Origin of the sequence: Providencia sp. M-27, from assembly GCF_011077905.1 — a bacterium.
GTDB classification, from domain to species: domain Bacteria; phylum Pseudomonadota; class Gammaproteobacteria; order Enterobacterales; family Enterobacteriaceae; genus Providencia; species Providencia huaxiensis.
Genome location: NZ_JAALBT010000002.1, coordinates 1 through 461,373 on the forward strand (window position 1 = coordinate 1; position 461,373 = coordinate 461,373).

Sequence of the window (461,373 nt, forward strand, 5' to 3'; positions counted from 1 at the left end):
TAATGCGTGGCAAGCCAACGTTAAGCTGTTGAGTCGTTTTAAGTGTAATTCGGGGCAGAATTGGTAAAGAGAGTCGTGTAAAATATCGAGTTCGCACATTTTGTTGTCTGATTATTGATTTTTGGCGAAACCATTTGATCATATGACAAGATGTGTATCTACCTTAACTTAATGATTTTGATAAAAATCATTAGGGGATTCATCAGTACAAAGCTTTACACTAATCAGCGTAAAGCTTTGTTTAGGTATGATGGCTATCTTATTCGTAGCTTAATACATAGTTAGCGATAGAGTTGATGCTACCTGAACTTGCTGCACCAGTTGCTTCTGCTTGAGCAGATAAAATAATTGTGGTGTCAGACGCTTTCAGTGTTTGCTCTAAGGTATCACCTGGTTTAATGGCTTTACCTGCATTGTCTAAGAATGAAACTGCAACGTTATTTGCGCTACCTGTGCTTGACCATAAAGTTGCGTTAGTTGCATCAGGTTGGCCATTAAAAGTAATTTTTACTTTAGAATATGGTGTACCTGAAGCACTTGGGTCTAATTGGCAATCTTGTAATTTTAATTCAAATGTATTTAGTGGGCCTTTTTTACCTGCAGAACTTAAATTAGCAGCGGCAATACTACCTAATTGAACTTCTTTATTTACATCGGTCGGAGAAATTGTACATGCACCGCTATTTACTGTGCCTTTAAAAGTAATTTTACCTGAACCTGCATCCGCAGCCATTGCAGAAATAGAAGTTGTAGTTAACGCTAAGCATAATGCAATTAAAGTCTTATTCATTTTTGTTTACCTTATATTAAATAATTTAATTAAAAAAATTTATCTGTTGTGAAGAACGAAACAAATAATATCCATAAAATGAGTAATCAGATACCGCTAAAGTATGTATTTGCGCGGTAGAATGTAACGAAATATATTAATCTAACGTATTGAAATTAAAGGAAAGTATAAATTGAGATATTTATTGGTATTATTACCGGGGCCGCTTTAGGGTATTAAATGTAGTTTATTAATCCAATAAATTAGCAATGGAAAGGATTAAGCTCCAACATAGCCAATAAAAACAAATAAACGCGTCACCAGAGTATTTTGGTGATAAAATATTTTTTAAATAATCAAAAATCGAGTTTTTGAGATATTTATTTACATCCGTTTATGGGTTTGAAACGATTTTATCACGTTAAATCATTCATTAGCATGAAAGGAAGTGATCTAATTACTTGTTTTTTAATGTTATTTTAAATTTTCTTAAATGAAGGCGATATTCTATTATTTTTCACTTATTTTTATCCGATAAAGTAGACAAACTAAAATTAGTTATAAAACAATTGGTTAGTGTTTATTGTGTCTTAGAAAGATATTATGGTCTTAATTTGATAGAAAACGGGGCTTGAATGACTGATTTACCCAATAGAGCAGACTTTAGCTAATTTAGAGACAGATTTTAATACAAAGCTGAGTCATGTTAGCCTCAACATAAATTCAGATGTGAATGACTTTGTCAAAAAGTAGCCGCCGTCAAATCGGTTACAATGGGGTTTAGCCAGTAAAAAGTGGAAAACCAGTATTGATAATCCGATTTATAGGCAAATAAAGAATACTGGAATAATTGATATCATGAAGTTTGTGAACAATGAAACGGGGTTTTTGTCTGTTTTTAATTCAGTCTCATCCAGAAAAAACAGTTTAGAAGCCGATAATAATGATCTTCTTGCTTATATCTTTGGTAACAGCGCAAACTATGGTGTTCACCGAATAGCATCTGCATCAGACCGAAGTCTTAGCATATTACGTGATGTCAATGATATGTTTATTCGACCATAAACGAAAAATCGCCATTTGGAAGTGTGGATGGGCAAAAGCACACTTGCTGAATCAATACATTCAAAGCGTGTTCTTCAGACAAATACTTCAGACAAATACTTCAGAAAGGGAAAAGGCGTTTTCGCAATGACTCCTGTATCTAATCATGTCGCATTGGTAACGACAATCATTTCATCTAATGAGTATGAAGGTCATCGTATCTTTAATTTATTTATGTACTTTAGTATAAAGCACAATTATTTTAATTTTAAATATAGTATGAAACGAAAAATGGGCTAATTTATGGAGGTGCTATTTTTGCGGCATGCATAACATGATGACTTAAATATATATCATGTGCAGTGTTATTTGCTTTTTAAGGTACATGTTTTCTACCGTTATCCTACCTTAACTTCAGCGTGCCGAACGCTGGCCCATTCAACATGAATTGGCGTATAAATCTTAGTTGATTTCACATCACTGTGTACCCTCAATTGAGGATCTACGCCTAGCTTCTCAGGTGAATGCATAGCGAATGTCCTTATTTCTTGCTTTTTAAAATACACGGCATAGATAACTAGGATACTGTTTGTGCAAGATGATGAACTGCTGAGCTAATCAAGCGACTTCTTTATTGAGAACCGACAAACAACGTAAGGGTTAGCAGTATTATCTCTACTTTCCTCGATGATCAGTTTTAGCTCTCCGCCTATTGGAATAGCAGAGCGCGTAGTCTCTTTGTTTTTAATTTTTTGTCTATAGATATCTATAGATATATATACCCCAAAAACCCTATTTATTGGCACATTTATTTTAATTCATTATATTTAGTTACATACTATGGATGAAATTAATAATTTACTAATACTATTTTACTCACTAATTGAGTACCATTCGTGAAAATAACACATGCCCATTTAAAGTAGTAGAAAGGGGTGTATAAAACGCAGTCAATAGCTACGGGTTTACTGAATTTGAGGCGTGAGATGGATATCTAGTACGTACATTAGCATAGTCCAATGTTGAACATGTTGATTACATAGATATAAATGTGACTTTTAAAATTTTAGTATTAGCCCTGAGGAATAATTAAATGAAATCTCTTATGAGCAAAAAAATAGAAAATAAACTAAAACTAGGTGTGTTTGGCTCGTTACTGATGGCTTTTAGCACATTTTCTTATTCCGGTGTTAGCTGTACTCCTTTGGGGGCGTGGTACCCATTACCATTATTATCCATTGATATGAATACAATCCCAGGTACTGTTCCTGAAGGAACAAGATTAGGCTCAGGGTTTTCAGCGTTATCATGGCGATGTAATTTTTCTGGAACTGTAGCAGATAGAACTATCTGGTTTCATAGTCAAACACCCGGCTCAGTTAAAGCTCACCTTCTCTCTAGCGGAGTTAAAGTTTTTCAGTCATCTTATGTGGGGAAAGTTGAAATTACAGCACCGACTACTCCAGCATTAAATGTGGGATATTGGAAGGTAGGTACCGAAAACATATCATTGTGGCATAATTTTACTATAGAACGTGGAAAGGGGCCGTTAAAATCATTTGACACAGGTGATTTCATTCTTGGTTATCACACGGATGGAGTGGGGAATCGTATTGCTGATTATTACACTATCCGCCTTGTTGGCACATTAATTAATTATTGTCCAACACCGATTGTTACGATGAGTGACAAAGTAGTTGATTTTAAAGAGCTGACAACGGATCAATTTGAAAATAATAAAACAATAAAAGAAAATTTTAATTTAACGTTAACTCCAGTTTCAACTTGTGATGCTGCTTTAGAAGTTAGTGTTAAATTTCAAAGCAATAAAGGCGTAGTGAATAATAAATATATCGTTTTTGATAACGGTTTGCAGATGGCGATTACCGATAGAAGTTTGGGGCAAGAAATTAGTTTTGGTCAGGAGTATTATAAAGGTGTTATTACTAAGCAAAAGCCCGGTAATTATCAGTATTCAGCTGAGTTATCTAAAAAAAATAATGAGAATATTAAGCAGGGGCCATTTAGCAATACCGTAAATGTTTTATTTACATATAAGTAATAGAAATATAATTCTCAAATGTTGTTGATAAAAATAAAAAACCTAACCTGATTATCAAGTTTTAATCATCATGCTAAATGAAAAACCATCAGGCAAGACCTGATGGTTTAAACTAAATATTGGCACTTAAGCTATTTCTTAATACGCATGATGACAGTTTCACCGACTGTCACGGAGCCTGTCAGTTTGTTGAGCTCTTTGATTTCGTCCATATTAGAAATGACAACTGGCGTTAAAACAGATTTTGCTTTCTCTTCTAACAGTGCTAAATCAAACTCAATGATTAAATCACCTTTTTTCACCGTTTGGCCTTCTTCAGCGATGCGTTTAAAGCCTTCACCTTTAAGCTCAACGGTATCAATACCGAAGTGAACAAATAGTTCTATACCATCATCTGACTCAATAGAAAACGCATGGTTAGTTTCAAAAATCTTACCAATTGTGCCGTCTACAGGGGCAACGATTTTGTTACCTGCGGGTTTAATCGCAATACCATCACCCACAATTTTTTCTGCGAACACAACGTCTGGAACATCTTCAATATTGACAATTTCACCGGATAAAGGTGCGATAATTTCAATACTGCCACTGCTACTTTTGTCTTCCGAAACGAGTGATTTCAGTTTATCAAACAGACCCATGGACCTTCTCCTAATCGTTTTATATGGGACCGAACTAATGTGCTGTTCCTAGCATAACGTTTTTTCTTGGATAAAGGTATCTACAAGTTTCATCAATTCATCCGCTGTTGGTTGAGCAAGTGCTTGTTCAGCCAACGCTTGAGTATCAGCAAAGCTCGCATTGCGAATTAACTTTTTGATACGTGGAATTGAAATTGCGCTCATACTAAATTCATCCAGCCCCATGCCAAGTAGCAATAAGGTTGCACGCTCATCTCCTGCTAACTCCCCACACATCCCAGTCCATTTACCTTCAGCGTGTGATGCATCGATCACTTGCTTAATTAAGTTTAGGACAGCAGGTGACATCGGGTTGTAAAGATGAGAAATCAGTTCATTACCACGGTCGACCGCTAAAGTGTATTGAGTGAGATCGTTCGTCCCAATACTAAAGAAATCAACTTCTTTTGCCAAGTGGCGAGCAATCACAGCAGCGGCTGGTGTTTCAACCATCACACCGACTTCAATTGACTCGTCAAAAGCCTTACCTTCCTCACGTAACTGAGCTTTTAGCATTTCTAGCTCTGCTTTTAGTTCACGAACTTCTTCAACGGAAATGACCATTGGGAACATAATACGCAGTTTACCAAATTTAGAGGCTCTTAAAATAGCTCTTAACTGTGAGTGTAAGATTTCTTTGCGATCAAGACAAATACGAATTGCACGCCAGCCGAGGAATGGGTTCTCTTCTTTCGGTAAATTCATATATGGCAGGTCTTTATCACCGCCTATATCCATTGTGCGGACAATAACGGCTTGGCTGCCCATTGCTTCTGCAACTGCTTTATAAGCTTGAAATTGCTCTTCTTCAGTAGGAAGAGAGTCTCTATCCATAAATAAAAATTCAGTGCGGTAAAGGCCAACGCCTTCTGCGCCATTGCGTTCAGCACCAGCGACATCTCGTACGGTACCAATGTTGGCACAAACTTCAACTTGATGACCATCAAGGGTGATAGCAGGCAAATCTTTTAATTTTGCGAGCTCTTCTTTTTCTTGTAGGTATTCATCACGGAAGGCTTTGAGTTTGTCGATTTCTGCTTCAGATGGGTTCAGGTGGATAGTGTTGTTAACACCATCTAATACAATGAAATCGCCATTTTTAATTTTGCGGGTGGCATCACTAGTTCCGACAATGGCTGGTAACTCAAGGGAACGTGCCATAATCGAGGTATGTGATGTACGGCCACCTAAATCAGTAATAAACCCTAATACTTTATCTAAATTCAGCTGTGCGGTTTCTGAAGGGGTTAAATCAGCCGCCACTAAAATAACTTCTTCGCTGATTGCACTTAAATCAACGATAGGAATATTTAAGATGTTTTTTAATAAACGCTTACCGATATCACGTACGTCAGCGGCACGCTCTTTAAGGTATTCATCATCAAGAGATTCAAGGGCTTGAGCTTGATCTTCAATAACAGAATACGCAGCTGCATCAGCTGTTTTTTTGTCGCCTTTGATTAAAGTGACAATTTCTTGCTCCAGCTCTTCATCTTCCAGCAGCATTATATGACCTTCAAAAATCTCAGCTTTTTCAGCTCCAAGATTTTTTTCGGCTTTTTCTTTAATCAAATTGAGTTGTTCGGCTGACTTGTTTCGTCCCTCAATAAAGCGAGCGATTTCTTTATCAACCTGATCGTCAGCGATTTTTTTTGTGCTAACAACGATAGGATCTTCTTTGAGGATTAAAGCTTGACCAAAAGCAAAACCCGGGGATACTAAAATTCCTGAAATCATAATATTACCTTACTGCTGCTAGTGCTGGGAGTTCTGATGTTGCAGAGACGACAATGAATATAGCCGATTATACAAATGTCCCCGAATGACATCACTCAGGGACATTGAATGAAATCAGTAAATGCTATTTTCGTGCGAAATTATTCTAATTCGCCCATCAGTTTAACTAAATGCTCAACGGCTTCTTTTTCGTCTTCGCCTTCAGCAGAAATTGTTACTACTGTGCCTTGTGTTAGGCCTAAGGTTTGTAATTTAAACAAACTTTTTGCGCTAGCGGATTTGCCGCCAGAGATTAAAGAAATATCAGAAGAGAATGCTTTTGCTTCTTTTACAAATTGAGCTGCAGGACGAGTATGTAGACCATTTGGTGCCGTAATAGTAACTTCTTGCTGAAACATAGTATTTCCTCAATAACTTTCGTTTTTTTAATTACCCAGCCAATTGTAGATGAAATAGACTAGGTTTGCGTATAAGTTAGATTATTAACTTGAAAAAAGGTTTCCTACTTTGTGCGGTATCAACCCTTTTTCTATTTTTCTTGCGATCTCACCACTTTTTTCTCATTGGCAAATTATTTTACTCGCCCTAGAGGTTGGCTAAAAAGTGATTAATTTCGAGGTGCAAAATAATTACTATGTTTAATACTAAACCCCGAATTATAAATCATCTCCATCCGTGCTAAACTTTGATCCATGCCACAAAAAAAGCACCATTTAGGTGCTTTTTTAACGATATTGTAACGAAGTTATGTTACTCAGCGGAGATGTCAGCAAATAGGGCTGTAGACAAATAACGCTCACCTGAAGACGGTAAAATAACGACGATATTTTTACCTTTATAGGCAGGGTCTGCGGCAATTTGAGTGGCAGCAGCAATAGCCGCGCCTGATGAAATACCCGCCAGAATGCCTTCTTTTTCCATTAGTTCACGAGCAGTTTTGATGGCTTCGTCATCGCTGATTTGAATGACTTTATCGAGTAATTTTAAATCTAAGTTACCCGGAATAAACCCAGCTCCGATCCCTTGGATCTTATGTGGTCCTGGTTTAATTTCTTCACCTGCTAAGGCTTGTGTGATAACGGGTGAGGTTTCTGGCTCAACAGCTACGATAGTCACATCTTTGCCTTTGGTGTTTTTCAGGTACTTTGCAATCCCTGTAATTGTCCCACCTGTACCGACACCAGCAACCACAACGTCGACATTGCCGTCAGTATCTTCCCAAATTTCAGGCCCTGTGGTTTTTTCATGAATTTCAGGGTTTGCTGGATTATTAAACTGTTGAAGTAATAGGTATTTCTTAGGGTTGCTATTCACTATTTCTTCAGCTTTAGCTATCGCACCTTTCATACCTTTTGCCCCCTCGGTTAAAACGAGGTTGGCGCCCAGTGCTTTGAGCAGTTTACGACGTTCAATACTCATCGTTTCAGGCATGGTTAAGGTCAACTTATAACCTCTTGCCGCAGCGACATAGGCTAAAGCGATCCCTGTATTACCACTGGTTGGCTCAACTAATTCTTTGTCTTTGTTTAGGATACCTTTTTTCTCTGCGTCCCAAATCATGTTCGCACCAATACGGCACTTAACACTGAAGCTTGGGTTGCGAGATTCCACTTTTGCTAAAATATTGCCATTACCAAAATGCTTTAATCGGACAAGTGGGGTGTGGCCAATGGTCAACGAGTTATCATCATAAATTTTGCTCATGGGATATCCTTAAAAATCGGTTAGCCAGTAATGTAATCGGTATTAATTAAAAATAATGAGATGGATTCAACATACGTTAAGAACAGATTAATGCAAATATGATTTGAGAATAAGCTTATAACGAAATGTTATTTTAGAACTAATAATTCTAAAGAATGATTATAGTGTAACAAAAATAAGTCAATAAAAGAGCGCAGGCGGTAAACCTGCGCACTGATTAATAGACAATGATTAATAGATTAGTAGCGTGCGTAACGCTCACGATACCGGTCAACCCACATCAATGTTGCACCACAAACTGCAACAGGCATGATCACTAAGTTGACAAAAGGGACCATCATTAACAGGCTGATAACGCCACCAAATTGAACGTTTCTCATCCGTTCTTTGGCAAGTGCTTGCTTCATTTCGCCGAAGCCAACACGGTGGTTATCAAACGGGTAATCGCAATATTGGATTGACATCATCCAAGCACCAAATAAAAACCACAGTACGGGGGCGACGGTTTGGCCAATACCGGGTATGAAAAATAAGATCAGTAACCCAATAGCGCGAGGTAAGTAGTAACCGATTCGGACAAACTCGCGTTTTATCATGCGAGGAACATCTTTTAATAACTCCGCGACGCCAGTATCTGGCGACGGTTTACCTGTTAGCTCCACTTCGAGTTTTTCTGATAGCCAGCCGTTAAAAGGTGCCGCGATAATATTGGCTATCGTACTAAAAAAATAAGTAAACACGAGCAGTATTGAGATAACAGCGATTGGCCAAATAACATAATCGAGCCATTGTAGCCAGTCAGGAATGTAACCCATTACTTGGTCAATCCAGCCACCAAGCTTGGTATATAACCACCAAAATGCGCCGCCTAAGAATAAAATATTGGCTAATAGGGGCAAAATAACAAAACGTTTGATACCGGGACGAGTGATTAATCTCCAGCCTTGTGTAAAATAATAAAAACCAGAATGGTCTTTTTGTGTCGAAAATGTCGATTGGGTCATACTTCTTGTTCTCTCCTTTTCGGTTGACCATGTATCATATAGATATGAAATTAGGCTGACTAGCCATTATTCGCTTAAAAAAGCAGCAAATGAAAGCGGAATATTCTCTTTCTTGTAAGAAAATCGTTCTGGGGGTTGCACTTAGAGCAATTGAGAAATAATCTTAAGGTAGTTTCCGCCGTGTTGGCATTATCATTCATCAACTAGAGATAGCAGCGATGCAGGATTTGCGTCTGATATTAGTGGTCGTAGGTGCGATAGCGATTGTCGCTTTATTACTGCATGGTTTATGGACCAGCCGTAAAGAGCGCTCAAAGTTATTTCGCGACAGACCCGTAAAACGTAGAAAGAACGATATGCAAGAGAACTCATCAGAATATGATGATTCTGCATTATTTACTGAAAATCAACCTACTCAGCAGGCGCCTGTTCATCCGACTGCAACTGAGCCTGTATATCCGGTAAAAAATGAGTCTCCAGTTGAACCTAATATACAGCCACAGGTGTCGGTTGAACCTGACATTATTATGAATAGGGAGCCAGAGGCTAAACCGCCAGTTCATAATGAACCTACGCCGCATCAACGTACTGAACCTGTTCATGTACCTGAGCAACTCACCATTAACATGAGTGAGGAAATGGCAATAGAGCCTGAAATTCGTACTCAGTCGGTTACGGGTATTGCCGCTGAACCACATATTGATTCAACTAAATTAAGAGAAGAGCCTCAGCCGAGCACCTATGAACAAGAGACGCAGCATATTGAGAAGAAAGCTGAGCCGCAGGAAGCTCCTGCTACAACAAGTAGCAAGGAGACAGTTCTGGTACTTCACGTAGCCGCTCATCAAGGACAAGAACTGCAAGGTGAGTTATTACTGCAAAGTATTTTACAAGCTGGTTTCCAATTCGGGGAAATGAAAATATTCCACCGTCATGTAAATCCGTCGGGTACGGGACCAGTGCTGTTTAGCCTGGCTAACATGGTGAAACCGGGCTCATTTGACCCTGAGACAATGGCTGACTTTAGTACGCCAGGGGTTTCCATGTTTATGATGGTACCGTCTTATGGTGATGCAGGGCAAAATTTCAAACTGATGTTACAAGCCGCTCAACGTATCGCATCAGATGCGGGAGGCGTCGTTCTTGATGACGAACGCAAAATGCTGACACCTCAAAAAATAGAGGTGTATCATGCTCGAATTAGAAACACATTAAGTTAAATAAACATTAAACAAAGCCCCCATTAATTGGGGGTTTTTTATCTGTATGAGTGGATCATGACAACCAAACAAGAAATAGACGAATTAAAAAAACAGTTACGTCATCATGAATATCAATACCATGTATTAGATGCGCCTGAAATTCCAGACGTTGAATATGACAAGCTAATGCAACGTCTAAAAGAGATTGAGGCGCTGCATCCTGAACTTGTTACGAGTGATTCACCAACTCAACGTGTTGGTGCCGCACCATTAGCGGCGTTTGATACCGTACGCCATGAAATACCTATGTTATCGTTAGATAATGTTTTTGACGAAGAGAGTTACCTTGCGTTTGATAAGCGGGTAAGAGATCGTTTGAAAAACCATCAAGAGCTGACTTTCTGTTGTGAGCTTAAACTTGATGGACTCGCGGTAAGTTTGTTGTATGAAAACGGTGAGTTAGTACAAGCTGCGACTCGTGGTGATGGGACAGTCGGTGAAAATATTACCGCGAATGTTCGAACCATACGCGCTATCCCATTGCGTTTAACCGGCAGTAATATTCCAGATCGTGTTGAGATCCGCGGCGAAGTTTTCATGCCCCAAAAAGGGTTTGAAGCGCTGAATGAGCAAGCACGTAAAACAGATGGCAAAGTCTTTGCGAACCCACGTAATGCGGCTGCGGGTTCTCTGCGTCAATTAGACCCACGTATTACCGCCAAAAGGCCACTCACTTTTTATTGTTATGGTGTTGGGTTAGTGGAAGGTGGCACGTTACCAGATACACATTATGACCGTTTGATGCAATTCAAAGCATGGGGGTTACCAGTTAGTGATTATGTTCAATTACGAGTTGGTCATCAGGCCGTATTAGATTTTTACCATGAAATTGAGCAAGTTCGCCCTGATCTTGGCTTTGATATCGATGGGGTAGTCATTAAAGTTAACTCAATTGCGATTCAAGAAGAGTTAGGTTTTGTTTCTCGAGCACCTCGTTGGGCGACTGCGTTTAAATTTCCAGCTCAAGAGCAAGTTACACTATTAAAAGATGTGGAATTTCAAGTTGGGCGTACCGGTGCTATCACGCCAGTGGCGCGTTTAGAGCCCGTGCAAGTCGCGGGTGTGGTAGTCAGCAATGCGACGCTGCACAATGCAGATGAAATTGAACGTCTTGGTGTGCATATCGGTGATACGGTCATTATTCGTCGAGCAGGGGATGTTATTCCACAAATCGTCAGTGTTGTCGTTGATAAGCGCCCCGCGAATAGCCGTGAAATTGTTTTTCCAACTCATTGCCCTGTATGCGGCTCTGATATCGAACGAGTCGAAGGTGAAGCGGTAGCGCGCTGTACAGGTGGGCTGATTTGTGGGGCACAACGCAAAGAAGCGCTGAAGCATTTTGTCTCACGCCGAGCAATGGATGTCGATGGCATGGGCGATAAAATTATCGACCAGTTAGTTGAAAAAGAGTATGTCAAAACTCCAGCAGATTTGTACCAATTAAGTGCAGGCATTTTAACTGGCCTCGATAGAATGGGGCCGAAGTCGGCACAGAATCTGGTTGATGCACTCAATAAGTCTAAACAAACGACGTTGGCTCGCTTTATTTACGCTCTTGGAATTCGAGAGGTTGGTGAAGCCACAGCGGCAAATTTAGCGGCGCATTACACCACACTTGAAGCCGTGATGGCAGCAGATGAAGAGTCACTAAAAACGGTTCAAGATATTGGTCATGTGGTTGCGAAACATGTGGTTAATTTCTTTCATGAAGCCCATAACCAAGCAGTGATTGATGATTTAATCAATAAGGCGAACATTCATTGGCCAGAAGTAAAAGTTGTAAATAGTGCAGAAATCGACAGCCCATTTGCAGGTAAAACGGTGGTGCTAACAGGGTCAATGAGCGTATTGACGCGTGATGAAGCCAAAGACAAGTTAGTGGCTTTGGGCGCAAAAGTCTCAGGAAGCGTCTCGAAGAAAACAGATTTGGTCATTGCAGGGGAGGCCGCAGGTTCTAAATTAGCGAAAGCAAATGAACTTGGCATACGCGTTATCGATGAAAATGAATTGATTCGTTTGCTGAATATCCAATAGTGAACTATATTCAATTTGGCTTAGTTGCCTACAATCTCTGTAGGCAACAATTTTATACGCAGGTTGTTGTAAGTCTTAACTTAAATTCTCAGTAAAATTTCTGTGCAAAAAAAGCGAATGGTAGGAATTGTTATCGTTGAAACGTGATCGCCTTCTTCTTTTTGCAAAATACACCTAGTAAGCTTTCATATTAATGTGACGTCCGTCTCATTTAAATGTTACCTATTACATAGAATATGCACCATAGACTGATTCTTAAATTTGTTGGAGTCGCATATGACCTCGATCCTGCATTTCGTTTTATCTTTAGTTGTAATCGCAGCTCTTGCCATTTTAGCTAGTAGTAACCGTAGAGGGATCCGTCCTCGCTATGTTGTTCAACTGCTCGTTATTCAAATTGCATTAGCGTATTTGTTCTTGAAATCGAATATTGGCGAATCTTTTGTTCTTGGTGTGGCAGGGGTATTTACCCACTTGCTAGGCTATGCAGCAGAAGGAACCAAATTTATTTTTGGTGGTATGATTGAAGGGAACTTAGCGTTCTTCTTCTTACAAGTGTTATGCCCAATCATCTTTATTTCTGCGTTGATCGGGATCTTACAGCACATCAAAATTCTTCCTATCGTGATCCGTATTATCGGTACCGTATTATCGAAAGTGAACGGTATGGGTAAGTTGGAATCTTTTAACGCAGTCAGTTCATTGTTATTGGGTCAGTCAGAAAACTTTATCGCGTATAAAGACCAATTGAACCGGATGTCAGACCGCAGAATGTACACCATGGCAGCAACAGCTATGTCAACGGTATCTATGTCTATCGTTGGGGCATATATGACCATGTTAGAGCCACGTTTCGTGGTCGCTGCATTGGTTCTGAATATGTTTGGTACTTTCGTCGTACTGTCACTGATTAACCCTTACCCACCGGAAGGTGAAGAAGATATTCAAATGAGCAACCTGCACGAAGGGCAAAGCTTCTTTGAAATGTTAGGTGAATATATTCTTGCAGGGTTTAAAGTAGCGATTATCGTTTCAGCGATGTTGATTGGTTTTATTGCTCTTATTGCGATGATTAACGGTATTTTCTCAGCTGTATTCGGTATCGACTTCCAAACTATGTTAGGTTACGTGTTCTATCCGTTTGCATGGATGCTCGGTATTCCTGCTGATGAAGCCTTACAGGTTGGCGGAATTATGGCAGTGAAAATGGTCACGAATGAATTCGTTGCGATGGATGGTTTACAAGCGATTGCTGGTGGGTTATCTGAGCGTTCTGTTGGTATCTTATCGGTATTCTTAGTGTCTTTCGCTAACTTCTCATCCATTGGTATTATTGCGGGTGCAATTAAAGGCTTAGATGAGAAACAAGGTAATACTGTGGCTCGCTTCGGTTTAAAATTACTGTACGGTTCAACCTTAGTTAGCTTCTTATCTGCAGCGGTCGTTGGGTTAGTTTTGTAATCCATTAAAACATGCTAGATTACGAAACGGCGTTCAAATGAGCGCCGTTTTTTTATGCTTTGATACGAAAGAGAAATCACAATGGAAAAACAAGACCTCATTGATATGGCCAATACGTATATGCCATTTGGTAAATATAAAGGGTGCGTATTAATTGATTTACCTGAAGAATATTTATTATGGTTCTATAAGAAAGGAGAGTTCCCTGCTGGACGTTTAGGGCAATTAATGGAGATGACCCTAGGACTAAAAATAGAAGGCTTAGAAGGGCTGGTAAAACCTTTAAAACGGGGTTAATCGTGGCCTAGTGCGTGAGTAATTTTCTGACTTAAAGTAATAAATAGTTTCTGTTCTTGGGGGGTTAATGCTGCTTTGACCTTAGCTGCATTTTCAGCACGCCCTGTAGCTGCACGCTGCAAAAAATGATGCCCTTTGTCGGTTAAACGGGTGATCAGCTCCCGTCTATCTTCTTCAGATTGATATTGCTCGACAAATTCATAAGATTTCAGAACTCGAAGAAACTTCGATAAATTTTGGCGAGAGAGCCCAAGTGATTGGCTTAACTGGCTTGGTGTTAAATCCCCTTTTAGTCTCAGTATTTTTGCACACCTTCAAATGAATTTGGCATGATATCTATTCTTTCTAATAGTGCTAATGCAGCATAATAAGCTGATAAGAATAGAAAATATTATAAATTAGATAACAGACTGAAAATGAAATTTAACTGAAAGGATTTGGTGGAGCTAAGCGGGATCGAACCGCTGACCTCTTGCATGCCATGCAAGCGCTCTCCCAGCTGAGCTATAGCCCCAATCGAAATGTTTTGTATTGTGCCACCTAACAGGGAATTAGATGGTGGAGCTAAGCGGGATCGAACCGCTGACCTCTTGCATGCCATGCAAGCGCTCTCCCAGCTGAGCTATAGCCCCAAACAAAATCTTTTGGACGGGATGCATCATATTCAAGCTAAGTTAGAGTGTCAATAAAATAATCGGGTTTTAGGTTTAATTGCTGAAATATAGAACATTTTGCAGTCAGCTGAGTGGGGAAGGGAGATTGAGGCAGAGAATTGGCCCCCAATAAATTGGAGGCCAATAATTAAAATTATTGAGCAGAAGCTTCACGTTCAGCAATAAACGCTAAGGCTTTTTCAATACGAGCGATAGAACGAGCTTGGCCGATAGCGTGAACAGTGACATCTAGGCCTGGAGATTGGCCAGCACCTGTCACAGCGACACGTAAAGGCATACCCACTTTACCCATGCCCACTTCTAACTCAGCTGCTGTCGCTTCAATAACTTGGTGAACATTTTCAGCCGTCCAATCAGTGATCGCAGCTAACTTAACTTTTACCACTTCTAATGGCTGGCGAGCGACTGGGCGCAAATGTTTCTTAGCAGCATCTGCATCAAACTCGTCAAAATCTTGGTAGAAATAGTGGCAAGATTCGGCCATTTCTTTCAATGTTTTGCAACGTTCACCCAGTAATTTGATTAGATCAACTAATTGAGGCCCTGTGCTGGTATCAATATTCTGTTGTTCGATGTGCCATACAAGATAGGTTGCAACTTCTTCTGCTGGTAATGTATTGATATAATGATGGTTTAACCATTGTAGTTTTTCAGTGTTAAACGCGCTTGCTGATTTACTGATAGCATCAAGGCTGAAATATTCTTTCATTTCATCAACAGTGAAAATCTCTTGGTCGCCATGAGACCAACCTAAACGCACTAAATAGTTAAGAAGTGCTTGCGGCAAGTAACCATCATCACGATATTGCATAACGCTAACAGCACCATGGCGTTTTGACAGTTTTTTACCGTCATCACCTAGGATCATCGAAACGTGAGCATACACAGGCACTGGTGCCCCTAATGCTTTTAGAATGTTGATTTGGCGAGGCGTGTTGTTGATATGGTCTTCACCACGGATAACGTGGGTAATTTCCATATCCCAGTCATCAATAACCACACAGAAGTTATAAGTTGGTGAACCATCAGTACGACGAATAATTAAATCGTCCAGCTCTTGGTTACTAAATTCAATTGGCCCACGAATTTTGTCGTCAAAAATAACGGAACCTTCTTGTGGGTTACGGAAACGAACAACGTGTGGCTCATCAGGTGTATGGTTGTGGGCATGGTCACGGCAGCAGCCATCATAACGAGGCTTTTCGTTATTTGCCATTTGCTCTTCACGCAAAGCTTCTAAGCGCTCTTTCGAACAATAACAACGATAAGCGGTACCTGCATCTAACATTTGGTCAATGACATCATTATAACGGTCAAAGCGTTTAGTCTGATAGTACGGGCCTTCATCCCAATTTAAATTCAACCAGTTCATACCGTCCATAATGGCATCGATAGCTTCCTGAGTTGAGCGTTCTAAGTCAGTATCTTCAATACGCAGGACAAATTCGCCCTGATTGTGGCGACTAAATAACCAGGAATACAGAGCGGTACGTGCACCACCAACGTGTAAATAGCCAGTTGGGCTTGGCGCAAAACGGGTTTTGATTTTACTCATCGAGATTGCCTTAATTGCAAAACATGTTTTTGAAGCGCTTATCTGTTTACTGTTTAGAAGACTAAAAACAGGCACAATTGACTTGATGGCGAGTTTGATGTTCTAAGCAGTGAAATGTCTAAGCATTGCTAAAATGTATATCTATTCTATCATCCTACAATGATTCCTCAATCAAGTTATCAGAATAGAAGGCAAGAAATTAGTTTGTTTCGCCAAATTTGACATAAATAAATACGCTTTAAAAATAGTTTATGTTTTTTTCTTAAAAGAATAACGAGAAAATGATAGGTAATTGATTAAAAAGGCGGCTTTTCTGGCGAATATTGAAACATCTTGATTATTTTTGCAACGAACGAAAAAAATCTATTGAAAAAGCGTTGACTCAGAACTCAGTATCCCTATAATGCACCTCCATCGACGACGGGGCGATTAGCTCAGTTGGTAGAGCACCTCCCTTACAAGGAGGGGGTCAGTGGTTCGAGCCCGCTATCGCCCACCACCGTTGACGATGAATGATAAATAATTGGGCGATTAGCTCAGTTGGTAGAGCACCTCCCTTACAAGGAGGGGGTCAGTGGTTCGAGCCCGCTATCGCCCACCAATTATTTATTACAATGTGGTAGTATAAGTCATGAAGTGGGCGATTAGCTCAGTTGGTAGAGCACCTCCCTTACAAGGAGGGGGTCAGTGGTACGAGCCCGCTATCGCCCACCACTTCATTCATTACTCGCATTAAAACACAAATTTAGATGGGTCGTTAGCTCAGTCGGTAGAGCAGTTGACTTTTAATCAATTGGTCGCAGGTTCGAATCCTGCACGACCCACCATCTAAAGCCTCTAGTAGTAAAAAGAAGTAATCCAGATGGGTCGTTAGCTCAGTCGGTAGAGCAGTTGACTTTTAATCAATTGGTCGCAGGTTCGAATCCTGCACGACCCACCATCTCAAAGTCGTAAATTCGAATACATCCCCAGTCAAGTAAATACTCAGTCGCTAAGACATACCTCGACAAGCTGGTTGCAGGTTCAGGCCGAAGGCTAAATTCGCAGAATTTAAATCCTGCACGACCCACCATCTCAAAGTCGTAAATTCGAATACATCCCCAATCAAGTAAACACTCAGTCGCTAAGACATACCTCGACAAGCTGGTTGCAAGTTCAGGCCGAAGGCTAAATTCGCAGAATTTAAATCCTGCACGACCCACCATCTCAAGTCATTAGAAATCAAACATAACTTTATTACAGATTAAATCTAACGAATATACACATGTTTTGTAAGTTACATTCTCTAAGTAGCATGATAAAGGGGCAAAAATTAATGATCGCGTCACTCGCTTTATATGCAGAATAATTCAGAATGTATCTTATAAAAGTCCTTTAGTACTTACATCTAAGTTTCAATATGGTACTAGCAGGATATATTTGGTGCGTTATAGAATATAATGATTTCACTATGTATAAATGAGAGAATAAAGCTGCGAGGATAAATATCGAGTGTGGGATAGAAAAAGTAAATATAATTTTTTATAAACGAATATTATTATATAGTAAATGTAAGATACTATAATATAGCAATAAATCCTGTGATTTTGTTTGTTTTTGAAGTTTTACGTCAGTTTGCACACAGTAAAAAACAAAAAAACAGTTAAATCAAAAACGCATTGTCGATGAAAATTATTTTTCATAATTTTGTGATATTCATCTAGTAAAATGAATAATAAGCTTTCTTAACGTTATGGTTTTGTTATGTTTGGTACTTGAATATAATAAATCCATATTTTGCTACTTTAAAAATTTAGTATTTTACTAATTGTAACAGACTGGCTGGTTTTTTAATGTACTGATATTTTGTCAAATTAGAGAGTTTTAGAGATAAAATTGACTGTTTTTACTATTTTTTACATAAAAGTATCATGAATACAGGTTTTATCATTTCAGACCATGTTAAATTGTATCAATAACATTAATATTGTTACAGTGTTAAATAATTCTATTTATTTCCTTTATTTTTAGGTTATACATCGGTCATGCGGGTCTTTTTTAGATGAATATTCCGAGGGAGGAGGGGTGTCTTTTGGATTACTATCAAATGAAATTACACATATTTGGTGTAACCGAGTGATTTTAAAGTGTTATTTTGCTTTTAAATGCATAATGTATAGCATGAAATACTTTGTTACATAGTTGCAATGTCAATTTAGGACTAGTTGAAACTAATTATAAGGGTAGTATATCATTCTTTCCGATATATGCTGAATCGTCTATAGCATTATCACTGTTATACACATAAATATAAAAAATAAAATATGCAGGTAATTATCTGTTAATTTTTATTTCCTTAATAATAAATTGAAGCGAGAATGTTTATGAACACGAAATATCCTGTCGCTTGTGCAGTTGGACAAAAAATAAAAGCCCTTAGAAGAGCTCAAGGCTTTACTGTTTTTCAGTTAGCTAAAGAGATAGATATAAGTGAACAGCAGCTATTTCGTTACGAGCGTGGTGTTAATCGTATTGATATAGACTGTCTTGTTCGAGTGCTAAAAGTTTTAGACGTTAACATGGGTGAGTTTTTTAGTGAAGTCCTACAAGAGGATACTCAAGTAGATGAGGACACAGCTAATAAAGGGTTCGAAAGTTCTGCGTACACCCTTATATAGCCGAACAAACCATATTGTCCCAGAATGAAACATAATTAGCTTTCATTCTTACCTGTTTAAATTAGGAACGTAAATTAAATACATTTGCTGTTTATAGTTTAAATAAGACAATATCTATTATTATCCTAGGTTTCATAAAAGAACAAATAAAAGCCCGAAAGGGCTTTTATTTTTGTATCGTTGAACTAATTATTACTTAACATTAGAGTCATTATCTCTAGCACATTTATGTGTAATTAACCTTCCTGCGCTTTAATAGGTTCTAATATTACGGTTATGATGCGTGTGCCTATCATTTCTCCAATTTTTAATTGCAGTTGTTCTAATTTCATGACGGTATCTTGTAAAGGTTCCGATATAGAAGCATAAATAAATTGGTTAAGGGTTCTTTCATCACCATTATCAATTTGGATACCATAAGATGAGTGGATCTCATTTAACCGAGTCGTTCCTTTTAAACTTAACCCGGTATCGGGTAGTTCAATAGGCGTGTTTTCAGAGATGTTTTTTTCTGAAAATAGATGCTCAAGAAAAATACGATTTTCAGGTTTAAGAACAACAAATAAATGATCATCAGCATGAAGCGTAGTTGACCCCCTTGGCGGTAAAACACTTTTTTCTCGCGTGATCATAGCAATGACAGTTTGGTCAGGTAATGCAAGTTGTGATAATCGACGACCTACTACAGCGCAATCCTCACCTAATGTATATTCCACTAAATCTGCATCTATTTGGTCTACCGCGGTAATATCTAACGTTGCTGCAGGGATCAATGGCGGTGGCTGCATTAAATTTAATTTACGTGCAACATAAGGTAAGGTTGAACCTTGTAATGTTGCTGAAATTAATACCACAAAGAAAACCACGTCAAAAATCAGATGGGCATTAGGTAAACCATAGATAAATGGGAAAATGGCGAGAATAATAGGGACAGAGCCACGTAATCCTACCCAAGAAATTAATGTAATTTCAGGTTTAGGGAAACCAAATAATTTTAGAACCGGTATTACAGCTAATGGCCTTGCGATAAACGTTAAGACAAGGGCAATAATTAAACCCTCAAGCCAGACTTCAATTAGAGAACTTGGGTTGACAAGTAGCCCTAACATAACAAACATGATAATTTGGCTTAGCCATGCTAATCCATCATGAAACAAAAATGTATTGCGTTGAAAAACAAACCGATGGTTACCAATCACCACACCAGTAACAAAAATAGATAAGAAGCCACTACCTTCTAAATTACTCGCGAGTCCAAAAGAAAGCAACCCACAAGCAGCGACAAGCACAGGATACAACCCAGTTGCGATTAGTTTAATCTTATTGATAATTTTGACTGAAACCCAGCCAACACTTAAGCCAACAACTGTACCTATCCCCATTTGGCTAAAAAATAACAGAATTAATTCACTACCTGAAGCTTGTGGATTCATTAAGAGTTGTAATAAGCCAACAGTTAAGAATATGGCTGTCGGGTCATTGGTTGCGCTTTCTATTTCTAACGTCGATTGCAGGCGTTCATTTAAATAGATCCCCGCGTTGCGCAGTAAGGAAAAGACGGCGGCAGCATCGGTAGAACCGACGATAGCGCCTAGTAATAGCCCTTCCAGAAGAGGGACGTCGAGGATATAAGCAGCCGCGAGACCAGTCACCCCAGCGGTTACAAGAACGCCTAGCGTAGCTAGTGTAAAAGACGGTTTCCAAACTAGACGAATAGATTTTACTGATGTTTGTAGACCCCCATCAAATAAAATTAAAGCAAGCGCGAGAGAGCCAACGGCATACGAAACATTAACGTTATCAAACGTAATCTTACCTATCCCATCTTCACCCGCTAGCATGCCAACAAATAAAAACATGACAAGCATGGGTAAACCGAGCCTAGCGGACAGTTTGCTAGAAAAAATTCCCAAAAGAATGAGTATAGAAATCAATAAAATGAGCTGTTCAATAGTTGGCATAATCAGTTTAATCTGTAAGTGAATAAAACGCTGACGATGCATCGTAAAGCGCGCGTAGAAAGCAAAAACAACAAAATAGCAAGACGACTAAATATACATTGAGAATAGATTATTTTAGCGAAAAGCGGATAACATCCATTAAAATATATATCTACATGATTATAATATAAATAAATTTAAATAATTTGATTATTTATCGCATTTCTCACTATAAAAAAGCGTTAAAACACGTAAAAAATTGATAGATATGAATAAGTAAGCACTAGAGTGAGTTTTATTGTTAATTTTTTCTATTAACGATAATTATGGTGTTGGGGCTCGCCACAAGTCTTAAGGAGGATAATCGACACTTATAAAGTAAGGTAAAAGAGAGAAGGCCGAATATATTTTCGACCTTTTCCACGAAACTAATGACTAATGGAAGCGCGCTTTTTTCGCTAAATAGTCACCAATAAATTGCATGCCTTGTACGATAATTACTAATGTAACAACGGTGATAGCCATTGCAACATTATCAAAACGCTGGTAGCCGTAGTTTAGTGCTAAGTCACCGACACCTCCACCACCAACGGCTCCTGCCATTGCGGTTGCACCAACTAAAGTAATGCTGGCAGCGGTTAAACTTAGAATTAATGATGATTTCGCTTCAGGTAAAATAAAGTGCCAAACAATTTGCCAATTTGTTGCTCCCATAGAATCAGCCGCTTCAATAATACCTGAATGTACACTGAGTAATGAGTTTTCAACTAAACGTGCAGTATAGGGGGCAATAAAAATCACTAATGGCACAATTGCTGCAGTTGTTCCTATTGAGGTTCCTACCATAAAGCGTGTAAGGGGGATCATCGCAACTAATAAGATGATAAAAGGCAATGAACGAATAATATTAATTATCGGGTTCACAATGCGATAAATACATTTATTTTCCCAAATACCCTCTGGCCTCGTTACAACAAGTACGATACCTAATAGGATCCCAAATATAGAACCTAATACGAGCGCAATGCTGACCATCGTAAAGGTTTCTGACATCGCTAATAAAAACTGTTTCGCCGTTAAAGCGGTTTCGAATAATTGTGTCATAGTGCCCCCTGATTGACTGCAACTCCGCGTTGGCGAAGAAAAGAGACGGCTTCATCAATTTTTTCTTTATCACCAATAAATTGGACAAACATACTGCCCAGCACGACACCACTGATCTCTTTCATATTGGCAAATAAGATATTTATTTTGACAATTTCTTTGAGTATTAACTCATTAACGACAGGTTGTTGTGCGGAAGCCCCTAAAAATTCAAGACGATAAACATCTTGTTGATGTTCTAAGTTATGCAGAACGCGTTCTGGAATTTCTTCGTTTAATACGGTTCCTACAAATTTCTTGGTTGTGTCATGGCGTGGGTTGGCAAAAATATCAAGTACAGTTCCTTCTTCGACAATTTTGCCAGACCCCATAACAGCAACACGGTTACAAATTTGTTCAATAACTTCCATTTCGTGAGTAACTAGCAAAATAGTAATATGCTGTTCTTGGTTGATCTTTTTTAGTAATTGCAAAATTGAGCGCGTTGTTTGCGGGTCGAGTGCTGAAGTGGCCTCATCACATAATAAAATTTGTGGGTTGTTGATCAAGGCACGCGCAATACCCACACGCTGCTTTTGCCCACCAGATAACTGCCCTGGGTATTGGTTTTTTTTATCACTAAGCTCGACATATTCAAGAATGCTATCAACTCGCTGATTGATTTCTTGTTTATTGACACCTGAGAGTAATAAGGGCATCGCAATATTTTGAGCAACAGTTTTCGTTTCTAGCAAATTGAAATGCTGAAAAATCATACCGATGCTTTTTTTATGTGAGCGCGTTTCTGCTGGGGTATGCTCAGCAATATTTTGGCCATTGATAATAACGGCACCACTGGTTGGCTTTTCTAATTGATTAACCAAACGGATCAGTGAGCTTTTACCAGCCCCGCTATAACCAATAAACCCAAAGATATCACCTTTATTGATATGCAAATTAATGTCTTGCAATGCAACTAAAGACTGCCCATCTTTTTCATAAACTTTTTGAATGTTTTGAAAGGTAATCATAATCTACTCTACACTATCAGCTAATTGCACACGTTCTGAAGGCGGTACAGCGGGTTGCCACTCATCCCCCAATAATTCAGCTTCTTGGCTAGTTTTAACTTGCTCAAGGTGTTGCTCTTGGTAGCTTAGGTACAATTGAGCTGCAATATGGTCAGCCAATCGTTCTGCCCCAATATTCGTTCCAGGGATTAACCCTATGACCGGGCCCATACTGAGCGATGCACTTAAGTTAAAACAATATAACTGATTGATTTTTAATGTATCTGACTTGTTTTTAGCTTGAAATTCAAAATGATCACCTAAATAAGGGTGTGAAGCTAACTCTGCATTTTCTTCATGAATGGATGGCGTGTATGCATCCCCCCATGTTTTAACTAGCGGAGATAATTGATGAAAAGCGCTGTGTTTGGCCCAATTAATCCGATAGCCAGTTGCTAAGATTAAATAATTTAATACGAATTTGTCTGTTGTTGTTGTGACATGCAATTTTTTATTTTTCAATTCAATAAATTTAACTTGGGTATTGAAATTGAAATAAGCATTTTTATGGCGAGAAACTCTCAACGTGCTGCCATGAGGAGCTGGCGTTTTGGCTTTGGCAACATAATCAGTGTAATGCCACTTCTGAGCATCTGTAAAATAGGTATACGCATTGGTAAATCCTGCACTTCCAGCAACTTTTCCTCGATTTACTCGGGGCATGTCGCTAGCGCGGATCAAAATCTCAACTGAATTAGCACCATTTTCTAATGCCGTTGCTGAACTATCCATCGCACCGGCACTATAACCAACAACACCAATGTCTAAGCCTTTAAAACGACGATAGTCAGTACCTGCATATGAATGTTCCCAATAGGTCGTTGGGATATCATTCATAAAACTAGGGATATTAGCTTCACTAAAAGACTCCATACCCGTCGATAAAATAACATGTTGCGCTTGATACCTGACGGTACCGTTAGGAGTGTCAAAAATTAATTCACGGTAGTTATCGTTTAATTGCACATCGACTAATTGGTATTGATTAAGTACATAGGATTCTGTCATGGTTTTATACCATTGCAGATATTCTCCCCACTGCAAACGTGGAATTTTATCGAGTTCATCCCATTTTTGAATGCCAAACTGGGCTTTAAACCAAGCTTGAAAAGTTAAAGAGGGGGATGCAAGCGCAGGGCCAACCACATGTTTTGGGGAACGCAATGTTTCCATTAATGCAGGGCTTTGCCATGGGCCTTCTTTGCCAGCAGGGGCTTGGTCGAAAACAATTGCATTGATACCTCGTAATTTCAGAGCGAATGCGGCTGTAATTCCTGACATACCCGCACCAATGATAGCGACATCAATAATTTGGTTTTCAGGGTTATTTTTTGATAATGACCAAGACGTTATTGGTAAATTTAAATACTGCAAATCTTGTTTTATTTGCGCTTCTAATGCCTCTAAACCCATAATCAGTTCCATTGAATTACTCCTTATCCTCTACGATTTCAAAGGGCTCACCCAGCGATAACATTAAGCGGTTCGCCCATGAAAAGAAGGCCGTTGATTGAACTAAGTCAAGTAATTCAAGTTCAGATAAACCCAAGTTTTGTAACTCTTTAATTTGTGATGGTGTGGCTTGGATGGGGGTTGCAGATAAAGAGGCGACTAAATCTGTGATGGCTAGGAGTCTGTCATCAAAACCTTCAGCAAGTACTGAACCCGTCACAGTTGCTAGTAATTTATCAACATCAGCACGTCGTTCTTTTGCATACTGACTGGCTTTTCTAGCATGTACAGAAGCGCAGTATATGCAGCCATTAACTTTGCTAGTTACGGCCGCAGCAAATTCACGTTCCCAGCGAGGTAACCCTTCTGAGGTATAAAACACGCCTCGGTCAACTAAAGTTCGTAACTCTAAAATTTTACTTTGATGGGCGAGCAGTAAAAAATATTCAGAGTTTAATTGACCAAATTTTTTCATGACTTGGGCTTCTTCAACGGATAGCGTTTTTGCATCCCTTGCTGAAATCCAAGCTTCCCATCCTAAATTATCTTGTGTAAAAGCCGTTGGGGAAGGTTTTCCTTTGCGGGTTAATGGTTGGTGGTTCCATTTACCAGCCACAACTTTAGGTGAGTTATGTGTAAGATGACTACTATTCGTCAGTAACAGAACCCCTTCGATTAGCCGAGCTTGATAGGTGACATAAGTTATTAATTGAGCAAGTAAAATGATGTCACTTTCTTGCCAACCTTGTTCAGCTAACGCAGCAATTAATTGGTAATGGGTATCTTTAGGTGATTGTGTTAAAACTTGCAGATATTCTTTTGCTGTAGCCAGTGGTTTGCTAAGAGGTTCATCAGGCATTGAGTTTATTAATTGAAAATAAAATTCAGCTAGGCGGGGACTTCCTGTCATTTTTGCAACTTCATAAGCAAAATAATATTTCACATTATTTGTGAGAAGTGTCGATGGTGCAGAAAAAATGGCTTCAAATACGGCTTGAGTATTTTCAGTCGCCACCGCGCGTTCATGGCGAATTTTAGCTAGGCTGGAATCTGGTGTTAAATTAGTTAAAGAATTAATTACATCATTATAGGAAATAGTCATAAAGCAACTCACTTTTTTTAAATGTTTTTTATCTCCTTCATTACATATCAATCACATTACTAATCGAACGATCTGTTTGTTATATGCTTATAACCAAAAGGAATCAAATGCCACTCTTATATTACTTTAGTATTAAGTTATAACGATATAGTCTAAGTTGTACTCTCTAATTATGATTATACTGCCTAAAATATCTTTACAGGGCTGTTATCTATGTTAAAACAAAAATTAATAAATTTATCTTTAATTACTACTGCTTTAGCGGTGCTGGCTGGGTGTGGCGATAATAGTGAAAAAGATAATCCTAATAAAAAACAAATTACAATAGGTTTTGGTGTTGGCAATTATATTGACCAAGTAGACAAAGGTATCGTACCGATTTTAGAGAAAAAAGGTTATACCGTTAATTTGCGCCAATTTTCACAGAATAGACAAATAAATCCTGCTTTTGAAGAAGGCTCTATTGATGCTTCTGTAAATCAAAGCCGTGCCTATATGGAGGCTTATAACAAAAAAAATAATATTAATATGGTGGCATTAACAGACTCACCGAGTGCGCCTCAAAGTCTGCGGTCAAATAAACATAAAACACTGGATGAAGTGAAAGACGGTATGATTGTTGCGTTATCTAATGACCCCGTTAATGCAGAGCGTGGTGCTAGGATCTTGGAAAAGTTAGGTTGGATTAAAATTAAGCCAGATGTGAGTACATTAAGTTTTAGTGTTAATGATATCTCCCCAAATGAATATAACTTAGATATTCGAGAAACCGATGCGGCACAAGGGTTGCGATTATTAGATGATGTTGATTTTGTTGTTGTGAATGGTAACTATGTGGCAAGTGCCGGCCAACGTATTGCTGATGGTTTAGTTGTAGAAAATTCACCGCTAGAGCATCGCGTTATTGTGACTGTTATGCAAAAAGATTTAGATGCTCAGTGGGCAAAAGATTTGAAAGAAGCTTTTGAGTCTAAAGAGTACGCAGATTATATTCGTTCGCAGCGTATTTATGATGGTTTTATTGAACCTGACAGCTGGAACAAATATCCTAAATAAAATCCTAGTCTATTTTTTATTTTGATTATTACGTTGACCACTAATTTTTATTAATTAGTGGTTTTTTCTATATAAATTAAATATCTTACTGATTTAATATGAAAAAGATTCGTGTTGAATTTGTAGACAACAGAATGTTTTTTCGTTATTTAATAGGTTAGGAAGGGCATTATAAAAATAGTCTGTAGATAAGCTTATTTAGACAATAGAACTGACAGGGGAAAATATGAGCAATGAATTAATTGATGCATTTAATGTAATAAAATCTAAAAAATGGGTTGATTTGACACATAGCTTCGATAAAGACTCACCACATTTTTTTATGTTTGACTCTGCCGAATTTAAAACATTATTTGGCTATCCAGAAGGTTTCTTTGCACAGCAATTTACATTTCCAGGACAATATGGCACCCATATTGATGCTCCTTGTCATTTCGTTGAAGGGAAACGTTATTTACATGAGCTCGAATTAAAAGAACTTGTTCTGCCACTGATTGTTATTGACCAGTCAGAAAGGGCCAAAGAAGATCCTAACTTTGCATTTTCTCTCGATGATATCCTTAATTTTGAAGCGAAAAATGGTCGAATTGAATCAGGGAGTTTTGTTGCATTACGTACGGATTGGAGTAAACGTTGGCCATCACAAGAGCTTATGGATAATAAAGATGATGAGGGCAATAACCAAATACCGGGTTGGGGAATGGACGCACTCAAATTTTTATTTGAAGAACGCGGTATAAAAGCGATTGGACATGAAACATTTGATACTGATGCTGCAAAAGATTTTCGAAAAAATAATGCATTACTCGGTGAGTATTACGTATTAGAACAAGATACATACCAAGTTGAATTACTCGCTAATTTAGACCAAGTGCCCACACGTGGCGCGGTAATTTTTAATATCGTCGCTAAACCAAATAATGCCAGTGGTTTTCCTGTTCGTTCTTTTGCGATATTGCCATAGGAAATATAATGATAACCAATCTGCCAGTGTGATAGCAGATTGGTTAAAACGACTATAACGCAAGTAAAATCCAAGCAGCGGCTAATAGCATACACAATAGCGCGACAATTCCCCCTGATTTAGAGAACTCACCGAAAGAAATTTTTACGCCATATGCCGCTGATTGCTCAACGACGATAATGCCAGCAAGGCTACCGAAGACCAGTAAGTTACTTGAAAAACCAGAACCCAATACGAGAGCAGCGCCTAACGAATCGGCATTGCCTTCAGGTGTTAAGAAGGGGACGAGTAGCATGACTGAAGGGTTGTTTCCAACGATAGTACTTAGGACGCCTGTCACTAAAAATAGGGCTAATGGGTTATTGAGTTCCACACCGTAGTTTCGCAAATCAGTTAATAATTGCTGAGGTAGTCCTGTGGCGGCAAAAGCGGCATTGACAACAAATAGCCCCATGATGAGTAATAAAAGATTACCATCAACGAGTTTAAGCATATCACTCGAGGCAATAGATCGATTTAATAATAAAAATCCAGCAGCCGTTAATGCAATAAGTTCTTTAGGAATATCAGTCACAATAAAGGTAATGATGACTGCGAAAGTAATGACACCCGCTTTTGCTGTCTCCCAGACATCTAATGTTTCTTGGGTTGATTTAGGGGGAGTTGAGAGCGTATTTTCTTTAGTCAAATACCAACGATGACGATATAACCAAACGAGTACTAACCATGTTAATGGTAAGGAAAGCAGGGCTGGTATTGCTGATGCCTGTAATAAGCCAACAAACGAGATATCAAGCCCTTGTGCTGCGATCATATTTTGTGGGCTACCAATTAATGAACCTGCGGCCCCGTTATTCGCTGCGAAACAAAAGCCAAGTAAAAAAGGAATTGGGTTTAAACCGCGAGATAAACTAATTGATACTAATAATGGAGTCATCGCGACAACAACAACATCATTAGTGAGCAATGCGGAAAGAAATCCACCAACAAGAATTAAAACAGCGAGTAATATAGGGGGCGAAACTTTTAGCATTGCGACTTTATTTGCGGTCCAGCTATAAAAACCAGACACAACAAAAGAAGCAGAAACGACCATAAGCCCGAATAACATCCCAATCGTTCGGTAATCGATAGCATTCCATGCATGGGGAGGGGTAATACTACCAATAGCCATCATAGCTAGGGCACCAATAACCGCAGCGCCAGTTCTATCAACTTTGAAGCCGGGTAGCTTACCAAAGCCCATCGCAATATAAACCAAAAGAAAAACAATAACGGTTGACGTCATGATATTCACATTTTAATTAAGAAAATTAGAGGTAATTTATCGGTGAAGACCAGACGAAGCAAGGTTAAATAATGTATTGATAATAATACGTTGTCGTTAATTCAATTTAAGATTATCGCAAAAAGATGATGGTAATAATGAAATAGAAAATGAAGTTTTCAAATAGCAATAACAGGCATTGACTACGAAAGACGATAATGTGATTTATTGCAGCATGCAAAGAAAAATGAAGAAAGTACGTTTAGTAATTTTATTACAAAATATAAAAAGTGACTTGTACAGTTGGATAATTGACATTAGTCCACAGGATAAAAAAGATAAATAGAAAATAAATTGTGATGCTCATCACTAATCGAAGATAAATAACGAGTTTTAAGCTGTGACCAATATCACTAAAAATGGTTTTTTTGTGTAAAAAAAGAGCAATGTAATTTAGTGACATGAATTTTATGTGATCTTCATCAATATAAAGGTGGGGTGAGCCGGGGGGTAATAGTGATCTTGTTCACATAAAGGCCCACGTGGTGCGGATCTGATAAAGCTCATGCTAGAGTGAAAGAGTTGAAAAAATCACAGACGTTATTTGGCGATAACGTTACAACTTTATCATTCTCGTACCACGGGGTTCTATCATGGTAACATCAAATATCAAATTAAAGGTACAGAATTTTGGGCGTTTCCTCAGTAATATGGTTATGCCTAATATCGGTGCTTTCATCGCTTGGGGATTAATTACCGCGTTATTTATCCCAACGGGCTGGTGGCCTAATGAGACATTAGCTCAACTTGTTGGTCCTATGATCACCTATTTACTCCCTCTATTAATCGGTTATACCGGTGGCCGTTTGGTCGGTGGAGAGCGGGGTGGAATAGTTGGTGCAATAACAACAATGGGGGTCATTGTTGGTGCTGACATGCCGATGTTTATGGGGGCAATGATTGCTGGTCCATTAGGCGGATATGCAATAAAACGTTTTGATTTGTGGATCGAAGGCAAAGTTAAAACGGGTTTTGAAATGTTAGTGAATAATTTTTCATCCGGCATTATCGGCATGTTATTAGCTATTTTGGCTTATTTAGCGATAGGTCCTCTTGTTGCAGGGTTATCCAAAATATTAGCGGCTGGTGTGAACGTGATGGTGGAGAATAACTTACTTCCACTCACGTCTATTTTTGTTGAACCTGCAAAAATCTTATTTCTCAATAATGCTATTAATCACGGTATTTTTTCACCGTTAGGTATTCAGCAAGCATCTGAAACAGGTTCCTCCATTTTTTTCTTAATTGAAGCAAACCCTGGACCAGGTTTAGGCGTTTTACTCGCTTATATGTTTTTTGGTAAAGGTAATGCCAAGCAATCTGCACCAGGGGCAGCAATTATTCACTTTTTTGGCGGTATCCATGAAATTTATTTCCCGTATGTTTTAATGAATCCTCGATTAATTCTTGCTGTAATTCTTGGAGGGATGACAGGGGTATTTGTGATGAACCTTTTTCATGCGGGCTTAGTCTCTCCTGCATCACCAGGTTCAATATTTGCAGTTCTACTGATGACCCCTAAATCATCACTTATTGGCGTTATTTTATCAGTCACAAGTGCTACAGCTGTTTCTTTTATCGTTTCAGTGCTTTTATTAAAACGAACACGAATTGGCGATGATGATGAGCTCGAAAGTGCGACGAAAAAAATGCGCAATATGAAAACGCAATCAAAGTCATCAGCAACAAGCTCAACCAATAAAGATACCTCTATCAATTTAGCTCAAGTGCGCAACATTATTGTTGCTTGCGATGCAGGCATGGGGTCAAGTGCAATGGGGGCCGGGGTATTAGCCAAAAAAGTACGAGATGCAGGTTTAATCGATATTACCGTCACTAATATGGCAATTAACGACCTGCCAGATAACGTTGATATTGTTATTACTCATAGAGATCTAACACAAAGGGCACAGTCATTTGCGCCAAATGCAATGCATATTTCTTTAACAAACTTCTTAGATAGCCAAACGTATAATAATCTAGTCACCAATTTAATAGCTAAAAAAAATCCTAAAGCTGCGAATGACGGACGACTGATTAAGCAAACGATTATTGCAGCAAATGATGAATCCTATGAAATAGAAAATTATGATGATGCGATATTTACATTGAGTGCAAAGCATATTCATTTAAACCTATCTGCACAGAATAAAACGCAAGCCATCCAATTTGCGGGGCAAAAATTAGTTGAGGGTGGTTATGTTGAGCCTGACTATATTGAGGCGATGTTAGCTCGCGAAAAACTAACTCCCACATATCTTGGCGAGTCTATTGCGGTACCTCACGGAACGATAGAAGCCAAAGACCGCGTATTAAAAACCGGCATTGTTATTTGCCAATACCCCGAAGGCGTACAATTTGGTGAAGAACCCGATGAAATTGCCCGCCTAGTTATTGGTATTGCCGCACAAAATAATGAGCACATTGAAGTTATCACACGAATTACTTCCGCTTTAGACGAAGATGGGGTTATTGAGCGTTTATGTGAAACCCAAGATGTTCAGGAAGTACTCGAAATTTTAGCGTCTCAAAGTGCAGCATAAGGAGAATAATAATGAAAGTCATTCACTTTGGTGCAGGAAATATAGGCCGTGGGTTTATTGGTAAGTTATTAGCAGACGCAAATTCACAAGTGACTTTTACGGATGTTAATCAGCCATTGATTGACCAACTTGCGCATCAGCAATCTTATAATGTTCACGTGGTTGGTCAGGAAAATCGTATTGAGAAAGTCCAACACATTCACGCTGTTAATAGTAATGACCCTAAAACGATAGAGTTTATTGCAACAGCGGATATGCTTACAACTGCTGTCGGGCCACAAGTACTTGAAAAAATAGCGTCAACCATAGCTAAAGGCATAGTTTATAGAAAATCGCAGGGAAATAACCAGCCACTCAATATAATTGCATGTGAAAATATGGTAAGAGGAACTAGCCAACTAAAGCAACATGTATTGGCTCAATTGCCTGAAGAGTTGCATCAATGGGTTGAGCAGCATATTGGCTTTGTAGACTCCGCAGTTGACCGTATTGTTCCTCCGAGGGATGCAGCGAATGATGACCCGCTTGACGTTACTGTCGAATCCTTTAGTGAGTGGATTGTTGACCAGACACAATTTGTTGGTGATATTCCTATTATCAATGGAATGGAATTAACGGATAACCTAATGGCATTTGTTGAACGCAAACTATTTACGTTAAATACAGGCCATGCGATGACAGCGTATTTGGGACAATTATATGGATACCAAACAATTAGTGAGTCAATTGGAGATTTGAGGATCTATACTGTTGTTAAATCGGCTATGCAAGAAAGTGGACAAGTTTTAATTCAACGTTATGGTTTTGATTCACAAATACATAATCAATACATAGATAAAATACTAAGTCGCTTTGCAAACCCATATTTAAAAGATGATGTTAGTCGAGTTGGGCGACAGCCTATAAGAAAGTTAAGTTCTAATGATCGCTTAATTAAGCCTTTGCTAGGCACATTAGAATATCAATTACCAAATGAAAATCAGATCATAGGAATTGCTGCCGCATTGCATTTCAGATGTGAAGCCGATCCTCAAGCAAATGAAATGGCAAAGTTAATAGCTGATAAAGGTATATATCAAGCGGTTGTTGAGCTTTGTGGGTTAGAGAAATATCCCGAGGTTGTTGATAGAATTAGTTCCCAATACCAGTTATTGATATTGAGTAACAAGTGATATTACGGATAATAGATTGATTAACTGAGGTTCAGTCACTTTATGGCTATCTACTGTATGATAGTAAGCAGTATAGCTGTAAAGTGATAAAAGAAGCTAATATGGAAAATAAACAAAACATTGAAAATCAGATCCTTGAGCGGTTAAATCAACGGCCAGAAGTATATTTGTTTGTTCAAGAAGTCGTTGTTTTAATTTCACAAGCTATTGATAAATTAATGTTAAAAGTTTTTAGAAAGGATGATTATGCGGTAAAGTATGCCGTTGAACCACTTTTAACTGGAAATGGGCCATTAGGGGAGTTATCAGTTCGTTTGAAACTCCTATTTGCATTAGGGGCTATTTCTCGCGAAACCTATGAAGATATAGAATTATTTCTTGCTTTAAACGAATCGTTATCGGCAGAGGATTTAAATATAAATTTTACGGATGATGAAATTTTAGGCAGTATTAAAATGCTCCATTGTATGGAACCTTTACCAGAAATGATGAGATTCAATCAACCAGAGGATCTTGTCGATAACCAATTAATTGAATTACAAAAACACCGTTTTCAGCAAATGATCAAATCTTCATTGGTATTGTCTGTAACGGCTTTAATTACCCAAATTATAGAAACTGATGTATTTTAAAATAGCATATTCAATCCTCTCCTATTTTACTGTTTTCTTATCAAAGTAAATATGTTTGAAATAACACGTTATTAGCCGAGTATTAGCAGAGTATCAGCAGAGCATCGAATGAATATTATTGTTGCACATGAAATCACCACTGAAGATAAAGAAGAACTACTTGCAGGGTTACGTAGTTTTAATATCCAATATTTGAGTGCAGAACGTTTTGGTGAGCTAGGCGTTTATTTTAAAAATGATTCTGGTGTTATGCTTGGAGGATTACTGGCTTCTGTCAAGGCGAATTGGCTTTGTATCGATTTTTTATGGGTAAGTGAGGACGCCAGAAAAATGGGATTAGGCAGTAAATTGATGAAGGCTGCTGAACGGGAAGCAATTAAATTAGGTTGTATTCATAGCTTAGTTGACACCTTCAGTTTTCAAGCCTTGCCATTTTATGAAAAATTAGGATATGTGAAACAAATGTCATTGCCTGATTTCCCAGAGAAAGGCATGGAAAGGCATTATCTCACTAAAACTGAATTAGCGTAGGTATTTTTTGTTTGCTTCAATTAGCACACCCGTTAAGTTAACATGACTGAAATTAATTGATGGGATGGTGAGATGAAAAGAGCCTTAGCGGTTATATTATTTACGTGTTCTCAGTCGCCTTTAATGGCGACGACATATAGCTTGGATGAGCTACAGGCGATGTCAGCTAACAATAAAAAGCCAGAAATAGTACGCCCTTATAAGCAGCTTATAAAAGTAAAAGAGTTAGGTGATTTCAACGCTTGTAAAGAGTGGCAAAAAGAACAGTTGACACCATACGCTGCATATCCTCAGAAAATAGGGGCTTCAATGGAGAAGTTATATTCTATTAGGGTGTGGATGGAGGATAGAACACTGACATTCAATTGTATTGATCTAGATAATGTGTCTGGAACTATAAATGAAGCAATGTACAAATAATTTAGTTGGGTAGTGAGGCTAATAGTTTAGTTTTTGTTTTTCGTTTACTGTTCAATCGATTATTTTATGTTTATATTTAAGAGTCTTAATATATAACCAAGGTACGAGTGAATTAAATTTGTTTAATGAAAAAAGTAATATTCGAATAGAAGTGAGTGACAATAAAAAAGTCATAGAGCTAAGGGGATATACAGAAAAAGAAGCCCACCGTTTGATTGATACGGGGTTAAATAAAGGCTCATTAGTTCAAAAAACAAACACTAAAATAAAAAAGTAATTCGTTCATATTTCAGTTTTCTATTTCCTCTCAACCCGCATAGATACTGGGTTTTCAGTTTTTATGCGGCTCATACTCTTAAGTTAAAATCTCACGTAAAATAGAAAAGTTATTTATATTCAATTGATTATAAATCAATTCGCTAGGTGTGCTTCACTTGAAAACTGAAATTTATTGAAAATCTTTTCACAGATTTCAGTTTGAGATTTTCGGCAACAACCTAGTATTGGTACGGCTTGGCGATATGTTTTGTAGAATTTTAAAACTGAAATAATTTTATGATCCAAATTGTGCAGGCGGGTGCGGTGTAGTGAATTTTACGTGATTTTTTATTTTATCTTATAGGTGTGTGTTAGTTAACATAATAGACTTAAAATCCTTAATTTAAATACTGTTTGCTCCTATAATTATTACAGGTAGCTAGATTATATAGTGAACTAGCTAGTTTCAAATTAGTGTTGATTGATTAAATTTTAGGAAAATTAAAGTGCATCCATTACTATCACAATATGTTGAAGATTTGGCTGGAGAGTTCGATTATGTTGATGAACAGCTATCTAAAAAATTTGAGTACTTCTGTAATTATGTGATTTTATCTAAATATTTTTAGGTAGATTTAACCCAGTGGATATTACAACTCAAGAGGATGATGCGTCCTTAGACGGCATCGCATTTATAATAGATGGCGAATTAATTATTACTCCTGATGATGCAGAGAGTGCATTTTCAACACACAAGACGTCATTACAAGTTGACATAATTATTACCCAGATTAAATCTGGTGAAAGTTTTTCTAAAGATGATATATCTAATTTTAATCTTGGATTGTCGGATTTTTTTAGCTTAGAGCCAAGGTTACCAAATGGAATATATAATAGTCAAGCAATAGACATAATGAAGATTATTATCGCAAATGTTAGAAAAATAAGAAATAAAACTCCAGATTTAAAAGTTTTTCACTGTACAAGTGGTAGTTATAATAAAGAAAGAGAAATTGAAGCTAGTTTTGAAATATTGAAGAAAACATGTGTGAATTTTGATTTATTTTTTGATGTCGAAGTTTTTCCAATAGGAAGAAAAGAACTGATGAATTTTTGGAGTGCTATCTCAGATAAAAATGAGGCTTCTATTCAATTGGTTGATTATATTGGAATTAATGAAATGCCAGGAATACCTCAATCATATATCTCTATTGTTAAAGCTAAAGAATTTATTAGTAAAATAGCAATGGATGATGATAAAAATATTAGAGAGGAAGTTTTTGATGAGAATGTCAGAGCTTTTCTAGGTGATGATAATAATGTAAATAAGGATATATCAAAAACTTTAAATAGTGAAAAATCTAAACAATTTGCAGTTTTGAATAATGGAGTAACAATTATAGCTCCAGAAATAACAATTCAATCAAATACTAAAGTTATGCACTTAACTAATTATCAGATAATTAATGGGTGCCAAACAACTAATACATTGTATGAAAACTTTGATAAATTAGATGATGGAATTGAATTAATAGTGAAATTTATAGAGTCACAAGATACAGATGTGGCCATCGAAATAGTAACAGCAACAAATAATCAATCTGCAATTGAAAATGAATCATTTTATGCATTAAAAGAAAAAGCCAAGATGATTCAAAAATATTTTGATCTAGAACGAGGTAGGGATGTACGAGAAGGACTTTATTTTGAAAGAAGAGAGAATGAGTATAGGAATAAAAATATTCAAACTACAAGAATTTATGATATTAAAGAATTGGCCAGATGTTTCATTTCTGCTTTTAAAATGAAGCCACATGATGCTTCTAGATATGTTAAAAAAGTCTTAAATACAAGTGATATAGTATTTAATGAAACGGATAATGAATATGCGTACTACTGCTCTGCATATATATGCTATAAGTATAATACATTAATTAATGGGCGTAAGCATGATGCTCAAAAATATAATAAATTACGCTGGCATATAGCAATGCTCTATCCATGGGTTGTAACAGGAAAAGTAGAAACTCCTGAACCATCGGCAAAAAAAATAACTAAATTTTGCGACAAGATTCTTGAAAGTTTTAAAACGGATAAATATATTAAAAATTTCAAAATCTGTCAGGAAATAATTGAAAGTATTGAAATGCCAACCGATGATCAAATTAAACGAGCTAGATATACTAATGAGTTAAAAGATGCGGCCATACAATATTTTTCAGTGAAAAAATAGCTATAGTAAAAAAATGTTACTATAAATAGTTAGCATTTTTCTTCGGCTCTCTAAATACAATGCATGATTATAAATTCCACGGATGGAATTTTTATCAACATGAGCTAATTGAAGCTCTATCCACGCACTATCAAAGCCTTTTTCATGCAAAATAGTGCTCATCATGTGTCGAAATCCGTGACCTGTCAGCCTACCTTTATAGCCAATTTTGGCGATGACCTTATTTATACTCGCATCACTGATTGGTTTTCGTGCATCATTACGCCCAGGGAAAAGTAGCGAATAGTTACCTGAAATGACTTTTAGCTTATCAAGGATCTCTAATACCTGTGGTGAGAGAGGAACTAAATGAGGGCGACGCTTTTTCATTCGTTCTTTAGGTATTTCCCAAAGTGCATTTTCAAAATCAAATTCTGACCATTTCGCGAATCTTAACTCAACAGTTCTAACACCTGCTAGCATTAATAGCTGAGTGGCATATTTCGTGATTTTACTGCCTTGATAGTTATTAAGTACCTTCACAAAATCAGTAATTTAACTTTCTTGCAAGAATGGGAAATGTTTGGTTTCAGGCTTATTCATTGCACCAGACAAATCAGGGGCAGGGTTATATTTTGCTCGGCCTGTAATGACAGCATATCTAAACACTTCGCCACAACGACGGCGAATTTTACTTGCTTGCTCTAATGCCCCACGTTTTTCTATCTTCTGCAATACGGCAAGTAATTCTAATGGCGCTAATTGGTCAATAGGTCAACTACCAATGAAAGGAAAAACATCATTTTCAAAACAACGCAATATTTCGCTCGCATAGCCTTTTGACCATGTAGAGCATTTTGATGCATGCCATTCCATTGCAACCGCTTTAAACGTATTTTCAGCAGCGTATTTTTGTGTGATCTTTTCCGATTTGCGTGCATCACTTGGGTCTATACCATCTGAAAACTGTTTTTTTGCTTCATCTCTTTTTCTTCTGGCATCGGCTAAAGAAATTTGTCCATGCACACCAAATGAAATCATTTTAGGCTTAGCTTTACGAATTTGGATATCAGTGAGCAGCATAATGTGTATAGTTTTTTTATCGAACCTAGACCTATACACAGTACTATTCACAGTACTATACACATGAGTACTTAGACCCCACTAGAAGTTACTAGATCTTCTTGGAAGTTAAAATAATTAATTTGTTGTTTTTATTTGAAAAATTGGAAGTACTTAGAAATGGTAATGGTGTCCCCTGCAGGAATCGAACCTGCAACTAGCCCTTAGGAGGGGCTCGTTATATCCATTTAACTAAGGGGACTTTTGGAGTCGTAATTACGATAGCGAAAGCATTTTACTGTTCAGGTCTAATTGAATCAAGTTGTTACGGACAAATAATCGAATTTATCTTCCATAAATATTTATTTGACTGTTTTTCATTCGAAAATAGGGTGATTATCATCTTTATGATTGAGTGGGCGCATTTCTATTTTGTACTAACTGTTCAATTTTCTTATAATAAGAATATTATTAAATGGCGTATAATTAGCCTTTAAGATAATCGAATAACTCAAAAGGATTAACATAATTCTTTTTTTCGCCTTACTATAAGCAAAGCAGTTATTACAGTGGAAAAGTACCGCAGTAGGACGGTACAGGGAATGGAGAAGTGTTATGAAGTTTCGCATGACGGGCGTTTTTCTGGCAGGGGTGTTAATTGCAGGTTGTGCAAGTAGCATTGATCCAGAAACACATGAACGTTCGGACCCATTAGAAGGGTTCAACCGAGCAATGTTTAATTTCAACTATAACGTCCTTGACCCTTATGTCTTGAGGCCAGTTGCTGTTGCTTGGAATGATTATGTCCCGATGCCTGCCCGCAATGGATTAACCAATTTTTTTGTTAACCTTGAAGAACCTGCAAGTATGTTAAATAGCTTTCTGCGTGGGGAAGTGACTCAAGGTTTCAAACATTTTAACCGCTTCTTCCTTAATACTGTCTTCGGTATGGGGGGGCTCATTGATGTGGCGACAATGGCAAACCCTCAATTAGCGAAAGAAGAGCCAAAACGTTTTGGTAATACCTTAGGCTATTACGATGTGGGCTATGGTCCTTATGTGGTGTTACCGGGGTATGGCAGTGCAACACCGAGGGAACAAGGGGGGGACTTAGTTGATGATTTATATCCAATGCTAAGCTATCTCACATTCTGGATGTCCGCGGGAAAATGGGCACTGGAAGGAATTGAAACCCGAGCAAGGCTATTAGATTCAGATGGATTATTGAAGAACTCTTCAGACCCGTACTTAATGATGCGAGAAGCCTATTTCCAACGTAATGACTTTTTATCAAGTGGTGGCGCGTTAAAAGCAACAGAAAACCCAAATGCAGCAGCGATTGAAGACCAGCTTGATTCGATAGATTAGTAAATTGAATTGTTTTGGAAGGTTTATCACTCTCTTGTATACGAATGATACTAGAGAGTGATAAATAAAAAGCTAATCATTGTCTCGCTTTCCTCGTTGAGAGACGGTGTCAATTAAGGCTATTACCCCTAATACACCAATAAAACCGACAGTAAACAGTGTTCCCATACAGCCTCCTAAGTTTTAGTCATTGTTGCCTCTTTTACATGCCTTCGCGGGCGTAGCCAATAATAGAATATAGCGTGATTAATACAGTTTGATGAAAAGCCATATATATTAGTGGATATCATCAGTATAAAATATGCTATTGGGTTGTGCTTGCAAATAAGAACATTCAGAGAATGAATGATAATCTAATGAAATCTAAAGCGATTTATCTTAAAAATGCGATAGTGTGTATTTTATAAAGAAATGATGAGGTGAACTCATGTTCTTAACATTTAATTTACATATGATACAGGTTAGGGTCAAGAAAATTTATGTTAAGTTTTGAAAATTAGTGGGATGGGGCAATTGACATTGATAATAGTACCAGGGAGAGAACTCCCTGATACTTAAAAATTCGATTAATTAGAACGTATAGTTGAAGTTTACACCGTATAACCAAGCAGAACCTTCAGACTTGAAATGATATGCTGGGAGGATACTTTCAGGAACATCTTCACTTAATCTTTCTTTAATATTTACTTTTTTACCGTGCATGTAAGAAATACCCACATCAACAGATGCATTTTCATTAAATGCATACGTTGTACCTGCACTTAACCAGTAACGGTCTTGGTCAGGGATAGAAATAGAACGGTAATCTGAACGTACAGGCGTTTGGTCGTAGGCAATACCGGTACGGAATGTCCAGTTATCATCATAAAAATAGGTGGTACCGAGTGCTAAACGCCAAGCATCTTTAAAGTGCTCAGGTTTATGGAATAACTGTTCGCCATCACTTTTTCTATAGGCGGTTAATTCTTTAAATTCACTCCAGCCAGTATAGGCAACGCTATAGTGTAAAGCCCACTTAGGAGCAACTTTATGGTACCCAGAGAACTCCCAAATATCTGGTAAATTAAGGTCTAACTTACCTTTGACTTTTTCACCCCCAGTACCATGTAACTGAGTTATTGATTTAGGTATGTCATTGGAATATTTGCCATCTTCAAACTTAACTTTAACTTTAGAACGATAGCTTAAACTTAAACGGTTATCATCATTGATTTCATACAAAATACCCGCATTCCAACCATAACCCCAGTCATCCCCTGTTAATTTAGCCATGGTAGTGCTGGCAGGAAATGCAGGAAGGTTCATTCCTGGAACCATAGGCGCTAAAGCTCCTAGATCTCCAGCATGACGAGTAATTTCAGCATCGGCATACACGGCATTCAAACCCAAACCAAAACTGAAATTATTATTTACGCGGTATGCACCACTTAGGTTCAGGTTAACAGTTTTTAGGTCTGTTTTACCACCGATAGGGCCTGCAGCATAATTTTTATTAAAATCAGTGGCTAAACCAAAGTTGGTGGTCATTGAAGTACCAACAGCCCACTTGTCATTAACTGGGAAGATAAAGTGAGCATTGGGTACTACAGCACTTGGCGCAATATCATTTGCTGTTGTATTACTACCAAGTAAAGAGCCTCCTTTACCTTTGATATCAACGCTTGGGTCAATATAAACGGCACCAACAGAAAGAGAAGGGCGATCAAACAACATCATGGCAGCAGGGTTTCGGCTTCCCTCACTTGCGTTGTCGCCCATTGCACCCGCTCCCGAAAACGCGCGTCCCAGTGCGGATGTAGAATATTCATTAAGCAAAAAACCAGCCGCGCCTGCGTTGGATGATACAATTGCCACTGCTATTGCTAAAGCTGATCTAGAAAACAGGTTTTTCTGGCTCATGACCAAAACTCTCTTATGTTTTATTTTGAATAAAGCGACTTCTATCGCAAGAAGCGCAGAATTGTAGGGTCCCTTGCCGTTATGACAAATCAGACCAGTTACTAGAGTATAGGTCTGACCACCTGATATGTTGCAAGCTTGTTTTGCAGTTATTGTGACTTTGTTTTCAAAAATGCGACATATTTAACAAAATGGCAACATTGACTGACGAATTGGGAGCAAAAAGTATACGAATACGGGGTAAGATCAAACTTATGTTTAATTATTAGCGATATATTTTGATACACACTAGTTTTTAGCACTTTTTCAGCGTTATGATAGCGACTTAACAGTTTGTTTATTTGGAGAGTAAAATGACTGATGCGATTAACCGTTGTAGCGCGGATGAAACCGCAGCCTGCTGCTGCGTAGATGTGGGAACAGTATTAGATAATAAAGACTGCACTGCCTCGTATCAGCATGTATTCGCTACACAAAATGAAGCGGAAACTATGTTGAAAACACTCACAGAGAAAGCAAAATCTGTTGAGTCAGACCCTTGTGCGATAACCCATTCTATTAAGCCTGTAGAGGGTGGCGTTGAGCTTACGGCAGAGTTTAGTTTTAGCTGTGAAGCAGAAAGTTTGATTTTTCAATTAGGCCTTCGTTAATCAAACGATTGAATTTGCTCTGATTTGCCTTTTATCACTAAAACGATGGCGTGATTAACGCTCAGTGATAAAAGGCTTCCTTATTTCCCTCCTGTTTTCCTCTGCTGCAATTTGTTGGGTTTTTACTCTAAGTTGCGTACCTGCTCGCATTTTTTATCAATACCCATTGATAATTGTGAATTTTATGTTAACAATTGTTACAGGTCAGACCTCTTTGTCCGCTTAGAGAGCTAATTAACTATAATTTTCATTTTTGCTTTAGCAGGAGCGACCATGAATCAACATCTCAACCATGGTGAAAATACAGATAAAACAAATGAAAGGATCGCCATTGTCAGTGGTCTACGCTTACCTTTTGCAAAGCAATCTACGGCATACGCAGGAATTCCAGCAGTCGATCTAGGTAAAGCCGTAGTTGCTGAATTATTAGCCCGTAATGATTTAGATAGAAACCTGATTGAGCAACTGGTATTTGGGCAAGTGGTGCAAATGCCAGAAGCACCGAATATTGCGAGGGAAATTGTTCTTGGTACAGGGATGAGTGTCTCAACAGATGCCTATAGTGTATCAAGAGCCTGTGCGACAAGTTTTCAAGCAATTGTTAACGTTGCTCAAAGTATGAGGGTAGGCGATATTTCTATCGGTATTGCTGGCGGGGCAGATTCATCTTCTGTGCTTCCTATTGGCGTATCAAAAAAATTGGCCGAGACGTTATTAGCATTAAGCAAAGCAAAGTCTGTTGGGCAAAAATTATCATTGTTAGCGAAATTACGTTTGAGGGATTTAGCGCCAGTTGCACCCGGTGTTGCGGAATATTCTACAGGGCTGCGTATGGGAGATACCGCGGAGCAAATGGCGAAAAGTTATCAAATTAGCCGAGCCCAGCAAGATGAGCTTGCTCATCGCTCGCATATGTTAGCGACAAAAGCGTGGGAAAATGGCGCTTTAAATGATGAAGTTATGACCGCATATATGCCGCCCTTTAAGCAAGCTTTTTCCCAAGATAACAATGTGCGTACAAACTCAGTATTATCATCCTATGCGAAATTAAAACCCGCCTTTGACCGTAAGCACGGTAGTGTTACCGCTGCGAACAGCACACCGTTGACCGATGGTGCCGCTGCGGTGTTGATGATGACCGAGTCCCGAGCAAAATCGCTGGGTTATACACCGTTAGGCTATATTCGAAGTTATGCGTTTTCAGCGATAGACGTATGGGAAGATATGCTTTTGGGGCCTTCTTATGCCACTCCGCTTGCTTTGAAACGAGCGGGGTTATCGCTGCAAGATTTATCCCTGATTGATATGCATGAAGCCTTTGCTGCGCAAACACTCGCTAATTTACAAATGTTTGGTAGCCGTAAATTCGCTCAAGAAAAATTAGGAATAGATAACGCAATTGGCGAAGTGGATATGGATAAATTTAATGTCTTAGGGGGCTCTATCGCTTATGGGCACCCATTTGCAGCCACAGGCGCACGAATGGTGACTCAAACCCTAAATGAATTGCGCAGACGGGGTGGTGGTTTTGGTTTAACAACAGCTTGTGCTGCGGGTGGTTTAGGTGCAGCTATGATCTTAGAGGTGGAATAATGGCTCAAAATTCTGCTATAGAAGTTGCAATAGAAAAAACACAACAGGCTTTTCGCTTAGAAATTCATGATGAAAACGTTGGGGTCATCTTCATTGATGTACCGAATGAAAAAGTGAATACATTAAAAGCGGAATTTGCGGAGCAATTCCTTGCAGTTTTACAGCAAGCGCAGTCTACCTCTGGTTTGAAAGGCTTAGTTATCACCTCAGGGAAAAAAGACAGTTTTATTGCAGGCGCAGACATTAGCATGATAGCTGGCTGTGAAAATAAAGCTCAAGCCAGTGAGTTGTCAAAAGCAGGTCATGCACTATTTGATAAAATCGATAATTACCCATTGCCTATTATTGCCGCAATACATGGTGCGTGTTTAGGCGGCGGGCTAGAGCTTGCCTTGGCATGTCATGCGAGGGTTTGTTCTAATGATGATAAAACGAAGTTAGGCTTGCCTGAAGTACAATTGGGGTTATTACCTGGCTCTGGAGGAACGCAGCGTTTACCTCGGTTGATTGGTATTCCACATGCATTGGATTTAATGCTGACAGGCCGCCAGCTAAAAGCGAAACAGGCGCTGAAAATAGGGTTAGTTGATGATGTAGTTCCTGAGTCTATTTTACTCGACGTTGCAGTTAAAATGGTGAAAAAAGGGGGCGTTCAGCGTCCTGCTATCCATTGGCAGCAGCGCTTATTAAGCAGCAAATTATTACGCAATAAAGTGTTCGATAGCGCCAAACAAAAAGCACTCAGCAAAACCAAAGGCCATTACCCAGCCCCTGAAAAAATTATTCATGTTGTGAAAACAGGAATGAATAAAGGGTTGCAAGCCGGTTATGCAGAAGAAGCGAAAGCCTTCGGTGAGCTTGTGATGACACCAGAGTCTGCTGCATTACGTAATTTATTTTTTGCAGTTACCGCGTTAAAAAATGAAACGGGGGCGCAAGCTGCACCCTTGAAAATTAACCAAGTTGGTGTGCTTGGCGGTGGGTTGATGGGCGGCGGAATTGCTTATGTCACCGCTTTTCAAGGTAAATTACCCGTTCGTATTAAAGATATTTCAGACAAAGGTGTCACCCAAGCCCTGCGTTATAGCTGGGACCTACTGACTCAGCGAGTTATCAAACGGCGGTTACTAGCCCGGGAACGAGCAGCCGTTATGGCTAAGGTATCAGGCACATTAAGTTATCAAGGACTGGAAAACGCTAATGTTATCATTGAAGCGGTATTTGAAGATTTAGCATTAAAACAAAAAATGGTTGCTGAAGTTGAAAAGATGTCGAAACAACAAGCTATTTTTGCTTCTAATACATCATCCTTACCTATTCACCAAATTGCACAGAATGCGACGCATCCTGAAAAAGTCATCGGCTTACACTACTTTAGCCCAGTCGATAAAATGCCTTTGGTTGAAGTAATCCCTCATCAACACACAGACGAAACAACGATTGCAACCGTTGTTGCTCTAGCAAAACGCCAAGGCAAAACAGCAATTGTCGTGGGGGATGATGCCGGTTTCTATGTAAATCGCATTTTAGCCCCATTCTTATGTGAAGCTGCCCAATGCCTTGTTGAAGGTGAGTCAATAGAGCATATTGACCGTGCTTTAGTCGAATTTGGCTTTCCTGTCGGGCCTTTTAATCTATTAGACGAAGTCGGTATTGATGTAGGGACTAAAATTTTACCGATTTTAGTTGAGCGTTTTGGTGAGCGTTTCAAAGCCCCTGATTTACTCGACAAAGTCGTTAAAGACGACCGTAAAGGTAAGAAAAATGGCAAAGGTTTTTACGAATATGGTCACCACACTAATAAGTTGTGGTTTTGGAAAAAAGCCAGTAAGCGTCAAGTCGATAAAACCATTTATTCACTGATTGGTGTAGTTCCCAACGATACATTGACTAAAGCGGATATTGCACAGCGGTGCGTTATGATGATGCTTAACGAGGCTGCCCGTTGCCTTGATGAAAAGATTATTAAAAGTGCACGTGATGGGGATGTCGGGGCGGTATTTGGTATCGGTTTCCCACCTTTCTTTGGTGGCCCATTCAGGTATATGGATAGCCTGGGGATTGCAAAAACCGTGGAAACCCTGAATAACCTCGCTATGAAATATGGTGATAAATTCCAGCCTTGTGAATTGCTATGTAACATGGCAGAAAATAATCGAACCTTTTTTTCTGCAAATGCAGAAGATGGGGTTAATGCAACAAAATCAAGTAACGAACAGTAATAGCATCAACAATCATGGCATAGCAGGGTAGCTTGTTAGCCAATGGTTGTTTGATTCAATAAAACCAGTCAAGGCCTGATACCAAATATATCCTTGGTTATCAGGCTTTTTTAAGCCAAGTTCGTACAGTTAGAATAACTAATTATATTATCTTTAACTGATTGATAATAAATACCAAAATTTAGCTCGCAATATAGCCTGCTAAAGAAACATGCATAAAAATTTACTCAAATCATTTTCTTTGTTGGTCATTTCATGCAGAATCACATTTCACCCCAACTGATGGTTACTTTTACAACAATTATCTTAACAACAAAAGAATAGCCACCTTAATAAGGTAGGTTACTCAGATGGTGGATTATGCAAGTTTACATTATGCGTCACGGTGATGCAGCGATACAAGCGCCTAGCGATGCTGAGCGCCCATTGACTCAAAAGGGAAAAGACGACTCAGTATTAATGGCTCAATGGTTACAGAACCAAGGTATTAAGATTGATTCGGTGTTAGTGAGCCCCTATCTAAGAGCCGAACAAACTAGGCAGGTTGTGAGTCAGCACCTCGATTTACCCGTAAAGGCGGAGGTTTTAGGGCAATTAACGCCAGGAGGGAATGCCGCATTTGTGGCTGACCATATTCGAGATCTTGCTGTGCTAGGCGCTAATGCGATATTAGTTGTATCTCATTTACCGCTGGTGGGGTATTTAGTGTCGGAGCTATGTCCACATAAAGAACCTCCGATGTTCACCACATCAACAGTTGCATGTGTTGATATTGATGTGGCCCATCAGAAAAGTCATTTAGAATGGATGCTGAGTCCATCACAACTATTATTTGCGAAATAATACAGAACGGATGAGCGCTTAACGGCGAGCGCTCTCCGCGGTTTCAATGAGTAGTAATAATGCTGCATTACCCCCCCATTCTTTAGGTGCTTGGTGAAAAGCAATAATATCAGGGTGTTGGGCAAGCCATAGCGGTGTTTGTTGCTTTAAAACATGCTTACCATGGCCGTGCATAATACAGGTACAATAGACATTTTCACGCTTACAGGCCGCAATAAGCGCGCCAATTTCTTGCTTTGCTTCCATTTGTGTTAAGCCATGTAAATCCAAAAACAACTCAGGAACGTAGTCACCCCGACGAAGTTTTTTTAATTCATAAGGGTTAGCGTCGGGCCTTAAATAACGCGTTGGGCCTTCATTTTCAAGTTGCGGTTGAAATTCATCTGAAAAATAAAAAGAGGCGTCAACCTGTTCTTGCATGACTTTTTTATTTGATGGTTGTGTCACCTTGGCACGAACAGGTGCGGGCAGGACTTGGTCCTGATGGATTTTCTTTGCTCCATTAATGGCTTCTTTGAAAAGACGGATCTCTTCATCTTCTAGACCAAATTTTTTCTTCATAATTTTAATAATATATTTTTTGTGATTAATTTTTCTGATTGCTAGTGTAACTCATTTTTAATGAATGGTGATAATCGTAGATTGTTCGCGCTAAGTAACATATTTATAACCTTTTTACAGGTAAGCATTGACAAAAGGGGACTTGCTAGTCTAATTGTATATACATATCTATACTATTTATTAATACAATGATTAAAACTGAATTCAATAACAATAGGAAAAACGATGGTATTCAAAACACACTCTCAAGATATCGTTTGGCGTAATGGCCGTATTGCCACTATGGATCCAGAACTATCAGTCCCTTATGGGCTTGTTGAACACCATGATTTAGTTGTCCGTGATAATAAAATAGTTGCAATTGTTCCTACTCAGGAAATTGAATTAAATGACTGCCAGGTTATTGATGTAAAGGGTAAATTAATAACCCCAGGATTAATCGATTGCCATACACATTTAGTTTTTGGTGGTGACCGAGCTTCTGAATGGGAACAGCGAATGAATGGGGTCTCTTATGAAACTATTAGTTCTCAAGGTGGTGGAATTAATTCTACTGTGCGTGAAACCCGTAAGATGAGCGAGAACGAGTTATTTGAACGCGCTAAGCCAAGGCTCGAAGCATTAATTCGAGAAGGTGTGACAAGTATAGAAATGAAATCAGGTTATGGGCTTGATTATGAAAATGAAGAAAAACAGTTACAAGTCGCAAAACGGTTATCTGCACAATATCCTATTTCAGTCAGTTCAACCTTGCTCTCCGCTCACACCGTTCCCGTTGAATATAAAGATAAACCTGATGAATACATTGATTTGATTTGCCAAAAAATCATGCCTAGACTATGGGAAAAAGGCTTGTTTGAAGCAGTCGATGTTTTCTGTGAAAGCGTGGGTTTTTCCCTTGCTCAAAGCGAAAAGTTATTTGCAGCGGCGCAGAAATTAGGCATTCCTGTGAAAGGGCATATGGAGCAGTTATCAAATCTAGGTGGGAGCGAATTAGTTGCCCGATACAAAGGGTTATCGGTTGACCACATTGAATATTTAGATTTAGAAGGGGTTAAAGCACTTAAAGCGAGCGGAACAGTCGCGGTCTTGCTACCGGGGGCATTTTATTTTCTGAGGGAAACCAAATTACCGCCAATTGAGCTGTTGAGGGAACACAACGTTCCTATGGCGGTTTCAACGGATTTTAACCCGGGCACCAGTCCTTTTGCCTCGTTACGTATTATTATGAATATGGCGGCCGTCTTATTTAAGCTGACACCGGAGGAGATATGGGCAGGTGTGACACGTCACGCTGCGAAGGCGTTAGGCCGTGAAAGTAGCCATGGGCAATTAAAAACGGGCTTTGTTGCTGATTTTGTTGTGTGGAACGCGCAAGAGCCAGTCGAAATGATTTATGAGCAGGGGAGTAACCCATTGTTCATTCGAGTCCATGAAGGCAAAATTACCCATCGAAACGGGTGATATATGTGACTCGCAGTTCTAGCTACGAAAATAATAATAATTAATAGCGGTAAATAATGTTGTTTGCCGCAATTTGCCCTAAATATTTTCTGTTTTTTGTTTGTTTCTATTAAAATTACATCGTTTAATTATGTGAATGCTTAATAATTAAGCATGATGTTTTTATTCGCGACTGTCAGGATAAAAAATGTCCGATAGCACTAAGGTCGTGTTGTATGCTATTCAATGAATAGCATATTAATACTTAAGATTTTAATCATTAAATTGGAAATGACTGTGACAGCCGATAAAAAGGATAAGCAGGGGGTACCGCTCCCGCTATATTTGCAAGTAAAACAATCGATTATTGAAAAAATCCACACCGCAGAGTGGCAGGCAAATGACCGTATTCCATCTGAGGCTGAGTTAGTTACACAGTTTCAATGTAGTCGAATGACGGCAAACCGAGCACTACGTGAATTAACCGCAGAAGGGTTATTGGTTCGCTTGCAAGGTGTTGGAACGTTCGTGGCTGAACCAAAGGGGCAATCTGCGCTATTTGAAATCCACAGTATTGAAGCGGAAATACTGGCGAGAAACCATAAGTACAGCTGCAGGATAATTAAACTCGAAGAAATACAAGCGTCACCCGCGCTCGCAAATGAGTTAAATATTAGCCCAGATACCGTGATATTTCATTCTATTATTGTACATTTAGAAAATGATGTCCCTGTACAAATTGAAGACAGATATGTCAATGCGTTAGCAGCGCCTGATTATTTACAGCAAAACTTTTTATCGATTACCCCCCATGATTATTTGTCCCAAGTCGCCCCTTTAACACAAGGGGAGCATATTGTTGAGGCCGTAGAAGCTGATGAGCGCTCAGCGAGGTTATTGCAAATTACCACAGGCGCATCTTGTTTGTTAATTACAAGGCGTACTTGGTCCCAGTCTTTCACTGTGACAAGTACCAAACTATTGTTTCCTGGTCACCGCTATAAGCTTAAAGGTAGTTTCACGTCATAAGTTCTTTCACCACGTAAAAATATGGGCGGAATGATATACAACCTATTTTCCGCTTATCGTATCGAGTTATTCTCTTCCATACCTATTTTGTGTGAATTTATTGTAAATCAAATGTGATCTGGTAGGCATATTTAGAATAAAGAAAACACACCAAAATATCAGCCTTGTTTTTTATCTAATTGTTTTATTTGTATAAAAACATTTTCATATCACATTTTTTTAATCTTTATGTTAAAAAATTAATTGATCGTACATGTATATACAACTATATCTATAAGAACAATAAAAGGTAGCTAATGGACAGATAAGAGAGGGTATACAAGTGACAGCACTGAATAATAAATATCGAAATATCGAAATTAGGGCACCGCGGGGGAATACCTTAAGTGCCAAAAGTTGGCTCACTGAAGCTCCATTACGTATGTTAATGAATAACCTTGACCCAGATGTTGCAGAAAACCCTCATGAATTAGTGGTTTATGGTGGTATTGGGCGCGCGGCACGGAATTGGCAATGCTATGACCAAATTGTTGAGTCCCTGAAACAACTCGAGAGCGATGAAACACTGCTGGTTCAGTCAGGTAAGCCTGTCGGTGTTTTTAAAACCCATGCAAATGCCCCACGTGTTTTAATCGCTAACTCAAATCTCGTGCCACATTGGGCCAACTGGGAACATTTCAATGAGTTGGATGCGAAAGGCCTCGCCATGTATGGCCAAATGACGGCAGGTAGCTGGATTTATATCGGCAGCCAAGGCATTGTTCAAGGAACCTATGAAACCTTTGTGGAAGCCGCTCGTCAGCACTTTAACGGTGATTTAACTGGGCGCTGGGTACTTACCGCGGGTTTAGGTGGCATGGGGGGCGCACAACCTCTAGCCGCGACACTGGCAGGTGCTTGCTCATTGAATATTGAGTGCCAACAAAGCCGTATCGATTTCCGTTTAAGAACCCATTATGTGGATGAACAAGCGGTCGATCTTGATGATGCTCTAGCGCGTCTCAAAAAATACACATCGGAAGGCAAAGCCATTTCTATCGCACTGTGTGCTAATGCCGCTGAAGTTCTTCCTGAGCTCGTCAAACGCGGTGTTAAACCGGATATGGTGACCGACCAGACAAGTGCCCATGACCCGCTAAATGGTTATTTGCCAATTGGGATGAGCTGGGAAGAGTACCGTGAACGCAGTGTTCAAGACCCGCAAGCGACTGCATTGGCTGCAAAAAAATCCATGGCGGAACACGTTAAAGCGATGCTGGCGTTCAAACAGCAGGGCATTCCAACGTTTGATTATGGGAACAATATCCGCCAAATGGCGTTGGAAATGGGCGTAGAGAATGCGTTTGATTTCCCTGGTTTTGTGCCTGCTTATATTCGCCCACTATTTTGCCGCGGTGTTGGCCCATTCCGTTGGGTCGCGTTATCAGGGGATCCTGAAGATATCTATAAAACCGATGCGAAAGTGAAAGAACTTCTACCGGATGATAAGCACTTGCATCGTTGGTTGGATATGGCGCGTGAACGTATCAGCTTTCAAGGTTTGCCAGCGCGTATCTGTTGGGTAGGGCTTGGGGACCGCGCTAAATTAGGTTTAGCATTCAATGAGATGGTCAGAAACGGTGAGGTTTCGGCTCCAATTGTTATCGGCCGTGACCACCTAGATTCAGGCTCAGTGGCCAGCCCAAACCGGGAAACAGAGTCGATGAAAGATGGCTCTGATGCCGTGTCAGACTGGCCGTTACTCAATGCGTTATTAAATACAGCCAGTGGTGCGACGTGGGTATCCTTACATCACGGTGGTGGCGTCGGTATGGGCTTCTCTCAGCACTCTGGGGTTGTGATTGTCTGTGATGGAACGGATGAAGCCGCAGAGCGTATTGCTCGAGTGCTACACAATGACCCAGCTACAGGCGTCATGCGCCACGCAGATGCAGGGTATGACATCGCGATTGCTTGTGCGCAAGAAAAAAATCTTAATTTACCAATGATTAAAACACGTTAAGGAGTGCCATTAATGACTAAGTTAACTATTCACCCAGGAAAAATGACACTCGAAGACCTGCGTATTGTTTTCCAACAAGCGGTAACAGTGACATTGGATAAACGCGCTCATGCGGCTATTGAAAAAAGTGTTGCAACGGTCAATAAAATTATTGAAGAAGATAGAACCGCTTACGGTATCAATACGGGGTTTGGTTTACTTGCCAATACCCGCATCGCGACTAAAGATTTGCAATCATTACAACGCTCTATTGTGATGTCTCATGCTGCGGGTGTTGGCGAGCCGTTAGATGATGACCTCGTGCGTTTAATCATGGTGCTCAAAATTAATAGTTTAGCTCGCGGTTTCTCTGGTATCCGTCTCGAAGTCATTAATGCTTTAATTGCATTAGTGAATGCGCAAGTTTATCCATTTATTCCTGCGAAGGGCTCTGTAGGGGCTTCTGGTGACTTAGCACCATTGGCGCATATGAGTTTAATTCTGCTAGGAGAAGGAAAGGCGCGTTATGAAGGCAAGTGGATCTCAGCGAAAAAAGCGTTAGAAAAAGCTGGGTTAGCGCCACTAAAATTGGAAGCTAAAGAGGGGCTAGCGTTATTAAACGGCACGCAAACATCCACGGCCTTTGCATTGAAAGGGTTATTTGAAGCAGAAAAATTGCTGCTATCTGGCATTGTTTGTGGTGCGCTTAGTGTTGAAGCCACATTGGGCTCCCGTAAACCGTTCGATGCACGAGTGCAAGAAGTTCGAGGGCAAAAAGGGCAAATCGATGTTGCGGCGATGTTCCGTGATATTTTGTCACCGACGAGTGAATTGGCGAAGTCCCATGAAAACTGCGTGAAAGTGCAAGACCCTTATTCACTACGTTGTCAGCCACAAGTCATGGGGGCTTGTTTAACCCAAATTCGCCAAGCAGCCGAAGTGATATTAATTGAATCTAATGCGGTGTCAGATAACCCGTTAGTCTTTACCGATAATGGCGATATTATTTCGGGCGGTAACTTCCATGCCGAACCTGTTGCGATGGCAGCCGATAATATTGCACTTGCATTAGCAGAAATTGGCGCGTTATCCGAACGTCGCATTGCATTATTGATGGATACCCACATGTCGCAGTTGCCACCTTTCTTAGTGAATAATGGCGGCGTCAATTCAGGCTTTATGATAGCCCAAGTGACCGCGGCTGCATTAGCCAGTGAAAACAAAGCATTAGCACACCCTTCGAGTGTTGATAGCCTACCTACATCCGCTAACCAAGAAGACCACGTATCGATGGCGCCTGCAGCAGGTCGTCGATTATGGGAAATGGCAAAGAATGTCACAGGTATTTTAGCCATTGAATGGCTTTCTGCGTGTCAGGGAATGGATTTCCGTGAAGGTTTGACGTCGAGCGAAACCTTGGAAAAAGCACGTAAAACGTTGCGTGACCAAGTGACTTACTATGATAAAGACCGTTATTTTGCCCCTGATATTGAAGCGGCAATTGATTTAATTAACCAATATAAACTGTCTGCGCTCTTCAAGGCTGGCGTAGTCTTCCCTAACTAACATATCAAGCAAATAAAAGGTGGCCGGCAAAGTATCGGCTACCTGAAGTATTTATCTGCACGACAATAAAATAATACGAAGGATAAATCATGCAAAGCACATCACAACTTGCGCGAGGGCTTTCTGCGCGCCACATTCGATTTATGGCTTTAGGTTCTGCGATTGGTACAGGTTTATTTTATGGTTCAGCGAAAGCAATAGAAACCGCTGGGCCTGCGGTATTACTCGCCTATATTATCGGCGGCGCCGCAGTATTTATGGTTATGAGAGCGCTGGGTGAAATGGCGGTTCATCGGCCACTTGCGGGGTCGTTCTCACAGTATGCCAGCCATTATTTAGGGGCTAGAGCGGGTTTTTTTGCGGGATGGACCTATGTTTTTGAAATGCTCATCGTTTGTTTGGCGGACGTGACGGCATTTGGTGTTTATATGAAACTGTGGTTTCCAGAGGTAGCACAGTGGATTTGGGTGTTAAGCATTATTTTCTTTATTGGCGCGATAAACCTATGTCACGTGAAAACCTTCGGTGAAATGGAGTTTTGGCTGTCAATCATTAAAGTTATTGCGATTATTGCGATGATTGTCGGTGGTGCAGCCATCATGATGTTTGGTTTTGGCCAAGCAGCAGACCATGCGGTTGGGGTATCAAACTTATTTATTCACGATGGGTTTATGCCAAATGGTATTGGTGGGGTGATTGCATCCTTTGCTGTCGTGATGTTTGCTTTCGGGGGAATTGAAGTTATTGGTATTACCGCGAGTGAAGCGAAAAACCCTGAAACGACTATCCCAAGAGCGATTAATGCAGTACCAATTCGCATCTTACTGTTTTATGTCCTAACGTTATTTGTCTTGATGTGCATTTACCCGTGGAACCAAATTGGGCAGCAAGGTAGCCCATTTGTGCAAATTTTCGATAGCTTAGGTATTCAATCTGCGGCGAATATCTTAAATGTTGTGGTGATCACGGCGGCAATTTCGGCGATTAACAGCGATATCTTTGGTGCAGGGCGTATGATGTATGGCATGGCACATGAAGGGCAAGCGCCAAGAGCCTTTACCAAGCTGACAAAAAATGGTGTGCCTTGGATGACGGTATTAGTGATGGTCGCTGTGTTGTTAGTCGGTGTGGTATTGAACTATGTCATCCCTGATGATGTATTTGTGGTAATTGCGTCAATTGCGACATTTGCCACCATTTGGGTATGGTTAATGATTTTGCTGTCACAGTTTGCAATGCGTAAAAAAATGTCGCCAGAAGAAATTAGCCAATTAAAATTCCCTGTGCCTATGTGGCCTGTGGCACCTATTTTAGCCATCGCATTTATGGTATTTGTTTTTGGTGTCTTGGGGTATTTTGAATCAACACGAATTGCACTCTATGTAGGCATTGTTTGGTTAGTATTACTGACTATCGCCTACGCACTTTGGGTAAAAAAACCTGAGAAAGAGGCGGAAATCGTACTGCAAAACGAAAGCTAATATCGTTGCTTCCTTGCTGAACTTGTTATTTTCTTCACGCCCTTTAGCTAAATAAAGGGCGTTTTTACGTCAAAACATGCATTAATAAGCGCGATGAGCAGATCCCCTTGGCAAATTTTATTGCATTAATCTGCTGATTTGTCTTTCACTTCGTGGCAAACTTTAACTATTCATATATTCCCTTTCAAAATACAGGCTGGAGAACCCCTTCTTGGAAAAGATTTTCGTTGATGAAGCCGTTGCAGAACTTCATACCATTCAAGATATTTTACGTTGGACGATGAGCCGCTTTAATGCAGCCAATGTGTACTATGGTCACGGTACAGATAACCCATGGGATGAGGCGCTACAATTGGTGTTACCAACACTTTACCTGCCTCTAGACCTGCCCGATGAGCTGTTAACCTCACGCCTAACACCAACAGAACGCCACCGCATTATTGAGCGTGTTTTACGCCGCATTAATGAGCGTATTCCGGTTGCATACCTGACTAATCGTTCATGGTTTTGTGGTCATGAGTTTTATGTTGATGAGCGAGTGCTTATCCCACGCTCGCCAATTGGTGAATTAATCAATAACCATTTTGTTGGTTTAGTGGCGGATGAACCACAAACTATTCTTGATTTATGTACCGGAAGTGGTTGTATTGCGATTGCTTGTGCGTATGAGTTCCCTGATGCAGAAGTCGATGCGGTTGATATTTCAAGTGATGTGCTGGCGGTGGCTGAGCAAAATATTGCCAATCATGGTTTAGAACACCGGGTGATACCGATCCGCTCTGACTTATTCCGCGATATGCCAGAGGTTAAATATGACCTGATCGTGACGAACCCACCGTATGTTGATGCGGAAGATATGGATGACTTACCGGAAGAGTTTCGTGTCGAGCCTGAATTAGCGCTAGCCGCTGGAAGTGATGGGTTGAAATTGGTGCGCCGTATTTTAGCCAATGCACCGCGTTTTCTGGCAGAAGAAGGCGTGTTAGTGTGCGAAGTGGGCAACAGCATGGTTCATCTGATTGAACAATATCCTGAAATTCCATTTATTTGGTTAGACTTTGAATATGGTGGTGACGGTGTGTTTATGTTAACGCGTGAACAACTTGTTGAGCACCACGCACATTTTGAGCTTTATATCGATTAATCAACAGTTGCGTGATGTTCCAAGATCATGTAATCAATAATAACGACACAACGATATAATAATTAACAACCAAAATTCTTAGTAAAACAAGAATGGCTTAGAATAGGATACTCCGATGGCAGGAAATTCAATTGGGCAACTTTTCCGCGTAACCACATTTGGTGAGTCACACGGGGTTGCATTAGGTTGCATCGTCGATGGGGTTCCCCCTGGCTTAGCACTGACAGAAGCAGATTTACAAAAAGATTTAGACCGTCGTCGTCCGGGGACATCTCGTTATACGACAGCGCGTCGGGAGCCTGACCAAGTCAAAATCTTATCTGGTGTGTTTAATGGTGTGACAACGGGCACGAGTATTGGTTTACTGATTGAAAATACCGACCAACGCTCGCAAGATTATGGCGCGATTAAAGACGTTTTTAGGCCCGGTCATGCAGACTACACTTACGAACAAAAATATGGCCAGCGAGATTACCGTGGTGGTGGTCGCTCATCAGCACGTGAAACAGCCATGCGTGTTGCGGCAGGTGCGATTGCGAAAAAGTATTTACAAGAAAAGCTTGGTGTGCAAATTCATGGTTGTTTAACGCAAATGGGGTCAGTCGCTTGTGAAATTAAAGACTGGTCAATTGTCGAAGAAAACCCGTTTTTCTGTCCTGATCCAAGCAAGTTAGAAGCACTTGACGAATTATTGCGTGGTTTAAAGAAAGAAGGTGATTCGATTGGTGCTAAAATTACCGTCATTGCAGAGCATGTGCCTGCGGGCTTAGGTGAGCCGGTATTTGACCGTTTAGATGCCGACCTCGCTCATGCGTTGATGAGTATTAACGCGGTAAAAGGCGTGGAAATTGGGGATGGTTTCGGTGTTATTGCACTGAAAGGCAGTGAAAACCGTGATGAAATTACCCGTAATGGTTTCACCTCAAACCATGCAGGCGGCATTTTAGGCGGTATTAGCAGCAGCCAGCCTATTATTGCGCATATTGCGTTAAAACCGACATCCAGTATTACCGTTTCAGGTAAAACACTAAACCGTGATGGTGAAGAAGTTGAAATGATCACCAAAGGGCGTCATGACCCTTGTGTAGGCATTCGCGCAGTACCAATTGCGGAAGCGATGATGGCGATTGTTCTAATGGACCACTATTTACGTCATCGTGGCCAATGTGCGGATGTAACGCCAGCAATGGAACCGTTTGAATAACCGTTTTACTGTGTTTATGTAGTGACAACTGAGCGGCCTATAAGGTCGCTTTGTTGATGATGAAGGTTCGGATGAAGCCTCCTAAAAATACCTCATCTAGGTTGTGATATCACCAAACCTGATTGGCGATATGTTCACATCAACATCATGATATTTCTTCTCTTTGGATAGTAAAATGGATTGGCTAACTGCCGTTGCACCTGAAGTTTATGCTTTACTCTTCTTTGTTGCGCTGTTTGCAGGGTTTATTGACTCCATCGCGGGTGGTGGTGGGCTATTAACAATCCCAGCCCTGTTATCTGTGGGAATAACTCCAGTTGAAGCTTTAGCAACCAATAAGTTGCAAGCGGTTGGCGGTTCGTTTTCTTCAACGCTCTATTTTGTCAGGCGAAAAGCCATAGATTTACGAGAACAATTGTTTCCATTCATTATGACAATGATTGGTGCCATGTTAGGTGCGATTGTTATTCAAATGATTGATACTGCGTTCTTAAAACAACTGTTGCCCATTTTGGTGATTTGTGTCGGTTTATACTTTTTATTAACGCCGTCAATTGGTGTGCAAGACCGTCAACAACGTATCAGTATGCCATTTTTCGGGGTGGCAATTGGGATGACACTGGGTTTTTATGATGGTGCATTTGGTCCCGGAACTGGTTCATTTTTGGCATTGGGTTATGTTTTGTTGCTTGGCTATAACCTTGCTAAAGCCACTGCTCATGCGAAGTTACTTAATTTCGCCTCTAATTTTGGCTCTTTAGTGTTTTTTATTATCGGGGGTCATGTTCTTTGGGCATTAGGTTTTGTTATGCTAATTGGCCAAATGGTTGGCGCTCGTTTAGGTGCGCGCTTGGTATTAACCAAAGGACAGAAACTGATCAGGCCGATGATCGTGGTGATTTCGTTGCTGATGAGTATTAAATTACTCCATGATAGCCATGGTGACGTGATTAAAGCTTGGTTCCTCTCATTATTTTAAGATGATTTAAATTATTCATGAGTACACATAATTATCAGGATCTAATCAATATCTTTGATGAATGCTTTGGTGTGACATATAACACTAGACTGGTAAAAGGGGATGATGAACCCATTTATTTACCTGCAGATGAGGAAGTGCCTTATCACCGAATTGTGTTCGCACACGGCTTTTTCACCAGTGGATTACACGAAATCTCACATTGGTGTATCGCAGGGGAAGCAAGGCGCCAGCAAGTTGATTACGGCTATTGGTATTGCCCTGATGGGCGAGATGAAAAAACACAGTGTGAGTTTGAAGTGGTGGAAATCAAACCTCAAGCGCTAGACTGGCTGTTTTGTGTTGCTGTTGGCATTCCATTTAATGTCAGCTGTGACAACTTAGAAGGGGATTTTGAGCCTGATCGCATTGCGTTTATGCGCAAAGTTCATGCCCAAGTGATGCTTTATTTAGAAAATGGTATCCCTGAGCGCCCATTACGCTTTATTAATGCGTTACAATTGTTTTACAATACGCCACCTCTTTGTGCAGAAGCTTTTCCTTACCCGGAAGATATTTTTGCCTAATGAACACACAATATAGTAAGGATTAAGCATGCTTGCGGATTTAGAAACACGCATACTAACGAAAATTGATGATATGGTTGAACACGCGAGTGATGATGAACTCTTCGCTGGCGGCTATTTGCGTGGTCACTTAACCCTTGCTGTGGCTGAGCTGGAAGAAGAAAACGAAACCAGTTCTGAAGCATTATACCAACGTGTTGAAGTCAGTATTCAAAATGCCATCAAAGCTGGTGAATTGACACCACCAGACCAAGTACTGGTATTAGATATGTGGAAAAGCTTATTAAATAACGCAATTTAATTTATTGTGTTATGCATTATCTGTTGAGTTCTGCATGAAAAGCGGGGAAACCCGCTTTTTTGTTAGCTAAATTTTGTTGTGAGTACACATTATGGCGAATGTTCGTTTAGCAACCCCCCTTGATGCTAAATCCCTTCCTACGGTGGAAGCTTCCGCAGGGCAGGCGTTCACGAGTATCGAAAAATATCAATGGCTTGCTGAAGGTGATGGGCAAACAGAGCAAGACCACCTCGGTTTTATTTCTGAGCAATTAGAGTGGGTGGCTGTGAATGATTGTGATGAACCAATTGGTTTTATCAATGCTGAAAGTCACCATACTAGCCTGCATATTTGTGAAGTGTCTGTTTGCCAGCAATGGCAAGGACAGGGGCTGGGTAAGAAGCTGATTAAGCAGGTTCTTGATGCCGCTTTGGCACGCAAAATCACGGTAGTGACATTGACCACTTGCCGCGATGTGCCTTGGAATGCACCTTATTACCAACGCTTGGGTTTTAAAATTCTTGAAATTAATGAGCTAACCACCGAGTTACAGGCTATTTTACAGTCTGAGGTCGATGCAGGGTTTGCTGCTGAAGACCGCTGTGCAATGGCTATCTCATTAACTTAATGTATTAATATTAGTGTATTAATAAGGGAGTTTAATAGGGCGGCCTAATAATAATTTCCTTACCCAAAAACGGTTTGGGTTGAGTTCTGCAAGGGTTTCATCATCGAGCGGGAGTACTTGCCCAAAAATTTGAGCAGCCAGCAATTCCGCACAAAGTGGTGCAGTTGATAACCCTCTTGACCCCAACGCCCCAAAAATAAATAAATTTGGGTGCACAGGAGCGAGTCCAATAGGCTGTTTGTTGGCGATTTGAGTGGGTAAATCATGATAGAGTGCCAAATGTTTTTCGAAATCAGGCACATTGCCTAATAAAGGAAAATGGTCGCGAATAACACAACGAATACCTTGGCGTGAATGTTGCTGTGAAATATCGATGTCCCTAGGCCAAGTTACATCGGGTAGGTTATCAACCAGTTTCTGGCGGTTTCCTTGCTGTTCCTCTTCACTATAATCGAAATCAAGACGTTCACGTTGGTAGCTAGCGCCTAAGCAATGTTGTGTACCAGTGGCATCGGCTGGTGTTAAATACCCTTCAAAACACAAAACATTTTTCAGTTGTTGTAGGGTGTGATTGGTTGGAATATGGCTGACTTGCCCACGTACAGGCGAAATGGGTAAGTTAACGGTTTGAGCAAATTGGCGCAGCTTGTGCCCATTAGCAATGATGACAGTTGAGTGAACACGTGTTAGCTGTTTGTGTTGTGCAGTTTCAATTAATAACTGCCAATTTTGTTCCGTTTGTTTTAATTCAACGACATTATGTTCAAAACAGAAGGAGACTCCCTGCTGTTGCAAATATTGTTGTAAACTCTCACACAGTTGGGCAGGGCACAACCATCCTCCAGACGCGTAGTGAATACCATCATGGTTGACATCAACGCCGCAAATATCACTCAGTTGCTGACGATTTTTACCAATCGCAAAATCAGCAGGCCACTCGGTTTCTAACATTCCTGCTATTTTGTGAGCAATTTTGTCGTTATAAGCGAGTTGGCTTACGCCACACCACTGGCCTTCAAATGTGAGCCCTTGTTTTGCTAATTGGTGATAAAAGCGAGAGGCAAAGGGGAAAGCACTGACAAAAAAACGCTCAAGTGGGTCGTTATTACCGGTGAGTAAGGGGTAAATAGCCCCTTGGCGATTGCCGGAAGCGTTCTGTGCAACTTTGGCATCTTGGCAGTATAAGGTGACTTTAGCACCGCGGTTATGAAGAGCGTAGGCCACCGTTAAACTGGCAAGCCCGCCGCCAATGATAGCAACGTCAGTTGGGTTATCTGCTTTTCGTCTTGCAAACCAAGGCGTTGGGATATCAATTTCTTTTTCGGCTAATACGCCAGTTAACATTTCTCGCTTGTTGCCAAAGCCTTTAACCTTTTTAAGGGTGAAGCCAGCTTGCTGTAGGCCTCTTTTAACTGAACCTGCCACAGTAAATGTCGCAAAAGTCCCATTGAGGCGGGCTAACTTTGCCATGTTAGTGTACAGCTGTTCACTCCACATTTCGGGGTTTTTTGAGGGGGCGAAACCATCTAAAAACCATGCGTCTATCTTGTTGTTTAAGTTGTTTTTCAGTAAAGATATTTGCTCATTAACATCGCCAAACCATAAATCTAATATGATATGGCCATTTTCTAATATGATCCGCTGGTTGCCTGGTAGAGCTTGTGGCCAACTTTCACAAAGGGTTTGCGATAAGCCAGCAAGTTCAGGCCAACAGCGATGTGCAGCGATTAAATCTGTTTTTGTTAAAGGGTATTTTTCGAAGCTGATGAAATGTAATTGCTGTAATGCTGCATTGGGGTTTTCGGCTTTAAACTGATTAAAATATTGCCACAATGCTAGGAAATTCAAACCCGTACCAAACCCAGTTTCAGCAATGACACAGGTTGCAAAAGGGTGCGTCGCAAAGCGGCCAGGAAAATGATTCCCTTGCAAAAACACATATCGAGCTTCTTCTAAGCCATCTTGGTTAGAAAAATAGATATCTGCAAACTGTTCAGACATGGGAGTGCCTTCGTCATTCCAACTCAGGCGTGCGGTTTGTACAGCGTTCTTTTTCACGATATGCCTACACTTTTTATATAATCCCTAAATTTTACCGCTGATATCGGTGTAAGGCTACCGCAATAAAAAAGTCTTATCCGTGTAATAAAGAAAAAAATACAAATATTTACCCTGATCGGACTTGTTCAGCGTACAAGTGTAAGCTAAAGTGACATCCTGTAATCCCGCAATCATATAATTATAGTCATGAGGTAACGAATGAAGCGTGCAGTCATCACTGGTCTAGGTATTGTTTCCAGCCTTGGTAATAACCAGGAAGAAGTACTGGCTTCTCTGAAGGAAGGTCGTTCCGGGATCACTTTCTCAGAAGAATTCAAAGAGGCAGGGCTACGTAGCCATGTCTGGGGTAATGTCAAAAATTTAGACCCAAAAGACTTAATCGACCGTAAAATTTTCCGTTTTATGAGTGATTGCTCCGCCTATGCTTATTTATCGATGGAACAAGCGATTGCGGATTCAGGTTTAGCTGAAGAACAAGTTTCAAATTTACGCACAGGTATCGTTGTTGGCTCTGGTGGTGGTTCTCCACGTAACCAAGTAGCGGGTTCTGACGGTATGCGTGCTAAAGGTTTACGTGGTGTGGGTCCATATATGGTGACCCGTGCAATGGCATCGGGTATTTCTGCCTGTTTAGCGACTCCATTTAAAATCAAAGGCGTAAACTACTCAATCAGTTCTGCATGCTCAACATCAGCGCACTGTATCGGCCATGCAGTTGAATTAATTCAATTAGGCAAACAAGATGTGGTTTTCGCGGGTGGCGGTGAAGAGCTGAGCTGGGAAATGACCTGTGAGTTTGATGCGATGGGCGCATTGTCGACTAAATACAATGAAACGCCAGACAAAGCATCAAGAACTTACGATAAAGACCGTGATGGTTTCGTTATCGCAGGTGGTGGTGGTATCGTTGTTGTCGAGGAATTAGAACATGCGTTAGCGCGTGGTGCACATATCTACGCTGAAATTGTCGGCTATGGTGCGACCTCTGACGGTGCAGACATGGTTGCCCCATCAGGTGAAGGTGCGGTGCGTTGTATGCAAATGGCTATGCAGGGTGTTGATAAAATTGATTATATCAACACACACGGTACGTCAACACCAGTGGGTGACACCAAAGAGTTAGAAGCTATCCAAGAAGTGTTTGGTAGCCATTCTCCTGCAATTTCTGCAACGAAAGCAATGAGTGGCCACTCATTAGGTGCAGCGGGTGTACACGAAGCGATTTACAGCTTACTGATGTTAGAGCACGGCTTTATTGCACCAAGCATTAACGTCGAAAATTTAGACGAGAAAGCTGCTGGCTTGAATATCGTGACTAAACCAACGGAACAAGAGTTGGAAACCGTCATGTCTAACAGCTTTGGTTTCGGTGGAACTAACGCCACATTAGTGATGAGCAAATACAAAGCGTAATTTGTATTAGGCTAACGTATTAAATAAGCGAGAACTTCGGTTCTCGTTTTTTTTTCAATAAGTTATTGTTGGAGTATCACTTTATTAAATTATAGAAGTGATTAGCATGAGATACTCAATTCAACTTCTAAAAATAAATTGAATTGAGGCGTGTTAATATGAATATCAAACATTATTTCGTAATGTTAAGCAATAGCTCGACGAAGATGATTAAAGAGTATGAGAAAAGTAATAGCACTGAAATTAAAAAAAAGCTATTAAAGAAACATCTTTTAAAGGTGATGAATGTTTATAATGCACGTGGTTGGAATATTAAAGAAAAAGATAAATATAAGATAGATAAGGCAATTAATGTATTAGATAATATAATTCACAATGAGTTTCTTAAATCTTATTTAAATAAAAATGGTATTGCTAGTTCAGTGGAAATTAAATCTCATCATCTTCTTGACCGCATTTCACTACATTATGATTCGTCATGTCGTCAGTTAGGAAGAAAAGATATAGATTATATTTTTTTTGATGGGGTAGATCGAAATAATTTAATGTCTACTAATGTTAATATTGATTTTTCTAACTCAACATTATCTGGCGCGATAATAAAATATGATGGAAATAAAGCACTAGTTAGAGCTGATTTCTCTAATGCAAATCTGAATGATGTAAAGATTAAATTGCCCATTAAATTAGGTGTTGATTATGATTTCACGGGAGCCAAATTAAATAATACAGACATTGAAATAGGTATCCCTAGTGGAAATTTAAGTGAGGTAAACTTAGTGTCTTTATTTGGTGAGGACGGTAATTACATTAACAGTAGTGCTTTCAAATCAATACTAACAATTAATGATAAAAATATAAAATTAGGATTGTTGAGTGAACTAAATAAAGCTTATGAGTCAAATCGTAAATATTTTGAAAAGCATAAAAATGTGGAAGCTGAGTTTTTAAAGCAATATAACTATTTTAAACAAATGGTTGATTAAATAAAGCTTTGCCCCAAATTCACTGGGGCAAAGTTTTACAGAGATTGTATGAACACTTAATTATGATGAAACCGCGGAATGTTTACGTTTACGAATACGCTTTACAATCGGTGGTAGAATTAGCACTAATACCGCAAGTGTTAATAAACTTTGAGAAATCGTACTGCTCCAAAGAATATCGAAATTACCATTACTGATGGACAGTGAACGGCGTAAGTTTTGTTCTAACATTTCACCGAGTACAAACCCTAGAATTAATGGTGAAAGTGGGAAGTTCATTTTTCGTAGAATAAACCCAAATACACCTAGCCCCATCATGAGTAACAAATCAAACGTTGTACTATGAACGGCATATACCCCTACAGCAGAAATGCAAGCAATTGCAGGGACTAAAAACCATAATGGAACTGTTAGCATACGTGTGAATAGGCCAATTAATGGAATATTCATGATGAGCAGAACCACGTTAGCAATCAACAGAGCCGCAATTAACCCCCAAACAATATCAGGTTGCTCAGTAAACATCCCTGGGCCTGGGGTGATATTATAGAGCGTTAGCGCCCCCATCATTACCGCTGTGGTTCCTGAACCCGGCACACCAAGGGTTAACATTGGGATAAATGAGCCACATGCAGAGGCATTATTAGCCGCTTCTGGTGCGGCAACACCACGCACATCGCCATTACCAAAATCCCCTTTTTCACCACTAATTTTCTTTTCAGTCATGTAGGTGATAGCACTGGCGATGGTGGCACCGGCTCCCGGTAAAACGCCAACAAAGAAACCGATAAAAGAGGAGCGTAAAGCAGGGCCAGCACACGCTTTAGCTTCTTTGCGATTGAATAGCATTCGGCCTGTTTTGCGTATCAGCCCTTGACCTGTCGCGGTGCCTTCGAGCATCAATAAAATTTCGCTGACAGAGAACAAACCAATAACCACGACGATAAACTGTACGCCATCTGATAAATGTACGCTATCAAATGTAAAGCGATATTCCCCAGAGTTGGCATCCACTCCCACAGTGGCGAGTGATAAACCAATTAATGCAGCCAGTAGTGATTTAATTGGGTTTTGGCTCATCATGCTACCTAAGCAGGCAATGGCAAAAACCATTAAGGCGAAATATTCGGCAGGACCAAAGGCGAGTGACCATTGGGCAAGCAAAGGAGCGAATAGTATTATCCCTACAATTGCAATCGTTGAACCAATAAATGAGCTGACCGCGGAAATAGAAAGCGCAACGCCACCTTTTCCCTGTTTTGCCATAGGATAGCCATCTAGCGTGGTCATGATTGCTGCGGCATCGCCGGGGACATTAAGTAAGATTGATGATATGCGTCCTCCATATTCACAGCCTAAATAAACCGTGGCGAGTAAGATTAATGCAGACTCAGCCGGTAATTTAAGCGCAAAAGCCAACGGCAGTAAAATTGCCACGCCATTGATAGGGCCGAGGCCGGGAAGCATGCCCACGATTGTTCCGATAAAACAGCCAATTAAGGCGATCAAGATATTTTGAGGAACCAGAGCGACCTCAAAACCTTGCGATAGGTACATCCAAGTTTCCATGACTTCGCTCCTTAACTTAGCAGGCTGCCAATAGGCAAGGTAACATCTAGCCATTTATCAAAGGCATAGAACAAAAAGATACCTAAGACCGGGCCCGAAATAATCGCGGCAATAGGTGTCGCACCAAATAGCAGGGCGATACTGATGGTGACTAAACTGGTTGCAATTGGAAACCCTAACCATTCAAAAGCCCATGCATAGATAACAAGTGCAATGACTAATAAAACTAGACGACGTAATACATAGGGTTTTGGCCACTCAACGGCTTCTTGCTTGCCAAATAATAAGGCAAGAGCACAAAGGGCCATTAAGGAGAGTATGACAACCGGAAAAGGGCGGGGGCCCAGTGGTTCATAGGTAAACTCACTTTGGATCCCCCAACCAATATAAATTCCGATAGCACACAGTATTAGCCAAACTATGGCAAATATGCGTTGACTCATCGTTCGCTCCGTTATTTAGCTAAACCGAAAGCGCGGGCTTGTTCACGATACTGCTCAATTTCTTTTTTGACATAGCTATCGAGTTCTTGCCCGGTTAAGTTGTACTCAAATAAACCACGGAGTTCGCGTTGTTTTTTGAATTCGTCGGTTTGTTGCAGTTTTTGGAAGGCTTCAACCCATTGGTTATAATCGGCATCAGACACTTTGGGGCCCATATAGAAACCGCGAATGATTGGCCAGACAATGTCATACCCTTGTTCTTTTGCTGTAGGGATATCGGATAACCCATCACCAAGGCGTTTGTCTGCATAGACGGCAAGAATACGAATTTTACCTTCATTGATATATGGGGTCATTTCGCTGATATCCCCTGAAAGTACTTGAATATGGTTGCCCAGTAGCGCGGTTAAGGTTTCACCACCGCCCTCAAAAGCCACATAACGCATTTTGCGAGGGTCAATGTCTATCGCTTTTGCGAGTAAAGCGGTTTTCATCCAATCTTGGCTACCAATAGATCCTCCCGCACCAAACACGATGCTGTTAGGGTCTTTCTTGAAGGTATCCATTAAATCTTTAAGGTCTTTATAAGGGGAGTCTGCACGAACCGCAATCATGCCGTAGTCACTACCAACGCTGGCAAGCCAACGCACGTCATTTTCGTTATAGCGGCCAAATTTACCTTGTGCAAGGTTGAGTAATGAGCCTCCTGAGAACGCGACGATGGTGCCGGGTTCTGCAGGGCGCTGAGCAACAATAGCGTTATAAGCAACCGCGCCAATACCGCCAGGCATATAGGTCACTCGCATCGGTTTTTCAATTTCTTTGGTTTCAAGAAGAGACACTTGTACTAACTTACAAGTTAAATCAAAACCACCTCCAGGTTTGGCGGGGGCAATACATTCTGTACGTTCAGGTAGGGCGTTTGCAGGGTTGATGCCAACTAAAAATATTGCTGTTGCTAAGGCCTTCAGTGTGAATTTTTTCATTCTTTTTTCCTTACTAAGACAATAATTAGAGGTAAAAATTGTTTACTTCTTGTTGTATTCGTATGACATCATTGCCCTATGAAGCTTTCATTTACCTTTCATTAACAAATATTATTATTTTTATGTGATATATATCAGATTGTTTTGTATTTTTGCTTTTTTGTTATGTTAATTTAATGTTAATTTAATCGCGTTAATGGTGTTTACTGATAATAGTTGTGATGGATACAGTAAAAATGGTCACATTTGCTTTCCATTCATCCAATGGAATGCCAACGTATACTGATAAATAATTATAATGAGTATGCGGAATGAGAATTTTATTGGTTGAAGACCATGACGAATTGTCATTATGGTTACAAAAAGCGTTATCGTCATCCGGGTTTGCGGTTGATGTTGCCAGTGATGGCGCGATAGCAGACCAACTATTACAAACCGAACACTATGAATTAGTCGTGTTAGATGTATCACTTCCGAGAATGAGTGGGCTTGAGGTATTGGCGCAAATGCGCAAGCGTCATCAAGAAACCCCTGTCTTGTTATTAACGGCGAATTCAGACGTAGCCGACCGAGTGCAAGGGCTAAATGCAGGGGCTGATGACTACTTGACAAAACCTTTTGATATTGCGGAATTAGAAGCACGCCTTCGCGCTTTATTACGACGTAGCCAAGGCAAAGTCAATGAGTCACAACAGTTTGGGTTACTGAGTTACCATGAGGATGGCTATTTTCTATTAGGCGAAGAGCCTCTAGGCTTAACACCAAGAGAATATGCGGTGTTAAACACCTTATTTCATCGACGAGGACGTCCTGTTTCTAAAATGCAATTATTTGAACAGGTTTTTTCGTTGTCAGATGAAGCCAATTTACAAAGTATTGAGTTATATGTTCATCGTGTAAGAAAAAAGCTTGCCGGTTCAGACGTTAACATCAATACCTTACGCGGATTGGGATACCGATTAGAGCAGTGTAGTGTATGAAATTAGTCTCTCATCCACGCTCTCTCTTTCATCAGTTGCTGCTCTTTTTCGGTATCCCGCTCATTTTGTTGGGAAGTTTTTCGGTTTATACCCACTATTACAGTGCAAAAAATGCCGCAAACTTAGCCTATGACCGAACCTTATTAGCTTCAGCACGAACCGTCGCGGAACGCTTGCAAGTCGTTGATGGTCATCTCTCTGTGAGCGTGCCTTATGTCGTGCTTGATAGTTTCGAATTAAATAATAATGATCGAATTTTTTATCAAGTGATCTCCCCTGACGGTGAAACCATCTCTGGTTATGATGATTTACCGCCAATTCCCCCTTATTGGATGCGTTCACAACACTATACTGCGCTAGTTTATTTTTATGATGCGCAGTATAAGGGGCTTCCTATTCGTATTGCTGCGTTTTATCAACCGATTAACGAAGGTGGGATAACAGGAATGGTTGAAATCCGAGTGGCGGAAACGGTCTATTCACGGCAAGATCTCGCTAACCAATTGTTAATCTCTGCCCTGATGAGCCAAGGTACGGTGGTATTATTAACCTTGGCCCTTGCCTATATTCTACTGAGTAAGCTACTGGCACCGTTGAAAAAACTGTCCCATTTAATGCTAGGCCGTTCTGCTAATGATTTAACCCCATTGCCAGATTTACTGCCGTGGTCTGATTTATCACCACTCATTGATGCATTAAATCGTTATATTTCCCGCCTAAAGCGGATGGTTAGACGACAAGAGCGATTCAGTGCAGATGCTTCTCATCAACTTAAAACGCCACTAACTGTTCTCAAAACTCAAGTTTCCGTAGCGATTAATAGTACGGACGAAACCCAACGGCAACAGAGTTTGCAAGCCATTGAAAAAACGCTCGATAATACGATTATCCTGACGGATAGGCTCTTGCAGCTATCGCGATTAAAAGCTCATGAAAAAGAGGCGATTACACAGTATCGAGCCATAAATTTGGTAGAAATTGTTCATCAAGTTTGTTTTACTCGTCTGCCCCAAGCTGAAAGCCAAAATATTGATTTAGGTTATGAAGGCGCGGAAACGGCATGGATCAAAGGCGAGCCGATTTTATTAGCAGAGATGTGTGCAAATCTAATTGATAATGCCATCAAATATACACCCGAAAATGGGGTGGTCACCGTCCGTGTGGTTAGCAGTGACGACCATCTTCATTGGGTCTTGGAGGTGGAGGACTCGGGGCCTGGGATCCCTGATGCTAAAATTAACCGTTCTATGGAAGCCTTTACGCGTTTAAATAATGCGCTAGGGAAGGAAGGGGCAGGGCTTGGGTTGGCGCTCGTGAAAGATATTGCAAGCTATCATGGTTCTGAGCCTCAATTATTAAAAAGTAAATTACTCAATGGATTGTTAGTCAGAATCCCATTCAAAGCCAGCCAAGCGCCGTTATAAGAGAAACCACCTAATAAAATAGGTGGTTTAAATAACAGCAAACTGCAACTGGCGGTAATAAAAATACGTGTTAGTTGCGTAATGGTGCAAATATAGGCGTTGATTTACTATGCAATGGTTGGTGGTTTACATCACTTGTTATCGTGTCTTGTGGAAATTCTGCGATGATTGACGATAATAGAGATTCTAGGTCTTTATCATTTCCATCGCTATCAGCGAAGTTGAGATTGATTTTATCTGATCCCTTGTTAATCGTGGTTTCAATTGACATTACTTTTGTTTTTTTGTTACTTAATTCAATAAGTAGTGGTGTGATCTCTGAAGAAATTGATTTCTTATCTTTATTTTCCGAATGGGTATAAATGTATTGAGATATCTCTTTTTCTGTTTGAGCAATTTGTTTCTCTAAAGAATGTATATCATTAATGTATTCTAGTATTTCTGTATGCCCTTTTGAGTTATACAGTTTTGTTAACGACCCTAATTGGTCAGTTAAGCCTAATAATGTATACATTTTATCTTGAACCGTTTGGTAATATGTATTTTCATCAATCGTAGACGACGCTGATTTTAAGGGGATCTTTATACGAATGTTAGAAATTAAACTATTTATTTCATTTTTCAATAGCTTCTTTTCCACGGCTAGCATGTAGATATTATCTTTATTTTCACCAAAGTTATTAATGTAAGAACCTACCTCACTTGGCTGAGAAAATTGTTGTAGATGGCTATTAAATTCTAAATTAATAAATTTATGAAGAGTTTTTGCCCTAAGGAATTCATCAGAAAACTGCGTCGCTAACTCGTCAATGCTATCATGGGTGTTTTTCTCCTGAGCTAACACTCTATTTTCAATGATATAATTTGCTAAATCTTCTTTTATATTCAGTATGTTTTTTTCTAACTGAGACCTATGGATCAAGTATGAGGACTGGTCGTAATATAAACCCGCCTCTTTTTTTATTTCTACGTTGATACGTAATTCAATCTTATCGAATAATTTTTCTAATTTCGCACCAATATTTTGTTGATGTTTTTCTTGTTTATTAGAGTCAAATGTGAATAAATCAAAAGCTGATAGTTTGTAGTTTTTTAATTTTTCTGTAATGTTAATTTTTAAGTTATTTAAGTATCTAACTGACTTGGATAATTCAGTTAGTAATGTATATTCTTTATTGCTTTGGTAGTCGCTATCGATTTCATTACTGTCAAAACCTTTATTCTTTTCACTATAATAATGAACATCATCTAAGTATTCAAAATTTTTGATTTTATCAAAACTATGGTGTAAATATTGAATTTTCGCATATTGAGTATTTAGTTTTGTCGTGTGTTTTATTAATTTATTGATGGTATTATTGCTAGAGGAGTGCATTACTCCTTCATTATTAAGTTTTTTTAGCAGTTTTTCTATGTTATTTTTACTTTCTTTAGCGTTTGTGTATAAATTATGTATATCTTCTTCTGCATAAAATGCTTTTTGCATAAGTCTAAGCCTAGACTGCATGTTTTCAGTGGTTTTATGCAGATATTTTTGGGATAAATTGTAACTATTATTTAGGTTGGTGTTAATTTGGTTAAGCTCTGAACTTATGGCGTTTAGAATAATAGGATTTTCTTGATGTGAAATTTCATCAGGTGAAATAAAATGACCGTTCATATCATTCAGTAAACTCGATAAATCAGCTTCATATCGGTTAATTAAATTGGATTTATTGAGACTAATAGACTCTGAAATTTCTGAAATTGTATAATGGCCTTGCTTATTTGTATGTTTACTGTGTAAAAACTGTAGCGTTTCGAAATTTTTCTCTTGGTTTTCGGCTTGTTTGTGAAGTTTATACTCTATGTTTTTTAATTCATTCAATTCATCAGAACCCGTCGTCTTAAATTTATGTTTTAAATTATCAATTTTATTAAGTAAATGACGAATGTTTGTACTATTCTGCTCTGTGTTTTCTCTAACACTTTGATATGTTTTTTCTAGGTAAATGATATTTTGGGGTGGTTTTTTACTAATTGATAAAATTGTTGAATAGTCTATCTCCTTATATATATCTTGAATTTTTATACTTCCCAATGATTTATGGTCTTTATTAAATATTGAAATCATAGTAAACACTCCTTGTTAATAGATTATTTAAATCTGCAGATGTGCAGACGCAAGTAAAATATAATCTAACGATAGGAGGAAGACTAATTTTTATTTAGTATGGAAATCTCATTAATATAATCAAAAATCATTAGCTAATAATTTTTTAGTTATATTATAAGTGGGTGTTATAAAAGATATTTTGCGTGGATGTAAAATGATAATTGTAGACGGATGAAGGCGCTAAAGTTAATTAGCGCCTTAGAGTCATGACTTATTGATTTAACATACTAAAGTCCCACTCTTTTAGGGCTTTGATTGAGTCATCATCTAAGTATTTAGCACCAAGTTTAAGGTAATCATGGGCTTTTTGGATATATTCTTTACTCTTGTTACCGACCCAGCCGTTATAATACATATAAGCAAGCTTGTATTTTGCCATTGCATGGTGGGTGCCTTGTTCTAGGCTTGTAATGTCATAATATTTCGCTGCTCGGACATAATCTTTTGGTATGCCTTGGCCAAAATAGAGCATGTCACCGGCGAGGTGAGCCGTGTTACTGTCATTTTGTTGCGCACCTAAATCAAAATAATAAAGTGCCTTAGGGAAGTCTTTTTCAATGCCGCGCTCGTTATCTTTACGATACAGATTGCCTAAAATATTATAAGCACGAGGATAGCCATTTTTCCCTGCTAATTCATAATAATAGATCATCTTTTGCGTATCTTCAGGCACACGTTCACCACGCGCATAGGCGACACCTAAGGAGAAGGCTGACATTTTGTCACCGGCCTCAGCTTCGACGCGCTGTTTTTCAATTTGCTCGGCAAAGCGGCCATATTTCTCATAGGCTTTTTCATCGGCAACTTGTTTCTCAATCGCTTGTTTGTCTTGGGCTGAAAGTGTATCCAGTAGCTCGATGGAACTTGGTTTTTTATCAAGTAGCAATGCATAGTAATAGGCCTGCTTGGCATCACCTTTTTCTACATAAGCCTGATAAATCGAACCAAGTGCATGAGTTGGATGGTAATTTAGCGAAATTTGGTACCATTCGATGGCTTTGTCGATATTTTGATCAACATTACAATCGCCTTTTAAATAGATGGTTCCCATCTCTTCGGAAAGGCTCTCAGGATAATGGATATAATGTTTGTCGGTATTTTTCTGGAAATTGCTTTTCTCAATCCACTCCTTCAAATATCGGCTCGCTTTATCCATGTCGACATTATCGCTGTTACTACAATATTGGCCAGGATAATAGATTTGATAGAGTTTTTTCGTTGCCGCTAAATCACCCTTATCATAAGCCCGTTGTAAATAGGCTAAGGCTTTAGCGTTATCACTATTTACATAATAGTAATACAAGTTCACCAATGCTACGGTACGATTGTTTTCTTCACTGAGTAGCAATGCTAAATACTTTTGTTCATCTTTGGGGCGATTAAGCTCCCTTTTTGTATTTTTGATCCCATCTCGATATAAATTCACCAATGCATTGAAGGCGTTATTAGAAAGCGCCTCATCGGTTGATTTTATCCCTTCTTGAAGATATTGAATCGCTAAATCATATTCAGGAGAGTTCGTGAGAATTTTGTTATCATATAAATACGTTTCGGCTAATTGAACTTTAGAGAAAAGGTCACCTTTCGCTGTGCCATCAATATAATTTTGGCGTTTTGCTTGGTTATCTTCAGTCACGGAATCAAGAGGTTGATAAGCGGCTAAATTGCCAGCGTCGATACTTTTCTTATACCAACCTTGCGCTGCTAGGCTTCGGCCGCGTGTACTATACCAATCCCCGAGTTTAATATAAGCGGTGGTATCACCTTTTTGGGCAGGAACCACGAGGGTTTCATAGGCTTCAATATAATCATCAACCCGTTTTGGATTAGAATGTTTTCTTAGATAAACAATGGCTTCGTCCCAATCAGGTTCCATTACCCAAGCATTTTTTTCTTCATTCAGTACGCCCATATATCGCATTTCACTATAGAGCGCGATGGCGTAGTCATTGCCTTCATCACTCGCTTGTTTTAGGTATTTAGCCGCTTCTAAAAGGTCTTCTTTGACACCTTGCCCATAGAAATAAGCTCGACCCACTTTGTATTTCGCAGAAGGGCTATCATTGAGCATTTTCATGCCAATATCATAATCATCCATATATTTGATGAATTCATTGCCCCAACTTCCTGCTTTTAGGTAATACTCACGTGCTTTTTGTCGGTTAAGCTCAACAAGCTGGCTGCCTTTTAAATACTGGTGTGCCAGTTTACGGGTATAGTCTTTACTGCCAATGGCGGCTAATTGGTCGTAATAACCTAAGATTTTTGCTTTATTTGCATTGATAAATTGATCTTGTTGGTAATAATCAATAAGCTCTTCAAGCGCACTTTCTTGATTGAATTTTGCACTTTTCTCTAAATATTCAAGCCACTTTTTCTGATCGATTTTCTGCCCATAATTACCATATTTATAAGCATTGGCGAGTGTACGTAACGCATCTGGGTCATTCTGTTTCACTTTTTCTTGAATATTGGCAAACGAAGCTTTGGATTTTTCAATTTCTCTTTTACGTGATTTTAAGAAGCTAAAGTCAGGATCAGAAATCTGATTGTAATAGGAGAGGGCGGTGTCATAATTGGCATCTTCCCCGTAGTTACCTTCTTGGTATATTTCCCCTAATTCATATAAGCAGCGGTTGTTTTTGAGTGCAGCACATTTTTTATATTGAGAAATTAAATCTTTTGCGCTAAGCCCAGTAATTTTTTGGAAGCGAGATTTATAATATGCCTTATCATTGTGGTAAGTGACGCCATCAAGGTTCTGTGCGATATATAAATAAGCCGATGAACTACCTAATTCTCCTGCTTTTAAAATATAATCGTACAATGGTTTTATTTCAGCATCACTTAAAGAGTCAACATTCGTTAATTGAGTAAGCTTGTTTATCCCATATAAATAGGTGACATCAGCATCATTATTAATAAGCGGTTCAATTAATTTTTGAGCCTCAACATTGTTATCATATAAGGCAAGTTGCACTAATATTTTTTTTGTGTCAGCTCGGTTTAAACCTGTTTTGAATAAAATATCTTTAGCGATTTGTAACTGGCTTGGAAGTAATTCGGCTCGTGCTTGGGATGAATGGAGCACATTGACTATCAAGTTAGCTATTTTATTGGTTTCTGTTGGGCGATATTTTAATAATGCAGCAGCATAATAAACCTGGCTATTATAATTTTGCTTGATTGATTTTTCATATAAATCAAAAGCCTGATCACTATTTTTCTCAGCATCTTCCTTTAGTAAATAGTCAGCATACAAATAAGCTAAGGAATAATTTTCGCGTTTAATCACATCCTCTTTGAGGATATCGATAATCGTTTTTTCATCGATAAGTGCTTTAATATCATAGCGATAATATATTTGAACCAATAAGCGCTCAGCGGTTGATGGGTAACCGTTTTCATTAAGGTTGTCGATGAGTAATTTAGCGGCTTTCTGCACATCCTGCTTAGTACCAAAAGCATTAATATAATAACGCGCTAATTGCATCTGAGCATCATAAGTGGGGTCAATGCGATTTGCTTTTTCTAAAGCGGCGAAGGCTTTTTCTGGCGAAAATAATGGGCTACCCTTAACACTATAAACATCACTTGCCGCCACTAACGCTTCCGCGGAGTTCGGGTACTTTTCCATTAAAATAGGGGTATATTTGGCGACAATATCACTCAGTTTTTTGTTTGGAAAATCGTAACTGGAAATTGCTCTCTGGTTGATGATAACAAGTGCGTTTAAATCACCAAGGTCTGCGGCAGCGGTGAGATATTTTTCAGCTAAAGCGTCATTTCGCTTAACATCGCTAAATGTACGGCCAGAATACACGTTATAGGCTTGATACATCGCGGGAGGGTATTGACCATCAGCGGCATCAGTTAAATCCTGAATACGGTCGGTATCAGCTTTGTAATTTAAATATAAGGCTTTAGGTTGTTTTGCGTCTACAAGGGGGCGGATATAAGCCATTGCACGGTTTTTATTTCTGCGAACACCATCGCCAGTCATGTATTTTTGGTACAACACATAGATGGCGTTCTCATCACCACGGCTTGCCCGCTCTTCTAAATTAGAAATGACCTTTTGTTTTTCTTCTTCTGTTTGTGAACCATACAATGATAAAGCTCCAGGTTCTAATTCATCCGCGTCAGAAATGTATTCTAATGCAGAGGAGAAAGAGAGGCGCTCGTACTTTTTAGCGAGTGATGGGTTCGGTGGCACACCGTTACCGCCATCCTTATAAATCGAGGCAAGCAGCATAGCGGGTAAGGGAAAATCGTTGCTGACAAGAGGCGTTAATATATCAACGGCTTTCTTACTGTCATTGTCAAAGTCATGGGCGATATAACCTAAAGCAAATTTGGCCAGTTTTGAGCCTTGGTCAGAAGCTAAAGTGAAATATTGGCGAGAAAGTTCAATATTTTGTGGAACTTCTTCGTATTTATCAGCTAAATAAATACCACCAACCATTTCTTGTGCTTCTTTTACACCGAGATCAGCCGCTTTCGTTAAAGAAGCTAACCCGTTTTCATCTGTAGAAGTGTCTTCTATCATGTGCTTATAGCGGAAAAAACCAAGGTTATATAACGCATTTTTATTGTTAGCTTCTGCTGCCTTAATTAACCAGTTTTGAGCTGCCACATCATCGACATTTGTACCAATACCGTCTTTATACATCATGGCTAATGCAAAAGCGGATTGTGAGTCTTGCTCTGCTGTTTTTTGGAACTGTTCAAATGCAGCTTGAGACTCACCTTGTTGATATAAATCATAGCCTAATTGGGAGGGAGAGGATGGGTTGGTGTTATTGATAAAATAAATGCCAGTGGCTACAGCAATTATTATCAATATGAACAACCCAACTTTAAACGGCTTAGTCATTGTTATTCCTTATTATAGTGGTTACTTGCCACGCTCCATTTAGATTTATCGCGTTATCACGGCTTATTGAGTGGAGTCACTACTCCTAAAGGGGTATTTAATTTTGTTTAAGTCTAATTGTAATTCCAGAAGATTCAATCGGATTTTCCCTTATCTGGAAAATGGTAATCCGATAAATCATATCAATGATGAGCGAATTAAAGGTGAATTGAAGGTATTTTAAATGTCACAAAGTATGAATGGTGAAGAAAATTAAGGAGAAATTGAAGGGGAAATAGAGGGGGGTTCAAACATAGCCCCACAGAGTGGGGCATATGAGTGACGACATTGCATTTATTGCTTTTATAATTCTATTCTACTGGCAAGAATCCTCTTGAACCACCTTTTTTTCACGGCGGAATAATTCTGTCAGTGGAGTACGTAGTTGTTGCGCTAACATTACCCCGAGTAAGACCACTCCACCACCGATTAAATGGTAGCTTTTTAATTCTTCACCCAAGGCGAAAATGGCAATAATGGCGGTAAATACAGGGGCAAGGTTCATAAATATGGAGGTTGTATTTGCGCCGAGTTTTATAACCCCTTTGATCCATAAAGCTGGGGCGATGATAGAAGCTGCAATACCTGCAAATACCACTAAACCAATATTTTGGCTGTTCAGAGAGACATCTTCAGCTAATAAGAAATTAGGGAGCAGCATGATCACGCCAAAGAAAATTTGAACGTAAAGGGCATCCCAACTCGATAACTGAATTGACCAACGCTTAGTCAGAACACCGTACAGGGCGTATGCCGCAGACGCAACCAACATCATGGCTTCCCCTTGGCCTAAGCCTTGAGAGAACAACGCACTTGGGCTTCCTTGGCTCACTAGCCACACTAATCCACATAATGAGAGAATTGAACCGAGCACAATCCCCACGGTAGGAATAACGCGTAGCACAAAGATACTAATAATGACTGTCAATAATGGGATCAACGAGTTCATAATTCCCATAAAGGTGGCACTCACGCTATGTGCGGCATAATAAGCCAAGCTTTGGTATAACATCATCCCTAAAGCGCCTAAAATGGCGAGTTGCCACCAATGTTTCATGACCATTTTAAAATTTCGAAGCACAGAACGTAATACAAAAGGGGTCATGACAAGAAATGCCAGTGCCCAACGGTAAAATGAGATTGCCGCAGGGTCAATGGCAGTTGATGCCGCTTTGTTAACAATGGCGTTAATTGACCATAATAAAACCGCGATTAGCGGAAAAAGAAGATTTTTCATTAAAACACTCTCCCATATTGAATGGGCGCTAGTATACATCTGTCCGATTTTTTATATATACTGATAACCAGACAATCGATAACGCTTTTCAGACAGGACTATGGAAAACTTAAAATCAGACATTTGGCAAATCAGTGAATGTAATATTGTAGAACCCGAATTGGTGGCTTTTCGGCACGAGCAAACGGCAGCTCTCACTGAGTATAAATCCCATTCGCATCCTTTTGGTCAAATGCTGTATGTGGTGTGTGGCATCATGGAAATGGAGGTGGCTGGTCAACATTATTTAGCACCGCCAGAATTTTGCATTTGGATCCCTGCGAATATTCCCCATGCTAGCTTTAATAAAGAAAGTGTCAAATTTCGAATTATAGATTTTGCTCATGAATACAACCAAGTGCTGGCTCAACGGCCGTGTGTGATTAAGCTTAGCCCGATATTTCAATCAATTATGACGGACATGTATCAACGCGGTATTGTTCAGCCCGAAACAGAGCAAGACTTGCGTTTGGCTCATGTGCTTATTGATCAATTTCCATTGTCTCCCTGCCAAGACACCTATTTGCCTGTTTCAAAAGATAAATTTCTTGCTCCCATCTTATTAGAGTTACAAGGTGACCCAGCAGATAACACGACGTTAGCACAATGGGCAAAACGCTATTATACATCGGAACGCACGTTATCAAGGCGTTGCCAGCAAGAGTTAGGAATGTCGTTTAGTGAATGGCGTCAACGTTTACGCTACCTACATGCCGTTGCCGGGCTAGAAAAAGGAAAAAGTGTACATGAAGTTGCATTGGATGTCGGATATAGCTCGGCATCCGCCTTTATTGCGATGTTCCAACAAATATCAGGTGTCACACCAGATCGCTTTCGAGCGAAAGAATTTACAGTAGAAGGTAACCTCTAATAGGCATCTGGCTTAAACCGTGGCAAAATATTATTCCACTTATCTATATAAATAACGACACAAAACAAAAAAGTGATTGATTAGGACAACAGCGTGAAAATTTTAGTCGATGAGAATATGCCCTATGCTCAAACTTTATTTAGTGAGCTTGGTGAGGTAAAAGCGGTACCAGGACGCCCTATACCAGAACAAGAATTAATTGATGCAGATGCACTAATGGTGCGTTCTATCACTAAGGTTAATGAATCACTACTCAATAATACTCCGGTTAAATTTGTTGGAACCGCGACTGCTGGTTTTGATCATATTGATACCGAGTGGTTATCAACGGCAAATATTGGTTTTTCATCAGCGCCGGGTTGTAATGCGATAGCCGTTGTTGAATATGTTATTTCCTCACTATTATTGCTAGCGGAACGCGATAACTTTGATTTGCGTGATAAAACAGTAGGAATTATTGGCGTTGGCAATGTCGGAGGGCGCTTAGCCGCTAGGTTATCGGCTTGGGGCGTCAAAACATTACTCTGTGATCCACCGCGAGCAGCTAAGGGGGACGACGAGCCATTTGTTTCTTTTGAAGATGTCCTCGAGCGCGCTGACGTCATTACTTTCCATACTCCGCTGAATATGTCAGGGGAATATCAAACTTTCCATTTAATGGATGAAGTGCGTTTAGCAAAATTACAGGCTGGCACCATTTTGATTAACGCAAGCCGGGGTGAGGTAGTTGATAATAAAGCACTATTATCTGTACTTAACAGCGGGAAAAAACTCAGTGTTATCTTAGATGTGTGGGAGCCAGAGCCTGATTTAGACACCGCACTTTTAGCATTAGTGGATATCGGCACGCCCCATATTGCAGGTTATACCCTAGAAGGCAAAGCACGAGGAACCACGCAAGTTTATGAAGCTTACTGTCAGTTTCTCGGCAAATCGTCACAAGTTTGCCTTTCATCCTTACTGCCTAAGCCAGATATCAATCAATTGACTTTCAATGGTAAATTAACGCAAAACCAGCTCAAAAGGTTAGTGCATCTCGTGTATGATGTGCGCCGAGATGACGCAGCGTTAAGAGCGGTTGCAGGGGTAAAAGGCGAATTTGATAAACTGCGCAAAAATTACCAAGAACGTCGTGAATGGTCATCCCTTGAAATTATTTGTGATAATGAACAAACGGCATCGAAACTGAATGCGCTGGGTTTTAAGGCACGTTTAACCCACGCATAATAAATGTAGTTAAAATGAACATCTAATTAAATAGCCCCTAATTATTGGGGGTTGTTTGATTTTTTTTATTTTTTAGAGGAATAGCCATGACTGAAGGTTGGAATATTGCAGTATTAGGCGCAACCGGTGCTGTAGGTGAAGCTATTATTTCACTGTTACAAGAAAGAGAATTCCCAGTCGGCGAATTGTATTTACTTGCCAGCGAGCGTAGTGCAGGGGAGAGCGTACGCTTTAATGGTAAAAGTATTCAAGTTGAAAATGTGGCCGATTTTGATTGGTCACAGGCACAAATAGCTTTTTTTGCCGCCAATGAAGGTGTGAGCCGAGAATATGCCGATTTAGCAGCGCAAGAAGGGTGTATTGTCATCGATACTAGCGGTGTATTTGCCCAAGAACCGGACGTGCCATTGATTGTCCCAAATGTGAATCCGCAAGTGTTAGCTGATTATCGCAACCGTAATATTATTTCATTGGCAGATAGCTCTGTGAGTCAATTATTAACAGCGATTAAACCGCTGGTGGATGCCGCAGGGTTAGGCCGTATTACCTTGACAAACATGCTGTCGGTTTCCAGCTATGGTAAAGCTGCAGTCGACGAACTGGCCGGGCAAAGTGCGCGTTTATTAAATGGTATTCCTGCCGAAGAGGGCCGTTTTAGTAAGCAACTCGCGTTCAATATGTTGCCATTATTGGCTGACATGGAAGGCAGTGTGGTTCACGAACGTCGTTTGGTTGAGCAAGTGCGTAAGGTATTGCAAGATGATGGCTTGCCAGTTGCGGTGAGCTTTATTCAATCCCCTGTTTTTTATGGTAATGCGCAAGTCGTTCATTTAGAAACATTGCGTCCAATGAGTGCAGAAGAAGCTAACGACGAACTTGAACGTTTTGAGGATATTCAGGTCTCAGAAGAGGGTGATTATCCCACACAGGTGACAGAAGCGTCAGGTCATGACCAATTAAGCATTGGTTGTGTACGTAATGACTATGGCATACCTGAAATTTTACAGTTTTGGTCAGTGGCAGATAACGTGCGTTTCGGTGGGGCATTGATGGCAGTAGAAACAGCAGAAAAACTGGCTCAGGAGCTGTTTTACTAATGTCTGAGTCTACACAGTTGTATCGAATCGCCTTAGGTATTGAATACAACGGCAGCCGTTATTTTGGTTGGCAACGTCAGCAAGAAGTTAAAAGTGTTCAAGGCTGCTTAGAAGAAGCTTTATCAAAAATTGCTGCGGAGCCAATTAGCGTGTTTTGCGCAGGGCGTACCGATGCAGGTGTGCATGCCACAGGGCAAGTGGTGCATTTTGAAACCTCGGCCATCCGTAAAGAGGCGGCTTGGACGATGGGGACGAATACCCATTTACCTGCGGATATCGCTGTCCGCTGGTGTAAACCAGTGGCCGAGGAATTTCATGCACGCTTTAGTGCAACAGCACGCCGATATCGCTATGTGATTTTTAATCACCGTTATCGGCCTGCAATTTTGTCGAATGGCGTAACACATTTTCATTACCCGCTCGATGAAAAAAGAATGCATGAAGCGGCACAGGCGCTATTGGGTGAGCGTGATTTTACCTCATTCAGAGCAGTCCAGTGTCAGTCGAAGTCGCCATGGCGTAATGTGATGCATGTGAATGTCAGCCGCCACGGTAATTATGTGGTGGTAGACATCAAAGCCAATGCGTTTGTTCACCATATGGTAAGAAATATTGTCGGAAGTCTGTTGGAGATTGGCTGTGGCAATCAAAATATTGATTGGATGGCACATCTTCTTGAGTTAAAAGATCGCACGAAGGCAGCTGCAACCGCCAAAGCGGAAGGGTTGTATTTAGTGAGTGTCGATTACCCAGAGAAATTTGAGTTACCTCAGAATGTGATGGGGCCTCTTTTTCTGGCAGATGAACTGATGTAAAGCGAATTTTTATCTATCTCATAATTATTGCAAATAGCATGGATGCTATTATTAATGAGGATTATATGGAATTTATCACTTTTATTATCGACTTTATTTTACATATCGATGTACACCTTGCTGAACTGGTCAGAGATTATGGTACATGGGTCTATGGTATCCTGTTTCTGATCCTATTTTGTGAAACAGGGTTAGTGGTCACACCATTTTTACCTGGAGATTCGTTATTATTTGTTGCTGGCGCGATTTCGTCATTAGACAGCAATGACTTGAATGTCCATTTAATGGTCGCTTTAATGATCACCGCGGCAATTATTGGTGATGCAGTGAACTACACAATCGGGCGTATTTTTGGTGAGAAACTATTCAAAAATCCAGATTCGAAGATTTTTCGTCGTGTTTATTTAGATAAAACCCATGCTTTTTATGAAAAACATGGCGGTAAAGCGATTATACTGGCACGCTTTGTGCCGATAGTCAGAACTTTTGCGCCATTCGTTGCAGGAATGGGTAAAATGTCTTATCGTCACTTTGCGTTTTATAATGTGACGGGCGCGTTTATTTGGGTATTATTATTCACCTATGCAGGTTATTTCTTTGGTGAATTACCGTTCGTACAAAAGAATTTGAAATTACTGATAGTCGCGATTATCTTTGTTTCAATTTTGCCGGGTGTGGTTGAAATTATTCGTCATCGCCGGATCGCTGCAAAAGAAAAGCGTGCGGCAGCGCAAAAAATCGATAACCACTAAGCCGTTTAGCAAGGTGGTTTAACAAGTTTTTATCTACAGTGAGATATCATTGTGGTTTAATGGCAAAAAATTACATACTGGTGATAACCAGAGTGAATCAGACAAAAAGGTCCATTAATGAGCTGGATTGAAAAAATTTTAAAGAAAGGTAACTTGACCCAATCACATAAAGCCAATATCCCAGAAGGGGTTTGGACTAAATGCGATAGCTGTGGGCAAGTATTATATGGTGCTGAATTAGAGCGTAATTTATCCGTGTGTCCAAAATGTGACCACCATATGCGAATTCACGCACGTCAGCGTTTAGAAACCTTCCTTGATGAAAACTCAACAACGGAATTAGGTAGCGAACTTGAGCCAAAAGATATCCTTAAGTTCAAAGATTCAAAAAAATATAAAGACCGTATTGCTGCTGCGCAAAAAGAAACAGGTGAAAAAGATGCGATCATCGTGCTAAAAGGCACATTGAAAGGCATGCCTGTTGTGGCTGCAGCGTTTGAATTCGCCTTTATGGGCGGTTCAATGGCCTCTGTTGTCGGTGCGCGTTTTGTGCGTGCGGTTGAACAAGCTCTGGAAGATAACTGCCCATTGGTTTGTTTCTCTTCAAGTGGCGGTGCGCGTATGCAAGAAGCACTGTTATCATTGATGCAGATGGCAAAAACCAGTGCCGCATTAGCAAAAATGCAAGAACGTGGTTTACCTTATATTTCAGTATTGACCGACCCAACCATGGGTGGGGTATCTGCAAGTTTAGCTATGTTAGGTGATATTAACGTGGCTGAGCCGAAAGCATTAATCGGTTTTGCGGGGCCGCGTGTTATCGAACAGACGGTTCGCGAAAAATTACCACAAGGCTTCCAACGCAGTGAATTCTTACTTGAGAAAGGCGCGATTGATATGATAGTTCGCCGCCCTGAGATGCGTGACCGTTTAGCTGAAATATTGGCAATGTTAACCAATAAACCAAGCTTTAATGAGACACCTATCATCGTAGCGGAAACGGTTGAAATCGACATTAACGCCGTTGATGAACTTGATGCCCAAGAGCCAAAAAAGGATTCTGAAAAGCATAAAAAAGATGATGAGTAATCTAATCATTCCTAACGCCAAGTCTCCTTTGGAGGCTTGGCTTTCTTATCTCACCGACCTACATAGCCAAAATATTGATATGGGGTTGGAGCGAGTCGGTCAAGTTGCTAGGAAAATGAACCTAACGCAACCTGCCCCCAAAGTTATCACTGTCACTGGAACCAACGGCAAAGGAACAACCTGTCATACGCTAGAGTCCATTTTTATGGCTTCTGGGCTAAACGTTGGGGTTTACAGTTCACCACATCTTATCCGTTATACCGAGCGCGTTCGTATTCAAGGGCAAGAACTTCCCGAATCTGATTTCTGTGAGGCATTTGCCACAATTGAAGCCCAGCGTGCAGATATTTCGCTGACCTATTTTGAATATGGCACCTTGGCTGCGTTACAGTTATTTAAACAAGCTAAACTCGATATTGTGATTTTAGAAGTCGGTTTAGGCGGGCGGTTAGATGCGACAAATATCGTTGATGCTGACATTGCAGCGATCACCAGTATTGCCTTAGACCATATTGATTGGTTAGGCGCAGACCGTGAGCACATTGGTTATGAAAAAGCCGGCATTTTTCGCAAAGATCACTATGGTGTCGTTGGTGAGCCAGACATGCCAGCTTCAATTGCTCAAGTGGCTGAGCAGTTAGGTACGCGGTTATTTCGTCGTGGTGTGGATTGGCAATACAGTGAGCAAGAAAATAGTTGGTCATGGAAAAGTTCACAGCGTGAATGGCATAATTTGCCGTTACCCAATGTCCCTTTAGCGAATGCCGCGACGGCACTGGGTGTGGTAAGTTGCTTACTGGAAATTGACACTGATATTGCCCAGAAAGTGACTGAATCCGCTATTCATCAAGGTTTGAAATCGGCTCAATTACCGGGTCGATTCCAAATTATCGGTGAAAAACCGTTAATGATATTGGATGTCGCTCATAACCCACATGCAGCTGGGTACTTAGTCAGTAAATTAGCCACCTTACCGGAAACTAAAAACCGTCGCATTCGCGCGGTGGTTGGGATGCTAGGCGATAAAGATATCAAAGGGACGCTTGAGTGCTTATCACAACAAGTCACCGACTGGTACCTTGCGCCATTAACTGAGTTTAGGGGAGCCGATGTGGCCCAACTTAGTCAATATTTACCAGCAGCTAACCAGTTTGGCAGTGTAGAAAAAGCGTGGCAACAAGCTTGCATCGATGCAAACGAGCAAGATGTGATTGTGGTGTGCGGGTCATTTCATACCGTCGCTCACGTCATGATGTTATTGGAAAATCAAGAAGGATAGTGCCGGTGGCTAGTAAATTTCAGAATCGACTTGCTGGCGCCATTGTGCTCGTAGCAGTAGGTGTCATTGTGCTTCCTGCTCTGCTTGATGGCGATAAAAAATACAATGAAAATGAATTTGCGGCCATTCCTATTATCCCTAAACCGGGTGATGAAGAAGATATTGAGGCAATCGCGCCTATTGTGAGTACGACAACCACCGCTTCTTCAGAAGGGGCTTCTGAAGCCATGTTGTCAGAAGCCATTACGCAGCAGCAAAACGAACAGGTTGAAACACGGCCATCGACAACAAGCCCTGCACCGAGCGTAGTTGAACCAGTCAAGCCGGATCCTAAGCCTGAACCTAAAGTTGAACCGAAGCCACAACCGAAACCTGAACCTAAGCCCGAGCCTAAACCTCAGCCACAGGGCAAAGCATTTGTGGTACAAGTGATCGCATTGAACAATGCAAGTAAAGTTGAGGAGATAGTCGCTAAACTAAGGTTGTCTGGCTACCAAGTTTATACGGTGCCAGCAAAACCGGTGAATAATAAACTCACACGTATTTACGTAGGGCCAGAGGCCTCAAGGCAGCGCTTAGAAGCAGCTTTACCTGAATTGAACAAGATTACGGGAACAAAAGGAATAATTCAAAGCTATAAACCTTAAAATAGAATTTCAATAATCCCTAAAAGGTAAGGGGATTTAGTAACTTACTGCGGCGATTATGATTTTTTCTTTTCGCCGCTATTTTTTTTAAATTGATAGAAAAATGGTTACGCAAACGTTTTCGTTTTCTGTTAGAATGCACTTCGCTGATGTCGTGAGTGCGAATTTTGGAATAAAATATGGTCTGGATAGATTACACAATTATCGCCATTATTGGCTTCTCGGCACTAGTTAGCTTGATCCGTGGGTTTGTACGAGAGGCGCTCTCATTGGTTACATGGGGCTGTGCTTTTTTTGTTGCGAGTACGTTTTATCCTTATTTAGCGGGCTATTTTACTCGCTTTGAGGATGTGCTGGTTAGAAATGGCATTGCTATCGCTGCTCTGTTTATTGCCACATTAATTGTTGGCGCGGTGGTGAACTATGTGATTAGCTCGTTGGTACAAAAAACCGGGTTATCAGGCACAGATCGGGTTCTGGGGATCTGCTTCGGCGCGTTGCGTGGTGTACTGATTGTTTCGGCATTGCTGTTTTTTCTCGATACATTTACACCATTACCTCAAAGTGAGGACTGGCAGCGTTCGGAACTTATTCCGCAGTTCAGTCATATAATCAGGTGGTTTTTTGACTACCTGCAAAATGCGTCAAGTTTCCTACCGGAGAACATTTCTCCGTCTGGCTGATGAGGAAAGACTAAATGTGCGGTATTGTCGGTATCGCCGGTGTTACACCGGTAAACCAATCAATTTATGATGCTCTCACGGTGCTTCAGCATCGTGGGCAAGATGCAGCAGGTATTGCCACAATTGATGGCAAAAATAATATTCGTTTACGTAAAGCGAATGGCCTTGTAAAAGACGTCTTTGAAACCCGACATATGCTCAGACTACAAGGTTGTATGGGGTTGGGCCATGTTCGTTATCCTACAGCAGGCAGTTCGAGTGCATCAGAAGCACAGCCTTTCTATGTAAACTCACCTTTTGGTATTACCCTTGCACATAATGGTAATCTGACAAACGCTCACGAACTAACGCGAAGCTTATTTGAAACTGCTCGCCGCCATGTTAACACCACCTCTGATTCTGAAATACTACTGAACGTATTAGCGCATGAGCTGGATAGGTTTGACCATTTTCCTCTCGAGCCAGACAATGTTTTCAGTGCAGTGGCAGCCATGCACAAGAAAATACGCGGTGCATATGCATGCGTGGCATTAATTATTGGGCATGGCATGTTAGCCTTCCGTGACCCTCATGGTATCCGTCCGTTAGTATTAGGGCGCCGCATTACTGAAAGCGGTGAGCATGAATATATGGTCGCTTCAGAGAGTGTCGCGCTTGATACTTTAGGCTTCGAATTTTTACGCGATGTCGCTCCGGGTGAAGCGGTATATGTGACAGAAAGAGGGCAATTATTTACACGCCAATGTTCTGATAACCCACAATTAACCCCATGTATCTTTGAATATGTCTATTTTGCTCGCCAAGACTCTTTTATTGATAAAGTGTCGGTATATAACGCAAGATTACGTATGGGACAAAAACTGGGCGCCAAAATTGCCCGTGAATGGGAAGATTTAAATATCGATGTGGTGATCCCTATCCCAGAAACATCGTGTGATATTGCGCTAGAAATCGCACATATTCTTGATAAACCATATCGCCAAGGTTTCGTGAAAAACCGCTATGTAGGCCGTACATTTATCATGCCGGGTCAGCAAGAACGTCGTAAATCCGTACGTCGTAAACTTAATGCGAACCGTGCAGAGTTTCGTGATAAAAACGTCTTACTCATCGATGACTCAATTGTGCGCGGAACAACATCTGAGCAAATTGTTGAGCTAGCGCGCGAAGCTGGAGCAAAAAATGTTTATTTTGCCTCAGCGGCACCCGAAGTGCGTTTCCCTAACGTGTATGGTATTGATATGCCAAATGCAAATGAATTGATTGCACACGGTCGTGAAGTGGATGAAATTCGTAAGCTTATCGGTGCAGATGGCCTGATATTCCAAGATTTAAGTGATTTGGTGGATGCTGTTAAAGAAGAAAACCCGGAAATCACGGAGTTTGAGTGCTCGGTATTTGATGGTATTTATGTGACAAAGGATATCGACCAAAGTTATTTAGACTACTTAGAAAACTTACGGAAAGACGATGAGTTAAAGTTGAAGGACCAGAGTGAGGTTGAGGATTTGGAAATTTACAACGAAGGCTAAATTTTCGTCATAGTTTGGGCTACAGCGTTGTTGGCTTCATTCAGCTACCCAAGTCACATACTTTTGTATGCTCCTTGGGATAGCCTCATTTGCCGCCTAGCTGTAACCGAAACTATTTAGAAAATTAATGGTGATTGTGATTTTTTGTCGTCATTAAATTTACAGCGTTGTTGGCTTCATTCAGCTACCCAAGTCACATACTTTTGTATGCTCCTTGGGATAGCTTCATTCGCCGCCTAGCTGTAACCGAAACTATTTAGAAAATTAGTTATAGTTTTATAACTATGACTTGAAATGAAAGGGTAAGTTACAGTTATATCTGATTTTAAATACGTAAAAATCAAGTAGTCTAGAGGGACATTAACTGTCTATTTGGAATGCTATATGGTCGACTTCAATTCCCTTCCTGATGTAATTAAACCTTTCGCAGATAAAATCAAAGCCACTAAAAAGCCGCTTGTTACAATGGCCTTAACCCCAATTGAAAACACTGTGTTATGGGAGAGTCGAGTCGGTGGTATGCCATATTTGCCACTGAATGAAAAATACCCGACGAATAGTGAAGGAACTCCTTTAAAGTTGTTGGCACAAATTAATTTTGCACAAATGCCTAAACTCGAAAATTATCCAGAAAAGGGTATTTTGCAATTTTTTATTGGCGGTGATGATTTATATGGTGCCGATTTCAATGACAGACAAAACCAAGAAGATTTCAGGGTTGTCTATTGGGAAGATATTATTGAAGACTCAAACCAATTAACCCAAGATTTCTCTGAGGTTATTGCGGCACACAGCGATGATTATTATACACCGATAGACTGTCAATGCCGTATTGAATATGCGCTCGCGGAGCAGTACATCAGTATCGATGATTTCCAATTTGGTCAGAAAATTTTAGGGGTCGACAACCTCTACGATTATGAAGACCAATTTGAAGGTGAAGACTTTTACGACGAATGGGTTGAACCTTATAGTGATGCATTCGAGTCAGGCGCTCACTGCATTGGCGGTTATCCATTTTTTACCCAAAGTGACCCAAGGGAATATGAAGAAAAAATTCAACAATATGAATTACTTCTGCAAATCAATAGTGATTATGAAATTGGGATCCTTTGGGGGGATATCGGTGTGGGTAATTTCTTTATTCACCCTGATGATCTGAAAAAACGTGATTTTAGTCGAGTCGTGTATAATTGGGATTGCGGCTGATAGCCAAAAAATTTGCCATAGCTAGAGCTACAGCGTCGTTGATATCTGCCATTCTAGTGAGATTTGTATATAATACGGTGAGTTATCGTGAATAGGGCAGCGAAATGAAAAAACTGATCATTGGGTTAACCGGGGCAAGTGGGGCTATTTATGGTGTCCGCTTGCTTGAAGTGTTGAAACCTGTCAAAGAGGTAGAAACCCATTTGGTGATGAGTGCGGCTGCCCGACAAACATTAGCATTAGAAACAGATTACAGTGTCAAAGAGGTTCAACAGCTCGCTGACCATAACTATGATAGCCGCGATATCGCAGCTGCGATCTCTTCGGGGTCGTTCCGTACTGCTGGCATGGTGATCATGCCTTGTACCATGAAGACGTTATCAGGTATTGTTCATAGTTATACAGATACGTTGGTCACTAGAGCTGCGGACGTGGTACTGAAAGAAGGTAAAAAATTACTTTTAGGTGTCCGTGAAACGCCATTGCATGTTGGGCATTTGAAATTAATGGTTCAAGCTGCAGAAATGGGAGCCGTGATCATGCCCCCAATGCCTGCGTTTTATCACCAACCTGAAACAATCCAAGATATTATTGACCAAACGGTTAACCGCATTCTTGATCAGTTTGATATTGAACTAGAACAAGACCTATTTCACCGCTGGCAGGGGGCGAAATAATATTTACTGATCAGCATGTGGAATAAGCAAGTCAGTAAGCGCTTCTTTTAATTCGATATGTTCAAATTGAAAGCCTGCCTCTTCTAATCGTTTGGGGATCGCCTGTTGGCCACCCAAGACCAGCGCTGCAGATTCACCCATAATGGTCTTAATCACAAAAGCGGGTGTTCGCACAAATGAAGGGCGATTGAGAACATCACCTAATGTGGCAGAAAATAAGTCATTATGAACCGGATAAGGTGAGGTCATATTAAAAGGGCCAGAGAGTGTTGGAGTATCTAATAGAAAACAAATCGCACGAACCATATCATTGATATGTATCCATGGCATGTATTGTTTCCCGTCACCAATTGGACCTCCCGCACCCATTTTAAAAATGGGGAGAATTTTGGCAAGTAAACCGCCATTCGCTGATAACACTAAGCCGGTGCGTAATAAACAAACACGCGTTTTTTCTGATTGTGCATTAGCGGCTAAAGCTTCCCAATGCTGTGTGAGTTGGTGAGTAAATTCATCGTGGGGCTGTTCGTCTTCTGTGACGACTGATTGGCCTTGGTTACCATAATAACCAACGGCTGAACCCGATAAAAATACGCGAGGTGGTGTTTCACTGGCCGTAATTAATTCACTAAGTTGTTGAGTTAATTTCCAGCGGCTGTCACACAATAATTTTTTTTGTTCCTCTGTCCAGCGCTTGTCCGCGATGGGTTCGCCAGCAAGGTTAATGACAGCATCAAAGTCATTTAAGTGAGTTTGATCATTGAGCGTCGTCCAGCACTCAACAGCCTTGCAAAAATGGCTATAAACTTTTTGTGGAGAGCGGCTTAATACAGTAACCTGATGCTCTAGAGAGATCAGTTTTTGGATAAGTGGTGTTCCGATTAGCCCGGTGCCGCCTGTTATGAGTATCTTCATCGCCATCCCCGTCATATTTCAAACCGCAGCGTTGTTGCCTACGTTCTGTCACCTTAGTCACATACTTGTGTATGCTCCTAAGGATGCCATCTCTTAGCGCCTAGCTGCAATTTAAACTATTTAGGGGATACCCCCCTGTCAATATACTCAAACCGCAGCGTTGTTGCCTACGTTCTGTCACCTTAGTCACAATACACCAACTTTGCGTATTAACTTTTCATTAGTGTCACAAACTACAGCGTTATGATTTAACTATAGCATTTGTGAACACAATTTGTATGATTTGCTTGGGCTACCTTAAAGAAACAGGATTTCATTATCATTGTAATAAAGAAGTGTTTTTTTATGATGGCAACCCATCACAAATTCAGCTAGGATCGTTTCTATAGTTGTGGATCAATGCAGATTAGTATTGTTTGGCACACAATAATAATCAGTCTAATGATATAAGCAGTTTTAGCTTAAAAATAAAAGGTTTACAGGATGGAACAACCAACCGAAGTCGTTGAGTGGGTCGATATTGTTGATGAAGACAATACGGTGATTGCTCAGGCAACACGTAGCCAAATGCGAGCAGAAAACCTACGCCATCGTGCAACTTACATCGTTGTCCATGATGGAATGGGAAAAATACTGGTTCAACGACGCACAGACATTAAAGATTTTCACCCCGGCTTCCTTGATGCAACAGCAGGAGGAGTCGTTACAAAAGGTGAAAACATCCTTGATTCTGCAAAGCGCGAAGCGGAAGAAGAGCTGGGTATTGCAGGTGTTCCTTTTGCTGAACATGGCCATTTTTATTTTGAAGATGCGCATTGTCGTGTATGGGGCGGGTTGTTTAGTTGTGTAAGCCATGGCCCATTCGCTTTACAAGAGTCTGAAGTGGCTGAGGTCAGTTGGTTGACCCCGAAAGAGATCAGTGCACGCTGTGACGAATTTACGCCAGATTCACTCAAAGCGCTTTCTTTATGGTTAACGCGTAATAATGAGTTAGAAAAAACCATCACTTGTGCTGAAAACTTATAACTACTCAGACTTAAATGATTAAAGGGCTAATTTATTTAGTCCTTTTCTTTATTTTCCCTAAAATCAAATCTCTAGCAAAGTTAATTTCTGGCTAATATATAACTATTAGTTATAAAAAACTTGTATGTTAAACGATGTATTCATTTCGACACTAGATATAATGTGGCAGATCTTAACATTTATCGTTTGCGATATGATGCACTGCGTGATGTAGATATGACGCTTCGAGAGAATAAAAATGACAATGAATAAACAGAATACTTTTTTGAAACAACAACACCTTGAGAACGTAACCCACAAAGCCCGTGAGATTATGGAGCGTGAAGGGATTGAAGCATTAATCGCAACAGTGGGTGATAATTTCTATCACTTAACCGGTTTTGCGAGCTTCTTTATGTATACTTTCAGGCAAACAGGCTCTGCGATCGCGGTTATTTTTCGTGATCCGTCTATTGAATCATTGGTTATTATGAATGAATTTGAAGCGGCAAATTTGTCACTTCAAATGCCTAATGCAAAGATTAAAACATTTCCAATTTGGGTGGATGTAGACGACCCTTACAATCCAGAAAATGGCAAAGTAATGAAGGCAAGGCCAATTAATAGCCCAATAGAAACGATTTTTAATATACTTAAAGAGGCGTTGTCAGATGCAGGCGTTTATGGAAAACCGGTTGCGATTGAATTAAACCAAATTACACATACTGGAAAAGTATGGCTGGATAAGGTTATCCCTGGGCTAAATTTGGTTGACTCTTCACCGTTATTTAATGAATTACGCATGATTAAAAGTGAGTGGGAAATCGCTCACCTCAGAAAGTCTGCACAAATTACAGAAGCTGGTATTGCTGCTGCGAGTAAATTAATTAGAGTTGGTTGTACTTCAGCAGAATTAACCGCAGCTTTTAAAGCGAAAGTGATGGAATTCCCTGAAACGAACTATAGCCGCTTCAATTTAATTTCAGTTGGCAGTGATTTTTCACCCAAAATGATCCCAGATGACCAGCCGGCAGAAGAAAGTGATTTAATTAAATTTGACTGTGGTGTTGATGTGGCAGGCTATGGCGCTGATATTGCACGCACATTTGTGGTTGGTAAACCGAATGAAAAAGTCGCTGCTATTTATCAAACCATCTTAAAAGGTCATCAATATATGTTAAGCCGAGTTGCACCCGGTGTCGCATTGAGTGATGTTTTTAATGAAACAATGGCACTGATCCGTTCCTCGGGATTGCCTTATTATAACCGTGGGCACTTAGGCCATGGGGATGGCGTGTTTGTCGGGTTAGAAGAAGCCCCTTTTGTGAGTGCTGCGACGACAGAAGTCTTTCGAGCTGGGATGGTCATGAGTTTAGAAACGCCATATTACGGGATTGGTGTGGGCGGCATTATGATTGAAGATATGCTACTCATCACTGAAGATGGTGTTGAAATGCTAAGTCATCTGCCCCGTGAATTGGTCTCTTTAGGGTAATGGAATAAGGAATTTTCTATGAAGTGGTATCATTATTTAGTTATTTTCCCAATCCTAGCATTAACCGTGGGCATTTATTTCGTTAACCAAGTAGAGCCTTTTGTGATGGGCTTGCCATTTTTAATGTTTTGGATTGTGGCATGGGTGATTGTTACAGCTTTAGTGATGTTATTAATCAATGTATTAGATAATAAAAATACTAAGGAAACATCATGAGTTCCTCATTAATTATCATCACTGCATTTTTCTTTTTTAGTATTTATTTAGCTATCCGCGCTAAAAAAGGAAAAACGATGGATCACGAAGGATGGTCTGTCGGTGGGCGTAGTTACGGCGCACTGCTGGTTTTCTTATTAAGTGCAGGGGAAATATATACCACATTTACCTTCCTCGGTGGGAGCGGCTGGGCTTACGGAAAAGGCCCTGCAATCCTATATACCTTAGCAGTCAATGCGTTTATGGGGATCTTTTTATATTGGGTACACCCAAGAGTATGGCGCTTCGCAAAAGATAATGATGTCAGAACGATTTCTGAGTTATTTACCAAGAAATATCAAAGCCCGGGGTTAGGGTTATTAATTAGCTTAATTTCTATTGCTGCGATGGTGCCTTTATTTGTTTTGCAGCTCAAAGGATTAGGCATTATTGTTTCTCAAGCGTCTTATGGTGCAATTCCAGCTGATATTGCCATTTGGATTGGAATTATCGCAGTGACGTTGTTTGTGATGATTTCAGGTATTCATGGTTCAGCTTGGACATCAGCTCTGAAAGATCTAATGATTTTAATTGTGGTGGTGTTTATCGGTATTTATATCCCACTTCATTATTACGGTAGCTTTGGGGAGATGTTTAAAGCGATAGATACGGCAATGCCAAGCTTTTTAACCTTCTCCGAAACAGGGCTTAATATTCCTTGGTATATTTCGACTATATTCTTATCTGTAGTTGCCTATTTCTGTTGGCCACACTATATGGCCGCAGTGTTTACCGCAAAAGATGAGAAATCTCTGAAACGTAATAGTATTTTGATCCCAGCTTACAGCTTGATTATGCTATTTGCTTTTTTTGTCGGCTATGCGTCTATATTGCAAATTCCGCATCTTGAAGGGGCCGCGGTGGATTTATCGCTGTTTGAGATATCTAAAAGCACCTTCTCACCTATTGTTGTCGGTTTTATTGGCGCTGCGGGTATGCTAACGGCATTAGTTCCAGGATCGATGTTGTTGTTAACCACCTCCAATATGCTAGCAGGCGTTGTGCAAAAAGCGATGGGTGTGAGTGAAGAAAAACGCCAGTCAGGTGTTTATGCACGCTTTATGGTGCCTGTTGTTGCGTTAGTCAGCTTGTATTTTATTTTCCACAGTAACGATACTCTCGTAGCGATTATGTTACTCGGCGTGAATATTGTTGCACAGTTTTTCCCTGCTTTATTGATGAGCTTTAAACAACAAAACCCAATGACACCAGCAGGTGCTATTTGTGGGATTTCTACGGGAGTTTTATTCCTTGCGGTAACCTATATCGAGAAAATTTCGTTAGCACAATTGTTCCCTTGGTTAGGGGAAAGTTTAAGTTTCATGAATATCGGTATTGCGGCATTTATTCTGAATATTATTGTTGCAGTGGTGGTTTCATTATTTACGCGTAAAAGATAGTCTATTAAATTACGGATGGTAATTTTATTTACCATCCGTAATGACATATTATGCATTTGGAACAACTTCATCCGCGATAATATCAACAGCGTCCTTTAAGTCTTCTAAGGTTATCACCTGTTCAGTATTACTTAATTGGTTCCCACTGTTTTTCCTAATGGCTTCATATAAAGGCAACCCAGTTTGTGAGTCAGTGACTTTCCATTCAAAATAAATATTCGTGTCAGCATCTCGGCTTCCTACTGCAAGTTGGGTTCCTGCTATCACTAACATAACAGGTAAAACTTCATAGGGTTTGAGTTCTTCAGCAGTTGCGCTAACAGAGGTAATGACACCTGCAAATTGTAATGTATTAGGCCCTGGTGTTTGGGTTAATTCAAAGTGCTTTTCTAGCTCTTTTTTGACCTGTTGATTCGTGTAATTAAGTAGAACCGTTGCGAATTTTTCATTTATTTTATTATGTTCATTAAGCGGTTTAAATTTTATAGGGGTAAAAATAAGCTTATTTTTTTGAGTTGTATTTAGTTGGTCTGAATGCCATGCTTTGATTATATTGCCAGACGGCGTTTTAACTTCAGATAAACGGTCATAGTTACTCAAAAAATTTGATTGTTCTGTTGAAGAAGGAAGGCGACTAGAACAAGATGCTAGGAATAAAGTACCGATTATGATTATAAGATTTTTAGTTAGGTGATTCATATTATTACCATTGCTATGATGCGACACAAAAAATTAGTGCGAATGCTATCATCTGTAAATTTGATATAGTTAATAAAAAATGCGACTAATAAACTAGATGATAGTTTTTGTGGTAATTAATTTGTTTATTTGTGCTTATTGGTTTCAAATATAAAAAAAGCGCTCAACTGAGCGCTTTTTACATCATAGAGATGAATTATGCATTTTCGTTTTGTACGGCTTGGATTGCAGTTAATGCAACCGTATAAACGATGTCATCAACTAATGCACCACGAGACAAGTCATTGACAGGCTTACGCATACCTTGCAGCATTGGACCAATAGACACTAAGTCAGCAGAACGTTGTACTGCTTTATAAGTGGTATTACCGGTATTCAAGTCAGGGAAGATAAATACGGTCGCTTTACCTGCAACTGGCGAATTAGGAGCTTTAGATTTAGCAACGTCAGCCATCACTGCCGCATCATATTGTAATGGGCCATCGATGATTAAGTTTGGGCGTTTTTCTTTTGCTAAACGTGTTGCTTCACGCACTTTCTCAACGTCACTACCTGCACCTGAATCACCAGTAGAATAAGAGATCATCGCAACGCGTGGGTCAATACCGAACGCTTTTGCGGAATCAGCAGATTGGATAGCGATTTCTGATAATTGCTCTGCAGTTGGATCTGGATTGATAGCGCAGTCACCATAAACAAACACTTGCTCAGGTAATAGCATAAAGAAAACAGAAGAAACTAATGAGCTGCCCGGTGCTGTTTTAATTAATTGTAGCGGTGGACGAATAGTATTTGCCGTCGTATGAACTGCACCAGAAACTAGGCCATCAACTTCGCCTTTTTCCAGCATTAATGTCCCTAATACGACGTTATCTTCTAATTGCTCGCGAGCAACAACCTCAGTCATTCCTTTGCTCTTACGTAATTCAACGAGGCGAGCAACGTACTCTTCACGTACTTTAACTGGGTCGACAATTTCAATGCCAGTGCCGAGCTCAATACCTTGCGCTGCCGCAACGCGACGAATGTCTTCTGGGTTACCTAACAGTACACAAGTTGCGATGCCGCGTTCTGCACAGATAGATGCAGCTTTAACGGTACGTGGCTCGTCGCCTTCAGGAAGAACGATACGTTTGCCAGCTTTACGCGCTAATTCAGTTAACTGATAACGGAAAGCAGGTGGTGAGAGGCGGTTAGGGCGCTCAGAGTCTGCAACCAGTGATTCGATCCAATCGCTACTAATATGACGAGCCACGTAGTTTTGAATTTTTTCAATACGTTCGTGGTCATCTGCAGGGACTTCTAAGCTAAAGCTTTGCAGATTCAGTGATGTTTGCCATGTATTGCTTTTCACCATAAACACCGGCAGGCCTGTTTCGAACGCTTGTTCACACAGTTGGCGAATAGGCGGGTCAATGTTGTAGCCACCCGTTAGTAGAACCGCACCGATTTCAACACCATTCATTGCCGCTAGTGATGCAGAAACTAACACATCAGGGCGATCTGCGGAGGTCACTAATAGTGAGCCAGGGCGGAAGTGCTCAAGCATGTGAGGGATGCTACGTGCGCAGAAAGTCACAGATTTAACGCGACGGGTTTTGATTTCACCTTCGTTAACAACTTCTGCACCTAAGTGCCTTGCCATGTCCATAGCACGAGTGGCAATTAAATCAAAGTTCCATGGAATGGATGCAAGTACAGGTAAATTCAGCGCAGAAAGTTGCTTAGTATCGAGGTTAGCCACTGTCGCTTTAGTTGAATCATCAAAGATTTCAGACAGATCAGGGCGAGTACGGCCTTGCTCATCAACAGGCGCATTCACCTTGTTAATAATAACACCGATAATATTTTTATTACGTTGGCCGCCAAATTCGTTGCGTACTAACTCTAAACGTTCTTGCATTTGCGTAATGGAGCTATTGCCTGGTGCAGTGACAAAAACAATCTCTGCGCCTAATGTTTTGGCAATTTCATAGTTTAATGATTGAGCAAATGAATGTTTACGTGTTGGCACTAAACCTTCAATTAAAATCACTTCCGCATTTTTTGTGTGGTCATGATAGCGAGCGACGATTTCTTCCATTAACACATCTTTTTTGGAAGAGGTCAGTAGCGATTCAACGTATTCCATTGTTAAGGGTTCAACAATGGTAGTAATACTTGAATGAGAGCGCAGGACTTCAGTGGTTTGGTCTTTGTTGCCAGAGACGCGTGGCTGTGCGATAGGTTTGAAAACGCTTAATTGAACACCTTTTTGTTCCATTGAGCGAACGACACCTAGGCTAACGCTAGTTAAGCCAACGCTGGTGCCAGTAGGTATTAACATAATTGTACGGGACACGGGAACCTCTTTATTTCGGTTACTCTAATGACAAAACGATACCGCCGCCAGCATGTTGCTGGCGGTAGAAGTTGCTTATGCGGTTAAACGCGCAGTATCTTGGGCGATAACCAACTCTTCATTGGTTGCGATAACCAGAGCAGGGCGGCTGTTATCGGTGGTGATTAAACCTTCTTTACCGAAGCGTGCTGCTAAGTTACGCTCATGGTCATATTCGAAACCAAGGATAGCCAGTTTCTTCAAAGTAATTTCACGAACTTGCGCTGAGTTTTCACCAATACCACCTGTGAAGATGATAGCGTCAAGACGGCCTTCCATCAGTGCACTGTATGCACCAACGTATTTAGCTAAACGATGGCAGAAAACATCCATTGCGCGAGTGGCATCTTCTTTAGTGCCGTAGTTGTCTTCAACGTAGCGGCAGTCGCTAGTTACGCCAGTTAAACCTAATAAACCAGACTCTTTGGTCAGCATTTTGTTGATTTGATCAACGCTCATGCCTAAAGAATCATGTAAATGGAAAATAATTGCAGGGTCGATATCACCACTACGAGTTCCCATTACCAGACCTTCTAATGGCGTTAAGCCCATTGACGTATCTACACATTTACCATTAACAATAGCAGTAACAGAACCACCGTTGCCTAAGTGGCAAGTGATAACGTTTAGATCATCAACAGATTTGTTGAGTTTTTTCGCAGCTTCACGGGAAACATAGTAATGGCTTGTACCGTGCGCACCATAACGGCGGATACTATGCTCTGAATATAATTCGTATGGCAATGCATACAGATAAGCTTCCTGCGGCATGGTCTGATGGAATGCGGTATCAAAGACAGCGACATTCTTGTTGATCAGATGCGGGAAAGATTTTCTTGCTTCTTCAATACCGATAAGGTGAGCAGGGTTATGTAATGGCGCGAATGGAATAGCCGCTTCGATGCCTTCAATCACTTCGTCTGTAATTAATACAGAAGAGGTGAATTTCTCACCACCATGAACAATACGGTGGCCAATGGAGGTGATTTGCTCTGATAGCTCAGGTTTTTCAGCAAGAATAGTGTTAACAATGAAATCCAATGCTTCGCTATGCGCTGCACCAGCACCTAAAGGCGCTTCTTTCTTAGCACCATCCATTTTCCACTTAATACGGGCTTCCGGGAGGTTAAAGCACTCAGCTAATCCAGATAAAAATTCATCGCCATTAGTTGGGTCGATGATGGCGAATTTCAGTGAGGAGCTACCGCAGTTTAGAACCAGTACCAGCTTACTTGACATGGAAATACCTATCGTTAATTGTTGTTGTGAAGCCTTTTAAACAACATGAAAAGACTCAGATTAAAAATATACTGCTAAAGCCTAGCGTATTTATGACCTGAAACATCATGATTGATATCATGTTAAAGGCGAAAAAGTTAAAGATCGTGAGACCTTTATGGGGTTGATAAAACAGGCGCTATTCTTTCCAGCAAAGGGTTATAAAAGTAAACCTTTGCATCTAGTGTTGAAATAACGACCAATAACCCCAATATATAACTGTTGTCTATCTTCCGTTTTGAAGATGGATAAAGCTAAAAAGTAACAAATGCAACAGCAATTCTAAATGCGGTAGATTCTACTAAAATTATTTTATATTTTATACGTTTTTTTTAAAAATAGGGGCTTTGATTGATTAAAATCATAAGTGACGTATAAAGTGGTGTTATAGCACAGGGTTACATTGCTATTAGAATAGCTGATATTTAGTAAAATGACTTAACTTAAGGTAAATGTAATGAAATAATTTCGTTATCTTAAATGTGCTATCATTTTACCATCGTGCAATCTATAAATTATTGCCTCAGTTTTTAAGAAGTCGATAGGAAACGTTTCATGAGTACATTACAAAGTACACCGCCCGGTTTTTTTAAACGCTTTAGATTAGGTAACCACTATCTGAAGACTTTTCCTATGGAGAAAAAACTGTCGCCAATCTTCCCCGAAATTCGCATTAACAAGGCTGTTCGCTTTGGTATTCGTTTTATGCCACCCATTGCAATTTTCACATTAGCATGGCAAATCGCATTAGGTGGGCAACTTGGTCCCGCCATTGCAACGGCACTGTTTGCCTGTAGTTTGCCAATGCAAGGTTTATGGTGGTTAGGAAAACGTGCTGCGACGCCTCTGCCATCGAGCTTGTTGAGCTGGTTTCACGAGATCCGTGATAAATTTACCGAAGCGGGTATTGTCATGGCACCGATTGAACAGCAACCCGATTATATGGCGTTAGCTGATTTACTAAAACGTGCGTTTAAGCAGCTGGATCGTTCCTTTTTGGAAGATATCTAAGAGATGATTTCCATTAAAAGGTAGATTTAACAATAAGTAATGCAAAAAACGTGTTTAGATCAATAAAAGCGATGTTTTCACTGTCTATGATTGATGTTGAATGCGAAGATAAGCCATACTTTTTAGTGGGAGAACCATGATGGAAATGACTAACGCACAACGCTTGATCTTATCTAATCAATATAAAATGATGACCATGCTTGACCCCGATAATGCAGAACGTTATCGCCGCTTACAAACCATTATTGAACGTGGTTTCGGTTTACAAATGCGTGAGTTAGACAGAGACTTTGGCCATTTAAGTGAAGACACCTGCCGTACTGTTATTGATATCATGGAAATGTACCATGCACTGCAAGTCTCTTATAGCAACATGGCTAATAAAGAAGACATTGATGGCCGCCGTGTGCAATTTTTGGGCTTTGATGCGGCAACAGAAGCGCGTTATCTGAGCTATGTTCGTTTTATGGTCAATACAGAAGGGCGTTATACCCACTTTGACAGTGGAACGCATGGGTTTAACTCACAAACACCAATGTGGGAAAAATATAATCGTATGTTAGCGATTTGGCATGCATGTCCAAGGCAGTATCATTTATCAGCAGTAGAGATATCCCAAATCTTCAACGCTTAGTACTCATCATTCTTCGCGCTGTAGTGTTGTTGACTACATTCGGCTACTCGGGTTACATACTTTTGTATGTTCCCCGGATATCTTCTCTAGTCGCTTAGCTACAGCGTGAATATTTAGAGCAATCTCGTCATACTTCACTTTATCGCCTAGAGACAAGGCAAATTATTTAGAGTAAATGGGATTAATAGGTATAAAATTTCAACTTCAAATTAACATTTCTTTCCTGTTTTAACTCTCTAGTGCATTCAAATCTAAGTCTTAGGCTCAATTCTTAATTATTTTTAATATTGAGGTTGCGTATATATGCCTATTTAGCGTTAACTAGTGGGCTAGAATCGATTCAACTTTTTATGTTATGCGAATTGCACAATTAAAGGGTAAAGGGGGAGATGTGAAGTTAAAGGCAAAAGGGTTTCTATTTGATTTAGATGGCACATTGGCGGATTCGCTGGCAGTTGTTGAGCGTTGCTGGTGTAAATTTGGTGAGCGAATAGGAAAAAGCCCTGAAGAAATTATTAACTTTATTCATGGAAAGCCAGCATTAACCAGTTTGCGTCACTTTTTACCTGAGGCGAGTGATGAAGAAATTATGGGTTATTTTCGCTGGTTAGAAAAAATGGAAAGTGAAGATACTGAAGGCGTTATTGCTTTACCCGGCGCTATTGCTTTGCTATCGCGTTTAAATGAAATTGGCGCGCCGTGGGCGATTGTCACCTCTGGTACTGTACCAATTGCCCATGGCCGTCAACAAGCGGCAGGGTTACCAGAGCCTAAACATTGGATAACATTTGAAAAAGTGTCCAAAGGTAAGCCAGATCCAGAACCGTTTTTACTTGGGGCACAAGCACTTTCTCTTCCTACAAAATCCTGCATTGCCTTTGAAGATGCGCAGGCAGGCATCCATTCTGCATTAACAGCAGGCTGCCAAGTGGTCGCAGTCCATGCGCCAGAAGGCATGCCGCGTCGTGATGAAATCCAAGTAATTGTGAGTTCACTGGCACAAATTTCCGTTACGGGGCCTGACAATAATGGTGATTATGAACTTTTCGTGTCTAATTTGACTTAATGGTGATTTAATCAAAGAAATTCTCCGTAAAACATGCTTAACTGAATAAAATTCTTAGCAATGTTTTTTTTCGTCGAAAGGGGATATTTTGAACGGAGAATTGCTGTGGGTCTTGACCCTCCTATTAATTGCGATAGTTTTATTTACCACAAATAAGATCCGTATGGATGTGGTAGCGTTACTTGTCATTGTCGCGTTTGTATTGAGCGATACTTTAACGCTAGAACAAGCTACAGCCGGTTTTGCTGACCCTAACGTCTTGCTAATCGCTGCATTATTTGTCATCGGTGATGGCCTTGTTCGCACAGGGATAGCCTATCAAATGGGAGACTGGCTTGTTCGCGTTGCAGGAAGCAGCGAAAGCAAAATGCTGGTTTTCTTAATGCTCACCGTCGCTGGGTTAGGGGCTTTTATGAGCTCCACTGGGGTGGTGGCGATTTTCATCCCCGTCGTTTTAAGTGTCGCATCACGCATGAAAACGTCCCCTAGCCGGTTAATGATGCCATTAGGCTTCGCTGGGCTAATCAGTGGGATGATGACACTGGTGGCCACGCCACCTAATATGGTGGTGAACAGTGAATTGGTACGAGAAGGGATCAAAGGCTTTCAATTTTTCTCTATTACCCCGATTGGTATTTTAATTTTATTCGCGGGTATCGCCTACATGTGGCTGACAAGGCGCTGGCTAGGCAGTAACGAACCTGATAAACAACCAGTTAAATATCAGCGTACTTTCCGTGATTTAATTCGAGATTACAAGCTGACAGGCAGAGCTCGCCGTCTTGCTATCCGCAAAGGTTCCCCGCTTATTGGCCATACCCTTGATGAACTGCATCTTCGCTCTCGCTACGAAGCTAACGTGGTAGGGATTGAGCGTTGGCGTAAATTCCGTCGTGTGATGGTGAGCGCGACGGGGGGAACGGAGTTACGCGAGCGAGATGTCTTATTAATTGATATTTCTGTGAGTGATGACGACTTACGTCAGTTTTGTAGCGAACAACTCCTTGAACCCATGATTTTACGAGGTGATTATTTTTCAGAGCAATCACGAGACGTAGGCATGGCTGAAGTATCGATGAACCCAGATTCCGAACTATTGGGTAAATCGTTAAAGGATATTAAATTTCGTACTCGCTATGGTTTGAACGTGGTTGGTATTCGTCGTGATGGCAAGGCATTGGATGGAAAACTAGTTGATGAACCGCTTAGATTAGGGGATATTTTATTAGTCATTGGTGATTGGAAATTAATCCGGGTTTTATCGACTAAGCCACGGAACTTTATTGTCCTGAATCTAGCTGCTGAAGTCGAAGCGGTTGCCCCTGCCGCCTCTCAAGCTCCTCATGCTTTATTTTGTCTGGCACTAATGGTCGCGATGATGGTGACCAATGAAATTCCTAATTTTATTGCGGCGCTGATTGCCTGTTTATTAATGGGAAAATTTCGCTGTATCGACATGGAAAGTGCGTATAAGTCAATTCACTGGCCGAGTATCATATTAATTGTTGGGATGATGCCTTTTGCGCTCGCATTGCAAGAAACGGGCGGGATAGCACTTGCAGTTGATGCCTTGATGAAGATAGCGGGTGGGTTAGGTCCGCATGTCATGCTGCTGTGTTTATTTATCCTTTGCGCTACGATTGGTTTGTTTATTTCTAACACTGCAACAGCGGTATTGATGGCGCCAATTGCCATTGCTGCAGCACGTCAAATGGAGGTTTCTCCGTTGCCATTTGCTATGGTTGTTGGTATTGCTGCATCAGCTGCGTTTATGACCCCTGTTTCATCACCTGTTAACACCTTGGTATTAGGGCCAGGGGGTTATAAATTTTCTGACTTTTTGAAAGTGGGAGTGCCATTCACTATTATTGTGATGTTTATTAGTATTTTGGTCGTACCGGTATTATTTCCCTTTAATTAATTTTTGTTATTTATAATCTCAAAATTACCATCAATAACGAATGAAAAGTAAATCGTTATTGATGGTTTCTATTAAAAAAACGTAAGCGTTAATATTTATTCGTTTTTTCATTTGATAAACTAAATGCTAGCTTATTTCTGACAAATTAATGTGAGGAATATCTAATATGAATAAAGAAACTGCTACACCAGAAAGATATTATTTGGGCTTGGCAACATTTGAAAATTTTTGGGGGGAAGATTTAAGTTCTGTTGTCATTGAACACTATATTAATAACCTTAGTAATAGCAGTGCGAAAAAATACCCTAGGTCACAAACGTTGTCTAATATTGCAAATAAAGCTGTTATGAAAGATATTTTTGCATTTAAATATGAGCTCGGTGTTAATGATTCATATGATTATTGGGTTGTTGAAATAACAACTAAAAGTGGCAAAAAATATCGTACAAAATCGAGTTTTTATTGTTCTATTACCTTCGAAGATAAAGGAAAAATGGTATTGGGGGTTAATGGGGACTCCAAGCGGCTGTATGTGCATTTCCCGTCATCGTCTGACTGTTCTACCGCATTTAACGAAATATAATTAATAACTGCTTATGCAGAGTAGGAATATTTATTATTCCTACTAAAAAATTAATTACTGATTTCATCAAGGGAAAGTTTAAAGCCTGGGACAAATTTTTCCATAAAATAGTTCATTTCAGGGCTTTTTCTCTCTTCTAATATTTTCTCTAGACGTTTTTTTGCAAGTTTAAATTCACTATTACCTGCGGAAAGTTCCTCTAAACATTTCAAATAAGCACATAGTGAATCAGCTTGTTTAACCAATGAATGTTCTTCAGCAGTTTGTAAATCTTCAATAATTAGCTCACGGAAGTCATCTTGCAGTTCTTCTGGTAGCATTTCGAGTAATTTTTGCTGGGCGAACTTCTCTATTTTTTTATATTCATGAGCAATTTGCTGATTATGATATTTAATCGGAGTTGGTAAATCCCCAGTGATAACTTCGCTCGCATCATGGTACATGGCTAACATAGCTATTCGTTCTGCATTAACCTGACCACCGAATCGACGATTCTTGATGATAGCAAGAGCATGGGCAACCATAGCCACTTGCAAGCTATGTTCCGAAACGTTTTCAGTTCGGACATTACGCATTAACGGCCAACGATGGATTAACTTCATTCTAGCAAGGTGGGCGAAAAAGTAGCTCATAAGTCCTCTTTTATGGTGTCTACAAACAACAAAAATTATAACGGAAATAAAGTGACAGTGATATAAATTTATTGTTTTTTAATTGGTTACTACTCAGTGACATTATTTTAATATTTTTTGTCAAATTAAGAGCGTCTTAATAATACCATCTAATTTAGATTATAAATTAACTGATATTTTAATTGTGTTGAATTATGTAATCAAAAAAATATAATGAATATTCAATCCATAAATAAAGAGGCAGTATGAAATATTTTCCATTTATATTATTGGGCTTTTTCCTTGTGGCAATTTATTTTATTTCCATTCTTTGATTATCAGAATAATACAGTCTATTAGTGATGGCTAGATTTAGAATAAAAAAGCCTCCAGAGCTGGAGGCTTTTATTCTATATTTTACCCAATTCTATTGGCGATAACCTTCCAGGAAACGGCCAAATTTATTAATCGCCATTTCAAGGTCGTCAGCATAAGGTAATGTAACAATTCTAAAGTGGTCGGGTTCAGGCCAGTTGAATGCGGTACCCTGAACTAATAGTACTTTTTCTTGTAGTAACAGGTCTAAAATCATTTTCTGGTCGTCATAGATATTAAATCGTTTAATATCTATTTTCGGGAACATGTAAAGAGCACCTTGCGGTTTGACACATGAAACACCCGGTATTTGGTTGATCAATTCCCATGCACGATTACGTTGCTCATATAAGCGGCCACCCGGCTGAATGAATTCGCTAATACTTTGATAGCCGCCCAATGCAGTTTGAATAGCATGTTGCATTGGCACGTTGGCACATAGGCGCATAGAGGCTAGCATTTCTAAGCCTTCAATGTAGCTTTTAGCATGTTTTTTCGGGCCGTTTAATACCATCCAACCTTGGCGGAAGCCAGCGACGCGATACGTTTTCGATAAACCATTAAAGGTGATGGTTAATAAATCAGGGGCGAGGGCGGCAATCGAGTGATGCACAGCATCATCATAAAGAATTTTGTCATAAATTTCATCAGCATAGATAATAAGATTGTGCTGACGAGCCAACTCGACAATTTCCATTAATAGATCTTTGCTGTAGACAGCACCGGTTGGGTTATTTGGGTTGATAACCACAATCCCACGCGTTCTTGGGGTGATCTTTTTGCGAATATCTTCAATATCAGGCATCCAACCTTGCTGCTCATCACACATATAATGAACGGCTTTCCCACCAGAAAGGGAAACTGCAGCAGTCCATAGTGGGTAATCAGGGGCAGGGACTAACATTTCATCGCCATTATTAAGCAGTGCTTGCATCGCTTGGACGATAAGCTCAGATACACCATTACCAATGTAAACATCTTCTACCGTCATTTCGTGAATACCACGAGCTTGGTAGTGCTGGACGATAGCTTTACGTGCAGAATAGAGCCCTTTGGAATCACAATAACCTTGAGAGCTCGGCAGATTACGTAAGACATCGACTAGGATTTCATCTGGGGCTTCAAAGCCAAACGGGGCCGGGTTACCAATATTGAGTTTGAGGACTTTGTTGCCTTCTTCTTCTAGGCGCTTAGCTTCTTTTAATACGGGCCCACGAATGTCATAGCAAACATTATCGAGCTTACTGGATTTAGTTAGATTATTCATAGTTCTCTCATTACCCTAAGGGTTACATTGGTCGAGCCGGCGTTATTCCTTTACTGTACTCTTCCCTCAGAAGCTTTTGAAGATGCAAGGTTATTTTTGGTGTAAAAGGTTGGTTTACGCGTAAATGTAATGTTTGGTATCTTATTATCTTACTTAGGTTAGCTGTCTATTCCAAAAATAGGGTATTGGTTGGATTATAATTTTAACATTCTTTGATGTTTTGGAGTATAAATAGTAAAAAAGCATAAAAATAGTGAAAAAGGAAAAATTGTATCAAAATGTAATATTAAGCATTGAATGGTTAAATCAGACATGTTTTTTTTGCGGTAATGGCCTTTTTTCATAATAATTAGTGTGATTTTGTTAGTAATATTGATTGTTTCGAGGTGTTTTTTTTAACGAAAAGTGCGCCTTAAATTCATAACTCATTGATATTTTTGGCTATAACCAAATAGTGAAATGAGTTTTATAATGTGCTTACATTAAAATAATTGCGATTACATTAAATATGTTACTATTTAGGCGTTTCCAAGAAAGCATGTTTTAGCTTGTTTTTTAAGAAAACATTGCCTTTTTATTAAGATTATTTGATTTTTGGAAGTATGCTATTTGTACACATGCCTTATCGTCAATGAATAATGGACAGGGTGCAAAAAAGTAAAGTAATGAGAAGTTATTGCAGATCTATGGATTAGAAATGCACTCGCTTAGTAGTCGCTATAAACTCGCTGATTCTCATGGAGGAGAGCAGAAACACCAGGTAACATAAAATTATATAAGAGAATGAACGATGATAAATTCCAATCGTCCCATCATGAACCTAGATCTTGATTTGCTACGTACTTTCGTCGCTGTCGCAGATCTTAACACGTTCGCAGCTGCAGCTGCAGCCGTTTGTCGAACACAATCTGCTGTGAGCCAGCAAATGCAGCGCCTAGAGCAATTAGTCGGTCGTGAGCTTTTTGCTCGTCATGGGCGAAATAAACTGCTCACTGCGCATGGATTACAATTGCTTGGCTACGCAAGGCAAATACTTCGCGCCAACGATGATGCAACGGCATCGTTAACCTATAATGACGCGGATGGTGAATTGCGTATTGGTGCATCTGATGACACCGTCGATATCTTATTACCTTTCTTGCTTAATCGTATCGCATCTGTCTATCCAAGAATTGCCGTTGAAGTGCGTATTAAACGGGCACAGTTTATTGAGTCAATGCTCGATAACCATGAGATAGACCTTGCTTTAACAACGGCAAGAATTAGCCACCATCCCAAAACGGCTTTAAGAACTGTGCCTGTTTTGTGGCATAGTGCACCGGATTTTCAATTGCGTTCTAATGAGCCCATTCCATTAGTGGTTATGGACGAAACTAACCCATATCGTAAACTTTGTACTAGTGCTCTTGATGATGCAGGTTTGTCATGGCATGTGGCGTATGAAGCGGCTTCTTTACCTGCTGTCCGTGCAGCCGTAAATGCAGAAGTTGGGGTAACAGCAAGGCCAATGGAAATGCAAAATGCAGATTTACGCATTTTGAGTGAAGCTGATGGGTTGCCTCGTTTACCTGATATTCAGTATTGGTTGTATAAGAATGCAGATGAGCAAAAAGATTTTGTTCTGACTGTATTCGATGCGATTGAAAACAAAAAAATCCCTTATGTTGCAACTCCAGCAAGTGAATTGGTGGATATCAACGAAGAAGGTAATTAATTTAATCGATTCAACTGGTTATCTTAAGCATAATATTTAATCGATTTATTGTACTGACGGCAATTCCAATTATCTTGGGATTGCCGTTTTTTTATATCTTTTTTGTCCGTTTATTACTGAATCACTTGTTTGTGATCAATGTGTTATTGGTCATGTACAAATAAAATCAATGTGTTAATCACAGTCTAAATAACATTCGGGCTGTGATTGTGATGGCATCATTGGTTGAATGGCTTACGTACGCGTAGGTTAAGCCGTTTGGTGGTAGATGAAAGTGGATCGCTGCTGATGACTGAAACGATTATCTCATACCGTGGAACAAAATTTTCAATATTGGGAAATGGCATCGAGAAATTTGTTCTTGTGGGTGTTTAAATAATCCTCAGTGATATTTTTAATAGGTTATCAAATTCAAGTTTATCAATTTTTTATCGATATCCGCTCATAAAAAAAACAATTAACCACTTAATAAGTATGGTTAAATAGGAAAGACCATGAAATAATTGTGATGTAGCTGGCATAACCTGAATTTCATTGTTTAGTTAACAATTTGTTATGTTGTTAACAATATTTTTTTATTGAATAGATAAAATAGCGCTGGAATGTCAGGTAGTTACTTGAAGTCATGCGTTAAAAAGAGTTACAAAGACTTAAAGTTAAATTGAATGCTATGTAAACAAATTGAGTACTTTTTCAATAAAAGTGTGCGTTAGATCAAATAAAAAGCGCAATTTTTCATCTGTTAAGACAGGTTTTTCCTGAGATAATGGTGTAGTAAAAACGAATAATCAGTTAAACTAGTTTGCGTGTTTACTTGAGTATCATTACACTGACACGTTTTAGCAGATTATGAGTACTTTTTGTTGTTCCGTTGTTTTTGTAGTGTGAAGTTTTTGTAACAAATACGGGTTATTTTACTTAATTTAAGTAAGGTAAATTGTAATGAGAGAGGACAAACCAAACGCAGTCAACAGACTGATTTAAGTTTGGTGATATTTTAGTTTGTGATCAATTTTGGTCTTTCTTCTCGATTAACTGGGCAATTGTGGTGCAATACTGCCGTGATGTAAAAAAGAGCAGTTAACACACCATAAGTAATGAGTAAGCAACGAGTATGTCTACATCAATCCTAGCGTTAGCCCATAACTGGGCGTTTGCGATATTCCTTATCGGCACTATCGGTCTTTGTGCTTTCATGTTGGTCGCGGGTCACTTTTTAGGTAGCCGCGCCAAAGCCAGAACAAAACACGTTCCTTATGAGTCCGGTATCGACTCGGTCGGTAGTGCACGTCTCCGCATGTCCGCTAAGTTTTACTTAGTCGCCATGTTTTTCGTTATCTTCGATGTTGAAGCCATGTTCTTATTTGCATGGTCAGTTGCCATCCGCGAAGCCGGTTGGGTAGGTTTCATCGAAGCCGCGATCTTTATTTTGGTATTGTTGGCGGGACTGTTTTATCTCGTCCGCGTTGGGGCATTGGATTGGACTCCAGTCCGTTCCCGCGGAAAAGTAAAGCATCCTAGTGAAGTTATTAAAATCAGCAATCGTCATCCGCAGTAAAAAGCGAGGCATTATACAATGGATTATACGCTCACCCGCATAGATCCGAACGGTGAGAACGACCGTTACCCACTGCAAACCCAGGAAATCGTAACAGATCCACTGGAGCAGCAAGTTGAAAACAGTGTTTACATGGGGAAACTTTCTCATGCACTTCACGATGTGGTTAACTGGGGGCGCAAAAACTCTCTCTGGCCATATAACTTTGGTCTTTCATGTTGCTATGTAGAAATGGTGACTTCGTTCACGGCTGTTCATGACGTCGCCCGCTTTGGTGCAGAAGTACTGCGTGCTTCACCTCGTCAAGCCGATTTCATGGTAGTAGCAGGTACTTGTTTCACAAAAATGGCACCTGTTATTCAACGTCTGTATGACCAAATGCTTGAACCAAAATGGGTTATTTCCATGGGTTCATGTGCCAACTCTGGTGGTATGTATGACATTTATTCTGTTGTACAAGGCGTCGATAAATTTATTCCTGTGGATGTATATATCCCAGGTTGCCCACCACGCCCAGAAGCCTATATGCAGGCTCTGCTTCTATTGCAAGAATCTATCGGTAAAGAGCGTCGTCCGCTGTCTTGGGTCGTTGGAGACCAAGGGGTTTACCGTGCCAATATGCAATCAGAAAGAGAAAGAAAGCATGGTGAACGTATTGCAGTGACAAATCTGCGTACACCAGACGAAATTTAAGGCTTAAAGCCATACAGCGTAACAGAGCAATGTTGTTGCGAAATAATAAACCTGATCAAGCGTTATGGTGAAGAATGATGACAGATCAGATAGCGCAAGCGAGTAGTAACCAGCCAGGATGGCAGACACAGGATCACTTAAACGACCCTGTGCTTCTGGAACTGCGCAATCAATTTGGGCCGGATGCCTTTTCTGTTCAAGCAACTCGCACTGGCATGCCAGTGGTTTGGGTGCGTCGCGAACAGTTACTGGAAGTGGTCGATTTCCTAAAGAAATTACCAAAACCGTATGTCATGTTATTTGACTTACATGGGGTAGATGAACGTCAACGAATTCACCGTCAAGGTCTGCCAGAAGCAGATTTTAGTGTTTTCTATCATATCATCTCCATCGATCGTAACCGCGATATCATGTTAAAAGTCGCTCTTAATGAGAAAGACTTAAACGTGCCTTCTATTGTTTCACTGTTCCCGAATGCGAATTGGCATGAGCGTGAAGTGTGGGACATGTTCGGTATAACGTTCCAAGGTCACCCGAATCTACGCCGCCTTTTAATGTCACCAAGCTGGGAAGGCCACCCACTGCGTAAGGATTACCCTGCGCGTGCGACTGAGTTCGACCCTTTTGTGCTGACTAAGCAGAAACAAGATCTGGAAATGGAAGCTTTGACTTTCAAACCAGAAGAGTGGGGCATGGCACGCGGAAATGAAAACGAAGATTTCATGTTCCTGAACTTGGGGCCAAACCACCCATCCTCACACGGTGCGTTCCGTATCGTACTGCAATTGGATGGCGAAGAAATTATCGACTGCGTACCTGATATCGGCTACCACCACCGTGGCGCTGAAAAAATGGGTGAACGCCAGTCATGGCACAGTTACATTCCTTACACCGACCGTATCGAGTACCTCGGTGGTTGTGTGAATGAAATGCCATATGTTTTAGCCGTTGAAAAATTGGCAGGCATTGAAGTGCCAGATCGCGTCAAAACGATCCGTGTCATGTTATCTGAGTTATTCCGTATTAACAGCCACTTACTGTACATCAGTACCTATATCCAAGACGTTGGTGCGATGACCCCAGTCTTCTTTGCGTTTACTGACCGTCAAAAAGTCTACAACGTCATTGAAGCGATTACCGGTTTCCGTATGCACCCTGCATGGTTCCGTATCGGTGGTGTCGCTCACGACTTACCACGTGGCTGGGAAAAACTGCTGCGTGAATTATTAGACTGGCTGCCAAAACGTTTAGAGTCTTATGTCACTTCCGCACTGAAGAACTCCATCTTAAAAGGCCGTTCTATTGGTACCGCAATGTACTCAAAAGAAGAGGCGTTGGCATGGGGTGTGACAGGGGCTGGATTACGTGCAACAGGCGTTGATTTTGACGTGCGTAAATGGCGTCCATATTCAGGCTATGAAAACTTCGAATTTGATATCCCTATCGCGCATAACGGTGACTGTTATGACCGTGTGATGATCAAAGTGGAAGAGATGCGCCAGAGTATCCGTATTCTTGAGCAATGCTATAAGAATATGCCAGAAGGTCCTTTCAAAGCTGACCATCCACTGACAACTCCGCCACCAAAAGAGCGTACGTTGCAGCACATCGAAACCCTGATCAACCACTTCTTACAAGTGTCTTGGGGTCCGGTGATGCCAGCAAATGAGTCATTCCAGATGGTTGAAGCGACGAAGGGGATCAACAGCTACTACTTAACCAGTGATGGCAGCACAATGAGCTACCGCACGCGTATTCGTACGCCGAGCTACGCTCACTTGCAGCAAATTCCTGCGGTTATCAGAGGCAGCTTAGTTTCAGACTTAATCGTCTATCTGGGTAGTATCGATTTTGTAATGTCGGATGTGGATCGCTAACCATGCATAATGAACATAACGAAAATGAGAAGCACAACGAGCTCAATGTCGTGAACGTGTTTGAACCGCAAGTCAATCATGGCTTTGTCTTAACCGAGAAAGAGCGCGAAGAGATTGAAGGTGAGAAACACCATTACGAAGACGCACGTGCTGCCTCAATTGAAGCACTGAAAATTGTGCAAAAAAACCGCGGTTGGGTTGAAGATGGTGCGATCCATGCTATCGCTGACGTCTTAGGTATCCCAGCTAGTGATGTTGAAGGGGTGGCGACATTCTATAGCCAAATCTTCCGCCAACCAGTGGGTCGCCACATTATTCGCTATTGCGACAGTGTTGTTTGCCATATTACAGGTTATCAGGGCTTAGAAGCTGAAATCATTAAACAGCTTAATATTCGCCCGGGTCAAACAACAGCTGATGGCCGTTTTACATTGCTGCCGACCTGTTGCTTAGGTAACTGTGACAAGGGTCCAACGATGATGATCGATGATGACACTCACAGCTACGTGCAGCCTGAAAATATTCAAAAATTACTGGAGCAGTATCCATGACAAATTCTGTTAATCCAGTGATCCGTACTGCTGAAACTCATCCCCTAACATGGCGTTTGCGTGATGACAATCAGCCTGTTTGGTTAGATGAGTATCGCAGTAAAAACGGATACAAAGGTCTTGAGCGTGCGCTCAAAGGCATGGCACCGGATGAAGTTGTGAATCTCGTGAAAGACGCTGGCCTGAAAGGGCGAGGCGGTGCGGGCTTCTCAACAGGTCTGAAATGGAGCCTGATGCCAAAAGACGAAAACATGAAACTGCGTTACTTTTTATGTAATGCGGATGAAATGGAACCGGGCACTTATAAAGACCGTCTATTGATGGAACAACTTCCTCACTTGTTAGTTGAGGGGATGATCACGGGCGCTTATGCACTAAAAGCTTACCGTGGTTATATCTTCTTACGGGGTGAATACGTTGAAGCCGCGCAAAACCTGCGTCGTGCCATCGAAGAAGCTAAAGCGGCAGGTCTATTAGGCAAAAATATCCTCGGTTCAGGTTTCGATTTTGAACTATTTGTCCACACCGGCGCTGGGCGTTATATCTGCGGTGAAGAAACCGCACTGATTAACTCTTTAGAAGGCCGCCGTGCTAACCCGCGTTCTAAGCCACCATTCCCTGCCACATCAGGTGCTTGGGGTAAACCAACTTGCGTTAATAACGTTGAAACCATCTGTAACGTGCCTGCCATTTTAGAGCACGGAGACCAATGGTATATCGATTTAAGCGCAGGTAAGAGTAAAGATGCGGGTACTAAACTGATGGGGTTCTCTGGCCGTGTGAAAAACCCGGGTCTGTGGGAACTGCCATTTGGTACGACGGCACGTGAAGTGCTGGAAGATTACGCAGGTGGTATGCGTGATGGACTAAAATTAAAAGCATGGCAGCCGGGTGGCGCAGGGACAGACTTCCTGACCAACGACCATCTCGACTTACCGATGGATTTCGAAAATATTGCCAAAGCGGGAAGCCGTCTTGGTACTGCATTGGCGATGGCGGTTGATCATGAGATCAACATGGTTTCGTTAGTGCGTAACCTAGAAACCTTCTTTGCCCGTGAATCCTGTGGTTGGTGTACACCGTGCCGCGATGGTTTGCCATGGAGTGTGAAAATTTTACAAGCGCTGGAAAAAGGTGAAGGGCAGCCGGGGGATATTGAAACCCTAGAGCAACTTTGCCGTTTCTTAGGGCCGGGTAAAACTTTCTGCGCTCACGCACCGGGTGCGGTCGAACCGCTACAAAGTGCCATCAAATATTTCCGTGATGAATTCGAAGCGGGTATTTCGCAAAAAGATCTGCGTAACATTGTGCAGATTGCGGGTATCCAGCCCAACCTGCTGAAGCAGCGCTGGTAATTATTTAGCGATTGAGCAACCGCTAAAGAGATTTTTCACGAAGAACGTATTTTTGATTAACGCCTGCTTTATGCGGGCCTTTGGGAAGCATGCTGACTATGGCTACAATATATGTAGACGGCAAAGAATATGACGTAAACGGGTCTGAAAACCTGTTACAAGCCTGTCTTTCTCTCGGGCTAGATATTCCTTATTTTTGCTGGCATCCGGCGCTGGGAAGCGTTGGCGCTTGCCGCCAGTGTGCGGTTAAGCAGTATCAGAACGCAGATGACACTCGCGGTCGCCTAGTAATGTCTTGTATGACACCCGCAACGGAAGGGACTTACATCTCAATTGATGATGAAGAAGCCAAACAATTCCGTGAAAGTGTCGTGGAATGGCTGATGACCAACCACCCTCATGACTGCCCAGTCTGTGAGGAAGGTGGGAACTGTCACCTACAAGATATGACGGTAATGACCGGTCATAATATGCGTAAATATCGTTTTACGAAACGTACTCACATTAACCAAGACCTCGGTCCATTTATTAGTCATGAGATGAACCGTTGTATCGCGTGTTATCGTTGTGTTCGTTACTACAAAGATTACGCAGATGGCACCGATTTAGGGGTTTATGGCGCACATAACTATGTGTATTTCGGTCGTACTGAAGACGGTACGCTGGAAAGCGAGTTCTCCGGTAACTTAGTTGAAGTTTGTCCTACTGGGGTATTCACCGACAAAACTCACTCTGAGCGCTATAACCGTAAATGGGATATGCAATTTGCACCGGGTATCTGCCAGCAGTGCAGTATCGGTTGTAATACTAGCCCCGGTGAGCGTTATGGTGAAATCCGCCGCATCGAAAACCGTTATAACGGCTCGGTAAACCACTATTTCCTGTGTGACCGTGGTCGCTTTGGTTATGGTTACGTCAACCGTAAAGACCGTCCTCGCCAAGCCGTACTCAATAAAAATGGCGTTAAGAACGTGATTTCGGCTATCGAAGCGATGCAAAGCGGTGCGCAAATTATCAATCAAGCGAAAAAAGTGATTGGTATCGGCTCGCCGCGTGCTAGCGTTGAAAGCAACTATGCATTGCGCGCTTTAGTCGGTGCAGAAAACTTCTACTCAGGTATCTCTGCGGGTGAGCAAAGTCGCTTAGCGCTGATGCAAAACATTTTGCAAAATGGTGGTATCTATACCCCAACATTGCGTGAAGTGGAAGGCTATGATGCGGTACTGGTTCTGGGTGAAGATTTAACTCAGACGGGCGCACGTATGGCGTTATCTGTTCGTCAAGCCGTGAAAGGGAAAGCGCGTGAAATGGCCGCAGCGCAGAAAGTCGCTGACTGGCAAATCGCCGCTATCCAAAACATTGGCCAACACGCGAAATATCCGCTGTTTATTACCAATGTTGATGATACTCGTTTAGACGATGTGGCCGCCTTTAATTACCGTGCTCCAGTCGCTGACCAAGCGCGTTTTGGTTTTGCTATCGCCAATATGATTAATGGTGAAGCCCCTGCGGTGAATGATTTACCAGCAGACTTAAAAGCCAAAGTGGAAACCATTGCTCAGGCCTTAGCGGGTGCGAAAAAACCATTAATTATCAGTGGTAGCCATAGTGCCAGCGAGGCAATGATCCAAGCGGCTGCTAACGTGGCATTTGCACTGAAAGCGAAAGGCGCGAATGTTGGGTTATCTTACTTAGCGTCTCATGCAAATAGTTTCGGTCTGGCAATGATGAACGCACAGCCACTAGACAGCGCTTTAGCTCGCATTGAAGCGAAAGAAGCGGATGTGGCTGTTGTCATCGAAAACGACTTGTACCGTCACAGCAGTGTGGATGCGGTCAATAGCGCACTCGCAAAATTGAGCCACTTGATTGTTGCAGACCATCAGCAAACAGACATCATGGATAAAGCAACATTAGTTCTGCCTGCAGCGAGTTTTGCTGAAGCAGACGGTACGTTGATTAACCAAGAAGGTCGTGCACAACGTTTCTTCCAAGTCTTCGACCCAACGTATTACGACAAAGCTATCGTGATGAACGAAAGCTGGCGCTGGATGCATTCACTGCAAACTGAAGCGCAAGAGCGTGATGCGGATTGGTCTCAACTGGATCACGTTATCGCTGATTGTGTTGCCGCAATGCCACAATTCTCAGGTATGGTTGATGCCGCTCCGAAAGCGTCTTTCCGTATTCGTGGTCAAAAACTGGCACGTGAACCACATCGTTACAGTGGTCGTACAGCGATGCTAGCAAATCAATCTGTCCATGAGCCTCGTCAACCGCAAGATATTGACTCTCCATTTGCTTTCTCAATGGAAGGGAACAACAGCCCAACCGCGCCACGCCAGCAAATTCCATTTGCATGGGCACCGGGTTGGAACTCACCGCAAGCCTGGAACAAATTCCAAGCCGAAGTGGGGGGACACCTGTTATTTGGTGACCCGGGTATCCGTTTGTTCAATTCAACAGAAGGTAAATTGGCTTACTTCACTGAAATTCCTGCGGCTTATCAAGCCAGCGAAGCTCAGTGGGTTGTCGCACCTTATTACCACCTGTTCGGTAGTGATGAAATGTCACAGCGTTCAGAAGTGATCCAAGAGCGTATGCCAGAGCCCTATATCATGCTGAACACGCAAGATGCTGCGTCACTTGGCTTGGTTGCAGGAACAAAAGCTGAATTTAGCCATGCAGGTCAAGCGTTTAACTTGACTGTTCGTCTCAGCAATCACTTATCTACAGGTCAAATTGGCTTACCGTTAGGCATGCCAGGTATCGCACCTTCAATGGCTGGCGTGTCAGTCAATAATCTGCGGAGGGGAGCATGATGGATTGGATTTCTCCTGAAGTGATGGAAGTGTTAATTTCCATCCTTAAATCTGTCGTCATTTTATTGGTTGTTGTGACTTGTGGGGCCTACATGAGTCTGGGAGAGCGCCGTATTCTCGGTCTGTTCCAGAACCGTTATGGTCCAAACCGCGTTGGTCCGTTTGGGATGGGCCAGTTAATCGCCGACATGTTCAAAATGCTGTTTAAAGAAGACTGGATCCCACAGTTCGCGGACAAGAAAATCTTTACGCTTGCGCCAGTAATTGCGTTTTGTTCACTGTTCTTAGCATTTGCTATCGTCCCTGTTAGCCCAACATGGCACGTTGCAGACCTGAATATTGGGATTTTATTCTTCCTGATGATGGCGGGGCTCGCGGTCTATGCGGTGTTGTTTGCGGGTTGGTCAAGTAATAACAAATACTCATTATTAGGTGCGATGCGTGCGTCAGCACAAACCGTGAGTTACGAAGTGTTCTTAGGCCTTTCTTTAATGGGCGTGGTTGCACAAGCAGGTTCATTCAACCTGATTGATATTGTGAACTCCCAAGAAGGCATGTGGAACATCATTCCTCAGTTCTTTGGTTTTGTGACTTTTGCGATAGCGGGCGTTGCGGTATGTCACCGTCATCCGTTTGACCAACCAGAAGCAGAACAAGAGATTGCGGATGGTTACCACGTTGAATACTCAGGCATGAAGTTCGGTCTGTTCTTCGTCGGTGAGTATATCGGTATCGTAACGGTTTCTGCCCTGATTGTGACGCTGTTCTTTGGTGGCTGGCATGGTCCATTCCTGCCGTCATTCTTGTGGTTTGCTATCAAAACTGGCTTCTTCATGATGATGTTTATCTTGATCCGTGCCTCTTTACCGCGTCCACGTTATGACCAAGTGATGTCTTTCGGTTGGAAAATTTGCCTGCCATTGACACTGCTTAATCTGCTGGGTACTGCAGCAGTGATTTTATACAACGCTCAGTAAGGGGTGATTGAACCATGACATTGAAAGAGTTATTGGTCGGTTTCGCCACCCAAGTACGTAGTATTTGGATGGTCGGCCTACATGCGTTCGATAAACGCGAAACGCAAATGTATCCAGAAGAGCCGGTTTATCTGCCACCCCGTTACCGTGGGCGTATCGTGCTAACGCGCGACCCTGACGGTGAAGAGCGTTGTGTTGCGTGTAACTTGTGTGCGGTTGCTTGCCCAGTGGGGTGTATTTCACTGCAAAAAGCCGAGCACGAAGATGGCCGCTGGTACCCTGAATTTTTCCGCGTTAACTTTTCGCGCTGTATTTTCTGTGGTCTGTGTGAAGAGGCTTGCCCAACGACGGCAATCCAATTAACACCTGATTTTGAAATGGCCGATTGGAGACGTCAGGATCTGGTTTACGAGAAAAATGACCTGTTAATTTCAGGCCCAGGTAAATATCCTGATTATAACTTTTACCGTAAATCGGGTATGGCGATTGCAGGTAAAGACAAAGGTGAAGCGGATAACGAAGCGAAACCTATCAACGTCAAAGACCTGTTGCCATAAGGAGCGATATTCATGGAATTTACATTTTATATCGCCGGTCTAGTTGCCATTTTAGCAACTTTAAGGGTGATAACGAATACAAATCCGGTGCATGCACTGTTGTATCTGGTTGTTTCTCTGCTGGCTCTGTCAATGGTGTTTTTCTCCCTCGGTGCGTATTTTGCTGGGGCATTGGAAATCATCGTGTATGCAGGTGCCATTATGGTCCTGTTCGTGTTCGTCGTGATGATGCTCAACTTGGGGCGTTCTGTTCAAGAACAAGAGCGCGCTTGGTTGACACCGAAAAACTGGATTGGCCCTGCGGCGTTATCCGCAGTTTTATTGGCTATCTTAGTTTACGGCATCACCTCGTTGTCATATCAAAATGGCATTGAGGGCACCATCATTGGGGCGAAAGAAGTGGGTATTAGCTTGTTCGGGCCGTATGTTCTGGCTGTCGAATTGGCGTCATTGCTACTACTAGCGGGTTTAGTCGTCGCATTCCACGTTGGACGTGACCGTAAAGAAAACGGTGCTGATCTTGTGAGCATCGCGAAGGCGGAGGAGCAAAAATGATACCTCTAGAGCATGGTCTGATTTTAGCGGCAATTCTATTTGTGATGGGGCTTAGCTGCCTTGTTATCCGCCGCAACTTGCTTTTCATGTTGATCGGACTGGAAATCATGATTAACTCAACTGCACTGGCATTTGTGGTTGCAGGGAGTTTTTGGGGGCAACCAGACGGCCAGATTATGTATATCTTGGCAATCGCGCTGGCTGCAGCGGAGGCGAGTATTGGATTGGCGTTGTTACTGCAACTCCATCGTCATCGTCAGAACCTGAATATTGATAAAGTCAGTGAGATGCGCGGATGAACCTACTCTATTTAACCATTCTGTTGCCTTTACTGGGGTCGGTACTGTTAGCCTTCTCCCGTGGACGCTGGTCAGAAAACGTTTCGGCCATTATTGGTGCGGGGTCGGTCGGCTTAGCGGCCATCGTCGCATTCTATGCTGGCAATGAATTTTTAGCTCAAGACGCAGGTAGCGTATTCATCCAGCCACTTTGGACTTGGATGTCGGTCGGTACCTTTAATATCCCATTCACCCTAATGTTAGATGGTTTATCTCTGACCATGTTAGGTGTGGTAACGGGTGTGGGCTTCCTTATTCACGTATACGCTTCTTGGTATATGCGTGGCGAGGAAGGTTACTCACGTTTCTTCGCTTACACTAACCTGTTTATCGCGAGCATGGTGGTTTTAGTTCTCGCTGATAACATGATGCTGATGTATCTCGGCTGGGAAGGGGTAGGGCTGTGCAGTTATCTGTTGATTGGTTTCTATTATACCAATCCAGAAAACGGTAAAGCCGCCATGAAAGCGTTCTTTGTCACGCGTATCGGTGACGTGTTCCTCGCCATTGGTATGTTTATCCTGTGGAATGAGCTCGGTACATTGAATTTCAGCGAAATGGCGGTGTTAGCACCTCAGAAATTTGCTGAAGGTTCAAGTGCGATCAATTGGGCAACCTTGATGTTATTAGGTGGCGCAGTCGGTAAATCAGCACAGTTACCATTGCAAACGTGGTTGGCAGATGCGATGGCGGGTCCTACGCCAGTTTCAGCATTGATCCACGCCGCAACCATGGTAACGGCTGGTGTGTACTTAGTGGCTCGTACCCACGTTCTGTTCTTATTAGCGCCAGAAGTTTTACATTTAGTTGGCGTTGTGGGTGCGGTGACATTGGTACTGGCTGGGTTTGCTGCACTGGTTCAAACGGATATCAAACGTGTTCTTGCATACTCTACCATGAGCCAAATCGGTTATATGTTCTTGGCTCTGGGTGTGCAAGCTTGGGATGCTGCGATTTTCCACCTGATGACGCATGCTTTCTTTAAAGCGCTATTATTCCTGTCAGCAGGTTCGGTCATCTTGGCATGCCACCACGAGCAAAATATCTTCAAAATGGGTGGGTTGCGTAAGCAAATTCCATTTATCTACGCTGTGATGTTGATTGGCGGAAGCGCACTGGCAGCATTGCCACTGTTTACTGCTGGTTTCTACAGTAAAGATGCCATTTTGTGGGGTGCGCAGCTTGATGGACAAACTGTATTGTTGTGGGCCGGTATCCTCGGTGCATTAATGACCGCAATTTATACCTTCCGTATGATTTTCATCGTGTTCCACGGTGAAGCAAAAATCAAAGCGCATAAGGTTAAAGGCATCACTCACACATTACCACTGGGTATTTTGGCTATCCTTGCAACGTTTGTTGGTGCATTAATCCACCAACCACTCGAAGGGGTATTCCCTGCAGAAGCGGCTGGCAGTGAAGACGGTAAAGTCTTACTCGAAGCGATTTCTGGCGGGTTTGCTATCGCTGGTCTATTAATTGCGGTATTCCTCTACCTGTTTAGACGTTCAATAGTCGATGCTATCGCGAAAACTGCAGTGGGTCGTTTCTTCAGCGCATGGTGGTACCAAGCGTGGGGCTTCGATTGGCTGTATGACGTAGTCTTTGTAAAACCGTTTAAAGGTATTGCATGGCTACTGGAAAGCGATCCGATTAACTCTCTGATGAATATCCCTGCACATCTTTCACGTTGGGCAAATAAAGGGCTTGCAGTGAGTGAAAACGGCCAAATCCGTTGGTATGTTGCCTCGTTGGGGCTGGGTGCAGTGCTGATTCTTGCTCTGCTGCTTTTGGTTTAATTAAGGGACACATTGCGCCATGCTATTACCCTGGCTAATACTCATTCCCTTCATCGGAGGCCTGCTAAGCTGGCAGGCTGACCGGTTCAGTCATCGCGCACCGCGTTGGATTGCACTGGCGACGATGGGAATAACATTGATACTTTCCGTGCAATTGTGGTTACAAGGGAACTACTCGCTTGTTAATCCACAAGGTATTCCACAGTGGCAATCTGTTTTCTTTATGCCGTGGATCCCGTCACTGGGAATTGACTTTCATTTAGCAATTGACGGTTTATCACTGCTGATGGTCGTATTAACGGCTATCATGGGGGCTTTTTCGATTCTGAGCTCTTGGAGTGAAAACCAAAAGAACCAAGGTGCGTACCACTTTAACCTGCTGTGGATTATCACAGGGGTGATGGGGATTTTTACCGCGGTTGACCTGTTCTTATTCTTCTTCTTCTGGGAGATGATGCTGATCCCAATGTACTTCCTGATTGCCAATTGGGGACACAAAGGGTCAGAAAACAGACAACATATCAAAGCTGCGACTAAGTTCTTCATTTATACGCAAGCGAGTGGTTTGATCATGCTGGTCTCCATCATTGGATTGGCACTAGCAAACTTCAATACTTCAGGTGTATTAACATTCGACTATAACCAACTGCTGGGAGCAGAGCTCTCTAGCAACGTTGCGTTTATGTTGATGTTAGGCTTCTTTATCGCCTTTGCCGTTAAAATGCCTCTGGTTCCATTCCATGGTTGGATGGCAGATACTCAAGAACAATCGCCAACAGCGGGTTCTGTAGATATCTCCGGTATCATGTTAAAAACCGCAGCATACGGTCTGTTACGCTTTACTTTGCCTCTATTCCCAGAAGCCTCTATCCAGTTCACGCCAGTGGCGATGACGCTGGGTGTGATCAGTATCTTCTATGGTGCATGGTTGGCGTTCAAACAAACGGATATCAAACGTCTGGCGGCGTACAGTAGCTTATCCCACATGGGGTTTGTGACAGTCGCTATTTACGCGGGTTCAACCTTGGCTTACCAAGGTGCGGTGATCCAAATGATCACCAACGGTTTGTCTGGTGCGGCACTGATTATCATTAGTGGCCAACTGTATGAACGTACGCAAACTCGTGATATGCGCATGATGGGTGGATTGTGGAAACGCATTAAATGGTTACCAGGAATGTCCCTGTTCTTTGCTGCGGCAACGCTAGGAATGCCAGGTACAGGTAACTTCATTGGTGAGTTTATGATCCTGTTTGGCAGCTTCAGCCAATTCACGTTAGTGACTTGCATTATGGTTTTTGGTGTGGTGTTTGCGTCTATCTACTCACTGTGGATGATGCAACAGACTTACTACGGCACACCAAAATCAGAAAAAGAAATGAAAGGGTTAACGGCGCGTGAGTTTGGTGTGCTGCTGGCTCTGGCTGCTTTACTGGTTATCATTGGCTTCTATCCGCAACCGATTTTAGATACATCAATTGGTTCGATGGAAACATTGCATAACCTGTATTCTGCTTCACTTACAACATTAGGGCTGTAATTCGCCATGACAATAACTCCTCAAGAACTGATCGCAATACTGCCACTGATGATCGTCGGGTTGACGGCGGTGGTTGTGATGCTGTCCATTGCGTGGCGACGCGATCACCTTACCAGTGCCGCGCTGACAGTATCTGGCTTTATTATTGCGTTGCTTTCACTCATTTGGGTAGCCGACGGCTACCTAATGGATGTGACTTCGCTTATCCGTGTTGATGGCTTTGCGCTGTTCTATAGTGCATTAGTCCTGATTGCAGGTATCGGAACGACTATCTTTGCTTATCACTGGTTAGAAGGTTTTGGTGATAATAGAGATGAGTTCCACTTACTCGTTGCTATCGCAGTGGCGGGTGGGGTGCTGTTATCTATGTCAAATCATATGGCGTCAATGTTTATCGGTATTGAGCTGATTTCATTGCCATTGTTTGGCTTAGTTGCCTATACCTTTGAGCGCAGTCGCACATTAGAAGCTGGGATCAAGTACATGCTGTTATCTGCAGCAGCGTCTTCATTCCTGTTATTCGGAATTGCATTACTGTATGCAGAATCGGGTAGCTTAAGCTTTGCTGCGGTTGGTCAAAGCCTTTCTGATAGCCAGATCCACGCACCATTGGTGATGATTGGCTTCGGTATGCTCATTGTAGGCTTTGGTTTTAAACTGTCTCTGTTTCCATTCCAACTGTGGACACCAGACGTTTACCAAGGCGCTCCTGCGCCAGTGTCAGCCTTCTTAGCAACGGGCAGTAAAATCGCTATCTTTGCCGTATTAGTGCGTATCTTTCTGGAAGCACCAATCACCAATAGCAATACATTGTCGATTGTCATTTCAGTAATTGCGATAGCCTCTATTCTGTTTGGTAACTTACTGGCTATCACGCAAAAAAGTGCAAAACGCTTGCTGGGTTACTCATCCATCTCGCATATGGGATATTTATTGGTTGCTCTGGTTGCGCTTCGTATCGATCCAGTCGCTTCACAAGTCACTATCGCAATCTACTTAGTGGGTTACTTGTTTGCAAGCCTAGGGGCATTTGGTGTTGTGAGTATCGTTTCAAGCCCTTACCGTGGTGATGACCAAGATGATTTCAGTGCATTCCGTGGTCTGTTCTGGCATAAACCTGTTCTCGCAACGGTAATGACGGTGATGATGCTGTCACTGGCGGGTATTCCAATTACATTAGGATTTATTGGTAAATTCTATGTGATTGCATCCGCGGTGAACGCAGAGTTATGGTGGTTAACAGGTGCTGTCGTTGTCGGTAGTGCAATTGGTTTATATTACTACCTGCGCTTTATGGCTAGCCTATATAGTCGTGATGCGGAACATGCAGAACGTTATACAGGCCCTGAAAAAGCAACGTTAGGAACGGTTGTTGCTGTTATATGCGCCATTGCAGTTATCGTCTTTGGGGTATGGCCACAACCCCTTATTGATATGACATCAACAGCGCTTGCTGTGCTTAATTAGTAGGCAGAAAATTTCCTATTGTTGATAAACCGGTTACTTCAGAGTAGCCGGTTTTTTTTAGTCAGGTAACTGGCGTTGATATTGATACTCCATGTCGTCTAGGAATGACATGAGTACCTGGCTTGCCATATTGATCTCTTGAATATTCAATGTTTTTTCAGACGATTTTTCATTAATGAAATGACACCATTCCGACCAATAATCTTTAATTAAACCTATCTGAGTAATAATTGACAGCTTATGTGAGTCTATGATTGTTATTTGGTCAGCTAATAACATGAGTTGAGCTAGTTTAAATATTGTTTTATCAATGTGATTAACCTCTTCTTTTAATTCTAAAATTTGGTTTCCTAAATCTAATCTGACCTCGACAAGCTGCGCAAACTCTAAACCATCATCAATGACTGATAATAAATTTTTAATAAAGGCAATGGCTGATTTTAATATTTGTTTTTTATTTGTTGGCATATCAATTGAGTCAATTAACTCATCATTTAACAAATGTTTTTTTAAGAAATCGGTGATTTTAGATTTTAAGATGATATCTTCTGCTGCGGTAATAACGGAGTGCTGCTGATTGATTTCATTTATTTTTAGCATTTTGCTATTTTTGGATGTGACTAGGAGCTCTTTTTGCTCTGCGTATTGCTGTAGTTTATGTTGATTGCTTTCTTCCACGTGAATGAGAGACAGAGAGTCTGTGGTATAACTGAATTTAGTAATTATTCTTTCTAGCTCTAATTTAAAATCGATTAAATCCTCAATAAAACTCGTGACTAAAATTCCGTCAGGTGTATTTGTGTTTTCACTATTTAATTCACTTTTTAGAATGTAATTTAATTTTATTTTTAGCTTCGGTATCGAGTTTCTGATTGTTTCATTTATATTGAAACTCTTACTTGCAATTTTTTGTATTTTTCCGTGTATGATAAAGTCATAATGTATTATATTTTTATTGAATGCGGAGATTTCATTTGACATATGCCTTAACTGATAAATATCAATGGAGGGCAATATCGGTAAATCAAGCTTATCTTGCATATGAGTACCTTTTATTGAGGGGGAGTGTTATTTGGTTGAATTTGGTCAAATAACGTTATTAAATGTGTAGAATATTCTTGAATGGTATACCAAGATGTAATAATTCGTTTGAAATAAGTAATGAATTTAATAAGTTTATCAGCATTGTTGATATGTTTAAACATCTCGATTGATTGGGTTATTTCGGTTAAGAGGACAAGCCACATATAATCTAAATGGTCAACGGCTAACCGTGCATCTTTAAATAAACCATCGATTTTATGGAGGTTTATTTGAATATCAAAGATAACTTTTTTGATGATTTCTTCTTTGTTAATTTGGTCGTTAATTAATTTTATTTCTGCTAATGTCTCATTCTTTCTTGCTCGGATTTTTTCAGCTTTCGAGCCAAAAATACTGCCCGTAATAATGAGACCGATGACACCACCCGCTAAGCCTGTGAAACTTAGTTTCACAAAGTGTGAATACTCTAGGTCGAGTTGCTTTAGCTCCTGTTTTTTCATTTTAAGTGATTCTTGTAAATGGGCATCTGTATTTTCACTATTAGTAGGCTCAAGTTGCTTATATAATCCTTTAATATTAAACAATAAAGATTCAACGTGTTGATAATTAGATAGATACCCTCCTGTAATATGTACTCTAAAATCTGAAATGATATTCTTAATATTACTTGTCTTAAGCGATTGGTCCTTAATGTCATCTTTAATTAATTGCAATATATTAGTTAGTTCAGTCGCTATTTGTTGGTCATCACTTTGATAAAATATTTCATCTAGCTCACTTTCATCAATATCATTCAAACTGTCTGAGACTCTTTTTAATATAGGCATATGGTTAATATATTCAATAATTTGCCTACCTGTCTGTATAATGTTTCGACTAGCCAGAGATAGGTTGACAGACTGTTCTTTAACATGTTGCTCGACATTATCCCAGGTATTGGCATGGTCACGAATATTGATAATAGTATTAATTAATTCGTCTGTATCTATTGGTAAAGTGGTTGATGATGTAATACCAAACCATTTTAGAATATCATCGTTTTTCCAAGGCAAAGAAAGAGAGAAGTAAACATGGCGATGTATGCTAATTAAATCGTCTAATGTAAAAATACCGACTTCGCGGGTTGAAAGAGCATCTTGATTAGTTAATAAAGCTAAGGTTGTATGGCCTATATGCTCTTTTTCAATAATTCTGTCGTAATTTTCTTTTGTATTCATTTTAAAATCCATGTTGATTAAGTTAAGGATTGAACACTAATTTGTATTAGCACTATTGTATGGTTAAGCTACCTATTTATTGTAAATGAAAATATAAATCTCATATTTGTTAACCTACTAGAAATTGGCTGAAAGTTTTATACTAAAAAATGAAAAGCAGAGCTAAAAAATAGCATTTTGAACAAGCTAATATATGTTGAAAATATTATTTAGCGTTATATGTATTTAGAAATAATCTATAGTGGTACTAAATTAAATAATCCATAACAATATGATGATAATTAAAATTTACGGTAATTTTACTTTTTGAGGCTAAATAAATATGTAATGGAATATGGGTTTGCAGCTTAAATATAATTATGTTTCAAAATGGAATTTTTATTGGATGAAAATGAAGCAATTTTGAGGGAGAGGAAAGAAGAAAGGGGGATAAAATCACATTTTCCATTAATTAAATGAATAGAATGACATCTAATATATATAATAAGCTATACTATCAACAACCTGAAGCCTCTATTCATGTAAGCAGGTTTGTCTTGAGGTGATTTCTCTTGGTTATCGTTATTTGTGTCATAAGCGATAATTATAGTGATGTACTGAAAGTAACCTGTTTATTGCAGATAATCTGCTTTTAGTACTGAACGGGTGATATAGCATTTACTGTTAGCCATCAATGTATTAAAAAATGGTTTTGCGCTATATAATAACGCGTAGTAAATTTGTGTGATGTAGCAGTGGGAATCTAAAGTGAACTATAAAAAAATTGATCAACTGATAACTGAAATTTTGGACCATTTGTCTACATTGACACTAAAAACCAAAGCGTATACTCGTTTTGTCTGGCAGTTAGATGCGCAAACCGCTTTCCCTGGTCTTGCATGGCTGTCGGTGCAAGAAAGCTACCCACAATTTTACTGGTATCAACGGACAGGAGCCGAAGAATGCAGTGCTCTTGGGATGGTGAAGTCCTTTGATTCGATAGATACAGCACAAGCTTTTTTATCACAATATCCTGATATGCCAGAGATGCGTCTATGGGGGCTTAATGGTTGGAATGCAGTTGGAGATGGCATCCCTGAAGAGATAAAACGCCAAGCAACTTTTTGTTTTTTGCCTCGCATTGAAATTCATCGGTTACGTTCGACGATTAGCGTTAGTGTCAATATAGAAGGTGAAGAAGATAGGTTAAATGCTATCCATTTTTTACAGCAATTAAAATCCGCTTCTCAAGTGACATTGACTCTTGACGCCGATATTACTGCACAGGAACATATTCCTACGCATGATGAATGGTGCCGTTTATTAAATTGCGCTATTGATGACATGAAGTCAGGAAAAATGGAAAAAGTGGTTATGGCTAGGGAAACAAAACTGACCCTGTCTAAGCCAATTGCGGTTGCTGAGTTTTTAGCACAAAGTCAGCAGGTGAATCACCATTGTTACCATTTTATGATGGCCTTCAGCGCGCATTCAGGTTTTATTTCGTCAACACCCGAACGTTTATACTTACGTCAAGACGAACAACTGAACTCAGAGGCCTTAGCGGGAACCGTCGCTAATGACCCTGATGATGTGGTCGCAGCGGAGTACGCTAAATGGTTGATGGAAGATAAAAAGAACCAACATGAAAACTTAGTGGTTGTTGATGATATTTGCCAACAATTACAAGGCGCAGTGACGGGGGTTGATGTATCGTCAGCAAAAGTGATCCGCTTGAGAAAAATTCAACACCTTTACCGTTCAATTGTTGCGACATTAGTTAGCCCTTCTGATAGCGATTGTTTGCAGCGTCTCCAACCCACAGCAGCGGTCTGCGGTTTGCCACGAAAGGTTGCACGGCAATTTTTAGCAAAAAATGAACCGTTCTCTCGCGGTTGGTATGCCGGAACAGGCGGGTTTATTAGCTTAGATAAAAGTGAATTCGCGGTCTCTCTACGTTGTGCACAGATAGAGGGCGCCCATGTCTCATTATATTCAGGCGCTGGCATTGTCAGTGGTTCAGACCCAGAGCAAGAGTGGATAGAAATTGAGAATAAAGCCGCTGGGCTAAAGTCTTTATTTGGAAATAACGAAAAACCATAAAATAAAAATGGTTATTTTCTTTTTATTTCAATTAGTTCACCAAAAATTGTTCTGAGATCAAGAAATTTATTTCAGCCAGTCTAAACTAATTGATAACTAATAATTTGCTGAGCATATTATGTCGAATTCTGCTTTTAATCTCCGTTGGGCTGAAGTGATTATCGAAGCGCTATCTCGCCACGGAATGAAACATATCTGTATTGCGCCCGGCTCGCGCTCGACACCGTTGACCCTTGCCGCTATTAGCCATGGGAAATTGCATTGTCATACCCATTTTGATGAGCGTGGTTTAGGGCATTTAGCTCTAGGTTTAGCAAAGGCCAGTCGTGAGCCTGTTGGGGTCATAGTGACCTCTGGTACGGCAGTCGCGAACCTTTACCCCTCATTGATTGAAGCGGGTTTAACCGGTGAGAAGGTTATTTTTCTTACAGCAGATAGACCCCCTGAATTAATTGATTGCGGTGCTAATCAAGCTATTCGACAAGCACATATTTTTGCTTCCCATCCAGCTCAATCATTAATGTTGCCAAGACCGACACAAGATATTTCAGCGAAGTGGTTGGTAACCGCGATTGATAATGGCATGAATCAACTACACCATGGCGCATTTCATATTAACTGCCCATTTGCAGAACCATTGTATGGTGATATGGATGGGGAATATGAGTGGCAAAAAACGCTGGGTGAATGGTGGAGTTCTAATCATCCTTGGTTAAGTGAACCGCTGACGAATACGGTGGCATTAGTTGCTGATTGGTATTTCTGGCGTCAGAAAAAAGGCGTTGTGATTGCGGGTAGGATGAGTGCAAGTGAAGGAGAGTTCGTCGCTAAATGGGCTCAAGAGCTCGGATGGCCAGTACTCGGTGATGTGCTGTCACAAACCGGACAACCTTTTCCATGTGCAGACTTATGGCTGCAACATCCAGAAACCCAGTCTATTTTAGAAGACGCAGAATTAGTCGTCCAGTTTGGTTCAAGCTTAACGGGAAAGCGGCTTCTACAATGGCAAGCCAACTGTGAGCCACAAGAGTATTGGATTATCGACTCAATACCTCAGCGACTAGACCCAGCCAATCATATGGGTAGAAAGCTAACTTGCTCAATTAAAGGTTGGCTAGATAACCATCCTGCGCAGCCGAGAAGTTTGTGGTGTGAATCGCTGCTGACTTTAGCGCAAAAAACCCAAAATCACGTGCACCAACAGTTACATGACCAGTTTTCAGAAGCCGCGGTGGCACACCAATTACCTGAACTACTGCCTCTTCGAGGCCAGCTGTTTGTTGGCAATAGCCTAATTGTCCGTTTGGTGGATGCGTTGGCACAACTTCCATTGGGTTATCCGGTGTATAGCAACCGGGGCGCGAGTGGTATTGATGGTTTGATTTCTACCATGGCGGGAGTTCAGCGGGCAACCGCACGGCCAACATTGGCTATCGTTGGGGATATTTCTGCACTCTACGATTTGAATAGTTTGGCGCTATTGAGAGAACCTTCAGCGCCAACAGTGCTTATCGTTGTGAATAATAATGGTGGGCAGATTTTTTCTATGCTACCCACACCAGACGAAGCAAGACAAAATTATTACTGTATGCCGCAAAATGTCAGTTTCGAGCCAGCGGCGAAAATGTTTGGCTTACAATATTGTGCTCCGACAGACTGGGGAACACTAAAAGAAACCGTACAACAATTTTGGCATCGTCCACAGGGCACCTTGCTGGTGGAATTACAGGTGCCAAGTGATGAAGGTGCGCGTACTTTAAAACAACTATTGAATGAAGTTGTGGAACTGTAATGTTATCCGCACAGATTCATCATTCTGCTTCATCCGCTCCTTGGATAATCTACTTACATGGTTTGTTAGGCAGTGCGGATGATTGGCTACCGGTGATTGAGCAAACATGCGCTTTTCCATCGTTAGCTGTCGATTTACCCGGTCATGGGGGTTCTCATTCAGAACCCTGCCTAGGTTTTTCACATTTTGATCAACAACTCAGCGCACTTTTACAGTATCATCAAATTAATGAATACTACTTGGTTGGTTATTCACTAGGCGCTCGGCTGGCGATGCATTTTGCTTGCTACTATCAACCTAACGGACTATTAGGTTTAGTGATTGAAGGTGGGAATGTGGGGTTAGTCAATGAAAAAGAACGAATTGCTCGAGCTGCTAATGATGCGGCTTGGGCGCAGCGTTTTCGTTCAGAGCCGATTGAAGAAGTGTTAGATGACTGGTATCAACAAACTGTATTTGCTGATTTGTCGGTGACCCAACGCCAACGTTTAATTCAATTACGTCGACAAAATAACCCGCAAAGTATTGCTGCTATGCTAGAAAACACATCATTAGCAAAGCAACCTTTTTTAGCGGATAAATTGCGCAAATTGACCTGTCCTTATCGCTATTTTTGTGGCGAAAAAGACCAAAAGTTTCGAAGCGTTTCGCAACAATATGCTTTGCCGTTAACGCTGATTGAAAATGCAGGGCATAATGCACATCGGGAAAACCCTATGGGCTTTGCCACTGCACTACACCATTTTTTATCACACTGTGGTTAAAGGAATCTGATAATGATTTATCCAAGCGAAGAAAAATTATACGCACCAATTGAATGGCAAGATTGCTCTACAGGGTTTGAAGATATTCGCTATCATAAGTCTCCTGAAGGGATAGCTAAAATTACGATTAACCGTCCAGAAGTGCGCAATGCTTTTCGTCCACAAACCGTGAAAGAAATGATCCAAGCACTCTCCGACGCACGTTATGATGACCATATTGGAACCATTATCCTAACCGGTGAAGGTGAAAAAGCATTTTGTGCAGGCGGTGACCAAAAAATTCGTGGTGACTACGGCGGGTATCGTGATGAAAGCGGCACGCACCACTTAAACGTATTAGATTTCCAACGCCAAATTCGTACTTGTCCAAAACCTGTTGTCGCGATGGTCGCTGGTTTTTCTATCGGTGGTGGCCATGTGTTACATATGATGTGTGACCTTACGATAGCGGCAGATAACGCAATTTTTGGTCAAACGGGCCCAAAAGTCGGTTCATTTGATGGCGGCTGGGGCGCATCTTATATGGCTCGTATTGTTGGGCAGAAAAAGGCACGTGAAATCTGGTTTTTATGCCGTCAATACAATGCACAAGAAGCATTAGATATGGGCTTGGTTAACACGGTTGTTCCATATGCAGATCTTGAAAAAGAAACGGTGCGCTGGTGCCGTGAAATGCTAGAAAATAGCCCGATGGCACTGCGTTGCTTAAAAGCAGCGTTAAATGCGGACTGTGATGGACAAGCAGGTCTGCAAGAGTTGGCTGGTAATGCCACTATGTTGTTCTATATGACAGACGAAGGGCAAGAAGGCCGTAACGCCTTTAATGAAAAACGTGCGCCTGATTTCTCTAAATATAAGCGTAACCCATAATGCGTAAAGCCAAGATTTATTCGTTCAGCCTGCCGATGGAGGCAGGCGTTATCCTTCGTTATCAGCGGTTAAAAACGCGTGATGGGCTTTTGGTCTGTTTACAAGATGGGGATAACGAAGGTTGGGGAGAAATTTCGCCTCTACCTGAATTCAGCCGTGAAACATTAGAAGAGGCCACTGCCGAAACTATTGTACGACTGAATGAATGGGTGAAAGAAGGCAAAATTTCTAATAGTTTATTACCCTCAGTGGCTTTTGGCTGTAGTTGTGCTATCGCGGAGCTAACAGGGGAGCTTCCTGAACAAGCGGACTACCGCAAAGCGCCTTTATGTAGTGGTGATCCTGACGATTTAATCCTAAGCCTTGATGCAATGGAAGGTGAGAAAGTCGCTAAGGTTAAAGTCGGTTTATATGAAGCTGTTCGTGATGGTATGGTGGTTAACCTGTTACTCGAGGCCGTTCCAGAACTGAAATTGCGTCTGGATGCAAATCGCAGTTGGACTAGAGCAAAAGCCGACGGTTTTGCAAAATATGTTAACCCTGACTACCGTAACCGAATCGCTTTTTTGGAAGAGCCGTGTAAAACCCGTGAAGAGTCACTGCAATTTGCAGCAGAAACTGGCATTAGCATTGCTTGGGATGAAAGTGTACGTGAAGAAGGCTTTATGGTAGAGGCACAAGAAGGGGTGTCTGCGATTGTGATTAAACCGACCCTGACAGGCAGTTTGTCTTATTGCCGCTATTTGGCGGAAGAGGCCCATCGCTTAGGGTTACAAGCAGTGATCAGCTCATCCATTGAAAGTAGCTTTGGTTTAACACAACTTGCTCGTATAGCACACTGGTTAACCCCAAATACCATTCCTGGTTTAGACACTGTATCGCTTATTCAATCTCAATTGGTACGGCCTTGGCCACAATGTGATATTCCGCTTCAGCAGTTAGATGATTTAACGCTTGTATGGCAGAACTAGATGACTTTAAAGATTGGCCTTGGCAGCATTGGGCCAATCTTCATCCTAACTCAATTGCCTTAGTGACCGACTCCGAACGCCTAACTTGGGAAAGTGTCAGCCAACAAATTACTGACCTCAGTACTTACTTTTCAATGCAAGGTGTAGAGCAGGGGCAGTGTATCGTTCTGCGTGGGAAAAATTCAGTTGAGTTATTACTGAGTCAGCTAGCTCTTATTGCGTGTGGTGCTCGTGTTTTGCCGTTAAACCCCCGTCTCCCTGAACGGTTGTTAGCAGAATTATTGCCTCATCTGAATGTTAGTGCGGTCATCGATTTTACTGATGAATCAAATTCATTAGCAAATTATCGTAATTTAGATTATCAACTCTATTATCATTTTATTGGTGATGAAGAGGTTGCTCCGACTGTTTTTCAAGAGGTTATTCAGCAGCCTGCCACATTGATTTTAACATCGGGGTCGACAGGCTTACCTAAAGCCGCTGTTCACAGTGTCGCTGCGCACTTAAATAGTGCAGCAGGTGTTGTTAATTTGATGAATTACCAGCAAGGAGATTGTTGGTTACTATCGCTGCCGTTATTTCATGTATCTGGGCAAGGTATTGTTTGGCGCTGGCTTCTTAAGGGGGGCTCACTTGCGGTCAAAAATCTTCCTTTGGCTCAAGCATTACATGAAGTTACTCATGCCTCTTTGGTACCGACCCAGTTATGGCGGTTATTAAATGATAAACGGGTGGCGGAGCTTACGCTAAAAGCTGTTTTATTGGGGGGAGCCAGTATTCCTTCAACGTTAACGGATCTTGCTCAACAACACGGTATTGCTTGTTGGAGCGGCTATGGCATGACAGAAATGGCTTCTACAGTTTGTGCTAAACGCGCAGATGGTAAGAAAGGTGTGGGTTTACCCTTAAAAGGTAAGCAAATTCGTATCTTGGATGATGAAATTCAGATCCAATCAAATAGTCAAGCGCTGGGGTATTGGTTTGATGGGAATATCAAGCCTTTAAATTGTATTGATGGCTGGTTCAAAACGAATGATAAAGGGGTATTTATTGATGGTGAATATCAAATCATTGGTCGTCTAGACAATTTATTTATCAGTGGTGGGGAATGTGTTCAACCCGAAGATATCGAGTCAGTAATCAATTCATACCCTGATGTAAGCCAAAGTTTTATTATACCCATTGAGGATGTGCAGTTTGGGCAACGTCCTGTCGCGGTTGTTGAAGTAAATAAGTCAGTGGATTTGAATCAGCTGGCGGATTGGTTAAAAGATAAACTCGCTCCATACCAATATCCTATAGCATTTTATTATTTAGACCCCGAACTGAAAGCGGGGGGAATAAAAGTCTCTAGGCAACAAGTGAAAAAGTGGTTGTTAGCGAAAATAAAAGTATAGGACAAAATAGTGGCGGGGTTACCCCCACCACTTAATGAATTACACTATTTTAGTGCTTTCAACGCTTTTTCAACACCCGCGCCATATTCAGGATGAACTTGTTTAAATAACTCGATTTGGCGCACTTGCGTGGCTTCTGTCGCGTCAATGAGTTCACCTGCAATACGTTTAAACATACGTTGGTGTTCTGCATCATCTAATAACTCATATAATGCACGTGGTTGGCTGAAATAGTCTTGGTCTTCACGGTGATCCCAATGGTCAGCTGCACCTTCAATAGATAATGGCGGTTCGCTAAAGTCAGGCTGTTCTTGGAATAGACCTGCTTCATTTGGCTCATAGGTTACGTGGTTGCCACTATTACCGTCAACGCGCATTGCACCATCGCGGTGGTAATTATGGAATGGGCAACGTGGGGCATTCACTGGGATTTGATGATGGTTGACACCAAGGCGATAACGATGGGCATCCCCATATGAGAACAGGCGACCTTGTAACATTCTATCCGGTGAGAAACCAATACCCGGAACGACGTTAGCAGGGCTAAAAGCTGCTTGTTCTACATCTGCAAAATAGTTATCTGGATTACGATTAAGTTCAAAATAACCGACATCAATTAATGGATAATCTTTATGTGGCCAAACTTTAGTTAAGTCAAAAGGGTTATAAGGAACTTGAGAGGCTTCTTTCTCTGGCATAATTTGTACTTGCAAATTCCAGCGTGGGAAATCCCCTTTTTCAATTGATTCAAACAGATCGCGCTGTGAACTTTCTCTGTCTTTACCAACTAATTGCTCAGCTTGTTCATCAGACAAATTCTCAATGCCTTGTTGGCAACGGAAATGGAATTTGACCCAGAAACGTTCATTATTACTGTTAATGAAACTGTATGTATGGCTACCAAATCCATGCATATGACGATAACTTTGTGGAATACCACGGTCACTCGCATCAATGGTTAATTGGTGTAAAGATTCAGGTAACTGAGAGAAAAAGGCCCATTTATGTTCCATTGTACGCAGGTTAGAGCGAGGGTCACGCTTCACTACGTGGTTTAAATCAGGGAATTTTAATGGGTCGCGGAAATAGAATACAGGGGTGTTGTTACCCACCATATCCCAGTTACCTTCTTCAGTATAAAATTTTAATGCGAAACCACGAATGTCACGCTCTGCGTCGGCAGCACCACGTTCACCTGCAACGGTAGAGAAGCGAGCAAACATTTCTGTTTTTTTGCCCACCTCAGAGAAAATTTTTGCACGAGTATAGCGGCTAATATCATGGGTTACGGTAAACGTACCGAAAGCACCAGAACCTTTTGCATGCATGCGTCTTTCAGGGATCACTTCACGGTCAAAATGGGCAAGCTTTTCTAAAAACCAAACATCCTGTAATAACATTGGGCCACGTTTACCTGCTGTCATCACATTATTATTATTGGCGACCGGGGCGCCTGAGGCGGTAGTAAGGCCTTTCTTTTTCATCACAATGCTCCTTTGTTTGGATTAAATGACTACACAAACCTAACTAATAAGTTAATATTTTGTAAAAAATAAAAAACACTACTACAATAAACTTGTAATTCAGTATAGTTATTATGGAATTGATTATCTAATTAATATAACCAATTACTGTGATTACAAGTAGAAAAATGCGTATTTATCGCACTTTTTTGCACTAAATTTTTTGATACGTGAAATTTTGTAATGAATAAAGTGGGCTTTTATCGAGGCTATAGCGTAAATCTAGGTAAGAATGGCTGAAAATAGGGTGAGATTCGCGTAATATTCATAGGTAATAATATCAAGAGGATAAAATAATGCGCAAATTATTATTATTGGCAGCAGCGATGTCACCATTATTCGTAGGTACGGCACATGCAGTTTCAGTCAGTGTACAAGCAGGTGAACATTTTACTGAGCTGTCTGCGGGGTTAGGTAACCAAAATGCAGGGTTAGCATTTAATGGTTCTTGGGCTCGTAGTGACCATGATGGACAAACGGGAAGTATTGGTGCCACATTTGGCTTACCTGTAGGGCCTTTCTCTGCATTCGTTGGTGGTAAGGGGTTATATTTATCTCCCGATCATAATAGTAGCGGTGCTGCATTAGCTGTTGGTGGTGGGTTAAATTGGCAGGCACTGCCTTCACTGAATATTTACGGTGAAGCTTACGGTGCTCCAGAACAACTGACTTCTGGCAGCAAATCGTATGTCGAAGCTAAAGCTGGTGCGCGCTATACGGTATTCAAGCCTTTATCTATTGATGCAGGATATCGCTTGATTGAAATGAAAGGGACGCATGGTAATAGTAGCGATAAACTTGCCGATGGCTGGTATGTTGGTGCAGGGCTATCTTTCTAAGTTGTTGTGATATATCTACAGTTCCTAGTCGTTGCATGGCTAGGAGCTGGCTGTGATGCCTTTAGTCCAACAGAAAATAACTCAAAGAGGTATCCACCAGAAACTAACCTTGTTTAGTATTATTTAAAGACATGAGTATTTCGCGGCTTAGTCCAGTGCATTCAACGATAATATCCAAACTAATACCATTCTTAAGAAGGTGGCGTGCCATTGTTATTTGGGCTTCTTGGCGACCTTCTACTCTGCCTTCTTGGCGGCCTTTGTTCTGTAAACGCAGTGCGATATTCATAATAGCTCCCTTATGTTTTTCTGTTTTTTCGCTCAATGCCTGAATGATATGTTCGAAATTAGCAGAATCTAAAGCAATGAACAGATAATTGATAATAGTAATGATGTCATTATCGCTATTATAGTGTTTATTGAGTGCTTGCGCCAAGAGCGGGAGTACCTGTTGAAATTCATCCCGTAAGTGCTTATGTTTCATTGCTAATTCCATTACTGCAATCTTTCGATGATTAACTAATTCATTATCATCTATGATAGTTATATCGACTAAAGGAAATGGTTGAGTGTAAAGATTATTAGCGATATCAGGGAAAGGGAAACAGTCAGTCCAAAGTTGGGTATAAGGATAAGGCGAACGACCGCCATGGTAGAAAAGGATAGGGACGACAAGGGGCAATTTCTTATTTCCTTGTTGCATATGCTGATTCATGGCTAAAAAAGCATAATGCATCAGACGCCATGCCATCAGTCTATCGGGCGTTGATTGGTGTTCAACTAAAAGGTAGAGGTATCCTTTTCCTTGCGTTGTTTCTACTGAATATAGCACATCTGATAATCGCGAGCGGAGTTGCTCATCAATAAATGAGGAATTTGTAAGTGATAACGTATTGAAGTCACACAATGATTTTATTTGTGCAGGCAAATAGATATCAAAAAAATCTCGTGCATTTTCGATATTCGTCATGATGCCTTTAAAAGCCGCATCATGAATGTTGGATACTTGTTTTTTCTTCACCTAATTCACCTCATGAAGACCGCAATATGGCGAAGATACGGTAAAATGATTAGGTTGTCTGTTCAGAATTATTTTCCGATAAGTATCGAAATAACAGAACGAAGTTTTTTAAATGTAATAAATAATAGATTAAATTTAGATAATTAATTTAGTTTTCAAGGGGGGGAAGCCCCCAATCTTGATAAATCAATGCATGGGGACTGGTCGTATACTTAATATGGAAGATATTTAGCCAACGTTTGGTAAAAAACCGGCAACAATCGAAAATTGGATAGCAATTACAGCGATACCACATACCAACACTAGGGCTAAAATAGGTGTACCGCCTTTAACTTGATACCCACCTTGAGTTTCTAATTTGCGAACACGGAATGTTAGTAGTGCAGGAATAATTAGCGCTAAGACCGAGAGTGCAACAGCGGCATACGTTAATGCTTGTACGAAACTACTGAAAAATAGGGCGGCCAATAATGGCGGAACAAAAGTCAGCAAGCTGGTTTGTACACGACCAATAAAATGATTGCTCCGTTTGAATAAATCAGCGAGGTAATCAAATAAACCCAATGCAACGCCTAAGAAGGATGTGGCTAACGCTAAATCCATAAACAAGCTAACGGCAATATTGACTCGAGGCGTAGCGACAACATCGCGAATGGCTGTGAGTAACCCATTAAGGCCTGATTCCTGAGCTAGGATCCCGATAAAAGTCTGTGATGGAATAGAACCTAATGTTGCGATTTGCCATAGAATATAAGCGACTAAAGGAATTGCACTTCCGGTAATGAAAATCATGCGTAACTTGCGCACATCCCCATTCATATAGTTAACTAAACTAGGCACGCTGCCATGGAAACCAAAAGAAGTAAAAATAACGGGAACGGCAGCAAGGATAAGGCCTTTTTCAATTGGCATAGTGCTTAAATTCACGACTTCAGCATGCGGCATCATCACAACTAACATGATCACCAAAAAAATTGTTTTGGCCGTGAATAAAATTCGGTTAATAAAATCGACTGAATGCGTACCAATACAGACAATTGCACCACCAATAATAGTAAATGCAATAATGGCAGTATCGGTTGAAATTTTAATTCCCCACCATGAAGATAGGCTATCTGAAATTAATACGCCCGCTCCACCGATATAAGCAGTTGTTAGCGCGTACATTAATAGCAGCATACTCAGTCCGGTTACTATCTGTCCAACAGGCCCAAGATATTTCTTAGCAACAGAGCCTAAACCCATATTCGCAGGGTTATGTTGATACACCTCGACTAATAGTAATGAGGTATAACTCATTAACATCCATAATCCAACAAGCAAGCAGACGATGCTTGTGAAACCGACTCCTGCAGCGGCAAGTGGCATTGCCAACATCCCTGCACCTATTGTTGTCCCTGCAACGATTAACACACTGCCAAGCGTACGATTCTTCACAAGTTCCTCTAATTGAATTTGAATAATTAACAAGTGATGCAGATTATGCGATCGCAAGTTCGCTGTCAAATGTAAATTACAGAAGGTGTAATCTTTTATTTACACCTCTAATCAGGTAGGTAGGAAATGAAAGACAATAGCAGCGTTAATAAAGTAAAGAAAAAATGATGATTTAAAGTGGCTAAAGGTAAATTTATATGGGGTAAGTTGTTAAAAATGGTGCGGTAATTGATTGATTTTTATGAAAGTGGTAGGTAACTGGGTAGTATGTCAGTTACTTAATATAAATTATGTGATGAGGTCAAAATAAAAGCATAAAAAATAAAAGTAAATTGATTTTGAAGTTATCATAAATCAAATTAATGCTTGAAAATCATCCCGATAATATATGTAAACATATATATAAAGGATGGAACTATGGACTTTATGATTCAACTCGCCATTATCCTTGTTTGCTTATTCTATGGGGCAAAAAAAGGGGGAATGGCACTCGGGCTATTAGGTGGTGTTGGCCTAGTTATCTTAGTTTTTGGCTTTGGTTTACCGCCTGGAAAACCGCCTGTTGATGTTATGCTTGTTATCATTGCTGTTGTTGCCGCATCAGCAACGTTGCAAGCGTCAGGCGGTTTGGATGTCATGCTACAAATTGCAGAACGACTACTGCGGAAAAACCCTAAGTACATTTCTATTGTGGCACCTTTTGTGACATGTATCTTAACCATTTTGTGTGGTACAGGGCATGTGGTGTATACAATTTTACCTATCATTTACGATGCAGCGATTAAAAATAATATTCGCCCTGAAAGGCCAATGGCTGCGAGTAGTATTGGCGCACAAATGGGGATTATCGCCAGTCCAGTTTCAGTGGCCGTTGTTTCATTAGTAGCAATGCTAAATGGTGTGACAATCAATGGCCAGTCACTTGAATTCCTTGATTTATTGGCAATTACTATCCCATCGACATTAATTGGTATTTTAGCGATTGGTATTTTTAGTTGGTTTAGAGGTAAAGATCTCGATAAAGACCCTGTATTCCAAGAGTTTATTTCAGTGCCTGAAAACCATGATTACGTCTATGGTGACAGTGTGACACTGTTGAATACAAAATTACCGAAAATTAACTGGGTCGCGATGTGGATTTTTTTAGCCTCTATCGCAGTTGTGGCATTACTTGGTGCATTCTCAGAGCTAAGACCTCTAGTTAATGGTAAGCCGTTATCTATGGTTTTAGTCATTCAGATGTTTATGTTATTAGCTGGTGCGCTAATAATCATTATCTGTAAGACCAACCCAGGGCAAATTTCAAAGAACGAAGTATTCCGTTCAGGGATGATAGCGATTGTCGCAGTGTATGGTATTGCGTGGATGGCAGAAACCATGTTCGGTGCTCACATGGATGAAATTAAAGGAACGTTAGGTTCTTTAGTAAAAGATTTCCCTTGGGCTTATGCCGTCATCTTATTATTAGTCTCTAAGTTTGTTAATTCACAGGCAGCCGCATTGGCCGCTGTCGTCCCCATTGCGTTAGGGATTGGTGTTGACCCGGCTTATATTATCGCTTCCGCACCTGCGTGCTATGGGTATTACATTTTACCAACTTACCCAAGTGACCTTGCGGCAATTCAGTTTGACCGTTCAGGTACTACACGAATTGGTAAGTTTGTTATTAACCACAGCTTCATTCTTCCTGGATTAATCGGGGTGGGTGTATCCTGTGTGTTTGGCTGGATATTTGCAGCGATGTACGGTTATTTATAAGGTTTAACCCTCGGTTTATCACAACGATTGTAAGACAGTTTTATCGGTAGTCTTACAATCGTTCATTATAAGACCTATTACCTTGTAATAGCGTTAGTGGCCACAATGATTGCCATGTTTTATCAATAAATGTCTTATAAAAGCATACTAAATAAGTACGCTAAATTCACAGTGAGTTCAGGGTTCAATATATCGCTTAAATAGCCTATACAATAAGAAAGTTATATTACGATTGGAACTACCATTGTGCTCGCTATTATTTCGTATCTGTTTGATTACTTGAATGATTAATTTCAACCAATACTCATTCATGACTATGAGCTAATCTCAGATTAAGACTAACTATTATTCGTTGTAATTAACTTAAACTATAAAAATAACGTAAGTAAACTTTTTGGGATAAACATGAAAAAATTTGCATATATGTTGCTGTTTACATCTGCTTGGGCATTTGCTAATACTGACGATTCAAGCACAATTAAAAGTAGCGTAAAATCAATAACATCTTCAATAACAAGCTCAAGTAAAGATGCGTTGTCAGGGTTAAAAGAAGGGATTGACGAGGGAAGGACATCTGGAAGTAGTGTTGATGGCGCAATTATAATTTACGATATAGAAAACCTAAATAAATATATTGATGTAAAGGTATTAACATCTGAAAAAGTGGCGGACAACGAGTATTTATTAACACTATCCGTTAAAAATAAGTCTGACTCAGCGGTTCGTTTAACAAACCTTGAAGATAAAAATAACCTTTATATCTTAGATAAAGATGGCTTTACATCCTATTTATCGGGCAAGCAAGAGGATATCAGTGTTCCCAAAAATGCGGCATCCAAGGTTAGGCTTAAATTTTTAGAGGTTGAGGATGAGCCTTCTATTTTAAGGCTTTATGATCTGGATATAAAAATACCAGCAATAAAATAATGTTTATGCATATTGTCGATTTTTCTATTATTAAAGTGACTTAGCCGCATTGTGGGGCTAAGTCAGATGCTTTGAAGTCAGGTTTTATACTTTTTGTTGCAGGGATTTGTTGCAGGGATCTTGAATTCCATCATTCATTAAGTTAATGATTAACCAATTTCAATATCAGAAAGCGGGTGGCAACAACAAGGCAGGATCTCTCCATCTTGCACAAATGCAATCGGCTTTTGCTTATAGCCCACTTTCCCTTGCAATAATGTCACACGGCATGAACCACAGTAGCCTTCTCGGCATTGGTACTCTACAGGAATACGGCTGTCTTCTAAGGCTTCCAGCAAACACGAATGAACTTCGGTATGGTAGGGGACTTGAACACCCTGCGTTAACCGCAGGGTGATTTTATGGCTTGCCATGCTTATAGTTCAAAGCCGCTCAAATCGTCGGTATCGACTTGAGAGTCAATTTGCCCGACTAAATAAGAACTGACTTCAACCTCTTGAGGTGCAACTTGTACGTTATCAGACACCAACCATGCGTTGATCCATGGAATTGGGTTTGAACGTGCTTCAAATGGCAATTTTAGACCGACTGCTTGCATGCGGATATTCGTAATATATTCAACATATTGGCATAGAATATCTTTATTTAAACCAATCATCGAGCCTTCGCTGAATAGGTAGTCAGCCCACTCTTTTTCTTGCTCTGCTGCTTGAACGAACAAGTCATAACATTCTTGCTCGCACTCTGCTGCGATTTCGGCCATTTCTGGGTCATCTTGCCCTGAGCGTAACAGGTTCAACATGTGTTGCGTACCCGTTAAGTGCAACGCTTCATCACGTGCAATCAGTTTGATGATTTTTGCGTTTCCTTCCATCAGTTCGCGTTCAGCAAACGCAAACGAACAGGCAAAACTAACATAGAAACGAATGGCTTCAAGCGCATTAACGCTCATTAGGCACAGGTACAGTTGCTTCTTCAATTGACGTAGAGAAACAGTGACTTGTTTGCCATTGCAAGTATGTGTGCCTTCACCAAACATATGGTAGTAATTGGTCATTTCGATAAGATCATCGTAAAAGCCCGAAATATCTTTAGCACGTTTTAAAATTTCTTCATTTTCAACAATATCGTCAAAAATAATAGCAGGGTCATTCACGATATTACGAATAATATGTGTATACGAACGTGAGTGGATAGTTTCAGAAAACGCCCACGTTTCAACCCAAGTTTCCAGTTCAGGAATCGAAATCAGTGGCAATAACGCCACGTTAGGGCTGCGGCCCTGAATAGAATCCAGCAGCGTTTGGTATTTCAGATTACTGATAAAAATATGTTTTTCGTGATCTGGCAGCGCATTGTAGTCAATACGGTCGCGCGACACGTCAACTTCTTCAGGGCGCCAGAAAAACGACAATTGTTTTTCAATCAGCTTTTCAAAAATAGGGTACTTTTGCTGATCATAGCGCGCCACGTTAACGGGTTGGCCGAAAAACATCGGCTCCAACATTTGGTCATTCTTTTTCTGTGAAAACGTTGTATATGTATGTGACATAACAATTCCTATTAAATTTTACACGCGCCGCCTTCGCAATCGGAATCCGCTGACTCAACAACTTCTTCCAGATCGCCTTGAACATCTTCCGCCCCATCGCGGGTGTTATGGTAGTAAAGTGTTTTCACACCAAACTTATAGGCGAGCAATAAATCTTTTAGCAATTGGTTCATTGGTACTTTGCCGTTCTCAAAACGAGTCGGGTCATAGTTTGTGTTAGCAGAAATCGACTGGTCGATAAATTTCTGCATGATACCAACGAGTTGTAAATAGCCACTATTTGAAGGCATTTGCCATAGCAGCTCATAAGCGCCTTTCAGACTTTCGTAATCAGGCACTACTTGGCGCAAGATACCATCTTTAGAGGCTTTAATACTGATATAACCACGTGGTGGTTCAATACCATTGGTTGCGTTAGAAATCTGTGATGATGTTTCTGAAGGCATCAATGCAGACAGCGTCGAGTTACGCAGACCGTGCTGTTTGATTTCTTGGCGTAATGCTTCCCAATCATAATGCAACGGCTCATTCGTTAACTTATCGAGCTCTTTTTTATAGGTATCGATAGGTAAAACGCCTTGTGCATAGGTTGTTTCGTTAAACCATGGGCACGCACCTTGCTCTTTCGCTAACTCATTCGAGGCTTTCAATAGATAATATTGAATAGCTTCAAATGTTTTGTGCGTTAAGTTATTCGCGCTACCATCTGAATAACGAACACCGTGCTTCGCGAGATAATAAGCGTAGTTAATCACGCCAATACCGAGTGTACGACGTCCCATTGAGCCTTGTTTAGCTGCGATGATTGGGTAATCTTGGTAATCAAGCAGCGCATCGAGTGCACGAACAGCTAATATTGCCAGCTCTTCTAATTCATCGAGGCTATCAATCGCGCCTAAGTTAAACGCTGATAACGTACACAGTGCAATTTCACCGTTTTCGTCATTAATGTTATTTAATGGTTTGGTTGGCAGCGCAATTTCTAAACATAAATTAGACTGACGAACAGGGGCAACCTGTGGGTCAAATGGGCTATGTGTATTACAGTGGTCAACGTTTTGAATATAAATACGGCCTGTAGACGCACGCTCTTGCATCATTAATGAAAATAGCTCAACCGCTTTAACACTTGATTTGCGAATATTTTCATCTTTTTCGTATTTCACATATAAACGTTCAAATTCGTCTTGATCTGCGAAAAAGGCGTCATAAAGACCTGGAACGTCGGATGGGCTGAATAATGTAATGTCTTGGTTTTTAATCAAACGTTCGTACATTAACTTGTTTAGTTGCACACCATAATCCATATGGCGAACACGGTTACCTTCAACCCCACGGTTATTTTTCAGTACCAATAAGCTTTCAACTTCAAGGTGCCAAATCGGGTAGAACAAGGTTGCTGCACCACCACGAACACCACCTTGCGAACAAGACTTAACCGCAGTTTGGAAGTGCTTATAGAACGGAATACAGCCAGTATGGAACGCTTCACCGCCACGAATTGGGCTGCCTAATGCACGAATGCGACCCGCATTTACCCCAATCCCTGCACGTTGTGAGACATATTTCACAATTGCGCTTGAAGTTGCATTGATAGAATCTAAGCTGTCGCCACACTCAATCAGTACACAGGAACTGAATTGACGTGTAGGGGTACGTACCCCCGCCATAATAGGCGTAGGTAATGAAATTTTGAATGTTGAAACTGCGTCATAGAAACGGCGAATATAATCAAGACGCGTCTCTCTTGGGTAGTGTGAAAACAGGCAAGCAGCGACTAAAATGTATAAAAACTGTGCGCTTTCATAGATTTCACCGGTAACGCGGTTTTGAACTAAATATTTCCCTTCAAGCTGTTTTACCGCAGCATAGGAAAAATTCATATCACGCCAATGGTCTATAAAGCTATCCATTTGCTCGAACTCTGCTTCAGAGTAGTCTTCCAGCAAATGCTTGTCATATTTCCCCATTTCAACGAGGTGTTTAACATGCTTATATAATGTAGGCGGCTCAAACTGACCATAGGCTTTCTTGCGTAAGTTAAAAATAGCAAGACGAGCAGCAAGGTATTGGTAATCAGGTGTATCACCCGTAATTAAATCGGCTGCTGCTTTGATCATCGTTTCGTGAATGTCAGAAGTTCTGATCCCATCATAAAACTGAATCTGTGAACGTAACTCCACTTGAGAAACGGATACGTTACTTAGGCCTTCGGCAGCCCAGGTGATTACCTTGTGGATTTTATCGAGATCAATGCGTTCTTTATGTCCATCACGCTTTGTGACTAACAGACTCTGGTTCATGAGCAAGTACACCTTGGTTGAACTACAAATAGTTTAAAATAAACATAAAAAAGCTCATGGTGTAATGCAATGAGACTAGTTGTGTTATGTTTTGTTGTACCACTATATGTAGTAGTTTGTTTAGAATACCATAACAAGATAATGTTAATGTGTGATTTTATCAAGTGAACAAATTAGCGAGTTCTTGTGGATAACTGGTTGGATAAGAAAAATGATCATGTCGGTAAGCTGCATGGTAAAAGGCATTAATAAAAAAAATGCTTCCGACATGAGGATTAAAATAAATTTTGTAAAATGCGATCGTTTGCTGCTTTCTTAAACGTACTGCTTGTGATTTATTCTTTTCACGACTAGGTGATTATTCACTGACTGTATGCAACATATAATTTACATCAACATTTGGCCCAAGCCAGAACTTATCCGTTAATGGGTTATAGTGTAACCCTATGATATGTTTATCTTTCAATGGTGTTCCATCAATCCAGCTAATCAATTCAGAAGGGCGAATAAATTTATTCGCATCATGGGTGCCTTTTGGAACCATTTTCATCACATATTCAGCAGCGACTACTGCCATCAACCATGCCTTTTTGTTGCGATTAATGGTAGAAAAAATAACATGTCCGCCAGGTTTCACTAATTTAGCGCAAGCTCTAACGACAGATTGAGGATCAGGAACATGTTCAAGCATCTCCATGCAGGTCACAACATCATAGGCTTGTGGGTGCTTGTCTGCGTGTTGTTCAACGGTTTCTTGTACATATTCAACCGGAATGCCGGACTCAAGAGAATGCAAGCGAGCAACCATTAATGGATCTGCCCCCATATCAAGGCCAGTCACTTCCGCGCCTTCGCGCGCCATACTTTCGGACAAAATGCCACCACCACAGCCAACATCAAGAATTTTTTTACCGAAAACGCCGTCTACACGCTGCATAATATAACCTAAGCGTAATGGATTGATGCGGTGTAGTGGGGCGAACTCCCCTTCTAAGTCCCACCAACGTGAAGCAATGGACTCAAATTTTTCAATTTCTTGTTTATCGACGTTGAGGTAAGTTGGGGTTTGGGTGTCATTCATACAAAGAAGCTCCTATTTTTAACCTATAACCCGAAGGCCTATTAACGATAGTGATATTTAAACTATGTTAAGTCGGGGGGAAATAGTGGCCCGATAAGAATTGATGGCTAAAATATAAACAATAATGTAATTATTGCCGTGATTAATTGATAAACCGTCAAGTTTCGGACACATAAACTTAATTTTCCGCTATTATACATAGCTTGGAAGACAAATACCCGTCTCTTATTTTTATTAAATTGGCGAATTGTGGTATAGTTCTACTCTTTGAATCCGAAGTTATGAGGGACAGTGGTTCCATGAGCGAGATTGCCAGAGAAATCACACCAGTTAATATCGAAGAAGAGCTTAAAAGTTCGTATTTGGATTATGCAATGTCCGTTATTGTCGGCCGTGCACTTCCAGATGTTCGAGATGGACTGAAGCCAGTACACCGCAGAGTATTGTATGCGATGAATGTATTGGGAAATGATTGGAATAAACCCTATAAAAAATCTGCCCGTATTGTTGGGGATGTCATCGGTAAATACCATCCACATGGTGATATCGCTGTTTACGAGACAATCGTTCGTCTTGCTCAGCCTTTCTCAATGCGTTACATGCTGGTTGATGGTCAGGGAAACTTCGGTTCTGTTGACGGAGACTCCGCAGCGGCAATGCGTTATACGGAAATCCGTATGGCGAAAATTGCCCATGAACTACTTGCTGACCTTGAAAAAGAAACCGTTGATTTCGTTCCTAACTATGACGGAACAGAGCACATTCCTGAAGTTATGCCAACGAAAATCCCAAACCTTTTGGTTAATGGGTCGTCAGGTATTGCTGTTGGGATGGCAACCAATATCCCACCTCACAATTTAGGGGAGGTGATTAATGGTTGTCTTGCCTATATAGAAGACGAAGACATCAGCATTGATGGTTTAATGGAATACATTCCAGGGCCAGATTTCCCAACCGCAGCTATTATTAATGGCCGTCGTGGGATTATTGATGCGTATCGCACAGGGCGTGGCAAGGTCTATATCCGTGCAAGCGCTGAAGTGGAAGTCGATGAGAAAAATGGTCGCGAAACCATTATTGTCAGCAAAATCCCTTATCAAGTGAATAAAGCTCGCTTGATTGAAAAAATTGCTGAGTTAGTTAAAGACAAGCGTGTTGAAGGTATCAGTGCACTGCGTGACGAGTCTGATAAAGACGGTATGCGTATTGTTATTGAAATCAAACGCGATGCGGTGGGTGAAGTTGTACTGAACAACTTATATTCCCTGACCCAATTGCAAGTTTCTTTTGGTATCAATATGGTAGCTCTACACCAAGGGCAGCCGAAAATACTGAATTTAAAAGATATCATTGCTGCTTTTGTGCGTCACCGCCGTGAAGTCGTCACTCGTCGTACGATTTTCGAATTACGCAAAGCGCGTGATCGTGCTCATATCCTTGAAGCACTGGCAATTGCTCTTGCCAATATTGACCCAATTATTGAACTGATCCGTAAAGCACCAACGCCAGCAGAAGCGAAAGCAGGGTTGATTGCACGTTCTTGGGATCTGGGCAATGTCGCTGCAATGTTAGAGCGTGCGGGTGATGATGCCGCTCGTCCTGAGTGGTTAGAGCCCCAGTTTGGTGTTCATGAAGGGCAATATTTCCTGACTGAGCAACAAGCTCAAGCTATTTTGGATTTACGTCTCCAAAAATTAACGGGTCTTGAGCATGAAAAATTACTGGAAGAGTACCGTGAGCTTCTAGTACAAATTGAAGCATTACTGTTTATTTTGCGTAGTCCTGAACGTTTGATGGAAGTGATCCGCGAAGAATTAGAAATTATTCGCGATACTTATAACGACCCTCGTCGTACAGAAATTACTGAAAATACTGCAGATATCAATATTGAAGACTTGATCAACCAAGAAGATGTGGTGGTGACATTATCGCATCAAGGTTATGTGAAATATCAGCCTCTGTCTGATTACGAAGCACAGCGCCGTGGTGGTAAAGGTAAATCTGCAGCACGAACTAAAGACGAAGACTTTATTGACCGCCTTTTGGTGGCCAATACGCATGACACCATTTTGTGCTTCTCAAGCCGTGGCCGCTTGTATTGGATGAAAGTTTACCAATTACCAGAGGCTAGCCGTGGTGCTCGTGGTCGCCCAATCGTTAACTTATTGCCACTTGAACAAGATGAGCGAATTACAGCTATCTTGCCAGTGCGTGAGTACGAAGAGGGTTACAATGTCTTTATGGCAACTGCGAGTGGTACCGTTAAGAAAACACCTTTACAAGAATTCAGCCGTCCAAGAAGCGCAGGTATCATTGCGGTTAACTTGAATGACGGTGATGAGCTGATCGGTGTTGATTTAACTGATGGTTCAAACGAAGTTATGCTGTTTTCAGCTCAAGGTAAAGTTGTGCGCTTCGCTGAAGATGCCGTTCGTCCAATGGGACGTACCGCTACAGGGGTGCGTGGTATTAAATTAATGGATAACGACAAAGTCGTTTCTTTGATTATTCCACGTGGTGAAGGGCATATCTTAACGGTGACAGAAAACGGATACGGTAAACGTACTGAAGAAGCTGAGTACCCAACTAAGTCTCGTGCAACTCAAGGGGTTATCTCCATTAAAGTGAGTGAGCGAAACGGGCATGTAGTTGGCGCGATTCAGGTTGATGAAACTGACCAAATCATGATGATCACAGACGCAGGGACATTAGTGCGTACACGCGTGTCTGAAGTGAGCGTCGTTGGCCGTAATACTCAAGGTGTTACCTTGATTAGAACTGCTGAAGATGAAAAAGTTGTTGGTTTGCAGCGCGTTGCTGAAACGGATGATGATGAAAACATTGATGATGAAAATGCAAATGAAAACACTGAAGAAAATGGTGTTGATGATGCAAGTATCGACGATCAAGAGTAATCACGACGTTTAATTTAATGAACGGGCAGCATAATTAGCTGCCCGTTTTAGTTTCTAGCCTAAATGTCTTTGTTTTATTACTTTTCATGTTTGTCGCTTTTTTATCATATAATCGAGTATAATTAGCAGTCATAGTATCGAATGTACAGGAAAGCGCTTGAGATATTTACCCTCGTTTAAAACATCACTTAGACTTTCTCGGGATTTATTTCGTATCCTCGGCTTGATGTTGTGGGGCATGGGCGTTTTTATCACTCTATTTTTCCTTTACTCGCAGTTTAATGAATACAAATCTGATATCCGTCAACAGTTCTATTCCGGGCATGAAAATATACAAGCGTATATTCAACAAACGGGAGCGACGCTGAATTCGATTCAATCGATGACTGAGCTATATAGAGTAAAGTTGCAAGAATCGACAGATGAAAATAATCTTCCAAGTAAGTTTCTGGAATTACCGAACGCATCTAATTACTCTTTCTATAAATTAACATCGAATACAGATTGTGATTATTTTAGGGATAGAGCGGAAAATTATTTGCAAGCTTTTGAGCAATTAAATTATTTTTGGAAAGATAGTATTGCTGCCCCTCAAGCTTTAAATCATGTCTTTTTAGTTGGTTCGAAAAGTTATTGTCTGGTGGATTATCCTATTCGATCTACCATATCGGATATCGAAATACTAAAAAAAGTCAGCTACGAAAGCGTACGGACTTACCAAGGCTTAAGGCTACAAGGCAAAGAGCGTAAATTATTTACCATTATGCATGGCGTACAGCCAGATTATGGGCAGCTTTACTTAATTCAGGCAATCAAGCACGACAATATGCTGCCTGCATTTATTGGGTTAGAGCGTACAATTAATTTGAATCAATTTAACATACGCCGAAATAAAGCTATCGAAATATTGATAATTAACGATTATAACCAACCTGTTTTATATTCTCCTATAGATATCAATCCTAAAGGCTCAGCGCTGCTCAATATTTCTGAGCCTTCATTTTTTGGTTTTAACTCAGATTATTCAAAATTAATTTTCAAAAAACGGTTAGCACCTTCTCAAATTACCGTCATTTTTTCAATTGCGACGTCTGAAATATTAGCGAGTTTAGAAAATGCTATCTTTTACGGTATTGTCCTAAATATTTTTACAGGGGGATTGATTTTCTTTTTAATTTGGTTACTTGAACGGAAAATGCTTGAACCTGCAGAAAACACCGCGATACGGCTCGAGGAACATGAGCAATTCAACCATAAAATTGTAGCATCAGCACCTGTTGGTATCATTATTTTAAGATTGACTGATGGCGGTAATATTCTCAGTAATGAATTAGCCCATGACTATTTTCGGTTATTAAATGATGATGATAAACAGCGAATATTGACAATCATCCGCCAGAAAACGAGCAATTATATCGATGTAGTGACAACCAACGGCACACACTTGCAAATTAGCTTTGTAAACTCACGATATCAAAATGAAGATGTCGCTATTTGTGTATTAATTGACATCAGCATTCGTGTGCAAATGGAAAAATCACTGCAGGATGTAGCCGATGCAGCTGAACAAGCTAACCATGCTAAATCAATGTTTTTGGCGACTGTTAGCCATGAATTAAGAACACCATTATATGGAATTATTGGTAATATAGAGTTACTACAACGTTATGAATTATCAGAGAAAGCAACACGCTTAGTTTCAACTATGGATAATTCATCATCGCTTTTATTACAGATTATTAGTGATATTTTAGACTTTTCAAAAATTGAATCTAAACAATTGAAAATAGAAAGCAAATTGTTTCATTGTCGAGAAGTTTTTGCGTTTGTATTAGCGAACTACTTGCCATTAGTGACTAAGAAAAAAATATCATTATATTCCTATATTGAACCCAGCATCCCAGATCTCATTTTGAATGATCCAGTTCGTTTACAACAAGTGATTTCTAATATTGTAAATAATAGTATTAAGTTTACGGAATCAGGTTTTGTGTTGCTTTATGTTTGGAAAGATGAAAACTATTTAAAGATAGAAATCCGTGATTCAGGGATTGGAATGACCCAGGCAGTGGTTATGCAGTTATTTGATCCATTTTTTCAAGTTTATGGGCAAAATAATTTGGGTCATAAAGGAACAGGCCTAGGTTTAGCTATTTGTGAAAAACTGGTTAACCTCATGGATGGTGATATTGAAGTAACTTCACAGATTGGACTTGGTAGCTCATTTACTATTCGTATTCCTTTATATGGGCAAGAATATACAAAGAAAAATATTCCAGAATATCGTGCACATTATCGCATTGCTATTTCGTGTCGAAATGAATTTTTAATGAATTTTCTTTTGCGTCTGTTAGGTCATGAGCAATTTTCAGTTGTTAGCCATAGCACAATAGATAAAACACAAAGATATGATTTGCTAATAACCGATTATGAGCATGTTGAGGAGATAGCCTACGAACATCATATCCAGCTATCAAGTGGTTATGCAGGCGAGCTCCATGAAGTAAAACAGAATCAATGGATTTATAATACATATCAATTAGATAAATTACCCATGTTAATTGATAAAGCCATCATGAAAACAAGTGAACAATCACAAAAAAATAGTATGGCAAATCAACCATTAGTCGTTGACCATTCGTTAGGTGAATGTCATGTATTGATTGTTGATGATCATCCAATTAACCGAGTATTATTGAGTGAGCAATTAGCGACAATCGGCTTTACTACTGGCACGGCGATAGATGGGCTAGATGCATTGAAATATTTAGATAATCATCATGTTGATATTATTTTAACAGATGTAAATATGCCAAATATGGATGGTTACCAGCTGGCCAAAGAACTGCGACGTTTAGCGTTCAACTTACCGATTATCGCATTAACCGCTAATGCAATGGCAGAAGAAAAGCAACGTTGTATTAATGCAGGGATGAATGATTGTTTATCAAAACCGACAACAATTGCAATTTTACGTGAGACCTTGACTCGCTATTGTTAAGTGTAGCTAAAAAACAGATACAAAAATAAAAACCCATAGTTGGGTTTTTATTGGTGTAGTTTTGTAGTCGAAATGAAATTACTCTGAAGGCGAGTTATCAATGCTGACGGAAGAAAGGTAATTCAGTAGCGCTATATCATTTTCAACGCCTAATTTCAGCATGGCTGATTTTTTCTGGCTACTTATTGTTTTTATACTGCGGTTAAGTTTTTTCGCAATTTCAGTGACCAGAAAACCTTCAGCAAACAAACGTAGCACTTCACTTTCTTTTGGTGATAAACGTTTGTCGCCATAGCCGCTTGCATTGACTTTTTCCAGCAGCTTGCTCACGCTTTCGGGTGTGAATTTTTTACCTTTTTGTAAAGCCGCTAACGCTTTAGGTAAATCAGCAGGTGCGCCTTGTTTGAGCACAATCCCTTCAATATCCAGCTCTAAAATTGCGCTAAGAATGGCCGGGTTATTGTTCATTGTGAGAACAATGATTGATAGGTCAGGATAATGCCGTTTGATGTATTTGATTAAAGTAATACCATCACCATATTTATCACCTGGCATTGATAAATCAGTAACTAGCACATCCGCATTTAAACGCGCTAAGTTATTAATCAAAGAAGTTGAGTCCTCAAATTCCCCTACGATATTCACCCATTCAATTTGTTCAAGTGATTTCCTGATGCCGAAAAGAACGATAGGGTGATCATCGGCAACAATGACATTTAGGTTATTCATATTATTGGTTACCTTCTGGCATTAGTTTTTTGACTGAATTATCCAGCATGCTAATGCAATTTTTTATTTCCAATCCGTTTTCATCTGCTATGTAACGCTCCAAATCTTCACAAAGCTTATGAAGATAAGTAAACTCGAGCATAGCAAAAACTCCTTTTAAACGATGTGCAGTGTTTTTCAATTCGGTCAAATCCTCAACACTTTCACTATTATACAGTTTATTAATATCTATCGGTACTGTTGTGATGAACAAATCTCGATATCCACTATTTGCTAGCGCTAATTGATAACTTAAAATTGCATTTTCTATTGATTCATTCGAGGTCTGTGAAAGCACTTGAGTATCAACATGGTGTGAAATCAAATTATCAGAATGGCCATGTTCATCGTCTGCGTTTTCGATCAGTAATGAGATAGCATCAATTAATTCATCAGCAAAATTATAGTTAGCTTCGATGTAATGAGGTTGTAATTGATTTATTCCAGATAGGAAACCATTTACTTTAACAATGTTTTCAAAACATTCCTCATTATTATCAGTTATTAAGAGATCCCAGTTGGTATGAGGGGAGCTCTCACTTAAATCCAAATATTCCGCGCCATAATTTGTTAATGTGCTCCTCACAATCCGTGAAATATCAGCATTATGTATATTTAAACGAATACAAATATCCTCCAATAATGCAGGGTACTCTTTGGCAAGCATCTCTTTGGCTGCTGGAAGCGTAACTTCATAATGAGTACCGATTGCATCACTTGAGCGAATAGAAAAAACACCATTCATTTTTTTTACCAGTAACTTACATAAATAAAACGTTATACCTGAACGTGTAAAGTTAGAGGCGTTCAAAATTTGCCCAGTAAAGGGGCTTTGCAAATTACTCAGTTCTTGGTTACTTACTCCAGTTCCACTGTCTTTAATATTTAATAAGATTGTATTTTTACTGGGGTTATAAGATAGCGTGAATGAAATTTTTCCAAAAGAGGTTGTTGCAATAGAATAATCCCAAATTAGTTGCATTAATTGCTTTAAATAATCAGGATTTGCCACGATAAGCGAATCTGGATTAACGTTATTATGAAAATAAAGCGCTAACCCTTTGTTATTACACTGGGATAGATTTTGCTTCAAAAATTGGCTAACCAGGTTACTGATAGAAACATTCTCAGTTTTTATAGGTTCAGCTTGGGATTCTAGCTGATTTAATAAGCTAATATTTTTAAACCAACGATTGATATAGAAAAGCTGACTTTCAATTTTTAAAATAAACTCACGGTTATTTATATTAGCCATTTCGGATAATTTAGTTAGTTGCTTATCCACTTTAATAAGTGAAGGTAATATTTCACTGCACATATTCTCAAATACGACTTTACGCATGTGAATATTTTTTTTGTATTCGCGATTGGCTAATTCTTGGCGTTTTTGGGTCAACGCCTCTTTATCTTTGTCCATAATAATAAAGAGGGCAGTGTTAGATTTTGACATGTTATCGACAAGTATAACTTCATATACAATATTCTCGATAGAAACTTGAATCACATCATGGTTTTCAATCGCCATTTCTTTAATGTGAACAAGGTCCATAGAAGGTAATAATTGGTTAGCAATGTCATTGCTCAGGATCTTTTTGTTGGTGTTAAAGTCATAAACTAAAATACCGTATGAAATATGACTGATAATATCGCTAGTCAGTGAGGCATTAAAACTCAGCTCTTGCAACATATTGGTATTTGGTGAAATAAGGCGCTTACGAATAAAGAGCATGATCAGTAAAGCGAATAAGATCATAATAAGCATGCCTGTCATTAGCCATAAGTTATAACTAACCACATTAAAAATAATACTTTTTAATGAAACATGGTAATAAAGCTGATATCCAGTCCCATCAATAGGATGGGAGAAAATGAGGTTGGTTCCAGACCAAGTTGAATGAGATTCATTGCTGCCCGTGCTTGAAGGGCGTGCATTAATTGTAAAAAAATTCCCATTTAAACTTGGTGGAATAAGTGAGTTGATAGAAATATCAAAGGATATGACGCTAGTTAACTGCCCCGGTGAATTGAACATTAACCGATAAGTATAGTAAAAAAGGTTATCGGGGGAGTATTTTGGGATATTTGAAATTATTTCCCGTCGATCTAACAATGTTGATTGAGTCAACATATCAGCACGCTTTTCTTCAGCCGTTAATGTGAGATAACTTTCTTTAAAACGGAGCTCAGGTTTAAGGATTGAATGGGTGGTCACTAAGACTAAGGTATTGTCTAAGCCATTGAGATAATACATGGAGTTATATTCATTACGGGCTCCCCACACAATCTCCATATAATTTGCAAGTTTAGACGCTAAAGCATTATTACTTTGCTTATTATTACCAAATACAATGGCATCAATGGATTGGTTTGCACTACTTAGCCAAAAAATATCATGGCGGATCCCAGTCACTGCGAGGTTATCGGTGGGGGGCACTGAAGATTTGTCATTGGCAATTTTGTAGATATGGCTCGCTTGATAACGATAATCTTCGATTTGATACGCTAACCGACTTGCCATGCTGTTCAAGCTAGTTTGACGGCTTTGAACCAATGCTTGATAGTAATTAAAGAGTGATAAAAAAAGCATCACAATTAGCAACAGAATAAATGCTGCGAAAATACGAAAAAGCGTGTTTGGTTTTAATAATGATTGTTTGTACATACTGTAGCAAGTCGTCCCATCGGCAATAGTATTATTAGGTTAAAAATCATACGCCTAGAGAAAGGATAGACACCGATTTTGCACAGATACTACCATTTTTATTGGAAAATAGAGAACAATTGAGTGAAGATTAGCCAAACGAAGTAAAAAAATCAATTTTTTTACTTTCAGGGGTAGACAAGTTGGTGGGATTCCTCCATAATCGCGCCCCATGGAGAGATGGCCGAGCGGTCGAAGGCAGCGGTCTTGAAAACCGCCGATGGGTAACCATCCTAGAGTTCGAATCTCTATCTCTCCGCCATATTAGCCGGCTTAGCTCAGTTGGTAGAGCAACTGACTTGTAATCAGTAGGTCACCAGTTCGACTCCGGTAGCCGGCACCAAATAAGAACCCGTTACATTTAATAGATGTAGCGGGTTTTTTCTTTGTATTTATGTACATAATGACAATGCCTTAAGCAGTGGTTGTGCCATATTGGTGTCATCGTGTGAAATTAGCTCGTCGACCTTCATGGCATGTTCAGTGAGGCGATTCGCTGCTGCATGAACAAATACAAAGCGCTGGTGTTTTCCTATTTAGAGTTTCAATACCATGTATGTGGTATTATTTAGGGCAACACCTATCGCTTTTTCTCCTTTTGCATTTTCAGGGGCGATCCAGGCTACTTTCCTTCCTTAACTATTGGCGGTCACTTGAATTGACTGCTAATAAACATAGCTACTAAATTGACAAAACTAGCAAAATAATCCGTAAAATGACAAAAATACACATTAATAATGAGATTAATTAAGCCATATATGTGATAATTTTGACCATTCATAACTGTTTAGGTGATTACGTTTTTAGCTTAACTGGCATATAGTTCTGATTAAAGGTAAATAAAGTTACAGAGCTATTCATTCATTGGCTACACTGAAAATTAAATATTACTTAACTGCTTGGAAAAGGTTATCCGACTGTTATCTACTCAAATGGAAGATACATTGTAAGGGTATTCAGATAGTTGTGGGCGAAAGCCCATCTTGTTGTAGTAATCATGTTGAATTTAAAAGACTAAATATTGTCTAAAATAGCGTGCATTCTGCAAAGGCGAAGTATTGGGAGATATAATGTACGCCAAAAACCCATTTTCACTGAAATTGGTCCATCCGAAGTACTTAGTAACATGGGTGGGGGTTTTTATCTTATTTTTATTGGTTCAATTACCTTATAAATGGCAAATGTGGCTTGGTGCTTTTCTAGGCAGTAATTCACGGTATTTTATTAAGAGAAGAGTGTCGATAATTAAGCGAAATTTAGAGTTGTGTTTTCCGAATAAAAACAAAAATGAAATAGATACTCTGGTAAATGACAACCTAAAATCTTTAGGCATCGCATTATTTGAAACGGGGATCGCCTGGTTCTGGAGTGATAAAAAAGTAAAAAAATTATTTCAAGTAAAAGGAATGTCTAATTATTTAGATGCTATTGGGAAAAATAAAGGTGTAATTATCGTTGGAGTCCATTTTATGTCACTTGAGCTAGGTGGTCGGATTATGGGCCTTTGTTTCCCTGTTAATGCGATGTATCGACCTCATAATAATAAAGCGATGGAATATATTCAGACAAAGGGGCGGTGCCGTTCTGGCAAAGGAATGATTGATCGTAAAAATTTAAAATTTATGGTTCAAGAATTGAAAAGTGGCAAGTCCATCTGGTTTGCACCTGACCAAGATTTTGGAAGAAAAGGCACGATATTTGCGCCATTTTTTTCTGTCAAAAATAGCTCTACATCAAAGGGGACATCAATACTTGCTCAATTATCTAAATCACCGACGCTCACAGTAACATTATTGAGAAATAAGAGTGGGGTTAACTATGATTTAGTATTGGGCAAAGAAATACTAGGATATCCAAGCTCTGATGAATTACAGGATGCAACAATGATTAACGCTGTTTTAGAGGCCGAAATAATGAAAGCCCCTGAGCAGTATCTTTGGGCTCATCGACGGTTTAAAACCCGGCCTGAAGGTGAAGTGTCACTTTATCGCTAGTTTTATCTTTAGTGTCAGATGCCATAGAGGGTTGAAAAGGAACTTGTAAGCTTTCTATTGATAACCATTTTTATCTTATAGTGTTTTCTAACTCATAATATAAAACGAGATAAACATATATTTATCTCGTTTTATCAAAGAATTATGTTGTTTTTAGTATAAGGCTTTTCGTTATAACCAGCTGTGTAGCATAAAATATGATAATGAAAATATAAAAATTACCATTAGGTGTTGGAGCACCTTTAAAAACAAAAGAAATCTTCTTATTTGATTCATTGTTTCCTGCTTGGCTAATAAAAACGGCTAATTAAACAGTCTTATATAGTGTAGTAACACTAACTATAAAATACCAAATTCCATTAAAAAAATTAAAAAAATGTGAAATAAATTACACTTAATAAGTAAAATTAACTAAGTTAATGAGTGGTTAATAAATAATAAAATATCTGGTCATTTATTAAGTAAAATACGTAAAAATAGAATAGCCTTCAATAACGATGTTAGTGGAAGGCTATTCTAATATAGAGTTACGTTAGAATAAACTAAAAGCTTTTTTCATATTCACGAGCTTTTTTATCGTCATAGTTATGTTCCCATTTGGCAATAACAAGAGCGGCTAGGGCGTTACCTACAACGTTAAGTGCGGTACGTGCCATATCTAGAATACGGTCTACACCTGCGATGAATGCAAGCCCTTCTAGTGGGATACCTACACTTCCTAGTGTGGCAAGAAGAACAACAAATGAAACGCCAGGGACACCCGCAATACCTTTAGACGTGATCATGAGCGTAAATACTAGGATAAGTTCTTGCCCAATAGAGAGCTCGATACCATAGAGTTGGGCAATAAAAATAGCGGCAATACTTTGGTATAATGTTGAGCCATCTAAGTTAAATGAATAACCTATTGGAATAACAAAGCTTGTTACTGATTTAGGCGCTCCATATTTCTCCATTTTATCCATAATACGAGGAAGTACGGTTTCAGAACTGGCTGTTGAATAAGCGAGTAATAACTCATCTTTCAATATTTTCATTAAAGTAAAAATATTTATTCGGCAATAACGGGCGACTAATCCTAATACTACTACTGCAAAAAATAGAATTGCACAATGGACGAGTATAACAAGTTTCAACAGAGGCACTAAGGATGAGAAACCAAAGTTAGCGACGGTAACAGATATTAATGCGAAAACCCCGATTGGAGCATACATCATAATCATGTTCGTTACACGGAACATGGTTTCAGAGAAAGTCTGTAATACATTGAGTAGAGGCTGTTTTTTCTCAGAAGGTAAAGAAGAAAGCCCCAAACCAAATAACACAGCAAAAAAGATGACTGGCAGCATGTCACCACTTGCCATAGCAGCAAAAATATTACTTGGCACTAAAGTTAGGATCGTATTAATGATCCCTGAAGGGTGGCTTTCAACTTCTTGAGTGGTTTTTTCATATTGTGAAATATCGACTTGTGTTAATTGCGACATATCGATACCAACACCTGGTTGGAATATATTGGCAAAAGAAATACCGACGATAATGGCAATTGTAGTAATAATTTCAAAATAAAGGATAGTCTTGAAACCAAGAGAACCGAGTTGCTTGGTATTACCAACTCCTGCTATCCCAACAATTAACGTTGATATAACGATAGGAACAACAATCATTTTGATTAACTGAATAAATATTTTACCCGCCGGGGAAAGAATATTTAAAATCAACCAATCTTTGTACTCTGAATTATCATGTAAAAGCGCTCCAGCAATAACACCTAAAATAAGAGCAAGTAATATTTGCCATCCTAGGCCAAATTTAAACGGTTTTTTTTTAGTCACTTGGTTTAATGTCATAATTAAATCTCATTTATATTAATAATTTTTATGTATGTGTTTTTATTATCATAAATTTTATATCGAATATTCGGTAAAACTACAACTAATAACTCGATTAATTTGAGTAATTTCAATGAGTGATCTATATAAACGTGTTTATTTTGTTAATAAATAAGGCAATTATGGTTATTTATGTAAAATAAATGGTGGTAGTGTGAATGAATAAGTGATTTTTAATTGCAAGGTGTTTCTAAAAGTAAATCTGATAAATATTCCAAAATTGTTAATGGTATTGTTTTTGCACTGTTTGTTTTTTGCAAACAAAACTAGATTGAGCGAAAAATAGACTGCAACTCTTTATTTTTATCGAATATACGACTGAATGTGATTTTATATTTAAATTGTTAGATTTAATTAGTTAATTAAAGTTTAACTTAGATATAGCTAGATGAATGGATGATATTGAAATATTAAAGGATTTCTATAAATGGCTTCTCACTCAAATTTATATAATGAAATTAGTTAGAAGTGGGTGAGTTAAATAATGAAAAAGAAAACGTCAAGCAACTCAAACGGCAGATTGTTTCCGTTTAAATGCTGCGAGCAGTGTGCGTTCAGAGAGATCTAAGTAACCACGTAACATATTGGCTGCATCTATATTTTTGCCAGAATCTAATAAATTAAGAATAGAATGGTTTTTATCAATATAGGGGGCATATAAAATTTTAGGGTCATTTAGGTGACCAAAGGCTAGTCGTAATTCAGCAGACACATTACGGTATAATTTAATTAGGCGTTCGCTGTCAGATAGTTCGACAATGGCAGTGTGAAATTTCATATTTGCAGTGCCTACACCCACCCAGTTCTCTGTCTTTTCATGTTCTCTAGCTTCTTGAACTGCATCTTTCATTTTTTGAACTGATGGATGCATGGCATATGCATGAGTTAGTGCATCGCACTCAATAAGTCGGCGAACTTGATAAATATCGATAATGGCAGCCATATCTGGTACTGAGACAAATACGCCCTTATTTGGAGCATAAGTTAATAAACCTTCCTGCGTGAGTACACGAAATACTTCCCGTAATGTATTTCGAGAAATATCGAGTTCTTCACTTAATGCCGCTTCAGATAAGCGTTGACCTGGTGTGATCTCCCCAATTGTTATCTTATGACGTATAACTTCTGCAATAGAAACAGATAAAGTTTGGGCAACAGGTTGTTTTTTCATAATAAAGGCTAATTTTAGTCTCAGGGGCAATGAGCCGCTATATTCACATATTCAAATTATAGCAGCAAGTTTCATTTCTCTTTACCACATTCCACCCCCTGTATTTGCACAAGAACAGTGAAATTAAAATTTATTGCACCAATTTGGTGCAATTTGCTTGGTAATCGATATGGCTTGTGAGTCAAAATTGTTAAAAAAGTGATCTCGTCTTGATTTTTAAACGAACAATTACGATTTTTATTGATTGTTTATTCATCATTCAATACTAATTGTTCAACAATCTATTAAAAATGAATTAACAATACAGCTAACAAGTAGAACAATGGCACGATAATTGCCTTAGTGACTGTGACATCAACAACTAGATCAACAACCACATCAATAATTAAAACAATAACTATTAGAGGAGTATGCATATGGCAGCTCATGAAAGTGCACCAACTACTGCTGAATATGTGAAAAGTCGTCGTTCATCACTGATAAGCGCAATTTTTCTAATGGCAACTTCAGCCATTGGGCCTGGGTTTATCACACAAACTGCGACTTTTACCGTGACATTAGGGGCTGCTTTTGCCTTCGGAATTTTAGCGTCTATTGTGATTGACTTCATTGTTCAGCAAAACATATGGCGAGTTGTTACCCTGACTAAAATGCACTCATCAGAAATTGCGAATGCCACAATTCCTGGGAGTGGTTATTTATTAGCGGTATTAGTTATTTTCGGCGGGCTAATTTTTAATATTGGTAATATTGCAGGCGCAGGGTTAGGGCTCAATGCCTTAGTCGGCTTAGACCCCAAATGGGGGGGCTTGATTAGCGCATTATTAGCAATTTATATATTTTCCTCCCGTAAGGCCAGTACGTTTATTGACCGGTTGATTATTGGATTAGGCGTAGTGATGATCGGCTTAACTTTATTTGTCGCTATTGCATCAAACCCACCTGTTGGGGAAGCATTACGTCAAAGCGTATTACCTGACACAGTTGATTTTGCCATGATAACCACCATTGTTGGGGGCACTGTCGGGGGATATATCTGTTATGCAGGTGCTCACCGTTTATTGGATAAAGGCGCTGTTGGTATTGAAAACATTAAAGTTGTCTCTAGCGCAGCCACAAAAGGTATCCTAGTTGTTGGGCTGATGCGTTATATTTTGTTTTTGGCTATCTTAGGTGTAGTCGCAAGTGGTGTGACTATTGATATTTCTGGTCATGCGGCCAACCCAGCATCTCAAGCATTTCAGGCTGCCGCAGGTAACTTTGGTTTACGTATCTTTGGTTTAATTCTATGGGCTGCGGCACTCACCAGTGTAATTGGTGCGGCTTATACCTCTATGAGCTTCTTAACGGCATTTAAGTCTTCTATCACAGAAAGGCAACGTAATGTCGCAACTATCATATTTATCGCAGTTTCTCTGGTTGTCTATTTATTCATGGGAACAGCCCCTGCGGCATTATTGGTTTTTGCTGGTGGTTTCAATGGGCTAATTTTACCTATTGGTTTAACTTTATTTGTTTATATCGGTTGGAAACGCTCAGATTTAATGTCGGGCTATCATTATCCGCGTTGGCTATTATGGTCTGGTGTCGTGACGTGTGCACTCACTTGGTATATGGGCGCAATGTCTGTCGGTACAATTTTTAATTATCTGAAATAACTCAAGGAGTGATCATGAAAAAGCAGATTGATTTAAACAGTGACCTTGGGGAAAGTTTTGGACAATGGGAAATGGGCAATGATACCGACATTCTGCCTGTTGTTAGCAGTGCGAATATTGCTTGTGGTTTCCATGCGGGTTCACCAGAAGGGATATTAAGAACCCTTAAAGCCGCAAAAGAAAATGGGGTTGCTGTTGGTGCTCATGTGGGCTATCCCGATTTAGTGGGTTTTGGTCGACGTAATATGGATATTGCATCGAATGAATTAACCGCAGACGTAATTTACCAAATTGGTGCATTACAAGGGCTAGCAACCGCAGCAGGGACACAAGTTTTATATGTTAAACCTCATGGCGCATTGTATAACACGATTGCTCATGATAAACGCCAAGCAATGGCTGTGATTGATGCGATATTAGCCATTGATAAGCGATTGATATTAGTGGCGTTAGCTGGAGCCCCGATAATTGAGTGGGCACGAGATAGTGGGCTAAATGTAGTTGCCGAGGCCTTCGCTGATCGCGCATATAACAGCGATGGCACATTGGTATCCCGAAAATTAGCCGGTTCAGTATTACATGACCCACAGATAGTTGCAGACCGCATGTTGCAGTTGGTCATGGAAGGCGGAGTGATGTCGATTGATGGAAAATTTACACCTGTTGACGCTGGGTCGATTTGTGTTCATGGGGATAGCCCTGGCGCCCTTGAAATGGCGAAACAGGTGCGAGCCGTATTAGAACAACAAGGTATTGAAATTTATGGTTTTGCCCATAAAGGAGATCATGAATGACACAGCTAATGAAAGCATCACTGCAGGCCATCGAAGCTGCTCGCCTTGCACGGCAAGCTATCCGCGAAGGATATGACAAACCAACAGCAGGCCTTGCCCCGGGTATGACTCAAGCCAACATGATTGCGTTGCCACGTGACTGGGCATTTGACTTCTTATTATATGCTCAGCGTAACCCAAAGAGCTGCCCTGTTTTAGACGTATGTGAAGCAGGGAGCTGGCAAACTGTCCTAGCTGAAGGTGCCGATTTACGCACGGATATCCCACGTTACCGTGTGTGGGAAAAAGGACAATTAATTGATGAAATTACGGATGCGACAGCAATCTATCAACAACATCCTGATTTAGTCACTTTTTTAATTGGTTGCAGTTTTACATTCGAAACGCCAATGATTGAAGCAGGTATTGATATACGGCATATCACGGATAAATCGAATGTTCCGATGTATAAGACTAATCGTCTTTGTCGCCCAGCAGGGCGTTTACAAGGCGAATTAGTGGTTTCAATGCGACCAATACCTGCAAATCGCGTGGCTGATGCAGTGAGTATTACGGGTAGGTTCCCTGCCGTGCATGGCACACCTGTTCATATTGGCGCACCAGAACAATTAGGTATTACGGATATTATGCAACCTGACTTTGGTGATGCGGTTCGCATTGAAGAGGGCGAAATTCCCGTTTTCTGGGCTTGTGGTGTCACACCTCAAGCTGCAGTAATGAAATCAGGGGTTCCATTCGCATTAAGCCACGCACCTGGTTACATGTTTATTACAGATGTACCTGATGCCGCATATCACATATAGAGGTGCCAATTGAGATTTTTACCCGTCAATTTAAGTGCCTTTATGGTGGAGTTGGAAAGTCTTGAACAAACAATGGCATTGACTGATTCCTTAACAGAAATGCCAATTTATGGGATTGACGAAATAACGCCAGCAGCGAGGACAATTTTAATTCACTATAACCCGATCAAGACAAATGTGAATGATTTGGTTGAAAAGATATCACTTAGAGATGTGTCGGCGGTCGTCGGCAAGGCCAGTAAATTGGTTACTATCCCCGTTCACTACAATGGCGAGGATTTACCAGATGTTGCAGCGCATTTAGGGATATCCACTGCGGAAGTAATACGTCGTCATACAGAAAATGAATTTCAGGTTGCATTTAGCGGTTTTGCCCCAGGTTTTGGTTACATGGTTTCGAAAGAAGCTAAGCTGAACGTCCCAAGGCGTCAATCGCCAAGAGTACGCATCCCTGCGGGGTCGGTTGCCTTAGCTGGAGAGTTTAGCAGCGTTTACCCACAAGCTAGCCCAGGGGGATGGCAGCTAATTGGTGTGACTGAACTATTAATGTGGGATATCAATCGACCTGAACCTGCACTCGTTCAAGCTGGCATGCGGGTCAACTTTATCGATGCCGCGAAAAGCCAAATTAGCTATAGCTTGCCAGCGAAAGTAAGTATTGAAAAAAATGCTAAGAATGTCAGTGCTGATTTAACAGTTTTAGCGACGGGGTTACAGGTTTTATTTCAAGATTTAGGGCGTATAGGCCAATCGGCATTGGGGATCTCTGAATCAGGCGGTATGGATAAATCGGCATTACGTAGTGCAAACCGTATTGTGGGGAATAAATCAGATTCTGCCGTTTTAGAGATAACGCAAGGTGGGTTTAAGGCTCAAGTTCACAAAGACCTCATTGTTGCAGTGACTGGAGCGCCTTGTACTATTGACGTTATCACAGCAGAAGACCAGCAATATCAAGTTGACACTTATCAACCGATTCATTTAGCAAAGGGCGACACCATCAAACTGAGCCGCCCGAGCAAAGGAGTTCGTAGTTATTTCGCTGTCCGAGGTGGTTTCAATATAGAGCCTATTTTATCGAGCTGCTCGTTTGATACATTAGCGCAAGTTGGTCCAGCTCCAATCACGGCGGGCCAAACACTCACGGTTAACAGTAATTCATCTCCATTAGCCGTTTCATTATATGAGGCGCCTGTTTTTGATTACCCAACAGAAAACGACGTGGTGGTTTTGGATGTGGTATTAGGGCCTCGAGCGGATTGGTTTACAAAACAAGCAGTTGAACAACTAACGAGCCAATTATGGCAAGTTACAGCGTCATCAAACCGAATAGGTTTGCGACTATTTAGTGAAAAACCGTTAGAGCGTGAACAATTACAGGAGCTACCGAGCGAAGGAACTTGCATTGGTGCTATTCAAGTCCCCGCCAATGGCCAGCCTGTTTTGTTTCTCAATGATCACCCTTTAACAGGCGGTTATCCCGTTATTGGCGCGGTATGTGAATATCATCTGGATTTAGCAGGGCAAATTCCTGTGAATGCCAAAATACGTTTTAATCCACTCGGTGAATTTAAAGTACTACAAGGGAGCCATTGTGCTTATGAAAATGAATAACAACAAAAAACATAAAGTATTGATTGCTAATCGAGGCGAAATTGCAGTTCGTATTATCCGTGCATGTCGTGATTATGGTTTCCAGTCTGTTGCGGTTTATGCGGACAGCGATATTGACGCTCTCCACGTCACAATGGCTGATGAAGCCTACGGGCTTGGGGGAAACTCGCCAGCAGAAAGTTATTTAAATATTGAAAAGTTGATTAGTATCGCTCAGCAGTCAGGTTCAACCATGGTGCATCCAGGGTATGGTTTTTTATCTGAACGGGCTGAGTTTGCGCGTGCAGTTGAAGCCGCAGGGTTAATCTGGATTGGGCCGAGCGCAAATAGCATTGATATACTAGGGGATAAGGTTCAAGCTCGCCATATTGCAATGCAAGTCGGTGCACCGCTAGTGGTTGGCACAAAAGATCCTGTGAATAGTGCACAGGAAGTCCTTGAATTTGCTCATCAACACGGCTTACCTATTGCTATTAAAGCGGCATTTGGTGGTGGTGGCCGAGGGCTAAAAGTAGCTTGGCAACTCCATGAAGTTGAAGAACTTTATCACTCAGCAGTACGCGAAGCGACCGCTGCATTTGGCCGGGGTGAATGTTTTATTGAACAATTTTTACATAACCCTCGGCACATTGAAGCCCAAGTTATTGCGGATACGCATGGTAACGTGCTGGTGGTGGGGACTCGTGACTGCTCACTACAACGGCGTAATCAAAAACTGGTTGAAGAGTCGCCAGCCCCTTTTTTATCTCAGAGTCAACAGCAGCAAATCATTCAAGCTTCAACGGATATTTGCCGCAAAGCGGGCTATGTGGGAGCCGGAACCGTTGAGTTTTTGCTAAGCCAAGATGGCACGTTGTCATTTCTAGAAGTGAATACGCGTTTACAAGTTGAGCACCCAGTCACAGAGGAAACCGCAGGTATTGACTTAGTGATTGAGCAATTGCGAATTGCAGAAGGTTTACCTTTAAGTATTAATGAGATGCCGACTCCTCGGGGGCATGCATTTGAATTTCGTATTAATGCCGAAGATGCTGGAAACGGTTTTTTACCGACACCTGGCACTATTACGGTTTTTGATGCACCAACGGGGCCGGGGGTTCGTGTCGATAGTGGTGTAACAGCGGGAACAACAATACCGGGTACCTTTGATTCGTTAATGGCGAAATTAATTGTTGTGGGTAGTACACGAGAGCAAGCCATTTTGCGTGCACGTCGTGCTTTGGCTGAATTTAATATTGAAGGCGTTGCATCCGTATTACCATTCCACAGAGCGGTAATGGAACAAACTGATTTTTGTGATAATTTTAGCGTTCATACGCGTTGGATAGAGACCGAATTTAATGTGGAAATTCCACCTGCAAAACGGCAAATTCCACTATCGCCTGCTGAAATGACACGCACTTTTATTGAAATCGATGGAAAGCGTTGCGAATTGGGTTTACCTACACAACTGTTTTCTGGCTTTTCAGTCAATAGTTCAGCTGCAACCCATTCAGTTCCTCAAATAATTCATAACCCAGATGCGGTCAATGCACCTATCTCTGGGCTATTATTTAACTGGCTGATCCCTCACGGAAATAATGTTTCTGAAGGGGATATAATCGGTGTCATGGAGGCGATGAAAATGGAAGTTCAAATTGTTGCACACCGAGCAGGAACGTTGAAACACTGTGCGATTAAAGGGGATTTTGTTGAAGCAGAGAGCCCAATAGCTGAAATTGTTTAGTTTGGTTGGCTTAAGTTTGAGCTAAAGGAATTAGCTCAAACTAACGAGAAAGTCGTTCAGGCAATGTTCTTAGAGGAAGATGAGGCGCAGGAATGGCATGTTTTTCTTCAGCGGTCATTTCATTGCTATCGCGGTAGACTTCACCACATAGAAAATAGAGATTTGGCCGTTTTGATTCTAGGTAGTCTTTTCGGCTAATACATTGTTCTTGTGTGAAAATAGTTTCAGTCACAGGTAACGCATCACATGAATCTGAGCCACAAGGACTCACCCATAATGCCCACCCAATGAGTACCATATGTCCTGCCATTTACATTGCCTTCCTTAATAAGAACCAATATGAACCGCTGAAAAGTGATGACTGTAAGTAGCTCTCTAATTCACACACATTATAAGTTAAATTCTAACATTGAGTTAACCAAATGTATGTATTTAGACATAATGAATTCTCTTATTCACACTAAAAAGCAAATCTTTATGAATTAAAAAGTTGCGAATTATTATAAGTAGAAATTAAATGATTTAATAATAAATAACGCTGTATATTATTAAAATAACCCTGTCGATATCGAGTGTTTTTTGGTGTCAGATCGCAAAAAAATAAAATAATTATCTACAAATAACCGATGTTAGAGCTCAAGCCTGTCAATTAAGACTATTTTTAACTAGGATTATGACAACCTCTAATAAGAAAATTGATAGGAATAAATCATGACTTCCATGGAAGAAGTGTTTTCATTTTGGTTTGAGGAATCGACACCAAAACAATGGTTTGAAAAAAATGCTAAATTTGATTTGACGATAGCACAACGATTTGCTCATGTTTGTGAACGCGCAGCTAAGGGTGAATTAGCGTATTGGCGGGCATCTATTCGAGGCCGTTTAGCGGAAATTATTGTTCTAGACCAGTTTTCACGTAACCTATGGCGTGATACGCCAAAGTCTTTTGCTCAAGATGGGATGGCTTTAGCACTAGCGCAAGAGGCGATTAAGCAACATGATTATAACCTCCTGACGTTATCACAGCGCAAGTTTGTTTTAATGCCATTTATGCATTCTGAATCCAGTTTTATTCATTTACAGGCCGTTGAACTCTTTCGCATGCTGGGTGATGACGGCACATTAGATTATGAAATGCGACATAAAGCGATTATTGACAAATTTGGTCGCTATCCGCACCGTAATGAAATTTTAGGTCGGCCATCTACACAAGAAGAAATTGCATTTTTACAAGAGCCAAATTCTTCTTTTTAGATTAAAACCAAATGAGCCCATATCTTACTTAATAAGCTCATTTGGTTTCGCTTTTCATTTAACGAAATAACTCAGCATGGATTGGCGATAATGCTAATTCTAACTGTAGTGATTTGAGGTAAATTTCAGTGATCTGCGCAAGGTTAGGGTAAAAGGCTGTCTCAGTTTTACTTTCCTGCACCAGTTCTAAATAACGATATGCCCAAGGTAATAAATGTTGTTCAAATAGCGTTATAATGGCGCTGTCGTCTTCTTGTTCCGCTAAAGCAGAAACAGCCATCATCATTAAGCCAAATTGGTCTTCAGGCTCACGAAGTCCGGTGTCAGTCACTAACCCTTTGGTTTGCAAAAAATGGCGATAAGCCGCTGTTGATTCTCCCATAACAGAATTGTCATGTTCCAGATATACAGACCCCCATGGAGGCGCTGGCATACTACCTTGTCCTTCGAATAAGATAGAATAATCATACGAGATATCATCAGGTTGTGTTTGTGACAACGAAGTACAAATCGCCTGAATTTGCTCTGGATTTTCCCATGAGTGTAACTGTGGGATTTCACCCAAAACAGGGTAGACGTTTCGTAACGTGTCCGATTGCGGAGGGTAGTAGAAAAACGCACCAAGGATGCGGATCATTGTCGTATCAATCATATTATTTTATCCGTCTTATTTCGCGTTAAAGCATGACATCATTATCTGATTTCCTGTCACTGTATCGATGCAGGATGATGTGGGATTACTAAACAAAGAACCCCAAACGGGGTTCTTTAATAATAAATTATAACATAGTAAGAACAATGCCTTACATGGTTATCTGCCACAAGTTATAGAATGCGATACGGCCTGCAAGTTCAGCTAATAAAACAGCTGCCGCACACGTTGCTAATGTTGCTCTTGGTACGCGTTGCTTTAACGTCATACCAACAAATGCAGCTAAAGCAATGGCTAAGACGACAACTTGGAAGCCCCAGAAGCCTGTTTGCTCACCGCTAAGAGCGGGGCCGGTTTCGGCTAAAAACGCTTGGTAACCAGCACGGCTTGCAAAAATAGCGAAAGTACCAATTAAGAACGAAGCAATACCTAAGCCACGCGCACCAATTGCAATAGCGAGCGCACCGCCACCGACTAACATCGTCATCCACATTTGCAGTGTGGTATAACCGGTGTCCCAGTTAGCAATAGTGGCGATGTTGTACACTTGAGGTATTGACCAAACAAATGCGAGTCCTGACACTACTGCGGCAATATTTGCCAGTTCACGCAATAACGTATGCTTGAAAAATAGAGTGAAAAATAACGTTGCCGCAGCGCATCCAACAAATACGCCACTTAAGAACGCTTCATTACTCATTGGCGAACGGCCTACACCCAGTAGCATATTGAAGAAGCGTAGTGGTTGACCAACGTGTAACCCACCGATACCCAAACCAATTATCATAATAATAAAGGCAACGATATTGGCAGTTTTTAGCTGTTTATCGTCAATAGACCCCATTTTACGGCTGATATAAGCGAGTAAAAAAAGCCCAGCAGCTGACTGTCCTAAGACGGTGAAAAAAACGAGTGGTAATTCATGCATCTTACACCTCCGCAGGGTTTTTTAATTCGCCACTTTTATCGCCAAATGGCTTCGCATCTTTATGTGGTTTGATGACAATATTTGGGTTTGTCAGGCTTGGGTCTGGCATTGGCGCAATACCACACTCTGTCCCGTGTAACTCACGAAGAACATTAATATCATCAAAATCTAAAGCACGCTGCGGGCAAGATTCAACACAAACTGGTTTCATTCCTTTTGCGACGCGTTCATAACAGCCGTCACATTTAGTCATGAGTTTTTTCTTCTCATCAAACTGTGGTGCGCCATATGGGCAACGTAGTTCACAGTAACGGCAACCCACACAAATAGATTGGTCAACTACGACTAAACCATCCTCTTCACGTTTGTGCATTGCACCGGTTGGGCAACCTGCGACACAAGTCGGGTTTGAGCAATGGTTACATGAAATCGAAAGATAGTAATTAAAGACGTTTTGCTGCCAAATACCATCTTGCTTTTGCCAACTTCCGCCACCAAACTCGTAGACACGACGGAATTTTGGACCTAAATCTAAATCTTTTTCATCCTTACAACTGACTTGACACGTTTTACAGCCAGTGCATTTTGTGGAGTCAAAGTAAAAGCCATATTGTTTCATCATTCAACTCCTTAAGCGCGTTTAACTTCAACAAGGTTAGTATGTTGTGGGGTACCTTTAGCCAATGGCGAAGGAACATGAGAGGTCAGTGTGTTGATACAACCACCAATATCCAGCCCATCTTCATTGAGAGTACGCCATGCACCTTGTGGAACAGCGATAACACCAGGTAATACACGCTCTGTCACTTTCACTTTAATTTGAATACGGCCACGATCATTAAATATTTCAGCCATGTCACCATTGTTCAAGCCGCGTTGCTGGGCATCAATTGGGTTGAGCCAAAATTGATGCGGAATGGCTTCACGGAGCATGGCAACATTGTAATAAGATGAATGCACATGGCCTTTATCATGAAAGCCCGTCATTAATAGCGGATGCTTCTGTTGGCTTGCTTGGGCTTCAACGCCTTCTTTATTGACGCAATATTCAGGAAGAGCAGGGATACGTTGGCCTTCTGGTAACTCCCAATTTTTAACACGCTCAGCCAGTTGTTCCGAATAGATTTCCACTTTACCTGACGGCGTTTTCAATGGGTTATTGATTGGGTCATCACGGAATTTCTTCAATGCAATATTTTCTGAACTGTTCAAGAACTTACGGTCGATAATACCCGCACCGTCAGTTTCGCTGAATTCAGGTAAATGAGGCATTTTTTCACGTGTTTTGTTATAACAGAACTCAATCCATTCGGCGTAGGTACGGCCTTCTGTGAATTGTTCTTTTACCCCCATTTTCTCAGCAACTTCTGCTAATACATCATAGTTAGGGCGGTTTTCCCACAGTGGCTCAATGGCATTTTGTAGGCGAACTAAATAGTGGTATGCACCACTTGCATAGGAGTTATTGATTAAATCATTGGTTTCAACGGTAGTGACATCCGGTAACAATAAATCTGCATATTTTGCGGATGGAGTATCATGGTTATCCCACACCAAAATGAACTCACATTTTGACTCATCAGCAAGTATTTCATGGGTTTTGTTTAAATCACCATGTTGGTTACCAATGACATTACTGGAGTAACACCACATAAATTTGATGTCGTTATTGAGTTTATCGACACCTTTAATACCACCGTTCTCTGCGGTTAATTCTTTCCCACGAACAATAGCTTCTGACCACATATAAGTTGGGATCAGGGCTTTGACTGGGTTAGGTAAAGCAAATCCCGCAACAGGATAAGCATAGCTATTACCCCACAGGCCTGTGTTCGTTCCTGCACGACCAATGTTCCCAGACATTAACGGTAGCATCATGATTGAACGACAAGCTTGCTCACCATTTTCGGTACGTTGCAAGCCCCAGCCTTGTGAGATCCATGCTCTATTGGCATTACCAATTTCACGTGCAAGTTGCTTAATGCGTGCGACGGAGATCCCCGTTAATTTACTCGCCCACTCTGGGGTTTTTGCGATGCCATCAGGCCCATTACCTAAAATATAATCTTTATATGATGCATTGCGTGGTGCAGAAGCAGGTAAGGTAGACTCATCCCAACCAACACAATAGTTGTTCAGGAATTCTTCGTCAGTCAGGCCTTCTTCGATCATGACATAACCGAGAGCAGCAACTAATGCAGCGTCAGTACCGGGGTAAATTGGTATCCATTCAGCGCCAAGCGTTGTGACGCTATCAGTGCGACGCGGGTCAATGATAATCACTTTTGCCTTGCTTTTATCTAACGCATTGAGGGTCTCGTAGAATTGACCGCCGCCAGACATGCGCGTTTCTGCAAGGTTGTGGCCAAACATGACAACTAAGTCAGAGTTTTGGATTTCAGATAAATAGGATTCTTCTACACTACCATAGACATAAGGTGTGATTTCCATTAATTGAGCATATGAATATGTACCATAGTCACCCAAGAAACCACCAGTTAAGCTTAATAAACGTTTACAAGCTGCACGGCCGTGTAAGTTAGCACCCGTTGACCCAGAGCCATACTGATAATAAATGGCATCACTTCCATATTTATCAATCGTATACTTTAATTTTTCAGCGATAATGGTTGTTGCTTCATCCCATGAAATCTTTTTAAACTTACCTTCACCACGTTTACCAACACGAACCATTGGGTATTTTAAACGGTCTGGATTGTAGGTTTTCCAACGCACTGAACGGCCACGTAAACATGGACGAATTTGGTGTTCGCCTAACGTTGAGTCGTCATACATCGTTTCATTGGAAATACGGCTGATAACACCATCTTTCACATGAACTTTTAATGGGCAGCGGCTGCCACAGTTTACTAAGCATGCGCTATAGCTAATTTTTTCGCTGACTTCGTCAGGCATGATTGCTGGCGTTTTTGCTTGTACAGCAAAAGGTAGAGTGATTGAGCCAGCAACAGCAGCGACACCCGCAACGGTTGCAGAGGTTTGTATAAACTCCCTCCTGCTCAGTTTTCCAAATTGAGTATTTATTTTATTTTTATGCATTGACATTGCCTATATGTAAATAACAACATTACTATCTTGTTTTATATGTTAAAAAAAGATCCTGTAGAGTTACATGACTTACATCAATGTTATCCACGATAAAGGAAATGTATTTATTTAATTTATAAGGGTTTTTTGTTTGTTAGAGCATCGATCAGTTTTGTTTTTGTTAACTATCGAAATGTTATTCTTTATATAACGCTGGGTGGAAAAGTAAGCGTAAAGAGGGATATCTCCCTCTTTCGATACTACTTTAGATGTAGATGGATAAGGAAATTTAACTAATCACTTAGTATTAGTTATTTTTCTGGGAAATGGCCTATCATTCTAACATCATTTCCGGTAGGTGATTGATGTACCATCAGATTAAATTGCGGAAGGATGGAAAAGATATGGTCAAAAATGTCAGATTGTATTCTTTCATACTCCACCCACACGGTTGTATTCGTAAATGCATATATTTCGATTGGAATACCATTTGAGTCAGATTCTAGCTGTCTGACCATAATCGTCATATTTTTGTGAATATTAGGGTGTGATTTTAAATAAGCTTCAATATAAGCTCGGAAGGTCCCTATATTTGTCAAACGACGCTGATTCAAAGGCACCGCTTTGTCATCCGGTAGGCTAGAATTAAAGACTTGGATCTCAGATATTTTCTGTTCGATGTAGGGCTCAAGTAAATTTGCCTTAATACATTGTGCGATTTCTTCAGAAGTTAAAAAATGCACACTGCTGGCATCTAAGCGGACACTACGCTTTATTCTGCGTCCACCTGATTCTGTCATTCCTTTCCAGTTTTTGAATGAATCAGAAATAAGCGCATAAGTCGGAATGGTCGTAACGGTGTTGTCCCAGTTACGCACTTTTACCGTAGTTAAACCAATATCAACCACAGCGCCATCAGCACCGTATTTAGGCATTTCTAACCAATCGCCAATGTTAACCATGTTGTTGGCTGAAAGTTGTATCCCAGCAACTAACCCCATAATAGGGTCTTTGAACACTAGCATCATGACCGCTGTCATTGCACCAAGACCGCTGAGAATAATCAGAGGCGATTTACCTATTAATAGTGCAATAATCATGATGCCAATTAGAATTGTGGCAATCAGTTTAAGACTTTGAAATATTCCTCTAAGAGGTAAATGCGCGGTTTTGGCCGCACGTTGAAGTACACCAAGTATAATATCAAGAACGGAATAAAGGGTGAGTAAGCCAAATAATAGGCACCATGCCTGTGAGCCAACCTTTAAAACGGCTTGTGCAGTCGAGCCTGAATGTAACCATAGCGTTGCTTGGATATTGACTACAACACCTTGGATCACGAATGCGAAGCGATTAAAAAGATTATGTTGAGTGATTAAATGCACCCAAGTTCCTGCACTTTTTTGCCCACGTTTTTCGAGTTGTGGAAGGAATATTTTATGTAGAATTAAGTGTAATACGCAGGCGACGATAAGGATTAAACCGAGCACCATAAGTAAAGAGGCAAGGTCAGCGTAATCTTGGTTGAATTGACGTACCCAGTCTAGCAGTTGCTGCTGCATGGTTTCTCCTTCTTTAGAGTGTTAGGAACAATTGTTTATAAAAATATCATAGGCTGAATGACCTTATCATATTTACAACGAAAATTCATGGGGAGCAACATTAAACTCCGTCTTAATTCTTATTACTAGTTCTAAGTATTGTCTAATATATGAAAATAATATTAATGGCAATAAGAGCTATTATAAAGGAGCGCGCTCACTAATTTGAGTGATTAAGTAACATTTACATAACATTACGTGTGATAAGTATTTTCTGATTGTGAGTCTTTATAACTAAGCATAATGTTCTACAAAATGTCCTAATGTTATATTAACTTTGCAGGAATTTATTATGAACCGATTTAAAAGGCCGATTTGTTCTGTTCTTTTGCAGTATATCTTATTGCCCATTATTGTTTTTACCCCATTACTCGCCAATTCATCCCCCAATGGTAATCAAGGCCAAGGAAATGGCAAAGGACATCAACAAGTTCATGGAAACAAAGGGAAGCAGAACAAAGATAACTCAAATAAAGGAAATAATAATCAAGAGGCAAAGCATGTCAAATCAAGTAAGTATTACGATAAGCATCGGGAAGCAAATGTTAGTTTTAATGTGAGCTTTGGCAATGTAAGGCCTTTGGCCATTGAATATGGATTGACAGGATATCGTGGCTTGCCTCCAGGTATTGCAAAACAAGTTAGCAGGGGAAAACCACTTCCTCCAGGTATTGCAAAAAAAACGTTACCCTCTGCGTTTTTAGCACAATTACCTGTTTATGTCGGTTATGAATGGAAAATGAGTGGCCGAGACCTTATCTTGGTTGCGTTAGGTACAGCTGTTGTCGCTGAAATTATTGAGAATGTTTTTGAATAAAAAAAACGACCTTGATTTCAAGATCGTTGTGCAAAATAAATGCAATTAACGCTAATGATGAGGTAACTAAAGGTTTGATTAACTAAAAGATAATTAACTTGCTTACATAAAACGTTTAGATAGTAATTCAACAACTTCTTGCACACTGCTGATAAATTCTTTGATGCTGTTCATCGAGAACTCCAAATTAAAATGTGATCCAAATCACGTGAGAGCATTCTAGCTATTCACATGTTAATGTCAAGTTAATATTAAAAATAATTTTAAATTTTAAACTATATTTTAGTCGCTGTGCTACAGCTTGTTTTTTTGTTAGTCGCGGTTCTTACAAGAGGGCCTGAATCTGCAAATAGAGATAAAAAATGTGAAGAATTGAAAGGTAATTTTTGTAATATGGTGTATGGTTAATAAGAGATTAGGTAATGATTTGATTGATAAAGGAATATAGCTCATGATTGCTTATGTAAACGGCCAGTTTTTACCTGAAGAAGAAGCGTCAGTATCTGTTTTTGACCGTGGGTTTTTATTTGCGGATGCTGTGTATGAAGTGACTGCAATAATTAACGGTAAGTTAGTTGACTTTGAACATCATATGGCTCGTTTGCAGCGTTCTTGTGCTGAATTACAGTTATCATTTCCCTACGATTTAGCAGAATTAAAACAAATTCATCTTCAATTAGTTCAGCAGAATAATATAGAAGAAGGGCTTGTATATCTACAATTGACACGTGGCAATGCGAAACAACGCAGTTTTTTATATCCTGATAAACAAACGAAGCCAACATTAGTCTTATTTGCACAAAAGACGAAGATTGTTGAAAATGAGAATTCAAAATATGGAATAAAAGTCGTAACTGTAGATGATATTCGTTGGCAGCGTTGTGATATTAAAACAGTTGCTTTATTAGCAGCTTCCATGGCAAAAGAATACGCTAAACAGCAAGGTGCAGACGACGCTATATTTGTTAAAAATGGCTATGTCACTGAGGGAAGTTCCAGTAATTGTTTTATTATTAACCATCAGAACCAAATACAAACACGAGGGTTAAATAATGAAATATTACCAGGCATTACTCGTCAAGCAATTTTACAACTTGCTCGGGAACAAGGAATAGACATTGTTGAAAAGCCATTTAGTATTGATGAAATGTTAGAAGCAAAAGAAATCTTTATTACTTCTGCAACAACATTAGTTTGGCCAGTTATTATGGCGAATAACCAATTAATTGGGGAAGGTAAGCCGGGGAAACTAGCTATCCGGCTACGGGAGATATACTTGCAAAAATTGAAATAATCACATGAGAAATATAAATGTTATTTTAATTGCATAAATTCTGTAACTGAAGAAATCGTTACCATGCCTTCTAGTGCCTGAAGACTTTGCTGATGGAGTTCTAGCGTTGGGGCCGCACATAAATCCTCAAGTACTGTGACAGTATATCCTAAATCATGGGCTTGTCGTGCAGTACTTTGAATTGCTTTTACGGTACTAACTCCGCCAATAAATAACTCGGTAATATCATTATCGGTAAGCCATTTATGGAAATGGTTTCCTGCAAATGCAGAAACCCCTTTTTTAATCATTACCGGATCACGAAATGCTACCTCAAGGTCATGGGCCCAATTACACCCAGTGCCACTTAGTTTTAAGGCTCCAAGTTTTTTAGCTTGCTGAAACATAGGGGAGCCAGCAGGAACATCGTGATAATTGTCTGAAAAGCCAACCTTAACCCAAATCACTGGAATATGATGGTTTCTTGCATATTGTGCTGCTCGATTAGCTTTCTCAACGATTTTACGTGAGCAAGTTTGCTGGTAACTCGAATTAGATAAGCCATTTTTACCAATTATCTCTTCAATGAGATCAATAATTACTAATGCCTTGGACATTATTGCCTCTTTTAGGTGTAAGTATATTAACGTATAAAAGGCGTATTCTATCTAGAAAAAATAGCAAATGCTGTTAACTCAATAACATAATTAGATTTAGGGTAAGTCAATAATAAAGCCGATACCTTGATTGTCTAATCCATCAGTAACTCTAATTACAGCACCAATTTTATGGGCTAAATTTTGAGCGATAGATAAACCTAAACCACTTCCGGTTTCCATCGTTCCTGGAACGCGATAAAAACGAGAAAATATAAGTTGGCGGCTCTCTTCTGGAATTCCTCGGCCATTATCTTGAACAGAAATAGTCCCACCAAATGGGGTAAGATCTTTTAAAACGACTTTTATTTTCCCTTCTTCTGGGCAGTATTTAATCGCATTTTCAATCAAATTAGTAAAAATATTACTCAATGCGAGTTTATCGGTGAGGATATAAAAAGATTTTGGGCTTTGTAGTTCAACATCAATATTTTTATTAATAGCGTAAGGTATGTGTGAGGATATTAAATGGCTGATTAATACGGGCAGGTCAATTAGCTCTTTATTTAATAAAAAGTCTTCAGTTTCTAAGCGTGCTAGGTCAATTAATTGATGCGATAAAGAGGCTGCGCGATTTAACGTCTCTTGCATATCATTAATAATTTCTTCTTTCTCTTTCGGATTATCAATTTGCATCAATAAATGTAATTGAGCAATAACAGCCGCTATGGGGGTCCTTAATTCATGTGCGGCATCTGCCATAAAGCGCTTTTCACGTTGATTTGCAGCATCAACACGAGACATGAGGCTATTTATTGCATCAATAATAGGGCGAATTTCTTTATATTGTTCCTTCGTTTCTATTGGAGTTAAATTACCTGGCTGACGGCTAGAGATGAGTTTTGCAGATTGTCTTAAAGGCCGCAGACTAAAATAAGCGGTAATTAATATTGCTAACAACATAATACCCAAAATAAACGCGAGAGGAATGGCTGTGCCTTCGGCAGGGTTACCTAATAAGGATTTACGGTCACTATAAGACTCTGCAATAACAACTTCGAAAGTTTCTTGATCATTCCATGCAGAAGTAAAATGCCAGTCTTTATGTAATGTTGCGAGTTCAGAGACAGATTTAAGCGATGGAACATGTAATTTGTCACTGTTTCGGTAATAGACATTCCCTTGTTTATCTCTAACAACCATAAAAGGCCGATAACTAATGTCATCGCCACTTTCCATCGCAGTAGAATAAAGTTCTTGTAGGTTATCAGCTATTTTATTGAAATATTCTGGCTTATCAGCAACCACATCAAGTGTCTTAGCAAACCCTTGGGTGATGACACTTTGTTGTTCATTTAGCTCATCATGAATTGAGGGCCAATAAAAAAACTGTAGCCAGCCAACTAATAATAACCAAAGGAAAATAACTGAGCTGATTTGTAGCCCAAAGGTATAAATAAAAAATGATTTAACTTTCACTTAGCGGTACTTCTTTTTTTAATAAATAACCAATACCGCGGATAGTAATTATGCGGTCTTTACCTATCTTTCGGCGTAAATTATGGATGTGAACCTCTAAAGAGTTACTTTCCACATCATCTAATCCGAATAGGCGCTGCTCTAAATCCGTTTTTCTGACAACATTATCTGCATTTTTTATTAGTTCGTAGAGCAATAGATATTCTTTCCCAGAGAGCAGCAACAATTGCGCATTAAGGGTGACTTGGTGATTAAGAGGATTTAATTGTAGGTTACCCAATTGCCATATTTCAGATGAGAAACCCGCCATACGGCGACTAACGGCTTTTACTCGAGAAATAAGCTCAGGCATAGCAAATGGTTTTGTTAAAAAGTCATCAGCACCTGAATCTAAGCTAGAAACTAAGTTATCCATTTGATTTCTTGCCGTGAGAATTATTATTGGGATCGTTTCTCCCATATTACGCCAAGTAATCAGTTCATCATGACCATCGCCATCAGGTAAGCCTAAATCTAAAAGCATTAAATCAAAATTGCGAGATGCGAGTTGTAATTTTGCATCAGCAAGTAGCCTGACCCAACAAGGGTTAAAACCTGCAAGTTCTAACCCACGGCATAGCGCTTTTCCCAATTGAAGATCATCTTCGACTAATAGGATATTCATATTATCACCTCTACTAACAAGTATAAGCAGGCAATGAGCGTCAGACAATACGAACAATTCAAGTTTGAAGCGGATTTAAGCATATCTTAAGGTTGGTTTAACCCTTTTTTAAGGTACAAAAAAATAGACTGTTTATTATGAGTCCATCACTCAAACAATAAGAGCATTGATAATGAAACAAGCATTCTATGAGGTGCCATTATTTATAGTAGCAATCGCACTTGCTTTGATTTTTATTGGAAAAGATTTCAATAATAGGCCGATAGTTAGTTTATCAACAATAACGTTGAATGAAATCCCTACTTGTGTGGATGTTAATAACTGTATTTCTCAGGTTAGAGCAACTAATGCAAAAAATAAAAAGTTGAATCCAGTGAAAGAGATTAAAGCCTTTCTTCGACATAAAATTGGCTGATTAACAGGGAGTAAAATTTAGATATGAGGTGGTGAGTCAAGTGTCTGTTTTAATTTCTAATTTTAGGTGCAGAAAAAGGAATGTTACACTATAAGGAAACATTCCTTTAAGTATTTGGTTAATCCACTGTTGTTTCTTCTGGGATCCAACCATCATCCATCCATATTTCTTCCAGTATTTCTTCAATACGAGTTTTATCCTCCGCTATTTTTGTTCCTGAGATATTAACGCGTTGTTGTGAGCTAAACCCAACCCGCGTTACCATATCTGGATATTGGTTTTGAAGTTTGCGTAAAATCTCAGTTTCAAGTGCTTGCAAAACAACTGAACTCGGTTTTTGTGGAGCGTTCTTATCAAATAAAACTTCGATACGTAACATGATAGCCTCTAACAAAGACTGTATTAATGTACAGTATTTTTAGAACTATTAGGCAAAAAAGTCAATATAGAGGCATAAATATTTTTAGCAGTGAATAGAGTGAAAAAATAATATCAAGTTAAAACAGTAGGTTAATATTATAGATGCTTGATAAAATAATTGTCAGAAAAATTAAAATAGGTATCCTAGAAAGTATATTCTATGAAGGTGAGTTACGATTAAATGTTATATGCTTTAAGAGTTTCAAGTGAAGATAGCCAAGCGATAGCAATGATTAACCAGTTGTATGATACTGCTTTTCCATTGTATGAACAAAGAAGCTATCAAGGAAGAGATGCAATATTAAATCATGGTGACTATTATTTACTCAATTTCAAAGAAAATGATATTTTCATTGGTTTTATTGGGTGTTGGAAAATCGAAGATTATTATTACATTGAACACTTTGCTATTTCCCCTGTATTAAGAGGGCAAGGTTATGGGCAAAGGGTATTAAAGCAGTTTTGTCATGACGTAGGCAAAGTGATCCTAGAAATCGATCCTATTATTGATGATGTGAGTCAAAAACGTTGGTCTTTTTATCAACATTGCGGTTTTCAGCAAAACGAATATGCTCACGCACACCCAAGTTATTACCCAAAAAATAAGCCACATAAGCTTAGCGTATTAAGCTATCCAGAAGTGATAGCTCAAGAAGTGTATCAGCAATTTAATCATATCTTACAAACGGTTGTGATGAATAAAACGCTATTATAGTTCATTATGTAGATGGTTTTACTCAGGTATATAGCAATAGATAAGTTCGGGATCATTATCATCTAAATTTTCAATGTAGCCACTAGGAATAAAGCCAGCTTTTATTAAGAGGTGTTGAGTGGCTGTATTCGATTGATTTGTAGAAGTAAAAATCTTTTGGGATTTACTCTGCATTTTTAGTTTATTAATTAAAGTGAGGCCAAGGCCTTGCCGACGATACTGGCGATTTACCATAAGCAGTTCAATGAAGCTATGAGCAAAATTTACAAATAGCCATTTTGCGAGTTGTCGATTTGTTGAAAGTACACTCACAAAATGTAATTTAAGCTTAATTAACATACCTAATTCCCGTTTTTCGAATTGTGAGTTTATAGGGTGTAAATTAGTTGGAATCGATTGGACAAAAGGGTATTGGCCACGTTTTGATTTTTATTCTCAGTTGAGTTTTAAAAGTTGTATATTAAATAGCAGTAATTTTTTTGCACTTAAACTCCATGAAACATACATTGATGATTGTCGTTTACACGATGTTGATTTTAGAAATGCGGAATTAAATAAATCAGTAATAACGGATTCTGATTTATCTAACAGTTTATTTATGCAGACAAACTTAACATCAGTCGATTTCACCGGGACACACTCTTTTACGATTGATGTTCGACAAAATAAATTAACTCAAGCGAAGTTTTCCCGCCTCGATGCTCTAGATTTATTGCGTAGCTTAGATATTAAACTTGTGGACTAGAACTGAAATAATCAGTACAAATTGAATAAAATATAGGCCAGCAATTGAGTTCATTTCTATCCTTTGGGTATTGATAACTCGATATGTATTAATATACATAAGTTAAATCATCATAGCCATCAGCTCATCACTGGTGGCTTTATTTTTTGCGGTGAAGTTATGCAGCATGCATCAAAAGATAGAAATCCAATAAGTTTTGATGTTGTCAAAAGAGTCGCTTAAGTTTTAATCGATGTAACAAAAAGTGCATCGGTAAAAGAAACTTTAATTCAATGAAACAAATTAATTTTGTGGATAATTCAAAAGATACTCCCAAGGGAAGCCCTGTGATACTTCTACGGGGCGCTGGGTTGATGTTCGTGTAAACATGCCATCCAACTCACTCTACAATCAAAAATAAGCGGGAGCAGAGGGACTCGCTAAGCTAGAAGCAGAGCGATTAGCGCAAGAAGAAGCTAAACGTGCAGCAGAGGAAGCGGAAAGGGTGGAGCAGGAAGCTGCGGAAAGTCAGTCACTGGATGATAAATCCTAAGAAAAAGAGGGGGAAGTCAGTGTAACCATGTCGGACTTTTACCCGACTTTTACCCACCCCCGACCCCATCAATAAAAAACCAACCCTAACAGGTTGGTTTCTCTAAGGAATTTTGGTCGGCATGATAGGATTTGAACCTACGACCCCCGACACCCCATGACGGTGCGCTACCAAGCTGCGCTACATGCCGAACTCTGATTTATACTACTCAATTTGCTTCTAAAAGCAATAGACTCATGATGCGACTGGTTGATATTTAAGCACTTAATTTTCATTAAAACGCTTTAATTCAGTAAAGATCTTCAACAACTCAGCCAAATCAGGTTTTTCATTCTTCTCGATAGCACCTTGTTTATCATAGATATTAAACTGACCATTTTGATCCATATAAAGGGTGGCATTGTCAGTGGTAATCACAACATCGTCGTTATCACCGGTGATCACCCATGGATAAGTACGTTTAATACTAAATAAGTCTTCACCTTGACTATAATCATCAGGTGGGTTTGTGACATGTAATAAACGCTGCATTAGTGTAGTCATTATATCTTGATGACTAGTCAGTTTATCTATTTGTTGCGCAGGGGTATTCGGCCAGTAAATAAATAGAGGCACCTGCATGTTATCTCGATTAAAGTGTTTGCCGTCTAACCAATCGTTTTCTGATTTACCTTGATTATTGTAATTGGCAGTCACAATAACAATGGTATTTTCTAACCGGTTATCACGTTGCAATGCCGCCATTACACGTTTGATCTGCTCGTTGGTTTTTGCACTACCCGGTGTGCCAGTAATGTTAAGGAACGAGAACCAAGGCGACCCATTTTTAAGGTTATCTAACCAATTATTCCATTGAGAAACGGTCAAGCTATCGTTATCTGCAGTTTTGGCAGGCAAAGAGTAATCGGCTAAAATAGCTTGCCTGAATAATGGAGAGTTAAAGCCATCCGTTGAGAATAAACCAAACTGATACCCTTGATGTTGAAGGGCTTCAATCAGGCTAGATGGATGGCGGCCATTAAGAATATTATCAAAGTAAGTCGATGAAATCCCATAGAATAAACCAAACAAGGCGGTATCGTTACGTAACCCAGTTGTATAATGGTTGGTAAACTGTGTGCTGATTGATTTAAACTCATTCAGGGCATTTATCGAATCTTGTTGTGACTTATCACCGAGGTCATCAACCACTAATAATAATAAATTATAGCCTGAACCTTGGTCATAATAGCTTAATGGTTTTAATGGGTAATTCAACTTAAGGGCGGTCGGACTACCTTGCTGGAAGACACGATTTTGATGTTCTGTTAAATCCAATAAGCCATATCTATCAAGAAGTTTCCGTGCAGTCATCGGTTGTGATAATGGGTAATTATAACGCTGCATAGTGATAGGGCGGTAAAAATTCGCATCGGCCCATGCATACATCAGGTGTGACATAATAAAAGTCACAATAAAAATACCTGCAAGCGGTTTACCAAAGGTTTGCCGGCTTAAGCTGCGCAGTTTTTGCCAACTCCAAGTTGCAAATAACATTTCAACGAGAAAGATAATTGGGATACTGATAAACATCAGCTGCCATTCACGAGCCATTTCGCCTTTTGTGGGGTTAATGACTAAATCCCAAACCTGTGGTGTTAGATGCAAACCAAACTGGCTAAAAACACGGATATCAAAAATTAAAAGGGTTATCCCTGCAGTTGCGAGGGCAACAGAAAGTAGCCTCAGCAACCGCTGAGACATGACAATAAAGGTCAGTGGAAAAATAATTAGTAAGTAGGCCGCAAAGACCACGAAGCTAAAGTGACCTAACCAACTGACGAAGGCATAAACTCGACCAGTTAGGGTGTCTGGCCAATCAAAAATAAACAGGTAGCTGCTACTTAACGCGAGGCTAAGCAGTATATTGAATAGTGCAAACCAGTGCCCCCAACCAATCATGTTAGAGACTTTGTCACGGTAGCGCAGGTGGGTGACCATACTGTTTATTTCATTAATCAATTAGTGTGATTTATCTTCTTTAACAGAAGAAAGTAATGCATTTGCGAATGATTCTGCAATCATTTTACGTTGTGCAGGTGCAACCGACGTATTTAGCAGATTCGTGACCATGTTACCTAACACCATAAGGGAAAGGTCAACAGGGGTGTGGTTTTTTTCTAACACACTAACAAGGTCAGAAAGTAAACCTTCAACTTTTTCATCACTATAGCGAGATGATTGTGGCATAAATTGAGACATCCTAAATTAATGAAAGCTACATATCATAGCGTATCACAGTTGGTTTTTCTTCTTTCTTCGCAACAAATTTTTGTTTAAGTGATAATAATGCTAATTCAGATTCGTAAAGTGTGCATAAGTTCAGCAGGGTGGGGTTAAAATTTGCACAAATGATAGTTTCTATTGCAGAGGAATAATATCAGTGTTTGAATACGCGCAACATTATTTCTGCTATTTCGAAGGAGCCAACAATGAGTCTGGAAATTAACCAGATAGCTTTACACCAGTTAATTAAAAGAGATGAACAAACCCTCGAGGTGATGTTGCGGGATTCTTTATTAACAGCAGATGGTGTCGTACAAGACATGATGGCAGAGTTACACCGCGTCTATAGTGCAAAAAGTAAAGCATTTGGTGAGTTTAACGAAGAAAGTGAACTTGCTGATGCATTAAAACTATTGCGCAAAGGTGAGGAAGAATTTTTAGGTTTTAGTCGTGCGATGACCGTTCGCTTGAAAGATGAATTAGCTAAATATCCTTTTGCTGAAGGGGGCGTCGTTCTTTTCTGTCAATACCGTTACCTTGCAGTCGAATACTTATTAATTGCAGTGCTCAATAGTTGTGACAGCATGTTTGTCACGGAATCATTAGATTTAGGCACAACTCATTATTTAGATATTCCTCATGCGGATATTGTCGCTCGTATTGATTTAACCGAATGGGAAACCAATCCAGAGTCAAAACGCTATTTAACCTTTTTAAAAGGTAGAGTAGGACGAAAAGTCTCTGACTTCTTTATGGATTTTTTAGCTGCGTCTGAAGGGCTAAATGCAAAAGTTCAAAATAAAGGCTTAGTTCAAGCACTTGATGATTTTTGTGACAATGCTCAGATGGATAAAAATACTCGTCAAGCTTATCGCCAGCAAGTGCATAGCTATTGCACGGAGCAATTACAATCAGGTGAAGAAATTGAGTTAGAAGCATTGGCAAAAGAGTTACCAATGGTGGAAGAACAAAGCTTCGATGATTTCGCTCGCCAAAATGATTATCAACTCGAAGAAAGTTTCCCTGCCGATAGAGGAACGTTAAAACAATTAACGAAGTTTTCGGGGAGTGGTGGAGGGATCACGATTAGCTTTGATGCGATGCTCATGGGGGAGCGTATCTTTTGGGATCCTGTCACTGATACGTTAACCATTCGCGGCACACCACCTAATTTGCGGGACCAATTACAACGCCGTGGTACTAAATAAGTTATGGTGTTGAATCGCTAGAAATAAATAACGCCGCAATTGCGGCGTTATTTACTCGGCGTCCCGAAAATTCTAAAGCTCGGCTGTGGGCTTTAATTAAGCGCGCAGGAAGTCAATGTGCGTCACTTTTGGCTTAAATGGGTGACGTTGAACAGCCTGAACTTTTACTTTTGTTTCTTTACCATCGATAACCAGATTCAGAACTTCGTAAAATTCTGCTTTGCTTTCTTGGTTGATGATTTCATCGTGGTTAAGAGTTACAGAGATTGCTTCTTGGTTGCCACCGTAAACGATAGCTGGAAGCTGGTTATCTCTGCGCAGGCGGCGGCTCGCACCCTTACCCTGCTCTTTACGTTCAATTGCATTGATAGTTAACATTACTATTTCTCTATAAAAAGAAAATATAAATTCCTGCTACAGGCGACCCAGCAGCAGGTTCGAGATTTGGCCTAGGGATACTTCATTCAGAGAACAAGATATCGGAAGGCGGGCGGCATTTTAACGAAAAATCCGTCATCCAGCAATCATTATGATCATTTTCGCTTTACGATAGGGGATCTGCAACGCGAAAACGCCCTTGATAATCGAAGATTTTCTCTCGAATTTCCCAGAAACGTTCTTTTTTGCGAGCGACAATAAATTGGGGATATCGTAATAAAGATTGCTGCAATAATATATCATTTGCATTATTCCACTTAAATGGAACACCTGGGGCACGTTGATGCTCCCGTAAAAAACGGTATTCAAACACGCGTTTTTGCGCAGGAGTTGCTAGGCGAAAACGTTCTGAAACACAGGTTCCATCTTCATCATAATAATTGATTTTAATCCATTCGCCTTTGGCATCATTCCCTGTGATAAATTGCATTCCCCCGCAACGAATGATCAATGCATCTTTAAGTTTTAATGCGGCTTTTAACATATCGTCAGGGTCGGTAAGCACCTCTTGGCATTTTTGGCAGCGCCGAGCGGCTATATCGTTTTCAGCGCCACAGTGTGGGCATTGCTTAAAGCGAAAACGGAATTCACATTGCTGTTTTTGCCCATTTTCGTCTTCTTCCCAGCCTTGGCAGCGCCGGCCAAAGTGTTCAATAATTTGGCCATCAGAGGTGCATTTTCCCCAAAAAATATTCGCAAATTGGCACAATGGGCAGAAAACTTGTACCGGCACACTGGTTGAATTCGGTTTACTTGAGCCCACCTCTGGTCGAAATAGGTCATGTGGATTCCCTGCATAATCTAAGATTAAACAGCGTGTTTTTCCCTCAGAAAGGCGTAATCCTCGACCAACAATTTGTTGGTATAAACTCACTGACTCTGTTGGCCGCAAAATAGCAATCACATCCACATGAGGAGCATCAAACCCGGTTGTTAACACTGAAACGTTAACGAGATAATGTAGTTCTTTGTTTTTAAATTGCTTAATAATTGATTGCCTATCAGCAGCCGGGGTTTCAGCTGTCACTAATGCAGCACGACCCTGAGGTAAATAGCCCAAAATTTCTTTTGCATGTTCGACCGTTGCAGCAAAGATCATGCAGCCTTGCAAAGGTGCTGCATATTCAATAACTTGCTCAATAATTTTAGGTGTAATGCGTTGTTGTTTTTTTAACGACAAATTAAGTTCTTGTTCGTTAAAAATACCCGATGATGTAAGTGAAACCTGGCTAAAATCATATTGTAAAACAGGCATATCAAGCCGTTCAGGTGGGACTAAGAACTTGTTTTTAATCATATAGTGTAGTGGTAACTCATAGATGCACTCACGGAAAAAACAATTTTCATCACCGCGTACCATGCCATGGTAATGGTATTGGTAAATCCAGCCACTATTGAGGCGGTAGGGGGTGGCTGTTAAGCCTAAAATACGTAATGAAGGGTTATTTACTTGTAAAACTTGAATAATCTGTTGGTATTGGCTCTTATCATTCAAACTTATACGGTGGCACTCATCAATAATTACTAGGGAAAAATGTGCGTCAAATGCTTTAAGATTGCGAGCAACGGATTGCACACTGCCGAAAACGACTTTGCTTTGAGACTCTTTGCGATTCAATCCTGCAGCAAAAATATCTGCTTGCAGGCCATATGCGAGGTACTTAGCATGGTTCTGTTCAACTAATTCTTTTACATGCGCTAATACCAGTACTCGTCCTCGAGCGAGTCGGGCCAATTCGGCAATCACTAAGCTTTTACCTGCGCCAGTTGGCAAGACAATCACGGCAGGGTGAGTCTGCTTACGGAAATAACTCACTGTCGCATCGACAGCTTCTTGTTGGTAAGGGCGTAAAATAAAAGACATATTATTCAGTATTATGTGATTCAGTCAGGTGAATGACGTTAAATTTAATTTAAAACGATGAGTCTGTCTAAAGATGCCTGTTGCTTCAGTGAAACTATCACTTCACAGGGGTTATTGTTATAATGAATAATGTGATAACAATCACAACAACCTTTCACTCTATATTCTGACAGTTGAGCGTTATTGTACGCTTCACTGGCATTCCATCAAGTTAAGAGAATCTATGCGACTGGATAAATTTTTGTCCCAGCAATTAGGGATAAGCCGAAGTTTGGTAGCGCGAGAATTGCGTGCAGGGCTTGTAACAGTTGACGATGAAATCGTTAAATCAGGTGCCTTTCAAGTTACGATTGACCATGAAGTCGCTTATGATGGTAATGTCCTCGTACAAGTTACTGGGCCGCGTTATTTTATGTTGCATAAACCGCAAGGCTATATTTGCTCAACAGATGACCCAACACATCCAACAATTCTTTTTTTTATTGATGAGCCTCTTGCACAAAAACTGCATTCAGCAGGGCGTTTAGATATCGATACAACGGGTCTTGTGTTATTGACTGATGATGGTCAATGGTCACATCGCATTACTTCACCGAAGCATCATTGTGAAAAAACATACCGAGTTCAATTGAGTGACGACATCGCCAATGATGTTGCCGAGCAGTTTGCTCAGGGCGTTATGCTTAACGGGGAAAAACACCCAACTAAACCGGCGAAACTGGAAATTATTAGCCCTAGAGATGTCCGATTGACGATTAGTGAAGGGCGCTATCATCAAGTAAAACGCATGTTTGCTGCAGTAGGAAACCATGTTTGTGGGCTACATCGTGAGCGCGTTGGCGAAATTTGGCTAGATGAGACGCTTGAACCAGGAGAATATCGCCCACTGACGGAAGAAGAGATCAACAGTATTAATGTACCACGTAAAAAAACAGCAGGAGTTTAAAGAGTGCAACAGCAGCGTTCATCCTATTTGGGGCTGATATTAATTCTAGGTTTATTATCGATGCTAATGCCATTGGCTATCGACATGTACCTACCAAGCTTTCCGACGATGATGCATTATTTTAATGTAGATGAAGGGCGCATTCAGATGACGCTCAATAGCTACATTTTTGGTTTTGCTATAGGACAATTATTTTATGGTCCGATGGCAGATAGCATTGGGCGTAAACCCGTTATTTTAGGTGGTGTCGTCGTTTTTGCAATCGCTTCAGCGGCCTGTGCTATCACTGAATCGATTGATTCACTGATTTGGTTGCGTTTCTTACATGGTTTTGCCGCTGCCGCTGCAAGTGTTGTGATTAACGCGCTTATGCGGGATATGTTTACCCGTGATGAATTTTCAAGAAGTATGTCTTTTGTTGTATTAGTGATGACAATAGCACCGTTGCTGGCCCCTATTTTAGGGGGAGAGTTAATGCGCTGGTTTTCATGGCATGCAATTTTTTGGAGTATCGCCATTGCAGCGGTTATCGCTGTCGTTTTAGTGAGCTGCTTTGTGCGGGAAACATTGCCCGTAGCTAAAAGGCAGAAGTTTCATATTGGTACAACATTAAGGCAGTTTGCCACTTTATTTAGGGCAAGACAGGTACTGTTCTACATATTAGCGAGTTCATTTTCCTTTGCAGGGATGTTTTCATTCTTAAATGCAGGCGCTTTTGTGTATATCGATTTGAACGGGGTGTCTCCACAGAATTTTGGCTACTATTTTGGTATCAATATTATCTTCCTATTTATTATGACGACAATAAATAGCCGCTATGTTAGGCATTTTGGTGCAGAAAAAATGCTTTACTTTGGTATTATTATTCAATTCGTGATGGGATTGTGGTTGCTAATGACAACAGCCTTTGCGCTAGATTTTTGGACACTGGTAATCGGTGTTGCCATTTATGTCAGTGGCATAGCGATGATCACTTCGAATGCAATGGCCGTGATCTTAGATAATTATCCACATATTGCAGGAACGGTTTCTTCATTGGCAGGCACAATCAGGTTTTCGATTGGTGCGCTCGTTGGAACGTTATTATCACTAATACCTGCGCAGAGCGCATGGCCAATGGTCGGTTCAATGGTCGCTTGCGTTGCATTTTCAATGTTGTTTGTATTATTGGCCAAAAAAACAAAGTAAGTCATGTCATATGTTTTCAAGTTTCAAGGATGAAGCTGAGAACATGTAATTCTCTTCTTTAATATCTAATCAAATAAAGCATGTTCTAGTTACTTCTCCATATCATTCATTTTATCTATAAGAGATAGAGGATTATTGCTCGATAAAATCGAGTAGTAATGCAGGGTATTTAAAATTTTTGCTAAAAAATGATCTAAATCAATTATCATTAGGGCTGGATTTGTTAAATTTATGTTTTATGATTTAATGTGCATTGCAACATTATTCATTAATAAAAATTTGGTTTAACTTCAAGAATAAACTCTTTTTTACTATTTTCATTTCAGAAATGTAAAAAAAAGTTAAGTATTTTGAGCTGGATGTTGAGCTTGAAGATCAAAATTAGTTTAAATTTTAATATATTTACTATTAAAATGAATATGCAATGATTTGTGTCACAAAAATTTAACGACATTTTGTTTTTTTAATGTTATATTTAAGGTTCGATATTTAACATTAATGTTACTTTTTAGATAACTAAAAGTTCGGTTTGAACGATGAATGATTGGCTTAAGCCGGTGTTAGGTCAAGTAAGAAAGTAAATATCAATACTTGGCAAAATACTAAAATGTTTCAATAGGATATGTTTGTGGAAAAATTAGGTCTTTCGGTGGTGCACAGGCTACCGCAAAGCTACCGCTGGTTATCAGGCAAAAAAGGTACAGATGTTGAAGTTGTACCTATGAATGATGTCGATAGCGATAAGCTTGTGGGGCTGAAATTACTTAGCCATGACTGTGCGACAGACTGTATTGCAATGCAGCAATTATCTGAATCATTATCAGACATGCAAATTGCTAATGCGATCTTAGAGTGGCAGAAAGAAATTTGCCTATTCATTCATGCTAATGATGAGTTAGCCGCTATGTGCCGTTTAAAAGCTTCAGGTGTTGCTATTGCAGAACTTTCTTCTGGTTTTTATAGTGCTTAGTTTAAGAGCTATAGTTTATAGAACTTAGCTTTGAGTATGTTTTAATATTTTTTTAGTAATGATGGCTCGGTTGTTTATTACTGTTTTTGCTTACTGATTTTATTTGGCTCTATATTTAAAACTGTTTTTTTGGATGAGTATCATCATGAGGTGGAATTTGGTGACTGAGTTATTCTTAATTTAAAATCGGATGACTACCACTAAATTTAGTCAGTAGAGATTTCCAATAAAAAAGCTTCCATCATATGGAAGCTTTTTTATTGGAAAGGGGATATAGGGTACTACAAAAATTTATGAGCCGTTGATAATGCGTCTACTTGCATAATATCTTTTGCTCCAGTAAGAGTTAGTCATTTCAGAAACGATAACACCACTACTGGTTGATGCATGAACAAATTTTTCATCACCAATATAGATACCAACATGCTTCATCGTGCGGCCTGTTTTGAATAAAACAATATCACCGACTTTTAGGTTATTACGTTTTACGCTTTTCCCGGAGGATTCTTGCTCAGATGTTGTACGAGGAAGCTCAACACCAAATTGTTCAAAGAATGTGCGCTGAACGAAACTTGAGCAATCGACACCTTTCTTTGTTGTGCCGCCAAGGCGATAAGCTACACCTTTCCAGCTTGCGTATTGGTCCATTATTTTAGACTTAGTATCAACGCTTTGTACTAACTCTTCGAATTCATCTTGAGATGCCATCGTCAACGAATCGCCAGCAGAGCCATTTAGCATACGTGTATCTGATTTGGCAGTATATTGTGTATTCTTAGTTGACTTTGGGGTGGTACATGCTGTGAGCGTTACGGCAATGGCAATTGCCGGAACAATGCGCCAAGCATAGCGCTTAAGTTTTTCAGACGTTAGCATTCTTATATATATCCCTTACCATTTTTCTAGTACTTTATTGTGTAAAAAGACACAAAAAAACTAAACCTATCCCTGTGAAAAACGCATTATAAATCATAGAAGTGTGTTTTTCGCAGAAAGTGTTTATTGCAGCACTACCAAACTTCGAATGTGTTAATCATATTTAATGACTTATTGAGTATAGGATATATATCAATATTTACTAAATTTACTAAGACATTCTTTACATTTTTTGCTTGGAAGATTTGGTTTCGCATTAGTACCAAATCAAACCTTTAAGAGCATACATAAACAAAAGCAAAATGGCGAGTTAATAGGGGTGAAATTTACAAAACATTAGATAAAAGAGCCTATTTGCAATTGGGTTATGTGATGGTCGTCTACAATGAGGTATATTCACTTATAAAACGGGTGTTTATCACTAATAAAATATGATCTGAATCACGTTTTATTGTGTGCTATTTCAGTGTAATTACATAATTAAGTCCTTTTTAAGCTCAAAATGTAAAGAAGTTTAAATTTATATTTAACGAAGGTTTGTTTGTGGGGAAAACGAATAGTTTAATTTGTCTTAAAAACCACCATTAGAATGAAAAATACTCAAAAAATAAATATACTGTATGTATATCAGTATTTTTGTTAATCATATTCTTTGTGTGATATTGATATCGGATAATGTGAAATAATCTACGCTAACAATAAATCAATATAACCAGATACTAATGGTGAGGATAAAGTGTAAGTCAGAGTATGTGTGCTATACCTTAATATTATAGTCACGATAAAGCCGTTGTTCGAAATCGGTAAACCGACGATTTAGTGTAGAACGGGCTATTTTAGTTGAAAAATAATCAATGGGGATTAAGTTAGCAGACCCCAGGTTATCAATAATAAGAAATTGGCCACAAGGTTTATAACCTAGTTGGTAAACGATATTATAAGTTTTTAGCGCCATCGTGGTGATAGCCTCTTTATATATGTTTTTTTTAAATTGCTCGTAAGCAACTTTCATATTTTTTTTATGTTTTAAAAAAAGTTGTTTGTTTTTTAGGTAATAATCTAAAGTGTGTGAAACATTTCCTGTTTTATCTTTGATTAATTGGAATACATAACCCAGCCCTTGATCAGTTTGTTGGGTGCCATAGTAATGAGAAATTGTTTTTGTAGTGAAGTTTTTTCTATATAAACGCTTGTAATAGCGAATCTCTCTTAAGGTTTCTTTGTCGTCTCTCCCATTTAGATGAACTTTTATACATAGGTCATGATGCTCAGGATGCTGATAACAAGCACGTTGTCGGCCTGATGCGATCAAGTTGGTAGAGGGTAATGAAATTTTTTTATCTAAATTTTTATTCATGATGATAAACACTATTTTTAATGATTTATTGGATAAGCCTCAAGTGATATTGCGACGGTTTTTATAAATTATACAACCAATGCTAATAGATACTATTTATAAAGTGTTGCATTTTGTGTGGTTAATTAAGAGTGATGTAAGTCATTTATTTTATTTGGATAAATAATTAAAAGGAAAAATAAAAAACTACGACTATAAATGAAATTTTTAATTTCTTTTTGGAATTAGTATGTCGTTCTCAGGCAATTTAGCCAAATTAAATACTTTAACTGTAAATAAATGACAGAAAGTGACGATAACATAATTTTAGGAGGAGATTTCTTCATGAATAGCTCAGTAAAAAAAATAGTAATGACTTTTCTAGCGGTAGCGACATTAAGTACAAATTTTTCAATGTTTGCCTCTGAAAACAGTGATGTGAGAAGGAGTAATACTGCCGTTATTCGATTTACTGGTGCTATTGTTGCGTCGCCTTGTGTAGTCGAAGCGAATGTTCACAGGGTTGAAACTAAATGCTGGAATGATAATGGCAAATTGGAAACCGCATCTGCAGATATTCAAAAATTAAAAAATCAAGAAACGTTGCTTCCGAACCAAAAAGGTACTCAACAATTTACCTGGATTAATAAAGATAAAACCTTAGGTATTTATACGATAAAATACGATTAATTTTGAGATAAGCAAGAATTGAATATAGCAAACTAAAATGAGATGAGGGTGCAATGTTTAATTTTAATGGCATATGCCTATGAACAATAAACTCATAGGCATATAAAGCATTATTTCTGCGAAACTAAAAGCAAAAATTAATCACAACGGCCCATATAACGACGCTCAGCGATATGAATACGAATTTTCTCACCACTGGTTAAATACTCAGGAACTTGGACAGTTAACCCTGTAGCCATCGTTGCAGGTTTAGTTCGTGCGCTGGCAGACGCCCCTTTAATTGCAGGTGTTGTCTCAATAATGGCCATATCAACCGTTTGTGGTAACTCTAAAGCAAGAACTTGCCCATCCATCGTTAACACTTGCATTCCTGGTAACCCTTCTTCAGGAATAAAAAGTAATTCTTCTTCAATATCTGCTTTTTTGAAAATGTAGGGAGTGTAGTCTTCATTATCCATAAAGACATACTCGTCACCATCAATATAAGAAAAACTGACTCCACGGCGCGTAAGCGAAATTGTGTCTAAAATATCATCGCCTTTGAAACGTTCTTCAACTTTTTGGCCAGTTTTGATATCAGTAAAACGCATTTTATATAATGTACTCGCACCACGAGCGCTAGGTGCTTGAATATCAATGTCTTTTACAAGTAATAATTTGCCGTTGTAGTTGATTGCTAAACCACGTTTGATTTCATTGGCCTTGGCCATAAATAACCTTCTTTGGGGTTGTCAAAAAGAGTGCGACAAAATTACTCGCAGATAAGGAATTAGGCAAGATGCTGAAGTCAATTTTCAGTGAAAAATTTTTGGATAATACAATTCTAGATAATGCAGTTATTGGATAATGCAATAAGTATGAATATAACCCGTGGGCTATATTCATACTGGAATGATTAATAGATAGGAAGTAAGCCAGACAATGACAATAAATGAGCAACAGCATTAACTAAACCAAAGAGGATCACGAAGCCAATGATAAAGCTTCCCCCCGGTGCTCTATAGCTGTTGTTTGGATAACGTTTACGACTTGCTTTCGCCATCAGTGCAGGGACAATAACGGCCCAAATAGTGGCTGCTAACCCGGCAAAACCAATCGCATAAATAAACCCATTAGGGAAAATTAACGCGAGGATTGTTGGTGGTAAAAATGTGACTGCGACAGATTTAAGGCGGCCAAACTTATTATCTTCAAATTTGAAAAAGTCAGCAATAAAATCAAATAACCCTAAAGATACGCCTAAAAAGGAACTCGCTAGAGCCATATATGAAAACAGGTTCAAAAATTGAGAGATAAAACTACTTTTGGTGGAAATATTCATTTGAGCCAGTAATGCATCAATATTATTACCGTTTTCTCTTATTTCAATAAATGACGTTCTTGGAATATTTCCTTGAATAGCATACTGCCATAAAATATAGATAACCACGGTAATGGTGGCACCATAGACTAGGCTTTTAACAACACTACGGCTATCTTTATTATAATATTTTACTAATCCTGGAACATTACCGTGATAACCAAAAGAGGTTAATAAATAAGGTAATGCGGCTAAGGCATAGGGAAGGTATTGGCTTTCACTTTGCTCAGTCTGGTTAAATAAAATTGCGGGCGATGCAGTGGAAATCATTCCACCGATTGACATAATAAAGGTGAGCACCATCCCGCCAATTAAAATGGTACTTAACCTATCGACAGCACGCGTAGAAAGCCATACAAAAAAAGCCACAATAAAGGCAAAAATAAAGCCTGCACCCGCTTGTGGTAACTGTATTTTTTCTGACAAGTTTGCTGCGATGATAGAGCTGCCTGCAGAAATATAGGCATAAGTGAGTATATAAAGCACAAAAGTGACGGATAAGCCGTTAATTGAATTCCAAGTCGAACCTAATAAATCCTTTACCATCGTATGGAAACTAGCACCCGCTGGATAATTCATATTAGCTTCTAAAATCATTAGCCCAGAAAGTAACATGCAAACAAAGGTATAAATTAACAGTATGACGGAACCTGTGAACCAAACGCCAGAAGTCACCATAGGAATAGAAAACATACCAGCACCGACTGCAGTACCGGCGATGATCATAGCACCTCCCAATATAGAAGGATTTTTTTGTTGTGTTGTTCCATCAATAGCCATGGTGGCTCCTAAATATAATGTTTCACTGTACTAGCTAAATGATACGGCAAGCGTGAAGTATTGTAAATATGGCAAATAGAATAAAATAGGGAAAAATGAGTAATTAGAACGAGATGGATAATAAACGTACAACGCGAAGATATTTGTACGCTTATGATTAATTAGGCGCTTTGGTGATAGAAGCGTTGTGTTAGCCAGAGGTCTACGGCATTGCGGCTAGCTTCAAAATGCGGTTCTGGGAGGTTATCAGGTGAAACCCACATTAGGTTTTCACATTTGTCTGCTTCCATAATTCGAGGCTCCACATCACCGCTATATTCAACATGCATACAAATAGAAACGGTATGTTTACCTTCTTGTTGATAAGTCTGTAAATTGTTGCTGATGCCAAAAACGGTGGGAGTTTGAATATCAATACCAATCTCTTCTTTTATTTCGCGGATGGCACAGGTTTCAAATGATTCACCTGGGTCAACATGCCCTCCGAAAATAGACCAATAGGGCGCATGTTTACTGCTGCGTTTGCCCATCAAAATTTGCCCACATTTGTTAGTGATTATAACACCGACACCCACGACGACGTTGGTAGGCTCAGACATATATTCTCCTTATTGTTTTCTTTTTTAGCGCGTTGATCCTGACATAATCTAGTAGAAAAACAAGCAGGAAAAAGTACAAATATCACTGAAAACAATATGCTTTAATGTTATAACTATAATTAAATTTAAAGACACGATAATCATGATAAGGGAGATTAGTGGTTATGACTCGCCGGGTTGCTACAATTACATTAAATCCTGCTTACGACCTTGTGGGCTTATGCTCTACTATCGAAGTTGGTGAAGTCAATTTAGTCAAAACCGCTAGCCTCAATGCGGGTGGTAAAGGTGTCAATGTCGCAAAAGTGCTCCGTGACTTAGGTATTGATATCACTGTTAGTGGTTTTATGGGAAAGGATAACCAAGAAGAATTCCAACATTTTTTCAGTGAAAATGGTATGGCTAATCGCTTTAGTATGGTGCCAGGGCGTACACGAATTAACGTGAAACTCACTGAAAATAACGGGGAATCGACTGATTTCAATTTTTCAGGTTTTGAGGTTAGTAAAGAAGATTGGAACCGTTTCTCGACAGAGTCGCTCAATTGGTTAGGCCATTTCGATATGGTTGTGGTGAGCGGAAGTTTACCGAGTGGTATTGACCCAGAAGAATTTACTCGCTGGATGACTCGCCTTCGCCAATTATGTCCATGTATTATTTTTGATAGTAGCCGAGAAGCTTTGAAGGCAGGTTTAAAAGCATCTCCATGGTTAGTAAAACCTAATCGTCATGAGTTAGAAAGCTGGGTTGGCCGAAAACTTCCTGATTTACAAGAGGTCGTGGCCGCAGCGCATGAATTAAGAGACAAAGGGATTTCCCATGTGGTCATATCGTTAGGGGAGGAAGGGGCCCTTTGGGTTAACGCTTCGGGCTCTTGGCTTGCAAAACCACCCCATTGTGAAGTGATAAGCACTGTTGGTGCCGGTGATTCCATGGTGGCAGGGTTAGCTTATGGGTTACTTAACGGTGAATCCAGTGAGCACACGTTACGTATGGCGACAGCGATTTCCGCGCTATCCGTTTCTCAGCCAGATGTCGGTTTAAAAAATAGAAACAAATTAGCGGATATGATGGCTAAAATTGAAATGAAGTCGTTATAGTACATTAGTTTCAACCAAAACCCCCGCATGATAAATGCAGGGGTTTTTGGTTATTAGAAAGCAAATAATTAGCTATTTTGTTGTGCTTTTAGCCATGCAATTTCTTGCGGCCAAATATCGGGGTTAACAGTTTCTAAAATCAATGGGATACCATCAAAGCGGTCATCTTGCATAATGTAAGTAAATGGAGCAAAGCCAATGTTCCCTTCACCTAAACTATGGTGGCGGTCAACGCGGCTGGCAAATTCACTTTTAGCATCATTCAGGTGCATTCCTTTTAGAAATTCAAACCCAACAATCTCTGCAAATTGGCTGAATGTTTTGTCACAATCTTCGGCTGTGCGTAAGTCATAACCTGCGGCAAATGCGTGGCAAGTATCAATACAAACGCCTACACGGCTTTTATCTTTCACTCCATCAATAATTTTTGCGAGATGTGTAAAGTCAAAGCCCAAGTTAGTCCCTTGGCCGGCCGTATTTTCAATAACTGCAATCACCCCTTCGGTCTCAGCAAGGGCAATATTAATAGATTCAGCAATTCGCGCTAAACAATCGTCAATTTCAATTTTCTTTAAATGACTACCTGGGTGAAAGTTAAGTAAATCAATACCTAATTGTTCGCAGCGTTGCATCTCATCGATAAAAGCGGCACGAGATTTCTCTAAAGCTTCAAATTCGGGGTGACCTAGATTGATCAAATAGCTGTCATGAGGAAGGATCTGGTGTTTACCGTACCCATATTTTTTGCAGTTATCTTTAAATTTTTTAATCACGTCTTCGCTTAGTGGCGCAGCTTTCCATTGGCGCTGATTTTTTGTGAATAAAGCAAAAGCGGTTGCATTGATTTCATGTGCGCGAATAACGGCTTGGTCAACGCCACCTGAGGCGCTGACATGTGCTCCAATATATTTCATTTTTGACTCCTTTTTCTTGGAGTATGCCATTAATGAGCAAATAAATGAAATCAACAAAAAAGCCACCAAGTAAGGTGGCTAAAAATGAGGAGAATATATGCTAAAAAATGCTTTGAATCAGTACGTTAATTAGAAGCCCGCCAACAATCAGCCAAACAAATAGAATCAGCGCCATTAATAAGGGTTTAATACCCGCTTGGCGAATAGCACTCACATGGGTCGTTAGTCCTAAAGCCACCATTGCCATAGCGAGTAAAATTGTATCTAACGCAATGATTTGTTGCACTAACACTTGAGGCAGTAAGTTGAGTGAATTAAAACCTGCAACAACAATAAAAAATACAGCGAACCAAGGAATAGTGATTTTGCTTTTTTGGCTATTGGCTGTTTGGTTAGCCGCTGTTTTACGGCTTAAGAAAGCCGATAAAATAATTAGAAAAGGCGCAAGCATCATGACACGGATCATTTTGGCAATGACAGAGGCATTTTCTGCGTCAGTACCAATGGTGTGGCCTGCTGCAACAACCTGTGCAACTTCATGCACGGTTGAACCAATATAAATCCCAAAAGTTTCTTCTGTTGCTGGAAACCAGCCGAAGTGCGCATTTAATTGGTAAATCCAAGGGTAAACAAAGATACAAATCGTACCAAAGATAACAACGGTTGAAACAGCAACAGCGACTTTACTCGCAGAAGCTTTAACGACAGGTTCGGTTGCCATGACGGCAGCTGCACCACAAATACTACTGCCTGCGCCAATTAACAATGTTGTTTCTTCATCAAGACCGAACACTTTTTTACCTAGCCAATATGCTAATAAAAATGTCGATGTTAATGTTAAAGCATCAATAATTACCCCAGTTGCTCCTACGTCAGTGATCTGCTGGAAAGTAAGGCGAAAGCCATACAAGATAATACCAGCGCGTAGGAAATAGTGTTTGGCAAATTTAGTACCAGCATCACAAGATCGACTGGCTACGGGGTAAAAAGTATTCCCTACAATAATTCCTAATAATATTGCGAGGGTTAATGCACCTAAACCGATATCCATAAACCAGGGTTGGTCACCTAGGTAAATTGCAATAGCAGTTAGAATACCCGCTAAAATAATGCCTGGTATGAGTTTGAATATAGGGCTTAGGCTATTTTGCTCAAGGGTGTTGGTGTCACTTTTATTCATGATAATACTCTTTATTACCGCTTATAAGATTTAGTAATAAGGATATAACAAAAGCAATAATAATTTAAATTGATTATTTTTATATAATCTACCACCAAAATAGATTATAAGTTTCTTCTGGAATATTGCGAATAAATCGTTAATATTAACATTATTATTACAAATACTAAAAATCACGTTGGGGCTTACCTTTATGCGAATTACTCTTAGGCAACTTGAGGTTTTTACGGAAGTATTAAAAAGTGGCTCCACGACGCAAGCATCTCAGCTATTAGCGCTTTCACAGTCGGCTGTCAGTGCGTCGCTAACGGATTTAGAAGGTCAACTAGGTGTTCAATTATTTGACCGTGTGGGTAAACGACTTGTTACGAATGAGCACGGAAGGCTGCTTTATCCCAAAGCTTTAGCATTATTAGAGCAAGGGCTAGAGGTCGAGCAATTATTTAAAAAAGAGATGGGAGCTGTGCGTCTTGCTGCCAGTACGACGATTGGTAATTATATTTTACCGGAAGTCTTAGCGGGTTATCGTCATGACCACCCAGATATTCCTTTAGAGCTTTTTATCAGTAACACAGAAGAGATCATTAAATCCGTTATGGAGTTTAGAGCGGACGTTGGGTTAATTGAAGGCGTTTGCCATAGCCCTGAGTTAATTTCTAAAGCATGGTTAAAAGATGAACTCGTTATTTTTGTTTCACCTCAAAACCCATTAGCGAATAAAAGCGTCTCTTTAAAAGATTTACGTGACGCTCCTTGGATCTTGCGTGAAAGGGGCTCTGGTACGCGGGATGTCCTTGACCAACTATTATTTGCACATCTTCCCGGCTTTCATATTTTGATGGAGCTTGGAAATTCAGAAGCTATCAAACATGCCGTCCGATATGGAATAGGTATAAGCTGTTTATCACGCCGAGTGATCGAAGAGCAATTAGAGAATGGGACTTTAGTTGAGTTAAAAATAGACGAACTTCATTTAGAAAGAACGCTATATTTGATTTATCACCGCCAAAAGCATATTTCGAGTGCGATTACTAATTTGTTGTCATATTGTCACTAAAAAACTCTCGTTACCTTTTAGTCCGTTGCGTTGTTGGCTGCATTCGATTACCCAAGCCACATGCCAATCATTTGCCGCCTCGCAACGGGCTAAAGCCTTCAGAGGAATAACTACGTTAAGTTTTTTCTAAGATTTTAAAGAAACAATATTCGATCTTGGGTAATAACGCGTTTTACTTATAATTTTATGTGAATTATGAAGGTATCTTATAACAGTGAAGAGTTGCTTAGTTCTCACAGCCTATTTTGCTAGAATCCATGCGATATTAGCTGAATAATAAAATGCAGGGAACAAATGTCAGAACAACATACCAATACTATCTCGCAGGGCGGCCCACAAAAACTACGCCGTGAGTTAAAGGCACGCCATCTTGCGATGATTGCTATCGGTGGGTCCATCGGTACCGGTTTATTCGTTGCATCCGGTGCAACGGTTGCACAAGCAGGCCCCGGTGGAGCACTCCTTTCTTATGCTATCATTGGCTTAATGGTCTATTTTTTGATGACCAGTTTGGGCGAGTTAGCCGCTTATATGCCTGTTTCAGGCTCATTTGCAACCTATGGTGCAAAATATGTCGATGAAGGTTTTGGTTTCGCACTAGGGTGGAACTACTGGTACAACTGGGCTGTGACTATTGCCGTTGACTTAGTTGCTGCTCAGTTGGTGATGACCTACTGGTTCCCAGATACTCCCGGTTGGATTTGGAGCGCGATCTTCCTTGCCATTATTTTCTTACTGAATTTCATCTCTGTTAAAGGGTTTGGTGAAGCGGAATACTGGTTCTCATTAATAAAAGTCACCACGGTCGTTATTTTTATTATCGTCGGGGTATTAATGATTTTTGGCATCATGAATGGTGCAGAGAATGCAGGATGGCATAATTGGGAAATTGGTGATGCACCTTTTGCTGGTGGTTTCTCAGCGATGATTGGTGTGGCAATGATCGTTGGTTTCTCATTCCAAGGTACTGAATTAATTGGTATTGCTGCGGGTGAGTCGAAAGATCCTGCCAAAAATATTCCAAAAGCAGTGCGCAAAGTATTTTGGCGTATACTGTTATTCTATATCTTCGCAATCTTAATTATTAGTTTGATCATTCCTTATACTGACCCAAGTTTACTGCGTAATGATGTCAAAGATATTAGTGTCAGTCCATTTACCTTAGTATTTGAAAATGCAGGCCTATTATCCGCAGCAGCAGTGATGAATGCGGTTATCTTAACGGCAGTATTATCGGCAGGTAACTCGGGTATGTACGCATCAACGCGTATGTTGTATACCTTAGCGCGTGAAGGCAAAGCGCCGCGCATTTTCGCCCGTTTATCTAAAGGTGGCGTACCGCGTTATGCATTGTTAGCAACGACAGTTGTTGCGGGATTGTGTTTCTTAAGTTCTATGTTTGGAAACCAGACGGTGTACCTGTGGCTATTAAATACATCCGGGATGACAGGGTTTATTGCTTGGTTAGGTATTGCAATTAGCCATTATCGTTTCCGTAGAGGCTATATTGCACAAGGGAAAGATCTTAATGACTTACCTTATCGTTCAGGTTTCTTCCCAATTGGCCCTATTTTTGCCTTTATTTTGTGTTTAACAATTACATTAGGCCAAAATTACCAAGCCTTTTTAGAAGATAAAATTGATTGGGTAGGGGTTACTGCAACTTATATTGGTCTCCCATTATTTTTAGCGATTTGGTTTGGCTATAAGATAGCGAAGAAAACAACGTTTATTCGCTATAAAGACATGAGCTTTCCAAGTTACCGCGAAAATTTAGATAAATAATTTTTTAAAATACTTATCATGAAAACAGTACTCTTTATAGGGTGCTGTTTTTTTATATATAGCGCTGGTAATAAAGTGGTATTTTGGCGGTAAAATATGCTGAATGCTTGGCTTTACGATGGTGGTCACAAAATTCCATTGATGAAAGTCATGATTAAACTAATAATCGTATTGATAAGTATTCTTATTTGCTTTATTGTTACCGCATAAAAAAAAGGTAAGTCAATGAGGTTAATAGTGGAGCTTAATACTATGTCGTCGGTAGCCAAGAAGTCTGTAGCTAGGTCGGTAGTAAAAGGGATAAGTTTAGCGTTATTAGCAAGTGCCAGTATGAGTGCTTGGGCTGCAACAGTCACTGATATTGCAGGTCGTACAGTTGAAGTTCCTGATAATGTTAATCGCATTTTATTAGGTGAGGGACGCCTATTTAGTGCAATAGCTCTGCTGGAAGGTGATAAACCTATTGACCGAATTGTGGGTTGGCAAGGTGACCTTCGAAAACTAGACCCACAAACCTACGCTGCTTATAAAGCTAAATTTCCTGAAATTGATAATATTCCACTGATTGGTAATACCAGCGCAGATAGCGTCAGTTCAGAAAAAGTATTAACCCTAAATCCAGATATCGCGATTTTTGGTTTGTCAGGCCATGGGCCGGGTAAAAATAGCGAATTAGTTAACCAGCTTGAAAAAGCGGGAGTGCCTGTCGTATTCGTGGATTTCCGTGATAAGCCACTGGAAAATACATTGCCAAGTATGCGTTTACTCGGCAAAGCGTTAAATCGTGAACAGGCAGCAAATAAGTATGTCGATTTTTATGAAAGAAACCAAAAATTAGTCACTGATATTACCTCTAAAATACCAGACGATAAAAAACCCAGTGTTTTTATCGAATTACGCGCGGGAGCCTTTGAAGACTGCTGTGGTACCGCTGGTGATGGGAATATGGGGAACTTTATTGATTTAGCTGGTGGTAAAAATATTGCTAAAGGCGTTTTACCGGGTGCACTTGGTACGATGAATTTAGAGAAAATTATTGCTGCAGACCCAAGTATTTACATTGCATCTGGTGCAAAAGCACCGGGAAGTAAAGATGCAGGCGTTCAATTAGGGGCACAAAGCACATTAACTGATGCAAAAGAAAGCCTGAAAAAAATTACTGAACGTAAAGGAATTAGCGCGTTATCAGCCATAAAAGATAAGCAAGATTATGCTATCTGGCACAATTACTATAACTCTCCATACAATGTGATTGCGACGCAAGTTTTCGCTAAGTGGTTCTATCCAAAACAATTTACCGACCTTGAGCCGCAAAAAACGCTGGAGCAATTACATAGAGAGTTTCTCGCCATTGAGCCAACAGGTGTATATTGGGTCAGCGAAAAGTAATGAAGACGGGTAAGAATTGATGAGTATTACGAGCGAGCCAATAGTTGCGGCTGAAAAAGCCGCGATCCAGGCTGACGATAATGTAAAAATACATTATCAAAATATGTTACGTCGTCGGTTGACATGGCTAGCGGTCATCGTTGCGGCAATTTTATTATCACTGGTTATTGATTTTACTTTAGGGCCATCAGGTTTATCTCTTGAGCGTTTATGGCAAACGTTGGTGACCCCAGAGGCCGTTGATGCAGGGACACGCGTCATCGTATGGGATATTCGTCTGCCATATGCGTTGATGGCAGTGGTGATTGGCATGTCATTAGGGCTTGCTGGCGCAGAGATGCAAACGATCCTCAATAACCCGTTAGCGAGCCCATTTACGTTAGGGGTCTCTAATGCAGCGGCTTTTGGTGCCGCATTAGCGATTGTTTCTGGCATTGCAATTCCAGGTGTGCCTGACCAATGGGTGATATCAGCGAATGCCTTTATTTTTGCGCTGTTAGCCGCTTTGATGTTAGACGCAGTAACCCGTTGGACGCGCGTAGCAACTTCAGGTGTCGTATTGTTTGGTATTGCTCTCGTGTTCACCTTTAATGCATTGGTTTCTATGATGCAATTCATCGCGACGGAAGATACCTTGCAAGGTTTAGTCTTTTGGACGATGGGGAGTTTATCAAAAGCAACTTGGGTAAAACTGGGTGTGATGGCGCTAGTGTTCGCACTTATTTTCCCGATTGCCATGATGAGCTCATGGAAACTGACGGCTTTAAGGTTGGGCGAGGACAGGGCAATCAGTTTTGGTATTGATGTGCGTCGTTTAAGGCTAACAACGTTATTGCGTATTAGTATTTTATCGGCTTTAGCGGTGGCGTTTGTTGGCCCTATTGCTTTTATTGGTTTAGTCGCGCCGCATATTGCAAGGTTGATTTTTGGTGAAGATCACCGTTTTTATCTACCAGCAAGTGCATTAATTGGGGCGTTAATTTTATCAATGGCGTCAATTGCGTCGAAGAATATTATTCCTGGTGTGATTATTCCTGTTGGGATTGTGACATCATTAGTGGGGGTACCGTTCTTTTTAAGCATTATTTTACGTCATAGAGGGAACGTATCATGAGTGGCCTGATTATTAATCAATTTAATGCAGGCTACCCAAAACGCCCGGTGATTGAAAATTTATCGACGGACATTTTGCCTCGCGGCAAGATCACGGTATTACTTGGGCCTAATGGCAGTGGTAAATCCACGTTGTTGCGTTCGCTGGCGGGTCTAAATAAGGCAACAGGGCAGTTGTTGCTTGATGGTTTGGATTTAACCCAACAGAGTTTTGCCCAGCGGGCACAAAATGTGGTGTATTTACCGCAAACGTTACCTGCTGGTGTGCACCTGTATGTTCTCGAGTCTGTTATTGTTGCTCAACGTGCTTCAGGCGGTTTAAGCAATGAAAACAGTAAAGACGAAGTGATGGGGTTATTACGCCAATTGGGTATTGAACATTTGGCGTTAAGTTATTTAGACCAACTTTCAGGTGGGCAAAAACAATTAGTCGGTTTGGCTCAATCTTTAATTCGTCAACCCAACTTATTGTTATTAGATGAACCGTTAAGTGCATTGGATTTGAATTACCAATACCATGTGATGGATTTAGTGGCGAAAGAAACCAAACGCCGAAATATAATCACGGTTGTGGTAGTTCATGATATTAATATTGCGCTTAAACATGCAGAGCATATATTAATGTTGAAGCAGGGTAATTTAATTGCACAAGGCGAACCTGCAGAGGTCATTACACCCGAAAGCCTTGCTGAGGTTTATGGTGTACGCGGTCGCATCGAACGTTGTTCGCAAGGTGTTCCACAAGTCCTGATTGATGGGCTGGTTGATAAACTGGCGAGTTAATATCACGAAGAAAATGATGTGCTTGCAGTACACAGCAAGCACATCAAATAAAATAATAGGAAACAATATTCAAAAATAAACAAATTAAATATTAATTAATAGTAATTACCCACAGGAAATTTAATTGAATTATATAATGGTTTTTTACCATGAATTTCTTATGGGTATTTAAATGCCTAAATAATAAAAATGATATTTTTGATTCAATGAAATCAATGTGAGCAAATCAATTCATATATAAAACAAAATATCTCTTGGAGAGTTGGGAATGGTTGTTTTTAATAAAAGAAAAGTGGCAATTAGCATAATTGCGGCTATCGCTGCGGCACCTGCATTTGCTGATGACAGTAAAGATAAAATCTATGTTACAACCGCATCAGGTTATCAACAGAAAATTGAAGATGCACCTGCGTCTATTTCTGTAGTAACTCGCGAACAACTTGAGAACAAAGCTTATAAAGATGTCACCGATGCGTTAAAGGATTTACCTGGCGTTCAGGTTACTGGTGGTGGAAGTAAATCAGATATTAGTATTCGTGGTATGGATGCAAAATACACCATGATTATGGTTGATGGAAAGCGCATTGATTCACGTAGTACACGCCCTAATAGTGATGGTTCTGGTATTGAACAAGGCTGGTTGCCACCATTACCCGCCATTGAGCGTATTGAAGTAGTACGTGGCCCAATGTCATCGCTGTACGGTTCAGATGCGATGGGTGGGGTAATTAATATCATTACCCGGAAAGTGGGTAAAGAGTGGAACGGTAGTTTGCGTGCGGATACCACAATCAATTCTCATCGTGATTCAGGAAATGAAGGCCAAGGAAGCTTCTATGCATCTGGACCTTTAGTTGATGGCTTGCTTGGAATGAAAGTTAATGGAATTTATTCAAAGCGTTGGGAAGATAAGTTTGTTGGGGGTTTTAATGAACAAAAAATTGGTGCAGTAGGAACAACTCTGACATTAACGCCTGATGAATTTAATACCTTTGATTTTGATTTCAAACATGATGAACAAGAAAGAAATACAACAGCTGGAAAATCTGGCTCATTGATGTGTACTACGGGTAAAGGCGCAAATAAAGTTACTAAAAAATGTGATGATTCAAATGTAACATACCGAAAAAACAACTATGCGGTTACGCATAACGGTATTTATGATTGGGGTGCGATGGAAACTTTTGTTCAAAGGGATGAAACTAAAAACCCAAGTCGTAAAATGGAATATAACGATACATTAGTAAAAAACCAAACTGTGTTAAATTTGGGTGACCATACATTAAGTATTGGTGGGCAATATCGCTATGAAGACCTTCGTGATAAAGGAAATCAATTAGCTTCTGCTGCAGATGTTGACAAATTAACTCGTTATAGTTGGGCATTATTTGCTGAAGATGAATGGATGATGACCAATGATTTTGCCTTAACGGGTGGTGTCCGTATGGATAAAGATGAAAACTTTGGTTCTCATTGGACTCCTCGTTTATACGGTGTTTGGCATACCTCAGATGAATGGATAATTAAAGGTGGTATCTCAACAGGGTATCGTTCACCTGAATTAAGACAAGTTGCCCCAAATTGGGGGCAATCAACAGGGGGGGGGGGTGATCCAGCTGTTATTATTGGTAATCCAGATTTAAAACCTGAAAAAAGTGTTACACAAGAACTTGGGTTTATCTGGAATAATCAAGATAACTTGAATGTCGGTGTGACATTCTTTAATACTGAATTTAAAGATAAAATCATGGAAGTGCGTAGCTGCACGGACTCCACAAAAGATAAAGATGGAAATACAGGTACAATCGCTAGTGGTGAATGTATGTATGATGGGAAAGCATACAAATTTATTAGTGAAAGAGAGAACGTTGATAAAGCAAACCTTCGCGGTGCTGAGCTGACATTTAACTGGGATATTACAACGGATCTCGCATTTGCTGCTAACTATACTTATTCTGATTCTGAGCAAAAAAGTGGTAAGTTCAAAGGTAAGCCTTTAAGCCGTACACCGAAACATATGGCGAATGGTTCTTTAACTTGGCAAACAACTGAAGATCTTCAATTGTGGAATCGTGTTAATTTTAATGGAAAAAGTAGCTCCTATCTCTCCAGAACTAGTATGAGTAAAGAGAGACCTTCTTATACTTTTGTTGATATCGGTGCGAGCTATCATATTGATAAAAATATCAATTTAGTAGCCGGTATGTACAATATCTTTGATAAGCGTTTAACTGCTGAGTCCAATGATAAAGTACTTGATGGCCGTCGTTACAACTTTGGTATCAACTACAACTTCTAATCGAAAATACTATCTCGATTAACCCAAACCCTTTGGCTCTCACCAGAGGGTTTTTTGTTGATTAAAACCTGATAAAAATCATAAGAAAAAGAACTTATAAGCAGATATGGCAAAAAGTCAGAAATAATCAAAATTTCTCATGGGAAATAGGGTGATTTGTTAACAATTTAGCTTGCTATTTCGAGTTATGGCGTGCAAAATGCGCGAACTAAAAAATAACTGATGCTTAATTAAATAAAGCATCGGTTTTTTTGTTTTTAGGAACGTTCATTCTAGCGGGGCCGGACATAGAGCCGGAGAGATAATTTTAATATTTACGTGTAGCAAACATTTTTCGCTACCGATTTGAGGAATGCTTTTATGGCTTACTTTTTCGCATTCGCAGCAGGGCCAGGCGCTGGCGGCTGCCGTATCGATGACTACGGGGCTCTCGGTGGCTTCGCTCACACGCCTTTCTCCCTTTCTTCGTTTTTCTCTGCCTATAGGCAGATGCAAAGTCTTCCCAGTAACTGTCGATTAAGCCGAAGTAGTATGCAATCGAAAGTTATGGGAGGGCTTAGACGTGCAAAATAATACGCCAATTCCATTAGACATCGGTCACAATCAAACGGGTGCGAATAACCGCGTACAACTTGCAAAAACCTTAACATTGGTGCAAGTGGTAATGATTGGTATTGCATATATCCAGCCAATGACGATATTTGATACCTTCGGAATGGTATCAGATAAAACCGGTGGACATGTTCCAACTTCATACATTATTGCACTTGCTGCGATACTGTTTACTGCACTGAGCTACGGTAAATTGGTGAAACGTTTCCCATCAGCCGGTTCAGCGTACACTTATGCCCAAAAATCCATGAGTCCACATATTGGCTTCTTGGTGGGCTGGACATCATTGTTGTCCTATATTTTTATGCCAATGATCAACATCTTATTGGCTAAAATTTATTTACAAGATATTTTCCCTAATGTAGAACCTGCAATCTTCGTTGTTGGGCTGGTTATTTTAATGACTGCAGCCAACTTACGTGGGATTAACGTGATTGCAAACTTAAGTACCGTCATTGCTATTATTCAAGTGGGTGTCATGGTGGTGTTTACAGGGCTTGTGATCCACGGTGTTTCTAACGGTGAAGGAACGGGAGAAATCTGGACTTTTAACCCATTTGCTAATGAAAAAACGGAAATGATCCCACTCATTGCTGGGGCAACAATCCTCTGTTTCTCATTCTTAGGTTTTGACGGGTTAAGTTCACTCTCAGAAGAAACACCGAATGCCGGTAAAGTTATTCCTCGTGCTATTTTCTTAACTGCGTTAATCGGTGGGGTTATCTTTATTACTGTTTCGTTCTTCTTACAGCAATACTTCCCTGATGTATCACGCTTTAAGAATATAAATGAAACACAACCAGATATTATGCGTTTTGTTGCAGGTACATTCTTCCAGTCAATCATTCTGGTGTTCTCATGTGTTACCGTATTAGCATCAGGCATGGCCGCTCATGCAGGTAGTGCGCGTTTAATGTATGTGATGGGACGTGATGGGGTATTCCCAGAAAAAGTCTTTGGCTACGTAAGCCCAACATGGCGCACCCCGGCATACAACGTATTACTGGTTGGTTTCTTGGCATTAGGCGCTATCTGGTTTGAAATGGATTTTGCGACAGCATTAATTAACTTTGGTGCGCTAATTGCGTTCACCTTCGTGAATATTTCTGTCATTAGCCAATTCTTTATTCGTGAACGTCGAATGACAGGCTTCAAAAATATCCTAAACTACTTGATCCTGCCTGTTATTGGTACGCTAACAGTGTGTGTGTTATGGCTGAATATTGAAGAAGACTCAATGGTTTATGGGTTGATCTGGACAGCAGTTGGTTTGGTCTATATGGCGGTGCTGACACGCATGTTTAAGCGGCCTATGCCGCAGATGAGCGACGTATAGTTCTTCATAATTCTTCCTATTTCGCGCCGTAGCTGCGTTTTGCTCGGCGCCTTGCTACAACACGAACTATTTTGAATATACTGAAGAATTCGACTTTGAATATGTTCAGAATTAGATTTAAAAATAGCGCCCTTGAGGCGCTATTTTTTTACCCGTTAAGAATTATTTAAGATAAAGCGTGTAGCCTATTAACATCATAATATTATGTGATATTGTTGTTACAACACATAATGTATAACTATGATAATTACGTATTCGATTAATAAGGCACGCAAATGAATGATGCAAAGAAACCTGAGAATCAACGGTTATTACTGACGCTTAGGAATATTGTTGGCAAAAAAAATATTTTAACAGAGCCGCATAAAACAGAACGTTATCGTAAAGGCTTCCGCTCTGGTATGGGCGATGCAATCGCAGTTGTATTTCCAACAACATTGCTCGAACAGTGGTATGTCTTCAAGGCGTGTGTTGAAGCAGACAAAATTGTGCTGATGCAAGCAGCTAATACAGGGTTAACCGAAGGGTCAACTCCGAGTGGTTATGATTATGATCGCGATATCGTCATCATTAGCACTTTGAAACTAAACCAAATTCAAGTTTTACCGGAGTTTAATCAAGTTGTTGCGATGCCGGGAAGTACTTTGTACGATCTGGAAAAAATTCTAAAACCATTAGGGCGTGAGCCGCACTCTTTGATTGGCTCTTCATGTATTGGTGCCTCGGTTGTTGGTGGTATTTGTAACAGTTCTGGTGGTTCATTGGTGCGCAGAGGCCCTGCCTATACTGAACTTGCTCTCTATGGCCGAGTGAATGATGATGGCAAAGTAGAGCTTGTCAATCACCTCGGTATTGATTTGGGGAATACGCCAGAAGAGATACTGACGAATTTACAAAATCGTGGTTATAGCAGCGAAGACGTGCAAGTGAGCGATAAACTAGCGTCTGACCATGAATATGCAGAACGCGTTCGTGATGTTGATGCAGACACACCGTCACGTTTCAATGCTGATGAACGGCGCCTATTTGAAGCGTCAGGGTGCGCTGGCAAATTAGCGGTATTTGCTGTTCGCTTAGATACCTTCCCTGCAGATAAAAAAACACAAGTATTTTATATTGGTTCTAACAATCCAGATGTTTTGGAAGATATACGTCGCTATATTCTGAGTGAGTTTAAAAACCTGCCAGTAGCGGGGGAATATATGCATCGTGGTTGCTTCGATATTGCAGAGGTTTATGGTAAAGACACCTTTTTAATGATTGATAAATTCGGCACTGACAAAATGCCAATGTTTTTCACTATTAAAGGGCGTATTGATGCAGTATTAAATAAAGTCCCATTCCTACCATCAAATCTGATTGACCGTACCATGCAGGTTCTCAGTAAATTATGGCCTTCCCACTTACCGCCTCGTATGAAAGAGTTCCGTGATCGTTACGAACACCATTTAATGTTGAAAATGGCTGGAGACGGCATTGATGAAGCTAAAGTTTGGCTAAAATCTTATTTTTCAAACGCAGATGGTGGCTATTTTGAATGTACGCCAGAAGAGGGTGCGAAAGCATTTTTACACCGTTTTGCTGCTGCGGGTTCTGCGGTTCGTTATCATGCTGTTCACAACAAAGATGTGGAAGATGTTTTACCCCTTGATATCGCATTACGTCGTAATGATAGAAACTGGTTTGAAACATTACCACCAGAAATTGAAAAGCTATTAGTTCATAAATTATATTGTGGTCACTTTATGTGCCATGTTATGCATCAGGATTATGTATTGAAGAAAGGTGTAGATCCGAAAGAGCTAAAAGAAAAAATGTTAGCGTTATTAGATGAAAGAGGCGCTCAATACCCTGCAGAGCATAACGTAGGGCATTTGTATAAAGCCCCTGAACAACTGAAATCGTTCTATAAGCAATCTGACCCAACAAACACAATGAACCCAGGTTTAGGTAAAACAACTAAACGGAAAAATTGGGAAGGAGATTGTGGCTGTGGTCATACTCATGACCAGCAATAAACTCGCTATATAAATGAAGTAAGGCAGATATTGGGAATAGTACAATATCTGCCTTTTTTATTGATAAATTAACTGGCGAGATCTCTCGCATAATTAATCAATGCTTTTAATTGCTGACAACGCTTTTCATCATGTTGATGTTCTACAAGTAGTTGCTGTATTTGTTGCATATAGTCTGTTAAACGTTCTTCATTAAAGTAATCCCTACGGTGCTGTAACCAGCGTTGCTGCTCATCATAAGATAGCGTCGCAGGGTAATTACGTGCTTTATAGCGAAAGAACAGTTCTTTCATACGTTTATCTTCAAAACTTAATTCCAATGCAGGCAAGTTTTGTGGGGATGTCTCACGAATAATATCCATAGTTGAGCGGTCAGAAGGACTGAAAAAGCCATTATAAATTTGTGTATCGACATCATCTGACTCTGCGAATACTTGAGGCTCGCTAAATAACTCAATTAATTTGTTACGAATGTCAGGAGCCTTGCGTAAGGTTTCCAAATTGCGCATACACAAGTCACGGTCAACACCGGTTCGCTGCGCATCTTCTGGCCGCAGAGTTTTCTCTGGCGCTAAAATAGGGCACTTATTAATATGCACTAATTTTACAGGAACAGGGGACTCGCCAGCCAGTTCGGCTTTAGGTGTATATAAACGAGTACGTAACTGTTGAACATCTAACTCAATTAATGGTGAGATATCGGCAGATAAATCACACATAATGACGGCATTTTTGTTGTCAGGGTGCCAAGCAAGAGGCGCAACTAAACTAACATAAGAACGCAATGCGCCAAACATACCAGACACATGAACTAATGGCGTTATTTCTACAATATCAATAAGTTGGCTTATTTTGTTTTTATTTCTTAACTGATAGAAATAGTCGAACATCCGCGGTTGAGCAGCTTTCAACAGTTTTGCCATGTTAATAGTGGCTAAAACGTCAGACATTGCATCGTGAGCATTTTCATGAGCAACCCCATTTGCTTTGGTCAAATGTTCTAAGCGCATACTTGGTAGGCCATCTTCATTTTCTGGCCATTGCATACCTTCAGGGCGAAGTGCAAAACAGGCACGCAGAGTGTCGAGTAAATCCCAACGTGAATTTCCTTGTTGCCAGCTATAAGCATATGGGTCGTAAAAATTTCGATAAAAAATATTACGGGTAACTTCATCATCGAAACGGATATTGTTGTAACCCATAATACAGGTATTAGGGACACTAAAAGCTGCATGAATTCGTTTAGCAAACTCGGCTTCATTAACGCCTTGAGATAATGCCACCTGTGGGGTGATCCCTGTGATCATGACGGCTTCAGGCTGTGGTAAATAATCATCAGCCGGAGCGCAATAAAAAACCTCAGGTTCTTCAATGATATTAAAATCAAGGTCGGTACGAACGCCGGCAAATTGTGCAGGCCTATCGAGAGCAGGGCGTTTACCAAAGGTTTCATAGTCATGAATAAAGAATGAAGGTTGTTTTTTATTATCTTGCAACGTTTTCACCATTTTGATGGTTATATAATAGGTTGATAGTGGTTAATTTATTGGTATCACTATACATTGTTGATTAATGATACCTTATCTACTGTGAAAGCTAAACCAACGCTATCTGATATTGAGCGAGTGAGATTGATAGCTGCTTAATCAGGATAATTTTTGGCAGGTGATGAAATATGGAGCGTGGGTCAAGACAGTATTATGCCTCTTTGAGTGCATTATTGTTTTTTTTCTTTTTCACGTGGTCATCAATATTTTCTGTCGTCGCAATTTGGCTGCGTAAATATGTTGGCTTAGATGGTGCAGATACGGGGTTTATTTTCTCTTGTATTTCAATTGTGGCGCTTTGCACACAGCCACTTTATGGATTTATACAGGACAAATTAGGATTACGAAAAAATTTACTGCTATTTATTGCTGTACTGCTGATTTTATCTGGGCCATTTTTTATGGTTTCCGGTACGTTGCTAAAATGGAATGTATTTTTAGGCAGTGTTATTGGCGGTTTGTTTATTGGTATGACATTTCACGCAGGGATAGGTGTTCTTGAGTCTTATACTGAGCGGGTCAGCCGATTATGCAATTTTGAATATGGTAAAGCGAGGATGTGGGGCTCATTGGGTTGGGCGACTGCAACGTTTTTTGCTGGACGTAATATTAACGTAAACCCCGACTACAATTTTATTATGGCAACCGTTTCAGGTTTATTATTTTTAGTTATTTTATTGAAATTAAAAACAGTAAATACGGATGCTTATAATAGCCTTGAACACGGTAAGCCTTCCGTCATAACGGTGAAAGATGCTTTACAATTATTTGTGCAGCCTCAATTTTGGGCTTTAATATTATTTGTATTTGGAACCTGCATATACAGCGTCTATGACCAGCAATTTATGGTGTATTTTGTTCATCAGTTCCAAAGTGAACAACTAGGTAATGAGATGTACGGTTATCTAAATTCATTGCAGGTTTTCTTAGAGGCGGGAGGCATGTTCATAGCGCCATTTATCGTCAACCGCATCGGTGCTAAAAATGGGTTATTATTTGCGAGTTCAGTCATGGCGTTACGGATTATTGGTTCAGGCTTAGCTGATGGCGCAATTATGATATCGATAATGAAGTTACTGCATGCCGTTGAACTCCCAATTCTTTTAGTCGCAATTTTTAAATATAACAGTCTTCATTTTGATAAGCGTTTGTCATCGACACTTTATTTAGTTGGCTTTAGTTGGCTTTAGTTGCATGAGTTCTGTCGTTGCAAGTCTTTTTTCCCCATTAGCAGGCTGGGGGTATGATAAAATTGGTTTTGCTCATACCTATCTCGTTATGGGTACATTTGTGATTATTACGACAATATTATCTGCATTTTGTCTCAGAGGTGATGGCGCTGGTGATCCAGAAATCAAAGGGCAAGATCAGATAAATAAATTTTATGAAGGTCACTCCGAAAATTTGGACGTAAAAGTATAAAGTGAAATCAATTTTCAGCGGAATAATTTGATAAATATGCGAAACGGGCTTGTAACACGATAGGATTAGAATGTATTGTGTTAATAGATAATGCGTTTTGAATATTGACTAGAGGGTTTTAAACATGGACAACGCTAACAAGCCGTCTTTCCAAAATGTTCTGGAATTTGTGCGTATGTTTCGTCGCAAAAATAAAATTCGTCGTGAAATTACCGACAATGAGAAAAAAATTCGTGATAACCAGAAGCGTGTTTTACTGCTGGATAACTTGAGTGAATATATAAAACCAGGCATGTCGATTGAAGATATTCAGGCAATTATTGCGAACATGCGTAGCGATTATGATGATCGCGTCGATGATTATATTATTAAGAACGCAGAGCTTTCTAAAGAGCGTCGTGAAATATCTAAAAAACTCAAAGAAATGGGCGAATTGCCTCGTATCGATGTGAAGTAATGAATTCATAAAGCCGAGATAACCTCGGCTTTATTTGTTTGGTTTATTTGGAACCGTTGATTTGAACTATAGTTTATAGCTTGAGTCGATAGTATCGGCCAGGTGTAGTTATTATAAATTTAGCCGGCTAACTTGTTTGATTAATAAAGTTGCCAACCTTTCCATTTCATTTTCTGCAATAAATCCCATCGTCACTGCAGCTGCAACAAGCTGGCCTTCGCTGTTAAATACAGGGCAAGCAATAGATTGTGCGCCGGGAATACCTTCTGTCGGTTGGTAACGGATAGCATAGCCTTGTTGGATAACTTTATTAATCTCGTCTTGTGAATATGAGTTCGAGCCAAATTGGCTATCAAATGCGGAATACACTAGCCCAGCCGCACTTTTCACGACAGGTAATGGAGTGTTAGGCAAAAAGTCAATTTCAATATTTTTGAAGCTACGATTATATTTAATTAAAGAAAGTGCTTTCCCTAGGCGGGTAGCAATGCCCGTTGAGACGTTTTGTTCATCGCGAAATTGAATCAAACCATTGTTAATGGTGTCGATATAAGAGTCCTCAGATTCAACAAAGTTGGCTAGGAAGGCTAAATTTCGACCTAATCCATAACGACTAGTTTGAATATCTTGGTACAGCATTTGTGTACGACATAGTGAAACGAGATATTTATGTAGACGACTTTTCGATATATCACAACCTTTTGAAATATCCGCTGCGCGCGCAATGCCCCCATTTTGAGCAATATAATTTAAAATGCTTACAGCTATATCAACAGAATTAACACCTTGCAAAGTAGACATACATAAACCTCAGTTTAACAAGTCGTTATATTTTACCATGAGTTGCCTTGTGCTGCTAACGACCCGATAAAGCAAAAAAGATAACCCTAAAGCGGTAGCACATTATTACCTATAAATAGATAGAATTATTGATGCTACTCAAGTTCATCTTTGGTGAATGGAGTATATATATAGTGTACTTATAGAGGCAATGTCGAGGTTTACTATAATGAAAACTATAAATTCACTACGTTTAAAACGCCGAACCCTGCTCAAAGGGCTTGGTGTTGTTGGGCTGGCAAGTATTGCACCCTGTTCATATGCACAGGGTAACAGTAATCAACCCTTACCCAAAGTGCGGCTAAAACTGTCGGACTACAAAACATTTCGTTCAACTTGTGCAATGGAGTGTTTGCATTGCAACCTAACCGCATATACCTACCAAGGTAAGCTGATGAAAATTCAAGCAACGGAAGGGTTTAATGTTAAATGCTGCTTGAGAGGTATGAGCCGAACTAAATGGGTCTATCATGATCAACGCGTCAAAACACCATTACTGAGAGTAGGTGAAAAAGGTAAAGCAGAATTCAAACCAATAAGTTGGAATGAGGCGCTGGATCTTATTGAAAAAAATATTAGAGAGACCATCGATAAATATGGAAATGAAGGGTTGTTCATTTCTACTCATGCCGGAAATATGGATTCGATTAAAAATGACATGGGGAAGGCGTTTTTTGATTATTTAGGTGGGGCAACGAAACAAGCAGGCTCACTGTGTTGTTCTGCTGTAACAGCCGCAATGATCCCGATGCTCGGCCTGAGGTATGCTGATACCCGCGATACGATAGCAGATAGCCGTTATATCCTGTGTTGGGGTAATAACCCAGCGGTTACGATGCAAGCCTATTTTAAAAATTATAACCAAGCAAGAAAAAATGGCGCTCGGTTAGTGGTTATTGACCCGCGCTTTAATGAAACCGCAGCAAAAGCCGATGAGTGGATCCCGATTATTCCAGGGACAGATACCGCACTTGCTCTAGGCATGATTAAAATTATTATTGAAGAAAACCGGATAGATGAAAATTTTCTCAGGGTTCATACCGGTGCTGTCTATTTGGTTGATACAGACCAAAAACAAGTTAGGCAAAATGAAGATGATAAAGACAGCTATTTAGTTTTCGATATATTAAGCAAACAATTAGTTCGTCATGATTCACCGGATATTAAACCGGCACTTTTCCAGCATGAACTTCCCGATAACTTGGGTTACACCACAGTATTTGAGCAAATTTATCAGCAAGCTAAAGGTTGGGATGTGGCTCGCGTCAGTGAAGAAACAGACGTACCAGTGGAAACGATTGTTCGCCTTGCTCGTGATTACTCATCCATTACGCCTTCCATGATTGTACAAAACATGTCCGGTGCTCAGCGTACCGAGCATGGGGCTTATGTTGCCGCGAGCCAGTTCTACCTCGCTTTACTCACTGGAAATATTGGTAAGCGTGGCGCAGGCGTTTGTGATGCAGGTGGTGCTCGGCAAATGGCTAAATTTAGTCCAATCGTTCCCCCCGCACCGAATGTGAAAAATATTCCGCCTATTCCTGTCGCGAAAGTTGGTGATTTTATCGTCAATGAAAAACCGCATCCAATTAATTTCTGGTGGATTATGACGATGGGAGTTATGACCCAATTACCGAACACGAATAAGGTTCGGGAGGCTCTGAAGAAAGTGCCATTTGTGGTTGTGGCTGATAACTTAATGAGTTCGACGGCGTTATATGCAGATTTAGTCTTACCGGTGACCACTATTTTTGAAGATACCAGTTTGATGGCGGGTGTCCGTAGCCAATATGTTCAATTAATGGAAAAAGCGGTTGAGCCAGCTGGTGAAGCAAAACCCGATTATTGGATTTTTGCCCAATTAGCGGAACGTTTTGGTTTTGGTGAGGTATTCAATAAACCAATAGAGCACTATATTGACGCCTGTTTAGTCGGCTCTGGTATTACGCGCCAAATGTTAGAAAAAGGCCCTGTGCGTCCAGTCGAGGGGGATTGGATACCATTCAAAGACGGTATTTTTAGGACATCAACCCAAAAAGCTCACCTGTTTATTGAAGATTGGCAAAAGAAAAATTTTTCACCTGTTGTCGCTTACTACCAAGTGACGGAGTCTGTTAAAGGTTCACCTGAACTAGCCAAAAAGTACCCGCTGATGGCGGTTCAGCGCAAGTTAGCGCGTAGCGTGCATTCAAGTCATGGAATGAATGAATGGATCCTTGAAGTACAACGAAACCAGCCGAATGTTTTAATTCATCCAGAAGATGCTAAGTCTAGAGGCATTAAGAATGGAGAATGGGCGGTTACATTTAATGACCGAGGGGAACACAGAGCCATTGCGGTGGTAACTACGCATATTAAAAAAGGCGTAATTTCGCTAGATAACGGCTGGTGGGAACAGCAGGGGGGAAGTAGCAGCCATGTGACAAACGACCAAGTTGAACATTTAGGCACTGGTCATTGCTGTAACAGTACATTGGTTGATGTCAGAAGGGAGGCTTAATCATGATTAAACAATATGGTTTTTTAATTAATACAAAAGATTGTTATGGTTGCCGCACTTGTTCAATGGCCTGCAAATCTGAAAATGTCACTCCACCGGGAGTGTTGTGGCGCCGAGTTCGCGAATTTAATGATGACTCACCGAATACCCAAGCATTCATTACGATGTCTTGTAATCATTGTGATGACCCACAATGTTTAAAAGTTTGCCCTGCAGACACCTATACCAAACGGGCAGATGGCATCGTCGTTCAAGACCATGAAAAATGTATTGGTTGCCAGATGTGTATCATGGCTTGCCCATATCATGCCCCTGTCTTTGACCCAGCAGAAGGAAAAACCAGTAAGTGTAATATGTGCGCAGAGCGGTTAGATGAAGGCCTACTACCAAGGTGTGTGGAGTCTTGTCCGACAGGTGCGATTGAGTTTGGTGATATTTCTGAACTACGTAAAAAGCATACGACAAACTGGGCGGTGCTGGAGCAACGTTATAACATGCCCGATCACACAATTAGTCATCCAAATATTGTGATTATTGGGATGGAGGACTGATCATGGATATTAAACATATGGAGCTCCCTCTGGTATTTTTCACGGTAATGAGCCAATGGGGAGTCGGTGCTGTTCTCGCATTAACCATTTACCAAATGAAAGCCAGTCAAGAATACCTATTATCAGGTTATGTATTACGTCGTGCAGTGTTATTGATATGGCTGATTGAAGTTGTCGGGTCAACGATGTCAATGGGGCACTTGGGTGTGCCTCTCGAAGCCTATCGTTCCGTTCTGGGGCTAGGCCATTCATGGCTAAGTCGCGAGGCAGTGACATTTGTACTATTAAATGGAATTGTTACGTTGTGGGCGCTATCTTGCTGGTTACAACCCACGGTAAACACACGCAATACGATTTTAGGTTGGCTAAGTGGGGTCGGTGGGTTAGCCGCTATACTTGTCACCGCACAAGTCTATTACCAGATGGTCGCTCACCCATTATGGCATACACCAGCAACACAAATTGCGTTTCTAGGTAGTGCAATTGTCCTTGGTTTTAGTCTAGTGGCCTTATTTGTTATCAGTCAAGGCAAACCATTACCATCGACAATTAAAGTAGGTGTGCTGATAGGTGTTGCATTGGTATTAATCGCGCAGGTTATTCGCTTACAGTTACCCGCAAGCCAAGGTGGAAGTTATTTTCTGTGGTGGCAAGTTGTGATGAGTATGCTATTGCCATGTATTATGGTGATGAAAGCATATAAGGAGCGACCGTCCGTAGTCTTAATTGTATTGATAATGTTGGCGATGTTTAGCGGAGAGTTAGCCGGCCGAGCCTTGTTTTATGGGGCGGTTATGATCCAAGCTCCTTGGTTCTAAAAATCCTCGTCATATTTCGGCCTGTCGCGTTGTTGGCGTCGCACACTCGCCGCCTAGCGACAGGCCGAACTATTTAGAGGATTGATATAGTTGTATTTTATTTAGGATTAGTAGGGGATTAATATAATTGTATTTATTTAGGGCTATCGCGTTGTTGGCGTCGCACACTCGCCCTAGTCACATACTTATGTATGCTCCTAGGGTTTCGTTTAGCTCGCCGCCTAGCGACAGGCCGAACTATTTAGAGGATTGATATAGTTGTATTTTATTTAGGATTAGTAGGGGATTAATATAATTGTATTTATTTAGGGCTATCGCGTTGTTGGCGTCATGCACTCACCCTAGTCACATACTTATGTATGCTCCTAGGATCTCGTTTAACTAATGCGCTTATTCAAACGCACCATTCATCAGTTTGATAATAGGGTCCGACCGCTTATAGCTATTTATGAGTGGAACAAGGCGCTGAAAATGTTCGCTGGCACAGTGAATATCTAGTGCTTCTTGATTCGGCCACTCCTCGATAAAAATAAAGTGCCCCGGATCTTTTTGGTCAACGTAAAGGTCGTAACTGATACATAATGGTTCTTGTTTGGTTGCAGCGACTAATTCACGATATAGTGGCATAACTATTTCAATCGCCTCAGTTTTAATAAAATCTTCCGCAATGACTTTTAACATGGATTTCCCTTTTCTTTATAAATAAACTGTACAAAAACACAGTAATATAAACATGAATTGGGTGAGAATACAATGTAAAAAAACGACGAGGTGATGAAATTTTTAAATTATATTGTAATAAAAAAGCCTTGATAGTTTCCTATCAAGGCTTCGGTGTTTTAAAACTATTAAGTTTTAGTGACTAGATGGTTTTGCCATTGCAGAGGTTGCGACGTTTGAAGCAACATGGCCACCTGCGCCACCTTTACCTTCAAAGGTAGAGGCTTCACGCTGATACTCTGTTATCTCAAATGGTGCAGCGGCAGTTGTAGGTGCTGGCGCTTTTGTCATTGGAGAATAAGCATGGCGTTTGTGTAAGCTGACCGCTGGGCTGCTTGCTACCGCAGCAGGCTCAACCGCTGCAACAGGTTCGATAACTTCCTCGATACGGGCAACCTCAACTGATGTAGTGACAGCAACTTCAGCATGCTGTACTTCTTCAACCACGTCATTGATCTTTTCATTAACAATAACGGGCGCCGTTTGTTCGTCCGCGATAGTAACGCTTTCAGCCACTTCTGTTTGAGCTATTTCAACCTGTGGCTCAATAACGTCAGCCACTATTGCTACAGTTTCTTTTACAGCTTCGACGGTTTCAACTTCTTGCGAAACACCAGTTTTCTCTTCGACAATAACTGGAGCTGGTTCAACAATGTGCTCGACAGCGGTTGGTTCGTTAACTAAAGAAGTTTCTACAGTCGTGTCCTGAGACTCGAGTTTAACGTCTTCAGCGACGACAGGGGCAACAGTCACATGACTTTGTGACGCGGTAACATTTGCAGTTTCAGTTACAGAAGCTTCATTAACACTTTGTTGTTCAAGCATTTCTTCATTAGTGATGATTGCCATGCTCTCTTGTTGAGACTGGGCAATCGGGTAATGAATAAATACTTTGCCAGATGCGAGCTCAGGTGAGGCAACTGCAGCAACTAATGGCATTGGTGATTTTGTTAAATGACGTTCATCACGGTAGCGACGACGACGTTGCCCACTGACACGTAAATGACGTGGTGAACGACGTGAACGACGTGGAATGATGGTGTCTTGCTTTTCTTCGTCATCAGTTTGTGCCACAGCGCTTTGACGCTCTTCTGCTTGTACTTCACCTTCAGTTTGGCTCACTGGGGCAATTGGTGCAGGCAATGCAGTAATTGGCGCAGGCGCTATTTCAGGTGTCGTTTCAACTGGAGCAATAACCTGCTCGTTATCAGTAACACGAATTTTTTGCTCTAATTGACGACGTTGACGACGAGGGGCAACAGGACGTTGTTCTTCTTCCTTTTCCACTGCATCTTCAACATTATTTTGCTGAGAATCTTGCTGGGTTTTAGCCACCTGCTGTTGACGTTTTTCATCTTGACGACGGCGACGCTCAGTCCGTTGCTCGCGACGTTGCTGCTGGTTGTCACGATTGTTAGTCTCAGTTGTTTGTTCGTCTTGTTGGCTCGTATTCTTATTATTACGGCCTTTATTACGATTATTCGCATCATCCGATGAGGCATTGCGGTTATTGCGATTGTCGCGGTTATCACGATTGTCACGATTGTCACGATTGTCGCGTGTTTCATTATCATCGCGGTCACGACGATTATTATTACGGCGATTATTATTGCGACGATCATTGTTCCGACGACGATCATTATTATGACGATTTTTTGGTGCAGGCTTCTCTACCACTTTTTCTTCTTCACCGAATAGGTTCTTGAAGAAAGCAGCAATTTTGCTAAATAAACCTGGTTTTGCTGGTTCTGCTGTTGCTGGTTTAACCGGCGCTTTTGTAGAGGCTTCTTTTAACTTAACAGTTGTAGATGCATCAACAGGCTCTTGCAGTGCAAAAGCAGAAATTGCAGGTTGCTCAGGTACTTTACGCTCAGCAGCAGTTTCATCACTTTGCGTTAAAGTTTCTGTCTCGTGATATTGAGCTAAGTTATAGCTTAGAGTATTTACCTCTTCACCTTTACGGATACGGATCACGTGGAAGTGAGGAGTTTGCATTTGGTCATTAGGAACAACTACAACACGAACATGGCTTTGGCGTTGTTCGATATCGCTGACCGCTTTGCGTTTTTCATTCAATAGGTAAGATGCAATTTGTACGGGAACAATCGCATGTACCTCATGGGTATTTTCTTTCAGCGCTTCTTCTTCAATAAGGCGAAGAACAGACAGAGAAAGTGATTCGTTGTCACGAATGGTTCCCGTTCCTGTACAGCGAGGGCATACGTGGTGGCTTGATTCACCTAAAGAAGGGCTCAAGCGTTGACGTGACATCTCTAATAAACCAAAACGAGAGATACGTGCAATTTGAATGCGAGCACGGTCTTGGCGCACAGCTTCACGTAAGCGGTTTTCAACTTCACGTTGATGCCTAACTGGCGTCATATCGATAAAGTCGATAACAATCAAACCACCTAAGTCACGTAGACGTAATTGACGAGCAATTTCATCGGCTGCTTCTAAGTTAGTATTGAACGCCGTTTCTTCGATATCACCACCACGTGTTGAGCGTGAAGAGTTGATATCGATAGCAGTTAACGCTTCAGTGGTATCAATAACTAATGCACCGCCAGACGGTAAGCGAACTTCACGTTGGAACGCAGATTCGATTTGTGATTCAATTTGGTAGTGACTAAAGAGTGGAACATCACCACTGTAGTGTTTGATTTTACTTGCAAAATCACCACGACCAATAGCTTCGATATGGTTACGAGCCATTTCGACAACTTTCGGGTTGTCGATCAGGATCTCACCAATATCTGGGCGTAGGTAATCGCGGAATGCACGAACAATAACGTTACTTTCTTGGTGAATTAGGAACGGTGCAGGGCGATTTTCAGCCGCTTTTTGAATAGCTTCCCAATGACGTAAACGGTAGAGTAAATCTTGTTGCAGTGATTCTGCCGATTTACCTACACCTGCGGTGCGAACGATTAACCCCATGCCATCAGGGATTTCTAAAGAAGACAGCGCCTCTTTTAATTCCGTTCGGTCTTCGCCTTCAATACGGCGTGAAATACCACCCGCACGTGGGTTATTAGGCATTAAAACGAGGTAACTTCCTGCCAAGCTAATGAAGGTCGTTAACGCAGCACCTTTATTACCACGCTCTTCTTTATCCACTTGAACAATAACTTCTTGGCCTTCTTTTAACACATCTTTAATGTTAGGACGGCCTTGAGAGTGATAGTTACTTGGGAAGTATTCACGAGCGATTTCTTTGATAGGAAGGAAACCGTGTCTTTCAGCGCCGTAATCAACAAAAGCGGCTTCAAGACTAGGTTCAATACGGGTGATTTTACCTTTGTAGATATTGGCCTTTTTTTGCTCATGACCGGGACTTTCAATATCCAAATCATAGAGGCGTTGCCCGTCAACAAGGGCAACACGCAACTCTTCCTGTTGAGTTGCGTTTATTAGCATTCTTTTCATGTTATTACTTACTCATTATTTTCTTTTAAATAAGAGCAGCGAAAGAAAGAGCTACTGTAAACCGATGGCCTCGTGATTTTTACAAAACCGTCTGCCTCGCGGCAGTCGTTCGTATAGAGACGCGCAGTATTCGGTGAACCTGATTTTTAGATTAAAAATTCAGCGTTCTTAATCAGGATGCCGTAAGTTATTAAAGAAAACGGAAGTTCCTAACCCAATAAGCCAAAATTCGTTGCTCGCTAATTTATTTGATGTTGCTAAATGTCTTACGCCATTGCTGCATTGTTACGCCATCAAATAAGAAATCCTATAAAACGTTAACTTTCGTTTTTTAAACATCTCAGCAACTTCATATTATTCCATTGCCATAGCCATTATAGCAAGTGGATACGGAAGTTATATGGAAATTTTATTTAGAAATAGGATAAATCATGCAGAAAATAACCAAATTAAAAAAAAAGATAAAAAATTTTGTGGAGTCGGTATGATAGTGAAAGCGAATAAGAGCATATTTTAATCAATTAGAGTTAACGCATTCCCGAATGAATACACAAAATCAAGTTCAATTTATTGACATCAGCGATGACGAAGCTGGGCAACGTATCGATAACTTTTTGCTCACTAAACTAAAGGGTGTCCCAAAAAGTATGATTTATCGCATTATCCGCAAAGGGGAAGTGCGTGTTAACAAGGGGCGGATAAAGCCTGAATATAAATTGGCAGAAGGGGACCAAGTCCGCGTTCCACCTGTTCGGGTTGCTGAGCGTGAAACAGCCCCGGTTTCTGCTAAGCTGGATAAGGTCGCAGCATTAGCGAATTGCATTTTATTTGAAGATGACGTTCTCTTAGTGCTGAATAAACCGTCTGGTACAGCCGTTCATGGGGGAAGCGGTTTAAGCTTTGGTGTTATCGAAGGCTTGAGAGCATTACGCCCAGAAGCGCGTTTTCTTGAATTGGTTCATCGTCTTGATAGAGACACCTCAGGCATTTTATTGGTGGCTAAAAAACGCTCAGCACTTCGGGCGCTACATGAACAATTGCGTCTGAAACAAATGCAAAAAGATTATTTAGCATTGGTAAGAGGCAACTGGCAGTCACATATGAAAGTTGTCCAAGCGCCTTTACTCAAAAATATTCTACAAAGTGGTGAGCGCGTTGTAAAAGTGAGTAGCGAAGGAAAACCATCAGAGACTCGCTTTAAAGTGGAAGAACGTTTTGATAATGCAACCTTAGTAAAAGCGAGCCCCGTCACAGGACGTACCCATCAAATTCGCGTACATACCCTCTATGCAGGGCATCCAATTGCGTTTGATGACCGTTACGGTGACAAACAATTTGATAGCCAACTGACAGGAACAGGTTTGAATCGTTTATTTTTGCATGCGAGCGCACTGAAATTTACGCATCCTAAAACGGGTGAAGAGATGCGGTTGCACGCTCCATTAGATAGCCAGTTGAATCACTGCCTAAAAATACTGCGTAGCCGTAAAGCAGAAAAGTAAGTCATTTAATTAACTGGCAGGTTTTTCCTGCCAGTATAAATAGCTAGAGACTAAATAGTTAGAGACTAAGTAATGGGTTGACTTGGTGTTGACGTAACATCTCGAGTAATAAGATAAGTGGAAGCCCAACTAATGTATTAGGGTCACGTCCTTCTAAACGTTCAAATAAACTGATCCCTAACCCCTCTGATTTAAAACTCCCAGCACATTGATAAGGCTCATCTTTGAGTAAGTAATTAGTGATTTCCTCATCAGATAGTTGCCTGAAATGAACATGAAATAGTTCACACTCAACATTAAACTTACCTGTTTCAGTATCAAGTAAACATAAGCCAGTATAAAAAGTAACCTTATTCCCTGACGCAGATTGAAGTTGTTGAAACGCATTATCAAAATTATGTGGTTTTCCTATAATTTTATTATCAATAACACAAACTTGATCAGAACCAATTACCAGATGCTGAGGGTATTGAGCAGAGAGTGCGCTAGCCTTTGCATGAGATAAACGCATGACTAAAGCTTGAGCTGACTCATTTAATATAGGGGACTCATCAATATTGGGTGCCGCTGCTAAAAAAGGTAATCCCAACTTTTTTAATAGGGCTTGTCGGTATGTCGAAGTTGACGCCAAAATAATCGATTTCATGATTTTTCTCGAAACTCGTAGCCAAAAGGGTTAACTCATTTTAAACTATAAAACGTAAAACCTACGGTTTTTTGGTGAAAAGGCGAGTTTACCCCGCCTTTTTCTTTGACTATAGCTCATTACAAAGTTAATATGCGCGCCTTATGCAAAAGGTAAAATTACCCCTGACTATCGATGCGCAGCGTGCAGCTCAGAAAAACCTCGACTATGTTGGGAGTTATACATCTGAGCAAGTTACACGAATTGCCGAATCAGTAGTCAGTGTAGACAGTGATGTAGAAACCGAATTATCATTTAATATTGATAAACAACGACTCACGGTTATCGAAGGGAAATCCGATGTGGATCTCACCCTCCAATGCCAACGTTGCGGGAAAAATTTCAAGCATCATGCCTACGTATCGTATTGTTTTAGTCCTGTCGTCAATGACGAAAAGGCCGAAGCATTACCGGAGCTCTACGAACCGATTCAAATTGATGAATTTGGTGAAATAGATTTGCTGGGAATGATAGAAGATGAAATAATTCTATCCTTACCAGTGGTTCCGGTTCATGATTCTGAACACTGTGAAGTGTCCGTAGCGGACATGGTGTATGGTGAACTGCCTCCTGAGGCAGAAAAACCAAACCCATTTGCCGTATTAGCCAGTTTAAAGAAAAGTACTTAAGGAGTAAGGTCAATGGCCGTACAACAGAATAAACCAACTCGTTCAAAACGCGGTATGCGTCGTTCACATGATGCACTGACTGCAACCCTAGTTTCTGTAGATAAAACTTCCGGTGAAACTCACCTGCGTCACCATGTGACTGCAGATGGTTACTACCGTGGCCGTAAGGTTATCAACAAGTAGTTTGTTGTTACCTTGGCTAATCTAACCATTGCGTTAGATGCTATGGGCGGGGATGTTGGTCCCCGCGTCACGGTGCCTGCTGCATTGCAGGCACTGGCATCTAATCCAGCACTCAAATTACTGCTTGTCGGTCAACCCGAAGCCATTCAACCTTTGCTTGCACATCAAAGTGCTGAGCAAATTTCGCGTGTCGAAATTATTCCTGCAGACGGCATTATCGCAAACGATGCAAAACCATCAAACGCGATAAGGCAAAGTAAAGGAACATCGATGCGAGTGGCCTTAGAGTTAGTGAAGACAGGGCAGGCACAAGCGTGCGTGAGTGCAGGGAATACGGGTGCGCTGATGGGCTTAGCGAAATTAATGCTAAAGTCTATAGAGGGGATTGAGCGCCCAGCGCTAATGACAATCTTACCTAATCAGCAAAAAAGCCAAACAGTAGTGCTAGATTTAGGCGCTAATGTTAACTGTAGTAGTGATATGCTAGTCCAATTTGCCGTAATGGGTTCCGTGATGGCTGAGGAAGTGGTTAACATTTCTAAACCGAGAGTTGCGTTACTGAATATTGGCGAAGAAGAGAGTAAAGGGTTGGATAATATCCGCGAAGCCGCCTCAGTATTAAAAGAAACGACATCAATTAACTACATTGGTTATGTAGAAGGTAACGAGTTACTGACAGGTAAAACCGATGTGTTAGTGTGTGACGGCTTCGCAGGTAATGTCTCATTGAAGACGATGGAAGGCGTAATACGCGTCATTCTTTCATTGATAAAATCGACCGGTGATCAACATAAAAAAAGCAGTTGGTTTATGCAACTAGCGAAAAAATGGTTAAAAAAACGTTTAATGAAACGTTTTGGGGACATGAACCCCGACCAGTATAACGGTGCGACTCTGTTAGGATTAAAAGGTATTGTCATCAAGAGTCACGGTGCAGCGAATGAAGGCGCTTTTAAAGCGGCTATTGACCGCGCAGTACAAGCTGTTGAAAAACAAGTCCCAGAAAGAATAACAGCGCGACTAAATATTGTTTTACCCAGGAGTGATCAATAACCTATGGCTATGTACAGTAAAATCTTAGGAACCGGCAGCTACTTACCAGCACAAGTACGTACCAATGCTGATCTGGAAAAAATGGTTGATACTTCTGATGAATGGATTGTGACACGCACTGGCATACATGAAAGACGAATTGCCAACGAAGACGAAAGTGTCTCAGTGATGGGGTTTCATGCGGCGAAGAATGCTTTAAGCATGGCGCAAGTTGATGCAACTGACATTGGCTTGATTATCGTTGCAACCACATCAGCAACTCACGCTTTTCCTAGTGCAGCTTGCCAAATCCAACAAATGCTTGGCATTCAAGATTGTGCCGCATTTGATGTTGCAGCCGCATGTGCAGGTTTTACCTATGCAATTAGTATTGCTGATCAATTCGTCAAAACGGGTATGACCAAAAAAGCATTAGTGATTGGTGCCGATGCATTATCTAAAACATTAGACCCAGCAGACCGTGGCACGATTATTTTATTTGGTGATGCGGCAGGGGCTGTTGTTATTGGTGAATCTGAAGAACCGGGTATTATTTCGACACATTTACATGCCGATGGCCGTTATGGGGATTTACTCACATTACCTAACCGTAGCCGTTGTTCTGAAGACCCTGCATATTTAACCATGACAGGTAACGAAGTCTTTAAGGTTGCAGTGCGCGAATTAGCTCATATTGTTGATGAGACATTAGCACAGAGCGGCATTGCGAAAGAAGAACTTGATTGGCTAGTTCCACATCAAGCAAATTTAAGAATTATTTCTGCGACGGCAAAAAAATTAGATATGACAATGGATAAAGTCGTTGTCACATTAGACCGTCACGGTAATACATCTGCAGCATCAGTTCCTACAGCGTTGGATGAAGCGGTGCGCGATGGCCGTATTCAGCGTGGTCAACTTGTGCTTTTAGAAGCCTTCGGTGGTGGTTTCACTTGGGGCTCTGCATTGGTTCGTTTTTAATTAACTGAGAAAATAGACATGACACAATTTGCTATGGTATTTCCCGGGCAGGGTTCTCAGTCTTTAGGTATGTTAGCGGCACTGGCTGAAGAAAATCAGTTGGTTGAGCAAACATTCGCTGAAGCATCGGAAGCATTGGGTTACGATCTCTGGGCGTTAGTACAAAATGGGCCAGAAGAAGAATTAAATAAAACATGGCAAACACAGCCTGCTTTATTAGCAGCGTCTGTGGCGATTTTCCGTGTTTGGAAAGAAAAAAATGGCGTAATGCCTACAATCATGGCAGGCCACAGCCTTGGGGAGTATTCAGCTTTAGTTTGTGCCGGTGTTATCGACTTTAAACAAGCGATTAAATTGGTCGAATTGCGCGGGAAACTCATGCAAGAAGCGGTTCCTGAAGGCACTGGTGCAATGTATGCCATCATTGGTTTAGATAACGAATCAATTGAAAAAGCCTGCCAAGAAGCCTCTCAAGGTCAAGTGGTTTCACCGGTTAATTTTAATTCACCGGGCCAAGTTGTGATTGCGGGTGAAAAAGCGGCCGTTGAACGTGCGGGTGTCGCATGTAAAGAAGCGGGTGCAAAACGTGCATTGCCATTATCCGTTAGCGTACCTTCACATTGTGCATTAATGAAGCCAGCTGCTGATAAATTAGCCGAAGCGTTAGAAAAAATTGATTTTTGTGAGCCAGGCTATCCAGTTATTAACAATGTTGATGTTAAAATTGAGAAATCGGCACAAAATATTCGTGATGCTTTAGTCCGTCAACTGTATAATCCAGTACGCTGGACGGAAACAGTAGAATTGATGGCAGATCAAGGTGTTGAACATCTAATTGAAGTAGGCCCAGGGAAAGTATTGACTGGTCTTACCAAGCGAATTGTCTCTAAATTAACTGCCGTTGCAGTCAATGATCCTGTATCATTAAGCACTGCTTTAGAAAATAGCTGAGGACGACATGAGCTTTGAAGGAAAAATTGCACTGGTAACAGGCGCGAGTCGTGGAATTGGTAAAGCGATTGCTTTAACTCTAATTGCTCGCGGTGCTACTGTTATCGGAACAGCAACCAGCGAAAAAGGCGCAGAAGCCATTACCGCTTATCTTGATGGTAAAGGTAAAGGTTTAGCGTTAAACGTGACTGATACAGCATCAATCGAAGAAACTTTGACCAAAATCCGCGAAGAATTTGGTGAAATTGATATTTTGATTAATAATGCAGGTATCACTCGTGATAACCTATTGATGCGTATGAAAGAAGATGAATGGCAAGATATTATTGACACTAATCTTTCATCCGTTTACCGTTTGTCTAAATCCGTTTTGCGTGCCATGATGAAAAAACGTTGTGGACGTATTATTTCAATTGCATCCGTTGTTGGTGTAATGGGAAATGCGGGGCAAACTAACTATGCAGCAGCGAAAGCAGGGTTGATTGGTTTTAGCAAATCATTGGCTCGTGAAGTCGCTTCTCGTGGTATTACTGTCAACGTCGTTGCACCTGGTTTTATCGAAACTGATATGACTAAAGCATTGACAGATGAACAGCGTGCAGGCATTTTATCTCAGGTTCCTGCGGATAGACTGGGTGATGCACAAGAAATTGCCAGTGCTGTAGCGTTTTTAGCTTCTGATGAAGCTGCTTACATCACAGGTGAAACATTGCATGTCAATGGTGGCATGTACATGATCTAAAGAAATGATGGAACTATTTGCATTTTTAATGTTATCCAACGCTAAATAATGCAAAATAATAGTTCCAACAGCCGGGATTGGGTTGTATCTTTTCCTGTATTTCATAAACTACGAAAACCATCGCGAAAGCGAGTTTTGATAGGAATTTTAATAGTATGAGCACTATCGAAGAACGCGTTAAGAAAATCATCGTTGAACAACTGGGTGTTAAAGAGGAAGAAGTTGTAAATACAGCTTCATTTGTTGATGACTTGGGCGCTGATTCTCTTGACACAGTTGAGCTGGTTATGGCTCTGGAAGAAGAGTTCGATTGCGAAATCCCTGACGAAGAAGCTGAAAAGATCACAACAGTACAGGCTGCGATTGACTACGTCGAGAACGCATCTAAATAATTGTACGAAAACTTATCTAGGCGATCACTCGATCGCCTATGTTTCTTTTGTAACTTTTCCCTCCTTGGAGGAAATACGTGTCTAAGCGTCGTGTAGTCGTAACCGGACTGGGCATGTTATCTCCTGTCGGCAACACAGTTGAGTCATCATGGAAAGCTGTTTGTGACGGACAGAGTGGTATCAGCCTAATCGATCATTTTGATACTACTAACCACGCAACTAAATTTGCTGGCTTAGTAAAAGATTTCAATTACGAAGAATTTGGCATCTCCCGTAAAGATGCAAAGAAAATGGATCCATTTATCCAATATGGTATCGCGGCTGGCTTTCAAGCCTTCAAAGATGCTGGATTGGAAGTAACAGAAGCCAATGCTACCCGAATTGGTGCAGCGATTGGTTCTGGTATTGGTGGGTTAGTCTTAATTCAGGACAACTGTGAGTCATTACTGCACGGTGGACCTCGTAAGGTAAGCCCATTCTTCGTACCATCAACCATCATTAATATGGTGGCTGGTCATTTAAGTATTATGTACGGTTTCCGTGGCCCAAGTATTTCAATTGCAACCGCCTGTACATCAGGTGTGCATAATATTGGCCATGCTGCACGTATGATTGCTTACGGTGACGCGGATGTAATGGTTGCAGGCGGCGCTGAAAAAGCGACAACACCACTCGGTGTAGCTGGTTTCGGTGCAGCAAGAGCATTATCAACACGTAACGATGACCCGCAAGCGGCAAGTCGCCCATGGGATAAAGACCGTGATGGCTTTGTTCTGGGAGACGGCGCAGGTATCATTATTCTTGAAGAATATGAGCATGCCAAAGCGCGTGGTGCAAAAATTTATGCAGAAATTGCAGGTTTTGGGATGAGCAGTGATGCTTATCATATGACATCACCACCTGAAAATGGTGCGGGTGCAGCACTTGCAATGGAAAACGCACTGAATGACGCAGGAATTAAAGCGAGTGACGTGGGGTATATCAATGCTCACGGTACTTCAACCCCTGCTGGTGATTTGGCAGAAGCGCAAGCGGTTATTAATGTATTTGGTGAAGGTACTGACGTATTAGTCAGCTCAACTAAATCAATGACGGGGCACTTACTTGGTGCAGCGGGTGCTATTGAGTCAATCTTCACCATTTTGTCATTGCGCGAACAAATTGTTCCACCAACCATCAATCTGGATAACCCAGATGAAGCGTGCAAACTGGATTTTGTTCCAGGTGAAGCCCGTAAAGTGGACAACATGGAGTTTGCTCTGTGTAATTCATTTGGTTTTGGTGGTACCAACGGTTCATTAATTTTCCGTCGTTATCACGGCGAGTAATTAATCTACTACCGTTATTAATTAGCCCTAGTCACTTAATTGTGGCTGGGGCTTTATTTTTTTCAGTTCTTTGCACAGTTCTTCGCTTTAGTTTATGATGATCCCACTTGATTACTGTCTGATTTATCAGCTTTTATTATAAGTAATATCAATGTCATATTGGGTTAATGGGCAGCTTTGCCAGCAAATAAGTGTTACCGATCGCGCAGTCTCTTTTGGGGACGGCTGCTTTACGACCATACACGGTGTTAATCAGCAAGCTAAAATGCTAGATGAGCATATTGCTCGGTTAAAACATGATAGCCAGATGTTGAAAATTGCACAGCCAGATTGGGAAAGCTTGGCAGAGCACTTAAAGCAGATTTGTACAGAACAAACTCAAGACGAGTTTGTGATTAAAGTGATCCTGAGCCGTGGTGTCGGAGGCCGGGGATATAGTGCTAAAGGTTTTACTTCACCGACGGTGATAGTGAGCGTTTCTCCCTTTACAAATAACTATGTTCAACTGCAGTGCAAAGGAGCGCGCTTAGTTCTTAGCCAAATTCCATTAGCTCGTAACCCATTGTTAGCTGGTATGAAACACCTCAACCGCCTAGAACAAGTTCTTATTAGACAAGAGGTTGATGAACTTGGTGCAGATGAAGCGATTGTGCTAGATACCGACGGCATTATTATTGAATGCTGTAGTGCGAATGTTTTCTGGCGAGTTGGGCAAACTGTGTATACTCCAATTTTATCTCACAGTGGTGTGAATGGATTAATGAGACAAAAGATCATATCACTGTTAGAGGATAGCCAGTACCATCTTCAACAGGTCGAACGCTTTGCTAATGTTTTAAATCATTGTGATGAAGTGATCATTTGTAATACGTTGATGCCTGTTTTGCCGGTACAAAGTATTCAAATGAATAAACAGTGTCCACCATTGCAATTTGCGTCCCGCGAGTTGTTTGAGTATTTATTTTTGCGTTGCAAAATTTAGTTTTTATAAATGAATTAATTATTACCAACACACGCATTGAAATGGTCAATAAATGAAATTAGCCAAAAAAATCATTCTAATCGCCGTTACCTTGGCTGCTATTGTCGCAGCTGCGGTCTATTGGCAATACCGTCAAGTATTGGACTATGCCAAAACGCCTATCAACATCACACAAGAAAAAATCTTCACGGTGCCTGCGGGGACTGGACGTGTTGCGTTTGAAGGGCTACTTATTGAAGATAACATTCTTGAAAAAGGGAATGAATTTCAATGGTTACTCAAACTACGACCTGAACTGGCTCAGCTAAAAGCGGGAACTTACCGTTTGCAGCCGGGGATGAATGTTGAACAGCTATTACAATTAATTGTGAGTGGAAAAGAAGCCCAGTTTTCGATCCGTTTTATCGAAGGTAATCGTTTAAGTGATTGGGGTAATATTTTACGAGACGCTCCTTACTTAGAGCCTAAAACTACCAACTTAACCCCGACTGAACTGCATTCCCTCATTGGCTTTAACGGGGAAGGCACTTTAGAAGGGTGGCTATATCCTGACACTTATTTATACACAGCAGGGACAACCGATGCTGAAATTTTGAAACGTGCCTATAAACGTATGCAAAATAGCCTTGATGAAGAGTGGAAAGGGCGTGATAGGGATTTACCCTATAAAAATGCCTATGAAATGCTTATCATGGCTTCGATTATTGAGAAAGAAACCGGTATCGATAGTGAAAGATCTCAAGTCGCTTCGGTGTTTGTTAATCGCCTAAAGAAAAATATGCGTCTGCAAACTGACCCAACAGTCATCTATGGTTTAGGTGAAAAGTATCGTGGTAAAATTTATCGTAGTGATTTAGATAATTACACACCGTACAATACCTATAAGATTGATGGTTTGCCACCAACACCGATTGCAATGCCAAGCCTTGCATCACTGAAGGCAGCAGCGCATCCGGCTAAGACGGATTACATATTCTTTGTCGCAGATGGTAAAGGTGGGCATACTTTTAGTCGTAATTTAAACGACCACAATCGTGCCGTTAAAGTTTACCGCCAATTTGAACAGCAAAACTGATAAAAATGAAAAACCAATTTATTGTTATTGAAGGACTTGAAGGCGCTGGTAAAACGACCGCAATCAATACAGTTGTGGAAACGTTGAACCAAGCAGGGATCACGGATATTGTTTTCACCCGTGAACCGGGAGGCACGCCATTAGCAGAGAAATTACGCGAGCTGATAAAACAAGGTATTGCGGGTGATAAAGTTACTGATAAGGCGGAGTTGCTAATGCTATATGCTGCCCGTGTACAACTGGTCGATACAGTGATCCAACCTGCATTAGCAGCAGGTAAATGGGTGGTGGGTGATCGCCATGATTTATCTTCCCAAGCTTATCAGGGCGGCGGACGTGAGATTGACCGCGACTTAATGAAATCATTACGTGACTTGGTGCTAGGTGAATTCAAACCTTCATTAACGTTATACCTTGATTTACCACCTGAATTAGGTTTGCAGCGTGCAAGGTCACGAGGTGAATTAGATAGAATTGAAAAAGAATCGTTAGCCTTTTTTGAAAGAACACGCAGCCGTTATCTTGAACTTGCTGCTGGCGACAAAACGATACTCACTATTGATGCAAGCCAAAACATTGAGCAAGTACAGCAAGATATTCGGCAAACGCTGACAGAATGGCTCGCGCGTGCCTGATAAACCACATAAGGTATTAATCCCATGAATTGGTATCCTTGGTTAAATGAACCTTACCGACAAATCATTACTGCGTACCAAAGCGGTCGAGGCCACCACGCGTTACTGCTTCATTCTATACCGGGAAATGGGGCGCAAGCGCTGTGTTATGGCGTGAGTCGTTGGCTTATTTGCCAAGAAAGAGACGGCTTAAAAAGCTGTGGGCAATGCCATAGTTGCCGTTTGATGCTCGCAGGTCATCATCCTGATTATCATATTATTGAAGTAGAAAAAGGAAAATCTACTGTTAGTGTTGATGCGGTTAGGAAATTAATTGAAACCTTAAGTCGCCATGCACAGCAAGGTGGCAACAAAGTGGTGTATATCCCACAGGTTGAAGCATTGACAGATGCAGCAGCAAATGCCTTATTGAAAACATTGGAAGAGCCTGCAAAGGATACTTATTTTTTATTAGGAAGTGATAAACAAGAGAATTTGCTAGCGACTATTCGCAGCCGCTGTTTAAGTCATTTCTTGCCAGCACCCGACTCACAAATTGCGCTCTATTGGCTTCAAAAGCAAAAACCAGGTATTGCGACTGAAAATGCGATAACAGCATTAAAAATATGCCAAGGTGCGCCAATTTCTGCGCTGGCCTTACTGGACGAACAACGTTGGCAAAAACGTAATGCGCTGTGCCATAGTTTAAGTCACGCATTGCAAACGGGTGATATGCTGAGTTTGCTGCCTAGTTTGAATATCGATGAACTGCCTGATGCCTTAAATTGGTTACTCAGTTTATTTGCGGATGCGATTAAAATTCAACAAGGGGCTGGGGTTTTTTGCATCAACCAAGATAAGCAAGCTCAAGTCCTGCAATTAGCTGGTGCTATGAATCGTACTCAGTTAATAAATATGTATGATAAGTGGTTATATTGCCGTCATCAATTAATGACAGTTCCTGCTCTGAATCAGGAACTGATCCTGACAAATCAATTATTACAATGGGAAGCTTCACTGGCTGTCCCTACATTTTAAAAAGAGTTAAATATGTTTGTTGTTGATTCACACTGTCATCTCGACTGTTTAGATTATGAAAAATTGCACACAAATGTCGATGATGTTATTGCAAAGGCCTCGGCTCGTGATGTTCACTTTATGTTAGCTGTTGCAACGACGTTGCATGGTTTTGAAAGCATGAAGAAAATGATTGGCATGCGAGACAATATCGCTTTTTCATGTGGTATCCATCCTCTTAATTTAGATGAAGGGTATGATTTCGCTCGATTAGCACAATTAGCCGCAGGGAACGAGGTCGTTGCGTTAGGGGAAACCGGGCTGGATTACTATTACCAGCAAGAAAATGCCGCGTTGCAGCAAGAGTCTTTTCGTCAGCACATTCGCATTGGTCGCGAAGTTAATAAGCCAGTCATTGTGCATACTCGTGCGGCACGAGAAGATACCTTATCGATTTTGCGCGAAGAAAACGTGATGGATTGTGGCGGGGTATTACACTGCTTTACTGAAGATAAAGATACGGCAGTGGAACTACTCGATTTAGGCATGTATATCTCATTTTCAGGGATCGTCACATTTCGTAACGCAGAACAAATTAGAGAAGCCGCTCGTGTTGTCCCTTTAGATCGCATTTTAGTTGAAACTGACTCACCTTATTTGGCTCCTGTTCCTCACCGTGGTAGGGAAAACCAACCTGCGTATGTTCGTGATGTCATTGAATATATGGCAGTACTGAAGGGCGTTAGTGTTGAACAGCTCGCTGAAATTACGACGCAAAACTTCAATCGTTTGTTTCATTTAAATGTTGGTACAGGTAACGTATAAATTAGTTCACAAGAACGATTAAATGACTAAGGAAATTGAAATGGCAGAAGAAACGATTTTCAGTAAAATTATCCGTCGCGAGATCCCCGCAGATGTGGTTTATCAAGATGAACTTGTCACGGCATTTCGTGACATTTCGCCACAAACACCATCACACATTCTTATCATTCCTAATAAATTAATTCCGACTGTCAATGATGTCACTGCGGATGACGAGCTTGCGTTAGGCCGTTTGTTTACTGTTGCGGCTAAAATTGCCAAAGAAGAAGGGATTGCAGAGGATGGTTACCGTTTAATAATGAACTGTAATGAACACTCGGGGCAAGAAGTCTTTCATATCCACATGCATCTAGTGGGTGGTCGTCCATTAGGGCCATTATTGGCTAAGTAATGAGTAATAAGGGATAAGGGATCGACAATGAATCGTATTGCATTACTTGCTTTGGTAACAATGTTGCTAAGTGGTTGCATCTTTAAAAAGACACAAGGGCTGGTTTTTAATGAGCAACAACGCATCATTATGGAGCCAGCAGTACTCGCACAAGGGGTCATTGTCGAAAACCCAGTGATAGGTAGTGAAAACCATCAAACCATTGCCACGATTAATATGAGTAATACTCAATCTGAAGTGGTGACTATTGCTTATCGTTTATATTGGTATGATAAGCAAGGGTTAAAAGTGGAAACTTCAAATACCTTGTATCAGCCGATTGCAGCGAATTCCGTTGCGAAAGTTCGTGCTGTGACTTCCTCTCCACGTGCAACAAATGTACGTGTTCATGTATTTTTATCGCCAAAGGCCGGAGAGTAATAATGAAACGCATCTTAATGGTTGCTGCCGCTACATTAATTTTGGCTGGGTGCCCTTCATATCCACCTCAACAACCTGGTACTCAGCCACCGATTGTCCCCGTAGAGCCGGAAAAGCAACCTGAAGTAACGCCACCACCCATTGATGTTGTTCCAACTCCACCAAAACAGCAAACAACAGATTGGTCAGCGTCTATTACGCCTTTAGTTAACCAAATGGTGACTGAGGATGGCGTTGAAAGTGGCAAAGTCCTGTTAGTTGATTCAGTGAAAAATAATACGAACGGTTCATTACCTGTGCAAGCGGTGACATCAGCCATGACAACCGCAGTTGAGAATACAAATCGCTTTAAAGTTGTTCCTGCCAGTGTGGTGAGTTCTGCGCGTAAAACTCTCGGTTTATCTCAAGAAGACAGCTTGGTAACCCGTAGCAAAGCAATTGGGTTAGGTCGCTATGTCCAAGCGGATTATGTTATTTACAGTGTGATGTCAGGTTCAAACAAAGAAAGAAGCCTTGAAATGCAATTGATGGAAGTGCAAACAGGTGAAATTATTTGGACTGGAAAGCACAATATTGAGTAACTCGCAGTTACTTTTTCAACTGTTAGTGACGTGCTTTCCTACAATCTCGGTACGAGATTGGGAAATGACCCCGCTAGCAGGGCTGTCAGGTGGAAGTTATTTGCTGCAATGTTCTTTGCCTGGCAGCCAAGTAAAGCTTATCGCACGTGCTGATGGAAATGCACAAACCGCGTTGTATGTTAACCGAAAGAAAGAAGCGCGGATATTACAGCAATTACGTGCTTTTTCCTTTACACCGAAAGTGATTGGTCGAAATTCACAATGGTTATTATTAGGGTGGTGTGAAGGGCAACACCCTGATAATCATGTTTTTTTGCAGTCTAGCTTTCAGTGCGAACTTGCAAATATAGTCACACAATTACATCGTGCGCCACTGTTGGGGTATCACTTACAACTGCACGATGAAATATCGCATTATGGCTATTTAATTGATAAAAAACGTTTTTCACCTCGTTGGAAAAAATTACATCATCATTTCACCTCTGCTGATTTTCCTAAAACGCTAAAACTTGCCCCTGCCCATATGGATATTCATGCTAAAAATATTGTTTGCACACCAACAGGGCGATTACTGCTATTGGATTGGGAATATGCGGCAAATACAGATATCGCGTTCTCTTTAGAAACCTATTTTCAATTTAATGGTCTGAGTGATATTCAGCGAGATTTTTTCTTGACGCAATATTGTGACATTCACGGTGCTTATCGAGACAAACAGCAATTGGCCGAAAGCTGTCAATTGTGGGCACCTTGGGTAAAATATATGACATTAATGTGGTATGAAGTGCAGTGGCATGAAAGCCAGTCATCTGACTTTTTGTTACACTCACAGTCATTACGACAATATTTTGGTTTATTAGGTTGATGGCCAAGGGCTATCAGAAAACAGTATCGGATTAAGTTAATTAGTTTAATAAGTGAGGCATGTTATGGGTCCTATAATGCTAGATGTTCAGGGTTATGAATTGGACAACGAAGAGCGCGAAATATTAGCTCACCCATCCGTGGGAGGGTTAATATTATTTACCCGTAACTTTCATGACGCAGCACAATTACGAGAACTTGTTCGCCAAATTCGTGATGCATCAAGACACCGGTTATTGATAGCGGTTGACCAAGAAGGTGGTCGAGTACAACGTTTTCGTGATGGTTTCACCGCATTGCCTTCTGCTCAGGCATTTGCTGCACTCAATAGTGAAATGGATGGCGCTAAGCTTGCTGAAGAGGCTGGCTGGTTAATGGCATCAGAGATGATAGCTATGGATATTGATATTAGCTTTGCACCTGTTTTGGATCTTGGTCATCAAAGTATTGCGATAGGTGAACGCTCATTCCATGAAGACCCAGAGATTGCGATGGTTATGGCGGAGCGTTTCATTAAAGGTATGCGCAGTGCGGGTATGAAAACGACAGGGAAACACTTTCCTGGTCATGGTGCAGTGAAAGCCGACTCGCATAAAGAAACGCCACGGGATGATCGCACGTTGGAGAAGATCCGTGGTAAAGATATGTTAATTTTTAAAGACTTTATCCAACGAGAGTTACTCGATGCGGTTATGCCTGCCCATGTTATTTATACCCAAGCGGATGATCGTCCCGCGAGCGGTTCACCATTTTGGTTAAAATCGGTATTGCGTGAGCAGCTTGGTTTCCAGGGGGTCATCTTTTCTGATGATTTGTCTATGGAAGGCGCGGCAGTGATGGGGAGTTACCCTGAGAGAGCACAGGCCTCACTGAATGCGGGGTGTGACATGATTTTAGTCTGTAATAACCGTGAAGGTGCCGTCAGTGTTTTAGATAACTTACCGAAGCAATATGATAGCCAAGCCTCTAAACTATATCATAGTGGTCGACAATACAGTTTGACAGAACTACAAGCCGTTGAGCGTTGGAAAGAAAGTCATCGGCAACTGGTTGATTTACATGAGCGTTGGCAAGAACACCGCTAATAATTTCGATTACATTTAGTATATCTAAAAGCCAGTATTTTATTTACTGGCTTTTTTGCATAAATACGCATAGCAAAGGGACACTATTTTGCATAAAGAAGATGGTGATATCATTGCTCATATTAAAAGTTACCCGTAACGTTATCAATAATTGCACAGTTAATCACAATAATATATCTAATCGTATTAGATAAAAATCAATCAATATTTATTTTGCTCTCTAAAATAATTAGAGAGTATTTTATTGATTTAATCATTTTAAGGTTCATTGTTTGAAATAAAAAAGTGAAATTGTTGATAGTTTGACTTATTGGTATTTATATTTTTAGTTTATATGAAATGATTAACTAATAATTTGCATTACAGCTTGCTTTTTATGCGATTAAAAGTGTTCAATATGACTTTGAGCCATTTAATAATGAAATAGGTTACTTTAAAAAGTTAAAGAAAATTTAAATAAATGAAAAACAAGATAAGTAAAACAACGTTTGATAGCTAAATAATACTTATCATTTATCCGAGATTTACTTGATCGCAATTGGCCTGTAGGGAAATGTACTTTCTCTTGTGATGTGCTATATAGAATAATTGTGGATTGAATATATATCTACAAACAGTATGTATTCATGTGAAAATTTTTATTAGGTTATATTTTATTCATTACTCTTTATATCTATAAAGAAAGCAGTTTACAGATATCCATTTAAATTTATGTTTTAACTGGTTATAAATGAATTGATTCTGAAACCCTATCCAAAATAAAGATTTATACCTTAAATTCCCCTAAAATGAAGTGTGACTGCGATCACTGTTGGTAGGTAGTTTAATGCAACTGATGTAACGCGTTGTGACGGCGATCGTTTTAATTGACATAAAATTACGATAGCATTCATATTATGAAAGATTTATGACAATTTAGAGCGATAAGTAATCAGTTAAAAAAAACAGCAATTTAATGGTTGCACTTTAAGTTAAATATTCAAATTTATTTGAGATGATTATTTATCAGGGGAACACTTTGTCATAAAAAATAGAGTGAAAATTTTTTCTTAATGAATTAATGCGGTGTCGGTAAATACAGTACCGTAATGTGAGGCTTAAGCCAAACAAACACCAAATATGAGTATTTATCGCTATTGATTCAATAATGTACTTTGGAATTCCTATAAGGAATATTTCTATTCATAGTAATAAGTAAACACAAATACAGGGAAATACTGTATTGAATTTTATATTTAAAATGACTTATGTGTTTGAAATGGATGTGTCCGTTTGTCTTTAAGTGAAATTGTTTTATTAAGCTAAAAATAAAAAATGGTGTTTTGTTGTTCATGGAAACATGGCACAGCATAAAATTAATTCAAATAATCATTAACTAGGTTTATTCCAATGAAAGTTAAAAATATTGCGTTATTAATGCTTTCTCCTTGCTATTTAGCGGTAGCAATGGCAAATGCCAGCAACTGGGAAGATTCTATCAAGGAAAACTCATTCATTGCGGATTCGGAGCTAGAGCTGTCAACCCGTAACATGTGGAAATACTTAAAAACAGAAAACCGTTTTGATAAAAACGAAAACCGTTATAGAAAACAAGTCGCAAATGCTTGGGGTCAAAACTTCCAAGCAGATTTCAAATCAGGTTATTTCGCGGATGTCATTGGTTTTGATGCCTCTTATTACGGCGGTATCAAACTGGGGGCAAGTAAAGACTTCGCCTCCCGTGCAATTTTATATAACGATGATGGCCATGCGAAAGGGTATAACAAAATTGGTCAACGTTATGCAAAAGTAAAACTGGACCTTGAACCAGTAAAATTTAATGCGAAAGCAGGTTGGTTTACGCTGAAAAATACGGGTATTTTCACGAATTCACAGCGTTTATCATTGAACAGTTATAGCGGTTACTACACTAATACTGCGATCAGTGACTGGAGTTTGGATTTATTATATCTCGATAAGAAAGTCATGCGTCGTGATAGTCCAAACATTGATGCTATGTATTTTACTGATGCAAATGGCGTTCGACACAATGTCAATCATGTCATCACCGGTGGAATTAACTACAATACTAAGCCATTGAAAGTGCATTATTTCTATGGGCAAGCGGATGATTTATTCCGTCAACAAGGCTTAGAAGCAAAATATAAGCTGACTTCAGATGTGACACTTGGTACACAAATCTATAACCATGAATACGGTAGTGATGGTAAACGTACTGAAACCAATAAACAAAAAGGGAAGCGTAATTTTGACAAACGTGCGTGGCACTATGCAGGAACGGCAGAATGGCGTATTCCTGAGTCGCCCTGGACGTTAAGCACAGGTTTAACTTATACCCAAGCGAAAAAAGCAAATGGTGTCGGCCAGTTTGCGCGTAACCCAATTGGTAACACCCGTGGTCGCTTTAACTCCCCAGCTTATGCAGATATCGACTACGTACGTGATGGAGAAACCATGGTCGCTATGGCCGCAGAGTATCGTATTAGTAAAGAGCTTTCTGTTGGCGCACGTACTAACTATTCAGAATTTAAATATGAAGGTGAAAGATTAAAACAAGGTCAATTTGGTCTATTTAGTTATTGGAAACCAACTGAAAATCTTTCTGTTTCGTTAAGTGGTGGTCTGGGCTGGCACCATCGTCAGGAAAACGATTACACGACGCCAAAATTATATGATGGCCACTCACGTCGCGCACACTCGTTATCTGGTTCAATGACAACAACTTATCGTTTCAAAATGTAGTCGATAGTTGAAAAGGATTAAAAAAGGTAAGATAAATGAAACATAAAATTGGATTACTCACACTGCTCATTTCCGGTGCACTTTTGGCGGGTTGTGCTTCCAAAAATACGGATACAGTAAAAGTACAAGTCATTGGTATAAATGATTTCCATGGGGCTTTACAAGCACCGGGCGATGGTAAACTAGGTGGCATTGAGTCAATTGCGACGCTAGTTAATCAATTAAGAGCGCAAAACGATAAAACCATCGTTGTGGGCGCAGGTGACTTAGTCGGAGCAAGTCCGCTATTGTCATCAATGTTCTACGATGAACCCACTATTGAAGCGCTAAGTGCGATTGGTATGGAAACCAGTGCAGTGGGTAACCATGAGTTCGACAAAGGTAAAGAAGAGCTGCTGAGAAAGCAAAATGGTGGCTGTCACCCAACGGCTGGTTGTGTGGGTAAAGATTCCTTTGCAGGGGCTGACTTTAACTACTTAGCAGCCAACGTTATTGTTAAAGAAACAGGTGAAACACTGTTCCCATCTTACTTTATTAAAGAGTTTGATGGTGTTCCAATGGCATTTATTGGTTTAACGTTAGAAGGTACGCCGGCTATCGTAACACCAAGTGGAACCGCAGGCTTAGAATTCAAAAATGAAGTTGAAACTATTAATAACCAAGTGAAATTATTAAAATCACAAGGTATTAACAGTATCGGTGTTCTGATCCATGAAGGCGCTACACAACAAGTTGATACCAAAGTTAAAGATATTAACCGTTGTGATAATATCAAAGGCCCAATTGTCGATATCGTCAAACAATTAGATGCGAATGTAGACTTTGTTATTAGCGGTCATACACACCAAGCTTATAATTGTGAAATCAATGGGATGACCGTCATTTCTGCCCAATCTAATGGGACTTTATTGTCTCAATTAAACATTGAGATTGATAAAAACACGAAAGATATCGTTAGCATCAATGCAAAAAATATCCCTGTTGAAACGAGTCGCTATGAGAAGAACCCTGAGTTAACCACGTTCGTACAAAAATACGAAAAAATTGCGTTACCTATTTCGCAACAAGTGATGGGGTCTTTAACGGCCAATGTGGATAAAAAATTACTCCCTGCGGGTGATTCAACTTTAGGTAAGATTATTGCTGATGGTCAATTATATGCGGCCTCTAGCAAAGAAGCGGGCGGTGCTCAAATTGCATTTATGAACAGTGGCGGTATTCGTGCTGACATGAAAGCAGGTGAATTGACGTATGGTGATATTTTCACTGTCCAACCATTCTCTAACGTGGTTGTCACACAGTCGCTAACAGGTGCGCAAATTAAGCAAGCGCTTGAACAGCAATGGGATCGTGCTCGTCCACAGGTCATGCCTGTTTCTAAAGGTTTTTATTACGAGTGGGATGACAGCCGCCCAGTGGGTGACAAAGTCATTCAAAAATCAATGAAATTAAATGGTAAGCCGCTAGACATGAACAAAAGCTATCGTGTTGCTGCGAATGAGTTCTTAGCAACAGGTGGTAGCCGTTTCTCTGCTTTCAATCAAGGTAAAGACCGTGTTTATAGCCTGCCAGATAACGAAGCGTTAATGCAATACTTTAAAGATAACTCACCAGTTTCAGTTCCAACTGATGTGCGTATCAAGAAAATTAAATAATAAAATTTAATGTTTCATAAAAAACTCTGAGGGTGTTTATCATCCTTAGAGTTTTTTTTGCGCTCTATTTAGGTTCATATTGAAAGTGATTGGGGGGTAATTGATTGTGCGTCACAAATTAAAGAATGATAGAATAATAATTCTCATTATCATTACACTGTTTGCGGATTTAAACAATTGATTGATATAAATGCTAAAAAGCTGACTCGATTCGTTCTGGAGAAAAAATGATTTGACGAATGTGATCGTAGTCATAATAATCAACTAAATTGATATGAATCAATATTTGGTATTACCAATAGACCACTCATGATATTCTAATTGGAATGAAAGGAACTGTGGCTAATTATTGTTATATAAGGTTTTTCTAAATGAGAAACCTTAAATAACATTAATATATTTTGTTTCGAGGGATTTATGACCTTATCTCAACCCAAAATCATCGTTGTAGGCGGTGGTGCTGGTGGATTAGAACTGGCAACACGTTTAGGCCGCAAGCTAGGCCGTAAGAAACGCGCACAAATTACCTTGGTTGATCGCAACCCTAGTCATTTATGGAAACCGTTGTTACATGAAGTTGCGACAGGCTCGTTAGATGATGGCGTCGATGCGATAAGCTATTTGGCCCATGCCCGCCATAATGCGTTTAATTTCCAATTAGGCTCGCTTACCAATATTGACCGTGAAAATAAAAAAGTGGTTCTCGGTGAACTTTATGATAAGCATGGCGAATTATTAGTCCCTTTGCGTGAATTAGAGTACGACATTTTAGTGATGGCATTAGGCAGTACTTCGAATGATTTCGGTACTCCTGGAGTTAAAGAACACTGTATTTTCTTAGATAACCCACACCAAGCGCACCGTTTTCACGATGAAATGCTAAATCTGTTTTTACGTTACTCAGTCCGTGATAACGCAGAAGAGAGCGTTAATATTGCTATTGTTGGTGGCGGTGCAACGGGCGTTGAGTTATCAGCAGAACTCTATAACGCAGTTGAGCAACTGACCAGTTATGGTTTCAAAGGGTTAGATACTGATGCATTGAATGTCACATTAGTCGAAGCAGGGGAACGTATTCTGCCGGCTTTACCCCCTCGAATTTCAAGTGCAGCTCATCAAGAACTTAATAAGTTAGGTGTGAATGTATTGACGAAAACCATGGTAACCAGCGCTGATGCAGATGGTTTGAATACGAAAGAGGATGGTAAAATTCATGCGGATCTCATGGTTTGGGCTGCTGGGATCAAAGCACCTGATTTCATGAAAGATATCGCTGGGTTAGAAACAAATCGTATCAACCAATTGGTGGTAAAACCAACGTTACAAACATCTCGTGATGATATGATTTTTGCCATTGGCGATTGTGCGTCTTGCGCTAAGCCAGAAGGGGGCTTCGTACCGCCAAGGGCTCAGTCAGCCCATCAAATGGCTAGTCTATGTTATGACAATATTGTCGCGTTAATGAAAGATAAACCTTTAAAAGAATATGTTTATAAAGACCATGGCTCATTAGTTTCACTCTCGCGCTTCAGTACTGTTGGTAGCTTGATGGGCAACTTAATGCGTGGGGATATGATGGTAGAAGGGCGCATTGCGCGTTTTGTGTACATCTCTTTATACCGTATGCACCAAATCGCATTGCACGGTTATATTAAAACTGGGCTAATGATGCTTGTTGGCAGTATTAACAGAATTATTCGACCGAAGTTGAAATTGCACTAATCTGCTAATAACCACTTGTTTAATCTGGTTTTATTATCGACATGCACCTGTATATTCGTATAACAGGTGCATTATTTTTTATATTTATAATGATAAATACTCTTTTAATAAAATATATTAACTAAATCTGTCAAGACTTATCTGTATTAAATATTGCTTAGAAAAACTATTTAGATCAAAAGTAATATATTAAATATCGATTATATTGTCATTATCACTTATGCATATATTATATCCAAATGAAACATAAACCGAGTAATTAATATTGAATGAGTGATTAGAATATTGAATACCTTAAGTGTAAATAATTAAGGTATAAATTTGTTTATATAACGAAAAGTTAAAAATGAATTAGTTTTATTTGTATCTGCTTGATTATTAATAATTAAATTGATTTAATTAAATGGATATAAGAAAGTACACTAATAGTAAAGTTTCTACTTTCTAAAACAGTTATAATAAACCGTTTTTTGATGATGGCTTAAGATAATTCTAAAAAACAATACGATTAGTACGTAATTATCGAATTATTCTGAGTAGTGGTTACAATAGATACAGCATATTTTAATAAGGGTTAACACGATGAAGCTAAAATTTAAGTTGTTATTAGCAACTGTAGTGGCACTCCTTATTGTCTTGCTCGTGACTTTATTCAACCGAGGCCCCGAAACTAAATTGGCTACGGTTTTATCTGTTGAACCAATTCAATCCAATCGTCTTGTTGAGTATGAAAATTGTACAGTAACAGGGGTTTTAGGCTCTTTTAACCAACAGTCTCTTTCTCGTTTTCATCCTGCGCAAAGCGAATGCAAAATGATTTTCATGATTGAAGCGCTACAAGGGAAAGGCTTTCCATCTCTGTTTGATATGCAAAATCAAACTTGTGTTAAGACACAAAAAATGGAATTAGTTGTTGTTGGATATGATGTCGTGTACCAAATTGGTAAAACCATTGGGAAAGTTAGAACATCCTATGAACCATCAATGTTTATTCCTTTAGATGATAAAGGGCGCTTAGTGCTAACATCATCTAATTCAGTATGTGAAACCATTCGCAGTGATATAAAAGGATTATTACCATTTTATTGTCTACAGCAAAATGAATTACCAGTCACAAGAAACGCATCAGTCGTCTTAGAATTGCAACCGAACAAAAATACATTTGGCTTTATGGAATAACCTTTTTATATAAATATTAAAATGATAAAGGCGACATGAGTGTCGCCTTTATCATTTTACAGTGTTAAATCTAGATGATTTGATGTTCTTCAAACCCAGTGAGTAATTGCTTAATAAACTCTAATCGATAGACTCTTTCGGTTAAATCATGGAAAAATTTTAGTCGAACAGGGCCATCTAACCGATAAGTTTGTGGCTGGTTTTGTAATAAGCTTATTAAGAAACTTGGGTCGACTTTATTTTTATCACTAAACTCAATAAACCCACCGTTTTCATGGGCTTCAATCCGTTTAATACCAAGGGCTTGAGCTTGTAATCGAATAGCTGCATTCGTTAATAAGAATTTACCTGCATCAGGTAAGCTACCAAAACGATCGATTAGCTCTGTACGTAAGTCGTCGAGTTCTTGGCTGTCTTTTGCACTAGCTATTCGCTTATAGAAAGATAAGCGAATATTCACATCGTGAATATAGTCGTCAGGCAACAGAACAGGCATACGTAACTCAACCTCTGTTTGTTGGCTAGTTAAATCTTCTAGTGAAGGCTCACGACCTTCTTTTAGCGCATCAACAGCACTTTCTAAAAGCTCCATATAGAGGGTAAAACCAATTGTGGTCATTTGCCCACTTTGATCTTCACCGAGTAATTCGCCAGCGCCACGAATTTCTAAATCATGAGTTGCCAAAGCAAACCCAGCACCTAAATCTTCCAGTGAAGAAATGGCTTCAAGGCGTTTATGTGCATCGGTGGTCATGGCTTTTGGATGCGGGGTGAGCAAGTATGCATAGGCTTGATGGTGAGAACGACCCACTCGGCCACGTAGTTGATGGAGTTGCGCTAACCCGAAATGGTCAGCACGTTCAATAATAATGGTATTAGCCGTCGGTATATCAATACCCGTTTCAATAATTGTTGTGCATATCAATACATTAAAACGTTGATGATGGAAATCTGTCATTACGCGTTCTAATTCACGCTCACGCATTTGACCATGGCCAACAACAAAACGCGCTTCAGGGACTAACTCTTCAAGGCGTGCTTTTGCTTTTTCAATATTTTCAACATCATTGTAAAGGTAATAAACTTGGCCACCACGCAAGGTTTCACGTAAAATTGCTTCACGGACAACTAAGTCATCATATTGGCGTACAAAGGTTTTTACGGCCAAGCGGCGCGCGGGTGGTGTGGCGATGATAGATAAATCACGCATACCACTCATGGCCATATTGAGCGTACGAGGGATAGGTGTGGCAGTGAGTGTTAAGATATCAACGTCTGCACGCATGGCTTTGATCCGTTCTTTATGACGGACACCAAAGCGGTGCTCTTCATCGACGACAAGTAAGCCTAAATCTTTCCATACCAAGTCACTTTGTAGCAACTTGTGGGTACCAATCAGAATATCCACTTTGCCTTCAGCGGTCTGGGTAATAATTTGTTGTTGCTCTTTCGCTGTTTTAAAGCGTGACAACATTTCGATGCGAACAGGCCAGTTAGCAAACCTATCTTTAAAGTTATCATAGTGCTGCTGTGCAAGTAGTGTCGTGGGGACTAACACGGCAACTTGCTTGTTATTATTAATCGCAAGGAATGCGGCTCGCATTGCCACTTCGGTTTTACCAAAGCCCACATCGCCACAAACGAGACGATCCATCGCTAATGGCTGGCACATGTCACTGAGAACAGCATTGATGGCGGCTTCTTGGTCAGGTGTTGTTTCGAATGGAAAACCTTGACAAAACTCTTGGTATTGCTGTTTATCATGCTTAAATGCAAAGCCAGCCTTAGCGGCTCGTTGTGCATAGATATCAAGAAGTTCGGCCGCAACATCACGTACTTTTTCTGCGGCTTTCTGACGTGCGCGTCCCCAGCTATCACTGCCTAATTTATGCAATGGGGCATTTTCATCCGCACCACCGGCATAACGACTAATTAAATGGAGTGAAGAAACAGGAACATACAGTTTATCATTACCCGCATAGGTTAAAATTAAATATTCAGCTTTAATTCCGCCCGCTTCTAAGGTAATGAGCCCTTGGTAACGACCCACACCATGCTCAATATGCACAACAGGTTGCCCAGTGCGTAACTCAGCTAAATTACGAATGAGGGTATCGGTATTAATGGCGCGGCGATTGTCTGACCGACGGCGAACAACACGCTCTCCAAGTAAATCGCTTTCACAAATTAGTGCTTTATGGATATCAGACTGAATAAAGCCATGTTCAGCGGCCCCAATGGTGATGGCAAACCGGTTGTCCGCAGGGCTAGTATAGCTTTGAATAATTTCAGGGCGAATTTTTAAACGAGCTAATAGTTCGGTAACGGTTTCACGTCGGCCTTCGCTTTCGACAGAAAAGACGATAGTTCCATCGAACTGTTCAGTAAACTGCCGCAATTTTTCGAGTGGCGTTTTGCTTTGCCCTTGTGTGCTGATATCAGGCAATGGCAGATAATCTAAATTGGTATTTGCCGCTTTTTTGGGCAGAGACTCGGGAGATAACTGAATACGTGGCCAGTTTTTTAACGATTGATTAAGTTGTTCAACGGTTAGCCAGAGTTCAGATGGCGGGAGCAATGGGCGCATTGGGTCGACACCGCGGCTTTCATACCGCTGCTGGGTGTCAACCTGAAAGCGTTCAGCGGCCTCTTGTAAGCTTTGCGAAACAATTAAGCTTGATGGCGGTAAATACTCAAATAAAGAGGGCAATGGCTGTGCGAAGAATAAAGGCTGCCAATACTCGATACCCGTTGGTAAGGTGTTTTTACTGACTTGTTGGTAAATATGTTCTGGGTCACGGCGAACTTCAAAACGCTCGCGCCATTGGCTGCGGAAACGTTCAATCGCGTCTTTATCGGTCGGGAACTCATGCGCTGGGAGTAAATTAATTTGCTCGACTTCCTCGAGGGTTCTTTGCGAGTCAACGTCAAAAGTTCGCAAGCTATCAATTTCATCATCAAAGAAATCAATACGAAACGGTAATGAACTTCCCATTGGAAATAAATCGAGCAGCGCTCCGCGTGTTGCATATTCGCCATGTTCTAAAACTTGTTCTACATGACGGTAACCCGCGTTATCGAGCTCATTGCGTAAGTTATCACGGGAAAGTTTATCACCTTTTGCCATCACCAAGGCATGACTGGTTAAAAAGTCAGCAGGGCAGACTTTTTGCATCAGTGTATTGACGGGAAGAATTAACGCGCCTTTTTGTAAACTGGACAAGCGGTACAAAGTCGATAAACGATGAGAAATAATTTCCTGGTGGGGGGAGAAATTGTCATATGGCAATGTTTCCCAATCAGAAAGTGTCTCTATAGGGTGTTGTGTAAACTGTTGAATTTCATCTTTTAAACGTAATGCATTTTGCATGTCACGTGTCACGATGATAACAGGCCCTTGATGACGTTGTATTATTTCTCCACATTCAAGTGCACCAGCCGCCCCGATAAGGCAACCTAAATGGCGAACATCGCCACTACGACTAGGGAGTTCATAACGAAATTTTGACAACATAGAAATCTTCGGTATCTCACAGCGATTAGTAAGCGGTTAAACAAGAGTTAGCACAAACATAGCCAAATTTTGTACGAAAAATAGTTAAGTTAATCAATGAATAGTTAAACTACAAAATTCGGAACAAAACAATCAGTTTTAACCCGTAATTCGTCTGAAAGTCAGACAAAAAGGCATCCAAAGCAGAAAAAAAACCATCGAGTGGTTCCATTCATCAATCGTACCCTTTATTATCGCTGAACACTTCGCTTTGGCAACAGGGGCATCATAGATTTCATGCACCAATCTGTCTCATTATTTATAGGCCTACGTTATTTACGTGGGCGCGCTGCAGATAAATTTGGGCGTTTCGTTTCCAGTTTATCTGCTATTGGCATCACACTGGGCGTGACGGCATTGATAACCGTCACTTCAGTGATGAATGGGTTCGAGCGATCTTTACAAGATAGCATACTTGCTTATATGCCGCAGGCAATTTTAACCTCTGCCTCTGGAAACATAGACCCAGCAAAATATCCAATAACCGATCTACAGCATTTAAACGGTGTTAGCCATGTCGCACCTATTGTGCAATCTGATGTGGTACTACAAAGCCGAACCAATGTTGGCGTTGGTGTCATGGGGGGGATTGAACCCGAAGAACCTTCGCTGTTATTGGATAAACTGGTTGTTGGGCAACGTAGTGATCTTAAAGAAGGCAGTTATAATGTTTTTCTGGGAAACAAACTGGCTGAAACGCTTGGCGTAAAACGTGGTGATGAAGTTCGCTTAATTATTCCTGGGGTGAGTCAGTTAACACCGATGGGGCGTATTCCAAGTCAGCGCTTATTCACCGTTGCAGGCATTTTCCAAACGAATGGGGAAGCGGATACGAGCGAATTGGTTGTCGCACAGCAAGATGCTGCACGTATGCTACGTTATCCAACAGGGCACATTACTGGGTGGCGTTTGTATTTGGATGAACCTTTAAAGGTTGACGTTCTGAGTCAGCAAACGTTACCAGACGGCTTAGTGTGGAAAGACTGGCGAGAGCGTAAAGGGGAGTTTTTCCAAGCCGTTCGCATGGAAAAAAATATGATGGGCTTATTGCTCAGCTTAATTATCGCAGTGGCGGCATTTAACATTATTACCTCGCTATCATTGTTAGTGATGGAAAAGCAAGGTGAAGTGGCTATTTTAAAAACTCTTGGTCTCAAACGTTGGCGTATTTTAATGATATTTATGATCCAAGGTGCAGGGGCGGGGGTGATTGGCTCACTCATCGGCACAATATTAGGCACAATACTGTCTAGTCAACTGAATATCATTATGCCGCTGATTGGTTTATTACCCAAAGGTGTCTCTTTACCTATTGTGCTTGATTACTCTGGTATTTTAATTATTGCACTGAGTGCAATGCTGATTTCTCTGCTGGCAACGCTTTATCCTTCTTGGCGTGCAGCAGCGGTTCAACCTGCTGAGGCTTTACGTTATGAATAAACAACCACTTCTGGTCTGTGAAAATTTAAGTAAAACATATCAAGAAGGGACATTGTCGACGCAAGTGTTGAAAAATGTCAGTTTCTCCATGGGGCTTGGGGAAATGATGGCCATTGTGGGAAGTTCTGGTTCAGGTAAAAGTACCTTATTACATTTACTGGGTGGCCTAGATACCCCATCAGAAGGGAATGTCATTTTTCGTGGGCAGCATATTAATCAATTATCCTCAGATGAACGTGCGGCTATTCGTAATAAAGATTTAGGTTTTATTTACCAATTTCATCATCTTTTACCGGATTTTACCGCCCTAGAGAATGTGGCGATGCCTTTATTAATTGGCAAGGTTGCGAAAGAAACAGCATTTTCGAAAGCGACCGAAATGCTAGAAGCCGTCGGGCTAGCACATCGGGCAGGGCATCGTCCTTCTGAATTATCAGGGGGAGAGCGTCAGCGTGTTGCTATTGCAAGGGCGTTAGTGAATGAGCCAGCATTGGTTTTAGCCGATGAGCCGACAGGTAATCTGGATTTACGTAATGCAGACGCCATTTTTGAATTGCTGGGGGAATTAAACCGAACACAGCGGACCGCATTTTTAGTGGTCACTCATGATATGACACTGGCTCGCCGGTTATCTCGCCAATTGGAAATGCGTGATGGGCATTTGCAGCAGGAAATTACCTTGGGGGCTCGGTAATGTCTAAATTGCCTCTTTCACTACTCACGGCGCTACGTTTCAGCCGTGGCCGACGTCGAACTGGGATGGTCTCGTTAGTCTCGATAGTTTCAACGTTGGGTATTGTTCTCGGGGTTGCGGTGCTCATTATCGGTTTGAGCGCGATGAACGGCTTTGAGCGTGAATTAAATAACCGTGTATTATCTGTCGTTCCCCATGGGCAAATATATGCAGTTAAACCTCCTTATAAAGATTTGGAATTTGCTGAACAAGTTATTCGGAAAACACCGGGTGTAGAAGGCGTTAGCCCTTACATCAATTTTACTGGGTTGCTTGAGCGTGGCGCAAATTTAAAAGCAATCCAAGTGATGGGAGTTTCACGAGAAACTCAGTCACAAGTCAGCGCATTACCACAGTTTATTCTCAATGACGCTTGGCAGCATTTTGAAGCGGGTAAACAATCGATTATTTTAGGCCAAGGTGTGGCTGATGCATTGAATGTGAAGGTTGGGGATTGGGTGACAATCATGATCCCAAATACGGATGCTAGCTTAAAAATTCAGCAGCCTAAGCGTATTCGTGTGCAGGTGACAGGGGTTTTTAAACTTAGTGGCCTGCTAGATCACCAATTGGCTCTTGTTCCACTCGCCGATGCACAGGAATACCTCGACTATGGGGATGGTGTGACAGGGTTTGAAATCAAAGCCACAGACCCATTTATTGCCGATCAAGTCGTTTATGATGCAGGTTTGAAAACTATGCATCATGTTGTTGTAAAAAGTTGGATTGGTGATTATGGCTACATGTACAATGATATTCAAATGGTTAGAAGTATCATGTACTTAGCTATGATCTTAGTCATCGGTGTTGCCTGTTTTAATATTGTTTCTACGCTTGTTATGGCCGTTAAAGATAAAAGTAGTGATATCGCTGTATTGCGAACCTTAGGGGCAAAAGATAGGCAAATCCGCGCTATTTTCTTATGGTATGGTTTGTTGGGTGGCCTTGTTGGTTCTTTGATTGGCGCAGTACTTGGGGTCGCCATATCATTAAATTTAACGTCAATGATCAAGGTCATAGAGGCTATTGTTGGCCATCCAATTTTATCCGGCGATGTCTATTTTATTGATTTTTTACCTTCTGAATTGCATGTTATGGATGTGGTTTATGTTTTAATTACAACCATTATATTAAGCCTGCTAGCCAGCTGGTATCCGGCTCGCCGAGCGAGTAAGTTAGACCCAGCACGGATCCTGAGTGGCCAATAGTTATTAGGGGTAAAGAGCTAATTATTTTTAGGGGATGGCGCTAAAAATTTATTGGCTCTTTATTTGATGACTGTGCAGTTAAAAACATGTGTCTATAGCTGCGAGTTTCGACCATTTCTTCTGTAAATCCATACTTTTTGGCCGTCGCCATCAACCTTTTATATAAACTATCAAGTAAATCTTGCTCATCAGTCATGATGGCAAACTCAGCAAACCAACCGATCCCACTAAGATGGTCAATTGTAATGTGTATGTCATTCAGAAAATAAATACTTCTTACCTTTGTCGTGGTTAAGTAGCAATGGTATCCCAGTGTCGTCAACATGTTTTGTACATGGCGGCAGTCATCAATATTAATGGCTTTGCATTCAGAAACCCCTGGGCCTTTAACTATCCATAATTTTATGCCTGATGGCACCATTTCACGTACACACATGCTGACGTTATTGTCGGCCAGTGGTAAATGCGGGTTTTCATAGAAGTAATCTGTTTCTGTATTATTTTCCGTAAAGGGTTCAGCTAAGTCGGCTCTTATTTTATACAAAAAAGTGTCAGGGTCTGGTAATTGAAATTTAATCTCAGCTTCATATTTGCCGACAAAATGTTGGCTCATGTTGAGTATCCTTGCTACTGGTATTCAGGACAGTGATGGTAACACAACGCGGAAAATGAAGAGGGGAATAAAGATAAGATTAGCCAACAGATAAGTGCCTATCTGTCGAGATTAGGCACTTTGAAAATAAATTTTACTGTTTATTTTTTTGTCATTTTATCTAGATAACCCATAACGAATGCAGACAATACAAAGGTTAAATGGATAATGACATACCACATTAGTTTGTCATTTGAGACACCTTTTAAGTCCATGAAGATTTTTAACAAGTGAATTGAGGAAATTGCAACAATGGAAGCCGCGACTTTATTTTTTAATGATGAAGCGTCCATTTTTCCAAGCCAGCCGAGTTTTTCGCTGCTGTCAGGAATATCCATTTGGGAAACAAAGTTCTCATAACCTGAAAACATCACCATCACCAATAACCCACCGACTAATGCCATATCAATCAATGATAATAGCGTCAAAATTAAGTCCGCTTCAGGAATTGAAAAGATATTTGGCAAAATATGGTACAGCTCTTGAAAGAACTTAATGGTTAAAGCCAATAGTGTCAGTGAAAGCCCAAAATAGATAGGCGCTAAAATCCAACGTGAAGCATACATCGCTCTTTCAAAAAACTTTTCCATGAAATCCCTTGTAGTGGTGAGTTAATAACACAGTAAAATCTGCGAGGCGTATTTTAACTGCACTCAGAGTGAACGAGAAAGGTTTTTTTATTGTTTTCCCATTGTGTCGGTTTTATGGCGTATTTATGAAGATATGATGTCATTTTCATGAACAAAAAGTGACAAAATCGATACCTTCGATATTTTTATTTGCATTCAGCATGATGATGCGTTTTAGTATGTTAACATTTAGATAATGTCATCAGTTATGGTAAGGAAATGGTTAATATGCCAATAAAATACACACTTGAGCTTGATTGTTTTAAATAATTTCAAACAATCAAGGTTTATAAATTCATGTCGTAATGACATGATAGAAAACAATTAATATTTAATACGGTATAAATTTATTGGTTATATGGATGAAAGGAAGCTTTGATGTTGCGATTTCGTTATAGGTTAAAAAAAGCTCGTAAGAATAAATGTATACGCCGCCAGCGACTTCGTAACCGGTCTTTTTATATAGATAATAGATTGGATAACATGAAAAATGTCAATATCGTCGTTTTGACGGGGGCTGGAATTTCAGCTGAATCTGGGATCCAAACATTCCGTTCTGCGGATGGGTTATGGGAGGAGCATCGCGTTGAAGATGTCGCTACTCCTGAAGGTTTCGAGCGTGATCCTGAATTAGTACAACGTTTTTATAATGAGCGGCGTCGGCAGTTACAGCAAGAAAATATTAAGCCTAATGCTGCTCACTATGCACTTGCACAGCTTGAAGAACTTTTTGGTGACCGCTTTTTGTTAATTACGCAAAATATAGATAATTTGCATGAAAGAGCGGGGAGTCAGCGGGTTATCCATATGCATGGAGAGCTATTAAAAGTTCGCTGTAATTGGTCAAATCAAGTATTGGAGTGGAAAGGGGATTTATCCACGGATGATCGTTGTCATTGTTGTCAATTTCCTCAACCGCTAAGACCTCACATTGTTTGGTTTGGTGAAATGCCAATTGGCATGGATTATATTTATCAATCCATTGAATCGGCGACTATTTTTATTTCTATTGGGACGTCTGGCCATGTTTACCCTGCTGCAGGTTTTGTCCATGAGGCAAAATTACATGGGGCCCATACGGTAGAACTTAATTTAGAGCCTAGCCAAGTGGAAAGTGAGTTCGATGAAAAACACTATGGTTTAGCTAGCAAAGTCGTTGTTGAATATATTAATAAGCTTATTACTGAGTTACAGACAACGAATACCACGCAATAAGCTTTCAATATATGGCAATATAAGGGAAAACGCATTGTTTTCTCTTATAGATTAGACATTCGTATCCATCATAGCGGGCATTGTAATTTCTTTGACGCAAGTTGCATTGCTGGTATTGGCGATAAAGCGTACGGCATTGACAACATCTTGTAATGGGATTAATTGCCCATCACTTCTTTCAATGACTTCATCGACAGAAACAGTTAATGGGAACTCAGTTGCTAGATAACCTAAGTTTATGACTGATATTGCTATTTTATCTTCTCGCAGAGTTTCTCTTAATGACTGAGCTATTCCTCTGAGGGCATATTTGGTGGCAGAAAAGGTGACTTCCTTGCCATTATGATTATCTAAACCCCATGTGGAACCAATCAATATAATCTTACTGTTTTTTGCTAGGCGCAAATTAGGTAAAAGCGCTTTTAAGTTTAATAAACAAGCGCTTATATTGGTTTGAACCATATTGAGTAACTCTATGTCATCAGTCGATTCAAATTGGTACTCCTCATTAAACGCCAGTTTTTCCCATATGCCAACGTTATAAATTAAAGTATGAATAGGTTGATTTTGAATAACATGCTTAATGGCATTTGCACTATTAATGTCATTTAAATCAGCAGGGATCCACGTAAAATTAGTTTGTTCAAAAGGAGGTTTTGAGCGGGAAACACCATAAATATGGTCTACTTTTTCAGGAAATCCTTCGACTAATGCCTTGCCTAAGCCTTTGCTGACACCATAAATTAAACATGTTTTTGACATGAACATTCCTATTAACGAGTAAAATTTCGTTTTGTTTATTAATTAGCTAATAAATAAAAAATTAGACATCATATATAGCACACTATTTCAATTTAATAATTGATGATCTGTGTAGTGGGTGAGTGAAAGTTAACCAAATGGAGTGTTTTTAGGTAACAAATAACGAACAACCTACTAATTAATATAATTTGATTATTAGCTTTATTAATTATATGTGCTGATTGTGACTATAATAGTTAATCAATAAAAAAATAGGCTGAAAAATAAATTTTATTAAAGATTTATCATAAAAATAGTGAGCATTAACAGGAAAGCTGATTTGAGACAATAATTGAATCTGTGATCTTTCCCATAATATGAGCATTAATATTTTAGGGGGAAGGGTATGGACAAACTCTTAGAGCGGTTTTTTGAATATACCGCTTTCGACACACAGTCAAAACTAAACGCAAAAACAGTACCGAGCAGTGCGGGACAGTTAAAGTTTGCCCGTGCATTAGTTAATGAGCTGAACGAATTAGGTTTTGAAAAAATAACACTAAGCGACCAAGGTTGCGTGATGGCCTATTTGCCATCAAATGTTAGTTGGGATGTTCCAACGATTGGTTTTATTTCACATTTAGACACAGCGCCTGATTTCTCAGGTAAAAACGTGAGTCCACAAATACTCGAAAATTATCGAGGAGGGGATATTGCGTTAGGTATTGGTGATGAAGTGCTATCCCCTGTGATGTTTCCGGTACTCCATGAAATGATTGGCAAAACCCTGATCATGACCGATGGTAAAACTTTACTCGGTGCCGATGACAAAGCGGGTATTGCAGAAATCATTACAGCATTAGTACGCTTAAAGGAAAAGAATATTCCGCATGGTAAAATCTGTCTTGCATTTACACCTGATGAAGAGATAGGACGCGGGGCTCGCCATATCGATTTTAAACAATTTGATGCATTGTGGGCCTATACCGTCGATGGTGGTGGTGTTGGTGAATTAGAGTATGAAAATTTTAATGCGGCCAATGTTTCGATTAAAATTGTCGGTAATAACACCCATCCAGGTACAGCCAAAGGGGTGATGGTTAATGCATTAGGTTTAGCGAATCGTATTCACTCGATGTTACCTCCTGATGAAACACCTGAAAATACAGAGGGATATGAAGGGTTTTATCATTTAACATCGTTAAAAGGGACAGTAGAAAAGGCCGAGTTGAATTATATTATTCGTGATTTTGACTTAGCAGGCTTTGAAGCTAGGAAGAAAAATATCATTCGAATTGCTGAAAAAGTTGGCGAAGGGCTACATCCAAGCTGTTATATCGAACTGACGCTTGATGATACCTATTATAACATGCATAAAGAGGTCATGAAGTACCCACATGTTATTGAATTAGCGAAACAAGCAATGCTTGATTGTGGCATTGAGCCCGTTATTCAACCTGTTCGTGGTGGTACCGACGGTGCTCAGCTTTCACATCGCGGCTTACCGTGCCCAAATATTTTTACAGGTGGTTATAATTTCCATAGTAAACACGAATTTATAACACAAGAAGGTATGGAGCAGGCTGTTAGTGTGATCATGCGTATTGCGGAGCTAACGGCTATTCACGCACGGCAATCGTGATATTTTTTGAGAAGTAAGGGGGCTTATAACAATAAGCACTCTTACTGTTGTTATTGAAATAATACAGAAATACCACTAAGTGCCAGTAAAACTCCCATGACTAAGTTAAATCGCTTTAATGTCTTAGGTTGTTTTAGCCTTTCTCTTAATTTACTTCCAAACATAGCCCAGATAGCAACACATGGCCAATTGATAGCTGCAAATATGATAGCGACCTGCAACATTGATAAATAGGGCGCAGTTGTATTGGTATACATCGCCATTCCAGAGACCGCCATCATCCATGCTTTAGGGTTTATCCATTGAAATAGTGCCGCTTCTAAGAAAGTTAGTGGTTTAATTTCTTGGTTATTTGTCTGTGCAATTGAGTGGCTAATAGTCGTTTTCCATGCAAGCCAGAACAAATAAATAATTCCAAAATATTTTAATATCGAATAAACCATAGGGGATGATTGGATTAATGTGCCCACACCTAGCCCTACTGCAACGAGCATAATAAGAAAACCGATTGATACCCCAAATGAATGCGGCAATGTTTTCCTAAATCCAAAATTAATGCCTGAAGCAAGTAACATAATATTATTGGGTCCTGGCGTTATGGATGTCACAAAGGAAAACAATGATAAAGCCAAAAGTGTTTCTATGTTCATGTTGTTATCATCTTTAAAAGAAGCAATTAATGCTGTGTAAAATTGGCGATATTGAAGTAAAAGAGTTTAGAATCGAATCAAATAAAGTCCTTTATCTTTGCGTGCTTATGGGTAAGTAAGACTCATAATGGGAGTATATGAACGGGGAATGAAATACATATTAAAATAAATAATTTAGTTATTAATAAAGGTATTTTAATTACAGTCAGCGGTTTTTATTAATGGGTAGGAGAGAGATGTTATATAATACTAATAAGATTATTTTGAAGAAAAGGCCCATATTTAATGAGCCTTTCATAAAATACAAATTTAATATTATAGGTACCGATTAATCATCAAAATACCAGTAACCATTATTGACGAGTGCGGTAAGCAGTGCGATAAAATTAACGTCATCAATGGCATCAGCTAAAAGTTGGCTATTAACAGCATCATAGCGACATAAGCTATCAGCGGCTTCATAACACTCAGTTTCTAAGCATTCTCCATTCACAAAAAATTGGTCGCCAACACGCAATGCCCTAAGACCATTTAATTTGTATAAGGTTTCTTGCTGAGTTTTAAGTAAATCATAGATTTCTTCTTGCTCATAAGGCGGCTCAGGTGGCGCAATGTCTAATTCATGGCGTGATTGTGAGATAAACTCACCTAGCCATTTACGAAATAGTTCAGGGTCATTAATGAGTGATCCCATCATCTCACGCAGCTTAATTTGTTCACCTTGCAAGATCTCTGCGGGGTTATCACGAAATGATAAATCGGGGTCACTATAACGGTAACTACCTAAATCGTTAGAGATTAAGTGGTCAGCAAAGCTACTGATTAATTCACGAGTATTTGGTGCACGAAAGCCAACTGAGTAATTTAATGAAGGTTCAATGGCGTAGCCTTCATGTGGAAACCCTGGTGGGATATAGAGAATATCGCCAGGTTCCATCTCTTCATCAATGATGGCATCAAAGGGTTGCACTTGCAGTAAGTCAGGATGTGGGCAGTGTTGTTTCATTGGGATTTTTTCGCCCACTCGCCAATGTCGGCGGCCTTCACCTTGAATAATAAACACATCGTATTGGTCTAAGTGAGGGCCTACACCACCACCGGGAACCGAGTAGGAGATCATTAAATCGTCCATTCGCCAGTCTGAAAGCACACGGAATGGTTTCATCAACGCAGAGCTTGGGTGATGCCAATGGTCAACAGCCTGAACTAAAATAGACCAATTTTCTTCACCGAGGTGCTCATAGTTTTCAAATGGGCCATGACCAACTTGCCAAATTCCTTCTTTATGGCTAACCAAACGGCTATCAACCTCATCTTCCATTGCCAAACCGGCAAGTTCGTCAGGTGAGATAGGATCAATAAAATTCGCAAACCCTTTTTTAATAAGCAATGGGCGCTTTTGCCAGTGACTGTCGAGAAAACTTTGCCAGTCGAGATTTAGTTTGTAATCCATCTTATTGTCCCTTGGAGCTGCTAAATATTGCTAATCTGTTTATTGCAATATACCCGGCCTTAATACTGAAAAATGACCTATATAGAATGGCATGATGCTAAATAAACTTTATGAGAAACATGGGGTGACGGTTTATCTTGGGCGTAAACAAGTTAGCCACCCTAAACGACTTTTCATAAAACACTTCACAAATAGTATACCGGAAATGCTTTGTAAAATAGGGGGCAAACGGACACATATCACAGATTAACTATCTTCAATCATAGATTGCTGCCTAAATGTGACGGATAAACGAGCACCGCCAAGAGGGCTGTCACTAATTGTGATCTCCCCGTCATATTGGTCGATAATATCCACGGCAATGGATAAGCCTAAACCTTGGCCTGGACGAAGCGTATCTGCACGTTGCCCTCGAACAAAAATTAAGCTACGTTTGCTTTCAGGTACTCCAGGACCATCATCATCAACAATTAATGTTAAGCTATCAGCTCCCGTAATAGCGCTAACCTCGACAAATTCAAGGCAATATTTACACGCATTTTCCATAATATTGCCCATCACTTCCATGAAGTCATTAGGTTGACCTAGCCAGGTTATTTCAGGAGAAACATTAACCGTAATAGAAACCCCTTTGTGCTGGTAAACTTTATGTAGGGCACTTGCAAGGCTGTCTAATATTGATGGAACAGATGAAATTTCACGTAGCATCATGTTTTCATCACCTTGCGTTGATGCGCGGTGCAAATAATAACCAACCTGCTGAGAAATACGGCCAATTTGTTCAAGCATGATAGGCTCAGCTTGTTCAATATTCATTTGTTTGCCTGAGCGAAGCAGGCGTAATGTCGACTGTAAAACAGCTAATGGCGTTTTTAAACTGTGTGTTAAATCAGAAAGTGTGGTGCGATATTTACTGTAGCGCTTTCGTTCATTCGTTAACAAAATATTAAGGTTGCGTACTAGGCCACGAAGCTCATACGGTGGGTTCTCGTCCAGTGCATCCCGTTCACCTTTTTCTAGGCTACTGAGTTGTGATACTAATGATTTAATTGGCCGTAGGCTCCAATAAGCGGCCAACCATAATAAAGGGATAACTAAAATTAAGTTAGCCAGTAAAACGTAACCAAACCACTCCCAAACTAACCCGGTATTTTGTAAGTCTTGTGGTAGGGTATCAACAACGACAATGGTGAGAGGCGGCAGGTTTTCGCTTGCTGCATATTGGTTAACGGACACGGAGTGAGTAAGCGGTTCGTCGTCATTACCCATGTCGTCTAATTTTGTGTTGAACTCGGGGTTGTCGTCTAGGAGTTGGCGAGTTTCACGAATGTCCGTATCAATTTCATATAAGCCCTCTTTTTTTAGCCAATCATTACGGATCAGCCGTTCAACGCTAGGTACATCCCGTTGGCGCCATAATACGAGACCTTGTTCATCATAAATAATAACCAAAGTAGGGTTATTTAACGTGAAATTTGGTGGAACACGAATATCAATTTTATTATTTTGCCATTGGGCTAGGCTGTAAATTAAGTTACTTTGGCTACGTAATAGAGTGTAAGTTGTTTTATCGAAACTAATTAGATACCCCAAAATTGCTACGATACCGTAAGACAAAGAGAGCGCCAAGATCACGGCTGATGTTGCACAGAGAAAACGCGCTCGTAGCGAAAGGGGCTTGAACTTAAATTTACGTAGCTTCATATTAGCCATTCACATCAAAACGATAGCCTTGGCCACGTACAGTGACAATCACATCATCACTATGGAATTGTTGAATTTTTTTGCGTAATCGGCCCATTAAAACATCGATAGTATGACTTTCTCTAAGTTCGGCATCTGGATAAAGCTGGCGCATTAACGAGTCTTTGCTAACCACTTTCCCATTGTTGCGAAGCAGTGTTTCAATGATGGTGTACTCAAAAGCAGTTAATTTGACGGTTTCACCGTTAACTGTAAATTCTTTACGTGAGAGGTCAATAACGAAATTGCCTAATTCGAGTACTTGTGAAGCGAGACCGCTATTTCTGCGCATTAAAGCTTGCATACGGGCGACCAGCTCTTCTAGTTGGAAAGGTTTCGTCACGTAGTCATCTGCACCACTGTTTAGCGCTTGTACTTTTTCTTGCCAACTTTCCCGAGCCGTCAATACTAAAAGTGGAATATTGACGTGCTCGCCACGCCAGCGTTTTATCATGGAAAGCCCGTCTTCATCAGGTAAGCCCAAATCAACTACTGCGATATCTGGGCAACTTTCGTGTAAAAAGTAGTCAGCTTCTTTTGCATCTTCAGCGGAGTCAACCTGATGACCAAGCTCTTTAAGCTGTACGGTTAAATGGTGACGAAGTAATGCATTGTCTTCGACAATAAGAATACGCATCGGAAACCCTCATATTGAAAAGAGATAGCTACAACTTACCAGATAGTAGCATTAGATACGCTATGGTAAAAAGAGTTCTGAACAACGACAAGGGATTAAGTAAATATAAATCAAACGAACCGGAAAAATAGTTTATCTATATTTATCTCTAGATAATTTAGCATGAGGGATAGAACGGGGAATTCAGAATGGTAATTAAAAAAGGCGACTTAGAAGCCGCCCAATTTGACACTATTGAGACTATTTTAGCTCGTCAATAAAAGTGACAGCGTAACCGATGTAGTTAGCCGGTGTCATCTCTTTCAAACGTGCTTTTTCATGCTCTGGCAATTCTAAACTATCAATGAATTGTTTCATCCCTTCAGCGGTAACGCGTTTGCCACGGGTCAATTCTTTGAGTTTTTCATATGGTTTTTCAATGCCATAACGGCGCATTACGGTTTGAATCGGCTCAGCTAGTACTTCCCAGTTTTGGTCTAATTCATCCAGTAAATGCTGTTCATTAACTTCTAATTTGTTTAGGCCTTTCATGGTTGATTGATAAGCAATCAATGCATAACCTAAGCCGACACCGAGATTACGTAATACTGTCGAGTCCGTTAAGTCACGCTGCCAGCGAGAAACTGGAAGTTTGCTTGCTAAATGGCCTAAGACGGCATTTGCTAACCCTAAGTTACCTTCAGAGTTTTCAAAATCAATCGGGTTTACTTTGTGTGGCATAGTGGAAGAGCCAATTTCACCAGCGATTGTTTTTTGTTTGAAGTGATTTAATGCGATATAGCCCCAAATATCACGGTCGAAATCTAACACGATTGTGTTAAAACGAGCGACACAATCAAATAACTCAGCAATATAGTCATGAGGTTCAATTTGTGTGGTGAATGGGTTCCATTGAATGCCTAAAGACGTAACGAAGGTTTCGCTAAATTCGTGCCAATTCACTTCAGGGTAAGCGACCATATGTGCATTATAGTTACCAACTGCACCATTGATTTTACCTAAAATTTCAACTTGTTGTAGCTGGCGGAATTGGCGTTCCAAACGATAAGAAACGTTGGCAAACTCTTTACCAATGGTGGAAGGCGTTGCAGGTTGGCCGTGAGTACGTGATAGTAACGGCAAATTGCGGTACTCATGAGCCATTGTTTTGATTTTATCAATAATTTGACGCCATTGTGGCAGTAATACTTCTTCGCGAGCGGTTTTCAGCATCAATGCATGCGAAAGGTTATTGATATCTTCTGAAGTACAAGCGAAGTGAATAAATTCAGAAACGGCATGAAGAGCAGGGATGTTTGCCACTTTTTCTTTTAGGAAGTATTCTACGGCCTTCACATCATGGTTGGTTGTGCGTTCAATTTCTTTGATACGCATTGCATCTTTTTCACCGAAGTTCGCGACAATTTCATCTAAGTAAGCGATTGCGTCAGCATCAAATGAAGGAACTTCTTTGATTTGAGCGGTTGCAGCCAGTTTTTGTAGCCAGCGAACTTCAACTTGCACGCGAAATTTCAGTAAACCAAACTCACTAAAAATAGTGCGTAAAGTGCTGACTTTATCACCGTAACGGCCGTCAATCGGGGATACAGCGGTCAGTGAGGATAATTCCATTGGTAGCAACTCCAGATTTAAAGGTGAGACAAAATATCTTTCGCCTGATTAGCCAGACGACTGCGAGAGAACATGAGTTGGATACGACTTCCGCCAACTTGTTGCCAAAGCACCGCGCAGCGAATACCTGCGAGTAAAGTGGCTCTAACTTTTGCTTGAACTAACGTATTCTTTAGAATATCAGGGGAACCTGTGACTTGAATTCGAGGTCCCGCAGGGCTGACTACGTCCACGTAAATACCCGCAAGCGCGTTAAATACACCTTCAGAAAGTGGCTCAAAATAATCAGCTTGGCGTTCGAATTGCTCAATACGTTGGCCAAGTTGGTTCATCGCTTCTTGGTTTTTATTGAGACGACGCTCGAGTGCCATAATACTTAACATATAGCGTGTCATTTCAGCGGATAAACCACTGTTGCCGCCTGTTAACATGCCTAACAGGGCACTGAGTCCCGTTTTTAAATTTTCGGTATCATTACCAAAGACATCCAAAGTGGATTTTGGATTCATATTGGTGAGGCAATTGACCATGGTTTCAGTGTCTTTCTCAAGACAAACACCTTCATGTGCAAGTTTTTGAACCATTGCGCTTGCTTGGCAGATACCCGCTAAAGCAAGCGTAATGTCATAATAGTTTTTTGCCACATTTACTCCTGAATACGGGCTTCAATAATACCGCCACCGAGACAAACTTCATCGATATAAAATACAGCAGATTGACCAGGAGTGACAGCCGCAACTGGGTAATCAAAAGCGACTTCAATGCGTTCATCACTTAGTGGGGTAATAGTACAAGGAATATCCGCTTGGCGATAACGTGTTTTTACAACGCAACGTAGCGGCTCAGTCATTGTTTTTCGGTCAACCCAATGTAACTGCTGGGCAATTAACCCAACAGACATTAAACGAGGGTGTTCATGGCCTTGCGCAACGATAAGAATATTGTTTTCAACGTCTTTATCGACAACATACCAAGGTTCTTCAGACCCCTCTTTTGTACCGCCGATACCTAAACCTTTACGTTGACCTAAAGTGTGGTACATCAAACCTTCATGTTGGCCAATGGTTTCGCCATCGACAGTCACAATAGGGCCGGGTTGAGCGGGTAAGTAGCGGCCTAAAAAGTCGCGAAATTTACGCTCGCCAATAAAACAGATGCCAGTTGAATCTTTTTTCTTCGCTGTAATCAGGCCAATTTCTTCAGCGATGCGACGAACTTCAGGTTTTTCCAGTTCGCCAACAGGGAACAGACTTTTAGCAACTTGTTCATGGCTTAATGTATATAAAAAATAGCTTTGGTCTTTATTGCCATCTAAACCGCGTAATAACTGGCTTTTTCCGTCAACATCGCGGCGGCGAACATAGTGACCAGTGGCGATGTAATCTGCGCCTAAGTCTTCAGCAGCAAACTCTAAGAAAGCTTTAAACTTGATTTCTTTGTTGCAGAGGATATCTGGGTTTGGTGTGCGACCTGCTTTATATTCAGTTAAAAAATGTTCGAAAACATTGTCCCAGTACTCAGCAGCGAAATTAATGGTATGAAGTTCAATACCCAGTTTGTCACACACGGCTTGCGCATCAGCAAGATCAGCCGCAGCCGAGCAATATTCTGTGTCGTCATCTTCTTCCCAGTTCTTCATAAACAGACCAGCAACCTGATACCCTTGTTGCTGTAGCAAGTAAGCGGATACAGAGGAGTCAACACCACCGGACATCCCGACGATGACTTTTTTTTGGCTGTTATCTGACATGGTACTATTATTTGACATGGAAATATCTCACTGCGGAAAAATCAAGCCCCATACTTTAGCATGTTGTTCCCGCATTACACCAGAGTTAGAGGGGAATATTATTGCTTGGTGAAGATTTCACCAAGCAGAAGTTAAGGGCTTAAAGGTAATGATCACCGTAAGCCGTTAAGATATCTAAAGGATAATGCTTTCCTGTGAGAAAACAGCGCAAACTTTCAGCAACTAATGGCGAGCGTAAGCAGCTGCTATGTAAAATTTCTTCGGCCGTTAGCCAGTGGCATTCGCTAATATCACTGTCTTGTGGTTGTGTTTCACAAAGGGAACCAAGTTCTACGGCGAATAAAAAGCGGATAAACTGGGTTTTATCTGGGGCAATCCATTGATGAATTTTAATTAATTGCGTTGGTGTGGCTTTTATTCCAGTTTCTTCCAGCAACTCACGTTCAGCGGCCTGCAAAATAGTCTCATTCGCTTCTAAATGCCCAGCAGGTTGATTCCACGTGGGTTTGTTATTTATCCACTCTTCCACGACTAAAAACTTGCCTTGAGCATGCACGACAGTTGCTACAGTCACATTAGGTTTAAACAACAGTTACCTCCTTCCATTCGCCAACTGAAAGATTTCCCAAATTAAATTCACCAATTTGATAGCGAATTAGCCTAAGTGTTGGAAAACCTATATTTGCCGTCATACGACGGACTTGCCGATTACGTCCTTCATATAAGGTGATTTTTAACCAACTGGTCGGGATATTTTTGCGTTCCCGTATAGGTGGGTTTCTTGGCCATAACCATTCTGGTTCGCCAACTAACTCGATGCCTGCGGGGAGCGTTGGACCATCATTTAACACCAGCCCTTGCCGAAATTTTAGCAGCGCCTCTTCATCAGGGAGCCCTTCTACTTGAGCATAGTATATTTTCCCTGTTTTTTTCTGTGGTTGTGTTAAACGCGCCTGTAGCTTTCCATCATTGGTTAAAATTAAAAGCCCCTCACTGTCCCTATCAAGGCGTCCTGCTGCGTATACATCGGTGATTGGAATATATTTTTTTAATGTATCGCGGCCTTGTTCATCAGTAAATTGAGGTAAAACATCAAAGGGTTTGTTAAATAAAATGATTTTAGTTGATGTTTGCGAACTAACCGAAACCCGTTTAGCTTTATGTTTTAAAGCGGTAGGCCTCGGTGAGTAGCGGTTTTTCTTCGAAACGGATTTCGTGTTCGGTCTGTTCATGGCCATTCAATAAGAATTTATAATTTGTGGTTATTTACCGCATCTAGTGTAGGAGATTTAACGGTTGGATCCTAGGAGGTATTTTTTCATGGCGATGTAATATTTAATTAACAACTTTAAAAACATTTAAATCAATAAAAACAATTTTCTATTTAAAAATAAGTACATATGAGTTTATTTGGATGGTGATAGTGTGAGCAAAACGTATTTTTAATTTGAGTTAACTTGCTAATATTATTTTTTGTAGGGAAGTACTTTAATCAAAATCAAGTCACTCGCTCAAATGAGTCTTTGACAACTTTTCATCGCGGTTTGATTTATTTTCAATAATAGAATACTTAAATTAATTTATTGATTTAAAAGTGTTTATAAAGAGTTATTCGATTAACTTACAAGATAAAACAGTACGTTAAATGCGATCGGCATTGAAGCTTAGATGAGTAATCATTGGCGTTCGACGCAGATTGAAGTAGTATTGACACGTCTCTTACAAAAAATTAACAAGCAAAATACGCAAGTGAAAGGAGAGGTTAATGGAAAGCAAAGTAGTAGTTCCGGCAGAAGGCGCTAAAATTACCATTGATGCAAAAGGCAAACTAAACGTTCCGAACAACCCAATTATCCCTTATATCGAAGGTGACGGCATTGGTATCGATGTTACACCAGCAATGTTAAAAGTGGTTGATGCGGCAGTTAAAAAAGCCTACAACGGTGAGCGCAAAATTTCTTGGATGGAAGTTTACACCGGTGAAAAATCTACACAAATTTATGGTAAAGATGTTTGGTTACCAGAAGAAACCCTCGATTTAATCCGTGATTACCGTGTTTCAATTAAAGGTCCTTTAACAACTCCTGTTGGTGGTGGTATTCGTTCCCTGAACGTTGCACTACGTCAACAACTTGACCTGTATATCTGTTTACGTCCTGTTCGCTACTATAAAGGCACTCCAAGCCCAGTTAAACAACCTGAATTGACGGATATGGTTATTTTCCGTGAAAACTCTGAAGATATCTATGCAGGTATTGAGTGGAAAGCGGGTAGTGCAGAAGCAGACAAAGTTATTAAATTCCTGAAAGATGAAATGGGTGTGACTAAAATCCGTTTCCCACAAGATTGTGGTATTGGTATTAAGCCTTGTTCTGAAGAAGGTACAAAGCGTTTAGTTCGTGCAGCTATTGAATATGCTATTGATAACGGCCGTGATTCAGTGACTTTAGTTCATAAAGGTAACATTATGAAATTCACTGAAGGTGCATTTAAAGATTGGGGATACCAATTAGCACAAGAGGAATTCGGTGGTGAATTATTAGATGGCGGCCCATGGGTTAAAATTAAAAACCCTAAAACAGGCAAAGATATCATTGTTAAAGATGTTATTGCAGATGCTTTCTTACAACAAATCCTGCTGCGCCCAGCTGAATACGATGTTATCGCGTGTATGAACCTAAATGGTGACTACATTTCTGATGCATTAGCAGCACAAGTTGGTGGTATCGGTATTGCTCCAGGTGCGAATATTGGTTCTGAGTGTGCATTATTCGAAGCAACGCACGGTACTGCACCAAAATATGCGGGCCAAGATAAGGTAAACCCAGGCTCTATCATTCTCTCTGCTGAGATGATGTTACGCCACATGGGCTGGGTTGAAGCGGCAGACTTAATCGTTAAAGGTATGGAAGGCGCAATCGCGGCTAAGACTGTAACTTACGATTTCGAACGTCAATTAGAAGGCGCTAAATTACTGAAATGTAGCGAATTCGGCGACGCAATCATTAAACACATGTAATTTATTACGTAGTGTGAATAAAAACGGGAGCCTAAAAACTCCCGTTTATTTTTTGTTCAATTAAATTCTTCCCCAAAACTCCCCCAAAACTCTTCCCCAAAACGGTTCAAAAAACAGGCTATCTAGATCGCAATAATTTGCCATTCTTTGCCTCGGTCATCATTATATTTATCAGTCATTTTCTGTGACTTATGACCAAGGAGTTTCTGAGTATTGATGCCTTGTTCTCTATAGAGTCTTTCAGATAAAGAACGTTGTTCATGAAATGAAGGTGCTGATCTTTCTGGCCATGTTAACCCACATTTATCTCTCGCTTTCTTAAAGGTTGTGGTTAATGTGTTTGCTGTAACTTGTTCACCGCGCTGTGCTTGAGAAGTTGTATGGCGATAGTGCACAAGATACTGGCTAAGAACGGTATCACGACATTTTGAAATAACTTGTTTAAGTGTCATATCAATTGCATCACACTTAATTGACAGAGGAATAGCTAATTTAGATCCAGTTTTCTCTTGTTCAATGTGCAACATATCATCCCAAATATCTGAAAATTTCATTTTGGCTATATCACCTATGCGCTGACCTGTTACAAGTGCTAGTAACATTCCGCACTGCAAATATGGCGGATGGTTTTCGGCTTGTTCATAAATAACTTTCCACTCTTCGAACGTTAGACGTTCACGTTTTACTCTATTTCGAGGCTGTTTTGTCGCAAGGGCAGGGTTATAACCAGGAGGAACGTGACCTGCATGCTGTGCTTCCTTAAATACATCTATTAAAACCATACGTACTACTTGGGCCATTCGGTCATGACCTAAGGCTTTCACTGAATCAGTTATTTTAGCTATTTCCAACGCTGTGATGTCTTTAAGTGAAAATAATCCACAGTGTTGCTTGAATAAATTAATAGGCTTAATTTTTTGTTTGTATGAATTAGGTTTTAATTCACCAAGCTCAACGCGCTCTTGTTGTATTTCTAAATATTTATCTACCCAATTAGAAACGCTGATCCCTATTTTTTTATTTTTGATATTTGATAGGCGATCATTAATGCTTAAAATTTGCTTTGTTTGTTGTTCTGCAATAATTGTATTTGCCTGTGATGCCACTAGAGCTGCTTCATCGGCATCTGTACCGAGGCTGTGAAATACTCCAGTTAAAGGATGTTTGTATTGCCAATATGTCTTTCCATTTCGTTTATCTAATTTTCGATATAGATTTGGAATGGTGATTTTATGAGAACGAGGTCTTGCTGCCATCTGATAAGATCCTCAGTAATTTTTCATTTGCCTGTGTTGGTAATTGAGGTTTAGTGACTAAACCTACATACCTCGAATCACGGTCTATCATCCAACGTTTACCAACCTTTAAAGCCGGCGGGATCATCATGTTGGCTTTGGCGTATTTAATTAAGACTTGCTGAGTTGGTGCGCTATCGCCAAATTCTAATTGTGCCCATGCTTCTAGTTTAATCATTCGAGACATCATAGCCTCCTGTGATATTTTCTTTCATCTTGGTCTTGCCTCATCATCGACAAAATAATCGTATCTGCGGTATTACAAGCACGTTTTATTTCAGCTTCAGTGCATGGTCTGTTTTTTACACTTGCAGCTAACTTGCCTAATTTAATATCGAATTCAGTTAATAATTGTTCCTCGGGCGCCCAAGGGGTTAGTTGTGGTTGTTTCATGGCGGCTACTCATTATTGAATAAACCGCCATATTAATTATTACTAAAGAACAAAACTGATTAAGCTTAATCAGTTTTTAGCCGGTATAACCGAGTCAACCGGGTAACACTCTGCGATTTTCCCTTTGCCGGCTTCAATTTCTCTATCGATTAAACAATTAATTTCATCAGGATAGATATAACCATATGGCTCAAACTGACAATTTATTGCACTACATACGAGTAAAAATAAACCAAACATTATTTCCCACCTTGCTGCTTCGATACCGGTGGCTGTATTTCAATTTTGATATTTGCCGGCAAATCATAGGAGACTTTGCAGCGGCGGTCAGTTGAAATAAAACCGTACGATCCATCAGGTAAGATAATTTTCACTTCCTGGTCTTTTTGATGCACATGTCTTAGCATTGGTCTTGCCTCTTGGTTCGGTCATGAATTGCAATTTTGATTCTGGCCAATTGCAATACAGTCGGTTTATGTTCAGCAGATGCTCCTGAAAAGTATCTATTGATGATTGCATGCTCTTTTATTGAAATAATCATCAAATTAGCGATATCACAGTTTTGCTTATTATCATCAATAAACTTAATTACATGTCCGCAGGGGATCGGGCCGTTATGCTGTTCCCAAATTAGTCTATGTTTTAATTCCCACTTGGAAGGTTCGGCTATTTTTACTTTGACATAGCCATCTTGTGTTAAGGCTTCGGTACCTACAAGCTGGCGGTTATGTGGTTTTCTTCCCCTTTTAAATGACCCACTGTTAGGCTTTACTAGCCCTTTAGTGCCTTTATTGTAGGGAGTGTTACCCTTGCTAAATTTGCCCGAACGGCCAACATTCAACCCCAAGCGCTTACGGAATCCATTAATGGCCTCGCGTGTGCGTTCCGTATTAAATTCCTGATTAAAACGTTTAGTTAACTCATCTAAGCGCAACATATAGTTTGCATACATCCAATTGCACATTTGCTTGGTATAAGTAAACCTAGCCATCATTTCACCTCTAAATAACTTGGTGATTGCTTAATCTGGTCGTTATATTTTAACCGGCTGACAGTTAACGCTAATTGCCCGTTGTGAATAATTTGTGACGCAACAGCAGAGACGGCTTGAGCGCGTTTAATTTCTTCTGTTAATTCATTACCCTTTAAATCTTCATCAGATAAACGCTCTAGTTGAGCAAATAAATGATTATGTAAGTCTTCTAAATTATTTTTCATAATCTATACCCCGTGACATGTCACGCTAATGAATAACAACGGTTTGTGTTGGGTAACCCAGTTGTAGTAAAACCGCTTTTTTTACCATCGCCAGCGTACGTTCTTCTTGGGTTGTCACATGTTCAGTTGTATCGGTAGACCACTCTACGCTGCACTTATTGCTTGCTTCATCGTGAGTAATAATCACTTCAAGTTTCATAGCCATAATGTCTCTCCTGATAATGCGCCCAGTAATGGGCGCTATAGATATTAACGAACCATCAATGAACGGTCACCGACTTCTAAGTGAGCACCAGGAACGTCGATACCATTTTCAATCGCCTCTTTAATTGCTTTTTTGTCGGGCGCCGTAATGGTTTGAACATCAACGAGAGCATCGGGAAGAGCCGCTTCATTATCAATGATGACTCGAACAACACCGGCGCGAGCCGTGAAAGTATTCTTAGTTGTTTTTAGCTTATCCATGCCTGAAGTTAACAGGCAATCCAACGCGTATTTTTTGAGGTTCTTAACCTGATTCTCGAAGGATTTTTTGCGATCAGCTAAGCGTTTGGATTCCTCATCCAATGTCTTGGCTTGCCCCTCTAAATTACGGGCATGAAGCATAATTGCATCGAGCTTATCGCCTAGCTCACCTTCAATACCTTCTAGCGTATCGGCGATATCCTCGGGGGAGAACTCACCAGTCTCAACGAGTTGTTGTAATTTGCTGTAGTCAGCAGCCATTGCAATGGCAGTTGTCTTGGTCATTAGATTGCCTCTTCTTTCTGATTAAGTTGGTCTAAACACTCTTTTTCAATTTCATTTAACCGGCGTAAACGACCGTTTAAATATCTTTCATATTCAGTATCACCACGTTGTTTAGCTAATTTAGCGTGGGTTGAGATTTCACGGGTAAGGGTTGAAGTAATACCACGTAATTCGTTTGCGGTGACAGCACTGCGCATAGTCTCAGTGTGTCGAGAGAATTTCTCATCTAACTCTTTACGAACGCGAGTTGTATCTTCAGCATTGTCTGTCGCTGCTTTGATTTCATACTCGAGCTTATTGCTTGCAACATATTCAGGGTTATCATGCATACCCATGAATACATCAGAACTAAAGCCAAGCATAGATAAGGCTTTTTTGATTGCATCGGTGAGAGATTTCTTAATGGCTTCACCATCAACTTTCATGCCGTATTGAGTTTGGTACCGGTAAGGGGTGGCGCCATAACTTTCAAATTCGCCACGGGTTTCACATTCGATGATGTACCAAAAACGGATTTTGATTGAATGGTTTTGTTCGCAGAATAAAGATCCGTCACCATCACGTAAGAATCTAGTCGCGACTTGTTTGTTTCGCTCATCAAGAACAGGTTCTACAAGTGGCTTTCCATCAATCAGTTTTTCTTCAATAACTTCATATCCCCAACCTTCGCCAATAGGGCCGAATATCTCGGTAGCACGCATGAACATGTAAGTGCTGTTTATGCTAGTACCAACGAACCCCATACCTTCTAAAGGCTTGGTAAAACGTGCATCGGTACGTTGTACACGCTTCCAAATGCTGAGATTATCGCTATCGCCTTTATTAAGAACTTCATCTAATACAGAGGCGCGCTGTTGGAAATCATCTTGTTGAACATTGGTGACCTCAACTACCGGCTCAACTGAATGGTTAACAACAGTCGCTTGAGCTTGTTCGGTTTCTATAATAACTTCGTTCACAGGCTCTTTTTCTGTTTTAGCCGGCGAATCTTTTTTCTTACTCGAGCGTTTTTGTTTTTCTGGTTTAGCGGGTCCAGCTTCTTCTTTTGTTGTTTCATCATTAGCTGGCTTAGCATCTAAATTGTCAACGGCAAAACGACCACTACCGAGTGAGGTTACTTTAGGGCTATTGGTACCAAGTTTTGAATCAATAAACGCTTTACGGGCATTCGCATCATCAAATAGTTCAGGCTTCTCGCGTGCTTCTGTTACTAGTGCAAATATGTTTTGACGTGGGATATCTAGGATGCTAGGGAATGTACGCAAATCCATAGATAAGCGCTTCCAAGGTTTATCTTCAGTGCTGATAAGTTCTTTTGCTTTACGAATATCTGCACTTTTTGCATCGCTTGGTTTAATGTCCAAGAGTGCGAGGGCAATTTCGAGATCAAGTGCGGCATAATCACGTTTAAGGACAGGCTCGTCCTCAACGGGAGGAAGTTCAGGTTCCTCGGTTAACCAACTTTCACCAAGCGCCTTAGCATCTTCGATGGTGACATTATCGTCAGCATGCTCATAAACCGCCTGTGCAATTTCCATCGTGGCTTCAGCATCCATCAATGAAACTTTGGTGATTTCAGCAAGGCCAGTAGCAATATTACGAACTTTCGGGTCCTCTGTACTTTCATTGAGATACTTCAATGTGAAAGTGTATTGCTTATCAGTAATTTGAGTTTTACCAAACATCAGCAAAGCAGCTACGCGAGGTTTAGTAGCAAGTTTTTTAAATTCTTTATACTTAACTGGTTGCCATTTCTCACCGTCAAACTCATTTTCAACAGCAAATTTTTCATCGAACTGATCGAGTGCAGGGCGGGGCGAACCAACCGCGTCTTCACAAATGATAGGTTCATCAACGTTGAAGTTATCCATCGAATCAGGGAAAACCTCAGATAGCTTAATCATTGCAGTTGCAGCAGCAATTTTAGCATTTGCAGGATTGAGAGCTATTGTTAACGGTACTGCACCGTTATTAGTGCGAGCCTCGGTCGTAGGCTCAAATACACAGATAAATGTTGTCATTGGTCATGCCTCTTATTTTCCAGACTTGGCGAGCTTGATAGCTCGTTTTATTCCAGCTTGTTTAATGGTGGTTTGTTTATACTTTCCCTTTACTGGGTTTGAATAAGCAGTACCAGTTAATGGGTAATATTCAACTTGTCGCTTGCCACCGATAATAGAAATGTGTTGAGTACCAGAACTAAAATCACAGTTATTTTTATGTTCAATGACTGATAGTTCGGCATCTAGTACCGCATCAATAGCTAAGTTAACAGCATCCATCATATTCACCGTTAATAAGGGATTTGTTCATCAATTTTAGAAATAGGCTTGCCCTCTAAACAGAGAAGCATTTGGATCTTGTCTTCCAATAAGCTTGATTTCACCTGTGCATCAGCAAGAATTTTGTTTTGCTCGGCTTTGAGTGAATCAATCTCTAATTGAACTAGCTCAGTGTTTGATGGAGCAGTAAAGGGAATGTCGATAGTATGCTCTGCAATGACAAAGCCTAAACCAGATTCAATATCATATTTGAATGGATAAGGGCGGTATTTGTATGAACCGTCAAATTGCTTTTGTGCGTGGATATAAAGCGTAACACTTAGGGTTTTAGGTTGTGCTTTCATAGCAGCTCCTTTAAAATAGTGGTGATCAGTGATTTATCATTGGTCTTGCCTCTTCTAGCGTTTGGTCGCGCTAGTAGAACTCTCGGTTAGCTTTGGTCGGCGACCCGAGGTAAAGGAACCCACTTCGGTGGGTTTTTTTACGCCTGTAAATTAATGCCCGTCTTTCCGAGCTGTCAGGTCTTGCCTTGTAGCTTTGGTCGGTAATTAAATTCCCTGGTACTGCAAAAATTCGCTGTTACATCGTGGTAATCATGAAAGGTCGTGATGAGATCTTTGGTTCTCCTCCGACATAACAGCAAAACTAAATTTGGTTTGAACACCTATCAAAACACTTGCTGTATTTGTTTCGATGCATGCAATGATATGCATTAAACAAATATGCGTCAAGCGCATATTTGCGTGATGGGCATAATTAATTAGGTTTTTATTCACATCGATATGATTCTTATATAAAAATATTTTCCTTTGGGACGGTTAATATTGTATTTTTACTATTAATTGAATGAAAATTAATCTTAAATAACTAATGGGAAATTTAATCGAGGTGGTATATGAACTTGGATGAAGAAAAAATAAGACATGTGGTATCTGAGGTAGGTCAGGCAACTATTCGGTTACTAATGAATAGTGAAACTATAACTAAAGAAATGTTAATTGATGAACTAGAGCGCTATAGAAAAGAGGTGACAAACACCTTACATAAAGGTGCGTTACGCGACGCAGCTCAAGTAGTTAGAAGTATTAAATCATAATGAACAAAACAAAGCCCTCGGTACAATATGCACGGAGGGCTAGAATGCTTATTTAACTAAAGGAGGGACAAGGGTTAGTGGTTGTTCTCTATCACATTTGTCTATATATTTCGTGGGCTTAACTATGGCCGAAACGTAGTGCATTTTATCTACTTGGCTAGGCTCTAGTGTTATTGGTTTGTGAGCATTATTAATACTAGTGAATTGGTAGTCACCGTCTCTTGTTTTGTTAAAAATCTTTATCATGTTATGACCTTCGACAGTTCTAACAAACACTTCATCACCAGTCCTGACATTTGTATTTGGCTCAACAACGACATATTCTCCCGATTGTATCCGAGGCCACATACTATCACCTCTGACTTTTAGTCCATAAGCTTCCTTGTCATCGCTGTATATCTTTAACCAGCCATTATGGGATTCAATCATATCCACTGCACCATCAACACCAAGAAATGCCTCACCTATAACTTGGACCATCCCTGATGGAACTTTGCCAATATATTCAATATCATCTGATTGAGTTGGGGTTTCAGAAAAAAGTTCTGAAACAGTAACTCCTAATGCTGATGCAATTTTTACCAAGGTGTTTTCGCTATAGCCTTGAACATTTCTTTCGAGCCGAGAGATATTGCCCACATCGCTATTAATAGCGGTGGCTAAATCAAGGATTGTCATTCCTTTACTTTTGCGAATTTCTCTGATCTTTGTTCCAATTTTCATTCTGTTATTCAACTTTATTTATGCGTATCACACAAAGCGTATTGCGCATATTTGATTGTGTGTTAATATGCGCGGTACGCATTAAAAATTAAGAGGCGGTTATGCAAACACCATTAAGAAGAATTCGTATTGAAAAGCAGCTGACTATTTCTGAAGTTGCAAATGCAATTAATTGCGATGTGGGAAATTTAAGCCGATTGGAGCGAGGTGCTCAAGCCGCCTCATTAGAATTGGCTGAAAAGCTTGTAAAATTTTATGGCGAAAAAATCACAGAAATGCAAATTCTATATCCTAAACGGTACATGAAATAACATTACCAAATAACGATTTTAAAAACTGATTCTTAATAATCAATTTTGCGACAGGAGACGCGAGTAGATGAATTTTGATATCGATATTGTCCGATCCGAAATTGAGGACTGGGCGGCGGAGCAAGGTCAAGAGCATGTAGCTATTGAAGTTAGCCGTGCTTATTTACGCATTGTAAAAAACAGGTCACAAGGGCGTTTGCATGTGATTGAAGACGAATCGGGTAGGGCTGATTGGAAAGCGATTAATAATAACCGGCAACAGATATTTCGTTGGTTGCGTGGTGATTCCCCCGCATCTATCAGAAAAATAGCTGAGTTAATGCCGGCAATAGAAATTGCATTACCGGCTTCACGACTCGCCCGGGTTCGAGGTGATACAAAAAATTACCTAGCTTCAATTGCAATACAGCGATTTGCCGAGGCAATTAGCGAAATTTTATTAGAGGGTCGTGACATGTCACACCATATTAATAATGCAGTCATTGCGTTAAATGCGATACCACGTCAGACCAGCGTGCATTAATTCAAGAGGCAAGACCAATGCTAAGAACAATTGAGAAAATCACCTATCGCAATGGTTTTTTGTTGAACGGAAAACCGGCTGATAGAGAGAAAGTCGAAGACGTTTTCGAAGGTAGAAGAGCAGCTGCGCTAAGTGTTTGGGAACAGTACGAACAACAAAAGCAAAAGCTGCTCTCAAAAAAGCTGACGCCTGAGCAATACCAGAACGCTTGTCGCGACATTGCACGCGCACTGGGGGTATAAAGTGAATAATTCATTGATGACAGAAACCGTTAATCAAATAGGGCGAATGAACATAACGGGTAATGTAATCCCCGCGAACTGGTGGCATCACATCAAAATGCCAAGTGGCAAGCCTGATAATATTGGGATCATATTGCTTTCAGAAATTATTTACTGGTATCGGCCAGCGGAAATTCGAGATGAGTTTACTGGCGAACTTCAAGGGTGGCGCAAGCGGTTTCAAAGCGATAAGTTGCAACGTAGCTATCAATCATTTGCGGATCAATTTGGCTTTACAAAACGGGAAGTCACTGAGGCGATAAAACGGTTGAAAGCAAAAGGTGTTATTACACTCGAATTTCGTACGATTAATACAGTAAGTGGACCGTGCAACAATGTAGTATTTATTGAGCCTGTTGTTGAATGTATTCATGAAATAACAAACTCTATCCCATTGATTAATAATCAAACAAAAATAGAGTCTGTTTCTGTGACAGGTCTCACTTCTAAACGTGATAGGGGGTACGTTGAAACGGGACAGCCCCCACATACAGAAGTGATAGCCCCCACTTCTAAACGTGAGACAAATACAGAGATTACTACAGAGACTACTACAGAGATTATTGATAGTACGTCAGGTGAACCTGACGACAACAAACCATCGTCAAAAATTAAATTGAATTATGAAAAAATCATCGATTCATATCACGAAATTTTACCAGATATGCCAGCTGTCAAAGTTCTGACTGATGAGCGTAAGCGAAAACTGAAAAGCTTCTGGATTAAATTTAAATTTAATCAGGAACGCTGGGTAAATTATTTATCGTACATTGGGAGCCACTGTCGGTGGATGATGGAAGATCGAGACAACGGACGTGGTGGAACATGGCGCCGTAAGAATTTGGATTACCTGATTACTGAGCGTTGCTACGTTGCAGTCAAGGAGGAACGTGCTAATGACAAATAATATCTTTGCTCCACCGAATAGCGCCGAGGCTGAGCAAGCTGTGCTAGGTGGCCTTATGATTAGCACTGACGAAGATAAGCGTCAGCGAGTTATTTCTCTGATAAAACCCGAGTCATTTTATCAATGGGCGCACAACCGAATTTTTTCGGAAATCGTAAGGCTAATCAAAAATAACCAGCCTACTGATGTAATTACAGTGAGCGATGCGCTAACAGCAAATGGTGATTTAGACAAAGTTGGCGGTTTCGCCTATGTCGCTGAGCTTTGTATGTTACCAACAGCAGCAAACATAGTGAATTATGCACGGATCATCCGTGACAAGGCTATACAGCGTTATGCGATTAACAATCTCAACACTTGCGTCGAAATGTTGATGGCCAATGATGGCCTTGAAGTAAATCATAAACTGGCCAATGTCCAGCAGGTGGTATCAAGCATCATTGAGCATGCTAAAACAGGTAAGAGTAAGGGGCTTAGACCAGCTCGTGATGTAGTAGGAGACTGGGTTGAGGAAGTTGAAAGGCGTTTTGATGATCCGACGAATGCCGCTGGTTTTACTTTAGGTATCGAATCACTTGATGACTTAATGGCTCCCAAGCAAGCACTAAGAGGATCTCTAATTGTCGTAGGTGCTAGACCTAAAATGGGCAAAACCGCGTTCTACAACCGTGTAGCGACTCATTTTGCTTTAAATCACAGATTACCTACATTGTTATTCAGCCTTGAAATGACTGACCGAGGGATCATTGAGCGCATGATAGCTCAAGAGGGTGGTGTTTCAGCAGATATATTCTATACCGGTGCGCATGATGATATGGAAATGGCTCGAGCATTAGCAAGAGCTGAAGAAATTGCAGAATCCAATATGTATATCGATAGCACTCCTGGTGTTGATTTGCACCATATTATTGCTGAGTGTCGAAAGGTAAAAAGGGTTAAAGAAAAAATTGGGCTCATTGCAGTGGATTACCTGACATTAATCAAAGCAGCTCCTGCAGAACGCCGAGATATTGCCTACGGTGACATTACAACGGGTTTAAAAAACTTAGCCAAGGAAATGGATTGTGTAGTTCTGTTACTTACCCAGCTTAACCGTAAATTGGAAGAACGAGCAGATAAACGACCAACACCTGCAGATAGTCGAGATACAGGGCAAATTGAGCAAGATTGTGATGTATGGATAGGCTTATACCGTGATGCGGTTTATAACAACAATGCAGATAAATCGTTAATGGAAATTATTCTTCGCTTAAATCGTGATGGGAATACTGGCACAGCCCACGGGCAACTGGTTAATTCGTACATTAAAAATATTAGCCAAAGCGAAGCGGAAAGGCTGTCAATGAAAGGCCAAGAAAGTAAGCGTAATTACTCACAAAAAGTAACACAAGCTACAGAAGCATTTTAAGTCGTTAATAAGGCTAGACCAAGCCGTGACCATTAATACAGAGGCAGACCAATGACAATTAAAGACCCAATCACCGGCGAGTCACTCGTCCGGAGCAATCATCCCATATTGCCCGATGATGGTTTAGACCATTCTCCGTGCCACATTGAACGCTTTAATTCTGCAGCAAGGGCAAGAACCAAGGCACCTTATCAACCAGAGCCGAAGCCGCAAAAGCAGAGGTGATTATGTCGGGTAAATATTTACCTGATGGATTACCGCATAACCGTGCTTTATGGTCAGAAAAGTATCGCGAAATGGAGCAACTTGATTTATTCGCTAGCCGGCTAATTCGGCAACTGAAAAATCGAAAAATTCATAGGGAACGAATACTGGTTGAAATTGAAAAAGCACCTGAGGTACATCGGGAATTTTTTAGAGATAGGTTAAATCATTGGCGTGAGGTGATGAAGGTATGAAACGCACACACTTGGAAAAAATAAAATCGTTCCCATCATATAACTACAAGCTTTACAGCGGATATAAGGCCGTTTAGTCATAAGGTTATTAGATGTAGTTAGTTGGAGTTAAAATGAAAAAATCGGTTTATAAAGCAAGTGGTTTATGGAACCAAACATCTTTCATAACTCTTTTTGTGGCAACAAGCGAAAAAGATGTACTTTCAACAATAGCATTTTGGGCAAATCTAGGTGGCGCTAGAGTAGATGAGTTATCTATTGAGCGTTATTGCTCAGTGCATTAACCGAGTTGATATGAAGAGGCAAGACCAATGGCAAAAACAGCGGCAGAACGCAAAGCCGAACAGCGTAAGCGTCAAAAGGAATCAGGTGTTACCAAAATAGAGTTATTTCTTGATGAGCAAGAGATAGAAATGCTTCAAAGAAATTGCGCATTACGTAGACCAGGAAGAGAGCCTTATGATATCGCTGAATATCTCTCAATGTTGATTAGAATTGATGACCGTTCAGTCATATCATTAATTACAGAACTAAATAAAAGGTGCTGTAAAAAGTGCAATGAACAACTACCGGTGGCTGAGTGTTGCCTCAATGGTAGTTCTGAATGTTGGACTACACAAGGCTGGCATGAATTGAAACTGGTTATATAACCATGCTTGTTATATAATTTACTTATTGGTCTGAACACCCAATCTTAACACTTGCTGTGTCTACTGAGAGAAACGTATGGCACAGCATAGTTTTATAAAAATGTCTAATGATACTCTTGTACCGGCTAATCCCGCTGCGAGAGATTTTTTGCATTCCAAAATCAAGTGTGGTGATGTGCTTTCGGCTGATTTCAAGAAAGCTCGTAACCCACGTTTTCACCGTAAATACTTCGCTTTACTCAATCTAGGGTATGAATACTGGGAACCAACCGGCGGTACTATTTCGCCTGAAGAAAAAGAGTTGGTGCGTGGTTACGTCAAATTCCTCGCTTATTACACCGATAATGATGATGCCCTCCAGTCAGCCGCAGATGTTTACCTAAATGAGATAGCACAGAAACGCGCTCACAATATTTCAGCGACCAAATCCTTTGATGCTTTTCGCTATTGGGTGGTAGAGCAATCTGGCCACTATGAAACCTTTGAAATGCCAGATGGTAGCCTACGCCGTGTCGCTAAATCAATTAGCTTTGCCAAAATGGATGACCTAGCCTTTGGCGAACTCTACAAAGCCACACTCGATGTGCTTTGGAATTTCATTCTATTCCGCAATTTTCCCACGCAACAAGCCGCTGAAAATGCAGCTGGCCAGTTATTAGATTTTACCTAGAGGCAAGACCAATGACCAAAAAATCAAAGACCAAAGAAGATAAACAGTGGCTATCAGATGTAGCGGAACTCGGCTGTATTTGCTGTCGAAATATGGGGTATGGGCCATCACCAGCGGAAATTCATCATGTAAGAACGGGGCAGGGGATGGCGCAGCGAGCTAGCCATAAAGATGTTTTACCTTTATGTCCACCTCATCACCGGCCTAGTTACGATACTGGTTTTCATGCGGCCCCTAAAACATGGCAAGAAATTCACGGTACCGAAATCGAGTTATTAGAACAAACCAAAAGAGAAGTAATGGAGCTGCGCGCATGTCGAGTATAAAAAACATTTCTGATGGATTGGTGTTAGACAAAGAGCGTGAGGCATGGTTACAAAATTGGTTAACTCGATTTGGTACATGGGTTCACAGTGGCCGAATTGATAAACGTCAAACTAGTATGATCGCTCAATTCATGGAGAGGGTAGAAAGGCGTGATTATCCCGATAGGCCCACATGCAGTGATGATGATGGTTTGCTTATTCAGAGAGTTGTTGACAGTATTTACCATATAGATGTTAAGGCATTTGATATGTTACTTAGTCGGTATGCGTATTGTGCATCAGATAGGGCAATAGCGCGCCTCTATCATGAAAATAGTGAACCAAGAATTATGGCACGTAGAAATGGAATGCTAAGGGAGAGAAAACCTTCAATGTCTACTTGTCGACGAGAGGTGGAGGAAATATTAAAGGCAGCTGAATATTTATTGTACCAACCGCTGGTGGATGCATTTAAAAATAGAGAAAAAGAGGCAATATTGAAGCGAAATAGCAAAAACGTGTTGACTTCTTTGAACTAATGAGCCACTATTTTAAGGTAAGTTGCCATTTTAGTAACTTCACCAACTAACCCAGCCAATGCGCTGGGTTTTTTGCTTTTAAAAGCAAGTAAAGCTTGCTGTCACCTTTGTTCAGAGTTACATGTGTATTCACGACCAATAAACGACCAAAGGTATAAAATATCATGTTAAAACATAACGGTATGACAGAAGAGGCAAAGCTTGTTTTAAATGCGGTTACAGGTGAACCTGCGACAGTCGGTGAAGTTTCTCAATTTACTGAACTAACAAATTCTTGTTGTCAGTTAATACTGACACAGCTTTCAATGGCTGGACTTATCAAAGAAAACGTCAAAGAAAAAACATATCAAAATATCTAAATCTGTGAAAATGGGCGACTGTAAAAGTGTTGGTAGCACTCTTACAGTCATTCGCCCGTTCCGCGAGATCACGGACAAACTAAAGCCCACCGCTTATGTGCACAAAGCATGGTGAAGCTTATCAAAAAAGGTTTCCCTGATCTATGAAAAATACTGTGAATTTAAACAGTGTCAATTTAGTTAATGATGACTCACTCAGCTACATAAAAACACTTCCAGACAACTGTATCGATTTAATCGCAACTGACCCGCCATACTTTCAAGTAAAGCCGTGCAGTTGGGATAATCAGTGGGAAAATGTCACGTCTTATCTATTATGGCTTGATGAAATGCTTGCGGAGTTTTGGCGCGTTCTGAAGCCCAATGGCAGCTTATATATGTTCTGCGGTTCAAAACTCGCCGCAGATACTGAGTTGTTATTGAGAGAACGCTTTAACGTCCTGAATCATATCATCTGGGCAAAACCGTCAGGGCCGTGGCGTAGAGCATGTAAAGCTGATCTACGCAGTTTCTTTCCAAGTACTGAAAGAATTCTTTTCGCTGAACATTATCAAAGTCCATACAAAGGTAAAAGTAGTGATTATTTACAGCAATGTAAGCAGCTAAAAGAAAATGTGCTCAAGCCTTTGATTGAGTATTTCAAGCAGTCGCGTGAATCGTTAGGGATAACAGCAAAAGAAATAAAGCAAGCAACAGGTAAGCAAATGGCGTCTCATTGGTTCAGCTACAGCCAATGGCAATTGCCTAATGAGTCTGATTACCAAAAGCTACAAGAATTATTTCACCATGTAGCAAGTGAAAAACACAGTGAAAACCCGTTAAATCGAAGTCATTCAGATTTAGCAGAAACTCAAGTAACACTTAACCGCGAATATAGAGAGCTTGCTGAGCAGTATCAACTGTTACGCCGTACTTTCTCGGTTACTGTTGATGTTCCTTATACAGATGTGTGGACATATCCGCCTGTGCAATATTACCCGGGCAAACACCCTTGCGAAAAACCTTCAGCGATGATGGAACACATTATCAATAGTAGTAGCCGTGAAGGTGATGTTGTAGCCGATTTCTTTATGGGCTCAGGTGCAACAATAAAAGCAGCATTAAAACTTAATCGTCGAGTTATAGGTGTTGAACTAGAAGCCGACAGATTTGAGCAAACCAAAGCGGAGATAAGTAAAACCTCCAATTTCTAATTTTCAATTAACTCGGGCACTCCGTAGGGGGTGAATTTATGCGTATGGATAAATATAGCAACGCAGCCTACGGTAGTGCTGGGCTTACAGCATTTTTCGCGAGCTTATCGCTTTATGAATGGGGCTTCATTATCGGGATGGCATTTAGCATTATCCTAGGTCTAGCGACTTTCTTCATGAACAGACGAGAGCAGCGAAAGCGAACTCGTTTATTTGAAGATCTGGTTAACAAGACTGACCCACAAAACCCCTCAGCTACTGCACGAAAAGCCGCCGAACTTATGGCGAAAGCACCTAAGGATATCTAATGTCACTCAAACAAAAATTAACTGTGCTTGTTGGTGCAGGGGCTTCGGCTATCGCTTTAACGGTGATTGCGTATTTTGAAGGTGTTAGGTATGAGCCGTATGAAGATGTGGGTGGGGTTTTAACAGTTTGCTATGGGCATACGGGAAAGGACATTGTTCCCAACAAAGTTTATTCAAAAGAAGAATGCAACGAGCTGTTAGAACTGGATTTTATGAGAACTAAACTGCAGGTCGATCGTCTGGTTAAAGTTCCTGTCAACGAACACACAAAAGCCGCGCTGTATTCATTTGCATTCAATGTTGGTACTGGCGCGTTCGCTAAGTCCACCCTGCTTAAAAAGTTAAATGCGGGTGATCAATATGGCGCTTGTGAAGAGCTTAAAAAGTGGGTTTATGCTGGTGGTAAGGTATGGCGTGGACTTGTAAACCGTCGAGAAGCGGAGGCTGCTATATGTCATGGAAACCTATAGTAGCTGTAATTTGCTTTATGCTACTCGCGATATCAATTATTGCTTTTGGTGCTTACCGTATGACAGATAACACATGCGGCATAGATAAGGTCAGTTTAGAAAAACGCTGCCAGAAAGCTATCGATCACTATAAAGGTCGGCAAGTTAATTTTTAATCTTCTCTATGGTAACCGGCATGAATAAAGTTAGAGCATTGTTATTTATCGCAGCATGGGTAGCCATATGGGGAATGTGGATACAACACGAAAGGATAGGTGAGCTAAACACCAAGAATGCCGAACTACTCGTTGAGCTTACAGAGCAAGTCAAAATTAATGAAGATTACCAAGAACGTATCCAATCCCTTCATCAACTCGATACTAAACATACTCAGGAATTAGCTAATGCAAAGATTGAAATTGATAAGCTGCGTATTGCTGCTGAGCGTAATCCTGAACGGGTGTACATCAAAGCCAGTTGTAAAAAAGCCGAAAGCCTTACCCCCTCCGGCATGGATGATGCAATCTCCGCCAGACCTACTGACTCCGCTATCCGAAATTATTGGTTACTCAGAGAGCGAATTGTAAAATTAACACGAATGGTATTAGGGCTGCAAGATTATATTAGAACGGAGTGTTCACAGTGACTTACTCTGAGTTGATTAAAGATGCCTATTTAGAGATAGCCAAGAAAGCAATACGGGAAATTGAACAACAACGACAGGTGATGAAATAAAAAAAGCCCACACAGGGTAGGCTAAGCACATCTGTTGAACAAATGAATATCATATTAAATATAGTTAACGTATTCAAAATATGCAAGCGAATAATGAGCCTCTGAGAAATCAGGGGCTTTTTAATGGCTTCTTCGCAATTAAGTGAGGTGGTCTCTATCTTGCTGACGGGTAAGCCGTAAGCGACTACGCATTTCACCCTGTGCCACGCTCGGCACGAACACACCAAAGAACCTTTCAGGATAAGCCTTGAGGATAACCAGTAGTGGTTTGGTTAACCCTCTTTGGGCTGGTTACTCCTGAGCGCAAGGTTTATCTCTAAAAGGAACTAACCATGAAACATTTAATTAAAAAAGCTAACGGTCAGCCTGTTGTTACAACCGATATTATTGCTAGTGAGTTTGGTAGGCAGCATAAGAACGTATTACAGGATGTTAGAAGTCTAATTGATAGTGGCCATTTAGGAGAGCTTGATTTCAAGCCCTCGTCATACATCACTAAGCAGAAAAAAGAATTGCCATGCTATGAGCTAACAGAGCGAGGATTTCTGATAGTGATGCCATTCATTGGCGGGGAAAAGGCGCGAGATGGTCAAGTCAGATTAGTTGATAGTTTTATTCAGTTCCGTGAAAAAGCAGCGAGAGAGGCTAAAGTTCAAATAGAGCGCAGTATTGCTCGAATGGAATATAAACCAATGGCCGATGCTGTGAAAGAAAGCAAGATTCAAGAAGGTAAAGAACCAGCGCATTATCATTTTAGTAACGAGGCTGACTTAATCAATCGCATTGTTCTTGGCGTGTCGTCTGCAAAATTCAGAAAAGATAATGACATCGGCAAAACCGACCCAATTCGTGACTATCTTTCACACCAGCAAATCCATACAATAACTGAGTTGCAAAGAGCTAATACAGTATTCATTTCGATGGGTTGGGATTTTGAGCAACGAAAAGAAGCGCTGAAAGGCCTGTTCAATAAAAATCACAAGCAGCCATTACTAGAAGAAATGCATAGGTTGGCGGCGTAAAATTGCGCTTTGTTTGTAAATCAATAAATTACCGATGCACTAAAAGTTGCATCTACTGAATAGGTCGCTCAGCGGCCTTTTTTATGATGTAATAGTGCTAATTAACCCAACAAATGAGGTATAAGTGATGAATGAGCCAGACGATTTAATTAAGCACTTACCTTGGACTGGCGCTGCATTGAAAGTCGCACTGGTAATGACAGTAGAAACAATGAAGCTAACCCCAGAGGAAGCTGAGGGGCAGAACATTACTGTTGTAGTTGGCCCATTCGCAAGACCATACAGAGAAATAATGGCAATAGCCGAAGAGTATGGTGAAAGGGAAATCCCTAAATCAATGTGCGATATGCCGCTAGACATTAAATAAATAACAAGAACTCACAATGACCCGCCAAGTGCGGGTTTTTTATTGAGGGAAATAGCTAATCAGAAAGTTTATTCCTACAAGTAGACTTTCTAATGGGCTAAGGAGATAAAGACGATGGCTAAACTGGATTGGGGGACGCTACAGCAACAGTTCCTCACCGAACATGCTATATCAGGAATATCCCCTAAAGAGTGGTGTGAAGACCAGGGACTTAATTACGCAACTGCACGACGATATATTAAGAAGCCAGCCGCGCAATCTGCGCAAAAAACTGCGCAAAAGAAATTGCGCACTGCGCACGAAAAAGAATGCGCAAAAGAGCCAATACACGATAGTGATATACCAACTGCGCAGAGTAGTGAACAAGATAGTGCGCACGATGATGAAAGTGCGTTTAACCTGCGCAACTACGGGCTTAACGATATGCAATTCAGATTCGTCAATGAGTATCTTGTCGACTTAAATAGAACTGCCGCATATAAGCGAGCTGGTGGAAATGGCGAAGGTAATACTGCTTATGTTGGCGCCAGTCGGATGTACAGAAATGCTAAGGTCAATCGTGCAATTACAGACGCATTAGCGGATAGGGAACGCAGAACTCAAATCACCCAAGATGAAGTATTAAAAATGTGGTGGGATATTGCGACCGCAGACGTTAATGAACTAACTGAATATCGCCGATTATGTTGTCGTCATTGTTGGGGCTTTGGCTTCAATTATCAGTGGCGTGATGCGGTTGAATATGATGATACTGTGAAAAAAGCCATGACAGCAAGTAAACCACCTCCGCAAGATGTGGGTGGCTACGGTTACGATGACACATTAGACCCTAATCCCGATTGTCCTCGATGTAATGGCGCTGGTATTGGTCGTGCGCATTTTCACGATACACGCGATTTAACCGGTGCCGCTCGTCGTTTGTTTGCTGGTGTTAAAGAAGGTAAGTTTGGTGTCGAGGTTATCACTCGTAATCAAGACGATGCGCTGAAAATGGTTGCACAGCATTTAGGGATGGTTAAGAACAAGACTGAGATAACGGGCGCCGATGGTGGGCCTATTCAATCAACAGGTATTGATTTAAGTCATTTGAGTTTTGAGCAGCTTATACAATTGAGAGAAAAAGCCCAAAAGTGATATAACATACCCATGTGGAAAAATGGAAGCATGGATATGCAAAAGGTAAAAATAGACCAAATAACGTATGAGTGGCATACATATGAAACCGATAAGTACAACGGAATTTATGGTTTCAATTTCGATGGTACTAATGCGCAAGTTCTAGAAATTAAAGGTGTTGATTATGATTTTCATATCGTAATGCGAGTGCGTAAATACGCCGGCTATTTTTCTCTTGGGACTATGTTGTGCTTTGGCTCTGTGCTGTCTAAGGATTATAGTGTTGTTGAATCAGGTGTGCGTTTATTTTTATATAGACCGAGGCTTAATATAGCCAAAGGCCATGATATCAAAAGTAAACACATTCAGAGCATTTTGCAGCATATTAATAGTGATAGATTTAGGCCATTTATTGCTGATGTACGGGGAGAGTGGATAGATAGAAAAGCACTACCTCATGAAGTGAAAAAGATTAGTAGATAATTTCTTCTTTATCGCCTTTATTTAACATAATGGTCCTTACATGCCCTGCGACTTTTCTACTCAATTAAAATGTCACCTCAAACCGATAAAAGTCTAAATCTTCTTTCTGAATTTAGGCTTTTTATTTGTTGCTAATTTGTTATCAAAAACTCATTTTCCATTTCACTGTCATTTTGAGGTGAAAGGGCTATTTATTCCATTTTAGGTGTGGCTATGAATATCGATTTCAGTTTGTTTGATGAAGAGATCGAAAGGGAGATAGCGCGCCGCAGTTTGCATGAGTTCATTCAGTATATAAATCCTGAATACATCACGAGCCATTTTTCTCAAACAGTGTGTGATGCGCTCGACCAGTTCTTGGTTGATATGATGGACGGGAAGCGCCCTAAATTAATATTAGGCGCACCGCCACAGCATGGTAAGTCTGATATTGTTTCCCGCTATCTTCCTGCTTATTTCTTTGGAAAATACCCTAACATGCGAGTTGGGGCGCTGTCGTATTCATCTGATTTAGCTGGCGATATGAACACCGATGTTCAGCGAATTATGATGTCGGCTGAATATCGTGTGTTATTTCCTAAGAGCTGGTTAGGCAATAAGCCTGAGAATTGCATCGCTGTTAAGCGTAACTCTGACGAGTTCGGCATTGCCAATCACAAAGGCAGCTATGTGTGTGCGGGTGTGGGTGGTCCACTAACGGGTAAGAAAGTTGACCTCGGGATTATTGATGACCCGATAAAAAACTCGAAAGAAGCGCTTAGTCCAACGGTTAAAAAATCGATATGGAACTGGTACGTTTCGACCTTTAAGACTCGCTTATCAAAAAACAGCGGCGAAATCATCATGGCCACGCGGTGGGCGACCGATGATTTATCTGGCCAATTAAAAGAAAAAGCCCCTGAAACCAAGGTGCTCGCATTCCCTGCCATTAATGAGCAAGGGGAAGCGTTGGTACCTGAACTTCATCCCATCGATAAGCTGTTGGAAACCAAAGCAATACTGGGTGATTACTTCTGGTCTGCTATGTACCAGCAGTCACCGAAGCCGGGTGATGGTCAAATATTCCATGAAGAGTTTGTTCGCTATTACTTACCTAAAGACCTACCTGAAAAATTCGATAAAGTTATTCATAGTTGGGATATGACCTTTAAAGACAGCGACGGTACCGACTATGTAGTGGGGCAGGTTTGGGGCAAGAAAGATGCCAATGCCTATTTGCTCTATCAAATCCGAAAACGCATGAGCTTTACTCAAACTAAAGATGCTGTGAAGCTGCTTGCGGAAAAATTCCCAGAAGGGCGCCGTAAGCTGGTGGAAGACAAAGCCAATGGCCCTGCAGTTATCGACTCTCTTAAATCATCGGTATCAGGACTAATCCCCGTTGAGCCTGACGGCAGTAAAATCGCACGTGCTCATGCCTGTACCGCTGAATGGGAGGCAGGTAACGTGTGGCTACCACACAAAGACATTGCCCCGTGGATTGTAGAAACCGTGGAGGAAATTACCACGTTCCCATTCGCTGGACATGACGACACAGTGGATGCGATGACGCAGGCATTACGTGATTTATACCAGAAGAAAAAAGGCGGTTTCTTTACAACCAAGAGGTAATTCTATGTGGCCGTTTAAAAGGCGAAAAATTGCAGAGCAGATTGCACCGCCGAAGCGGTCAGCATTTACCACAGATTTGTACCCTGCATTAGCAAAAGAGAATGGGTTTAACGGACTAGTTCTACCGCAACCGATGATTAACGGCGTGGGGATGGACAGTATTGATACTTCCGTTCCTTCATTTAAAGGCGAGCAAGTCTATGGCGTGCCGGAATCGCAGGCGGCTTGGTATGCCTCACAAATGTTTATTGGCAACAATATGTGCGCCATCATTGCGAAACATTGGTTGGTGGATAAGGCCTGTAATATGCCTGCTCGTGATGCCATTCGCCAAGGGTATGATATTGATTGCGATAATGACGATGACAGCGCTATCAGTAAAAAGCTACGTAAACGCGATAAAAAGTACCGTATACAGCATCACATGAAAGAGTTGATTCACTTCGGTCGCGTGTATGGTGGTCGATTAGCACTGTTTGTGGTGGAAACCTCAAACCCGAAAGAGTGGTATGAAAACCCGTTTAATCTCGATGGCGTGACCAAAGGAATGTACAAGGGGATCAAGCAAATTGACCCACAATGGGTAACGCCTGATTTAACCGACTCCAATATCCAAGACCCTGCTAGCATGGATTTTTACGACCCCACTTATTATGTGATTGGTGGTCGTAAATACCATAAATCGCACTTTGTTAAGTTTGTGCCGTTCCCTGTGCCTAATGTGCTGAAGCCGCTTTATAACTACTTTGGTGTTTCGGTACCAGAGCGCATCTATGAGCGAGTCTATGCTTCAGAACGGACAGCCAATGAAGCCCCACAACTGGCCATGACCAAGCGGTTATTGACTATCGGTATGGCAGACCCTGAAGGTGCAGATAAGAACACCATTCAGGAAAACATGCTTTATTTTATGGAGATGCGCGATAACTATGGCGTGCAGGTGATGGGGAAAGAGGACGTTGCACAACAGTTTGATACCTCGCTAGCGGATTTAGACGCCACCATTATGACGCAATACCAGCTAGTCGCAGCGGCGGCAAACGTGCCTGCAACTAAGTTACTGGGCACTACACCAAAAGGCTTTAACTCAACGGGTGATTACGAAGAGTCGAACTACCGTGAAGAGCTGGAAAGTGTGCAGTCGAACGATCTAGACGAACTCTTGCAGCGTCACTACGACATGTTGATGCGTAGCGAAGAGCTACCACTGACTGAAATATCGGTGACGTGGGCGCCACTCGATAGCCCAACAGCGACAGAGGGCGCCGATATTGAGTTGAAATCGGCTCAAACGGATTCGGCTCTAGCAGCTACAGGTGCGATTGATGGGTTAGATATCCGTAAAAAACTCGCAGCAGATAAAAAGTCGAGCTATTACGGCATTGATGTAAATGAGAGTGACTATGTCGAGACGAATACGAGTCCGAACGAAAAAGGCGAGATGGGCAACCTCCCGCCAAGCAGTATTGAAGGGCAAACCCCTGCAGTATTCAGCAGCGCCATCTAGCCGTTATCAACGTGACATGTCACGGTTAATCCGCTCAATGATTAAAGACTATGAAAACGTATTTAGTGAATTGAAGGAGGATTTTGACGGCGCCACGGTGGATGCCAGCATTGCGAGTCAAACACGGATTTGGCTCAATCGGTTAAAACGCAAGTGGGATAAAATCTTTAATACGCAGTCTAGCGCCATGGCCGATAAGTTTGTTTCCCAAGTGGACATCGGCGCTCAACGTAATTTAGATGATTCCCTTAAACAGCTTTCTGGCGGTATTACTATCAAAACCCCTGTCATGCCGGACGCGTTAAAAGACCGAATGATTGCCGCCACGGCAGAGAATATTTCCCTAATTAAATCCATCCCTAGCCAGTTTCATCAACGTATCGAAAGTGCAGCGTTACGCTCTATTTCTCAAGGGGGCGAGGGTGCGAAAACCTTATTAGATGAAATCAGGCACACTGGCAGCGTGACAGAGAGCCGAGCTAATTTTATCGCCGTTGACCAAACGCGAAAAATTACGACTGCGGCGAACTATGAGCGCATGAAATCAGCGGGAATTCGTCAGGCTATTTGGCATCACTCTGGTGGCAGCGCTGAACCTAGAGAGTGGCATCTACAGCTAGACGGTGAAGTCTTTGATTTAGATAACCCACCCATCATTGACCCAAGAACGGGTGAACGCGGATTGCCGGGGCAATTACCTAATTGCAAATGTTTTTGGACGCCTGTAATCGACTTCGGCGAGGAGACATGACAAAACGAACCTATGACAACAACGGCTGGCTCGAAGTGACAGATAACCCCATCTCTAAAGTTGGGGTTTTTGATTATTTGGGGGCTGAAATTGGTGCGCCGGTACCCGATAAAATCTATCGCGTATTGCGCCCTCCGGAAGAACTGGCCAGTGAAGAGACCATCAACTCTTTCAAACTCACCCCATTTATTATTGAACATGAAATGTTAGGCAAGCACGCGACCCCAGCGGAGAAAAAAGGCATCCAAGGGGTAATTGGTGAGAATGTGTATTTTGACCCACCATATCTTAGAGCCAATATCAAAATCTTTTCAGATGTGGCGCTCAGTAATATCGACAGCGGAAAAATCGACCTTTCACCCGGTTATCGCAGTAAATATGAATTCACCTCTGGCATTTATGAAGGCCAACACTATGACGTTATTCAACGTCACTTACGTGGCAATCACCTCGCATTAGTGGATGAAGGGCGAACTGGCCCTGACGTCGCTGTGCAAGATCACCTCGTTATCACTATCGACACAAAGGAACTTATTCGCATGAACGAAGAAGAAAACAAAGAGAAGCAAACCACTGATGAAGGTGCGTTTACAGCGGAGCAAGTCACTGCGCTGAAAAGCATTATTGCAGAGGTGATTGCACAAACTAAGCCTTCAACCGATGAAGAACCGGAAGAAGAAAAGAAATCTACTGATGCTAATCCCGAAGAAGAACAAAAAGCGGAAGAGGCTGTGGCAGCCGCTGAAGTTGCAGCAGAGGAAGCAACAACCGGTACACCAGAAGCTGTAGAAGCTGCCGAGGTGGCGATTGAAACCGCCGTTGAAGCTATCGAAGAAGCCAAGGAGCATCTCGACCAAGCCACCACGGATAGCTTAAATCGCCGACTTAAACGCTTAAAAAATGGCATCGGCACAATGGATGAGATTGCATCCTTAAAACGCAAGATTAAGCGTTTGGAAGCATCAAAGCCCACCATGGACACAGGCGCACTGCTAAAGCAAATCGGCGAGCGTGATTCGTTAGCTCATAAGTTGACCCCGTTCCTTGGCGTATTTGACCATGCCGCCATGACCAAGCAGCAAGTAGCGGAGTATGGCGTTGATAAGCTCGGTATCCAATGCGGTAAGGGTAATGAAGCCATTGCACTCGATGCGTGGATGCAAGGGCGTGTGCCGGATTCACAAAAAGCCACGGTGACGATGGACTCTGCGGTTAGCAATCAATCAATTATGGATAAATGGGGAGCGAAATAATGGCAATTCCTAAATCAGTGGCGCATGGCTTAACATCTGGTGTAGTGGGTGAAATCAGTCATGCAGGACCCATTCGAGCAGTAGCGGCGATCCTCAGCTCAGAAGATGAGAAGAAAAACATTTTCGGTCGGGCTTACACCTACAAAGATGATTCTGTGGAGTCTGTGCAAGTGGGCGGTAAAGGGGCGTTTGCGGGGATCATGATTAACCCTAAGGCTTACTGTATTGAAGTGGGCTATGCGCGCAACGGTACCCAAGGTGAGTTTTTGACGATGGGTGAGGTGTATGTCGAGCTTAAAGCGGGCGTGGGTAAAATCAATGCGCCAATTGTCTTTGACGAAACCGACGGTTCGCTTTCTTCTAAGTCCGCTCCTGCAGCTGGCGACCGCGTGATTGGTTTTGTTAGTCGTCACGTTGAATCCAGCGAATCAGCCCATTTGAGCGTTATTCGCTTAACGGAAATCCCATACCCAGCGGCAGTAAAGGAAGGTGAATAATGCCAGTTAGCAAGCAAAAGTTTTATATGTCCGGCCGCGATATTCGCAAGCATGGTCAACTTAATATCCAACCTAACCAACAGTGGACGTATCGCGAACTTGAGCAAATTGGTTTTGGTGGTTTGGCATCGATGGACTCCGCGATCACGGGCTCAGCCATGCAAGGTGGGTTAATTCAGCGTGAAATGTTGCAACACGTTCTTCCTGGTCTCATTCGCACCGCAACTCGTGTTCGTGTGTTGGATGAAATCACCGGTGTATTGAATGCGGGTGAATGGCACGATGAGGAAATCATTCTGAACGTGGCAACACCAACCGGTAAGGCTGAACTTTACGGTGATCATACCAATGTGCCGTTAGCGTCTTACATTCAAGACCAAGAACGCCGCGGTATCGTGCGTTTTGAACAAGGTTTTCAAGTCGGCAAGTTAGAGGAAGCGCGCCAATCTGCAGCTGGGTTTGAAGCCGCTGCGGAAAAACGTAATTCAGCGACTGAATCTTTAGAACAAGGACGTGAGCGGATTGGTTACTATGGGTTTAATAGCCCTGAAACCCGTGTATTTGGCTTGATGAATGAGCCGAATCTACCGGCTTATGAAACCGCATCGAAAAAATGGAAGGGCGGCACGTTTGCCGATATCACCCAAGATATTACCGATATGTTCTCGCGCATTGAAATGAGTTCAGGCGGGATTATCAAAGACGATATCGCGATCACATTGACGTTACCGCTGGGCTACCGTTCAACGCTAAATGTCGCTAACCCTGTGGCGCGTGGTGAAACGGTGTATCAATGGGTGAAAGAGAACTATCCAAACCTGCGCTTTGTGTTCTCACCTGAATTTGTCGGGGCGAATGGTGGTGCGGATGTGGCGTATATGTTCGCGGATACCATCGATGATGGTTCAACCGCAACCAGTGCAACCATTCTACAAGTGGTGCCCGTTAAGTACCAATTACTAGGCTCACAAGCGCAAATCAAAGGGTATTTAGAGGATGCGACCAACGCAACCGCGGGTGTCTTTGTTACCCGACCTTGGGCCATTACCCGTCTCACTGGCATCTAACCTGAGCACTTCCTTTTTTACGCCCTCAAATGAGGGCTTTTTTTTGGAGCAAACCATGTCTCTCTACGTCTATTGCACGCTATCCAATGACCAAAACTATTCGGTCACGGATGGTAAAGTGTTTATTGCGGGTCAAGCCAATATCATGACCAAGCATATGTATACCCCGCGTGGGCGCGTTACGGAAATCAGCGACGAACAATACGCCCAGCTTAAAGATAACCACGTTTTTCAGTTACACAAAGAAAACGGGTTTATCAGTGTTGAAAACCGCAAAGAAGATCCTGAAAAAGTGGCTACCAATATGGAGGCTAGCGATAAATCAGCACCAGATACCGTGGAATCTTTGGAAGCGGCTAAACAGGAAGTTCCGAAAAATAACAAAAAGGGTAAATAATGATGGAGGCGAGCACATTTCCCCTAACGTCATTTCGTGTGCTCTATCCATCATTTAATGGTGTGAGTGATGATGACATTTATATTATTGCTCAATCTGCCCTGAACTATTTTTCGCCTTGTCGCGGCGTTTGCACTAACGAACTGTGGATGTTGGTTGTTGCTCATATGCTATCACTGCGAAAGTGGATTGCGGACGATGAATCCCCAACCGGTGTTGTGACTAGTGTGACTATCGATAAAGTCAGCGTGTCATTCTCTGCGCCCCCTGCGGGTTCTGATTGGTCACACTGGTTCAAAATGACCACGTATGGCCAACAGTTCTTAGCACTCATTAAGCGTTGTAGCGTACCGCAATATATTGGTGGAGCCGGTGAACGTTCCGCCTTTCGCGGTGTGGGTGGCAGGTTCACGCGAGGGGGGCGGTTACGTTAATGACGAAATTAGCTCAGTTGAAAAAAGTCTATGATGAGTTAGCCAAGAAACAATTGAAAGTGGGTTTCTTTGAACACTCGAAATACCCTGATGGCACACCCATTGCTTATATTGCCGCCATTCATGAATTAGGTTACCCCGCTGGTGGCATTCCTCCCCGTTCGTTTTTTCGCCCAACGATGAGCGATAAAAAAGTAGAGTATGGCCAGTTAATTTTCCGTGTGGCCAAAGCGGCGGCCGCTGGCAATATTTCCGTTACCGATGGGCTAACCCAAGTCGGCGCAAAAGCGGCTGGGGATGTGAAACTGGCCATTAAAGCGGTAACCACACCTGCCTTGGATGATTCAACGATAAAGGCCAGAGCGAGACGTCACAGCAAAGGGAAATCCACCGATAAGCCCTTAGTCGACACAGGGCAGATGTTACAGGCCGTCAATTTTGTCGTGGAGGATAAATAATGTTCGGTAATTTGCATAGTATTGCTTCTCGCTATATTCCTCAGCAAACAGCCCAGTGGTTTCGTTTTAAAGGCCGAACGCCCGATGAGCGAGGGCATGACCAAAACCAATATTATGAACCGGTGGATATTCGCGGGAGCTGGCAAGCGGTCGATACTCAAGATGCACAATCAATGGGCTTTAATTCAAACCAAGTTTATCGCCGTTTTTATACCTCCCATGATATCAAAGGCATTCAGCGCGGTACGTCTCCCGATTACCTTGTTTTTAATGGTAAAAAATACGATGTGATGGGGGACGCGGATTGGTATGAGCAGGACGGCTGGAAATCAGTGATTTGCATCGAGGTAGGGGCCTATGACGGATAATGACGTTGATATTGCGATCCGCAAACAGCTATTACGGCAGCTAACAGAAGTCGGTATTGATATCCCTGTGAAAGCGGGTTTTCAATCCACCAAGCAAGGTCGTGAAGATAATATGGTGATGTTTTTCCCGATTAATGAAAATGGCCACGGGTGGCAAGGTCGCCATTACAATGTCCAAGGCAACAATGCCAATCACCAAGAAAACCAGTTATCGGAAAAAACGTACCAAGTTCAGGCGTTAATTACCGATTTAGGCAATTACACTGCGGGTGATATTACCGCGATTGTCAGAATGATCGTCAATTCACTGCCTTTTGTTACCGCGTTGCGAAAGCAGAATATTGGTGTTCAACGTGCAACTGGCATTCGCCGTCCTTACTTTTTGAATGATCATGGCGACTACGAACAAAACCCCTCATTTGATTTTAATGTGACGTTTAAACGCGCTCTTCTCCCTGATACTGCCGCTATCCGCGCGTTGTATCCTGATATTCACCGCATATAAGGTTTTTACTATGCCAATTAAACAAACTCGATACGTTGATATCGCATCGGCGGTCATTGGCGCGTCAGCAGTTCCGATGCGTAAATTAACCGGTCGATTATTTTCCACTAACCCCAAAATACCCGCAGGTAAAGTTTTAGAGTTCGCCAGTGGTCAGGTCGATGACTTGTTAGGTGTTGATTCTCCCGAAGCTAACTTTGCACGACAATACTTTAGCTATGTTAGCCCCGCACCCGTTAGCAAGCCGAAAGAGCTACAAATTGCTTCTTATGAGCCTGTGGGGCGAGCGCCTACGCTATTTGGGACAAAAGCCGCCGCATTAGCGGATTTAAAAATCATTGCGGATGGAACGCTTTCGGTCACGATTGGTACTGTCACCAAAAGCTACAAAGACATTGATTTGTCGGAAGCGAAATCCTATGCGGATATTGCGTCCACCATTCAAGCGAAACTTAACGCCGAGAGCGAGCCGCAATTCTCCAGTAGCTATTTGACATTTAATTCACTCGATAGCGCCTTTGAGCTGAGTGGCGGTGTGCAAGAGCGCGCATCCATTAGTGTTGAATATTCGGTGCTGGCGAATGCCATGGGGCTGTCTTCCGGTACTGCGTCTGAAGGTAACCCCGCACAAACACCACTTGAAGCGTTTATGGTAGCAGAGCAGGTTTCCGATTCATTTGGTAGTGCGACATTCTTGGATGAATTGACGTTAGAGCAAGCCGTGCCATTGGCGCAGTATGTTTCCGGTGAAAACGTCAAATACCAATTGCATATTAGCGTGAGCGAAAAGCAGGTTGAAGATTTTAGCGCAGCATTGATGGGAACCGCTTCTGTGGGGTTAAACCTCAAAACGGATACTAACTATTTTATTCAAACCTTACCCATGGCCGTTATGGCGGCGACGGATTATGACCGCACGAATGCCACGACAAACTACATGTTCCGTCAATTAGGCGTTACGTTCCCTGCGCAAGTGACCACAGACAAAGCGGCTGACCGATTCGATAAGCTGCGCGTGAACTATTACGGTGAAACCGCGATTGCAGGCTCTCAAATTCGTTTCTATCAACGGGGCTTCTTGTGCGGTGGTTCGTCTAATCCACTGGATATGAGTGTTCATGCTAACGAGCAATGGCTAAAAGCTTATATTGCTCAGCAATGGTTTAGTGTGTTACTCGCTACGCGTGGTGTTCCGGCCAATAAAGACGGCGAAGCTCGCGCACTTATGGTGATTGCTGGCGCTGTAACCAAAGCACTGGCCAACGGTACGATTTTAGCTGGCAAGGCAATCACCGAGGTTCAAAAACTGGCGATTGCTGATGCATCTGGCGATGACCTCGCTTGGCATGATGTGCAGGACAAGGGATATTGGTACAACGCCCAAATAGTCGATAGCACTGGCGAGAGTGGCTTGCCTGAGTACGTCATGAAGTATGTGCTGATTTACGGCAAGGGTGACTGGGTTCGTAAAGTCGAAGGCTCACACAATTTAGTCTAAGGAATCGATAATGAACGATCTTTCTGCAACGGGCTTGGGGTTAACTATCCAAGCTTCAAAAACATTCCCTGCAGGGATTTTAATTACTACATTTGCTGATGATGCCGACCCTTTAGATTTACCTGCGGTCGATATTGCACAAACTGGCATGGACATTAACGGTAATTTGGTGAGCTGGTCAACACCGACGCCACAGACGGTGACGATTAACGTTTTAGCCGGTAGTGAAGAAGACCAAAATTTGTCTATTTTGCTTGAGGCAAATACGGCTAAAAAAGGGCGTCGTCATGCCGGTGATATTATCACGATGGTGGCATCCTATGGGGATGGTTCTACGGTTACTGCACGTAACGGCAAAATCACCAATGGTAGCCGTGGCAACTCAGCGGCATCTGCTGGTCGCTTAAAATCAAAACAATACACCTTTGTTTTTCAAGATTTCGATAGCACCCGCGCACGTTAATTCACTTCTCTTAATGGCGGGTTTTCCCGCCTTTTTATAGGTTTCTATCATGTTAATTAAACCGAAAGAAGTCGCTATCAAAGACGTTGATGGTGACGAAAAGCTATTTGTCATTAGCCGACTGCCGGCAACTATCGGGCGTGAGATTTTGGCTAAATATCCACTGTCTAACGCACCGAAAATTGGCGATTACGAAGTCAGTAAAGAAGCGATGCTAAAAATGATGGCGTATGTCTGCGTTGTCGTTGATGAGGATGAAATTCCACTCAAAACACAAACATTGATTGATAACCATGTCCCGGACGGTGAATCGTTGATCCGCTTAGAGCTGGAGATGTTGAAATATAACACCAGTTTTTTCGGCAAAGACGGGAGCCAAGGTTTCCTCCAATTCCTGCTCAGCAAGGTAAGCGCTTCACTCCCGTCGATTATAAAAACGCTGATAGCTTCTTTGCCGTCATCATCAGCGAACGCCTCGCCACCTTCACAGAACTCAAAACCTCAATAGATTTAGAAGAGGCGATGGACTTGTGGGAAATCGCTATTACCAATCGCTATAACGAAGCCCTAGCGGCTTCAAAGGATAGATAATGTCATTAATGGATACCTTTGTTCAGGTTTTTGAGTTTGACACAAAGCAAGCAGACAGTGCGTTTGAGAAAGTCCAGCGCTCTACTGATGACATTATCGCGGACATGAAACTGGTAAGCGAGAATGCCAAAGGGGGGATCACTTCACTCACTGGATTTCTTTCTCAAGTTGCATCCTCGCTTCAAGCTGGTGCGGATAGTGCAAAAGTGGATATTAATCTCGATGCGCCTAAGGAGGAAATGTCCGCGTATCTCGATGAGATGAAACACTATCTTGATTATGCAAAATCACTGCAGCAATCAAATGTGTTATCTGCCGAAAGTAATAAAAAGCTAGCTAATGGTATTCAAGTTCTTGAGTCAAATATTCAGCGTGCAGAGGGTACGTTGTCTGGTCATAATATGGTCACGGGGAAGGCAGCGAATGAAGCCGAAAAACTAGCCAATAAAAACTATCAGCTCTCAAAATCTGCAGATAACGTCGCGACACAATACGGAAGGGCCACTCAGTCACTGTCTGGTTTTTTAGTCAAAATGGCCGGCATGGTGGGTTTGGGTTTAACAATTGGCGGTGTGGCCTCTTTTATCCAATCTACCGCTGAAGAAGTGAATATCTTATCGCAGTCTGCAGATGCGATGAATCTGCCAGTTGAAGACGTAGATGCGTTCGGAAAAGTAATTACAGCCATGGGTGGGGATGCACAAGGCGCGCGCGACTCGCTCATGGATATGTCTGAAAGCATTGGTGAAGCGTTACAAGATACCTCGTCGGGTAAAGCGGATGTATTTAAAAGCTTAAAAATCAGCTTAAAAGACGTAAAAGGCGACTCCATTAATGCGATGGAAGGCTTATACCGCTTATCCGATGCGGTTCAAGGTATGAGCAAAGAGGAGGCGATATTTAGGATTAAAGAAGTCGGGATCACCGACAACAAAATTGTTGAATCAATATTAAAGGGTCGCCAAGAGCTCGAAGCGTTAACGAAAAAACAAAAAGAAAATGGCGTTGTCACCAAAGAGCTGGCCCTACAATCTCAAAAGTATAAAGAGGTTACAGGTGGTCTAAAAACCGTATTCAGTAGTGTCATGATGAGCGTTATGAATGCAGCACTCCCAGCATTAACAGCGGTTCTATCGTGGGTGCAATCTTTTGTTAAGTTTTGCAGTGATAACAAAGGACTAATAACGGGGTTCTTTATTGCCATCGGTTCAGCCATCGCTCTTTATTATATCCCTCCAATGTTATCTGCCGCCGCAGCAACACTAGCCGCAACATGGCCCATACTGGCAATTATTGCGGTTATCGCATTGTTAGCAGCTGCATTTGCTTTCGTCTATGACGACATTATGAATTTTATCGACGGTAACGATTCCATGATTGGCCGTATTTTTGATGAATACCCGGGGTTGAAAGCCGTCATTTTACAGCTATTTGAGTCGTTTAAGATTTTCTTTAACTTCATCATTGATGTTGCAAAAGTGGTAGCAGACGTTGCTGTCGCTGCCTTTAACTTGATGATGGAAGGCGTCTCGAATTTTGTTACTGTGCTGAATGCCTTTATTGATGGTTTGAAAGGGTGGGGCGCGAAATTTGAGGGGGTATTTGACTCCGTATCAAATACTGTTGTGGATATTTTTAAATGGCTATGGACTCAAATTCAGCAATACCTTGGCTGGATCAATGACGGACTGGATGCCATTAAAAACGGCTGGAGTACGGTTAAAGGCTGGTTTGGCTTTGAAGATGCGGAAGTGACTCAGACGGTTGAGCGTAAAGTCTCTGCAGATGGAACAATCGAACACTCGATCCCTGAAACGCCAAAGTTATCTGAAGATGATACCGCCTTGCTTGTGAAAGGGCTTAACCAACAAATAACGGGCATGTCGACTAACCCGATGAATCCTGTCACTAGCCAAGCAATCAGTAATCAGTCCAGCACGACTAACGAAACCAATCTTTCAATTGGTGAAATAAAGGTTGAAACACAAGCGACGGATGCGCAGGGCATGGCTAACGGTACAAAAGATGCACTTCAATTACAGTTGCAAGATTTAGGGCACCAGACTAGCTCGGGGGTAAGCAAATGATCACCGAAGTTAAAATATTCAATGTGGATAATTTTACGACGTTATTTGAAACCGCAAGCCCGATTCAAATCAATGTCCGTGACGAGCATAAAGCGACGCAGTTTGCTGTTGAATCAGGCGAGACGCGTAGCGATCATGTCGTTGTTCAACCGGTTGAAATTGGTATGGACTTAATTCTCTCTGGCGAGATGAAAAATGCGTTTGAGCTTATGCAGCAAGCGTATGACAAACATCAATTAGTCGGCATTCAAACGCGCGTTAAAACCTATCAACCTATGTTGTTAGTGAATTTCTATCATGATGAAATTCCTGAAATGTCAGACGCGATTAAGTTGTCATTACGTTTCACTGAGTGGCGAACGGTCGAGCCGGAATATGGTGACTTGCCGCCACGTAAAGTCGCGAAAAAAGAGCAATCTAGCACTGTGAACCGCGGGAAGGTTCAGACTTCGACAGTGCCGGAGAAAAAGAAAAAATCGGCAGCCGCTAAGGTTGCTGATGGCGAATTTACACTAGGGGGATGGTAATGCAAGAGATCCCATTAAATGCAGTCCCTAACCAACGATTGCGGGTAAGCCTTGCCGATGATGAGTGGGAACTCACGATAAAAGCGGCGCGTAATGTCATGTGCTGCGACATTAAACGTAATGACGTAACTTTAATTCAAGGTATCCGCGTCATGCCCAATCAACCACTGATCCCCTATCGCTATTTATCCGGTACCGGCAATTTTGCATTCATCACAGACAACGACGAGTTGCCGTGGTGGAAGCAGTTCGGAAAGGCTCACTATCTTGTTTGGTGGGGTGACGATGATTGATTTACGCCGCATTAGAGTCGGTATTGAGGTAAATGGGCGACTGCAGTGGTATGAAGGCTTGCGAATAAAAGCCAATGGCACTAAGTATGCAAACCCATTACAGAATGAGTGTACAGTCAACATTGACGGTTTAAATGCGGATACGCGCAATATGCTGTTAACGGAAACCAGTCCATATGCAAAAAGTAAAACGCCGCACCGGTTAATCGTTGAAGCCGGTCGCGCCAGTACGGGAGTGTTTCGGATTTATGTCGGTGATATTGTCAGTGCTGAAATAGCATCCCCGCCGGATGTCACGCTGACATTAAAAGCCAAAACTAACAATGCCACCGCACGAGAAATGGTATCAACATCCGGCTCGGCAATAAGCAAGCTGAGTGATATTGCAAAGAATATCGCCCAAGATTGTCATGTGAAACTCGACTTTCAAGCCACGGATAAGAACATTGCCAACTGGTATTTTTGCGGGTCTGCACTTAAGCAAGTCGAAAAACTTCAAGAGGCTGGCAAGGTCAAAGCGTTTATTGACGATGATGTGTTGTATGTCAAAGATCAGGATAAAGCATTATCGGGTCGACTACGTATTTTAAACCAAAAATCAGGCATGGTAGGCATCCCTAAAGCCACCGAAAAAGGCGTTGATGTCACTTATCTTATTGATGCGGAGTCGTCGCTCGGCGGCATGCTACGCCTTGAGAGCAAGTTTAATCCCGCACTTAACGGCGATTACATTATTGAGCAGTTGAAGTTTGATATTGCTTCTCACGACGATCCTTTCTTTTACCAAGCGACATGTAAACGAGTCTAGTCTATGAACCAACCAAATAGTGATATTGCTAGCGAAGGCAGCTTGGCAGGGCAGCTCTCAGCTGCATTTCGTAATTTCCTGATGAACATTGATGACATGCTTCCGGCAACGGTGGTGAGTTATGACGACGACACCAATCGCGCCGTTATCAAACCGCTGGTCATGATGGTTTCTACTGAGGGGCAAAAGATGGGGCGAGCTGCGGTACCGAATATCCCTGTTTTTCGTTTCGGTGGCGGTGGTTTTTTTATTCGAATGCCGATTAAGCCGGGGGATTTCGGCTGGCTCAAAGCTAACGACCGAGACGTCAGTTTAGTTTTTCAGCGTGGCGGCTTAGAAGATGAACCCAATACCGCTCGTTTGCACACTTTCAGTGATGCCATGTTTTATCCCGATACGCTCAAAGGCTGGCTGATTGATGGAAAAAATGCCGATGCTTTAGTGATCCAATCCATGGATGGTTCTGTGTGCTTATCATTGCATGAAGATAAGGCTGTTTTAGATGCACCAAAATTTATCTCTAATGCCCCAGAAAATGAGTTTAACGGCAATGTGATTATCAATGGTAATCATGAGATTAATGGTAACAGTGACTCAAATGGCGGCACGATGAAACATAACGGGAAAGATATTGGTTCCACGCATAAACACGATGGTATTCAACGTGGTGATAGCAATACGGGAACACCGATATGAAGACATTTAACGTCAATGGTAATAACGACATCCACCTTGGCAATGATGGAAATTTGTCGATTGTGAGTGGTGAGCGGGCATCAGAAAAGCGCTGCGAACATTATGCCAAAGCATTACGCGGAGAAATGCTGCATAAGTTGGACTTGGGTATTCCGTATTGGAAAACCACATTTGGACGACAGGCTGATATTCCGCTGTTTGAATCCGCGTTTCGTGATCGCATGCGTGAGCTTGATGACGTGATATCTGTATTGTCTTTTTCGGCTTCATTAGCAGATAACACGCTGAAATACACTGCGGTGATCCAAACGATTTATGGGGAGATAACACTCAATGGCTGATTATCAATTTATTACCTCACAAGGGGTTATCGTTCCCGATACAAGCACATTACGTGATGATGTCGAAAACGAATATAGGAGCGTATTTGGTCAGGACTTAGATGTTAATCCTGAAACCCCTCAGGGTGCCCTGATCACAATGGAAGTCGAGAACAGGGACTCGGTCGCTCGCAACAATGCCGAATTAGCCAATCAAATTAACCCTGATTTAGCAGGAGGTATTTTTCTTGATGCAATCTGGGCGTTGATGGGCGGACAGCGTTTTGATGCAACACACTCATTTCTAACGCAGGTTAAGTTTAGCGGTGTTGCCGGTACCATTATTCCCAAAGGATCACAGGCAACGACGCGAGGCGGCGATATCTTTGAAACGACAAAGGTATTAATTCTTGGCAAAGATGGCACCACTACAGGTGATATGCGCTCTATTGATACTGGTCCTATCGAGTGTGGTGTTGGACAGCTTGATAAAGTAGCGAGTTCGGTGCTTGGCTGGGAAACAGTGAGTAACCCAACATCAGCGATATTAGGGCGGATTGAAGAATCTGACTTACATGCTAGACGCAGACGCAAGCAAACATTGGCAAGAAACACCGTGAGTGTTGGGGAGGCGATCACGTCGGCACTCTATGAGCTGGAAGGGGTACGCTCTTTAGCTTATAGAGAGAACTATGGCGACACACCGATTATTTTTGATGGGATCACTTTGGTACCACATAGCGTTTACGTTTGCGTTGAAGGGGGAGATAAGAATCAGATTGCTCAATCCTTACTGAGAACTAAAACACTCGGCGCGGCCTTTAACGGCAGTGAAGAGGTTGAAGTACTGGAGAAAATCAGCGGTCAAACGTACCCCGTGAAATTTGATAGAGCAAAAGAAATCGTGTTGTTTTGCCGGGTGACAGTAAAAAAAGCCACGGTGGATGCACAAACTATCATTCCAAAAGCGGTCGAGTCTTGGGCTAACGGTGATGTGGAGGGCGACGGTGGTTTAGTGGTTGGGCGTGATGTTTCTCCTTTTGAAATTTCAGCCGGTATTAACACTGTAGAGCCAAGACTGTTTATTACACGCGTGGAGCTTTCAACAGATGGTAAAGCGTGGTCCTCTGATAACTTCACGATAAAGCTGAATGAAGTGGCTCGTATAAAAGGCAGCGCTGTACAAGTGGTGATCGTATGAGCCAAGTGCAATTATTTGATTTTCATTCGGATTTATTAAAGGCGATACTTTGGCAATATGAAGATGCTGAAAACCTCAAGGCACTAGCAAAATACAAGTCAGATTACTTTGATAAGTCGACAGTACAGTTTTGGCGTAACTGGTACCGCGATGTTTTTAACATCGATACAGCGAATGATTTCGGGCTCAACATCTGGTCACGCATCCTTGATGTGCCTCTTGGGATTGACGTGCCGCCCAGCGATAAAACGAAAGTAGGGTTTGGTTTTGGTAAAAAGAAAGCCAATTTTAAAGCTAACTTTCGGCGTAACTCAGATTACACGTTGTCACTGACGGTGGAGCAAAAGCGGCTGATTATCCGCATGCGTTACTTCAATCTCACTCAAAGCCCCACAGTGACCAATATTAATGAGTTTCTGCGTCGATTTTTCTGGCAAGAAGACAGCAAAGTCTTTGTGTTAGATCCGCTAGACATGACTTACATGTACTACGTCTTCAACTACAACCCTGATGAACGCCTGAGACTCCTTTTAGAAAACTTCGACCTCATGCCTCGCCCATCGGGTGTTGGCGTCAAATATCGTATTGTGACGAAACAATCTTTCGGTCACGGAAAATTCCGCAAAAACTTCCTGAGCAGTAATTTCGGAGCATAAAAACAATGACTAAAATTTTTAAAATCCCCTTTGCAACACAAGGGGATCGAACTTCTATTCCCAACGAAGTACAAGCTGATGGCGCAGTGTCTTACACGCAAGGCTATGGATATGACTATGAGCGTGACCAAGTATCAGACCCTGCCGCTAAAGATATCGAACGTGAAAAAATGAATGGCATATTTCACGATATTACTGAAGCGGTGGGTGAGATCCAAAATTACGGTTTTCCTAAATGGGCAGAAGAGGGCAAGCCTTATCCTATTCGAGCCATTGTTTATCATAAAAACAAAGTGTGGCAGTCCAAAGTTGAGAATAATGAAATAGAGCCGGTTGCTGGTGCTCAGTGGATTGAATTAAAAGCAGATTTAACCGCAGGCGATATCAATGTTTATAACAAGACGGAATCGGATAAGCGTTTTCAGCCTTTGGGTAACTATCTACCTTCGGGATATAGCTATTCCAAGCAAGAATCTGACACCAATTTCCAGCCAAAGGGTAATTACGCGCCAGCTGGAAACTACGCATTAAAAGGTGAAAGTTACACCAAGGCAGAAGGGGATGGGCGATATCAGCCAAAAGGCAGTTATGCGCCTTCTGGTGATTATGCAACAAACGCAGCACTTAATAACGGCCTCAATACTAAACTCAATACCAGTAGTGTCGTTCAGGCAACGGGCACCTCGACAACAAACGTGATGAGCCAAAAAGCCGTTACCGATGCATTACAGAATGCAGTTAACCTGGATACTATTTACCCTATTGGTATTGTGGTGTGGTTTGCTCAAAACAAAAACCCGAATACCTTATTCCCTGGTACTAAATGGCAGTACATTGGTGAAAATAGAACCATTCGATTAGCGGCAGCGAGTGGTAACAATGTATTATCTACAGGAGGCTCAGACTCTGTCACATTAACGGAATCACAGATTCCTGCTCACAACCATAGCTTCTCAGCGACTACAAGCAGCTTTGATTATGGAACAAAGTCGACCAATATTACAGGAAGCCATACCCATCCTATTGCTTCCGATGTTCGTTCATTTTATGGCGATAGTAATCATATATCTTATCAGCCCGGTACGGGGAGGTCATCTGGAGCTGCAGGAGATCACTCACACAGTGTAGCAATTGGGGCGCATAGCCACACCGTATCAGGTACTACAGGAAATAAAGGCAGTGGTGGTGCAATTACAGTAACAAACGCCTATATAATGTTGATGGGGTGGTATCGAATTAGTTAACATGAGGCGACGGAAAATACATCTAGGGTTTAATGTGTACCCTAGATGTTTATTTATTTTAATTTACTCATCAAATATAAAATGAAATATTTAATTCCTTTTAATTTATTTCCTTGATTAAACATGTGCTTATACGCATATCGATATTGCATTGATGATTTTGGCTTTATCATCGCTTCGTTTTTCCATGGTGATTTTTCCATTGCATTCATAAATGGTGATGTGCTTGGATATTTGCTCCAGCTATTCCATGGTTTTGTTGCACCTATATAGTGAATAAAAATAGTTTCTTGTGTGACCGGATTGATAGTGTTCTTTTTTAATTCATAGTTAATACTAAACTGGGTATTGTATTTTTTATCAAGAAATAACACTTTTCCTGCGAGAGCTATATTTAAAGCATCTTGATCATAGTATGAGAATTTAGACTTAGCATCTTTATCTGATAATAACCCTATGGTTTTACTAGTTATATCATCACTATGCCACTTTTTGATATTGATTAGCATGACACCAGAGTTAAAGTAACCACCACTTATCTTCGGGCAATCTAATTCTTTAGCTCTTTTTTCCCATAGCTTGCTATCTCGGTCAGTAATTGCTGCACCCGCATAGCTAGCTAGATTCAGTTCGTTTAGCTCATTTAATCGCCCATTACAGATAATATCAGAGTCTAAATAAAGTACTTTGTCTTCTTTTTCAAAGAAAAAGTCGGCAATAATAAGCCTAAAATAAATAGCATTAGACCACAATTTATTGGTTGGTAGATTTTTTAAAGGGGCTGTATTTAATCTGTATACAGATATATTAGTGCCATAGTTTTCAGCTAAATCAGAAAATAATTTATTTTGCTCTAAACTTAAGTTATCTGTAAAAATATGGAAATTACATTTTATCTCATTGTTTTTCAACAATATGGATGCAATAGATACGCCTGTTCCAAACAAAAATTCCTCGTCAGCGCCATATGCAATGTTAAGAACATTCGATGATTCGTAATCATCGGTATTTCCAAAGGAAAATGATACTTTTTCTTTTACAATATCTTCAGGAAAAATCATTTATATATCCGATTGTTATAGTTAGTGTAGATAGATGCAATCTCTATTACTGAATTTATACTGACTCATTACACCCTGCACCATCCTTTTCCGCTACACACAAATAAAATTGCAGTCCAAGAAACCATAAGGAAGTCATAAGCTGTTTTTATTGATTTAATACTATCAAACAGTGATGTCATCTGAAAGTAAAAAGCCGTTGTAAAAAGCGGCTATCCTGTTGTGTTACATGAGCAACTTTCTTTTTTGCTCTTGAAATTCGTCATCTGTCAAAATGCCTTTTTCTTTCAACTCACCTAATTTCTCTAATTTTGATAATAAGTCATCATTATTGCTTGGTGTGTTATCTTGATGCTTACTTTGTGATGATTTATTTTTTTCAGATAAAATGATATCAACAAGAGGTTTAACAGAGTTTTTCTGTAATTTCCCTACTTCATAGATAGTTCCGGGGGTGTTAATTTTAATCTTACCGCCGCCCAACCCTGATGATGAATCAATGGAATTTATCCCTTCATAATTAACTGAAGAATAATCGATTTTACGATTAAATAAGCCAGTCTTCTTATGTAAGAATATGACTCTGCTATTTGTAGGAATGATTAACCAAATATTGGCACTTACAATTCCACCACACACGCAAAGCACATCTTCTTCTGAGTGCAACACTTCAGGTAACTTAGAAAAAATATCAAAAACGCCCATAGTCGGCTTATAACTTGTCAAAGCTGTTAGTTTTTCGAACGCATCTTTTAAGCTTTTTACATCGCAATTATTCAGTTTCATTATAATATCCCTTTCCTAAAAAATAGATTTGCAGAGCAAGTTATTACTGATTTGAATATTATCAGATCAGATTGATGACAAAAAGGATAACGCTCTGATAAATGATTTCCCATCAAACGACTCAAGACGGCAACCATGAGTCATCCTGCCAAATCTCTTCCAAAATTTGACCTATCTCTTCTTTCTCGTCATCTGTTTTAGTTCCACTGATAGTCAGTGACTGTGACGAACTCATAGCGACACGCAAACTCAACGGGCCATATCGGTCACCAATTCTCTTTACGATTTGCTCTTGCAGAGCATCACGGGTTCTATCGTTAGGCTTTTGCTTTGATTCTTTATCAAAGAGGATCTCTATACGCGGCATATATACAACCTTATTTTACTGTTTATATATACAGTATTTATATACAGTAAATTATCAAATTGCAAATCTTAATTGAGCAAAAGGCGTTCCCCAAAACTATCTATCACTACAATATAAATCAATAGGTTACATGTATAGTTGAAATACTTAAATACATCAAAAATAAAAATAAAATATATTTAAAATCAATATGATATAGCATTATTGGAAATATACTGTTACGCCACATGGGCTGGACTGAAGCGGCTGACTTAATCGTTAAAGGTATGGAAGGCGCAATCGCGGCTAAGACTGTAACTTACGATTTCGAACGTCAGTTAGAAGGCGCTAAGTTACTGAAATGTAGCGAATTCGGCGATGCAATGATTTCACACATGTAATTTATTACGTGGTGTAATTAATAACGGGAGCTTAATAGTTCCCGTCTTTTATTGTCTAGAAAAATTCTTCTGCAAAACTCTTCTACAAAACAATTGTTATTTTATAGCTTAAACCTGCCAATTTTTCCTACGATCATCATGATATTTATCGGTCATCGCTTGACTCTTATGGCCTAATAAAGTTTTAGAAGAAGAGTTACAAGGTCGATGAGACGGCATACAATAATGAGGTTAGGTGATATTACTGAAGTTTATTATTGAAATGGGATGATCAAATGAACCGTAGTGAATTGATTGATTATATTCAGAATAATTATGGTGTGGATCCTGATAGTCCGTGGGCAAAGTACCCTGATTATCTTGTTTTTAGGCGAAAAAACAATACAAAATGGTTTGCAGTTATTATGCGTATTTCATCTCGTAAATTAGATCCAAATAAGAATGAAGAGATAGTTAATATTGTCAACCTTAAAGCCCCACCGGAGCTCATTGGTTCATTGAGATTAAAGGATGATATTTATCCAGCTTATCATATGAATAAAGAGCATTGGATTACGATAAAGATACCAGGGAGTCTTACCGATGATGAAATTAAGGGACTAATTGAAGATAGTTATAGGTTAACGGCATAGTCATTTATTATATGCAGGGCTATCCCATCCTTGGGAAAAGTTTCTATACTAGTTAGTTAAGCTTTTTAGCGATGATAAATAATCGAGGGAATGGTATTAAAACATGGCTATTATATTGCATTTGCTAGCCTTATTTTTTATTAAATAAATCATAATTTATGTAGCTGAACATATTGTATTCTTTGTTAAATGTGTATCATTTGCGTATCGATCATGGCTGCTTGGCCACCAACTTTCACTTGAGTGATATTTTTTGCTTGTGAGTTAATGGTTACATGAATCGAGGAGGGGCATCCCATCGCACGGCCTTGCTCAAATAGAAATTGCGTTTCATTCGGTAAGACATAATTGACCAAATAGCAGCCAAGCGCTCCACTAGCGCTGCCCGTTGCCGATTCCTCATTGATCCCATAGAGCGGTGCAAAATTTCGACAATGCGCTGTGGTTGAGCGAGCATGACTTAACTCAAACACATGGAAGCCGATAGCATTTGATTCTCTGCTGATTTCCGTTATTGCTTCATAATTAGGCTGCAGTAAATCTAAATAGCCTGTATTCACTGGAATAATAATGTCAGGTAACCCAGTTGAAACTATCATAATAGGTAAGCCTGTTTCAGTAATAATTTCACTCGTTATGCCAAGAGCTGTTGCAACTTCATTGATATTAGGCCCATTTCTTAAGGTTGGTAGCGCCTGCTCCATAACGATATTGTTTGGGCTAACAGATACACTTAGAATACCGGCTTTGGTTTTTTGGGTGTAACACCCAGAAGAAATTAGCTTAAGTGAAGCTAAAGTGAAAAACACCGCTAATGTTGCATGACCACAGAAATCGACTTCACCTTCAGTGGTATAGAACTCCACTTTAAAATCAGTCTCTTCACCATTATAGACAAATGCTGTTTCTGAAAAACCAACTTGTTGCGCAATAGCAATTTTTTGTGAAGTGCTGAGCACCGGCGGGTTGAGAACAACACCAGCAGGGTTACCACCAGTGTTATTTTGTGTGAAAGAATTGACAAGATACACCAGAATATCTTGCTCAATTGAGCCGGTATTTTTAATTGGCATTTGTTTTTCCGAGTTCTGAATAGATATTTTAAATTTTCCGAGTGTACCTTACCCATCGGTTTAAATTTAATGAGCAGTACAAATAAGACATTAGCATAACCCATTGTGTAATAAAGTAAATATGATGTTATTCTTTATTGATATATAAGGTTGGCAATTAGGATAGGTTATTGGCAGTGACTTTTTCGTTATATATCATTGCGTAACAAAAAAAGCCCCTGCAAGCAGGGGTATCTAATGGAAATGTATATTTATAGTTATTGTTATAAGGCGCCTATTGCTTAGATAGACCACTAAATAATACCAGTTCTTAAGCCTTAATCCAAATCGGAGTAAGCATAAAAGTGAAATTTTTTATAGGGGATTCAATTACGCATAAAGTGAGTTAATGAGTAATTAATTGAAAACACCAATAAAACTAAACTAAAGTTGATGAATAAGAAATAAGTTTTGATTGTTTACCCAAAAAGTTATCGTGATATAAAAAAGGGATAAAATGCATAAAATTAAGCACTATCTTTCAGATTAAATCACGGACAAATGATAAATCATCGAAAGATAATATAAATGTGAAGTTTAAAAGATAATAAATTCAATTTTGACTTGAAATACAAAATAATACACCCATAACAATTAAAAATGATATTTTTATGATAAGGGATAAAATATGACTAATTCACAGAGGGTTACACAAGCACTAAACGCAGTATTGGGTGAGGACATAGGTTCATTGTCTGTGGCTAGACAATATTTTTCAGATAAATACATCCAAGTTGTTGATGGAAAGCAAATTGATTTTAATGAGTTTATTGCACACTTACAGGTATTGAAGCAGGCCACTGAGTCGATTGTTATTACTATTAAATCTATCGCTGAGGGAGATGGGTGTGTTCATACTCAACATTTGGCAAAAGCAACTAAAAAAGATGGCTCAATAAGTGAATTTGAGGTATTTGCCTGTTTTCAAATAGAAGATGGGAAAATTATCCGTTGCGAAGAAATGACAAGAATGATTAAAGGCAGTAGTAAGGATGAAGATTTAGGCTCAAGAACTTAAACCTTCATTATTTGTAAGGTATTTAATATTACTAATTTAGGTAAAGTCTAATAAGAAACAAGATTTTACCTTGATTACATACAGTGTTTAACTTGGGTAAATTAGTTGTAATCCAGTACCGACTTCTTGTACGGGCGCATATTTTGCTAAATGTATTTTTGCGTTGAGATCTGTACAATGACATGGGTGTATAAATTTTAAATCCTGTTGGTGAAAGTAATTCCCCGTCTGTTCCAAAACCTCTTTTGAAGCTTGTTGCAAATGAAACCCGCCTATCACGGTGACAATGTTATTTATACCAGTTACATGTTTTGCATATTCAGTGATATTGCAAATTCCAGAATGAGAGCAACCAGTTACGACAATTAGGCCTTCCGTCGTTTTAATTGCAAGTGCTGAATCATCAAATACATAGTCGTCAACGATATTATGATTGAAGTCCAGGGTCGTACCAATTGGCTCTTTTCCTTCAAAGCTATTAATTCTAGGAATTTGGCCTAAAAATACGATGTTTTCAGAAAGATAATAAGGCTTAGTCACTTCTATTAAATTGAAGTAGGACGCTAAAATATCTTTAGATGTATTTGTTCCGATGACTTTAGATTGAAATTTTTTAGGAATTAAGGCATCCGGGTGGTATACCAGATGCTTCGCTTCAGGTGTTTCAATGTTACGACGGTCAAAATATTGGATTAAGTGACTTAAGCCCCATGTATGGTCGTTGTGACCGTGAGAAAGAACCAAGTCAGTGATATTTGCAAGGTCAATATGTAAAATGTGTGCATTATCAATAAATATATCTGAATAGCCGGTATCGAATAATATTTTTTTATCATCGGCCTCGATATAGTAGCAGACTCCAGGTTCACCGCAGAAATAACTATCAATCAGGGTATTATTATCGACAAGAACAGTAATTTTTATTGTCATCATGAACTCAGATTTCATAGAAGTAATTGTAATCTGTTATATCAGATAAACGCTAAAAAGTATTAAATGGCTATAAAACATAGTAATAAAAATTGATAACGTGGAGGGAGTAATAGAGAAAAGATAAAAATGTTGGAGGTGACCAAAGAAAGTCAACCCCCTAAATGAAATGTTATACTTTGCTAGATAGATTGTTTTACTTTTTTAGTTTTAGCCTCTTGGGGAGTATCACTATCTATTTCATGTTCACTTTTGGGTTCAATGTGAAAAATAGAAATAATAGCCTCTAATAAATCTGATTGGGACTCCAAAGCTCTTAAGGACGATTGCAATTCACGAGTCATGGTTGCATTCGCTTGTGTCGTGTTGTCTAATTCATTGATTGCTAGGTGTATTTGGCTAACACCATGGGTTTGTTCATTTGAGGCAAGCGCAACACTTTGGATCATCTCATTGATATTAGATGTATCTTGTGCAATTGAAACAATATTGTCATTTGCATCAGCGGCTAACTGGAAACAGTGATTAATTTTATCATTTGAATTATTAATTAATAGCTTGATTTCTTTGGATGCTTGAGTGCAACTAATTGATAATTCGCGGACTTCATTTGCGACGACTGCAAACCCTTTGCCATGTTCACCCACTCTAGCTGCCTCTACAGCGGCATTCAATGCTAATAAATTAGTTTGAAACGCAATATTATCAATGGTTGAAGTAATTTTGCTAATTTCTTTCGAAAAATCGACAATATCATCCATATTTTCAACAACATCAGAGATAAGTTCATTACTCTTATCAATTGTTATACTCGTCTCTGACATCAATTTGCACGATTGATTAGTGTGAGCGGTATTCAATTTAAAAGAGGAATCGAGTTCTTCGACGCTGGCTGCTGTTTCAACAATGGCAGCGGCTTGTTGATCTGCTCGAATAGAAAGGTCGTGATTCATCTGAGTGATATCACTCAGCTCAACTTTTATATGGTGAGTGTTGTCATAAATATTTTTGACGATATCAATCAATTTACTTTGCATATTAGATACATGCTGTTTAAGTAATTTGATTTCATATAAACCTTTGTTATCAAAGCTATGGTATAAAACGCCATGGCTAACTTTTTCAATACCATCAATAACTTGGTTTAGTGGGCGAATAAAGAAAAGCTGTAGAATAAAGCGAATGAACAGAGTTACGAGGATAACGATTGAGATAGTAACGATTAAGCCAATCAAACTTTGTTTATACAGTTGCTCACTTGCGAGAGCAATATCATGATAGCTACTATTTAATTGTTGATGATATTTTACGTAGTTTTTCTCAAATGTGTCCTGAAATCCCTGAGTCGGCTGGTTTAAAAAGTCATATGTTTTTCCTTGAACTAAAAATACGGAAAGCTCATTTAATGCAGCGTATAACGCGTTATATGATTTTTCTAACTCAGCAAATTGGTCACTATTTTTGTAGATGGAAACGGTTGTAAATGCATCCCAATAATTACCCGTTTCAGCTATTTTTTTATGATAAAACGCGATGAGACTATCTATGTCAGTATTTGATGTTTTCATCTTATTGATAACTAATAAATGGCGAGAGCTAGCACGATTTAATGTATTTCTTGCTTGTAATAAAGACTGCCATGTATTGTTTAGTTGAGTTTGTTCGTTATAGATAGTATCGAGTTTGGTTAATGTCTCTTGATATTGTTTTAAAGAACTAAAGAAAAACCAACAAGTTGAAAGAAGAAGGGCGATAAGTAGGCCTGAAATAAACCAGACTAGAGTTGTTGTCTTAAAACCAGAAAAAGAGAACTTAGTTGAACTAAAATTAATTTTTTTTAAATTACCAGACATCATTGATTATTTCCTTTCATACCATCGAATAGTATGTTTCACACATACTAAATACGACTTCTAAACATAACGTGATTAACCATGAGCAAATCGAAGCTGTCCGATAGCTAAAAAGTTATATGTAGTCACGCGAAAGCATCAGGCGTAGGGACTGAATAAATGTATCGGCACTATTTCTGGATACTTTATATCCAACAATTTGACTTAGCTCATAAAATTGAAGTTAATTAGGTGTTTTTACTGATTCAAGGTGGGAAAAGGACACTGTAGTTGAACATTGACAGCGACAATACAGTTAACTTACGGATTATTTGTGATAATAATAGTCCATGTTTAAAATTTAATTATTGAGTGCGGTATGTTTTCTTTACTCTTTAAATGCCTTTTAGGTGCTTTAGCTGTGTTGGTTATTGCACTATTTTCGCGTAGTAAAATTTACTACATTGCAGGATTAGTTCCTCTTTTTCCTACATTCGCATTAATTGCACATGTTATTGTTGTACAAGAGCAAGGAGCGGAAGCTCTAAGAAAAACTGCACTGTTTGGGTTGTGGTCTCTCATTCCTTATGCAATGTATTTATTAACAGTATATTTATTAGCAACAAAAATCACAGTTTGGGGAAGTTTAAGTGTTGCAACTGTTATTTGGATAATAACAGCGGCAATATTAGTTTATATATGGCAACTCACTCAATAGATAACATTGGGAGACATAATTAACTGCAAACTATAATGAAAACTAAAGAAGTGCGATAAGCTGACGACTTAAGTACACTTGGGTAGAGTCGCAAAAAATTAATTATTAACTATAATGATAACCAGTGTTTTCTATTGAGCTGTATCATTAAAATGTTATTAAGAGCCTTGGTGTTACTGTTAGTAGCTGGGTGCGCATATATTGCAGGAATTATGACTGAAGTTTCACTTGATCCTGAATTAGATACAGAGAGTCGGGTTAAAAGCTCTGTTGAAGATTTTCTTGCTTACCCATCAGCAGCTAATTATAAAAATGTTCAATATTATGTATTGACGAAAAGTGAAGAAGGGGATGAAACGGGCTATTATTGCGGTGAAGTCTTTGGCTTTGAAAATGAATTACCTCATGGCTATAAAAGATTTATCATTAGGCTTCACAAAAATAGAGCTGGTAAGGTAATGATATCCATTCCTTTTGTGGAAAAAACTGATGATATTATCCCCGCAGAACAATTTGAAGCTGTATGGGATAGGTACTGTAAAAGAAGCTAAGTTAATGATCGCTCGTTGAGTGGTTAACACAACGAGCGTTAATAATTAATTGGTTTTAATTGCCATTGTCGTTAGGAATGTTGGTAGATAATTATCAATAACGAACCGTGGATTAGGTTGCCAATCTTCTTTAAAACCTGTGATAGAAAAGCCTGCTTTTATTTGCCCACCTATTAAGTCTGTCAGTGAGTGACCAAATACAAAAGCTTCTTGTCTTTCCTGTTTCTGTGCTATTTGCTCTGCTGATAAAGTGGATAGCTCGGAGTATGGCATAGTATAACTTGGTTTTATTATGCCTTGCTCGTCATAGTGTTTATCTCGTTTGCCAATAAAAAGAATTGGGTTATAAAAGCTGGATAATAGGCGCCCATTGGTTTTTAACACACGGTGGCATTCTTGCCAGACAGGGTTAACATCTGGAATATATAAATTAGAAATAGGGTGGAATATAATGTCAAAGGTTGCATCTGCAAACATGTGTAATGAGCGCATGTCACCTTGAACAATCTCTAATGTTAAATCATCCCTTTCTGCTACCATTTTGTCTTGCTCAAGTTGTTTCTGAGAAAAATCAAACACAGTCACATTTGCGCCCGCAGCTGCGAGTACCGGGGCTTGTTGCCCACCCGCTGACGCTAAGCAGAGAATTTTTTTATCTTTTATATCGCCTAGCCAAGCTGCGTCAACAGGTGTTGGCGTTAAATGAACCTGCCATTTACCTTGCTTGGCATCATGGATAGTTTTGGAATCAACAGGTTTTGACCAAGCAAGTTGGGATTCTGCTTGTTTATCCCATGCCTTTTGATTTGCACTCGTGTAATCGGTCATAAATGTACCTCTGTATACAATAATTTGTCACAGTGTAGCAAAAAATAAGCAAGTTGAAACTAAAAGTGTACTTATTGGTACACTTTTAATTTCCGACCATTAGATGATATGTTGTGCCATCAAATTCAAAATCAGTGACATTACTCATGCCTATTTTTTTATGTGCGAAAAGAGACCTAAGATTATCTGCATTGATAAAAGCAACGGGCTTTCCTTGATTGTAAGAACAAATTTCATCAAAAAGAGTCTTGAGAATATTTTTTCCCCTATGAGCATTATCAATACAAACAGGGCCATAAAGCCAGTTACCTTGTATAATGTTTGTATGTTGTTTAATAATAAAATGAGCTATAGGTGGTAAAGATAAAGAGTGAGAGTCAAAGCTAAATACGACCGCGACAATTTTATTTCCATCCCGACCAATAATGGTGGTTAGGCTTCCTGCAAACATTGCGTTAACTTTGGCTTGAGGATATTCACCGAGTAACCCACCTTGCTGGGATTCAGAATTAGATTGCAATAATTGAGCTACAGCATGACAATCTGATTGTGTCATTAATTCATATTTAATATTCATTATTACCTCGTAATGATTGCTAAATACGTTTAAATTTATGATATGAAAAGTGACGGGATTTGCCGGAGCACATTGGAATGTGTTACCTTTAATTCCATAATATCGATTACTTATTATTTATCTATTAAATCAGTATGTTAACTAAATTCTACCCAGTATTATTACTTGTTGTTTCAAATGTATTTATGATGTTTGCTTGGTATGGGCATTTAAAATTCACAACAAAGCCACTGTATATTGTTATTTTCTTTAGCTGGTTAATTGCATTGGTTGAATACTGTTTTGCAGTGCCAGCTAACCGGTTAGGGCATCAGTACTACAGTGCAGCTGAATTGAAAACAATGCAAGAGGTGATAACACTCTGTGTTTTTGTTCTTTTCTCCGTATTGTATTTAGGTGAAAGTTTTACAATTAACCATTTGATAGGTTTTATTCTTATTTTTGCGGGGGCCTTTTTTATATTTAAGGGGCCATTTTAACAAAAAGAGCGGCTTGAGCTGCTCTTTTTGGATTGAACTTAATTTATACCCATCCTTTTTCATGGAATTGTTTTAGTATCACAACAAATTGCTGCATTTCCTCGGGGGTTCCTAGCGTTAATCTATTCCAGCCAACCGCGGGTGGAAATTCACGACCTACCATGACATGCGCATCAGCCATACGTTGTTGATAGGTTTTTACGTCCCCTTTAACCTTATGGAAAATAAAGTTAGCTTGTGATGGAGCATATTCTAGCCCGATTTCGTTTAATGCTTTTTCTACGATTTTTCTCGATATATTGTTGGATTTTAGGCTGTATTGAATAAATGATTTATCCTTCAGTGATGCAATCGCAGCAACCGCACCTGCTGTATTAGTATTATCAATAGATAAAAACGTATCTACAGCAGCAATAACTTCGGGAGTTGCGACCCCATAGCCGACTCTTAAGCCTGCTAAGGCGAAAATTTTTGAGAAGGTGCGTGTGACAATCAAGTTATTTTGGCCTTTTTTGACTAACTCAATAGCACTTGTAAAGTCCGAGTCTTCAACAAATTCAGCATAAGCCTCATCAACGATAAAAAATGTGTTGTCAGACTCTTTACTCATCCACTTATCAAGCTGGCTATAAGGTGTGATCATTGCCGTCGGATTATTCGGATTACAAATATAGACCATGGATAAACCGTCAAAATTATCAGCGGCTTGTTTCATTTTTTCTAAATCAAATGATAAATCGGTTTTTAAAGGAACTTTCGTTATCGCTATATTCAATGGAAGAGAATAGAGTTCTGTATAATTGAATGTTGGATCTGGGGTGACTAATTGAATTTTTTTACCGAGTTTATTTGCTTTAGCAGCCAACATGGCAACAGCGGCTTGAATGGTTTCAGATGAACCATTGCCTATAGTAATGTGCTTATCAGATAAACTGTAGAGCTCGCCAATATTCTGCTGTAATTCAGCACGAGCATCATCAGGGTAGCGGAATGCATTAGGTAATGCCTTGATGATAGCTTCTTTAGCATTTTCGGACATCCCTAATGAATTTTCATTGAAATTCAATAGTAATGGGTGCTTTTCACTCGGCAGTACAATATTACTATTTTGTGCAACCGCATGATTAAACAATGAATTAAGCGCAAGCCCGCCAGCCACTAATGAGCTGGATTTAAGAAATGAACGACGATCCATAGCTATTCCCTGAAGTTATTATTTTTTGAGTACATTAGATTACTTAAAATTGACTCAAAGTAAATAATTATTTACTTTTTATGACTAATTATTCGTATCAGTGGTGTAGGGGATTTATCTGTTGAAAATTTATTGGAAGTATAAAGGGAAGGCTTGTCATACTACGGTGGTGAAGGGCAACCAATCGGGTTATAGCATTATTGAGGATATATAAAAAAGGGTAGTATTTTTCTACCCTTGGTAAAGATTATTGGCCTTGCACAGGGGCATTAGGTGTAATTTCTACAACTGCAACTTTAACCATATACTGTTTACCATTTTCTCCTTTAGGTGCATCTGCAGCGATTTTTTTCAGTGTTTCATCTGGTTGAGCAGTTTGAATAGATGTTGAATACTGCATCATTCCACGGTGACGATTTGCATAATTAGAGTGACGATAATTATCGCAAGGCCTATCATTATATTGGTGTTGGTTTTGGTATCCGCCACGGTGCCATGAACCATTACCATCCCCTGGGTAAGCGAATGTCGAAAAGCTAATAGCGATTAAACTCGCACTAAGAATTAATGGCTTTAATATATTCATATGATATCTCCTTTAGATATTTATTAATTATCATTTTGCCATTGTAATTAATTAATTCAATTGCATTTACTTATCTAAATGAATAAACCATAATTCAGCCACTTTTATTTCATTATTTCCTCACAATGAAAATAGTTTGTTAATAAAATAAACTTAACGTTAACTCATGGTTTTTTATTGATTTTATTTTATTGTTTTTCATTGAAGAACTTAGCAAGTTTACTGATTGATATAATTGATGCAACGGCAATGTCTTTATTATAATCATCACATAAAACAAGTAGCCTATCGATAGCGGCTTCTTGTTCAATTGAACAAATATAATCGCCTAATGCATTTATCGCCGCTATTTTAACATCATTATTGTTTCCATGAGTTAAGCTAACAAGATTTTTAACGATTTTTTCTTTCATAAAAATATATTAAATCAGTCTAATAGTATGGAGACTAGTATAAAACTAGCTAAGAAAATAAAAAATGTTTTTTTTATTAATGCTAAGTTAATAAATATAAATTGAATCAATGTTGATAGATATTTTCTAGCCAATTGTCAGGGTTGGAAAGTATTTTTTATATCTTGTTATCAATTGGTTAGGGTAAACATTAAACAATGGAGTTAAAAGCTCAAATTGTTTACTCAAATGGGTATAATACATTTATACTAAGCTAATTAATCATAAAGTAGGAAGGGTGATGCGTTGAAGCGTATAAAAACAAAATTATTGATAGTATTGCTATTGGCTTTAGGAGTATTTGCATACCATTCTTATACGAGTATTGGTGATTCAGATGTCAAAAATGAAGCCCAAAGCATGGTGGAAAAAAAACTCGGCAACTCATCAGTGGTTGAGTTTAGTGATGTGGAAATAGCACAAAAAAGTGAGTTCAAGGAAGGCGAAAGTTATCGAGTTTGTGGTTTATACCGTTTACCTTCTCAAGAAAACTCTCTGCCATTTGTTGCGAATGTAAGTATTAAAGATGGGCGTTTCTCTGAACACGGGCAACTGATTATAAGTGAGACACCGGAATTACAATTCTCGATTGAACAGTTGTGTGTTAAAAAACAAACTAATTGATAAAAAAAACGCTCAAATTTTAGTTTGAGCGCTTTTTTACTAGAAAATTAAATGATTAAGATTTATTCAAAAGAAGTTCAGTTTGAATTTTACAAGCTGAAACAGAATCATTTAATGATTTATTGAAATCAGCTTCATTAGCAAACTTAGATTTATTGCTGCGTATGGCATCAATCGCTGAAGTTAGATTTTCGCGTAGGTCTGACTCAACAGTGGCTAATTGCTTGAGGTCGACATTTTCACTTTTCAGTTTAGCAATGGTTGCTTGAGTTAACTCACTGCTAGTTTTGTCAGTGCTGTACGCTTCACTTAGTGCTTGACCTGTGATTTCGCAATAATCGTTGGCTATTTCACTAATATTTAATGGGGCATTATCAGCCATAACAAGGACTGGGGTCAGGCAAAAAGCCAGTAATAAACGCTTCATAGTCATACCTCTATTTTGCACTCAATGAATAATAACTCTATCTAGTATTAGAGAAATACTATAGCAGATTAGACCTAAAACGGGGACGTCGAATGGATTTTTAGCATGATTTCATAAAAAAGAGCCAGTATAAATACTGGCCGCTATAATTAGCAAAAGCAATGTAAATGAAAATTACGTTATATACATTAACATATAACGGTTAAAGGTAAAGCAAATTTAACTTGTTTTGATAATAGATAAGACTAAGTATGATCTTGATCAGACTTTGAATAAATATTGAGGGGAAACGTTATCGAAATACGAGAGGATATTAAAAATAACCAGCTAGAGCCCATGTAGGCTCACAGCTGGTTTTATTGGTGTAATCTGGCAAGGAAATTACTGTTTTAACCAATGGCCATGCTTTAAGACATCTTCGACAAGTTCATGTAAAACAATATGTGCTTCGTTATCATCATGAAAGCCTTTAGTTTGAAAAGTCGTTGGGCCGTTATCATGAGTGATCAATAGATAGCTGCCAGGATAGACTTCTAAAACACGAGCTTTCAGCTCAGCAATGAAGGCGTCATATGATTTTTCAGAGAGCTGAGAAAGTGGGTCATCAGATAACTTGATATTAATTTCCATGTGTTAACCTCTTGTCTATAAATTTATTAGGCTCAGTTTATTGTTAAGTGAAAACATAAGCAATCATCTAATTAAGATGATTGCAATTGGATTTGCTTTTTTATTGTACATTAGTGTTACACATCAATGATACATTCCAAATAATGAATTAAATAAAAGAAGTATTATAAAGTTTTTCGTTAAGGAATAAGCTGATTAAAAGTGGATATATGAAATGAATGATGAGTTTTTATTTATTCAATTAACTTGTTGGTTAAAATAAGCACGATGAATCAATCATTTGATTTACTTTCGGTGAAATGATAAGGGGATTTTTCATGACTAGTTTTTTCAAAGGGTTATAGGTTCTTTTTTATGGACGTGTAACGTGTTTCTATTAAAATTGAATGTAGTTAATGATTAATGAATCGAAAATTAATTTACATTAAAGATAAAAAATATAATTTCTGCTAATCATATTAAGATGAGTCGGCTCTTGCTAGCTAAACTCCTTTTCTGGAGTTGTGATTTAAATGTGAGGATTTAATTTTCGATTAGTTTTTTATTAATCGTTTTAATAAAAAAGGAGTGTAATTTGATAGAATTTATAAACTCAATAACTAATTTCATTTGGGGTTCTTTACTTATTTATTTATTACTGGGAGCTGGTCTATATTTTACCCTTCGATCTGGTTTTATTCAAATTAGGCATTTTGGCCATATGTTTAGTGTCTTAAAAAACAGTAAACAGTCTGATAGCGCAGGTATTTCATCTTTTCAGGCATTATGTACAAGTTTAGCCGCTAGGGTCGGTACAGGAAATTTAACTGGGGTAGCTATTGCCCTAACAGCAGGCGGGCCTGGGGCTATTTTTTGGATGTGGGTTGTTGCTTTATTGGGAATGGCAACCTCTTTTATTGAATGTACTTTAGCACAGTTATACAAAACCAAAGATGATAAAGGAAATTATCGAGGTGGGCCGTCATATTATATGCAAAAAGGCTTAAACCAACGCTGGATGGGCGTGTTATTTTCAATTTTTCTGATTATTGCTTTTGGTTTAGTATTTAATGCAGTACAAGCTAACTCTATTGCTCAAGCAACCGCAGTCGCCTTTGATTTCAATCCAATTTATGTTGGCATTGGCTTAGTTTTATTAAGCGGAGTCATTATTTTTGGTGGATTGAAATCCATTGCGAAGGTTGCTGAATTAGTTGTTCCTGTTATGGCGTTAGCCTATTTACTATTGGCGTTTTGGGTTGTTGGGCACCATATCGAACGATTACCTGAAGTTTTTATGCTGATAATCCGAAATGCATTTGGTTTGCAAGAGGCGGCTGGCGGGGCTGTTGGTTATGGTGTTGCTCAGGCGATGACACAAGGAATTCAGCGGGGATTGTTCTCTAATGAGGCTGGAATGGGGTCTGCACCAAATGCAGCGGCATCGGCAGCACCTTATCCTCCACATCCTGCATCACAAGGGTATGTACAGATGCTTGGTGTTTTTATGGACACCATCGTTATTTGCAGTGCGACAGCAATTATTATTTTATCATCTGGTGTATTAGAAAGTGGAATGGACAACATCAATGGTATTGAATTGACACAACTTGCTCTTTCTTCTGCCGTCGGTAGTTGGGGAAGTACATTTATTGCGATAGCTATCTTCTTTTTTGCATTTACGTCAATTATTGCTAATTATGCTTATGCCGAAAGCAATATGATTTTTTTAGAGAATAATCATACGGCGGGTTTATTTATTTTCCGTTTAGCTGCATTAGGTATGGTGATGTTTGGTGCGCTTGCAGAAATGCCATTTATTTGGAAACTTGCAGACTTATCGATGGGTCTAATGGCGATAACTAATTTAATCGCGATCCTTCTATTATCAGGTATCGCTTTTAAACTTGCTAAAGATTATAACCAGCAGTTAGTCGCAGGTAAAATACCAACTTTTGATATCAATCAGCATCCTGAATTAAAGAAACAATTTGAAGAAGGGATATGGGAAAAAGAAGAAGTTGATAAGTGGGTTGAGAAAGAAACATCTCGCTAATACAAAAGTTTTAAATCATAAAATTCTTAGGTGATAGCCTGAGAATTTTTTTATGACATATTATCAATATTTACTAAAAATAAACGCTTGCATTATAATTGTTTGAGCTATAAGGTTTTTTTAGATGGTAAAATGAATGTATTATTACAATGAATATCATTTTCGAAACTAAATAGCTGAGAGAGTTATGAAATTGAATCAGTATGCCGCAACGCTGTATGGGGTTATTTCGATCTTGTTGTGGAGCACAATGGTAGGGCTGATCCGCAGTGTAAGTGAAAACTTTGGACCAGTAGGTGGCGCCGCATTAGTCTATACGGTTGGTTCACTGGTATTAGTACTTGCCATGGGAGTACCAAAAATAACGAAATATCCTAAACGCTATTTACTTTGGGGAACAATACTGTTTGTTAGCTATGAAATTTGTTTTGTACTAGCGTTAGGTTTAGCTAATAGTCGGCAACAAGCGATTGAACTGGGTATGGTGAATTATTTGTGGCCAAGTTTTACTATCGCACTTGCTGTGTTTTTTAACCGTCAGCGTTTCACTTTATTATTGGGGGCAGGGTTAGTTTTAGCTTTTATGGGACTGATTTGGGTAATTTCAGGAAATCAGCCATTATCGGTACAAACTATTTTGGCAAATATTCAAAGTAATCCACTGTGTTATTTTTTAGCTTTTATCGGGGCTATTGTTTGGTCATTCTACAGCAATGTGACTAAGCGTATTTCTGGTGGCCATAATGGGATGGTATTATTCTTTATCATGACCTCTATTGGGTTATGGATACTGTATTTTTTCAGTACACCGACACCGTTTATTATCAATAGCCAAAGCCTGTTATTATTACTCATTGCCTCAATAGCGACTGGTGGAGCGAATGCATTGTGGACATTTGCGGTTATCAAGGGAAATGTGGCTTTTTTAGGAACGCTTTCTTATTTTACCCCCGTTATTTCGACAGCATTCGCATCAATATTGTTAAGCACTACATTAACGTTAAGTTTTTGGCAAGGTGTATTAATGGTGACCATGGGGTCGGTCATTTGCTTTTTAGCGACTAGGCAAAAAACAGTAAGCGGCTAAAAGTGGCAGCGTGAACGAGTGTAGGCGCTGCCATGGACATCATGTTGATAGCAAATTTTTCTGTGGCTACACATTAATAAATTTATTGATGGCGACGGCTACGCCATCTTCATCATTAGTCGTAGTGACAAATTTCACCATTTGGCGAATGGGTTCTAACGCATTGCCCATTGCGACAGAAACACTGGCGTATTGCAGCATTTGGATATCATTATTTTGGTCACCAATACTCATGACTTTGTCAGGTGTAATACCCAACTTTTCACAAATACATTGTAACGCAGTCCCTTTATTCGCCGTTTTATTTGAGACCTCAAGGAAATACGGACTTGTTCGGGTTAAAGCGTAATTATCGAAGACATTCTCTGGAATATAGCTGATACCAATATCTAATTTTTCTGGGTGGTCAATTATCATAAACTTAGTAAATTCTAGAGAAGAGTCCATCTCATTAACAGGGCAATAGATGAGTGGTGTGTGAGTTAAATAGGCGTCTGCGACCGTATAGTGACTAATATGGCGGTTAGCCGTGAACATGCAATTATCTGCGAGAGCATGCATGTGAACCCCGACATTTCTTGCGAGTTCCTCAAAATATTGGAAGTCAGCGAAATCTAACAAATTCTCTGCGAGATGGCTGCCATCATTGGCTTGGTGAATGACGCTACCATTATTACTAATACAATAGTTATCCGTTGTATTTAAATCTAATTCTCGTAGGTAAGGAGATATACCAGAAAATGGTCGGCCCGAGGCTAAAATAATATGGACACCTTTTTGCTTAGCCTGCGTGATAGTCTCTTTTACTACGGGAGATATTTGGTGTTGGGAGTTAAGTAATGTGCCATCTAAATCAATGGCGACCAGTTTGATTGACATCCAATGCCTCCTAAAGTTCGTGCTTTCTGCCAATACCTTACTCTAATTATTCAGAATGTAAATTATACAAATAGTTATAACTTTAGTTGCATTAGAATAATGCGTGTTTGATGTGAAATTGAACAGAATGTAAAGCAGGAACTCTGTTCAATAGTCAAAAGTTGAAATGACAATGTTTTATAGCATTATTATGTTAATCAATAGGTTAATGCGGCTAAAATATTCTCACTCATAATTATGAATTAGATGGAGCGGTTGCTTAACATCTAATTGGATTTGGTCATTCTGTCTAAAATCAAATGGCGTGATACCATATTCTTTGCGGAACATATAGGTAAAGTGGGACTGAGACCCAAAACCAAAATCCAGTGCAATATCGAAAATGGACTGGTTACTATTACGGAGTAAGTTGACCGCACCTGCAAGGCGGCGTTGACGGATGTATTTACCCAGTGAAATCCCTGTGACTTCTTTAAAGATTTTTTGCATATGCCAAAGTGAATAGCCTGAATAAGCCGCGAGCTCTTCTAAGTGGATCACGCGCCCTAAGTGTTCTTCTATCCATTTACTCAAAGCATAAACAAGTGCTAAGTGGTTATCTTGTGGCATCTCAAATGTTTTCTAGTTTTACGGTAGCAGAAGTATACACAACTTCATTTCATCATGACAAAGGCTGCTTGTGCGGTATTTCCCATTTTTAGGGTAAAAAAAGCACAATCAGAATAAGTTAGTAACCAATAGCACCTAAAATGAGCAGATTTTTGTAAAAAGAGGTCAATTGCATATTTTCCTCAAATTTGATGCTCTAAATTAGAGTACCATTTCTTTTATAAACGCATTATATGCAATGCCATAAGTGATACCAATCATAAAATGGCAGTATCTTAATATTGTAATCATTTGAAAAATAAAATCATCATAGAAATATGAAGGAATTGTCTGTGTTTGGTCGTAAATTAATTATTGCTGTAAGTGCAGTTTTGGCTTGTATTTTTTTCTATCTTTTAGCGATGGATAACCTGTGTGATCAGGGTGGTGAAAACTTTATTTTTGGTATTTGTCGTGTGACTGACTTGTTACCATTTTGAATTTGCTTTTTAATGCTCAATCCATGATATTGAATCGGGGTAACCATCCTGCGGTATCATTTTGCTATGTGATGAAAAAAATAATTAATAGCATCTGTTTTGGGGTCGTACAAAATGCTGAAAACGGCACCAGAAGAATGTAGTGTTAATAAGAAAATTCAAATAAACTTGTGTCATTATCATTATTTTGGAAGATAAAAAACAAGTAAGGGGACAAAAGGGTAAAGTTATGGCGCAACAGCAACAGACGCTAAAGCGGGGATTAAAAAACAGGCATATCCAATTGATTGCATTGGGAGGTGCTGTTGGTACAGGGTTATTCCTCGGAATAGCAACAACCATACAAATGGCAGGGCCGTCAGTTTTACTGGGTTATGCGCTGTGTGGGTTTATTGCTTTCCTGATTATGCGTCAGTTGGGCGAAATGATTGTTCAGGAACCTGTGGCGGGTTCGTTTAGCCATTTTGCATTTAAGTATTGGGGTGGTTTTGCAGGGTTCCTTTCGGGGTGGAACTATTGGTTCATGTTTATTCTCGTTGGGATGACCGAACTGACCGCTGCAGGCAAATATATGCAACATTGGTGGCCTGAGCTCCCTATATGGGTTTCTGCCGCGGTGTTTTTTATTGCGGTAAATGCAGTTAATTTGATTAATGTACGCTCTTATGGTGAGACTGAGTTCTGGTTTGCATTAATTAAAGTTATTGCAGTCGTTGCGATGATTATTTTTGGTTGCTACTTATTACTCAGCGGCCATGGTGGCCCACAAGCGAAAGTGAGTAACTTATGGGAGCACGGCGGTTTCTTTGCTAATGGCTTTAATGGGCTAATAATGGCGTTAGCAATTATTATGTTTTCATTTGGGGGGTTAGAGCTGGTCGGTATTACAGCTGCAGAGGCAGAAGACCCAGATAAAAGCATTCCAAAAGCGATTAACCAAGTTGTATACCGTATCTTAATTTTTTATATTGGCTCGTTAGCGGTACTGTTAGCTTTGTATCCATGGGTTGATCTTGACGGCGAAACAAGCCCATTTGTCTTAATTTTCCATGAATTAGGGGACTTATTGGTTGCTAATTCGTTGAACGTTGTCATTTTAATCGCTGCATTGTCTGTGTATAACAGCGGAGCTTATGCGACAAGTCGCATGCTGTATGGCTTGGCACAACAAAGTAATGCACCTAAATTTCTTGCAAAAGTGAATAAAGGTGGCGTACCAGTCATGGCATTATTTGTTTCAGGTGTTGCGACGTCTGGTGGTATTTTAATTAACTTTTTGATGGAAGGTAAAGCTTTCGAATTGTTAATGTCATTAGTTGTGACGACGTTAGTTTTAAACTGGATTATGATTTGTGTTTCAAATTTGAAGTTCAGAGCGGCAATGAACAAACAAGGTGTCGAAACGAAATTTAAGAGCATTTGGTATCCATTTGGAAACTATTTGTGTTTAGCGTTCTTACTGTTGATTTTAGGGATTATCCTGACAATGGACGGTTTGCGTATCTCGGTATTAATTATGCCATTGTGGGTAGCTGTTCTGTGGGTTGGGTATCAATTCTCAGGGGCTAAAAAGCAAGATTTAGCTAAAAGCCAACAACTAAGTTAAATTTGTTCTTTCTTATAATAAAAAGGCCGGTAGGGTATTCCCACCGGCCTTTTTATACAGCCATGAAATTTTATATAGCCATGAGATGGCTAGGTCACCATTGCCAACGTAACCAAGCGAATAATACGTTGCCGTTATTATAAGTCCCCGGAATGTAGGTGGCTTGCAGTGAAAGTCTATCATATTCCACTGATACCAGAGGGAGTGGTGCAGGGATCGGAATATAATACATATCCTTACGGGCAGTGACGCTCAGAGTGAAGCCTGCTCCCATACGGAAACCATCAATATCTCCCGGGATCCACATTTTTTGGAATGCATAACCAGCAATTGGCTCCCAATCATTATGTGAATCTTTGAATGCCATTGCATAGATAGCATGCCAGTCATTATCTTCATCATAACGATATTTACCAAAGCCCAGACCCCAAGGGCGCTCATTATATTCATCCGTTTTTTTCTTGTCGTACATTGCACGGTTGTGCCAAGTCACCGCGGGAATGTATAGCTCATATTTGTCTGAGTCCCACGTGGTACTGACATTGCCTTTAAATTTATCCCATAAATTTTCCGATTGCTCTTGAGCAATGGCGGGCGATGATATGCAGATTGAGGTGCTCATGAGTAACGATGCACCTACGGCCAACTGTATGTTTTTATAAACTCTCATTGTAAATCCAGTTCTGTATCGCAGATATAAAAATGATGATTAGCTCGCTAATGATTATCAGATTAGCATTATTATTATAATTTTGAGCGGAATTATTTTAATTAAGATACATATAATATAACAGTATTTATTACATAATTGAGGATAATAACTGGCTGGTCATATTAGAACCGTTTAATTTTGCCTGTTTTTATGTGGGATAACCGATTATCTGATTAAATAATAACGTATCAAATTAGTTGTTGAATAGGCTAATACTCCTAAAGTAGCTGATAACAGACGAGGTGCTTCATTTTCAGGTTGGATAAGACGATTTTTCGATGAGAGAAGACGAGAGGGATTTTTAAAAGAATAAGAAAAATAAAGTGCCATTCATTATTTTTGTAGTTAACGTTATGTAATAGAAAGATATTTTTTATTATCTAGGTGATTGCGACTAGTCATGTTGATAGAGCAGACATTTATGAAAAATAGCGTGCAAACAAATCCAAAAAGTATGACGCACATCAAATAATGACTTGTCTCAATGAGATGAAATGGATCACATAGGCGGCAGGTATAAGCTGCGGTATGTCAACACGGCTAGGAGCTAGTCTTTAAAGGTTTATGGCATATATATTGCTGTGAATTACCTTGGCTTCTAACTAAAAAAGGAACGTCACCATGATGAAACGCCAAGAACCACTGACTGAGTACCAAGCTAAATGCTTGGCTATCGCCACAGACAAAATATTATCACCAAAACAAAAAGCCAATTTTTTAGCGGCAGAGGCAGATAGCCATATTCCATATCTTGCAATGAGCCAGCCCCTTGCTGATGCGTTAGATGAACGTGTTATTTGTGATATGTATGAAGGAAATGCTCCGTATAAGCCACGTTATGTATTGCCTGACTACGTAAAATACCTCAAACAAGGTTCGGCATACTTAGAATTAGCCCCCGCAGAGGATTTTGATGACGCACTTAATCATCTGATGATTTTGTATCATCATGTGCCGTCGGTAACCAATTTCCCAGTATTTTTAGGGTATTTAGATAAACTTCTCATGCCATATGTGGGGGAGTTGACAGAAGAACAGCTGTATCCAAAGTTAAAAAGGTTTTGGATACAGTTAGACCGAACACTGCCCGATGCCTTTATGCATGCCAATATTGGCCCGGATGACAACGTTATTTGCCGCTTGATTTTATGCATTGATGCAGAACTGAAACAAGTCGCACCTAATCTGACATTTGTTTATCATCCACAGCGCACACCGGAGTCACTTTTCTTACAAGCGATTGAAAGCATTTGTGAATGCAGTAAACCGCATATTGCAAATGATATCATTCATAGTGCGGCATTTGATGAACAAGGTTACGGTATTGTCAGTTGTTATAATGCGTTGCCCGTTGCGGGTGGGGGAAGTACTTTAGTTCGTATTAATTTACGTGAAGTTGCATTACGTAGTCAAAATTCAGCTGATTTTTTAAATGTGCAATTGAAAAAATATTGTGAGTTACAAATGGAACTCATTGAAACACGTAGCGCATTTTTATTTGAGGAGTCTAATTTCTTCCAAACCAGCTTTCTTGTGCAAGAAGGGTTAATTGAGCCTGAACGTTTTGCCCCTATGTTTGGTATTTACGGTTTAGCAGAAGCTGTGAACATCCTGATGGAAAAAGACGGAATGAAAGGCCAGTATCAGGCAAATTCACCGGCCTTGCCATTGTCTTATCAAATCAGCGAGCAGCTAGCTGACTTTGTTGAAACGACCCCCGTTAAGTATGGCTATAAAGGCAGAGCGATGCTCCATGCTCAATCAGGGATCAGCTCGGATATCGGGACAACACCGGGGGCTCGTATTCCATACGGTGAAGAGCCAGACCCGGTGTCACACATTCAAGCGGTAGCTCCCCATCACAAACACTATTTGTCTGGGATCAGTGACATTTTAACCATCGACGAGACGATTAAGCAGAATCCGCAAGCCTTAATGCAATTATGTAAAGGGGCGTTTAGTTGTGGAATGCGTGAGTTTACTGCAAATGTGGCAAGTAATGATTTAGTTCGCGTTACGGGCTATATGGTGCGTTTATCAGATATAGAGAAATATAAAGAGCAAGGTTCTAGAAGCAATACTACCTGGTTAGGTGAAGAGGCGACTAAGAACTGTAAAATTACAGCCCGTCAGCAGCGAGTCATCAGCAATGAGCAATCGATGCGCTACGCTGAATAAGGTTATTCCTTTTTCCTGCGTAGATGGGCCGGGTAATCGACATGTTATTTTTTTGCAAGGTTGCAACTTACGTTGTCTGAATTGCCATAATCCATATACCATGTCGCTCTGCGACCATTGTGGGGACTGTGTTTTAACCTGTCCTCACAATGGGTTATCGTTTGTTGACGGCAAGGTGGTATGGGATAGCGATGCTTGCCAGCTCTGTGATACTTGTTTGCAGACGTGCACTAAGAATTCAAGCCCGATGACCGTATCATTAAGTGTTAATGATGCCCTCAATGACTTAAAGAAAAATGTTGCTTTCCTGAATGGTGTAACCGTCAGTGGCGGAGAGGCAACAACACAATTACCCTTTATTATTGAATTGTTTAAAGCGATTAAAGCGGCACCGGAACTCAAGCATTTAACCTGCTTTATTGACAGTAATGGACACCTTGCTTCTGCAGGGTGGAATAAAGTGATTGAGTATACGGATGGCGTGATGATTGACTTAAAATCATGGGGTGATGAGTGCGCATTAAGATTAACAGGAAAAGATAACCAACGTGTTTTTCAATCGGTTCAATTTCTGGCCCAAGCGGGGAAATTATATGAATTGCGTTTATTGTATATTCCTCAGCAAACAGATTACCAAGAACATATTGATAAACTTGCTGATTTTTTAAATAAACTCCCTGAAAACACACGGATAAAAATTAACGCCTTCCAGCAACATGGGGTTAAAAATGAAGCCGCTAACTGGCCTGCGGCAACCCAAACGGAAGTGGAGGCATTTGCTCAACAGTTACAATCGCGAGGTGTGGGTAACATTCATTTGCCTAATGTGTACTTATAAGCCATGCTAATTTTTCCTATGTGAGATATTCCCTCTTTTTATCTAAGTCATTAAAATTCATTCACTAACCTCTGGTATTTGTTAAATGTTATGAGACAATCAATACGGTTTTATTGTTTGATTTAAAATGATTTCAGTAAACCTCGCTTATCAATCTATTCAATTGCTTTAGCTGAAAAGGGGAGTCACTCATGAGGATCAATGCGTTAACTATCGCCGGAACAGACCCATCGGGTGGGGCGGGTATTCAGGCGGATTTAAAAACTTTCTCTGCATTAGAGGCTTATGGTACGAGTGTGATGACGGCATTGGTGGCTCAAAATACCCAAGGCGTGCAATCTGTCCAAGACTTACCTCCTGAATTTGTGGCGGCACAATTAGACTCAGTCCTCAGTGATGTGCGAATTGATAGCGCAAAAATCGGCATGTTATTTAACCAAAGTAATATCGCGGTAGTGGCGAATGCGTTGAAACAGTATCCAATTCCGTATGTAGTATTGGATACGGTAATGGTGGCTAAAAGTGGTGACCCGTTATTATTACCGGATGCAGTTGATGCGCTACGCCAACAACTATTACCCCTTGTTTCGATTATTACACCGAACCTACCTGAGGCAGCGGTATTGTTAGATGAAAAAGTCGCACAAACGGAAAGCCAAATGTTGAGCCAGGGGTATAAATTACTTGAAAAAGGTTGCCAAGCAGTATTGATGAAAGGCGGGCACCTAAGTGATGCTGAAAGCCCCGATTGGCTAATCACGCCAGAGGGTGAATGGCGCTTTACCTCTATTCGCATAAAGACTAAAAACACTCATGGGACAGGGTGTACTTTGTCAGCGGCTTTGGCTGCATTGCGCCCTCGTTGTGCAGATTGGCAAGACGCTGTAACACAGGCGAAAGCTTATTTACAAGCTGCTTTGGAACAAGCGGATAGCTTAGAAGTCGGGAAGGGGATTGGCCCGGTTCATCACTTCCACGCATGGTGGTAGCCTTTAAAGACTGAAAGCCCTGATACAAGGGCTTTCACGACGTGTTTTAAGCCAATAAGTTACATTGGGGAGGTAACCGACACTGAATGGCATTTGGCTGCACAGTGAAGGTAAAGGTGTCTCCCGATAATGGCTCGCCATCTAGGTTTAAGATCATATCGTGAGGTGATGAAATTTTTATCCATGATAATGGCTTTTCGACCAAGTGCTCGTTTTTATCGGTTGAAAATAAATTCGATAAAAATGCCGGTATGACATCCCTTGCAGGAATAATCAGTAAGTTTAGTGTGCCATCATTAATGAGTGCTTGCGGTGTCAGTTGTTGCCCTCCGCCCGCTTGGCGGCCATTTCCAACCGCGATGACTAACGTTTCACCCTCCCAACTAAAGTTTTCCCCCTCAATATGGCAAATATCTGTTTTCAGCGTGTCAGGGCGCAGTAAGCCGTTTATCACATAAGCTGCACCGCCTAATGCCGATTTTAGTGCTTCAGGTGTTTCAGTGGTAATACGCGTCCCAAAGCCGCCAGTGGCCATATTGAGGAAGTAATACTGTTCATTGACTTGCGCAATATCAATGGGGACAGATTTCCCTTTTAATGAGAGTGCTAAGGCGGCTTCAATATCTATTGGAATATTTGCGCTGGTGGCGAAGTCATTTGCCGTGCCCATCGGAAGAATACCTAAAACAGGGCGAGACTCGCTAGGGAACTTCATTAAAGTACTGGCAACGGCATTTACAGTACCGTCACCTCCAGCCGCAATGATGGTATCAATACCGTGTTTTATCGCCTGAGAAATAAAATAATACGTATCATCCATCTCCCAAGGAATACGGACTTGAATTTGATGGCCTTCTTTACGCAAGTGAGTAATGGCTTTTCGCAGCTCAACGTGATTTGCTTGCTTACCATTAAGGATAATCATAGCTGACTTATATTGATTCATAAATACCCATCCATTCGGCTTAACGCACGTCAATATTCGTTAAAATGAGTATAAATGGATTAACAAAATAGGGATGCGCTTTTTTTGTTTTTTTGCAGAAAAAGCGTTGGTAAGAGAAATGAAATGCAAATCGCAGATAAAAGAAATGGCTAGCTCAAGGGAGATTGAGCCAGCCAAGGAGGTGGTTCCTAGTCTTATTTTATGACTTTCTAGTTCTTCATTTTCGAGAGTGACTATACGATATTGAATAACCAATTGATGTGATCTGTTGCATAAAATTGGATATTCGGTGCATTTTTTAATGAAAATGTCAATAACGCGAATAATTCTCATATAAGAAAAAGCATATAAAGTAAAAATAATATCATTTTATAGGTAAAAAAAAGCCAAAATATCAAAGTATTAAACGATGAAGTTTTGGCTTTTAGTTAGCAGATTATTTAACAATAAAGGCGTGGTGATCAGCCAGCAATTTGTTTTTCTGCCTGAGTTTGATGAGGAGCTCGGGTCGTTGTGCCTGCTAGGTTACGGATCAACAAACCAAAGTTAACATCGACATCTTCAGGGATAGGGAGATAAACCACATGGCCGTTACCAGGTGCAACATCAATTGCTTCGCCTTTGCGGTTTGTTAAGGCGTCTAAGGTAAAGACAATATTCCCTGCAGGGGTCATCATTTCTAGGCTGTCACCAACGCTAAATTTGTTTTTTACATCAACTTCAGCCATACCATTAACACGTTTCCCTGTAAATTCACCCACAAATTGTTGAGTCTCAGAAACCGAATAGCCATATTCATAAGTTTGGTAGGCATCATGGGTGTGGCGACGTAAGAAACCTTCAGTGTAACCACGGTGTGCTAAACCTTCTAAGGTGGATAGCAACGTTGGGTCAAAGGGTTTTCCTGCAACAGCATCGTCAATTGCACGTCTATAGACTTGTGCAGTACGAGCACAGTAATAAAACGATTTTGTACGGCCTTCAATTTTTAATGAGTGAACGCCCATTTTTGTTAGGTTTTCAACGTGCTCAATTGCGCGTAAATCCTTCGAATTCATGATATACGTGCCGTGTTCATCTTCAAAGGCAGTCATATATTCACCTGGACGTTTGGCTTCTTCTATCATAAAGACTTTATCTGTTGGCGCACCCGCACCTAGGGTTGGCGCCACATTTTGTACAGGGATAGGTTCATGCACATGGACAATGTTACCCACATCGTCTTCTTTACCTTCTTGTACGTTGTATTCCCAGCGGCAAGCATTGGTGCAAGTCCCTTGATTTGGGTCGCGTTTATTAATGTAACCAGAAAGTAAACAACGGCCTGAATAGGCCATACAAAGGGCGCCATGGACAAAAACTTCAAGTTCAATTTCAGGAACTTGTTGGCGAATTTCAGCAATTTCTTCGAGGGATAATTCGCGGGATAAAATCACTCGTGTTAAGCCCATTTGTTTCCAGAACTTCACGGATGCCCAGTTAACGGCATTCGCCTGTACAGATAAATGAATATCCATCTCAGGAAACGCTTCACGAACCATCATAATAAGGCCAGGATCAGACATAATCAGTGCATCTGGGCCCATTTCAATGACGGGGGTTAAATCACGAATGAAGGTTTTTAATTTCGCATTATGGGGAGCAATGTTCACGACCACATAAAACTTTTTACCCAGCTCATGGGCTTCTTGAATGCCTTTAGCTAAGTTTTCGTGATTAAATTCGTTATTGCGTACGCGTAAGCTGTAACGGGGTTGGCCTGCATAAACGGCATCTGCGCCATACGCAAAAGCGTAGCGCATGTTTTTTAAAGAACCGGCAGGGGACAAAAGCTCTGGTGTAAACATGGTTATTCTCTATCTGATATCAAGTCAGCACTCACTCTTATGAGAGAGTGTTTTTAAGGGATGTGGATTTTACGCCTATTTGATAAAAAAACCAAATATCCCACAAAAATAGTATGTCTATTGGTTGGTTAATATTCATCCCAACGGTAGCCAAGACCATATATTGAGCGAATAAAGGTTTTTTCGTTATCGAGAGATTCTAATTTACGGCGTAAATTTTTGACGTGGCTATCAATGGTACGGTCAGTGACTACGCGGTGGTCGTCATATAAGATATCCAGTAACTGGTCACGGGAAAACACCATACCCGCATTGTCAGACATAAATTTGAGTAACCGAAATTCAGCGGGTGTCAGTTCAAGTAACTGTGAGCCATAGCGTACTTGAAAAGCATTTTCATCAATAATCAGTTTGGTTTGGTTATCGTTATTCGTTTGGCTGTTGTGCGCTGCCATGTTTGGCTGGCAACGACGTAAAATGGTTTTGACACGAGCCACAACTTCTCGCGGGCTAAAGGGTTTACAAATATAGTCATCAGCCCCAATTTCTAACCCTAATAAGCGATCAATTTCTTCAGTTTTTGCTGTCACCATAATAATGGGAACATCACTAAATTTTCGCAGTTCACGGCACACGGATATGCCGTCCATACCGGGTAACATTAAATCTAATAAAATAAGTGCGGGTTGATGTTGTTTAACATAGTCGATAACTTCATCACCACGCGCAATTAATGCGGGTTGATAGTTTGCAGCGTGTAAATAGTCAAACAGCAGTTGGCCTAATTTGGGTTCATCTTCCACAACCAAAATAGGGATATTGCTCTGTTCAGCCATGATCATAACCCTTTATCTTTTAATTGAATCGGTAAATTAATGGTAATTTTGACACCACCTAATGATGACGGTGTCGCGGAAATTGTACCATGATGAGCCTCAACAATATTATAGCAAATGGCCAGACCTAAACCGGAGCCGCCACTGGCACGATTACGAGAGCCTTCAGCGCGGTAAAAACGCTCAAATAAATGTTGGCATTGCTCAGCAGTAAGCCCTGGGGCGCTATCTTGCCAAATTATATTGAGCTGGTGTTGGTCTTGTGTGACTTGGATGGCAATTTTACCGTGCGGATCGGTATAGCGTAAGCTGTTTTCCATTAAATTATAGAACAACTGGGTGATGCGGTCAGGGTCTGCAAATACGTAGCCTTGCGCAATAAATTGCCGTTCAACCGAAAGTTGTTGGTCTTCTAACCGCCAGCGAGCTTGGCCTATTGCCATTTCAATTAAAGGAATGATATCGGTAAGTTGCATGCGGTAGACCAATGAGCCTCTATCCGATAACGAGAGCTGGTGGAGGTCATTAACCAGCTTAATTAAAGTTTGGGTTTCATTGAGTAGGGAATTAATTGTTTCGGGAGTGGCTTGCCGAACGCCATCTTGCACCGCTTCTAATTCGCCTCGTAGAACTGACAACGGCGTGCGGAGCTCATGGGAAATATCCGCCATATAATCACGCCGCATTTGTTCGTTTTTTTCAAGGGTCGAGGCCAGATGGTTAAAATCTTTAGCCAGTTGCCCAAGCTCATCGCGGCCAGATTCAGGAACCCGCGTAGCAAAGTCACCATTGGCGAGCCGGTTAGTGCCTTCGAGTAACCGCTTGATGGGTTTTAAAAAACTACGGGCAAGGAACAATGTGGCAACCAGAGCCACAAATAAAGACAGCCCAGCGATGATCCAGCTAGTGTACATCTGTTTGGTATCAAAACGGCGGTCAAGGGCGCTGCTAATCCCCGTTTCATAACTGGCAACAAGCCAGCCGACGGTATCTCCCTTGCTGGTAATAATAGGTTCACGGAGTACTTTGCTAGGTAAAGGCGTGTCTTGTCCGAAAATCAGCTTGTCCTGTGTATCATAAACCCAAAAAATTGTTCGCCAACGCTGGCGCATAGGGCCACGGTGTTGTTGGTGCTCTACTGAGCGCAAAATACGAAAGAAAATGCGTTCATTACCAATTAGAAAACCCCAATTGCCCATCTCTTCATACTGTTCCGCAAGGGCGGAAGAAACCAGCTCAACACGCTGTTGGTCATTTTCCTTTATATAATCAATAAAGCCGTGTTGAAAGCTCATGCGTACGCCCTGGTGCATAATCAGCACTAGCAATAAGCATGTTGCAAAAATAGCCAAAAAAAGCCGAGTGCTTACACTATTCAACCTAAGCTTCATGGTTATTCTCCGCGATTTTCTGCGTTAATGATTTTTTTCGCAGCCAACGTTGTCTCAAGCTATCAAAACTTAAATACACAACAGGAGTGGTAAATAAGGTCAGTAATTGGCTCATTATTAAGCCACCGACAATCGTGATCCCGAGGGGCTGGCGTAATTCCGCACCATCACCACTACCTAGCATTAACGGTAGCGCACCAAAAATAGCCGCGAGTGTCGTCATTACAATCGGGCGAAAACGTAATAAACAGGCACGGAAAATGGCTTCTTGAGCCGTTAAACCCGCCGTTCTTTGTGCTTGAATAGCGAAATCCACCATAATAATGGCGTTCTTCTTGACGATCCCAATTAATAGCATGATGCCAATTAAGGCGATTAAGCTAAATGGAGTGTCGAATAGTTCAAGGGCTAGTAATGCTCCGACTCCTGCAGAAGGGAGGGTTGATAAAATAGTCAGTGGATGAATATAACTTTCATACAATATGCCCAGTACTAAATAAACAGTCACGATGGCGGCTAAGATTAAAAACAATTGTGATTGTAAGGTTTCTTGGAATATCTGTGCCGTTCCTGCAAAAGAGCCTCTTACTGTTGATGGCACGCCAAGTGCGGTCATGGTTTTTTCAATTTCGACAATGGCATCATTTAAGGTATAACCGTCTGCGACATTAAACGCAATAGTGGATGACGCTGATAGCCCTTGGTGATTCACGCTTAATGGGGCATTGGCAGGCTGCCAACGCGCAAAATAAGACAGAGGGATCGCTTCACCATCTTTATTGATAACAAACATCTTATTGAGGGAGCTGACATCTTGCGTATATTCAGGGGCAACTTCCATCACCACTTTATATTGGTTCATTGCTTCATAAATAGTGGAAACTTGGCGCTGACCAAATGCATTGTTGAGCAAGCTGTTGGCTTCACGAACATCAATACCTAATTGAGCCATTAAGTCCCTGTCGTAGGTGATCGCCATTTCTGCGCCTTTGTCTTCCTTATCGGAGTTCACATCGGTCAGCTGTGGTAATTCGCCAAGTGCTTTACGGATAGCAGGTTCCCAGTCACGTAATGCAGAAAGCTCATCTGCAAGCAGGGTAAACTGGTAGCTGGCATTGGCTTGTCGGCCACCAACTCGAATATCTTGCACTGGCATCATAAACAGGTTAGCCCCCGGTTCATTGGCTAATTTCGCGCGTAATCGATTAATGACTTCAGCTGAGCTTTCCGTGCGTTCACTCAGTGGCTTTAATGAAATATACATAAAACCGCTATTTACCCGACTACCGCCAGTAAAGCCGGTGACATTATCTGTCGCTGGGTCGGCTTTAACTTGCTGCATAAAACGGGTCATTTTCTCTTTCATCGACTGGAATGAAATGCTTTGGTCTGCGCGAACAAAGCCCAGCACTCGGCCAGTGTCTTGTTCAGGGAAGAAGGTTTTTGGAACGGTAATATACAGATAAACGTTCAAGCCGATTGTGGCAAATAGCACCGCGAGAACACTACGGCGATGTCCAAGCACCCATTTTAAAGCAACGCCATAACTTTCTTGCAAACGCAATAACACACGGCCAAACCCACGATGCTTGGCTTTGACGTTGTGAGGGCGTTTCTTCAGTAAATAAGCACACATCATGGGGGTAAGCGTTAGCGAAATCACCAATGAAATACCGATAGCGGTTGCAAGGGTAATGGCAAATTCGCGGAATAAACGACCGACCAGCCCATCCATAAGCAGTAGTGGAATAAAAACCGCGACTAAGGAAATGCTCATGGAAACAACCGTAAAGCCGACTTCATGCACGCCTTTCACCGCAGCAATAAATGGTCTTGTACCATTTTCAATGTGGCGTGAGATATTTTCTAATACGACAATCGCATCATCGACTACAAAGCCCGTCGCAACTGTTAATGCCATCAATGACAAGTTATTTAAACTAAAACCACATAAATACATGGCTGTAAAAGTTCCAATCAATGAAACGGGGACGGCAATTGCAGGGATCAAAGTAGCGCGACCTGAACGTAAGAACAACAGCACCACGAGGATCACCAAGGCAACGGCAATCAGTAGAGCACGTTCCACTTCGGCTAGAGACGCGCGGATGGTTGGTGTCCGGTCTTGTGCCACTTTTAAATCAATAGCGGCAGGGATCATGTCATTGAATTCAGGTAACTCAGCACGAATTCGATTCACTGTTTCAATGATATTGGCACCCGCTTCGCGGCGAATAACAATCAAAATAGCCGGTTTACCGTCTGCCATACCGGCAGCGCGTACGTTTTCAATGGAATCTTTAACATTGGCGACATCGCTGAGCTTTACAGCATTGCCTTGACTATAATGAACAATAATTGGCCGATAATCTGCCGCTTTTTTTAACTCATCATTAGTCTGTACTTGATAACGTTTTTCGTCATCATTGATATAGCCTTGCGGTTGGCGAACGTTAGCACTACTGATGGCTGAACGCACGGCATCAAGGGAAACCCCTTGATTAAATAGGGCAGTTGGGTTGAGTTCAACCCGCACGGCAGGGAGCGAGCCGCCACCAACTGAAACTTCACTAACCCCTTCAATTTGGGCAATTCGTTGGGCTAAACGCGTCGAAGCAATATCATAAATCTCACCAGTATTCAGGGTGTCTGAGGTCATGGTCAAAATCATAATTGGCGCATCAGACGGGTTTGACTTGTAATAACGTGGGCGGCTTGGCATTCCGCTGGGCAGCAGGTTTTGTGCGGCATTAATCGCAGCTTGCACTTCACGTGCCGCGTTATTAATGTCTTTGTCGAGATTAAATTCAAGGGTAATGGTGGTTCGACCAAGCGCACTGCTTGAGGTCATTTCACTAATACCCGCAATACTGCCTAAAGAGCGTTCAAGCGGCGTCGCTACGGAGGAGGCCATGGTTTCGGGTGATGCCCCAGGAAGTGACGCTGTCACGTTAATCACAGGGTAATCCACTTGAGGCAACGGAGAAACCGGTAAAAACAGAAAACTCAGGGCACCACACAAGGTAATCGCAACGCTAATAAGCGTGGTTGCTACCGGGCGGCTAATAAACAGAGCAAAGAAGCGCTTCATTATGACACCTGTGCCTTCTTCGCTTGGCGACGGTCTTTAAAGTAATGAGAAAGACGGTCGAACAATAAGTAAATAACCGGTGTGGTAAATAAAGTGAGGATTTGGCTCATAATTAAGCCGCCAACCATACAAATTCCTAATGGCTGGCGTAATTCAGCACCGACACCGGTACTTAGCATCAATGGTAAGGCACCCAGCAAGGCCGCCATAGTGGTCATCAAAATTGGGCGAAAACGCAGCAAGCATGCTTGGTAGATGGCATCATAAGGGGACATTCCCTGTTCACGCTCTGCCGCAAGGGCAAAGTCAATCATCATAATGGCATTCTTTTTCACGATACCAATTAATAAGATGATGCCGATGACCGCAATAACATCAAGATCTTTCCCTGCCATCATTAAAGCGAGTAGTGCGCCAACCCCGGCTGTCGGTAGGGTAGACAAAATAGTAATCGGGTGAATGAAACTTTCATATAAAATGCCCAATACGATATACATCGCCACAATCGCAGCTGCAATTAACCAAATAGTGCTGCTTAATGCCGCTTCAAAGGCTAAAGTCGCCCCTTGGAATTGTGTGGTAATGGATTTTGGCATAGCAATTTGTGATTCGGCCAATTTGACGGCATTGACGGCAGACTCAAGCGAAGCACCATCTGCCACATTAAACGAGAATGTCACAGCGGGGAATTGGTCGAGGTGATTAATGGCTAATGGCCCATTACCTTCTTGAATATTCACTAAAGTGCTCAGTGGCACAATGGCTCCATCAGTCCCTTTTAGACGGATATCATTCAGCGCATCCATACCATCACGGGTTTGTGTGTCATGTTCTAATATCACACGATATTGATTTGACTGCGTATAGATAGTCGAAATCATTCGCTGCCCAAATGCATTATATAAAGCGTTATCAATGGCTGACATCGTGATACCAAAACGACTTGCTGTATCGCGGTTCACATTCACATAAGCAACTAGCCCTTTATTTTGCCAATCACTACTGACATCAGTGAGTTCAGGTTGTTGTTCTAGGGCGTCTAACAAGCGTGGAACCCAAGTGGTTAATTCCTCTAGTGAACCGGCTTGTAAAGTGAATTGATACTGCGTCCGTGCAACTTGCGTATCGATGGTGAGATCTTGCATGGGTTGCAGATATAAATTCACCCCTGCAATGTTATCCACGGATTGTTGTAGACGATCAATAATCGCCACCACTCTATCTTCACGTTGATCAAGGGGCTTTAAGGTAATTTGCAAGCGTGCATTGTTTAATGTTGGGTTATTCCCATCAACCCCCACATAGGTGGTGACATTGTCGACCGCAGGATCTGCTAATAGCTTTGATGCGACTTCTTGCTGCTTCTGAGCCATGGCATCAAAAGAAATGGATTGACGGCTTTCAATTGAGCCTTGAATAATTCCACTGTCTTGCAACGGGAAAAACCCTTTTGGGATCCACATATACAGCAAAACAGTCAGTACCATGGTGCCAAGTGCCACAGAAAGGGTTAACCATTGGTGATTAAGAATACGCTTTAACCAAATTGCGTATCCAGCAACCATATGGTCAAAAAAGCGCTCACACGCTAGTTCAAAACGGTTATGTTTATGTTGTGACTCCGGTTTTAATAAACGGGCGCACATCATTGGGGTTAACGTCAAAGAGACGACAGCGGAGATCAAAATAGCCACAGCCAAGGTAATGGCAAATTCGCGGAATAACCGACCGACAATATCCCCCATAAATAACAGAGGAATTAACACCGCAACCAAAGAAAAGGTGAGGGAGATAATGGTAAACCCGATTTCACCTGCCCCTTTGAGTGCAGCGACCAGTGGTTTATCGCCTTTTTCTAAATAGCGAGAAATATTTTCAATCACCACAATCGCATCATCGACCACAAAACCGGTGGCGATGGTTAAAGCCATTAGCGTGAGGTTGTTGACAGAAAAACCACAAAAGTACATCACAGCAAAAGTACCAACGAGCGACAGTGGTACGGCAATGCCTGGTATTAAGGTGGCAATTCCATTGCGTAAAAACAAGTAAATCACCATCACCACGAGGGCAATAGCTAACATTAACTCAAACTGTACATCATTAACGGACGCTCGAATGGTACTGGTTCTATCGGTTAAAATATCGACATTAACCGATTTAGGTAAACTTTCAATTAATTCAGGTAACAGCGAACGAATGGTATCGGTGGTTTCAATCACGTTAGCGCCGGGCTGCCGCTGAACATTGATCACAATCGCTTGCTCATTATTCGCCCATGCCCCTAAATAGGCATTTTCAGCCCCTTGTGCAATCGTTGCGATATCACCTAAACGCACTGGCGCACCATTTTGGAAGGCCACAATAAGTTGACGATAGTCGTCAAGTGACTTCATTTGGTCGTTAGCAGAAAGTGTAACCGCCCGCGTAGGGCCATCGAAGCTCCCTTTGGCGGAGTTGACGTTTGCATTGTTAATGGCAAGGCGGATCGTTTCGCTATCCAGCCCTTTGGCTGCCATGGCTTGTGGGTTTAAATTCACGCGAACTGCAGGGCGTTGGCCACCGGCTAAGGTGACTAAACCCACCCCATTAACTTGGGATATTTTCTGGGCAATTCGCGTTTCAATAATATCCTGTACCTGCGTTAACGGCATTGCATCAGAGGTAACCGCTAAGGTGAGAACAGGCGGGTCAGCAGGGTTAACCTTATTATAAATCGGAGGATAAGGTAAATCAGAAGGCAGTAAGCTACTGGCGGAGTTAATCGCAGCTTGAACTTCCTGTTCCGCGACCTCTAAAGGTAACGTTAATTGGAACATTAATGTGATAACTGAAGCTCCCCCTGAGCTTTGCGATGACATCTGTTTAAGACCCGACATTTGCCCAAACTGGGTTTCCAATGGCGCAGTCACCGCAGAGGTCATCACATCGGGGCTAGCTCCCGGGTAAAGGGTAACAACTTGAATTGTCGGGTAATCGACTTCGGGCAGGGCTGAAACAGGTAAGAAGCGATAGCCGATGATCCCTGCAAGTAATATAGCCACCATGAATAATGTGGTAGCAACAGGGCGCAAAATAAATAAACGAGAAGGCCCACCGCCTTTTAACATTTCAGGCTGCATTACGCTTTCTCCGCGCTATTCGGTTTACCTTTGCGAGGCTCTTTTTTGGCAATGCTTTCAGGGGTAACGACTTCAACCGTTGTGCCATCGGTGAGTTTATCAACACCATCGGTGATGACTTTGGTATTTGCAGCAAGTCCGCTTTCAATAACCACTTGTTGGCTGTCTTGCATACCCACGGTTACATTGTGTTTGCTGACTTTATTATCATCACTTAATATCCAGACATAATGGCCTTCATTACCCATTTGCAGTGCTGCTGTTGGGATCACCACAGCATTTTGTAGCGTTTCAACTTGCATTTTTACGTTAACAAATTGATTTGGAAAAAGTTTTTCTTCTTCATTAGTAAAGCGCGCTTTTATTTTCAGCGTGCCTGTCGCGGCATCAATTTGGTTATCAGTACTGAGTAGCTCACCACTTGCGATTAGCGCGATATTGTTTCTGTCCCAAGCTTCAATCAACACTTTCTCACCAGAGGATTGGGCCTGTTGGATAGCGGGAATATCGCCTTCAGGTAACGCAAAAAGGACATCTGCAGGTTGAGTTTGCGTGATAACAACAAGAGGGGTTGAGGTTCCCGCAGAGATAAAGTTTCCGACATCCACTTGTTTTAAACCAACACGCCCTGAAATTGGAGCGGTAATTTTACTGTAGGTTAACTGAAGTTTGGCGTTGTCGACGGCTGCTTGGTCGACTTTAATACTGCCTTGAGCCTGTAAGACCGCCGCTTTTTGGTTATCTAGCTCTTGTTGCGAAATCACTTTAGTACCAGCAAGCTTTTGGTAACGAACTAAATCTAATTGTGCATTCGCTAATGTTGCTTTGTCTTTAGCCAATTGGCCTTCCGCTTGTGATAGCTGAACTTCAAATGGGCGAGGGTCAATTTGTGCCAATAAATCTCCCTTATTGACGTGTTGCCCCTCGGTAAAATACAGCTGCATTAACTGGCCTTCAACACGGCTGGTTACTGTGACAACATTTGCAGCCTGTACTGTGCCTAAACCTGATAAAAAGCGAGGAACAACTTTTTGTTCAGCCACGGCAAACTGCACAGGAGCTAAAACACGTGGTGGGCGGCCCATTGCGCTTCGTTGTGAATTCGGTTTTGCTACCACATCAGTAGATTGTGTATCTGATTGTTTTTCTTGATAATAAAAATACCAAGAAGCGCCAGCTGCCGCAATAATGGCAATAAAAATGGCAGAGCGAATAAAAGGTTTACGTTGTTTTTGTTTATTCATTTTGGGTAATTCGCTTAACTCAAAAAAGTGGATGAGATCCGTCAGGCTGTATACTAAAAAACTAACAAAAAAGAGTCAGTTAGACATATTAGTAGTTTAACGTGATAGGTACAAAGAAAAATGGAGGAAATATGAATAAGTGTCAATTTCTGTACTTATCGGCTTCTGCGCTTGTAAAGGTGGGAGTAGGCGAAATTAACTTTTTTATGAAATAGATTTGCACCCTAATAAATAGGGTGCAATAGATTTTATAGACTAGAAGTGTTTAGGACTGCAGATTTTTCGTTTGAAGGCTCAGAATTGACTGTCCACCCCTTCCAAGATAATGGGATAAAGGCCACAGCAACCGCTAATAATGAGACGCCAGCGACATAATAAGCCGGTGCCATGTGAGACTGCTGCAACCAAGCTCCGGTCAATATTGGTGTTAAACCACCAAAAATTGCATAAGCCACATTGTAAGCGAATGACAGGCCAGAGTAGCGAATTTCAGGTGGAAATGCGCGGGTACTGATAATCGGTGTGGTTGCAATCGCACCAACAAAGAAGCTCATCAAACCATAGTTGAAAATCAACGTACTTGCAGCAATATCAGTGGATAATGACGAATAGAAGTAAATTGCGGTTACGGCTAATCCACCCCACGATAAAGTCATTGAGGTACGTGTGCCAGTTTTATCGCCTAACCAACCCCAGAAGATACAGCCTAATGTTAAGGTTAAAGTCGCTGCACAGTTGGCTTGCAATGCAATATTACGGTCAATGTTATAGATCCCTTTTAACACAACATCAGGTGTCATCAAAATGGTCACAACGATGGCGGTTGATAATGACCACGTCAGTGCAGCGGTGATCATACAAGCTTGTTTATGAGATTTAATGACGGTTTTGACTGGTAACTCTTGTGATAAGGCTTTTTTGGCTGCCAGTTCTTTGAATATCGGAGTTTCTTGTAAAAAACGACGTAAATACACAGAAATAAACCCAAAAATACCACCAAGAATAAATGGAATACGCCATGCAAAATCATGAATTTCAGTTGTGCTATAAGAACGCTCAATAATAATGGCGACGATAGAGCCTAATAAAATACCACCAGTGATCCCAGAAGTCAGTGTACCAACCCCTAAGCCATAGCGTTGTTTTGGTGTATGTTCTGCAATGAATACCCAGGCACCTGGCATTTCACCACCAATCGCGGCACCTTGCATAATACGCATTAACAGCAGTAATAATGGCGCGGCAGCACCAATGGTTTCAAAAGTAGGTAAGAAACCAATAACAAATGTTGGAAATGCCATTAAGAAAATACTGAGGGTAAACATTTTCTTGCGGCCAATTTTATCCCCGAAGTGAGCCATAATAATGCCACCAAGAGGGCGGGCAAGGTAACCTGCTGCAAATAGACCCAGTGTTGCCATTAGCGCGAGAAATTCGTTATCCCCTGGGAAAAATAGCTGGGAAATAATTTTTGCGTAAAAAACAAAGATAACGAAGTCGTAAAACTCAAGAGTTCCCCCTAAAGAGGATAAGCCTAATGTTTTATAGTCTTCTTTGCCCAAAGGCCTCGCAGAGGGCTGGCTGGCGGTTTGCGGTGTCATTATAGTTTCCTTCTAACTACCTGAAATACTAAATTGCATAAATTCAAAATAATAAGCATTGGCTCATAATAATGAGCTAATCATTTTTATTGGTGCAGATAAGAGGTATAAAACGTTGGGTGGGTATAACTTAGTTTAATACACAGTATCTTTTTTGCATGTGTATATTTATAGCAGGAAATTCTATATTCTGTAAACCTCAACCCCAAAAACAAGCTCAACATTCCAGTTAGTTTGCTTTTGTTAGGTTATTGATTTGGCGTGACGATAAATAACCTTATATGATGTTAATAATATTAATTTTGCAGAATATCGTATATTTAAATTAGCCAATTATAGTGTTAATAATATTTAATTTAATAAATTCTTACTGAATTATAGTAAGTAAATATTACCTAATTATTTTCTATTATAATTAATTTTATTAATCAAGATAAACTAAATAACTATAAAAGCATTTAATTAGCAGATAAATGAAATGGCGGTTTGTGGAATTTTGGTTTTTTAGCTGGGTTTTATTGTTGGAGGAAGTGTTTTGTAAATCGCACGCGCCCAGCAGGGACACAGGACGCGTGCAAAGCAAATTTAAACGAGGAAAAGAGTGGCTAAACCAAGGAAAATAAAGAAACCGCCTGTATCTGTGATAGCGGTGATCATCACGCTAGAACCGATAGCAGGGTCCTTGCCCATTTTCAGCATAATGAGTGGGATCAGCACCCCCATAATCGCGGCCATTAACAAGTTTAAGATCATCGCTAATGTCATGACTGCACCCATAGCGATATCGCCATACAGGAAATAGGTGACCACACCCATTATTCCTCCCCAAACAACCCCATTAATAAAGGCGACACCAAGCTCCCTTAACATTAAGAAAGAGAAACTGTTGTTTTGTATTTGGTGCAGGGCAATGGCACGAACAATCATGGTAATGGTCTGGTTCCCCGTATTACCGCCAATTCCTGCAACAATAGGCATTAATGTGGCAAGGGCAACTAATTGGGAAATCGTATCTTCAAAAACGCCAATCACACGTGAAGCGACAAAGGCGGTACATAAGTTAATGGCTAACCATGTCCAACGGGTTTTAACGGCTTGGCCGACAGGGGCGAAAACGTCTTCTTCAGGGCTTAACCCCCCCATACGACGAATGCTGTTATCGTTTTCTTCACTAATATTATCAACGATATCTTCAACCGTCAGGCGGCCCATTAGTAGGCCGCTGTTATCAACAACAGCCGCAGAAATTAAGTCATAACGTTCGAACGCACTCGCTGCATCTTCGCCTTTTTCATCCGGTAAGAAGGTCACAGTGTCGGTTTTCATAACGTCAGCGACTATTTTTTCAGGGGATTGCGTTAAAATAGTGGTTAGTGGCAATTCACCTTGTAGATAATTATTGTTATCGACAACGAAAATTTTATCGGTCGCTTCTGGAACCTTGCCACGTTGGCGTAAATAACGTTGAACTGTCTTTAACGTTACATTTGGGCGTACGGTGACGAATTCAAAATCCATCATTTGGCCGACGCTATCTTTCGCATATTGTAAAACTTCGCGAATGCGGCTACGTAGGCTAGGTTCTAAATAGGTAAGGAGCCGACGCATGGTGTCACGGGGTAAATGCTCAGCAATATAGGCTTGTTCGTCGACATGTAAGCTAGCAACTGCGCGCAATAGCTCTCTGTCAGACATATCCTTGATTAGGCTATCCCAAACAGAAACGGAAGCCTCAACTAACACTTCACCACGTTCGTTGTTATCAACAAGACGCCATAACGCAAGACGCTCATCATAAGGGAGCATTTCTAAGATATCGGCGATATCCGCAGTGTGTAAATCAAGTAGCAATTCTTTTACAAGACTAATTTTTTCACTAATTGCTTTGTCATCAATACTGACGTGTTGGTCATTTTCAACAAGCGCATGGACGAACTCTTCGTCGTCTAAAAATAGCGTCAGGATTTGCTGGCGAATATGTGCCAGTTTTTGTGAATGCGGGTTGACTGTTGGCAACGCATCGGTTGAGAAAGCAGATTGTGACATTTTAATCCTTAAAGCAATAGCAGCGCAAAAGCGCTTTTTATGAATTCGCCTGCGAGCGGACGAAATTTATTATCATTATTGTCGCCTATTTAAATAATATATCAAATAGTTGAGTCAAATAAGCGGTGATTTTCAAGTCATCAAAGATGAATAATAAGAACAAATCACTACAATAATGGCCGCAAATTACTCATTTTCTGCACAAATAGTTAACGACCAACCGGGAACATCTTCCCAATAGCCACTTTCCTTTTCTAAATCTAATAACATCAATGCATTTTGCACGAGATATTCAGATGGTAAATAGAGAGTCCAGTGCCCATCATCCGTTTCTATCCGTAACGAAGAAGGGATTGTTGTAGATTGGCGTTGATTATTTAACAAAATGGCTAGCCGCAAAATTTGAATAAGCGGCATAAATTGTTTTCTTTTAAATAAATTAAATTTAGGGATATCGTCATACTTGATAGCCCTTCGATGGTTTCGCACCAATGTTGCCAGTAATAACTGCTGTTCTTGGTTAAAACCCGGTAAGTTGGTATTTTGCAATATATAAGCAGAATGGCGGTGCATGCCACTATGATTAATACTTAACCCGACTTCATGAAGCATAACCGCCCATATTAAAATGGATTCCAATTGTGGATTGAGCTGCTTAGGGTTTTGTTGCCCCCACTGGAAATAAAGCTCTTCCATCGTTTTTAATACGCGTTTAGCTTGCTCCCTATCGATATTATAGTGCTCAGCAAGGCTTAATGCAGTACGCTGACGGATATCTTGGTGGCGAAAGCGGCCTTCCATTTCATATAAAACACCTTCACGCAATGCACCATCAGATAAACGTAACTCTTTAATTTCTAAGGAATCAAATACGGCAAGTAAAATGGCTAAACCTGGAACAAATACGTGTTTACGTTCATTAGAGAGACCGAGTATATTTAGTGCGCTAAATGACTTATATTTCAACGCCATTTGCTTGATTTCGATAAGGCGTTCACGGGTGATAATACCGTCTTTATAGCCTAATTCTTGTATCACACTATGGGCAGCTTTGATGGTGCCAGAGGCGCCCATCGCTACATCCCAAGTTTGTTTCTTAAATAAAATCGCGGTGCTTTCTAGCTTTAAGCAAGCCCCTAGGTAGGCTCGATTAAAAAACTCAGGGTTAATTTCTTCATTTGGGAAGTAAGTGCGAGCAAAGCTCACACAGCCCATTCGGCGGCTTTCAATCAAAAGCGGTTCAAACTTTTCACCAATGACTAACTCAGTTGAACCTCCACCGATATCAAGTACTAATTTGCGACCTTTCTCGGGTTGGGTATGTTCAACGCCCATAAAAATCAATCGAGCTTCTTCTTGGCCTGAAATGATTTCAATAGGATAGGGCATGATTTCTTTAGCGCGTTGTAAAAACAGTTTTACATTGGTTGCGACACGTAATGAATGGGTGCCAACAATACACACATTTTCAGGGGAAAAACCTTGCAACCGTTCGGCAAACAACGCGAGGCAGGCAAGCCCACGCTCCATGGCTTCTTCACTTAATTCATTCGTGTCACTCAGACCATCCGCTAGGTGAACACGTTTTTTTAAACGGGTGAGAACTTGCAATGCACCGTTCACAATACGGGCAATGACCATATGAAAACTGTTGGAGCCTAAATCTATAGCCGCAATTTCTTGTGGTCTCGGTGTTGAGGCGTCGGTTATTGGCATATTTTTAAGCTCTTGTATCAGGTGTTTCGATTGATTTTAAATAATCATACACAGCAAGCTGGGCCTGGATTTTACGTTTATTTCCGCGTGGAACATAATGATTACTTAAATCTTTGTCAACATAACGTGCTTTTACGGTATCGCTAAATTGCAGCTCTAAAATATCCAACACCCGCTGTTTCAAATGTGGGTCGACTAAGCTAACGGCAACTTCAATGCGGTAGTCAATATTGCGCGTCATCCAGTCAGCGGAGGAAATAAAGACTTTTTCGTCACCCGCATTGGTGAAAACATAGACACGGTCATGCTCAAGGAAGCGGTCAACAATACTGGTTACTTGAATATTTTCACTGTAGCCAGCTTGACCCGCCACTAAAGAGCACATCCCCCTGACTAACAAACGAATTTTGACACCCGCATTGGAGGCATCATACAGTTTGTCAGTTAACTCTTTGTCGACTAAGTTGTTGATTTTTAATGTAATGCCACTGGGCCGTTCAGCGAGCGCATTCTCGATTTCTTGGTCAATTAAGGCCATTAAACGGATCCGTGTATTTTGTGGAGACACCATTAAATTATCGAAAGTCACTGGGCGGTAAGGGTTCTCAATAAAGCTAAATACCCGACGAACTTCGTTGGTGATCAGCTCATTTGCAGTAAGTAGGGAGTAATCAGTATAAAGCCGAGCAGTTTTTTCGTTAAAATTACCCGTACCAATATGGGCATAGCGAACGATTTGGCCTTCTTCCATGCGTGAGATAATAAACAATTTTGCATGGATTTTAAGCCCAGGCGCGGAAAAAATAACATGCACGCCCGCCTCAGTTAACCGTTTAGCCCAATGAATATTGGCGGCTTCATCAAACCGCGCTTGTAACTCAACGACCACCGTGACTTTTTTTCCATTATGGGCGGCATGGATAACGGAATCGATAATACGTGAGTCTTTCGCGACACGGTAAATATTAATTTTAATCGACAATACATTCGGGTCAAAAGACGCTTGGCGCAATAATTCTAAAGTATGTTCAAAGGTATAGTAGGGATAATACAACAGAACATCACGTTCACGAATGGCATCGAAACCGTTACGAAAATTATCAAACCAACGATGACGCAGCCTTGGCAATGGCTTGTTTAATAAGTTTTTATTTCCCTCGTTCGGGAAGTTAATAAAATCTTTAAAATTGTGATAGCGACCGCCAGCAATCACGGAGTCATCACTGGATAACCCCAGTTTTTCACGTAAAAGAGCAACCATTTCGTCAGGCATATCACGTTGATAGACAAAACGGACAGGCTCTGCGGTTAAACGCTGTTTTAATGTGGATGACATTATCTCAAGTAAGCTCGATTCCATCTCTGTTGCGATGTCGTACTCTGCATCACGCGTCATTTTCATCGAATAGGCATTGAGCTTATCGTAATCAAAGAAGCCTTTGAAAATTTCATCCAGTGTATAGCGAAGGATATTGTCAATTAAAATCATTGACTTGCGGCGCTTTGGCATTTCAGGCGGTAGGTTAACAAACCGAGGTACTTTATCGGATGGAATTTCCAATAGTGCATATTGAATTTGGTTACCATTGATGATTTCAACGGCAAGATAAGTGTAGTCATCTTTTAGAAATTCAACGAGATTGGTATCAGGGTTAATTAATATTGGCGTAATATGCTGACGCAGATTCTGCCGGAAATATTGACGTAACCAAATCTGCTGGCGTGGAGAAATTTGGCGTTCGTTAATCAAGAATATTTGATTACGCGCCATTTCCAATAGTAAGTCATTATAGAGAATGTCGAACTCTTGTTCTTGTTTGGCGACTCTTGACTGAATTCTCTTTAGCAAGTGGCGAGCACCGCTTGCCGAACCCCGTTCTTCATTAATTAAAATACGGCGTTTGACGTCGGCGAAGCGGACTTTATAAAATTCGTCTAGGTTATTGGAATAAATTCCCAAAAAACGCATTCGTTCAATAAGAGGGTTACGCTTGTCGGCTGCTTCTTGTAAAACACGTTCGTTAAAAGACAGCCAGCTTAACTCTTTTTCATGATAGAGACGTTCTTGGGACATTCTAACTCCGTATTAGACTCTTGTTACTTTATGGCTATGATACCAGTCAGTTAGCTAAATGTGTTGTTTAATTGCTTTATCTTGGGTAATAACACTTTCTGGGTTTGCAAGTTGTTGTTTCATCGTAAAATACTGCTGCTGAAAAATACACATACGGATAGCAGTATGATAACGACCATTAACAAAGAATTCGTCGATCAGTTCGCCTTCAGTATGGAAGCCTAGTTTATTATAAATATGGATAGCTTTGACATTTTCTTTATCAACAATAAGATAAAGTTTATATAAGTTTAGTACGGAAAACGCGTAGTCCATTGCTAATTTTGCAGCGCGACTCGCATAGCCATGACCTTGATGGCTTGGTGCAATGATAATCTGAAATTCAGAGCGTCGGTGAATATAATCAATTTCTACCAATTCGACTAGGCCAACTTTCTCGCTATCATTTTCTACAATAAAGCGGCGTTCCGACTGGTCATGAATATGTTTATCGTAAAGATCGCTTAATTCAACAAAAGCTTCGTAAGGTTCTTCAAACCAATAACGCATAACACTGGCATTATTATCAAGCTGGTGAATAAATGCTAAATCTTCACGTTCAAGTGGGCGCAACCTAAACGGATGAACTTGCCCGGTAGTCATAAAAATACCTCTATTTAGTTAGGAAAAATGTTTTGTTTTTCGATTATAAGGATAACATTTATTTACGATAAAATAATGACACAGCACAGAGAGATTATCACCTTGTTGAAAAATAATTCATTTTACTTAGGGGGACGCAGTTTAACTCAATACTGTTTTATGTTATTCCATGTGAAATACGACGAAAAAAGGGTGGATATCCACCCTTAAATCTATATTTTTCGCGGTTACGAAAGTTACTCGTTAGCATAACCTTGCTGCGGTAAAATTTTGTTATCTAACACGGCTTTGCCTTTTTGCATCGTTAATCGGCCACTGATGAACCACTCAACGACTAAAGGATAAATCGCATGTTCTTGGGTTTTTATCCGCTCGATAATATCGTCTTCGCTATCTTGCTCAAAGATAGGCACTTTGGCCTGTAAAATAACCGGCCCGCCATCCAGCTCTTCAGTAACGAAATGAACGGATGTACCATGCTCTTTATCCCCATTTTCTAACGCTTTACGATGTGTGTGTAAACCGGGGTATTTAGGCAATAAAGAGGGATGGATATTGAGTAATTTACCCGCAAAATGGTTGACGAATTGGGCTGATAAAATGCGCATAAAACCGGCTAACACGACTAAATCAGGCTGAAATTGTTCAACTTGTGCGAGTAAGGCAGCATCATAGGCTTGGCGGTCAGTATACTGTTTCGCATCTAAATAACAGGCTGGGATCTCAGCCTGTTGTGCTCGAACAAGACCATAAGCATTTTCTTGATTGCTGATAACAGCAACAATTTGAGCGCCAATTGCCCCAGAGTGGCAGCTATCAATCAATGATTGTAAATTACTGCCACTGCCAGAAATGAGGACAACAATTTTTTTCATTAGCGGATCACAACCTGCTCTTCACCTGCGGGTAATGCACCAATGGTACCGATTTGCCATGCGTTTTCACCAAGTTTGTTCAGCAGAGCAAGCGCATTTGCGACTTCCTGTTGTGGCAGGGCAATAATAATACCGACACCACAGTTGAACGTACGGTACATTTCGTGAGTGCTAACATCACCAGCTTGCTGTAGCCAGTTGAAGACAGCAGGCCATTGCCAGCTGCTACCATCAATAATTGCTTGTGTGTTGTCAGGGAGTACGCGAGGAATATTTTCCCAGAAACCCCCACCTGTTATGTGTGCAATGGCGTGGATATTGCTATTTGCGATCAGTTCTAATACATTTTTAACGTAAATGCGTGTTGGCTCTAATAAGTGATCAGCTAAAGGTTTCCCATCTAATTGTGTTTCTTCTGGGTTAGTTTGACTGACTTCAAGGATTTTGCGAACTAACGAATAGCCATTTGAATGAGGGCCGCTAGACGCTAAGGCAATTAAAGCATCCCCAGCACTCACTTTGCTGCCATCGATGATTTCTGAGCGTTCAACTACGCCAACACAGAAACCAGCCACATCGTAGTCTTCACCATGGTACATCCCCGGCATTTCTGCGGTTTCACCACCAACTAACGCGCAACCCGATTGTTTACAGCCTTCAGCGATACCAGTGATCACACTCGCAGCGGTATCAACGTCCAGTTTACCGGTCGCGTAATAATCAAGGAAAAACAGAGGCTCTGCGCCTTGAACGATCAAATCATTGACACACATAGCGACAAGGTCAATCCCAATAGAGTCATGACGTTTTAAATCCATTGCTAAGCGTAATTTGGTACCGACACCGTCAGTGCCTGAAACTAAAACAGGCTCACGGTATTTTTGCGGTAGGGAACATAATGCACCGAATCCCCCAAGCCCGCCCATCACTTCAGGGCGGCGGGTTTCTTTTACGACACCTTTAATACGTTCAACCAAGGCGTTACCCGCATCAATATCAACACCGGCATCTTTATAGCTGAGAGAGGTTTTATCAGTCACTACGGCCCCCAAGGCAATTACATTTTTGAGAAAAATAACATCATTGACATTATTCTAACAGGCTAGGCAAACGTTTGCGATAGCTTTGTGTTGGAAATTTTTGGGTACTCATAATCAAAGGATATGAAAGCTAAAAAGCAGTACAGAGAAATAATAAATAGTTTTATTTAAATCAAATTTGCGGTTTGGCCAATTTCAACTTAACTGATATGAGGTATAATTTTAAAAAAAATTGTGTTAATCGTTGTTGTTTTGACCAAAATCAAGCGTTATCTAGTGGCAACCAAAGCTAAAAGAGGTATAATCCGGCGATTTTTTTGTCCGCCGCCGTCTTAAATAGTAGGAGAAACCCATGAAGATCGTTGAGGTAAAACACCCTCTCGTTAAACATAAACTCGGCCTGATGCGAGATCATGATATAAGCACTAAACGCTTTCGTGAACTGGCCTCAGAGGTTGGTAGCCTACTGACTTATGAAGCAACTGCTGACCTTGAAACTGAAAAAGTGACTATCGATGGTTGGTGTGGTCCTGTAGAAATAGAACAAATTAAAGGTAAGAAAATCACTGTAGTACCAATTCTCCGTGCTGGTATTGGTATGATGAATGGTGTATTAGATAGTATTCCAAGTGCACGTATCAGTGTGGTAGGTGTTTATCGTGATGAAGAAACACTGCAGCCTGTCCCTTATTTCCAAAAACTCGCATCTAACATTGAAGAACGTATGGCATTAGTCGTTGACCCAATGTTAGCGACGGGTGGCTCAATGATTGCCACCATTGATTTATTAAAAAATGCGGGTTGTACCTCAATTAAAATCTTAGTCCTTGTTGCCGCGCCAGAAGGTTTAAAAGCTTTGGAAGCTGCGCATCCAGATGTTGAATTATACACTGCTTCAATTGATGAGTATTTAAATGAAGAGGGGTATATCGTTCCGGGTCTCGGTGACGCCGGCGACAAGATATTTGGTACTAAATAATGATAAGCCGACTGAGAAGTCGGCTTTTTTTTGATTAATTGTAGAGACTCACTGCTTATTCAGTGATTAGCCATTTCGCTAAAAGAGGATAAAGTCACATGACTCGTCGCACCATCAGTGTTGAAGAAAGACCACCATTATTACAAACTATTCCACTGAGCCTTCAACATCTGTTTGCTATGTTTGGCGCAACCGTTATCGTACCCATTCTGTTTGGTGTAAACCCCGCGACAATTTTGCTGTTTAATGGGATAGGAACGCTGCTGTATCTATTTATTTGTAAAGGGCAGATCCCAGCTTATTTAGGTTCAAGTTTTGCATTCATTTCCCCTGTACTGATTTTGCTACCATTAGGTTATGAACTGGCGCTTGGCGGTTTTATTATTTGCGGTGTGTTGTTCTGTATTGTTGCATTGATTGTTAAAGTTGCAGGAAGGGGGTGGATTAACGTGATGTTCCCTCCAGCGGCAATGGGGGCAATCGTGGCCGTGATCGGTTTAGAGTTAGCTCAAACGGCTGCAGGCATGGCAGGGCTGTTGCCTAAAGATGGCGCAGTGGTTGATTCAAATACGTTAATTATCTCCCTGACGACGTTATCAGTCACTATCCTCTGTGCTGTCGTTTTCCGTGGGTTTCTAGCCATAATCCCGATTTTGATTGGTTTTTTATCGGGTTATGCTTTGTCCTATTTTATGGGTATTGTAGACTTCACGCCTGTTATTGAAGCGCCATGGTTTGCTATCCCGACATTTTATACACCACGCTTCGAATGGTTTGCCATTTTAACTATTTTACCTGCGGCTCTAGTGGTAATTGCTGAGCACGTAGGGCACTTAGTTGTCACTGCGAATATTGTTGAACGTGACTTAATGAAATCGCCAGGTTTACATCGCTCAATGTTTGCCAATGGGTTCTCTACAGTGATTTCAGGTCTCTTTGGCTCAACACCGAATACGACTTATGGTGAAAACATTGGGGTAATGGCCATTACCAAGGTATACAGTACTTGGGTGATTGGTGGCGCTGCAATTATCGCCATTTTATTATCTTGTGTCGGTAAGTTAGCAGCGGCTATTCAGTTAGTGCCGGTTCCTGTAATGGGCGGGGTTTCACTCTTATTATACGGGGTGATTGGTGCATCAGGTATTCGCGTGCTAATTGATTCAAAAGTAGATTATAACAAGCCACAGAATTTGATTTTAACCTCAGTGATTTTAATTATTGGTGTCAGTGGCGCGGTTATCCATATTGGGCAAGCTGAACTTAAAGGTATGGCACTGGCAACGATAGTCGGGATCTTTATGGCATTATTGTTCCGCTTTATTACGTTTGTTAGGCCTGAAAAGCAGTTTGTGACATCTGAAGTGCAAGAGCTTGATAGCAATAAAAAATAAGCCACAGAAACTTCCATATTGCCGTTCGATTGTTCGAGCGGCATTTGGTGACCGTTGTTATTCATCTATCCGTATTTTTTATGGTAAACTGCGAGATGAAAATTGATTTATACAGCCAGAGGCGCTTCTGAACACACCATCACAGCTTTCATTACCACTATATCTGCCAGATGATGAAACCTTTGCAAGCTTTTATGCAGGGGAAAATGGGGCGTTGCTGTCTGCTATTCAGTCTGCTATTAATCAACCGCATGGTAGTTATATCTATTATTGGTCGCGAGAAGGTGGTGGGAAAAGCCATTTATTACATGCGGCTTGCGCAGAACTGTCTGAACAAGGTATTGCAGTCGGTTATGTCCCTCTAGATAAGCGTGCGTATTTTGTTCCTGAAGTGCTAGACGGTATGGAACATTTATCACTCGTTTGTATTGATAACATTCAGTGTATTGCGGGTGATGAAGAGTGGGAAATGGCGATTTTCAATCTATATAATCGTATTTTAGAAATCGGCCGCACTTGTTTGTTAATTACTGGGGATAGGCCTCCGCGGCAAATTGAACTGAAATTACCCGATTTAGCCTCTCGCCTTGATTGGGGGCAAATTTATAAACTGCATCCACTCAGTGATGAAGATAAGATTTGGGCTCTTCAATTACGCGCTCGTATTCGTGGTTTCGAATTACCAGAAGATGTGTGCCGTTTCGTGTTAAAACGTCTAGATAGAAAAATGGGAACTTTGTTTGATATTTTAAACAAACTTGACCATGCATCCATCGTTGCTCAGCGCAAATTAACGATCCCTTTCGTAAAAGATATTTTAAAACTCTAACCGATTAAATGAGTTGGCAGCTATATAGCTGCCAAAACAGAGATTATAAAATTTCACACACCTGCTCAGGTGGACGGCCTAAACGTGCTTTATCCCCATTAACAACGATAGGGCGCTCAATCAACTTAGGGTTTTCATGCATCGCTTTGATGAGTTGATCTTGAGTTAAAGAGTCATCGGCTAATTTTAACTCTTTATATAACTCTTCTTTGGTACGCATTAATTGGCGTGCGTCTTTGAACCCTAGCATTTTAAGCAGTTTTTTGATTTCAGCCGCGCTTGGAGGAGTATTTAAATATTCAACCACGGTTGGCGTGATGCCTTTATCTGTTAAAAGGGCTAAGGTTTCACGGCTTTTAGAGCAACGTGGGTTGTGGTAAATCTTAATTGGATCCGTCATTATTTTAATTCCTTACGGTTTTGCATTTTGATCGCGTAATTGTAGTTTTCGAAGCGCATCAATGCGAGCGTCATAGCGCTGTTGTTCGTAACTGCCTAAACGGCTTTGGCGGCTAGCATCGCTGAGATAATTAATCGCAATGTCATAATTCCCTCGTAATGCCATCCCTTCTGCGTAAGCAGCAAGTTCTTCAGTACGTTTACCTTGTTTTGCGGATGCCTCGGCCAGTAAATCCCAGCCAATTGGGTCATCAGGGTAATCAAACGTATATTTATTCAACAAGGTTGTTGCTTCTTTATACTGATGATTGTTAATCAACGCATTGGCTAAGTTGACTATAAATACGGTGTTTTTCGGTGCTTTTTTCAATGCATTTTGTAAACGAGAGACCGCTCTAGACACTTGATGTTGTTCAATATCGACATCCGTCATACTATCGATAAACCAAGGGTTATCGGGTTGTTTCGCTAATAGTTCTGTCAGGATTTTCCCAGCTTCTGCGTACTTTTTGTCTTGGGAAAGGAGTAATGCTTTACCATACTGAGCCGCAATCTGTTCTTGTGCAGAACCTTTACCATAATTCTCAATGATTTGGTCTAAAGCATGGTGTTGATCTGTGCTATACATGGCCAAAATACGAACCCGAGCTAACATAAAATCCAGTGATGAAGGCACACTCACTTTAGGGTATTGGTTCGAGCGGTTTCTGGCATCCGCTAAACGGCTATCCGGTAAGGGGTGCGTTAGCAGGATTTCAGGGGGCTTAGACATATAGCGGGTTTGGTCTGACATGGTTTGCATGAAATCAGCCATGGCGTGTGGGTCAAAACCTGAGCGTCGTAACGTTTGTAGGCCAATGCGGTCTGCTTCTTGCTCATTGGCTTGGGTAAAGCTTATCATGCCTTGCTGCACCCCAGCCATCGTGCTGGTTAATGCTGCAAAACCAGCTTGAGGGTTTGCCATGACTAACAGTAAAGAACCAATAGTCCCAGCAATCGCGAGAGGCGTGGTGCTTTTCTGATCTTCCATCATTCGCGCGAGATGCCTTTGCGTGACGTGAGATATTTCGTGCGCCATGACGGAGGCTAACTGGCTTTCATTTTGGCTGTACCGAAATAATGCAGAGTGCAGCACGACATTCCCCCCAAAATAGGCGTATGCGTTAATATTGGGGTTGTTGACTAAGTAGAACTTAAACGGTGTTTTAACTGAGTCTGCATTTTTCACTAACCGCATGCCAAGTTTGTTAACATATTGGGTTAACAATGGGTCATAAATAAGAGGGGTGCTGGCGCGAATTTGGCGTGTGATTGCATCTCCCATAATAATTTCTTGGTTGATACTAAGAGTGCCTCCCGCCGTCGTTCCTATATCGGGTAAGGTATCTTCAATTGCGCTATAAGCAGGTAAAACTGCACCGTTCATTAGCGCAGCGATCATGAAAGCCAATAATGGATATTTTAAAGTTTTCTTCATGAAACGTGAGTATCCCATACAACATTTTAATTTAGGGTAAGTACCGACTTTATTTCGGGTATATTTAAGTAAGGCACCTAAAAACGCGAAAAGTTTAAAACACATGATAGCAAAAGCTATCGTAAAATCTGTTCTTCGGTATAATTTTCGTTACTTTAGGAACTGTCCTTTGTGTTATTCCCCAGGAGCAATAAATGCTGGAATTGTTTTTACAGTGGTATCGTCGGCGTTTTGCTGACCCACAAGCCATAGCCCTCTTTACATTACTCGTATCAGGGTTTGTGATCATCTTCTTTTTCAGCAGTATACTGGCTCCGTTGCTGGCGGCAATTGCTTTAGCTTATTTGCTTGAATGGCCAACAAATTTATTACAACGCATAGGGCTATCCCGTTCAGTTGCTGTTGGTATCATTTTGACCTTATTTGCTGGAATAAGTGCCATGGTTATTTTAATTATTGCGCCAACGGCATGGCAGCAAGGGATTAATTTGATGGCCGATCTACCAAATATGGTTAACCGGTTCAATGAATTTGCACAGAAACTGCCAGAACAATATCCCGCATTGGTGGATGTTGGCATCATCGATATGATGGCAGATAACCTCCGTAGCCGTATGTCAGGTATTGCAGACTCAGTAGTTAAAGCGTCAGTTGCTTCGTTAATTGGTATTTTTACTTTAGCGGTTTACTTAGTTCTCGTGCCATTGATGACATTTTTCCTTTTGAAAGATAAAGAACGCATTAGCAAAAGTTTTCTCAAGTTGTTACCCAAAAACCGTTTGTTAGTGGGGAAAGTTTGGGTTGAAATGAATGAACAGATCACCAACTACTTACGCGGAAAAGTCACAGAAATGGTGATTGTTGGGGTGGCAACCTATTTATGCTTTGCATATTTTGACCTGCGCTATTCTGTATTGTTATCGGTTCTAGTCGGGGTGGCGGTATTAATCCCTTATATTGGTGCGGTAGCGGCTACGATCCCAGTGGTTATTGTTGCGCTCTTTCAGTATGGTGTTGGCAGCGAGTTTTGGTACTTAATGTTGGCATATTTAGTGATCCAAGGTTTGGATAGCAACGTTGTTGTGCCTTTATTGTTCTCTGAAGCGGTGAATTTACATCCACTTGTGATTATTTTATCTGTTGTGATTTTCGGTGGGTTATGGGGCTTCTGGGGGGTGTTTTTTGCAATACCGTTAGCAACACTGATTAAAGCGGTTATTCATGTATGGCCGGAAGAAACAACGGAACCAACAAACTAGGTTAGGAATAGTGCTGTATGGGGACATACAGCACTATGCAGTGACGATTAAGCGTGTGTATTTATGTAATCAAGCACGATTTCGTGGTGGTTACTGGTTTTAAAATTGTCAAAGACGTGCTCTATTTTCCCAGTAGGGTCAACGAGGAAGCTAATACGATGAATTCCATCATAGGTTTTCCCCATGAATTGTTTTTCACCCCAAACTCCAAATTGCTCACATACTTGGTGGTCTTCATCTGATAATAAAGTGAAGTTCAACATCTCTTTTTCAGCGAAACGAGACAGTTTTTCTGGCTTGTCTGTGCTAATACCTAATACCTCGACACCTTTCGCTTTAAGTGTATCCATTTCATCACGTAGACCACACGCTTGAACAGTACAGCCAGGCGTCATCGCTTTAGGATAAAAGTAAACTAATACGCGTTGACCCTGATAATCAGAAAGATTGATGAGCTCACCATCTTGGTCAGGAAGGCTAAATTGAGGCGCCTTATCACCGGCTTTCAATGGGTTCATTACATATATCTCCGTTAACTTTGCATATTGGGGTTGTTAACAATACTTATGTTGCCTTTGGCATTTAGCATTGTACACAGTTGTTGAAATTTATTTTTTATAATTATGCCATTATCGTCCAACGGGTCGTGTGCAGTAATCTGAATCTCCAGTTGAGCGGGCATATCATTATTGGCTGGTTGTGTTTTAGAAACAAGCTCTGCGATATTACACTGCGAAGTTGTGAATAAATTTGTGAATTGCTCGACAATACGAGGTGCATCGTCGACAACAATATTCACGGTTACGGTTGATGGGTAATAGGTTGTTTGGACACTCTGGGTTCTTTTCATTACGATGAGCAAATCAAGCTCAGCGCCTTTAGGTGGTAATGTTGCCTCTAAAAGGGTGATCGCATTCCAGCTGCCGGATAACATCATAATAAAGGTGAATTCCTTGCCAAACATCGCTAAGCGACTATCTTCAATATTACAGTCACACTCGCTGACGAGGCGTGTAATGGTATTCACAATGCCCGGACGATCTGTTCCCAGCGCAGTAATGACAAGAAATTGCTGTTCAGTCTTAGGCAAAGTCTATTCCTTAGTATTGTAATTATGTCAGTTAAATATTTGATTAGAATATCGCCGTAAAATTCGGGCATTAAAAACTGACTGACTATGAAGTTAAGGAAACCATAAAAAAGGGAATCTGCCAAGAGGGGAAATAGACTCTTGCGAGAAATATCAGTGAATTATTACTTCTATTTAAGTTAATGTCCTCGGCATTAACAAAATTCATTAAATTCTTGCTGTTGGGTGGTTTTCTTCTTTGAAATGAAAAAGTAACATGGGGGTTCAATTATTGAGGGGGTATCGCTATGGCTAATGGAAACGCAAATTATAAAGATTTTTTAACGGGAAGCATTGTTGCAGTTATCACACCAATGGATTCGGCAGGGCGTTTAGATAAAGCCAGCCTAAAAAAATTGGTGGATTACCATGTTGAAAGTGGAACAACTGCTATTGTTTCTGTTGGTACAACTGGCGAGTCAGCAACCTTAACGCATAAAGAGCATGTCGATGTCGTAAAAGCGACACTCGAGTTAGCAGATGGCCGTATTCCTATTATTGCAGGAGCGGGTGCAAATGCGACAGCGGAAGCTATTTCTCTGACAAATGATTTTGAAAACAGCGGTGTAGTTGCTTGCCTGACAGTAACACCTTATTATAATAGGCCTTCTCAGGAAGGGTTATATCAGCATTTTAAAGCAATATCAGAAAACACCAGCTTGCCACAAATTCTTTATAATGTACCATCACGGACGGGCTGTGATATGTTGCCTGAAACCGTGGGGCGTTTAGCAAAACTGGCGAATATTGTTGCAATTAAAGAAGCAACAGGGAACTTAGCTAGGGTTCATCAAATCAAAGAACTGGTTGATGATAATTTTGTACTGTTAACAGGTGATGACGCAACAGCACTTGATTTCATGCAACTGGGTGGTCAAGGCGTTATTTCAGTCACATCCAACGTTGCTGCACCGCAGATGGTAAAAATGTGTGACTTAGCGCTTGCAGGCAAATATACTGAGGCGCGTGAATTAAATAAAAAACTGATGGGGCTTCATCTTCAGTTATTTGTTGAACCAAATCCAATTCCAGCGAAGTGGGGCTGTCATCGCTTAGGTCTGATTGCAGATGGTACATTACGGTTGCCAATGACACCGTTAACCACCTCAGGCCAGCAAAAAGTTGAGGAAGCCTTGAAGCTCGCTGGGTTACTGTAAAATTTAGGGAATTTTAATGGCAACATTATTGCAAAAATCGAAGGTTATGAAGGTTGCTGGCCTGTCACTTGTCGTGTTACTGGCAGCCTGCTCCAGCGATCAGCGCTATAAACGTCAGGTCAGTGGTGATGAGGAATATCTCAATGCTGCGCCATTGAAAGTGTTGAATGTGCCACAAGGGCTGACATTACCAGAACAAAATGGTGAGTATGATATCCCTAAAGCCACATCAACAGGGGCAATAGGAAAAGCGTTAGACATTCGTCCACCAGTACTGACAATTTCGCAATTAGCGGGTTCTCGTACAGAGGATAGCGCTCAAGCAAGCCGTTTGTTGCTAGAAAATACACCTGAAAATAGTGCGCTTTGGTCACAAGTTACAATGATCTTAGAGCAAAGAAATATTCCAGTGTCCTCTAAAGATGATGGTTCTCGCTCAATTGAAACCGATTGGGTGAAATGGGACCGTGCAGATGAAAACGTTCCAATTGAAAGCCGCCATAAAGTCACGGTACAACCCGAAAACGGTATGATGGCATTGACGGTAACAAGCTTAGGTTTACGTCAAGGTGGAGAGACAATTACCGATGTTGTCGAAACTCAACGATATAACAAGCTGTTATTGAATGAATTAACCGATAACTTATATACGTTACGTGATACCTCAAACAAAGGTAGCATTCAAAACGCGTATGGCATTATAGATGTTCAAACGGGTAGTGATGATACTGGCTTACCTTTAATTGTCGTTCGTGCACCATTTGACGCAGTATGGGAGCGTTTACCTCACACCTTAGAAAGTGTTGGTATGAAAGTGGGTGACCGTACACGTTCAAGTGGTTCTGTAATGGTGACTTACAAAGGTTTAAGCAGCTCAGAATGGCAGGCTTTGGGCATTGATGACCCAACTGTGCCAGAAGCAGACTATAAAGTGCAGGTCGGTGACTTAAATAACCGTAGTACACTGCAATTTATCACCACTAAAGGTGTGCCTTTAACACAAAAACAAAATGATGAAATGGTTGCCGCGCTGAAAGCAGCGTTTAGTAAAGCACCCGCTAAAAAGTCATAATTCAACATTTTGAGATTGTTAATTAAACCGTAGCTTAAATGCAAGCTGCGGTTTTTTTATGGGTAATTTTAATCGCGTAGTGGCGTTATAAATATCAATTATTGATAGGGCTAAATTAAGTTTGATGGATTTGTCATCCCACTATTTTCGGATATACTTCAACGAAAATCGCTAACATCAAGGAGAAGAGGGATGGATAATCACGCGATGAAACCCATCAAAAATAGTCGTGATTGTATGCCAAGGAAAATATCAGGGGCTGAGTTTAACCAAAAATTGAGAATAACAGCCAGTAATATAGAAAATACACAGTGTTTTCTAACTAAAGGGGTAATAGACTTTAGTTTGCAGGGGTTTGATATACCGGAAGGTTACCGACTCGTAAAATCACTCAGGAAACAACAATATCGCTTGATTGCTAATGGGGAAAAGCCGGAAACTCTTTATCTCGTTGAACTAAAATTTCGCAAAGACATTGTGATCGGGAAGATAACGTGCACACAAATTAAAGTTTGGCGAAGCACTGCTCATCAATATATTAAAATTATCAAAGATTTACCTCGTCAGTTTTTTGCTTACCTTCTTAATACATATTGCATTATGGTAACCGATGAAGAGCAAACAGATGCAGGTCAACGTTTTTGGGAAACCATGATCAATTGGGCATTTGATAAAAAATATTATGTTTATGCCTCAAATGGTGAAGAAGAAAACCGCCTATTGATCCCGATTAAAGATATGGATGATTTTTACTTAAATTGGATGGAGTTGTATTGGGGGAAAGATATTGATATTCATACACATAGGTTGGTGGCCATCAGTAAAACGCCCTTAATCTAAATAGAATAACCTCTCTAATGATTTATTCTCTGTATTTGGTTCATGTTATTTCTATCGTAATTTATATGCTTAGCTAATTATTAATTGGCCTTTCGTTAGTTTTAATTTTTTCCTCTCTGCAACGCTAATTTTATTTTTCATATTTTCACCTAAAACAAATGGACAAAAAATCAGTGTTTATGGTTAAGTAATCGTTTGCGTCTGCTCGGGAATTTTATTATCATGATTAGCAGTGAATTATAAAATATTGAATATCAGCTAGTTAGCGTTTCGCATGGTGAATTTCAGTAACTAACTGAAACAGAGCAGAAAATTAACAATGAATAGGCCATTTGGTGGGTTTTTGTTCTTCTGTTACTTATCTGAATCTGCTGTGCAGGTTGATTTTGTTTAGTTTAATCACATCTCTGGAGTGTGTAAGATGCAAAAGAAAGCTGAGTTGTATCGTGGTAAGGCAAAAACAGTCTATACCACAGAGGATCCTGATCTACTGGTTCTGGAGTTCCGTAATGATACATCAGCACTCGATGGTGAACGTATCGAGCAGTTTGACCGTAAAGGTATGGTAAATAACAAATTTAACCATTTCATTATGAGCAAATTAGAAGCCGCCGGTATTCCAACACAAATGGAAGCATTATTGTCTGACACAGAAGCTCTGGTGAAAAAGTTAGATATGGTGCCTGTTGAGTGTGTGATCCGCAACCGTGCAGCAGGTTCACTGGTAAAACGCTTAGGTGTTGAAGAAGGCATGGAGTTAAACCCGCCTTTATTTGATTTATTCTTAAAGGACGATGCCAAGCACGACCCGATGGTGAATGAATCGTACTGTGAGACATTTGGCTGGGTGAGTAAAGAAAACTTGGCAAAAATGCGTGAGCTAAGCTACAAAGCCAATGAAGTGCTCAGTAAAATTTTTGCTGATGCAGGGCTAATTTTAGTCGATTTTAAACTGGAGTTTGGCTTGTATAAAGGCCAAGTCGTCTTAGGCGATGAGTTTTCTCCAGACGGTAGCCGTTTATGGGACAAAGAAACGCTCAATAAAATGGATAAAGACCGTTTTCGTCAGAGCCTTGGCGGCTTAATTGAGGCTTACGAAGAAGTCGCACGTCGTATTGGCGTGCAGTTAGATTAATCAATTTCCTATAATTTGAATGATATTTTAGCCTGCATTGCAGGCTATTTTTTTAGCCATTAACCCAAGGCGGCTATTGGTGAATCAAATGAGTGACCCATGAAGAGAGAGTGGTATCCGTGGTATTTATTTGTAGTTGCTGACTAAGTGACATCAATGTCGGTGCGGGAAGTGGGCTTTCAACTTGTAATTCTGGATGACCTAATACTTCCAGTGGTTGACCATCAGCAATTAGATTACCCTTTGATAGATGCAATACACGCTGAAAATGGCGGGCAACAAAATCAAGGTCGTGGCTAATCGAAACGACAGTTACCCCTTTTTTTCGTTGTAATGTTAGCCAATCTTCAAATTTTCGCATCCAAAAGGCATCAAAGTCACGGCTTGGTTCGTCAAGTAGCAATAGCTTAGGGGAAACAGCCTCTAAACAAGCAACAGCAACCATCCTACGTTGGCCTGCGTGCAAATCTAAAGGGTGTTTACCCGCCACGTCGGATAGGTGGCAAATTTCAAGTGCCTGATGTACTCGGTCTTGAATATCACGTTTATGATATTTCTGGCGTTTTAAGCCAAACGCAATTTCATCACGCACACAACTATGAAAAATTTGTTTCTCAGCTTCTTGGAATAAAATGCCGATATGGTTGGCTCTTTGTGGTGAAGAGAGAAGGTGAAGCGGCTGGCTATCAAGCAGAATGTCGCCTTGTGTTGGTTGTAATAACCCCGCTAAAAGGCGCAACAATGTTGATTTTCCTGCACCATTATCCCCAACCAAAGCAACCCATTCACCAGGGTGAATAGATAGAGATAAAGATTGTATATTATCAATAGTTGAACTTGGCCAACGATAACTCAGATTGTTAAGCTGTAACATATTGCTCCTTAAACATCTGTAGCAATCGCGCTTCATCGTGGGGAATATTTCCTTGCCAATGCCCTAATTTGACCAGCTCACCTACCGCCCGCCATGCATCTGGCATATTGATTGTTTCAAGAGCATCAAGAAAAACATCATTTAAACTGCCTGTTGCGACCATTTTCCCAGCTTCTTGAAAGGCTTGGCCTGTACTTAGCAAAAGGAATGAGTCACAGAAACGGATGGCCGGTAGTAAGTTACGTTCAAAAAAAATAATGCTGCAGCCCGTTTGTTCTGTATAGCGTTGTAATTGGGCTAAAATGCGTTGTGTTGCACTTGGGGTTAGTCGACTAAACGCTTCATCGAGTAAAAGGAGTTTAGGCTGCATCGCTAATGCACTTGCTAACACAACGCGCTGTGCTTCTCCGCCTGATAAGGTGGCAGGGTGGCGGGTACGCAGTGCCTCACAAAATGTGAGTTCAATGGCAAGTTCAACTCGCTCACTAATTTCGTTGGGTGTTAAACCGAGGTTCTCAGGCCCGAATGCAATTTCCTGTTCAACGGTAAACGCGCAGCCTGAAAGTTGTAATTGGGGGGATTGTTGAACAAGTTGGCGTGAGATAGACACTTGAACCACAGAGCTGTCAGCTAAGGGGGCTTGAAATACCTCTGCGGTTCCTTCAATTTTCCCCTGAATGAGGTCATTATGCCAACCTGCAACTATTTGTGCTAACGTACTTTTTCCACTACCGTTACCACCCAATACACATAGCCATTGGCCTGCATTGAGCTGAAGGTCAATTGGCCCTAATAGGGACTGTTCCGCGCCTTGTGGAATGAAGCGCATCTGTTGTAAATTCACCACCACAGAGAAAGACCGCCTTCAATAACAATTAACAAAACTAACCCATACCTGAGCAAGGCTTGGTGGGTGCTATCCACCGGTGGGTTCAATGTCGTGCGTTTAGTACAATAGCGAAAGCCACGCATGTCTAATGCAGCGCCACGAATACTCAATTCACTCAAGGTATTACTGGCAAGTGGAAACAATAGGGCAGGTAACGATGTAATACGTTGCCAAAAGCGACCATCAAGAGGAACGCCTCTGGCTATTTGTGCTTCACGGATAGTGCTTAATTGTTGACGAAGTTGTTCGGCAAGCAGTAATGGGCCTGCGAGTAGGTAAGCGAAACTCGCAGGTAAACGGCTGGCAAATAAAGCCCGAATAAAGCGTTCAGTCGGTACATATTGCAGCCAAAGTTGAGAAGCACTAATAATCGTTAATAACTTAAACCACAATGCCAACGCAAATTCAGGGCGGCTATTTTTTAAAGTGGCTCCAGTTAATAGCTGAGCTAGCCAGCCACCATGAATTAACCAAAGCCCTGCCGCCATGGGAAGCATAATCCATACAACAATTTTCCAACGGTGGCGGGCTGGCCGCCATAATATTAAAGCAGCGAAAGTGCTGCAACCTAGCAGGATTAATGGCCAACCCAGTGGTAAAAAAAGCGAAGTGACACTGAGCCAAAACCAAATTGTCAGCGAGGTAAATGGATGCATCTAACGGACCTTAGCCATATTTGGGTAATTACGTTGAACGCGTTCTGGTAACTGTCGAACCAGTAACCAAGCAATAATGGCTGATGCAACTTTATCTGCAATATTGGCGCCTAATACCGTAATTGCTACTGATTCTAATAAGTTATCGCCAACTGCATGAAAATACGCGACAAAAAAGTCAGCTCCACTACCAGTTGTTCCTGCAAATAAGTAAGTGCGAATGGGAACAGCAACGATCATTAACGCAAAAGTAATCACAACACCGGATAAGATCACTCTTGGTAAGGTACGAAAACCGCCTGCACGAGCTAATAAGCCAGCACTCAGGCCAATCATCATCGCAACAGGCGCGAATGCAGCTGCAATTGGACCACTGAGTAAGCCCCATAATAAATTCGTTAATAAGCCACTCAATAATGCAACCCAAGGGCCAGCTAATAATGCACAAATTAGCGTTCCGATAGAATCTAAAAATATAGGCAATTTTAGCATCGAACTTAATTGGCCAATGACCATATTAATGGCAATAGAAAACACAATTAAAGTCAGAGTGCGACTAGAGATAATCGACGTTTTACCCATGACAAAGTCATTCCTTACAGTAATAAAATAATAAAATTAACGAGACGTGATAATCAGCTCTTCATAACCAGACAACGGGCAAGGCTCACGAGTGAAATTAACTTTCTCAAGTTCCCCAATAACCAGCTCTAATGTGGTTCTAACAGTACAACCCGGCATCATATGACCACCGAGGACTTTTCCGTGTTCATCGGAGACAGATAAATGCAGGTGTTCACCCTGGGCATCTAACGTGCCAATGAATGAAACAATTTCAAACTTACCGGTTGTTTGAAAGGTATTCTCTTGGCCTGCAAAACGCAGTGCAACGTCAGTTAAGCTGCCGACACTACTGACAATAAATGCAGCTTTTAGGCCATGCTGCTCAATTTTTTGTCTTAATGTTAAGATCACATCTTCGCCAGGGACTAAGCGGATGGCAATAAAACGAGCGTTTGAATAGGGTGATAAAAGTTGATTCATATTATTAATCCTAATAATTGTGCTTGCGCTGAGCGTCGCACAACCATTGAAATCACTAAAATTATAAATAATGTGAAGTTATGATTTTTCAGTATTAATTGGTCGTGATTATTATACGCAATTGAGATGGATTGTCTGGCGGTAAAGGTATTTCGGTCTATCTTCAGCAAAAGGCACCATAAGTTGGTTTTTATAATGATAAATATAAAAAAAAGCGAGAAGTAAAAAAATAAACAGTGATGAATATTCCGAATATTTAGCTTAAGTTTTATCGATGGTCAGGATTATCCGTATTACCATGTTAATTTTTGTTCAATTAAGGGAGGCGCCGTCAGATATTCTGAGTGACTATTTTTCTAGAAGCATTAAATAGCGAATAAAAAATAGCTCAAATGTCACATTTTGGTTAATTAACTGTGCAGAGATAGTGGCTTATTATTAATTAAAAATATCGTTATAAAAATAAAAAGAGTTGGCGTTAATATTTGCTTCTTTGATGATGAGCCAATAACATGTTTTTAAGTCAGTCGATTGACTGCAAATAAATTATAATTGTGCGTTTTACAGGGACAAATCTATGAGTCATGTTGATCCAACACTAATCATTCTCTTGGTATTAGCTGGGTTAGGTATTATCAGTCATAATATGACAGTCACCCTTGCGATGCTATTTTTATTGGTAGTCAGAATAACACCATTGAATAATTATTTTCCATGGATTGAAAAATATGGTTTAACCATTGGCATACTTATCTTAACTATCGGCGTTATGACACCAATTGCGAGCGGCAAAATAACCGCTAGTGAGGTATTGGGCTCATTTTTGAATTGGAAATCGATTCTGGCAATTGTTATTGGGATCGCCGTTTCTTGGCTGGGTAGCCGAGGCGTCACATTAATGACCCATCAACCGTCTACTGTTGCAGGCTTACTTGTTGGAACCGTGATTGGCGTAGCCTTATTCCGTGGTGTGCCTGTGGGGCCTTTAATCGCGGCAGGGATATTGTCATTATTAATTGGTAAATCATAGCATTACGATGTTGAAATTACTTCCTGTTATTATCGAGCAGCTGCATCTGGTTGGCATGCGTCGTCTTATGGTTCTTTCTGGCGACAATGTGTGGGTGGAACAGCAACTCAACGAAATTCAAACAACTATTGATGGCGACTGGTTAACGATTTCATCAAACTTGCCTCACGGTATTTCCCCTGAAAATGCCCATCTATTATTGGGCCGTGAATTTTTGCATGGCATTTTTGATGTGCGTGAAGGCTTTCATAGCGAAGCGCTAGCCATGCTTGCTGGCACGTTAAAAGCAGGGAGCTTGTTAATATTATGCACCGCACCGCAATCTGAGTGGGCGACAAATAATGATATCGACAGCCTTCGTTGGAATGAACAATCTGGGGTTATTTCGACACCGAATTTTGTTCACCATCTGCAACGGACTTTTGAAGCATCCTCTGATATTTTATTTTATAAACAAGGGGATAAACCTGATTTTCCATTGCTAAAAAACAAACCGTTATGGCAAGCACCTACAGGCCATCCAACAAAACAACAGCAACAAATAATTAGCCAATTATTAAACGCAGAACATGGAGTTTGGGGCTTAATAGCGCCAAGAGGGCGCGGAAAATCGGCAATAGCAGGCATGTTAATACAACAATTTGGGGGAGAGTGTTGGTGCTGTGCACCTGCCAAAGTGGCGACGGAAGTATTAAGCCGACATGCAGGCCAACCGATTAACTTTTGGTCACCTGATAACTTATTAGCCTACTGCCGCAGCAATGAAAAAATAACAGCAGATTGGCTGATCATCGATGAAGCTTCCGCTATTCCTAATTATATTTTACGAGAGCTGGTTGAGTATTTTCCCCGTGTTTTATTGACCACAACCGTCGATGGCTATGAGGGAACAGGGCGTGGTTTCATGTTGAAATTTTGCGCAAGCTTAACGCATTTCAGGTTATTGCAACTTGATAGCCCTATGCGCTATGCGGCTAATGACGCCTTAGAATCATGGGTTAATAGCGCTCTATTACTGCAAGAGCCCACCTCTCAAACGGTTATTACTGAAACTGTTGAATATAAAGCGTTAACTCAGGCGTCATTAGTAGAAAATAATGAAAGACTAAGCGCATTTTATGGCCTATTGATGAGCGCACACTATCGAACGTCACCATTAGATTTACGACGACTATTGGATGCTCAGCAACAACATTTTATGGTGGCAAAAACCGAGTCTCATAATTGTGCTTATTTAGGTGCATTATGGATGGTAGATGAAGGACAGTTGACCGAATCATTGAGCTGGCAAATATGGGCTGGGCTTCGTCGACCAAGAGGAAATTTAGTTGTCCAGTCATTGGCAGCTCACAGTGCTTTTCCTAATGCGGCACAGTGGCAATCTCGCCGTGTAATGCGTATTGCGGTTGATGCGCACCACCGTAGGCGCCAAATTGGTTTAACGCTGTTAGAAAAACAAAAAACAGTTGCTACAGAGCAAGGGTTGGATTTTTTATCTGTTAGTTTTGGGCTAACACCTGATTTAACGGCTTTTTGGCAAAAAGCCGGTTTTAGGCTGATACGCATTGGCACTCATAAAGAAGCAAGCAGTGGCTGTTTTACCGCAATGGCTATTCTACCGATATCAAACCGTGCATACCAACTCTGTGAACAGGGGGAGTTACGGCTAAAACGTGACCTATATTGGCGCAGTGATTTACAAGAGTTTGCTTTCACAACAGACTCACAACAGCAATTAACGACAGATGATTGGGTTGAACTCATCGGGTTTAGTGAGTTTAAACGGCCCATTTCTGCGAGTGAAAGTGCGATTCTGCGTTTATTGAAGGAAGAAAAAAACGGGCTTTCGCTTCTCAGACGGCATTTGGTGTCATGTGAGCCCATCGCACAGATTTGCGCAGATGTTGGTATAACAGGGCAAAAGCAATGGCTACAACGAGTAAGAGAAGAGGTTGGTATACAGGTAAAACAATACCAACCCACGCTGTTAGCGGAGATAAAGCAAAAGGTTATTTCTTCTTGTCTTTAGGCCAATCGTCTTCATCATCCCAAAGGTGGTTATTATCTTGATGTGGGGGAATTTCTGGCTTGTCATCTAAAAACTTTTTGGGGTCCAATTTCATCATTTCTTTGACTGAATTCCAGATAATACCTACCAATAAGAGTAAAATTATCCACCAGTAGTCGGCTAACCATTGCATACATTACCTTCCATTCGTCATTCTTTGAGCTGTCTGTGCGTTGATATCGCTCAGTTACCCTAGTCACATACTTTTGTATGCTCCTAGGGATGCCTTCACTCATCGCCTTCATACAACTCAAATAATTTAGAATGGGTTGAGAGAGCCATTCTTTGAGCTGTCTGTGCGTTGATATCGCTCAGTTACCCTAGTCACTGCTAGTAATAATCATTCCAACAGGCAAAAGCGACTTTTCATTAAGCTTGTTTACCATTAGAGTATACCATTGATATTATTATGAGTTACCACAAAATTTATGCGGTTTTTACCATTTAATTTATTTATTAGAGAGGAGGAGTAATTTTGAAAAAATTGTTCCTCATTGTTATTGGATGGTTAGCTGTTGCGCTGGCTTTTGCTGGCGTCGTTCTTCCTGTTTTGCCGACTACGCCTTTCTTATTGCTGGCGGCATGGTGCTTTTCTCGTTCATCTCCACGCTTTCATCATTGGTTATTATATCGCTCTTGGTTTGGGGGGTATATCCGTCATTGGCAAAAGCACAGAGGGCTACCTAAAGGGGCAAAACCCAAAGCAATTATATTGATAATACTTACTTTTTCATTATCAATCTGGGTTGTTAGTTATGTATGGTTGAAAATTGGCTTATTGGCACTGTTGTGTTGGCTGCTTATTTTTATGTATCGACTTCCAGTTGTTGATGAACAAATTTCCACGAAAAATAAAAAAGCCTCATAAATTATGTAATGTGATTTATGAGGCGTGATAGAAGTTGCTTTGCTAACTTAGGGGTTATTCAGGAGCTCTAATATAGCGTTCGAATACATAATCTAAGTTACTGTTTAACCAGTTTTTCCCGCAAATATCCTCTTGTTCTAGAACTTGCTTAATCACTTCTGGCGTTAATAGCTGTTCAGCTTCATGGGATAACGGCCAGTAGCTAATATGCCAAGGTTCATAGGCAACCCCTGCATTTTTGGCAGTAAAAGGGCGATAAAAATCAAATGTTGCCATATTATCCGTGAGCCAGTGATTTAGTTCAGCAAGGTAGCCGCCAGTTTCATACTCCCAAGGTTCTAACTGCAATGTTTGCCCTGCTGGGATACGTAATGGGTCATACACGTCTATTTCGGTTCCCCAATGATGACGGCTTGCACCAGGTAATGCAGACCAATGCAAAATCGCCTCACAAAGCTCACCTTCAGAAAGGGCTGTAATATCTAGAGGTTGGCTCTGTGCATCAAGAACAGGGCGGAGGCCGGTGAATTTTTCATTCCAAATTAACTGTTGACGTGAAAAATCACGAAATGCACTTGCTGACTGTAACTTGAAGCCTGCTTTTACCGCTGCTTGTTGCATGGCTAAAAATGCTTTGGTGGCATTAAACTGTAGGCGATGAGAGCCGCCAAGTGTCACTAAATGGTCCGTGGAACGGCCTGTTAGCATTGCGATGGTGATCATAATAACAATAGCTCCATGACTCGCTCATAAATTAAGGCCAGTTGTTGCAAGTCTTTGACACTAACGCATTCATCAACTTTATGTATGGTGGCATTCAATGGGCCGAGCTCAATCACTTGAGTTCCCATTTGGGCGATAAAACGACCATCCGATGTTCCACCACTTGTCGATAACTCTGCGTTAAGACCTGTCAGTTCATGAATTGCTTGCAGAGTTGCAGTGACAAGCTCTTGTTTTTCAGTCAAAAATGGCTGCCCAGATAATGACCATTCAATTTTGTATGTAAGGCCATGGCGGTCTAACATGTTAGTGACCCTGTCACGTATCTGTATGTCAGTCAATTCTGTGCTGAAACGAAAATTAAATTGAATAAATAACTCTCCGGGGATCACATTACTTGCCCCAGTACCTGCATGGATATTGGCAATTTGCATGGTAGTGGCAGGGAAGAACTCATTGCCGTTATCCCAGATAGTTGAGGTGAGCTCTTGCAAAAAAGCGGTTGAGCGGTGCACCGGGTTGTCCGCTAAATGGGGATAGGCAACGTGTCCCTGTGTACCCAAAATAGTTAAGTTCGCTGTAATAGAGCCTCTACGTCCATTCTTTATGATGTCGCCTAATTGTGATTGGCTTGACGGCTCACCGACTAAACAGTAATCAACGCGCTCATTACGTGCCATTAATGTTTCAACAACTTTAACCGTGCCATCCAACGCAGCAGCTTCTTCATCAGATGTGATTAAAAAGGCCAAGCGTCCTGGATGATGAGGGTGTTTTTTGACAAAACGCTCTGCGGCGATAACCATTGCTGCGACTGAACCTTTCATATCAGCAGCACCACGGCCATATAGATGCTGATTTATAATTGTTGGGTTAAACGGCGGAGTCTGCCAATTTTCGCTATTGCCTGCCGGTACAACATCGGTATGACCTGCGAATGCAAGGGTTGGCCCCTGAGTACCTCGATGTGCCCAAAAATTCAATGTGTCACCAAAATGCATGGGTTCAACAGTAAAACCAAGTTGGTTTAAGCGCTCGGTAAGTATTGCTTGGCAGCCTTGGTCATCGGGGCTGATAGAAGGGCGAGTAATTAATTCTTTGGCAAGCTGAATAACGGGGCAATCCATTATATCCACCTGATTATCGAATGAAGTTTTGGTAGTCATTAGCGTTAAACCCAACTAAGTATCGGTTATCTGGAGAAACAAGTACGGGCCTTTTGATCATGGCAGGCTCTGCAAGTAGTATTTTTTTCGCACTGTCTGCGTCAACAACTGCATTTTTTTCATCGTCAGTCAGTTTACGCCACGTTGTTCCCCGTTTATTGACTAACACTTCCCAATCAATATGTTCCATAAAGGTAGAAAGTAATTCATCGCTAATACCATCAACACGATAATCATGAAACTGATAGTTAACGCCATTATCTTCTAAGTAACGGCGTGCTTTTTTAATGGTGTCACAGTTTTTAATTCCGTACATGATATAAGGAGAGTTAGATGTATTTGGCATATGATTTTCCTCAAAAAAACTAGCGATAATCCTTACATAATGAGGCAAAAATCACTTGGGATCTAGCCCAAACTTGAGAAATATATAATAACCTTATAATTAAAAACTATGTGACTTAGCCTCGACAATTAATATATTAAAAAAATCATCTTGAGCGCATATAAATTAAACTAGCTTCTAGACGAGAGCGAACGCGTAACTTTTTAAGAATATTTCGAATGTGAACTTTAACAGTCTCCTCAGAAATAAAAAGCAAATTAGATATTTCACGATTTTTCAAGCCGACAGCCAGTTCATGTAAAATTTCAGATTCTCGTTTCGTCAGTACTGATAGCGGATCATTATAATTATGACGTGAAATAAGATGTTGATATATTTTTTCACTAAAAACCAATTGCCCTCTAGAGGCCTTCTTCATGCTATAAAATAGCATGTCAAGTTCACTGCTTTTCAATAAATAACCTTGTGCACCTGCATCAATAGCACCATATATATCTGTTTTAATTGTTGATGCAGATAACACTAGTAAGTAACTGTCATTGCAGTGTTTACGAAGTAATCGCATAGTTTCAAATGTTTTAATACCTTGAATATTGGTATCGATGATAATGAGATTAGGCTGTAGGTGCCTTGCGATACTTAAGGCTTCGTAACAACAAGAGCACTCTGCTGTGACACTAAAGTGTGTATCTGTATTTATGAGCTGACGCAATCCCAAGCGTATAATAGGGTGCTCATCAATAATCATTACTGTATATTTAGACATAGAGGGTTCCTTTTTTATGTCTCAAACGTCAAAGTCTAGTTAAGTATTCCCCATAAAATAGACAATCTGATTTCAATATGTTTATTATATTTAATAAGTATATTAATAATTATAAAACTAGTTTGGTATATTATTAATGTTACTTCTTTAATTAATTTGAATAGCTATGCTAATAAAATAAGGTGTTTATCGATAATACATTAAAATCAGAAAATTCATATCTAATATTTAAATTAAAATTAAAAATAAGTGATTTTGAAACGGAATTACACAGTGTTGTTAGGTAATTAATTATTTATATATATTACCATCATGAAATTAACTATAAATTATTTTAGTTTTATTTTTAATAATTAAAACGGTGTTGCGATATAATCAAAGCGATTACGTTTTACTCTAATAGTGGCCTAACTCTATTGTCACTGAAAGGCTGTAACTGAAAGATTTTTCTGGAAATTGCAGGTATGATCATGATTTGCTAGTGAGATGTGTTTATACTGTTATCGCTCTTACCTTACTTATTTTGAAAGGACTTGACGATGGATGATAAATTAAAACAAAGTGCTCTTGATTTTCATGAGTTTCCACATCCTGGGAAAATTACGGTTACCCCAACTAAACCCCTAACAACCCAGAGAGATCTCGCATTAGCATACTCACCAGGTGTTGCAGTGCCATGTCTTGAAATTGCAGATGACCCACTTAAAGCTTATCGTTACACGGCTAAAGGTAACCTTGTCGGGGTGGTGTCTAATGGTACTGCTGTTCTTGGGTTAGGTAATATCGGTGCTTTGGCTGGTAAGCCCGTCATGGAAGGGAAAGGTGTACTATTTAAAAAGTTTTCTGGTGTTGATGTCTTTGATATTGAAGTTGATGAAACCGATCCAGACAAGCTCGTGGATATCATAGCATCCCTTGAGCCGACTTTTGGCGGTATTAACTTAGAAGATATCAAAGCACCAGAATGCTTTTATATTGAACAAAAACTCCGTGAGCGGATGAAAATCCCTGTATTCCATGATGACCAACACGGAACGGCGATCATCTGTACTGCTGCTGTCATTAATGGGCTACGGATTGTTAAAAAAGAGATTGGTGATGTTCGCCTAGTCGTTTCTGGCGCAGGGGCAGCATCAATCGCTTGTATGAATCTATTAGTCGCATTAGGGTTGAAACGCGAACATATCACCGTCTGTGATTCTAAAGGGGTGATTTATAAAGGCCGTGACGAGCGCATGGATGTGACTAAAGCCGCGTATGCAATTGAAGATAACGGTCAACGTACTTTAGCGGATGCTATTCCTAATGCAGATATTTTCTTAGGTTGTTCAGGTCCTCGCCTTTTAACGCCAGAAATGGTGAAAACCATGGCAAAAGATCCACTGATCTTAGCATTGGCTAACCCTGAACCTGAAATATTGCCACCGTTAGCGAAAGAAGTTCGTCCTGATGCCATCATTTGTACCGGTCGCTCTGATTACCCAAATCAGGTTAATAACGTGTTATGTTTCCCATTCATTTTCCGTGGTGCGTTAGATGTCGGTGCAACAACGATAAATGAAGAGATGAAACTGGCTTGTGTGTACGCCATTGCAGATTTGGCATTGGCAGAACAAAGCGAAGAAGTGGCTTCAGCGTATGGCAATCAAGATCTATTCTTTGGCCCTGAGTATATTATTCCGAAACCATTTGACCCACGTTTGATTGTTAAAATTGCACCGGCTGTGGCAAAAGCGGCAATGGACTCAGGGGTAGCAACACGTCCAATTGAAGATTTCGATGCTTATATCGAAAAATTGAACCAATTTGTTTATAAAACAAACTTATTTATGAAGCCTATTTTCTCCCAAGCGAAGACTGCGAAAAAACGCATTGTTTTAGCCGAAGGGGAAGAAGAACGTGTATTACATGCCACTCAAGAGCTGGTTTCTTTAGGTTTAGCTTTCCCAGTTTTAGTTGGGCGTCCAAGTGTGATTGAAATGCGTATTCAAAAACTTGGCCTACATATTGAGTTAGGTAAAGATTTTGAAGTGGTCAATAATGAAAATGACCCGCGTTATAAAGAGTATTGGCAAGAATATTACCAAATCATGAAACGTCGTGGTGTTTCCCAAGAAATGGCGCGCCGTGCAGTGATTAATAACCCAACCTTAATTGGTGGGATCATGGTGTTACGTGGCGAAGCTGACGGGATGATTTGTGGTACTGTCGGAAGTTATGGCGAACACTACGAAGTGGTTAAAGAACTGTTTGGTTTCCGCGAAGGTGTTCATACCGCTGGTGCAATGAACGCATTATTACTGCCAACGGGGAATACATTCATTGCAGACACTTATGTCAATGAAGACCCTTCACCGGAAGAGCTAACTGAAATCACGTTAATGGCAGCGGATACGGTAAGACGCTTTGGTATTGAACCGAAAGTCGCGCTGTTATCGCGTTCTAGCTTTGGCTCTTCAGATTGCTCATCAGCACAAAAAATGCGTGATACGTTATCGATGATCAAAGCACGTGACCCACATCTTGAAATTGACGGCGAAATGCATGCGGATGCCGCATTAATTGAGTCTATCCGTAAAGATGTGATGCCAGATAGCCCATTAAAAGGTTCAGCAAATTTATTAATAATGCCAAATATGGAAGCGGCACGTATTAGTTATAACTTATTGCGTGTGACTAGCTCTGATGGTGTGACTGTCGGGCCGGTGTTGATGGGGGTTGCGAAACCTGTGCATATTTTGACACCAATTGCGTCGGTACGCCGTATCGTGAATATGGTTGCTTTAGCGGTTGTTGAGGCTCAAACAAATCCTCTCTAACGGTTAATATTAGTTAATCCCTTTTAAAGGCTTCTATGGTTTCATAGTGGCCTTTTTTATTGAAAATGATTCTCATTATCTGTATCTTGTGGGTTTGACTACACAAGACGGAAAGCATAATGATTTCAATTAGATTGACCTCTCGAATAGCCACTTTGATAGTTGGGTTATTCTTTCTTATTGGTTGTACACAAAAAGTTGAACCGACAACCGTACAATTAGATAACCAACTAACAGTTAGTAACCAAATTATTGACTTAGCAACAGGTAAGTCTTTAACTCCTCAACAATTAATTGAGCAGCTTGCTCAATCTCCACGTGTGATCGTGGGAGAAAAGCATGATAACCACTATCACCACCAAATTGAGCAGTGGCTTGCACAAGAAATGCCAAAAATACGTCCTCAAGGCGCGGTTTTACTCGAAATGCTGACACCTTCACAGCAAAAGGGCGTGAGCCGTGTACAGGCACAGATGCAAAGTAACCCCTATATTCGTGATGAAAAGTTACAGTCTGCCTTAAATTGGAATAGCGGCTGGCCTTGGGAACAATATGGGTCTTTAATCCGCCATTTGCTGAGCTCACCTTATCCACTACTGTCTGCAAATTTAGACAAAGAAGAGGTGCTTGCCGCCTATGCTAACCCGTCATCGATAGCGGGGCAGTATTCTACTCAGCCTATTGTTCAAGAACTTATCAGCAAAACGATTGAAAGTTCTCATGGTGGGGAGCTTACAGCGGAACAAGTTATAAGAATGACGTTCGTACAGCAGCTGCGTGACCGTCGTATGGCAGAGTCGTTATTAAATGCGCCTACACCAGCGCTTCTGTTCGCAGGTGGCTACCATGCAACAAGAGCTATTGGTGTCCCCTTGCATGTGCAAGATCTCGCCCCTGATGAACCAATGAAAGTGTTAATTATTTCGGAAAGAGGGGAAGAAATAGACCACTTACATGCGGATTTTGTGTGGTACACACCTAAATGATGACTAAATAATAGCAACCTAATGATTTCAAAAAAGTTAATTTTGTGAAGTAATCTTTATTTTCATTAAGAAATGATTTCCATTTTCATTTGTTATTAATTATCATTTGCGTTTATGTGAGAATACGTAAGTATGAAAGATAAAAATGAGTATAACAACATTTGAAAATGAGTATTTAAAGCGAACGACAAAGATGAGTGGTTGGCTCGCATTGGCAATCGCTCTTCATGTTGTGGTTGTTGGCGTGTATTTATGGGTAACTCACAATCAACAATGGGAAGAGTTATTGCCACCGCCATCCGTGGTCATGGAAATTTCGATTGAGTCGCAAGCGGTGCAATTGACAGAAGCTAACATTGGTCAGTTACAAGAGTTATCTGTGGCGAGTCAAGTTCATGAGGCACCGTCTGAAGATAAAATTATCCCACCCCTAGCAGTCAATGAGCAGGCAGAAGTGCAAGTGGCTAAGGCGGTGAGTAAACAGCGAACAGTTGAAGTCAAAAAACAAAAACATGAAAAGCAGGTGGTTGAACAAAAACAAGCGACTGATTCAAAAGCCAATGATGCTCCTGTCACCAGTGATGCAGCAGCACCATTACAGACGCAGAAAATTGCGGCAGAATTTAATAGCCAGTCACAATCGATAGAGAACGCGAAAAGGCTGTGGGAAGCTCAAGTATTGGGAAAACTAAATAAATACAAGCGGTTCCCTGAAGATGCCGTAAGGCGAGGGCGAGTTGGTCAATCAACCGTGACATTCACGGTTGACCCACAAGGTTTTTTACTTGGTAGCGACTTGGTGAGTTCATCTGGAACGCGATCTTTGGACAGAGAAGCGTTGCAGGTGCTCTCAAGGGCGGCGCCGTTACCTGAACCACCGGCCGAAATTTTAGTTAATGGGCGGGTAACGGTCAGGATCCCTATTGATTTTACTCTTAATGAAAAATAGATTGGATTAATTATGCGTAATAAACTCACTGAGTTTTGTCTTATTACATTACTTGGTTTATATGCAGCCACTAGTGCTGCGGAGGAAAGAATGTCAGCACCAATAGCACAAAAGCAACCTCATACCATTACCACTCACGGAGATGTCCGTGTTGACAACTATTACTGGTTAAGAGATGACCAGCGTGAGTCTCCCGAAGTTATCGAATATTTAACGCAAGAAAATAATTATACGCAGCAACAACTTGAAAAAGGTGAGCCGTTAAAAAAAGAAATTTACGATGAACTATTTTCGCGTATGAAGCAGGATGATGAATCAGTTCCTTATAATTATAATGGTTATACTTACCGCTCACGAGTGGTTGCAGGCAAAAACTACTCTATCTATGAAAGGCGCCCGGTAAATAGCCAGGGTGAATGGGCTGTATTAGTTGATGGTAATGAACGTGCAGAAGGCACTGAATATTATCGTATGGGCGCATTAGCGATTTCGCCAGATAATACCACGCTTGCCATCGCTGAAGATCGCCAAGGGCGTAATGAATTTGTCGTGTCATTTCGCAAAATTGATGAGAGCGAGTGGCAAGAAAATGTGTTAACCAATACATCAGGTAATATTGTTTGGGCCAATGACAACCAAACGCTATTCTATGTGAATAAGGACAAGCAAACATTGCTTCCTTTTCAAGTCGTTAGGCACCAATATGGCACACAGCAAACTCAAGACAAACTGGTGTACGAAGAAAAGGATGATACTTTTTACGTTAGTTTATCGAAATCAACTTCAAAAGATTTTATTTTAATTGGTATCACGAGTACTGAAACCTCTGAATACCGGTTAATTGATGCAAATCAGCCACAAAATGACGCTAAAATCTTGAAACCTCGTCAAACAGGTGTTGAGTACTATCCTGATCATTTCAACGGTAAATTCTATATTCGTTCTAATCACCAGCACCCATTATTTGGTTTATATATTGCAGACAATATTTCAGCTCCGTGGGCAAGTTTTATAGCACCACGTGATGGGGTTGACCTTGAAGGTTTTGCTTTATTTAATAATTGGCTAGTGATAGAAGAGCGCCAAAATGGCTTAGTAAATATTCGCCAAATCAGCTGGTTAACGCATAAAGAAAATCAAGTAAGCTTTGATGACCCAACGTATATGGCATGGATTAGTAATAACCCTGAGCCTGATACAGATATATTACGCTACGGCTATTCATCAATGACCACACCGTCTTCAGTATATGAAATTAATATGCTGACTCAAGAAAAACAGCTTTTAAAACAAGAAGAAGTTAAAGATTTTAATAAGCAAAACTACCAAAGTGAGCGTATTTGGGTTACTGCACAAGATGGAGTAAAAGTTCCGGTTTCCTTGGTTTATCGTAAAGATCTTTTCAAACATGGCCAAAACCCATTGTTAGTCTATGGTTATGGCGCTTATGGATATGGTATTGACCCTTCATTTAGCTCATCTCGTTTGTCTTTACTGGATCGTGGCTTTGTTTACGCGATTGCTCATATTCGTGGTGGTGGTGACTTAGGTAAAAATTGGTACATACAAGGTAAAACAATCCACAAGATGAATACTTTTACTGACTTTATTGATGCAACCAAAGGGTTATTATCAGAAGGTTATGGTAAAGCAGGGCATGTGTATGCCATGGGCGGAAGTGCTGGTGGGCTATTAATGGGCGCTGTAGTGAACATGGCACCTGATTTATACGAGGGTGTTGTTTCCGCGGTTCCATTTGTTGATGTGGTGACCACAATGTTAGACCCGTCAATCCCATTGACCACTGGGGAGTATGATGAGTGGGGTAACCCTGAGAATGAAGAGGACTACTGGCGAATTAAAGCGTATAGCCCTTATGACAATATCAAAGCACAGCATTATCCGCACATATTAGTGACGACAGGGCTACATGACTCACAAGTTCAATATTGGGAACCTGCAAAATGGGTGGCTAAATTGCGGGATATTAAACAAGGCAATTCATTATTATTATTAGAAACGAATATGAATGCAGGGCATGGTGGTAAATCGGGCCGCTTTAATGCGTTAGATGATATTGCTCAAGAATATAGTTTTATTCTTATGCTTGAAAATAAAGATAAATATTTTCCTTATTTAAAATAATAATTAGCCTATAAAATTGAGGTTATTTCAGGTCAGCAACAATATTAATGACATTGTTGCTGAGCCTTTTCACAGGCTTTATTTGCCCTGTGTTAGCAGTGTGAGCGTATGACACACAGTACGTTTACAGGAATGGTTTAATGAATAATAAAACAATAATTATGGTAGCTGGCTTTATTGCCACTGGCTACCAAGGGATTGCTTTGGCTGAAAATACACAGCAGCAAAATAAGCAGAAAGAGGGTGTGGTTAATTTTAGCCAATTAAAAGTTTCAGGTGCACAAAAACAAACACCATTAGTCAAGGCATTGGAAAAACCGGGGGCTTACAGTGCGGTGGGGACAGAAAATAAATTGCAGTCGATGGATAAAATAATCCGCACCATGCCAGGGACTTATACGCAAATGGATGCTAGCCAAGGAACGGTTAACGTGAATATTCGCGGGTTAAGTGGTTTTGGTCGCGTGAATATGATGGTTGATGGTATCACTCAAAGTTATTATGGTAATTCCCCAAGTAAGTACACACACGGGATGCAGCCAAGTAATGATTTTGGCTCATTAATAGATCCTAACTTTATAGTGTCGGTAGAAGTAGAAAAAGGACAGCTAAATGGCAGTAATAGTGTCAACGCCTTAGCGGGGAGTGCAAATTTCCGCACTATCGGTATTGATGATGTCATTTTCAATAACAACTTATATGGCCTACGTAGTAAGGCCAGTTGGGGAGATAATGGTCTCGGTTATAATGGCATGGTTGCAGTTGCAGGAAAGACATTATTACAAGATGATGGCTATTTTGGCGGTTTAATTGCGGTTAGCGGCCATAATATTCCTGGTAGTTATAAGAATGGTGATGGGTTTGATAGTGATGAATTTGCCACAGACCCATCATTTAAACAAAAACCACAATCCCAATTAGCCAAACTGAAATATAAACCTAATGACAGTCATGAATTAGAATTTAGTGGCCGTTTCTTACAAAATAAGTTAACTAGCAGAAAGATTAATAGTGATGACTATTACCTTAAATATAAATACACCCCATTAAATGAATTAATTGATGTGGAAATATTGGCAAGCCATGGAAATAATCAGCAGAAACTCCAAGGTGATCCCGTTGGTGGCGCGTACAGAGATGCCATATCTAAAAATAAATCAGATAGTATAAATTTATCCAATACTAGCCATTTTTCTTATGGCGACGTGGATTATAAATGGCAAGTTGGTTCGAAATTAATGAAAACCAAGTACAGTAAGGAAGCTCAATCTGTTGAAGACCCAAACACCCAGAAAAACAATCCATTTGCACCAAGCGGAACACAAGATATTGCCAGTGTATATACTCAGTTTGAAGCGAAATACGATATCTACACAGCGATATTTGACCTTAATTACCTCAATTATAGTGTGAAAGGCTATAAACCTGAGTGTGATGCAACAGAGAAATGTTTTCCTCAAGAAGCCAGTAATCTGAATATTAAAGATAGCGGAATTAACCCTGGAATATTATTATCCGCACAACTCATTCCTGAATTCCAACCCTTTGTTAGCTATGCTCATTCAATGCGAGCACCAAATTCACAAGAAGCTTTTTTCTCCTCAAATGGTGGCCAGACTATGAATCCATTTCTTAAGGGGGAAAAATCGAAAACTTGGCAGGTTGGCTTTAATAGCTTAAAACCTGATTTAGTGGTGGAGGGTGACCAATTTAACCTGAAAGCATTGTGGTTTCATACTCAGGTTAAAGACTACATCACGAGTAAAGCTTTCATTCTTTGTCGTTCCAATCCACGGGATGAATTTGATTGGTGTTTAGTCAATGATGATGTATGGGATAAAGAGAATCCACCCATGTCTCAGCGAGCAGAAATGTATGTGAATGACCACCGAAATGTGAATCTACGTGGGTATGAACTGCAAGCCAACTATGATGCAGGTGTATTTTACTCAATGATTTCCTATACCAAAGAGTCAGGAAAACAACCAGTTTCTATTAATAGTACCTCTGCATTTAGTGCCGGGGACTTTACGCAATTACCCGACTATTACCTAACATTAGATTCAGGTGTGCGTTTGCTGGATGAAAAGCTGACACTGGGGTCAACGATAACGTGGACAGGGCCGTCTAAGCGAATTAGCCCAGTTCTTGATGCCGACCAAAATGGTGACGCTATGACGGAAAAATACGAAAAACAGCCAACCATTATTGATGTATATGCAGATTATGAAATTAATAAAAACGTTAAGTTGATGATGACCATTAACAATGTGACAAATAAAAACTATACCGATGCATTAAATCGCGCAAATTCGGGTGCAATTATGGAAGAACGAGGGCGAAATAACGAAACGGGTAGAGGGCGTACCTATATGATAGGTGGGCAGGTGCGTTTCTAATCAACATATAAATTTAACACCACTTATCTCGTTATTTTTATCGAGATAAGTGGATAAAATAATTATTTCGATACTCTTTTGACTTTAACCTTCTCAATGTGGGTGACTTGGCTTTCAACCCAGCCATCATTAAGGCGTGTTTTCAACGGTTGGCCGACTTTCACTTGGCTGGTTTTTTTCAACACAGTGCCTTTAGCGGTTTCACTGATACTAAACCCGCGAGCTAGGGTGGCTAATGGGCTAACCGCTTCCATTTTCGAACAAGCCACTGCGAATCGCTGGCGATAGCTATTGACCAAATGGGTAACCATATTTTGCAAATGATATTGCGTCTGTTGCAGCTGGCGTTGTTGTTTTTGCAGATGTGGGCGCAAATCATTTTGCAGTAAACGACGATTAACTTTCTCGAATTTAGCCGTTGAACTTTGTAGTTGCCGCGTCATCGACTGCGCCAGCTTTTGCTGCAATAAACTGAGCTGGTTATGTTGCCTTGCCAACCGCAATTGCGGGTGTTGCTGCTGTAGGCGGTGATGCAAGCGTGCGAATCTTTGTTGTTGACCTGCCACGTAATAATCCATCGCCATTTCAAGGTGTTGCTGTGCTGATTTTAGCTGGCGGAGCATTTCTAACTGGTTACGGCTAACAAGCTCAGCGGCGGCTGACGGGGTTGGCGCTCTTACGTCCGCCACATAGTCGGCAATTGTCACATCGGTTTCATGGCCAACAGCGCTAATTATTGGCAGTTGGCTGGCAAAAATGGCTCTAGCAACGATTTCTTCATTAAATGCCCATAAATCTTCAAGTGAACCGCCTCCGCGACCGACGATCAACACATCGCATTCTTGACGTAGGTTTGCTAGCTCAATCATTCGAGCAATTTGTGCTGGCGCCATCTCACCTTGAACGGCCGTTGGGTAGATGATGATAGGCAGGGAAGGGTCACGACGACGTAAAATATTTAAAATATCATGTAGGGCTGCACCTGTTGCCGAGGTAATGATACCGACAGACTTAGCAGGGCTAGGGAGCGGTTTTTTATGAATAATATCAAATAAGCCTTGTGCGCTTAGCGTTTGCTTTAATAGCTCAAAACGCTGTTGCAGTAACCCTTCACCGGCGGGCTGCATGCTTTCAAGGATTAATTGATAGTCGCCTCGTGGCTCATACAAGGTGACGGTCGCTCTGACTAACACCTGTTGACCATTCTGGGGGCGGAAAGTGACACGCGCATTTTGCCCACGGAACATTGCTGCACGAACCTGAGCCCGATCATCTTTTAAGGTTAGATACCAATGACCGGAGCTGGGTTGCGAAAAATTAGAAATTTCTGCGGTTAACCAAATACGACCCATTTGGTTATCAAGAAGTTCTCGAACCGTCTGGTTAAGCTTGCTAACAGAGTAAATTGCGCTATTTTGTGATGTCGACATGTGAGCCAGATCAAATTTTAAAACAATGACTTAATCGTTAGATACTAACCTAGCCATAAGAGTTATCAAGTTTTTTTCAAAAAAACGCTGGAAGCAACCGTTTTCGGTGTGTATAATGCCGCGGCAATATTTTATACCTTTCCATAACGCTGCCTGGTGGGATATTGCCTATGTTACGCATTAAAAAAGAAGCACTAACTTTCGACGACGTTTTACTCGTTCCTGCACACTCAACGGTATTACCAAATACTGCAGACTTATCAACTCAACTGACTGCAAACATCCGCCTGAACATTCCTATGCTTTCTGCAGCCATGGATACTGTCACTGAATCTGACCTTGCTATCGCATTAGCACAAGAAGGTGGCATTGGCTTCATCCATAAAAATATGACTATTGAGCGCCAAGCGGAAGAAGTTCGCCGCGTGAAAAAGCATGAAAGTGGTGTGGTTACTGATCCTGTCACCGTAACGCCAGATACGACCATTCGTGAAGTGCAAGAAATGGCTGAGCGTAATGGGTTCGCGGGTTATCCTGTTGTTGCTAAAGACAATTCACTAGTCGGTATCATTACTGGCCGTGACGTGCGTTTCGTGACAGATTTAGACCAACCTGTTACCGCAGTGATGACGCCAAAAGAGCGTTTAGTGACTGTAAAAGAAGGCGAAGCACGCGAAGTCGTTTTGCAAAAAATGCATGAAAAACGTGTAGAAAAAGCCTTAGTGATCGATGATAACTTTCATTTGTTAGGGATGATCACCGTTAAAGATTTCCAAAAAGCAGAACGTAAACCAAACGCGTGTAAAGACGAGCAAGGCCGTTTACGTGTTGGCGCTGCAGTTGGTGCCGGCGCAGGAAATGAAGAGCGTGTTGATGCGCTGGTGGCCGCTGGCGTTGATGTTTTATTAATTGACTCATCACATGGTCATTCAGAAGGTGTCCTACAACGTATCCGTGAAACTCGCCAAAAATACCCTGATTTGCAAATTATTGGTGGTAACGTTGCAACAGCTGAAGGGGCTAAAGCCTTAGCAGATGCCGGTGTTAGCGCAGTTAAAGTGGGTATTGGTCCGGGTTCTATTTGTACCACACGTATCGTAACAGGCGTTGGTGTACCACAAATCACAGCGATTGCAGAAGCGGCAGAAGCGCTTGAAGGTACTGGTATTCCTGTTATTGCGGATGGTGGTATTCGTTTTTCTGGCGACATCTCTAAAGCTATCGCGGCAGGCGCAGCCTGTGTGATGGTCGGCTCAATGTTCGCAGGAACTGAAGAGTCTCCGGGAGAAACCATTTTATTCCAAGGCCGTACTTACAAAGCATACCGTGGTATGGGCTCACTTGGTGCGATGTCTAAAGGTTCGTCAGACCGCTACTTCCAATCGGATAATGCAGCAGACAAATTAGTGCCAGAAGGGATTGAAGGCCGTGTCGCGTATAAAGGCCGTTTAAAAGAAATTATACATCAACAAATGGGTGGTTTACGCTCCTGTATGGGGCTGACCGGCTGTGGTACTATTGATGCATTAAGAACAAAAGCAGAATTTGTTCGCATTAGTGGTGCGGGTATCCAAGAAAGCCACGTCCATGATGTTACTATCACGAAAGAGTCTCCAAACTACCGTTTGGGGCAATAATCGATAAAGTTTCTCAGGGTGACGCATGCGTTTGTTTGCGTCACCGATTCTTATTTTTGACTTGAATTTTTGGAATTCTCCTCAAATGACAACAAATATCCATAAACATCGCATTCTTATTCTTGATTTCGGCTCGCAATATACACAGCTGATCGCTCGTCGCATCCGTGAAATTGGCGTTTACTGTGAACTCTGGGCGTGGGACGTTACAGAAGAACAAATTCGAGGATTTAATCCAAACGGTATTATTCTTTCTGGTGGACCAGAAAGTACGACTGAATCAGATAGCCCACGTGCCCCTGATTACGTATTTAATGCAGGCGTTCCTGTATTAGGTATTTGTTATGGCATGCAAACCATGTCAATGCAGTTGGGTGGTGCAGTTGAAGTCTCTGGTGAACGTGAATTCGGTTATGCTAATGTTGAAATCACTGAGCAATGTGAATTATTCCGTGATATTCATGACTCTCTGAACGAAGCGGGCAAACCAGTACTTGATGTCTGGATGAGCCATGGTGATAAAGTGACTGCAATTCCAGCAGACTTTAAAACCATTGCCAGCACACCAAGCTGCCCATATGCCATCATGGCAAATGAAGAGAAAAAATTCTACGGTGTTCAATTCCACCCAGAAGTGACTCACACTCACCAAGGCCTAAATATTTTAACGCGTTTTGTGAAAGATATTTGCCAATGTGAAGCCCTGTGGACACCAGCTGCAATTATCGAAGACACAGTAGCGCGTTTAAAAGAGCAAATTGGTGATGACCACGTACTGCTTGCATTATCGGGTGGTGTTGATTCATCGGTTACGGCATTGCTATTAAACCGCGCAATTGGTAAACGTTTAACCTGTGTGTTCGTTGATAACGGTTTATTGCGTTTAAACGAAGCAGACCAAGTAATGGAAATGTTCGCAGGTAAATTTGACCTAAACATCATCCATGCAAAAGCCGAAGATCGCTTCTTAAATGCATTAGCTGGGATCAGCGATCCAGAAGCTAAACGTAAGAAAATTGGCCATGTGTTTATCGAAGTATTTGATGAAGAGTCATCTAAGCTGCCTAATATCAAATGGTTGGCTCAAGGGACGATTTACCCAGACGTTATCGAATCAGCAGCATCAGCAACTGGCAAAGCGCATGTCATCAAGTCTCACCATAACGTAGGTGGCTTACCGGATGACATGAAGCTTGGTTTAGTTGAGCCATTAAAAGAGCTGTTTAAAGATGAAGTGCGTAAGATTGGTTTAGAGTTAGGTCTGCCGTACGACATGTTATATCGCCACCCATTCCCAGGCCCAGGCTTAGGGGTTCGCGTGCTAGGTGAAGTGAAGAAAGAGTACTGTGACTTACTACGCCGCGCAGACGCTATCTTTATCGAAGAACTGCACAAAGCGGATTTATATCATAAAGTTAGCCAAGCATTTACTGTATTTTTACCTGTCCGCTCTGTCGGTGTTATGGGTGATGGCCGTAAATACGACTGGGTTGTTTCATTACGTGCAGTTGAAACCATCGACTTTATGACCGCGCATTGGGCTCATTTACCTTATGACTTCCTAGGCCGCGTTTCAAACCGCATCATTAATGAGGTCGAAGGCATTTCAAGGGTTGTATATGATATAAGCGGCAAACCGCCTGCGACAATTGAGTGGGAATAATCCCCCAATAAGAACCAGCTGGCACTGACTGGCAAAATAACGACTTAAGCCCATGTAAAAGTGGGCTTTTTTGTTTTTTTAGTCTTTAATAGCATTCGATTTAATTAAGCAAATTAGTGAACACTTAAATTTGAAGTGCCGAAAGGATTATTGCTTCCATTTTTTCAGGGGTAGTGAATGGCGCGAAGCGTTTGAGCGGTTTACCATCACGCCCGATCAAGAATTTAGTAAAGTTCCACTTGATTCGCCCACCCATTACACCTGGTAGCTCGTTTTTCAGGTAACGGAATATTGGGTGAGCTGAGCTTCCATTAACGTCGACTTTTTCGAACATTGGAAAGCTCACTTCGTAGTTAATAAAGCAGGTCTGCGCGATTTCCTCAGCGCCACCGGGTTCTTGTTTGCCAAACTGATTACAGGGGAATCCCAGCACCACAAAGCCCTGAGGAGCATATTTCTTGTAGAGTGATTCTAAGCCGTTGTATTGTGGTGTAAAACCACAATGACTGGCGGTATTAACGACGAGAACAACCTTACCAGCGTAGTCTTTCATAGAGATAAGTTGCCCGCCGAGACTCGTCGCTGCTAATTGATGAAAGGGGGCCATAGTAGGATCCTTAGAGTAGAGCCAATCGACATAAGCCAATATAGCCGCTGATTGTGTGGTAGGCCTGAAATCTTGAGCCGGTTATATTGGCAAATTCTAAAGGTAAAAACAACATACTGGCTGTACCAAAGACGTTAGAAAAAATAGGTATACCATTATAGGAATTTATTTAGGAAAAGGGGGCCTCTATGTATGGGATTAGATACTTTTGTATCTTGCAACTGTTTTATCGAGGGTAAAGCAACAAAACTTCCCGTTCTGAGGGAATAAGCCATGAAGATGATGAGAGATATTTTTATTGTCAAAGCTCACCCGTAAAAAAGCGCCTGTAATTTACAGACGCTTTTGCTTTTCACTCAATTCTAAAATTAGAACTGATACACTAACCCTAAGCCAAGGACATTATCGGTATTGACTTTGTAATGGTCGGTAAAATCATTATCATTTAATAAATTGATTTTATAGTCGATGACAGCACTTAGATTTTTATTGAAATCATATGCAGATCCGACAGCGATATAATTTACTAGTTCTTTATCACCAAAGCTGCCCAAGTTTTTACCTTTGGAATAGTTATAGCCAATTGATGGGGTTAAACCGAAGTCAAAAGAATACAAAGCAACCACTTCAAGGTTCTGAGTTTTATTTGCTACTGACTCCATATTATCATTACCAAAACGGCTCATATTAAGCGTTTGGCCATACATGACTGCGAGATACAGGTCTTCGTATTCAAATTTTCCCCCGACGTTCCAAGCTTCAGCGCGTTTACCAGTCGCACTGCTAGTTGTGGCATCTTTTTGTTTTGGTGTACGGGAAGATGAGGAATAACCACCGCCAAGGGAAATACCATAACCTAATTCATAAGCTGTAGATAAACCAAAACCATCTCCGTTATCGGTTAATTCATCACCGGATGACAGGTTTTGTTCGCCATTTTTACCCTGATATTGTAGTGCAAAGCTTAAACCATCAATGTAACCAAAGGCATTATTATTGCGATAAGTGAGTAAATTGCGGTTACGGCTTAGCATGTAGTTATCTTCTTGATCCATCGTATCCGCTCCCCAGAGAGGTAATACGTCTGTCCAAGCATTGGTATCATAAATAACACCATAATTGCGGCCATAATCAAGGGAGCCGTAATCTGCAAATTTTAAGCCTGCATAAGCTAAACGATTGCTATTTTCTTCAGTTGATTCTGATTGGTTAGTTTTAGTTTCCCATTCAAAACGCCCAAAGCCAATGAGCTGGTCGGTGATTTGTGTGTCACCTTTTAGCCCCAATCTGACACGTGAGTCATCACCATCTTCGCCACTACGGCTTTTAGCAATATGATGGCGAACATCGATTTGCCCATACACATCAAGCTTATTACCATCTTTATTGTACATTTCAGCGGAGTTAGCAACATTAGTAGTAAGTAGTGTTGGAATAATGAGTGCGAGTAATTTGTACTTCATAATATAGCCTTATGGATTGAGTGATATTTAGCAACCGGTCCTAATTGATAGTTATTATCATTTAAGCATTTTAATTCGCCAAATAAAAAATGTAACAAAATTAAATATTAGTGAAATATTATGGCTAACTTATTAAATAATAAAAATAATTTAATTTATGGTGATTTCAACCAAATGTTTTATTTTTAGAAAATTAAAATCAATATGATGTAAGAGCTATGTTTATACTTAAGTGGTTTTTTATGCATAAAATATGAATTATTACTTGTTTGAAGTGCTAAGGTTGGTATTATTTGAATACCGATATATATTTTTTTTTATATAACTCAGAAACATCAAAATGATTTTGGTAAAAATCATTAGAAATAAGGAATGACACGTGGCTTTTCGTTTGAAGTATCTGGCATTACTCCCTTTATTCGTTGCTGCGACAGCTTGCCAGCAACCAAATAATATAAAAACACCAGTAGAAACCTATGCATCACAAAGCCAACCTGCGGTGGTTAATAACGCATGGATTGAAATATCTCGCGGTGCATTGGATTTTAATATCAAAAAAGTACAAAACCTATTAGGGGATAACTCTTCTCTGTGCGCAGTTTTGAAAGGGGATGCATATGGGCATGACCTTTCTTTAGTTACACCAATAATGATTGAAAATAACGTGCAATGTATTGGGGTAACAAATAATCAAGAGCTTAAAACTGTGAGAGACTTAGGCTTTAAAGGTCGCTTAATGCGAGTGAGAAGTGCGACAGAGCAAGAAATGGCTCAAGCAACACAATATGAGACGGAAGAGTTAATCGGTAATTTAGAAATGGCGCAGCGCTTGAATGCGATTGCGAAAAAGCAAAATAAAGTGATCCCTATCCATCTAGCACTGAACTCGGCAGGTATGTCCCGTAATGGGCTAGACGTCAGTAATGTCTCTGGCTTAGATGAAGCAAAACAGATTGCGGCGTTATCACAATTAAAAATTGTGGGCATTATGTCTCATTATCCAGAAGAGGATGAAGCTCAGATCCGTAAAGACCTTGCGAAATTCAAAAAAGAGTCTCAACAAGTATTGGATGTTACAGGGTTAAAACGTGAAGACATTACATTACATGTGGCGAATACTTATGCAACCATTACTGTACCAGAATCATGGTTGGATATGGTACGTGTAGGCGGCATTTTCTATGGTGATACCGTTGCGACTAATGATTATAAACGTGTAATGACGCTGAAATCGAGTATTGCTTCTGTCAATCATTACCCGAAAGGTAATACGGTAGGTTATGACAGAACCTATATCTTAAAGCGTGACTCAGTATTGGCAAATATTCCTGTCGGTTATGCGGATGGCTATCGCCGTGTATTTAGCAATGCAGGACATGCATTGATTAATGGTCAGACAGTTCCTGTTCTAGGAAAAACATCAATGAATACGGTTATGGTTGATGTTACTGATTTAAAAAACGTTAGCCCAGGAGATGAGGTTGTATTTTTTGGTAAACAAGGCAATGCTGAAATTACTGCCGAAGAGGTTGAAGATATCAGTGGTGCATTATTTACTGAAATGTCGATCTTATGGGGAGCGACCAATAAACGTATCTTAGTTGACTAAACTGATTTTTAACTCAGTATGTTTTAACCCGCAATGAACGCGGGTTTTTTTATCCTAAAAGCCTCTTCGGATTTTATCCAATATATCGCAATATGTTGATAAAATGCTGTTTAGCTCAATGACTATCGAAACTTTTAGGCTGATATGTTAGGTTGATAGAGTCTTTTTTGAGCGGATTGACTCAGAAGGGAAATAAAAGAATTAGAAGGATATCATTTATGTATCAAGTTGATTTACATGCTCATACCATTGCCAGCACCCATGCATATAGCACTGTTAATGAATATTTTGCTGAAGCAGCTAGTCGTGGTGTCAAACTCTTTGCAATTACCGACCACGGGCCTGAAATGCAAGATGCTCCACATGAGTGGCATTTTGGTAATATGCCTATCTTACCCAGAATTGTGGATGGTGTCGGTTTATTGTACGGTATTGAGGCGAATATAAAGAACAAGTTGGGTGAGACAGACTGCAATGAAAAGATCTCTCGCCATTTAGATATTATTTTAGCGGGTTTCCATGAACCAGTTCTTGAGCCTCAAAGTTTAGCTGATAATACAGAGGCCATGATTGCCACGATCCGAAGCGGCAAAGTACAAATAATTACTCACCCAGGTAACCCTAAATACCCTATTGATATCAAAGCAGTAGCACAAGCCGCTAAAGAGTGTAATGTTGCTTTGGAAATGAATAATTCCTCATTTTTGCATTCAAGAGCGGGCAGCCAAAAAAATTGCTTAGAAATTGCTAAGGCAGTTAAAGAGGCTGGCGGGTGGGTAGCATTAGGTTCAGACTCCCATTTTGCGGGGTATCTCGGCCGTTTTGATCGCGTGGTTGAAATGTTGGAATCAATTGATTTTCCGCAATCGCAAATTTTAAATGTTTCCCCTCGCCGTGTATTGGACTTTTTAGAGTCCCATGGACGTAAGCCTATCCCTGAATTTGCTGATTTTTAACTGTTATATAAAACTGTAGTCACAGGTACTGTTGATCACAAATATAGTCAGTCTTGAATAGAAATAAAGCCACTAAATAGGTTAGTGGCTTTTATCTCCAGCTATACTGAAAGTTATAATTCAATTTCCATTCGAATACAATTTAACTCGGCTTGTGCAAGAGAAGAGTAATAGCTACCATTTTTAATCGAAATAAATCCATGTTTCTGATAAAAGCGTTCCGCATTCGGTGATGAATCTAATACTAATTTTTTAATGTTTCTCTTTTTGGCTTCAGCTTTAATGGCATCTAATATTAAGCCAGCAGCTCCGCAGCCAGTGTATTGTGGTAGAGTAAATATTGCTTCAACACTGTCAGCCTCTAAATTAAGATAGCCAGTTGCAATGGGGTCATCATTCTTATTTACCGCGACAAAGAATGGGTTATTCTTCACAATACATATATAACTTACTGGCATTTCATCAGGTGTCCAGGCACTGATCGTTTTTGCATCAAAACTCGTTGTGCATCCATGTCGAATGGCTTGGTTACGTATAGACCAAAGATGTTCTGCTTCATCGGCTGTTGCTAACCTAATTTTCATCATGAGACACATCGCTAATGTTTTTTTGATTACTTTTATAGAACAAAAAATACAGTTAAAAAGCAAGATATATAACAGAAAGAAAACTAATTTGAATATGGTATACTCACCCTTATTTTTAAATCAGTGACTTTTATGAATTATCAATGCCCCCTTTGCTTTACACCGCTAAACTTGATGCATAACAGCTATCGCTGCGCAGAAAACCACCAATTCGATTGTGCGAAAGAAGGTTACGTTAATTTGTTGCCGGTGCAACATAAACGATCTAAAGACCCCGGTGATAATGCTGAAATGATGCAAGCGCGTAGGCAATTTCTCGATGCAGGGCATTACCACCCGATGCGTGAAAAGGTGGCAGAAAAAATTATTCAGTTTATTCCATCATCTAATACTAGTTTGTTAGACATAGGGTGTGGGGAAGGGTATTACACAGACTATTTCTCTCGAGAACTAGAAAAATATTTTGAAAAATATACAGTTTTAGGCCTAGATGTTTCGAAAGCAGCGATTCGTTATGCGGCGAAGCGGTATAAATCCGTTCGTTTTTGCGTCGGTACAAGTCATCGCTTGCCATTCTCAAATAACAGCTTAGGTGGAGTTGTCCGAATTTACGCGCCCTGCAAAGCACAAGAATTAAGTCGTGTATTAGTTTCTAAAGGTATGTTAATTACCGTTACGCCTGCGGCAGAGCATCTGCAAGAATTAAAAGCGTTAATTTACGATGAGGTTAAGTTACATCCAACCAAAGACGAAGATTTACCCAATCTTTCGCTAATAGATAGTTGCCAATTAAATTATAAAATGGCATTGACAGGGCAAGAAGCTTATGAATTGTTGATGATGACCCCATTTGCTTGGCGTGCATCAGAACAGGTCAAAGAGAATTTGCAACAAGCTGAAGTGAAAGAGTATACGGCTGATTTTTTAATTCGTGTTTATCAATCTGATGCAGAGTAAGGTTATTGCCCCCATATAAGGGGGCACAAAAACTAATGGGCGTACATAAATAACTCAAGATGCTCAAATAAAATATTAAAACCAATACCTATTAGTACCAACCCACCAATAATTTCTGCTTTTTTTCCGAGTAATGGGCCAACATAGCGGCCAATCATCATACCGATAGTTGCCATAATCATCGTCATTAAGCCGATAGTCATGGCAGTATGAACAATATCTACTTGTAAGAAAGCTAAACCGAGACCAATAGCCATTGCATCAAGGCTGGTGGCTATCGCAGAAAAAATAAGGTTTGTTGAGCTATGACTAGTGGGTTTAGAACAGCATTCTTCATCTTTTGTTTTAATGCTCTGCCAGATCATTCTAGCACCTAAAACAAACAATAAACCAAATGCAATCCAGTGATCCCAGCGGATAACATATTGACTAGCTAAGATCCCGATCCCCCAACCAATAATGGGGGTTATGGCTTCAATAAAACCAAAAATAAAACCGGTACGGAGGATTTCTCTAAAGCGGGGTTTATGAAGTACTGCACCTTTACAAATAGCGACAGCGAAGGCATCCATTGACAGGGCAAGGGCTAAGATAAGGGTAGCATAGAAACTCATAATAGAACCTCGGTTGGGTGATTCCATATACACATAAATTACCCCCAACCAAAAGGCTTATTTATGTGTCTATGGTCTTGCCAACCGAACTTTGGTGTCCGCACCACGTTTGAAACCAAACGAGTATGTTGATACGGACTTTCTGGTATTATATATAAAACCAGAACAGGCTACTCCCCAATGACGTGGAAAGAAAGATACCATATTTTATATTAAAGGCAACACTTAATTAATTGTGGATATTAAATGTTAGTGAGAATTATTATCAACAAGGTTATTGGTAAAAATAGGGTTAATTAAATTGATAATTAACCCTATTTTTAATGCCAATATAAAAAGCGCTTACTTATGATTAATGAGGAATTCATAAATTCGTTGTAAATCATCAAGATGTGATACTTGAATATTAATTTTCTTTTTTTCTAAACCTATTATTAATACACCGTCTTCGGATAAATTCATTGTTTTTATTCTGTCATACAAAATAAATGCATTAGCAAAATAAAAACCAGTTTGTTTGAAGAATAGCTTAGGTGTTCTTATAAATGCCAAATAGATTGACATAAAAATAGTAATCAATAATAAGTAAGTGGTTAATAAATTACCATGACGTACAATATTTGTATAAATAACGATACAAATTAGAACAATAAAAATAATAGCATCAGCTCGATGTTTTCTTTTTAGATTAATTTTTAATAAGGTTTTACCCTTTAGCAAATGCTGAATGAATTCATCATAAATTGCATAAACAAGCATGATCAAAATGATTATAGCAAGAATGGCATCATTGAAGGTCATTTGTGAGCCCTTGGATAAGTAGACATAATGCAGAGCTTAAAATTAAAAAAGGGAGGCTGCAACCTCCCAATTCAAATAATGATGGAAAATTATGGCGCTAAGAAGTTCAGCCAAGCACCTAGGATACCCAAGCCAAAGAAGCCGATAATAATCCACAACGCGTTAACTTTACGACGTAACAACCACATACAGGCGAAAGTCAGCAATAGAGGCACTAAGCCTGGCATGAGTTGATCAAGGATCATTTGAACGGTGGTAATATCTTCAGTACCCGTTGTAGGGTTTTTGATCCGTGACACTTCAAGTGGAATATTGACATGTGTCCATTTGTTTACCAAAGCCCCCATAACAAATAAACCAAGGATTGATGCTCCTTCGGTTAGTTTTTGTAGGAAACCACCACCAATGTCTTGAACAATATCAATCCCTTTTTTGTAGCCGTATGACACACCATAGTAAAGGGTTAATAAACGTACAAGGTTAAACAAAACAAAGAACAGGAGAGGGCCAAGTAAGCTACCTGTCATTGCGATACCTGCACCGAGAGCCGCAAATACAGGGCGAACAGTTCCCCAGAAAATTGGGTCACCCACACCGGCTAATGGCCCCATTAGACCAACTTTGATACCATTTATTGCACCGTCATCAATGTCAGCACCATTGGCACGCTGCTCTTCCATTGCCATTGTGACACCCAGAACAGGCGCTGCAACATACGGGTGAGTATTGAAGAATTCAAGATGGCGCTTAATGGCTTGTTTTCTATCATCATTATTTTCTGGGTAAAGACGACGAATAACTGGAACCATTGAGTAGCAGAAGCCTAGGGCTTGCATACGTTCAAAGTTCCAAGAACCTTGCAACAGGTTAGACCGTAAGAATACGCCGCGAATATCGCTTTGTGTAAGCTTTTTAGCTGTCGGTTTTGTGATATCTACCATTATACGTTCCTCCTAGTCTAACTCATTATCAAGGTTGTTATTACTACTATTCCCTTGGGTAACAACAGTTTGTGATTTATTGTATTTTGGACTGAGTTGGATATACAAAATAGCCATAACAGTACCGATCACCCCAAGTGCAACTAGGTTGAAGTCAGTAAATGCTGCGGTAACAAAGCCTAAGTAGAAGAATGGCATTAAGTAGCCTGCACGCATCATATTGATGACCATCGCATAACCGACAACGACAATCATACCACCCGCAATATTAAGGCCGTCGGTAACAACTTGTGGGATAGAATCCAACATTTGTTGTACTTCTGATGTACCAACAGAAATGGCGACAATTAACGCAGGTATTGCGATACGCATCGCTTGCAGTAATAAAGCTGAAATATGGATAAAGCCAATAGCAGTTAGATTACCATTGAGGGCGGCTTTATCAGCAGCATGTTGGAATGCAACCGTTACAGTACGAACAATAATGGTTAATACCTGTCCTGCTGCTGCGAGTGGGATGGCGATGGCAATACCTGCACCAATGCTTTGCCCACCAGCAATAACGAGAATCGTTGAAATGATGGATGCTAAAGCGGCATCTGGTGCAACGGCAGCACCGATATTCATCCACCCAAGTGCGATCATTTCTAATGTACCACCGATGATGATACCTGTTTTCATATCTCCCAGAACGATACCTATAAGCGTACAGGCAATGAGAGGACGGTGAAATTGGAATTCATCAAGGATTGATCCCATCCCCGCGATACACGCGACGATGAAGACCATTACTATTTGAACAACGGTAAGTTCCATTGTTTAATCTCCTGTAACCAAAAGTTTTAAAATCTGTTTTGAGTAATGGATTAAAATTAATATAAAAATTATTTTTTGAGCTTATTGATCAAGTCCATCATATAAACTTTGCTATCTGATGAGACTTTCCTAACTTCAAGTTCAATATTTTTGTCGTTCAAATAATTAAATGCATCAATGTCTTCTTGGTTGATAGATACGGCATTTGTGACCATGGTTTTGCCATCATGGTATGCCATACCACCAATATTAACGGACTTAATATCAACACCTTCTTCGACGATACGTTTAACATCAGTTGGATTAGTGAAAAGCAACATAACGCGCTCACCAGCGTATTTCGGGTTATTGTAGACGCGAATACATTTAGCCACATCGACAACATGCGCGGTGACACCGGGTGGTGCGACTTGCTTCAGCAATGTTGAACGAACTTGGTCTTTAGCTACGTCATCACTGACTACGATAATGCGCTTAACTTGGGTTTCTTTCGTCCAGCGTGTTGCGACTTGTCCGTGAATTAAGCGGTCATCAACACGAGCAAGTGCGATCACCATATGTCCACCGGGGCCGGCTTTCACTGGTGCTGGGGCGGGGGTGCTTGATGCGACAGGAGTCGGTTCTACTTCTGTTTCAGCTTCTTTGAATTTAAATGAACGAACACCACCGCGACCCGTTTCGAGTGCAACAGAGATAAGTTCATTCATTGATGGGTCATCATCACGGCACATGAAGGTTTCAACTAACATTGGAACATTCACACCAGTGATAATGTCATAATTATCATGCTCATTAACAATGCGACTAGCCGCGTTAAATGGACTGCCTCCCCATGTATCAACAAGGAATAAGACACCCTTTGATGTATCTAAATCAGTTAGCTTTTGGGTGTACTTATCAAATAGGGTGTCTGCGTTTTCCCCAGGGATAAAGTCAATAAACGACACATTATCTTGTTCGCCTATTAACATTTCGGTTGTTCGAAGAAGCTGCTCTGCAGCGACTCCGTGTGTACCAATCATAATAGCTATACTCACTATTTTTCCCTCATAGATAGATAAAACAAAACATTATCTGTCGATAAAATGGACACTTAAGTTAGGCGCCTTTTTATCAGTTTCCCCTGTATAATAATTTTAGCTGAATAATTACAAACATCTCATAATATTCATTAACTAGCTCATGGTGTTGTTAGTATCAATTACATTATTAGCATATCATCTTGCATTATCCTAAAAACTTGTTTCGCGTCAGAAAAATAAGAATATACCTAAAAATTGATATTGAATTGCATTTTGCTGCTGTTTATTTCAATTCAATAAAATTAATAATCTGAGTATTTTGTTTTTGTTAGTTTCTTGCTGTGTTATCGGTAACAAAAAAAGCAAATAAAATAGTGCGATATTGATTTTTAGAGTAAAAAACAACCAAATTTCAGTGGTGATTAGCTATCTCTTGTTCAGCTCAAAACAATCTTTAGCACAAAATAGTATTAATTTCGTTTTGATGTAATTTGTTGAATATAAGAAAACTGAGTTAATTCAATGGAAAAATTATGGGTAATTGATTAGGTGAATTGGATCATTTAGGAAGATAAAGGTGACTAAAGAATAACAAAAACTTTTTAATGCATATTAAAAAAGCACCCTCAAAATACTGTTTAAAGCGATAACAGAATAGAAAAGGGTGCTTAAGGCTTAAATTAATTGAGAATAAAATTAGTCACATTGTACTTTGATGGCTAACCCGCCTCGGGATGTCTCACGATATTTCGCATTCATGTCTTTCCCTGTTTCGTACATAGTTTCAATGACTTTATCGAGTGAAACCCGCGGCTCACTTGTTCTGCGTAGGGCCATACGTGTGGCATTCACCGCTTTAACGGATGCGATGGCATTACGCTCAATACACGGAACTTGCACTTGGCCTGCGACAGGGTCACAAGTTAAACCTAAATTGTGCTCCATACCGATTTCTGCAGCAATACACACTTGCTCAGGGCTGCCACCAAATAATTCGGCCAGACCAGCTGCGGCCATAGAACATGCCACACCGACTTCACCTTGGCAGCCTACTTCAGCACCTGAAATGGACGCATTCATTTTGTATAAAATACCAATAGCGCCTGAAGCTAAGAAATAGCGCATATATAACTCTGGCGTTACAGGTTCAATGCAATGATTATAATAAGCTAATACCGCTGGTACGATGCCGCAGGCACCGTTAGTTGGGGCAGTTACGACACGGCCGCCAGCTGCATTTTCCTCATTCACGGCTAAGGCATACATATTGATCAGATCAACCACATTCATCGGGTCATTAGATAGCTTACTTGATGAAGTGACCATTCGATTAAGTGCCGGCGCACGACGGGGCACACGCAAAGGGCCCGGCAACACACCTTCGGTGTTTAAACCACGCTCAATACAGGCCTGCATCGTCTGCCATACATCAGCGAAATAGGCTTCAATCTCTTCTTTGGTGTGAAGGTCTAACTCATTTTTCATCATTAAGCTAGAAATTGAAAGACCTGATTTTTTACAATTTAGTAGCAGCTCTTCCGCAGAGTTAAATGGATAAGAGACCGGTTTACTATCAAGCGCTGACTCGCCAAAATGCTCTGCATCTACAATGAAACCACCACCAATGGAATAATAGGTTTTGGTGTAAATTTCATCATTACCTGCAAAAGCATGGATTGTCATGCCATTTTCATGCAATGGCAGGTTGTCTTGACGAAAATTCATGCCACCTTCATTAGGGAAGTCTACGACCTGAAGACCATTCGCTAATGATAACTTTTCTGTTTCTTCTACATTTTTGATAAAAGTTGGGATGGATTCAATGTCGACAGTGGCAGGTAAATTACCTGCTAGCCCCATAATAATGGCAATATCAGTATGGTGCCCTTTTCCAGTAAGCGATAATGACCCATAAACATCCACTGAAATACGAGTGACATTAGGTAATAGATTTTTGCTTACTAAATCATCGACAAATTCTTTCCCAGCCTTCATTGGACCAACGGTATGAGAGCTTGAAGGGCCTATGCCCACTTTAAACATGTCGAAAACGCTTATCACGCAGGACTCCTTAAAAAAAAGATGAAAATGTAGTGCATTATTTTAAAAGGCGCTACTTTACTGTTATTTAGTAGTGTTAACCAGTAAGTTTAAAGTATTTTTTGAAATAAGGTAGTTGCTGAAGGGTAATTGATTGTAAATAGCACAAAATGTCTGTGATGTGCTCAAAAAAGCAACAGGTGGTAGAGGTATATTTTGTCATATATGACGTCATATCTTGTTATCTTAAATAGATTTTACTGCAATACTGGCATCGTATGGTGAAAAGTTGTGTTAAGCGTTAATCCAATTGCAAAGCAAGTTGGTGAATAATAGAGGCGGTTAGTCCCCACACTAAATGGCCATTATACCAATAAAAAAAGATGCGATTATGTCGCCCTGAACGCTTAATATCGACATACTTATGACGTTGTAATGAAAGCGCATCAAATAAGGGAACTTCAAAGATAGCGGCGACTTCACTCGGGTTGGCTTGGTATTGAATGTTATTTGGCACTAAGCCAACGATTGGCGTGACTTCATAGCCACCGTAACTTTGTAAGGGGCTTAACTGACCCAGTACTGTGACTTTTTCAGGGGGGATGGCCACTTCTTCATAAGCTTCACGCAAGGCGGTATTGACGAGCGTGCCATCTTCTGGGTCACTAGCGCCTCCCGGAAAGGCGACTTGGCCTGCATGGGAGCGTAAAAAAGGAGAGCGTTGCGTGAGAAGTAGCGTCGGATTTGGTTTATTGATAATAGGTAAAAGAACAGCCGCCGATTTACCCGCCTTGCGTTCAGACTGGCGGGTAGCCGGTAAAGTAAACTGAAAACGACTGATAAAGTTATTCAGTTCAGTCATCGGTATTGAGCGCTCCTAATAACGGTAAGATCAGGCTTAATTTATCAAAAGTTTCTTGATACTCTTTGTCTGCTTGGCTATCTGCAACGATACCGCCGCCAGCCCAGCAATAAACCTGCTTTTTATACGTCAGTAAAGTACGGATAGTGATATTGCTATCCATATTACCACTGAAACTAATATAGCCGATTGCGCCACAATAGCCATGTCGACGATGGGGTTCTAACTCTTCGATAATTTCCATTGCACGTACTTTAGGTGCTCCGGTTATTGAACCGCCAGGAAAGCATGCACGTAACAAATCAGTTGCACGGTATGGGCTCTCGAGTTTTGCCGTGACGGTACTGACTAAGTGATGCACTGCAGGAAAAGCTTCAACAGCGAATAATTCAGGAACACTGACCGTGCCTGGTTTTGCAACGCGGCCAATATCATTACGTAGTAGGTCGACAATCATCAAGTTTTCTGCGCGGTCTTTTACTGAGTTCGCCAGTTTTTCTGCTTGTGCAAGGTCATCTTGTTCATTATCTAGGCGAGGTAGCGTACCTTTTATTGGGCGGGTTTGAATATTCCCATCTTGTAAACTGATAAAACGCTCAGGCGAAATACTGATAATTGCATTTTCTGGGAGGCGTATAAATGAAGAAAAAGGAGCTCCATTACGCTCAAGTAGCGCTAAAAATGCATTCCATTCATCGCCCTTATATTTGGCCTTGAATCTTTGCGCTAAGTTGATTTGATAGCAATCACCATTATGTAAATAGTCATGGATATGGGCAATATTATGATGATATGCCTCTTCTGACATATTTGATTGCCATGAGGTCGTTAATTGGAATTTGTTTTTACGGGGCTTCTTTTGGGCTTGTAGCCAAGCAAGCCGAGCTTCAACATCATCATAACTAATGAGTGTGGTGGTTTTATCATGATGGTCAACAATGAGTGCCCACAAGTAGATGCCAACTGCCATATCTGGAAATTGCAATTCTGTTGTTGCAATTTCAGGTAATTTTTCAATGCGTCGACCTAAATCGTAACTCCAAAGACCGAGGGCTCCGCCATTGAAGGGACATTCAGTCTCTTCCTGATGTTTCGGTTGGTATTTATCAAGCAATCCTTGAAGAAGTTCAAAAGGATCTGATTCAGAAACGATAGGAGCCTGATTTGGCTCTGAGATGGTTGTTTCAAGCTGATAAGTCGTCAGTGTTGCAATGGGGTCAGCAACAATAATGTCATACCTATTATGGGCGTGTTTTGCATTACCTGAATGCAGTAACATCGCCCATGGCTGGTGTGCCAGAGGGGTAAAATAATCAATGGCTGTGTTTGGGCTATAAGGTAATTGGATTTTTTTGATAACCATAATGATGAGTCTAAATTTCCGCAAGTGAATCAATACAGATTAACATATATTCTTATCTTAATAGTCGAAGAGATGTTAAAATCTTAATCATTGATTTTAGTCTTTTATACATGAGGTTTAAACCATGTTTTCTGGTATGCCAGCACTTAATCACCAAGAACAGCAAGAAGCAGTTGAAAAAATTCATCAATTGATGGCGGAAGGGATGAGTAGTGGTGAGGCAATTGCATTAGTCGCTCAAGAAATTAGAGAAAAGCACCAAGGTAAAGAGCAGATCCATGTTCGTTTTGATGATGAAAATTAATAATCCGTAAACATACTATTAACATCCATACATAAACCTGATAGATTAATATTAGTTAAGTCATTCTATTTATCAATGAAGACTAGGTAATAACCAGAAGATAACTGGTATCTAATAGGCTGAAATAAGCCGCTAAACTAATCAAAAGTCTTTACCTATTAATAGGTATCGGAGGATGGTATGGAAGCGAATCAAAAAATTGCTGTAGTTTTAGGTGCTTGTGCGCTGGTTTTTAGCTCTTTTGCGTTAAGCGCAAATAGTGAAGAAGGTAAAGCTGCACCTTTCGTCAGTTGTGGTACGTTAACTGAGCCACAAATTGCAGCACAAGTGAAAAGCGATTTTATGCATAATCGTTTACCTCGCTGGACGGATGAAAAAGCGGCTTTAGGCAAGAAAGCGGTTGCATGGGTCAATGATAGTGAAGTCACTAAAACCGAAACAGGTTACAGGGTACCGCTAGTTGTTCGTGGTGCAAAATCTGACTTACATTATTCAGTTGCGGTAGACTGCCAAAATAACACCGTGACATATAATACGACGAAATAAATTTTTTAATCTTGAGAATCAAGGGGTAACCATTCAGGTTATCCCTTTTTTGCATCATTTTTTGTGTGTTCTTGGGGCTAGCGATTTCGCGGCTCATAAGGCATACGTGCAAAATTCTGTGATAGCTGGCGGTAGTATACTAGTCGCTCCCTGAAGTATTCTCTTAAATGTTCAGGTTGTTCTCGCTCAACAGCTTCAGCGATGATGGCAATATTATAGCGCTCTTTAAATGCAACACCGGAAGCCAAAAGGTCGACATTGACCTTATCCATTTCATCTTTAGGCAATAAAGCAAGATTGTGACTCATATTTGATCTCTACGGTTAAATTTATCCCTTATTATTGTAACTGGATAATGAGAAAAAATCTCAATACATTAATTGGAATAATGAAAAATAAGGGTTAAATTTATCCATTTATATATTTAGTTATTAAGAAAAAACAGGAAAAGATAATGAGATTGATTATTATTGTTTTTAACAAAAGTTATTAATTATCAGTAAATTGGATTTTTTTGTTTTAAGATTGTTTTAGGGTTTTAATTATTGTAATACTGTGCATAATATACTCATCAATGATTAACCGATAAGGCATAAATATGTTAACTACAGATATGGTCAAAAAATTAAACGAACAATTAAACCTTGAATTTTACTCTGCAAACCTTTATTTGCAAATGAGTGCTTGGTGTAGTGACAAAGGCTATGAAGGCGCTGCTGCGTTCTTAAAAGCACACTCTCAAGAAGAAATGGAACATATGCAGCGTTTATTTGATTATCTTAGTGACACAGGTGCATTGCCACTGTTAGGGCAAATTGCAGCGCCACCAGTTGATTTCAAATCAATTAGCGATGTATTCAACCAAACGTACGAACATGAGCAATTAATCACCCGTGAAATTAATAAATTGGCTCATTTAGCAATGACAACACAAGATTATTCTACATTTAACTTCTTACAATGGTATGTTGCAGAGCAACATGAAGAAGAGAAATTATTTAAATCAGTTCTGGATAAACTGGATATGGTGGGTGAGTCTGGTAAAGCACTCTTCTTGCTAGATAAAGACTTAAAAAACCTGTCAGCAGCAACACATGTTTAATCGAAACACCAGTAAATAGAAACATCGTTTTTATTTCAACTTGATATAAAGCTCCCTAGACTTATGGACATGAATACGGTAATTCAATGTTCATAAGTCTTTTTCTTTTCATTTTGTGTGAAAACTCACAGGATAGGGCGATAAAACCCATTTTTAAGCGGTAAAATGGTTTGTTTTCCGTATAATGATTGGCAATTATTCTAAATTCACCTGCAAATTAAGAGGTTACTATGCCAATTAACCCTATTAAATCTTCATGGCGCAAACTCAGCGCAGTTGCCGTTCTTTTTTTAGGAATGTCTTTCCAGCAAGCATTTGCACATGCGCATTTAAAAGACCAGCTTCCTGCTGAAGGTACAGCAGTAGAACAAGCGCCAGAGTCTATCTCATTAAGCTTTTCTGAAGGTATCGAAGTTAATTTCACTAAAATCAGTATTATTGGGCCTGAAAATAAAATTGTGAAAACGGGTAAAGCAATATTAGACCCAAGTAACGATACAAAAGTGATCGTTCCTGTTGAAGACAAGCTCATTGCTGGGAAATATGATGTTAATTGGAGCGTTGTTTCTGTCGATGGACACAAAACAAAAGGAACGTATAGCTTTACAGTGAAATAATATGTCACTAGAAGCTTTTTACACACTTATTCGCTTTGTTCATTTTATCGCTGCAATATTGATGTGCGGAATGTCAATATTTGCAGTGGTGCTTAGTCGCGGGTCATTTAATTATTTACTAAGCCGCTATCTGAATAAAGGCATTTTCTTCTGCGCCATCGTTACAGTGTTAACGGCCTTTAGCTGGATGCTTGCGCAAGCAGGTTTGATGGGTGATGGTTGGGAAGATAGTATCGACTGGGAGATATGGCAAGGGGTATTAGGGACGTCATTTGGTCAAATATGGCGTTGGGAACTTTTGTCATCCGTTTCATTACTTTTGGTTTTATTTGTAAAACCTATCAAATTACGATTAAAGTTAATATTGCTCTTTTCGCTAATCCTACTCGGTCTGCATGCTTTTATTGGGCACGCGGCGATGCATGATGGCGCAATCGGAATGCTTCATCGTATTAATCAGTTTGTTCATCTTATTAGTTCTGCCTATTGGTTTGGTGGTTTGTGGCCTTTTTTAATTTGCATTCAATTTTTACGCAATAAAAAAGAGATGGCTGAAGGGATGGATAAACAAATTGTGAATACCATGATGCGTTTTTCGCGTTTTGGCCATATCGCCGTTGCACTGGTTATTATAACGGGGATCATCAGCGCAGTAACTCTCTTGCCAGGCTGGCCATTAAACTACTCTGGGTCAGAATACCAATCACTACTTTGGTTTAAGATCATTTTAGTGGGGGGAATGCTTTTGTTAGCTATTATCAATCGCTACTACATTGTTCCGATCATTAGGCAAAAAGGGCGGGTAAATTACCTAATCATTAACAGTTGGGTTGAGTTACTGTTAGGCACTATGGCGATCCTTTCTGTGGCGATTTTTGCAAGCTACCAACCAATCTAGCTAAACTTTTATATTTAATTGATAATATGCAACGATATCTTCAATGTTTAATAAGGTCACTACCATGAAACTTAAACTCATTATTTGCTCTCTATTATTGGGTGGAACTGTGAGTACAGCTTTTTCTGCACCGTTAACATCCGTGAGTAAAAAACAATTTGGTGCTGATTGGCCATTTACTCGTGAGGAGGTCATGTTAGAGTGCCGCCATAATGGGGCTTTGGTCGTCATTAACCCTGCCACATTAATGCAATATCCACTCAATGAAATAGCGACTGAACTGATGAATAAGAAAGAGATAAAAGCGCAGCCTATTGATGTACTACTTAAGCCTATTGATAGCGCCAAGTCAGTAGAGGAAAGAATCTTGCCGATAAAAGAAGCCGCTGAAAAATTGTGTGTGGTCAATTGAGTATATTGCCAATTAAAATTATCAGCCTATAGGAAAGTGGGGAATTAGAAAATTATCAATATTATTCAATATGTTGATTGATTGAAAGGTTTGAGTTATTGCATGCATAGGTTCAACCTATTAAACAAATAGTTCAACTTTAGAAAATTAAGAAATAAATTGTGTTAATAATATGTGAAATTATTGATAATAAACATGGTAAGAACGTGCATTGAAAGCTAGTATTAGAGTGTACTTTGTTACGTCTCAATGGCAATTTTAGCGCACGGCTCTGCCAGAGCCATTTCCCAAGGCCCGGTAATCGGAATCTACCAGGCCTCTTTTTTTGCCTATTATTTTGTTCGTTCTCATTTCATATCAGCTTATTAGTTCCTGCTCATTTATATGCTTAGCCACTCGTCTAAGCTTTAGTCACTCACCTAAGCATAGTAATAAAACGATTAAGCCAGTTTCATCACCCAATGATGATTTTCTTTGTCATAGCGATCACGGTAGAGTAAGACTGGTTTCTCATCTAAAGTTGCCGGAATACTTGTATGTTCGTCCCACCCATCAAGTTGCATGCAGAAGTCAGTATCAGAATCACATGGAATACTGACGGTATCGCTTTTGTGGGAAGCCATAATCGCATCATTAATTTCATAGGAAGATATTTTCAATTTCACAATACACATAACTGCACCTCACTTTATCCATTTTAACCATATATAATCAGCCCAACGAAGTTAAGCATAGTATAAATGGAATTAATTTCCAAAATAATTTTTATGGTGTGTGTTAGGGAAGGGTGCAATATGTGGTTAATATGCACCCTAATAGTGGTTATTTTTTAGGGATAGACGTTCCCCACGCCATGTAATCTTTAGGGGGCTCTAATTTTAGGATGAAATGCTGTTCAGGTTTAGCTTGTGGGGCTAAAGGCACTGATGGCGGTGTTGCAAGGGAGATACCACCACGCACAAACTGTTTGAACGTTCCGCTTTTGGCAACGCCACCCGTTAAGCCAAAGGAAAAATTAAAACCGGAGGATTGCCAAAACTCGGTATTGCTGCGAATAAGATATTGGTATTCCTTCCCAATACGTGTTGCAACATATACGCGATCGGAAAGCTCTCCCAAATATAGACCTGTAACGACACCGACTTCTAATCCTCTAAACAAAATAGGCGTGCCAACCTGAATGGCCCCGACATCACTAGCATCAAGGTAAATAGTTAAACCGTCGAGATAGCGCGAGTCTGTAATATTGGCGGTTTGTAATTCAAACTGATAACGGGTTTTATTATTCCGTCCCGGTTCTGCGCTAATATATGGTTGCAATATACTATCTAAATTATTTAAACCAGCGGGAGATAGTTCAGGGGTTACAACAGCGAAGCGACTTCCTAGTTTAGTAAAAGTACTGACATATTCAGGGTATAGGATCGCCTTTGCTTGCACTTCACGTTTATCAGATGACAATTTTAATGATTCAATTTGGCCAATATTTATACCTAAGTAACGGATTGGCATACCTTCGGAGAGTTTTGATGCATCAAATGTTGTCAGAGTAATGATGCTTCCTATTGCTTTCGCAGAGGTCTCATTTGGATAAAGTGTATGCTGTCGAGTAGTATTGGCGACGCTACCATCAAGGTTATCAAAGCTAATTGCACCGCTAATGGCTCGGCTCAGAGGGGCCGCTTGAACGGTTAAACCGTTACTATTAAGTTGAACTTTTGCGCCACCTTCAGCCCAAAACACACTGTTCTCAGTGAGTAAATGAAGATATTCATTTGAGATATTTACATTGATCGCAAACCCGACTTTGGTCGGTTTAATTGCAATGATTTTGCCGACGGCAAATTGGCGATAAAGAACAACAGAGCCAGCTTGAATGTCTGGTAATGTAGTCGTGTTGAGGGTGATAGTGGTGGGAGGTAAAGCCCCTAAAATACCCGCTTTTGCATTATCATCACTACGATATAAAGGAAACGTTTCGGGGAGTTTCTCTTTACTTTGTCCTGCAATTAGATGGATGCCGCCATCTAACCATTCTTGAGGAGTAGCACCTTGGAATTGCACTCCATTAAGACCTAATTGGATATCCACCCGGCTATTAGCAACAAATTTACTATCTTCACGCACAAGGTGTTTGAACTCATCATATATCAAGATACTAAAATTGACTTTCTCAGTAGCCAAGTGACGCTGTAACACCTCGCCAATTTGAATGCCTTTATAAACAATCGGTTGACCTTTATCGACACCGTAAGTGTCATGTGCCCAAAGTGCTACCGTAAGGGGGGATTTACCGTCTTCCTCTTCGGTTTTGATTATCTTTTTGCTACTTTGTAGGACAAATTGTTGCCCTTCTTCTGCTTGTGGGCTGTTTTGCGGTGAATCAAAGGCAATAGCGCCATTGATAACTGCAGAAAGGCTTTCCATTTTTAGACTGGCACCAGACTTAAGGTCAAAATTGCCTTGAAGCCCTGATACATTCCAAAACTGGCTCTCTTTGCGGACTAAGTTAACATAAGGCTTTTTTACTACCGCAGAAATGGAAACACCCTTGTTATCAGGCAAAATAGTGTAGTCCGAAATATAACCAACAGGCACTTTCCGGTAATAAATAGGGGAGTTTTCATTCAATGAGCCTAGATCTGGAGCTGTAAGGTGAATAAGTAACTCACCTTTATCAATATTGAGTTGTGGGGGCGTATCTTGTGCAACAAAAGAGAACTGCTCTGTTCCTGTGCTGGGTAACATGCCAATGTAATTTCCACCAACCAGAGCATCAAGGCCAGAAACGCCAGCCAATGATGCTTTGGGGGTGACTAACCAAAATTTAGTGCCCGAATTCAAAGCCGGTCGCATGTCTTTATTCACACTAGCGGTCACAATAATGGTTTTCATATTTTTACTGATAGCAACAGATTGCACTAAACCAACTTCAACACCTTGGTATCGGATAGGCGTTCGATTGGCGACAACACCAGGTGCAGAGGTAAACTCAATCGTGATATCTGTTCCTCGTTCAACCCAATGCTGAAACAAAAGCCAGCCCGCAATGAAAATAGCGACTAAAGGCAGCAGCCAGAAAGGCGAAATTTGCTTGCGTTTACGTAATATGGCTTCTGATATTTCTTCAGAAGGTTCATTTTGCGGGGTTTGATTTTCCATAAGAATCCCAAATTAAACGGCTATCTAACCACTCAACAGCCAAAATAGTTAAAATAACGGCTGAACCAAAATACAGAGCAGCAGGCCCCATAGTAAAAGACATCAGCTGATCTCGATTAACGAGTGTCATCATTAAAGCAATGACAAATAAATCTAGCATGGACCAACGACCAATCCATGAAACAAACTTAAGTAATTTCATACGTAGAATAGGGTCAGTATTGCTTTTGAAATGGATAGAAAACAGTAGCAATATCATGATAATAATCTTAATAAATGGAACTAGTATACTGGCGATGAATACAATAATTGCTATTGGCCAGTTGCCTGTATCAATTAAAGAAACGACCCCAGAATAAATGGTGTCCTCTAAGCGCTGTCCATTGAGATAAAAAATAGAAATTGGCATTAAATTAGCAGGAAATAATAACACCATGGCTGCAATTAGTGCGGCCCAGGTTTTTTGTAAGCTATGAGGCTCCCGAAAATGTAGAGGACGATGGCATCGTCTGCATTTCCCATTCCAATTCGCAGGCCCAGTGTAATGACAGGCAGTGCAGGCTAGTGTGCTATCTTGCGCTTCTTTATTATTAGTGGGATAAAACTTGTGCCATAACTCATCTAGGTTCATATGGATGAGAATTAATAAGCTGAGAATAGACATGGTAATAAAAGCGACTAAGCCATGGCCAATAAATACACTCGCGTAATCTTGCATTTTAATGGCGGCAATACCCAATGCTATCAGGTAAACATCTAACATAACCCACTCTTTGATATGTCCAAGCACTAAAAGGATCGGCCGGAGATTCAAATTGATGCGCTGACCAATAGGTAACAATAAAATTAAAATTGGTAATAATAAGGGGGCAGCAATAGCACAAAAAGCCACTATACTGGCGGTAAATGGGTCCCCTTGTTGATTAATTAAGCGAATACCTTCAATGACATTTGCGTTGATTTGGCTTCCTAATAAATGAATAGAAATGAGAGGTTGCCAAAATGCAATGGGGGCAAGCATCAATAATGTGATAGCCAGTATTGATAAACGATTAAGTGACCAAGATCGCCCATCATTAAGTTGGCTAAAACAGCGAGGGCAAACAACGACTTGCCGTATGCTGAATTGAGGCGTTAGTAGCTTCTGATTGCAATGATTACAGCGTTGAAAAAGCAAATCAGTGTGATTAGTGTGGCTCATATTGACTCATTTTAGGTGGTTACCTAGATGTAATCTAGTGTAAAAGAATTTACCTCAAAGTGACAAATTGGTAATCTTAGGGCTACGCTTACAAATATTTGATTAATTGCTTGATTATTACAAGAAATAATTATGGATAAAAAGAAGTATTATCTTGAACTTTCAGACAATCTCTCTGCTCTACTTGCAGGTGAGTATGATTTAATTGCAACCTTAGCAAATACCAGCGCATTATTATATGAATGTTTAGAAGGTGTTAACTGGGCTGGTTTTTATCTCAGTAATGGGCAAGAATTAGTGTTGGGTCCTTTCCAAGGTAAAGTTGCATGTGTTCGGATCCCTTTTGGTAAAGGCGTTTGTGGAACAGCCTTTAGCAATAACCAAGTTCAGCGTATAGAAGATGTACATGCATTCCCAGGTCATATTGCCTGTGATGCAGCAAGTAACGCAGAAATTGTCTTTCCTTTGGTAGTTAATGGGCAAACTATCGGGGTTTTAGATATCGATAGCCCAAATATTAGCCAGTTCGACCAGGAAGACGAAAAAGGGTTACAACACCTTGTAAGCCAGTTGTGTCAACACTTGGCAATGTGTTCTATGCCTAAATATCATTAAATAATGGTCAGTTAAATTAATAGTAACGTGGCAATTGTCAGCAACACGATTATAATGTCGGCTTGTTCATGCCCGTGAGGTTGGCAAAATCGTTGTTATCAGGAAATTTCATGGAAAATCAACCTAAGTTGAATAGTAGTAAAGAAGTTATCGCATTTCTAGCAGAGCGTTTTCCTCGCTGTTTTATCGCTGAAGGCGAAGCACGTCCGTTAAAAGTCGGAATTTTTCAAGACATCGTAGGGTGCTTAAAAGAAGAAGATGGTATTAGCAAAACGCAACTGCGTTCTGCATTACGCATGTATACTTCTAGCTGGCGTTATCTTTACGGTGTTAAAGAGGGCGCTAAACGCGTTGACCTAAACGGTGAAGATTGTGGCGAATTAGACGCAGAACATATTGCTCATGCGCGCCAACAATTATCTGAGGCTAAAGCTCGCGTTCAAGCACAACGTGCTGAACAGAAAGCACAAAAACGCCCAGTTGCACAAAAAACGGGTGAAAAAACACCGCGTACTCAAGATGCAACTAAAGAAAGAGCACCTCGCCGCCGTCCAACAGAGAATAAAGAACGTCCGCAAAATACATCATCTAAGAACTCTCGTCGTAATACACCAGCTCCAGAGCAAAAACTGAAATCAGTGACTGATATCAACGCACTACAGATTGGCCAAACTTTGAAAGTGAAAGTGGGCACTAGTGTGATGGACGCCTCTGTGCTGGAAATTGCAAAAGACGGTGTTAGGGTTCAATTGCCAACAGGGCTGGCAATGATTGTACGCGCGGAACATTTAAAGTTCTGATACGGAGGTCAATCAGGTCATGAACAAACTTCTTAAAATTGCACTGGTGGTTAGTCTAGCGACTTTCGGCAGTGCAGTCGCTAATACTCAAGCAGTGGCTCCGGTCACTGCGGCTCAGTTACCTGTCTTAAAACAGAATGTACAACACGGTACAGTGAGTGAAAGAGTCACATCTCGGTTTACTCGCTCACATTATCGTCAATTTGATTTAGACAATGCGTTTTCTGGGAAGATATTTGACCGTTATCTTAATATGTTAGATTTCGGTCATAATGTTTTACTTCAATCCGATATTGACCAATACGCCAAAGATAAAGGCAAAGTCGGTCAATGGCTTGAGGATGGCAAATTAGATCCGTTTTATGACCTGTATAACCTGTCTCAGGAAAGACGTTTCGAGCGTTTTAAATATGCACTAGCTCGTTTAGAGCAACCCATCGATTTAAATGCGACTGATTCAATTGAAGTTGACCGCTCTAAATCACCATGGCCCAAAGACAAGCAAGAGCTTGATCGTCTTTGGGACCAAAAAGTGCGTTATGACTGGTTGAATTTAAAACTATCAGGGAAAGATGACAAAGAAATCAAAGAGAAACTGACAAAGCGTTATAACTTTGCGTTGAGGCGTTTAACGCAAGCGCAAAGTGAAGATGTGTTTCAATTGATCGTTAACTCTTTCGCTCGTGAAATCGATCCGCACACAAGTTATTTATCGCCTCGTAATACAGAACAATTCAATTCAGAAATGAGTTTATCATTAGAAGGAATTGGTGCGGTATTACAGCAAGATGACGAAAATACAGTTATCAACTCGTTAGTTGCTGGAGGCCCTGCGGCTAAAAGTAAAGAGCTAAAAGTTGGTGATAAAATTATCGGTGTAGGTCAAACGGGTAAACCGATTGTTGATGTGGTTGGCTGGCGCCTTGATGATGTGGTTGCTTTAATCAAAGGCCCGAAAGGAAGCAAAGTTCGGTTAGAAGTCGTTTCTGATACTAAAGGGGCGAAGCCACATATTGTCACCATAGTTCGGGAGCAGATCCGGCTAGAAGACCGAGCGGTCAAGCTGACAATCAAACAGCAAGGTAAAGATAAAGTTGCTGTTTTAGATATTCCTGGTTTTTATGTTGGCTTAACAAATGATGTTAAAACCCAATTACAAAACTTGGCAAAAGATAATGTTTCCGCATTGGTTATCGATTTACGCGGTAATGGTGGTGGCGCATTAACCGAAGCGGTTTCTTTATCTGGCTTGTTCATTCCGAAAGGGCCAATTGTGCAAGTTCGTGATAATAACGGCCAAGTTCGCCAAGATATCGATGATGATGACGTTGTTTACTATAAAGGTCCTCTTGTTGTTTTAGTCGACCGCTTTAGTGCATCCGCATCAGAGATCTTTGCTGCGGCAATGCAAGATTACGGTAGGGCGATGATTGTCGGTGAACCGACTTTTGGTAAGGGAACCGTTCAGCAACACCGTGGTTTAAGTCGTGTTTACGATCAAATGCTAAAACCAGAATGGCCTTCATTAGGTTCCGTTCAGTATACCATTCAGAAATTTTACCGAGTTAATGGTGGAAGTACACAGCGTGAAGGGGTGACTCCTGATGTGGTCATGCCTACAGGCCAGGATCCAGCTGAAACAGGTGAAAGTTTTGAGGACAACGCATTGCCATGGGATAGCATTCCACCGGCAAAATATACGCCTGTTGGTGATGTTTCTTCTGATTTATCGCCAATAAAAACGCAGCATTTGGCGCGTATTAGCAAAGACCCTGAGTTCAACTATATTGATGAAGATATTGCGCGCTATAAAGTTAACAAAGAGAGTAAGAATCGTATTTCACTCAACTATGCTGAGCGACAAAAAGAAGATTCAGAAATTGAAGCGACAAAATTGAAACGTATAAATGAACGTAATACTCGAGAAGGTAAACCATTATTGAAATCAATTGATGATTTACCTAAAGATTACGAAGGGCCAGATCCATACCTCGATGAAACGGTTAAAATGGCGGTCGATTTAGCGAATCAACATACTAAGTTATTATCAAATAATAAATAATTTCCTCTTATTATTTGTCAAATTAAGCCAGCGCCTAAGCTGGCTTAATTTTTTAAGTTTTCCTGTACCATCTTAATAGCTATCGCAAAATATAAGCTAAACATTAATGTATTGTTAATTTGATATTTTTAGTAAATAGTCCCCAAATTAATGCAGTTTTATGCTTTGTTTACTTTATTTTTTAAAATGACTAACTGAAATTAATAATTAACTATAGGTTTCTTTACCTTTACTTAATTTATCCTAAACTTTTGGTATAGTTTCCTTATCAATGAGGCATTACCATGCGTAAATTATTTATAGGATTAATGGCTGTTAGTGTGATGATGGTTGCATCTATTAATACAGCGAATGCAAGAAATTACCCTTGTTCTGGAAGTAAAGGAGGAATTGACCGTTGTGACGGGGAGAAGTTTATCTGTAATGACGGGTCAACAAGCCGTTCAGAGCAAGTGTGTACGATAGAATTAAAAAACGATATTAACAGTAAAGCGAAAGCGGCTGGAGCGGTGATTGGCGCAGGCGTTGTCAAGCAATCAAGTAAATCATCGGTTTCTGACCCAATAAAAAACAGTAGTGACAAAGCCAGTAAAACCGTTTCTGATAAAGCAGACAAGGCAAGTGATAAAGCATCTGGCACAGCTAAGACAGTAAAAGAGAAGGCTAGCAAAGCTGCGGATAAAGAAGTTAAAGACGTAAAAGATAAAGTTAGTAAAGGGACAGACAAAGAATCGGCAAAAGCCGTAAAAGAGAAAGCATCTAAAGCTGCAGACAAAGAATCGGCAAAAGCCGCAAAAGAGAAAGCATCTAAAGCTGCAGACAAAGAATCGGCAAAAGCCGCAAAAGAGAAAGCATCTAAAGCTGCAGACAAAGAATCGGCAAAAGCCGCAAAAGAGAAAGCATCTAAAGCTGCAGACAAAGAATCGGCAAAAGCCGCAAAAGAGAAAGCATCTAAAGCTGCAGACAAAGAATCGGCAAAAGCCGCAAAAGAGAAAGCATCTAAAGCTGCAGACAAAGAATCTGCAAAAGCCGTAAAAGAGAAAGCAACAAAATCGACTAAAGAGAAAACTAATTAGTTCGAAAATAAAACTGCAAATTACAATAAAACATAATAGTGCCACTTAATGTGGCATTATTTTTTAATAAAATAAAAGTAAGATTGAATATTCATTCATTTGACAAGCAAAGTGGATGATAAGATAGATAAATACACTAAATTGTTTTTGGTGATTGACAAACTAGCTTTATCGTTTCAATGAAAAATAACTTTAAATTTAAATGGTTATAAAATGAACCTTAAAAAACAAATGGTTAAAAACTTCACCATCAAAAGTTATCATTTAATTAGCAGATACCAATGAGTTTTGCATGTAGCTATGTAAAGTTATGTTATTTTTTAGGGTTTTCGCGTTAATGCACTTGAAAAAGTGTGAAAAAACCTTATTTATAAAGTAAATTCTACGTATATTTGTTTTTACCAAGGAATACATAAAAAATGATGAGAATTGCTTTATTCTTACTCACAAACTTAGCAGTTATGTTTGTGTTTGGGATAATCCTAAGTTTAACTGGGATCAGAGGGAGTAGTGTCCAAGGTCTTATGATCATGGCTGGTCTGTTTGGTTTTGGTGGTGCTTTCATATCACTATTAATGTCCAAATGGATGGCTCTGAAATCAGTGGGCGGTGAGGTTATCGAAACGCCACGTAACCAAATGGAACAGTGGTTAGTATCAACCGTTGAGCGCCAAGCACAACAAGTTGGTATTAAGATGCCACAAGTGGCTATTTATCATGCACCAGATATCAATGCGTTTGCTACGGGCGCGCGCCGTGATGCTTCGCTTGTCGCGGTGAGTACCGGGTTATTAGAAAATATGAGCCGTGATGAAGCTGAAGCTGTAATTGCTCATGAAATTAGCCATATCGCAAATGGCGACATGGTAACGATGACCTTATTGCAAGGTGTGGTGAACACGTTCGTTATCTTTATTTCACGTATTATTGCACAGGTTGCGGCAGGTTTTATGTCCAACAGTGATAACGAAAGTGAAAGTAGCAATGGTAACCCAATGGTCTATTTTGCGGTTTCCATGGTACTTGAAATTGTCTTTGGTATTTTGGCGAGCATCATTACTATGTGGTTCTCTCGTTACCGTGAGTTCCACGCGGATGCTGGCTCGGCAAAATTAGTGGGGCGTGAAAAGATGATAGCGGCATTGCAACGGTTGAAAACGAGCTATGAACCACAAGAAGAAGGTCGTTTGATGGCATTTTGTATCAATGGTCGTGGTAAAGCATTCAGTGAATTATTTTTATCGCACCCACCATTAGACAAACGTATCGAAGCATTACGTTCAGGTGAATATTTAAAGTAGCCTAAATAATCGTCTAAAGTTAGCTTTAAGTAGACAATAACTTTAGTATCTGCCCAGTAATTGTTTAATTACTGGGCTTTTTTATTGAAACAGTATGTGACACATATTCCCTCAAAAATATCAACCCATATTCAATTAACTCAATTTTAATGACGACTCGCAATTAATTGTATTTATAACTGCAATTGATAAATCACAAGTGAGCTTACTCACAATCTTTTATTTTAAATGATGAATTTTAGAAATTTTGTTCGCTTTTATTCTACTTTTAATCTTTATTAGATTGATAAGGAAATGTTATGAATTTTATTGATATGTTAATTGATATGAATTAATTGGGGGTAGGATGGATTTGATAACGACGTGGTTAAGTGAACTAAATGGTGTGGTGTGGGGAGTACCAATGCTTGTTGGGATCTTAGGCGTTGGCATTTATATGCAAATTCGGCTTGCATTCCTACCGATAAGAAAAATTGGAACAGGCTTTAAGTTATTGTTTCAAAAGAATGAGTCACGAGGTGAGGGGCAAATATCACCTTTTAACGCATTAATGACAGCGTTATCGGCAACGATTGGCACGGGGAATATAGCTGGGGTCGCAACTGCGGTCGTCATGGGAGGGCCTGGCGCGTTATTTTGGATGTGGATGACGGCTTTGGTCGGAATGGCAACTAAGTACTCCGAAGCCGTGTTAGCAGTTCGTTTTCGTGAAGTGGATAAATATGGCCAGTATATTGGTGGCCCAATGTACTACATTAAAAATGGGTTAGGCCCTAAATGGATTTGGTTAGGAACGCTGTTTGCCTTTTTCGGTGCATGTGCTAGCTTTGGTATCGGAAATACGGTACAAGCCAACTCTGTTGCAGATGTACTAGAAAGTAACTTTGGTGTGCATAAATGGTTGACGGCGGGGGTATTAGTTTTATTAGTCGGTGCGGTATTGATTGGTGGATTACGACGTATCTCTGATGTTGCAGGAAAACTTGTCCCATTTATGACTGTGGCTTATTTTGGCGCAGGTGTCATTGTGCTTGGTATCTATTTTAAGGAGATCCCAGGTGCGCTCTCTTTGGTCGTGACCTCAGCTTTTAACCCTGTCGCTGCTCAAGGTGGGTTTGCAGGTGCGGCGGTATGGGCTGCAATACGTTTTGGGGTTGCACGAGGCGTGTTTTCCAATGAAGCGGGTTTGGGAAGTGCACCTATCGCCCACGCTGCTGCAAAAACACAAAATCCTATTCGCCAAGGGCTTATTGCGATGTTAGGGACATTCATTGACACTATCATTGTGTGTTCTGTTACAGGATTAACCATCATTATTACTGGTGGCTGGCTGACCAGTGAAACCGGAGCGACACTAACCGCATCATCATTCCAAACAGCCATTCCAGGTGGAAATTACATTGTTGCTATTGCATTAGCCATATTTGCATTCACCACCATTTTGGGTTGGAGTTTCTATGGCGAAAAATGTGTGCAATATTTATTCGGGTTGCGAGCAATAAAACCGTACCGAGTTTTATGGTTAATAGCTTTACCAATTGGTGCAACGCAATCACTTGATTTTGTTTGGTTATTAGCGGATACACTAAATGCTATGATGGCGATCCCTAATTTAATTGCTCTGTTACTTTTAAGCCCTGTTGTTTATCGGTTAACACGAGACCATATAAAAGATGTGAACGCAGATAGCATTGATATGGCAAAACAGTTGTACGACAATAAATCATAATCGATTGATAATAAGCTTCATTTTAATGATGAAGCTTATTATTTCTTCAATATCCCCCTCTTATTCATAAAGCTTATCGATGGGTAATATATAAATCATCTATTTTTATCGGTAAAATTACGGAATGGCGTTAAATGCGCTATGCTTAGAAGAGAAGTTGTAAACCATGCGTATTTTATAAATTAAACAAGGGGATAGAATGGATATTCTGGAGAAAACGTTATTGTTTGGTAATGAATTTTTGACAACGACAAACCCCGCTAGGTTAGTTCCATTTAAATTTGAGATCTATCATTCTGAGCAAGGTTTTTACCATCGAGTCTATAAGCAAGTTGGCATGTCAGGGGCTAACTTAGGGCAAACATTTCAAGTGTGGGCTTTTGAAGAGCAGAAAAACTGGGATAAACAAACCGCTGATACGACAGTTGATGAATATATTCAGCATTGCCAAGATATTTATAAGCGGAATAATGCATAAGTTGTAGAAAAAAAAAGCCCCCTTCATAGGGTTCTGAAGGGGGAGCTAAATGAATAAAGAATGGTTTAATTCATGAACAAAGATAGATGATTTTCATGATTAAAACTTAGTTATTTGTGCAGTTTAAACCACTCAATAGTATATATATCCTTAAAATAGCATTTATCGCTAAATAATCTATTGGCGATACCCTGTTTTTATTTGTTCTAACGTGTTTTTATAGGTTTCTGCCTGTTTTTCGTCTTCCATTTGTGCAATTTCACGTTGCATCTTGATTAAAATTTTACCTGCATCAGCTTGGCCGATAGCTTTCAACATATGCGTCAATAAATTTTTTAGACAAGTAACTTCATCCGCTAAAGTATTAACGTTAGGTTCAGTAGGAAAATGGTTTTTCATTAAAAAGGTCCTTTAAGCATAAAAAATAATAGCAAGATTGTAGCATAGAAAGTAATACTATGTGTTTTCAGATAACTGAATGTTATAAATATTCAGATTAATGCGTTAAATTTGAACGAACGATTAAATAGGATGTAGGAGGCGCTAATAATTACTAGGCCCGCTGTTTTTCTTGCCAGTAGGTAGGAAGGAGTCTTTATGAACAATAAAAAATTGTGATACAATTCACAAAAAGAGTTATTGGCAACAGAGGTTGCTCAGTAACGACTCAATCCTGTACTAAATACCAATGTCTTTTTGCAGCAATTTTTACATCCAATTAAGCTGTTGGTATCTGTTATTTGTGGGAAAGTGAAGGCTAAAAGAAATATGACGCAAGTTTCTAGAAAAACAGCTTGGATCCGTGTAATAGCATTAGCGGTTGCTGCATTTGTTTTTAATACAACAGAGTTTGTACCTGTTGCATTACTCAGTGATATTGCAAAAAGCTTTGATATGACGGTCGCACATACTGGTTTGATGATAACAATCTATGCGTGGGTTGTGGCTTTGATGTCGCTACCTTTAATGTTATTAACCAGTAAAATAGAGCGCCGTAAATTATTAGGCTTCTTATTTGTTATCTTTATTCTTAGCCATATTATTTCTGGTTTTGCATGGAGTTTTGATATTTTAATTGCAGGACGTATTGGTGTGGCTTTATCTCATGCTGTATTTTGGTCAATTACGGCATCGTTGGCTATTCGGGTTGCCCCCGCAGGTAAAAAAGCTCAAGCACTTGGATTATTAGCGACGGGGACTGCATTAGCGACAGTATTAGGTCTTCCTCTTGGCCGAGTGGTTGGGCAATTCTTAGGTTGGCGAGCGACATTCTTAGGTATCGGTGTTATTGCATTGTTTACTATGGTTGTCTTGATCCGTTTTTTACCTCGGTTACCAAGTGAACATTCCGGTTCGTTAAAAAGTGTGCCTATGCTATTTCAACGGCCGGCACTCGTTGGAATGTTTGCATTAACGGTGTTAGCAGTAACCGCACATTTTACGGCTTACAGTTATATTGAGCCTTTTGTTCGAGAAGTTGCATTACAAAGCCAAAATTTTGCAACTTTACTCCTGCTGATTTTTGGTGGAGCTGGTATTGTTGGCAGCGTCATATTCAGTCGCTACAGCAGCAAGTTTTCATTATCATTCTTACCCGCAGCAATCGCATTTATGACGATTTGTTTATTATTGCTGATGCCATTAGGCAGAGATGTTTGGTCTTTGGTGATGTTATCCGTGTTCTGGGGAATGGCAATGATGTGCATTGGTTTAGGGATGCAAGTTAAGGTGATTGATTTATCTCCAGATGCCACCGATTTGGCAATGTCAATTTTCTCTGGAATTTTCAACATCGGTATTGGTGCAGGGGCGCTGCTAGGTAATCAAGTTATTGTCCATATGGGGATGACTCAGATTGGTTACATTGGTGGTGTGATTGGTCTTATAGCTTTCGCGTTATGTGTCTATTTATTCAGGCGCTATAGTGACACCCTTAGCGATAGAATAGGCGCTGCTGCAAATCACTAACTCGCATTTCATTATGACGTAAAGATGAAAGCTCTGTGTTATTTTAATGATAAACAGAGCTTTTTTGTTGTTACCTGAGTAACTCATTCTAATAATAAGGAAAGACAATGAAGGGTCTAGGTTTTTTATTGATGTCTATTATTGCTGAAGTCATTGCAACGACAACATTAAAAGCATCTGATGGTTTTAGTCGTTTTTGGCCGTCTTTGATTGTTATTATCGGTTATGCAGTCTCTTTTTGGGGGCTTTCACAGGTGGTGAAAACCATGCCATTAGGTATTGCTTATGCAATTTGGTCAGGTTTGGGAATTGTGTTGGTTTCCATCGCTGCAATTTATATTTACAACCAAAAACTCGATTTACCTGCAATTATTGGTATGCTATTAATTATTATTGGTGTCTTAGTCATCAATTTATTTTCAAAAAGTGGTGGGCACTAAACCGTTGGTGCAGGATATTCAGGCAGCATGATTGGGGAAACAAAAATGAGGCATCGGGTTAGTCAATTTTTAAAACCAGTAATAGCAATGTCACTTGCTGGGGTGATATCTGTCATGCTATCTGCGTGTGGTAGCTCAAACGTAGATAAGTCTGTGGAACATTCCGCGAGTCAGTATGCCCAGCAAGTGGTCAATTTAGGGCCCGGTGCGCAAGAAGCTTGTGTGTCAGCGGGGGGCTTACCTGCATTGACATTAGAATTAAATGGTTCACAAACTGCCGTATGTCAATTTGCGAATGGTAAACGTTGTGCTGTTGACATTATACAATCGGGCTCTTGCATATAACTCTTCTTTTTATGAAGTTAATTAACCTCCTATTAATTATTAATAAGAGGTTAATTAACGCTATATTCCCATTCTAATCTATTCTATTTTAATATTCCTATATTTCATTTTATTAATTATGTTTTTTATTAATCATATATAGGCCATCTAATTATGAGCATCTATTTAGGTGTTTATTTTAATTATTGATATTTAACGACGAAATTACTAATATTAAATAATAAAGAATATTTTAGATAATTATAAAAGCACATATAAAGACGTTTACATTTATTAAAGAGTAATGCCTAATGAAAAAGAAAATTGAAGAGTATGATGGCCCCGCTGCAGGTTGGGGGGCTGTAAAAGCAGTTGCAGAAGCGCTACGCGGCCAAATGAAAGTCGGGCACGATATCATTGCGATGTTTGAAATGAATAAGGTGGACGGTTTTGACTGCCCTGGCTGCGCGTGGCCTGATCCTGTACACACAGCGTCATTTGATATTTGTGAGAATGGGGCAAAAGCAATTGCTTGGGAAGCGACATCTAAAAAAACAACTCCGGAATTTTTTTCTAAATACACCGTTACAGAATTACTTGAGTGGGATGACTTCCATTTAGAGGATGAAGGTCGTTTAACTCACCCGATGAAATATAATTCACAAACCGATAAATATGAACCTATCGAATGGGAAGAGGCCTTTCAGCAAATAGGTACGCGTTTACAAAGTTATTCAGACCCAAATACTGTTGAATTTTATACCTCCGGTCGAACTTCAAATGAAGCCGCATTCTTATATCAATTGCTGGCTCGTGAATATGGAACAAATAATTTCCCTGATTGTTCAAATATGTGCCATGAGCCAACGAGTGTTGGTCTTGCTGATTCCATTGGTGTCGGTAAAGCGACAGTATTGTTAGACGATTTTGATAAAGCGGACTTAGTTATTTGTATAGGCCATAACCCAGGGACTAACCATCCAAGGATGTTGAGTTCATTGCGCGAAGTTTCTAAACGCGGCGCAAAAATCATTGCAATAAATCCTTTGAGAGAACGCGGTCTTGAGCGTTTTGCCTACCCGCAAGACGTGGTAGAAATGCTAACGCTAGAGTCTACACCTTTAGCAGGGCACTATTATAAGGTTCGTATCGGTGGAGACACAGCTTTACTTAAAGGTGTCATGAAGTTGTTGATTGAAAAGCACCAAGCCGCTGTGGACGCAGGAAAAGAACCTATTCTTGATACTGAGTTCATATCAACTCATACACAGGGTTATGAAGCTTTAAAAAATGACTTACAGACAACAAGCTGGAAAGATATCTTGAGGGTTTCTGGTTTACCTCGTGAGTCTATTGAAGAGATTGCCGACCTTTATATTGAGGCAAAAAGTACCATTATTTGTTATGGCATGGGGATCACTCAGCACGAACATGGTACGCAAAATGTGCAGCAACTCGTTAATTTACTGCTACTAAAAGGTAATATTGGCCGCGAAGGTGCGGGTATTTGCCCATTGCGCGGCCATTCGAATGTTCAGGGTGACAGAACGGTTGGCATTACAGAGAAACCGTCAAAAAGCTTTTTAGACAAAATTGAACAACGATTTGGTTTTAAACCACCAAGTGAATTTGGCCATGCAGCAGTGGCTAGTATGCAAGCGATTTCTGAAGGAAAAGCCAATGCGTTAATTTGTATGGGTGGAAACTTAGCAGTTGCAATGCCAGATAGAGACGCTTGTTTTTCAGGTATGAAAAAGCTTGATCTAGCCGTCCATACAGCAACGAAACTAAATCGTTCTCATTTATTAACCGCTAAGCAGACATTCATATTACCTGTATTAGGGCGTAGTGAAATAGATAGACAAAGCAGTGGTGTGCAATGCGTTACGGTAGAAGACTCCATGTCGATGGTTCACGCATCAAAAGGTTTACTTAAACCTTGTAGCCCTTATCTTAAATCCGAGTGTGCGATTGTTGCAGGGATAGCGAAAGCGGCAATACCGCAGAGTAAAGTTGAATGGGATGATTTTATCGGTAATTACGACTTGATCCGCGATGCGATGGAAGCGGTACTGCCTGGTTTTGATGATTATAACGCACGTATTAAAATACCTGGAGGGTTCCATCTGACTAACGCTGCTTCTGAGCGTCGTTGGTTAACTCAATCAGGTAAAGCTAACTTTGTACCGACAGAGGGCGTTATTGAAGACCCGAATTCAGCGGTAAATAGCGAATTGATTTTGGCGACATTGCGTAGCCATGATCAGTACAATACAACAATTTATGGGTTAAATGACCGATACCGTGGTGTGTTTGGGCAGCGAGATGTTGTTTTCATCAGTGGTGCAGAAGCCCAAAAACAGAAGTTAGAGGCGGGGGATAAAGTTAATCTCATTGCATTAGATCGTGAGCAGAAACCGACAAAACGCCGTTTAGATAACCTCACTGTCGTGATTTATGATATGGCAGACCGCAGCGTTGCTACTTATTTCCCTGAAGCTAATAATCTAATTTCGTTAGATAATTTCGACCCGCAATGTGGTATTCCTGCGTATAAAAATATTCCCGTGAAATTAGAACGAGTTATTCAATAAACAGATTTAAGTTTTAGAAACCCCAAATGTTGAACGTAACATTTGGGGTCTTAAAGATTATTTTTTGGCTGGGAAGAACTGGCTGATGATAACAATGATGGCAACTAAGAGATAAGCCGCGAAGATGCCAATTAACCATTGTGGCATATCCAGCCCTAAGAATGCCCACTGCCTAACAGCACAGTCACCTGTCGCTTCAAACACTGCAGGTACCCATTCTTGTAATGGTAACCAATCAGGGAAATTAACGAAAAAATCACAAGAGGCAAATGGGGAAGGATAAAGCTGTAGCATGGTATGTTCCCATGCAAGATCTAAACCGCGCCAAGCAGAGTAAACCCAAATAAGCATGGCAACCCAGCGTATCACCATGTTTCGCGGTGCCACTGCGCCAATTATGCCAGCAATCATAATCCCAAGTAATGCAACGCGTTCATAGATACACATAACGCATGGTTGTAGCTTCATAACATGCTGAAAATATAAAGCAGCACACTCGAGTATAAAGGCAATAAAGGCCATAAGTAGCCAAGCGCCTCTTCCTTGTGAGCAGTAGTTAAAAAATCTGAACATACTTAGTATCCTAATTGAGTGATGCGCCCATTTTGCCTCTATCAGACCGATAAAAAAAGTAATTAAAGTGAAATAATGCAATTTTAGATAGGGCTTTACCTAATATTACAATTAGCCGTATTGGTGTACGGCTAATTGTTTTAAAGTATGGTTATTGAGCGAATGTTATCAACCCAATACTTTCCATCCAATGCGTGATTGGTACTAGCCAGAACTCTACCCCTAATAGCCCAACAATTGTCATTACGATGGTATATGGCAGCGCCATCCAAACCATACGGCCATAAGATAAGCGGATCAGCGGTGATAACGCGGATGTTAATAAAAACAAGAAGGCAGCTTGGCCATTAGGTGTTGCAACTGAAGGCAAGTTAGTCCCTGTATTAATTGCCACGGCTAAAAACTGGTATTGTTCCGTTGACACCAAACCGTCATTTGCCGCTTTTAAAGCCTCAGTAATATAAACTGTCCCTACGAAAACGTTATCTGATACAGCAGAAAGCAGGCCATTAAAGAGATAAAATAAGGAGAGTTGCGATGATTCAGAGGATTGCAATACAAACTGAATAAATGGGGTGAATAATTGCTGGTCAATAATAACAGCAACAATACTAAAGAAGACAGTTAATAAAGCGGTAAAAGGTAACGCTTCCTCGAAGGCTTTACCCAATGCATGCTCTTCTGTGATGCCACAAAATGCGGTAGCAAGTACGATAACGGATAGACCAATCAGACCAACTTCAGCTAAATGGAAAGCAAGGGCGACTATCAACCAAATACCAATTAATCCTTGAACAACTAACTGTGCAAGATCTCTTTTGGTACGTTTAGCCGTCTGTTTTTTATCGTGCTCAGTTAAAATTTGGCGTACAGAGTCTGGAAGCTCAGCACCGTAGCCAAATAGTTTAAATTTTTCAACGACAAAACAGACGACTAAGCCACAAACAAAAACGGGTATGGTTACAGGAGCCATACGGATATAGAAGGTAATGAAGTCCCAATTGACATGTTTTGCAATGATAAGGTTCTGTGGTTCACCCACCATGGTCATGACACCACCAAGTGCCGTACCAATACCTGCATGCATCATCAAGCTTCGTAAAAAAGCCCTAAACTGCTCGAGGGTTTGTTTTTGCTCTGCATTGTTAATAAAACCATCGTTTTGTAGGTCAGTGTTGCTGGACTGGTTAGAGGCATACTGGTGATAGATAGAATAAAAACCAATTGAAACGCTAATGACCACAGCAATAACGGTTAATGCATCTAAAAATGCAGATAAAAATGCACTCGCTATACAAAAAGCAAGGGAAAGAATTCGTTTAGAACGCACATTTATCAACAGCTTGGTAAAAACAAACAAAAGCAATTGCTTCATGAAATAGATACCCGCTACCATAAAAATCAGTAACAAGATAACTTCAAGGTTATTGCTAATTTCATGTGAAATTTGAGCAGGGGTCGTCATGCCAATGAGAACGGCCTCTATAGCTAAAAGACCGCCGGGCTGCAATGGGTAACATTTAAGTGCCATTGCTAATGTGAATATAAATTCAGCAACTAATAGCCAGCCTGCAACGAAGGGGCTGATAAAGAAAAAGACAATAGGGTTAATTATTAGGAATATAATAATTGCTAATTTGTACCAATCAGGCGAATTTCCCAGAAAATTTTTCAAAAAAGCTGTTTTTAAACTAAAATCCATTATGGTTCGTTATCCTCTTTTATGCGGATGTCGTGTACTGTGTTATACATACTACTCTTATCTCTTACAGATTTTAAGCATATTTGCTAATTGAGAGCGTATGAATTATATGGAAATTATATGATTTGCTTCACCCTTTATTTTTAGTCTAACTATATCAGGTGATGACAATCTGGTATGATTTGCTCAATATCCGTCTAAATGTTTGGAATAATAAAAATATGGTTATTAAAGCTCAAAGTCCGGCCGGTTTCGCGGAAGAGTATATTATTGAGAGCATATGGAACAACCGCTTTCCACCAGGTTCAATTTTACCCGCTGAGCGTGAGCTTTCGGAATTAATTGGTGTGACCAGAACAACCTTACGAGAAGTGTTACAGCGTTTGGCTCGTGACGGTTGGTTAACCATTCAGCATGGTAAACCAACGAAAGTGAATAACTATTGGGAAACGTCAGGTCTAAATATTTTGGAGACACTGGCTAGGCTTGATCACGATAGAGTGCCGCAACTCATTGATAATTTATTGGCAGTACGTACCAATATTGCGGCAATCTTTATTCGCACAGCCTTTCGAAATAACCCAGAGAAATCAATAGAAGTGTTAGCTGGGCGGGAAAAAGTGGAAGATAATTCAGATGCATTCAGTGATTTGGATTATAACATTTTCCGTGGGCTTGCATTTGCATCTGGTAACCCAATTTATGGTCTGATTATTAACGGGTTAAGAGGGCTGTATACCCGTGTTGGCCGCTATTATTTTTCGAACCCTGAAGCGAGGCGCTTAGCGTTGAACTTCTACCAACAATTAAGCCATCTTTGTCGTGAGCAAGCCTATGACCGTATTATGGATTGTGTGCGTACTTATGGAAAAGAAAGCGGAATGATTTGGCATAGTATGCAAAGTAATATGCCTTCAGATTTAGCACAAAGCCGCTAGTTAACTGACATTAATCCCATAAGGCCAGCATGTTGTGTTGTATCAGTATGCTGGTTTTTTATCATTAATCATTGACAGATTTTAGCCAAATAGCCATTGTTCACTTGAATGAAGTGAAAAACCAATCTTTGTTTGTTTATTGGTATTTAATACCATCAAACGTCCTCTTCTTAGTTTAATAAAATAAATTGATTTTATTGGGCGCCTCACGTGAATCGATAGAAAATTCTAAATTAAAAAATAACTAAGAATTCATTTTTTTTATCCTATTGAATTTAAGTTAATTTATTTTTTGTTTGAATTTTAAGCTGGAATTTAATATCGACATGTAAAGAAAATGTGACCAAATTTAAATTTTTTAACTGTATTGTTAAAAGTGTTAATTCACCACATTGGCAAATATTTCCTAGAATATTATCCTAAAAGAAATGGTGCAGACTTTTATTTTGTGGGGAAGCGATGAAAATTCTAGTGTTAGGCGCAGGCGTTATCGGTGTGACAACCGCGTGGTATTTAGCACAAGAAGGGCACGAAGTGCTGGTGGTGGATAGGCAACATGATGTGGCAGAAGAAACAAGTGCCGCCAATGCAGGGCAAGTATCCCCTGGATATGCGACCCCATGGGGTGCACCTGGGATCCCTCTTAAAGCGGTGAAATGGATGTTTGAAAAACACGCCCCCTTGGCGATACGTCCAGATGGCACGTTATTTCAGCTGCGCTGGATGTGGCAGATGTTAAAGAATTGCGATATTCAACATTATGCAATGAATAAAAGCCGTATGGTGCGCATTGCAGAATACAGCCGTGATTGTATTCGTCAATTAAGAGCGGATACAGGTATTGAATATGAAGCCCGCCAAGGTGGTACTTTACAGATTTTCCGTACTGCTGAGCAGTTTGATAATGCAGCCAATGACATTGCGGTCTTACAGCAAGAAGGTGTTCCATACGAATTACTGACATCAAATGAACTAGTTAAAGCCGAACCTGCGTTAGAATTTGTTAAGCATAAGCTTACCGGTGGGCTGCGGTTACCGAATGATGAAACGGGGGATTGCCAGCAATTTACTAAAAAATTAGCCAAAATGGCACAAAACTCAGGCGTTAAATTCAAATTTGGTGGCCATGTTGAGCAGATTTTAACTGAAGGCAATAAGGTGAGTGGCGTCAAAATTGATGGTGAAATTTTGCAAGCGGACCGCTATGTTGTTGCAATGGGCTCTTACTCTACTTCAATACTACAAAGTTTGGTTCAAATCCCAGTCTATCCACTCAAAGGCTATTCATTAACCATGCCGATTATTGATGAGCAGCGTTCGCCAACCTCCACCATTTTGGATGAGACATACAAAATTGCAGTAACGCGGTTTGATGAGCGTATTCGCGTCGGTGGAATGGCTGAAGTTGTTGGGTTTAATTTGAATATACTGAAAAAACGCTGCGAAACATTGAAAATGGTGGTACAAGATTTGTATCAAGGCGGTGGTGACATCGAACAAGCACAATTTTGGACAGGGTTGCGTCCAATGACACCGGATGGTACTCCGATAGTTGGGCCGACTGCATACAGTAATTTATATTTAAATACAGGGCATGGGACATTGGGTTGGACAATGGCTTGTGGTGCAGGGAAACTACTGGCAGATATAATTTCAGGGAATACACCAGAGATAGCGTCTGATGATTTATCGGTATTTAGATATCTTGATGGTTTTAATACCAAGTTGGTTACGCATGGTGATTTAACGCCGGCACGCTAAGTATTTGATGTTTTGGCATCATTGTAATTTTAGAATTAATTAAATGTATTAAGGAATTTAAATGCCGCGCCCAATAAGTGCTGTTATTCATCTACAAAATTTACAACACAATTTGTCTATCGTACGGCAACATGTTGGAAAATCGAAAATTTGGTCAGTTATGAAAGCAGACGGTTATGGTCACGGTATCAAGCAGATTTGGTCAGCGCTGAAAGAAACTGATGGTTTTGGAGTGTTGGATTTTGACGAAGCAATTTTGTTACGAAAAGAAGGGTGGAAGGGGCCAATTCTATTGCTAGAAGGCTTTTTTCAGCCTCAAGACTTGCAATTGATTGATCAATATAATTTAACGACAAGCGTGCATAGTGAGTGGCAATTATTTGCCATTGAGAATGCTCAATTATCATCACCGATTTCAGTCTATATCAAACTAAATAGCGGAATGAATCGCTTAGGTTTTTCACCGAGCGAATACGAAAGTGTAGTACAACGGTTATTTAAAATGCCGAATATACGCCATTTAACGTTAATGAGTCATTTTGCGAATTCAGATACCAAAACAGGTGTTGTAGAACCGTTCCAACAAATTCAACAATTCGAACACTTATCGTTAGAAACCTGTATTGCAAATTCAGGAGCGACATTGTGGCATAAACAAACCCAATATGATTGGGTTCGTACTGGTATTTTGTTGTATGGCGCTTCCCCAAGTGGAAAATCTGCAGATATATTTGGGTTGGGTTTGAAAGCAGCGATGACATTGCAATCAGAAGTGATTGCTATCCATGAAATTCCAGCTGGGCAATCAATTGGTTATGGTAGCCGGTTTATATCAACTAAACCTATGCGTATTGCAACAGTCGCTTGTGGTTATGCAGATGGATACCCTCGGCATGCTGCAAATGGAACGCCGGTATGGTGCAAAGGAAAGCGCTGTGCACTACTGGGGGCTGTTTCGATGGATATGCTGACTATTGATATTAGTGATTGTGACGATGTTAAACTTGGTGAGCGAGTGGAGTTATGGGGGCAAAATTTACCGGTTGATGAGGTTGCACAAGCAGCGGGGACAATTGGTTATGAGCTACTTTGTGCGCTTGCGAAAAGAGTTCCTATTTCTTATGAAAATAAAGTAGAATAAATATTAACCAATCATGCTGAAAATAGTAAAAATTTAGCTTTATGTGTGATTTTGGTTAAGAATGTTTGGATTGCAACTATATTGATATAACATATAGAATGTGATCTATTTCTCATTATTTTTAGGTTAAATATAATATGTCAAAAGCAATTAAATTAACGACACTTGCGATGGCTCTGAGTGTGTTATCTGGGGCCGCATTTGCAGGAACTTGGTCTGTTGGTGGTTCGGTATTAGCGCAGTCAACACCTTATAAAGGAATTAAGAGCCGTGATTATGTCACGCCAGTGCCTATTGTTAATTATGACAGTGAGAATTTCTATTTTCATACATTAGCTGCGGGTTATTATTTATGGAATGATACACAAGACCAGTTATCATTGGATGCTTATTATTACCCACAATTTTTTAAACCTAAAGACAATGATGATAAAGCGATGCGCGAGTTAGACCGCCGCCGTGATACGGTGATGACGGGGCTGACTTATCGTCATAAAGCTGATTGGGGTACACTGAGAACGAATATTTCTGGTGATATTTTAGGTATCAGTAATGGTATTCGTGGTGAGTTTGCCTACCTGTATGGCTTTGAAGGTGACAAATGGTCAATCACTCCAGGTCTGGGTATTAAATGGGATAGTAAGAACCAAAACCGTTATGAATATGGCGTGTCTTCAAAAGAATCACGTAATAGCGGTTTAAAACGCTATAACCCAGGCTCAAGTTGGACACCATACGTTGAGGTGACAGGGAATTACCGCTTTGATGAAAATTGGACGGTATTCGCAATGGGCCGTGTTGACCGCCTGCCAAGTGAAGTGAAAGATAGCCCAATGGTAAATAAAGATGTTTCTGCCATTATGTGGACGGGCGTCACTTACACATTCTAAGTTTGTTATAGAACATTAAATTATTTAGCCCCTGATATCATGATGATTATCAGGGGCTAATTTTATTTATCTAGGAATTTGATGTGCCTAGATCTTATATGCTCAGAATGGATAATTAATCTTGCGGCTTATTATCACGGCTGACCATCACTAATGAAAGGCGAGCAGGGTGCTGCGCATCACTTTTCATTGGGACGTTGATCCTTGCTGTTTCTACACAAACCATCTGTTTGTACCCATTATTTGGCATATCGCCCATACTGCATGATAATTCTGCCCAAGGGTTCCAACAGACAACATCACTATTATGGTAATGGTGAATTTCTATTGTACGGGCCCATCCGTCATCACGTAAGAGGCTGTATTCCTCTGGTTCTGAATAAATACGGTCGGTATGTTTATTAAATTTCAGTGGTTCATTTACATAAGCTTCTTTATCTGCGACTTTATCGAAATAGTGGCCACCTAATCCATATACAGTGGCTTTTTGAATATCGCTGATATTGAAATAACTGTGTAATGCGGCAGTCGTTTCGAAGTCCCCATAACTTTCTAGTTCAAGCTCACATGTTTCACCTAGTTTCATTCGTAGGATCAGGGTGAACTCATGGGGCCATAATTTACGGGTATATTCTGTATCTGTTAATGTGAAGGTTAAAATAACACCATCTTCATGTTCATTATGTGCAGTGAATTGCCAAGGTAGAATTCGTGCAAAACCATGACTAGGACTAGCTACAGGACCAAACCAAGGCCAACAAATAGGAATACCACCGCGGATAGCAACGCCTTCTTTAAAAGCACTCTCTGAACTTAGCCACAAGCAAGGTTTTTGCCCCGCAGGTTGCCAATCAATAAGTTGGGCGCCTTGTAAACTGACGGCCCCACGCACCTTAGGATGCGAGATAACAATGAGTGGAAGCTCACCAAGTTGGCGTTGAGTGATGTAAGCGGAGACTTGTTTGATGACCGGTAATGCAAAAAGTTTATCGTGCATGGTATTAGGCCTGTGTTAATGAAACAGAGTGAATACTCGTCATACATTAAACTGCAGCATTGTTGACGGTGTTCATTCACTTGAATTATTTAGAGTATCTGTCCGGCATACTTAAAGCCGCAGTGAATAGTATTCATTCTAAAATAAGTTGTGTTTATAGCGTATCCAATGAGAGATCAACCATAAGCGATATAGCAGAAAATATGAAGTGTTAATTTGTTATTGGATACGGTACAAAAGAGCCGCCAATTGGCGGCTCAGTTAGACAGATTACACGACAGCTCTTATTTAGAGATGTGAGCGATCAGGTCTAATACTTTGTTAGAGTAACCTGTTTCGTTGTCATACCAAGAAACTAATTTAACAAAGTTGTCGTTCAGTGCGATACCTGCTTTAGCATCAAATACTGAAGTCAGTTTTTCACCGTTGAAGTCAGTTGATACAACGTCATCTTCAGTGTAACCCAGAACGCCTTTCAGCTCGCCTGCTGCTGCTTCTTTGATAGCATCACAGATTTGAGTATAAGTTGCTGGTTTTTCTAAACGAACAGTTAAGTCAACAACAGAAACGTTAGGCGTAGGTACACGGAAAGACATACCAGTCAGTTTGCCATTCAGTTCAGGGATAACTTTACCTACAGCTTTAGCAGCACCGGTTGATGAAGGGATGATGTTTTGAGCAGCACCACGACCACCACGCCAGTCTTTATGAGAAGGACCATCAACTGTTTTTTGAGTTGCAGTTGTTGCGTGAACAGTTGTCATTAAGCCTTCAACGATACCGAATTTGTCGTTGATAACTTTAGCCAGTGGAGCTAAGCAGTTAGTTGTACAAGATGCGTTAGAAACGATTTCTTGACCTGCGTAAGCTTTGTGGTTAACGCCCATAACGAACATAGGAGTATCATCTTTAGAAGGGCCAGTCAGAACAACTTTCTTAGCGCCTGCTTGGATGTGTTTACGTGCAGTTTCATCAGTTAAGAAGATACCTGTTGCTTCAGCAACGACGTCAACACCGACTTCGTTCCATTTCAGGTTTGCAGGATCTTTTTCTGCTGTTACACGGATTTTTTTGCCGTTTACAACTAGGTGACCATCTTTAACTTCAACAGTACCGTTGAAACGACCATGAGTTGAGTCGTATTTCAGCATGTACGCCATATATTCTGCATCGAGCAGGTCGTTGATAGCAACGATTTCGATGTCAGAACGCTCTTGTGCAGCACGGAAAACGATACGGCCAATACGACCAAAACCATTAATACCTACTTTGATAGTCATAGTATTTCCACCAGCTATTTATTCGTGAATTAAGTTGTAGTTAAAGTTACCAAAACCTTGCCAGCCGTCAAGCGGAATCGTGTCAATTATTGAAAAAAATCAATTCTGATACCACCAATTGCTTATTTGTCAGCCACTTCAGCGGCAAATACAGCCGCACGTATTATCGGGATTGTACGGCATAATGAAACCATCTATCAGTGATATATGTGATACGGTTCACAAATCAAAACGGAAAGTAAGATGCTTCTTAGTTTAGAATAGTTTTACAGAAAATGTTGTTAATTTTTTGTTGATTGAAATTGATGTATGATAACCGTTAAACCGTTTAGTCATTTAAATATTTAGGGATGACATGTCAAATAAAGATAACCAACCTATTGATATCTCAAAGTTAAATGAGATGCAGCGTTATGTTACACAACAAGCCGGTACAGAGCCACCCTTTAGTGGTCAATTATTGCATAACCGTAAAGACGGTGTGTACGAATGCTTATGTTGTGGTACACCTTTATTTATGTCTGAGACCAAATTTGATGCAGGTTGTGGTTGGCCAAGCTTTTATCAACCGGTTAATGAAGAGGCCATCAAATACATTGAGGATTTCTCTCATGGAATGCATCGTATTGAGGTTCGTTGTCAACACTGTAATGCGCACTTAGGGCATGTATTTCCAGACGGTCCTCAGCCTACCGGTCAGCGTTACTGCATTAATTCAGCATCATTAAGCTTTATTGATGATGATAGCGGTGAAAAGACACGTGGATAAAGAGCTGAAGGTTGCTGAAGCTATTCTATGATAATAACAAAAACGATTCAGCTTTTAGCTGAGATCGAGAAAAATAAAATAATGTGCTAATTGTGTATTTGAAGGAGCCTTACCGTGAGCGTTGAAGTTAATCCAGAGCAGCTTGAACAATTGTTGGCAGTGATGACCCCCGAAATTTATGAGCGCCTAGTGACAGCAGTTGAACTCGGTAAATGGCCTGATGGGGTGATGTTAACACCGGAACAGAAAGAACATAGCTTACAAATGGTGCTATTGTGGCAGTCACGGAATAACCATGACCCGGAACATATGACGGTAGGGACTAACGGTGAAATTACGATGAAGAGCAAACAAGAGCTGAAAATGTTGTTTCAAGGTGAAATGTTAGCGACCTTGAAACCACAAAACAATGATGAATAACAGCTGCTTTACAAAAAGTTTGGTTATTCAATATGATGCTAAAGGGTGACAGGGTCACTAAAACAAGTTTTCTCAACTGATATGAGAAAACTTGTCAGCAAAGTATGAGCTAATGAAGGTCAGCTAAAGTGATTAACCTTGCGCCTTGCTTTTGCATTTCAGCTAAGGCTTCTTGGCTATCATTGGCCGCTAGGTTAACACCTCTACACCCATCGGCGAGAACATCCACGGAATAGCCTAGTTTTAACGCATCTAATACAGTAAATTTGACACAATAATCTGTCGCAATTCCCATAATAATTAAATGTGAGATATGCTGTTCTTGTAACCATGCGTGCAAACGAGTTTGGCTAATTTTATCGTTATCGAAAAAGGCACTATAACTATCAACTTGAGGGTTTTCCCCTTTGGTGAAAGTTTCACGAATAAGCGATTGGTTTAAATTCGAGTGTAACTGAGCGCCGTGTTCACCTTGTACGCAATGAATAGGCCACCAAACTTGTGTAATGCCGTTTAATTCACCGACTTCACCAATTTGAGTGTTTGAATTAGCAGCGAAGCTAAGGTGTGTCGCGGGATGCCAATCTTGACTTGCAATGATATCTATCCGTTTTTGTTGGCAAATAGCCATTGCTTTATTCGCAACATCAATAACATGTTCGCTTTCATTTACTGCCAATGTCCCGCCAGTGCAAAAATCGTTTTGTAAATCGACTAACAGTAAAGCTGTTTTCATTATGTCCTCAGTATTTTATCTGTTATTCATCAGCATAGCTCAACTCACCGCGTAAATTATTCTGCATTAATTCACGGATCAACGCAGGGGTATAATTTTGGCTAAGTAAGTAGTGCAACTTACTTAAGGCGGCTTCAAAAGTCATGTCATATCCACTGATCACACCAGCTTCAGCAAGGGCGTGTCCCGTGGCATAGCCTTCCATATTAACACGACCAGAAATGCATTGTGTCAGGTTCACCACAATAATTCCTCGGCTCGTTGCTTCGCGAAGTATACGGAGTAATTCAGGTTGCTGAGGGGCATTACCGACACCGTAAGAGCGTAATATTAGTGCCTTAACAGGTTGCTGAAGAATATTGCGAACAATCTCAATTGAGAGCCCAGGGTAAAGTGTAACCACACCGATAGGTTGAGGTGTAATTTGGTGGCTTTTAAATTCACCGATACCAATAGGAGCAGGACATGTATTAAATGTGCGAATATTGATGCCAGCTTCCATTAGTGGTGAGCAGTTAGGCGAGCTAAAAGCATCAAAGCCATCAGCATGGGCTTTAACGGCGCGGTTACCGCGATATAATTTATTATTGAAAAATAGACCGACTTCATTAACGGGGTAGTTTGCCGCTAAATATAATGCATTTAATAGATTCGTTTGCCCATCAGAACGCAATGCCTCTAAGGGTATTTGTGACCCTGTCACTATTACCGGTTTTTTCAAGTTTTCAAACATGAAAGATAACGCAGAAGCAGTAAAAGCCATGGTATCAGTGCCATGTAAGATGACAAACCCATCATAAAGTGGGTAGTTTTCACAAATGTCATCAGCGATAAGCTGCCAATCTTCAGGGGTAATATCAGATGAATCAATTAACGGCTGATGCTCTCGGATCGTAAACTCAGGCATTTCAGGACGGTGAAACTCAGGCATTTGAGCTAATTGAGCTTGTAAGTGACCGGAAACAGGCACATATCCCTGTGGTGAATGGCGCATGCCGATTGTTCCGCCCGTGTAGACAACATAAATTGATTTCTTCTGCATCTGATTACCTAATTTATCCAACTTATCGAAGGAGAGTGATTATCAGGATTTTGACGTATTTGTTAGCGTATTACTATCGTTAACTTACGAATAATTAGATTGATATGAGGTTATTGATGGGGTTATGAGAGAAATCCCCTTCACCGGTTCTGAAGGGGATTTAGCAATCAGTTAATTTCTGCGCAATTTAAGCAAAATGCATAACGGTTTTGCGGGTCATTCATTTTTAAGAAAAATTGAGCTTGCTGGCGGATGTCCGTCGCGACAGCTGGGGGTAAAAATACGTGTAGTACATCGGGCATTACGGCTTGGACGCTAGTTGTTAATTCAAGTAGCAATTGATCCATAAAGGTCAACTCAGGCTTCATCCAATCTAACTTAACATCAGTGAGTTTAGCGAGCTCAGCGGCTTTATCTACCGCATTATCAAAATCACCTAGCTGGTCGACAAGGCCATTTTTAAGTGCATCTTGCCCGATCCACACACGGCCTTGTGCAATTTTATCTATTTCTGCTGGCGTTTTATGGCGAGCTTTAGCAACTAAGCCAATAAATGTTTCATAGCCATTTTCAATAGTGATTTGCATCATGTCAGCAAATTGTGGGCTGATCCCTTTTGTCAAAGAAATATCTGCTAATGGTGATGTTGATACACCATCAGTATATACCCCAATAGAATCTAAGGATTTTTCAAAGGTATTGATCACACCAAATATACCAATTGAGCCAGTCAGTGTGTTTGGACTAGCAATAATATAGTCCGCGGGAGTTGATACCCAATAACCCCCCGATGCTGCCATGCCTCCCATAGAAACCACAACAGGTTTGCCCGCTGCATGGGCAGAAGCCAGTTCACTGCGGATCAAATCAGAAGCACTGACGCTTCCCCCCGGGCTGTTAACCCGTAAGACGATCGCTTTAATATTATCATCAAGGCGAGCATCGCGGATTTGTGCTGCAATAGTATCGCCCCCGGCAATTCCTGCTGTTTGCGGGCCATCCATGATGGCACCTTGAACAACAATCACAGCGATATTGCCGCCTTGATCCGTATTGATATCTGCTATTTTGGCAGAATAATCATAGATACTAATATTATTAAACTGTTTATCTTCTTTATTCCAACCAAAGTGTTTACTGAGTAAATCTTCAACTTGTTCGTTTGTATAAAGTTTATCAACCAACTTTTGTTTTAAAGCATACTGTGCGCTATCGCCTTTGACTGATCGTAATTGTTCTAAAATAGTATCAGCCCCAGGGAAAATTTGTGTACTGGTCGTATTACGGTTTTTGGCGATTTCTGCGAGGTAATTGTTCCAAAGGGCATCTAACCACTGTTTATTGGCTAAACGAGCCTCTGGGGACATATCATCACGCATTAACGGCTCAACTGCAGATTTATAAGTACCGACACGGAAAATATGGCTACTGACTTTGAGTTTTTCTAATAGTGTCTTGTAATACAGACCATTAGTTGCAAAACCATACACCCCAACAGCCCCTTGAGGAGTGAGGTAGATATCATCAGCGTAACTAGCAAGATAGTATTGTGACTGGTTATAACTGTTACCGATGGCGTAAACCTGTTTCCCTGAGCTTTTAAATTCGTTGATTGCTTTACCGATATAAGCTAAAGAGGGTTGATCAGCGCCAACTAAATCATCTAGGCGTAATACCATTCCTGTAATGCGGTCATCATTTGCGGCGGTGCGAATGGTGTCAACGATGTCGAATAGTGAATTCTCTTGCATACGGCTATTTGAAGTACCGAGTAGTTCACGGCTCATACGACCAAATGGGTCTGGAGCAGAAACTTGGTCTACAATAACGCCCTGCAAATCAACATATAAAGCACCAAAATAATTTTTTTCAGGTTGAGTATCTGTTTGGTAAAGGGCAATCGACCCAATAACGACAAAAAATAATACTAAGAAAATGGCGTTGAAAACGAATTCCCTAATAAAGTTGAGTGCTCGCCAGCTAATTCTAAAGATGGTAGCGATGATGTCCCATAGTTGACGCATGTTTTCTCCTATCCTGTATATTTTGCACCACACGGGTGTTGGCTTCTGGTACAAACTATTTTTGGATATCACATAAATATTTCTTTCTACAGCTGGGCTATTTCCGTCTGTAGCACGAATTAACAATAATATGCTCAAAAGCAAATCTGTTACCCGATCATCACTTCGAATGTTTGATATTAAAGTTATATCAATACAATTAGTTGCAATTGCGGGCTATTTTTATGCATAACAAAATTAAGATACGCAAGGTACAATGTTTCAATGATATTTTTCACATATGACAAATGATACAATTCAATGAATTTATAACGTAATTTTACCTAGCGAATCATTGTTATTGTTGTATTAGTGTAAGCGATTTTCCTTTAAGCTTAAACAATAGATAACGTGGGTATAATTATCTAATTGAATGATTATTACATCAGTTTACTCTTAAACGGAGACAATTATGGATGCTCTAACCCTTTTGTTGAACCGCCGTTCAGCTTCTAGACTCACAACACCAGCACCGCAAGGCGAAGAACTTAATAACATACTTGCAGCAGGGATGAGAGCACCTGATCACGGTGCGTTAAAACCGTGGCATTTTGTTGTTATGCAAAATGAGGGGATTAAACGCTTCAGTCAGTTATTAGAAAAAGCGGCAATTGAAGGACAGTTAGGTGCTGAGGTAGAAGAAAAAGCACGCAATGCACCTTTTCGTGCCCCATTAATTATTACTGTGATTGCGAAATTAAAAGACCACCCGAAAGTACCACAATGGGAGCAATTAGTTGCTGCGAGTTGTACTGTGCAGGCGATGCAAATGGCCGCTGTAGCTCAGGGTTTTGGCGGTATATGGCGCTCAGGGGCATGGACAGAAGATGCCGTGGTTCGTGCTGGACTAGGTTGTGGAGATAACGACCGCATTGTTGGATTTCTTTATTTAGGAACACCAGAGCTTAAAGCACCAACAAAAGTACAAGCGCCCGACATGACAGGTTTTGTGTCTCACTTCTAAAGAGAATAATAATGACTGAAAAAATTAGATTAACGCAATATAGTCATGGCGCAGGCTGTGGCTGTAAAATTGCACCGAAAGTATTAGAGCAAATCTTACACACAGAACAAGCAAAATTCCATGATCCACATTTGTTAGTTGGTAATGAGACGAAAGATGATGCCGCTGTTTATGATTTAGGTAATGGAATTGGCATCATCAGCACAACCGACTTTTTCATGCCGATTGTTGACTCCCCGTTTGAATTCGGCCGTATTGCCGCGACGAATGCGATTAGCGATATTTTTGCGATGGGCGGAAAGCCCATCATGGCAATCGCAATTTTAGGCTGGCCAATCGCTAAGCTACCACCTGAAGTGGCTCGAGAAGTGATTGAAGGTGGCCGTGCAGCTTGTGCTGATGCAGGTATTTCATTGGCAGGAGGGCATTCCATTGATGCACCTGAGCCTATTTTTGGGCTGGCGGTTACTGGTGTTGTCAATACGGCATATGTGAAGAAAAATAGTGCTGCAACAGCGGGTTGCGAACTGTTCTTAACTAAACCGCTCGGTATTGGCGTTTTGACAACGGCAGAGAAAAAAGGGGTACTTGCACCTGAACATCAACACTTAGCGGCAGAAACCATGTGCCAAATGAATAAACTAGGGGCGGTTATTGCTCCTTTAGATGGTGTGACGGCGATGACTGACGTGACCGGTTTCGGTTTATTAGGTCATTTAAGTGAGATTTGTGAAGGCTCTAACGTTCGCGCTGAAATTTCCTTTAGTAAAGTTCCTAAATTAGCGGATGTCGAAAAGTATATTGAAGCAGGCTGTGTTCCCGGTGGAACAACTCGTAACTTCGACAGTTATGGTCATTTTATTGGCCCTATGAATGATATGCAGCGCCAGCTACTGTGTGACCCGCAAACCTCTGGTGGCCTACTCATTGCAGTAAAACCTTCCGAAGTCTCTAAAATTAAAGAGATTGCACAGCAGCAAGGTGTTTTGTTACAGTCTATCGGCAAATTATTACCCCATCAGGATAATGTTCCTTTAGTTGAAGTGATAGATTAATTTATGCGTTTGTTTATTGCGGAAAAACCGAGCCTTGCAAGGGCCATTGCAGATGTATTACCCAAACCTCATAAACGAGGTGATGGTTTTATTCAATGTGGTGATGGCCAAACCGTAACATGGTGTATTGGCCACCTTTTAGAGCAGGCTGAGCCGGATGCCTATGAGCCTCGGTACGCACGTTGGAATCTTCAGGATCTGCCAATTATCCCTGATAAGTGGCAGTTGAAGCCCCGTCCCGCAGTAACTAAACAATTAAAAACTATTGAAACATTGCTGAAGCAAGCCTCAATTGTCGTTCATGCAGGAGACCCTGATAGAGAAGGTCAATTGCTGGTGGACGAAGTGCTTGATTTTTTAAAGCTCGCCCCTGAAAAACGCAAAGAAGTAAAGCGTTGTTTAATTAATGACCTTAACCCTCAAGCGGTTGAGCGGGCAATTGACCGTTTAAGAGAAAATCGCGAATTTATTCCTCTTTGTGTCTCTGCTTTAGCAAGAGCACGAGCAGATTGGTTGTATGGCATCAATATGACTCGTGCTTATACGTTATTAGGACAACGGGGTGGGTATCAAGGTGTTCTTTCTGTTGGGCGGGTACAAACGCCAGTTTTGGGGCTAGTCGTTAGGCGTGACGAAGAAATAGAGAACTTTGTTCCTAAAGACTATTTCGAGGTTAAAGCCCATATTGTTACGCCAAAGGATGAGCGTTTTGTGGCGATATGGCAACCAAGTGACTCCTGTATTGATTACCAAGACGAAGAAGGGCGTTTGTTTCACCGACCGCTTGCAGAACATGTGGTATCGCGTATCGAGGGCAAACCTGCCATAGTGACGCAATATCAAGACAAACGCGAATCTGAAATTGCACCGTTGCCTTTTTCTTTATCGTCTTTGCAAATTGAAGCTGCTAAAAAGTATGCGTTGAGTGCGCAAGAAGTATTGGACATTTGCCAACGTTTATATGAAACGCACAAGTTAATTACGTACCCGCGTTCAGATAGCCGCTATTTGCCTGATGAACATTTTGCCGGGCGGCACAGTGTATTGAATGCAATTGCGGTACATCAACCAGATCTTACTGAATTTGAATTGACAGAGTTGGATAAAAAAAACCGGTGTTGGGACGACAAAAAAGTGGATGCCCACCATGCAATAATTCCAACAGCAAAAACGGCAGCAGCAAAGCTAACTGAAAATGAAAGTAAAATTTACCAACTGATTGCACGTCAATATATTATCCAGTTTATGCCTGATGCAGTTTACCGTAAGTGTACGATTGACCTCGAAATTGAAAAGGGTAAATTTATTGCAAAAGCTCGATTTCTTGCTGAAGTAGGTTGGCGAGTTGTTTTGGGTAATAAAGAGCGCGATGCTGAAAATGATGGTATGCCGCTACCCGTTGTGAATAAAAATGATGAGTTGCTATGTGAAAAAGGGGAAGTGGTTGAACGGCAAACACAGCCCCCGCGTCCTTTTACGGATGCGACGTTGCTATCCGCAATGACAGGGATCGCGCGTTTTGTGCAGGATAAAGCATTAAAAAAAGTATTGCGAGAAACGGATGGGCTTGGCACCGAAGCGACAAGGGCAGGCATCATTGATTTACTATTTAAGCGCCAATTCCTCTATAAGAAAGGGCGTTATATTCATTCCTCGCCTGCGGGAAGGGCTCTAATTCATGTTCTACCTGACATGGCGACTTTACCGGACATGACTGCCCATTGGGAATCAGTGTTAACTCAAATTAGTGAGAAACAATCACGTTATGATGATTTTATGCATCCACTAAGTCAAACTTTGATGCAATTAATTCACCATGCGCGCCAGTTTACAAATTTGAGGGCATTTCGAGAGCTGCCGGCCCCATCAGTAAAAACGGGGAAAAAACCAACAAAAACGGGTGAAAAAACGAAAAAGAAAGAAGACTAGTTGAGTCTGGTAAAACAATAAAAGGCGCTTAGAGCGCCTTTTTGCATTAGAACCCGAGATAAAAATTATTTTGTTAGGTCAAATTCAGACCATACAGGTGCGTGGTCTGACGGTTTTTCCATTCCTCTAATATCATAATCAATACCCGTTGCTATACAGCGCTCTGCTAACTTATTTGATGCAAGCAATAAGTCGATACGTAAGCCTCTATTATCATCAAAACCTTTAGAACGGTAGTCAAACCATGAGTAGCAATCAGCAACATCAGGGTTTTTCGCACGGTATGTATCAACTAAGCCCCAGCCTAATAATTTGGCTAACCATTCACGCTCCTCGGGTAAAAAAGAACATTTTCCGGTTTTTAACCAACGTTTGCGATTTACCTCGCCAATACCGATATCAAGATCTGTTGGGCTGATATTCATGTCACCCATAATGAGCAATTGGGACTCAGCAGTTTGTGTTGATGTAATATAATTTTGTAAATCTTGATAAAATTTTTCTTTTGCTGGAAATTTTGTTGGGTGGTCACGGCTTTCCCCTTGAGGAAAATAACCATTCACAACAGTTAATGGGCCACGCTCCGTTTGGATGTCAGCCATGATAATACGACGCTGTGCGTCATCATCATCAGTTGGAAAGCCTTTACGGACAGCAAGAGGCTCATTTTTAGTTAAAAGAGCGACACCATAATGCGCTTTTTGGCCGTGATAAAAAACATGATAGCCGAGCTGACTAACTTCTTCATAGGGAAACATATCATCATGGACTTTTGTTTCTTGTAAGCCAATAACCTCAGGTTGATGTTTTTCGATGATTGCAGCGAGTTGGTGAGGGCGAGCTCGAAGGCCATTGATATTGAACGATATGAATTTCATGGTTTTTTATCACCTAGTTTTATGATTATTATGCTTATTCTACCAGATGGTAGCTGTACTGTAACCCCGCGTAGCATGTTTCAATGATTAGGTTGTTTTATAGTTAGTAATGGCTATGATAAAAACGGTCATGGCATAACTCACTCTTAGAACAATATCAAAATTCAGCGCTCAATATAAATATAATAATAATTTTAGTTAATCAAAAAATATTATTGTTAATTAAATTTATTATGAATGCTAGGGTATAATTTAATATTGAAATTAAATTAATAATTTCAATATTAACTAGTTTTAATTTCATTTAAAGTCAATTGGTTATTTATATTTTAATGTGATTTAATAGTGGAGGCATAAAAAATAATCAATCTAAACAGTATAATATATTGCTTTGTAATGATGGAAATTATAAAAATACTTTTATGAAATATTGTTAATCATTCAATAAAAAATCAAGTTTGATTTTTCATTTTATGAGTTAATTTCTGGGGTGATCAATATAATTATTAATGAGAAAACTAAGTATGTTGATTAACATTTTAATAAACGGAATGGGGTCATAGATATGTTCTTTTCAAGAAAATTAGAGGCGTTTATGGCGGTTGTTGAGAATGGCTCGTTAAGTAAGGCTGCAAGAGTGATGAACCGTACGACACCTCCCATCGCAAAGTCAATCAAAGACTTTGAGACAAGCCTAGGTAAACGGCTTTTTAAACGAGAAAAATTTGGAATGACATTAACTAAGGATGGCCAAGAACTTTATAACGATCTAAGAGATCTTTATTTACAGGAGAAGGAAATAACAAAAAAACATTTTTCAGGTTATATAATCAATGAGGCTAATATTTATTATGACTGGGGGAAGGAAAATCATTTAATTAATTTATATCAATCAGCACATCAAAATAATGTACAAGTAAATATATTAAGGTTTAATTATGACGAAGTAGATGAAATTGTCGATTATGATGGGAATACTCTTATACTTAGTTCAGAACAGGTAGTTAGTGAGCGATTTTCATTACAAAAAATAATAGAAAACTCACCATTAGGTATTTATTGCAGAAAAGAACTGTATGAAAAATTTCATTATGACCTGGTTACATTATTACAAAAAAGTACATGGCTATGTGATCCTGCATTTTATAAAAGTTCATTGATGAGTGATTTATTGGCAAAAATTGAAACGGTTGATAATAAAACAAGTGTAAGACAAATGGATAATATCGGCTGTTGCCAAAGTTTCATTCAAGAGGGTGATTTTATTGGCATTATAGACCATTATCCAGAAGAAGAGTTGATTGATAAGTCATTGATTTATATATCACTGAACAAAATTTTGGGGAAAAGTGTGTGTTATATCTATAAATCAAAATCACACTCAAGTGTGTTAAATCGTTTTATGGGGGTTGTTGACAAACTAGGAGGTGAAATCAATTAGATGGTGGTGGGAGAAGGATTCGAACCTTCGAAGTCTGTGACGGCAGATTTACAGTCTGCTCCCTTTGGCCGCTTGGGTATCCCACCAGATTTTGAATTGCTGTAATCGTTGACAGCGGGCGGCATCATATCAAATGACGCGCCGCTGTAAAGCATTAATTTTCAATAAAATGGCTGTTTGCTGTTTTTTTATTCTTAATGCGTGTTAAATCAACAAAGTGTTGTTAAATAAGCCACTACGTTGGCTTATAAAATAATGGTGCGATTACCATAGACAAATACACGTTGAGCTAAAACCCAATAGAGTGCATGGCTGAGGACATTTTTTTCGACATCACGCCCTGCACGCATCATATCATCCGCTGTGAATGTATGGTCTATATTAATTACATTCTGCGTAATGATTGGTCCTTCATCGAGGTTGTCATTGACAAAGTGCGCGGTCGCTCCAATAATTTTTACGCCACGCTCATAAGCTTGGTGGTAAGGGCGGGCACCAATAAACGCGGGCAAAAATGAGTGATGAATATTGATAATTTGGTTTGGATAATGCTGCACAAATGCAGGCGTTAATACGCGCATATATTTAGCTAACACAACATAGTCAGGCTGATATTGGTCAATCTGCGCTGTCATTTTTTCGTCATGTTGTTCGCGAGTTAGGCCTTCATGGCTAATATGGTGGAATGGGATATCAAATTGTTCGACTAAGTTTTTTAGGGTGTCGTGGTTTCCAATAACCGCTGCAATTTCAACATCCAAACCATCATAAGCACTTTTCATGAGTAGATCGCCCAGACAATGAGCTTCTTTTGTCACCATAACGACAATACGACGTCGACCTGCTGTATTTAATTCGCGTTGAGATCCAACCGGTAATGCATCATCAAGGTCAGCTAATAATGTCTCATCGTTGAAAATACCCTCTAGCTCAGTTCTCATGAAGAAACGGCCGGTGTGGTGATCAACAAACTCATTATTTTGTACGATATTGAGTTGGTGCTTATAGCAAATATTGGTGATTTTCGCGATTAATCCTTTCGCGTCAGGGCAAATTGTCCTGAGAATTTTCTTCTGTACAATTTTGTGTTGCATGAAACAGCCTAATCCTTAACTAACAAAGCGATATAAAAAAGAAAATGACGGATTGAGTATTGCATGTGTCTTATTAGACAGATATCAAATAAAGGGTGATTAGTTTGGATGCCCACACTTTTTATATTTTTGACCAGAGCCACAAGGGCACAAATCATTACGACCAACTTTGGGAGTAATGCCGTCTATATAAAACCAACACGAATCCATCTTAATAAAACGCGAACGTTCATGAATAAGCTGCTTATGATCAGCTTTTTCATCAATAAAGCAAGCCGAAAATTCGACATAAGCTTCATTAGGATTTTTGGCATAAGAAGAACTAATAACACGAAGGCCAAGCCACTGTGTCTTCGAGAAACTATTTACAATTTCTTGATACCACTCTTGGGCATGGCAATCAGGGTGCCATGTTTTAATCAGATAATCGGCATTTTGCTGTACATAAGCGCTATATCTTGAGCGCATAAGCTGCTCTGGCGTCTGTGGGATCGATTTTTCTTGCAAAAAAGGGGCACAACATTGTTCAAATTGTGCTTCGTTACCACAGTAACACTTATCTTCTGCTTGAGATTTCATAACACTCCCTATAAAAATAAGTATAAGATTGAAAAATCACTATACTTAAATGATGGTGAATAAATGATTTTATCGTATGAATAATTGTATTGTTAATTAAACCAGGCTTTTGCAGTAGGTATCTTATGAAAAATAGAAAAGTACTCATAATAGAAGACGAAATCACCTTCTGTACAATTTTAAAAAACTACCTAGAAACACTGGGTATTGAGATCTATACCGCAGATAATGGTCAATTAGCAATAGAGATGTTAACAATAGACCGTATCAACCCTGATATCATTCTATGTGACTTAAGCATGCCGGTCATGAATGGTGAAGCATTTATGAGAGAGCTCGTTTCTCGCAATATCGATATTCCAGTCATTGTGATCACAGCAACAACAGATTTTACTCAGTTAGATAGAATGTTTCGTTTAGGGGCTAAGGATGCTTTATTAAAGCCAATAAAAAATTTAGATGAAGTTAAAGTGACACTCCTTTCAGCACTGTACCCTGAGCAAAGTAACCTAACAGAGTTGATTGACGAGGAAATTCATCAAATTTCTACATTAATGCAAGATCATACCCAAGATATGTTAGCGGTATTGAAACAGTTACAACCGCCAGTACACCAAATTATAAATAATTATCGAATTAACTATCGTCAACTTAATGAGGCTAGCCGATTTGGGTTATTATTAGACCTAGCGCCTATTTCAGATAGCCAAATAGGGTTCTACTGCATTGACACTGAACGTTCTCCCCAAGAAGGTATTATGGCGGCTTTTTTGATTCGAGTTGTGTTTAATGACCTTTTAAAAAGTGCGGTAAGCTACCCAGAAAAAAAACTACCGAATATTGACAGGATCATTAATCAAATAAATTATTTACTGGAGGATTCGGGGTTTAGTGGGCAATTTCCTCTATTATTAGGGTATTTTAATACACAGAATAAATCGATTATTATGGCGAGTGCGGGCTTAGAAGCGGAAATAACGACAGAGAATACACATGTTAAGTTACCTAGAAGCCTTCCTTTAGGCACGCTAAAATTTTATCAATCTAATCACTTAGAGGTAAAAGGAAATGCTTGGCAGTGTTTAATTCGTAATAATAGTCAGAAAATAAAGCTTATGTTTAATCCCGAAACATAATTAATGCCTAAAATGCATACTCCTGTAATCTAAATACCCCTATTCGGACTCGTCGCTATTTATTCATGAATATTTCCTGATATACTTCTGCGCACTTAAAATGCCTCTTGGTACTTTAGTGAAATTAGAGAGGCTAAGATGATATCTGGAGTGATAAAAATGACACAGCGCAAGGTGCGTAAAGCGGTAATCCCTGTTGCAGGTTTAGGAACTCGTATGCTTCCTGCAACAAAAGCTATTCCAAAAGAAATGTTGCCAATAGTCGATAAGCCTCTGATTCAATATGTTGTTAACGAATGTATTGCGGCTGGGATCAATGAAATTGTTTTAGTGACCCATTCATCGAAAAATTCCATTGAAAACCACTTTGACACAAGCTTTGAATTAGAAGCTATTTTGGAAGCGCGTGTTAAACGCCAGCTATTGGATGAGGTTCAATCTATTTGTCCAAGCCACGTAACGATTATGCAAACACGCCAAGGAATAGCGAAAGGGTTAGGGCATGCTATTTTGTGTGCTAAGCCGTTAGTCGGTGAAGAACCTTTTGCGGTTATTTTACCCGATGTCATTTTAGACCGTTACAGTACAGACTTAACCAAATTTAATTTGCGTGAAATGCTAGAGCAATATGAGTCTACAGGAGCAAGTCAGATTTTAGTTGAGCCAGTACCAGAAGAAGATGTCTCTAGCTATGGTATTGTGGATTGTAATGGTGAAATGTTAGCGCCAGGGGATAGTAAAAGAATTATCCGTATGGTTGAAAAACCAAAACGTGAAGAGGCTCCATCTAATTTATCTATTGTTGGCCGTTATGTTTTATCTGAAAAGATTTGGGATGCATTAGCTAAAACAGCACCAGGTGCTGGAGATGAAATACAATTAACTGATGCCATTGCATTAATGATGGAAAATAATGAACCAGTAGAAGCCTACCACTTATGTGGTAAAAGTCATGACTGCGGAAATAAGCTAGGTTATATGAAAGCGTTTGTTGAATATGGAATGCAACATGATGCGCTGGGAGATGATTTTACCCAGTGGTTGAAAGAATTATCAGTATCATTGAATTCAGCAAAATAAAATTCCACAATGAATTTTTATTAAAGGCTAACTTAATTTGTTAGCCTTTTTTATGCGTGAAAAAATAATTACTAACAATAGATATCAAATATTAAGGGGTATCGCTCTGATTTCGGCTGTTTTAGCCTGTACATCCTATAAGTGTATAGGGTGTAAAAATTAACAAACAACCTCATTACATAAATAAAATCACTGAACAATATTTAAATTTATCTAATTAAGCTTACATATCTTTACTACATATTTTTATTTATCATGATTATTTGTCGATAGCGTAATACGCCGCAAAAGCTTAAACAGGGCAGTTAATTGAAGTAGAGGGCAGTAGTTATGAGGCTTTCGTGCTGAAGGGGGAGTTATAATAGCTAAGCACCTTTTCTTATTACAGGTTAATATAAAATAATATATAAAGCTTTAAAATAAAAACACCCTTATAAAAGGGTGTTTAGAATACATGTTGAGGCGATTAGATTAAGAAATCATCTAAAGATTTGCCTTGTTCTTCAATGGCAACTTTGATTACAGCTGGAGTACGGCCTTGGCCTGTCCAAGTTTTAGTTTCGCCATTTTCATCAACATATTTGTATTTAGCTGGACGTGCAGCACGTTTAGCACGGGTGCTAGTGCTTTTACCTGAGTCCATTGTTTGCAGAAGGTCATTTAAATCGACGCCTTGCTCAAGGATCATTTCACGAACTTTTTCCAATTTACGGTTACGTTCTTCTAATTCCGCGCGAGCTTGGCTCTCTTCATCACGACGTTCTTCAACAACGACGGTTAATTTTTCCAGCATTTCTTCTAAAGATTCTAAAGTTACTTCGCGAGCTTGAGCACGAAGAGTACGGATGTTATTTAACGCTTTTAATGATTCGCTCATTTTCCTGGTCTCAAATTATTAGTTGGCATGTGTACAGTAATAATAGAATGCTATTTTAAATTCTGCAATAGCTAAATTACTTCCTTAGTTTAAAAGTAATCTTTAGCGATTGCAATTTTTTTACAAAAGAAAAATAAACTTTTCGTAGATATATATATAGCTATTATCAATAACTGAACTAAACGAAAAATAGGAATAAGCTAAAATCGTAGTGATTAAATTATTCGAAAAAGAAGAGGAGAGTCTCATTTTACTTTTACGCAGAATGAATTGAAGGGATGGATTCCTTAAATTTTCTTTTTTTGATGATGATTTTTAGCGGAATGTGCTTTAATTGAAACTGTTTATAGTTAATATCAAATTGGTTTTTATTGCATACAAGCTAAGCAATATTTGCAATAAGGAACGAGTATAGTCGAAAAAAAAGTTAAATTTTCAATAAGTAAAGGACATACAGACCATTATTGTTAATCATAAAGTCTGTTTTATGGTAAAATTATTACGTATATTAATTTTGAGGGAACAGCCAAATGGCTCAGCTTTACTTTTATTATTCAGCTATGAATGCGGGAAAATCAACGTCATTATTGCAATCATCGTATAACTATAATGAAAGAGGGATGCGTACGGTTATTTTTACTGCAGAGATAGATAACCGTTTTGAACAAGGAAAAGTCTCATCGCGCATCGGTTTATCAGCAGAGGCGTTACTCTACTCAGCGACAACAAATATGGCCGAGCTGATAAAAAAAGAAAATAGCACACAAAAAGTGCATTGTGTTCTTATTGATGAGTGTCAGTTCCTAACAAAAAAACAAGTCGAAGAATTATGTGACATAGTCGATAACGAGGATATTCCAGTTTTATGTTATGGGTTGCGTACTGATTTTGCGGGGCAATTATTTGAAGGTAGCCAATATTTGCTTGCTTGGGCTGATAAATTAGTCGAGCTAAAAACAGTCTGCTATTGTGGCCGTAAGGCAAGTAAGGTTTTACGTATAGGAAGTGATGGGATACCTGTATATAAAGGCTTACAAGTCGATATAGGTGGCAATGAAAAGTATATTTCTGTTTGTCGTAAACACTATTCAGAAGCAATAAAACAAGCTCAGTTGATGAATGAGGGTGTTATACCTAAACAGGCACTCCACTTTAGATGAATGGAAATCGTTTGGTGTAGGAAATAAAATAGCTCTCTGATATCAACCTATTATGACCAACTGTGAGATAAACTCAGCGAGTTGAATCGTTTTATATAATATCGATTTTATGTATTCTTACACTAACTCATTTTTAATAGCTAAACAAAAGGCACTGCAATAATTGCAGTGCCTTTATTTTAAATAATGTTTAATACATTATTTCTTAGTGCTTTTCTTTTCAGCTTCTTTTTTTACGGCTGTTTTTTTCTGAGGCGCTTTTTTTTCCTCTTTTTCAATCACGGGTGCGTCTTGATGCTCAACGAACTCGCGACCATAATAAGAATCCAGTAATAATTGTTTAATTTCAGAGATTAAAGGATAACGAGGGTTAGCACCTGTACATTGGTCATCAAATGCATCTTCAGAAAGTTTATCCACTCGAGCTAAGAAGTCAGCTTCAGTAACACCAGTCTCACGGATAGATTTAGGAATACCTAAATCGGCTTTTATTTCCTCCAACCATGCGAGTAATTTTTCAATTTTCTCAGCAGTACGATCACCGACTTTAGTGAGCCCTAAGTGATCCGCAATTTCTGCGTATTGGCGGCGTGCATGAGGGCGGTCGTATTGGCTAAATGCAGTTTGTTTTGTTGGGTTATCATTCGCATTAAAACGGATAACGTTACAAATCAGCAAAGCATTAGCAAGCCCATGAGGGATGTGGAACTCTGAGCCAAGCTTATGTGCCATAGAGTGACATACACCAAGGAATGCGTTTGCAAAAGCAATACCTGCAAGTGTCGCCCCGTTATGGACACGTTCTCTTGCTACAGGGTTTTTAGCCCCTTCATGGTAACTGGCTGGTAAATAATCTTTTAATAGACTCAGGGCCTTAAGTGCTTGGCCATCAGTAAACTCGTTAGCTAAAACAGAAACATAAGCTTCTAACGCATGGGTGACTGCATCTAAACCACCAAAAGCCGTTAAAGATTTAGGCATATTCATGACTAAGTTCGCATCAACAATTGCCATATTTGGCGTTAATGCATAGTCTGCTAATGGATATTTTTGGCCTGTTTTATCATCAGTCACTACCGCAAATGGCGTGACTTCAGAACCTGTTCCCGAAGTCGTTGTGATAGCAACTAATTTAGCCTTAACGCCCATTTTAGGGAAACGGTGGATACGTTTACGTATATCCATAAAACGTAATGCTAATTCTTCAAAATGAGTTTCCGGGTGTTCGTACATAACCCACATGATTTTAGCCGCATCCATTGGTGAACCACCACCTAATGCAATGATCACATCAGGTTGGAATGCTTGCATTTGGGCTGCACCTTTACGAACAACCGTTAATGTTGGGTCTGCCTCAACTTCAAAGAAAACGTCTGTTTCAATGTGATGTTTTTTGAGAACGCTAACCACTTCATCAACATAACCATTATTGAATAGATAACCATCAGTTACGATGAAAGCGCGTTTAGCACCGTCAGTTGCAATCTCTTCAAGGGCGATAGGGAGGCAACCACGGCGGAAGTAGATTGAGTTCGGAAGTTTATGCCACAACATATTTTCAGCTCTCTTCGCCACAGTTTTGGTATTGATTAGGTGTTTTGGACCTACGTTTTCAGAGATGGAGTTACCACCCCAAGAACCACAACCTAGAGTCAGAGAAGGGGCTAATTTAAAGTTGTACAGGTCACCGATACCACCTTGTGACGCTGGCGTATTGATTAAAATACGCGCTGTTTTCATTTTTTGGCCAAAATAGTTAACACGATCATGTTGGTTATCTTGGTCAGTATATAAGCAAGAGGTATGGCCAATCCCCCCCATTTCAACTAATTGTTCTGCTTTTGCAACTGCATCTTCAAAATTCTTACCACGATACATCGCTAATAATGGTGAAAGTTTTTCATGTGCGAACGGTTCTGACTCATCGATGGTTTTGACTTCACCGATTAAGATTTTAGTTGTTTTTGGAACGGTAATGCCGGCCATTTCTGCAATTTTATAGGCAGGCTGACCAACAATAGCAGCGTTTAGGTTGCCATTTTTTAAGATGATATCCTGAACCGCTTTAAGCTCTTTTCCTTGTAGCAGGTAGCCTCCATGGCTTGAAAAACGTTCGCGAACTTGATTGTAGATTTCATCCACAACCACAACGGATTGTTCAGAAGCACAAATAACTCCGTTGTCGAATGTTTTTGACATCAAAATGGACGCAACGGCACGTTTAATGTCCGCTGTTTCATCAATAACGACAGGGGTATTACCAGCACCAACACCAATTGCAGGTTTACCTGAGCTATAAGCTGCTTTGACCATGCCTGGCCCACCTGTCGCTAGGATCAGGTTAATATCAGGGTGGTGCATTAAAGCGTTGGATAGCTCAACAGAAGGGGAATCAATCCAGCCAATAATGTCTTTCGGTGCCCCCGCTGCAATGGCAGCATCAAGCACGATTTGTGCTGCGCGGTTAGTTGCATTTTTAGCGCGAGGGTGCGGAGAAAAGATAATAGCGTTGCGCGTTTTTAAGCTAATCAGTGATTTAAAAATCGCGGTTGAAGTTGGGTTTGTTGTTGGAACAATACCACAGATAATACCAATCGGCTCAGCGATAGTAATTGTTCCAAATGTTGGGTCTTCAGATAGCGTGCCGCAGGTTTTTTCGTCTTTATACGCATTATAGATATACTCTGAAGCAAAGTGGTTTTTGATCACTTTATCTTCAATAATACCCATTCCAGATTCTTCGACAGCGAGTTTTGCTAGGGGGATACGTGCGTCAGCAGCAGCGAGGGCGGCGGCTCTAAAGATTTCATCAACTTGCTCTTGGGAGAAAGTTGCGAATTCGCGTTGAGCTTTTTTGACACGAGCAACGAGTTCATTGAGTTCGGTAACGTTAGTTACGGACATATAGATTACTCCTGATAAATGTTAAACTTTTTAAGCCAATGAGCAA

General features: G+C 40.4%; 417 protein-coding genes, 12 tRNA genes, 7 pseudogenes and 1 riboswitch. Of the genes and pseudogenes, 259 read left to right on the top strand and 177 right to left on the bottom strand.

All coding sequences use genetic code 11. The annotated features are described in order from the left end of the window. Positions 1-99, bottom strand: a 99-nt coding sequence (locus tag G6Q48_RS22150) for a hypothetical protein (RefSeq protein WP_228516233.1), incomplete at its 3' end; no start/stop codon positions are given. A gap of 160 nt (positions 100-259) precedes the next feature. Next, positions 260-790 carry a fimbrial protein gene (locus tag G6Q48_RS03350; protein WP_166264520.1) on the bottom strand — a complete coding sequence of 177 codons (531 nt, stop codon included), beginning with the start codon at positions 788-790 and terminating at the stop codon, positions 260-262. A gap of 837 nt (positions 791-1,627) precedes the next feature. Here G6Q48_RS03350 and G6Q48_RS23170 point away from each other — a divergent pair. Both G6Q48_RS23170 and G6Q48_RS03365 read left to right on the top strand, forming a co-directional pair. Next, positions 1,628-2,113 (top strand): annotated as a pseudogene (locus G6Q48_RS23170) (Tn3 family transposase). 793 nt (positions 2,114-2,906) lie between these two features. After that, positions 2,907-3,875: a fimbrial protein gene (locus G6Q48_RS03365; protein ID WP_102137569.1), complete on the top strand. Its 969-nt coding sequence runs from the start codon at positions 2,907-2,909 to the stop codon at positions 3,873-3,875. Between the two features lie 131 nt (positions 3,876-4,006). Here G6Q48_RS03365 and crr read toward each other — a convergent pair whose 3' ends face one another. From crr to cysZ, 5 genes are all read right to left on the bottom strand, one after another. Next, on the bottom strand, positions 4,007-4,516 hold the full coding sequence (gene crr / locus G6Q48_RS03370) for a PTS glucose transporter subunit IIA (RefSeq protein ID WP_004264878.1): 510 nt from the start codon (positions 4,514-4,516) through the stop codon (positions 4,007-4,009). Positions 4,517-4,564: 48 nt separating this feature from the next. Next, positions 4,565-6,292, bottom strand: a complete 1,728-nt coding sequence (gene ptsI, locus G6Q48_RS03375) for a phosphoenolpyruvate-protein phosphotransferase PtsI (protein ID WP_102137570.1) — start codon at positions 6,290-6,292, stop codon at positions 4,565-4,567. A gap of 140 nt (positions 6,293-6,432) precedes the next feature. After that, a complete protein-coding gene (gene ptsH, locus G6Q48_RS03380; protein WP_004264876.1) occupies positions 6,433-6,690 on the bottom strand; it encodes a phosphocarrier protein Hpr in 258 nt (85 codons plus the stop codon). A gap of 352 nt (positions 6,691-7,042) precedes the next feature. After that, a complete protein-coding gene (gene cysK / locus G6Q48_RS03385) occupies positions 7,043-7,996 on the bottom strand; it encodes a cysteine synthase A (RefSeq protein ID WP_102137571.1) in 954 nt (317 codons plus the stop codon). Between the two features lie 239 nt (positions 7,997-8,235). Continuing rightward, on the bottom strand, positions 8,236-9,000 hold the full coding sequence (gene cysZ, locus G6Q48_RS03390; protein ID WP_166264524.1) for a sulfate transporter CysZ: 765 nt from the start codon (positions 8,998-9,000) through the stop codon (positions 8,236-8,238). Between the two features lie 218 nt (positions 9,001-9,218). On the opposite strand from cysZ, the gene zipA reads away from it, so the two are divergent. The 4 genes from zipA (at position 9,219) to G6Q48_RS03410 (ending at position 14,054) form a co-directional block, all read left to right on the top strand. Next, on the top strand, positions 9,219-10,220 hold the full coding sequence (zipA, locus tag G6Q48_RS03395; protein WP_166264526.1) for a cell division protein ZipA: 1,002 nt from the start codon (positions 9,219-9,221) through the stop codon (positions 10,218-10,220). Positions 10,221-10,277: 57 nt separating this feature from the next. Then, positions 10,278-12,296 (top strand): NAD-dependent DNA ligase LigA, encoded by a 2,019-nt coding sequence (gene ligA, locus G6Q48_RS03400; protein WP_102137574.1) that lies wholly within the window; start codon positions 10,278-10,280, stop codon positions 12,294-12,296. Positions 12,297-12,572: 276 nt separating this feature from the next. Then, entirely contained in the window at positions 12,573-13,757 is a 1,185-nt protein-coding gene (locus G6Q48_RS03405; RefSeq protein ID WP_102137575.1) for a NupC/NupG family nucleoside CNT transporter, read from the top strand. 81 nt (positions 13,758-13,838) lie between these two features. Continuing rightward, complete coding sequence (locus tag G6Q48_RS03410) at positions 13,839-14,054, top strand: DUF3820 family protein (protein WP_004912576.1); 216 nt, start codon at positions 13,839-13,841, stop codon at positions 14,052-14,054. Here the strand turns inward: G6Q48_RS03410 and G6Q48_RS22405 are convergent. The 5 genes and pseudogenes from G6Q48_RS22405 to gltX all read right to left on the bottom strand — a co-directional run bounded on the left by G6Q48_RS22405 (position 14,051) and on the right by gltX (position 16,283). Next, complete coding sequence (locus tag G6Q48_RS22405; protein ID WP_256372922.1) at positions 14,051-14,176, bottom strand: hypothetical protein; 126 nt, start codon at positions 14,174-14,176, stop codon at positions 14,051-14,053. The two genes, G6Q48_RS03410 and G6Q48_RS22405, sit on opposite strands and share 4 nt — an antisense overlap. A 21-nt stretch (positions 14,177-14,197) precedes the next feature. Further along, positions 14,198-14,356: pseudogene (locus G6Q48_RS22160) on the bottom strand (MarR family transcriptional regulator); the annotation flags it as partial. A 136-nt stretch (positions 14,357-14,492) separates the two neighbouring features. Next, positions 14,493-14,568: transfer RNA gene (locus tag G6Q48_RS03420), tRNA-Ala, on the bottom strand. Positions 14,569-14,610: 42 nt separating this feature from the next. Then, positions 14,611-14,686, bottom strand: a tRNA-Ala gene (locus tag G6Q48_RS03425). Positions 14,687-14,861: 175 nt separating this feature from the next. Beyond that, positions 14,862-16,283, bottom strand: a complete 1,422-nt coding sequence (gene gltX / locus G6Q48_RS03430) for a glutamate--tRNA ligase (RefSeq protein WP_166264528.1) — start codon at positions 16,281-16,283, stop codon at positions 14,862-14,864. A 423-nt stretch (positions 16,284-16,706) separates the two neighbouring features. Between gltX and G6Q48_RS03435 the strand changes: the two genes are divergently transcribed. The 6 genes from G6Q48_RS03435 (at position 16,707) to G6Q48_RS03460 (ending at position 18,940) form a co-directional block, all read left to right on the top strand. Then, positions 16,707-16,782 (top strand) — tRNA-Val (locus G6Q48_RS03435). Between the two features lie 26 nt (positions 16,783-16,808). Then, a tRNA-Val gene (locus G6Q48_RS03440) sits at positions 16,809-16,884 on the top strand. 37 nt (positions 16,885-16,921) lie between these two features. Next, positions 16,922-16,997: transfer RNA gene (locus tag G6Q48_RS03445), tRNA-Val, on the top strand. Between the two features lie 37 nt (positions 16,998-17,034). Further along, positions 17,035-17,110: transfer RNA gene (locus G6Q48_RS03450), tRNA-Lys, on the top strand. Positions 17,111-17,147: 37 nt separating this feature from the next. Continuing rightward, positions 17,148-17,223, top strand: a tRNA-Lys gene (locus G6Q48_RS03455). 1,423 nt (positions 17,224-18,646) lie between these two features. After that, positions 18,647-18,940: a helix-turn-helix domain-containing protein gene (locus tag G6Q48_RS03460; protein WP_102137798.1), complete on the top strand. Its 294-nt coding sequence runs from the start codon at positions 18,647-18,649 to the stop codon at positions 18,938-18,940. A gap of 236 nt (positions 18,941-19,176) precedes the next feature. On the opposite strand, the gene G6Q48_RS03465 is transcribed toward G6Q48_RS03460, so the two are convergent. The 5 genes from G6Q48_RS03465 to G6Q48_RS03485 form a co-directional block, all read right to left on the bottom strand. After that, positions 19,177-20,943 carry a potassium/proton antiporter gene (locus G6Q48_RS03465; protein ID WP_229597465.1) on the bottom strand — a complete coding sequence of 589 codons (1,767 nt, stop codon included), beginning with the start codon at positions 20,941-20,943 and terminating at the stop codon, positions 19,177-19,179. Between the two features lie 372 nt (positions 20,944-21,315). Continuing rightward, positions 21,316-21,984: a methionine ABC transporter permease gene (locus G6Q48_RS03470; protein WP_102137580.1), complete on the bottom strand. Its 669-nt coding sequence runs from the start codon at positions 21,982-21,984 to the stop codon at positions 21,316-21,318. Then, positions 21,981-22,994, bottom strand: a complete 1,014-nt coding sequence (locus tag G6Q48_RS03475) for a methionine ABC transporter ATP-binding protein (protein ID WP_102137581.1) — start codon at positions 22,992-22,994, stop codon at positions 21,981-21,983. Before G6Q48_RS03475 ends, G6Q48_RS03470 begins: the two co-directional genes overlap by 4 nt. 3 nt (positions 22,995-22,997) lie before the next feature. Continuing rightward, positions 22,998-24,458 carry an FAD/NAD(P)-binding protein gene (locus G6Q48_RS03480; protein ID WP_166264530.1) on the bottom strand — a complete coding sequence of 487 codons (1,461 nt, stop codon included), beginning with the start codon at positions 24,456-24,458 and terminating at the stop codon, positions 22,998-23,000. Between the two features lie 4 nt (positions 24,459-24,462). Further along, positions 24,463-25,587 carry a CMD domain-containing protein gene (locus G6Q48_RS03485; RefSeq protein WP_166264532.1) on the bottom strand — a complete coding sequence of 375 codons (1,125 nt, stop codon included), beginning with the start codon at positions 25,585-25,587 and terminating at the stop codon, positions 24,463-24,465. 213 nt (positions 25,588-25,800) lie between these two features. Here G6Q48_RS03485 and G6Q48_RS03490 point away from each other — a divergent pair, with 213 nt between their 5' ends. Further along, positions 25,801-26,643 (top strand): MetQ/NlpA family ABC transporter substrate-binding protein, encoded by an 843-nt coding sequence (locus tag G6Q48_RS03490; protein ID WP_166264534.1) that lies wholly within the window; start codon positions 25,801-25,803, stop codon positions 26,641-26,643. Between the two features lie 226 nt (positions 26,644-26,869). Beyond that, complete coding sequence (locus tag G6Q48_RS03495; RefSeq protein ID WP_102137585.1) at positions 26,870-27,607, top strand: cyclase family protein; 738 nt, start codon at positions 26,870-26,872, stop codon at positions 27,605-27,607. A gap of 52 nt (positions 27,608-27,659) precedes the next feature. Here G6Q48_RS03495 and G6Q48_RS03500 read toward each other — a convergent pair whose 3' ends face one another. After that, on the bottom strand, positions 27,660-28,895 hold the full coding sequence (locus G6Q48_RS03500; RefSeq protein WP_166264536.1) for an SLC13 family permease: 1,236 nt from the start codon (positions 28,893-28,895) through the stop codon (positions 27,660-27,662). Between the two features lie 632 nt (positions 28,896-29,527). Here G6Q48_RS03500 and G6Q48_RS03505 point away from each other — a divergent pair. The 6 genes from G6Q48_RS03505 to G6Q48_RS03530 all read left to right on the top strand — a co-directional run bounded on the left by G6Q48_RS03505 (position 29,528) and on the right by G6Q48_RS03530 (position 36,723). Next, positions 29,528-31,477, top strand: a complete 1,950-nt coding sequence (locus tag G6Q48_RS03505) for a PTS mannitol transporter subunit IICBA (RefSeq protein ID WP_166264538.1) — start codon at positions 29,528-29,530, stop codon at positions 31,475-31,477. Between the two features lie 11 nt (positions 31,478-31,488). Beyond that, positions 31,489-32,649 carry a mannitol-1-phosphate 5-dehydrogenase gene (locus G6Q48_RS03510; protein ID WP_166264540.1) on the top strand — a complete coding sequence of 387 codons (1,161 nt, stop codon included), beginning with the start codon at positions 31,489-31,491 and terminating at the stop codon, positions 32,647-32,649. A 101-nt stretch (positions 32,650-32,750) separates the two neighbouring features. Further along, positions 32,751-33,281, top strand: coding sequence for an MltR family transcriptional regulator (locus tag G6Q48_RS03515; RefSeq protein ID WP_102137589.1), 531 nt, complete (start codon positions 32,751-32,753; stop codon positions 33,279-33,281). A 108-nt stretch (positions 33,282-33,389) separates the two neighbouring features. Beyond that, positions 33,390-33,812, top strand: a complete 423-nt coding sequence (locus G6Q48_RS03520) for a GNAT family N-acetyltransferase (RefSeq protein WP_102137590.1) — start codon at positions 33,390-33,392, stop codon at positions 33,810-33,812. A 72-nt stretch (positions 33,813-33,884) separates the two neighbouring features. After that, entirely contained in the window at positions 33,885-34,232 is a 348-nt protein-coding gene (locus tag G6Q48_RS03525; RefSeq protein WP_166264542.1) for a hypothetical protein, read from the top strand. Between the two features lie 901 nt (positions 34,233-35,133). Next, complete coding sequence (locus G6Q48_RS03530; protein WP_242685776.1) at positions 35,134-36,723, top strand: AIPR family protein; 1,590 nt, start codon at positions 35,134-35,136, stop codon at positions 36,721-36,723. Here the strand turns inward: G6Q48_RS03530 and G6Q48_RS03535 are convergent. Both G6Q48_RS03535 and G6Q48_RS03540 read right to left on the bottom strand, forming a co-directional pair. Beyond that, positions 36,724-37,851 (bottom strand): annotated as a pseudogene (locus G6Q48_RS03535) (tyrosine-type recombinase/integrase); the annotation flags it as partial. A 100-nt stretch (positions 37,852-37,951) separates the two neighbouring features. Next, positions 37,952-38,026, bottom strand: a tRNA-Arg gene (locus G6Q48_RS03540). Between the two features lie 353 nt (positions 38,027-38,379). On the opposite strand from G6Q48_RS03540, the gene mlaA reads away from it, so the two are divergent. Beyond that, positions 38,380-39,132: a phospholipid-binding lipoprotein MlaA gene (gene mlaA, locus G6Q48_RS03545; RefSeq protein ID WP_102137593.1), complete on the top strand. Its 753-nt coding sequence runs from the start codon at positions 38,380-38,382 to the stop codon at positions 39,130-39,132. 570 nt (positions 39,133-39,702) lie between these two features. On the opposite strand, the gene fadL is transcribed toward mlaA, so the two are convergent. Then, positions 39,703-41,031, bottom strand: coding sequence for a long-chain fatty acid transporter FadL (gene fadL, locus G6Q48_RS03550; protein ID WP_166264543.1), 1,329 nt, complete (start codon positions 41,029-41,031; stop codon positions 39,703-39,705). Positions 41,032-41,384: 353 nt separating this feature from the next. Between fadL and G6Q48_RS03555 the strand changes: the two genes are divergently transcribed. The 4 genes from G6Q48_RS03555 (at position 41,385) to sixA (ending at position 46,339) form a co-directional block, all read left to right on the top strand. Further along, positions 41,385-41,681 (top strand): YfcZ/YiiS family protein, encoded by a 297-nt coding sequence (locus G6Q48_RS03555; RefSeq protein ID WP_166264544.1) that lies wholly within the window; start codon positions 41,385-41,387, stop codon positions 41,679-41,681. A 273-nt stretch (positions 41,682-41,954) separates the two neighbouring features. Further along, entirely contained in the window at positions 41,955-43,274 is a 1,320-nt protein-coding gene (gene fadI, locus G6Q48_RS03560) for an acetyl-CoA C-acyltransferase FadI (protein ID WP_166264545.1), read from the top strand. After that, positions 43,274-45,496 (top strand): fatty acid oxidation complex subunit alpha FadJ, encoded by a 2,223-nt coding sequence (gene fadJ / locus G6Q48_RS03565; protein ID WP_166264546.1) that lies wholly within the window; start codon positions 43,274-43,276, stop codon positions 45,494-45,496. Before fadI ends, fadJ begins: the two co-directional genes overlap by 1 nt. 360 nt (positions 45,497-45,856) lie before the next feature. After that, positions 45,857-46,339 carry a phosphohistidine phosphatase SixA gene (gene sixA, locus G6Q48_RS03570; RefSeq protein ID WP_102137598.1) on the top strand — a complete coding sequence of 161 codons (483 nt, stop codon included), beginning with the start codon at positions 45,857-45,859 and terminating at the stop codon, positions 46,337-46,339. Positions 46,340-46,357: 18 nt separating this feature from the next. Here the strand turns inward: sixA and smrB are convergent, their stop codons facing one another. Beyond that, complete coding sequence (gene smrB / locus G6Q48_RS03575; protein WP_166264547.1) at positions 46,358-46,900, bottom strand: endonuclease SmrB; 543 nt, start codon at positions 46,898-46,900, stop codon at positions 46,358-46,360. Positions 46,901-47,125: 225 nt separating this feature from the next. On the opposite strand from smrB, the gene hutI reads away from it, so the two are divergent. The 11 genes from hutI (at position 47,126) to G6Q48_RS03630 (ending at position 59,201) form a co-directional block, all read left to right on the top strand. Beyond that, the gene (gene hutI, locus G6Q48_RS03580; protein ID WP_102137600.1) at positions 47,126-48,364 is read left to right on the top strand and encodes an imidazolonepropionase; all 1,239 of its coding nucleotides are present in this window, start codon (positions 47,126-47,128) and stop codon (positions 48,362-48,364) included. 270 nt (positions 48,365-48,634) lie between these two features. After that, the gene (gene hutC / locus G6Q48_RS03585; RefSeq protein ID WP_181490110.1) at positions 48,635-49,372 is read left to right on the top strand and encodes a histidine utilization repressor; all 738 of its coding nucleotides are present in this window, start codon (positions 48,635-48,637) and stop codon (positions 49,370-49,372) included. 322 nt (positions 49,373-49,694) lie between these two features. Beyond that, positions 49,695-51,374 (top strand): urocanate hydratase, encoded by a 1,680-nt coding sequence (gene hutU, locus G6Q48_RS03590; RefSeq protein ID WP_102137602.1) that lies wholly within the window; start codon positions 49,695-49,697, stop codon positions 51,372-51,374. A 12-nt stretch (positions 51,375-51,386) separates the two neighbouring features. Further along, complete coding sequence (gene hutH / locus G6Q48_RS03595; protein ID WP_166264548.1) at positions 51,387-52,919, top strand: histidine ammonia-lyase; 1,533 nt, start codon at positions 51,387-51,389, stop codon at positions 52,917-52,919. Positions 52,920-53,008: 89 nt separating this feature from the next. Next, the gene (locus G6Q48_RS03600) at positions 53,009-54,400 is read left to right on the top strand and encodes an amino acid permease (protein WP_166264549.1); all 1,392 of its coding nucleotides are present in this window, start codon (positions 53,009-53,011) and stop codon (positions 54,398-54,400) included. A gap of 211 nt (positions 54,401-54,611) precedes the next feature. Further along, positions 54,612-55,544 (top strand): 50S ribosomal protein L3 N(5)-glutamine methyltransferase, encoded by a 933-nt coding sequence (gene prmB, locus G6Q48_RS03605; protein ID WP_166264550.1) that lies wholly within the window; start codon positions 54,612-54,614, stop codon positions 55,542-55,544. 115 nt (positions 55,545-55,659) lie between these two features. After that, positions 55,660-56,748 (top strand): chorismate synthase, encoded by a 1,089-nt coding sequence (gene aroC, locus G6Q48_RS03610; RefSeq protein WP_004257206.1) that lies wholly within the window; start codon positions 55,660-55,662, stop codon positions 56,746-56,748. Positions 56,749-56,923: 175 nt separating this feature from the next. Further along, positions 56,924-57,727 (top strand): TSUP family transporter, encoded by an 804-nt coding sequence (locus G6Q48_RS03615; protein WP_004912371.1) that lies wholly within the window; start codon positions 56,924-56,926, stop codon positions 57,725-57,727. Positions 57,728-57,744: 17 nt separating this feature from the next. Next, entirely contained in the window at positions 57,745-58,293 is a 549-nt protein-coding gene (locus tag G6Q48_RS03620) for an elongation factor P hydroxylase (protein ID WP_102137606.1), read from the top strand. Between the two features lie 28 nt (positions 58,294-58,321). Further along, a complete protein-coding gene (locus G6Q48_RS03625) occupies positions 58,322-58,594 on the top strand; it encodes a YfcL family protein (RefSeq protein ID WP_102137607.1) in 273 nt (90 codons plus the stop codon). A 91-nt stretch (positions 58,595-58,685) separates the two neighbouring features. Next, positions 58,686-59,201, top strand: a complete 516-nt coding sequence (locus tag G6Q48_RS03630; protein WP_102137608.1) for a GNAT family N-acetyltransferase — start codon at positions 58,686-58,688, stop codon at positions 59,199-59,201. 18 nt (positions 59,202-59,219) lie between these two features. On the opposite strand, the gene mnmC is transcribed toward G6Q48_RS03630, so the two are convergent. Next, entirely contained in the window at positions 59,220-61,259 is a 2,040-nt protein-coding gene (gene mnmC, locus G6Q48_RS03635; RefSeq protein ID WP_166264551.1) for a bifunctional tRNA (5-methylaminomethyl-2-thiouridine)(34)-methyltransferase MnmD/FAD-dependent 5-carboxymethylaminomethyl-2-thiouridine(34) oxidoreductase MnmC, read from the bottom strand. A gap of 201 nt (positions 61,260-61,460) precedes the next feature. Here mnmC and fabB point away from each other — a divergent pair, with 201 nt between their 5' ends. Together fabB and G6Q48_RS03645 are read left to right on the top strand one after the other, a co-directional pair. Continuing rightward, positions 61,461-62,675 carry a beta-ketoacyl-ACP synthase I gene (gene fabB, locus G6Q48_RS03640; protein WP_102137610.1) on the top strand — a complete coding sequence of 405 codons (1,215 nt, stop codon included), beginning with the start codon at positions 61,461-61,463 and terminating at the stop codon, positions 62,673-62,675. 158 nt (positions 62,676-62,833) lie between these two features. Next, positions 62,834-63,661 (top strand): hypothetical protein, encoded by an 828-nt coding sequence (locus G6Q48_RS03645; RefSeq protein WP_166264552.1) that lies wholly within the window; start codon positions 62,834-62,836, stop codon positions 63,659-63,661. A 60-nt stretch (positions 63,662-63,721) separates the two neighbouring features. Here G6Q48_RS03645 and G6Q48_RS03650 read toward each other — a convergent pair whose 3' ends face one another. The 3 genes from G6Q48_RS03650 to G6Q48_RS03660 are packed head-to-tail and all read right to left on the bottom strand — an operon-like array spanning position 63,722 to position 66,659. Further along, positions 63,722-65,230 (bottom strand): tripartite tricarboxylate transporter permease, encoded by a 1,509-nt coding sequence (locus tag G6Q48_RS03650; protein ID WP_102137612.1) that lies wholly within the window; start codon positions 65,228-65,230, stop codon positions 63,722-63,724. 11 nt (positions 65,231-65,241) lie between these two features. Continuing rightward, complete coding sequence (locus tag G6Q48_RS03655) at positions 65,242-65,673, bottom strand: tripartite tricarboxylate transporter TctB family protein (protein ID WP_102137613.1); 432 nt, start codon at positions 65,671-65,673, stop codon at positions 65,242-65,244. 11 nt (positions 65,674-65,684) lie between these two features. Further along, entirely contained in the window at positions 65,685-66,659 is a 975-nt protein-coding gene (locus G6Q48_RS03660; RefSeq protein WP_094962690.1) for a Bug family tripartite tricarboxylate transporter substrate binding protein, read from the bottom strand. A gap of 311 nt (positions 66,660-66,970) precedes the next feature. Between G6Q48_RS03660 and tctD the strand changes: the two genes are divergently transcribed. After that, positions 66,971-67,639, top strand: a complete 669-nt coding sequence (gene tctD, locus G6Q48_RS03665; RefSeq protein WP_094962689.1) for a transcriptional regulator TctD — start codon at positions 66,971-66,973, stop codon at positions 67,637-67,639. Continuing rightward, complete coding sequence (locus tag G6Q48_RS03670) at positions 67,636-69,063, top strand: sensor histidine kinase (RefSeq protein ID WP_102137614.1); 1,428 nt, start codon at positions 67,636-67,638, stop codon at positions 69,061-69,063. The genes tctD and G6Q48_RS03670 overlap by 4 nt, the downstream gene beginning before the upstream one ends. A 70-nt stretch (positions 69,064-69,133) precedes the next feature. Here the strand turns inward: G6Q48_RS03670 and G6Q48_RS03675 are convergent, their stop codons facing one another. From G6Q48_RS03675 to G6Q48_RS03685, 3 genes are all read right to left on the bottom strand, one after another. Next, the gene (locus G6Q48_RS03675) at positions 69,134-71,176 is read right to left on the bottom strand and encodes a hypothetical protein (RefSeq protein WP_166264553.1); all 2,043 of its coding nucleotides are present in this window, start codon (positions 71,174-71,176) and stop codon (positions 69,134-69,136) included. A 253-nt stretch (positions 71,177-71,429) separates the two neighbouring features. Next, positions 71,430-76,094, bottom strand: a complete 4,665-nt coding sequence (locus G6Q48_RS03680) for an SEL1-like repeat protein (RefSeq protein WP_242685777.1) — start codon at positions 76,092-76,094, stop codon at positions 71,430-71,432. A gap of 355 nt (positions 76,095-76,449) precedes the next feature. After that, positions 76,450-77,370 carry a DMT family transporter gene (locus G6Q48_RS03685; protein ID WP_102137616.1) on the bottom strand — a complete coding sequence of 307 codons (921 nt, stop codon included), beginning with the start codon at positions 77,368-77,370 and terminating at the stop codon, positions 76,450-76,452. 100 nt (positions 77,371-77,470) lie between these two features. On the opposite strand from G6Q48_RS03685, the gene G6Q48_RS03690 reads away from it, so the two are divergent. From G6Q48_RS03690 to G6Q48_RS03745, 12 genes are all read left to right on the top strand, one after another. Beyond that, on the top strand, positions 77,471-78,280 hold the full coding sequence (locus tag G6Q48_RS03690; RefSeq protein WP_166264554.1) for a helix-turn-helix transcriptional regulator: 810 nt from the start codon (positions 77,471-77,473) through the stop codon (positions 78,278-78,280). A gap of 93 nt (positions 78,281-78,373) precedes the next feature. Beyond that, the gene (gene pdxB / locus G6Q48_RS03695) at positions 78,374-79,507 is read left to right on the top strand and encodes a 4-phosphoerythronate dehydrogenase PdxB (protein ID WP_166264555.1); all 1,134 of its coding nucleotides are present in this window, start codon (positions 78,374-78,376) and stop codon (positions 79,505-79,507) included. Positions 79,508-79,593: 86 nt separating this feature from the next. After that, on the top strand, positions 79,594-80,604 hold the full coding sequence (locus tag G6Q48_RS03700; RefSeq protein ID WP_166264556.1) for an aspartate-semialdehyde dehydrogenase: 1,011 nt from the start codon (positions 79,594-79,596) through the stop codon (positions 80,602-80,604). Then, complete coding sequence (gene truA / locus G6Q48_RS03705) at positions 80,604-81,419, top strand: tRNA pseudouridine(38-40) synthase TruA (protein ID WP_166264557.1); 816 nt, start codon at positions 80,604-80,606, stop codon at positions 81,417-81,419. Before G6Q48_RS03700 ends, truA begins: the two co-directional genes overlap by 1 nt. A gap of 65 nt (positions 81,420-81,484) precedes the next feature. After that, positions 81,485-82,171 (top strand): DedA family protein, encoded by a 687-nt coding sequence (locus tag G6Q48_RS03710; RefSeq protein ID WP_042851864.1) that lies wholly within the window; start codon positions 81,485-81,487, stop codon positions 82,169-82,171. A 117-nt stretch (positions 82,172-82,288) separates the two neighbouring features. After that, a complete protein-coding gene (gene accD, locus G6Q48_RS03715; RefSeq protein WP_102137621.1) occupies positions 82,289-83,260 on the top strand; it encodes an acetyl-CoA carboxylase, carboxyltransferase subunit beta in 972 nt (323 codons plus the stop codon). Beyond that, the gene (folC, locus tag G6Q48_RS03720; RefSeq protein WP_166264558.1) at positions 83,250-84,539 is read left to right on the top strand and encodes a bifunctional tetrahydrofolate synthase/dihydrofolate synthase; all 1,290 of its coding nucleotides are present in this window, start codon (positions 83,250-83,252) and stop codon (positions 84,537-84,539) included. Before accD ends, folC begins: the two co-directional genes overlap by 11 nt. 5 nt (positions 84,540-84,544) lie before the next feature. Further along, positions 84,545-85,186, top strand: a complete 642-nt coding sequence (dedD, locus tag G6Q48_RS03725; RefSeq protein WP_102137623.1) for a cell division protein DedD — start codon at positions 84,545-84,547, stop codon at positions 85,184-85,186. Positions 85,187-85,365: 179 nt separating this feature from the next. After that, positions 85,366-85,869, top strand: coding sequence for a colicin V production protein (gene cvpA / locus G6Q48_RS03730; protein ID WP_004912301.1), 504 nt, complete (start codon positions 85,366-85,368; stop codon positions 85,867-85,869). A 14-nt stretch (positions 85,870-85,883) separates the two neighbouring features. Further along, positions 85,884-87,401 (top strand): amidophosphoribosyltransferase, encoded by a 1,518-nt coding sequence (purF, locus tag G6Q48_RS03735; RefSeq protein WP_102137624.1) that lies wholly within the window; start codon positions 85,884-85,886, stop codon positions 87,399-87,401. A 384-nt stretch (positions 87,402-87,785) separates the two neighbouring features. After that, positions 87,786-88,610 (top strand): DUF1963 domain-containing protein, encoded by an 825-nt coding sequence (locus G6Q48_RS03740; RefSeq protein WP_166264559.1) that lies wholly within the window; start codon positions 87,786-87,788, stop codon positions 88,608-88,610. 104 nt (positions 88,611-88,714) lie between these two features. Then, positions 88,715-89,287, top strand: a complete 573-nt coding sequence (locus G6Q48_RS03745) for a UbiX family flavin prenyltransferase (RefSeq protein WP_102137626.1) — start codon at positions 88,715-88,717, stop codon at positions 89,285-89,287. A gap of 3 nt (positions 89,288-89,290) precedes the next feature. Here the strand turns inward: G6Q48_RS03745 and G6Q48_RS03750 are convergent, their stop codons facing one another. Further along, positions 89,291-90,202, bottom strand: a complete 912-nt coding sequence (locus tag G6Q48_RS03750; protein ID WP_102137627.1) for a TIGR01777 family oxidoreductase — start codon at positions 90,200-90,202, stop codon at positions 89,291-89,293. A gap of 483 nt (positions 90,203-90,685) precedes the next feature. On the opposite strand from G6Q48_RS03750, the gene yfcD reads away from it, so the two are divergent. The 4 genes from yfcD to G6Q48_RS03770 all read left to right on the top strand — a co-directional run bounded on the left by yfcD (position 90,686) and on the right by G6Q48_RS03770 (position 94,357). After that, positions 90,686-91,228, top strand: coding sequence for an NUDIX hydrolase YfcD (yfcD, locus tag G6Q48_RS03755; protein WP_102137628.1), 543 nt, complete (start codon positions 90,686-90,688; stop codon positions 91,226-91,228). 244 nt (positions 91,229-91,472) lie between these two features. Next, positions 91,473-92,702, top strand: a complete 1,230-nt coding sequence (locus G6Q48_RS03760) for a M24 family metallopeptidase (protein ID WP_207393010.1) — start codon at positions 91,473-91,475, stop codon at positions 92,700-92,702. Positions 92,703-92,720: 18 nt separating this feature from the next. Further along, positions 92,721-92,918 carry a DUF3311 domain-containing protein gene (locus G6Q48_RS03765; protein WP_125891316.1) on the top strand — a complete coding sequence of 66 codons (198 nt, stop codon included), beginning with the start codon at positions 92,721-92,723 and terminating at the stop codon, positions 92,916-92,918. Further along, positions 92,915-94,357 (top strand): sodium:solute symporter family protein, encoded by a 1,443-nt coding sequence (locus G6Q48_RS03770; protein WP_166264561.1) that lies wholly within the window; start codon positions 92,915-92,917, stop codon positions 94,355-94,357. Before G6Q48_RS03765 ends, G6Q48_RS03770 begins: the two co-directional genes overlap by 4 nt. A 48-nt stretch (positions 94,358-94,405) precedes the next feature. Here the strand turns inward: G6Q48_RS03770 and G6Q48_RS03775 are convergent, their stop codons facing one another. The 3 genes from G6Q48_RS03775 to ackA form a co-directional block, all read right to left on the bottom strand. Further along, entirely contained in the window at positions 94,406-95,056 is a 651-nt protein-coding gene (locus G6Q48_RS03775) for a DUF3313 domain-containing protein (RefSeq protein ID WP_102137632.1), read from the bottom strand. Positions 95,057-95,252: 196 nt separating this feature from the next. After that, a complete protein-coding gene (gene pta / locus G6Q48_RS03780) occupies positions 95,253-97,382 on the bottom strand; it encodes a phosphate acetyltransferase (RefSeq protein WP_207393011.1) in 2,130 nt (709 codons plus the stop codon). Positions 97,383-97,472: 90 nt separating this feature from the next. Beyond that, positions 97,473-98,675: an acetate kinase gene (gene ackA, locus G6Q48_RS03785; protein ID WP_102137634.1), complete on the bottom strand. Its 1,203-nt coding sequence runs from the start codon at positions 98,673-98,675 to the stop codon at positions 97,473-97,475. Between the two features lie 594 nt (positions 98,676-99,269). Here ackA and yfbV point away from each other — a divergent pair. From yfbV to G6Q48_RS22165, 5 genes are all read left to right on the top strand, one after another. Next, positions 99,270-99,725: a terminus macrodomain insulation protein YfbV gene (yfbV, locus tag G6Q48_RS03790; RefSeq protein ID WP_102137635.1), complete on the top strand. Its 456-nt coding sequence runs from the start codon at positions 99,270-99,272 to the stop codon at positions 99,723-99,725. Positions 99,726-99,864: 139 nt separating this feature from the next. Further along, complete coding sequence (locus G6Q48_RS03795; RefSeq protein ID WP_102137636.1) at positions 99,865-100,359, top strand: YfbU family protein; 495 nt, start codon at positions 99,865-99,867, stop codon at positions 100,357-100,359. 391 nt (positions 100,360-100,750) lie between these two features. Beyond that, positions 100,751-101,425, top strand: coding sequence for a sugar phosphatase (locus tag G6Q48_RS03800; RefSeq protein ID WP_166264563.1), 675 nt, complete (start codon positions 100,751-100,753; stop codon positions 101,423-101,425). A gap of 88 nt (positions 101,426-101,513) precedes the next feature. Further along, positions 101,514-103,346 (top strand): SLC13 family permease, encoded by a 1,833-nt coding sequence (locus G6Q48_RS03805; RefSeq protein ID WP_102137638.1) that lies wholly within the window; start codon positions 101,514-101,516, stop codon positions 103,344-103,346. A 166-nt stretch (positions 103,347-103,512) separates the two neighbouring features. Beyond that, positions 103,513-103,929, top strand: coding sequence for a hypothetical protein (locus tag G6Q48_RS22165; protein ID WP_229597463.1), 417 nt, complete (start codon positions 103,513-103,515; stop codon positions 103,927-103,929). A gap of 50 nt (positions 103,930-103,979) precedes the next feature. On the opposite strand, the gene yfbR is transcribed toward G6Q48_RS22165, so the two are convergent. Together yfbR and G6Q48_RS03820 are read right to left on the bottom strand one after the other, a co-directional pair. Further along, on the bottom strand, positions 103,980-104,561 hold the full coding sequence (gene yfbR / locus G6Q48_RS03815) for a 5'-deoxynucleotidase (RefSeq protein ID WP_166264564.1): 582 nt from the start codon (positions 104,559-104,561) through the stop codon (positions 103,980-103,982). Positions 104,562-104,967: 406 nt separating this feature from the next. Continuing rightward, on the bottom strand, positions 104,968-106,182 hold the full coding sequence (locus G6Q48_RS03820; RefSeq protein ID WP_004259802.1) for a pyridoxal phosphate-dependent aminotransferase: 1,215 nt from the start codon (positions 106,180-106,182) through the stop codon (positions 104,968-104,970). 790 nt (positions 106,183-106,972) lie between these two features. Here G6Q48_RS03820 and G6Q48_RS03825 point away from each other — a divergent pair. The 14 genes from G6Q48_RS03825 (at position 106,973) to nuoN (ending at position 123,985) form a co-directional block, all read left to right on the top strand. Then, on the top strand, positions 106,973-107,896 hold the full coding sequence (locus tag G6Q48_RS03825; protein WP_102137640.1) for a LysR family transcriptional regulator: 924 nt from the start codon (positions 106,973-106,975) through the stop codon (positions 107,894-107,896). 1,114 nt (positions 107,897-109,010) lie between these two features. Next, complete coding sequence (locus G6Q48_RS03830; protein ID WP_004259806.1) at positions 109,011-109,454, top strand: NADH-quinone oxidoreductase subunit A; 444 nt, start codon at positions 109,011-109,013, stop codon at positions 109,452-109,454. 18 nt (positions 109,455-109,472) lie between these two features. Continuing rightward, positions 109,473-110,147, top strand: coding sequence for a NuoB/complex I 20 kDa subunit family protein (locus G6Q48_RS03835; RefSeq protein ID WP_004912254.1), 675 nt, complete (start codon positions 109,473-109,475; stop codon positions 110,145-110,147). A gap of 74 nt (positions 110,148-110,221) precedes the next feature. Continuing rightward, positions 110,222-112,024 carry an NADH-quinone oxidoreductase subunit C/D gene (gene nuoC / locus G6Q48_RS03840; protein WP_407072562.1) on the top strand — a complete coding sequence of 601 codons (1,803 nt, stop codon included), beginning with the start codon at positions 110,222-110,224 and terminating at the stop codon, positions 112,022-112,024. Between the two features lie 2 nt (positions 112,025-112,026). Beyond that, on the top strand, positions 112,027-112,575 hold the full coding sequence (gene nuoE / locus G6Q48_RS03845; RefSeq protein ID WP_036958085.1) for an NADH-quinone oxidoreductase subunit NuoE: 549 nt from the start codon (positions 112,027-112,029) through the stop codon (positions 112,573-112,575). Beyond that, complete coding sequence (gene nuoF / locus G6Q48_RS03850; RefSeq protein ID WP_004259820.1) at positions 112,572-113,930, top strand: NADH-quinone oxidoreductase subunit NuoF; 1,359 nt, start codon at positions 112,572-112,574, stop codon at positions 113,928-113,930. Before nuoE ends, nuoF begins: the two co-directional genes overlap by 4 nt. A 98-nt stretch (positions 113,931-114,028) precedes the next feature. After that, on the top strand, positions 114,029-116,752 hold the full coding sequence (gene nuoG / locus G6Q48_RS03855) for an NADH-quinone oxidoreductase subunit NuoG (RefSeq protein WP_166264566.1): 2,724 nt from the start codon (positions 114,029-114,031) through the stop codon (positions 116,750-116,752). Further along, positions 116,752-117,729, top strand: coding sequence for an NADH-quinone oxidoreductase subunit NuoH (gene nuoH / locus G6Q48_RS03860; RefSeq protein WP_004912244.1), 978 nt, complete (start codon positions 116,752-116,754; stop codon positions 117,727-117,729). Before nuoG ends, nuoH begins: the two co-directional genes overlap by 1 nt. Before the next feature lie 14 nt (positions 117,730-117,743). Next, positions 117,744-118,286 carry an NADH-quinone oxidoreductase subunit NuoI gene (nuoI, locus tag G6Q48_RS03865; RefSeq protein ID WP_004259834.1) on the top strand — a complete coding sequence of 181 codons (543 nt, stop codon included), beginning with the start codon at positions 117,744-117,746 and terminating at the stop codon, positions 118,284-118,286. A 12-nt stretch (positions 118,287-118,298) separates the two neighbouring features. Next, positions 118,299-118,841, top strand: coding sequence for an NADH-quinone oxidoreductase subunit J (gene nuoJ, locus G6Q48_RS03870; RefSeq protein ID WP_166264568.1), 543 nt, complete (start codon positions 118,299-118,301; stop codon positions 118,839-118,841). Beyond that, positions 118,838-119,140 carry an NADH-quinone oxidoreductase subunit NuoK gene (nuoK, locus tag G6Q48_RS03875; protein ID WP_004912233.1) on the top strand — a complete coding sequence of 101 codons (303 nt, stop codon included), beginning with the start codon at positions 118,838-118,840 and terminating at the stop codon, positions 119,138-119,140. Before nuoJ ends, nuoK begins: the two co-directional genes overlap by 4 nt. Then, positions 119,137-120,978: an NADH-quinone oxidoreductase subunit L gene (nuoL, locus tag G6Q48_RS03880; RefSeq protein ID WP_004259845.1), complete on the top strand. Its 1,842-nt coding sequence runs from the start codon at positions 119,137-119,139 to the stop codon at positions 120,976-120,978. The genes nuoK and nuoL overlap by 4 nt, the downstream gene beginning before the upstream one ends. 19 nt (positions 120,979-120,997) lie before the next feature. Further along, positions 120,998-122,518, top strand: coding sequence for an NADH-quinone oxidoreductase subunit M (nuoM, locus tag G6Q48_RS03885; protein WP_102137643.1), 1,521 nt, complete (start codon positions 120,998-121,000; stop codon positions 122,516-122,518). Between the two features lie 6 nt (positions 122,519-122,524). Beyond that, a complete protein-coding gene (gene nuoN / locus G6Q48_RS03890; protein ID WP_102137644.1) occupies positions 122,525-123,985 on the top strand; it encodes an NADH-quinone oxidoreductase subunit NuoN in 1,461 nt (486 codons plus the stop codon). Positions 123,986-124,042: 57 nt separating this feature from the next. Here the strand turns inward: nuoN and G6Q48_RS03895 are convergent, their stop codons facing one another. Together G6Q48_RS03895 and G6Q48_RS03900 are read right to left on the bottom strand one after the other, a co-directional pair. Then, positions 124,043-125,026 carry an alpha-xenorhabdolysin family binary toxin subunit B gene (locus G6Q48_RS03895; RefSeq protein ID WP_102137645.1) on the bottom strand — a complete coding sequence of 328 codons (984 nt, stop codon included), beginning with the start codon at positions 125,024-125,026 and terminating at the stop codon, positions 124,043-124,045. An 11-nt stretch (positions 125,027-125,037) separates the two neighbouring features. Further along, entirely contained in the window at positions 125,038-126,246 is a 1,209-nt protein-coding gene (locus G6Q48_RS03900; protein WP_166264570.1) for an alpha-xenorhabdolysin family binary toxin subunit A, read from the bottom strand. A 747-nt stretch (positions 126,247-126,993) separates the two neighbouring features. On the opposite strand from G6Q48_RS03900, the gene G6Q48_RS03905 reads away from it, so the two are divergent. The 6 genes from G6Q48_RS03905 (at position 126,994) to menE (ending at position 134,122) form a co-directional block, all read left to right on the top strand. After that, the gene (locus tag G6Q48_RS03905; protein ID WP_102137647.1) at positions 126,994-128,328 is read left to right on the top strand and encodes an isochorismate synthase; all 1,335 of its coding nucleotides are present in this window, start codon (positions 126,994-126,996) and stop codon (positions 128,326-128,328) included. 118 nt (positions 128,329-128,446) lie between these two features. Further along, positions 128,447-130,120, top strand: coding sequence for a 2-succinyl-5-enolpyruvyl-6-hydroxy-3-cyclohexene-1-carboxylic-acid synthase (menD, locus tag G6Q48_RS03910; protein ID WP_166264572.1), 1,674 nt, complete (start codon positions 128,447-128,449; stop codon positions 130,118-130,120). Next, positions 130,120-130,884, top strand: a complete 765-nt coding sequence (gene menH / locus G6Q48_RS03915) for a 2-succinyl-6-hydroxy-2,4-cyclohexadiene-1-carboxylate synthase (protein WP_166264574.1) — start codon at positions 130,120-130,122, stop codon at positions 130,882-130,884. The genes menD and menH overlap by 1 nt, the downstream gene beginning before the upstream one ends. 12 nt (positions 130,885-130,896) lie before the next feature. Next, on the top strand, positions 130,897-131,754 hold the full coding sequence (menB, locus tag G6Q48_RS03920) for a 1,4-dihydroxy-2-naphthoyl-CoA synthase (protein WP_004912212.1): 858 nt from the start codon (positions 130,897-130,899) through the stop codon (positions 131,752-131,754). Beyond that, complete coding sequence (gene menC, locus G6Q48_RS03925) at positions 131,754-132,725, top strand: o-succinylbenzoate synthase (RefSeq protein WP_166264576.1); 972 nt, start codon at positions 131,754-131,756, stop codon at positions 132,723-132,725. Before menB ends, menC begins: the two co-directional genes overlap by 1 nt. Next, complete coding sequence (gene menE, locus G6Q48_RS03930) at positions 132,713-134,122, top strand: o-succinylbenzoate--CoA ligase (RefSeq protein WP_166264578.1); 1,410 nt, start codon at positions 132,713-132,715, stop codon at positions 134,120-134,122. Before menC ends, menE begins: the two co-directional genes overlap by 13 nt. Before the next feature lie 44 nt (positions 134,123-134,166). Here the strand turns inward: menE and G6Q48_RS03935 are convergent, their stop codons facing one another. Then, a complete protein-coding gene (locus tag G6Q48_RS03935) occupies positions 134,167-135,606 on the bottom strand; it encodes a catalase (protein WP_166264580.1) in 1,440 nt (479 codons plus the stop codon). 335 nt (positions 135,607-135,941) lie between these two features. Here G6Q48_RS03935 and G6Q48_RS03940 point away from each other — a divergent pair, with 335 nt between their 5' ends. Then, positions 135,942-136,484, top strand: a complete 543-nt coding sequence (locus tag G6Q48_RS03940) for a YfaZ family outer membrane protein (protein WP_166264582.1) — start codon at positions 135,942-135,944, stop codon at positions 136,482-136,484. 103 nt (positions 136,485-136,587) lie between these two features. Here the strand turns inward: G6Q48_RS03940 and G6Q48_RS03945 are convergent, their stop codons facing one another. After that, a complete protein-coding gene (locus G6Q48_RS03945) occupies positions 136,588-137,505 on the bottom strand; it encodes an Rpn family recombination-promoting nuclease/putative transposase (RefSeq protein ID WP_166264584.1) in 918 nt (305 codons plus the stop codon). A 228-nt stretch (positions 137,506-137,733) separates the two neighbouring features. Beyond that, positions 137,734-138,882 carry a tyrosine transporter TyrP gene (gene tyrP / locus G6Q48_RS03950; protein ID WP_242685778.1) on the bottom strand — a complete coding sequence of 383 codons (1,149 nt, stop codon included), beginning with the start codon at positions 138,880-138,882 and terminating at the stop codon, positions 137,734-137,736. A gap of 477 nt (positions 138,883-139,359) precedes the next feature. On the opposite strand from tyrP, the gene G6Q48_RS03955 reads away from it, so the two are divergent. Next, entirely contained in the window at positions 139,360-140,700 is a 1,341-nt protein-coding gene (locus G6Q48_RS03955; RefSeq protein ID WP_102137656.1) for an anaerobic C4-dicarboxylate transporter, read from the top strand. Between the two features lie 405 nt (positions 140,701-141,105). Next, positions 141,106-141,627, top strand: a complete 522-nt coding sequence (locus tag G6Q48_RS03960; protein ID WP_166264589.1) for a hypothetical protein — start codon at positions 141,106-141,108, stop codon at positions 141,625-141,627. Positions 141,628-141,776: 149 nt separating this feature from the next. Here the strand turns inward: G6Q48_RS03960 and yfaE are convergent, their stop codons facing one another. The 4 genes from yfaE to ubiG form a co-directional block, all read right to left on the bottom strand. Then, entirely contained in the window at positions 141,777-142,040 is a 264-nt protein-coding gene (gene yfaE, locus G6Q48_RS03965; protein ID WP_102137658.1) for a class I ribonucleotide reductase maintenance protein YfaE, read from the bottom strand. Between the two features lie 2 nt (positions 142,041-142,042). Next, a complete protein-coding gene (nrdB, locus tag G6Q48_RS03970; protein ID WP_102137659.1) occupies positions 142,043-143,179 on the bottom strand; it encodes a class Ia ribonucleoside-diphosphate reductase subunit beta in 1,137 nt (378 codons plus the stop codon). An 11-nt stretch (positions 143,180-143,190) separates the two neighbouring features. Continuing rightward, a complete protein-coding gene (gene nrdA / locus G6Q48_RS03975) occupies positions 143,191-145,482 on the bottom strand; it encodes a class 1a ribonucleoside-diphosphate reductase subunit alpha (protein WP_166264591.1) in 2,292 nt (763 codons plus the stop codon). A gap of 358 nt (positions 145,483-145,840) precedes the next feature. Continuing rightward, complete coding sequence (gene ubiG / locus G6Q48_RS03980; protein WP_102137661.1) at positions 145,841-146,563, bottom strand: bifunctional 2-polyprenyl-6-hydroxyphenol methylase/3-demethylubiquinol 3-O-methyltransferase UbiG; 723 nt, start codon at positions 146,561-146,563, stop codon at positions 145,841-145,843. Positions 146,564-146,862: 299 nt separating this feature from the next. On the opposite strand from ubiG, the gene gyrA reads away from it, so the two are divergent. Together gyrA and rcsC are read left to right on the top strand one after the other, a co-directional pair. Further along, complete coding sequence (gyrA, locus tag G6Q48_RS03985; protein ID WP_166264593.1) at positions 146,863-149,478, top strand: DNA topoisomerase (ATP-hydrolyzing) subunit A; 2,616 nt, start codon at positions 146,863-146,865, stop codon at positions 149,476-149,478. 157 nt (positions 149,479-149,635) lie between these two features. Beyond that, entirely contained in the window at positions 149,636-152,479 is a 2,844-nt protein-coding gene (gene rcsC, locus G6Q48_RS03990) for a two-component system sensor histidine kinase RcsC (RefSeq protein WP_166264595.1), read from the top strand. 78 nt (positions 152,480-152,557) lie between these two features. On the opposite strand, the gene rcsB is transcribed toward rcsC, so the two are convergent. Further along, entirely contained in the window at positions 152,558-153,208 is a 651-nt protein-coding gene (gene rcsB, locus G6Q48_RS03995) for a response regulator transcription factor RcsB (RefSeq protein WP_004259923.1), read from the bottom strand. A gap of 1 nt (position 153,209) precedes the next feature. Further along, the gene (gene rcsD / locus G6Q48_RS04000; protein ID WP_166264597.1) at positions 153,210-155,909 is read right to left on the bottom strand and encodes a phosphotransferase RcsD; all 2,700 of its coding nucleotides are present in this window, start codon (positions 155,907-155,909) and stop codon (positions 153,210-153,212) included. A 213-nt stretch (positions 155,910-156,122) separates the two neighbouring features. Here rcsD and G6Q48_RS04005 point away from each other — a divergent pair. Continuing rightward, a tRNA-Ser gene (locus G6Q48_RS04005) sits at positions 156,123-156,210 on the top strand. A gap of 5 nt (positions 156,211-156,215) precedes the next feature. Next, positions 156,216-156,291 (top strand) — tRNA-Thr (locus G6Q48_RS04010). 196 nt (positions 156,292-156,487) lie between these two features. Here the strand turns inward: G6Q48_RS04010 and G6Q48_RS22170 are convergent. Further along, positions 156,488-156,580, bottom strand: a pseudogene (locus G6Q48_RS22170) (hypothetical protein); the annotation flags it as partial. A gap of 438 nt (positions 156,581-157,018) precedes the next feature. On the opposite strand from G6Q48_RS22170, the gene lpxL reads away from it, so the two are divergent. Beyond that, positions 157,019-157,942, top strand: a complete 924-nt coding sequence (lpxL, locus tag G6Q48_RS04015) for an LpxL/LpxP family Kdo(2)-lipid IV(A) lauroyl/palmitoleoyl acyltransferase (protein ID WP_166264599.1) — start codon at positions 157,019-157,021, stop codon at positions 157,940-157,942. Between the two features lie 542 nt (positions 157,943-158,484). Here the strand turns inward: lpxL and gltP are convergent. The 3 genes from gltP to G6Q48_RS22410 form a co-directional block, all read right to left on the bottom strand. Continuing rightward, entirely contained in the window at positions 158,485-159,792 is a 1,308-nt protein-coding gene (gene gltP, locus G6Q48_RS04020) for a glutamate/aspartate:proton symporter GltP (protein WP_102137666.1), read from the bottom strand. A gap of 550 nt (positions 159,793-160,342) precedes the next feature. Further along, complete coding sequence (locus G6Q48_RS04025; RefSeq protein ID WP_102137667.1) at positions 160,343-161,005, bottom strand: GntR family transcriptional regulator; 663 nt, start codon at positions 161,003-161,005, stop codon at positions 160,343-160,345. Positions 161,006-161,289: 284 nt separating this feature from the next. After that, positions 161,290-161,421: a hypothetical protein gene (locus tag G6Q48_RS22410; RefSeq protein ID WP_256372923.1), complete on the bottom strand. Its 132-nt coding sequence runs from the start codon at positions 161,419-161,421 to the stop codon at positions 161,290-161,292. On the opposite strand from G6Q48_RS22410, the gene G6Q48_RS04030 reads away from it, so the two are divergent. The 5 genes from G6Q48_RS04030 to G6Q48_RS04050 are packed head-to-tail and all read left to right on the top strand — an operon-like array spanning position 161,422 to position 167,600. Continuing rightward, positions 161,422-162,663, top strand: coding sequence for an NRAMP family divalent metal transporter (locus tag G6Q48_RS04030; protein WP_102137668.1), 1,242 nt, complete (start codon positions 161,422-161,424; stop codon positions 162,661-162,663). It abuts the gene before it with no gap. 14 nt (positions 162,664-162,677) lie between these two features. After that, positions 162,678-163,457: a 5-oxoprolinase subunit PxpA gene (locus G6Q48_RS04035; protein WP_166264601.1), complete on the top strand. Its 780-nt coding sequence runs from the start codon at positions 162,678-162,680 to the stop codon at positions 163,455-163,457. Continuing rightward, a complete protein-coding gene (locus G6Q48_RS04040; protein ID WP_102137670.1) occupies positions 163,454-164,260 on the top strand; it encodes a putative hydro-lyase in 807 nt (268 codons plus the stop codon). Before G6Q48_RS04035 ends, G6Q48_RS04040 begins: the two co-directional genes overlap by 4 nt. 9 nt (positions 164,261-164,269) lie before the next feature. Then, positions 164,270-165,874: a 5-oxoprolinase/urea amidolyase family protein gene (locus G6Q48_RS04045; protein WP_166264603.1), complete on the top strand. Its 1,605-nt coding sequence runs from the start codon at positions 164,270-164,272 to the stop codon at positions 165,872-165,874. Continuing rightward, on the top strand, positions 165,861-167,600 hold the full coding sequence (locus tag G6Q48_RS04050) for an acetyl/propionyl/methylcrotonyl-CoA carboxylase subunit alpha (RefSeq protein ID WP_207393007.1): 1,740 nt from the start codon (positions 165,861-165,863) through the stop codon (positions 167,598-167,600). Before G6Q48_RS04045 ends, G6Q48_RS04050 begins: the two co-directional genes overlap by 14 nt. Before the next feature lie 40 nt (positions 167,601-167,640). Here the strand turns inward: G6Q48_RS04050 and G6Q48_RS04055 are convergent, their stop codons facing one another. Next, complete coding sequence (locus G6Q48_RS04055) at positions 167,641-167,910, bottom strand: hypothetical protein (RefSeq protein WP_102137672.1); 270 nt, start codon at positions 167,908-167,910, stop codon at positions 167,641-167,643. A gap of 401 nt (positions 167,911-168,311) precedes the next feature. On the opposite strand from G6Q48_RS04055, the gene G6Q48_RS04060 reads away from it, so the two are divergent. Further along, the gene (locus G6Q48_RS04060) at positions 168,312-168,854 is read left to right on the top strand and encodes a DUF924 family protein (protein ID WP_166264605.1); all 543 of its coding nucleotides are present in this window, start codon (positions 168,312-168,314) and stop codon (positions 168,852-168,854) included. A gap of 58 nt (positions 168,855-168,912) precedes the next feature. On the opposite strand, the gene G6Q48_RS04065 is transcribed toward G6Q48_RS04060, so the two are convergent. The 5 genes from G6Q48_RS04065 to G6Q48_RS04085 form a co-directional block, all read right to left on the bottom strand. Then, a complete protein-coding gene (locus G6Q48_RS04065; protein WP_102137674.1) occupies positions 168,913-169,506 on the bottom strand; it encodes a TorD/DmsD family molecular chaperone in 594 nt (197 codons plus the stop codon). A 151-nt stretch (positions 169,507-169,657) separates the two neighbouring features. Next, positions 169,658-170,434: a dimethyl sulfoxide reductase anchor subunit family protein gene (locus G6Q48_RS04070; RefSeq protein ID WP_102137675.1), complete on the bottom strand. Its 777-nt coding sequence runs from the start codon at positions 170,432-170,434 to the stop codon at positions 169,658-169,660. A 1-nt stretch (position 170,435) separates the two neighbouring features. Next, positions 170,436-171,053 (bottom strand): DMSO/selenate family reductase complex B subunit, encoded by a 618-nt coding sequence (locus G6Q48_RS04075; RefSeq protein WP_125891252.1) that lies wholly within the window; start codon positions 171,051-171,053, stop codon positions 170,436-170,438. An 11-nt stretch (positions 171,054-171,064) separates the two neighbouring features. Continuing rightward, entirely contained in the window at positions 171,065-173,494 is a 2,430-nt protein-coding gene (locus G6Q48_RS04080; protein WP_102137677.1) for a DMSO/selenate family reductase complex A subunit, read from the bottom strand. 299 nt (positions 173,495-173,793) lie between these two features. Continuing rightward, positions 173,794-175,044 carry a mechanosensitive ion channel family protein gene (locus G6Q48_RS04085; protein WP_166264607.1) on the bottom strand — a complete coding sequence of 417 codons (1,251 nt, stop codon included), beginning with the start codon at positions 175,042-175,044 and terminating at the stop codon, positions 173,794-173,796. Between the two features lie 331 nt (positions 175,045-175,375). Between G6Q48_RS04085 and G6Q48_RS04090 the strand changes: the two genes are divergently transcribed. Further along, a complete protein-coding gene (locus tag G6Q48_RS04090) occupies positions 175,376-175,900 on the top strand; it encodes an anti-virulence regulator CigR family protein (protein WP_166264609.1) in 525 nt (174 codons plus the stop codon). Between the two features lie 451 nt (positions 175,901-176,351). Next, positions 176,352-177,194, top strand: coding sequence for a D-amino-acid transaminase (locus G6Q48_RS04095; RefSeq protein WP_166264611.1), 843 nt, complete (start codon positions 176,352-176,354; stop codon positions 177,192-177,194). A gap of 20 nt (positions 177,195-177,214) precedes the next feature. Here G6Q48_RS04095 and G6Q48_RS04100 read toward each other — a convergent pair whose 3' ends face one another. The 3 genes from G6Q48_RS04100 to G6Q48_RS04110 form a co-directional block, all read right to left on the bottom strand. Continuing rightward, the gene (locus G6Q48_RS04100; RefSeq protein WP_102137681.1) at positions 177,215-177,790 is read right to left on the bottom strand and encodes a cysteine hydrolase family protein; all 576 of its coding nucleotides are present in this window, start codon (positions 177,788-177,790) and stop codon (positions 177,215-177,217) included. Between the two features lie 96 nt (positions 177,791-177,886). After that, positions 177,887-179,248 carry a sensor histidine kinase gene (locus G6Q48_RS04105; RefSeq protein ID WP_166264613.1) on the bottom strand — a complete coding sequence of 454 codons (1,362 nt, stop codon included), beginning with the start codon at positions 179,246-179,248 and terminating at the stop codon, positions 177,887-177,889. Then, positions 179,238-179,912 (bottom strand): response regulator, encoded by a 675-nt coding sequence (locus G6Q48_RS04110; protein ID WP_166264615.1) that lies wholly within the window; start codon positions 179,910-179,912, stop codon positions 179,238-179,240. The genes G6Q48_RS04105 and G6Q48_RS04110 overlap by 11 nt, the downstream gene beginning before the upstream one ends. 172 nt (positions 179,913-180,084) lie before the next feature. On the opposite strand from G6Q48_RS04110, the gene G6Q48_RS04115 reads away from it, so the two are divergent. Then, the gene (locus G6Q48_RS04115; RefSeq protein ID WP_166264617.1) at positions 180,085-180,327 is read left to right on the top strand and encodes a hypothetical protein; all 243 of its coding nucleotides are present in this window, start codon (positions 180,085-180,087) and stop codon (positions 180,325-180,327) included. A gap of 118 nt (positions 180,328-180,445) precedes the next feature. Here G6Q48_RS04115 and G6Q48_RS04120 read toward each other — a convergent pair whose 3' ends face one another. After that, positions 180,446-180,706, bottom strand: a complete 261-nt coding sequence (locus G6Q48_RS04120; RefSeq protein ID WP_102137685.1) for a DinI-like family protein — start codon at positions 180,704-180,706, stop codon at positions 180,446-180,448. A 222-nt stretch (positions 180,707-180,928) separates the two neighbouring features. Between G6Q48_RS04120 and G6Q48_RS04125 the strand changes: the two genes are divergently transcribed. Continuing rightward, positions 180,929-181,462, top strand: coding sequence for a GNAT family N-acetyltransferase (locus G6Q48_RS04125; RefSeq protein ID WP_102137686.1), 534 nt, complete (start codon positions 180,929-180,931; stop codon positions 181,460-181,462). A gap of 18 nt (positions 181,463-181,480) precedes the next feature. Here G6Q48_RS04125 and G6Q48_RS04130 read toward each other — a convergent pair whose 3' ends face one another. After that, positions 181,481-181,708, bottom strand: a complete 228-nt coding sequence (locus G6Q48_RS04130; RefSeq protein ID WP_432652924.1) for a GNAT family N-acetyltransferase — start codon at positions 181,706-181,708, stop codon at positions 181,481-181,483. Between the two features lie 145 nt (positions 181,709-181,853). Here G6Q48_RS04130 and G6Q48_RS22485 point away from each other — a divergent pair, with 145 nt between their 5' ends. Beyond that, positions 181,854-182,207 carry a pentapeptide repeat-containing protein gene (locus G6Q48_RS22485; protein WP_336431261.1) on the top strand — a complete coding sequence of 118 codons (354 nt, stop codon included), beginning with the start codon at positions 181,854-181,856 and terminating at the stop codon, positions 182,205-182,207. 645 nt (positions 182,208-182,852) lie between these two features. Here the strand turns inward: G6Q48_RS22485 and G6Q48_RS04140 are convergent. The 3 genes from G6Q48_RS04140 to G6Q48_RS04150 form a co-directional block, all read right to left on the bottom strand. Next, positions 182,853-182,929, bottom strand: a tRNA-Pro gene (locus G6Q48_RS04140). Positions 182,930-183,003: 74 nt separating this feature from the next. Beyond that, positions 183,004-184,719: an LPS biosynthesis-modulating metalloenzyme YejM gene (gene yejM / locus G6Q48_RS04145; RefSeq protein ID WP_166264621.1), complete on the bottom strand. Its 1,716-nt coding sequence runs from the start codon at positions 184,717-184,719 to the stop codon at positions 183,004-183,006. A gap of 21 nt (positions 184,720-184,740) precedes the next feature. After that, entirely contained in the window at positions 184,741-184,968 is a 228-nt protein-coding gene (locus G6Q48_RS04150) for a YejL family protein (protein ID WP_047755730.1), read from the bottom strand. Positions 184,969-185,210: 242 nt separating this feature from the next. On the opposite strand from G6Q48_RS04150, the gene yejK reads away from it, so the two are divergent. Continuing rightward, positions 185,211-186,212: a nucleoid-associated protein YejK gene (gene yejK / locus G6Q48_RS04155; protein WP_125891240.1), complete on the top strand. Its 1,002-nt coding sequence runs from the start codon at positions 185,211-185,213 to the stop codon at positions 186,210-186,212. Positions 186,213-186,308: 96 nt separating this feature from the next. Here the strand turns inward: yejK and rplY are convergent, their stop codons facing one another. Beyond that, positions 186,309-186,590: a 50S ribosomal protein L25 gene (rplY, locus tag G6Q48_RS04160; protein ID WP_004260060.1), complete on the bottom strand. Its 282-nt coding sequence runs from the start codon at positions 186,588-186,590 to the stop codon at positions 186,309-186,311. 166 nt (positions 186,591-186,756) lie between these two features. Further along, positions 186,757-188,514 (bottom strand): DEAD/DEAH box helicase, encoded by a 1,758-nt coding sequence (locus G6Q48_RS04165; RefSeq protein WP_166264623.1) that lies wholly within the window; start codon positions 188,512-188,514, stop codon positions 186,757-186,759. A 223-nt stretch (positions 188,515-188,737) separates the two neighbouring features. On the opposite strand from G6Q48_RS04165, the gene rsuA reads away from it, so the two are divergent. The 3 genes from rsuA (at position 188,738) to G6Q48_RS04180 (ending at position 191,618) form a co-directional block, all read left to right on the top strand. After that, a complete protein-coding gene (gene rsuA / locus G6Q48_RS04170) occupies positions 188,738-189,460 on the top strand; it encodes a 16S rRNA pseudouridine(516) synthase RsuA (RefSeq protein WP_140172551.1) in 723 nt (240 codons plus the stop codon). 3 nt (positions 189,461-189,463) lie between these two features. Beyond that, positions 189,464-190,648, top strand: coding sequence for a Bcr/CflA family multidrug efflux MFS transporter (locus G6Q48_RS04175; protein ID WP_102137692.1), 1,185 nt, complete (start codon positions 189,464-189,466; stop codon positions 190,646-190,648). Between the two features lie 628 nt (positions 190,649-191,276). Beyond that, positions 191,277-191,618, top strand: coding sequence for a hypothetical protein (locus tag G6Q48_RS04180; protein ID WP_102137693.1), 342 nt, complete (start codon positions 191,277-191,279; stop codon positions 191,616-191,618). A 291-nt stretch (positions 191,619-191,909) separates the two neighbouring features. Here the strand turns inward: G6Q48_RS04180 and mepS are convergent, their stop codons facing one another. Together mepS and G6Q48_RS04190 are read right to left on the bottom strand one after the other, a co-directional pair. Beyond that, complete coding sequence (gene mepS / locus G6Q48_RS04185) at positions 191,910-192,494, bottom strand: bifunctional murein DD-endopeptidase/murein LD-carboxypeptidase (RefSeq protein WP_166264625.1); 585 nt, start codon at positions 192,492-192,494, stop codon at positions 191,910-191,912. A gap of 757 nt (positions 192,495-193,251) precedes the next feature. Beyond that, positions 193,252-193,851, bottom strand: coding sequence for a YrbL family protein (locus G6Q48_RS04190; protein WP_102137695.1), 600 nt, complete (start codon positions 193,849-193,851; stop codon positions 193,252-193,254). Between the two features lie 324 nt (positions 193,852-194,175). Here G6Q48_RS04190 and G6Q48_RS04195 point away from each other — a divergent pair, with 324 nt between their 5' ends. Then, on the top strand, positions 194,176-194,520 hold the full coding sequence (locus tag G6Q48_RS04195; protein ID WP_102137696.1) for a hypothetical protein: 345 nt from the start codon (positions 194,176-194,178) through the stop codon (positions 194,518-194,520). Positions 194,521-194,657: 137 nt separating this feature from the next. Here G6Q48_RS04195 and yeiP read toward each other — a convergent pair whose 3' ends face one another. From yeiP to G6Q48_RS04210, 3 genes are all read right to left on the bottom strand, one after another. Then, positions 194,658-195,230 (bottom strand): elongation factor P-like protein YeiP, encoded by a 573-nt coding sequence (yeiP, locus tag G6Q48_RS04200; protein WP_102137697.1) that lies wholly within the window; start codon positions 195,228-195,230, stop codon positions 194,658-194,660. A gap of 185 nt (positions 195,231-195,415) precedes the next feature. Beyond that, entirely contained in the window at positions 195,416-196,660 is a 1,245-nt protein-coding gene (gene mtr, locus G6Q48_RS04205; RefSeq protein WP_102137698.1) for a tryptophan permease, read from the bottom strand. Between the two features lie 161 nt (positions 196,661-196,821). Further along, positions 196,822-197,259, bottom strand: a complete 438-nt coding sequence (locus G6Q48_RS04210; RefSeq protein WP_102137699.1) for a nucleotide triphosphate diphosphatase NUDT15 — start codon at positions 197,257-197,259, stop codon at positions 196,822-196,824. Positions 197,260-197,423: 164 nt separating this feature from the next. Between G6Q48_RS04210 and fruK the strand changes: the two genes are divergently transcribed. Next, the gene (fruK, locus tag G6Q48_RS04215) at positions 197,424-198,359 is read left to right on the top strand and encodes a 1-phosphofructokinase (RefSeq protein WP_102137803.1); all 936 of its coding nucleotides are present in this window, start codon (positions 197,424-197,426) and stop codon (positions 198,357-198,359) included. A 68-nt stretch (positions 198,360-198,427) separates the two neighbouring features. On the opposite strand, the gene nfo is transcribed toward fruK, so the two are convergent. Together nfo and G6Q48_RS04225 are read right to left on the bottom strand one after the other, a co-directional pair. Then, positions 198,428-199,273 carry a deoxyribonuclease IV gene (gene nfo, locus G6Q48_RS04220; RefSeq protein ID WP_166264627.1) on the bottom strand — a complete coding sequence of 282 codons (846 nt, stop codon included), beginning with the start codon at positions 199,271-199,273 and terminating at the stop codon, positions 198,428-198,430. Positions 199,274-199,373: 100 nt separating this feature from the next. Beyond that, positions 199,374-200,453 (bottom strand): YeiH family protein, encoded by a 1,080-nt coding sequence (locus G6Q48_RS04225; RefSeq protein WP_102137701.1) that lies wholly within the window; start codon positions 200,451-200,453, stop codon positions 199,374-199,376. Between the two features lie 193 nt (positions 200,454-200,646). Here G6Q48_RS04225 and yieE point away from each other — a divergent pair, with 193 nt between their 5' ends. The 9 genes from yieE to dld all read left to right on the top strand — a co-directional run bounded on the left by yieE (position 200,647) and on the right by dld (position 212,845). Further along, on the top strand, positions 200,647-201,510 hold the full coding sequence (yieE, locus tag G6Q48_RS04230; protein ID WP_102137702.1) for a DNA-binding transcriptional regulator YeiE: 864 nt from the start codon (positions 200,647-200,649) through the stop codon (positions 201,508-201,510). Positions 201,511-201,804: 294 nt separating this feature from the next. Continuing rightward, entirely contained in the window at positions 201,805-203,295 is a 1,491-nt protein-coding gene (locus tag G6Q48_RS04235; protein ID WP_102137703.1) for an amino acid permease, read from the top strand. 252 nt (positions 203,296-203,547) lie between these two features. Continuing rightward, positions 203,548-204,684: an ABC transporter substrate-binding protein gene (locus G6Q48_RS04240; protein WP_166264629.1), complete on the top strand. Its 1,137-nt coding sequence runs from the start codon at positions 203,548-203,550 to the stop codon at positions 204,682-204,684. A 19-nt stretch (positions 204,685-204,703) separates the two neighbouring features. Then, positions 204,704-205,798: a FecCD family ABC transporter permease gene (locus tag G6Q48_RS04245; RefSeq protein ID WP_102137705.1), complete on the top strand. Its 1,095-nt coding sequence runs from the start codon at positions 204,704-204,706 to the stop codon at positions 205,796-205,798. Continuing rightward, on the top strand, positions 205,792-206,580 hold the full coding sequence (locus tag G6Q48_RS04250) for an ABC transporter ATP-binding protein (RefSeq protein WP_102137706.1): 789 nt from the start codon (positions 205,792-205,794) through the stop codon (positions 206,578-206,580). Before G6Q48_RS04245 ends, G6Q48_RS04250 begins: the two co-directional genes overlap by 7 nt. Positions 206,581-206,848: 268 nt before the next feature. Then, complete coding sequence (locus tag G6Q48_RS04255) at positions 206,849-208,879, top strand: ligand-gated channel protein (protein ID WP_166264631.1); 2,031 nt, start codon at positions 206,849-206,851, stop codon at positions 208,877-208,879. A gap of 360 nt (positions 208,880-209,239) precedes the next feature. After that, on the top strand, positions 209,240-209,452 hold the full coding sequence (locus G6Q48_RS04260; RefSeq protein ID WP_004253162.1) for a hypothetical protein: 213 nt from the start codon (positions 209,240-209,242) through the stop codon (positions 209,450-209,452). Further along, positions 209,442-210,827 carry an APC family permease gene (locus G6Q48_RS04265; protein ID WP_102137708.1) on the top strand — a complete coding sequence of 462 codons (1,386 nt, stop codon included), beginning with the start codon at positions 209,442-209,444 and terminating at the stop codon, positions 210,825-210,827. Before G6Q48_RS04260 ends, G6Q48_RS04265 begins: the two co-directional genes overlap by 11 nt. Positions 210,828-211,102: 275 nt before the next feature. After that, the gene (dld, locus tag G6Q48_RS04270) at positions 211,103-212,845 is read left to right on the top strand and encodes a D-lactate dehydrogenase (protein WP_166264633.1); all 1,743 of its coding nucleotides are present in this window, start codon (positions 211,103-211,105) and stop codon (positions 212,843-212,845) included. Positions 212,846-212,913: 68 nt separating this feature from the next. On the opposite strand, the gene sbcB is transcribed toward dld, so the two are convergent. Then, a complete protein-coding gene (sbcB, locus tag G6Q48_RS04275) occupies positions 212,914-214,353 on the bottom strand; it encodes an exodeoxyribonuclease I (protein ID WP_407072563.1) in 1,440 nt (479 codons plus the stop codon). Between the two features lie 167 nt (positions 214,354-214,520). Here sbcB and G6Q48_RS04280 point away from each other — a divergent pair. Then, positions 214,521-215,814, top strand: a pseudogene (locus tag G6Q48_RS04280) (MFS transporter). A 124-nt stretch (positions 215,815-215,938) separates the two neighbouring features. Next, positions 215,939-216,271: a PTS system regulator TmaR gene (gene tmaR / locus G6Q48_RS04285; RefSeq protein ID WP_004253179.1), complete on the top strand. Its 333-nt coding sequence runs from the start codon at positions 215,939-215,941 to the stop codon at positions 216,269-216,271. 111 nt (positions 216,272-216,382) lie between these two features. Here tmaR and G6Q48_RS04290 read toward each other — a convergent pair whose 3' ends face one another. Then, entirely contained in the window at positions 216,383-217,072 is a 690-nt protein-coding gene (locus tag G6Q48_RS04290) for a helix-turn-helix domain-containing protein (RefSeq protein WP_166264637.1), read from the bottom strand. A gap of 208 nt (positions 217,073-217,280) precedes the next feature. Here G6Q48_RS04290 and G6Q48_RS04295 point away from each other — a divergent pair, with 208 nt between their 5' ends. Genes G6Q48_RS04295 through G6Q48_RS04305 form a run of 3 tightly spaced genes read left to right on the top strand, consistent with a single transcriptional unit; the run spans position 217,281 to position 220,980 of the window. After that, a complete protein-coding gene (locus tag G6Q48_RS04295) occupies positions 217,281-219,611 on the top strand; it encodes a molybdopterin-containing oxidoreductase family protein (RefSeq protein ID WP_166264639.1) in 2,331 nt (776 codons plus the stop codon). A 2-nt stretch (positions 219,612-219,613) separates the two neighbouring features. Next, positions 219,614-220,162 carry a 4Fe-4S dicluster domain-containing protein gene (locus G6Q48_RS04300; protein WP_206276658.1) on the top strand — a complete coding sequence of 183 codons (549 nt, stop codon included), beginning with the start codon at positions 219,614-219,616 and terminating at the stop codon, positions 220,160-220,162. A 2-nt stretch (positions 220,163-220,164) separates the two neighbouring features. Beyond that, complete coding sequence (locus G6Q48_RS04305; protein ID WP_102137714.1) at positions 220,165-220,980, top strand: dimethyl sulfoxide reductase anchor subunit family protein; 816 nt, start codon at positions 220,165-220,167, stop codon at positions 220,978-220,980. A 390-nt stretch (positions 220,981-221,370) separates the two neighbouring features. On the opposite strand, the gene G6Q48_RS04310 is transcribed toward G6Q48_RS04305, so the two are convergent. After that, a complete protein-coding gene (locus tag G6Q48_RS04310; RefSeq protein ID WP_102137715.1) occupies positions 221,371-221,661 on the bottom strand; it encodes a putative quinol monooxygenase in 291 nt (96 codons plus the stop codon). A 174-nt stretch (positions 221,662-221,835) separates the two neighbouring features. After that, complete coding sequence (gene rne, locus G6Q48_RS04315) at positions 221,836-225,129, bottom strand: ribonuclease E (protein ID WP_166264641.1); 3,294 nt, start codon at positions 225,127-225,129, stop codon at positions 221,836-221,838. Positions 225,130-225,671: 542 nt separating this feature from the next. Between rne and rluC the strand changes: the two genes are divergently transcribed. Then, positions 225,672-226,631: a 23S rRNA pseudouridine(955/2504/2580) synthase RluC gene (gene rluC, locus G6Q48_RS04320; protein ID WP_102137717.1), complete on the top strand. Its 960-nt coding sequence runs from the start codon at positions 225,672-225,674 to the stop codon at positions 226,629-226,631. Between the two features lie 58 nt (positions 226,632-226,689). Here rluC and G6Q48_RS04325 read toward each other — a convergent pair whose 3' ends face one another. Next, the gene (locus tag G6Q48_RS04325) at positions 226,690-227,277 is read right to left on the bottom strand and encodes a Maf family protein (RefSeq protein WP_102137718.1); all 588 of its coding nucleotides are present in this window, start codon (positions 227,275-227,277) and stop codon (positions 226,690-226,692) included. Between the two features lie 143 nt (positions 227,278-227,420). Between G6Q48_RS04325 and yceD the strand changes: the two genes are divergently transcribed. From yceD to umoD, 22 genes are all read left to right on the top strand, one after another. Continuing rightward, positions 227,421-227,945 carry a 23S rRNA accumulation protein YceD gene (yceD, locus tag G6Q48_RS04330; RefSeq protein ID WP_102137719.1) on the top strand — a complete coding sequence of 175 codons (525 nt, stop codon included), beginning with the start codon at positions 227,421-227,423 and terminating at the stop codon, positions 227,943-227,945. Between the two features lie 12 nt (positions 227,946-227,957). Further along, entirely contained in the window at positions 227,958-228,128 is a 171-nt protein-coding gene (rpmF, locus tag G6Q48_RS04335; RefSeq protein WP_004253223.1) for a 50S ribosomal protein L32, read from the top strand. 12 nt (positions 228,129-228,140) lie between these two features. After that, positions 228,141-229,181, top strand: coding sequence for a phosphate acyltransferase PlsX (gene plsX / locus G6Q48_RS04340; protein ID WP_102137720.1), 1,041 nt, complete (start codon positions 228,141-228,143; stop codon positions 229,179-229,181). A gap of 9 nt (positions 229,182-229,190) precedes the next feature. Beyond that, the gene (locus tag G6Q48_RS04345) at positions 229,191-230,141 is read left to right on the top strand and encodes a beta-ketoacyl-ACP synthase III (RefSeq protein ID WP_102137805.1); all 951 of its coding nucleotides are present in this window, start codon (positions 229,191-229,193) and stop codon (positions 230,139-230,141) included. An 18-nt stretch (positions 230,142-230,159) separates the two neighbouring features. After that, positions 230,160-231,092, top strand: coding sequence for an ACP S-malonyltransferase (gene fabD, locus G6Q48_RS04350; protein WP_102137721.1), 933 nt, complete (start codon positions 230,160-230,162; stop codon positions 231,090-231,092). Between the two features lie 7 nt (positions 231,093-231,099). Beyond that, a complete protein-coding gene (gene fabG, locus G6Q48_RS04355) occupies positions 231,100-231,834 on the top strand; it encodes a 3-oxoacyl-ACP reductase FabG (protein ID WP_102137722.1) in 735 nt (244 codons plus the stop codon). 155 nt (positions 231,835-231,989) lie between these two features. Further along, the gene (gene acpP / locus G6Q48_RS04360; protein WP_004253236.1) at positions 231,990-232,226 is read left to right on the top strand and encodes an acyl carrier protein; all 237 of its coding nucleotides are present in this window, start codon (positions 231,990-231,992) and stop codon (positions 232,224-232,226) included. Between the two features lie 77 nt (positions 232,227-232,303). Further along, a complete protein-coding gene (gene fabF / locus G6Q48_RS04365) occupies positions 232,304-233,554 on the top strand; it encodes a beta-ketoacyl-ACP synthase II (protein ID WP_166264643.1) in 1,251 nt (416 codons plus the stop codon). 151 nt (positions 233,555-233,705) lie between these two features. After that, positions 233,706-234,536: an aminodeoxychorismate lyase gene (gene pabC, locus G6Q48_RS04370; protein WP_166264645.1), complete on the top strand. Its 831-nt coding sequence runs from the start codon at positions 233,706-233,708 to the stop codon at positions 234,534-234,536. A 52-nt stretch (positions 234,537-234,588) separates the two neighbouring features. Next, the gene (gene mltG, locus G6Q48_RS04375) at positions 234,589-235,611 is read left to right on the top strand and encodes an endolytic transglycosylase MltG (RefSeq protein WP_166264647.1); all 1,023 of its coding nucleotides are present in this window, start codon (positions 234,589-234,591) and stop codon (positions 235,609-235,611) included. 5 nt (positions 235,612-235,616) lie between these two features. Then, complete coding sequence (tmk, locus tag G6Q48_RS04380; protein ID WP_166264649.1) at positions 235,617-236,246, top strand: dTMP kinase; 630 nt, start codon at positions 235,617-235,619, stop codon at positions 236,244-236,246. A gap of 24 nt (positions 236,247-236,270) precedes the next feature. Further along, entirely contained in the window at positions 236,271-237,263 is a 993-nt protein-coding gene (gene holB / locus G6Q48_RS04385; RefSeq protein ID WP_166264651.1) for a DNA polymerase III subunit delta', read from the top strand. Between the two features lie 12 nt (positions 237,264-237,275). Continuing rightward, a complete protein-coding gene (locus G6Q48_RS04390) occupies positions 237,276-238,067 on the top strand; it encodes a metal-dependent hydrolase (RefSeq protein ID WP_166264653.1) in 792 nt (263 codons plus the stop codon). A gap of 40 nt (positions 238,068-238,107) precedes the next feature. Continuing rightward, positions 238,108-238,458, top strand: coding sequence for a purine nucleoside phosphoramidase (gene hinT, locus G6Q48_RS04395; protein ID WP_102137729.1), 351 nt, complete (start codon positions 238,108-238,110; stop codon positions 238,456-238,458). Between the two features lie 27 nt (positions 238,459-238,485). Next, complete coding sequence (locus G6Q48_RS04400; RefSeq protein WP_102137730.1) at positions 238,486-238,878, top strand: YcfL family protein; 393 nt, start codon at positions 238,486-238,488, stop codon at positions 238,876-238,878. A 2-nt stretch (positions 238,879-238,880) separates the two neighbouring features. Further along, the gene (gene lpoB, locus G6Q48_RS04405) at positions 238,881-239,459 is read left to right on the top strand and encodes a penicillin-binding protein activator LpoB (RefSeq protein ID WP_102137731.1); all 579 of its coding nucleotides are present in this window, start codon (positions 238,881-238,883) and stop codon (positions 239,457-239,459) included. A gap of 64 nt (positions 239,460-239,523) precedes the next feature. Then, complete coding sequence (locus G6Q48_RS04410; protein ID WP_166264655.1) at positions 239,524-240,324, top strand: phosphotransferase; 801 nt, start codon at positions 239,524-239,526, stop codon at positions 240,322-240,324. 64 nt (positions 240,325-240,388) lie between these two features. Then, entirely contained in the window at positions 240,389-241,408 is a 1,020-nt protein-coding gene (gene nagZ, locus G6Q48_RS04415) for a beta-N-acetylhexosaminidase (protein ID WP_166264657.1), read from the top strand. 1,389 nt (positions 241,409-242,797) lie between these two features. Beyond that, a complete protein-coding gene (locus G6Q48_RS04420; protein ID WP_166264659.1) occupies positions 242,798-244,150 on the top strand; it encodes an OprD family outer membrane porin in 1,353 nt (450 codons plus the stop codon). Positions 244,151-244,185: 35 nt separating this feature from the next. Beyond that, positions 244,186-245,805, top strand: a complete 1,620-nt coding sequence (locus tag G6Q48_RS04425; protein ID WP_102137735.1) for a bifunctional metallophosphatase/5'-nucleotidase — start codon at positions 244,186-244,188, stop codon at positions 245,803-245,805. 417 nt (positions 245,806-246,222) lie between these two features. Beyond that, entirely contained in the window at positions 246,223-247,527 is a 1,305-nt protein-coding gene (locus tag G6Q48_RS04430; protein WP_004253300.1) for an NAD(P)/FAD-dependent oxidoreductase, read from the top strand. Positions 247,528-248,109: 582 nt separating this feature from the next. Further along, positions 248,110-248,706, top strand: coding sequence for a UmoD family flagellar biogenesis regulator (umoD, locus tag G6Q48_RS04435; protein WP_102137736.1), 597 nt, complete (start codon positions 248,110-248,112; stop codon positions 248,704-248,706). Between the two features lie 70 nt (positions 248,707-248,776). On the opposite strand, the gene mfd is transcribed toward umoD, so the two are convergent. Beyond that, complete coding sequence (gene mfd, locus G6Q48_RS04440) at positions 248,777-252,220, bottom strand: transcription-repair coupling factor (RefSeq protein ID WP_102137737.1); 3,444 nt, start codon at positions 252,218-252,220, stop codon at positions 248,777-248,779. A gap of 276 nt (positions 252,221-252,496) precedes the next feature. Between mfd and lolC the strand changes: the two genes are divergently transcribed. Genes lolC through lolE form a run of 3 tightly spaced genes read left to right on the top strand, consistent with a single transcriptional unit; the run spans position 252,497 to position 255,640 of the window. Next, positions 252,497-253,699, top strand: coding sequence for a lipoprotein-releasing ABC transporter permease subunit LolC (lolC, locus tag G6Q48_RS04445; RefSeq protein WP_102137738.1), 1,203 nt, complete (start codon positions 252,497-252,499; stop codon positions 253,697-253,699). Then, positions 253,692-254,393, top strand: coding sequence for a lipoprotein-releasing ABC transporter ATP-binding protein LolD (gene lolD, locus G6Q48_RS04450; RefSeq protein ID WP_125891188.1), 702 nt, complete (start codon positions 253,692-253,694; stop codon positions 254,391-254,393). The genes lolC and lolD overlap by 8 nt, the downstream gene beginning before the upstream one ends. Beyond that, the gene (lolE, locus tag G6Q48_RS04455; RefSeq protein WP_166264661.1) at positions 254,393-255,640 is read left to right on the top strand and encodes a lipoprotein-releasing ABC transporter permease subunit LolE; all 1,248 of its coding nucleotides are present in this window, start codon (positions 254,393-254,395) and stop codon (positions 255,638-255,640) included. The genes lolD and lolE overlap by 1 nt, the downstream gene beginning before the upstream one ends. A gap of 40 nt (positions 255,641-255,680) precedes the next feature. Here the strand turns inward: lolE and G6Q48_RS04460 are convergent, their stop codons facing one another. Together G6Q48_RS04460 and G6Q48_RS04465 are read right to left on the bottom strand one after the other, a co-directional pair. Continuing rightward, complete coding sequence (locus G6Q48_RS04460) at positions 255,681-256,253, bottom strand: class IV adenylate cyclase (protein WP_102137741.1); 573 nt, start codon at positions 256,251-256,253, stop codon at positions 255,681-255,683. Between the two features lie 140 nt (positions 256,254-256,393). After that, a complete protein-coding gene (locus tag G6Q48_RS04465; RefSeq protein WP_102137742.1) occupies positions 256,394-256,882 on the bottom strand; it encodes a TIGR00645 family protein in 489 nt (162 codons plus the stop codon). A 420-nt stretch (positions 256,883-257,302) separates the two neighbouring features. On the opposite strand from G6Q48_RS04465, the gene cobB reads away from it, so the two are divergent. Further along, on the top strand, positions 257,303-258,136 hold the full coding sequence (gene cobB, locus G6Q48_RS04470) for a Sir2 family NAD+-dependent deacetylase (protein WP_102137806.1): 834 nt from the start codon (positions 257,303-257,305) through the stop codon (positions 258,134-258,136). 51 nt (positions 258,137-258,187) lie between these two features. On the opposite strand, the gene G6Q48_RS04475 is transcribed toward cobB, so the two are convergent. Further along, positions 258,188-258,898, bottom strand: a complete 711-nt coding sequence (locus tag G6Q48_RS04475) for an SDR family oxidoreductase (RefSeq protein WP_166264663.1) — start codon at positions 258,896-258,898, stop codon at positions 258,188-258,190. A gap of 385 nt (positions 258,899-259,283) precedes the next feature. Between G6Q48_RS04475 and pepT the strand changes: the two genes are divergently transcribed. Then, complete coding sequence (gene pepT, locus G6Q48_RS04480; protein ID WP_166264665.1) at positions 259,284-260,519, top strand: peptidase T; 1,236 nt, start codon at positions 259,284-259,286, stop codon at positions 260,517-260,519. 50 nt (positions 260,520-260,569) lie between these two features. On the opposite strand, the gene G6Q48_RS04485 is transcribed toward pepT, so the two are convergent. The 9 genes from G6Q48_RS04485 to rluE all read right to left on the bottom strand — a co-directional run bounded on the left by G6Q48_RS04485 (position 260,570) and on the right by rluE (position 269,595). Next, positions 260,570-261,169: a LysE family translocator gene (locus tag G6Q48_RS04485; RefSeq protein ID WP_166264667.1), complete on the bottom strand. Its 600-nt coding sequence runs from the start codon at positions 261,167-261,169 to the stop codon at positions 260,570-260,572. Between the two features lie 328 nt (positions 261,170-261,497). Continuing rightward, positions 261,498-262,622 carry a ribosomal protein uL16 3-hydroxylase gene (locus G6Q48_RS04490; protein WP_102137746.1) on the bottom strand — a complete coding sequence of 375 codons (1,125 nt, stop codon included), beginning with the start codon at positions 262,620-262,622 and terminating at the stop codon, positions 261,498-261,500. A gap of 246 nt (positions 262,623-262,868) precedes the next feature. Further along, the gene (phoQ, locus tag G6Q48_RS04495; RefSeq protein WP_181490123.1) at positions 262,869-264,326 is read right to left on the bottom strand and encodes a two-component system sensor histidine kinase PhoQ; all 1,458 of its coding nucleotides are present in this window, start codon (positions 264,324-264,326) and stop codon (positions 262,869-262,871) included. A 1-nt stretch (position 264,327) separates the two neighbouring features. Next, entirely contained in the window at positions 264,328-265,002 is a 675-nt protein-coding gene (gene phoP, locus G6Q48_RS04500; protein ID WP_125891179.1) for a two-component system response regulator PhoP, read from the bottom strand. A 240-nt stretch (positions 265,003-265,242) separates the two neighbouring features. Continuing rightward, positions 265,243-266,613: an adenylosuccinate lyase gene (gene purB, locus G6Q48_RS04505; RefSeq protein ID WP_166264669.1), complete on the bottom strand. Its 1,371-nt coding sequence runs from the start codon at positions 266,611-266,613 to the stop codon at positions 265,243-265,245. A 17-nt stretch (positions 266,614-266,630) separates the two neighbouring features. Next, positions 266,631-267,257 carry a high frequency lysogenization protein HflD gene (gene hflD, locus G6Q48_RS04510; RefSeq protein WP_102137750.1) on the bottom strand — a complete coding sequence of 209 codons (627 nt, stop codon included), beginning with the start codon at positions 267,255-267,257 and terminating at the stop codon, positions 266,631-266,633. A gap of 2 nt (positions 267,258-267,259) precedes the next feature. Further along, positions 267,260-268,363, bottom strand: coding sequence for a tRNA 2-thiouridine(34) synthase MnmA (mnmA, locus tag G6Q48_RS04515; RefSeq protein ID WP_102137807.1), 1,104 nt, complete (start codon positions 268,361-268,363; stop codon positions 267,260-267,262). A 139-nt stretch (positions 268,364-268,502) separates the two neighbouring features. Then, positions 268,503-268,952 carry an NUDIX hydrolase gene (locus tag G6Q48_RS04520; RefSeq protein ID WP_102137751.1) on the bottom strand — a complete coding sequence of 150 codons (450 nt, stop codon included), beginning with the start codon at positions 268,950-268,952 and terminating at the stop codon, positions 268,503-268,505. Next, positions 268,945-269,595 carry a 23S rRNA pseudouridine(2457) synthase RluE gene (gene rluE / locus G6Q48_RS04525; RefSeq protein WP_166264671.1) on the bottom strand — a complete coding sequence of 217 codons (651 nt, stop codon included), beginning with the start codon at positions 269,593-269,595 and terminating at the stop codon, positions 268,945-268,947. Before rluE ends, G6Q48_RS04520 begins: the two co-directional genes overlap by 8 nt. A 533-nt stretch (positions 269,596-270,128) precedes the next feature. On the opposite strand from rluE, the gene icd reads away from it, so the two are divergent. Next, positions 270,129-271,382, top strand: coding sequence for an NADP-dependent isocitrate dehydrogenase (icd, locus tag G6Q48_RS04530; RefSeq protein ID WP_166264673.1), 1,254 nt, complete (start codon positions 270,129-270,131; stop codon positions 271,380-271,382). Between the two features lie 122 nt (positions 271,383-271,504). Here the strand turns inward: icd and G6Q48_RS04535 are convergent, their stop codons facing one another. The 11 genes from G6Q48_RS04535 to G6Q48_RS04585 form a co-directional block, all read right to left on the bottom strand. Beyond that, positions 271,505-272,638: a phage integrase Arm DNA-binding domain-containing protein gene (locus G6Q48_RS04535; protein WP_166264675.1), complete on the bottom strand. Its 1,134-nt coding sequence runs from the start codon at positions 272,636-272,638 to the stop codon at positions 271,505-271,507. After that, positions 272,613-272,864, bottom strand: a complete 252-nt coding sequence (locus G6Q48_RS04540; protein WP_207393013.1) for an excisionase — start codon at positions 272,862-272,864, stop codon at positions 272,613-272,615. Before G6Q48_RS04540 ends, G6Q48_RS04535 begins: the two co-directional genes overlap by 26 nt. After that, positions 272,864-273,070: a hypothetical protein gene (locus G6Q48_RS22745; RefSeq protein WP_166264679.1), complete on the bottom strand. Its 207-nt coding sequence runs from the start codon at positions 273,068-273,070 to the stop codon at positions 272,864-272,866. The genes G6Q48_RS04540 and G6Q48_RS22745 overlap by 1 nt, the downstream gene beginning before the upstream one ends. A gap of 239 nt (positions 273,071-273,309) precedes the next feature. Beyond that, positions 273,310-273,477 (bottom strand): hypothetical protein, encoded by a 168-nt coding sequence (locus G6Q48_RS04550; protein ID WP_006660851.1) that lies wholly within the window; start codon positions 273,475-273,477, stop codon positions 273,310-273,312. After that, entirely contained in the window at positions 273,471-274,007 is a 537-nt protein-coding gene (locus tag G6Q48_RS04555) for an HNH endonuclease signature motif containing protein (protein ID WP_242685779.1), read from the bottom strand. Before G6Q48_RS04555 ends, G6Q48_RS04550 begins: the two co-directional genes overlap by 7 nt. Before the next feature lie 53 nt (positions 274,008-274,060). Next, positions 274,061-274,288, bottom strand: a complete 228-nt coding sequence (locus G6Q48_RS04560) for a hypothetical protein (protein WP_166264681.1) — start codon at positions 274,286-274,288, stop codon at positions 274,061-274,063. Between the two features lie 25 nt (positions 274,289-274,313). After that, positions 274,314-274,493: a hypothetical protein gene (locus G6Q48_RS04565; protein WP_166264683.1), complete on the bottom strand. Its 180-nt coding sequence runs from the start codon at positions 274,491-274,493 to the stop codon at positions 274,314-274,316. A gap of 44 nt (positions 274,494-274,537) precedes the next feature. Then, positions 274,538-275,038 carry a siphovirus Gp157 family protein gene (locus tag G6Q48_RS04570; RefSeq protein WP_166264685.1) on the bottom strand — a complete coding sequence of 167 codons (501 nt, stop codon included), beginning with the start codon at positions 275,036-275,038 and terminating at the stop codon, positions 274,538-274,540. Next, positions 275,038-277,059: a hypothetical protein gene (locus tag G6Q48_RS04575; RefSeq protein WP_166264687.1), complete on the bottom strand. Its 2,022-nt coding sequence runs from the start codon at positions 277,057-277,059 to the stop codon at positions 275,038-275,040. Before G6Q48_RS04575 ends, G6Q48_RS04570 begins: the two co-directional genes overlap by 1 nt. A gap of 12 nt (positions 277,060-277,071) precedes the next feature. Continuing rightward, positions 277,072-277,323, bottom strand: coding sequence for a hypothetical protein (locus G6Q48_RS04580; RefSeq protein WP_166264689.1), 252 nt, complete (start codon positions 277,321-277,323; stop codon positions 277,072-277,074). A gap of 8 nt (positions 277,324-277,331) precedes the next feature. Then, positions 277,332-277,664: a hypothetical protein gene (locus G6Q48_RS04585; protein WP_166264691.1), complete on the bottom strand. Its 333-nt coding sequence runs from the start codon at positions 277,662-277,664 to the stop codon at positions 277,332-277,334. A gap of 551 nt (positions 277,665-278,215) precedes the next feature. Between G6Q48_RS04585 and G6Q48_RS04590 the strand changes: the two genes are divergently transcribed. Next, positions 278,216-278,416 carry a hypothetical protein gene (locus G6Q48_RS04590; protein WP_004912086.1) on the top strand — a complete coding sequence of 67 codons (201 nt, stop codon included), beginning with the start codon at positions 278,216-278,218 and terminating at the stop codon, positions 278,414-278,416. 48 nt (positions 278,417-278,464) lie between these two features. Here the strand turns inward: G6Q48_RS04590 and G6Q48_RS04595 are convergent, their stop codons facing one another. Then, a complete protein-coding gene (locus tag G6Q48_RS04595) occupies positions 278,465-279,139 on the bottom strand; it encodes an XRE family transcriptional regulator (RefSeq protein WP_166264695.1) in 675 nt (224 codons plus the stop codon). A gap of 101 nt (positions 279,140-279,240) precedes the next feature. Here G6Q48_RS04595 and G6Q48_RS04600 point away from each other — a divergent pair, with 101 nt between their 5' ends. The 44 genes from G6Q48_RS04600 (at position 279,241) to G6Q48_RS04815 (ending at position 310,455) form a co-directional block, all read left to right on the top strand. Next, positions 279,241-279,450: a helix-turn-helix domain-containing protein gene (locus G6Q48_RS04600; RefSeq protein WP_004912081.1), complete on the top strand. Its 210-nt coding sequence runs from the start codon at positions 279,241-279,243 to the stop codon at positions 279,448-279,450. A gap of 67 nt (positions 279,451-279,517) precedes the next feature. Beyond that, positions 279,518-279,973 (top strand): toxin YdaT family protein, encoded by a 456-nt coding sequence (locus tag G6Q48_RS04605; protein ID WP_004912077.1) that lies wholly within the window; start codon positions 279,518-279,520, stop codon positions 279,971-279,973. Positions 279,974-279,990: 17 nt separating this feature from the next. After that, positions 279,991-280,215, top strand: coding sequence for a hypothetical protein (locus tag G6Q48_RS04610; protein WP_166264698.1), 225 nt, complete (start codon positions 279,991-279,993; stop codon positions 280,213-280,215). A 1-nt stretch (position 280,216) separates the two neighbouring features. Further along, positions 280,217-281,161 (top strand): hypothetical protein, encoded by a 945-nt coding sequence (locus tag G6Q48_RS04615; RefSeq protein WP_166264700.1) that lies wholly within the window; start codon positions 280,217-280,219, stop codon positions 281,159-281,161. Beyond that, entirely contained in the window at positions 281,151-282,569 is a 1,419-nt protein-coding gene (locus tag G6Q48_RS04620; protein WP_166264702.1) for a replicative DNA helicase, read from the top strand. Before G6Q48_RS04615 ends, G6Q48_RS04620 begins: the two co-directional genes overlap by 11 nt. A 227-nt stretch (positions 282,570-282,796) precedes the next feature. Next, entirely contained in the window at positions 282,797-283,027 is a 231-nt protein-coding gene (locus G6Q48_RS04625; RefSeq protein ID WP_166264704.1) for a hypothetical protein, read from the top strand. A gap of 113 nt (positions 283,028-283,140) precedes the next feature. Next, positions 283,141-283,311: a hypothetical protein gene (locus G6Q48_RS04630; RefSeq protein WP_165119672.1), complete on the top strand. Its 171-nt coding sequence runs from the start codon at positions 283,141-283,143 to the stop codon at positions 283,309-283,311. 27 nt (positions 283,312-283,338) lie between these two features. Continuing rightward, positions 283,339-283,677, top strand: a complete 339-nt coding sequence (locus tag G6Q48_RS04635; RefSeq protein ID WP_166264706.1) for a hypothetical protein — start codon at positions 283,339-283,341, stop codon at positions 283,675-283,677. A 76-nt stretch (positions 283,678-283,753) separates the two neighbouring features. After that, entirely contained in the window at positions 283,754-284,347 is a 594-nt protein-coding gene (locus G6Q48_RS04640) for a DUF1367 family protein (protein WP_166264708.1), read from the top strand. A gap of 11 nt (positions 284,348-284,358) precedes the next feature. Then, positions 284,359-284,673 (top strand): Ref family recombination enhancement nuclease, encoded by a 315-nt coding sequence (locus tag G6Q48_RS04645; RefSeq protein WP_166264710.1) that lies wholly within the window; start codon positions 284,359-284,361, stop codon positions 284,671-284,673. Beyond that, positions 284,661-285,191, top strand: coding sequence for an antiterminator Q family protein (locus G6Q48_RS04650; protein ID WP_166264712.1), 531 nt, complete (start codon positions 284,661-284,663; stop codon positions 285,189-285,191). Before G6Q48_RS04645 ends, G6Q48_RS04650 begins: the two co-directional genes overlap by 13 nt. Before the next feature lie 164 nt (positions 285,192-285,355). Next, positions 285,356-285,550 (top strand): TrmB family transcriptional regulator, encoded by a 195-nt coding sequence (locus G6Q48_RS04655; RefSeq protein ID WP_166264714.1) that lies wholly within the window; start codon positions 285,356-285,358, stop codon positions 285,548-285,550. Between the two features lie 143 nt (positions 285,551-285,693). Next, a complete protein-coding gene (locus G6Q48_RS04660) occupies positions 285,694-286,743 on the top strand; it encodes a DNA-methyltransferase (protein ID WP_004912038.1) in 1,050 nt (349 codons plus the stop codon). 38 nt (positions 286,744-286,781) lie between these two features. Continuing rightward, positions 286,782-287,051 (top strand): HP1 family phage holin, encoded by a 270-nt coding sequence (locus G6Q48_RS04665; RefSeq protein ID WP_004912034.1) that lies wholly within the window; start codon positions 286,782-286,784, stop codon positions 287,049-287,051. After that, positions 287,051-287,521: a lysozyme gene (locus tag G6Q48_RS04670; protein ID WP_131680599.1), complete on the top strand. Its 471-nt coding sequence runs from the start codon at positions 287,051-287,053 to the stop codon at positions 287,519-287,521. The genes G6Q48_RS04665 and G6Q48_RS04670 overlap by 1 nt, the downstream gene beginning before the upstream one ends. Continuing rightward, positions 287,503-287,676, top strand: coding sequence for a hypothetical protein (locus tag G6Q48_RS04675; RefSeq protein WP_165568276.1), 174 nt, complete (start codon positions 287,503-287,505; stop codon positions 287,674-287,676). The genes G6Q48_RS04670 and G6Q48_RS04675 overlap by 19 nt, the downstream gene beginning before the upstream one ends. A 20-nt stretch (positions 287,677-287,696) precedes the next feature. Further along, the gene (locus G6Q48_RS04680; protein ID WP_226537931.1) at positions 287,697-288,146 is read left to right on the top strand and encodes a lysis protein; all 450 of its coding nucleotides are present in this window, start codon (positions 287,697-287,699) and stop codon (positions 288,144-288,146) included. A gap of 421 nt (positions 288,147-288,567) precedes the next feature. Further along, a complete protein-coding gene (locus G6Q48_RS04685; RefSeq protein WP_166264716.1) occupies positions 288,568-289,257 on the top strand; it encodes a Rha family transcriptional regulator in 690 nt (229 codons plus the stop codon). Positions 289,258-289,384: 127 nt separating this feature from the next. After that, complete coding sequence (locus tag G6Q48_RS04690; RefSeq protein WP_105881062.1) at positions 289,385-289,624, top strand: hypothetical protein; 240 nt, start codon at positions 289,385-289,387, stop codon at positions 289,622-289,624. A gap of 114 nt (positions 289,625-289,738) precedes the next feature. Further along, positions 289,739-290,758: a terminase small subunit gene (locus G6Q48_RS04695; protein ID WP_166264718.1), complete on the top strand. Its 1,020-nt coding sequence runs from the start codon at positions 289,739-289,741 to the stop codon at positions 290,756-290,758. Between the two features lie 30 nt (positions 290,759-290,788). Beyond that, on the top strand, positions 290,789-291,223 hold the full coding sequence (locus tag G6Q48_RS22750) for a hypothetical protein (protein WP_166264720.1): 435 nt from the start codon (positions 290,789-290,791) through the stop codon (positions 291,221-291,223). A 213-nt stretch (positions 291,224-291,436) separates the two neighbouring features. Further along, on the top strand, positions 291,437-292,834 hold the full coding sequence (gene terL, locus G6Q48_RS04705) for a phage terminase large subunit (RefSeq protein ID WP_166264722.1): 1,398 nt from the start codon (positions 291,437-291,439) through the stop codon (positions 292,832-292,834). A 4-nt stretch (positions 292,835-292,838) separates the two neighbouring features. Then, entirely contained in the window at positions 292,839-294,341 is a 1,503-nt protein-coding gene (locus G6Q48_RS04710; RefSeq protein ID WP_166264724.1) for a phage portal protein, read from the top strand. Positions 294,342-294,378: 37 nt separating this feature from the next. Next, the gene (locus G6Q48_RS22755; protein ID WP_166265012.1) at positions 294,379-295,092 is read left to right on the top strand and encodes a phage head morphogenesis protein; all 714 of its coding nucleotides are present in this window, start codon (positions 294,379-294,381) and stop codon (positions 295,090-295,092) included. Next, the gene (locus tag G6Q48_RS04720; protein WP_166264725.1) at positions 295,089-296,345 is read left to right on the top strand and encodes a DUF2213 domain-containing protein; all 1,257 of its coding nucleotides are present in this window, start codon (positions 295,089-295,091) and stop codon (positions 296,343-296,345) included. The genes G6Q48_RS22755 and G6Q48_RS04720 overlap by 4 nt, the downstream gene beginning before the upstream one ends. After that, positions 296,345-296,842 carry a structural cement protein Gp24 gene (locus G6Q48_RS04725; protein ID WP_166265015.1) on the top strand — a complete coding sequence of 166 codons (498 nt, stop codon included), beginning with the start codon at positions 296,345-296,347 and terminating at the stop codon, positions 296,840-296,842. Before G6Q48_RS04720 ends, G6Q48_RS04725 begins: the two co-directional genes overlap by 1 nt. Further along, the gene (locus G6Q48_RS04730) at positions 296,842-297,909 is read left to right on the top strand and encodes a major capsid family protein (RefSeq protein ID WP_110732054.1); all 1,068 of its coding nucleotides are present in this window, start codon (positions 296,842-296,844) and stop codon (positions 297,907-297,909) included. Before G6Q48_RS04725 ends, G6Q48_RS04730 begins: the two co-directional genes overlap by 1 nt. A 55-nt stretch (positions 297,910-297,964) precedes the next feature. Then, positions 297,965-298,306 (top strand): hypothetical protein, encoded by a 342-nt coding sequence (locus tag G6Q48_RS04735; protein ID WP_166264726.1) that lies wholly within the window; start codon positions 297,965-297,967, stop codon positions 298,304-298,306. 2 nt (positions 298,307-298,308) lie between these two features. Beyond that, a complete protein-coding gene (locus tag G6Q48_RS04740; RefSeq protein ID WP_080972721.1) occupies positions 298,309-298,740 on the top strand; it encodes a DUF4054 domain-containing protein in 432 nt (143 codons plus the stop codon). After that, positions 298,740-299,198: a hypothetical protein gene (locus tag G6Q48_RS04745; RefSeq protein WP_166264727.1), complete on the top strand. Its 459-nt coding sequence runs from the start codon at positions 298,740-298,742 to the stop codon at positions 299,196-299,198. The genes G6Q48_RS04740 and G6Q48_RS04745 overlap by 1 nt, the downstream gene beginning before the upstream one ends. After that, positions 299,198-299,566, top strand: a complete 369-nt coding sequence (locus G6Q48_RS04750; RefSeq protein ID WP_166264728.1) for a phage collar protein — start codon at positions 299,198-299,200, stop codon at positions 299,564-299,566. Before G6Q48_RS04745 ends, G6Q48_RS04750 begins: the two co-directional genes overlap by 1 nt. After that, entirely contained in the window at positions 299,556-300,071 is a 516-nt protein-coding gene (locus G6Q48_RS04755) for a phage gateway protein (protein WP_105881051.1), read from the top strand. The genes G6Q48_RS04750 and G6Q48_RS04755 overlap by 11 nt, the downstream gene beginning before the upstream one ends. 10 nt (positions 300,072-300,081) lie before the next feature. Further along, a complete protein-coding gene (locus G6Q48_RS04760) occupies positions 300,082-301,569 on the top strand; it encodes a DUF3383 domain-containing protein (RefSeq protein ID WP_166264729.1) in 1,488 nt (495 codons plus the stop codon). Positions 301,570-301,579: 10 nt separating this feature from the next. Continuing rightward, positions 301,580-302,032 (top strand): phage tail fiber protein, encoded by a 453-nt coding sequence (locus G6Q48_RS04765; RefSeq protein ID WP_166264730.1) that lies wholly within the window; start codon positions 301,580-301,582, stop codon positions 302,030-302,032. Between the two features lie 49 nt (positions 302,033-302,081). Further along, positions 302,082-302,540 (top strand): hypothetical protein, encoded by a 459-nt coding sequence (locus tag G6Q48_RS04770; RefSeq protein ID WP_166264731.1) that lies wholly within the window; start codon positions 302,082-302,084, stop codon positions 302,538-302,540. Between the two features lie 82 nt (positions 302,541-302,622). After that, the gene (locus G6Q48_RS22760; protein ID WP_242685781.1) at positions 302,623-304,710 is read left to right on the top strand and encodes a hypothetical protein; all 2,088 of its coding nucleotides are present in this window, start codon (positions 302,623-302,625) and stop codon (positions 304,708-304,710) included. Continuing rightward, positions 304,707-305,237, top strand: a complete 531-nt coding sequence (locus G6Q48_RS04780; RefSeq protein ID WP_166264732.1) for a phage baseplate protein — start codon at positions 304,707-304,709, stop codon at positions 305,235-305,237. Before G6Q48_RS22760 ends, G6Q48_RS04780 begins: the two co-directional genes overlap by 4 nt. After that, positions 305,237-305,530 carry a phage baseplate plug family protein gene (locus tag G6Q48_RS04785; RefSeq protein WP_166264734.1) on the top strand — a complete coding sequence of 98 codons (294 nt, stop codon included), beginning with the start codon at positions 305,237-305,239 and terminating at the stop codon, positions 305,528-305,530. Before G6Q48_RS04780 ends, G6Q48_RS04785 begins: the two co-directional genes overlap by 1 nt. Beyond that, on the top strand, positions 305,523-306,338 hold the full coding sequence (locus G6Q48_RS04790) for a baseplate hub protein (RefSeq protein WP_166265018.1): 816 nt from the start codon (positions 305,523-305,525) through the stop codon (positions 306,336-306,338). The genes G6Q48_RS04785 and G6Q48_RS04790 overlap by 8 nt, the downstream gene beginning before the upstream one ends. 3 nt (positions 306,339-306,341) lie before the next feature. Beyond that, the gene (locus G6Q48_RS04795; protein ID WP_166264736.1) at positions 306,342-307,034 is read left to right on the top strand and encodes a Gp138 family membrane-puncturing spike protein; all 693 of its coding nucleotides are present in this window, start codon (positions 306,342-306,344) and stop codon (positions 307,032-307,034) included. Beyond that, the gene (locus G6Q48_RS04800) at positions 307,031-307,375 is read left to right on the top strand and encodes a hypothetical protein (protein ID WP_166264738.1); all 345 of its coding nucleotides are present in this window, start codon (positions 307,031-307,033) and stop codon (positions 307,373-307,375) included. The genes G6Q48_RS04795 and G6Q48_RS04800 overlap by 4 nt, the downstream gene beginning before the upstream one ends. Beyond that, entirely contained in the window at positions 307,368-308,555 is a 1,188-nt protein-coding gene (locus G6Q48_RS04805) for a baseplate J/gp47 family protein (RefSeq protein ID WP_166264740.1), read from the top strand. The genes G6Q48_RS04800 and G6Q48_RS04805 overlap by 8 nt, the downstream gene beginning before the upstream one ends. After that, positions 308,552-309,211 carry a DUF2612 domain-containing protein gene (locus G6Q48_RS04810; RefSeq protein ID WP_166264742.1) on the top strand — a complete coding sequence of 220 codons (660 nt, stop codon included), beginning with the start codon at positions 308,552-308,554 and terminating at the stop codon, positions 309,209-309,211. Before G6Q48_RS04805 ends, G6Q48_RS04810 begins: the two co-directional genes overlap by 4 nt. 5 nt (positions 309,212-309,216) lie before the next feature. Then, positions 309,217-310,455: a phage baseplate protein gene (locus G6Q48_RS04815; protein WP_166264744.1), complete on the top strand. Its 1,239-nt coding sequence runs from the start codon at positions 309,217-309,219 to the stop codon at positions 310,453-310,455. Between the two features lie 53 nt (positions 310,456-310,508). Here G6Q48_RS04815 and G6Q48_RS04820 read toward each other — a convergent pair whose 3' ends face one another. From G6Q48_RS04820 to G6Q48_RS04830, 3 genes are all read right to left on the bottom strand, one after another. Beyond that, positions 310,509-311,516 (bottom strand): glycosyltransferase, encoded by a 1,008-nt coding sequence (locus tag G6Q48_RS04820; protein ID WP_166264746.1) that lies wholly within the window; start codon positions 311,514-311,516, stop codon positions 310,509-310,511. Between the two features lie 225 nt (positions 311,517-311,741). Next, entirely contained in the window at positions 311,742-312,302 is a 561-nt protein-coding gene (locus G6Q48_RS04825) for a PH domain-containing protein (RefSeq protein ID WP_166264748.1), read from the bottom strand. A gap of 121 nt (positions 312,303-312,423) precedes the next feature. After that, the gene (locus G6Q48_RS04830) at positions 312,424-312,669 is read right to left on the bottom strand and encodes a DinI-like family protein (protein WP_166264750.1); all 246 of its coding nucleotides are present in this window, start codon (positions 312,667-312,669) and stop codon (positions 312,424-312,426) included. A gap of 212 nt (positions 312,670-312,881) precedes the next feature. Between G6Q48_RS04830 and G6Q48_RS04835 the strand changes: the two are divergent. Both G6Q48_RS04835 and G6Q48_RS04840 read left to right on the top strand, forming a co-directional pair. Next, positions 312,882-313,049 (top strand): annotated as a pseudogene (locus tag G6Q48_RS04835) (NADP-dependent isocitrate dehydrogenase); the annotation flags it as partial. A 275-nt stretch (positions 313,050-313,324) separates the two neighbouring features. Continuing rightward, positions 313,325-313,681: an MmcQ/YjbR family DNA-binding protein gene (locus G6Q48_RS04840; RefSeq protein WP_166264752.1), complete on the top strand. Its 357-nt coding sequence runs from the start codon at positions 313,325-313,327 to the stop codon at positions 313,679-313,681. A 185-nt stretch (positions 313,682-313,866) separates the two neighbouring features. Here G6Q48_RS04840 and G6Q48_RS04845 read toward each other — a convergent pair whose 3' ends face one another. After that, a complete protein-coding gene (locus tag G6Q48_RS04845) occupies positions 313,867-314,754 on the bottom strand; it encodes a PhzF family phenazine biosynthesis protein (RefSeq protein WP_102139788.1) in 888 nt (295 codons plus the stop codon). A gap of 667 nt (positions 314,755-315,421) precedes the next feature. Here G6Q48_RS04845 and G6Q48_RS04850 point away from each other — a divergent pair. Next, entirely contained in the window at positions 315,422-315,811 is a 390-nt protein-coding gene (locus G6Q48_RS04850; protein ID WP_166264754.1) for a nuclear transport factor 2 family protein, read from the top strand. Positions 315,812-315,898: 87 nt separating this feature from the next. Here the strand turns inward: G6Q48_RS04850 and G6Q48_RS04855 are convergent, their stop codons facing one another. Further along, a complete protein-coding gene (locus G6Q48_RS04855; RefSeq protein WP_166265027.1) occupies positions 315,899-316,741 on the bottom strand; it encodes an MBL fold metallo-hydrolase in 843 nt (280 codons plus the stop codon). A gap of 182 nt (positions 316,742-316,923) precedes the next feature. Further along, positions 316,924-318,597, bottom strand: coding sequence for a methyl-accepting chemotaxis protein (locus G6Q48_RS04860; protein WP_102139790.1), 1,674 nt, complete (start codon positions 318,595-318,597; stop codon positions 316,924-316,926). A 355-nt stretch (positions 318,598-318,952) separates the two neighbouring features. Here G6Q48_RS04860 and G6Q48_RS04865 point away from each other — a divergent pair, with 355 nt between their 5' ends. Together G6Q48_RS04865 and G6Q48_RS04870 are read left to right on the top strand one after the other, a co-directional pair. Then, positions 318,953-319,291: a GlpM family protein gene (locus G6Q48_RS04865; RefSeq protein WP_102139791.1), complete on the top strand. Its 339-nt coding sequence runs from the start codon at positions 318,953-318,955 to the stop codon at positions 319,289-319,291. 212 nt (positions 319,292-319,503) lie between these two features. Next, entirely contained in the window at positions 319,504-319,842 is a 339-nt protein-coding gene (locus G6Q48_RS04870) for a hypothetical protein (RefSeq protein WP_229597449.1), read from the top strand. Positions 319,843-319,887: 45 nt separating this feature from the next. Here the strand turns inward: G6Q48_RS04870 and G6Q48_RS04875 are convergent, their stop codons facing one another. Both G6Q48_RS04875 and G6Q48_RS04880 read right to left on the bottom strand, forming a co-directional pair. Further along, positions 319,888-320,670: a class I SAM-dependent methyltransferase gene (locus tag G6Q48_RS04875; protein WP_102139793.1), complete on the bottom strand. Its 783-nt coding sequence runs from the start codon at positions 320,668-320,670 to the stop codon at positions 319,888-319,890. 85 nt (positions 320,671-320,755) lie between these two features. Next, a complete protein-coding gene (locus G6Q48_RS04880; protein WP_102139794.1) occupies positions 320,756-321,247 on the bottom strand; it encodes an N-acetyltransferase in 492 nt (163 codons plus the stop codon). Between the two features lie 134 nt (positions 321,248-321,381). On the opposite strand from G6Q48_RS04880, the gene G6Q48_RS04885 reads away from it, so the two are divergent. Continuing rightward, a complete protein-coding gene (locus G6Q48_RS04885) occupies positions 321,382-321,726 on the top strand; it encodes a DMT family protein (RefSeq protein ID WP_102139795.1) in 345 nt (114 codons plus the stop codon). 43 nt (positions 321,727-321,769) lie between these two features. Here G6Q48_RS04885 and G6Q48_RS04890 read toward each other — a convergent pair whose 3' ends face one another. The 3 genes from G6Q48_RS04890 to G6Q48_RS04900 form a co-directional block, all read right to left on the bottom strand. Beyond that, complete coding sequence (locus G6Q48_RS04890) at positions 321,770-322,921, bottom strand: pyridoxal phosphate-dependent aminotransferase (protein ID WP_166264756.1); 1,152 nt, start codon at positions 322,919-322,921, stop codon at positions 321,770-321,772. Positions 322,922-323,168: 247 nt separating this feature from the next. Beyond that, positions 323,169-323,507, bottom strand: coding sequence for a hypothetical protein (locus tag G6Q48_RS04895; RefSeq protein WP_166264758.1), 339 nt, complete (start codon positions 323,505-323,507; stop codon positions 323,169-323,171). Positions 323,508-323,695: 188 nt separating this feature from the next. Beyond that, a complete protein-coding gene (locus G6Q48_RS04900) occupies positions 323,696-323,920 on the bottom strand; it encodes a hypothetical protein (RefSeq protein WP_102139798.1) in 225 nt (74 codons plus the stop codon). Between the two features lie 285 nt (positions 323,921-324,205). Here G6Q48_RS04900 and G6Q48_RS04905 point away from each other — a divergent pair, with 285 nt between their 5' ends. Further along, positions 324,206-324,583 carry a hypothetical protein gene (locus G6Q48_RS04905; protein ID WP_102139799.1) on the top strand — a complete coding sequence of 126 codons (378 nt, stop codon included), beginning with the start codon at positions 324,206-324,208 and terminating at the stop codon, positions 324,581-324,583. 55 nt (positions 324,584-324,638) lie between these two features. Here G6Q48_RS04905 and G6Q48_RS04910 read toward each other — a convergent pair whose 3' ends face one another. Both G6Q48_RS04910 and G6Q48_RS04915 read right to left on the bottom strand, forming a co-directional pair. Continuing rightward, positions 324,639-325,010 (bottom strand): hypothetical protein, encoded by a 372-nt coding sequence (locus tag G6Q48_RS04910; RefSeq protein ID WP_102139800.1) that lies wholly within the window; start codon positions 325,008-325,010, stop codon positions 324,639-324,641. A 381-nt stretch (positions 325,011-325,391) separates the two neighbouring features. Further along, positions 325,392-325,640, bottom strand: coding sequence for a DinI-like family protein (locus tag G6Q48_RS04915; RefSeq protein WP_102139801.1), 249 nt, complete (start codon positions 325,638-325,640; stop codon positions 325,392-325,394). A 574-nt stretch (positions 325,641-326,214) separates the two neighbouring features. Here G6Q48_RS04915 and G6Q48_RS04920 point away from each other — a divergent pair. Then, entirely contained in the window at positions 326,215-327,675 is a 1,461-nt protein-coding gene (locus G6Q48_RS04920; RefSeq protein ID WP_102139802.1) for an alanine/glycine:cation symporter family protein, read from the top strand. Between the two features lie 187 nt (positions 327,676-327,862). Beyond that, a complete protein-coding gene (gene yddG / locus G6Q48_RS04925) occupies positions 327,863-328,762 on the top strand; it encodes an aromatic amino acid DMT transporter YddG (RefSeq protein WP_102139803.1) in 900 nt (299 codons plus the stop codon). A gap of 66 nt (positions 328,763-328,828) precedes the next feature. Here the strand turns inward: yddG and yidA are convergent, their stop codons facing one another. Both yidA and G6Q48_RS04935 read right to left on the bottom strand, forming a co-directional pair. Further along, a complete protein-coding gene (yidA, locus tag G6Q48_RS04930; RefSeq protein WP_102139804.1) occupies positions 328,829-329,641 on the bottom strand; it encodes a sugar-phosphatase in 813 nt (270 codons plus the stop codon). A gap of 225 nt (positions 329,642-329,866) precedes the next feature. Then, positions 329,867-330,250, bottom strand: a complete 384-nt coding sequence (locus G6Q48_RS04935) for a helix-turn-helix domain-containing protein (protein WP_004253477.1) — start codon at positions 330,248-330,250, stop codon at positions 329,867-329,869. Positions 330,251-330,582: 332 nt separating this feature from the next. Between G6Q48_RS04935 and mgrB the strand changes: the two genes are divergently transcribed. Continuing rightward, positions 330,583-330,729, top strand: coding sequence for a PhoP/PhoQ regulator MgrB (mgrB, locus tag G6Q48_RS22765; RefSeq protein ID WP_229597447.1), 147 nt, complete (start codon positions 330,583-330,585; stop codon positions 330,727-330,729). A gap of 229 nt (positions 330,730-330,958) precedes the next feature. After that, entirely contained in the window at positions 330,959-332,335 is a 1,377-nt protein-coding gene (locus G6Q48_RS04945) for an amino acid permease (RefSeq protein ID WP_102139806.1), read from the top strand. A 94-nt stretch (positions 332,336-332,429) separates the two neighbouring features. On the opposite strand, the gene pagP is transcribed toward G6Q48_RS04945, so the two are convergent. Beyond that, a complete protein-coding gene (gene pagP / locus G6Q48_RS04950; protein ID WP_102139807.1) occupies positions 332,430-333,005 on the bottom strand; it encodes a lipid IV(A) palmitoyltransferase PagP in 576 nt (191 codons plus the stop codon). 663 nt (positions 333,006-333,668) lie between these two features. Between pagP and G6Q48_RS04955 the strand changes: the two genes are divergently transcribed. From G6Q48_RS04955 to thiD, 3 genes are all read left to right on the top strand, one after another. Continuing rightward, a complete protein-coding gene (locus G6Q48_RS04955) occupies positions 333,669-335,225 on the top strand; it encodes a YjjI family glycine radical enzyme (protein WP_166264760.1) in 1,557 nt (518 codons plus the stop codon). Continuing rightward, the gene (locus tag G6Q48_RS04960) at positions 335,197-336,063 is read left to right on the top strand and encodes a YjjW family glycine radical enzyme activase (protein ID WP_166264762.1); all 867 of its coding nucleotides are present in this window, start codon (positions 335,197-335,199) and stop codon (positions 336,061-336,063) included. The genes G6Q48_RS04955 and G6Q48_RS04960 overlap by 29 nt, the downstream gene beginning before the upstream one ends. Before the next feature lie 191 nt (positions 336,064-336,254). Further along, entirely contained in the window at positions 336,255-337,052 is a 798-nt protein-coding gene (gene thiD / locus G6Q48_RS04965) for a bifunctional hydroxymethylpyrimidine kinase/phosphomethylpyrimidine kinase (protein WP_102139810.1), read from the top strand. A 46-nt stretch (positions 337,053-337,098) separates the two neighbouring features. Here thiD and yegS read toward each other — a convergent pair whose 3' ends face one another. From yegS to purM, 14 genes and pseudogenes are all read right to left on the bottom strand, one after another. Next, positions 337,099-337,998, bottom strand: a complete 900-nt coding sequence (gene yegS / locus G6Q48_RS04970) for a lipid kinase YegS (protein WP_166264764.1) — start codon at positions 337,996-337,998, stop codon at positions 337,099-337,101. A gap of 461 nt (positions 337,999-338,459) precedes the next feature. Beyond that, on the bottom strand, positions 338,460-339,845 hold the full coding sequence (trhP, locus tag G6Q48_RS04975; protein WP_166264767.1) for a prephenate-dependent tRNA uridine(34) hydroxylase TrhP: 1,386 nt from the start codon (positions 339,843-339,845) through the stop codon (positions 338,460-338,462). A gap of 128 nt (positions 339,846-339,973) precedes the next feature. Beyond that, positions 339,974-340,687 (bottom strand): two-component system response regulator BaeR, encoded by a 714-nt coding sequence (gene baeR / locus G6Q48_RS04980; RefSeq protein ID WP_102139813.1) that lies wholly within the window; start codon positions 340,685-340,687, stop codon positions 339,974-339,976. Then, positions 340,684-342,072: a two-component system sensor histidine kinase BaeS gene (baeS, locus tag G6Q48_RS04985; RefSeq protein ID WP_102139814.1), complete on the bottom strand. Its 1,389-nt coding sequence runs from the start codon at positions 342,070-342,072 to the stop codon at positions 340,684-340,686. The genes baeR and baeS overlap by 4 nt, the downstream gene beginning before the upstream one ends. Beyond that, the gene (gene mdtC, locus G6Q48_RS04990) at positions 342,062-345,163 is read right to left on the bottom strand and encodes a multidrug efflux RND transporter permease subunit MdtC (protein WP_166264770.1); all 3,102 of its coding nucleotides are present in this window, start codon (positions 345,161-345,163) and stop codon (positions 342,062-342,064) included. Before mdtC ends, baeS begins: the two co-directional genes overlap by 11 nt. Continuing rightward, the gene (locus tag G6Q48_RS04995) at positions 345,163-348,285 is read right to left on the bottom strand and encodes an MdtB/MuxB family multidrug efflux RND transporter permease subunit (RefSeq protein WP_166264773.1); all 3,123 of its coding nucleotides are present in this window, start codon (positions 348,283-348,285) and stop codon (positions 345,163-345,165) included. The genes mdtC and G6Q48_RS04995 overlap by 1 nt, the downstream gene beginning before the upstream one ends. Then, positions 348,285-349,529 carry an MdtA/MuxA family multidrug efflux RND transporter periplasmic adaptor subunit gene (locus G6Q48_RS05000; RefSeq protein ID WP_166264776.1) on the bottom strand — a complete coding sequence of 415 codons (1,245 nt, stop codon included), beginning with the start codon at positions 349,527-349,529 and terminating at the stop codon, positions 348,285-348,287. The genes G6Q48_RS04995 and G6Q48_RS05000 overlap by 1 nt, the downstream gene beginning before the upstream one ends. A gap of 248 nt (positions 349,530-349,777) precedes the next feature. Beyond that, complete coding sequence (locus G6Q48_RS05005; RefSeq protein WP_166264779.1) at positions 349,778-351,130, bottom strand: MFS transporter; 1,353 nt, start codon at positions 351,128-351,130, stop codon at positions 349,778-349,780. A 585-nt stretch (positions 351,131-351,715) separates the two neighbouring features. After that, positions 351,716-353,002: pseudogene (gene mgtE / locus G6Q48_RS05010) on the bottom strand (magnesium transporter); the annotation flags it as partial. Positions 353,003-353,362: 360 nt separating this feature from the next. Next, complete coding sequence (locus G6Q48_RS05015; RefSeq protein WP_102139820.1) at positions 353,363-354,892, bottom strand: exopolyphosphatase; 1,530 nt, start codon at positions 354,890-354,892, stop codon at positions 353,363-353,365. Between the two features lie 4 nt (positions 354,893-354,896). Further along, the gene (gene ppk1 / locus G6Q48_RS05020; protein WP_102139821.1) at positions 354,897-356,966 is read right to left on the bottom strand and encodes a polyphosphate kinase 1; all 2,070 of its coding nucleotides are present in this window, start codon (positions 356,964-356,966) and stop codon (positions 354,897-354,899) included. A gap of 54 nt (positions 356,967-357,020) precedes the next feature. Further along, complete coding sequence (gene speG / locus G6Q48_RS05025) at positions 357,021-357,608, bottom strand: spermidine N1-acetyltransferase (protein ID WP_102139822.1); 588 nt, start codon at positions 357,606-357,608, stop codon at positions 357,021-357,023. A gap of 236 nt (positions 357,609-357,844) precedes the next feature. Continuing rightward, the gene (gene purN, locus G6Q48_RS05030; RefSeq protein WP_166264782.1) at positions 357,845-358,483 is read right to left on the bottom strand and encodes a phosphoribosylglycinamide formyltransferase; all 639 of its coding nucleotides are present in this window, start codon (positions 358,481-358,483) and stop codon (positions 357,845-357,847) included. Beyond that, positions 358,483-359,523 carry a phosphoribosylformylglycinamidine cyclo-ligase gene (gene purM / locus G6Q48_RS05035; protein ID WP_166264785.1) on the bottom strand — a complete coding sequence of 347 codons (1,041 nt, stop codon included), beginning with the start codon at positions 359,521-359,523 and terminating at the stop codon, positions 358,483-358,485. Before purM ends, purN begins: the two co-directional genes overlap by 1 nt. 352 nt (positions 359,524-359,875) lie before the next feature. Here purM and upp point away from each other — a divergent pair, with 352 nt between their 5' ends. From upp to hda, 3 genes are all read left to right on the top strand, one after another. Continuing rightward, entirely contained in the window at positions 359,876-360,502 is a 627-nt protein-coding gene (gene upp / locus G6Q48_RS05040) for a uracil phosphoribosyltransferase (RefSeq protein WP_004253541.1), read from the top strand. 98 nt (positions 360,503-360,600) lie between these two features. After that, on the top strand, positions 360,601-361,896 hold the full coding sequence (gene uraA, locus G6Q48_RS05045) for a uracil permease (RefSeq protein ID WP_166264788.1): 1,296 nt from the start codon (positions 360,601-360,603) through the stop codon (positions 361,894-361,896). A gap of 109 nt (positions 361,897-362,005) precedes the next feature. Continuing rightward, positions 362,006-362,725: a DnaA inactivator Hda gene (hda, locus tag G6Q48_RS05050; protein WP_102139826.1), complete on the top strand. Its 720-nt coding sequence runs from the start codon at positions 362,006-362,008 to the stop codon at positions 362,723-362,725. Between the two features lie 43 nt (positions 362,726-362,768). On the opposite strand, the gene arsC is transcribed toward hda, so the two are convergent. Then, positions 362,769-363,125 (bottom strand): arsenate reductase (glutaredoxin), encoded by a 357-nt coding sequence (gene arsC, locus G6Q48_RS05055; protein WP_102139827.1) that lies wholly within the window; start codon positions 363,123-363,125, stop codon positions 362,769-362,771. Between the two features lie 12 nt (positions 363,126-363,137). Beyond that, positions 363,138-364,601 (bottom strand): beta-barrel assembly-enhancing protease, encoded by a 1,464-nt coding sequence (locus G6Q48_RS05060; protein ID WP_166264791.1) that lies wholly within the window; start codon positions 364,599-364,601, stop codon positions 363,138-363,140. A gap of 194 nt (positions 364,602-364,795) precedes the next feature. Between G6Q48_RS05060 and G6Q48_RS05065 the strand changes: the two genes are divergently transcribed. Next, positions 364,796-365,860, top strand: a complete 1,065-nt coding sequence (locus tag G6Q48_RS05065) for an AI-2E family transporter (protein WP_102139829.1) — start codon at positions 364,796-364,798, stop codon at positions 365,858-365,860. Positions 365,861-365,907: 47 nt separating this feature from the next. Here G6Q48_RS05065 and bcp read toward each other — a convergent pair whose 3' ends face one another. Together bcp and G6Q48_RS05075 are read right to left on the bottom strand one after the other, a co-directional pair. Next, positions 365,908-366,378, bottom strand: a complete 471-nt coding sequence (bcp, locus tag G6Q48_RS05070) for a thioredoxin-dependent thiol peroxidase (RefSeq protein WP_004253548.1) — start codon at positions 366,376-366,378, stop codon at positions 365,908-365,910. Positions 366,379-366,392: 14 nt separating this feature from the next. Then, a complete protein-coding gene (locus G6Q48_RS05075) occupies positions 366,393-366,950 on the bottom strand; it encodes a glycine cleavage system transcriptional repressor (protein ID WP_102139830.1) in 558 nt (185 codons plus the stop codon). A 287-nt stretch (positions 366,951-367,237) separates the two neighbouring features. On the opposite strand from G6Q48_RS05075, the gene dapA reads away from it, so the two are divergent. The 4 genes from dapA (at position 367,238) to purC (ending at position 371,193) form a co-directional block, all read left to right on the top strand. After that, entirely contained in the window at positions 367,238-368,146 is a 909-nt protein-coding gene (dapA, locus tag G6Q48_RS05080) for a 4-hydroxy-tetrahydrodipicolinate synthase (protein ID WP_102139831.1), read from the top strand. Between the two features lie 16 nt (positions 368,147-368,162). Continuing rightward, complete coding sequence (gene bamC, locus G6Q48_RS05085) at positions 368,163-369,218, top strand: outer membrane protein assembly factor BamC (RefSeq protein WP_102139832.1); 1,056 nt, start codon at positions 368,163-368,165, stop codon at positions 369,216-369,218. A 192-nt stretch (positions 369,219-369,410) separates the two neighbouring features. Then, positions 369,411-370,058, top strand: a complete 648-nt coding sequence (locus G6Q48_RS05090; protein ID WP_241098748.1) for a hypothetical protein — start codon at positions 369,411-369,413, stop codon at positions 370,056-370,058. 421 nt (positions 370,059-370,479) lie between these two features. Beyond that, on the top strand, positions 370,480-371,193 hold the full coding sequence (gene purC / locus G6Q48_RS05095; RefSeq protein ID WP_102139833.1) for a phosphoribosylaminoimidazolesuccinocarboxamide synthase: 714 nt from the start codon (positions 370,480-370,482) through the stop codon (positions 371,191-371,193). A gap of 73 nt (positions 371,194-371,266) precedes the next feature. Here the strand turns inward: purC and G6Q48_RS05100 are convergent, their stop codons facing one another. Genes G6Q48_RS05100 through G6Q48_RS05120 form a run of 5 tightly spaced genes read right to left on the bottom strand, consistent with a single transcriptional unit; the run spans position 371,267 to position 374,656 of the window. Next, complete coding sequence (locus G6Q48_RS05100; RefSeq protein ID WP_166264794.1) at positions 371,267-372,067, bottom strand: energy-coupling factor ABC transporter ATP-binding protein; 801 nt, start codon at positions 372,065-372,067, stop codon at positions 371,267-371,269. Continuing rightward, positions 372,054-372,917, bottom strand: coding sequence for an energy-coupling factor ABC transporter ATP-binding protein (locus tag G6Q48_RS05105; RefSeq protein ID WP_166264797.1), 864 nt, complete (start codon positions 372,915-372,917; stop codon positions 372,054-372,056). Before G6Q48_RS05105 ends, G6Q48_RS05100 begins: the two co-directional genes overlap by 14 nt. Continuing rightward, the gene (locus tag G6Q48_RS05110) at positions 372,908-373,612 is read right to left on the bottom strand and encodes an energy-coupling factor transporter transmembrane component T (protein WP_166264800.1); all 705 of its coding nucleotides are present in this window, start codon (positions 373,610-373,612) and stop codon (positions 372,908-372,910) included. Before G6Q48_RS05110 ends, G6Q48_RS05105 begins: the two co-directional genes overlap by 10 nt. Continuing rightward, a complete protein-coding gene (locus tag G6Q48_RS05115; RefSeq protein ID WP_125891130.1) occupies positions 373,613-374,194 on the bottom strand; it encodes an ECF transporter S component in 582 nt (193 codons plus the stop codon). Between the two features lie 36 nt (positions 374,195-374,230). After that, the gene (locus tag G6Q48_RS05120) at positions 374,231-374,656 is read right to left on the bottom strand and encodes a PPC domain-containing DNA-binding protein (protein ID WP_102139837.1); all 426 of its coding nucleotides are present in this window, start codon (positions 374,654-374,656) and stop codon (positions 374,231-374,233) included. 577 nt (positions 374,657-375,233) lie between these two features. Here G6Q48_RS05120 and G6Q48_RS05125 point away from each other — a divergent pair. Continuing rightward, a complete protein-coding gene (locus G6Q48_RS05125) occupies positions 375,234-375,686 on the top strand; it encodes a DUF441 domain-containing protein (RefSeq protein WP_102139838.1) in 453 nt (150 codons plus the stop codon). A 7-nt stretch (positions 375,687-375,693) separates the two neighbouring features. Continuing rightward, entirely contained in the window at positions 375,694-377,715 is a 2,022-nt protein-coding gene (locus G6Q48_RS05130; protein WP_166264803.1) for a tRNA(Met) cytidine acetyltransferase TmcA, read from the top strand. Here the strand turns inward: G6Q48_RS05130 and G6Q48_RS05135 are convergent. Then, positions 377,696-377,887, bottom strand: a complete 192-nt coding sequence (locus G6Q48_RS05135; RefSeq protein WP_109912443.1) for a YpfN family protein — start codon at positions 377,885-377,887, stop codon at positions 377,696-377,698. The genes G6Q48_RS05130 and G6Q48_RS05135 overlap by 20 nt on opposite strands. Before the next feature lie 342 nt (positions 377,888-378,229). Between G6Q48_RS05135 and G6Q48_RS05140 the strand changes: the two genes are divergently transcribed. Next, positions 378,230-378,622, top strand: coding sequence for a DUF454 family protein (locus G6Q48_RS05140; protein WP_102139840.1), 393 nt, complete (start codon positions 378,230-378,232; stop codon positions 378,620-378,622). A gap of 54 nt (positions 378,623-378,676) precedes the next feature. Here the strand turns inward: G6Q48_RS05140 and G6Q48_RS05145 are convergent, their stop codons facing one another. The 4 genes from G6Q48_RS05145 to G6Q48_RS05160 form a co-directional block, all read right to left on the bottom strand. Then, complete coding sequence (locus G6Q48_RS05145) at positions 378,677-379,345, bottom strand: M15 family metallopeptidase (RefSeq protein WP_102139841.1); 669 nt, start codon at positions 379,343-379,345, stop codon at positions 378,677-378,679. Then, on the bottom strand, positions 379,342-380,472 hold the full coding sequence (gene dapE, locus G6Q48_RS05150; RefSeq protein ID WP_166264806.1) for a succinyl-diaminopimelate desuccinylase: 1,131 nt from the start codon (positions 380,470-380,472) through the stop codon (positions 379,342-379,344). The genes G6Q48_RS05145 and dapE overlap by 4 nt, the downstream gene beginning before the upstream one ends. Before the next feature lie 13 nt (positions 380,473-380,485). Next, positions 380,486-380,857 carry an ArsC family reductase gene (locus G6Q48_RS05155; protein ID WP_166264809.1) on the bottom strand — a complete coding sequence of 124 codons (372 nt, stop codon included), beginning with the start codon at positions 380,855-380,857 and terminating at the stop codon, positions 380,486-380,488. Positions 380,858-381,002: 145 nt separating this feature from the next. Continuing rightward, entirely contained in the window at positions 381,003-381,623 is a 621-nt protein-coding gene (locus G6Q48_RS05160; RefSeq protein WP_102139843.1) for a LuxR C-terminal-related transcriptional regulator, read from the bottom strand. A gap of 539 nt (positions 381,624-382,162) precedes the next feature. Between G6Q48_RS05160 and maeB the strand changes: the two genes are divergently transcribed. The 5 genes from maeB to G6Q48_RS05185 all read left to right on the top strand — a co-directional run bounded on the left by maeB (position 382,163) and on the right by G6Q48_RS05185 (position 390,921). After that, complete coding sequence (gene maeB, locus G6Q48_RS05165; protein WP_102139844.1) at positions 382,163-384,442, top strand: NADP-dependent oxaloacetate-decarboxylating malate dehydrogenase; 2,280 nt, start codon at positions 382,163-382,165, stop codon at positions 384,440-384,442. 119 nt (positions 384,443-384,561) lie between these two features. Next, positions 384,562-385,428, top strand: a complete 867-nt coding sequence (locus tag G6Q48_RS05170) for a ChaN family lipoprotein (protein ID WP_166264812.1) — start codon at positions 384,562-384,564, stop codon at positions 385,426-385,428. 145 nt (positions 385,429-385,573) lie between these two features. Next, entirely contained in the window at positions 385,574-386,377 is an 804-nt protein-coding gene (locus tag G6Q48_RS05175; protein ID WP_166264815.1) for an energy transducer TonB family protein, read from the top strand. Positions 386,378-386,389: 12 nt separating this feature from the next. Continuing rightward, positions 386,390-388,522, top strand: a complete 2,133-nt coding sequence (locus tag G6Q48_RS05180; RefSeq protein ID WP_166264817.1) for a S9 family peptidase — start codon at positions 386,390-386,392, stop codon at positions 388,520-388,522. A 140-nt stretch (positions 388,523-388,662) separates the two neighbouring features. Further along, the gene (locus G6Q48_RS05185; RefSeq protein ID WP_166264819.1) at positions 388,663-390,921 is read left to right on the top strand and encodes a TonB-dependent receptor domain-containing protein; all 2,259 of its coding nucleotides are present in this window, start codon (positions 388,663-388,665) and stop codon (positions 390,919-390,921) included. 62 nt (positions 390,922-390,983) lie between these two features. Here G6Q48_RS05185 and xseA read toward each other — a convergent pair whose 3' ends face one another. After that, positions 390,984-392,351, bottom strand: coding sequence for an exodeoxyribonuclease VII large subunit (gene xseA / locus G6Q48_RS05190; RefSeq protein WP_166264821.1), 1,368 nt, complete (start codon positions 392,349-392,351; stop codon positions 390,984-390,986). A gap of 170 nt (positions 392,352-392,521) precedes the next feature. Between xseA and guaB the strand changes: the two genes are divergently transcribed. Both guaB and guaA read left to right on the top strand, forming a co-directional pair. Next, positions 392,522-393,988 (top strand): IMP dehydrogenase, encoded by a 1,467-nt coding sequence (gene guaB, locus G6Q48_RS05200; RefSeq protein WP_102138717.1) that lies wholly within the window; start codon positions 392,522-392,524, stop codon positions 393,986-393,988. Positions 393,989-394,073: 85 nt separating this feature from the next. Continuing rightward, complete coding sequence (guaA, locus tag G6Q48_RS05205; RefSeq protein ID WP_166264823.1) at positions 394,074-395,651, top strand: glutamine-hydrolyzing GMP synthase; 1,578 nt, start codon at positions 394,074-394,076, stop codon at positions 395,649-395,651. Between the two features lie 124 nt (positions 395,652-395,775). On the opposite strand, the gene G6Q48_RS05210 is transcribed toward guaA, so the two are convergent. Both G6Q48_RS05210 and G6Q48_RS05215 read right to left on the bottom strand, forming a co-directional pair. Then, on the bottom strand, positions 395,776-396,258 hold the full coding sequence (locus tag G6Q48_RS05210; RefSeq protein ID WP_166264825.1) for a glutathione peroxidase: 483 nt from the start codon (positions 396,256-396,258) through the stop codon (positions 395,776-395,778). A gap of 368 nt (positions 396,259-396,626) precedes the next feature. Continuing rightward, complete coding sequence (locus G6Q48_RS05215) at positions 396,627-397,721, bottom strand: porin (RefSeq protein ID WP_166264827.1); 1,095 nt, start codon at positions 397,719-397,721, stop codon at positions 396,627-396,629. Between the two features lie 379 nt (positions 397,722-398,100). On the opposite strand from G6Q48_RS05215, the gene alr (G6Q48_RS05220) reads away from it, so the two are divergent. Both alr (G6Q48_RS05220) and G6Q48_RS05225 read left to right on the top strand, forming a co-directional pair. Next, positions 398,101-399,330 carry an alanine racemase gene (gene alr, locus G6Q48_RS05220; protein ID WP_166264829.1) on the top strand — a complete coding sequence of 410 codons (1,230 nt, stop codon included), beginning with the start codon at positions 398,101-398,103 and terminating at the stop codon, positions 399,328-399,330. 218 nt (positions 399,331-399,548) lie between these two features. Beyond that, a complete protein-coding gene (locus G6Q48_RS05225; protein ID WP_166264831.1) occupies positions 399,549-400,286 on the top strand; it encodes a phosphatase in 738 nt (245 codons plus the stop codon). Between the two features lie 113 nt (positions 400,287-400,399). On the opposite strand, the gene G6Q48_RS05230 is transcribed toward G6Q48_RS05225, so the two are convergent. Further along, a complete protein-coding gene (locus G6Q48_RS05230) occupies positions 400,400-400,870 on the bottom strand; it encodes a GNAT family N-acetyltransferase (protein ID WP_166265033.1) in 471 nt (156 codons plus the stop codon). Between the two features lie 135 nt (positions 400,871-401,005). Between G6Q48_RS05230 and rlmA the strand changes: the two genes are divergently transcribed. Continuing rightward, positions 401,006-401,830 carry a 23S rRNA (guanine(745)-N(1))-methyltransferase gene (gene rlmA / locus G6Q48_RS05235; protein ID WP_102138693.1) on the top strand — a complete coding sequence of 275 codons (825 nt, stop codon included), beginning with the start codon at positions 401,006-401,008 and terminating at the stop codon, positions 401,828-401,830. A 32-nt stretch (positions 401,831-401,862) separates the two neighbouring features. On the opposite strand, the gene mntP is transcribed toward rlmA, so the two are convergent. The 8 genes from mntP to pabB form a co-directional block, all read right to left on the bottom strand. Next, positions 401,863-402,444 carry a manganese efflux pump MntP gene (gene mntP, locus G6Q48_RS05240; RefSeq protein ID WP_102138692.1) on the bottom strand — a complete coding sequence of 194 codons (582 nt, stop codon included), beginning with the start codon at positions 402,442-402,444 and terminating at the stop codon, positions 401,863-401,865. A 46-nt stretch (positions 402,445-402,490) separates the two neighbouring features. After that, positions 402,491-402,635: riboswitch (yybP-ykoY riboswitch) on the bottom strand. A gap of 151 nt (positions 402,636-402,786) precedes the next feature. Further along, the gene (locus tag G6Q48_RS05245) at positions 402,787-403,245 is read right to left on the bottom strand and encodes a DUF986 family protein (RefSeq protein WP_004911283.1); all 459 of its coding nucleotides are present in this window, start codon (positions 403,243-403,245) and stop codon (positions 402,787-402,789) included. 89 nt (positions 403,246-403,334) lie between these two features. Continuing rightward, entirely contained in the window at positions 403,335-404,186 is an 852-nt protein-coding gene (locus tag G6Q48_RS05250) for a PTS mannose transporter subunit IID (RefSeq protein ID WP_102138691.1), read from the bottom strand. 12 nt (positions 404,187-404,198) lie between these two features. After that, positions 404,199-405,002 carry a PTS mannose/fructose/sorbose transporter subunit IIC gene (locus G6Q48_RS05255; RefSeq protein WP_004253851.1) on the bottom strand — a complete coding sequence of 268 codons (804 nt, stop codon included), beginning with the start codon at positions 405,000-405,002 and terminating at the stop codon, positions 404,199-404,201. A gap of 68 nt (positions 405,003-405,070) precedes the next feature. Next, positions 405,071-406,039, bottom strand: coding sequence for a PTS mannose transporter subunit IIAB (manX, locus tag G6Q48_RS05260; protein ID WP_207393009.1), 969 nt, complete (start codon positions 406,037-406,039; stop codon positions 405,071-405,073). A 681-nt stretch (positions 406,040-406,720) separates the two neighbouring features. After that, positions 406,721-408,085: an L-serine ammonia-lyase gene (locus G6Q48_RS05265; RefSeq protein ID WP_166264833.1), complete on the bottom strand. Its 1,365-nt coding sequence runs from the start codon at positions 408,083-408,085 to the stop codon at positions 406,721-406,723. Positions 408,086-408,365: 280 nt separating this feature from the next. After that, positions 408,366-408,926: a CoA pyrophosphatase gene (locus G6Q48_RS05270; protein WP_102138689.1), complete on the bottom strand. Its 561-nt coding sequence runs from the start codon at positions 408,924-408,926 to the stop codon at positions 408,366-408,368. Further along, on the bottom strand, positions 408,919-410,289 hold the full coding sequence (pabB, locus tag G6Q48_RS05275; protein ID WP_166264837.1) for an aminodeoxychorismate synthase component 1: 1,371 nt from the start codon (positions 410,287-410,289) through the stop codon (positions 408,919-408,921). Before pabB ends, G6Q48_RS05270 begins: the two co-directional genes overlap by 8 nt. Positions 410,290-410,413: 124 nt before the next feature. Here pabB and G6Q48_RS05280 point away from each other — a divergent pair, with 124 nt between their 5' ends. Together G6Q48_RS05280 and yebF are read left to right on the top strand one after the other, a co-directional pair. Further along, positions 410,414-410,593, top strand: coding sequence for a YoaH family protein (locus tag G6Q48_RS05280; protein WP_004253877.1), 180 nt, complete (start codon positions 410,414-410,416; stop codon positions 410,591-410,593). A 180-nt stretch (positions 410,594-410,773) separates the two neighbouring features. After that, positions 410,774-411,139 (top strand): protein YebF, encoded by a 366-nt coding sequence (yebF, locus tag G6Q48_RS05285; RefSeq protein WP_102138687.1) that lies wholly within the window; start codon positions 410,774-410,776, stop codon positions 411,137-411,139. Positions 411,140-411,216: 77 nt separating this feature from the next. Here yebF and G6Q48_RS05290 read toward each other — a convergent pair whose 3' ends face one another. Continuing rightward, the gene (locus G6Q48_RS05290) at positions 411,217-411,447 is read right to left on the bottom strand and encodes a DNA polymerase III subunit theta (RefSeq protein ID WP_004253885.1); all 231 of its coding nucleotides are present in this window, start codon (positions 411,445-411,447) and stop codon (positions 411,217-411,219) included. A 290-nt stretch (positions 411,448-411,737) separates the two neighbouring features. Between G6Q48_RS05290 and ftnA the strand changes: the two genes are divergently transcribed. The 4 genes from ftnA (at position 411,738) to G6Q48_RS05310 (ending at position 414,168) form a co-directional block, all read left to right on the top strand. Further along, a complete protein-coding gene (ftnA, locus tag G6Q48_RS05295; protein ID WP_102138686.1) occupies positions 411,738-412,241 on the top strand; it encodes a non-heme ferritin in 504 nt (167 codons plus the stop codon). Between the two features lie 230 nt (positions 412,242-412,471). Next, complete coding sequence (gene copC, locus G6Q48_RS05300) at positions 412,472-412,858, top strand: copper homeostasis periplasmic binding protein CopC (protein WP_166264840.1); 387 nt, start codon at positions 412,472-412,474, stop codon at positions 412,856-412,858. Between the two features lies 1 nt (position 412,859). Further along, entirely contained in the window at positions 412,860-413,756 is an 897-nt protein-coding gene (gene copD, locus G6Q48_RS05305; protein ID WP_166264842.1) for a copper homeostasis membrane protein CopD, read from the top strand. 64 nt (positions 413,757-413,820) lie between these two features. After that, positions 413,821-414,168 carry a DUF2511 domain-containing protein gene (locus G6Q48_RS05310; RefSeq protein WP_102138683.1) on the top strand — a complete coding sequence of 116 codons (348 nt, stop codon included), beginning with the start codon at positions 413,821-413,823 and terminating at the stop codon, positions 414,166-414,168. Positions 414,169-414,608: 440 nt separating this feature from the next. Here G6Q48_RS05310 and G6Q48_RS05320 read toward each other — a convergent pair whose 3' ends face one another. The 3 genes from G6Q48_RS05320 to yebS all read right to left on the bottom strand — a co-directional run bounded on the left by G6Q48_RS05320 (position 414,609) and on the right by yebS (position 418,531). After that, positions 414,609-414,842 (bottom strand): DUF1480 family protein, encoded by a 234-nt coding sequence (locus G6Q48_RS05320; RefSeq protein ID WP_102138682.1) that lies wholly within the window; start codon positions 414,840-414,842, stop codon positions 414,609-414,611. 148 nt (positions 414,843-414,990) lie between these two features. Next, complete coding sequence (locus G6Q48_RS05325) at positions 414,991-417,330, bottom strand: PqiB family protein (protein WP_166264845.1); 2,340 nt, start codon at positions 417,328-417,330, stop codon at positions 414,991-414,993. Then, on the bottom strand, positions 417,305-418,531 hold the full coding sequence (yebS, locus tag G6Q48_RS05330) for a membrane integrity lipid transport subunit YebS (protein WP_166264848.1): 1,227 nt from the start codon (positions 418,529-418,531) through the stop codon (positions 417,305-417,307). The genes G6Q48_RS05325 and yebS overlap by 26 nt, the downstream gene beginning before the upstream one ends. A 132-nt stretch (positions 418,532-418,663) precedes the next feature. Here yebS and G6Q48_RS05335 point away from each other — a divergent pair, with 132 nt between their 5' ends. The 7 genes from G6Q48_RS05335 (at position 418,664) to G6Q48_RS05365 (ending at position 426,592) form a co-directional block, all read left to right on the top strand. Further along, positions 418,664-419,146: a GAF domain-containing protein gene (locus tag G6Q48_RS05335; RefSeq protein ID WP_102138679.1), complete on the top strand. Its 483-nt coding sequence runs from the start codon at positions 418,664-418,666 to the stop codon at positions 419,144-419,146. 110 nt (positions 419,147-419,256) lie between these two features. Beyond that, a complete protein-coding gene (gene proQ, locus G6Q48_RS05340; RefSeq protein ID WP_102138678.1) occupies positions 419,257-419,946 on the top strand; it encodes an RNA chaperone ProQ in 690 nt (229 codons plus the stop codon). Positions 419,947-419,965: 19 nt separating this feature from the next. Continuing rightward, positions 419,966-422,008, top strand: coding sequence for a carboxy terminal-processing peptidase (gene prc, locus G6Q48_RS05345; RefSeq protein ID WP_102138677.1), 2,043 nt, complete (start codon positions 419,966-419,968; stop codon positions 422,006-422,008). 284 nt (positions 422,009-422,292) lie between these two features. Next, entirely contained in the window at positions 422,293-423,084 is a 792-nt protein-coding gene (locus G6Q48_RS05350; protein WP_166264851.1) for a cell envelope biogenesis protein TolA, read from the top strand. 419 nt (positions 423,085-423,503) lie between these two features. Further along, positions 423,504-424,385, top strand: coding sequence for a protease HtpX (htpX, locus tag G6Q48_RS05355; RefSeq protein ID WP_166264854.1), 882 nt, complete (start codon positions 423,504-423,506; stop codon positions 424,383-424,385). A 346-nt stretch (positions 424,386-424,731) separates the two neighbouring features. After that, entirely contained in the window at positions 424,732-426,114 is a 1,383-nt protein-coding gene (locus G6Q48_RS05360) for an alanine/glycine:cation symporter family protein (protein WP_102138675.1), read from the top strand. Positions 426,115-426,313: 199 nt separating this feature from the next. Then, the gene (locus tag G6Q48_RS05365; RefSeq protein WP_166264857.1) at positions 426,314-426,592 is read left to right on the top strand and encodes a hypothetical protein; all 279 of its coding nucleotides are present in this window, start codon (positions 426,314-426,316) and stop codon (positions 426,590-426,592) included. A gap of 177 nt (positions 426,593-426,769) precedes the next feature. Here the strand turns inward: G6Q48_RS05365 and G6Q48_RS05370 are convergent, their stop codons facing one another. Then, complete coding sequence (locus tag G6Q48_RS05370; RefSeq protein WP_102138673.1) at positions 426,770-426,991, bottom strand: DUF2594 family protein; 222 nt, start codon at positions 426,989-426,991, stop codon at positions 426,770-426,772. Between the two features lie 369 nt (positions 426,992-427,360). Here G6Q48_RS05370 and G6Q48_RS05375 point away from each other — a divergent pair, with 369 nt between their 5' ends. The 4 genes from G6Q48_RS05375 (at position 427,361) to G6Q48_RS05390 (ending at position 431,918) form a co-directional block, all read left to right on the top strand. Continuing rightward, positions 427,361-428,560 carry a sugar transporter gene (locus tag G6Q48_RS05375; protein ID WP_166264860.1) on the top strand — a complete coding sequence of 400 codons (1,200 nt, stop codon included), beginning with the start codon at positions 427,361-427,363 and terminating at the stop codon, positions 428,558-428,560. 107 nt (positions 428,561-428,667) lie between these two features. Further along, the gene (locus tag G6Q48_RS05380) at positions 428,668-429,000 is read left to right on the top strand and encodes a DMT family transporter (RefSeq protein WP_102138671.1); all 333 of its coding nucleotides are present in this window, start codon (positions 428,668-428,670) and stop codon (positions 428,998-429,000) included. 45 nt (positions 429,001-429,045) lie between these two features. Further along, positions 429,046-429,345, top strand: coding sequence for a DUF333 domain-containing protein (locus G6Q48_RS05385; protein ID WP_102138733.1), 300 nt, complete (start codon positions 429,046-429,048; stop codon positions 429,343-429,345). Positions 429,346-429,635: 290 nt separating this feature from the next. Further along, the gene (locus G6Q48_RS05390) at positions 429,636-431,918 is read left to right on the top strand and encodes an FdhF/YdeP family oxidoreductase (RefSeq protein ID WP_166264863.1); all 2,283 of its coding nucleotides are present in this window, start codon (positions 429,636-429,638) and stop codon (positions 431,916-431,918) included. Positions 431,919-431,975: 57 nt separating this feature from the next. Here the strand turns inward: G6Q48_RS05390 and dsbB are convergent, their stop codons facing one another. Beyond that, positions 431,976-432,491, bottom strand: a complete 516-nt coding sequence (dsbB, locus tag G6Q48_RS05395; RefSeq protein ID WP_166264866.1) for a disulfide bond formation protein DsbB — start codon at positions 432,489-432,491, stop codon at positions 431,976-431,978. A gap of 151 nt (positions 432,492-432,642) precedes the next feature. Continuing rightward, positions 432,643-434,193: a sodium/proton antiporter NhaB gene (nhaB, locus tag G6Q48_RS05400; protein ID WP_166264869.1), complete on the bottom strand. Its 1,551-nt coding sequence runs from the start codon at positions 434,191-434,193 to the stop codon at positions 432,643-432,645. A 221-nt stretch (positions 434,194-434,414) separates the two neighbouring features. Between nhaB and fadR the strand changes: the two genes are divergently transcribed. The 4 genes from fadR to G6Q48_RS05420 all read left to right on the top strand — a co-directional run bounded on the left by fadR (position 434,415) and on the right by G6Q48_RS05420 (position 438,923). Beyond that, positions 434,415-435,131, top strand: coding sequence for a fatty acid metabolism transcriptional regulator FadR (gene fadR / locus G6Q48_RS05405; RefSeq protein ID WP_102138732.1), 717 nt, complete (start codon positions 434,415-434,417; stop codon positions 435,129-435,131). A gap of 459 nt (positions 435,132-435,590) precedes the next feature. Next, complete coding sequence (locus tag G6Q48_RS05410; protein ID WP_102138667.1) at positions 435,591-436,892, top strand: D-amino acid dehydrogenase; 1,302 nt, start codon at positions 435,591-435,593, stop codon at positions 436,890-436,892. Positions 436,893-436,953: 61 nt separating this feature from the next. Beyond that, a complete protein-coding gene (gene alr / locus G6Q48_RS05415; protein ID WP_166264871.1) occupies positions 436,954-438,033 on the top strand; it encodes an alanine racemase in 1,080 nt (359 codons plus the stop codon). 137 nt (positions 438,034-438,170) lie between these two features. After that, complete coding sequence (locus tag G6Q48_RS05420; RefSeq protein WP_102138665.1) at positions 438,171-438,923, top strand: MipA/OmpV family protein; 753 nt, start codon at positions 438,171-438,173, stop codon at positions 438,921-438,923. Between the two features lie 115 nt (positions 438,924-439,038). Here the strand turns inward: G6Q48_RS05420 and G6Q48_RS05425 are convergent, their stop codons facing one another. Both G6Q48_RS05425 and gapA read right to left on the bottom strand, forming a co-directional pair. Continuing rightward, the gene (locus G6Q48_RS05425; protein WP_102138664.1) at positions 439,039-439,920 is read right to left on the bottom strand and encodes a D-hexose-6-phosphate mutarotase; all 882 of its coding nucleotides are present in this window, start codon (positions 439,918-439,920) and stop codon (positions 439,039-439,041) included. 284 nt (positions 439,921-440,204) lie between these two features. Then, positions 440,205-441,200 (bottom strand): glyceraldehyde-3-phosphate dehydrogenase, encoded by a 996-nt coding sequence (gene gapA / locus G6Q48_RS05430; protein WP_004911198.1) that lies wholly within the window; start codon positions 441,198-441,200, stop codon positions 440,205-440,207. A gap of 355 nt (positions 441,201-441,555) precedes the next feature. Between gapA and msrB the strand changes: the two genes are divergently transcribed. Together msrB and G6Q48_RS05440 are read left to right on the top strand one after the other, a co-directional pair. After that, positions 441,556-441,969, top strand: coding sequence for a peptide-methionine (R)-S-oxide reductase MsrB (gene msrB / locus G6Q48_RS05435; RefSeq protein WP_102138663.1), 414 nt, complete (start codon positions 441,556-441,558; stop codon positions 441,967-441,969). A 114-nt stretch (positions 441,970-442,083) separates the two neighbouring features. Continuing rightward, positions 442,084-442,389: a YeaC family protein gene (locus G6Q48_RS05440; protein WP_102138662.1), complete on the top strand. Its 306-nt coding sequence runs from the start codon at positions 442,084-442,086 to the stop codon at positions 442,387-442,389. 109 nt (positions 442,390-442,498) lie between these two features. Here the strand turns inward: G6Q48_RS05440 and pncA are convergent, their stop codons facing one another. From pncA to sppA, 3 genes are all read right to left on the bottom strand, one after another. Continuing rightward, positions 442,499-443,125: a bifunctional nicotinamidase/pyrazinamidase gene (gene pncA / locus G6Q48_RS05445; RefSeq protein WP_102138661.1), complete on the bottom strand. Its 627-nt coding sequence runs from the start codon at positions 443,123-443,125 to the stop codon at positions 442,499-442,501. A gap of 22 nt (positions 443,126-443,147) precedes the next feature. Beyond that, positions 443,148-444,167 (bottom strand): asparaginase, encoded by a 1,020-nt coding sequence (gene ansA, locus G6Q48_RS05450; protein ID WP_166264873.1) that lies wholly within the window; start codon positions 444,165-444,167, stop codon positions 443,148-443,150. Positions 444,168-444,334: 167 nt separating this feature from the next. Continuing rightward, positions 444,335-446,191, bottom strand: a complete 1,857-nt coding sequence (gene sppA, locus G6Q48_RS05455; RefSeq protein ID WP_102138659.1) for a signal peptide peptidase SppA — start codon at positions 446,189-446,191, stop codon at positions 444,335-444,337. A 451-nt stretch (positions 446,192-446,642) separates the two neighbouring features. On the opposite strand from sppA, the gene G6Q48_RS05460 reads away from it, so the two are divergent. The 3 genes from G6Q48_RS05460 to G6Q48_RS05470 are packed head-to-tail and all read left to right on the top strand — an operon-like array spanning position 446,643 to position 450,178. Then, positions 446,643-447,194, top strand: coding sequence for an NAD(P)H nitroreductase (locus tag G6Q48_RS05460; RefSeq protein WP_166264875.1), 552 nt, complete (start codon positions 446,643-446,645; stop codon positions 447,192-447,194). An 11-nt stretch (positions 447,195-447,205) separates the two neighbouring features. After that, positions 447,206-448,249, top strand: coding sequence for a selenide, water dikinase SelD (gene selD, locus G6Q48_RS05465; protein ID WP_166264877.1), 1,044 nt, complete (start codon positions 447,206-447,208; stop codon positions 448,247-448,249). A 3-nt stretch (positions 448,250-448,252) separates the two neighbouring features. After that, positions 448,253-450,178, top strand: a complete 1,926-nt coding sequence (locus G6Q48_RS05470; protein WP_166264879.1) for a DNA topoisomerase III — start codon at positions 448,253-448,255, stop codon at positions 450,176-450,178. Between the two features lie 65 nt (positions 450,179-450,243). On the opposite strand, the gene xthA is transcribed toward G6Q48_RS05470, so the two are convergent. Next, complete coding sequence (gene xthA / locus G6Q48_RS05475) at positions 450,244-451,056, bottom strand: exodeoxyribonuclease III (RefSeq protein WP_102138655.1); 813 nt, start codon at positions 451,054-451,056, stop codon at positions 450,244-450,246. Positions 451,057-451,621: 565 nt separating this feature from the next. Between xthA and G6Q48_RS05480 the strand changes: the two genes are divergently transcribed. After that, positions 451,622-452,497 carry a LysR family transcriptional regulator gene (locus tag G6Q48_RS05480; protein WP_166264881.1) on the top strand — a complete coding sequence of 292 codons (876 nt, stop codon included), beginning with the start codon at positions 451,622-451,624 and terminating at the stop codon, positions 452,495-452,497. Position 452,498: 1 nt separating this feature from the next. On the opposite strand, the gene G6Q48_RS05485 is transcribed toward G6Q48_RS05480, so the two are convergent. The 3 genes from G6Q48_RS05485 to G6Q48_RS05495 all read right to left on the bottom strand — a co-directional run bounded on the left by G6Q48_RS05485 (position 452,499) and on the right by G6Q48_RS05495 (position 454,170). After that, positions 452,499-452,583 (bottom strand) — tRNA-Tyr (locus G6Q48_RS05485). A 159-nt stretch (positions 452,584-452,742) separates the two neighbouring features. After that, positions 452,743-453,591, bottom strand: coding sequence for a formyltetrahydrofolate deformylase (purU, locus tag G6Q48_RS05490; RefSeq protein WP_102138653.1), 849 nt, complete (start codon positions 453,589-453,591; stop codon positions 452,743-452,745). Positions 453,592-453,690: 99 nt separating this feature from the next. Further along, positions 453,691-454,170, bottom strand: coding sequence for a YchJ family protein (locus G6Q48_RS05495; RefSeq protein ID WP_102138652.1), 480 nt, complete (start codon positions 454,168-454,170; stop codon positions 453,691-453,693). A gap of 125 nt (positions 454,171-454,295) precedes the next feature. Between G6Q48_RS05495 and rssB the strand changes: the two genes are divergently transcribed. Continuing rightward, positions 454,296-455,306: a two-component system response regulator RssB gene (gene rssB / locus G6Q48_RS05500; protein ID WP_102138651.1), complete on the top strand. Its 1,011-nt coding sequence runs from the start codon at positions 454,296-454,298 to the stop codon at positions 455,304-455,306. 159 nt (positions 455,307-455,465) lie between these two features. Further along, entirely contained in the window at positions 455,466-456,386 is a 921-nt protein-coding gene (gene galU / locus G6Q48_RS05505) for a UTP--glucose-1-phosphate uridylyltransferase GalU (RefSeq protein ID WP_102138650.1), read from the top strand. 466 nt (positions 456,387-456,852) lie between these two features. Here galU and hns read toward each other — a convergent pair whose 3' ends face one another. Beyond that, entirely contained in the window at positions 456,853-457,263 is a 411-nt protein-coding gene (gene hns / locus G6Q48_RS05510; protein ID WP_004254106.1) for a histone-like nucleoid-structuring protein H-NS, read from the bottom strand. A gap of 530 nt (positions 457,264-457,793) precedes the next feature. On the opposite strand from hns, the gene G6Q48_RS05515 reads away from it, so the two are divergent. Further along, positions 457,794-458,423, top strand: coding sequence for a thymidine kinase (locus G6Q48_RS05515; protein WP_102138649.1), 630 nt, complete (start codon positions 457,794-457,796; stop codon positions 458,421-458,423). Between the two features lie 198 nt (positions 458,424-458,621). Here the strand turns inward: G6Q48_RS05515 and adhE are convergent, their stop codons facing one another. Further along, positions 458,622-461,327, bottom strand: coding sequence for a bifunctional acetaldehyde-CoA/alcohol dehydrogenase (adhE, locus tag G6Q48_RS05520; protein ID WP_102138648.1), 2,706 nt, complete (start codon positions 461,325-461,327; stop codon positions 458,622-458,624). Positions 461,328-461,373 lie beyond the last annotated feature (46 nt).

Bases quoted from the DNA above. Each gene is read 5' to 3' on its own strand.
- G6Q48_RS05360 (WP_102138675.1), top strand. From the start codon at position 424,732: ATGGATTTGATAACGACGTGGTTAAGTGAACTAAATGGTGTGGTGTGG.
- fadI (WP_166264545.1), top strand. From the start codon at position 41,955: ATGAATCAACATCTCAACCATGGTGAAAATACAGATAAAACAAATGAA.
- yfaE (WP_102137658.1), bottom strand. From the start codon at position 142,040: ATGGCAAGCCATAAAATCACCCTGCGGTTAACGCAGGGTGTTCAAGTC.
- G6Q48_RS03775 (WP_102137632.1), bottom strand. From the start codon at position 95,056: ATGAATCACCTAACTAAAAATCTTATAATCATAATCGGTACTTTATTC.
- yeiP (WP_102137697.1), bottom strand. From the start codon at position 195,230: ATGGCCAAGGCCAATGAAATCAAACGTGGTTTAGCAATCAACTACAAC.
- G6Q48_RS04910 (WP_102139800.1), bottom strand. From the start codon at position 325,010: ATGAAGCGTTTATTACTGGCTTTTTGCCTGACCCCAGTCCTTGTTATG.
- G6Q48_RS05100 (WP_166264794.1), bottom strand. From the start codon at position 372,067: ATGTTACAGCTTAACAATCTGAGTTATCGTTGGCCAAGTTCAACTATT.
- terL (WP_166264722.1), top strand. From the start codon at position 291,437: ATGAATATCGATTTCAGTTTGTTTGATGAAGAGATCGAAAGGGAGATA.
- G6Q48_RS04090 (WP_166264609.1), top strand. From the start codon at position 175,376: ATGAACCGATTTAAAAGGCCGATTTGTTCTGTTCTTTTGCAGTATATC.
- G6Q48_RS05245 (WP_004911283.1), bottom strand. From the start codon at position 403,245: ATGACCTTCAATGATGCCATTCTTGCTATAATCATTTTGATCATGCTT.
- G6Q48_RS03940 (WP_166264582.1), top strand. From the start codon at position 135,942: ATGCGCAAATTATTATTATTGGCAGCAGCGATGTCACCATTATTCGTA.
- G6Q48_RS03505 (WP_166264538.1), top strand. From the start codon at position 29,528: ATGGTAACATCAAATATCAAATTAAAGGTACAGAATTTTGGGCGTTTC.
- G6Q48_RS03645 (WP_166264552.1), top strand. From the start codon at position 62,834: ATGAATATCAAACATTATTTCGTAATGTTAAGCAATAGCTCGACGAAG.
- ubiG (WP_102137661.1), bottom strand. From the start codon at position 146,563: ATGAATGACACCCAAACCCCAACTTACCTCAACGTCGATAAACAAGAA.
- G6Q48_RS04475 (WP_166264663.1), bottom strand. From the start codon at position 258,898: ATGTCAAAAACATGTTTAATTTATGGTGTCAGCAAAGGCTTAGGCAAG.
- G6Q48_RS04660 (WP_004912038.1), top strand. From the start codon at position 285,694: ATGAAAAATACTGTGAATTTAAACAGTGTCAATTTAGTTAATGATGAC.
- phoQ (WP_181490123.1), bottom strand. From the start codon at position 264,326: ATGAAGCTACGTAAATTTAAGTTCAAGCCCCTTTCGCTACGAGCGCGT.
- G6Q48_RS04120 (WP_102137685.1), bottom strand. From the start codon at position 180,706: ATGTTACGTATCGAAGTTTTATTTGATAAGAACGCTCCACAAAAACCG.
- yebF (WP_102138687.1), top strand. From the start codon at position 410,774: ATGGAAGCGAATCAAAAAATTGCTGTAGTTTTAGGTGCTTGTGCGCTG.
- G6Q48_RS04255 (WP_166264631.1), top strand. From the start codon at position 206,849: ATGGTTGTTTTTAATAAAAGAAAAGTGGCAATTAGCATAATTGCGGCT.
- sppA (WP_102138659.1), bottom strand. From the start codon at position 446,191: ATGCGTCAACTATGGGACATCATCGCTACCATCTTTAGAATTAGCTGG.
- ptsI (WP_102137570.1), bottom strand. From the start codon at position 6,292: ATGATTTCAGGAATTTTAGTATCCCCGGGTTTTGCTTTTGGTCAAGCT.
- hns (WP_004254106.1), bottom strand. From the start codon at position 457,263: ATGAGCGAATCATTAAAAGCGTTAAATAACATCCGTACTCTTCGTGCT.
- pta (WP_207393011.1), bottom strand. From the start codon at position 97,382: ATGTTAATACCTACTGGCACCAGCGTTGGCTTAACTAGCGTTAGCCTA.
- speG (WP_102139822.1), bottom strand. From the start codon at position 357,608: ATGACTACCGGGCAAGTTCATCCGTTTAGGTTGCGCCCACTTGAACGT.
- G6Q48_RS04885 (WP_102139795.1), top strand. From the start codon at position 321,382: ATGTTAACTAAATTCTACCCAGTATTATTACTTGTTGTTTCAAATGTA.
- G6Q48_RS22760 (WP_242685781.1), top strand. From the start codon at position 302,623: ATGTCATTAATGGATACCTTTGTTCAGGTTTTTGAGTTTGACACAAAG.
- G6Q48_RS03620 (WP_102137606.1), top strand. From the start codon at position 57,745: ATGAGTACACATAATTATCAGGATCTAATCAATATCTTTGATGAATGC.
- G6Q48_RS04095 (WP_166264611.1), top strand. From the start codon at position 176,352: ATGATTGCTTATGTAAACGGCCAGTTTTTACCTGAAGAAGAAGCGTCA.
- G6Q48_RS05065 (WP_102139829.1), top strand. From the start codon at position 364,796: ATGCTGGAATTGTTTTTACAGTGGTATCGTCGGCGTTTTGCTGACCCA.
- menE (WP_166264578.1), top strand. From the start codon at position 132,713: ATGGCAGAACTAGATGACTTTAAAGATTGGCCTTGGCAGCATTGGGCC.
- G6Q48_RS04675 (WP_165568276.1), top strand. From the start codon at position 287,503: ATGTCATGGAAACCTATAGTAGCTGTAATTTGCTTTATGCTACTCGCG.
- G6Q48_RS05090 (WP_241098748.1), top strand. From the start codon at position 369,411: ATGGATAATCACGCGATGAAACCCATCAAAAATAGTCGTGATTGTATG.
- G6Q48_RS03770 (WP_166264561.1), top strand. From the start codon at position 92,915: ATGAGTTCCTCATTAATTATCATCACTGCATTTTTCTTTTTTAGTATT.
- G6Q48_RS04605 (WP_004912077.1), top strand. From the start codon at position 279,518: ATGAATTTTGATATCGATATTGTCCGATCCGAAATTGAGGACTGGGCG.
- G6Q48_RS03660 (WP_094962690.1), bottom strand. From the start codon at position 66,659: ATGAAAAAATTCACACTGAAGGCCTTAGCAACAGCAATATTTTTAGTT.
- G6Q48_RS03675 (WP_166264553.1), bottom strand. From the start codon at position 71,176: ATGATTTCAATATTTAATAAAGACCATAAATCATTGGGAAGTATAAAA.
- dld (WP_166264633.1), top strand. From the start codon at position 211,103: ATGAATGATGCAAAGAAACCTGAGAATCAACGGTTATTACTGACGCTT.
- lolC (WP_102137738.1), top strand. From the start codon at position 252,497: ATGCACCAATCTGTCTCATTATTTATAGGCCTACGTTATTTACGTGGG.
- G6Q48_RS05280 (WP_004253877.1), top strand. From the start codon at position 410,414: ATGTTTTCTGGTATGCCAGCACTTAATCACCAAGAACAGCAAGAAGCA.
- yejM (WP_166264621.1), bottom strand. From the start codon at position 184,719: ATGGTCACCCACCTGCGCTACCGTGACAAAGTCTCTAACATGATTGGT.
- G6Q48_RS03410 (WP_004912576.1), top strand. From the start codon at position 13,839: ATGGAAAAACAAGACCTCATTGATATGGCCAATACGTATATGCCATTT.
- G6Q48_RS03820 (WP_004259802.1), bottom strand. From the start codon at position 106,182: ATGAATAATCTAACTAAATCCAGTAAGCTCGATAATGTTTGCTATGAC.
- nrdB (WP_102137659.1), bottom strand. From the start codon at position 143,179: ATGTCACATACATATACAACGTTTTCACAGAAAAAGAATGACCAAATG.
- G6Q48_RS05270 (WP_102138689.1), bottom strand. From the start codon at position 408,926: ATGACTGAACTGAATAACTTTATCAGTCGTTTTCAGTTTACTTTACCG.
- rsuA (WP_140172551.1), top strand. From the start codon at position 188,738: ATGCGACTGGATAAATTTTTGTCCCAGCAATTAGGGATAAGCCGAAGT.
- gapA (WP_004911198.1), bottom strand. From the start codon at position 441,200: ATGACTATCAAAGTAGGTATTAATGGTTTTGGTCGTATTGGCCGTATC.
- G6Q48_RS05515 (WP_102138649.1), top strand. From the start codon at position 457,794: ATGGCTCAGCTTTACTTTTATTATTCAGCTATGAATGCGGGAAAATCA.
- prc (WP_102138677.1), top strand. From the start codon at position 419,966: ATGAACAAACTTCTTAAAATTGCACTGGTGGTTAGTCTAGCGACTTTC.
- G6Q48_RS04795 (WP_166264736.1), top strand. From the start codon at position 306,342: ATGAACCAACCAAATAGTGATATTGCTAGCGAAGGCAGCTTGGCAGGG.
- G6Q48_RS05115 (WP_125891130.1), bottom strand. From the start codon at position 374,194: ATGGGTAAAACGTCGATTATCTCTAGTCGCACTCTGACTTTAATTGTG.
- G6Q48_RS04755 (WP_105881051.1), top strand. From the start codon at position 299,556: ATGACGGATAATGACGTTGATATTGCGATCCGCAAACAGCTATTACGG.
- menD (WP_166264572.1), top strand. From the start codon at position 128,447: ATGTCGAATTCTGCTTTTAATCTCCGTTGGGCTGAAGTGATTATCGAA.
- hutC (WP_181490110.1), top strand. From the start codon at position 48,635: ATGACTGTGACAGCCGATAAAAAGGATAAGCAGGGGGTACCGCTCCCG.
- G6Q48_RS04650 (WP_166264712.1), top strand. From the start codon at position 284,661: ATGTCGAGTATAAAAAACATTTCTGATGGATTGGTGTTAGACAAAGAG.
- G6Q48_RS05320 (WP_102138682.1), bottom strand. From the start codon at position 414,842: ATGTGTATTGTGAAATTGAAAATATCTTCCTATGAAATTAATGATGCG.
- pagP (WP_102139807.1), bottom strand. From the start codon at position 333,005: ATGAGAGTTTATAAAAACATACAGTTGGCCGTAGGTGCATCGTTACTC.
- yfbV (WP_102137635.1), top strand. From the start codon at position 99,270: ATGAGTACATTACAAAGTACACCGCCCGGTTTTTTTAAACGCTTTAGA.
- G6Q48_RS04720 (WP_166264725.1), top strand. From the start codon at position 295,089: ATGACAAAACGAACCTATGACAACAACGGCTGGCTCGAAGTGACAGAT.
- hinT (WP_102137729.1), top strand. From the start codon at position 238,108: ATGGCAGAAGAAACGATTTTCAGTAAAATTATCCGTCGCGAGATCCCC.
- lolD (WP_125891188.1), top strand. From the start codon at position 253,692: ATGAATAAACAACCACTTCTGGTCTGTGAAAATTTAAGTAAAACATAT.
- purN (WP_166264782.1), bottom strand. From the start codon at position 358,483: ATGAAAAAAATTGTTGTCCTCATTTCTGGCAGTGGCAGTAATTTACAA.
- G6Q48_RS03600 (WP_166264549.1), top strand. From the start codon at position 53,009: ATGCAAAGCACATCACAACTTGCGCGAGGGCTTTCTGCGCGCCACATT.
- holB (WP_166264651.1), top strand. From the start codon at position 236,271: ATGAATTGGTATCCTTGGTTAAATGAACCTTACCGACAAATCATTACT.
- G6Q48_RS05250 (WP_102138691.1), bottom strand. From the start codon at position 404,186: ATGGTAGATATCACAAAACCGACAGCTAAAAAGCTTACACAAAGCGAT.
- G6Q48_RS04550 (WP_006660851.1), bottom strand. From the start codon at position 273,477: ATGCTAAGACATGTGCATCAAAAAGACCAGGAAGTGAAAATTATCTTA.
- G6Q48_RS03700 (WP_166264556.1), top strand. From the start codon at position 79,594: ATGACTGAAGGTTGGAATATTGCAGTATTAGGCGCAACCGGTGCTGTA.
- G6Q48_RS04485 (WP_166264667.1), bottom strand. From the start codon at position 261,169: ATGAACATAGAAACACTTTTGGCTTTATCATTGTTTTCCTTTGTGACA.
- rcsB (WP_004259923.1), bottom strand. From the start codon at position 153,208: ATGAATAACCTAAATGTCATTGTTGCCGATGATCACCCTATCGTTCTT.
- G6Q48_RS05385 (WP_102138733.1), top strand. From the start codon at position 429,046: ATGAGGCATCGGGTTAGTCAATTTTTAAAACCAGTAATAGCAATGTCA.
- nuoC (WP_407072562.1), top strand. From the start codon at position 110,222: ATGATGACAGATCAGATAGCGCAAGCGAGTAGTAACCAGCCAGGATGG.
- G6Q48_RS03745 (WP_102137626.1), top strand. From the start codon at position 88,715: ATGAAAAAACTGATCATTGGGTTAACCGGGGCAAGTGGGGCTATTTAT.
- pabC (WP_166264645.1), top strand. From the start codon at position 233,706: ATGTCATATTGGGTTAATGGGCAGCTTTGCCAGCAAATAAGTGTTACC.
- guaA (WP_166264823.1), top strand. From the start codon at position 394,074: ATGACAACAAATATCCATAAACATCGCATTCTTATTCTTGATTTCGGC.
- nuoJ (WP_166264568.1), top strand. From the start codon at position 118,299: ATGGAATTTACATTTTATATCGCCGGTCTAGTTGCCATTTTAGCAACT.
- maeB (WP_102139844.1), top strand. From the start codon at position 382,163: ATGGATGATAAATTAAAACAAAGTGCTCTTGATTTTCATGAGTTTCCA.
- G6Q48_RS04235 (WP_102137703.1), top strand. From the start codon at position 201,805: ATGTCAGAACAACATACCAATACTATCTCGCAGGGCGGCCCACAAAAA.
- G6Q48_RS04695 (WP_166264718.1), top strand. From the start codon at position 289,739: ATGGCTAAACTGGATTGGGGGACGCTACAGCAACAGTTCCTCACCGAA.
- G6Q48_RS04305 (WP_102137714.1), top strand. From the start codon at position 220,165: ATGGATATTAAACATATGGAGCTCCCTCTGGTATTTTTCACGGTAATG.
- ackA (WP_102137634.1), bottom strand. From the start codon at position 98,675: ATGTCAAGTAAGCTGGTACTGGTTCTAAACTGCGGTAGCTCCTCACTG.
- G6Q48_RS04115 (WP_166264617.1), top strand. From the start codon at position 180,085: ATGAAACAAGCATTCTATGAGGTGCCATTATTTATAGTAGCAATCGCA.
- G6Q48_RS04960 (WP_166264762.1), top strand. From the start codon at position 335,197: ATGAGCAATCGATGCGCTACGCTGAATAAGGTTATTCCTTTTTCCTGC.
- alr (WP_166264871.1), top strand. From the start codon at position 436,954: ATGCCGCGCCCAATAAGTGCTGTTATTCATCTACAAAATTTACAACAC.
- menB (WP_004912212.1), top strand. From the start codon at position 130,897: ATGATTTATCCAAGCGAAGAAAAATTATACGCACCAATTGAATGGCAA.
- G6Q48_RS04760 (WP_166264729.1), top strand. From the start codon at position 300,082: ATGCCAATTAAACAAACTCGATACGTTGATATCGCATCGGCGGTCATT.
- G6Q48_RS04680 (WP_226537931.1), top strand. From the start codon at position 287,697: ATGAATAAAGTTAGAGCATTGTTATTTATCGCAGCATGGGTAGCCATA.
- G6Q48_RS03510 (WP_166264540.1), top strand. From the start codon at position 31,489: ATGAAAGTCATTCACTTTGGTGCAGGAAATATAGGCCGTGGGTTTATT.
- crr (WP_004264878.1), bottom strand. From the start codon at position 4,516: ATGGGTCTGTTTGATAAACTGAAATCACTCGTTTCGGAAGACAAAAGT.
- mdtC (WP_166264770.1), bottom strand. From the start codon at position 345,163: ATGAAGCGCTTCTTTGCTCTGTTTATTAGCCGCCCGGTAGCAACCACG.
- G6Q48_RS04290 (WP_166264637.1), bottom strand. From the start codon at position 217,072: ATGTCTACTTTGCAAGGTGTTAATTCTGTTGATATAGCTGTAAGCATT.
- G6Q48_RS04895 (WP_166264758.1), bottom strand. From the start codon at position 323,507: ATGAATATATTAAAGCCATTAATTCTTAGTGCGAGTTTAATCGCTATT.
- fadR (WP_102138732.1), top strand. From the start codon at position 434,415: ATGGTTATTAAAGCTCAAAGTCCGGCCGGTTTCGCGGAAGAGTATATT.
- G6Q48_RS04040 (WP_102137670.1), top strand. From the start codon at position 163,454: ATGACACAGCTAATGAAAGCATCACTGCAGGCCATCGAAGCTGCTCGC.
- G6Q48_RS04560 (WP_166264681.1), bottom strand. From the start codon at position 274,288: ATGAAAAATAATTTAGAAGACTTACATAATCATTTATTTGCTCAACTA.
- rpmF (WP_004253223.1), top strand. From the start codon at position 227,958: ATGGCCGTACAACAGAATAAACCAACTCGTTCAAAACGCGGTATGCGT.
- G6Q48_RS04460 (WP_102137741.1), bottom strand. From the start codon at position 256,253: ATGAGCCAACATTTTGTCGGCAAATATGAAGCTGAGATTAAATTTCAA.
- dsbB (WP_166264866.1), bottom strand. From the start codon at position 432,491: ATGTTCAGATTTTTTAACTACTGCTCACAAGGAAGAGGCGCTTGGCTA.
- G6Q48_RS04785 (WP_166264734.1), top strand. From the start codon at position 305,237: ATGCAAGAGATCCCATTAAATGCAGTCCCTAACCAACGATTGCGGGTA.
- cvpA (WP_004912301.1), top strand. From the start codon at position 85,366: ATGGTCTGGATAGATTACACAATTATCGCCATTATTGGCTTCTCGGCA.
- G6Q48_RS04070 (WP_102137675.1), bottom strand. From the start codon at position 170,434: ATGCATGAATTACCACTCGTTTTTTTCACCGTCTTAGGACAGTCAGCT.
- G6Q48_RS04565 (WP_166264683.1), bottom strand. From the start codon at position 274,493: ATGGCTATGAAACTTGAAGTGATTATTACTCACGATGAAGCAAGCAAT.
- G6Q48_RS04670 (WP_131680599.1), top strand. From the start codon at position 287,051: ATGTCACTCAAACAAAAATTAACTGTGCTTGTTGGTGCAGGGGCTTCG.
- gyrA (WP_166264593.1), top strand. From the start codon at position 146,863: ATGAGCGAGATTGCCAGAGAAATCACACCAGTTAATATCGAAGAAGAG.
- lpxL (WP_166264599.1), top strand. From the start codon at position 157,019: ATGTACGCCAAAAACCCATTTTCACTGAAATTGGTCCATCCGAAGTAC.
- G6Q48_RS04935 (WP_004253477.1), bottom strand. From the start codon at position 330,250: ATGCCACAAGATAACCACTTAGCACTTGTTTATGCTTTGAGTAAATGG.
- rluE (WP_166264671.1), bottom strand. From the start codon at position 269,595: ATGAACAGACCGAACACGAAATCCGTTTCGAAGAAAAACCGCTACTCA.
- G6Q48_RS05135 (WP_109912443.1), bottom strand. From the start codon at position 377,887: ATGCAATGGTTAGCCGACTACTGGTGGATAATTTTACTCTTATTGGTA.
- xseA (WP_166264821.1), bottom strand. From the start codon at position 392,351: ATGTCGACATCACAAAATAGCGCAATTTACTCTGTTAGCAAGCTTAAC.
- G6Q48_RS03465 (WP_229597465.1), bottom strand. From the start codon at position 20,943: ATGCATCGTCAGCGTTTTATTCACTTACAGATTAAACTGATTATGCCA.
- nuoM (WP_102137643.1), top strand. From the start codon at position 120,998: ATGCTATTACCCTGGCTAATACTCATTCCCTTCATCGGAGGCCTGCTA.
- G6Q48_RS04055 (WP_102137672.1), bottom strand. From the start codon at position 167,910: ATGGCAGGACATATGGTACTCATTGGGTGGGCATTATGGGTGAGTCCT.
- rlmA (WP_102138693.1), top strand. From the start codon at position 401,006: ATGAATTATCAATGCCCCCTTTGCTTTACACCGCTAAACTTGATGCAT.
- G6Q48_RS04840 (WP_166264752.1), top strand. From the start codon at position 313,325: ATGAACCGTAGTGAATTGATTGATTATATTCAGAATAATTATGGTGTG.
- G6Q48_RS04465 (WP_102137742.1), bottom strand. From the start codon at position 256,882: ATGGAAAAGTTTTTTGAAAGAGCGATGTATGCTTCACGTTGGATTTTA.
- yidA (WP_102139804.1), bottom strand. From the start codon at position 329,641: ATGTCAATCAAACTGGTCGCCATTGATTTAGATGGCACATTACTTAAC.
- G6Q48_RS03490 (WP_166264534.1), top strand. From the start codon at position 25,801: ATGTTAAAACAAAAATTAATAAATTTATCTTTAATTACTACTGCTTTA.
- G6Q48_RS05290 (WP_004253885.1), bottom strand. From the start codon at position 411,447: ATGAGTCACAATCTTGCTTTATTGCCTAAAGATGAAATGGATAAGGTC.
- G6Q48_RS04945 (WP_102139806.1), top strand. From the start codon at position 330,959: ATGGCGCAACAGCAACAGACGCTAAAGCGGGGATTAAAAAACAGGCAT.
- G6Q48_RS05175 (WP_166264815.1), top strand. From the start codon at position 385,574: ATGAGTATAACAACATTTGAAAATGAGTATTTAAAGCGAACGACAAAG.
- G6Q48_RS03475 (WP_102137581.1), bottom strand. From the start codon at position 22,994: ATGATTACCTTTCAAAACATTCAAAAAGTTTATGAAAAAGATGGGCAG.
- G6Q48_RS04845 (WP_102139788.1), bottom strand. From the start codon at position 314,754: ATGCCAATTAAAAATACCGGCTCAATTGAGCAAGATATTCTGGTGTAT.
- nuoN (WP_102137644.1), top strand. From the start codon at position 122,525: ATGACAATAACTCCTCAAGAACTGATCGCAATACTGCCACTGATGATC.
- G6Q48_RS04915 (WP_102139801.1), bottom strand. From the start codon at position 325,640: ATGGAAATTAATATCAAGTTATCTGATGACCCACTTTCTCAGCTCTCT.
- nuoE (WP_036958085.1), top strand. From the start codon at position 112,027: ATGCATAATGAACATAACGAAAATGAGAAGCACAACGAGCTCAATGTC.
- rcsD (WP_166264597.1), bottom strand. From the start codon at position 155,909: ATGTACAAACAATCATTATTAAAACCAAACACGCTTTTTCGTATTTTC.
- G6Q48_RS05380 (WP_102138671.1), top strand. From the start codon at position 428,668: ATGAAGGGTCTAGGTTTTTTATTGATGTCTATTATTGCTGAAGTCATT.
- G6Q48_RS05015 (WP_102139820.1), bottom strand. From the start codon at position 354,892: ATGCCAATAACCGACGCCTCAACACCGAGACCACAAGAAATTGCGGCT.
- rne (WP_166264641.1), bottom strand. From the start codon at position 225,129: ATGAAAAGAATGCTAATAAACGCAACTCAACAGGAAGAGTTGCGTGTT.
- G6Q48_RS03765 (WP_125891316.1), top strand. From the start codon at position 92,721: ATGAAGTGGTATCATTATTTAGTTATTTTCCCAATCCTAGCATTAACC.
- G6Q48_RS04535 (WP_166264675.1), bottom strand. From the start codon at position 272,638: ATGGCAGCAAGACCTCGTTCTCATAAAATCACCATTCCAAATCTATAT.
- rssB (WP_102138651.1), top strand. From the start codon at position 454,296: ATGAAAAATAGAAAAGTACTCATAATAGAAGACGAAATCACCTTCTGT.
- mepS (WP_166264625.1), bottom strand. From the start codon at position 192,494: ATGCTAACGTCTGAAAAACTTAAGCGCTATGCTTGGCGCATTGTTCCG.
- tyrP (WP_242685778.1), bottom strand. From the start codon at position 138,882: ATGTTGGCAATGCCACTTGCCGCTGCAGGAGTCGGTTTCACAAGCATC.
- yebS (WP_166264848.1), bottom strand. From the start codon at position 418,531: ATGAGCCACACTAATCACACTGATTTGCTTTTTCAACGCTGTAATCAT.
- G6Q48_RS03470 (WP_102137580.1), bottom strand. From the start codon at position 21,984: ATGACACAATTATTCGAAACCGCTTTAACGGCGAAACAGTTTTTATTA.
- purU (WP_102138653.1), bottom strand. From the start codon at position 453,591: ATGCAACACAAAATTGTACAGAAGAAAATTCTCAGGACAATTTGCCCT.
- G6Q48_RS22410 (WP_256372923.1), bottom strand. From the start codon at position 161,421: ATGCATACTCCTCTAATAGTTATTGTTTTAATTATTGATGTGGTTGTT.
- G6Q48_RS04590 (WP_004912086.1), top strand. From the start codon at position 278,216: ATGAACTTGGATGAAGAAAAAATAAGACATGTGGTATCTGAGGTAGGT.
- G6Q48_RS04710 (WP_166264724.1), top strand. From the start codon at position 292,839: ATGTGGCCGTTTAAAAGGCGAAAAATTGCAGAGCAGATTGCACCGCCG.
- G6Q48_RS05310 (WP_102138683.1), top strand. From the start codon at position 413,821: ATGAAACTTAAACTCATTATTTGCTCTCTATTATTGGGTGGAACTGTG.
- G6Q48_RS05180 (WP_166264817.1), top strand. From the start codon at position 386,390: ATGCGTAATAAACTCACTGAGTTTTGTCTTATTACATTACTTGGTTTA.
- G6Q48_RS05425 (WP_102138664.1), bottom strand. From the start codon at position 439,920: ATGCACGATAAACTTTTTGCATTACCGGTCATCAAACAAGTCTCCGCT.
- folC (WP_166264558.1), top strand. From the start codon at position 83,250: ATGATGAGTAATCTAATCATTCCTAACGCCAAGTCTCCTTTGGAGGCT.
- yegS (WP_166264764.1), bottom strand. From the start codon at position 337,998: ATGAATCAATATAAGTCAGCTATGATTATCCTTAATGGTAAGCAAGCA.
- G6Q48_RS03485 (WP_166264532.1), bottom strand. From the start codon at position 25,587: ATGACTATTTCCTATAATGATGTAATTAATTCTTTAACTAATTTAACA.
- selD (WP_166264877.1), top strand. From the start codon at position 447,206: ATGACTGAAAAAATTAGATTAACGCAATATAGTCATGGCGCAGGCTGT.
- copC (WP_166264840.1), top strand. From the start codon at position 412,472: ATGCCAATTAACCCTATTAAATCTTCATGGCGCAAACTCAGCGCAGTT.
- G6Q48_RS04780 (WP_166264732.1), top strand. From the start codon at position 304,707: ATGATCACCGAAGTTAAAATATTCAATGTGGATAATTTTACGACGTTA.
- G6Q48_RS03955 (WP_102137656.1), top strand. From the start codon at position 139,360: ATGGACTTTATGATTCAACTCGCCATTATCCTTGTTTGCTTATTCTAT.
- G6Q48_RS05460 (WP_166264875.1), top strand. From the start codon at position 446,643: ATGGATGCTCTAACCCTTTTGTTGAACCGCCGTTCAGCTTCTAGACTC.
- G6Q48_RS04210 (WP_102137699.1), bottom strand. From the start codon at position 197,259: ATGTCTGAGCCTACCAACGTCGTCGTGGGTGTCGGTGTTATAATCACT.
- tmaR (WP_004253179.1), top strand. From the start codon at position 215,939: ATGGACAACGCTAACAAGCCGTCTTTCCAAAATGTTCTGGAATTTGTG.
- G6Q48_RS03460 (WP_102137798.1), top strand. From the start codon at position 18,647: ATGAACACGAAATATCCTGTCGCTTGTGCAGTTGGACAAAAAATAAAA.
- G6Q48_RS04490 (WP_102137746.1), bottom strand. From the start codon at position 262,622: ATGGATTACAAACTAAATCTCGACTGGCAAAGTTTTCTCGACAGTCAC.
- G6Q48_RS05225 (WP_166264831.1), top strand. From the start codon at position 399,549: ATGTATCAAGTTGATTTACATGCTCATACCATTGCCAGCACCCATGCA.
- upp (WP_004253541.1), top strand. From the start codon at position 359,876: ATGAAGATCGTTGAGGTAAAACACCCTCTCGTTAAACATAAACTCGGC.
- G6Q48_RS05470 (WP_166264879.1), top strand. From the start codon at position 448,253: ATGCGTTTGTTTATTGCGGAAAAACCGAGCCTTGCAAGGGCCATTGCA.
- G6Q48_RS04825 (WP_166264748.1), bottom strand. From the start codon at position 312,302: ATGAAACTGAATAATTGCGATGTAAAAAGCTTAAAAGATGCGTTCGAA.
- G6Q48_RS04870 (WP_229597449.1), top strand. From the start codon at position 319,504: ATGACTGAAGTTTCACTTGATCCTGAATTAGATACAGAGAGTCGGGTT.
- G6Q48_RS04860 (WP_102139790.1), bottom strand. From the start codon at position 318,597: ATGATGTCTGGTAATTTAAAAAAAATTAATTTTAGTTCAACTAAGTTC.
- G6Q48_RS04735 (WP_166264726.1), top strand. From the start codon at position 297,965: ATGTCTCTCTACGTCTATTGCACGCTATCCAATGACCAAAACTATTCG.
- G6Q48_RS03960 (WP_166264589.1), top strand. From the start codon at position 141,106: ATGAAAAAATTTGCATATATGTTGCTGTTTACATCTGCTTGGGCATTT.
- G6Q48_RS05350 (WP_166264851.1), top strand. From the start codon at position 422,293: ATGCGTAAATTATTTATAGGATTAATGGCTGTTAGTGTGATGATGGTT.
- mfd (WP_102137737.1), bottom strand. From the start codon at position 252,220: ATGTTGTCAAAATTTCGTTATGAACTCCCTAGTCGTAGTGGCGATGTT.
- menC (WP_166264576.1), top strand. From the start codon at position 131,754: ATGCGTAAAGCCAAGATTTATTCGTTCAGCCTGCCGATGGAGGCAGGC.
- G6Q48_RS04770 (WP_166264731.1), top strand. From the start codon at position 302,082: ATGTTAATTAAACCGAAAGAAGTCGCTATCAAAGACGTTGATGGTGAC.
- fabD (WP_102137721.1), top strand. From the start codon at position 230,160: ATGACACAATTTGCTATGGTATTTCCCGGGCAGGGTTCTCAGTCTTTA.
- G6Q48_RS03650 (WP_102137612.1), bottom strand. From the start codon at position 65,230: ATGGAAACTTGGATGTACCTATCGCAAGGTTTTGAGGTCGCTCTGGTT.
- G6Q48_RS05335 (WP_102138679.1), top strand. From the start codon at position 418,664: ATGGATAAAAAGAAGTATTATCTTGAACTTTCAGACAATCTCTCTGCT.
- fabB (WP_102137610.1), top strand. From the start codon at position 61,461: ATGAAGCGTGCAGTCATCACTGGTCTAGGTATTGTTTCCAGCCTTGGT.
- tmk (WP_166264649.1), top strand. From the start codon at position 235,617: ATGAAAAACCAATTTATTGTTATTGAAGGACTTGAAGGCGCTGGTAAA.
- G6Q48_RS05155 (WP_166264809.1), bottom strand. From the start codon at position 380,857: ATGCCAAATACATCTAACTCTCCTTATATCATGTACGGAATTAAAAAC.
- G6Q48_RS04865 (WP_102139791.1), top strand. From the start codon at position 318,953: ATGTTTTCTTTACTCTTTAAATGCCTTTTAGGTGCTTTAGCTGTGTTG.
- G6Q48_RS03740 (WP_166264559.1), top strand. From the start codon at position 87,786: ATGGTCGACTTCAATTCCCTTCCTGATGTAATTAAACCTTTCGCAGAT.
- uraA (WP_166264788.1), top strand. From the start codon at position 360,601: ATGACTCGTCGCACCATCAGTGTTGAAGAAAGACCACCATTATTACAA.
- nuoK (WP_004912233.1), top strand. From the start codon at position 118,838: ATGATACCTCTAGAGCATGGTCTGATTTTAGCGGCAATTCTATTTGTG.
- G6Q48_RS04245 (WP_102137705.1), top strand. From the start codon at position 204,704: ATGAGTATTACGAGCGAGCCAATAGTTGCGGCTGAAAAAGCCGCGATC.
- yfbR (WP_166264564.1), bottom strand. From the start codon at position 104,561: ATGAGCTACTTTTTCGCCCACCTTGCTAGAATGAAGTTAATCCATCGT.
- G6Q48_RS04425 (WP_102137735.1), top strand. From the start codon at position 244,186: ATGAAACATAAAATTGGATTACTCACACTGCTCATTTCCGGTGCACTT.
- yejK (WP_125891240.1), top strand. From the start codon at position 185,211: ATGAGTCTGGAAATTAACCAGATAGCTTTACACCAGTTAATTAAAAGA.
- msrB (WP_102138663.1), top strand. From the start codon at position 441,556: ATGTCAAATAAAGATAACCAACCTATTGATATCTCAAAGTTAAATGAG.
- G6Q48_RS04625 (WP_166264704.1), top strand. From the start codon at position 282,797: ATGTCGGGTAAATATTTACCTGATGGATTACCGCATAACCGTGCTTTA.
- pepT (WP_166264665.1), top strand. From the start codon at position 259,284: ATGGACAAACTCTTAGAGCGGTTTTTTGAATATACCGCTTTCGACACA.
- G6Q48_RS04635 (WP_166264706.1), top strand. From the start codon at position 283,339: ATGGCAAAAACAGCGGCAGAACGCAAAGCCGAACAGCGTAAGCGTCAA.
- nhaB (WP_166264869.1), bottom strand. From the start codon at position 434,193: ATGGATTTTAGTTTAAAAACAGCTTTTTTGAAAAATTTTCTGGGAAAT.
- dapE (WP_166264806.1), bottom strand. From the start codon at position 380,472: ATGGATTGCCCCGTTATTCAGCTTGCCAAAGAATTAATTACTCGCCCT.
- cysZ (WP_166264524.1), bottom strand. From the start codon at position 9,000: ATGACCCAATCGACATTTTCGACACAAAAAGACCATTCTGGTTTTTAT.
- G6Q48_RS03710 (WP_042851864.1), top strand. From the start codon at position 81,485: ATGGAATTTATCACTTTTATTATCGACTTTATTTTACATATCGATGTA.
- G6Q48_RS04165 (WP_166264623.1), bottom strand. From the start codon at position 188,514: ATGTCTTTTATTTTACGCCCTTACCAACAAGAAGCTGTCGATGCGACA.
- G6Q48_RS03630 (WP_102137608.1), top strand. From the start codon at position 58,686: ATGGCGAATGTTCGTTTAGCAACCCCCCTTGATGCTAAATCCCTTCCT.
- G6Q48_RS05210 (WP_166264825.1), bottom strand. From the start codon at position 396,258: ATGGCCCCCTTTCATCAATTAGCAGCGACGAGTCTCGGCGGGCAACTT.
- acpP (WP_004253236.1), top strand. From the start codon at position 231,990: ATGAGCACTATCGAAGAACGCGTTAAGAAAATCATCGTTGAACAACTG.
- G6Q48_RS04880 (WP_102139794.1), bottom strand. From the start codon at position 321,247: ATGAATATTAAATATGAATTAATGACACAATCAGATTGTCATGCTGTA.
- G6Q48_RS05125 (WP_102139838.1), top strand. From the start codon at position 375,234: ATGAGTCATGTTGATCCAACACTAATCATTCTCTTGGTATTAGCTGGG.
- G6Q48_RS04750 (WP_166264728.1), top strand. From the start codon at position 299,198: ATGTTCGGTAATTTGCATAGTATTGCTTCTCGCTATATTCCTCAGCAA.
- purC (WP_102139833.1), top strand. From the start codon at position 370,480: ATGCAAAAGAAAGCTGAGTTGTATCGTGGTAAGGCAAAAACAGTCTAT.
- G6Q48_RS04730 (WP_110732054.1), top strand. From the start codon at position 296,842: ATGCCAGTTAGCAAGCAAAAGTTTTATATGTCCGGCCGCGATATTCGC.
- proQ (WP_102138678.1), top strand. From the start codon at position 419,257: ATGGAAAATCAACCTAAGTTGAATAGTAGTAAAGAAGTTATCGCATTT.
- G6Q48_RS04065 (WP_102137674.1), bottom strand. From the start codon at position 169,506: ATGATTGATACGACAATGATCCGCATCCTTGGTGCGTTTTTCTACTAC.
- G6Q48_RS04025 (WP_102137667.1), bottom strand. From the start codon at position 161,005: ATGAAAAAACAACCTGTTGCCCAAACTTTATCTGTTTCTATTGCAGAA.
- G6Q48_RS04875 (WP_102139793.1), bottom strand. From the start codon at position 320,670: ATGACCGATTACACGAGTGCAAATCAAAAGGCATGGGATAAACAAGCA.
- G6Q48_RS05495 (WP_102138652.1), bottom strand. From the start codon at position 454,170: ATGAAATCTCAAGCAGAAGATAAGTGTTACTGTGGTAACGAAGCACAA.
- G6Q48_RS03365 (WP_102137569.1), top strand. From the start codon at position 2,907: ATGAAATCTCTTATGAGCAAAAAAATAGAAAATAAACTAAAACTAGGT.
- G6Q48_RS04595 (WP_166264695.1), bottom strand. From the start codon at position 279,139: ATGAAAATTGGAACAAAGATCAGAGAAATTCGCAAAAGTAAAGGAATG.
- arsC (WP_102139827.1), bottom strand. From the start codon at position 363,125: ATGACGGATCCAATTAAGATTTACCACAACCCACGTTGCTCTAAAAGC.
- G6Q48_RS05375 (WP_166264860.1), top strand. From the start codon at position 427,361: ATGACGCAAGTTTCTAGAAAAACAGCTTGGATCCGTGTAATAGCATTA.
- G6Q48_RS04850 (WP_166264754.1), top strand. From the start codon at position 315,422: ATGACTAATTCACAGAGGGTTACACAAGCACTAAACGCAGTATTGGGT.
- G6Q48_RS04890 (WP_166264756.1), bottom strand. From the start codon at position 322,921: ATGGATCGTCGTTCATTTCTTAAATCCAGCTCATTAGTGGCTGGCGGG.
- G6Q48_RS04060 (WP_166264605.1), top strand. From the start codon at position 168,312: ATGACTTCCATGGAAGAAGTGTTTTCATTTTGGTTTGAGGAATCGACA.
- G6Q48_RS04430 (WP_004253300.1), top strand. From the start codon at position 246,223: ATGACCTTATCTCAACCCAAAATCATCGTTGTAGGCGGTGGTGCTGGT.
- G6Q48_RS04540 (WP_207393013.1), bottom strand. From the start codon at position 272,864: ATGTCTCGAATGATTAAACTAGAAGCATGGGCACAATTAGAATTTGGC.
- fadJ (WP_166264546.1), top strand. From the start codon at position 43,274: ATGGCTCAAAATTCTGCTATAGAAGTTGCAATAGAAAAAACACAACAG.
- gltP (WP_102137666.1), bottom strand. From the start codon at position 159,792: ATGACATTAAACCAAGTGACTAAAAAAAAACCGTTTAAATTTGGCCTA.
- G6Q48_RS04100 (WP_102137681.1), bottom strand. From the start codon at position 177,790: ATGTCCAAGGCATTAGTAATTATTGATCTCATTGAAGAGATAATTGGT.
- G6Q48_RS04125 (WP_102137686.1), top strand. From the start codon at position 180,929: ATGTTATATGCTTTAAGAGTTTCAAGTGAAGATAGCCAAGCGATAGCA.
- adhE (WP_102138648.1), bottom strand. From the start codon at position 461,327: ATGTCCGTAACTAACGTTACCGAACTCAATGAACTCGTTGCTCGTGTC.
- G6Q48_RS05060 (WP_166264791.1), bottom strand. From the start codon at position 364,601: ATGAAGAAAACTTTAAAATATCCATTATTGGCTTTCATGATCGCTGCG.
- G6Q48_RS03555 (WP_166264544.1), top strand. From the start codon at position 41,385: ATGACTGATGCGATTAACCGTTGTAGCGCGGATGAAACCGCAGCCTGC.
- G6Q48_RS03625 (WP_102137607.1), top strand. From the start codon at position 58,322: ATGCTTGCGGATTTAGAAACACGCATACTAACGAAAATTGATGATATG.
- G6Q48_RS04665 (WP_004912034.1), top strand. From the start codon at position 286,782: ATGCGTATGGATAAATATAGCAACGCAGCCTACGGTAGTGCTGGGCTT.
- G6Q48_RS04740 (WP_080972721.1), top strand. From the start codon at position 298,309: ATGGAGGCGAGCACATTTCCCCTAACGTCATTTCGTGTGCTCTATCCA.
- bcp (WP_004253548.1), bottom strand. From the start codon at position 366,378: ATGAACCCATTGAAAGCCGGTGATAAGGCGCCTCAATTTAGCCTTCCT.
- htpX (WP_166264854.1), top strand. From the start codon at position 423,504: ATGATGAGAATTGCTTTATTCTTACTCACAAACTTAGCAGTTATGTTT.
- G6Q48_RS03680 (WP_242685777.1), bottom strand. From the start codon at position 76,094: ATGACTAAGCCGTTTAAAGTTGGGTTGTTCATATTGATAATAATTGCT.
- xthA (WP_102138655.1), bottom strand. From the start codon at position 451,056: ATGAAATTCATATCGTTCAATATCAATGGCCTTCGAGCTCGCCCTCAC.
- G6Q48_RS04690 (WP_105881062.1), top strand. From the start codon at position 289,385: ATGAATGAGCCAGACGATTTAATTAAGCACTTACCTTGGACTGGCGCT.
- G6Q48_RS04075 (WP_125891252.1), bottom strand. From the start codon at position 171,053: ATGAAACAATATGGCTTTTACTTTGACTCCACAAAATGCACTGGCTGT.
- yfcD (WP_102137628.1), top strand. From the start codon at position 90,686: ATGGAACAACCAACCGAAGTCGTTGAGTGGGTCGATATTGTTGATGAA.
- G6Q48_RS03835 (WP_004912254.1), top strand. From the start codon at position 109,473: ATGGATTATACGCTCACCCGCATAGATCCGAACGGTGAGAACGACCGT.
- G6Q48_RS04035 (WP_166264601.1), top strand. From the start codon at position 162,678: ATGAAAAAGCAGATTGATTTAAACAGTGACCTTGGGGAAAGTTTTGGA.
- fadL (WP_166264543.1), bottom strand. From the start codon at position 41,031: ATGAGCCAGAAAAACCTGTTTTCTAGATCAGCTTTAGCAATAGCAGTG.
- G6Q48_RS04190 (WP_102137695.1), bottom strand. From the start codon at position 193,851: ATGAATAAAAATTTAGATAAAAAAATTTCATTACCCTCTACCAACTTG.
- G6Q48_RS03750 (WP_102137627.1), bottom strand. From the start codon at position 90,202: ATGAAGATACTCATAACAGGCGGCACCGGGCTAATCGGAACACCACTT.
- G6Q48_RS05130 (WP_166264803.1), top strand. From the start codon at position 375,694: ATGTTGAAATTACTTCCTGTTATTATCGAGCAGCTGCATCTGGTTGGC.
- purF (WP_102137624.1), top strand. From the start codon at position 85,884: ATGTGCGGTATTGTCGGTATCGCCGGTGTTACACCGGTAAACCAATCA.
- guaB (WP_102138717.1), top strand. From the start codon at position 392,522: ATGTTACGCATTAAAAAAGAAGCACTAACTTTCGACGACGTTTTACTC.
- G6Q48_RS04195 (WP_102137696.1), top strand. From the start codon at position 194,176: ATGAATAGCTCAGTAAAAAAAATAGTAATGACTTTTCTAGCGGTAGCG.
- G6Q48_RS05170 (WP_166264812.1), top strand. From the start codon at position 384,562: ATGATTTCAATTAGATTGACCTCTCGAATAGCCACTTTGATAGTTGGG.
- ligA (WP_102137574.1), top strand. From the start codon at position 10,278: ATGACAACCAAACAAGAAATAGACGAATTAAAAAAACAGTTACGTCAT.
- G6Q48_RS03525 (WP_166264542.1), top strand. From the start codon at position 33,885: ATGAAAAGAGCCTTAGCGGTTATATTATTTACGTGTTCTCAGTCGCCT.
- tctD (WP_094962689.1), top strand. From the start codon at position 66,971: ATGAGAATTTTATTGGTTGAAGACCATGACGAATTGTCATTATGGTTA.
- G6Q48_RS04030 (WP_102137668.1), top strand. From the start codon at position 161,422: ATGGCAGCTCATGAAAGTGCACCAACTACTGCTGAATATGTGAAAAGT.
- G6Q48_RS04585 (WP_166264691.1), bottom strand. From the start codon at position 277,664: ATGAAAGCACAACCTAAAACCCTAAGTGTTACGCTTTATATCCACGCA.
- G6Q48_RS04080 (WP_102137677.1), bottom strand. From the start codon at position 173,494: ATGCATAAAAATAAAATAAATACTCAATTTGGAAAACTGAGCAGGAGG.
- G6Q48_RS04150 (WP_047755730.1), bottom strand. From the start codon at position 184,968: ATGCCACAATCATCTCGCTATAGTGATGAAAAAGTTGAAGGTTTACTT.
- G6Q48_RS04820 (WP_166264746.1), bottom strand. From the start codon at position 311,516: ATGATTTTTCCTGAAGATATTGTAAAAGAAAAAGTATCATTTTCCTTT.
- G6Q48_RS04580 (WP_166264689.1), bottom strand. From the start codon at position 277,323: ATGATGGATGCTGTTAACTTAGCTATTGATGCGGTACTAGATGCCGAA.
- G6Q48_RS04765 (WP_166264730.1), top strand. From the start codon at position 301,580: ATGAACGATCTTTCTGCAACGGGCTTGGGGTTAACTATCCAAGCTTCA.
- G6Q48_RS04345 (WP_102137805.1), top strand. From the start codon at position 229,191: ATGTACAGTAAAATCTTAGGAACCGGCAGCTACTTACCAGCACAAGTA.
- menH (WP_166264574.1), top strand. From the start codon at position 130,120: ATGTTATCCGCACAGATTCATCATTCTGCTTCATCCGCTCCTTGGATA.
- G6Q48_RS04830 (WP_166264750.1), bottom strand. From the start codon at position 312,669: ATGCCGCGTATAGAGATCCTCTTTGATAAAGAATCAAAGCAAAAGCCT.
- pabB (WP_166264837.1), bottom strand. From the start codon at position 410,289: ATGGTTATCAAAAAAATCCAATTACCTTATAGCCCAAACACAGCCATT.
- G6Q48_RS04390 (WP_166264653.1), top strand. From the start codon at position 237,276: ATGTTTGTTGTTGATTCACACTGTCATCTCGACTGTTTAGATTATGAA.
- G6Q48_RS04655 (WP_166264714.1), top strand. From the start codon at position 285,356: ATGTTAAAACATAACGGTATGACAGAAGAGGCAAAGCTTGTTTTAAAT.
- G6Q48_RS04800 (WP_166264738.1), top strand. From the start codon at position 307,031: ATGAAGACATTTAACGTCAATGGTAATAACGACATCCACCTTGGCAAT.
- ptsH (WP_004264876.1), bottom strand. From the start codon at position 6,690: ATGTTTCAGCAAGAAGTTACTATTACGGCACCAAATGGTCTACATACT.
- lolE (WP_166264661.1), top strand. From the start codon at position 254,393: ATGTCTAAATTGCCTCTTTCACTACTCACGGCGCTACGTTTCAGCCGT.
- galU (WP_102138650.1), top strand. From the start codon at position 455,466: ATGACACAGCGCAAGGTGCGTAAAGCGGTAATCCCTGTTGCAGGTTTA.
- ppk1 (WP_102139821.1), bottom strand. From the start codon at position 356,966: ATGTCCCAAGAACGTCTCTATCATGAAAAAGAGTTAAGCTGGCTGTCT.
- G6Q48_RS03685 (WP_102137616.1), bottom strand. From the start codon at position 77,370: ATGAAAAATCTTCTTTTTCCGCTAATCGCGGTTTTATTATGGTCAATT.
- purB (WP_166264669.1), bottom strand. From the start codon at position 266,613: ATGGAATTATCCTCACTGACCGCTGTATCCCCGATTGACGGCCGTTAC.
- fabG (WP_102137722.1), top strand. From the start codon at position 231,100: ATGAGCTTTGAAGGAAAAATTGCACTGGTAACAGGCGCGAGTCGTGGA.
- G6Q48_RS05185 (WP_166264819.1), top strand. From the start codon at position 388,663: ATGAATAATAAAACAATAATTATGGTAGCTGGCTTTATTGCCACTGGC.
- G6Q48_RS03895 (WP_102137645.1), bottom strand. From the start codon at position 125,026: ATGCAAGATAAGCTTGATTTACCGATATTGCCCTCCATTGATATTTAT.
- truA (WP_166264557.1), top strand. From the start codon at position 80,604: ATGTCTGAGTCTACACAGTTGTATCGAATCGCCTTAGGTATTGAATAC.
- G6Q48_RS05365 (WP_166264857.1), top strand. From the start codon at position 426,314: ATGGATATTCTGGAGAAAACGTTATTGTTTGGTAATGAATTTTTGACA.
- G6Q48_RS04310 (WP_102137715.1), bottom strand. From the start codon at position 221,661: ATGTTAAAAGTCATTGCGGAAGATTTTATTAAAACTGAGGCGATTGAA.
- yddG (WP_102139803.1), top strand. From the start codon at position 327,863: ATGAAATTGAATCAGTATGCCGCAACGCTGTATGGGGTTATTTCGATC.
- G6Q48_RS04685 (WP_166264716.1), top strand. From the start codon at position 288,568: ATGAAACATTTAATTAAAAAAGCTAACGGTCAGCCTGTTGTTACAACC.
- nuoL (WP_004259845.1), top strand. From the start codon at position 119,137: ATGAACCTACTCTATTTAACCATTCTGTTGCCTTTACTGGGGTCGGTA.
- mntP (WP_102138692.1), bottom strand. From the start codon at position 402,444: ATGAGTTTCTATGCTACCCTTATCTTAGCCCTTGCCCTGTCAATGGAT.
- G6Q48_RS05410 (WP_102138667.1), top strand. From the start codon at position 435,591: ATGAAAATTCTAGTGTTAGGCGCAGGCGTTATCGGTGTGACAACCGCG.
- G6Q48_RS04570 (WP_166264685.1), bottom strand. From the start codon at position 275,038: ATGACCAAGACAACTGCCATTGCAATGGCTGCTGACTACAGCAAATTA.
- G6Q48_RS03690 (WP_166264554.1), top strand. From the start codon at position 77,471: ATGGAAAACTTAAAATCAGACATTTGGCAAATCAGTGAATGTAATATT.
- mlaA (WP_102137593.1), top strand. From the start codon at position 38,380: ATGAAGTTTCGCATGACGGGCGTTTTTCTGGCAGGGGTGTTAATTGCA.
- G6Q48_RS04225 (WP_102137701.1), bottom strand. From the start codon at position 200,453: ATGAATAAAAGTGACACCAACACCCTTGAGCAAAATAGCCTAAGCCCT.
- sixA (WP_102137598.1), top strand. From the start codon at position 45,857: ATGCAAGTTTACATTATGCGTCACGGTGATGCAGCGATACAAGCGCCT.
- G6Q48_RS03825 (WP_102137640.1), top strand. From the start codon at position 106,973: ATGATAAATTCCAATCGTCCCATCATGAACCTAGATCTTGATTTGCTA.
- dapA (WP_102139831.1), top strand. From the start codon at position 367,238: ATGGCTAATGGAAACGCAAATTATAAAGATTTTTTAACGGGAAGCATT.
- gltX (WP_166264528.1), bottom strand. From the start codon at position 16,283: ATGAGTAAAATCAAAACCCGTTTTGCGCCAAGCCCAACTGGCTATTTA.
- G6Q48_RS22165 (WP_229597463.1), top strand. From the start codon at position 103,513: ATGAATAAAGAAACTGCTACACCAGAAAGATATTATTTGGGCTTGGCA.
- G6Q48_RS05215 (WP_166264827.1), bottom strand. From the start codon at position 397,721: ATGAAGTACAAATTACTCGCACTCATTATTCCAACACTACTTACTACT.
- G6Q48_RS04410 (WP_166264655.1), top strand. From the start codon at position 239,524: ATGACCCCGCTAGCAGGGCTGTCAGGTGGAAGTTATTTGCTGCAATGT.
- G6Q48_RS03405 (WP_102137575.1), top strand. From the start codon at position 12,573: ATGACCTCGATCCTGCATTTCGTTTTATCTTTAGTTGTAATCGCAGCT.
- G6Q48_RS04600 (WP_004912081.1), top strand. From the start codon at position 279,241: ATGCAAACACCATTAAGAAGAATTCGTATTGAAAAGCAGCTGACTATT.
- G6Q48_RS03615 (WP_004912371.1), top strand. From the start codon at position 56,924: ATGGATTGGCTAACTGCCGTTGCACCTGAAGTTTATGCTTTACTCTTC.
- zipA (WP_166264526.1), top strand. From the start codon at position 9,219: ATGCAGGATTTGCGTCTGATATTAGTGGTCGTAGGTGCGATAGCGATT.
- G6Q48_RS04110 (WP_166264615.1), bottom strand. From the start codon at position 179,912: ATGAATATCCTATTAGTCGAAGATGATCTTCAATTGGGAAAAGCGCTA.
- G6Q48_RS03495 (WP_102137585.1), top strand. From the start codon at position 26,870: ATGAGCAATGAATTAATTGATGCATTTAATGTAATAAAATCTAAAAAA.
- G6Q48_RS04640 (WP_166264708.1), top strand. From the start codon at position 283,754: ATGGCACAGCATAGTTTTATAAAAATGTCTAATGATACTCTTGTACCG.
- G6Q48_RS05000 (WP_166264776.1), bottom strand. From the start codon at position 349,529: ATGAATAAACAAAAACAACGTAAACCTTTTATTCGCTCTGCCATTTTT.
- G6Q48_RS04725 (WP_166265015.1), top strand. From the start codon at position 296,345: ATGGCAATTCCTAAATCAGTGGCGCATGGCTTAACATCTGGTGTAGTG.
- G6Q48_RS04855 (WP_166265027.1), bottom strand. From the start codon at position 316,741: ATGACAATAAAAATTACTGTTCTTGTCGATAATAATACCCTGATTGAT.
- G6Q48_RS05005 (WP_166264779.1), bottom strand. From the start codon at position 351,130: ATGACACCGCAAACCGCCAGCCAGCCCTCTGCGAGGCCTTTGGGCAAA.
- G6Q48_RS04995 (WP_166264773.1), bottom strand. From the start codon at position 348,285: ATGCAGCCTGAAATGTTAAAAGGCGGTGGGCCTTCTCGTTTATTTATT.
- bamC (WP_102139832.1), top strand. From the start codon at position 368,163: ATGGCAACATTATTGCAAAAATCGAAGGTTATGAAGGTTGCTGGCCTG.
- baeS (WP_102139814.1), bottom strand. From the start codon at position 342,072: ATGAAGCTTAGGTTGAATAGTGTAAGCACTCGGCTTTTTTTGGCTATT.
- yceD (WP_102137719.1), top strand. From the start codon at position 227,421: ATGCAAAAGGTAAAATTACCCCTGACTATCGATGCGCAGCGTGCAGCT.
- G6Q48_RS04555 (WP_242685779.1), bottom strand. From the start codon at position 274,007: ATGTTGCGCTTAGATGAGTTAACTAAACGTTTTAATCAGGAATTTAAT.
- G6Q48_RS03500 (WP_166264536.1), bottom strand. From the start codon at position 28,895: ATGACGTCAACCGTTATTGTTTTTCTTTTGGTTTATATTGCGATGGGC.
- G6Q48_RS04790 (WP_166265018.1), top strand. From the start codon at position 305,523: ATGATTGATTTACGCCGCATTAGAGTCGGTATTGAGGTAAATGGGCGA.
- G6Q48_RS05120 (WP_102139837.1), bottom strand. From the start codon at position 374,656: ATGAATCAACTTTTATCACCCTATTCAAACGCTCGTTTTATTGCCATC.
- G6Q48_RS04620 (WP_166264702.1), top strand. From the start codon at position 281,151: ATGACAAATAATATCTTTGCTCCACCGAATAGCGCCGAGGCTGAGCAA.
- G6Q48_RS04575 (WP_166264687.1), bottom strand. From the start codon at position 277,059: ATGACAACATTTATCTGTGTATTTGAGCCTACGACCGAGGCTCGCACT.
- hutH (WP_166264548.1), top strand. From the start codon at position 51,387: ATGACTAAGTTAACTATTCACCCAGGAAAAATGACACTCGAAGACCTG.
- G6Q48_RS03830 (WP_004259806.1), top strand. From the start codon at position 109,011: ATGTCTACATCAATCCTAGCGTTAGCCCATAACTGGGCGTTTGCGATA.
- nuoF (WP_004259820.1), top strand. From the start codon at position 112,572: ATGACAAATTCTGTTAATCCAGTGATCCGTACTGCTGAAACTCATCCC.
- pncA (WP_102138661.1), bottom strand. From the start codon at position 443,125: ATGAAAACAGCTTTACTGTTAGTCGATTTACAAAACGATTTTTGCACT.
- sbcB (WP_407072563.1), bottom strand. From the start codon at position 214,353: ATGGTGAAAACGTTGCAAGATAATAAAAAACAACCTTCATTCTTTATT.
- nuoI (WP_004259834.1), top strand. From the start codon at position 117,744: ATGACATTGAAAGAGTTATTGGTCGGTTTCGCCACCCAAGTACGTAGT.
- G6Q48_RS04810 (WP_166264742.1), top strand. From the start codon at position 308,552: ATGAGCCAAGTGCAATTATTTGATTTTCATTCGGATTTATTAAAGGCG.
- hutI (WP_102137600.1), top strand. From the start codon at position 47,126: ATGGTATTCAAAACACACTCTCAAGATATCGTTTGGCGTAATGGCCGT.
- G6Q48_RS04325 (WP_102137718.1), bottom strand. From the start codon at position 227,277: ATGAAATCGATTATTTTGGCGTCAACTTCGACATACCGACAAGCCCTA.
- G6Q48_RS05370 (WP_102138673.1), bottom strand. From the start codon at position 426,991: ATGAAAAACCATTTTCCTACTGAACCTAACGTTAATACTTTAGCGGAT.
- G6Q48_RS22745 (WP_166264679.1), bottom strand. From the start codon at position 273,070: ATGAAACAACCACAACTAACCCCTTGGGCGCCCGAGGAACAATTATTA.
- G6Q48_RS22755 (WP_166265012.1), top strand. From the start codon at position 294,379: ATGATTAAAGACTATGAAAACGTATTTAGTGAATTGAAGGAGGATTTT.
- G6Q48_RS04645 (WP_166264710.1), top strand. From the start codon at position 284,359: ATGACCAAAAAATCAAAGACCAAAGAAGATAAACAGTGGCTATCAGAT.
- G6Q48_RS04900 (WP_102139798.1), bottom strand. From the start codon at position 323,920: ATGAAAGAAAAAATCGTTAAAAATCTTGTTAGCTTAACTCATGGAAAC.
- G6Q48_RS03515 (WP_102137589.1), top strand. From the start codon at position 32,751: ATGGAAAATAAACAAAACATTGAAAATCAGATCCTTGAGCGGTTAAAT.
- G6Q48_RS03900 (WP_166264570.1), bottom strand. From the start codon at position 126,246: ATGAATACAAAAGAAAATTACGACAGAATTATTGAAAAAGAGCATATA.
- G6Q48_RS04805 (WP_166264740.1), top strand. From the start codon at position 307,368: ATGGCTGATTATCAATTTATTACCTCACAAGGGGTTATCGTTCCCGAT.
- G6Q48_RS04745 (WP_166264727.1), top strand. From the start codon at position 298,740: ATGACGAAATTAGCTCAGTTGAAAAAAGTCTATGATGAGTTAGCCAAG.
- G6Q48_RS03520 (WP_102137590.1), top strand. From the start codon at position 33,390: ATGAATATTATTGTTGCACATGAAATCACCACTGAAGATAAAGAAGAA.
- G6Q48_RS04295 (WP_166264639.1), top strand. From the start codon at position 217,281: ATGAAAACTATAAATTCACTACGTTTAAAACGCCGAACCCTGCTCAAA.
- G6Q48_RS05420 (WP_102138665.1), top strand. From the start codon at position 438,171: ATGTCAAAAGCAATTAAATTAACGACACTTGCGATGGCTCTGAGTGTG.
- G6Q48_RS04815 (WP_166264744.1), top strand. From the start codon at position 309,217: ATGACTAAAATTTTTAAAATCCCCTTTGCAACACAAGGGGATCGAACT.
- phoP (WP_125891179.1), bottom strand. From the start codon at position 265,002: ATGCGTATTCTTATTGTCGAAGACAATGCATTACTTCGTCACCATTTA.
- G6Q48_RS05145 (WP_102139841.1), bottom strand. From the start codon at position 379,345: ATGATCACCATCGCAATGCTAACAGGCCGTTCCACGGACCATTTAGTG.
- G6Q48_RS04085 (WP_166264607.1), bottom strand. From the start codon at position 175,044: ATGCAGCAGCAACTGCTAGACTGGGTACGTCAATTCAACCAAGATTAC.
- G6Q48_RS05480 (WP_166264881.1), top strand. From the start codon at position 451,622: ATGTTCTTTTCAAGAAAATTAGAGGCGTTTATGGCGGTTGTTGAGAAT.
- copD (WP_166264842.1), top strand. From the start codon at position 412,860: ATGTCACTAGAAGCTTTTTACACACTTATTCGCTTTGTTCATTTTATC.
- mltG (WP_166264647.1), top strand. From the start codon at position 234,589: ATGAAATTAGCCAAAAAAATCATTCTAATCGCCGTTACCTTGGCTGCT.
- G6Q48_RS04240 (WP_166264629.1), top strand. From the start codon at position 203,548: ATGTCGTCGGTAGCCAAGAAGTCTGTAGCTAGGTCGGTAGTAAAAGGG.
- G6Q48_RS03670 (WP_102137614.1), top strand. From the start codon at position 67,636: ATGAAATTAGTCTCTCATCCACGCTCTCTCTTTCATCAGTTGCTGCTC.
- G6Q48_RS04630 (WP_165119672.1), top strand. From the start codon at position 283,141: ATGAAAAAATCGGTTTATAAAGCAAGTGGTTTATGGAACCAAACATCT.
- mtr (WP_102137698.1), bottom strand. From the start codon at position 196,660: ATGGCTATTGATGGAACAACACAACAAAAAAATCCTTCTATATTGGGA.
- trhP (WP_166264767.1), bottom strand. From the start codon at position 339,845: ATGTTTACACCAGAGCTTTTGTCCCCTGCCGGTTCTTTAAAAAACATG.
- G6Q48_RS05325 (WP_166264845.1), bottom strand. From the start codon at position 417,330: ATGGAAAATCAAACCCCGCAAAATGAACCTTCTGAAGAAATATCAGAA.
- G6Q48_RS04955 (WP_166264760.1), top strand. From the start codon at position 333,669: ATGATGAAACGCCAAGAACCACTGACTGAGTACCAAGCTAAATGCTTG.
- accD (WP_102137621.1), top strand. From the start codon at position 82,289: ATGAGCTGGATTGAAAAAATTTTAAAGAAAGGTAACTTGACCCAATCA.
- G6Q48_RS04400 (WP_102137730.1), top strand. From the start codon at position 238,486: ATGAATCGTATTGCATTACTTGCTTTGGTAACAATGTTGCTAAGTGGT.
- G6Q48_RS04610 (WP_166264698.1), top strand. From the start codon at position 279,991: ATGCTAAGAACAATTGAGAAAATCACCTATCGCAATGGTTTTTTGTTG.
- nagZ (WP_166264657.1), top strand. From the start codon at position 240,389: ATGGGTCCTATAATGCTAGATGTTCAGGGTTATGAATTGGACAACGAA.
- G6Q48_RS05230 (WP_166265033.1), bottom strand. From the start codon at position 400,870: ATGAAAATTAGGTTAGCAACAGCCGATGAAGCAGAACATCTTTGGTCT.
- umoD (WP_102137736.1), top strand. From the start codon at position 248,110: ATGAAGCTAAAATTTAAGTTGTTATTAGCAACTGTAGTGGCACTCCTT.
- nrdA (WP_166264591.1), bottom strand. From the start codon at position 145,482: ATGAACCAGAGTCTGTTAGTCACAAAGCGTGATGGACATAAAGAACGC.
- G6Q48_RS05160 (WP_102139843.1), bottom strand. From the start codon at position 381,623: ATGTCTAAATATACAGTAATGATTATTGATGAGCACCCTATTATACGC.
- nuoG (WP_166264566.1), top strand. From the start codon at position 114,029: ATGGCTACAATATATGTAGACGGCAAAGAATATGACGTAAACGGGTCT.
- lpoB (WP_102137731.1), top strand. From the start codon at position 238,881: ATGAAACGCATCTTAATGGTTGCTGCCGCTACATTAATTTTGGCTGGG.
- G6Q48_RS04260 (WP_004253162.1), top strand. From the start codon at position 209,240: ATGGCTTACTTTTTCGCATTCGCAGCAGGGCCAGGCGCTGGCGGCTGC.
- rluC (WP_102137717.1), top strand. From the start codon at position 225,672: ATGAATACACAAAATCAAGTTCAATTTATTGACATCAGCGATGACGAA.
- nfo (WP_166264627.1), bottom strand. From the start codon at position 199,273: ATGAAATATATTGGAGCACATGTCAGCGCCTCAGGTGGCGTTGACCAA.
- smrB (WP_166264547.1), bottom strand. From the start codon at position 46,900: ATGAAGAAAAAATTTGGTCTAGAAGATGAAGAGATCCGTCTTTTCAAA.
- icd (WP_166264673.1), top strand. From the start codon at position 270,129: ATGGAAAGCAAAGTAGTAGTTCCGGCAGAAGGCGCTAAAATTACCATT.
- fruK (WP_102137803.1), top strand. From the start codon at position 197,424: ATGACTCGCCGGGTTGCTACAATTACATTAAATCCTGCTTACGACCTT.
- G6Q48_RS03935 (WP_166264580.1), bottom strand. From the start codon at position 135,606: ATGAAAAAGAAAGGCCTTACTACCGCCTCAGGCGCCCCGGTCGCCAAT.
- G6Q48_RS04300 (WP_206276658.1), top strand. From the start codon at position 219,614: ATGATTAAACAATATGGTTTTTTAATTAATACAAAAGATTGTTATGGT.
- thiD (WP_102139810.1), top strand. From the start codon at position 336,255: ATGAGGATCAATGCGTTAACTATCGCCGGAACAGACCCATCGGGTGGG.
- G6Q48_RS04050 (WP_207393007.1), top strand. From the start codon at position 165,861: ATGAAAATGAATAACAACAAAAAACATAAAGTATTGATTGCTAATCGA.
- baeR (WP_102139813.1), bottom strand. From the start codon at position 340,687: ATGATCATGGCTGAACAGAGCAATATCCCTATTTTGGTTGTGGAAGAT.
- G6Q48_RS03655 (WP_102137613.1), bottom strand. From the start codon at position 65,673: ATGAGTCAACGCATATTTGCCATAGTTTGGCTAATACTGTGTGCTATC.
- ftnA (WP_102138686.1), top strand. From the start codon at position 411,738: ATGTTAACTACAGATATGGTCAAAAAATTAAACGAACAATTAAACCTT.
- cysK (WP_102137571.1), bottom strand. From the start codon at position 7,996: ATGAGCAAAATTTATGATGATAACTCGTTGACCATTGGCCACACCCCA.
- ansA (WP_166264873.1), bottom strand. From the start codon at position 444,167: ATGCAGAAGAAATCAATTTATGTTGTCTACACGGGCGGAACAATCGGC.
- mnmA (WP_102137807.1), bottom strand. From the start codon at position 268,363: ATGTCAGATAACAGCCAAAAAAAAGTCATCGTCGGGATGTCCGGTGGT.
- aroC (WP_004257206.1), top strand. From the start codon at position 55,660: ATGGCAGGAAATTCAATTGGGCAACTTTTCCGCGTAACCACATTTGGT.
- nuoH (WP_004912244.1), top strand. From the start codon at position 116,752: ATGGATTGGATTTCTCCTGAAGTGATGGAAGTGTTAATTTCCATCCTT.
- G6Q48_RS03795 (WP_102137636.1), top strand. From the start codon at position 99,865: ATGGAAATGACTAACGCACAACGCTTGATCTTATCTAATCAATATAAA.
- G6Q48_RS05110 (WP_166264800.1), bottom strand. From the start codon at position 373,612: ATGCATCCATTTACCTCGCTGACAATTTGGTTTTGGCTCAGTGTCACT.
- yieE (WP_102137702.1), top strand. From the start codon at position 200,647: ATGCGAATTACTCTTAGGCAACTTGAGGTTTTTACGGAAGTATTAAAA.
- rplY (WP_004260060.1), bottom strand. From the start codon at position 186,590: ATGTTAACTATCAATGCAATTGAACGTAAAGAGCAGGGTAAGGGTGCG.
- G6Q48_RS03350 (WP_166264520.1), bottom strand. From the start codon at position 790: ATGAATAAGACTTTAATTGCATTATGCTTAGCGTTAACTACAACTTCT.
- G6Q48_RS05255 (WP_004253851.1), bottom strand. From the start codon at position 405,002: ATGGAACTTACCGTTGTTCAAATAGTAATGGTCTTCATCGTCGCGTGT.
- G6Q48_RS05390 (WP_166264863.1), top strand. From the start codon at position 429,636: ATGAAAAAGAAAATTGAAGAGTATGATGGCCCCGCTGCAGGTTGGGGG.
- G6Q48_RS03760 (WP_207393010.1), top strand. From the start codon at position 91,473: ATGAATAAACAGAATACTTTTTTGAAACAACAACACCTTGAGAACGTA.
- G6Q48_RS03480 (WP_166264530.1), bottom strand. From the start codon at position 24,458: ATGGAACTGATTATGGGTTTAGAGGCATTAGAAGCGCAAATAAAACAA.
- G6Q48_RS04420 (WP_166264659.1), top strand. From the start codon at position 242,798: ATGAAAGTTAAAAATATTGCGTTATTAATGCTTTCTCCTTGCTATTTA.
- G6Q48_RS22750 (WP_166264720.1), top strand. From the start codon at position 290,789: ATGGATATGCAAAAGGTAAAAATAGACCAAATAACGTATGAGTGGCAT.